At 54.1% G+C, this 461373-nt stretch carries 421 protein-coding genes, 7 tRNA genes, 1 other RNA gene, 1 pseudogene and 1 CRISPR repeat array (2 of these 431 running past the window's edge); of the genes and pseudogenes, 180 read left to right on the forward strand and 250 right to left on the reverse strand.

Annotation, left to right across the window (positions count from 1 at the left end; all coding sequences use genetic code 11):
- A protein-coding gene (gene cysQ, locus J4E05_RS04685; protein ID WP_349592834.1) for a 3'(2'),5'-bisphosphate nucleotidase CysQ crosses the window boundary here: on the forward strand, positions 1 to 482 show its 3' portion. The gene continues 334 nt to the left of window position 1, outside the view; only the last 482 of its 816 coding nucleotides appear in the window; its start codon lies off the left edge, out of view; its stop codon occupies positions 480 to 482.
- A gap of 406 nt (positions 483 to 888) precedes the next feature.
- On the opposite strand, the gene J4E05_RS04690 is transcribed toward cysQ, so the two are convergent.
- The gene (locus tag J4E05_RS04690; protein ID WP_349592836.1) at positions 889 to 2244 is read right to left on the reverse strand and encodes an MFS transporter; all 1356 of its coding nucleotides are present in this window, start codon (positions 2242 to 2244) and stop codon (positions 889 to 891) included.
- A gap of 360 nt (positions 2245 to 2604) precedes the next feature.
- On the opposite strand from J4E05_RS04690, the gene J4E05_RS04695 reads away from it, so the two are divergent.
- From J4E05_RS04695 to J4E05_RS04705, 3 genes are all read left to right on the forward strand, one after another.
- Positions 2605 to 3585 (forward strand): L-threonylcarbamoyladenylate synthase, encoded by a 981-nt coding sequence (locus J4E05_RS04695; RefSeq protein ID WP_349592839.1) that lies wholly within the window; start codon positions 2605 to 2607, stop codon positions 3583 to 3585.
- 76 nt (positions 3586 to 3661) lie between these two features.
- Complete coding sequence (locus J4E05_RS04700) at positions 3662 to 5104, forward strand: FAD-binding oxidoreductase (RefSeq protein WP_349592842.1); 1443 nt, start codon at positions 3662 to 3664, stop codon at positions 5102 to 5104.
- A gap of 36 nt (positions 5105 to 5140) precedes the next feature.
- Positions 5141 to 5887 carry a DUF4336 domain-containing protein gene (locus J4E05_RS04705; RefSeq protein ID WP_085593934.1) on the forward strand — a complete coding sequence of 249 codons (747 nt, stop codon included), beginning with the start codon at positions 5141 to 5143 and terminating at the stop codon, positions 5885 to 5887.
- 89 nt (positions 5888 to 5976) lie between these two features.
- Here J4E05_RS04705 and J4E05_RS04710 read toward each other — a convergent pair whose 3' ends face one another.
- From J4E05_RS04710 to J4E05_RS04725, 4 genes are all read right to left on the reverse strand, one after another.
- Positions 5977 to 6819, reverse strand: coding sequence for an HAD family acid phosphatase (locus J4E05_RS04710; RefSeq protein ID WP_349592845.1), 843 nt, complete (start codon positions 6817 to 6819; stop codon positions 5977 to 5979).
- A 209-nt stretch (positions 6820 to 7028) separates the two neighbouring features.
- Entirely contained in the window at positions 7029 to 7346 is a 318-nt protein-coding gene (locus J4E05_RS04715; RefSeq protein WP_085593928.1) for an acylphosphatase, read from the reverse strand.
- A gap of 33 nt (positions 7347 to 7379) precedes the next feature.
- Positions 7380 to 7763, reverse strand: coding sequence for a DUF1244 domain-containing protein (locus J4E05_RS04720; protein ID WP_349592849.1), 384 nt, complete (start codon positions 7761 to 7763; stop codon positions 7380 to 7382).
- Complete coding sequence (locus J4E05_RS04725) at positions 7756 to 8490, reverse strand: HAD family hydrolase (protein WP_085593924.1); 735 nt, start codon at positions 8488 to 8490, stop codon at positions 7756 to 7758. The genes J4E05_RS04720 and J4E05_RS04725 overlap by 8 nt, the downstream gene beginning before the upstream one ends.
- A 375-nt stretch (positions 8491 to 8865) precedes the next feature.
- On the opposite strand from J4E05_RS04725, the gene J4E05_RS04730 reads away from it, so the two are divergent.
- Positions 8866 to 9600 carry an SDR family oxidoreductase gene (locus J4E05_RS04730; protein ID WP_349592851.1) on the forward strand — a complete coding sequence of 245 codons (735 nt, stop codon included), beginning with the start codon at positions 8866 to 8868 and terminating at the stop codon, positions 9598 to 9600.
- A gap of 72 nt (positions 9601 to 9672) precedes the next feature.
- Here the strand turns inward: J4E05_RS04730 and J4E05_RS04735 are convergent, their stop codons facing one another.
- The 5 genes from J4E05_RS04735 to J4E05_RS04755 form a co-directional block, all read right to left on the reverse strand.
- Positions 9673 to 11676 (reverse strand): acetyl-CoA carboxylase biotin carboxylase subunit, encoded by a 2004-nt coding sequence (locus J4E05_RS04735; protein ID WP_349592854.1) that lies wholly within the window; start codon positions 11674 to 11676, stop codon positions 9673 to 9675.
- 17 nt (positions 11677 to 11693) lie between these two features.
- Positions 11694 to 13226: an acyl-CoA carboxylase subunit beta gene (locus tag J4E05_RS04740; RefSeq protein ID WP_349592858.1), complete on the reverse strand. Its 1533-nt coding sequence runs from the start codon at positions 13224 to 13226 to the stop codon at positions 11694 to 11696.
- A gap of 305 nt (positions 13227 to 13531) precedes the next feature.
- Positions 13532 to 15682 carry a diguanylate cyclase domain-containing protein gene (locus J4E05_RS04745; protein ID WP_349592861.1) on the reverse strand — a complete coding sequence of 717 codons (2151 nt, stop codon included), beginning with the start codon at positions 15680 to 15682 and terminating at the stop codon, positions 13532 to 13534.
- 388 nt (positions 15683 to 16070) lie between these two features.
- Entirely contained in the window at positions 16071 to 18236 is a 2166-nt protein-coding gene (locus J4E05_RS04750) for a PAS domain S-box protein (RefSeq protein ID WP_349592864.1), read from the reverse strand.
- A gap of 464 nt (positions 18237 to 18700) precedes the next feature.
- Positions 18701 to 19417 (reverse strand): ATP12 family chaperone protein, encoded by a 717-nt coding sequence (locus tag J4E05_RS04755; protein WP_349592867.1) that lies wholly within the window; start codon positions 19415 to 19417, stop codon positions 18701 to 18703.
- A gap of 275 nt (positions 19418 to 19692) precedes the next feature.
- On the opposite strand from J4E05_RS04755, the gene J4E05_RS04760 reads away from it, so the two are divergent.
- From J4E05_RS04760 to J4E05_RS04770, 3 genes are read left to right on the forward strand one after another with little or no spacing between them, the layout of a single operon-like run.
- Positions 19693 to 20715, forward strand: coding sequence for an ABC transporter substrate-binding protein (locus tag J4E05_RS04760; protein WP_085593911.1), 1023 nt, complete (start codon positions 19693 to 19695; stop codon positions 20713 to 20715).
- A gap of 38 nt (positions 20716 to 20753) precedes the next feature.
- A complete protein-coding gene (locus J4E05_RS04765; protein ID WP_349592870.1) occupies positions 20754 to 21539 on the forward strand; it encodes an ABC transporter ATP-binding protein in 786 nt (261 codons plus the stop codon).
- Positions 21540 to 21562: 23 nt separating this feature from the next.
- Positions 21563 to 22333: an ABC transporter permease gene (locus J4E05_RS04770; protein ID WP_085593907.1), complete on the forward strand. Its 771-nt coding sequence runs from the start codon at positions 21563 to 21565 to the stop codon at positions 22331 to 22333.
- 83 nt (positions 22334 to 22416) lie between these two features.
- Here the strand turns inward: J4E05_RS04770 and J4E05_RS04775 are convergent, their stop codons facing one another.
- Positions 22417 to 23241 carry a dienelactone hydrolase family protein gene (locus J4E05_RS04775; RefSeq protein WP_349592873.1) on the reverse strand — a complete coding sequence of 275 codons (825 nt, stop codon included), beginning with the start codon at positions 23239 to 23241 and terminating at the stop codon, positions 22417 to 22419.
- A gap of 390 nt (positions 23242 to 23631) precedes the next feature.
- On the opposite strand from J4E05_RS04775, the gene J4E05_RS04780 reads away from it, so the two are divergent.
- Positions 23632 to 24246, forward strand: a complete 615-nt coding sequence (locus J4E05_RS04780; protein ID WP_085593901.1) for an HAD family hydrolase — start codon at positions 23632 to 23634, stop codon at positions 24244 to 24246.
- A gap of 93 nt (positions 24247 to 24339) precedes the next feature.
- Here the strand turns inward: J4E05_RS04780 and J4E05_RS04785 are convergent, their stop codons facing one another.
- Positions 24340 to 24837, reverse strand: coding sequence for an SRPBCC family protein (locus J4E05_RS04785; RefSeq protein WP_349592876.1), 498 nt, complete (start codon positions 24835 to 24837; stop codon positions 24340 to 24342).
- A gap of 9 nt (positions 24838 to 24846) precedes the next feature.
- A complete protein-coding gene (locus J4E05_RS04790; RefSeq protein ID WP_085593897.1) occupies positions 24847 to 25545 on the reverse strand; it encodes an HAD-IA family hydrolase in 699 nt (232 codons plus the stop codon).
- Between the two features lie 280 nt (positions 25546 to 25825).
- On the opposite strand from J4E05_RS04790, the gene J4E05_RS04795 reads away from it, so the two are divergent.
- On the forward strand, positions 25826 to 26083 hold the full coding sequence (locus J4E05_RS04795; RefSeq protein WP_085593894.1) for a hypothetical protein: 258 nt from the start codon (positions 25826 to 25828) through the stop codon (positions 26081 to 26083).
- Positions 26084 to 26149: 66 nt separating this feature from the next.
- Here J4E05_RS04795 and J4E05_RS04800 read toward each other — a convergent pair whose 3' ends face one another.
- From J4E05_RS04800 to J4E05_RS05040, 49 genes are all read right to left on the reverse strand, one after another.
- Positions 26150 to 27220 (reverse strand): RluA family pseudouridine synthase, encoded by a 1071-nt coding sequence (locus J4E05_RS04800; RefSeq protein ID WP_349592879.1) that lies wholly within the window; start codon positions 27218 to 27220, stop codon positions 26150 to 26152.
- Positions 27217 to 27609, reverse strand: a complete 393-nt coding sequence (gene crcB, locus J4E05_RS04805; RefSeq protein ID WP_085593890.1) for a fluoride efflux transporter CrcB — start codon at positions 27607 to 27609, stop codon at positions 27217 to 27219. The genes J4E05_RS04800 and crcB overlap by 4 nt, the downstream gene beginning before the upstream one ends.
- Positions 27610 to 27999: 390 nt before the next feature.
- A complete protein-coding gene (locus J4E05_RS04810; RefSeq protein ID WP_349592883.1) occupies positions 28000 to 28521 on the reverse strand; it encodes a DUF1499 domain-containing protein in 522 nt (173 codons plus the stop codon).
- Between the two features lie 190 nt (positions 28522 to 28711).
- Positions 28712 to 29317, reverse strand: a complete 606-nt coding sequence (locus tag J4E05_RS04815; RefSeq protein ID WP_085593886.1) for an FMN-dependent NADH-azoreductase — start codon at positions 29315 to 29317, stop codon at positions 28712 to 28714.
- 103 nt (positions 29318 to 29420) lie between these two features.
- Positions 29421 to 30731: a replication-associated recombination protein A gene (locus J4E05_RS04820; RefSeq protein ID WP_085593884.1), complete on the reverse strand. Its 1311-nt coding sequence runs from the start codon at positions 30729 to 30731 to the stop codon at positions 29421 to 29423.
- A 90-nt stretch (positions 30732 to 30821) separates the two neighbouring features.
- Entirely contained in the window at positions 30822 to 32243 is a 1422-nt protein-coding gene (locus J4E05_RS04825; RefSeq protein WP_349592887.1) for a DegQ family serine endoprotease, read from the reverse strand.
- A gap of 412 nt (positions 32244 to 32655) precedes the next feature.
- Positions 32656 to 33084, reverse strand: coding sequence for a 50S ribosomal protein L17 (gene rplQ, locus J4E05_RS04830; protein WP_085593878.1), 429 nt, complete (start codon positions 33082 to 33084; stop codon positions 32656 to 32658).
- A 173-nt stretch (positions 33085 to 33257) separates the two neighbouring features.
- Complete coding sequence (locus tag J4E05_RS04835) at positions 33258 to 34274, reverse strand: DNA-directed RNA polymerase subunit alpha (RefSeq protein ID WP_085593877.1); 1017 nt, start codon at positions 34272 to 34274, stop codon at positions 33258 to 33260.
- A 118-nt stretch (positions 34275 to 34392) separates the two neighbouring features.
- A complete protein-coding gene (gene rpsK, locus J4E05_RS04840) occupies positions 34393 to 34785 on the reverse strand; it encodes a 30S ribosomal protein S11 (RefSeq protein ID WP_085585060.1) in 393 nt (130 codons plus the stop codon).
- Between the two features lie 15 nt (positions 34786 to 34800).
- Positions 34801 to 35169, reverse strand: coding sequence for a 30S ribosomal protein S13 (gene rpsM, locus J4E05_RS04845; RefSeq protein ID WP_085593876.1), 369 nt, complete (start codon positions 35167 to 35169; stop codon positions 34801 to 34803).
- Between the two features lie 120 nt (positions 35170 to 35289).
- Positions 35290 to 35934 (reverse strand): adenylate kinase, encoded by a 645-nt coding sequence (locus tag J4E05_RS04850; RefSeq protein WP_085593875.1) that lies wholly within the window; start codon positions 35932 to 35934, stop codon positions 35290 to 35292.
- A 32-nt stretch (positions 35935 to 35966) separates the two neighbouring features.
- Positions 35967 to 37313, reverse strand: coding sequence for a preprotein translocase subunit SecY (secY, locus tag J4E05_RS04855; protein ID WP_085593874.1), 1347 nt, complete (start codon positions 37311 to 37313; stop codon positions 35967 to 35969).
- 81 nt (positions 37314 to 37394) lie between these two features.
- A complete protein-coding gene (rplO, locus tag J4E05_RS04860; protein ID WP_085593873.1) occupies positions 37395 to 37883 on the reverse strand; it encodes a 50S ribosomal protein L15 in 489 nt (162 codons plus the stop codon).
- A gap of 28 nt (positions 37884 to 37911) precedes the next feature.
- On the reverse strand, positions 37912 to 38106 hold the full coding sequence (rpmD, locus tag J4E05_RS04865; protein ID WP_073953866.1) for a 50S ribosomal protein L30: 195 nt from the start codon (positions 38104 to 38106) through the stop codon (positions 37912 to 37914).
- A gap of 6 nt (positions 38107 to 38112) precedes the next feature.
- On the reverse strand, positions 38113 to 38697 hold the full coding sequence (gene rpsE / locus J4E05_RS04870; protein ID WP_085593872.1) for a 30S ribosomal protein S5: 585 nt from the start codon (positions 38695 to 38697) through the stop codon (positions 38113 to 38115).
- Between the two features lie 11 nt (positions 38698 to 38708).
- Entirely contained in the window at positions 38709 to 39056 is a 348-nt protein-coding gene (rplR, locus tag J4E05_RS04875) for a 50S ribosomal protein L18 (RefSeq protein ID WP_085585074.1), read from the reverse strand.
- A gap of 11 nt (positions 39057 to 39067) precedes the next feature.
- On the reverse strand, positions 39068 to 39601 hold the full coding sequence (gene rplF, locus J4E05_RS04880) for a 50S ribosomal protein L6 (RefSeq protein ID WP_085593871.1): 534 nt from the start codon (positions 39599 to 39601) through the stop codon (positions 39068 to 39070).
- A 14-nt stretch (positions 39602 to 39615) separates the two neighbouring features.
- Positions 39616 to 40014, reverse strand: coding sequence for a 30S ribosomal protein S8 (rpsH, locus tag J4E05_RS04885; protein ID WP_085593870.1), 399 nt, complete (start codon positions 40012 to 40014; stop codon positions 39616 to 39618).
- 12 nt (positions 40015 to 40026) lie between these two features.
- Positions 40027 to 40332 carry a 30S ribosomal protein S14 gene (gene rpsN / locus J4E05_RS04890; protein WP_085593869.1) on the reverse strand — a complete coding sequence of 102 codons (306 nt, stop codon included), beginning with the start codon at positions 40330 to 40332 and terminating at the stop codon, positions 40027 to 40029.
- A gap of 13 nt (positions 40333 to 40345) precedes the next feature.
- Positions 40346 to 40885 (reverse strand): 50S ribosomal protein L5, encoded by a 540-nt coding sequence (gene rplE / locus J4E05_RS04895; protein ID WP_085585082.1) that lies wholly within the window; start codon positions 40883 to 40885, stop codon positions 40346 to 40348.
- Between the two features lie 11 nt (positions 40886 to 40896).
- Positions 40897 to 41214 carry a 50S ribosomal protein L24 gene (gene rplX / locus J4E05_RS04900; protein WP_085593868.1) on the reverse strand — a complete coding sequence of 106 codons (318 nt, stop codon included), beginning with the start codon at positions 41212 to 41214 and terminating at the stop codon, positions 40897 to 40899.
- Positions 41214 to 41582 carry a 50S ribosomal protein L14 gene (gene rplN, locus J4E05_RS04905; RefSeq protein ID WP_085585086.1) on the reverse strand — a complete coding sequence of 123 codons (369 nt, stop codon included), beginning with the start codon at positions 41580 to 41582 and terminating at the stop codon, positions 41214 to 41216. Before rplN ends, rplX begins: the two co-directional genes overlap by 1 nt.
- Positions 41583 to 41616: 34 nt before the next feature.
- Positions 41617 to 41850 carry a 30S ribosomal protein S17 gene (rpsQ, locus tag J4E05_RS04910; RefSeq protein ID WP_007091498.1) on the reverse strand — a complete coding sequence of 78 codons (234 nt, stop codon included), beginning with the start codon at positions 41848 to 41850 and terminating at the stop codon, positions 41617 to 41619.
- A 26-nt stretch (positions 41851 to 41876) separates the two neighbouring features.
- Complete coding sequence (gene rpmC, locus J4E05_RS04915) at positions 41877 to 42077, reverse strand: 50S ribosomal protein L29 (RefSeq protein ID WP_073953857.1); 201 nt, start codon at positions 42075 to 42077, stop codon at positions 41877 to 41879.
- 6 nt (positions 42078 to 42083) lie between these two features.
- Positions 42084 to 42503 (reverse strand): 50S ribosomal protein L16, encoded by a 420-nt coding sequence (gene rplP / locus J4E05_RS04920; RefSeq protein WP_073953856.1) that lies wholly within the window; start codon positions 42501 to 42503, stop codon positions 42084 to 42086.
- Positions 42504 to 42515: 12 nt separating this feature from the next.
- The gene (gene rpsC, locus J4E05_RS04925; protein ID WP_085593867.1) at positions 42516 to 43202 is read right to left on the reverse strand and encodes a 30S ribosomal protein S3; all 687 of its coding nucleotides are present in this window, start codon (positions 43200 to 43202) and stop codon (positions 42516 to 42518) included.
- The gene (gene rplV, locus J4E05_RS04930) at positions 43202 to 43582 is read right to left on the reverse strand and encodes a 50S ribosomal protein L22 (protein ID WP_085585092.1); all 381 of its coding nucleotides are present in this window, start codon (positions 43580 to 43582) and stop codon (positions 43202 to 43204) included. Before rplV ends, rpsC begins: the two co-directional genes overlap by 1 nt.
- A 2-nt stretch (positions 43583 to 43584) precedes the next feature.
- A complete protein-coding gene (gene rpsS / locus J4E05_RS04935; RefSeq protein WP_008892178.1) occupies positions 43585 to 43863 on the reverse strand; it encodes a 30S ribosomal protein S19 in 279 nt (92 codons plus the stop codon).
- 16 nt (positions 43864 to 43879) lie between these two features.
- Complete coding sequence (gene rplB, locus J4E05_RS04940) at positions 43880 to 44707, reverse strand: 50S ribosomal protein L2 (RefSeq protein ID WP_085593866.1); 828 nt, start codon at positions 44705 to 44707, stop codon at positions 43880 to 43882.
- Between the two features lie 3 nt (positions 44708 to 44710).
- Positions 44711 to 45013 (reverse strand): 50S ribosomal protein L23, encoded by a 303-nt coding sequence (locus J4E05_RS04945; RefSeq protein WP_073953852.1) that lies wholly within the window; start codon positions 45011 to 45013, stop codon positions 44711 to 44713.
- Entirely contained in the window at positions 45010 to 45630 is a 621-nt protein-coding gene (rplD, locus tag J4E05_RS04950) for a 50S ribosomal protein L4 (RefSeq protein ID WP_085585098.1), read from the reverse strand. Before rplD ends, J4E05_RS04945 begins: the two co-directional genes overlap by 4 nt.
- A 5-nt stretch (positions 45631 to 45635) precedes the next feature.
- Entirely contained in the window at positions 45636 to 46349 is a 714-nt protein-coding gene (gene rplC / locus J4E05_RS04955) for a 50S ribosomal protein L3 (RefSeq protein ID WP_085593865.1), read from the reverse strand.
- A 16-nt stretch (positions 46350 to 46365) separates the two neighbouring features.
- Complete coding sequence (gene rpsJ / locus J4E05_RS04960) at positions 46366 to 46674, reverse strand: 30S ribosomal protein S10 (protein WP_007091508.1); 309 nt, start codon at positions 46672 to 46674, stop codon at positions 46366 to 46368.
- A gap of 117 nt (positions 46675 to 46791) precedes the next feature.
- Positions 46792 to 47982, reverse strand: coding sequence for an elongation factor Tu (tuf, locus tag J4E05_RS04965; RefSeq protein WP_349592911.1), 1191 nt, complete (start codon positions 47980 to 47982; stop codon positions 46792 to 46794).
- 29 nt (positions 47983 to 48011) lie between these two features.
- Entirely contained in the window at positions 48012 to 50093 is a 2082-nt protein-coding gene (gene fusA / locus J4E05_RS04970; protein WP_085595393.1) for an elongation factor G, read from the reverse strand.
- Positions 50094 to 50120: 27 nt separating this feature from the next.
- Positions 50121 to 50588 carry a 30S ribosomal protein S7 gene (gene rpsG / locus J4E05_RS04975; RefSeq protein WP_085595391.1) on the reverse strand — a complete coding sequence of 156 codons (468 nt, stop codon included), beginning with the start codon at positions 50586 to 50588 and terminating at the stop codon, positions 50121 to 50123.
- A gap of 12 nt (positions 50589 to 50600) precedes the next feature.
- Entirely contained in the window at positions 50601 to 50972 is a 372-nt protein-coding gene (gene rpsL, locus J4E05_RS04980) for a 30S ribosomal protein S12 (protein WP_073957450.1), read from the reverse strand.
- A gap of 369 nt (positions 50973 to 51341) precedes the next feature.
- Positions 51342 to 55535 (reverse strand): DNA-directed RNA polymerase subunit beta', encoded by a 4194-nt coding sequence (gene rpoC, locus J4E05_RS04985; protein WP_085595389.1) that lies wholly within the window; start codon positions 55533 to 55535, stop codon positions 51342 to 51344.
- Positions 55536 to 55630: 95 nt separating this feature from the next.
- Positions 55631 to 59797 (reverse strand): DNA-directed RNA polymerase subunit beta, encoded by a 4167-nt coding sequence (gene rpoB, locus J4E05_RS04990; protein WP_085595387.1) that lies wholly within the window; start codon positions 59795 to 59797, stop codon positions 55631 to 55633.
- Between the two features lie 361 nt (positions 59798 to 60158).
- Entirely contained in the window at positions 60159 to 60530 is a 372-nt protein-coding gene (gene rplL / locus J4E05_RS04995) for a 50S ribosomal protein L7/L12 (protein WP_085595385.1), read from the reverse strand.
- 48 nt (positions 60531 to 60578) lie between these two features.
- Complete coding sequence (gene rplJ / locus J4E05_RS05000) at positions 60579 to 61097, reverse strand: 50S ribosomal protein L10 (protein ID WP_085595383.1); 519 nt, start codon at positions 61095 to 61097, stop codon at positions 60579 to 60581.
- A 279-nt stretch (positions 61098 to 61376) separates the two neighbouring features.
- Positions 61377 to 62075, reverse strand: coding sequence for a 50S ribosomal protein L1 (gene rplA / locus J4E05_RS05005; RefSeq protein WP_349592918.1), 699 nt, complete (start codon positions 62073 to 62075; stop codon positions 61377 to 61379).
- Between the two features lie 4 nt (positions 62076 to 62079).
- Positions 62080 to 62508, reverse strand: a complete 429-nt coding sequence (gene rplK, locus J4E05_RS05010; protein WP_085595379.1) for a 50S ribosomal protein L11 — start codon at positions 62506 to 62508, stop codon at positions 62080 to 62082.
- 101 nt (positions 62509 to 62609) lie between these two features.
- Positions 62610 to 63143, reverse strand: coding sequence for a transcription termination/antitermination protein NusG (gene nusG / locus J4E05_RS05015; RefSeq protein WP_349592922.1), 534 nt, complete (start codon positions 63141 to 63143; stop codon positions 62610 to 62612).
- A gap of 1 nt (position 63144) precedes the next feature.
- Complete coding sequence (gene secE, locus J4E05_RS05020) at positions 63145 to 63342, reverse strand: preprotein translocase subunit SecE (RefSeq protein WP_085595375.1); 198 nt, start codon at positions 63340 to 63342, stop codon at positions 63145 to 63147.
- A 50-nt stretch (positions 63343 to 63392) separates the two neighbouring features.
- Positions 63393 to 63468: transfer RNA gene (locus tag J4E05_RS05025), tRNA-Trp, on the reverse strand.
- A 132-nt stretch (positions 63469 to 63600) separates the two neighbouring features.
- On the reverse strand, positions 63601 to 64791 hold the full coding sequence (gene tuf / locus J4E05_RS05030; RefSeq protein WP_349592911.1) for an elongation factor Tu: 1191 nt from the start codon (positions 64789 to 64791) through the stop codon (positions 63601 to 63603).
- 74 nt (positions 64792 to 64865) lie between these two features.
- Positions 64866 to 64939 (reverse strand) — tRNA-Gly (locus J4E05_RS05035).
- A 37-nt stretch (positions 64940 to 64976) separates the two neighbouring features.
- A tRNA-Tyr gene (locus J4E05_RS05040) sits at positions 64977 to 65061 on the reverse strand.
- 194 nt (positions 65062 to 65255) lie between these two features.
- On the opposite strand from J4E05_RS05040, the gene rlmB reads away from it, so the two are divergent.
- The gene (gene rlmB / locus J4E05_RS05045; RefSeq protein ID WP_085589493.1) at positions 65256 to 66125 is read left to right on the forward strand and encodes a 23S rRNA (guanosine(2251)-2'-O)-methyltransferase RlmB; all 870 of its coding nucleotides are present in this window, start codon (positions 65256 to 65258) and stop codon (positions 66123 to 66125) included.
- Positions 66126 to 66262: 137 nt separating this feature from the next.
- A tRNA-Thr gene (locus tag J4E05_RS05050) sits at positions 66263 to 66339 on the forward strand.
- 66 nt (positions 66340 to 66405) lie between these two features.
- Here the strand turns inward: J4E05_RS05050 and J4E05_RS05055 are convergent.
- Positions 66406 to 67191, reverse strand: coding sequence for an alpha/beta fold hydrolase (locus tag J4E05_RS05055; RefSeq protein WP_349592927.1), 786 nt, complete (start codon positions 67189 to 67191; stop codon positions 66406 to 66408).
- Positions 67192 to 67373: 182 nt separating this feature from the next.
- Between J4E05_RS05055 and J4E05_RS05060 the strand changes: the two genes are divergently transcribed.
- Positions 67374 to 67901 carry a sigma-70 family RNA polymerase sigma factor gene (locus tag J4E05_RS05060; RefSeq protein WP_349592930.1) on the forward strand — a complete coding sequence of 176 codons (528 nt, stop codon included), beginning with the start codon at positions 67374 to 67376 and terminating at the stop codon, positions 67899 to 67901.
- Between the two features lie 11 nt (positions 67902 to 67912).
- A complete protein-coding gene (locus J4E05_RS05065; RefSeq protein WP_349592932.1) occupies positions 67913 to 68557 on the forward strand; it encodes an NrsF family protein in 645 nt (214 codons plus the stop codon).
- A gap of 76 nt (positions 68558 to 68633) precedes the next feature.
- Here the strand turns inward: J4E05_RS05065 and J4E05_RS05070 are convergent, their stop codons facing one another.
- Both J4E05_RS05070 and J4E05_RS05075 read right to left on the reverse strand, forming a co-directional pair.
- Positions 68634 to 69269 (reverse strand): LysE family translocator, encoded by a 636-nt coding sequence (locus J4E05_RS05070; protein WP_349592935.1) that lies wholly within the window; start codon positions 69267 to 69269, stop codon positions 68634 to 68636.
- A 209-nt stretch (positions 69270 to 69478) separates the two neighbouring features.
- Positions 69479 to 69811, reverse strand: a complete 333-nt coding sequence (locus tag J4E05_RS05075) for a rhodanese-like domain-containing protein (protein ID WP_085589480.1) — start codon at positions 69809 to 69811, stop codon at positions 69479 to 69481.
- 582 nt (positions 69812 to 70393) lie between these two features.
- On the opposite strand from J4E05_RS05075, the gene J4E05_RS05080 reads away from it, so the two are divergent.
- The 6 genes from J4E05_RS05080 to J4E05_RS05105 all read left to right on the forward strand — a co-directional run bounded on the left by J4E05_RS05080 (position 70394) and on the right by J4E05_RS05105 (position 78592).
- Positions 70394 to 72340: a PrkA family serine protein kinase gene (locus tag J4E05_RS05080; RefSeq protein ID WP_085589477.1), complete on the forward strand. Its 1947-nt coding sequence runs from the start codon at positions 70394 to 70396 to the stop codon at positions 72338 to 72340.
- Between the two features lie 95 nt (positions 72341 to 72435).
- Entirely contained in the window at positions 72436 to 73773 is a 1338-nt protein-coding gene (locus J4E05_RS05085; protein ID WP_349592939.1) for a YeaH/YhbH family protein, read from the forward strand.
- A complete protein-coding gene (locus J4E05_RS05090) occupies positions 73770 to 75335 on the forward strand; it encodes a SpoVR family protein (RefSeq protein ID WP_349592942.1) in 1566 nt (521 codons plus the stop codon). Before J4E05_RS05085 ends, J4E05_RS05090 begins: the two co-directional genes overlap by 4 nt.
- Before the next feature lie 477 nt (positions 75336 to 75812).
- Positions 75813 to 76841, forward strand: a complete 1029-nt coding sequence (znuA, locus tag J4E05_RS05095; RefSeq protein WP_349592945.1) for a zinc ABC transporter substrate-binding protein ZnuA — start codon at positions 75813 to 75815, stop codon at positions 76839 to 76841.
- Positions 76810 to 77505: a DUF1007 family protein gene (locus J4E05_RS05100; protein WP_349592948.1), complete on the forward strand. Its 696-nt coding sequence runs from the start codon at positions 76810 to 76812 to the stop codon at positions 77503 to 77505. Before znuA ends, J4E05_RS05100 begins: the two co-directional genes overlap by 32 nt.
- Positions 77441 to 78592: a nickel/cobalt transporter gene (locus J4E05_RS05105; RefSeq protein WP_349592951.1), complete on the forward strand. Its 1152-nt coding sequence runs from the start codon at positions 77441 to 77443 to the stop codon at positions 78590 to 78592. The genes J4E05_RS05100 and J4E05_RS05105 overlap by 65 nt, the downstream gene beginning before the upstream one ends.
- A gap of 126 nt (positions 78593 to 78718) precedes the next feature.
- Here the strand turns inward: J4E05_RS05105 and J4E05_RS05110 are convergent, their stop codons facing one another.
- A complete protein-coding gene (locus tag J4E05_RS05110; RefSeq protein ID WP_349592954.1) occupies positions 78719 to 79660 on the reverse strand; it encodes a GlxA family transcriptional regulator in 942 nt (313 codons plus the stop codon).
- A 99-nt stretch (positions 79661 to 79759) separates the two neighbouring features.
- Here J4E05_RS05110 and bcoG point away from each other — a divergent pair, with 99 nt between their 5' ends.
- Entirely contained in the window at positions 79760 to 80671 is a 912-nt protein-coding gene (gene bcoG / locus J4E05_RS05115; RefSeq protein WP_349592957.1) for a 3-dehydrocarnitine:acetyl-CoA trimethylamine transferase BcoG, read from the forward strand.
- Positions 80671 to 82146, forward strand: coding sequence for a carnitine 3-dehydrogenase (locus J4E05_RS05120; RefSeq protein ID WP_349592960.1), 1476 nt, complete (start codon positions 80671 to 80673; stop codon positions 82144 to 82146). The genes bcoG and J4E05_RS05120 overlap by 1 nt, the downstream gene beginning before the upstream one ends.
- An 84-nt stretch (positions 82147 to 82230) precedes the next feature.
- Here J4E05_RS05120 and pstB read toward each other — a convergent pair whose 3' ends face one another.
- The 8 genes from pstB to J4E05_RS05160 all read right to left on the reverse strand — a co-directional run bounded on the left by pstB (position 82231) and on the right by J4E05_RS05160 (position 90287).
- Positions 82231 to 83046, reverse strand: coding sequence for a phosphate ABC transporter ATP-binding protein PstB (gene pstB, locus J4E05_RS05125; RefSeq protein WP_494323578.1), 816 nt, complete (start codon positions 83044 to 83046; stop codon positions 82231 to 82233).
- Between the two features lie 2 nt (positions 83047 to 83048).
- Positions 83049 to 83954 carry a phosphate ABC transporter permease PstA gene (gene pstA / locus J4E05_RS05130; protein WP_349592963.1) on the reverse strand — a complete coding sequence of 302 codons (906 nt, stop codon included), beginning with the start codon at positions 83952 to 83954 and terminating at the stop codon, positions 83049 to 83051.
- 17 nt (positions 83955 to 83971) lie between these two features.
- Complete coding sequence (gene pstC, locus J4E05_RS05135) at positions 83972 to 84910, reverse strand: phosphate ABC transporter permease subunit PstC (protein WP_256376757.1); 939 nt, start codon at positions 84908 to 84910, stop codon at positions 83972 to 83974.
- A 108-nt stretch (positions 84911 to 85018) separates the two neighbouring features.
- Complete coding sequence (pstS, locus tag J4E05_RS05140) at positions 85019 to 86068, reverse strand: phosphate ABC transporter substrate-binding protein PstS (RefSeq protein WP_085589462.1); 1050 nt, start codon at positions 86066 to 86068, stop codon at positions 85019 to 85021.
- A 448-nt stretch (positions 86069 to 86516) separates the two neighbouring features.
- Entirely contained in the window at positions 86517 to 87485 is a 969-nt protein-coding gene (gene ubiV / locus J4E05_RS05145) for a ubiquinone anaerobic biosynthesis protein UbiV (RefSeq protein WP_349592967.1), read from the reverse strand.
- On the reverse strand, positions 87482 to 88459 hold the full coding sequence (gene ubiU / locus J4E05_RS05150; RefSeq protein WP_085589550.1) for a ubiquinone anaerobic biosynthesis protein UbiU: 978 nt from the start codon (positions 88457 to 88459) through the stop codon (positions 87482 to 87484). Before ubiU ends, ubiV begins: the two co-directional genes overlap by 4 nt.
- Positions 88459 to 89283, reverse strand: a complete 825-nt coding sequence (ubiT, locus tag J4E05_RS05155) for a ubiquinone anaerobic biosynthesis accessory factor UbiT (RefSeq protein WP_349592970.1) — start codon at positions 89281 to 89283, stop codon at positions 88459 to 88461. Before ubiT ends, ubiU begins: the two co-directional genes overlap by 1 nt.
- A gap of 134 nt (positions 89284 to 89417) precedes the next feature.
- Positions 89418 to 90287: a LysR family transcriptional regulator gene (locus tag J4E05_RS05160; protein WP_349592972.1), complete on the reverse strand. Its 870-nt coding sequence runs from the start codon at positions 90285 to 90287 to the stop codon at positions 89418 to 89420.
- Between the two features lie 144 nt (positions 90288 to 90431).
- On the opposite strand from J4E05_RS05160, the gene J4E05_RS05165 reads away from it, so the two are divergent.
- Positions 90432 to 90704 (forward strand): hypothetical protein, encoded by a 273-nt coding sequence (locus J4E05_RS05165; RefSeq protein ID WP_349592974.1) that lies wholly within the window; start codon positions 90432 to 90434, stop codon positions 90702 to 90704.
- A gap of 135 nt (positions 90705 to 90839) precedes the next feature.
- Here J4E05_RS05165 and J4E05_RS05170 read toward each other — a convergent pair whose 3' ends face one another.
- The gene (locus tag J4E05_RS05170; protein WP_349592977.1) at positions 90840 to 91373 is read right to left on the reverse strand and encodes a P-loop nucleotide/nucleoside kinase family protein; all 534 of its coding nucleotides are present in this window, start codon (positions 91371 to 91373) and stop codon (positions 90840 to 90842) included.
- A 353-nt stretch (positions 91374 to 91726) separates the two neighbouring features.
- On the opposite strand from J4E05_RS05170, the gene J4E05_RS05175 reads away from it, so the two are divergent.
- Entirely contained in the window at positions 91727 to 91984 is a 258-nt protein-coding gene (locus tag J4E05_RS05175) for a hypothetical protein (RefSeq protein ID WP_349592980.1), read from the forward strand.
- 104 nt (positions 91985 to 92088) lie between these two features.
- Here the strand turns inward: J4E05_RS05175 and J4E05_RS05180 are convergent, their stop codons facing one another.
- The 10 genes from J4E05_RS05180 to J4E05_RS05225 form a co-directional block, all read right to left on the reverse strand.
- Positions 92089 to 92745, reverse strand: a complete 657-nt coding sequence (locus tag J4E05_RS05180) for a bifunctional 4-hydroxy-2-oxoglutarate aldolase/2-dehydro-3-deoxy-phosphogluconate aldolase (RefSeq protein ID WP_349592983.1) — start codon at positions 92743 to 92745, stop codon at positions 92089 to 92091.
- Positions 92746 to 92766: 21 nt separating this feature from the next.
- Positions 92767 to 93705 carry a glucokinase gene (gene glk, locus J4E05_RS05185; protein ID WP_349592985.1) on the reverse strand — a complete coding sequence of 313 codons (939 nt, stop codon included), beginning with the start codon at positions 93703 to 93705 and terminating at the stop codon, positions 92767 to 92769.
- Positions 93705 to 95531, reverse strand: coding sequence for a phosphogluconate dehydratase (gene edd / locus J4E05_RS05190; protein WP_349592988.1), 1827 nt, complete (start codon positions 95529 to 95531; stop codon positions 93705 to 93707). Before edd ends, glk begins: the two co-directional genes overlap by 1 nt.
- 5 nt (positions 95532 to 95536) lie before the next feature.
- Positions 95537 to 96256: a 6-phosphogluconolactonase gene (gene pgl, locus J4E05_RS05195; RefSeq protein WP_085589548.1), complete on the reverse strand. Its 720-nt coding sequence runs from the start codon at positions 96254 to 96256 to the stop codon at positions 95537 to 95539.
- Between the two features lie 80 nt (positions 96257 to 96336).
- On the reverse strand, positions 96337 to 97827 hold the full coding sequence (zwf, locus tag J4E05_RS05200) for a glucose-6-phosphate dehydrogenase (protein WP_085589439.1): 1491 nt from the start codon (positions 97825 to 97827) through the stop codon (positions 96337 to 96339).
- Positions 97828 to 97965: 138 nt separating this feature from the next.
- Positions 97966 to 99096 carry an ABC transporter ATP-binding protein gene (locus tag J4E05_RS05205; protein WP_085589436.1) on the reverse strand — a complete coding sequence of 377 codons (1131 nt, stop codon included), beginning with the start codon at positions 99094 to 99096 and terminating at the stop codon, positions 97966 to 97968.
- 34 nt (positions 99097 to 99130) lie between these two features.
- On the reverse strand, positions 99131 to 100762 hold the full coding sequence (locus tag J4E05_RS05210; protein WP_085589434.1) for an alpha-glucosidase: 1632 nt from the start codon (positions 100760 to 100762) through the stop codon (positions 99131 to 99133).
- Between the two features lie 130 nt (positions 100763 to 100892).
- The gene (locus J4E05_RS05215; protein ID WP_349592994.1) at positions 100893 to 101732 is read right to left on the reverse strand and encodes a carbohydrate ABC transporter permease; all 840 of its coding nucleotides are present in this window, start codon (positions 101730 to 101732) and stop codon (positions 100893 to 100895) included.
- Position 101733: 1 nt separating this feature from the next.
- On the reverse strand, positions 101734 to 102657 hold the full coding sequence (locus J4E05_RS05220; protein WP_085589430.1) for a carbohydrate ABC transporter permease: 924 nt from the start codon (positions 102655 to 102657) through the stop codon (positions 101734 to 101736).
- A gap of 150 nt (positions 102658 to 102807) precedes the next feature.
- A complete protein-coding gene (locus tag J4E05_RS05225; protein ID WP_349592997.1) occupies positions 102808 to 104082 on the reverse strand; it encodes an ABC transporter substrate-binding protein in 1275 nt (424 codons plus the stop codon).
- Between the two features lie 251 nt (positions 104083 to 104333).
- Between J4E05_RS05225 and J4E05_RS05230 the strand changes: the two genes are divergently transcribed.
- Positions 104334 to 105326 (forward strand): AraC family transcriptional regulator, encoded by a 993-nt coding sequence (locus tag J4E05_RS05230; RefSeq protein ID WP_349593000.1) that lies wholly within the window; start codon positions 104334 to 104336, stop codon positions 105324 to 105326.
- Between the two features lie 99 nt (positions 105327 to 105425).
- Positions 105426 to 105884 (forward strand): GNAT family N-acetyltransferase, encoded by a 459-nt coding sequence (locus J4E05_RS05235; RefSeq protein WP_349593003.1) that lies wholly within the window; start codon positions 105426 to 105428, stop codon positions 105882 to 105884.
- Between the two features lie 27 nt (positions 105885 to 105911).
- Here the strand turns inward: J4E05_RS05235 and J4E05_RS05240 are convergent, their stop codons facing one another.
- Positions 105912 to 106595: a TetR/AcrR family transcriptional regulator gene (locus J4E05_RS05240; protein ID WP_349593006.1), complete on the reverse strand. Its 684-nt coding sequence runs from the start codon at positions 106593 to 106595 to the stop codon at positions 105912 to 105914.
- Between the two features lie 191 nt (positions 106596 to 106786).
- Between J4E05_RS05240 and J4E05_RS05245 the strand changes: the two genes are divergently transcribed.
- The 3 genes from J4E05_RS05245 to J4E05_RS05255 all read left to right on the forward strand — a co-directional run bounded on the left by J4E05_RS05245 (position 106787) and on the right by J4E05_RS05255 (position 110534).
- The gene (locus J4E05_RS05245; RefSeq protein WP_349593009.1) at positions 106787 to 108010 is read left to right on the forward strand and encodes a TCR/Tet family MFS transporter; all 1224 of its coding nucleotides are present in this window, start codon (positions 106787 to 106789) and stop codon (positions 108008 to 108010) included.
- 425 nt (positions 108011 to 108435) lie between these two features.
- Entirely contained in the window at positions 108436 to 108567 is a 132-nt protein-coding gene (locus tag J4E05_RS05250; protein ID WP_256359936.1) for a hypothetical protein, read from the forward strand.
- A gap of 677 nt (positions 108568 to 109244) precedes the next feature.
- Entirely contained in the window at positions 109245 to 110534 is a 1290-nt protein-coding gene (locus tag J4E05_RS05255) for a polyhydroxyalkanoate depolymerase (RefSeq protein WP_085589414.1), read from the forward strand.
- Between the two features lie 89 nt (positions 110535 to 110623).
- Here J4E05_RS05255 and J4E05_RS05260 read toward each other — a convergent pair whose 3' ends face one another.
- Positions 110624 to 111016 carry a hypothetical protein gene (locus J4E05_RS05260; protein WP_139835508.1) on the reverse strand — a complete coding sequence of 131 codons (393 nt, stop codon included), beginning with the start codon at positions 111014 to 111016 and terminating at the stop codon, positions 110624 to 110626.
- Between the two features lie 134 nt (positions 111017 to 111150).
- On the opposite strand from J4E05_RS05260, the gene J4E05_RS05265 reads away from it, so the two are divergent.
- Positions 111151 to 111903, forward strand: a complete 753-nt coding sequence (locus tag J4E05_RS05265) for an SDR family NAD(P)-dependent oxidoreductase (RefSeq protein ID WP_349593012.1) — start codon at positions 111151 to 111153, stop codon at positions 111901 to 111903.
- Between the two features lie 20 nt (positions 111904 to 111923).
- On the opposite strand, the gene J4E05_RS05270 is transcribed toward J4E05_RS05265, so the two are convergent.
- The 4 genes from J4E05_RS05270 to J4E05_RS05285 form a co-directional block, all read right to left on the reverse strand.
- Entirely contained in the window at positions 111924 to 112538 is a 615-nt protein-coding gene (locus J4E05_RS05270) for an NUDIX domain-containing protein (protein WP_085589410.1), read from the reverse strand.
- A gap of 27 nt (positions 112539 to 112565) precedes the next feature.
- Positions 112566 to 113351 carry an alpha/beta fold hydrolase gene (locus J4E05_RS05275; protein WP_349593016.1) on the reverse strand — a complete coding sequence of 262 codons (786 nt, stop codon included), beginning with the start codon at positions 113349 to 113351 and terminating at the stop codon, positions 112566 to 112568.
- Positions 113352 to 113522: 171 nt separating this feature from the next.
- The gene (locus J4E05_RS05280) at positions 113523 to 113684 is read right to left on the reverse strand and encodes an RSP_7527 family protein (protein ID WP_168184843.1); all 162 of its coding nucleotides are present in this window, start codon (positions 113682 to 113684) and stop codon (positions 113523 to 113525) included.
- Positions 113685 to 114129: 445 nt separating this feature from the next.
- A complete protein-coding gene (locus J4E05_RS05285) occupies positions 114130 to 115647 on the reverse strand; it encodes an NAD-dependent succinate-semialdehyde dehydrogenase (RefSeq protein WP_349593020.1) in 1518 nt (505 codons plus the stop codon).
- Positions 115648 to 115815: 168 nt separating this feature from the next.
- On the opposite strand from J4E05_RS05285, the gene J4E05_RS05290 reads away from it, so the two are divergent.
- Positions 115816 to 116277 carry a c-type cytochrome gene (locus J4E05_RS05290; RefSeq protein ID WP_085589403.1) on the forward strand — a complete coding sequence of 154 codons (462 nt, stop codon included), beginning with the start codon at positions 115816 to 115818 and terminating at the stop codon, positions 116275 to 116277.
- A gap of 125 nt (positions 116278 to 116402) precedes the next feature.
- Here J4E05_RS05290 and J4E05_RS05295 read toward each other — a convergent pair whose 3' ends face one another.
- Entirely contained in the window at positions 116403 to 117107 is a 705-nt protein-coding gene (locus J4E05_RS05295; protein WP_085589402.1) for a cytochrome b/b6 domain-containing protein, read from the reverse strand.
- A gap of 248 nt (positions 117108 to 117355) precedes the next feature.
- Between J4E05_RS05295 and J4E05_RS05300 the strand changes: the two genes are divergently transcribed.
- The 4 genes from J4E05_RS05300 (at position 117356) to J4E05_RS05315 (ending at position 122634) form a co-directional block, all read left to right on the forward strand.
- Positions 117356 to 118627 carry an imelysin family protein gene (locus tag J4E05_RS05300; protein WP_085589400.1) on the forward strand — a complete coding sequence of 424 codons (1272 nt, stop codon included), beginning with the start codon at positions 117356 to 117358 and terminating at the stop codon, positions 118625 to 118627.
- A gap of 167 nt (positions 118628 to 118794) precedes the next feature.
- Positions 118795 to 120342 (forward strand): di-heme oxidoreductase family protein, encoded by a 1548-nt coding sequence (locus tag J4E05_RS05305; protein ID WP_349593025.1) that lies wholly within the window; start codon positions 118795 to 118797, stop codon positions 120340 to 120342.
- Positions 120343 to 120350: 8 nt separating this feature from the next.
- Positions 120351 to 121487 carry an imelysin family protein gene (locus tag J4E05_RS05310; protein ID WP_349593028.1) on the forward strand — a complete coding sequence of 379 codons (1137 nt, stop codon included), beginning with the start codon at positions 120351 to 120353 and terminating at the stop codon, positions 121485 to 121487.
- Entirely contained in the window at positions 121468 to 122634 is a 1167-nt protein-coding gene (locus tag J4E05_RS05315; RefSeq protein ID WP_349593031.1) for a DUF1513 domain-containing protein, read from the forward strand. The genes J4E05_RS05310 and J4E05_RS05315 overlap by 20 nt, the downstream gene beginning before the upstream one ends.
- A 462-nt stretch (positions 122635 to 123096) precedes the next feature.
- Here J4E05_RS05315 and J4E05_RS05320 read toward each other — a convergent pair whose 3' ends face one another.
- Positions 123097 to 124941 (reverse strand): ABC transporter ATP-binding protein, encoded by a 1845-nt coding sequence (locus tag J4E05_RS05320; protein ID WP_349593034.1) that lies wholly within the window; start codon positions 124939 to 124941, stop codon positions 123097 to 123099.
- Positions 124942 to 125041: 100 nt separating this feature from the next.
- Positions 125042 to 126205 carry a M20 aminoacylase family protein gene (locus J4E05_RS05325; protein ID WP_085589394.1) on the reverse strand — a complete coding sequence of 388 codons (1164 nt, stop codon included), beginning with the start codon at positions 126203 to 126205 and terminating at the stop codon, positions 125042 to 125044.
- Between the two features lie 317 nt (positions 126206 to 126522).
- Between J4E05_RS05325 and J4E05_RS05330 the strand changes: the two genes are divergently transcribed.
- The 3 genes from J4E05_RS05330 to J4E05_RS05340 all read left to right on the forward strand — a co-directional run bounded on the left by J4E05_RS05330 (position 126523) and on the right by J4E05_RS05340 (position 130235).
- Positions 126523 to 128232, forward strand: a complete 1710-nt coding sequence (locus J4E05_RS05330) for a peptide ABC transporter substrate-binding protein (protein ID WP_349593038.1) — start codon at positions 126523 to 126525, stop codon at positions 128230 to 128232.
- A gap of 73 nt (positions 128233 to 128305) precedes the next feature.
- Entirely contained in the window at positions 128306 to 129319 is a 1014-nt protein-coding gene (locus tag J4E05_RS05335) for an ABC transporter permease (protein WP_349593041.1), read from the forward strand.
- Positions 129312 to 130235, forward strand: coding sequence for an ABC transporter permease (locus J4E05_RS05340; protein ID WP_349593044.1), 924 nt, complete (start codon positions 129312 to 129314; stop codon positions 130233 to 130235). The genes J4E05_RS05335 and J4E05_RS05340 overlap by 8 nt, the downstream gene beginning before the upstream one ends.
- Before the next feature lie 92 nt (positions 130236 to 130327).
- Here J4E05_RS05340 and J4E05_RS05345 read toward each other — a convergent pair whose 3' ends face one another.
- Together J4E05_RS05345 and J4E05_RS05350 are read right to left on the reverse strand one after the other, a co-directional pair.
- Entirely contained in the window at positions 130328 to 132823 is a 2496-nt protein-coding gene (locus J4E05_RS05345; RefSeq protein WP_349593047.1) for a heavy metal translocating P-type ATPase, read from the reverse strand.
- A 201-nt stretch (positions 132824 to 133024) separates the two neighbouring features.
- Positions 133025 to 133501, reverse strand: a complete 477-nt coding sequence (locus J4E05_RS05350; protein WP_349593049.1) for an ArsR/SmtB family transcription factor — start codon at positions 133499 to 133501, stop codon at positions 133025 to 133027.
- Positions 133502 to 133700: 199 nt separating this feature from the next.
- On the opposite strand from J4E05_RS05350, the gene J4E05_RS05355 reads away from it, so the two are divergent.
- Positions 133701 to 133874: a hypothetical protein gene (locus tag J4E05_RS05355; protein ID WP_349593052.1), complete on the forward strand. Its 174-nt coding sequence runs from the start codon at positions 133701 to 133703 to the stop codon at positions 133872 to 133874.
- A 77-nt stretch (positions 133875 to 133951) separates the two neighbouring features.
- On the opposite strand, the gene J4E05_RS05360 is transcribed toward J4E05_RS05355, so the two are convergent.
- The gene (locus tag J4E05_RS05360; RefSeq protein ID WP_349593055.1) at positions 133952 to 135211 is read right to left on the reverse strand and encodes an MFS transporter; all 1260 of its coding nucleotides are present in this window, start codon (positions 135209 to 135211) and stop codon (positions 133952 to 133954) included.
- 284 nt (positions 135212 to 135495) lie between these two features.
- Between J4E05_RS05360 and J4E05_RS05365 the strand changes: the two genes are divergently transcribed.
- From J4E05_RS05365 to J4E05_RS05390, 6 genes are all read left to right on the forward strand, one after another.
- Positions 135496 to 135759, forward strand: coding sequence for a hypothetical protein (locus J4E05_RS05365; RefSeq protein WP_349593058.1), 264 nt, complete (start codon positions 135496 to 135498; stop codon positions 135757 to 135759).
- 204 nt (positions 135760 to 135963) lie between these two features.
- Positions 135964 to 136233 carry a hypothetical protein gene (locus J4E05_RS05370; protein WP_349593061.1) on the forward strand — a complete coding sequence of 90 codons (270 nt, stop codon included), beginning with the start codon at positions 135964 to 135966 and terminating at the stop codon, positions 136231 to 136233.
- 237 nt (positions 136234 to 136470) lie between these two features.
- Complete coding sequence (locus J4E05_RS05375) at positions 136471 to 136875, forward strand: MAPEG family protein (RefSeq protein ID WP_085589381.1); 405 nt, start codon at positions 136471 to 136473, stop codon at positions 136873 to 136875.
- A 142-nt stretch (positions 136876 to 137017) separates the two neighbouring features.
- A complete protein-coding gene (gene msrB, locus J4E05_RS05380; protein ID WP_349593064.1) occupies positions 137018 to 137467 on the forward strand; it encodes a peptide-methionine (R)-S-oxide reductase MsrB in 450 nt (149 codons plus the stop codon).
- A 206-nt stretch (positions 137468 to 137673) separates the two neighbouring features.
- On the forward strand, positions 137674 to 138120 hold the full coding sequence (locus tag J4E05_RS05385) for a GNAT family N-acetyltransferase (RefSeq protein WP_349593066.1): 447 nt from the start codon (positions 137674 to 137676) through the stop codon (positions 138118 to 138120).
- A 237-nt stretch (positions 138121 to 138357) separates the two neighbouring features.
- Positions 138358 to 138780 (forward strand): VOC family protein, encoded by a 423-nt coding sequence (locus J4E05_RS05390; protein ID WP_349593069.1) that lies wholly within the window; start codon positions 138358 to 138360, stop codon positions 138778 to 138780.
- 15 nt (positions 138781 to 138795) lie between these two features.
- On the opposite strand, the gene J4E05_RS05395 is transcribed toward J4E05_RS05390, so the two are convergent.
- On the reverse strand, positions 138796 to 140268 hold the full coding sequence (locus J4E05_RS05395; RefSeq protein ID WP_349593072.1) for a DNA/RNA helicase domain-containing protein: 1473 nt from the start codon (positions 140266 to 140268) through the stop codon (positions 138796 to 138798).
- A 488-nt stretch (positions 140269 to 140756) separates the two neighbouring features.
- Positions 140757 to 142310 (reverse strand): glutamine-hydrolyzing GMP synthase, encoded by a 1554-nt coding sequence (gene guaA, locus J4E05_RS05400; RefSeq protein ID WP_085589368.1) that lies wholly within the window; start codon positions 142308 to 142310, stop codon positions 140757 to 140759.
- A 338-nt stretch (positions 142311 to 142648) separates the two neighbouring features.
- Here guaA and J4E05_RS05405 point away from each other — a divergent pair, with 338 nt between their 5' ends.
- Positions 142649 to 143014 (forward strand): hypothetical protein, encoded by a 366-nt coding sequence (locus tag J4E05_RS05405; RefSeq protein ID WP_349593075.1) that lies wholly within the window; start codon positions 142649 to 142651, stop codon positions 143012 to 143014.
- 206 nt (positions 143015 to 143220) lie between these two features.
- Here the strand turns inward: J4E05_RS05405 and J4E05_RS05410 are convergent, their stop codons facing one another.
- The 6 genes from J4E05_RS05410 to J4E05_RS05435 all read right to left on the reverse strand — a co-directional run bounded on the left by J4E05_RS05410 (position 143221) and on the right by J4E05_RS05435 (position 150808).
- Complete coding sequence (locus tag J4E05_RS05410; protein WP_085589363.1) at positions 143221 to 144555, reverse strand: RsmB/NOP family class I SAM-dependent RNA methyltransferase; 1335 nt, start codon at positions 144553 to 144555, stop codon at positions 143221 to 143223.
- Between the two features lie 200 nt (positions 144556 to 144755).
- Positions 144756 to 146222, reverse strand: a complete 1467-nt coding sequence (gene guaB, locus J4E05_RS05415; RefSeq protein ID WP_085589361.1) for an IMP dehydrogenase — start codon at positions 146220 to 146222, stop codon at positions 144756 to 144758.
- Between the two features lie 393 nt (positions 146223 to 146615).
- Positions 146616 to 147935 carry a methyl-accepting chemotaxis protein gene (locus J4E05_RS05420; RefSeq protein WP_349593080.1) on the reverse strand — a complete coding sequence of 440 codons (1320 nt, stop codon included), beginning with the start codon at positions 147933 to 147935 and terminating at the stop codon, positions 146616 to 146618.
- Positions 147910 to 148434: a PAS domain-containing protein gene (locus J4E05_RS05425; protein ID WP_085589532.1), complete on the reverse strand. Its 525-nt coding sequence runs from the start codon at positions 148432 to 148434 to the stop codon at positions 147910 to 147912. The genes J4E05_RS05420 and J4E05_RS05425 overlap by 26 nt, the downstream gene beginning before the upstream one ends.
- Before the next feature lie 343 nt (positions 148435 to 148777).
- The gene (locus J4E05_RS05430) at positions 148778 to 149584 is read right to left on the reverse strand and encodes an RlmE family RNA methyltransferase (RefSeq protein ID WP_085589355.1); all 807 of its coding nucleotides are present in this window, start codon (positions 149582 to 149584) and stop codon (positions 148778 to 148780) included.
- Positions 149585 to 149650: 66 nt separating this feature from the next.
- The gene (locus J4E05_RS05435; protein ID WP_349593084.1) at positions 149651 to 150808 is read right to left on the reverse strand and encodes a Ppx/GppA phosphatase family protein; all 1158 of its coding nucleotides are present in this window, start codon (positions 150806 to 150808) and stop codon (positions 149651 to 149653) included.
- Between the two features lie 356 nt (positions 150809 to 151164).
- Here J4E05_RS05435 and J4E05_RS05440 point away from each other — a divergent pair.
- Positions 151165 to 151238: transfer RNA gene (locus J4E05_RS05440), tRNA-Gln, on the forward strand.
- A 447-nt stretch (positions 151239 to 151685) separates the two neighbouring features.
- On the opposite strand, the gene J4E05_RS05445 is transcribed toward J4E05_RS05440, so the two are convergent.
- Positions 151686 to 152597 carry a DMT family transporter gene (locus J4E05_RS05445; RefSeq protein ID WP_349593087.1) on the reverse strand — a complete coding sequence of 304 codons (912 nt, stop codon included), beginning with the start codon at positions 152595 to 152597 and terminating at the stop codon, positions 151686 to 151688.
- A 277-nt stretch (positions 152598 to 152874) separates the two neighbouring features.
- Between J4E05_RS05445 and J4E05_RS05450 the strand changes: the two genes are divergently transcribed.
- Positions 152875 to 153267, forward strand: a complete 393-nt coding sequence (locus J4E05_RS05450) for a GFA family protein (RefSeq protein ID WP_349593090.1) — start codon at positions 152875 to 152877, stop codon at positions 153265 to 153267.
- A gap of 29 nt (positions 153268 to 153296) precedes the next feature.
- Here J4E05_RS05450 and J4E05_RS05455 read toward each other — a convergent pair whose 3' ends face one another.
- Positions 153297 to 153983, reverse strand: a complete 687-nt coding sequence (locus J4E05_RS05455; protein ID WP_349593093.1) for a metallophosphoesterase family protein — start codon at positions 153981 to 153983, stop codon at positions 153297 to 153299.
- 221 nt (positions 153984 to 154204) lie between these two features.
- Between J4E05_RS05455 and J4E05_RS05460 the strand changes: the two genes are divergently transcribed.
- Both J4E05_RS05460 and thpD read left to right on the forward strand, forming a co-directional pair.
- Positions 154205 to 154278 (forward strand) — tRNA-Gln (locus tag J4E05_RS05460).
- Between the two features lie 205 nt (positions 154279 to 154483).
- Positions 154484 to 155407: an ectoine hydroxylase gene (thpD, locus tag J4E05_RS05465; RefSeq protein WP_349593095.1), complete on the forward strand. Its 924-nt coding sequence runs from the start codon at positions 154484 to 154486 to the stop codon at positions 155405 to 155407.
- Positions 155408 to 155582: 175 nt separating this feature from the next.
- Here thpD and J4E05_RS05470 read toward each other — a convergent pair whose 3' ends face one another.
- The gene (locus J4E05_RS05470) at positions 155583 to 156242 is read right to left on the reverse strand and encodes a 5-formyltetrahydrofolate cyclo-ligase (RefSeq protein WP_349593098.1); all 660 of its coding nucleotides are present in this window, start codon (positions 156240 to 156242) and stop codon (positions 155583 to 155585) included.
- Positions 156243 to 156368: 126 nt separating this feature from the next.
- Entirely contained in the window at positions 156369 to 156575 is a 207-nt protein-coding gene (locus tag J4E05_RS05475) for a cold-shock protein (RefSeq protein ID WP_073953794.1), read from the reverse strand.
- Between the two features lie 557 nt (positions 156576 to 157132).
- Between J4E05_RS05475 and J4E05_RS05480 the strand changes: the two genes are divergently transcribed.
- Positions 157133 to 158161 carry a GGDEF domain-containing protein gene (locus J4E05_RS05480; protein WP_085589346.1) on the forward strand — a complete coding sequence of 343 codons (1029 nt, stop codon included), beginning with the start codon at positions 157133 to 157135 and terminating at the stop codon, positions 158159 to 158161.
- A gap of 409 nt (positions 158162 to 158570) precedes the next feature.
- On the forward strand, positions 158571 to 159605 hold the full coding sequence (locus tag J4E05_RS05485) for a hypothetical protein (RefSeq protein ID WP_085589342.1): 1035 nt from the start codon (positions 158571 to 158573) through the stop codon (positions 159603 to 159605).
- A gap of 147 nt (positions 159606 to 159752) precedes the next feature.
- Here the strand turns inward: J4E05_RS05485 and J4E05_RS05490 are convergent, their stop codons facing one another.
- The gene (locus J4E05_RS05490; RefSeq protein WP_349593103.1) at positions 159753 to 160214 is read right to left on the reverse strand and encodes a hypothetical protein; all 462 of its coding nucleotides are present in this window, start codon (positions 160212 to 160214) and stop codon (positions 159753 to 159755) included.
- 188 nt (positions 160215 to 160402) lie between these two features.
- On the reverse strand, positions 160403 to 161035 hold the full coding sequence (locus tag J4E05_RS05495) for a LysE family translocator (protein WP_085589340.1): 633 nt from the start codon (positions 161033 to 161035) through the stop codon (positions 160403 to 160405).
- 686 nt (positions 161036 to 161721) lie between these two features.
- Between J4E05_RS05495 and J4E05_RS05500 the strand changes: the two genes are divergently transcribed.
- The 7 genes from J4E05_RS05500 to J4E05_RS05530 all read left to right on the forward strand — a co-directional run bounded on the left by J4E05_RS05500 (position 161722) and on the right by J4E05_RS05530 (position 170518).
- Positions 161722 to 163275, forward strand: a complete 1554-nt coding sequence (locus J4E05_RS05500; protein ID WP_085589338.1) for a 2-isopropylmalate synthase — start codon at positions 161722 to 161724, stop codon at positions 163273 to 163275.
- 1035 nt (positions 163276 to 164310) lie between these two features.
- Entirely contained in the window at positions 164311 to 165351 is a 1041-nt protein-coding gene (locus tag J4E05_RS05505) for a rod shape-determining protein (RefSeq protein WP_085585470.1), read from the forward strand.
- A gap of 117 nt (positions 165352 to 165468) precedes the next feature.
- Complete coding sequence (gene mreC, locus J4E05_RS05510) at positions 165469 to 166479, forward strand: rod shape-determining protein MreC (protein WP_349593107.1); 1011 nt, start codon at positions 165469 to 165471, stop codon at positions 166477 to 166479.
- A complete protein-coding gene (mreD, locus tag J4E05_RS05515; RefSeq protein ID WP_349593110.1) occupies positions 166476 to 166991 on the forward strand; it encodes a rod shape-determining protein MreD in 516 nt (171 codons plus the stop codon). Before mreC ends, mreD begins: the two co-directional genes overlap by 4 nt.
- Positions 166992 to 167254: 263 nt before the next feature.
- Complete coding sequence (gene mrdA / locus J4E05_RS05520; RefSeq protein ID WP_085589524.1) at positions 167255 to 169162, forward strand: penicillin-binding protein 2; 1908 nt, start codon at positions 167255 to 167257, stop codon at positions 169160 to 169162.
- The gene (gene rodA / locus J4E05_RS05525; protein ID WP_349593114.1) at positions 169163 to 170323 is read left to right on the forward strand and encodes a rod shape-determining protein RodA; all 1161 of its coding nucleotides are present in this window, start codon (positions 169163 to 169165) and stop codon (positions 170321 to 170323) included.
- Positions 170324 to 170442: 119 nt separating this feature from the next.
- A tRNA-Lys gene (locus J4E05_RS05530) sits at positions 170443 to 170518 on the forward strand.
- A gap of 66 nt (positions 170519 to 170584) precedes the next feature.
- Here the strand turns inward: J4E05_RS05530 and J4E05_RS05535 are convergent.
- The 5 genes from J4E05_RS05535 to J4E05_RS05555 all read right to left on the reverse strand — a co-directional run bounded on the left by J4E05_RS05535 (position 170585) and on the right by J4E05_RS05555 (position 176235).
- Positions 170585 to 172003 (reverse strand): nicotinate phosphoribosyltransferase, encoded by a 1419-nt coding sequence (locus J4E05_RS05535; RefSeq protein ID WP_349593117.1) that lies wholly within the window; start codon positions 172001 to 172003, stop codon positions 170585 to 170587.
- A gap of 142 nt (positions 172004 to 172145) precedes the next feature.
- Positions 172146 to 173600 (reverse strand): sensor domain-containing diguanylate cyclase, encoded by a 1455-nt coding sequence (locus J4E05_RS05540; protein WP_349593121.1) that lies wholly within the window; start codon positions 173598 to 173600, stop codon positions 172146 to 172148.
- Between the two features lie 27 nt (positions 173601 to 173627).
- Complete coding sequence (locus J4E05_RS05545) at positions 173628 to 174758, reverse strand: ABC transporter substrate-binding protein (RefSeq protein WP_349593124.1); 1131 nt, start codon at positions 174756 to 174758, stop codon at positions 173628 to 173630.
- Between the two features lie 804 nt (positions 174759 to 175562).
- Positions 175563 to 175745, reverse strand: a complete 183-nt coding sequence (locus tag J4E05_RS05550) for a hypothetical protein (protein ID WP_085589324.1) — start codon at positions 175743 to 175745, stop codon at positions 175563 to 175565.
- A gap of 238 nt (positions 175746 to 175983) precedes the next feature.
- Positions 175984 to 176235 (reverse strand): DUF7218 family protein, encoded by a 252-nt coding sequence (locus tag J4E05_RS05555; RefSeq protein WP_085589322.1) that lies wholly within the window; start codon positions 176233 to 176235, stop codon positions 175984 to 175986.
- A gap of 203 nt (positions 176236 to 176438) precedes the next feature.
- Here J4E05_RS05555 and J4E05_RS05560 point away from each other — a divergent pair, with 203 nt between their 5' ends.
- The gene (locus J4E05_RS05560) at positions 176439 to 177590 is read left to right on the forward strand and encodes a M24 family metallopeptidase (RefSeq protein ID WP_349593129.1); all 1152 of its coding nucleotides are present in this window, start codon (positions 176439 to 176441) and stop codon (positions 177588 to 177590) included.
- Between the two features lie 171 nt (positions 177591 to 177761).
- Here J4E05_RS05560 and J4E05_RS05565 read toward each other — a convergent pair whose 3' ends face one another.
- The 3 genes from J4E05_RS05565 to J4E05_RS05575 form a co-directional block, all read right to left on the reverse strand.
- The gene (locus J4E05_RS05565) at positions 177762 to 178220 is read right to left on the reverse strand and encodes a hypothetical protein (RefSeq protein ID WP_349593132.1); all 459 of its coding nucleotides are present in this window, start codon (positions 178218 to 178220) and stop codon (positions 177762 to 177764) included.
- A 151-nt stretch (positions 178221 to 178371) separates the two neighbouring features.
- A complete protein-coding gene (locus J4E05_RS05570) occupies positions 178372 to 181332 on the reverse strand; it encodes a sensor histidine kinase (protein ID WP_349593135.1) in 2961 nt (986 codons plus the stop codon).
- Between the two features lie 108 nt (positions 181333 to 181440).
- Positions 181441 to 182418 (reverse strand): phytanoyl-CoA dioxygenase family protein, encoded by a 978-nt coding sequence (locus J4E05_RS05575; protein ID WP_349593138.1) that lies wholly within the window; start codon positions 182416 to 182418, stop codon positions 181441 to 181443.
- Positions 182419 to 182617: 199 nt separating this feature from the next.
- Between J4E05_RS05575 and cobD the strand changes: the two genes are divergently transcribed.
- Positions 182618 to 183775, forward strand: coding sequence for a threonine-phosphate decarboxylase CobD (gene cobD / locus J4E05_RS05580; protein ID WP_349593141.1), 1158 nt, complete (start codon positions 182618 to 182620; stop codon positions 183773 to 183775).
- 43 nt (positions 183776 to 183818) lie between these two features.
- On the opposite strand, the gene J4E05_RS05585 is transcribed toward cobD, so the two are convergent.
- Positions 183819 to 185414 (reverse strand): sigma-54-dependent transcriptional regulator, encoded by a 1596-nt coding sequence (locus J4E05_RS05585; RefSeq protein ID WP_349593144.1) that lies wholly within the window; start codon positions 185412 to 185414, stop codon positions 183819 to 183821.
- A 276-nt stretch (positions 185415 to 185690) separates the two neighbouring features.
- Between J4E05_RS05585 and J4E05_RS05590 the strand changes: the two genes are divergently transcribed.
- Positions 185691 to 185996, forward strand: coding sequence for an STAS domain-containing protein (locus J4E05_RS05590; RefSeq protein WP_085589310.1), 306 nt, complete (start codon positions 185691 to 185693; stop codon positions 185994 to 185996).
- Between the two features lie 45 nt (positions 185997 to 186041).
- Positions 186042 to 188195, forward strand: coding sequence for a SpoIIE family protein phosphatase (locus J4E05_RS05595; RefSeq protein ID WP_349593147.1), 2154 nt, complete (start codon positions 186042 to 186044; stop codon positions 188193 to 188195).
- 128 nt (positions 188196 to 188323) lie between these two features.
- Here the strand turns inward: J4E05_RS05595 and J4E05_RS05600 are convergent, their stop codons facing one another.
- The 4 genes from J4E05_RS05600 to J4E05_RS05615 all read right to left on the reverse strand — a co-directional run bounded on the left by J4E05_RS05600 (position 188324) and on the right by J4E05_RS05615 (position 192809).
- Complete coding sequence (locus J4E05_RS05600; protein WP_349593150.1) at positions 188324 to 189013, reverse strand: tetratricopeptide repeat protein; 690 nt, start codon at positions 189011 to 189013, stop codon at positions 188324 to 188326.
- A gap of 447 nt (positions 189014 to 189460) precedes the next feature.
- Positions 189461 to 191461, reverse strand: a complete 2001-nt coding sequence (locus J4E05_RS05605) for a putative bifunctional diguanylate cyclase/phosphodiesterase (RefSeq protein ID WP_349593153.1) — start codon at positions 191459 to 191461, stop codon at positions 189461 to 189463.
- Between the two features lie 273 nt (positions 191462 to 191734).
- Positions 191735 to 192121, reverse strand: a complete 387-nt coding sequence (locus tag J4E05_RS05610; protein WP_349593156.1) for a TfoX/Sxy family protein — start codon at positions 192119 to 192121, stop codon at positions 191735 to 191737.
- The gene (locus J4E05_RS05615; protein WP_349593159.1) at positions 192105 to 192809 is read right to left on the reverse strand and encodes a helix-turn-helix transcriptional regulator; all 705 of its coding nucleotides are present in this window, start codon (positions 192807 to 192809) and stop codon (positions 192105 to 192107) included. Before J4E05_RS05615 ends, J4E05_RS05610 begins: the two co-directional genes overlap by 17 nt.
- A 119-nt stretch (positions 192810 to 192928) precedes the next feature.
- Between J4E05_RS05615 and J4E05_RS05620 the strand changes: the two genes are divergently transcribed.
- Both J4E05_RS05620 and J4E05_RS05625 read left to right on the forward strand, forming a co-directional pair.
- Positions 192929 to 193324, forward strand: coding sequence for a VOC family protein (locus J4E05_RS05620; RefSeq protein WP_349593161.1), 396 nt, complete (start codon positions 192929 to 192931; stop codon positions 193322 to 193324).
- A gap of 448 nt (positions 193325 to 193772) precedes the next feature.
- The gene (locus tag J4E05_RS05625) at positions 193773 to 195005 is read left to right on the forward strand and encodes an AbrB family transcriptional regulator (RefSeq protein WP_349593164.1); all 1233 of its coding nucleotides are present in this window, start codon (positions 193773 to 193775) and stop codon (positions 195003 to 195005) included.
- Between the two features lie 83 nt (positions 195006 to 195088).
- Here the strand turns inward: J4E05_RS05625 and J4E05_RS05630 are convergent, their stop codons facing one another.
- Positions 195089 to 196030: a DMT family transporter gene (locus J4E05_RS05630; RefSeq protein ID WP_349593167.1), complete on the reverse strand. Its 942-nt coding sequence runs from the start codon at positions 196028 to 196030 to the stop codon at positions 195089 to 195091.
- Positions 196031 to 196167: 137 nt separating this feature from the next.
- On the reverse strand, positions 196168 to 197784 hold the full coding sequence (locus J4E05_RS05635; RefSeq protein WP_349593169.1) for a fumarate hydratase: 1617 nt from the start codon (positions 197782 to 197784) through the stop codon (positions 196168 to 196170).
- Positions 197785 to 198267: 483 nt separating this feature from the next.
- Between J4E05_RS05635 and J4E05_RS05640 the strand changes: the two genes are divergently transcribed.
- Entirely contained in the window at positions 198268 to 199377 is a 1110-nt protein-coding gene (locus tag J4E05_RS05640) for a methyl-accepting chemotaxis protein (RefSeq protein ID WP_349593172.1), read from the forward strand.
- A 75-nt stretch (positions 199378 to 199452) separates the two neighbouring features.
- Here the strand turns inward: J4E05_RS05640 and J4E05_RS05645 are convergent, their stop codons facing one another.
- Together J4E05_RS05645 and ssrA are read right to left on the reverse strand one after the other, a co-directional pair.
- Complete coding sequence (locus J4E05_RS05645) at positions 199453 to 199959, reverse strand: SspB family protein (RefSeq protein ID WP_085589295.1); 507 nt, start codon at positions 199957 to 199959, stop codon at positions 199453 to 199455.
- Positions 199960 to 200112: 153 nt separating this feature from the next.
- Positions 200113 to 200482: a transfer-messenger RNA gene (gene ssrA, locus J4E05_RS05650) on the reverse strand.
- A gap of 147 nt (positions 200483 to 200629) precedes the next feature.
- Between ssrA and J4E05_RS05655 the strand changes: the two genes are divergently transcribed.
- From J4E05_RS05655 to J4E05_RS05685, 7 genes are all read left to right on the forward strand, one after another.
- Positions 200630 to 201424: a thymidylate synthase gene (locus J4E05_RS05655; RefSeq protein ID WP_349593175.1), complete on the forward strand. Its 795-nt coding sequence runs from the start codon at positions 200630 to 200632 to the stop codon at positions 201422 to 201424.
- Positions 201424 to 201948, forward strand: coding sequence for a dihydrofolate reductase (locus J4E05_RS05660; RefSeq protein WP_349593178.1), 525 nt, complete (start codon positions 201424 to 201426; stop codon positions 201946 to 201948). The genes J4E05_RS05655 and J4E05_RS05660 overlap by 1 nt, the downstream gene beginning before the upstream one ends.
- A 99-nt stretch (positions 201949 to 202047) precedes the next feature.
- Entirely contained in the window at positions 202048 to 202629 is a 582-nt protein-coding gene (locus J4E05_RS05665; protein WP_085589289.1) for a TetR/AcrR family transcriptional regulator, read from the forward strand.
- A gap of 328 nt (positions 202630 to 202957) precedes the next feature.
- Positions 202958 to 204211, forward strand: a complete 1254-nt coding sequence (zigA, locus tag J4E05_RS05670) for a zinc metallochaperone GTPase ZigA (RefSeq protein ID WP_349593181.1) — start codon at positions 202958 to 202960, stop codon at positions 204209 to 204211.
- A 278-nt stretch (positions 204212 to 204489) separates the two neighbouring features.
- Entirely contained in the window at positions 204490 to 204918 is a 429-nt protein-coding gene (locus J4E05_RS05675) for a nuclear transport factor 2 family protein (RefSeq protein ID WP_085589285.1), read from the forward strand.
- A 147-nt stretch (positions 204919 to 205065) separates the two neighbouring features.
- Positions 205066 to 205614: a TspO/MBR family protein gene (locus tag J4E05_RS05680; protein ID WP_246832874.1), complete on the forward strand. Its 549-nt coding sequence runs from the start codon at positions 205066 to 205068 to the stop codon at positions 205612 to 205614.
- A 125-nt stretch (positions 205615 to 205739) separates the two neighbouring features.
- Complete coding sequence (locus tag J4E05_RS05685; RefSeq protein WP_349593185.1) at positions 205740 to 206780, forward strand: NADP-dependent oxidoreductase; 1041 nt, start codon at positions 205740 to 205742, stop codon at positions 206778 to 206780.
- 120 nt (positions 206781 to 206900) lie between these two features.
- On the opposite strand, the gene J4E05_RS05690 is transcribed toward J4E05_RS05685, so the two are convergent.
- Positions 206901 to 207764 (reverse strand): LysR family transcriptional regulator, encoded by an 864-nt coding sequence (locus J4E05_RS05690; protein ID WP_349593187.1) that lies wholly within the window; start codon positions 207762 to 207764, stop codon positions 206901 to 206903.
- A 204-nt stretch (positions 207765 to 207968) separates the two neighbouring features.
- Between J4E05_RS05690 and J4E05_RS05695 the strand changes: the two genes are divergently transcribed.
- Entirely contained in the window at positions 207969 to 208412 is a 444-nt protein-coding gene (locus tag J4E05_RS05695; RefSeq protein ID WP_349593190.1) for a DUF6196 family protein, read from the forward strand.
- A gap of 85 nt (positions 208413 to 208497) precedes the next feature.
- Here the strand turns inward: J4E05_RS05695 and J4E05_RS05700 are convergent, their stop codons facing one another.
- Positions 208498 to 209283 carry a DUF3750 domain-containing protein gene (locus tag J4E05_RS05700; protein ID WP_503012324.1) on the reverse strand — a complete coding sequence of 262 codons (786 nt, stop codon included), beginning with the start codon at positions 209281 to 209283 and terminating at the stop codon, positions 208498 to 208500.
- Positions 209284 to 209735: 452 nt separating this feature from the next.
- On the opposite strand from J4E05_RS05700, the gene J4E05_RS05705 reads away from it, so the two are divergent.
- Entirely contained in the window at positions 209736 to 211190 is a 1455-nt protein-coding gene (locus J4E05_RS05705; RefSeq protein WP_349593196.1) for an aldehyde dehydrogenase, read from the forward strand.
- A 74-nt stretch (positions 211191 to 211264) separates the two neighbouring features.
- Here J4E05_RS05705 and J4E05_RS05710 read toward each other — a convergent pair whose 3' ends face one another.
- The 6 genes from J4E05_RS05710 to J4E05_RS05735 all read right to left on the reverse strand — a co-directional run bounded on the left by J4E05_RS05710 (position 211265) and on the right by J4E05_RS05735 (position 216011).
- Complete coding sequence (locus tag J4E05_RS05710) at positions 211265 to 211747, reverse strand: YaiI/YqxD family protein (protein WP_349593199.1); 483 nt, start codon at positions 211745 to 211747, stop codon at positions 211265 to 211267.
- A 39-nt stretch (positions 211748 to 211786) separates the two neighbouring features.
- Complete coding sequence (locus tag J4E05_RS05715; protein ID WP_349593202.1) at positions 211787 to 213037, reverse strand: MFS transporter; 1251 nt, start codon at positions 213035 to 213037, stop codon at positions 211787 to 211789.
- Positions 213038 to 213152: 115 nt separating this feature from the next.
- Positions 213153 to 213884, reverse strand: coding sequence for an amino acid ABC transporter ATP-binding protein (locus J4E05_RS05720; RefSeq protein ID WP_085589269.1), 732 nt, complete (start codon positions 213882 to 213884; stop codon positions 213153 to 213155).
- Positions 213871 to 214524, reverse strand: a complete 654-nt coding sequence (locus J4E05_RS05725; protein WP_085589267.1) for an amino acid ABC transporter permease — start codon at positions 214522 to 214524, stop codon at positions 213871 to 213873. Before J4E05_RS05725 ends, J4E05_RS05720 begins: the two co-directional genes overlap by 14 nt.
- Positions 214517 to 215188: an amino acid ABC transporter permease gene (locus J4E05_RS05730; RefSeq protein WP_085589265.1), complete on the reverse strand. Its 672-nt coding sequence runs from the start codon at positions 215186 to 215188 to the stop codon at positions 214517 to 214519. Before J4E05_RS05730 ends, J4E05_RS05725 begins: the two co-directional genes overlap by 8 nt.
- Before the next feature lie 37 nt (positions 215189 to 215225).
- Entirely contained in the window at positions 215226 to 216011 is a 786-nt protein-coding gene (locus J4E05_RS05735; RefSeq protein WP_349593206.1) for a transporter substrate-binding domain-containing protein, read from the reverse strand.
- Between the two features lie 199 nt (positions 216012 to 216210).
- Here J4E05_RS05735 and J4E05_RS05740 point away from each other — a divergent pair, with 199 nt between their 5' ends.
- Positions 216211 to 216888, forward strand: coding sequence for a FadR/GntR family transcriptional regulator (locus tag J4E05_RS05740; protein WP_349593209.1), 678 nt, complete (start codon positions 216211 to 216213; stop codon positions 216886 to 216888).
- A 264-nt stretch (positions 216889 to 217152) separates the two neighbouring features.
- Here the strand turns inward: J4E05_RS05740 and J4E05_RS05745 are convergent, their stop codons facing one another.
- From J4E05_RS05745 to J4E05_RS05755, 3 genes are all read right to left on the reverse strand, one after another.
- The gene (locus J4E05_RS05745) at positions 217153 to 217362 is read right to left on the reverse strand and encodes a cold-shock protein (protein WP_073953706.1); all 210 of its coding nucleotides are present in this window, start codon (positions 217360 to 217362) and stop codon (positions 217153 to 217155) included.
- 84 nt (positions 217363 to 217446) lie between these two features.
- On the reverse strand, positions 217447 to 219216 hold the full coding sequence (locus tag J4E05_RS05750) for a DEAD/DEAH box helicase (RefSeq protein ID WP_349593213.1): 1770 nt from the start codon (positions 219214 to 219216) through the stop codon (positions 217447 to 217449).
- Between the two features lie 280 nt (positions 219217 to 219496).
- A complete protein-coding gene (locus J4E05_RS05755) occupies positions 219497 to 220303 on the reverse strand; it encodes an HNH endonuclease (protein WP_349593216.1) in 807 nt (268 codons plus the stop codon).
- Between the two features lie 148 nt (positions 220304 to 220451).
- On the opposite strand from J4E05_RS05755, the gene J4E05_RS05760 reads away from it, so the two are divergent.
- Positions 220452 to 220859, forward strand: coding sequence for a hypothetical protein (locus J4E05_RS05760; RefSeq protein ID WP_349593219.1), 408 nt, complete (start codon positions 220452 to 220454; stop codon positions 220857 to 220859).
- A 19-nt stretch (positions 220860 to 220878) separates the two neighbouring features.
- On the opposite strand, the gene J4E05_RS05765 is transcribed toward J4E05_RS05760, so the two are convergent.
- The 6 genes from J4E05_RS05765 to J4E05_RS05790 all read right to left on the reverse strand — a co-directional run bounded on the left by J4E05_RS05765 (position 220879) and on the right by J4E05_RS05790 (position 228047).
- On the reverse strand, positions 220879 to 222105 hold the full coding sequence (locus J4E05_RS05765; RefSeq protein ID WP_349593222.1) for a YeeE/YedE family protein: 1227 nt from the start codon (positions 222103 to 222105) through the stop codon (positions 220879 to 220881).
- 235 nt (positions 222106 to 222340) lie between these two features.
- Positions 222341 to 223264 (reverse strand): sulfurtransferase, encoded by a 924-nt coding sequence (locus tag J4E05_RS05770; protein WP_085589250.1) that lies wholly within the window; start codon positions 223262 to 223264, stop codon positions 222341 to 222343.
- A 189-nt stretch (positions 223265 to 223453) separates the two neighbouring features.
- The gene (locus tag J4E05_RS05775; RefSeq protein ID WP_349593225.1) at positions 223454 to 223882 is read right to left on the reverse strand and encodes a hypothetical protein; all 429 of its coding nucleotides are present in this window, start codon (positions 223880 to 223882) and stop codon (positions 223454 to 223456) included.
- A 132-nt stretch (positions 223883 to 224014) separates the two neighbouring features.
- On the reverse strand, positions 224015 to 226003 hold the full coding sequence (locus J4E05_RS05780) for a hypothetical protein (protein ID WP_349593228.1): 1989 nt from the start codon (positions 226001 to 226003) through the stop codon (positions 224015 to 224017).
- 4 nt (positions 226004 to 226007) lie between these two features.
- Positions 226008 to 227249, reverse strand: coding sequence for a hypothetical protein (locus J4E05_RS05785; protein ID WP_349593231.1), 1242 nt, complete (start codon positions 227247 to 227249; stop codon positions 226008 to 226010).
- 90 nt (positions 227250 to 227339) lie between these two features.
- Complete coding sequence (locus J4E05_RS05790; RefSeq protein WP_085589242.1) at positions 227340 to 228047, reverse strand: TetR/AcrR family transcriptional regulator; 708 nt, start codon at positions 228045 to 228047, stop codon at positions 227340 to 227342.
- Between the two features lie 269 nt (positions 228048 to 228316).
- On the opposite strand from J4E05_RS05790, the gene J4E05_RS05795 reads away from it, so the two are divergent.
- The 3 genes from J4E05_RS05795 (at position 228317) to J4E05_RS05805 (ending at position 231725) form a co-directional block, all read left to right on the forward strand.
- A complete protein-coding gene (locus tag J4E05_RS05795) occupies positions 228317 to 229084 on the forward strand; it encodes an NAD kinase (RefSeq protein WP_349593234.1) in 768 nt (255 codons plus the stop codon).
- Positions 229081 to 230250 (forward strand): acetylornithine deacetylase, encoded by a 1170-nt coding sequence (argE, locus tag J4E05_RS05800; protein ID WP_349593237.1) that lies wholly within the window; start codon positions 229081 to 229083, stop codon positions 230248 to 230250. Before J4E05_RS05795 ends, argE begins: the two co-directional genes overlap by 4 nt.
- 140 nt (positions 230251 to 230390) lie before the next feature.
- Positions 230391 to 231725, forward strand: a complete 1335-nt coding sequence (locus tag J4E05_RS05805) for a KAP family P-loop NTPase fold protein (RefSeq protein ID WP_349593239.1) — start codon at positions 230391 to 230393, stop codon at positions 231723 to 231725.
- A 58-nt stretch (positions 231726 to 231783) separates the two neighbouring features.
- Here J4E05_RS05805 and J4E05_RS05810 read toward each other — a convergent pair whose 3' ends face one another.
- The 4 genes from J4E05_RS05810 to J4E05_RS05825 form a co-directional block, all read right to left on the reverse strand.
- The gene (locus J4E05_RS05810; protein ID WP_349593242.1) at positions 231784 to 233460 is read right to left on the reverse strand and encodes an FMN-binding glutamate synthase family protein; all 1677 of its coding nucleotides are present in this window, start codon (positions 233458 to 233460) and stop codon (positions 231784 to 231786) included.
- Between the two features lie 66 nt (positions 233461 to 233526).
- Positions 233527 to 235257, reverse strand: coding sequence for a thiamine pyrophosphate-dependent enzyme (locus tag J4E05_RS05815; protein WP_349593245.1), 1731 nt, complete (start codon positions 235255 to 235257; stop codon positions 233527 to 233529).
- Between the two features lie 505 nt (positions 235258 to 235762).
- Positions 235763 to 238909, reverse strand: coding sequence for an efflux RND transporter permease subunit (locus J4E05_RS05820; RefSeq protein WP_349593248.1), 3147 nt, complete (start codon positions 238907 to 238909; stop codon positions 235763 to 235765).
- A gap of 12 nt (positions 238910 to 238921) precedes the next feature.
- Positions 238922 to 240100, reverse strand: coding sequence for an efflux RND transporter periplasmic adaptor subunit (locus J4E05_RS05825; RefSeq protein WP_349593251.1), 1179 nt, complete (start codon positions 240098 to 240100; stop codon positions 238922 to 238924).
- Positions 240101 to 240233: 133 nt separating this feature from the next.
- Between J4E05_RS05825 and J4E05_RS05830 the strand changes: the two genes are divergently transcribed.
- The gene (locus J4E05_RS05830; protein ID WP_349593254.1) at positions 240234 to 240878 is read left to right on the forward strand and encodes a TetR/AcrR family transcriptional regulator; all 645 of its coding nucleotides are present in this window, start codon (positions 240234 to 240236) and stop codon (positions 240876 to 240878) included.
- A gap of 253 nt (positions 240879 to 241131) precedes the next feature.
- Here the strand turns inward: J4E05_RS05830 and J4E05_RS05835 are convergent, their stop codons facing one another.
- Positions 241132 to 241290: a hypothetical protein gene (locus J4E05_RS05835; protein ID WP_349593256.1), complete on the reverse strand. Its 159-nt coding sequence runs from the start codon at positions 241288 to 241290 to the stop codon at positions 241132 to 241134.
- Positions 241291 to 241488: 198 nt separating this feature from the next.
- On the opposite strand from J4E05_RS05835, the gene J4E05_RS05840 reads away from it, so the two are divergent.
- The 9 genes from J4E05_RS05840 to J4E05_RS05880 all read left to right on the forward strand — a co-directional run bounded on the left by J4E05_RS05840 (position 241489) and on the right by J4E05_RS05880 (position 251398).
- Positions 241489 to 242679, forward strand: a complete 1191-nt coding sequence (locus J4E05_RS05840) for a hypothetical protein (RefSeq protein WP_349593259.1) — start codon at positions 241489 to 241491, stop codon at positions 242677 to 242679.
- A gap of 480 nt (positions 242680 to 243159) precedes the next feature.
- Positions 243160 to 243879: a FadR/GntR family transcriptional regulator gene (locus J4E05_RS05845; RefSeq protein ID WP_349593262.1), complete on the forward strand. Its 720-nt coding sequence runs from the start codon at positions 243160 to 243162 to the stop codon at positions 243877 to 243879.
- The gene (locus J4E05_RS05850) at positions 243866 to 245038 is read left to right on the forward strand and encodes an aminotransferase class I/II-fold pyridoxal phosphate-dependent enzyme (RefSeq protein ID WP_349593265.1); all 1173 of its coding nucleotides are present in this window, start codon (positions 243866 to 243868) and stop codon (positions 245036 to 245038) included. Before J4E05_RS05845 ends, J4E05_RS05850 begins: the two co-directional genes overlap by 14 nt.
- A gap of 32 nt (positions 245039 to 245070) precedes the next feature.
- The gene (locus J4E05_RS05855) at positions 245071 to 246339 is read left to right on the forward strand and encodes an ABC transporter substrate-binding protein (protein WP_349593268.1); all 1269 of its coding nucleotides are present in this window, start codon (positions 245071 to 245073) and stop codon (positions 246337 to 246339) included.
- A 5-nt stretch (positions 246340 to 246344) separates the two neighbouring features.
- Positions 246345 to 247277: a carbohydrate ABC transporter permease gene (locus tag J4E05_RS05860; RefSeq protein WP_085589500.1), complete on the forward strand. Its 933-nt coding sequence runs from the start codon at positions 246345 to 246347 to the stop codon at positions 247275 to 247277.
- Between the two features lie 18 nt (positions 247278 to 247295).
- Positions 247296 to 248147, forward strand: a complete 852-nt coding sequence (locus tag J4E05_RS05865; protein WP_085589218.1) for a carbohydrate ABC transporter permease — start codon at positions 247296 to 247298, stop codon at positions 248145 to 248147.
- 11 nt (positions 248148 to 248158) lie between these two features.
- Complete coding sequence (locus tag J4E05_RS05870) at positions 248159 to 249271, forward strand: ABC transporter ATP-binding protein (protein ID WP_349593270.1); 1113 nt, start codon at positions 248159 to 248161, stop codon at positions 249269 to 249271.
- 194 nt (positions 249272 to 249465) lie between these two features.
- Positions 249466 to 250233: a substrate-binding periplasmic protein gene (locus tag J4E05_RS05875; protein ID WP_349593273.1), complete on the forward strand. Its 768-nt coding sequence runs from the start codon at positions 249466 to 249468 to the stop codon at positions 250231 to 250233.
- 307 nt (positions 250234 to 250540) lie between these two features.
- Entirely contained in the window at positions 250541 to 251398 is an 858-nt protein-coding gene (locus J4E05_RS05880; RefSeq protein WP_085589498.1) for a D-amino-acid transaminase, read from the forward strand.
- An 82-nt stretch (positions 251399 to 251480) separates the two neighbouring features.
- On the opposite strand, the gene J4E05_RS05885 is transcribed toward J4E05_RS05880, so the two are convergent.
- The 3 genes from J4E05_RS05885 to J4E05_RS05895 all read right to left on the reverse strand — a co-directional run bounded on the left by J4E05_RS05885 (position 251481) and on the right by J4E05_RS05895 (position 254181).
- On the reverse strand, positions 251481 to 252362 hold the full coding sequence (locus J4E05_RS05885) for a TIGR01459 family HAD-type hydrolase (RefSeq protein WP_349593276.1): 882 nt from the start codon (positions 252360 to 252362) through the stop codon (positions 251481 to 251483).
- Between the two features lie 74 nt (positions 252363 to 252436).
- Positions 252437 to 253666, reverse strand: coding sequence for a quinone-dependent dihydroorotate dehydrogenase (locus tag J4E05_RS05890; protein WP_349593279.1), 1230 nt, complete (start codon positions 253664 to 253666; stop codon positions 252437 to 252439).
- Positions 253667 to 253776: 110 nt separating this feature from the next.
- On the reverse strand, positions 253777 to 254181 hold the full coding sequence (locus tag J4E05_RS05895) for a winged helix-turn-helix transcriptional regulator (RefSeq protein ID WP_246832872.1): 405 nt from the start codon (positions 254179 to 254181) through the stop codon (positions 253777 to 253779).
- Between the two features lie 100 nt (positions 254182 to 254281).
- Here J4E05_RS05895 and J4E05_RS05900 point away from each other — a divergent pair, with 100 nt between their 5' ends.
- Positions 254282 to 255397, forward strand: a complete 1116-nt coding sequence (locus tag J4E05_RS05900; protein ID WP_349593282.1) for an NADH:flavin oxidoreductase — start codon at positions 254282 to 254284, stop codon at positions 255395 to 255397.
- 132 nt (positions 255398 to 255529) lie between these two features.
- On the forward strand, positions 255530 to 255763 hold the full coding sequence (locus J4E05_RS05905; RefSeq protein WP_349593285.1) for a DUF1413 domain-containing protein: 234 nt from the start codon (positions 255530 to 255532) through the stop codon (positions 255761 to 255763).
- A gap of 31 nt (positions 255764 to 255794) precedes the next feature.
- Here J4E05_RS05905 and J4E05_RS05910 read toward each other — a convergent pair whose 3' ends face one another.
- Both J4E05_RS05910 and J4E05_RS05915 read right to left on the reverse strand, forming a co-directional pair.
- The gene (locus J4E05_RS05910) at positions 255795 to 256145 is read right to left on the reverse strand and encodes a DUF952 domain-containing protein (protein ID WP_085589206.1); all 351 of its coding nucleotides are present in this window, start codon (positions 256143 to 256145) and stop codon (positions 255795 to 255797) included.
- A gap of 134 nt (positions 256146 to 256279) precedes the next feature.
- The gene (locus J4E05_RS05915) at positions 256280 to 256978 is read right to left on the reverse strand and encodes a glutathione S-transferase family protein (protein WP_349593288.1); all 699 of its coding nucleotides are present in this window, start codon (positions 256976 to 256978) and stop codon (positions 256280 to 256282) included.
- 178 nt (positions 256979 to 257156) lie between these two features.
- Here J4E05_RS05915 and J4E05_RS05920 point away from each other — a divergent pair, with 178 nt between their 5' ends.
- Positions 257157 to 257852 (forward strand): glutathione S-transferase N-terminal domain-containing protein, encoded by a 696-nt coding sequence (locus J4E05_RS05920; RefSeq protein WP_085593644.1) that lies wholly within the window; start codon positions 257157 to 257159, stop codon positions 257850 to 257852.
- A 61-nt stretch (positions 257853 to 257913) separates the two neighbouring features.
- On the opposite strand, the gene J4E05_RS05925 is transcribed toward J4E05_RS05920, so the two are convergent.
- From J4E05_RS05925 to J4E05_RS05990, 14 genes are all read right to left on the reverse strand, one after another.
- Complete coding sequence (locus J4E05_RS05925) at positions 257914 to 258534, reverse strand: exopolysaccharide biosynthesis protein (protein WP_349593292.1); 621 nt, start codon at positions 258532 to 258534, stop codon at positions 257914 to 257916.
- Positions 258535 to 258607: 73 nt separating this feature from the next.
- Positions 258608 to 259099 (reverse strand): 3TM-type holin, encoded by a 492-nt coding sequence (locus J4E05_RS05930; RefSeq protein WP_085593646.1) that lies wholly within the window; start codon positions 259097 to 259099, stop codon positions 258608 to 258610.
- A gap of 60 nt (positions 259100 to 259159) precedes the next feature.
- A complete protein-coding gene (locus J4E05_RS05935) occupies positions 259160 to 259621 on the reverse strand; it encodes a cell wall hydrolase (RefSeq protein WP_349593295.1) in 462 nt (153 codons plus the stop codon).
- A gap of 34 nt (positions 259622 to 259655) precedes the next feature.
- A complete protein-coding gene (locus J4E05_RS05940) occupies positions 259656 to 259946 on the reverse strand; it encodes a hypothetical protein (RefSeq protein WP_349593298.1) in 291 nt (96 codons plus the stop codon).
- A gap of 163 nt (positions 259947 to 260109) precedes the next feature.
- On the reverse strand, positions 260110 to 260415 hold the full coding sequence (locus J4E05_RS05945; protein ID WP_085593649.1) for a hypothetical protein: 306 nt from the start codon (positions 260413 to 260415) through the stop codon (positions 260110 to 260112).
- Positions 260416 to 260629: 214 nt separating this feature from the next.
- Entirely contained in the window at positions 260630 to 262117 is a 1488-nt protein-coding gene (terL, locus tag J4E05_RS05950; RefSeq protein WP_349593301.1) for a phage terminase large subunit, read from the reverse strand.
- 59 nt (positions 262118 to 262176) lie between these two features.
- Positions 262177 to 262602 carry a hypothetical protein gene (locus J4E05_RS05955; RefSeq protein WP_349593304.1) on the reverse strand — a complete coding sequence of 142 codons (426 nt, stop codon included), beginning with the start codon at positions 262600 to 262602 and terminating at the stop codon, positions 262177 to 262179.
- 2 nt (positions 262603 to 262604) lie between these two features.
- Positions 262605 to 263714: a phage head spike fiber domain-containing protein gene (locus J4E05_RS05960; RefSeq protein WP_349593307.1), complete on the reverse strand. Its 1110-nt coding sequence runs from the start codon at positions 263712 to 263714 to the stop codon at positions 262605 to 262607.
- A 102-nt stretch (positions 263715 to 263816) separates the two neighbouring features.
- Entirely contained in the window at positions 263817 to 265262 is a 1446-nt protein-coding gene (locus tag J4E05_RS05965) for a hypothetical protein (protein ID WP_349593310.1), read from the reverse strand.
- Between the two features lie 3 nt (positions 265263 to 265265).
- Positions 265266 to 265715 (reverse strand): hypothetical protein, encoded by a 450-nt coding sequence (locus tag J4E05_RS05970; RefSeq protein ID WP_349593312.1) that lies wholly within the window; start codon positions 265713 to 265715, stop codon positions 265266 to 265268.
- Positions 265715 to 267619 carry a phage tail protein gene (locus J4E05_RS05975; RefSeq protein ID WP_349593315.1) on the reverse strand — a complete coding sequence of 635 codons (1905 nt, stop codon included), beginning with the start codon at positions 267617 to 267619 and terminating at the stop codon, positions 265715 to 265717. The genes J4E05_RS05970 and J4E05_RS05975 overlap by 1 nt, the downstream gene beginning before the upstream one ends.
- On the reverse strand, positions 267619 to 268200 hold the full coding sequence (locus J4E05_RS05980; protein ID WP_349593318.1) for a phage connector family protein: 582 nt from the start codon (positions 268198 to 268200) through the stop codon (positions 267619 to 267621). Before J4E05_RS05980 ends, J4E05_RS05975 begins: the two co-directional genes overlap by 1 nt.
- Positions 268201 to 268278: 78 nt before the next feature.
- Positions 268279 to 268554: a hypothetical protein gene (locus J4E05_RS05985; protein ID WP_085593657.1), complete on the reverse strand. Its 276-nt coding sequence runs from the start codon at positions 268552 to 268554 to the stop codon at positions 268279 to 268281.
- A gap of 106 nt (positions 268555 to 268660) precedes the next feature.
- Entirely contained in the window at positions 268661 to 269476 is an 816-nt protein-coding gene (locus J4E05_RS05990) for a phage capsid protein (RefSeq protein ID WP_349593321.1), read from the reverse strand.
- Between the two features lie 217 nt (positions 269477 to 269693).
- Between J4E05_RS05990 and J4E05_RS05995 the strand changes: the two genes are divergently transcribed.
- Entirely contained in the window at positions 269694 to 270461 is a 768-nt protein-coding gene (locus J4E05_RS05995) for a hypothetical protein (RefSeq protein ID WP_349593324.1), read from the forward strand.
- Positions 270462 to 270491: 30 nt separating this feature from the next.
- Here J4E05_RS05995 and J4E05_RS06000 read toward each other — a convergent pair whose 3' ends face one another.
- The 5 genes from J4E05_RS06000 to J4E05_RS06020 form a co-directional block, all read right to left on the reverse strand.
- A complete protein-coding gene (locus J4E05_RS06000) occupies positions 270492 to 271388 on the reverse strand; it encodes a capsid assembly protein (RefSeq protein WP_349593327.1) in 897 nt (298 codons plus the stop codon).
- A gap of 36 nt (positions 271389 to 271424) precedes the next feature.
- Positions 271425 to 271901: a Bbp19 family protein gene (locus J4E05_RS06005; RefSeq protein WP_349593330.1), complete on the reverse strand. Its 477-nt coding sequence runs from the start codon at positions 271899 to 271901 to the stop codon at positions 271425 to 271427.
- Positions 271898 to 273499, reverse strand: coding sequence for a portal protein (locus tag J4E05_RS06010; RefSeq protein ID WP_349593333.1), 1602 nt, complete (start codon positions 273497 to 273499; stop codon positions 271898 to 271900). The genes J4E05_RS06005 and J4E05_RS06010 overlap by 4 nt, the downstream gene beginning before the upstream one ends.
- 265 nt (positions 273500 to 273764) lie before the next feature.
- On the reverse strand, positions 273765 to 274385 hold the full coding sequence (locus tag J4E05_RS06015; RefSeq protein ID WP_349593336.1) for a hypothetical protein: 621 nt from the start codon (positions 274383 to 274385) through the stop codon (positions 273765 to 273767).
- Positions 274386 to 274408: 23 nt separating this feature from the next.
- Entirely contained in the window at positions 274409 to 274861 is a 453-nt protein-coding gene (locus J4E05_RS06020; RefSeq protein WP_085593663.1) for a hypothetical protein, read from the reverse strand.
- A 442-nt stretch (positions 274862 to 275303) separates the two neighbouring features.
- Between J4E05_RS06020 and J4E05_RS06025 the strand changes: the two genes are divergently transcribed.
- Complete coding sequence (locus tag J4E05_RS06025; protein WP_085593664.1) at positions 275304 to 275924, forward strand: S24 family peptidase; 621 nt, start codon at positions 275304 to 275306, stop codon at positions 275922 to 275924.
- A gap of 68 nt (positions 275925 to 275992) precedes the next feature.
- Positions 275993 to 276292: direct repeats of the CRISPR family, unit length 36 nt; unit sequence GTTGTAGCTACCATCCAAAATCGAACCTGCTACAAT.
- Between the two features lie 171 nt (positions 276293 to 276463).
- On the opposite strand, the gene J4E05_RS06030 is transcribed toward J4E05_RS06025, so the two are convergent.
- The 5 genes from J4E05_RS06030 to J4E05_RS06050 form a co-directional block, all read right to left on the reverse strand.
- Positions 276464 to 277282 carry an inositol monophosphatase family protein gene (locus tag J4E05_RS06030; RefSeq protein WP_246833028.1) on the reverse strand — a complete coding sequence of 273 codons (819 nt, stop codon included), beginning with the start codon at positions 277280 to 277282 and terminating at the stop codon, positions 276464 to 276466.
- Between the two features lie 27 nt (positions 277283 to 277309).
- The gene (locus J4E05_RS06035; protein ID WP_349593340.1) at positions 277310 to 278392 is read right to left on the reverse strand and encodes an ABC transporter ATP-binding protein; all 1083 of its coding nucleotides are present in this window, start codon (positions 278390 to 278392) and stop codon (positions 277310 to 277312) included.
- Positions 278389 to 280626, reverse strand: coding sequence for an ABC transporter permease (locus J4E05_RS06040; RefSeq protein WP_349593343.1), 2238 nt, complete (start codon positions 280624 to 280626; stop codon positions 278389 to 278391). Before J4E05_RS06040 ends, J4E05_RS06035 begins: the two co-directional genes overlap by 4 nt.
- A 118-nt stretch (positions 280627 to 280744) precedes the next feature.
- Positions 280745 to 281776 (reverse strand): ABC transporter substrate-binding protein, encoded by a 1032-nt coding sequence (locus tag J4E05_RS06045; RefSeq protein WP_349593346.1) that lies wholly within the window; start codon positions 281774 to 281776, stop codon positions 280745 to 280747.
- A gap of 377 nt (positions 281777 to 282153) precedes the next feature.
- Positions 282154 to 283209 carry a LacI family DNA-binding transcriptional regulator gene (locus tag J4E05_RS06050; protein ID WP_349593349.1) on the reverse strand — a complete coding sequence of 352 codons (1056 nt, stop codon included), beginning with the start codon at positions 283207 to 283209 and terminating at the stop codon, positions 282154 to 282156.
- Positions 283210 to 283655: 446 nt separating this feature from the next.
- Here J4E05_RS06050 and J4E05_RS06055 point away from each other — a divergent pair, with 446 nt between their 5' ends.
- The 3 genes from J4E05_RS06055 to J4E05_RS06065 all read left to right on the forward strand — a co-directional run bounded on the left by J4E05_RS06055 (position 283656) and on the right by J4E05_RS06065 (position 289094).
- Positions 283656 to 284516 (forward strand): branched-chain amino acid aminotransferase, encoded by an 861-nt coding sequence (locus tag J4E05_RS06055; protein WP_349593351.1) that lies wholly within the window; start codon positions 283656 to 283658, stop codon positions 284514 to 284516.
- A 241-nt stretch (positions 284517 to 284757) separates the two neighbouring features.
- Positions 284758 to 288288, forward strand: coding sequence for an AAA domain-containing protein (locus J4E05_RS06060; protein WP_349593354.1), 3531 nt, complete (start codon positions 284758 to 284760; stop codon positions 288286 to 288288).
- 257 nt (positions 288289 to 288545) lie between these two features.
- Positions 288546 to 289094, forward strand: coding sequence for a YgjV family protein (locus J4E05_RS06065; RefSeq protein ID WP_349593357.1), 549 nt, complete (start codon positions 288546 to 288548; stop codon positions 289092 to 289094).
- Between the two features lie 66 nt (positions 289095 to 289160).
- On the opposite strand, the gene J4E05_RS06070 is transcribed toward J4E05_RS06065, so the two are convergent.
- The 3 genes from J4E05_RS06070 to J4E05_RS06080 all read right to left on the reverse strand — a co-directional run bounded on the left by J4E05_RS06070 (position 289161) and on the right by J4E05_RS06080 (position 294377).
- Positions 289161 to 289766 carry a DUF4136 domain-containing protein gene (locus J4E05_RS06070; RefSeq protein WP_349593360.1) on the reverse strand — a complete coding sequence of 202 codons (606 nt, stop codon included), beginning with the start codon at positions 289764 to 289766 and terminating at the stop codon, positions 289161 to 289163.
- 187 nt (positions 289767 to 289953) lie between these two features.
- Positions 289954 to 291549, reverse strand: coding sequence for a lysine--tRNA ligase (locus J4E05_RS06075; RefSeq protein ID WP_349593363.1), 1596 nt, complete (start codon positions 291547 to 291549; stop codon positions 289954 to 289956).
- 236 nt (positions 291550 to 291785) lie between these two features.
- A complete protein-coding gene (locus tag J4E05_RS06080; protein WP_349593366.1) occupies positions 291786 to 294377 on the reverse strand; it encodes a methyl-accepting chemotaxis protein in 2592 nt (863 codons plus the stop codon).
- 496 nt (positions 294378 to 294873) lie between these two features.
- Between J4E05_RS06080 and J4E05_RS06085 the strand changes: the two genes are divergently transcribed.
- The 4 genes from J4E05_RS06085 (at position 294874) to J4E05_RS06100 (ending at position 301234) form a co-directional block, all read left to right on the forward strand.
- Positions 294874 to 295941 (forward strand): sensor histidine kinase, encoded by a 1068-nt coding sequence (locus J4E05_RS06085; RefSeq protein ID WP_085593673.1) that lies wholly within the window; start codon positions 294874 to 294876, stop codon positions 295939 to 295941.
- Entirely contained in the window at positions 295938 to 298424 is a 2487-nt protein-coding gene (locus J4E05_RS06090; RefSeq protein ID WP_349593369.1) for a two-component system response regulator, read from the forward strand. The genes J4E05_RS06085 and J4E05_RS06090 overlap by 4 nt, the downstream gene beginning before the upstream one ends.
- A gap of 145 nt (positions 298425 to 298569) precedes the next feature.
- Positions 298570 to 300645 carry a methyl-accepting chemotaxis protein gene (locus tag J4E05_RS06095; protein ID WP_085593675.1) on the forward strand — a complete coding sequence of 692 codons (2076 nt, stop codon included), beginning with the start codon at positions 298570 to 298572 and terminating at the stop codon, positions 300643 to 300645.
- Between the two features lie 196 nt (positions 300646 to 300841).
- On the forward strand, positions 300842 to 301234 hold the full coding sequence (locus J4E05_RS06100; protein WP_085593676.1) for an MAPEG family protein: 393 nt from the start codon (positions 300842 to 300844) through the stop codon (positions 301232 to 301234).
- A 90-nt stretch (positions 301235 to 301324) separates the two neighbouring features.
- Here J4E05_RS06100 and J4E05_RS06105 read toward each other — a convergent pair whose 3' ends face one another.
- Complete coding sequence (locus tag J4E05_RS06105; protein ID WP_349593373.1) at positions 301325 to 301768, reverse strand: MarR family winged helix-turn-helix transcriptional regulator; 444 nt, start codon at positions 301766 to 301768, stop codon at positions 301325 to 301327.
- Positions 301769 to 301949: 181 nt separating this feature from the next.
- Between J4E05_RS06105 and J4E05_RS06110 the strand changes: the two genes are divergently transcribed.
- The 4 genes from J4E05_RS06110 to J4E05_RS06125 all read left to right on the forward strand — a co-directional run bounded on the left by J4E05_RS06110 (position 301950) and on the right by J4E05_RS06125 (position 305020).
- Positions 301950 to 302984: an alpha/beta hydrolase gene (locus J4E05_RS06110; protein ID WP_349593375.1), complete on the forward strand. Its 1035-nt coding sequence runs from the start codon at positions 301950 to 301952 to the stop codon at positions 302982 to 302984.
- A 97-nt stretch (positions 302985 to 303081) separates the two neighbouring features.
- The gene (locus tag J4E05_RS06115) at positions 303082 to 303507 is read left to right on the forward strand and encodes an organic hydroperoxide resistance protein (RefSeq protein WP_085593679.1); all 426 of its coding nucleotides are present in this window, start codon (positions 303082 to 303084) and stop codon (positions 303505 to 303507) included.
- A 308-nt stretch (positions 303508 to 303815) separates the two neighbouring features.
- Positions 303816 to 304499: a Fic family protein gene (locus tag J4E05_RS06120; RefSeq protein ID WP_349593379.1), complete on the forward strand. Its 684-nt coding sequence runs from the start codon at positions 303816 to 303818 to the stop codon at positions 304497 to 304499.
- A gap of 62 nt (positions 304500 to 304561) precedes the next feature.
- Positions 304562 to 305020 (forward strand): YqaA family protein, encoded by a 459-nt coding sequence (locus J4E05_RS06125; RefSeq protein WP_349593382.1) that lies wholly within the window; start codon positions 304562 to 304564, stop codon positions 305018 to 305020.
- 60 nt (positions 305021 to 305080) lie between these two features.
- On the opposite strand, the gene J4E05_RS06130 is transcribed toward J4E05_RS06125, so the two are convergent.
- Complete coding sequence (locus tag J4E05_RS06130; RefSeq protein ID WP_349593385.1) at positions 305081 to 305680, reverse strand: TetR/AcrR family transcriptional regulator; 600 nt, start codon at positions 305678 to 305680, stop codon at positions 305081 to 305083.
- A gap of 103 nt (positions 305681 to 305783) precedes the next feature.
- On the opposite strand from J4E05_RS06130, the gene J4E05_RS06135 reads away from it, so the two are divergent.
- The 3 genes from J4E05_RS06135 to J4E05_RS06145 all read left to right on the forward strand — a co-directional run bounded on the left by J4E05_RS06135 (position 305784) and on the right by J4E05_RS06145 (position 308764).
- Positions 305784 to 306989 (forward strand): MFS transporter, encoded by a 1206-nt coding sequence (locus tag J4E05_RS06135; RefSeq protein ID WP_349593388.1) that lies wholly within the window; start codon positions 305784 to 305786, stop codon positions 306987 to 306989.
- A gap of 32 nt (positions 306990 to 307021) precedes the next feature.
- Complete coding sequence (locus J4E05_RS06140; RefSeq protein WP_349593391.1) at positions 307022 to 307999, forward strand: alpha/beta fold hydrolase; 978 nt, start codon at positions 307022 to 307024, stop codon at positions 307997 to 307999.
- A gap of 165 nt (positions 308000 to 308164) precedes the next feature.
- Entirely contained in the window at positions 308165 to 308764 is a 600-nt protein-coding gene (locus J4E05_RS06145) for a LysE family translocator (RefSeq protein ID WP_349593394.1), read from the forward strand.
- A gap of 111 nt (positions 308765 to 308875) precedes the next feature.
- Here J4E05_RS06145 and J4E05_RS06150 read toward each other — a convergent pair whose 3' ends face one another.
- Positions 308876 to 309763: an AraC family transcriptional regulator gene (locus J4E05_RS06150; RefSeq protein WP_349593397.1), complete on the reverse strand. Its 888-nt coding sequence runs from the start codon at positions 309761 to 309763 to the stop codon at positions 308876 to 308878.
- A 90-nt stretch (positions 309764 to 309853) separates the two neighbouring features.
- Between J4E05_RS06150 and J4E05_RS06155 the strand changes: the two genes are divergently transcribed.
- The 5 genes from J4E05_RS06155 to J4E05_RS06175 all read left to right on the forward strand — a co-directional run bounded on the left by J4E05_RS06155 (position 309854) and on the right by J4E05_RS06175 (position 317392).
- Positions 309854 to 312658 (forward strand): ATP-dependent DNA helicase, encoded by a 2805-nt coding sequence (locus J4E05_RS06155; protein WP_349593400.1) that lies wholly within the window; start codon positions 309854 to 309856, stop codon positions 312656 to 312658.
- A gap of 189 nt (positions 312659 to 312847) precedes the next feature.
- Positions 312848 to 314086 (forward strand): hypothetical protein, encoded by a 1239-nt coding sequence (locus J4E05_RS06160; RefSeq protein ID WP_349593403.1) that lies wholly within the window; start codon positions 312848 to 312850, stop codon positions 314084 to 314086.
- Positions 314087 to 314337: 251 nt separating this feature from the next.
- On the forward strand, positions 314338 to 314784 hold the full coding sequence (locus tag J4E05_RS06165; RefSeq protein WP_349593406.1) for a DUF2946 family protein: 447 nt from the start codon (positions 314338 to 314340) through the stop codon (positions 314782 to 314784).
- Positions 314785 to 315307: 523 nt separating this feature from the next.
- Positions 315308 to 316672, forward strand: coding sequence for a PepSY-associated TM helix domain-containing protein (locus J4E05_RS06170; RefSeq protein WP_349593409.1), 1365 nt, complete (start codon positions 315308 to 315310; stop codon positions 316670 to 316672).
- Between the two features lie 60 nt (positions 316673 to 316732).
- Positions 316733 to 317392: a Crp/Fnr family transcriptional regulator gene (locus J4E05_RS06175; protein WP_349593412.1), complete on the forward strand. Its 660-nt coding sequence runs from the start codon at positions 316733 to 316735 to the stop codon at positions 317390 to 317392.
- A gap of 84 nt (positions 317393 to 317476) precedes the next feature.
- On the opposite strand, the gene J4E05_RS06180 is transcribed toward J4E05_RS06175, so the two are convergent.
- Genes J4E05_RS06180 through J4E05_RS06200 form a run of 5 tightly spaced genes read right to left on the reverse strand, consistent with a single transcriptional unit; the run spans position 317477 to position 322810 of the window.
- Positions 317477 to 318391 carry an SMP-30/gluconolactonase/LRE family protein gene (locus J4E05_RS06180; protein WP_349593415.1) on the reverse strand — a complete coding sequence of 305 codons (915 nt, stop codon included), beginning with the start codon at positions 318389 to 318391 and terminating at the stop codon, positions 317477 to 317479.
- Positions 318388 to 319386, reverse strand: a complete 999-nt coding sequence (locus J4E05_RS06185; protein WP_349593418.1) for an ABC transporter permease — start codon at positions 319384 to 319386, stop codon at positions 318388 to 318390. Before J4E05_RS06185 ends, J4E05_RS06180 begins: the two co-directional genes overlap by 4 nt.
- Positions 319383 to 320309, reverse strand: a complete 927-nt coding sequence (locus J4E05_RS06190) for an ABC transporter permease (RefSeq protein ID WP_349593421.1) — start codon at positions 320307 to 320309, stop codon at positions 319383 to 319385. The genes J4E05_RS06185 and J4E05_RS06190 overlap by 4 nt, the downstream gene beginning before the upstream one ends.
- Positions 320306 to 321784 (reverse strand): sugar ABC transporter ATP-binding protein, encoded by a 1479-nt coding sequence (locus tag J4E05_RS06195; RefSeq protein ID WP_349593423.1) that lies wholly within the window; start codon positions 321782 to 321784, stop codon positions 320306 to 320308. Before J4E05_RS06195 ends, J4E05_RS06190 begins: the two co-directional genes overlap by 4 nt.
- 12 nt (positions 321785 to 321796) lie before the next feature.
- Positions 321797 to 322810: an ABC transporter substrate-binding protein gene (locus tag J4E05_RS06200; protein WP_349593425.1), complete on the reverse strand. Its 1014-nt coding sequence runs from the start codon at positions 322808 to 322810 to the stop codon at positions 321797 to 321799.
- Positions 322811 to 323043: 233 nt separating this feature from the next.
- Here J4E05_RS06200 and J4E05_RS06205 point away from each other — a divergent pair, with 233 nt between their 5' ends.
- Both J4E05_RS06205 and J4E05_RS06210 read left to right on the forward strand, forming a co-directional pair.
- Positions 323044 to 324249 (forward strand): GAF domain-containing sensor histidine kinase, encoded by a 1206-nt coding sequence (locus J4E05_RS06205; protein ID WP_085589825.1) that lies wholly within the window; start codon positions 323044 to 323046, stop codon positions 324247 to 324249.
- Complete coding sequence (locus J4E05_RS06210; protein ID WP_085589823.1) at positions 324230 to 325003, forward strand: response regulator transcription factor; 774 nt, start codon at positions 324230 to 324232, stop codon at positions 325001 to 325003. Before J4E05_RS06205 ends, J4E05_RS06210 begins: the two co-directional genes overlap by 20 nt.
- 54 nt (positions 325004 to 325057) lie before the next feature.
- Here the strand turns inward: J4E05_RS06210 and J4E05_RS06215 are convergent, their stop codons facing one another.
- On the reverse strand, positions 325058 to 328165 hold the full coding sequence (locus J4E05_RS06215; protein ID WP_349593429.1) for a sensor domain-containing protein: 3108 nt from the start codon (positions 328163 to 328165) through the stop codon (positions 325058 to 325060).
- Positions 328166 to 328531: 366 nt separating this feature from the next.
- On the opposite strand from J4E05_RS06215, the gene J4E05_RS06220 reads away from it, so the two are divergent.
- The 7 genes from J4E05_RS06220 (at position 328532) to greB (ending at position 334774) form a co-directional block, all read left to right on the forward strand.
- Entirely contained in the window at positions 328532 to 328948 is a 417-nt protein-coding gene (locus J4E05_RS06220) for a tellurite resistance TerB family protein (protein WP_085589819.1), read from the forward strand.
- A 205-nt stretch (positions 328949 to 329153) separates the two neighbouring features.
- Positions 329154 to 330041: an NAD(P)-dependent oxidoreductase gene (locus J4E05_RS06225; protein WP_256376765.1), complete on the forward strand. Its 888-nt coding sequence runs from the start codon at positions 329154 to 329156 to the stop codon at positions 330039 to 330041.
- A 296-nt stretch (positions 330042 to 330337) separates the two neighbouring features.
- Entirely contained in the window at positions 330338 to 330556 is a 219-nt protein-coding gene (locus J4E05_RS06230; protein ID WP_085580960.1) for a SlyX family protein, read from the forward strand.
- Positions 330557 to 330611: 55 nt separating this feature from the next.
- The gene (locus J4E05_RS06235) at positions 330612 to 331808 is read left to right on the forward strand and encodes a DUF3095 domain-containing protein (RefSeq protein ID WP_349593432.1); all 1197 of its coding nucleotides are present in this window, start codon (positions 330612 to 330614) and stop codon (positions 331806 to 331808) included.
- Between the two features lie 94 nt (positions 331809 to 331902).
- Positions 331903 to 332874, forward strand: coding sequence for a LysR family transcriptional regulator (locus J4E05_RS06240; protein ID WP_349593435.1), 972 nt, complete (start codon positions 331903 to 331905; stop codon positions 332872 to 332874).
- 50 nt (positions 332875 to 332924) lie between these two features.
- Positions 332925 to 334169: an MFS transporter gene (locus J4E05_RS06245; protein WP_085589811.1), complete on the forward strand. Its 1245-nt coding sequence runs from the start codon at positions 332925 to 332927 to the stop codon at positions 334167 to 334169.
- A gap of 125 nt (positions 334170 to 334294) precedes the next feature.
- Positions 334295 to 334774, forward strand: coding sequence for a transcription elongation factor GreB (greB, locus tag J4E05_RS06250; RefSeq protein ID WP_085589809.1), 480 nt, complete (start codon positions 334295 to 334297; stop codon positions 334772 to 334774).
- A gap of 45 nt (positions 334775 to 334819) precedes the next feature.
- On the opposite strand, the gene J4E05_RS06255 is transcribed toward greB, so the two are convergent.
- The 6 genes from J4E05_RS06255 to J4E05_RS06280 form a co-directional block, all read right to left on the reverse strand.
- Positions 334820 to 335287 (reverse strand): VOC family protein, encoded by a 468-nt coding sequence (locus J4E05_RS06255; protein ID WP_349593438.1) that lies wholly within the window; start codon positions 335285 to 335287, stop codon positions 334820 to 334822.
- A gap of 100 nt (positions 335288 to 335387) precedes the next feature.
- Entirely contained in the window at positions 335388 to 336089 is a 702-nt protein-coding gene (locus J4E05_RS06260) for a VIT1/CCC1 transporter family protein (protein ID WP_349593441.1), read from the reverse strand.
- A gap of 119 nt (positions 336090 to 336208) precedes the next feature.
- The gene (hrpB, locus tag J4E05_RS06265; protein ID WP_349593443.1) at positions 336209 to 338716 is read right to left on the reverse strand and encodes an ATP-dependent helicase HrpB; all 2508 of its coding nucleotides are present in this window, start codon (positions 338714 to 338716) and stop codon (positions 336209 to 336211) included.
- 86 nt (positions 338717 to 338802) lie between these two features.
- Positions 338803 to 339045 (reverse strand): hypothetical protein, encoded by a 243-nt coding sequence (locus tag J4E05_RS06270; RefSeq protein ID WP_349593444.1) that lies wholly within the window; start codon positions 339043 to 339045, stop codon positions 338803 to 338805.
- Positions 339042 to 340229, reverse strand: a complete 1188-nt coding sequence (locus J4E05_RS06275; RefSeq protein WP_349593446.1) for a prenyltransferase/squalene oxidase repeat-containing protein — start codon at positions 340227 to 340229, stop codon at positions 339042 to 339044. Before J4E05_RS06275 ends, J4E05_RS06270 begins: the two co-directional genes overlap by 4 nt.
- Entirely contained in the window at positions 340219 to 341388 is a 1170-nt protein-coding gene (locus J4E05_RS06280) for an O-antigen ligase family protein (RefSeq protein ID WP_349593448.1), read from the reverse strand. Before J4E05_RS06280 ends, J4E05_RS06275 begins: the two co-directional genes overlap by 11 nt.
- A 106-nt stretch (positions 341389 to 341494) precedes the next feature.
- Here J4E05_RS06280 and J4E05_RS06285 point away from each other — a divergent pair, with 106 nt between their 5' ends.
- On the forward strand, positions 341495 to 342796 hold the full coding sequence (locus J4E05_RS06285) for an O-antigen ligase family protein (RefSeq protein WP_349593450.1): 1302 nt from the start codon (positions 341495 to 341497) through the stop codon (positions 342794 to 342796).
- Here the strand turns inward: J4E05_RS06285 and J4E05_RS06290 are convergent.
- The 3 genes from J4E05_RS06290 to J4E05_RS06300 all read right to left on the reverse strand — a co-directional run bounded on the left by J4E05_RS06290 (position 342708) and on the right by J4E05_RS06300 (position 347182).
- Positions 342708 to 343298, reverse strand: a complete 591-nt coding sequence (locus tag J4E05_RS06290) for a hypothetical protein (RefSeq protein ID WP_349593452.1) — start codon at positions 343296 to 343298, stop codon at positions 342708 to 342710. The two genes, J4E05_RS06285 and J4E05_RS06290, sit on opposite strands and share 89 nt — an antisense overlap.
- The gene (locus tag J4E05_RS06295; RefSeq protein ID WP_349593456.1) at positions 343295 to 345550 is read right to left on the reverse strand and encodes a GumC family protein; all 2256 of its coding nucleotides are present in this window, start codon (positions 345548 to 345550) and stop codon (positions 343295 to 343297) included. The genes J4E05_RS06290 and J4E05_RS06295 overlap by 4 nt, the downstream gene beginning before the upstream one ends.
- 84 nt (positions 345551 to 345634) lie before the next feature.
- On the reverse strand, positions 345635 to 347182 hold the full coding sequence (locus tag J4E05_RS06300) for a WecB/TagA/CpsF family glycosyltransferase (RefSeq protein ID WP_349593458.1): 1548 nt from the start codon (positions 347180 to 347182) through the stop codon (positions 345635 to 345637).
- Between the two features lie 89 nt (positions 347183 to 347271).
- Between J4E05_RS06300 and J4E05_RS06305 the strand changes: the two genes are divergently transcribed.
- Complete coding sequence (locus tag J4E05_RS06305; protein WP_349593460.1) at positions 347272 to 348396, forward strand: glycosyltransferase family 4 protein; 1125 nt, start codon at positions 347272 to 347274, stop codon at positions 348394 to 348396.
- Here J4E05_RS06305 and J4E05_RS06310 read toward each other — a convergent pair.
- Positions 348388 to 348513: a hypothetical protein gene (locus J4E05_RS06310; RefSeq protein WP_349593463.1), complete on the reverse strand. Its 126-nt coding sequence runs from the start codon at positions 348511 to 348513 to the stop codon at positions 348388 to 348390. The genes J4E05_RS06305 and J4E05_RS06310 overlap by 9 nt on opposite strands.
- Positions 348514 to 348585: 72 nt before the next feature.
- Here J4E05_RS06310 and J4E05_RS06315 point away from each other — a divergent pair, with 72 nt between their 5' ends.
- From J4E05_RS06315 to J4E05_RS06340, 6 genes are read left to right on the forward strand one after another with little or no spacing between them, the layout of a single operon-like run.
- Entirely contained in the window at positions 348586 to 349824 is a 1239-nt protein-coding gene (locus tag J4E05_RS06315) for a glycosyltransferase family 4 protein (RefSeq protein WP_349593466.1), read from the forward strand.
- Complete coding sequence (locus J4E05_RS06320; RefSeq protein ID WP_349593469.1) at positions 349817 to 350980, forward strand: hypothetical protein; 1164 nt, start codon at positions 349817 to 349819, stop codon at positions 350978 to 350980. The genes J4E05_RS06315 and J4E05_RS06320 overlap by 8 nt, the downstream gene beginning before the upstream one ends.
- Positions 350968 to 351714, forward strand: a complete 747-nt coding sequence (locus J4E05_RS06325) for a hypothetical protein (protein WP_349593472.1) — start codon at positions 350968 to 350970, stop codon at positions 351712 to 351714. Before J4E05_RS06320 ends, J4E05_RS06325 begins: the two co-directional genes overlap by 13 nt.
- Positions 351699 to 353582 carry a hypothetical protein gene (locus J4E05_RS06330; RefSeq protein WP_349593475.1) on the forward strand — a complete coding sequence of 628 codons (1884 nt, stop codon included), beginning with the start codon at positions 351699 to 351701 and terminating at the stop codon, positions 353580 to 353582. Before J4E05_RS06325 ends, J4E05_RS06330 begins: the two co-directional genes overlap by 16 nt.
- Positions 353579 to 354415 (forward strand): glycosyltransferase, encoded by an 837-nt coding sequence (locus tag J4E05_RS06335; protein WP_349593478.1) that lies wholly within the window; start codon positions 353579 to 353581, stop codon positions 354413 to 354415. The genes J4E05_RS06330 and J4E05_RS06335 overlap by 4 nt, the downstream gene beginning before the upstream one ends.
- Positions 354408 to 355511, forward strand: coding sequence for a glycosyltransferase family 4 protein (locus J4E05_RS06340; protein WP_349593481.1), 1104 nt, complete (start codon positions 354408 to 354410; stop codon positions 355509 to 355511). The genes J4E05_RS06335 and J4E05_RS06340 overlap by 8 nt, the downstream gene beginning before the upstream one ends.
- An 8-nt stretch (positions 355512 to 355519) precedes the next feature.
- Here J4E05_RS06340 and J4E05_RS06345 read toward each other — a convergent pair whose 3' ends face one another.
- The 3 genes from J4E05_RS06345 to leuS form a co-directional block, all read right to left on the reverse strand.
- On the reverse strand, positions 355520 to 356809 hold the full coding sequence (locus J4E05_RS06345) for a nucleotide sugar dehydrogenase (RefSeq protein ID WP_349594653.1): 1290 nt from the start codon (positions 356807 to 356809) through the stop codon (positions 355520 to 355522).
- A 98-nt stretch (positions 356810 to 356907) separates the two neighbouring features.
- Positions 356908 to 358368 carry a TrkH family potassium uptake protein gene (locus tag J4E05_RS06350; RefSeq protein WP_349593483.1) on the reverse strand — a complete coding sequence of 487 codons (1461 nt, stop codon included), beginning with the start codon at positions 358366 to 358368 and terminating at the stop codon, positions 356908 to 356910.
- A gap of 274 nt (positions 358369 to 358642) precedes the next feature.
- Entirely contained in the window at positions 358643 to 361666 is a 3024-nt protein-coding gene (gene leuS, locus J4E05_RS06355; RefSeq protein WP_349593486.1) for a leucine--tRNA ligase, read from the reverse strand.
- 416 nt (positions 361667 to 362082) lie between these two features.
- Here leuS and J4E05_RS06360 point away from each other — a divergent pair, with 416 nt between their 5' ends.
- On the forward strand, positions 362083 to 362769 hold the full coding sequence (locus J4E05_RS06360) for a DUF5610 domain-containing protein (RefSeq protein ID WP_349593489.1): 687 nt from the start codon (positions 362083 to 362085) through the stop codon (positions 362767 to 362769).
- 509 nt (positions 362770 to 363278) lie between these two features.
- Entirely contained in the window at positions 363279 to 363797 is a 519-nt protein-coding gene (locus J4E05_RS06365) for a superoxide dismutase family protein (RefSeq protein WP_349593492.1), read from the forward strand.
- Positions 363798 to 364178: 381 nt separating this feature from the next.
- Here the strand turns inward: J4E05_RS06365 and recA are convergent, their stop codons facing one another.
- The 3 genes from recA to J4E05_RS06380 form a co-directional block, all read right to left on the reverse strand.
- Positions 364179 to 365252 carry a recombinase RecA gene (gene recA / locus J4E05_RS06370; RefSeq protein WP_085589770.1) on the reverse strand — a complete coding sequence of 358 codons (1074 nt, stop codon included), beginning with the start codon at positions 365250 to 365252 and terminating at the stop codon, positions 364179 to 364181.
- 431 nt (positions 365253 to 365683) lie between these two features.
- Positions 365684 to 366157 (reverse strand): nickel-responsive transcriptional regulator NikR, encoded by a 474-nt coding sequence (gene nikR / locus J4E05_RS06375; protein ID WP_085589768.1) that lies wholly within the window; start codon positions 366155 to 366157, stop codon positions 365684 to 365686.
- 389 nt (positions 366158 to 366546) lie between these two features.
- Positions 366547 to 367446: a DMT family transporter gene (locus tag J4E05_RS06380; protein WP_349593495.1), complete on the reverse strand. Its 900-nt coding sequence runs from the start codon at positions 367444 to 367446 to the stop codon at positions 366547 to 366549.
- Positions 367447 to 367768: 322 nt separating this feature from the next.
- Between J4E05_RS06380 and goxA the strand changes: the two genes are divergently transcribed.
- The 4 genes from goxA to J4E05_RS06400 all read left to right on the forward strand — a co-directional run bounded on the left by goxA (position 367769) and on the right by J4E05_RS06400 (position 372733).
- Positions 367769 to 369808, forward strand: a complete 2040-nt coding sequence (gene goxA / locus J4E05_RS06385) for a CTQ-dependent glycine oxidase GoxA (protein WP_349593498.1) — start codon at positions 367769 to 367771, stop codon at positions 369806 to 369808.
- Positions 369805 to 370902 (forward strand): glycine oxidase maturase GoxB, encoded by a 1098-nt coding sequence (goxB, locus tag J4E05_RS06390; RefSeq protein ID WP_349593502.1) that lies wholly within the window; start codon positions 369805 to 369807, stop codon positions 370900 to 370902. Before goxA ends, goxB begins: the two co-directional genes overlap by 4 nt.
- A gap of 120 nt (positions 370903 to 371022) precedes the next feature.
- Positions 371023 to 371829 carry a class D beta-lactamase gene (gene blaOXA, locus J4E05_RS06395; protein WP_503012332.1) on the forward strand — a complete coding sequence of 269 codons (807 nt, stop codon included), beginning with the start codon at positions 371023 to 371025 and terminating at the stop codon, positions 371827 to 371829.
- 133 nt (positions 371830 to 371962) lie between these two features.
- Positions 371963 to 372733 (forward strand): PH domain-containing protein, encoded by a 771-nt coding sequence (locus J4E05_RS06400; RefSeq protein WP_349593507.1) that lies wholly within the window; start codon positions 371963 to 371965, stop codon positions 372731 to 372733.
- 31 nt (positions 372734 to 372764) lie between these two features.
- Here the strand turns inward: J4E05_RS06400 and J4E05_RS06405 are convergent, their stop codons facing one another.
- From J4E05_RS06405 to J4E05_RS06450, 10 genes are all read right to left on the reverse strand, one after another.
- A complete protein-coding gene (locus tag J4E05_RS06405) occupies positions 372765 to 373274 on the reverse strand; it encodes a 2-thiouracil desulfurase family protein (RefSeq protein WP_349593510.1) in 510 nt (169 codons plus the stop codon).
- Positions 373275 to 373364: 90 nt separating this feature from the next.
- Positions 373365 to 374144, reverse strand: coding sequence for a substrate-binding periplasmic protein (locus J4E05_RS06410; protein WP_349593513.1), 780 nt, complete (start codon positions 374142 to 374144; stop codon positions 373365 to 373367).
- Positions 374145 to 374267: 123 nt separating this feature from the next.
- Positions 374268 to 376898: an ATP-binding protein gene (locus J4E05_RS06415; protein ID WP_349593516.1), complete on the reverse strand. Its 2631-nt coding sequence runs from the start codon at positions 376896 to 376898 to the stop codon at positions 374268 to 374270.
- Positions 376899 to 377420: 522 nt separating this feature from the next.
- Positions 377421 to 379433, reverse strand: coding sequence for a methyl-accepting chemotaxis protein (locus tag J4E05_RS06420; protein WP_349593519.1), 2013 nt, complete (start codon positions 379431 to 379433; stop codon positions 377421 to 377423).
- Between the two features lie 368 nt (positions 379434 to 379801).
- The gene (gene flhB / locus J4E05_RS06425; protein WP_085589748.1) at positions 379802 to 380875 is read right to left on the reverse strand and encodes a flagellar biosynthesis protein FlhB; all 1074 of its coding nucleotides are present in this window, start codon (positions 380873 to 380875) and stop codon (positions 379802 to 379804) included.
- A 24-nt stretch (positions 380876 to 380899) separates the two neighbouring features.
- Positions 380900 to 381619, reverse strand: coding sequence for a flagellar biosynthetic protein FliR (gene fliR / locus J4E05_RS06430; protein WP_246832893.1), 720 nt, complete (start codon positions 381617 to 381619; stop codon positions 380900 to 380902).
- 123 nt (positions 381620 to 381742) lie between these two features.
- Positions 381743 to 382012, reverse strand: a complete 270-nt coding sequence (gene fliQ, locus J4E05_RS06435) for a flagellar biosynthesis protein FliQ (protein WP_085589744.1) — start codon at positions 382010 to 382012, stop codon at positions 381743 to 381745.
- 241 nt (positions 382013 to 382253) lie between these two features.
- A complete protein-coding gene (gene fliE, locus J4E05_RS06440) occupies positions 382254 to 382580 on the reverse strand; it encodes a flagellar hook-basal body complex protein FliE (protein ID WP_085589742.1) in 327 nt (108 codons plus the stop codon).
- A 31-nt stretch (positions 382581 to 382611) separates the two neighbouring features.
- Positions 382612 to 383019 carry a flagellar basal body rod protein FlgC gene (gene flgC, locus J4E05_RS06445; protein WP_085589740.1) on the reverse strand — a complete coding sequence of 136 codons (408 nt, stop codon included), beginning with the start codon at positions 383017 to 383019 and terminating at the stop codon, positions 382612 to 382614.
- Between the two features lie 29 nt (positions 383020 to 383048).
- Complete coding sequence (locus tag J4E05_RS06450) at positions 383049 to 383453, reverse strand: flagellar basal body protein (protein ID WP_085589738.1); 405 nt, start codon at positions 383451 to 383453, stop codon at positions 383049 to 383051.
- Between the two features lie 263 nt (positions 383454 to 383716).
- Here J4E05_RS06450 and csrA point away from each other — a divergent pair, with 263 nt between their 5' ends.
- The 6 genes from csrA (at position 383717) to J4E05_RS06480 (ending at position 386881) form a co-directional block, all read left to right on the forward strand.
- The gene (gene csrA, locus J4E05_RS06455) at positions 383717 to 384004 is read left to right on the forward strand and encodes a carbon storage regulator CsrA (protein WP_349593524.1); all 288 of its coding nucleotides are present in this window, start codon (positions 383717 to 383719) and stop codon (positions 384002 to 384004) included.
- A gap of 265 nt (positions 384005 to 384269) precedes the next feature.
- Complete coding sequence (locus tag J4E05_RS06460; RefSeq protein ID WP_085589732.1) at positions 384270 to 384695, forward strand: EscU/YscU/HrcU family type III secretion system export apparatus switch protein; 426 nt, start codon at positions 384270 to 384272, stop codon at positions 384693 to 384695.
- Entirely contained in the window at positions 384685 to 385005 is a 321-nt protein-coding gene (locus tag J4E05_RS06465; protein ID WP_349593529.1) for a hypothetical protein, read from the forward strand. The genes J4E05_RS06460 and J4E05_RS06465 overlap by 11 nt, the downstream gene beginning before the upstream one ends.
- A 193-nt stretch (positions 385006 to 385198) precedes the next feature.
- Positions 385199 to 385573 (forward strand): FliO/MopB family protein, encoded by a 375-nt coding sequence (locus J4E05_RS06470; RefSeq protein ID WP_349593531.1) that lies wholly within the window; start codon positions 385199 to 385201, stop codon positions 385571 to 385573.
- 131 nt (positions 385574 to 385704) lie between these two features.
- The gene (gene fliP / locus J4E05_RS06475) at positions 385705 to 386457 is read left to right on the forward strand and encodes a flagellar type III secretion system pore protein FliP (protein ID WP_349594656.1); all 753 of its coding nucleotides are present in this window, start codon (positions 385705 to 385707) and stop codon (positions 386455 to 386457) included.
- A 67-nt stretch (positions 386458 to 386524) separates the two neighbouring features.
- Positions 386525 to 386881: a hypothetical protein gene (locus tag J4E05_RS06480; protein ID WP_349593534.1), complete on the forward strand. Its 357-nt coding sequence runs from the start codon at positions 386525 to 386527 to the stop codon at positions 386879 to 386881.
- Between the two features lie 250 nt (positions 386882 to 387131).
- Here J4E05_RS06480 and J4E05_RS06485 read toward each other — a convergent pair whose 3' ends face one another.
- The 11 genes from J4E05_RS06485 to J4E05_RS06535 all read right to left on the reverse strand — a co-directional run bounded on the left by J4E05_RS06485 (position 387132) and on the right by J4E05_RS06535 (position 399026).
- A complete protein-coding gene (locus tag J4E05_RS06485) occupies positions 387132 to 388418 on the reverse strand; it encodes an SEL1-like repeat protein (protein ID WP_349593537.1) in 1287 nt (428 codons plus the stop codon).
- Positions 388419 to 388710: 292 nt separating this feature from the next.
- Positions 388711 to 392388 carry a hypothetical protein gene (locus tag J4E05_RS06490; RefSeq protein ID WP_349593540.1) on the reverse strand — a complete coding sequence of 1226 codons (3678 nt, stop codon included), beginning with the start codon at positions 392386 to 392388 and terminating at the stop codon, positions 388711 to 388713.
- 2 nt (positions 392389 to 392390) lie between these two features.
- Positions 392391 to 393113: an OmpA/MotB family protein gene (locus tag J4E05_RS06495; protein ID WP_349593543.1), complete on the reverse strand. Its 723-nt coding sequence runs from the start codon at positions 393111 to 393113 to the stop codon at positions 392391 to 392393.
- Positions 393110 to 393952 carry a hypothetical protein gene (locus J4E05_RS06500; RefSeq protein WP_085589719.1) on the reverse strand — a complete coding sequence of 281 codons (843 nt, stop codon included), beginning with the start codon at positions 393950 to 393952 and terminating at the stop codon, positions 393110 to 393112. Before J4E05_RS06500 ends, J4E05_RS06495 begins: the two co-directional genes overlap by 4 nt.
- Before the next feature lie 26 nt (positions 393953 to 393978).
- Positions 393979 to 394641, reverse strand: a complete 663-nt coding sequence (locus J4E05_RS06505; RefSeq protein ID WP_085589717.1) for a protein phosphatase CheZ — start codon at positions 394639 to 394641, stop codon at positions 393979 to 393981.
- A 23-nt stretch (positions 394642 to 394664) separates the two neighbouring features.
- Positions 394665 to 395051: a response regulator gene (locus J4E05_RS06510; protein WP_085580778.1), complete on the reverse strand. Its 387-nt coding sequence runs from the start codon at positions 395049 to 395051 to the stop codon at positions 394665 to 394667.
- Between the two features lie 211 nt (positions 395052 to 395262).
- Positions 395263 to 395979, reverse strand: a complete 717-nt coding sequence (locus J4E05_RS06515; protein WP_349593548.1) for a MotE family protein — start codon at positions 395977 to 395979, stop codon at positions 395263 to 395265.
- A gap of 240 nt (positions 395980 to 396219) precedes the next feature.
- A complete protein-coding gene (locus J4E05_RS06520) occupies positions 396220 to 396882 on the reverse strand; it encodes a DUF6468 domain-containing protein (protein WP_349593550.1) in 663 nt (220 codons plus the stop codon).
- Positions 396882 to 398009, reverse strand: coding sequence for a flagellar motor switch protein FliM (fliM, locus tag J4E05_RS06525; protein ID WP_349593552.1), 1128 nt, complete (start codon positions 398007 to 398009; stop codon positions 396882 to 396884). The genes J4E05_RS06520 and fliM overlap by 1 nt, the downstream gene beginning before the upstream one ends.
- 43 nt (positions 398010 to 398052) lie before the next feature.
- A complete protein-coding gene (locus tag J4E05_RS06530) occupies positions 398053 to 398592 on the reverse strand; it encodes a flagellar basal body-associated FliL family protein (RefSeq protein ID WP_349593554.1) in 540 nt (179 codons plus the stop codon).
- A gap of 254 nt (positions 398593 to 398846) precedes the next feature.
- The gene (locus J4E05_RS06535) at positions 398847 to 399026 is read right to left on the reverse strand and encodes a hypothetical protein (RefSeq protein WP_349593556.1); all 180 of its coding nucleotides are present in this window, start codon (positions 399024 to 399026) and stop codon (positions 398847 to 398849) included.
- A gap of 216 nt (positions 399027 to 399242) precedes the next feature.
- On the opposite strand from J4E05_RS06535, the gene flgF reads away from it, so the two are divergent.
- From flgF to flgA, 3 genes are all read left to right on the forward strand, one after another.
- Positions 399243 to 399983 carry a flagellar basal-body rod protein FlgF gene (flgF, locus tag J4E05_RS06540; RefSeq protein WP_085589705.1) on the forward strand — a complete coding sequence of 247 codons (741 nt, stop codon included), beginning with the start codon at positions 399243 to 399245 and terminating at the stop codon, positions 399981 to 399983.
- Positions 399984 to 400058: 75 nt separating this feature from the next.
- Entirely contained in the window at positions 400059 to 400844 is a 786-nt protein-coding gene (gene flgG / locus J4E05_RS06545; RefSeq protein WP_349593558.1) for a flagellar basal-body rod protein FlgG, read from the forward strand.
- Between the two features lie 148 nt (positions 400845 to 400992).
- On the forward strand, positions 400993 to 401949 hold the full coding sequence (flgA, locus tag J4E05_RS06550) for a flagellar basal body P-ring formation chaperone FlgA (protein WP_349593560.1): 957 nt from the start codon (positions 400993 to 400995) through the stop codon (positions 401947 to 401949).
- Positions 401950 to 402045: 96 nt separating this feature from the next.
- Here the strand turns inward: flgA and J4E05_RS06555 are convergent, their stop codons facing one another.
- On the reverse strand, positions 402046 to 402477 hold the full coding sequence (locus J4E05_RS06555; RefSeq protein ID WP_349593562.1) for a MarR family winged helix-turn-helix transcriptional regulator: 432 nt from the start codon (positions 402475 to 402477) through the stop codon (positions 402046 to 402048).
- A gap of 61 nt (positions 402478 to 402538) precedes the next feature.
- Here J4E05_RS06555 and J4E05_RS06560 point away from each other — a divergent pair, with 61 nt between their 5' ends.
- The 3 genes from J4E05_RS06560 to flgH all read left to right on the forward strand — a co-directional run bounded on the left by J4E05_RS06560 (position 402539) and on the right by flgH (position 404480).
- Entirely contained in the window at positions 402539 to 402916 is a 378-nt protein-coding gene (locus tag J4E05_RS06560) for a VOC family protein (protein WP_349593565.1), read from the forward strand.
- Between the two features lies 1 nt (position 402917).
- A complete protein-coding gene (locus J4E05_RS06565) occupies positions 402918 to 403346 on the forward strand; it encodes an EVE domain-containing protein (RefSeq protein ID WP_349593568.1) in 429 nt (142 codons plus the stop codon).
- Between the two features lie 336 nt (positions 403347 to 403682).
- On the forward strand, positions 403683 to 404480 hold the full coding sequence (gene flgH / locus J4E05_RS06570; protein WP_246832891.1) for a flagellar basal body L-ring protein FlgH: 798 nt from the start codon (positions 403683 to 403685) through the stop codon (positions 404478 to 404480).
- Positions 404481 to 404784: 304 nt separating this feature from the next.
- On the opposite strand, the gene dksA is transcribed toward flgH, so the two are convergent.
- Positions 404785 to 405201, reverse strand: coding sequence for an RNA polymerase-binding protein DksA (gene dksA / locus J4E05_RS06575; protein ID WP_073953569.1), 417 nt, complete (start codon positions 405199 to 405201; stop codon positions 404785 to 404787).
- Between the two features lie 148 nt (positions 405202 to 405349).
- A complete protein-coding gene (locus J4E05_RS06580; RefSeq protein WP_349593572.1) occupies positions 405350 to 405796 on the reverse strand; it encodes a flagellar assembly protein FliX in 447 nt (148 codons plus the stop codon).
- A 363-nt stretch (positions 405797 to 406159) separates the two neighbouring features.
- Between J4E05_RS06580 and J4E05_RS06585 the strand changes: the two genes are divergently transcribed.
- From J4E05_RS06585 to J4E05_RS06695, 23 genes are all read left to right on the forward strand, one after another.
- Positions 406160 to 407302: a flagellar basal body P-ring protein FlgI gene (locus tag J4E05_RS06585; protein ID WP_085589884.1), complete on the forward strand. Its 1143-nt coding sequence runs from the start codon at positions 406160 to 406162 to the stop codon at positions 407300 to 407302.
- Positions 407302 to 407649 carry a rod-binding protein gene (locus tag J4E05_RS06590; RefSeq protein WP_085589694.1) on the forward strand — a complete coding sequence of 116 codons (348 nt, stop codon included), beginning with the start codon at positions 407302 to 407304 and terminating at the stop codon, positions 407647 to 407649. Before J4E05_RS06585 ends, J4E05_RS06590 begins: the two co-directional genes overlap by 1 nt.
- Before the next feature lie 4 nt (positions 407650 to 407653).
- Complete coding sequence (locus J4E05_RS06595; RefSeq protein ID WP_085589692.1) at positions 407654 to 408115, forward strand: hypothetical protein; 462 nt, start codon at positions 407654 to 407656, stop codon at positions 408113 to 408115.
- A gap of 17 nt (positions 408116 to 408132) precedes the next feature.
- Positions 408133 to 410589, forward strand: coding sequence for a flagellar hook-associated protein FlgK (gene flgK / locus J4E05_RS06600; protein ID WP_349593576.1), 2457 nt, complete (start codon positions 408133 to 408135; stop codon positions 410587 to 410589).
- A 26-nt stretch (positions 410590 to 410615) separates the two neighbouring features.
- Positions 410616 to 411806, forward strand: a complete 1191-nt coding sequence (gene flgL / locus J4E05_RS06605) for a flagellar hook-associated protein FlgL (protein ID WP_349593578.1) — start codon at positions 410616 to 410618, stop codon at positions 411804 to 411806.
- Positions 411807 to 411903: 97 nt separating this feature from the next.
- Entirely contained in the window at positions 411904 to 412374 is a 471-nt protein-coding gene (gene fliW / locus J4E05_RS06610) for a flagellar assembly protein FliW (protein WP_168184852.1), read from the forward strand.
- 282 nt (positions 412375 to 412656) lie between these two features.
- Positions 412657 to 413904 (forward strand): flagellin N-terminal helical domain-containing protein, encoded by a 1248-nt coding sequence (locus J4E05_RS06615; protein ID WP_349593582.1) that lies wholly within the window; start codon positions 412657 to 412659, stop codon positions 413902 to 413904.
- 87 nt (positions 413905 to 413991) lie between these two features.
- A complete protein-coding gene (locus J4E05_RS06620) occupies positions 413992 to 414402 on the forward strand; it encodes a flagellar protein FlaG (RefSeq protein WP_349593585.1) in 411 nt (136 codons plus the stop codon).
- 101 nt (positions 414403 to 414503) lie between these two features.
- Positions 414504 to 416303, forward strand: coding sequence for a flagellar filament capping protein FliD (gene fliD, locus J4E05_RS06625; RefSeq protein ID WP_349593588.1), 1800 nt, complete (start codon positions 414504 to 414506; stop codon positions 416301 to 416303).
- 51 nt (positions 416304 to 416354) lie between these two features.
- Complete coding sequence (fliS, locus tag J4E05_RS06630; RefSeq protein ID WP_349593590.1) at positions 416355 to 416885, forward strand: flagellar export chaperone FliS; 531 nt, start codon at positions 416355 to 416357, stop codon at positions 416883 to 416885.
- A 431-nt stretch (positions 416886 to 417316) separates the two neighbouring features.
- Positions 417317 to 418930 carry a flagellar hook-length control protein FliK gene (locus J4E05_RS06635; RefSeq protein ID WP_349593593.1) on the forward strand — a complete coding sequence of 538 codons (1614 nt, stop codon included), beginning with the start codon at positions 417317 to 417319 and terminating at the stop codon, positions 418928 to 418930.
- A 15-nt stretch (positions 418931 to 418945) separates the two neighbouring features.
- Complete coding sequence (locus J4E05_RS06640) at positions 418946 to 419734, forward strand: flagellar hook assembly protein FlgD (protein ID WP_349593595.1); 789 nt, start codon at positions 418946 to 418948, stop codon at positions 419732 to 419734.
- 49 nt (positions 419735 to 419783) lie between these two features.
- Positions 419784 to 421496: a flagellar hook protein FlgE gene (locus tag J4E05_RS06645; RefSeq protein ID WP_349593598.1), complete on the forward strand. Its 1713-nt coding sequence runs from the start codon at positions 419784 to 419786 to the stop codon at positions 421494 to 421496.
- Positions 421497 to 421794: 298 nt separating this feature from the next.
- Positions 421795 to 423447: a flagellar basal-body MS-ring/collar protein FliF gene (fliF, locus tag J4E05_RS06650; protein WP_349593600.1), complete on the forward strand. Its 1653-nt coding sequence runs from the start codon at positions 421795 to 421797 to the stop codon at positions 423445 to 423447.
- Between the two features lie 95 nt (positions 423448 to 423542).
- Positions 423543 to 424589 (forward strand): FliH/SctL family protein, encoded by a 1047-nt coding sequence (locus J4E05_RS06655; RefSeq protein WP_349593602.1) that lies wholly within the window; start codon positions 423543 to 423545, stop codon positions 424587 to 424589.
- A gap of 224 nt (positions 424590 to 424813) precedes the next feature.
- Complete coding sequence (gene fliN / locus J4E05_RS06660; RefSeq protein WP_371440813.1) at positions 424814 to 425068, forward strand: flagellar motor switch protein FliN; 255 nt, start codon at positions 424814 to 424816, stop codon at positions 425066 to 425068.
- 23 nt (positions 425069 to 425091) lie between these two features.
- The gene (locus tag J4E05_RS06665) at positions 425092 to 425886 is read left to right on the forward strand and encodes a motility protein A (protein ID WP_085589666.1); all 795 of its coding nucleotides are present in this window, start codon (positions 425092 to 425094) and stop codon (positions 425884 to 425886) included.
- An 82-nt stretch (positions 425887 to 425968) separates the two neighbouring features.
- Positions 425969 to 427618, forward strand: a complete 1650-nt coding sequence (locus J4E05_RS06670) for a sigma-54-dependent transcriptional regulator (protein ID WP_349593604.1) — start codon at positions 425969 to 425971, stop codon at positions 427616 to 427618.
- 142 nt (positions 427619 to 427760) lie between these two features.
- The gene (gene flhA / locus J4E05_RS06675) at positions 427761 to 429914 is read left to right on the forward strand and encodes a flagellar biosynthesis protein FlhA (RefSeq protein ID WP_085589662.1); all 2154 of its coding nucleotides are present in this window, start codon (positions 427761 to 427763) and stop codon (positions 429912 to 429914) included.
- 24 nt (positions 429915 to 429938) lie between these two features.
- Positions 429939 to 430937, forward strand: coding sequence for a flagellar biosynthesis protein FlhF (locus tag J4E05_RS06680; RefSeq protein WP_349593607.1), 999 nt, complete (start codon positions 429939 to 429941; stop codon positions 430935 to 430937).
- Positions 430934 to 431722, forward strand: a complete 789-nt coding sequence (locus tag J4E05_RS06685) for a MinD/ParA family protein (protein ID WP_085589658.1) — start codon at positions 430934 to 430936, stop codon at positions 431720 to 431722. Before J4E05_RS06680 ends, J4E05_RS06685 begins: the two co-directional genes overlap by 4 nt.
- A 7-nt stretch (positions 431723 to 431729) precedes the next feature.
- The gene (locus J4E05_RS06690; RefSeq protein ID WP_349593610.1) at positions 431730 to 433397 is read left to right on the forward strand and encodes a hypothetical protein; all 1668 of its coding nucleotides are present in this window, start codon (positions 431730 to 431732) and stop codon (positions 433395 to 433397) included.
- Between the two features lie 95 nt (positions 433398 to 433492).
- Complete coding sequence (locus J4E05_RS06695) at positions 433493 to 433894, forward strand: hypothetical protein (protein ID WP_085589656.1); 402 nt, start codon at positions 433493 to 433495, stop codon at positions 433892 to 433894.
- Positions 433895 to 433898: 4 nt separating this feature from the next.
- Here the strand turns inward: J4E05_RS06695 and J4E05_RS06700 are convergent, their stop codons facing one another.
- From J4E05_RS06700 to J4E05_RS06715, 4 genes are all read right to left on the reverse strand, one after another.
- Positions 433899 to 434453, reverse strand: coding sequence for a 2OG-Fe(II) oxygenase (locus J4E05_RS06700; RefSeq protein WP_349593613.1), 555 nt, complete (start codon positions 434451 to 434453; stop codon positions 433899 to 433901).
- Positions 434454 to 434728: 275 nt separating this feature from the next.
- Complete coding sequence (locus J4E05_RS06705) at positions 434729 to 435424, reverse strand: ATP-binding cassette domain-containing protein (protein WP_349593616.1); 696 nt, start codon at positions 435422 to 435424, stop codon at positions 434729 to 434731.
- Positions 435425 to 435444: 20 nt separating this feature from the next.
- On the reverse strand, positions 435445 to 437181 hold the full coding sequence (locus J4E05_RS06710; protein WP_349593619.1) for an ABC transporter permease: 1737 nt from the start codon (positions 437179 to 437181) through the stop codon (positions 435445 to 435447).
- A gap of 42 nt (positions 437182 to 437223) precedes the next feature.
- Positions 437224 to 438459, reverse strand: coding sequence for an ABC transporter substrate-binding protein (locus J4E05_RS06715; RefSeq protein WP_349593621.1), 1236 nt, complete (start codon positions 438457 to 438459; stop codon positions 437224 to 437226).
- Positions 438460 to 438678: 219 nt separating this feature from the next.
- Here J4E05_RS06715 and J4E05_RS06720 point away from each other — a divergent pair, with 219 nt between their 5' ends.
- Complete coding sequence (locus J4E05_RS06720) at positions 438679 to 439422, forward strand: TerC family protein (protein ID WP_349593624.1); 744 nt, start codon at positions 438679 to 438681, stop codon at positions 439420 to 439422.
- An 81-nt stretch (positions 439423 to 439503) separates the two neighbouring features.
- Here J4E05_RS06720 and J4E05_RS06725 read toward each other — a convergent pair whose 3' ends face one another.
- The 3 genes from J4E05_RS06725 to J4E05_RS06735 form a co-directional block, all read right to left on the reverse strand.
- The gene (locus tag J4E05_RS06725; RefSeq protein ID WP_349593627.1) at positions 439504 to 440910 is read right to left on the reverse strand and encodes a 4Fe-4S binding protein; all 1407 of its coding nucleotides are present in this window, start codon (positions 440908 to 440910) and stop codon (positions 439504 to 439506) included.
- A gap of 60 nt (positions 440911 to 440970) precedes the next feature.
- Entirely contained in the window at positions 440971 to 441339 is a 369-nt protein-coding gene (locus J4E05_RS06730) for a cupredoxin domain-containing protein (RefSeq protein ID WP_349593630.1), read from the reverse strand.
- Positions 441340 to 441410: 71 nt separating this feature from the next.
- Positions 441411 to 441968 (reverse strand): iron transporter, encoded by a 558-nt coding sequence (locus J4E05_RS06735; RefSeq protein WP_349593633.1) that lies wholly within the window; start codon positions 441966 to 441968, stop codon positions 441411 to 441413.
- Between the two features lie 446 nt (positions 441969 to 442414).
- Here J4E05_RS06735 and J4E05_RS06740 point away from each other — a divergent pair, with 446 nt between their 5' ends.
- Positions 442415 to 442906, forward strand: a complete 492-nt coding sequence (locus J4E05_RS06740) for a YbaK/EbsC family protein (RefSeq protein ID WP_085589646.1) — start codon at positions 442415 to 442417, stop codon at positions 442904 to 442906.
- Between the two features lie 42 nt (positions 442907 to 442948).
- Here J4E05_RS06740 and J4E05_RS06745 read toward each other — a convergent pair whose 3' ends face one another.
- Complete coding sequence (locus J4E05_RS06745; RefSeq protein WP_085589644.1) at positions 442949 to 443377, reverse strand: flagellar FliJ family protein; 429 nt, start codon at positions 443375 to 443377, stop codon at positions 442949 to 442951.
- Positions 443378 to 443509: 132 nt separating this feature from the next.
- On the reverse strand, positions 443510 to 444970 hold the full coding sequence (fliI, locus tag J4E05_RS06750; RefSeq protein WP_085589875.1) for a flagellar protein export ATPase FliI: 1461 nt from the start codon (positions 444968 to 444970) through the stop codon (positions 443510 to 443512).
- 370 nt (positions 444971 to 445340) lie between these two features.
- Between fliI and ctrA the strand changes: the two genes are divergently transcribed.
- Entirely contained in the window at positions 445341 to 446042 is a 702-nt protein-coding gene (gene ctrA / locus J4E05_RS06755; RefSeq protein WP_085589642.1) for a response regulator transcription factor CtrA, read from the forward strand.
- 776 nt (positions 446043 to 446818) lie between these two features.
- Here the strand turns inward: ctrA and J4E05_RS06760 are convergent.
- From J4E05_RS06760 to J4E05_RS06785, 6 genes and pseudogenes are all read right to left on the reverse strand, one after another.
- Positions 446819 to 447628: pseudogene (locus tag J4E05_RS06760) on the reverse strand (CheR family methyltransferase); the annotation flags it as partial.
- A gap of 9 nt (positions 447629 to 447637) precedes the next feature.
- Entirely contained in the window at positions 447638 to 449362 is a 1725-nt protein-coding gene (locus tag J4E05_RS06765) for a chemotaxis protein CheB (protein ID WP_349593638.1), read from the reverse strand.
- A gap of 58 nt (positions 449363 to 449420) precedes the next feature.
- Positions 449421 to 449786 carry a response regulator gene (locus tag J4E05_RS06770; protein WP_085589640.1) on the reverse strand — a complete coding sequence of 122 codons (366 nt, stop codon included), beginning with the start codon at positions 449784 to 449786 and terminating at the stop codon, positions 449421 to 449423.
- An 89-nt stretch (positions 449787 to 449875) separates the two neighbouring features.
- Entirely contained in the window at positions 449876 to 450382 is a 507-nt protein-coding gene (locus J4E05_RS06775) for a chemotaxis protein CheW (protein WP_085589638.1), read from the reverse strand.
- A 17-nt stretch (positions 450383 to 450399) separates the two neighbouring features.
- Complete coding sequence (locus J4E05_RS06780) at positions 450400 to 453066, reverse strand: hybrid sensor histidine kinase/response regulator (RefSeq protein ID WP_085589636.1); 2667 nt, start codon at positions 453064 to 453066, stop codon at positions 450400 to 450402.
- Positions 453067 to 453220: 154 nt separating this feature from the next.
- Entirely contained in the window at positions 453221 to 453832 is a 612-nt protein-coding gene (locus J4E05_RS06785) for a histidine phosphotransferase family protein (protein WP_349593641.1), read from the reverse strand.
- Between the two features lie 331 nt (positions 453833 to 454163).
- Between J4E05_RS06785 and J4E05_RS06790 the strand changes: the two genes are divergently transcribed.
- The 3 genes from J4E05_RS06790 (at position 454164) to moaA (ending at position 456435) form a co-directional block, all read left to right on the forward strand.
- The gene (locus J4E05_RS06790) at positions 454164 to 454349 is read left to right on the forward strand and encodes a DUF3553 domain-containing protein (protein WP_085589870.1); all 186 of its coding nucleotides are present in this window, start codon (positions 454164 to 454166) and stop codon (positions 454347 to 454349) included.
- Positions 454350 to 454464: 115 nt separating this feature from the next.
- Positions 454465 to 455316, forward strand: coding sequence for a hypothetical protein (locus tag J4E05_RS06795; RefSeq protein WP_085589632.1), 852 nt, complete (start codon positions 454465 to 454467; stop codon positions 455314 to 455316).
- A 120-nt stretch (positions 455317 to 455436) separates the two neighbouring features.
- On the forward strand, positions 455437 to 456435 hold the full coding sequence (gene moaA / locus J4E05_RS06800; protein ID WP_349593644.1) for a GTP 3',8-cyclase MoaA: 999 nt from the start codon (positions 455437 to 455439) through the stop codon (positions 456433 to 456435).
- Between the two features lie 46 nt (positions 456436 to 456481).
- Here moaA and J4E05_RS06805 read toward each other — a convergent pair whose 3' ends face one another.
- Positions 456482 to 457279, reverse strand: a complete 798-nt coding sequence (locus J4E05_RS06805; RefSeq protein ID WP_349593647.1) for a phytanoyl-CoA dioxygenase family protein — start codon at positions 457277 to 457279, stop codon at positions 456482 to 456484.
- A 103-nt stretch (positions 457280 to 457382) separates the two neighbouring features.
- Here J4E05_RS06805 and J4E05_RS06810 point away from each other — a divergent pair, with 103 nt between their 5' ends.
- Positions 457383 to 458306: a LysR family transcriptional regulator gene (locus J4E05_RS06810; RefSeq protein WP_349593649.1), complete on the forward strand. Its 924-nt coding sequence runs from the start codon at positions 457383 to 457385 to the stop codon at positions 458304 to 458306.
- A 183-nt stretch (positions 458307 to 458489) separates the two neighbouring features.
- Here the strand turns inward: J4E05_RS06810 and J4E05_RS06815 are convergent, their stop codons facing one another.
- The 3 genes from J4E05_RS06815 to J4E05_RS06825 all read right to left on the reverse strand — a co-directional run bounded on the left by J4E05_RS06815 (position 458490) and on the right by J4E05_RS06825 (position 460905).
- Positions 458490 to 459707 carry an AraC family transcriptional regulator gene (locus J4E05_RS06815; RefSeq protein WP_349593652.1) on the reverse strand — a complete coding sequence of 406 codons (1218 nt, stop codon included), beginning with the start codon at positions 459705 to 459707 and terminating at the stop codon, positions 458490 to 458492.
- Positions 459708 to 459892: 185 nt separating this feature from the next.
- Complete coding sequence (locus J4E05_RS06820; protein WP_349593655.1) at positions 459893 to 460363, reverse strand: GIY-YIG nuclease family protein; 471 nt, start codon at positions 460361 to 460363, stop codon at positions 459893 to 459895.
- A gap of 17 nt (positions 460364 to 460380) precedes the next feature.
- On the reverse strand, positions 460381 to 460905 hold the full coding sequence (locus tag J4E05_RS06825; protein ID WP_349593658.1) for a glyoxalase superfamily protein: 525 nt from the start codon (positions 460903 to 460905) through the stop codon (positions 460381 to 460383).
- A 359-nt stretch (positions 460906 to 461264) separates the two neighbouring features.
- On the opposite strand from J4E05_RS06825, the gene J4E05_RS06830 reads away from it, so the two are divergent.
- A protein-coding gene (locus J4E05_RS06830; RefSeq protein WP_085589616.1) for a BolA family protein crosses the window boundary here: on the forward strand, positions 461265 to 461373 show its 5' portion. The gene runs 125 nt beyond the window's last position; the window shows 109 of its 234 coding nt (coding positions 1–109); the start codon lies at positions 461265 to 461267; its stop codon lies off the right edge, out of view.

Here is a 461373-nt window from a genome sequence, read left to right on the forward strand (position 1 = left end):
TCAACATCGCGCTGATTGCCAAAGGTGTGCCGGTTATGGGGGTTGTTTATGCCCCGGCGCTGGAAAAGCTGTATTTCGGCGGGCCTGACGGTGCCAAGCTGATTGAAAACGATACCGACCCCAAAACCACCACCATCACTGTACGCCCCATGCCAGATAATGGCATCGTGGTGGTTGGATCGCGGTCCCATGGCGACCCTGAAGCAATGAAAGCATTTTTGGGCGATTTGAAAGTTCGCGAAATGCGCCCGGCAGGAAGTTCGCTTAAACTGTGCCTGATCGCACAGGGCGAAGCCGACCTTTACCCGCGCCTGGGTCGCACCATGGAATGGGATATCGGGGCGGGCCATGCCGTTCTCGCCGCTGCCGGTGGCATGGTTGAAAACATGGATGGCCGCCCGTTTATTTATGGCAAGGGCGATTTCGCCAATCCCTATTTCATTGCGCGCAGCCCGTCGGTGCCTGTCACCTACCAGCACTGATCCCGCCTGCCGATTCTGGCGGGAAAACCGGCAATATGACCAAAATAATTACGCACGCAGGATGGAAATTATTTCGTCCTGCGTGCCTGTTTTCCCGCCACCATCAATGTGCCTTGCACAAAGCCCGGATGTTTTTAAGCCATAATCAATGCGATAAACGCAACGCAGTGCAACATAATCCCCATAGCTACGAAACGGTATTGAAACCCGCAGAAACCTTGACTTTTTCATAAACCGGGAATACTATAATTTTATCGCCACACAACGTGTAGGTGACGTAAATAGCCGCCGGAATCACGGCGACGCGGTTCGGATCACTACCGCGGAGCGATACCGAACTATAGCGTAAAAGAGCCGCCATTTATGGCGGCTCTGCGGTGTTTGGGGTACATCACCGGGTATTTTATTATACCCTGCCATTTCGGCCATATGCCAGCACGGCCATTGCCACACAAACGGCAACCACCGACAGCCCCGGCAAAGCCCAATTCCCTGTAGCCCCCAAAAGCGACGTTCCCACCGCCGGGCCCATGATCGCCCCCAATGTATAACTTTGCGCCACCAGCACCAGCACTGCCGGATCATACCCCCGTGTGCCACCCGCTGCGGCCAGTAACACCGCAACGGTATAAAGCCCGGCCACACACATGCCGATGACAAAGGCAATGACAACGCCAAAACTGTCATAGGTTGCGCCCGTGGCATTGCCAAATCCCATTAAAACCGCCCCGGTCAGCAGAAATCCCAGGCATAACAGCCCCAGCCGGGCGCCCCCGACCCGGTCAGCCAGATGCCCCAAAACCGGCTGGCACACAGTACCGCCAATGGCAAACACCGTCGCCAGCCATAAACCGGCCTGGGCGCCCCCCAAACTGCGTTCGGCCTGAAGCGGCAACACCGCCAAAAAACACACTTCAAGAAAACCCGCGACAAAGGCAATTACAGCCAGTTGCCAATGCCCCACCCAACGATGCCCGGCAACAACCAATGCCCGCGCCAGATGGTTCTGCACGGCATCAATCATCCCCCTGAACGTGAAACGCCCCCGGCTATTTCCCCCCATAAGAAACGCGGTTTCCGGCTTATCCACCAAACGGGCGATGGTGATATTGCTATTTGTATTGCTTTCACCGGCATCAGATGGTTGCAGCCCGTTATGCGGCCCGCCCGCACCATCGGAACGGCGGGTTATTTCCATGCGCAGGCGGGGAAAGACACTGGCGCACCCCGCCGGTATAATCGCCCCGATAATGGCAAGGCCCATCATCAAAACGGGCTGATCCCCAAGCCATGAAATGGCCGCAGGGCCAAGGGCAATGCCCAACCCCATCAGGGTTTCATGAATGCCCACGGCGGCCCCGACCCCGCTTTGGGGGGCCAGTTGCACAATCAACCCGTCACATACCGTCCAGCGTAAAATAAGGCCCAACCCGGCAAACATTACCAACGGCATTAGAAACCAGCCAGCCGGGGCCATTACCAGAACCCCTATCACCAAAGCCGATGAAACACTGCTGACCAGTAAAAGCCAAAACGGGTGAAACCGGCGAACCAGCCCCGGTGTGGCAAACCCGCCCACCAGCACCGTCAACCAATACAGGGATAAAACCAGCCCACTTGCCCCGTCATCCATCCCGGCCCGGGTTAATACCAGCGGGATCAGCGTATCCATGACGCCGATTTGCAAAATCTGGGCGGCGAATGATGCCAGATTAACCAGCACCAGGGCGACAAAAACCTGTTTTCCTGAAAGCGACGTCATGACATGGCCCTCCGTGCGGTAAAAACACCGCGGGGGGCCTGACGTGGGTGTTTACCGGCAGGCCGAACAAAACATTTTGGCACACATTTACACGCACCACGCGCGAACCAGCCAACGATCATGGCGACAGCGGTTCAGAATGCCAGGTTACAAACCTATCGCGTCAGACAGCACGTTTCAACATGGCAAGGCCCTGATACCGACCTTCATCGAAACCCGGCACCGAAGTTCGAGGACCATGTTATATTGCAATCGAAAATTCCTGCATTTGCCATATCGGGCAGGGGCGATGTGCCTTGCCTTTGCTCCTTAGTATCGCTAGGTATTTCAACAGATTGAAATTTTATCAATGGTGGTGCCATGTCCCCCGCCCTGACCATTCGTGTTTATTCCGAAGGTGCCCTTGCACAGGCAGCAGGTAAATTGCGTGCTGGCGAACTGGTGGCTTTTCCCACCGAAACAGTTTACGGGCTGGGGGCCGATGCCACCAACAAGGATGCCGTTGCCGGTATTTTTGCCGCCAAACAGCGCCCGTCCTTTAACCCGTTAATCAGCCATTTCCCGGATCGCGATGCCGCAGCGCGCCATGCCGTATTTGATGACCGCGCCAATAAACTGGCTGCGGCATTCTGGCCCGGTGCGTTGTCGCTGGTGCTGCCCAAACGCGAAGACAGCACAATTTGCGAATTAACCACCGCCGGGCTGCCCAGTATTGCCGTGCGCGTGCCTGCCCATGATATGGCCCGTGCCCTGTTGCGCGCGGCCGACCGGCCCATTGCCGCCCCTTCTGCCAACCGGTCGGGCCGTATCAGCCCCACCACGGCGGGGCATGTGGCGGCATCGCTGGGCAATGCCATTTCCATGATTCTGGATGGCGGGCCATGCGGTGTTGGCCTTGAAAGCACAGTGGTTGATTTAACCACCGACCGGGTTGTGATGCTGCGCCCCGGTGGTGTCACCCCCGAACAGATCCGTGATGTTCTGGGCGTTGATGTTGTGATGGCCGAAACCGATGACAATGCCCCGAAATCCCCGGGCATGATGAGCAGCCATTACGCGCCGGGCCTTCCGGTGCGCCTGAACGCAACCACGCCTGATAACACGATCGGCGACGAAGTTTTGCTGGCCTTCGGCCCTGATTGTGCCACACGCGGATTTGCCCAGGTTTTATGGCTATCCAAATCCGGCGATGACCGCGAGGCCGCCGCTAATTTGTTTGCAGTATTGCATCAGGCCGATCAATGCCGGGTCAAAGGCATTGCCATTTGCCCGATCCCCGATACCGGGCTGGGCATTGCCATTAATGACCGCATGAAACGCGCCGCCGCCCCGCGCGGCTAGCCTGCGGCTGTCCTCCTGCTCTGCGGAGCTTGCCCTGTCGCCCGGTTAACATCGTTAATTTTATTTGGAACGCTTCATGCCCACACCGGTTTCGTCTGCCCCAACCGTTCCTGCCGACCTGATTACAGCCTTGCAAACCCGACTGGGGCCTAAAGGCTGGAGCATGGATGCCAGCGTTTTAGAACAGCATAACCGCGAAGCCCGTGGCAAATTTACCGGTGCGGCGAATATTGTGCTTTATCCTGCCAGCACCGATGAAGTTGCCGCCTGTGTGCGCCTGTGCCACAGCGCAGGCATTGCACTGGTGCCACAAGGGGGCAATACCGGGCGCTGTGGCGGGGCCGTTGCCGATAACGGCCAGATCCTGATTAATCTGGCCCGCATGAACCGGATTATCGATACCGATGCCCGTGATTTCACCATGACGGTGCAGGCCGGAACGATCTTGCACACCATTCAGCAAACGGCCGAAAACCTCGACCTGTTATTTCCGCTAAGCCTGGGCGCACAGGGCAGTTGCCAGATTGGCGGCAACCTTGCCACCAATGCCGGCGGGCTGAATGTTATTCGTTATGGCAACACCCGCGATCTGGTTTTGGGGCTTGAGGTTGTGTTGCCCGATGGCACAATCTGGAATGGCCTTTCCAAATTGCGCAAGGACAATACCGGCTATGATTTGCGCGATCTGTTTATCGGGTCCGAAGGAACATTGGGCATTATCACCGCCTGCACCCTGAAACTGTTTCCACGCCCGCGCCAGACGGCAACGGCATGGGTCGCCCTTGAAACTGTTGACGCAGCGCTGGACTTGCTGGCCCTGGCGCGGCGGGAAAGCGGCGATGCCATTGCCGCCTTTGAACTGATGAGCCAGTTCGCCCAGGATTTATGTATCCGCTATATTGAAAATTGCACCACGCCGCTGCAAACAACAGCACCGTGGTATGCAATGATCGAAATTACCTCGTCGCGCCCGTATGACGATTTGGCTGATGTGATGCAAGGTTTGCTGGAACGTGCCCTTGAAAGCGGTTTCATCAGCGATGGCACCGTCGCGCAGTCCGAAGCACAACGCGCCAATTTATGGGCATTACGGGAAGGTATTCCTCCGGCGCAAACCCGCGAAGGCGGCAGTATCAAACATGATGTTTCCGTGCCGGTTTCATCGGTTCCCACCCTGATCGAACGGGGCATTGCCCAGGCATTAAAACGCATTCCTGGCATTCGCCCGTGCCCGTTTGGCCATGTTGGTGATGGTAATATCCATTTCAATTTCAGCCAGCCGGTCGACATGCCCCGCGATATGTTTTTGGCCCAGTGGGAAGATTTAAACCGCGATATCCACGATATCGTCGCCGATCTGGGCGGATCCATCAGCGCGGAACATGGCATTGGCCGGTTAAAAGTCGATGAATTGGCGCATTATGCCGACCCGGCCAAAATACAGCTGTTAAAAGCCATAAAACAGGCCATTGACCCGCAAAACACCTTGAATCCGGGTAAGATTATCAACCATAAATAACATTATGGGTCCGCTCACAACAGGTGCCGGGGCAAGATGTTTGATATTGAAACCTATTCCCCGCTTAATGTCCTAAAACAGGTCGATGACGACATCTGGCTGGTTGATGGTCCCGTCATCGGGTTTCGGTATCTGGGCCTGAAATTGCCCTTTCCCACCCGGATGACGGTTGTTCGTCAGTCCAGTGGTGAAATCTGGCTACACTCCCCCGTCAAGCTGTCATCTGCCTTGCAAATTCAGATCGATGCCCTTGGCCCGGTTCGATACCTGATTGCCCCCAACACCATTCATTATGCCAGCATCCCGGCATGGCAAAAAGCATACCCGGATGCACAAAGTTTTGGCGTTACCGGCATTCACAAACGCGCCCGTGCCAACGGAACAGAGATCAGGCTTGATCACATTCTGGGTGACGCCGCCGACCCGGGATGGTCTGGCGAAATTGACCAGCTGGTGGTGCGCGGCGGGTATTTGACCGAGGCGGTATTTTTCCATCGTGCGTCCAAAACCCTGATCCTGACCGATCTGATCGAAAATTTTGAAGCCCCCAAAATCAAAAGCCCGATCTGGCGCTTTTTGATCAGATTATTCGGATCAATGGACCCGCACGGTGCGGCCCCGCGTGACATGCGTGCCACCTTTATTGGCCACAAACCGGCATTGCGCAGTGCCGTTTCCCAAATGATAGACTGGCAGCCCCAACGGGTTATTCTGGCGCATGGCCGCTGGTATGACAAAAACGCCGTTGCCGAATTAAAACGGGCTTTCGCCTGGGTGCGATAAACGACAAAGGCAGGTTGAACGAATAAAAGGGGCGCGACCCTGCCGCACCCCTTTATAAACCCGATCTGAAAATCAGATATCAAAGCCGCTTATTTCGGCCCTTCCCAGTCATTCAAGGCATCGGTTTTCATCTGGCGGCGTTCTTCTGGCGAAAGTTTCCAGTTGTCGCCAAAGGCGGCTGACTCCCACGACCCATAAGTCGGGTTTGGCAGCATAAACCAGCGTTCGCCCCAGTAATCGGCATATTCATCCATTTTGGCGATACGGCCTTTGATATCGCCGCCCATGTCATCAACGAAATCGCCAAAATTATCGCCAAACATCATGATGATACGATGATCGGCCGCCACGGCCTCCCAGCGCGTGCCTTTATCCGATCCCCATTCCTTTTTTTCGCCGCGCACCATAACGTGGTCGGCATCGGCATCGGGAAAGCCATATTTCTTAAGATTGTTGATGGTGGCGGCTTCTTCACCGGCTTTGCGGTTGGTGACGTAATAAACAGCCACCCCTTTGTCCGCAGCAGCCTTGGTCAGTTCCAGCGCGCCCGGGGTCGGCGTTGACATTTCGGTATTTACAAATTCCGCCCAGGTTTTGGAACTATAGGATGAATCCGCCGTTACAACCCACGACTGATAGGCCGAGTTATCAAGAACGGTTTCATCAACATCAAGAATAATGGCCGGTGATTTGGACATATAATTGTCGCCCTGTGCAAGGGCCGCAGTCCAGCTGTGGTCACCAATGGCGGCCCCAAGCAAACGTTGTGCGCCAGCATAAACGGATTTGGCCGTGGCTTTATATTCAACCGAGGTCTGATACCACAAGGCGGCATTCAACCCGTCATTTGGTTTTGCGTCCTGTGCCTGGGCTGCAAAAGATACCAAGGTGGCAAGTGCTGTGGCACCGGCCAGTTTCATAAATACGTTCATCTTATCATGCTCCCTGTTGTCTGCCCGACGGTTGACCGCCCGGTCAGGATCATTGGCAGGATGCCATGTTGACCGAACTTGAAAACCCCTTTTTTTGCCATTACACCGACAATCGCCGTTAAATGCGACATTTTCGCCACGGCCCGCCGCAAAACAAATTCGGCGCGATTATGCAAATCGCGCCGAAGCAGAAAACCATATGAACTTATTTACAGAGTCGAACGCTTTTCAAACCCGGAAAGATCTTCAACAATCGGCACGGCTTCTTCGTGAATACGGTCCACACGCGCATTTTCAGGGCCTTGCTGTGCCGCATTCAACATGGACTGCACCACCGATGGTGCCCCGCAAAAAACCGCTTCGACGGTGCCGTCACGACGGTTCCGCACCCAGCCTGTCAGGCCGCGCTTGCGGGCCTGTTCAACTGTCCATGCCCGATACCACACCCCTTGTACCCGGCCTTCAATCCGTACCAGTACAGCAATATCACCGGTGCCAGTTATCGGGTCGGGGTCTGTCTGTGACATGGTAAATCTTCCTTGGTTATCTGGGCATACGGCTCATTTGGCGCCGGGGATATCGGCGTGCAAATGGCTGTTTTCCTTAAAAATGCGTTTTTGCTCGTCACTGGCCGGGGCCTGATGGTTATCTTTCCATTCGTCATAGGTCATGCCGTAAACCACTTCGCGGGCCTGATCATAATCCATCGCAACATTATGGTCGCGCGCAGCGGACAAATACCATTTCGCCAGGCAGTTACGGCAAAACCCGGCCAAATTCATCAGGTCGATATTTTGTACATCCTTGCGGTTTTGCAAATGCCCGACCAACCCGCGAAAAGCAGCGGCTTCAAGTTCCAGGCGGGTTTGGGCGTCCAGCTCGGCGGCAATACCGCCCCCGGTTGCGGCTTCGTCACTTAAATTCGATCCGGCACAGTCAGACATTTTCCATCCTTTCGGCTGCACGCTGTTTGCTTAGTGATGTAATCAGTTCGGGAACTTGCGCAATGTCGGCTGCTTCACAAAACAGATCATTATCAATTTCGATCTGGCCGACCATTTCATGAACCCAGGTAATTTCATAGGGCACATGGATGGCTGCGCCACCGCATTCCAGCACCGGTAAAATATCGGACTTCATCGAATTGCCGATCATGACGGCTTCATTTGGTTCCACGCCATAACGCCCAAAAATGTTGCGATAGGTCAGTGGGTCTTTTTCCGAAACAATCTCAATCCCGGCAAACAGCTTTTCCAGCCCCGAACGCTCGATTTTAAGCTGCTGGGCAATCAAATCGCCCTTGGTAATCAAAATGATTTTACAATCAGCTTCGCTGGCAAAATGGCGCAACACTGTTTCGGCCCCGTCGATCAAACGGGTGGGTGCGCGCAACATCGATTTGCCAATTTTCGCCAATTCATGAATTTCAGCCGCGCTAATCTTTTTGTCCGAAAGTTCGATCGCGGTTTCAATCATCGACAGGGTAAAACCGGTAATGCCGTAGCCATAAATCGACAGATTTTCCAGCTCGGCCTGATACAGCCGTTCGTCAACCGTATCGGCATCGCCATAATTTTCCAGCATTTCGCGCAAACGTATATGAGCATCGCGAAACAGCGGCTCGTTGTGCCACAGCGTATCATCGCCATCAAAGGCAATCAGTTTGAACATTCACACTCTCTTGCATCGTTTCTTATAAAGGTGCCTTGCAACAGGTCGGCTCGGCAAAGGCTGGCCGACCATATGCCAGCGCCAGGCAGCGGTAAAGCCCTGCCCTTTTGTATTTAATATGCGTACGGCCCCGCGCAAAGAGGCAGTACCGCGTATTTGCATCACGTCGCGGTGAACAGGATGCCAACGGCAAAGTATGGGGACGGATGATGGCATAGAACGCGCAGCATCGTTTTCCCCGCATCAAACAACCTGTAGCTTTGTGCAATAAGTCCGTCTGACTGTGTATATGCCAAAACACAAGGGGCACCTACCTTGCATCCAGCCCGAACGGGGCGGGTTAAACAGCCCCAAACAGATGCAAGGAAAATACCCATGTCCGATATCGAAAATAAAGTCGTGGCCATCACCGGTGCCAGCAGCGGCATTGGCGAAGCAACAGCCCGCCTGCTGGCCGAAAAAGGTGCCAGTGTTTTTTTGGGTGCACGGCGCACCGAACGGCTTGAAGCCCTGGCAAACGAGATCAATGCCAAGGGGAGCAAGGCCGCATTTGCCAAACTTGATGTGACCGATGCCCAAAATATGCAGGAATTTGTCGATGATGCGATTGCGCAGTTTGGCAAGCTTGACGTGTTGTTTTCCAATGCCGGTGTCATGCCACTCTCCATGCTGTCATCACGCAAAACCGATGAATGGAACCGCATGATTGATGTCAATATTCGCGGTGTGCTGAACGGTATCAATGCTGCCCTGCCGGTTTTTGAAAAGCAGGGATCGGGGCATTTCATCAATACCGCCTCGATCGGGGCGCATGTGGTGGTGCCGACCGGCGCGGTTTATTGTGCAACCAAATATGCCGTCTGGGCCATTTCCGAAGGTCTGCGTCAGGAATCCAAAACCACACGCGTTACCACCATTTGCCCCGGCGTGGTTGAAACCGAACTGGGCAATGACATTACCGAAGAAACATCGAAAAATGCGCTCAAGGAATTCCGTAAAACCAGCCTCAGCCCCGATGCCATCGCGCGCGGCGTTGCCTACGCCATTGAACAGCCCCAAGACGTGGATATCAACGAAGTGATTATCCGCCCGACTGTCAGCGTGTTTTAATCCGCGAACAACAAAGCCGCCGGGAATGCTCCGGCGGCTTTGCTTTTTTCGTGATATTGGCGCGACCTTAAATCAGGCGTCGTCTTTTTCAAACTCGATGATAATCGCATCAACCGACAGGTTGGCACCTTGCTCGGCATGTATGGTTTTGATCACGCCCTTACTTTCGGCTTTCAGCACGTTTTCCATTTTCATCGCTTCGAGAATGCAAAGTTCCTGTCCGGGCTGAACCGTCTGCCCTTCCTCGACCGAGACCTTGACCAGAAGGCCCGGCATCGGCGAAAGCAGGAAATTCGACATATCGGGCGGGGCCTTGAACGGCATCAGTTTTTGCAGTTCGGCAATACGCGGGCGCAGAACCTTGATGGTCTTTTGCACGCCATTGGTTGCCAGACGATAGCCCGTCCCATCAACATCCACCTGAACGCAGAGCGGCACACCATCAATTTCGCCGAAAAACAGGCTGTCGCCAATTTTCCAGTCCGACACCACACCAAAGCTGCGGTCACCAATGGCAACAATGTAATCGCCATTAACACCGTCAATTTCGATATCAAACGGGGTGTGGTCATCGCCGGTCACGGCAACCCAGCTTTCATGCACCGGGGCGGCGTTATCGCGGAACTGCCCGGTAATGCCGCCATTGCGTTCGGCCATGCGCTGGTTGATATAGGCCACCACCGTGATCAGGGTTTGCGGGTCATCATTGGGCAAATCATCGGCCGAGAAACCGTTGGGATATTCTTCGGCAATGAAATTGGTGGTGATATTACCATCCTGGAAACGTTTATTGGCCATAACCGCCGCCAGAAACGGAATATTATGCGAAATACCGCGAATGAAATAGGCATCCAGCGCGCTTCGCATATGATGGATCGCTTCGGCCCGATCTGCGCCATAGCTGACCAGCTTTGCCACCATCGGGTCGTAGAACATGGAAATTTCACCGCCCTCGAACACGCCGGTATCAACGCGGACATTATCGGTTTCAACGGGCGGCTGATAATGCACAAGGCGCCCGGTTGAGGGCAAAAATTCGCGGAACGGGTCCTCGGCATAAATGCGGGTTTCCATTGCCCAGCCGGTTAAGGTCACATCGTCCTGGCGCAGCGTTAATTCCTCGCCAAAAGCAATGCGAATCATCCATTCGACCAGATCCTGCTTGGTGACAAGCTCGGTCACCGGATGTTCAACCTGCAGGCGGGTATTCATTTCAAGGAAGTAGAAATTTTTGTCTTTATCGACAATGAATTCCACCGTCCCGGCGGAGCAATAATCCACAGCACGCGCCAGGGCCACCGCCTGTTCGCCCATGGCCTTGCGGGTTTCAGGGTCGATAAACGGTGACGGAGCTTCTTCCACCACTTTCTGATGGCGGCGTTGAATGGAGCATTCGCGCTCGCCAAGATAAATCGCATTACCGTGTTTGTCGGCCAGCACCTGAATTTCAATATGGCGCGGCTGTTCGACGAACTTTTCAATGAATACACGATCATCGCCAAAGCTGGAGGCTGCTTCAGACGTGGCACGCTCAAACCCTTCACGGCATTCGGCATCATTATGCGCAATGCGCATGCCCTTGCCGCCACCGCCCGCCGATGCCTTCAGCATCACCGGATAACCAACTTCGTTGGCGATTTTCACCGCTTCGTCAGTATCCTTGATCACGCCCATATAGCCCGGCACGGTCGAAACGCCGGCATCGGCCGCTATTTTTTTCGAGGTGATTTTATCACCCATGGCGCCAATGGCACCGGTGGGTGGGCCGATAAATTCAATTTCAGCTTCGGCCAGGGCCTTGGCGAAATTCTGATTTTCAGACAGAAACCCGTAACCGGGGTGAACAGCCTGCGCACCGGTTTGCTTGCAGGCATCAATGATTTTATCGATCAGCAAATAGGACTGATTGGACGGGGCCGCGCCGATATGCACGGCTTCATCCGCCATTTGCACATGCAGGGCGTTTTTATCGGCGTCGGAATAAACGGCAACAGTGGCAATGCCCATTTTGCGCGCCGATTTAATAACACGGCAGGCAATTTCGCCACGGTTGGCAATCAGGATTTTGGTAAACATATCTGGATGCTCCGGGCTTATAACGGGATGTTGCCGTGTTTTTTAACGGGGTTCTTGATGTCCTTGTTGCGCAGCATCGCAAGCGATTTGCACACCCGGCGCCGGGTGCCATGCGGCATGATGACATCATCGATAAAGCCCTTGCGCCCCGCGACAAACGGATTGGCAAATTTTTTGCGATATTCTTCGGTGCGGGCTTCGATTTTGGCCGGGTCGTTCATATCGGCCCGGAAAATGATTTCCACCGCCCCTTTGGGCCCCATCACGGCGATTTCGGCACTGGGCCAGGCATAGTTGACATCCCCGCGCAAATGCTTGGACGCCATCACGTCATAGGCCCCACCGTAAGCCTTGCGGGTAATGACGGTTACCTTGGGTACCGTTGCCTCGGCATAGGCATAAAGCAGTTTGGCGCCGTGTTTGATGATACCGCCCAGTTCCTGTGCGGTGCCCGGCATAAAGCCCGGCACATCGACAAAGGTAACGATGGGAATGTTATAGGCATCACAAAAACGTACGAAACGGGCGGCCTTTTTGGAACTGGCAATGTCAAGGCACCCGGCCAGAACCATTGGCTGATTGGCAACAATACCAACACTTCTGCCATCCATGCGGGCCATACCGATGATGATGTTTTTGGCGTAGTCCGGCTGAATTTCGTAAAAATCGCCTTCATCAACGGTTTTTAGGATCAGTTCCTTCATGTCGTAAGGCATATTGGGGTTTTCGGGCACCAGGGTATCAAGCGAGAAATCATCGCGATTAACCGGGTCCTCACATTTGCGTGCCGGTGGCTGTTCCTTGTTCGACAGCGGCAGGAAATCGATAAAACGGCGGGTTTGCAGCAGCAAATCAACATCGTTTTCAAAGGCCAGATCCGCCACCCCGGAAACGGCGGTGTGCGTCATCGCCCCGCCCAGTTCCTCGTGGGTGACTTCTTCGTGGGTAACGGTTTTCACCACATCCGGCCCGGTCACGAACATATAGGAACTGTCCTTGACCATGAAAATAAAGTCTGTCATCGCCGGGCTGTAAACTGCCCCACCCGCACACGGCCCCATGATCAGCGAGATTTGCGGAATAACACCCGATGCCTCGACATTACGCTGGAACACATCGGCATAGCCCGCCAGGCTTTCGACCCCTTCCTGAATACGGGCCCCGCCCGAATCATTCAGGCCAATCACGGGTGCGCCCACCTTCATGGCCTGGTCCATGATCTTGCCGATTTTGCGCGCATGTGCCCCCGAAAGAGCACCACCAAAAACGGTAAAATCCTGGCTAAACACAAATACCAGACGGCCATTGATTGTGCCGTGGCCCGTTACCACGCCATCACCGGGAATGCGGTTTTCGGTCATGCCGAAATCAACGCAATCATGTTCAACGAACATGTCCCATTCCTCGAAACTGTCTTCATCAAGCAGCACATCAAGGCGTTCACGGGCGGTAAGCTTGCCTTTGGCGTGTTGCTTGTCGATGCGCTTTTGCCCGCCGCCCATTGCGGCGTCGGCACGCATTTCTTCGAGTTTGGTGATGATATCCTGCATGCTGGCTGATCCTTGTTTTTGGCCCGGCCGGAATTAAAACAGCTTCCCGCAGAATGCGGGCGCAAAATTGAAATACCATTATTCGGTACTGGAATGCCAATTATTTTTACACGGGTTATTTTAATACCGCAATGGCGCAAACACCTGAATTCCCTAACGTCAAAGGAAAATACCAGCTGAGACGGAACTAAAGTCTACCCACATCAGAAAGGTCGCATATAACGGGAAAAGGCAAAAACAGGGCAATTCAAACGTGTAAAACACCCCAAATTGCCCTGCCCGATGCAATATCGCAAGACCAATACCTAGCAGGCCGCGATTGTGCGATAAGTATTGCGGCCCCCTTTTTTCGCCAGATACAGCGCACGGTCGGCCTTGCGATACAGGTTTTCAGCATCACATTCGCAGCCTTTGCAATAGCTGATACCGATGCTAGCCCCAACGATGATTTCGTGGCCGTCAATCATACGCGGGCGGCCTATTTCCTGAATGATCCGGGCAGCGGGAATTTGCGCTTCTTCGGGGTTGGCCATAGCTGGCAGTAAAATGGCAAATTCATCGCCGCCCAAACGGGCCACCACATCGGCATCGCGAAAACGTGACCGCAGAAAAGTCGCAATTTCGATCAGCAATTTATCACCGGCCGGGTGACCATAGGTATCGTTTACCTGTTTGAACCAGTCGAGATCAAGCAGCAACAAGGCAACGTTCTGCTTGATCCGTTCGCTCAGCCGGATGGCCTGATCAAGGCGATCATTAAACAGGTGCCGATTGGCCAGCCCGGTTAACGGATCGGTCAGGGCCATCTGGCGAATTTGCGCCTCGATGGTTTTCGACGGGGTAATATCACTGTGTGTTCCCGACATGCGAAGGGGGGTGCCATCAGCGGCACGGTCAAATACCTTCCCCCGGTCCAGCACCCAGACCCATTTACCGTTTTTATGGCGTATCCGGCATTCACATTGATAATAGGTGCTGCGCCCGGCGAAATGTTCATCCAGCAAACGATCCGAAGCCGCCAGATCATCGGGATGGCACAAATCGCGCCAGACCTGAATGCTGAGTGGTCCCAGTTCTTTCAGGGTATAGCCAATAATTTCGGCCCAGCGTTCGTTAAAACGCATGTCTCCGGTTTGAATGTTCCATTCCCATGTGCCAGCGTTAGTACCACGAATAATTTCGTCCAGGCGCTGGCGTTCGGCTACCAGGTCCAGGTTTGCCTGTTCAAGGCGATGGGCGTAATCATTACGTTCGGTGACATCGAAGATTATCGAATGCAAAAATTCCTTGCCATGAATACGGATGGTTCCGGTATTCACCTCGACATCGCGAACCTCGCCGCTGGCAAGACGATGATGAAAGCTGAAATGGGCAGAACCATCGGTAACTGTCCGTTCCATCGCCATGCCAACCTGATCCCCCGTCTGCACGTTGATATCCCGAATGGTCATATGGCAAAGCTGTTCATGGCTATAGCCATAAAACCGCAAGGCAGCAGCGTTTGCATCGTGAATAACACCGGTTTCAGGATCTATCAGCAATTTGATCGCCGGGTTATGGAGGAACATCTGCCGATAAATCGACTCACGTTCTGCCATTGCCTTTTCGACGGTATAAACGTCGCTGATATCGGAGAAGGATATTACGACGCTGTCAAATTCATCGGTTTCAGGGTTATAGGCAGGAATAGCCTGCATCCGTACCCAAATTGTATCGGAGGTAATGGACCCACGACAAACACCGATAATGGCCGCATCAAAAGCAAAGCCGGTACGCAACACAACATTAACCGGATGGTCTGCAATATCGATCGGCGTGCCGGTTTCATCAAGCAGGCGCACCCCGTCAGCAAGGGGATGCCAGTTTTCAAACTGCGCCGGATTAACGCCCAGAATGCCGGACGCAGCAGCATTGTGCCGTACTACCTGCCCCGACAGATCATGCACCAGAATACCCTCGGCAACATGATCAAGAATAAATTCGTTACGTTCGCAAAGTTCCTTGCGGGCGCGCATTTCGCTGTTGGCAGCATCCGGCAAGGCCCGCATGCTGCCAACAATTTTCGGGTTTCCCTGGGCAGCACCCATTGTTGTTATCATCGCATGGTCAAGCACCTGAACCCATGCCCCATCGGTACGCCGCAGTCGAAACTTGCGAACGATGGCACCGTTGGTCCAGTTTTGCGGATTTTGCGTCAGGTTTAATCTGGCGACATCATCAGGATGTAACAAATCCTGCCACCAGTTTGCCGCCGTCAGATTAACCTCGTCAGGGTGCAACCCCAGCAAGGCACTGCAATTGGCACTGATATAGCTGCCTTGCGGATCTTCAAGATCAACACAATAAATAACACACGCCACGTCACCCGCGGCATTTTCGCCATCAACAATGCCAGCCGTGAAGCCGTCATCATGCAACCCGTCGGCTTTAGCCCCGGTATGAAAAAGCGCGTTCATATTTTTTTATTACCACCCGCCTGCCCGCACCAAACCCGGCCGCATAAACACATCGATATGTGCATATGCCGGGTCTGCTACGCTGGTATCGTTATGGTAATTTCCCTTTTGTTTCCCACTCTCGACTTCACCAACAGTATAGGTACAAGAAGCATTCCAAAAATTGATCTGGCTTAAATCTGCCCCATAAATATGTTGTTTTCAGCCGACTATTTTAAATTTTTCCGATTTTTGGTCGAAAAACAAACCCTAATCATTTGTATAGATCACATGCATTCAAAAGCATGATAGTGCGCCCCTTAATAACGGCGCGACAATCCACCATCGGATACAAGCCGACTGGACTTCCAAGGGCAATTGCCCGCCAGGTTACCCAAGAAAACAGGTCTCATTTGTTATTTTTCGCGGGCGTGGGCTGATAGACACGGAAGGTATTGCGCCCTTCCTCCTTGGATTGATACAGCGCACGATCCGCGCGACGGTATAATACCTTGGGCAGAATATCGGTGGTGCCTGAATTAATACTGATGCCGATACTGACCCCCACATGAACCGTGTTACCCTCTATTTTCCGGGGGCGGTCAATTTCCCTGATAACGCGCTCTGCTGCTTTTTTTGCAATCGCAATATCGGCAACATCGGTTAGCAACACGGCGAATTCGTCTCCACCCAGTCGGGCAATAAAATCGCCACCACGAAACTGCGCCTGCAAACCCTGCGCGACATCCACCAGCAAGGCATCACCCACCGGGTGCCCATATGTATCATTGACCGACTTGAAATGGTCCAGGTCCAGCAGCATCAAAACAACGTTTTGCGATGCATTTGTACAATGTTCAATCGCACTTAGCAGACGATCATCAAACTGATGGCGATTGGCAAGGCCGGTCAAAGGATCAGACAGGGCCATATGACGAATGCGTTCTTCAATTTCCTTGGCCGGGGTAATGTCGCTATGCGTGCCAGATAGCCGCAAGGGCGCACCATCATCCGACCATTCAAACACCTTGCCACGGTCCAGAACCCAAACCCAACTACCGTTTTTATGTTTCAGGCGGTATTCACAATCAAACTGGTCAATTTCATGATCAAAATGGCGGGTTAACAGGGCATTTATTGTGTTGATATCATCGGGGTGACACAGGCTGATCCAGCGATCAACACTGCATGGGCTTAATTCTTCCAGGGTATATCCAATGATTTCAGCCCAGCGTTCATTCAGGCGCATATCACCGGTTTGAATGTTCCACTCCCACGTACCGGCATTGGTGGCACGAATAATTTCATCCAGGCGCTGGCGCTCTATTTGTAACTGCCGGTTGGCCTCGATCAGGCGACGTTCATATTCGTTACGTTCGGTAACATCAAAAACAATGGAATTGATATATTCCTGCCCGTTCAGCATGATCCGCCCGGAATTAACCCGAACATCGCGCACTGCGCCATTGGCGAGGCGATGCTTAAAGGAAAACACCGCCGACCCGTTATTAACGGCATCCTGCATCGATTTGGTAATGGTGCCGTCCTGCGACAGGTTGATCTGACTGATCACCATGCTGCGCAGCACATCGTAACCATACCCGTAAAACTCACAGGCGGCCTTGTTTGCATCCACGATCTTGCCACTGACAGGATCGATCAGCAATTTCACAGCCGGGTTCCGGTCAAACATCTGACGATACAAATTTTCACGTTCCGACATGGCCTGTTCGGCATTTTTCAATTCGGTAACGTCGGAAAAAGAAACCACCACCCCGTCAAGTGTATCTGTGCCGGGAACAAACAATGGCTGTGCATTGATGCGAACCCAAACCTGGCTGTTATCCGGGCGGCGAATGCCCATCACCACGCCATTAACCGGCACCCTGTCGCGCAAAGCCACCATTGCCGGGTGCTTTTCGCTTGTAAATGGTGCGCCTGAGGGGTCGATACTACACCATTTGGGATCAAAGGAATCCCGGCCCAAAAGCTGATCCGCGCTTAACCCCAACAGGTCCTGGGCGGCCGGGTTACTTTGCACAACCCGCCCTTCAATATCATAAACCACGACACCGTCGGGCATGGTTTCAAGCAAATGCTGATAGCGCTGATTGCTTCCATAAAGCGCACGGGAAATTTTACGATGCAGGGTCAGGTTGCTCAGGGTGCCGACAACGGCAAAATGGCCTGTTTTACCGCACGGCACCTTCATCGCCTGATCCACCACATCAAGCCAGTGTCCATCCTTGTGGCGCAGGCGAAAACGACGGGTTAATGCCGCATTACATGCAGGGTATGGCGCGCCTTCGGGGGCCAGATCGGCGACATCATCGGGGTGGGCAAATTGCATCCACCAATTGGCCGTAATATCGGCGATATCGGCAATTTCGTAGCCCAGCATACGTTTAAGATTGGGGCTAAAACTGCTTTTGGCCGGGCAGGACAGATCAATAAAATACAACAGGCTTTCAACCAAGGGCGCCCCGTCATCGCCAAGGGCAGCGCCCAGCGCAACACCTTCGGCAATTTCCGATGTATTCTGTGCACTGTCATCTTGCCTGAAACCTGATTTCATCAACGGTCCCCATGCTGCCCCGTACAGCAAAAAACAGACATATCACCAACCAGCACGCCGTGGCGGATCCCCCGACCACGCCATTACCCCCGAATATACCATTCTACTTATATATAATGGCGACAAGTTTCTAATATAAGCATTAATTTTATACTTATGTATATTAAATTACGACTGTTTACGACATTCAAACATAGAAAAGCGTTTTGGGACGAAAAACCGCCTCAAAATAAAAATCGCCATGACGAGTTGGCGGCCTCGGGACAGGGAGGACACGGGAAAAGCAGTGCAAGAAGCAACGAGGTCGGGAATATAGAAAACGCGTGGCGCAGAACCATACCCCAATCCGTTACGGAAGCAGGCACACACGGCAAACGGCGCCCATTATGCGGGGTTAAAACCCCACCCCAACCGGCCGGCCTGATAACAGGACATCACATCGCGCTAATCGGCGGTATCAGATATCAGTCCCGCAAAAGAGCCAGAAAACGGTCCGCGGCGAGAAGCTCGTGGCGAAGTTTTTCCCGCCGGGCGGTGGCTTCGGCATCTTCGCCCCAATTTTCGATGGCGTAGGTTTCATCGATTTGGGAAATTTCAAAGGCCTGATCGGCCGTTAACCGGCGATGAAAAACAGCCAGACCAACAATAACCGACCCGGACACCGTAATCAGCGTATGCAAAGCTGCCAATTCATGGTCATCAAGCGGTTCGATCACATCCTGAATGGCAAGCAGGGAAGCATCTTCCTGCCCGACGGGCATAACACCCTGCGTCACATTTAACGAAATTGAAAATTCAGACATCGCCCAATCGAGCAACGGCTGCCAATGGTCGTTCTGCCGGCGGATCAAATCATCGGGATATTGCGCACGGTAACATAAAAGATCACTGCGGCCATAACCGGACAATTCGGCAATTACAACGGCCCGATTTGGGGCAACCCTGTCTATCGCGGTTGCGGCAAGCTGCATGATTGGCATGGTGGATGGCACAATATGCTCGACCTGGGCATCCCATTCGGTGGCAATTGCATCGGCCAGGCGCTGATTACGCAGCACAAAATCGGCCTTGCCCGGAGTTTTTACAGCCCGGCCATCAAGATGAATACGCCAACCGGCCCCCTGATCATCAGGGGTGGTTGCAACCTGTTTGTAGAACCGTTTGATCGATGTATTTGCCATAAGGGCGATATGCCCAAATCCGGCAAAAGACGCAAGCCATTTGATGCCAAAAACAGCATTCCCTGATCAATTCCGCAACATTTGCATATTTTTTACACAGACATTTACTCTGCCCTGATTTTATTCATTCCAGCAACAGCTGAAAGCCCGCCAAAGCCGTGGCCCGCCAAAGACGGCAAAAACATGGCACGGCCCTTGCTGGTATCAGGCGGGTTTCTGGGCTTGAGGCAACAAAACATGTCGTGAAACGCGACACAATCAGGAGACTTCGACAGATGGGTAAATTCGGATCACGGGTCGCGACGCTGACGCTTGGGGTGGCGGCGTTGGTCATGGCACATGCCGCCAAGGCAGATACACCGATCAAATTTTCGCTCGACTGGAAATTTGAGGGCCACACGGCACCATATATTCTGGCTAAGAAAAAAGGCTATTTTTCCGAGGAAGGGCTGGATGTAACGATTGATTCGGGCAACGGCTCGGTCGGGGCGATCACGCGGGTTGCCAGCGGTGCCTATGACATTTCCTTTGCCGACATCAATTCACTGGTTGAATTTAACGCAAGCCATCCTGACCAGGCGATGAAATCTATTTTCATGGTGTATGATCGCCCGCCTTTTTCGCTGTTCATGCTGAAAAAAAGCGGCATCACCAAACCGGAAGACCTGAAAGGCAAAACCCTTGGCGCGCCGGTTTTTGATGCCTCGCGCAAGCTGTTCCCGGCTTTTGCCAAGGCCACCGGCCTGTCGATGGATGATGTGAAATGGGAAAGCATGGACCCGCCGCTGCGCGAACCGATGCTGGTGCGCGGCGATGTGGACGGTATTTCGGGCCATTATTTTACATCGGTTCTGAACCTGGAATCCCAGGGCATTAAAAAGGAAGACATGGTTGTTTTCAAATATGCCGATTACGGGCTGGATTTTTACGGCAACGGCATTCTCGCATCCAAGGACATGATGGAAAACCATGGCGACCAGTTGCGCGGGTTCCTGCGTGCCGTGGTCAAGGGCTGGCGCGACACCATTGCCAACCCCGACGAAGCCATTGCAGCCCTGAAAGAAGTTGACCCGCTGATTGATACCAAACTGGAAACCGAACGTCTGAACATGGTGATCGAGGATAACGTGATTACCGATGAAGTTCTGGCACATGGCATGGGCCCGATTTCGACCGACCGCATGGCAAAAGCCATTGATCAGGTCAGCCTGGCATTTGGCCTGCAAAACCCGCCCAAAGTTGCCGATATTTTCACCAGCATTTACATGCCCGGCGAAGAAGAACGCAAAATTAAATAACAACTGCCAACAAGCACAAAAGCAGGGAGAGTAAGGCCGTGTCCAACAGTTTTGTCGAGTTAAACAAAGTCAGGTTACGCTATAGCGAAGGGGATGACCTGGCGCTTGATACAACGGACATGAAAATCCGCAAGGGCGAGTTTATTGCCGTTGTGGGACCGTCGGGATGCGGTAAATCCTCCCTGCTTAAACTTGTTTCAGGGTTGATGCCCCCCAGTGAAGGCAACGTTATTGTTGACGCGCACGAGGTCGCCGGACCGTTAAAAATTGTCGGCATGGCCTTTCAAAACCCCACCCTTTTGCCCTGGCGCACCACACTTGATAACGTGTTGCTACCGCTGGAAATTGTTAAACCGCACCGCAACCGCCTGCGCAAACACAAGGCCGAATATATAGCGCGTGCCAAGGCGTTGCTGGCAACCGTCGGGCTTGAAGGATACGAAGACAAATACCCTTGGGAACTTTCAGGCGGCATGCAACAGCGTGCATCGTTATGCCGCGCCCTTATTCATGAGCCTGACCTGTTGATGCTCGACGAGCCGTTTGGCGCGCTCGATGCTTTCACCCGCGAGGAATTGTGGGATATTTTGCAAAATCTCTGGATGGTGCGGCCCTTTACCGTGATTTTGGTAACGCATGATTTACGCGAAGCCGCCTATCTGGCCGACACGGTTTATGTGATGTCCAAACGCCCGGGGCGTATTTTGGTTGCCCGCGAAAACACTTTGGCCCGCCCGCGCGATCAGGAAACCACCTTCACCCAGCCCTTTACTGATCTGGTCCACGAATTACGCAGTCACATCCGTGACGTCCGCGCAGCCTAACCGCCTTTATCAGGAAATTTACCATGACCAACAGAACAAACCTGAGCAAGGCATCCCCATGGATCAGTGCGGCTGTGTTGTTTTTGCTGTGGGAAGGCATTGTTCGCCTGTTTCACATTCCGGTTTATGTCTTGCCCACCCCATCAGCCAGCCTTGAGGCCGCATGGCAGTATCGGGATGCAATCTGGATGCATGCCGTTCATACGCTTTATACCACCCTGTTTGGGTTTGCCATTGCTGTGGTTTTTGGTGTGGTTCTGGGCGCGCTTGTTGGGTCAAGCAAGGCGATTTATATTGCTGCCAACCCGCTGCTGGTCGGCTTTAATTCGGTTCCCAAAGTGGCATTGGTACCGGTGTTGGTCATGTGGTTTGGCATTGGCACCGTGCCCGCCATTATCACCGCTTTTATCATTTCGTTTTTCCCGATTGTGGTCAATGTCGCCACCGGCCTTGCCACACTGGAACCCGAATTGCGCGATGTTTTACGCTCGCTTGGCGCCACGCGCACCGATATTTTGTTCAAGGTCGGCTTTCCCCGTGCCCTGCCCTATTTCTTTGCATCCCTGAAGGTTGCGGTGACACTGGCTTTTGTTGGTTCGGTCATTTCTGAAACGGTGGCCTCGAACGTAGGGGTCGGGTATTTGATGCTATCGGCATCATCCAAATTCAACATGCCACTTGTTTTTGCCGGTTTGCTGGTCATCGCGGTCATGGGCATTGTGATGTATGAATTTTTCAACATCATCGAACGCCGTTCCACCAAATGGGCCAACCGCGCCAACCCGGACGGGTAGTGGCGTTTATATGCGCCAATATTAATGGCCGGGCGTATTTTCATCGCCCGGCCATTTTCAGAACCACAATCAATCAACAGCGATCAGGCCAGCTTTTCACCAAAAAAGCTCATGGTGCGTTGCCAGGCCAGCTTGGCGTCGGCATCGTCATATCTGCCGCCTGTGGGGTTGGCAAAGGCGTGGTTGGCTTCATACCAGAAAATCTGGTAATCGGTTTTGCCTGCCGTTTTCAGCGATTTTTCAAAACCTTCGACCATGGCCTTGTTAATATTCTGATCCAGTGTGCCAAAATGGCCCATTACCGGCGCGGTCAAAGACGCCAGTTGCTGGGGTGTTTTGGCAACGTTGCCATAATAGATCACACAGGCGTCAACATCGGTTGCCAATGCCGTATTAAGCGACCAGCCGCCCCCGAAACACCAGCCAACAACCCCGACCTTGCCTGTACAATCCTTATGGGCCTTTAAATAGGCCACAGAGGCCTTCAGTTTCGAAGTTGCTGCCACCGGGTCCACCGAGGACATAAGGGATTTTGCCCCGGCGGCTGTGGTTGCAGCGGGTTTGCCATACAAATCAACCGCCAGCGCAATATATCCCTGATTGGCATATTCGGCGGCAGTGGCACGGATCTGGTCATTTAAGCCCCACCATTCATGGATCATCAAAACAGCGGGCGCCGGCAAGGTGGCAGGAAGAATAACCTCGGCAATCATGGTTTCGCCGGTTGGCGCGGTTATGGTCACCTTTTTAAGGGTCGATGCCGCTGCATGTGCCAAAACAGGGTCCGCAAGAACAACCGCCAGCGGTAAAATGGCCAGTCCTTTTAGAAACAAACGTCGTTCCTGGTCTGTTGCCTTGGGCGGCGGCCCCAAATGATCGTGTGATCCACATCCATCAAGCGTACACATCCATGCCTCCTGTTGATTGTTTACCCGTACCGGGCCCGCAGGCATTGATGCCATACGGATATTTCGCCATAAGGGCGAATTTCTTTAACGGATAAAAATCCTTTCCCAACCGACGCAAAATGGCAAATCACAGTCCTGTCATGAAAACCCGGCAGCACTGACCAAAGTGCAAAAACTGTTATATTCTGCCACTTTTCAAAGCCCGCCATAAGGTTACAACCGGATGTAACTGTGACCTTATTCACCTGTCGGCACGTAACCATTCCCCTGATCTGACCGGTTGCAAGGCTGGATCGATGAAAAAACAGGGACCGTTCATATCGCAACTTTAAATCGCGCGTGATTTTGCCTAGTCTGCAATCCACAAAACAAAACTCACAGCAGGATCACATGCAGGAAATTGAAACGGTATTGTTTGACCTTGGCGGCGTATTGGTTGATTGGGACCCACGCCACCTTTATCGCAAGATTTTCGCTGATCAGGCCAAAATGGAATATTTCCTAAGCGAAATATGCCATCCACACTGGAACTTCCTGCATGACAAGGCAGCGCTGGAATTTGAAAACTCTATTCCCGATTTGCAGCATCGCCATCCTGACTATCACGACGAAATTGCCGCCTGGCGTGACCGTTGGCCCGAAATGCTGGCAGGGTCGATCAACGGAACCGAGCGCTTGCTGGAAGAACTTAAACGCCAAAACAAGGTCCGGCTTTATGCGCTAACCAACTGGTCCCACCAGACATGGCCGCACGCATTGGCAAAATTTCCGTTTCTGGAAAATTTTGAGGGTATTCTGGTTTCCGGGCAGGAAAAACTGGCAAAACCGGACCCGCGTATTTTTGACCTCGCGGCCAGCCGGTTCGGGTTTGACCCCAAAACCACGCTGTTTATTGACGATGCGGAAAAAAACATTCAGCAGGCCCGCGAAATGGGCTTTGCCACCCACTGGTTCCGCGACCCGACCAAATTGCGCAAGGATTTAATGGATCGCGGCATTTTGTAACCCTCGCGCAGACACGCCGCACCAGCAAAGAAAGGGCCGGGAAGCATGTCTTCCCGGCCCTTATACGTATAAATGGCGCCCAGTATGGACCGGTTATTTCCTGGTTTCGCGCAAATAGGTGGCAAATACAGTGCCAAAAACCTGCTGCCAGCCCGTGATATAACCATCCCGCACGGCATTGGCGATTTCACCCAGATTTTCCCATTCCCAATGCACCAGTTTGATCACGCAGTGACCAAAGGCATTTTGGTCAAAACTGACGCTGACACGGGTATAATCGCCCGCATCCCAGCCGGGATGCCAGGTAAAGGCGACTTGCTCGCCAGGGAGCCATATTTCGATTTTGCCCCAGGTTTGCGGCGCGCGCCCACGGGCCGTTTCAATAATTTCGCCGCCCAGCCCCGGATGCATTTTAATGCCGGTGCAGTCTTCGCGTGAAATGGTATGGGTCGCACGCGGCCACCACTCATTGAAGTTTTCGGTAAAGGCAATAAAGGCAGCTTCGGGATCACGCGGTACTGTAATTTCAACAGTCACAGGGTCCAGCAGCGCCATATCCTGCCCTTCAGCGGTGAAATTTTCATCAGTCATGTTCTTGCCTCAGGCCGTTTCGTCGGCCGGTTTCCAAAGATCATCCAAAATTGCGGGTAACTGGTCGAAATGGTCGATCACGGCATGCGCCCCGGCCGTTTCCAGTTTTTCGCGATCATGATAGCCCCATGCCACACCAATCGATAACATGCCTGCGGCCCGGCCCATTTCCATGTCAAAGGTCGTATCGCCGATCATGGCGCAACAACGCGGATCAACGCCGGTTTCCAGCATTGCGGCTTCCAGCATCGAAGGATGTGGCTTTGACGGGTGGTTATCGCAAGTCTGAAGCGTAACGAACCGCCGTGATAGATTGTTACGGTCCAGCACCGCGTCAAGCCCGCGCCGCGCCTTGCCCGTTGCAACCCCGGAAAGCCAGCCGCGCTGATCAAGGATGTCAATCACCTCGACCACACCAGGAAACAGGGGTTCAAAAAAGTCCGGGCTTTGTCGCAAGGTGAAAAACGCCGACTTGTAACTGTTGGTGACCGCATTAATCAGGGTAGTTTCAAGAATGGCCGGACGGGCCAACTGGGCAATGGCTTCGGGCAGGCTTAAACCGATAATGGTACGGGTCTTTTCCAAGCCGGGGCAATCCAGCCCATGTTCGGCAAACGCATGATCCATACAATGGGCAATTGCGTGCTGGCTATCCACCAGGGTGCCGTCACAGTCAAAAATTACCAGTCGAAGCAAATCTTTCGTCATTCACAAACCCTGTAGTGTGTTCCGGTCATGCTTTATCATGCCCGTTCAATGTGGCTTTCCGCCGAAGCAATTATGGCAATCGCAATTTTGGCCCCGGTTACGTACCACCCAGCAAGGGTTTAGCCCAAAGCGCACCAAAGATCGAGTCTTCAGCGCAAAAGGATCGCCACGCGCGCGCATCCTGCAACCCCCTCAACCCAAAGGGAAATAAACAGCGCTACGATTTATTAGATTTTCATTGTATAATAAGGCGTGGCCCCGAAAACGAGGGGAGGAAACCATGCTTACCCTGAAGGACTGCTTTGACTTTAGCGACCTTAACGAAGACGAAATCTGCGCTATTGCCGAATGTGAACATATCCCGATTATCAGTGCGCTTGAAGAAGGCGAAAATCTGGTTCACAGCGTACATGGACGCCAGCGCATCGCCAACATGTTGCTGCAACGCGCCAAGGAATGCGACCTGCGTGGCATGGATGTCCACGCCACGCAGCTAAGATGCATTCATCAGGCCTTTATCAACCGGTTTGCCCCGTAACAAACGGCCATATGCATATGTAAAAATTCCGGGGCAAGCCGTTTGTAACAAACAGCATACAGGCCATTACCGCCGGGATTCTTCCCGGCGGAATGGTTTTTTCTCTTTTTCGCGGTGAATTTCGGGTGTCAAAAACTTGGTGGCTGTTTTCGCATCGAAATTTAGCGTTTTCATGCTCTCGCTAAAATGCGCAGGTACGGGTGCCTCGATAATCACGCGATAGCCCGTCACCGGGTGCGGAAAATCAATTGCGCGGGCATGAAGATGCATCTGATTGGACAAACCATCGCGAAAGGCTTTGGTGCCCCCGTATTTGCCATCTCCCAAAATCGGGCAGCCGATGGCCTCGCAATGGGCACGCAACTGGTGTGTTCGCCCGGTCAATGGCGATAAGGCCAGCCATGCGGCCTTGCGCCCGGCGCGGGCCAACTGACGATAAATCGTCTGTGCCGACTTACCTTCCTTGGTGTCGATCACCATTTTTTCGCCGCTCTTGCCGCCCTGTTTGGCCAACGGGGCGTCAATCAGGCCTTCGCGCTCGTCGGGGGCCCCCGAAACCAGCGCCCAATACAGCTTGCGTGTGGTTTTATCTTTAAATGCCCGGGTCAGGGATGCCGCCGCCGAGGCCGAACGGGCCAGCAACAACACACCACTGGTATCTTTATCAAGGCGGTGAACCAGTTTGGGCCGTTCCTTGCTATCAAGTTTCAGCGCATCTAGCATACCGTCGATATGCAGGGCAGTATTGGTGCCCCCCTGCACAGCCAGACCTGCCGGTTTATTGATCGCCAGAACAACTTCATCATAAAACAGCACGGAATCACGCAATGCTTGCAAGTCTTGCTCGCTGGCATCAACGCGCGCAGGGCCGGTTTTAACGCGCGGCTCATAACTGCCTTCGCGCCATGCGGTCTCGCCGCCACCTGACATAACAGGGGCTGGTGGCACCCGAATTTCCTGGCCCGGCTCAACCCGCTGGTTGGCCTTGGCGCGTTTGCCATCCACACGGATTTGTCCGCCGCGCAAAAATTTCTGGACCTGACCGAAAGTAAATTCCGGGCAGTTGCGCTTGAACCAGCGATCCAGGCGAAGTTCCGCCTCGTCCGCCTTGACCCGACGCAGGGTAACACCGCTCATTGGACGGCTCCTCGTACTAATGCCATTGCCCCGAACAGGGCGGAAATGCCAACAAAAACCGATACTGTGACATAAAGGGCCGCCAGCGCGAAGCTGCCGCGCTCGTATAGCGTCGCAACATCCAGGGAAAAGGTCGAAAACGTGGTAAACGCCCCTAAAAACCCTGTAATAACAACTGCGCGAATTTCAGGCCCTATCGAAAATTTAAGTGCGCCTAGCTCAATTACCAGTCCCATAATGAACGAACCGATAATATTGACGGCAAAGGTACCCCACGGAAACCCATGCCCCAGGGCTGCGTTAAACCAGCCTGAAACAACATAACGCGACATCGCGCCCAACGCCCCGCCAAGGGCAACACAGGCAAAAATAATCGGTGAAAATTGCATGGCCGGGAAGCTAGTCCTTCATTGTTCAAATGTCACATGCGAAAACCGCACGGGCGACAAGCACCTTCGCACGGATCAAATGAAATGAAACCGTTCCTGCGCATCTGCCCCGTTGCCAACATGCCATAACCGGCGCAAAAGCGGCGTGCGCAGCCCCGGATGTATCAGAGGATGGCAATTCAGGCAATATGATCGTCATAATTCAGGCTGCAAGGCCCGATAAACCCCGATTTATTGCCAGTTGGCCACCAAAACCATTCAACAAATGCCATTGGCAAGGCCATATAACACCAGGCTATTCAAAATAGCACCGCAAACGACAAGGCCGGATCTGGCCGTGCATCGGGGTCAAGTATTTGTCGCAGACCACCGTTATCTGAATTGGCTTTTCTAATTTGGAGCCTTTGGCCGGGTAATTTCGGCAAGCTGGCCAAGCAGCTTTTTCAGGCGGGCTTCATTCGTCCCAAAATCATCGGCACCATAAACTGACCGGCTATATCCCAAAAGCTGGCTGGTATTGTCTTCAACCGGGGTCGCCTGCAAATCAACCCAGTCGGGAAAGCGGAAAACCGGGCTACGAAAAACAAGGCGCAAATGCAGGGTTTCGCCATTCCGGAAGGTCATCTTGCCGCCCATCGGCGCCACGACTTCCTCGATCCGGCTAAAAAGCTGGGCGGCACTAACGGGGAAAACCGGGCTTTCAACCTTGCGAATAGCCGGGGGACAATGATTACCACCACATACCAGATAAAAATTGGGTTGGGCAGGCAAGACCATTTCCGGCGAAAAGCGGGTAATTTCGGGTTCCCCTGCGGGCAGCATTGAATCAAGCAACCCGCTAAATCGTACGCCTGCAAATGTCAGGCCTACAACCGCCACAAGCCACATCATCAAAATTACAAACCGCGACACACATATCCCCTTGTCTCTTCCCCGAGTACCGGCACACTTTGCCAGATAGCCCGTTAGAACCAAAGGATATTCAACGACAATGGCTGCAAAAACAAAAGACCGGCGCATGAACACGCCGGTCTTTCTCATCAAATGCAACGCACGGGGGAATTAGACGCGGGAAACGTTACATTCCGTCGTCAATTGCGTGTCAGGCTGCGACAGGCAATGCCACAGCGTCCACATTGGCAAGTGCCGTTGCCATTGCCTTTTCTGCGTCAATCGCAAAACCCGATGCTTCAACAACCGTCACATCGGTAATCCCGATAAAGGCCAGAAACTGTTTCATATACGGGGTGGCGAAATCGGCCGGGCTGTTCACCGGAACGCCGCCAGTTGCGACAACCAGATAGGCCTTTTTACCAGTCAGCGCGCCGACCGGGCCATTTTCGGTGTAATTGAAGGTTACACCGACACGGGCAACCATGTCGTTCCAGGCTTTCAGGGTCGACGGAATGGCGAAATTATACATCGGCACACCGATAACCACGGTGTCTGCGGCCTGCAATTCGCCAACCAGGGTATCGGAATTTGCCAAAAGGGCCTTTTGTGCGTCACTACGGCTATCGGCCGGGGTGTAATAAGCGCCAACAACGTCGCCGCTAAGCGCCGGCGCCACATTGGCATTCAACACCCGCGAGGTCACCGATGCCGATGAATCAGCGGCTTTAATACGTTCAATAAGTTTCAGGGCCAACTGGCGGCTTTTGGAATTTTCGCCGTTTACAGACGGATCGATATGCAAAATAGTGCTCATGGGGAAAGTCTCCAGACTGAATATGTTGTTATGGGCACACCATAGCAATTTCCAGAAACCAGACTATCCTTCCACTACGCACATGTTTGTTTCCGTTTTTTATCTAATCATCCGAAGCACGTTTTTGCCGTTCCCGACGCAAACGGGCAAAATAATCCACGCGCTTGCGTAAATCGCGTTCAAACCCGCGTTCAACCGGTTCATAAAATTGCTGCCGGCGCATACCTTCGGGGAAATAGTTTTGCCCAGAAAAACCGTCTTCCTGATCATGGTCATAGGCATAACCCGTGCCATAACCAATTTCTTTCATCAGTTTGGTGGGCGCATTCAGGATATGCGATGGCGGGGTTAATGATCCGGTATCTCGTGCGATTTTGGCCGAACGATTATAGGCGTTGTAACCGGCATTGGATTTTGGGGCGAGTGCCAGATAAATCACCGCCTGCCCCAAGGCCAGTTCGCCCTCGGGACTGCCCATGCGTTCATAACTTTGCCACGCCCCCAGGCACATTTGCTGCGCTTGCGGATCGGCCAGGCCAATATCCTCGATGGCCATGCGCAATAATCGCCGGGCGACATATTTCGGGTCTTCGCCGCCGGCCAACATCCGGTTAAACCAGTATAATGCGGCATCCGGGTCCGATCCGCGCACCGATTTATGCAGCGCACTGATCAGGTTATAATGGCTGTCATCGCCCTTATCATAAATTGGTACACGTTTTTGCACCACACGCGACAGTTCGGCAACGCCAAGCGGCCCATCATCACTGGCAGGCAACATAAACAGTTCTTCAGCCATATTAAGCAAATAACGTCCATCACCATCGGCCATGGCACGCAGGGTAATCCGGGCTTCATCGGTTAAAGGCAGTTCAAAACCCATTTCGGCTTCGCTGCGTTTTAACAATTCTTCCAGTGCCGGGTCATCAAGGCGCTTTAACACCAAAACCTGGCTTCGCGACAATAGCGCTGCATTAAGCTCGAATGACGGGTTTTCGGTGGTCGCCCCGATCAGGGTGATGGTGCCATCTTCCACATAGGGCAAAAAGCTGTCTTGCTGGGCCTTGTTGAAACGGTGAATTTCATCGACAAATAACAGGGTACTGGCCCCGGTAGCCCGCCGACCGCGCGCACGCTCGAACACCTTGCGCAAATCGGCAACACCGGAAAAAATAGCTGAAAGCGGCTCAAACGCCATATCGGCAATATCGGCCATCAGGCGGGCCAGCGTGGTTTTACCACAGCCCGGCGGCCCCCACAGAACGACCGACGGCACACGCCGGGTTTGTGTCATACGGGTCAGCGGACCATCATCACCAAACAGATGATCCTGCCCCACCACCTCGGTCAGCTTGCGCGGGCGCAGCCGATCTGCCAACGGGCGGGCAACCTGACTTTCAAACAACGATACCATGCCTGCCTTTTAACCTTTCGCACCTCAATGTGCGCATATTTATGGAGTGTCCCGAAGAAATTACACGCCGGAACACCCGATATCATTATCCTACAACGTATAATCCGCTGTCAGGATTTTACCGTCGCGCTTGACTGCGATAGACCAGTTACGGCCTTTTTCACCCTTGCGCAGGGCTTTTTTCAAATCATCAACGCTGCCGATACGTGTTTTGTTCACTTCGGTAATTAAATCACCCGGTTTCAGCCGCGCCTGCCGCGCCAAACTGTTACCTGGCACCTCCAGAACAATAACACCGGTCATCAGCGTATCAATGCCCAGTTCATCGGCCAATGCCGGGTTAAGATTGGCAACTTTTGCCGACCCAAACGGGTTGCGCCCCCCAATAACGGTTTCATCACGTGCCGGGGTTTCGGGTGCCACCTCCAGCGGAACCGATATATCCTGTTTTTTACCATCCCGTAAAACCGTTAAAACAGCATCGCCCGCTGCCTCCAGCGTTGCAATGCGAAACCGAAGGCCATTGGGGTCGTCGACCTCAAGCCCGTTTACCGCAATAACAACATCACCAGCTTTCAAGCCAGCCCGGCTGGCCGGGCTTTGTGGATGTACCGCATTAATCAAAACACCGCCGGGACGTTCAAGTTCCAGCGACCGGGCCAAATCGGCAGTTACGGTCTGCCCCGATGCGCCCAGCCATGGCCGGCGCAAATCGCCACTGATCAGGCCACGCATGACAACCTTGACCATATTCACCGGAATGGCAAAACCAATACCGTTTGACCCGCCTGATTTGGTGAAAATTGCCGAATTAACCCCCACCAGATCACCGTTCATGTCGATCAGCGCCCCGCCCGAATTACCAGGGTTAATCGCCGCGTCGGTTTGAATGAAAGACTGATAATCCTGCCCGGTAACACCGGCGCGGGCCAACGCAGAAACAATACCGCTGGTTACGGTCTGCCCCACACCGAACGGGTTACCAATGGCCAACACCAGGTCACCGACTTCGACATCGTCAGAATCGCCCAGTTTCAATGTGGGCAAGGCATCCTGCACATCAATCAGCTTAAGAACGGCAAGGTCGGTGCGTTCATCTGCCCCAACAAGTTTGGCGTCGAATTCTCGCCGGTCATGCAGCACAACACGAATTTCACTGGCACCGTCAATGACGTGGCGGTTGGTCACAATTGTGCCGTCTGGCGACACAATCACCCCGGAACCAAGGGATCGTTCAATACGCTGGCGCGGCGCGCCGAACGCCCCGCCAAACCGGTTCCCAAAAAACTGGCTGAAAAACGGGTCGTTCATAAAAGGATTGGCCGGGCGCGAAGTCACCACCTTTTTGGTAAAAATATTTACCACCGTGGGTGCCGTTTGTTTGACCAGCGGCGAAAACGACATTTTGATTTCGGCATCACTTGTCGGCAATCGCCGTTCGGATGCGGCGGCCTGATGATGCAATCCCCCTGCCAGCACTGCCATCCCCATTGACAGTACCAACGCGAACATTCCGATCTTTTTTGCCTGCACGTTTCTCTCTTCCATGCTTGAGATGGGTGGTTTTCAAATCCTGTGATGGTCTTTGCATCGTCTGTCCGTGCGGGCGGACAGCTTGTTTTAACGGATCATTTTCCGCCCGTCCGGCACTTGGACAGCAACCGGAACAACAGACGGAAAAAGCACCGCCAATTCACATTGGTTTTGAAAACCCTGGGACCCAAAAGATTTAGGCCCAAAACCCGGCGCCCGCAACCACCGACCGTCATCAACGCCAAATCTGCCCCAATAACCTTGATGTTTTACAATGCCGACATCCACACCGGCCCCTTATCGCGGATCACAACCAATAGCGAAAAGGCATAAAAAAACGGACGGTGCCCAAAGCACCGCCCGTCTGTTTCTTAGGCCAAGGTAACCGGACTTATTCGTCCGAACCTTCGGCTTCGCCCTCTGCTTCGAGGCGGGCGCGGTCTTCTGCGCCTTTTGCTTCCGGGTCACGATCGACAAGTTCGATCAGTGCAACGGGAGCCGCATCGCCGTAACGGAAACCGGCTTTAAGAACGCGGGTGTAACCACCACTACGGTCTTTGTAGCGCTCAGCAATAACGCTGAACAGCTTGGAAACAGCCGTTTCGTCACGCAGGGTCGAAAGCACCTGACGGCGTGCATGCAGGTCGCCCCGCTTGCCCAGCGTAATCAGTTTTTCGACATACGGGCGAAGATCTTTGGCCTTCGGAAGAGTCGTCTTGATCTGTTCGTGAGTGATCAACGAAACAGCCATGTTGGCAAACATTGCCTTACGATGGGACTTCGTCCGATTAAGTTTACGGCCTTGCATACCGTGACGCATGGGAACTCTCCTTCTGGCTTGGCTTCGCGCGCGAAACCGATTGTGAAACCGTAACGCCACCCTGGAACCAGGTCATGCACGTACGGTGTGGGCAATTACGCCCGATCAGGATTTTCATCCTGTGCTGGACCGCAGAATGCGTTCCATATCGACCCGAAGGCCGAAGGCCCATCCTAGAACGGGTCTTCGAACTTGCGTGCCAGATCTTCGATATTTTCGGGCGGCCAACCGCCGACTTCCATCCCGAGATGCAGACCCATCTGAGCCAGAACATCCTTGATTTCATTCAGCGACTTACGACCAAAGTTCGGCGTACGGAGCATTTCTGCTTCGGACTTCTGAACCAGATCACCGATGTAAATGATGTTGTCGTTCTTCAGGCAGTTTGCCGAACGAACAGACAGTTCAAGTTCATCAACCTTACGCAGCAGGTTTTTGTTGAACGGCAGTTCGTCTTCTTTCTTCTCTTCGACAACCGCTTCGGGTTCTTCGAAGTTCACGAACAGCGACAACTGGTCCTGCAAAATACGCGCAGCAAGGGCGACCGAATCTTCCGGGGTAACCGAACCGTTGGTTTCAACAGTGATCGACAGTTTGTCGAAATCGGTATCCTGGCCAACACGGGTATTTTCAACCTTGTAAGCGACCTTGCGGATCGGGCTGAAAATGGCATCGATCGGAATCAGGCCAATCGGTGCATCAGCAGAGCGGTGCGCAGTCGCAGCAACATAGCCCTTGCCGATTTCAACGGTAAATTCGATGTTGAGCGTTGCACCATCGTCAAGGTGGCACAGCTCAAGACCCGGATTGAGGATTTCGATATCCGCACCGGTTTCAATCTGACCCGCGGTAACGGCACCAGGGCCGGTCGCCTTCAGGGTCATTTTCTTCGGACCTTCGGCATGCATACGCACGCCCAGGGTTTTAATGTTCAGGATAATGTCGGTGACATCTTCCCGGACCCCGGGAATTGACGAGAATTCGTGCAAAACGCCATCGATCTGGATTGCAGTAACCGCTGCCCCCTGGAGGGATGACAGCAGAATGCGACGCAGCGCGTTGCCCAGGGTCTGACCAAAACCGCGCTCCAGCGGTTCAGCCACGATCGTACCGACGCGGCTGGCGTCCGTACCCGGGGTAACATCAAGCTTTGTCGGCTTAATCAGTTCCTGCCAGTTCTTCTGAATCACGAGACCCACCTTCGCAACTGGAGCCTAGGGTAATGTGAGGTGCAACGCACCCCAACGAGAAACGCGAACAGGCCCGGTCTCCCGGGCCTATACGCGGGTCGTCCGCAGATCGGCGCGATTAAACGCGACGACGCTTGCGCGGACGGCAACCATTGTGCGGAATCGGCGTCACGTCTTTGATCGACGTGATGTTAAAGCCGACAGCCTGAAGCGCACGCAAAGCCGATTCACGTCCCGAGCCCGGGCCTTTGACTTCGACTTCAAGAGTCTTCATTCCGTGTTCAGCGGCTTTTTTACCAGCGTCTTCAGCAGCCATCTGGGCTGCATAAGGCGTGGATTTACGCGAACCACGGAAACCCATGCCACCAGCAGTCGACCAGGCAATGGTATTGCCCTGAACGTCGGTGATGGTAACCATGGTGTTATTGAAGGTTGCGTTTACGTGGGCGATGCCGTTCGTAATATTCTTACGTTCGCGGCGACGCACACGAGTCTGAGGTGCTTTTGCCATAATCGTTCCCCTACCTTACTTCTTCTTGCCAGCAATCGGCTTAGCCGGGCCCTTACGGGTGCGGGCATTGGTGTGGGTACGCTGACCATGCACCGGCAGACCGCGACGATGACGCAGGCCACGATAGCAGCCCAGATCCATCAGACGCTTGATGTTCATTGCGGTTTCACGACGCAGATCGCCCTCAACGACGTAATCGGCATCGATTACTTCGCGAACACGCAGAACCTGATCGTCGCTCAGCTGGTGAACACGCTGTTGCGCTTCGATACCAGCTTTAGAGCAAATTTCTTTAGCTTTCGCCGGACCAATACCGGTGATGTAGGTAAGCGCAATCACGACGCGCTTGGCAGTCGGGATATTTACGCCAGCAATACGAGCCACTGTGTGAGACTCCTGTTTCCTGTTAACAAACCCTGCGGCAGATCCAGTGGGGCCAATCGCAGACGCCAAGCGGGCCAGCTAACGCCAACCCGCAAAGCAATAAGCAACCAGCCCGGGAAATTACCCCAGGATGGCTTCAATCTCGCGCGTAACTTCGTCGATTTCGGCCATGCCGTCAACTGTTTTCAGCTTTCCATCATTTTCGTAGTACGGAATGATGGGGGCTGTCTGCCTGTGATAGGCTTCCAGTCGGGACGTAACCGTTTCGGCGTTGTCGTCTGCACGACGCTTAAATTCGGTGCTGCCACAAACGTCGCAAACACCTTCGACCTTGGGTTTCTGAAATTCGTCATGATACCCCTGCCCGCATTTGGCACAGGTAAAGCGGCCAACAACACGACGTACAAGTGCCGCATCATCCACACGCAATTCAACAACGTAATCCAGCTCAAGACCTTTTTGTTCCAGCATCACATCCAGGGCTTCCGCCTGGGCTGTGGTACGTGGAAATCCGTCCAGAATGAAACCGCCTTTGGTATCATCCTGGTCAAGACGTTCGGAAATCAGACCGATCATAAGATCGTCGGATACAAGGTTCCCTGCATCCATGACTTCCTTTGCTTTTTTGCCCAGCTCGGTACCGGCAGCAACTGCTGCACGCAGCATGTCACCGGTAGAAAGCTGAATCATCCCGCGACCCGTTTCAAGCCGTTTGGCCTGGGTCCCTTTGCCGGCACCGGGCGGGCCGAGTAGGATAATGTTCATCGTTACCCCCTGATAGTCGCGCGGCACCTTTCTTAGCGGCGGCGTCCACGCAGTTTCGATTTCTTGATCAGGCCTTCATACTGATGGGCCAGCATGTGCGACTGAATCTGTGCAACAGTATCCATGGTTACCGTGACAACGATCAGTAAGCTAGTACCACCAAAGTAGAATGGCACCGACCATTCCGCGATCAGCAATTCTGGCAGAATACACACAAAAGCCAGATACGCGGCACCCAAAACCGTCAGGCGGGTCAGAATAAAATCAAGATGTGCGGCCGTATTTTTGCCAGGGCGAATACCCGGTATAAAACCGCCATGTTTCTTGAGATTGTCAGCTGTATCGTCCGGATTGAACACAACAGCCGTATAAAAGAACGAGAAGAACACGATCAGCGCAATATAAAGAGCGATATAAAGCGGCTGTCCACGACCGAGAACGGCGGTCACACTCGTCAGCCATGCCGGGGCATCAGCACCTGCCGTGAACTGCGCAACAGACAGAGGCATCAGCAGCAAAGAGCTTGCAAAAATCGGCGGGATCACACCAGCAGTGTTGATCTTGAGCGGCAGATGCGAGCTTTGCCCTTCCATCACCTTCATGCCAACCTGGCGTTTCGGGTACTGGATCAGAACCCGGCGCTGCGCACGTTCCATAAAGACGATAAAGGCGATAACACCAACGGCCATCACAATGATGCCGACAATAACCAGCGCCGACAACGCACCGGTACGACCCAGTTCAAGAGTCCCGGCAATGGCGCGCGGCAGATTGGCAACAATCCCGGTGAAAATGATCAGGGAAATACCATTACCAATACCACGCTGGGTAACCTGTTCGCCCAGCCACATCAGGAACATTGTACCGCCAACCAGCGTTACAACAGCAATGACGCGGAAGAACATCCCCGGGTCATGAACCGCAGCACCGCTGGATCCTGACATGCTTTCAAGCCCGACAGCAATGCCCCAGGCCTGTACAGTTGCAATGACCAGCGTGAGATAACGGGTATATTGATTAATTTTTTTACGACCCTGCTCACCCTCTTTTTTATATTGCTCAAGAGCGGGTGAAACAGTCGTCATCAACTGAATGATAATAGATGCCGAGATGTAGGGCATGATGTTCAACGCGAAGATCGTCATGCGGCTTAATGCGCCGCCTGCGAACATGTCAAACATGCCAAGGACACCACCCGCATTCTGCCGGAATATATCAGCAAGAATGGACGGATCCACGCCGGGAACAGGAATATAGGTCCCCAGACGGTAAACAATAAGCGCCCCCAAAGTGAACCAGATACGCTTTTTAAGCTCAGTCGCCTTGGAAAAGGACGACCAGTTCAGGTTCGCGGCAAGCTGCTCGGCGGCCGATGCCATGCACTCATCTCCCAATACACTAAAACCGGAGGGTCCGGGCCCATGCAAGATGGAACCGGACCCTCACGTCGTTACAGAGGCTTACTCTGCGGTTTCGTCTGCGGCAGCTGCCGGAGCCAGAACCGTAACCGAGCCGCCGGCTTTCTCGACAGCTTCAATAGCTGACTTGGAAGCACCGGTGATTTCGATCGCGAGTTTCGCCTTAAGTTCGCCCTTTGCGAGCAGACGCAGGCCGTCTTTCTGCGGACGGGCCAGGCCTTTTTCCACGAGGATGGCGATGGTGACATTTGCACCTTCTTCAAGCACACCGTTATCAACGGCGGTCTGAAGGGTACCCAGGTTAACCACACCATATTCCTTGCGGAACGGGTTTTTAAAGCCACGTTTCGGAAGGCGGCGATAAATCGGCATCTGCCCGCCTTCGAAACCGTAAATCGCTACGCCGGAACGGGACTTCTGACCCTTCTGACCTGCGCCAGAAGTTTTGCCTTTGCCCGAACCAATGCCGCGACCAACACGGGTGCGCGCTTTGCGGGCGCCCGGGTTATCAGCAAGTTCGTTGAGTTTCATCAATCAACACCTTTTCGATCTGGGCCAATCAGGCCTCGTCCACACGGACGAGGTGTTTGACCTTGGCGATCATTCCGCGAACAGCCGGAGTATCTTCCAGCTCACGAGTCCGGTGCATCTTGTTGAGACCAAGACCGACCAGCGTTGCACGCTGGTCTGCCGGACGTCCAATCGGCGACCCGGTCTGGGTAACGCGAACGGTCGCTTTTTTGCTAGCAGCCATATCGAATTACTCCTTTTCGAGCGCAGCCGCGGCAGCCGTAGCTGCTGCTGAACCGCTATCGCGACGGGCAACGATATCGCCAACCTTCAGACCGCGCTTGGCCGCTACCTGACGCGGTGAAGCGCCATTGACCAGAGCGTCGAGGGTTGCACGGATGACGTTGTGGGGGTTGTTGGACCCGGTGCACTTGGCAACCACGTCCTGAACACCCATGGTTTCAAAAACCGCGCGCATTGCACCACCGGCAATAATACCGGTACCGGCCGGAGCCGAACGAAGAAGAACGCGACCAGCACCGAAATGACCGTTAATGTCATGGTGAAGGGTACGACCTTCGCGCAAGGGAACGCGGATCATGTTACGCTTGGCTGCTTCGGTAGCCTTGCGGATCGCTTCGGGAACTTCACGGGCTTTACCCGTGCCGTAGCCGACGCGACCGCGCTGGTCACCAACGACAACCATTGCGGAGAATGCAAAACGACGACCGCCTTTGACCACCTTCGCGACGCGGTTGATACCAACCAGCTTGTCAACGAGTTCAGTCTCTTCGCGGTTTTTCGGCGCTTGCTGTTGATTTTGGTTACGTGCCATGGTCGTGCTCCTTAGAAGTCCAGACCGCCCTCACGGGCGGCATCGGCCAGAGCTTTCACCCGGCCATGGAACAAATACCCGCCACGATCGAAAACGACCGTTTTGACACCAGCGGCAACAGCACGTTCGGCAATCGCCTTGCCAACCAGCACAGCTGCATCGGCGTTTCCGCCTTTATCACCGTTCTCACGCGACGAAGCGGAGGCAATAGTGGTGCCTGCCAGATCGTCGATGATTTGCGCATAGATGTGCGCGTTCGAACGGTGAACGCTGAGGCGCGGGCGACCGGCCGCTTTCTGGCGGATCGCAAAACGAACGCGGCGCTTGCGACGTTCGAAAAGGTTTCTCGCGTTGTTCATCGTGCCAGTCCTTACTTCTTCTTGCCTTCTTTGCGCAAGATATACTCGCCTTCGTAACGGACACCCTTGCCTTTGTAAGGCTCCGGACCGCGCCAGCCGCGGGCATTTGCCGCAAACTGACCAACGAGCTGTTTATCTGCGCCAGAAATGGCGATAAGGGTCGGCTTTTCGGCAACAACAGAAATACCGGACGGAATGTCCATTTCTACGTCGTGCGAAAAACCAAGCTGCAGAACCAGTTTGTTACCCTGGACCTGGGCACGGTAACCAACACCGGTGATTTCAAGCTTGCGGGTGAAACCTTCCGAGACACCGGCAACCAGGTTGGCGATGTTGGCACGGGTGGTACCCCACAGCGCGCGAGCGCGCTTGCTGTCATTGTTCGGTTTTACCCAGATCTGATTATCTTCCTGGGTAACGGTTACATCCGAGGTCAGGTTCAGGCTGAGCTCACCGAGCTTGCCTTTTGCACTGAATACTGCTTCGGTCAGGTTGATGGATACGCCGTTAGGCACAGCCACCGGATTTTTTCCTACTCGCGACATCGTTGGCCCTCTCCTTAGAATACCTTGCAGAGGATTTCGCCGCCGACATTTTGCTCGCGAGCCTCCTGATCCGAAAGAACACCCCTCGGAGTAGAAAGAACAGCGATACCGAGACCGTTATATACCTTCGGAAGATCTTTGATCTTCGAATATACACGACGACCCGGGGTCGAGACGCGGTCGATCTGCTTGATTACGCCATTGCCTTCAAAATATTTGAGTTCAATAGCAATCTCGCTGACGCCCTTGCGAATTTCACTGACAGAATAACCGCGAATAAACCCTTCGCGCTGGAGAACGTCCAGCACGCCGAGACGCAGTTTGGAAGCCGGCGAGACAACGTTGGACTTGCCAACGCGCTGACCGTTACGGATACGCGTGAGCATATCGCCTACGGGATCAGTCATAGACATGTGATGTCCTCCTTACCAGCTGGACTTCACCATGCCCGGGATCTGACCACGCGAAGCAAGTTCACGCAGAGCGATACGGGACAGGCGGAATTTACGATAGACCCCACGCGGACGACCCGAAACCAGGCAGCGAATACGCTGACGGTTCGGAGCCGAGTTGCGGGGCAGCTGGGCAAGTTTCATCACAGCAACGACACGATCTTCAAACGAAGTCTCGCGGTTGTCGATGATCGACTTCAGGGCAGCACGCTTGTTGGCATACTGCTTTGCCAGACGCTCGCGTTTAAGCTCGCGCTGGACGGCACTTTTCTTGGCCATGGGCCAACCTCCGTTAGTTTCCGAACGGAAGATCAAAACCCTTGAGAAGGGCCAGAGCTTCACCGTCGGACTTAGCCGTGGTACAAATGATGATATCCATCCCGCGAGCCGAGTCGGCTTTGTCGTACTCGACTTCGGGAAAGACGAACTGTTCCTTGAGGCCCATGGCAAAGTTGCCACGACCATCGAAGGATTTCTTGTTCAGACCGCGGAAGTCACGAACGCGCGGAAGCGCGATCGTCACGAGACGATCCAAAAATTCGAACATACGGTCGCGACGCAAGGTCACTTTACAACCGATATTCATGCCTTCACGCAGTTTGAAAGCCGCAACGGACTTCTTCGCTTTGGTAAAGACAGGTTTCTGACCGGTGATGGCCGCGAGATCCGCAGCGGCACCTTCCAGCTTTTTGCGATCCTGGGTGGCGTCGCCGACACCCATATTGATCACGATCTTTTCAAGGCGCGGAATCTCCATAACATTCTCGTAAGAGAATTCTTTCTGGAGTGCATCACGCACCACTGACTTGTAATGTTCGCGCAGGCGCGTCATTTTTCCGTCCCTCAGTTGTCGATGACTTCGCCGCTGAGCTTCGCAACGCGAACCTTGCGACCATCATCGAGGGTCTTGAAACCGACGCGGGTCGGCTTGTTTTCTTTCGGATCAACAATCGCGATATTGGAAACGTTAATTTTCGCTTCCTTCTCGACGATACCACCGGTGTCAGAGCCGGACGCACGCTGGTGACGCTTCACCAGGTTAACGCCCTGTACCAATACCTTATTTTCGGTCGGGAAAGCGGCGATAACTTCGCCGGTTTTACCCTTGTCTTTACCCGTCAGAACAATAACGCGATCACCCTTTTTAATTTTGGCAGCCATTACAGCACCTCCGGAGCGAGCGAAATGATCTTCATGTAACCACGCGAACGAAGTTCACGGGTTACCGGGCCGAAAATACGTGTACCGATCGGCTCACCGTTGTTGTTGATCAACACGGCTGCGTTGCGGTCGAAACGGATCGCAGACCCGTCAGAGCGGCGAATTTCCTTTGCGGTCCGAACGATGACAGCTTTGTGAACTGCACCCTTCTTAACACGACCGCGCGGGATGGCTTCCTTGACGGAAACCACGATAACATCACCAACATTGGCGGTTTTACGCTTCGAGCCGCCCAGTACCTTGATGCACTGGACACGGCGAGCGCCGCTGTTGTCGGCGACGTCCAGATTGGACTGCATCTGGATCATGGGTTTACCCCTTGACTATAATTGGGCTGAGGACTCACTCCTCGACCACTACTTCCCAAGACTTCAATTTCGAGATCGGCCGGCATTCGCGAATACGAACGACGTCACCCGTCTTGAAGCGGTTCTCTTCATCATGCGCGTGGAATTTCTTCGACTTGCGCACGTACTTTTTATACAGCGGGTGCATGACCTGGCGTTCCACACGGACCACCACAGTCTTGTCGTTTTTGGTCGAAACGACTGTCCCCTGCAATACACGCCTCGGCATGTGTCTTAACTCCTATGCGTGTCCTGTTAGGCCGCGCTGGCACCCTTCTCGTTTCCGAGAAGGGTTTTGATGCGGGCAATATCACGACGGACCTGACGGACCCGCGCAGTATTTTCGAACTGACCGGTCGCCTGTTGGAATCGCATGTTAAACGACTCCTTCCGTAGATCGAGCAGCATTTCTTTCAGTTCATCGGCGCTTTTAGCGCGGAGATCAGCAACTTTCATCACTAATTACTCCCCTTCACCAAGACGCGTGACAAACTTGGTCTTGATCGGCAGCTTAGCCGAAGCGAGCTCGAAAGCCCGGCGTGCAAGATCCAGCGGAACACCGTCGAGTTCAAACATAATCCGACCGGGTTTGACGCGGGCTGCCCAATATTCGACAGAACCCTTACCTTTACCCTGACGAACCTCGGCAGGCTTTTGCGAAACCGGCAGATCCGGGAAAACACGGATCCACACCCGACCTTGACGGCGGATGTGACGAGTGATCGCGCGACGAGCCGCTTCGATCTGACGCGCCGTTATACGCTCCGGTTCCAAGGCTTTCAAGCCATAAGCGCCGAAATTAAGATCCGTGCCACCTTTTGCTTCGCCTTTAAGGCGTCCCTTATGGGCTTTACGGAACTTTGTGCGTTTCGGAGAAAGCATCTTTCTATCTCCTTACTTGCGGCCAGAACCAGCCGACTCGAGCGCACGGCGCTCGGAAGCCAACGGATCATGAGCCATGATTTCGCCCTTGAAGATCCAGACCTTCAGACCGCAAACACCATAGGTGGTGTGTGCTTCAGAAGTGCCATAATCGATATCCGCACGCAGCGTGTGCAACGGAACCCGACCTTCACGATACCATTCGGTACGAGCAATTTCAGCCCCGCCGAGACGCCCGGCAGCGTTGATCCGAATACCACCAACGCCAAGGCGCATGGCATTCTGAACCGACCGCTTCATGGCGCGACGGAAGGAAACGCGACGCTCAAGCTGCTGGGCGATGTTGTCAGCGACCAGCTTTGCATCGACTTCCGGCTTGCGGATTTCGATGATGTTAACCTGCACTTCGGCATTTGCCAGCTTCTGCAGATCATTCTTGAGCTTTTCGATGTCCTGGCCCTTTTTGCCGATCACAACACCCGGACGGGCGCTGTGGATCGAAATCCGGGCTTTTTTGGCAGGACGTTCGATAATCACCTTGGAGACGCCTGCTTGTTTCAGACGTTCCATGATGAATTTGCGGATTGCCAGATCTTCGTGAAGAAGACCGGCGAAATCAGCCTTGTTGGCGTACCAGCGGGAATCCCAGGTACGGTTGATGCCAACGCGCAGGCCGATCGGATTAACTTTCTGACCCATTATTCGGCCCCCTCACGTTCGCAAACAACGATGCGGATGTTGGAGAACGGCTTAATGATCTTGCCAACGCGACCACGTGCACGGGCACGCCAGCGTTTCATCACAAATGCCTTACCAACAGACGCCTCTTTTACGTACAGACGGTCGACATCAAGCTGGTGGTTGTTTTCGGCATTCGCAATTGCCGACTCCAACAACTTCTTGACGTCATTCGAAATACGCTTGTTGGAGAAGGTCAGTTCTGCCAAAGCAGTTTCTGCCTTCTTCCCACGAATCGACTCGGCGACGAGGTTGAGCTTACGCGGGGAAATGCGTACTGCCCGGAGCGAAGCCGCAGCCTCGTTATCCGCCAGCCGACGGATGTCAGCTTTCTTGCCCATCGTTACTTCCTCTTCGCCTTTTTGTCGGCCGCATGACCATAATAGGTCCGGGTCGGCGAGAACTCACCGAACTTGTGACCAATCATGTCTTCGGTCACGAGTACCGGAAGGAACTTCTGGCCATTGTAAACCCCAAAAGTGAGGCCTACGAATTGCGGCAAAATCGTCGAGCGCCGCGACCAGGTCTTAATTACCTCATTCCGGCCAGAGGCACGGACTGTATCGGCTTTCTTAAGAAGGTATCCATCTACAAACGGACCCTTCCAAACGGAACGCGCCATTGTCTAGCCTCCTCCGTTAGCTCTTATGACGACGGCGCATGATGAGCGCGTCAGTCTTTTTGTTCGAGCGGGTGCGTTTACCCTTGGTCGGCTTGCCCCAAGGCGTAACCGGGTGACGACCACCCGAAGTACGGCCTTCACCACCACCATGCGGGTGATCGATCGGGTTCATGGCAACACCACGAACCGACGGACGCTTACCAAGCCAGCGATTACGGCCAGCCTTACCAAGATTCGTATTTTGCTGGTCCTGGTTGGACACGGCACCAATGGTCGCCATGCATTCACCACGAACCAAACGCACCTCACCGGAGGACAGCTTAAGCTGGGCGTAACCCTGGTCCTTACCGACGAGCTGCACATAGGCGCCTGCCGACCGTGCGACCTGTCCACCTTTACCGGCTTTCAGTTCGACGTTATGGACAATGGTACCGACCGGAATATTCTTCAGCGGTGCGGCGTTACCCGGCTTAATGTCTACGCGGTCGGAAGCGACAACCTTGTCGCCAACTGCGAGACGCTGCGGTGCGAGGATGTAGGCCAGCTCGTCATCGGAATAACGAACCAGGGCAATAAATGCCGTGCGGTTCGGATCGTATTCCAGACGTTCGACCGTACCGACGACGTCAAACTTGTTACGTTTGAAGTCGATGATGCGGTAACGACGCTTGTGACCACCACCGATACGACGTGCGGTGATACGACCAGCGTTGTTACGGCCGCCTTTCTTGCGCAGACCTTCGGTCAGCGCTTTGATCGGCTTGCCCTTGTGGAGATCGGAGCGATCGACAAGAACCAGCTGACGGCGACCAGGAGATGTTGGTTTAAACTTCTTCAAAGCCATGTCTTAGATTCCCGTCGTCACATCGATGGATTGACCCTCTTCGAGGGTAACCATCGCTTTCTTGAAATCACTCCGACGGCCGGCAGTACCACGAAAACGCTTGGTCTTGCCTTTCACCACTGAGGTGTTAACCGCCTTGACCTTCACCCCGAACAGACCTTCCACAGCAGCCTTGATTTCCGGCTTGGTGGCGTCGATAGCGACTTTGAACGCAACAGCGTTGTGTTCAGAAATCAGCGTCGACTTTTCAGTAATATGCGGGGCGCGGATGACTTCGTACATCCGCTCTTTGCTGATGATCGTCATTTGAGACGTGCCTCCAACGCTTCGACCGCACCCTTGGTCAGCACCAGGGTGTCACGGCGCAGGATGTCATAGACGTTGGCACCGACCTGCGGCAGAACATCAATCTGTGGGATGTTGCGCGCTGCGCGAGCAAAACCTTCGTTGACCGATGCACCGTCGATGATCAATGCCGATTTCCAGCCGAGTTTAGAGAAAACTACAGCCAGAGCCTTGGTCTTCGAATCCGAGAAGTCCGCATTATCAAGAACGATAAGTTTACCGTCCTTTGCTTTAGCCGACAAAGCCGTCTTCAGCGCGAGTTTACGGAATTTCTTGGTCAGATCATGCGAATGGTCACGAACGCGCGGACCATGCGCAACACCACCACCACGGAACTGTACAGCCTTACGGGAACCATGACGTGCACCGCCACTGCCCTTCTGCCGCACGAATTTTTTCGTGGTTGCGGAAATTTCGCTTTTTTCCTTGACCTTATGGGTCCCGGCGCGGCGCTTTGCCAACTGCCAGGTCACCATGCGGTGAAGGATGTCACGACGAACTTCCAGACCAAAGATCTCTTCTGCGAGATCAATATTGCCGGCGCTGGAAGCGTCCAGATTCAATACGTCGAGCTTCATGATGCTTATTCCTTATCCTCGGCGGCTGCTTCAGCAACCGGGGCAGCACCCTTAAGCGCGGCCGGGAACGGCAGACCTTCCGGTGCAACCCGCTTCACGGCATCCTTAACAAGGACATACGCACCCGAATGACCCGGAACAGCACCGTGCACCAGAACCAGACCTTTGGCTTCGTCGGTAGCGACGATTTTCAAGCTCTGAACGGTAACGCGGGCAGCACCCATGTGACCAGCCATCTTCTTACCTTTGAAGACGCGGCCAGGATCCTGGCACTGACCGGTGGAACCATGCGAACGGTGCGATACAGACACACCGTGCGACGCACGCAAACCACCGAAATTGTGACGCTTCATCGCACCGGCGAAGCCTTTACCGATCGAGGTACCGGTAACGTCGACATACTGGCCTTCAACGAAGTGAGCGGCTGAAAGTTCAGCGCCAACTTCAATCAGGCCGTCTTCGCTAACGCGGAATTCGACAAGCTTGGCTTTCGGTTCGACTTTTGCTTTGGCAAAGTGGCCACGCATCGGCTTGGATACGTTTTTAACTTTTGCCTTGCCGTAACCCAGCTGTACGGCAACGTAACCGTCGACGTCGTTGGTACGGTTCGCAACGACCTGAAGATTATCAACCTTCAGAACGGTCACAGGAATATGCACACCCTCGTCCGTGAAGACGCGAGTCATGCCGACTTTCTGGGTAATAAGTCCACTACGCATTGCGGCTTACTCCCGATTAAAGCTTGATCTCGACATCGACACCGGCAGCAAGGTCGAGCTTCATCAAAGCATCAACGGTTTGCGGAGTCGGGTCGACAATGTCGAGAAGACGCTTGTGCGTACGGATTTCGAACTGTTCACGTGACTTTTTGTCAATATGCGGAGACCGCAGAACAGTGTATTTTTCTATGCGGGTCGGCAGCGGAATCGGGCCGCGGACCTCTGCGCCAGTGCGCTTCGCCGTATTGACGATCTCGCGCGTGGACTGGTCCAGCACGCGATGGTCAAACGCCTTCAGGCGAATGCGAATGTTCTGACTATCCATGTAATTATGTACCGGAGCCCTCAAAAGGACACCGGCCCCTCAACTGGAGTTGACGATTGCCGCAAAAAGTATCGCGGGCGGCTTATGTAGCCGCCCGCGACACAAAGATCAAGGAAATTATTCAATGATCTTGGCAACGACGCCCGCGCCGACGGTACGACCGCCTTCACGGATGGCGAAACGCAGACCTTCATCCATCGCGATCGGTGCGATAAGGGTGGCGGTCATCTGAACGTTGTCGCCCGGCATCACCATTTCGGTGCCTTCCGGCAGTTCGATCGAACCGGTCACGTCAGTCGTACGGAAGTAGAACTGCGGACGGTAGTTCGAGAAGAACGGCGTGTGACGACCACCTTCATCCTTCGTCAGGATGTAGGCTTCTGCCTGGAACTTGGTGTGCGGCTTGATCGAGCCGACATGGGCCAGAACCTGACCACGTTCCACGTCTTCACGCTTGGTACCACGCAGCAGCGCGCCAATGTTGTCGCCAGCTTCGCCCTGGTCGAGCAGCTTGCGGAACATTTCAACGCCGGTGACGATCGTTTTGACGGTGTTTTTGATACCGACGATTTCGACTTCTTCACCAACCTTGATGATACCGGTTTCGACACGGCCGGTCACAACCGTACCACGACCCGAAATCGAGAAAACGTCTTCGATCGGCATCAGGAACGGACGATCCTTCGGACGTTCCGGTGCCGGGATGTAATCGTCAACAGCAGCCATCAGTTCAAGAATGGCGTTCTTGCCGATTTCGTCATCACGGCCTTCAAGAGCGGCAAGTGCCGAACCCTTGACGATCGGAATATCGTCGCCCGGGAAGTCGTAGGACGACAGAAGTTCGCGGATTTCCATTTCGACGAGTTCGAGCAACTCTTCATCGTCAACCTGGTCAACCTTGTTCATGAACACGACCAGTGCCGGAACACCAACCTGGCGGGCCAGAAGAATGTGTTCGCGGGTCTGCGGCATCGGGCCATCAGCAGCCGAAACCACCAGAATGCCACCGTCCATCTGTGCCGCACCCGTGATCATGTTTTTCACATAGTCAGCGTGGCCCGGGCAATCGACGTGTGCATAGTGACGATTGGAGGTTTCATATTCGACGTGCGCGGTCGAGATCGTGATACCACGAGCTTTCTCTTCCGGTGCCTTGTCGATCATGCTGTAGTCCTGGAACGATGCGCCGCCGCTCTCTGCGAGAACTTTGGTGATCGCTGCGGTCAGCGTGGTTTTACCGTGGTCAACGTGGCCGATTGTGCCAACGTTAACGTGCGGTTTTGTACGCGCAAATTTTTCTTTAGCCATTTTTAACTCCGTTTATTCCTAGCTTCGCCTTAACCGGCAGACTTGGCACGGACTTCGTCCGCGACAGCCTGCGGCACGTCGGCGTAATGATCAAACTGCATCACGAACTGGGCACGACCCTGGGACATGGAACGCAACGTATTGACATAACCGAACATGTTTGCCAGCGGGACAAAAGCCGTAACGACACGCGCGATACCGCGAGAGTCCATGTCACGAACCTGGCCACGACGGCTGTTCAGATCGCCAATGATGTCGCCCATATATTCTTCAGGCGTCACTGCCTCGACCTTCATGATCGGCTCGAGAAGCTTCGGACGAGCTTTTGCGAGACCTTCACGGAAGGCAGCACGAGCAGCAATTTCAAATGCCATCACACTGGAGTCGACGTCATGGTAGGCGCCGTCGGTCAGGGTGATGGAGAAATCGGTAACCGGGAACCCGGCGATCACGCCATTCGGCAATGAGCTTTCGAGACCCTTGGCAACACCCGGGATGTATTCCTTCGGAACGTTACCGCCAACGACGGTGTCTTTGAAGGAGTACCCGCTACCCGGTTCACCCGGCGTGAAGGTCAATTTGATGCGGGCGAACTGACCCGAACCACCAGACTGCTTCTTGTGGGTGTAGTCGATATCGACCTGCTGCGAAATGGTTTCGCGATAGGCAACCTGCGGCGCACCAACGTTTGCTTCGACCTTGAACTCACGTTTCATACGGTCGACGATGATGTCGAGATGCAGTTCGCCCATGCCCGAAATGATGGTCTGACCTGATTCATGGTCGGTCTTGACACGGAAAGACGGATCTTCCTGTGCGAGACGAGCAAGTGCCAGACCCATCTTTTCCTGGTCAGCCTTGGTTTTAGGCTCAACAGCAATTTCGATAACGGGATCGGGGAATTCCATCCGTTCAAGAATGATCGGCTTGGCTGTGTCACACAGCGTGTCACCAGTGGTGGTATCTTTCATACCAACCAGTGCCACGATATCGCCCGAGCAAGCGTATTTGATTTCTTCACGGTTGTTTGAATGCATAAGCAACATACGACCGATACGTTCTTTCTTCTCTTTGACAGAGTTCAGAACGTAGGAACCGGCTTCCAGAACACCCGAATAGATACGGATGAAGGTCAAAGACCCCACAAACGGATCGCTCATGATCTTGAAAGCAAGCGCCGAGAACGGTGCTTCGTCGGTCAACGGACGTGAATCGGGTTCATCTTCGGTGTTCGGCTTAACGCCGCGCACGTCAGTGAGGTCATCCGGAGCGGGCATGTAATCAAGAACGGCGTCGAGCAGCGGCTGAACACCCTTGTTCTTGAACGCCGTACCCAGAAGAACCGGAACCAGCTGGCTGGCAAGCGTACCCTTACGGATACATGCTTTCAGCGTTTCTTCAGAAGGCAAGTCACCTTCCAGATACGCTTCCATCGCAGCTTCGTCGAATTCAACAGCCGACTCGATCAGTGCTTCACGGTATTCAGCGGCCTGGTCAACCAGGGACTCGCGAATATCGCGATATTCAAACTCGGCACCAAGGGATTCGTCTTTCCAGACGATTTCCTTGTTCATGACCAGATCGACAACACCTTCGAATTCTGCTTCGGAACCAATCGGCAACTGCAACACAGCCGTGTTGGCACCAAGACGTTCCTTCATCATTTCGACGCAACGGAAGAAATCCGCGCCGGTACGGTCCATCTTGTTAACAAAGCACATCCGCGGGACGTGGTATTTGTCAGCCTGACGCCAAACGGTTTCGGTCTGGGGTTCAACGCCGGAAACGGCGTCAAAAACCGCACATGCACCATCGAGCACACGCAGCGAACGTTCAACTTCAATCGTGAAGTCAACGTGGCCGGGCGTGTCGATGATGTTGACACGGTGATCTTTCCAGAAGCAGGTCGTCGCAGCAGACGTAATCGTAATGCCGCGTTCCTGTTCCTGTTCCATCCAGTCCATCGTAGCGGCGCCGTCATGGACTTCGCCGATTTTGTAGGACTTGCCGGTGTAGAATAGAATTCGCTCGGTTGTCGTGGTTTTACCGGCATCAATGTGCGCCATGATGCCGATATTGCGATACCGAGAGATCGGAGTACGTTGTACCATAATCGACTCTTGATCTTTGGGTCTGGGTTACCAGCGATAATGAGCGAAAGCCTTATTGGCTTCGGCCATACGATGGGTGTCTTCGCGTTTTTTGACAGCTGTGCCACGGTTGTTGGCAGCATCCATCAATTCACCGGCGAGACGACCAATCATGGTGGTTTCGGAACGCTTGCGCGCCGCATCCACCAGCCAGCGAATGGCAAGTGCCTGGCGACGTTCAGTACGAACTTCAACAGGAACCTGATAGGTCGCACCACCAACACGACGCGAGCGAACTTCGACGTTCGGTTTCACGTTGTCCATGGCGTCATGGAACTGGGCAACGGGATCGCCGCCTTTGGATTCCATGATGTCAAATGCACCATAAACGATCTTTTCTGCAGCCGATTTTTTACCATCGAGCATCAGACCATTCATGAATTTGGTCAAAACCTTATCGCCATATTTGGCGTCAGGTAATACTTCGCGCTTCTCAGCAGCGTGACGACGAGACATTCAATGCGCTCCTTATTTCGGACGCTTCGCGCCGTATTTCGAACGACGCTGCTTACGGTCTTTAACACCCTGTGTATCGAGGGTACCGCGAATGATGTGGTAACGCACACCCGGCAAATCCTTTACGCGGCCGCCACGAATCATGACGACTGAGTGTTCTTGCAGGTTATGGCCTTCACCCGGAATGTAGCTGGTTACTTCGTAGCCGTTGGTCAAACGGACACGGGCAACCTTACGAAGAGCCGAGTTCGGCTTCTTCGGAGTCGTGGTGTAAACACGGGTGCACACGCCGCGCTTTTGCGGGCATGCTTCCAGTGCAGGCACCATATCGCGCTGAGAGCGCGGTGACCGCGACTTGCGGATCAACTGGTTAATTGTAGGCATTAACTTTCCCTTTTGCCTTAACGGACGCCACTTGGGCGTAGCTCTATCGACGCACGACGAGCGACCGCTTTGCTTTTGCCAAACCGGCAAAAACATCGCGGACGCCCAAAAAGCAGGAATAAACCTGCCTCGACGACCGTAAAGTCGCTTGATGCGACGGAGGGACGTTTCCGCCCGGAACCTTTATCGGCACCGACACAAGAAACTCCCCCCTAGATTCGGTGGGCGCATACTAGTGACGGGCCCATATCGCGTCAAGCAAAACCCTTGGAGCCATCGAGTTGGCGCTTCAAACGCCGAAACGAACCGGGGCGTCGATAAAAAATTCCCGGTTCGTCTCTGATTCTTTAACAACCTTGCGTGAAAACCTTACTCACCTGCAGGAAGACTTGGGGACTCGGAACCGCTCTGCGGTCCAAAGTTGTCGCCAATTTCTTCGCCTTCGGCTTCGAGCTGGATCACACGATCGCGTTCGGTAGCAAGTGCACGGAAACGGTTCATCACCGCCCCTGTCCCTGCCGGGATCAAACGACCCACAATCACGTTTTCTTTCAGGCCGATCAGCGTATCGGTTTTACCCGACACAGCAGCTTCGGTCAGAACGCGAGTGGTTTCCTGGAACGATGCCGCCGAGATGAAGGAATGGGTCTGCAACGAAGCCTTCGTGATCCCCTGGAGGACCGGCGATGCTTCTGCCATTTCGCCACCTTCACGTGCGGCTTTATCGTTTTCAGCATCAAAGTCAACACGGTCGACAATTTCGCCAACAAGAAGTGTCGTATCACCCGGTTTGGTGATTTCCACTTTTTGCAGCATCTGACGAACAATGACCTCGATGTGCTTGTCGTTGATCTTAACGCCCTGCAACCGGTAAACTTCCTGGATTTCATTTACCAGATAGTCGGCCAGTGCCGGAACGCCCATAACCCGAAGGATATCGTGCGGAACCGGTGAACCATCCATCAGAAGATCGCCACGTTCGACGAAATCCCCTTCCTGAACGGCAAGGTGTTTGCCCTTCGGGATCAGATATTCAACAGGTTCCAGACCGGCATCTTCATGCGGGTGCAGGATAACGCGACGTTTGTTCTTGTAATCCTTGCCAAATTCGACGCGACCCTGAATGTCAGCAATAATCGCGTGTTCTTTCGGCTTGCGGGCTTCGAACAACTCGGCAACACGCGGCAGACCACCGGTGATGTCACGGGTTTTCGAACCTTCACGCGGAATACGTGCCAGCACGTCACCAGCGTTAACCTTCTGACCGTTTTCAACCGACAAAATCGCATCAACCGACAGGAAGTAACGGGCTTCAAGACCGTTATCGAGGTTGATGACCTCGCCACTTTCGTTACGCAGGGTAACGCGCGGCTTAAGGTCCGATGCCTTGGGCTGGCTCTTCCAGTCGATAACTGTCTTGGCGCCAATACCGGTGGCTTCGTCGTAGATTTCGCGAATGGTCGTCCCTTCGATCAGGTCGACATAGTTCACGTAACCTTCTTTTTCGGTGATGATCGGCAGGGTGTACGGATCCCATTCAGCCAGTTTCTGGCCGCGCGTGATCTGCGCCCCGTCTTCGGTCAGCAACTTCGCACCATAAGGCACACGGAATTTCGCGCGTTCACGACCATTCTTGTCGATCAGCAGGATTTCCATGTTACGCGCCATCACAATGTTCACGCCCTTGGAGTTATTCACAACAGCGTAATTCTTGATCTTGACGGTAGAATCGAAGTTGGCTTCAACGCCGGACACTTCTGCACCACGCTGTGCGGCACCACCAATGTGGAACGTACGCATGGTCAGCTGGGTACCCGGTTCACCGATCGACTGTGCGGCAATAACACCGACAGCTTCACCGATATTCACCGTGGTTCCGCGTGCCAGGTCACGACCATAACAATGGCCACAAACACCGGTTTCGGCATCACATGTCAGCACCGAACGAATACGGGCGGCTTCAACACCGGCCTTTTCGATCACATCGAGATGGTCTTCGACAACCATTTCGTTTTTGCCAACAATTTCCTCGCCCGTTGCCGGATCGACAATGGCATCGGCGGTGTAACGGCCAAGGATACGATCCGACAGGGTTTCGATGACTTCGCCGGAATCAACCACTGCTGCAATATCAAGGCCCCGTTCGGTGCCGCAATCATGCTGGGTAATGATCGAGTCCTGCGCCACGTCAACGAGACGACGGGTCAGGTAACCGGAGTTAGCCGTTTTCAATGCCGTATCGGCAAGACCTTTACGCGCACCGTGAGTGGAGTTGAAGTACTCCTGCACGGTCAGGCCTTCTTTAAAGTTCGAAATGATCGGCGTTTCAATGATCGAGCCATCCGGCTTTGCCATCAGACCGCGCATGGCAGCCAGCTGACGCATCTGGGCGGCAGAACCACGGGCACCGGAGTGCGCCATCATGTAAACCGAGTTGATCTGGTTGCCAGCTTTGGTTGCCGAAATGCCCTTCATCATGGCTTCGGAAACGTCATCTGTACATTGCGACCAGGCGTCAACGACCTTGTTGTATTTCTCACCGCGGGTGATCAGGCCGTCCTGATACTGCTGTTCGTATTCCTTGACCTTTTCGTGGGTCGTATTGACCAGCGGTTCCTTGGCATCAGGAATGACCATGTCATCCTTACCAAAGGAAATGCCCGCACGGCACGCCCAGTTAAAGCCAAGACCCATCAAACGGTCAGCAAAGATAACCGTCTCTTTCTGACCGCAGTGACGATAGACAATATCGATCACGTTCGAGATGTCTTTTTTGGTCAGAAGTTTGTTGATGGTCGAGAACGGAATGCGCGGATGACGCGGCAACAGTTCCGACAGCAGCATACGACCGGCAGTCGTCTGCACCCGAACCGTGATCGGTTCGTTATTGGCATCAACGGTATGATAACGGGCATTGACCTTGGAATGCAGGCCAACAGCGCCTGAATCCAGTGCCTGCTCGATCTCGGCGATATCAACAAATGACATCCCCTCGCCCGGCTCGCCTTCACCATCCATCGAGATATAGTACAGACCCAGCACGATATCCTGCGACGGCACGATAATCGGACGACCCGATGCCGGTGACAGAATATTGTTGGTCGACATCATCAGGGTACGGGCTTCAAGCTGGGCTTCAAGCGACAGCGGCACGTGAACGGCCATCTGGTCGCCGTCGAAGTCAGCGTTAAAAGCGGTACATACCAGCGGATGAAGCTGAATGGCCTTACCTTCGATCAGGGTCGGTTCGAACGCCTGGATCCCCAAACGGTGCAATGTCGGCGCACGGTTGAGCATCACCGGATGTTCGCGGATAACCTGTTCCAGGATATCCCAGACTTCCGGGCGTTCTTTTTCGACCATACGCTTTGCAGCCTTGATCGTGGTCGCCATACCGTACAGCTCAAGTTTCGCATAAACGAATGGCTTGAACAGTTCGAGCGCCATTTTCTTTGGCAGGCCGCACTGGTGCAGTTTCAGGCTCGGACCCACGGTAATAACGGAACGACCGGAATAGTCGACGCGTTTACCCAAAAGGTTCTGACGGAAACGACCCTGCTTGCCCTTAAGCATGTCAGACATCGATTTCAGCGGCCGCTTGTTGGCACCCGTAATCGGGCGGCCACGACGACCGTTGTCAAACAGCGCATCAACCGATTCCTGAAGCATACGCTTTTCGTTACGCACGATGATATCGGGCGCACGCAGCTCGATCAGGCGTTTCAAACGGTTGTTACGGTTGATCACGCGACGATACAGATCGTTAAGATCCGACGTTGCGAAACGACCGCCATCAAGCGGAACCAGCGGGCGCAATTCTGGCGGAATGACCGGAATAACTTCCAGGATCATCCACTCGGGACGGGCACCCGAATCACGGAAAGCCTCGATCAGCTTCAAACGCTTGACCAGCTTTTTACGCTTGGCTTCCGAATTGGTTTCCTTGAGGTCGATCTTGGCGACTTCATATTCGTCTTCAAGATCAATCGCAGCAAGCATGTCACGAATGGCTTCTGCGCCAATACCGGCACGGAAACTGTCTTCGCCGTATTCTTCCTGTGCCGTGGTGAACTGGTCTTCGCTCAGAAGCTCACCCATCTTGAGCGGGGTCAGACCCGGCTCGATAACGACATAGTTTTCAAAATACAGAATGCGCTCAAGATCCTTGAGCATCATGTCAAGCAGCAGGCCAAGGCGGCTCGGCAGGGATTTCATGAACCAGATATGCGCAACAGGTGCTGCCAGTTCAATATGCCCCATGCGTTCACGACGCACTTTGGCCAGCGTTACTTCAACGCCGCATTTTTCGCAGATAATACCGCGATATTTCATCCGCTTGTACTTACCGCACAAGCATTCGTAATCCTTAACCGGACCAAAAATGCGCGCACAGAACAGACCGTCGCGCTCTGGCTTGAAAGTCCGGTAGTTGATGGTCTCCGGCTTCTTGATTTCACCAAAAGACCAGGAGCGAATACGCTCCGGGCTGGCGATCTGAATGCGGATCTGATCGAAGCTTTGGGTGCCCTGGGGCTGCCCGAAGATCTTCATCAACTCGTTCATAAAGGCTCTCCCGCTATGCCCGGCCGCGCCGGGTTTCGCCAATTTCAGGCCGAAAGATGCAATGGCGGACGAAGCACGCTTCGCCCGCCCTGATTTTAGTAGTCTTCCTGCTCAAGCTCGACATTGAGACCAAGTGACCGAAGTTCCTTAACAAGAACGTTAAAGGATTCCGGGATACCGGCTTCAAAAGTGTCTTCGCCGCGAACAATTGCTTCATAGACCTTGGTACGGCCTGAAACGTCATCCGACTTGACAGTCAGCATTTCCTGCAAGGTGTATGCAGCGCCGTATGCTTCAAGCGCCCACACTTCCATTTCCCCGAAACGCTGGCCACCGAACTGCGCCTTACCACCCAGCGGCTGCTGGGTAACAAGCGAGTACGGCCCAATGGAACGGGCATGGATCTTGTCGTCAACAAGGTGGTGCAGCTTCAGCATGTAGATGTAGCCAACAGTCACCTTGCGATGGAATTTCTCGCCGGTACGGCCATCGTAAAGATCGACCTGGCCAGAACCGTCAAGACCTGCCTTCTCAAGCATGCGAACCACATCAGGTTCACGCGCCCCGTCAAACACCGGCGTTGCCATCGGCACACCGCGACGCAGATTGTTACCAAGCTCGATCACTTCACCGTCACTCAATTCCTTGATGCCGGTGACATATGATTCGTCTTCATAGACTTCGTTCAGCTTGCCACGCAGATCTTCCATCGAGGTGCGCTCGTCGAGAACACCGTCAACCATGTTGCCGATCTGCTCGCCAAGACCACGCGATGCCCAGCCAAGGTGCGTTTCAAGGATCTGGCCAACGTTCATACGCGACGGAACACCCAACGGGTTCAGCACGATGTCAACCGGAGTCCCGTCTTCAAGGTGCGGCATGTCTTCCATCGGCATGATGCGCGACACAACACCCTTGTTACCATGACGACCGGCCATTTTATCGCCCGGCTGCATTTTACGCTTAACCGCCACGAAAACCTTGACCATCTTCATAACGCCCGGCGGCAGTTCGTCGCCAGCCTGAAGTTTGTCAACCTTGTCGTCGAAACGGGCCTGAAGAACCTTGATCGATTCTTCGAACTGTTTCTTCAGGGCTTCGATGTCGGACATGACATTGTCGTCACCCACAGCGATCTGACGCCACAGGCCACGGGCCACACCGGCAAGGCTGTTTTCGGTAATCGTGCCGACCAGGCTTTTCGGACCATCAACGATGGTCTGACCCAGCAGCAGGTTTTTCAAACGGCCATAGAAGTTGCGTTCCAAGATCGAGCGTTCGTCGTCACGGTCAAGTGCCAGACGTTCAATTTCCGAACGTTCGATCGCCAGGGCACGTTCGTCCTTGTCAACGCCGCGGCGCGAGAAGACACGAACTTCAACGATGGTCCCGAACTGTCCCGGCGGCACACGCAGCGACGTATCACGAACATCCGAAGCTTTTTCACCGAAGATGGCACGCAGAAGTTTTTCTTCCGGCGTCATTGGGCTTTCACCCTTCGGCGTCACCTTACCAACCAGAATATCGCCCGGCTTGATTTCCGCACCGATGTAAACAATCCCTGCCTCGTCGAGGTTTTTCAGGGCTTCTTCACCGACGTTGGGAATATCACGGGTGATTTCTTCCTGGCCCAGCTTGGTATCACGGGCCATGACTTCAAATTCCTCGATATGGATCGAGGTATAGACGTCATCGCGGGCGATACGTTCTGAAAGCAGGATCGAGTCTTCGAAGTTGTAACCATTCCACGGCATAAACGCGACCAGCACGTTCCGGCCAAGGGCCAGCTCACCCATGTCGGTGCAAGGACCGTCAGAGATGATATCGCCCTTTTCAACAGCATCACCAACCTTGACCAGCGGCTTCTGGTTGATGCAGCTGCCCTGGTTCGACCGCTGATATTTACGCAAAGTGTAAATATCGACGCCCGATTCAGAGGCGGCAATGTCGCCAGTAGCACGGATCACCATACGGGTGGCGTCAACCGATTCAACAACACCGTCACGGCGCGCAATCAGGGTAGCCCCCGAATCACGTGCCACCGGAACTTCCATACCGGTCCCGACATACGGTGCTTCAGAGCGGATCAACGGAACCGCCTGACGCTGCATGTTCGAGCCCATCAGAGCGCGGTTGGCGTCATCGTTTTCCAGGAACGGGATCAGGGCCGAAGCCACAGAAACCAGCTGTTTTGGCGAAACGTCCATCAGGTCGATTTCTTCTTCGCGCGCCATCAGATGGTCACCCGCTTTACGGGTATTGATCAGTTCGTTGGCAAAACGGAAATCATCGGTCAGCGGTTCGTTGGCCTGGGCAATAACATAACGCCCTTCCTCGATTGCTGAAAGATAGATCACTTCCGGGGTCACTGTGCCGTCAACAACCTTACGATACGGGCTTTCGATAAAGCCGTACTGGTTGACACGGGCAAAGGTCGCCAGCGAGTTGATCAGACCAATGTTCGGACCTTCCGGCGTTTCAACCGGGCAGATACGACCATAGTGGGTCGGATGCACGTCACGAACTTCAAAGCCGGCACGCTCACGGGTCAAACCACCCGGTCCAAGAGCCGAAAGACGACGCTTGTGGGTAATTTCCGACAGCGGGTTGGTCTGGTCCATGAACTGAGACAGCTGCGAGGAGCCGAAGAATTCACGAACAGCAGCCGCAACCGGCTTGGCATTGATCAGGTCATGCGGCATGACGTTGTCGATCTCGACCGAGCTCATACGCTCGCGGATCGCACGTTCCATACGCAACAGACCAACGCGGAACTGGTTTTCCATCAGTTCGCCAACAGAACGAACACGACGGTTGCCAAGATGGTCGATGTCGTCGATTTCGCCACGGCCGTCTTTAAGGTCGATCAGAACACGAACAACTTCAAGGATGTCTTCGCGGCGCAGGACACGAACCGTATCCGGGCATTCCAGATTAAGGCGCGCATTCATCTTCACACGGCCAACGGCCGAAAGATCATAGCGTTCCGCATCAAAGAACAGGCCCTTGAACATGGCCTCGGCACCTTCGATCGTCGGCGGCTCGCCCGGGCGCATAACACGGTAAATATCAACCAGTGCTTCTTCACGGTTGCTGTTTTTATCCAGCGCGACCGTGTTGCGCAGATAGGCACCGACATTGTTGTGATCGATCAGCAGCAGGCGAACGGTGTCTACACCCCATTCCTTAAGCTGTTCGAACACACCTTCTGTCAGTTCATGACCCGCTTCGGTCCGAATTTCACCGGTCTCGTCATCGATCAGATCTTCGGCCATATACCAGCCGTTAAGCTGTTCTTCAGGCACAAGGATCTGTTTGACACCCTGTTCAACGATTTTGGCGGCTGAACGCTTGGTGATCTTGGTACCGGCAGCAGCGACGACTTCACCACTTTCTGCATCAAGAAGATCGAACAGCAATTTCTGGCCGATATAGCGTTCGACGTCAAAATCGGTGACCCAGCCATTACCCGTACGGCGGTATTCAGCCGAATCGTAATAATAGTTCAGAATTTCTTCCGGGGTCAGACCTTCGATTTCCGACGGATCGACAGAACGGCCTTCTTCGGCGCGCTGGGCGCGAAGCTGTTGCGATTCTTCGTTTTCCAGCGCCATCAAAAGCGTGGTTGCCGGCAGCTTACGGCGACGGTCAATACGCACATACAGTACGTCCTTAGCATCGAATTCAAAATCGAGCCACGAACCACGGTACGGGATGACACGCGCAGAAAACAGATACTTGCCAGAGCTGTGGGTCTTGCCCTTGTCATGGTCGAAGAATACGCCAGGCGACCGGTGCATCTGGGAGACGATAACACGCTCGGTGCCATTCACGATAAAGGTGCCGTGTTCGGTCATGAGCGGCATATCGCCCATGTACACGTCCTGCTCCTTGATATCGCGAATTGAACGCGCACCGGTGTCTTCGTCGATGTCCCAAACGACCAAACGCAGCGTAACGCGCAAAGGCGCGGCAAATGTCATGCCGCGCTGGCCGCATTCCTCGGTGTCGTATTTCGGCTGCTCCAGCTCGAATGATACGAATTCAAGGGTCGCTCGTTCCGAAAAGTCTTTAATCGGAAAGACGCTTTTGAAGACTTCCTGCAAGCCGGTATCGTCGCGCTGTTCGCGCGGGATGCCTGTTTGCAAAAACTTCACGTAAGAATTCTTCTGAACCTCTATAAGGTTCGGGAGCGGAGCGACTTCGCTGATCCGTCCAAAGCTCTTGCGAATGCGCTTTCGACCAGTAAAGGACTTATCCATCATCGTTCCTTTAATCGCGCCTCCCCACACCGTCCGAACCCGTCGTCGTTGCGTGGGCCTTAAATAAAAAGCATACAGCACAACGACGCCCGAGCCCCGTACGGGGCGGGCGTTACTTAAATATGACCGCGGATGTTATTTGACATCCAACATGAATAGAGATCACTGATCCCTCGGCTGTCGACGCCGCCAAAGATAACCCTTGGCAAAAACAGTCTTGCACTATGTATGATTACCTTTGGCAGCGTCAACCGTTAAATTTCCCTTTCGCGTCCTGCGGCCGTCAAAAATATTTTCCGCAGAGACGGATAGGTCGGCGTCCCGTAGGAACGCCGACCCAAACTTTGGCAAAAGCCGTCGATTATTTGAGTTCGACGGTTGCGCCAGCTTCTTCAAGCTTCTTCTTGATGGTCTCGGCTTCGTCTTTCGACGCGCCTTCTTTGACCGCTTTCGGTGCGCCTTCGACCAGGTCTTTGGCTTCTTTCAGACCAAGACCGGTGATTGCGCGAACTTCTTTAATGACGTTGATTTTCTTATCGCCAGCAGATGCCAGGATAACGTCAAATTCGGTTTTTTCTTCAGCGGCTTCAGCAACTGCGCCACCGGCAGCAGCAACAGCAACCGGAGCAGCAGCAGAAACGCCCCATTCTTCTTCGAGAAGCTTGGAAAGTTCAGCAGCTTCGATAACGGTGAGCTTTGAGAGCTCTTCGACGAGTGCCTTAAGATCGGCCATTTTGATAACTCCTAGGCTTGAACTTGGTAGTAATAAGGAAAAAGAGGGTTACGCGGCTTCGCCTTTTTCGGCGTATGCCTTCAGCACCTGTGCGATCTGGGCCGCCGGCTTGGAAGTCAGCGTAGCGATACGCTGTGCCGGGGTCTGGATCATGCCAACCAGTTTTGCACGCAGTTCGTCGATCGACGGCAGTTCTGCAAGGGCTTTAACACCCTGTTCATCGAGAACCACTTCACCGAGACCACCAGCAACGAGAACGAGTTTCTCATTTGCCTTGGCAAAGGTAGCAGCAACCTTAGCAGCTGCGGCCGGGTCCGCCGAATAGGCGATCGCGGTCGGGCCGGTAAAGTATTCTGCTAGGTTAGCAAATTTGGTGCCTTCCAGAGCAAGTCGCGTAAGCCGGTTTTTGGTGACCTTGAAGCCCGCACCAGCTTGACGCATCTGCGCACGAAGAGCGGTAATTTCAGCGACCGTCAAACCCTTGTACTGGGTAATGATGACGCCTTCCGCACCTTCGAACACTTCGCGCATTTCTGCTACGAACTGTTGTTTATCATCGCGGTTCACAATCAGTCTCCGACATTTGCTTTTTGCCCTGAACCCCGAAGGGTTCACAGACGTGACCGGTTCACAGGAACCGGTCGATGACGCCCGTCCGTTTGCCAGATGCTCAAGCCTTTAGAAAAGCCCCGAAGGGAAATTCAAGAACCGGAACCTCTGCCTATGCAGGACATTAAGAGCAACCAGATGTTGCCCACCTGCAGTCTGGGACAGACAGGTAGAGAGGGGTTTAACCCCCTCTCCGGCAACCGGCCCACCCGAAAGCAGACCGGAAACTAAATTCTTTTAGTTCGATGCGATATCCGCGATCGAAACCTTCACGCCAGCACCCATGGTGGAGCTGACAGCAGCGCGCTGCAAGTAGACGCCCTTGGCACCGGCCGGCTTCGCCTTGACAATCGCCGAAACGAATGCCTTGACGTTTTCAACCAGCTGCTCTTCGCTGAAAGATGCCTTGCCCACGCCAGCGTGGACCAGACCGTTCTTTTCAGCGCGGAACTGAACCTGACCGGCTTTTGCGTCGGCAACAGCCTTGGCAACATCCATGGTCACGGTACCCAGTTTCGGGTTCGGCATCAGGCCGCGCGGGCCGAGAACCTTACCAAGACGGCCAACAAATGCCATCATGTCCGGGGTTGCAATAACGCGATCGTAATTCAGATCACCGCCCTGCATTGCCGCCAGAAGGTCGTCAGAACCAACGGTATCAGCACCGGCTTTAAGCGCTTCGTCTGCTTTTGCGTCTTTGGCAAAAACAGCGACGCGCATGGTTTTACCGGTACCATGCGGCAAGGACACAACACCACGGACCATCTGGTCTGCGTGACGCGGGTCAACGCCCAAATTCATTGCAATTTCAACAGTTTCGTCGAATTTTGCTTTTGCACCATCTTTAACAAGCTTGATAGCAGCAGCAAGTTCGTACTGTTTGGTACGATCAACACCCTCATAGGCCAGGGCAAGGCGCTTACCAGTTTTGGCCATCGTCTTACTCCACAACCTCGAGACCCATAGCACGGGCCGAACCTTCGATCATTGCCATTGCGCCTTCGATGTTGACCGCATTGAGGTCAGCCATCTTGGCTTCGGCAATTTCCTGCACCTGGGCTTTGGTCACCTTGCCGACAAAACCTTTGCCAGTGGTGCCCGAACCCTTGGCAATACCAGCTGCTTTACGCAGGAAGTATGATGCCGGCGGGGTTTTGGTGATGAAGCTGAAAGAACGGTCACCGTAAACGGTAATCACAACCGGGATCGGCATACCGGGTTCAAGCTGCTGGGTTGCAGCATTGAACGCCTTGCAGAATTCCATGATATTCACACCGCGCTGACCCAGAGCCGGGCCAACAGGCGGTGACGGGTTGGCTTTACCAGCAGCAATCTGCAGCTTGATATAGCCTGTAATCTTTTTGGCCATTTTATGTACCTCTTACAGAAGCGCGCGGTCCGGCCATGGCTGGCCTCCCGCGCTCGAAAAACCGGCTGCATGACACAGCCGGAAACTTTTTAAAAGATCGATCAGACTTTTTCGACCTGGGTATATTCCAGCTCGACCGGGGTTGAACGACCAAAGATCGATACCGACACCTTAAGGCGCGACCGTTCTTCGTCGACTCCTTCAACCACACCGGCAAAAGTCGCAAACGGACCATCAGAAACCCGAACTTCTTCGCCAACTTCAAAGCTGACGGTGGATTTCGGACGATCAACGCCTTCTTGCACCTGATGCAGAATATGCTGGGCTTCTTTTTCCGAAATCGGCATTGGCTTGCCGCGGCTACCCAGAAAGTCGGTAACCTTGGCGGTATTTTTAACCAGATGCCAGCTTTCGTCAGTCAGTTGCATTTTCAAAAGCACATAACCCGGGAAGAACTTGCGTTCGGCATTAATCTTGCTGCCGCGACGCATTTCAACGATTTCTTCGGTCGGAACCAGCACTTCTGCGATTTCGCCTTCCAGCCCCTTTTTAATGGACTGCTCGCGAATCGACTGGGCGACCTTTTTTTCAAAACCGGAATGGACGTGCAGCACGTACCAACGATGTTCAGCCATATCAGCCCCCGACACCAAAAATCAACTTGACGCCAAAGGCAAGAAGCTGATCAACGACAAAAAAGAAAACAGACGCAAAGGCCACCATGATAAACACCATGAGGGTCGATACTGTCGTTTCCTTGCGGGTCGGCCAGCTGACCTTGCGGGCTTCCTGGCGGACCTGTTGTACGAATTGTGCCGGTGACGTTTTAGCCATTGTCGGGTATATACCGTTTCAAATGCTTATTAAATTCTGCCCGGAAAAAATGGCAGGAGCGGAGGGACTCGAACCCACGGCCCTCGGTTTTGGAGACCGATGCTCTACCAACTGAGCTACACTCCTATAATCTCATCAGAAACAGTTGGTAACCAATTTTGTTTCCGATGCTTCCCCATCCGGGTGATGGGGTGTGCGGGCGGCTTATATCCGCCCGCACATCAAAGATCAAGCATCTATTCGATGCAAAATCACAAATTATTCAATGATCTTGGCAACGACGCCCGCGCCGACGGTACGACCGCCTTCACGGATGGCGAAACGCAGACCTTCATCCATCGCGATCGGTGCGATAAGGGTGGCGGTCATCTGAACGTTGTCGCCCGGCATCACCATTTCGGTGCCTTCCGGCAGTTCGATCGAACCGGTCACGTCAGTCGTACGGAAGTAGAACTGCGGACGGTAGTTCGAGAAGAACGGCGTGTGACGACCACCTTCATCCTTCGTCAGGATGTAGGCTTCTGCCTGGAACTTGGTGTGCGGCTTGATCGAGCCGACATGGGCCAGAACCTGACCACGTTCCACGTCTTCACGCTTGGTACCACGCAGCAGCGCGCCAATGTTGTCGCCAGCTTCGCCCTGGTCGAGCAGCTTGCGGAACATTTCAACGCCGGTGACGATCGTTTTGACGGTGTTTTTGATACCGACGATTTCGACTTCTTCACCAACCTTGATGATACCGGTTTCGACACGGCCGGTCACAACCGTACCACGACCCGAAATCGAGAAAACGTCTTCGATCGGCATCAGGAACGGACGATCCTTCGGACGTTCCGGTGCCGGGATGTAATCGTCAACAGCAGCCATCAGTTCAAGAATGGCGTTCTTGCCGATTTCGTCATCACGGCCTTCAAGAGCGGCAAGTGCCGAACCCTTGACGATCGGAATATCGTCGCCCGGGAAGTCGTAGGACGACAGAAGTTCGCGGATTTCCATTTCGACGAGTTCGAGCAACTCTTCATCGTCAACCTGGTCAACCTTGTTCATGAACACGACCAGTGCCGGAACACCAACCTGGCGGGCCAGAAGAATGTGTTCGCGGGTCTGCGGCATCGGGCCATCAGCAGCCGAAACCACCAGAATGCCACCGTCCATCTGTGCCGCACCCGTGATCATGTTTTTCACATAGTCAGCGTGGCCCGGGCAATCGACGTGTGCATAGTGACGATTGGAGGTTTCATATTCGACGTGCGCGGTCGAGATCGTGATACCACGAGCTTTCTCTTCCGGTGCCTTGTCGATCATGCTGTAGTCCTGGAACGATGCGCCGCCGCTCTCTGCGAGAACTTTGGTGATCGCTGCGGTCAGCGTGGTTTTACCGTGGTCAACGTGGCCGATTGTGCCAACGTTAACGTGCGGTTTTGTACGCGCGAATTTTTCCTTGGCCATTGCCCTCAGATCCTAATCCGAACCAAAAAAACACGTAAGAACCCACCGCACTAGCCGACGGGTAACTAAAATACTGGAGCGGGTGAAGGGAATCGAACCCTCGTCGTAAGCTTGGAAGGCTTCTGCTCTACCATTGAGCTACACCCGCATATTTTTAATTGCGAGCTCTCGCGAGGGCGAGAGAATGGTGGAGGGGGCAGGATTCGAACCTGCGTAGACTAAGTCGGCGGATTTACAGTCCGCTGCATTTGACCGCTCTGCCACCCCTCCATCCGGGTCGAAACGTTGTCGGCTGTTACCCCGGCCTCGTTGCGGCGAGGGAGGGAATACGTTGCAGGTGCCCATCTTGTCAACAGCAAAAAAAGCACGAATTCGTATTTCCTTTCCTATATGTTGGTTTAGCCCCGTAAACCGGGCGAAACAAAGTGCATTCAAGTTGTTATGAGTTGGAGGTTTCCGCCACAATGCCGCGCCGCAGCAAAAACCGTTCGTTTTCCCGCCCAGCCAATGCTGATGCGGGGGATATCTCGTCGCCGGACGCGGAAAAGGATGAAAACAATTCCCGCCGCGGTCGTGGCCGTGGCCGGGATTCCGGCAGCGGGCGCGATGCGTCGCGCCTGATTCTTTTCGGCCGCCACCCCGTTATCATGGCGATCCATAACCCGCAGCGAACGATTCATCGCATCTGGGCCACCGAAAATGCCCGCGAGGAAATCAACTACGCCCTGCAGGAAGCCGGGCGCACCGATGTTCTGGTCGATAATGCCGGACGCATCGACATTGATCAGATGCTTCCGCCCGGGGCGGTTCATCAGGGCATTGCCATGCATTGTGCCCCCCTGCCCCAACCCGCTGTCGAGGATCTGGTTGCTGAATACCGCGATCAGGAATCGGCAACGGTGCTGATTTTGGACCAGGTAACCGACCCGCATAACGTTGGCGCCATTTTGCGCAGTGCCGCCGCCTTTGGTGCCTGTGCCGTGATTGTGCCCGACCGCCATGCGCCGCTGGAATCGGGTGTGCTGGCAAAATCAGCCAGTGGTGCGCTTGAAGTGGTGCCCTATATCCATGCCGGCAACCTGGCCCGCGCGCTGGAAGCCCTGAAAGGGGCCAATTTCTGGCTGGCCGGGATGGATGGCAGCGCAGACCAGACATTGGCCGAGGCCAAATTGAAGGGTAAAATCGGCATTGTGATGGGCTCCGAAGGGGATGGCCTGCGCCGGTTAACCCGCGATAATTGCGATTTTCTGGTCAAACTGCCGATGACAGACCGCATTGAAAGCCTGAATGTTTCAAACGCGGCTGCCGTTGCCTTGTACGAACTGTTTCGCTAGATCCGCCTGAACCGGACCGGAATGTTAGCGAATCGTTTGAAAACGCTGAATTTTTGAACCTGCGACCGGCGATGAAAAATGGGAATAATCAGGGGCTTGCAATCCTGATCATCCCGGACTATGTTCTCGCCGCTCGCGCCGGCATAGCTTTAATTGGTAGAGCAGCGGATTTGTAATCCGAAGGTTGGGAGTTCGAGTCTCTCTGCCGGCACCACAAAAGATAACCCCGCAAGCCTTCCGGCTGCGGGGTTTTCTTTTGCCTGAATTTGGCAGATCACGGTTACTGGCGACCGGCGGCCTTGAGGATCAGATCGGCAATTTCCTGCGGATGGGACACCATCGAAAGATGCCCGGCATCAAGCGTAATGGTTTGTGCGCCCATGCGTTTTGCCAGGAATGCCTCGAATTCCGGCGAGATGGTTTTATCTTCCGCCGAAACAGCATAGAAGGTCGGCTTGGATTTCCAGGCGGTATCGGTCGTACGTGCGCCAAACAGGCTGGCAGCCGTGGGTTGCTGCACGGCGTAATAAACGCGGGCTTCGTCTTCATCGATGCCATTGGCAAAATATTTTAAAAAGGCATCCTCGGATACCTTGGTGAAACCATCGAATTTCTCGACTCCGGCACGCACCGGCGTATCGGGAAATGTCTTTTGCAGGGCGACAAAATCTTCGCCCGCCTCAGGGGCACGGGCCGCAACATAAACCAGGGCCGAAACATTTTTGGCATTGCCGACATCACTGATGGCTGTGCCGCTCCAGGAATGGCCCGCAAGAACGGTTGGGCCATCCTGCTGGGCCAGGGCACGGCGCACATCCTCGTCGGAATCTTTAAGCGAGGTCAGGCGGTTTTGCACTGCGGTTACATGCAGACCTGCCTTTTGCAGAATCGGAATAACCTTTGCCCAGCTTGATCCATCGGCCCAGGCGCCATGCACAAGCACCACATTTTTCGCCTGCGTGCTGGCAGGTTTGACCATATCAGCTGCTGATTGCGCCAGGGCCGAACCCGAGGTAAGAGCAAGAACGGCAAGGGTTGCGGCGACTTTGAAAAGGTTCGATTTCATTTTATATCCTTACGCTTATAAAATTGCCTCGCATGAGGCTTCCATAAGGTTGTTCGGAGCGGCCGGTAAAAATGAAACATGGCGCCTGATCACGTCGCTTCACGAAAAAGCGAGCCCCTTGCCCGGCGACAAGCAGGAATGATCTTTTGACAGAAAACCGGCAACAGCGTTGGGAAAGCGCAATGCGCGCGGAACGGCAGGGCGATGCGAAAGCCTATGGGCAGATGCTGGCGGAAATTGCACAAAGCCTGCGTACCGGCATTCCCGGCAGGTTGCGGCGGCTGGGCCTTGATCCACAGGAAACCGAGGATGTGGTGCAGGAAATTCTGATCGGGCTGCATGACAAACGCCATACATGGGATGAAGAACGCCCCTTCAAGCCATGGCTGGCCGGTATTGTGCATTACAAGCTGGTCGATGCCGTAAGGCGCTCATCGCGCGAACGCGCGCACAAGGCGAATGTCAGCCTGGATGAACTGGCCGATATCATCGGTGATACATCATCTGACCCCGGCCGGGCGCTGGATGTCGAAAAGAAACTGGCCGCTCTACCATCGCAACAGCACGACGTGGTGAATGCCCTTGCCATTGAAGGCGACACCGTCCGGCAGGCCGCACAAAAACTTAACCGCAGTGAAGCATCCATCCGTGTAACCTTTAACCGCGCGCTGGCACGGCTTTTTGATACGGCACGGTCGGGCAAGGGATAGGGAAACAGGGAATGAACACACTTAAAACCGATGACCTTATCAGCAATCTTGCCAGCCAGGCCGGAACCGCAAATGGCCCCTCACCGCGCAAATTGCACAGCGCGCTTGTCGGCTGTGTGCTGGCGGGCGTGATCATGGCGGTGATGATCATTCTGGCCCTTGTTGGCCCACGGGCGGATTTGATTGCCATGGATACGGCACCGGCAACCTTTTTTAAAGTCATTGCCATGCTGGCGGCAGGTATTGCCGCGTTCAAAACCCTGCGGGAACTGGCGATTGCCGGTGGCAATGTGCCATCCCGCCTGATTTTTGTGCCGGTATTAATGATCATTGCGGTTCGGATCATCACCGATCAATCGGGCAGTTCGTGGCTGGGCGCGGCCCCCCTGGCGGCCCCTGTTTGTATTGCCACCATCATTGTCGCGTCCCTGCCCGGGCTGGGATTGCTGATGTATTTTTTACGTAAAGGCGCAACCGTTAGCCCCGGTAAAACCGGTGCCTATGCCGGTATGCTGGCGGGCGCACTGGCTGCGATGACCTATGCCATTGCGTGTCGCAATGATGCCGGTCTGTTTTTGCTGGTCTGGTATCCGATTGCGGTTGGAATCGTTACCGCCCTTGGCGCTGCCATCGGACGGCGCATGCTGGCCTGGTAGGCAGCACAACATGTGTTCCTAGCGCAAAACAGCAGCCGATAACCGCACAAGATAATGAAATAACGGGATTCGCGGCTTAACCGGCCAGAAGTTTGCCTCCGAAAATAATAAACATCGCGCCAAGCACCCCTTCGATGGTGCGTTGGGCACGGCGATAAACCCGCATCACGGCTGGCGTGGAAAAGAACCAGGCCAGGGCCAAATGCCAGCAAAATGAAATTGCCGTTGTGCCCACCACAATGGCAACTGCCACCCACCCCGGGGCATCAGGGCGCAAAACAAGCGACATGACAGACAGCCAGAACAGCGCTGCCTTGGGATTCCCGGCCTGCACCAGAAGACCACGGCGAATATAACGCCAGAAAGGCCGATCAGGGTTAGCGATCAGATTTGCCGGTGTTTCAGAGACCGGGCGATTGCGGCGCAATGCCGCCCGCAGGGATTTATACCCCAGAAACATCAGATAAGCCCCACCCGCCCAGCGCAAAATCAGCGCGATATCCGCCGAAGCGGCAAGCACAGCCGTTAAACCCAGCATCGTCATGCTGGACCAGCAAAAGGTGCCACTTCCAACACCAAGGGCCAGACCCAGCCCTGCCCGGCGCGAAACCGTCATTGCCGTACCGGTCACCGCCAGAAAATTCGGCCCGGGTGATAATACAGCCAGCATGAAAATGGCATAGGCGGTCAACAGATAAGGAACATATTGCATGGTCATGGTCCGGCAAAATCAGGAAAACAAAGACTCAGGCCAAAGTCATCGCCCGACAGGCAAAGACAATGCAGCGTGACAGGCACGACCCGCAATAACCCGGTAAACCGTGCCATTGTACACAAGCGATACGATGGCCCAAAATGCCTGCCAGACTGAAATGACTTTGAACAAGTCAAATCACCGCAAGGAGTCGAACACAACAGAAATTATTTCTGAATGACAAACCCGTCGCGTGCCCACGCCTGCAAACCACCTTTAAGGGTCATAACCTTGCAATCAAGATGGGGAAGGGCCGCATTTGCCGCCCCAAACGAACGCTGCCCCACCGCACAGATAAAAACGATGTCACGATCCATATCGTCGGTCTGATCGATCAGGGAAGACATATCAAGGTCTCCCAGCGGAATATTGACGGCACCGGGCACGGTGCCACCGGCAAATTCATCGGGCTGGCGCACATCTACCAGCAGCGCACTTTTTTCCTGCGAAATCTGCTTCAGGGCCGCGGTGTCAATAAAATATACAGAATTATCTGACATTGTTTCCTTTCATGACCTGCACGCATCAGGCACACTCGTAATCGGACGCACATAACATGTGCAACCAAAGCATGGCGTATGTGTTACGTCACCAATTTGTGAACGGTAAACCCGTTTAAACCAATAAAAACACACTAAACTTTTTGAAGTTTGACATTGCAGTGTCGCAATGCAGTAACCACGTTAAACTGTAGAGAAGCAAGGTTTCATCCCGTCGCTCTGGACTTGCCTCGGGGGCTTATGCAAGCGGAATATTTCAATTCCGCCGCCCAGCAAGCATATCGCGGACATAATGGATGAACAATTTGGCAAACCGGCATCAATTGCGGTTTGCCCTCCGTGTCTAATCGGGTCTGATCGACGCCAATTTTCGCATTTAAAGCTGTTTTGACGCCATAGGTGTCAGTTTTTCATACATTTTCGGGGACATTTGCGCCCGCATTCCCCGCAAGGCCCACAACAACAAGCGGCACACGCGCCTGAAGTAGTGCCTGAAACACCGACCGGGAGAATTGCAACAAGAGAACCGGACCCTTTTTACAGACCAACGACGTGCGATAATTTTGGAAAGGAGACCGCGCCATGGCTGAAGACCAGGATATCTTCGAGCTATATGCGGAAGGCTATGACGGAAAACGCGAAACCGAACTGACCATTCGCGACTATCTTAATTTATGCCGCGATGATCCATCGGCCTATTCGTCGGCGGCCGAACGCATGATCAAGGCCATTGGCGAACCCGAACTGATCGATACATCGACAGATTCGCGCCTTGGCCGCATCTTTCTAAACCGCACGATCAAGCGATACCCGGCCTTTGCCGACTTTTTTGGTATGGAAGAAACCATTGAACGCATTGTCGGTTTTTTCAAATATGCCGCCCAAGGACTGGAAGAACGCAAGCAGGTTCTTTATCTGCTGGGCCCCGTAGGCGGCGGCAAAAGTTCGCTTGCGGAACGGCTTAAGGAATTGATGGAACAGGAACCGATTTATGTTCTGAAAGCCGGAAATGACATAAGCCCGGTATTTGAAAGCCCGCTTGGCCTGTTTAACCCTGCCAAGATGGGCGACGCCATTAACGATAAATATGGCATTCCCAAACGCCGCCTGACCGGTTTGATGTCGCCCTGGGCGGTTAAACGGCTGGACGAATTTGAAGGCGATTTGTCGAAATTTTCGGTGGTCAAATTGCTGCCGTCACGGCTGCGTCAAATCGGCATTGCCAAAACCGAACCGGGTGACGAAAACAACCAGGATATTTCATCGCTGGTCGGCAAGGTTGATATCCGCAAACTGGAATATTTCAGCCAGAACGACCCCGATGCCTATTCCTATTCCGGCGGGTTAAACCGCGCCAATCAGGGCATGCTTGAATTTGTTGAAATGTTCAAGGCCCCGATCAAAATGCTGCACCCCTTGCTGACGGCAACACAGGAAAGCAACTATATCGGCACGGAAAACCTCGGGTCGATCCCGTTTCAGGGCATGATTTTGGCCCATTCAAACGAAGCAGAATGGCAGACCTTCAAGGCCAATAAAAACAACGAAGCCTTTATTGACCGGATCAGCGTGATCAAGGTGCCCTATTGCCTGCGCGTTACCGAGGAAACCAGCATTTACGACAAATTGCTGCAAGGGTCGGAACTTGAACAAGGGTCCTGCGCCCCCGGTACGCTTAAAATGCTGGCACAGTTTTCGATTCTGTCGCGCCTTCAGGAACATGAAAATTCCAACCTGTATTCCAAAATGCGGGTCTATGACGGCGAAACATTGAAAGATGTCGACCCCAAAGCCAAATCGATGCAGGAATATCGCGATTCGGCCAGTGTTGACGAAGGCATGGACGGCATTTCCACCCGGTTTGCCTTTAAAGTTCTCTCGGAAACCTTCAACCACGATACCCACGAGGTCGCCGCCGACCCGGTCCATTTGATGTATGTGCTGGAACAGGCGATCCGGCGCGAGCAATACCCCGAAGAACGCGAAAAGGAATATATGGAATTCATCAAGGCCGAGCTGGGCCCGCGCTATGCCGAGTTTATCGGGGCGGAAATCCAGAAAGCCTATCTTGAAAGTTATTCCGACTACGGCCAGAACCTGTTTGACCGTTATGTGGCCTATGCCGATGCCTGGATTGAAGACCAGGATTTCAAAGACCCCGATACCGGCCAGCTTCTGGATCGCAAGATTATTGACCAGGAACTGTCGAAGGTCGAAAAGCCGGCGGGCATCGCCAACCCCAAGGATTTCCGCAACGAAGTCGTCAAATTTGCCCTGCGCGCACGTGCCAATAACAAAGGCAAAAACCCGTCCTGGACATCGTACGAAAAACTGCGCGATGTGATTGAAAAACGCATGTTCAGCCAGGTTGAAGACCTGTTGCCCGTTATTTCCTTTGGGTCAAAAAAAGATGGCGAAAGCGAAAAGAAACATAACGAGTTCGTCAAACGCATGATTGAGCGTGGCTATACCGAACGTCAGACCCGTCGTCTGGTCGAATGGTATATGCGCGTCAACAAGGCGGGCTGATTTGCCCCGCATTGCCCCCGCCGGGTGGTGTTTTCCCCTTTCATCACCCGGCGCCGGGTTCTGCCCTGCCCCTGCGTTTTTAGGATACACCGCCCATGTTTCATATCATTGACCGCCGCAAAAACCCCAAAGGTAAAAGCCTTGGCAATCGCCAGCGATTTATGCGCCGCGCCAAAGCCCAAATCAAAAAAGCAGTAGAAGAATCGATCAAAACGCGCGGCATCACCGATATCGATAATGGCGACCAGATCACCATACCCGGTAAAACCCTGCGCGAACCCGGTTTTCACCATGCCGGGCGCGGCGGAGACCGCAATTATGTGCTGCCGGGCAACAAAAAATTTGTCCCTGGCGACCGTATTGCCCGCCCGAATGGCGGTGATGGCGGTGCCGGTGGGTCACAAGCCAGCCCGGATGGCGATGGCGAGGACCAGTTTCAATTTGTGCTAACCCGTGACGAGTTTCTCGATATCTTTTTCGAAGATCTGGAACTGCCCGATCTTTTGAAAAAAAGCCTGAAACAAACCACCGCCTTTCGCACTGCGCGCGCCGGTTATTCGGTGGAAGGTTCGCCCGCCAATCTCAACCTTGTGCGCACCATGCGTAATTCGCTTGCACGGCGTATTGGCCTGCGCCGGCCTAAAAACAGCGAAATTCGCGAACTGGAAGAAAAAATTGCCCGGCTGAAAGAAGATGAAAACAGCCTGCCCGAAGCAAAAAGGCAGGAAAACAACAAGGCGTTACAGGTTTTGCAGGCCGAACTTGATGAAGCCAAACGTCGCAGCCGTGCCATCGCCTTTATCGACCCGATCGACACCCGTTATAATCAGTTTCGCCAAATCCCCGACCCGAACACACAGGCAGTAATGTTTTGCCTGATGGATGTTTCCGGGTCGATGTCTGAACAGATGAAGGAACTGGCGAAACGGTTTTTCATGCTGTTGCATATGTTTTTACATCGCCGGTATGAACATGTGGAGGTGGTATTTATCCGCCACACATCACGCGCATCCGAGGTGGATGAAGAAACATTTTTCTATTCGCGCGAAACCGGGGGCACCATTGTTTCCACCGCCCTTGAAGAAATGAAACGCGTCCTGAAAGACCGCTACCCGACTGATCAATGGAATATCTATGCCGCACAGGCATCGGACGGCGATAACTATTCCAATGACGGGGCCAAATGCACCGCCCTTCTGGCCGAAGATTTGCTGCCGAAATGCCAGTATTACGCCTATATCGAAATTACCGACGAACGCGAAGCCGAGATTTTTTCGTCCGCTGAAGGCGAAACCGCATTGTGGAAGGCCTATGCCCCGCTGGCACAAGCCCGAAATTCACGCTTTGCCCTGAAACGGGTGACCAAGGCTGCGGATATTTTTCCGGTTTTTCGCGAACTGTTTGCCAAAAACAAGTCGGAGGCCCGGATATGAGCAAAAGACCGGAACACAAATTGCTGTTTGACGGTGCCGATTGGGATTTTAACACCCTGAAAGCCACCTATGATGCGATTGAAGATATCGCGATCAATGAAATGCACCTTGATGTCTATACCAACCAGATCGAGGTGATCACGTCCGAGCAAATGCTTGATGCCTATTCGTCGATTGGCATGCCGCTGATGTATCATCACTGGTCGTTTGGCAAACGCTTCGTGCGCGATGATGTGATGTATCGCAAGGGATACCAGGGGCTGGCCTATGAAATTGTTATCAATTCCAACCCGTGTATTTCCTATGTGATGGAGGAAAACACCATTGGCATGCAGGCATTGGTGATGGCCCATGCCGCCTTTGGGCATAACCATTTTTTCAAAAACAATTACCTGTTCAAACAATGGACCGATGCCGACGGGATTCTCGATTATCTGCAATTTGCCAAACGCTATATCGCCAAATGTGAAGACCGGTTTGGCTTTGATGCGGTTGAACGCATTCTTGATGCCGCGCACGCCCTGATGGACCACGGGGTAAACCGGTATTCCCACCCGGAAAAACCCAATCTGGCCGTTGAGCTGGAGCGCGAACGCGAACGCGCCAAATACGAAGACGAAACCTATAACGATTTATGGCGCACCCTGCCCCAGGCCGAAGAAGACAACGAAACCCAGGACGAACAAATCCGGCGTCAGCGCATGGAACAACGCCGGGCGCAATTTGGCCTGCCCGAAGAAAACCTGTTGTATTTTTTAGAAAAGAACGCGCCTGGCCTGCAATCGTGGGAACGCGAAATTTTGCGAATCGTGCGTAATATCGGCCAGTATTTTTACCCGCAAAAACAAACCAAGGTCATGAATGAAGGTTGTGCCTGTTATGTGCATTATCACATCATGAACCGGCTTTATGACAAGGGACTAATCTCTGAGGGTGCGATCATGGAATTTATCGATTCGCATTCAAAGGTGGTCTTCCAGCCCGAGTTCGACGACCAGCGTTATTCCGGCTTTAACCCCTATGCGCTGGGTTTTGCCATGATGCAGGATATTCACCGCATATGTGTTGCCCCGACGGAGGAAGACCGTAAATGGTTTCCTGATATTGCCGGTAACAATGCCCCGATCCCGACATTGTGCGATGCATGGGCGCACTATCGTGATGAAAGTTTTATTCTGCAATTTCTATCGCCCAAACTGATGCGCGATATGAAAATGTTCATGATCAACGACCATGCATCGGCCCCGCATCTTGAAGTTGGTGCCATTCATGACGACAATGGCTATCGCAATGTGCGCCGGGCCCTGGCACGGATGCACGACCTGTCGGTGCGCGAACCCGATTTGCAAGTGGTTGATGTTGATTTGCGCGGCAACCGCCAGCTTTATATTGCCCATACCCAGCATGATGGCATCCGGCTTGATAAATCCGAAGCCGAACTGACACTGGGCTATATCGGCCAGTTATGGGGTTATGGTGTTACTTTGCAGGCCATTGATAATGACAGTGGCGAAATCCTGCATGAAACACATTACACCCCAAGCGATCTGACATCCTCATAAGCCAAATGAATGTTCGGCTAACCAGCAATTTTCCCTAACAGCAAGGCCGCTTCCCCATCATGAAGCGGCCTTTATGACGTTTCCGTGTGCCATACAGGTTTAACCGGCTCAGCGCCTGAAACATTGTGAATGTGAAACGAAACTTTCGCAGGTGGGCGCATAAAAACCTATAAACTACAAATACATGCCCAATAAAACATCATTTGAAGTTTTCTCGTTTTGATTTCGAAATTATTGCTTTGGGTCATCCCTTTGCTTTTAATTGACTCAGTCACTAGCATCTAAAAAGATCATCCGATCTCAAATCCATGCCGGTATTTGTTCACCAAAAGCCGTTCATTTTTAGCCCCGGTTTGCAGGGCAATTTTTGCGCCGATTATGAAATCCCGATGGCATGTGTCGTTTTCTCTTTGACAAAAGAGAAACGTTATAACATAACAAATCATCGTTTTTGCCCCCTGCCATAACGGATATCCAATGTTCAAATCACGTTTGCTGTTTACCGGTGCCCTGCTTGCCGCCGCCCAGTTTGTGCTGCCTACATCTTCACAGGCTGCAGATGCCCCTCATGTTGTTGCTTCAATCAAGCCGATCCATTCGATTGCTGCGGCGATCATGCAAGGTGTTGGCGAACCGGAACTGCTGGTTAAGGGGGCGGCATCTCCACACACCTATTCCCTGCGCCCCAGCGAAGCCAGTGCGCTGCAAAATGCAGACCTGGTGATTTATGTTTCCCCCGATCTGGAGGCATTTTTAAACAAACCGCTGGCGTCGCTTTCGGGCAAAGCAAAAATTATGGAATTGGCCGAGGCCGATGGCATTTCAACCTTGGCCATGCGCGAAGGCGGCGCATGGGAAGCCCATCATCATGGAGATGAAGACCATCATGATGACGGTGATGAGGCCCACGATCACGACCATGATCATGATGAACACGCTCATGAACATGAAGCCCATGATCATGACCACGACCACGAGCATCATCATGACGAAGGCGACCCGCATATCTGGATGAGCCCCAAAAACGGTAAAGCCATTGCCCGAGACATTACTGAAGAGCTGGCAGAAATTGATCCGCCCCACGCCGATTTTTATCGCGCGAACCTGAAAAGCCTGCTTGGCAAAATCGATGCAACAACCGATGATCTGGTAAAACGGATTCAGCCCGTAAAAGATAAACCTTTTATCGTTTTCCACGACGCCTATCAGTATCTTGAACATAGCTTTGGTTTACAGGCTGTCGGTTCCATCACCATTTCACCGGATCGCAAACCAGGTGCCAAACGTCTGCATGACATTGAAGACAAAATCACATCAAGCGGTGCGGCCTGTGTCTTTGCCGAGCCGCAATTCAAACCTGCCCTTGTCCAGTCCATCGTCGCCGATACCGGCGCACGCATCGGAACACTGGACCCGCTAGGAGCCAATATTGACGCCGGACCAAGTGCCTATATTGATATTTTGTCGCAGAATATTGACGCGTTGGCGAGTTGCCTCAAAGGTTAAACCCCTAACCTTTCTGGTAAAGGCGTCGCGCTCCGTTTTACGGGGCGCGCGCTTTTTCCGTTTCATGCACCGCATCGCCATTGCCGCCATGTTTGGCCTTGTTGCCATAATCGCGTCCGCCCCGGCGGCACGGGCCCACCCCCATGTCTGGCTTGATACACAGGCAACCATGATTTTTACCGGCAAAAAAATATCGGCCATTCGCATGGTCTGGGTTTTTGATGACATGTTCAGCCTGACCGTGATGGACCAGTTTGATCACAATCATGATCGCCGGTTTTTCGACGCCGAAAACGATGAAGTGCGCGACAACGCATTTATCGCGCCGGCCGATATCGGTTTTCTGACCTATTTGCGCCGGAATGAAAAAGTCATGAAAATTGCCGGATTTCAGGATTTTGTCGCCGATATCACGGATGACGGCCGGGTGAAATACAGCTTCACCCTAAATCTGGCCGAACCGGTGGACCCGATTGCCGATCAGATCGGATTATCGGTTTATGATTCTGAATATTACATTGATGTCGGTTTTGCCAAAGACAACCCGATTTCGTTTTCCGGCAATGATGGCATAACATGCAGCTACAAGATGGGCGAAGATGACAAACATCGCATCTATTACGACATGGTGTCGCCGCAACGCGCCGATATTACCTGCCATTAAGGGCTTTTTTCGCGATCTTTTCAAAAGACCACGGCACCATAATGCCGTTGTAGCAGCCCTGTTGATACTTGCCTTTTTTGCCGTGATCAGCCCGCACGCCGCCCATGCCCAAACCGCCGAACTGTTGGGTCGGCGCAGCCCACCTTCCGACATCACGCAAACAGAACCGGTCTTGGCGATGCCAGACTGGCTGGCCGGGATTGTTGGCGGGGCCATGAAAATTCAGACACAGCTTAATCGCGACATGACGCAAACCCTGCGCGATGCCAAACAAGGCAACAGCTGGTGGCCCGCCCTTGGCATTATTGCCCTGTCCTTTGCCTATGGCGTGTTTCATGCTGCGGGCCCCGGCCATGGTAAAATGGTGACCAGTACCTATTTCCTGTCGCGCGATGCTGGCTGGAAACAGGGTATTGCCATGGGCGGGTTAATTGCAGCAACCCAGGCTGTTAGTGCAATTGTACTGGTCGGAACACTGGGATTAATTTTCAACCTTGGCCCGGCGGCGATCACCCGCAACGGCTTGCTGCTGGAGCTGGCATCTTATGCGCTGATTGTGGTTATGGGGGGGTATATGTGCCTGCGCATTGCCCAGGGACGGGACGATTGCTGTGACCATGGACATGAACACCACCATCACCACGATCATGAACATGACCACAATCACAGTCATCACGATCACCACCCCAACGCACACGCCGCACCGGCAACACAGGCATCACATGCCGGCCATCCCCCCGAAACATCGACCCGTCAAAGCCGAACAAACGGCATTATCAGCGCGATTATTGTCGGTTTGCGCCCCTGCACCGGATCGATCCTGATGTTGTTATTTACGCTGGCGAATGGCCTGTTTTTACTGGGCATTGCTGCGGCTTTTGCCATGGCTTTTGGGGTGGCCCTTACAGTAAGCGCCATCGGCCTTGCCGCAATTGGCATTCGTTTTAGCAGCCGGAAACTGTTTTCCCTGCCACCAGCCGTTTCACAATGGGTCCGCCGCATTGTCGGTTTTGGCGGCGCCGCCCTGATTACGCTTTTTGGCGTTGTGCTGTTTTTATCTGCCAGTCATCAACTGGGCTGGATATAGCAATACAGCATGGCACACCGTATTCTACGGCCAGCAAATTACCCCCGTTCGCACACGCACCAAAGGCTGACCCGCACGACCACCGCGATGCACGAGGCAAAATCCAACATCGGCATTTTCCCCTTATTATCCCTTTCGTGGACGTCGGAACGTGCTGATCGGTGTGCCATATTGGGTGCGAAAAGCTCGGCTGAGCGTGGCGGTCGAGGCAAAACCGGTTTGAAGCGCAATTTGGGCCACCGACAGGCCGGTATGCCCGGCCAAATCACGCGCGCGGGCCAACCGGATCATTTGATAATATTTTCCCGGCGACATTGCCAATTCACGATGAAACAACCGATCCAGCGATCGTAGTGACATGGATGCCCGCCGGGCAATTTCATCAAGCGAGACCGGCTGTTCGATATGGTCCATCATCACATCAATGGCCGTTAAGAAACCCGGTGTATCGGCGCGATGCTTCAGAATGTTAGCACCCCGTCCGCTGCCATATTGTCGTTCGGCATCATACACAAACAAGTTTGCAACGTTAAAGGCGGTTGCCGCGCCAAATTTTTGCGACAGCAAATGCAACATCAGATCCAGTACCGTCGATGCACCACCACAGGTGATATATTTCCCGGCCTCAACAAAACGTTGCCGGCTGTGGGAAATATCATCGAAGGTTTCGGCAAAATCGCTGGCTTCCTGCCAATGAATGGTTGCACTGCCCCCATCTAGCAACCCCGCAGCCGCCAACAACCATGCCCCGGTATCAAGCCCGGCAACGCGCACCGCACGGCTGGATAACTGGCGTAATTGCGCCATCGCCCGCGATGACACATGGTCGCGCACATTATAACCGGCAACCACCATCAAATAATCAACGGTGCTTGCCGTTGTATTATCATCATCGGGCATAATCCGGATACCACTGGAACTTTGCACCACAGCGTTATCAAGCGTGCAAATTTGCCAGCGAATGTCAGGCGTTCCTGTCATATCGCGCGCAGCCCGCAACGGTTCCAGGGCGCTGGCAAGAACCATGTTTGAAAAACCGTCAAACAATAAAAAGCGAAAAGTCGACATCTGATCTGGCATAATCAGCAAAATAACTGGCATTATTAGCAAATACCACTGTTTCAATTCAGGCTAGGCTGTTGCAACCACAAAAACAGGAATTGCATCATGCCATTAACAATGAACCGCGACGTTTTTATCACTGCCGCCGTTACCGGGTCGGGGGCAACGCAAGATAAATCGCCACATGTGCCGCGCTCCCCAAAGGAAATAGCAGATTCCGCCATTGACGCCGCACGTGCCGGTGCCGCGATTGTTCATTGTCATGTGCGCGATCCCAAAACCGGCGCACCGTCGCGCGACCCGGGCTATTACCGCGAGGTAACCGAACGCATCCGTGCTGCCGATATTGACGTCATTTTGAACCTGACAGCCGGCATGGGGGGCGACATTGTTTTTGGATCAGCCGAAGCCCCCCTGCCCTTAAACCCGGCGGGCACGGATATGATCGGCGCGACCGAGCGCATGGCCCATATTGCCGACTGCCTGCCCGAAATTTGCACGCTGGACTGCGGCACGATGAATTTTGCCGAAGCCGATTATGTCATGACCAACACCCCGGGCATGTTACGCACTATGGGGCAAATGATGACTGATCTTGGTGTAAAACCCGAAATTGAAGCCTTTGATACCGGGCATTTGTGGTTTGCCAAACAACTGGTAGCCGAAGGCATTTTAACCAGCCCGGCCCTGGTGCAGCTTTGCATGGGGGTTCCGTGGGGCGCCCCCAATGATTTGAATACCTTTATGGCGATGGTCAATAACGTCCCCGAGGACTGGAACTGGTCGGCATTTTCGCTGGGCCGGGATCAAATGCCGTTTGTGGCCGCATCGGTTTTGGCAGGCGGCAATGTGCGCGTTGGGCTGGAAGATAACCTGTTTTTGAAAAAAGGCGTGCTGGCAACAAATGCCCAGCTGGTGGAACGCGCAGCCGGTATTATTGAACGCATGGGTGCCAATGTGATTGGTCCCGACGCCGTGCGCAAAAAGCTTGGCCTGACCAAACGGGAGCCGAAATAATGGCGATGAAAAATCCCCCCCATAAAGCGGCAATTATCGGTGGCGGCGTTATCGGCGGCGGCTGGATTGCCCGGTTTTTGTTAAATGGCTGGGATGTTGCCGTTTACGACCCCGACCCGGAAGCCGAACGCAAAATTGCCGCCGTATTGGCAAATGCCCGGCGCAGCCTGCCTGCCCTGTATGACACCGCCCTGCCCGATGAAGGAAAGCTGATCTTTTGTTCCTCGATTGCACACGCCGTAAAAGATGCACGCTGGGTGCAGGAAAGTGCCCCCGAACAGCTAAAGATCAAACATCGTATTCTGGCTGAAATTCAGCAACATGCTGATGAAAACGCTGTTATTGGCTCGTCCACATCAGGGTTTAAACCATCTGAATTGCAAGAAGGGGCAAGCCGCCCGGGCCAGATCGTCGTCGCCCATCCGTTTAACCCGGTTTATTTGCTGCCATTAATCGAAATTGTAGCATCAGAGCAATCCGACAAGGCTTTTGTTGAAGGTGGTTGCGCCATCTTGCGCGATGTTGGTCTTAAACCCCTGGTCATCGGCAAGGAAATCGATGCCCACATTGCCGACCGATTGCTAGAAGCCGTGTGGCGGGAAGGTCTGTGGCTGGTGAATGACGGCATTGCCACCACCGAAGAAATTGACGATGCCATTCGCTTTGGTTTCGGTTTGCGCTGGGCACAGATGGGCCTGTTTGAAACCTATCGCATTGCGGGCGGCGAAGCAGGCATGGCGCATTTCATTGCCCAGTTTGGCCCGGCCCTGAAATGGCCCTGGACCAAATTAATGGATGTGCCGGATTTAACGCCCGAACTGATTGCCAAAATCGCCGCCCAGTCCGACGCGCAATCAGGCGCGTTATCGATCCGCGAGCTGGAACGCCTGCGCGATGATAATCTGGTCGGAATGATGCGCGCCCTTAAAAAATCGGGTAGCGGTGCGGGCGGCACCATTAATGACCATGAAAAAGCCCTTAGCGATAAAAAACCGGCATCCGGCCCACACACATTACCGCAAACCGTTTGCCGCCAGGTGCCGCAAAGCTGGACCGATTATAACGGCCATATGAACGAAGCCCATTATCTGGAGGCATTTGCCCAGGCCAGCGATACGTTTATGGCACTAATTGGTGCCGATGATGCCTATATCGCCAAGGGCAAAAGTTTCTTTACCGCCGAAACCCATTTGCGCCATCTGTCCGAAGCCGGTGCTGGCGATACCATTACCATCACCAGCCAGGTCATGATGGCCGAAGGTAAAAAAATGCACCTGTTTCACACGCTATATGGCAAGGATGGCGGCATTGTTGCCACCTGTGAAACGCTGCTGATCCATGTGGACCTTACAACACGACGGGCCTGCACCCCGGACGCGGACGTGGCCCGTCGCCTGAAAGAATTTGGCGAAGCCCATGCAAAACTGGCAAAACCCGACGGTGCCGGACGCCATGTTGGACAAACAAACGCCTGACCCTGTGATGGATACAAATAAACACGGCCCGAAACATGTATTTCGGGCCGTGTCGCATTAAAAACCGTTGCGAACGAAAGCGGCCTAGCCAAAACGCCCGGTAATATAATCGCGGGTGCGGGCTTCGCGCGGGTTGGTAAATAATTCGCGGGTCGGGCTGATTTCAACCAGATCGCCCAGATACATAAACGCCGTATAATCCGACGTGCGCGCCGCCTGCTGCATATTGTGGGTAACAATAATAATGGTGTAATCAGCCCGCAATTCCGAAATCAGTTCCTCGATTTTCATGGTTGAAATCGGATCAAGGGCCGATGCCGGTTCATCAAGCAACAAAACTTCGGGATTTAGCACCACAGAACGCGCAATACACAAACGTTGCTGCTGTCCACCGGAAAGACCGGTGCCGCTGGCGTGAAGTTTTTCCTTAACTTCATCCCACAGGGCTACTTTGCGCAGGCCCCATTCCACGCGGTCGTCCATTTCCGACTTGGACAGTTTTTCATACATCCGCACCGCGAATGCGATGTTTTCGTAAATCGACATCGGAAACGGTGTTGGCTTTTGAAATACCATGCCAACACGGGCCCTCAGATTATTCAAATCCTTGCCCGGTGCCAGAATGTTTTCACCATCCAGCAAAATTTCGCCACTTGCCGTTTGATTGGGGTAAAGCGAATAAATGCGGTTAAGGGTGCGCAACAACGTGGATTTACCACAGCCCGACGGCCCGATCAGCGCTGTCACACTGCGATCATGAAAATCGAGTGAGATCGAGTTCAGGGTTTTGTTTTTGCCATAATAAAAATCAAGATCACGCACACTAAGTTTGATCGGGGTAGGTTCCGCGACCGGGGCATGGGCAACAATATCATCGGGAAGAGCCTGAAACATGCTCATGATTAACCTTTCATCCTGCTTTTCGCAGCCAGCAAAGTCCGTGCAGCAATGGTCAGCCCCAGCACGGCAAGAGTAATAAGCAACGCCCCGGCCCAGGCGAGCGAGCGCCAGTCGTCATAGGGGCTCATGGCGAAGTTGAAAATCACCACTGGCAGATTTGCCATTGGCTGATTCATGTTGGTGCTCCAGAACTGGTTATTCAGCGAGGTAAACAAAAGCGGCGCTGTTTCCCCACTGATCCGGGCCACCGCAAGCAAGGCCCCGGTCATAAGACCCGGCCCGGCCGAGCGATAGGATACCTGCAAAATTACCCGCCAACGCGGAATACCAAGGGCGGCAGCTGCCTCGCGCAGGGTGTCGGGCACCAGAAGCAACATGTCTTCCGATGTGCGCACCACAACCGGCAAGGCGATAACCGCCAGCGCAATTGCCCCTGCATACCCCGAAAAATGACCCATTGGCACCACAACCAGTTCGTATACAAACAAACCGATCAAAATGGACGGGGCCGATAGCAAAATATCGTTGATAAACCGAACCACCGCCGAAATTTTGGCATAGCGGCCATATTCTGCCAGGTAAGTACCCACCAGCAAGCCAATGGGAATACCCAGAATGGTGGCAATTCCCACCATCATCAAAGACCCGAAAATGGCGTTTAACAATCCGCCATCCGATCCCGGTGGCGGGGTCATTTCGGTAAACAGTTTAATCGACAATGCCGAAAAACCCTGCCCGAACAACGACCATAAAATCCATGCCAGCACCGCAACCCCAAGGAAGGTTACGACATGGGACATGGCCATGTGGAATGTCGAAATGATACGGCGGCGCAGATACATGCGGCGCTGATAGGGCGAAGAAACCTGACGTTCGGTCGTGGGTTTGACCGGTGTTTGAACTGACATATCGTGTCCTTCCCGGCCTAGTGGCCTGATTGCTTTTTCAGGCGCAACAAAAACAGCCGTGCCACCGCCAGCACAATGAATGTAATGACAAACAGGGTAAGCCCCAGCGTCACCAAAGCAGATGAATGCAGTTTGGAATCCGCTTCGACAAATTCATTGGCAATCGAGGATGAAATCGTTGCCCCCGGCCCCATGATAGAGGCCGACAGGCGATGCGAGTTACCGATAACAAAGGTAACAGCCATGGTTTCGCCAAGTGCGCGCCCAAGCCCGAGCATGACAGCCCCGACCGTGCCCGCCCGGCAATAAGGCAGGACAATACGATGAACCACTTCCCAGCGCGTGCAGCCCAGGCCATAGGCCGATTCCTTAAGCACAGCGGGTACAGTGGTAAACACATCGCGCATCATCGCCGTGATAAACGGCACAATCATAATCGCCAGAATGATCCCGGCAGTCAGAATACCAATGCCCATGGGCGGGCTAGCAAAGACCGGGCCAATCACCGGAATAGGTGCCAGATTTGCCATCGTCCAGCGCTGGATCACGGTGCCAAATGTTGGCGCAAAAACAAACAGGCCCCACATGCCATAAATGATACTGGGGATAGCGGCGAGCATTTCAATCGCCACACCGACCGGCCGTGCAACCCAGACCGGGGCCAGTTCGGTTAAAAAAACTGCAATGCCAAAACTGACGGGCACGCCAATAACAAGGGCAATGATCGCTGTTATCAGGGTCTGTATAATGGCGGGAAGCGCACCATAAACATCCGTGACCGGGTTCCAGTCCGAACTGATGAAAAATGACAGTCCCTGACTTTTCAGAACCGGAAGACTGCCCATCACCAGAAATGCCAGAATGGCAACCAGCAAAAGCAGAACGAACATTGACAGCCCGAATGTCAGATTGTGAAAACCACGATCAAATCCGGGTCTGAACTGTTTTACCGACACCGCAATAAACCTGCTTGTTTAGGGAAAAATTATAACGACCTTAAAACACCAAATCCCGCCGCCGAGATCGTTCGGCGGCGGGTTGGTCAGGTAAGTTATGCAGCAAACTTACCAGATCTTTTTGCCATCGCTGCCTTTGACGTCGGCGGTCCAGGTCTTTTCAACCATGTCGACAACGCTTTCGGGCATCGAGACGTAATCAAGTTTATCGGCGATATCGCTGCCGTTTTTGAAAGACCAGTCAAAGAAGTCGAGAACGTCTTTGGCGGTTTTTGCATTGTCCTGGGATTTGTGAACCAGGATGAAAGAAGCGGCGGTAATCGGCCAGCTTTTGGCACCCGGCTGGTTGCCAAGGATCAGGTAATACCCCGGTGCATTTGCCCAGTCAGCATTTGCAGCGGCCGCAGCAAACGACGCGGCGGTCGGTGAAACGAACTCGCCGTCCTTGTTTTTCATCTGGGTGTAGGCAAGGTCATTTTGCAGGGCATAGGCATATTCAACATACCCGATCGAGCCATCGATCTGCTTGGTGTAGGAAGCAACACCTTCGTTGCCCTTGCCACCAACACCGACCGGCCACTGAACCGATTTGTTAACGCCGATGCTGTCTTTCCATTCCGGGCTGACAGCGGCAAGATAGTTGGTGAAGTTAAAGGTGGTGCCTGAACCGTCCGAACGTTCAACAACAGAAATGGCTTCTGACGGCAATTTCAGATCCGGGTTCAGATCAGCAATTGCCTTGTCGTCCCATTTGGTGATTTTGCCAAGATAGATGTCGGCAAGAACTGCGCCGCTAAGTTTAACATCGCCGCCCTTGATGCCTTTGATGTTCACAACCGGAACAACGCCACCCATGATCATCGGCCACTGAACCAGCCCGGCTTCGTCGAGTTCTTCTTTGGTCAACGGGGCGTCTGATGCGCCAAAATCAACGGTGCTGGCTTTAATCTGCTTGATGCCGCCGCCCGATCCGATCGACTGGTAGTTCATCTTCACACCGGTTTTTGCTTCATAGGCTTCGGCCCATTTGGCATATACCGGGTAAGGGAAGGTAGCACCGGCGCCCGAAATTTCAGTCGCCTGAGCCGAGGCAAATACACCGGCAGCCATCAAAAGAGCAGCACCACCCAGGATGCTTTTCTTAAAAGTCGTCAGCATGAGGTTCTCCCAATCACCGTATCGGCAAAATCAAAAAATCAGGAAGATCTGATGGTCAGCCTAATGCCCCCCCATCCGAACTTCTGGGATGAATTGTCGCCCCGGCATCATGTTTGCCGTTGCGATGGGCAGAACCTACACCCGGATTTTTCGATTTTTTCCTACAGTTTTGTGAAATCGTTCACACTGTCACAGATCCTTCTGTGAAACATCAAAACCTGTGGTTAAAAATTAATTCAACAATGAAAACAAAGCCAAGGCTAACATTTTCGCGAAAAACACGTAAAAACAGCCACTTGGTTATTGGCGTTTCAGCCTGTTTCCAAAACCAAAAGAAACGCCCACCACTGTGAAACAGATCACACTGATGGGCGTGGTTGTGGTTTTCAGGAACAGTTTTTGCGTAACCCAAACACCATCGTTGTCACAGTACGATGGTGACGGTTGATTATTCAGGCTGCAAATCAGACGGAATCCGGTACAGGTCGGCACCGGGAATGGCGTGTAAAAAACCGTTCGCGACAGAAATGTCGCCGGCGACATCAAGAATATGCCTTCGGGCCTGTGCCGGCGCGATTTCACCGTTCAAGACTTGCCGGTAAAGGGCCGAAATCGCCACCATGTCACACCGATGCGGCGACAACCGAAAAAGGCTAACCCCCATATCGTGTAGGTCAGCCATTTCGTCAGACAGTTCCAGATACGTTCCCGACAGCGTTTGCAAGCCATTCACGGCCAAAAAGGGCGCGCCGTCCAGCGTATCGACATTCATGCCATCAGGTGCATCCCCGCACACAAACCGGCACCCGTCTTTATGCAGACCATGCGCACGCGCAGAATAACAGCGCGCTGAAATGGCCAGGGGCACCCGGCCAAAAACCTGCATTTCGATTTCGGCCGGTCCGCGCGCCTTGCACAGGCTGGCAATAGAGGTTTGCGGCAATTCCCAGGGCATTGCCACGCGCACGGCCCCGCGCTCTACCATATAACGCAACGTACCTTCGTTATAGATATTCACATATGGCCCCACCATGTGCGGCCTGCCCCCTAAAATGCCAATGGCCGACAGATCATTGGCTTCAATCAGAACATCGGGCATGTCGGCCAGATCACGGATCAGGGCGACTTCACGGTCCCCCATCACCAGTGCCAGCGTGGACACCACCACCTGCTTGCCTGCGCGTTGCAGGCGTTCAATAATATCGGGCCAGTCATTATTAAAAAACGGCATTCGTTTTGCGCAAACAACCTCCCCGACATGCACCACATCCACGTCGGCCTCGTCGGCAATGCGGGCGTAAAAATCGCGCAGGATTTCGGGGCTCCAGTGAAACAAAACCGGCCCCATCACCAACCGCGGCGCTGTTGAGGGTGAAACCGATATATCAGGTGCTGTCAGATTTATTGAAATGCTCATTGCCAGTTCTTTCGATATGCACCGGTCGTGTCACTTTGGCCTTCGGTCATGTTCGACAATTTGCTATCTGCCATACGCTGCCCGGCGGCAATACGGTCCAGCGCGCGGCGAAAACTGCCAACCACCTGGGTAATGTACGCCTTGCCCCGTTGGCGCCCTTCAATTTTCAAGGCTGAGACGCCCGCAGCCGCCAGTTCGGGCAACATGCTGGTAACATCAAGGCTGGTGGGTTCCTCAAACAGGTAACCGGCCTTGCCCATGGCGCGAAACCGCCCCTTGCACAAGGTTGGATAACCCACCTTTTCCGAAGCCCCGTAAACATTGATGGTAAAATCGCCCAGGCGCGACACCGTGGCATCGTCGCGTTCTTCGTAATGCACATGATGGGCTGGCGAACACACACCATTCATATTGGGGCTTTCCCCTGTCGCATAAGACGACAGCGAACAACGCCCTTCTGCCATCACGCACATGCCCCCAAAGGCAAAAACTTCGGTTTCAACGCCGATCTGGCAGTTCAGGCTGGCGATTTCATCAAGCGATAACACACGTGGCAAGACCACACGCCGCACCCCGAATTCGCGATGATAAAACCGGATCGCTTCAACATTTGATGCCGATGCCTGCACCGATAAATGCAACCGCGCCTTTGGGTGACGATCACGCGCATAGCGCAGCAAACCGATATCGGCCAGAATAATCGCATCAACCCCGATCATGACAGCATCGTCAATCGCCCGGTGCCACAGGGCCTCGTTTCCGGCTTCGGGGTAAGTATTGCAAGCCAGATACACATGTGTGCCCCGGGAATGGGCAAAGGCGGTTTCGGCTTCCAGCTCGGCGCGGGAAAAATTTAACCCGGGAAAATTCCGGGCATTTGTTTCATCGCGAAAGCCGCAATAAACCACGTCGGCCCCGGCCTCCACCGCGGCACGCAAACTGGCGGGCGTTCCTGCCGGACATACAAGTTCCATCATATTGTCCCGTCCTGTTTCGGGTTGCTGGCATCCATCGCGGGGCTGGCAAAATCATCGATCATTGAATTGGCATATCCACCGCCGCCCATGCCCCCGTTTATGATCGCGTCCGCCTTTGCCAGCGTTGCTGAAGGTGCCTTTACCCGGCCCGGCTGACGACGGCGAATTTGCCCTTCGGCGCTGGCAAGGCGTTGCGAAAGATCATCTATCTGGCGCACCAGACCAGATTGCTGTTTATCCGCCGGCCCGGCAAAGGCATGGGCAAAACGGTGCATATCGCCATCCAGCCGGTGATATCCACGTTCGGCAAGGGCAAGGGCACGGCGGGCCAGCGGCCCCATCACGCCGAAACTTTCAATTATGGCGGCACGAACATTTATATTTTCGCCGTCCAGCGCGTTACGCAGGGCCACCACCACATCGGTGCGGCCTTCAATTTTCAACGTGCGGGAAAAAAACAGGGCATCGCCATCCGACGTGCCTTCCAGCAATTGCAGCAAAACCGGAAGCGGCCCCAAAATGGTGGCCTGTGCAGATGCCCGGTCGCGATCAGTAGCACGACGCAATACCGGTTTTACCGGGTCAAGCCGCATATAAAGATCGATGCCAAGATCAACCGGCGACACAATAATGCCCGCCGCTTCATCAGGCGATGCGCCTGTGCCACTGTCTGGTCGCAAACGATCAAACACCGCACCATGCCGGGCCTGCATGGTGGTTATGGCATGGGCCAAAACCCGGTCAATCAACCATCCCGGCAAACTTGCCGCAACTGGCCCTAACAACAAAAACGGCGTAAAAGCCGGACGCGCAACAGGCAACGGAGTTTCTCCGGTTACAGTGAAATCCGCCTCATCCTAAAACCGGGCACAAACCGCGCGTTGACTTCCATCAAATCATTGAAAAATATGATTTTTTATTATTTTAATTCCAGCAATATCCTGCGGAAAAATCGTTAAAGCTGAAATTCCTCGGCAATTTCGCGCGCGGCCTCGATCAGGGCATTCATCACCATCCGCACCCGGGGTGAACGGCGCATATCGGGGTGAACCACAATCCAGATGGGTTCACGGCTTTCGCCTTTTTCATCTTCGCGAACCAGGGTCAATCGCGGATCCGTATCGCCCAGATAGCGCGGCAACACGGCCACCCCCAACCCGGCCGCAACAAAAGACTGCACAGAAGCCGTATCATTGGCCCGCAGGCGGCACACAATATTGCGCCCTAACGAACGACGTGCCCATTCCGTCTTCGCCAGGTCATAGGAGGTATCGTCATATCCGCATAATTCCCAGTTTTCTTCGGGGACCGTTGCAACATAATCATGCGCGCCATACAGCCCCACCCCCAATTCGGCCAGTTTTTGGGCAACCAGGCCTGGTTCCGTCGGGTTCACCATACGGATCGCAACATCGGCCTCGCGCCGGGCCAGATTGACCAAATGCGCCGAGCCAATCAATTCAAACTCCAACCCCTTATGTTCTGCCAGCAAGGCGGCCAGTCGCGGGGCAAACAAAATACGCCCGGCCACCGGCGGCACCGAAATGCGCACAACACCCCGTGCGATCTCGCTGCTATTGGCCATGCGTTCAAAGGCCAGGGCGTCAACCTCCACCCGTTCGGCCAGGGGGACCAGTTGCTGCCCATCCTCGGTCAATCGCCATCCGGCAGGCATGCGGTCAAACAATTTGGTGCCAACAGCCTGTTCCAGTGCCTCGACCCGGCGGGCAACCGTTGTATGTTCCTTGCGCAGTCGCCGGGCCGCCCCCGACAAGGTTCCTTCCTGGGCCAAAACCAGAAAAAACCTCAAATCATCCCAGTTCACGACACGTCCTCCTAGCCTTGGTATGTGCTTTTTTGCACATAAAATCTGCAAAACCTACAAGTTTCGGTTTTATTTTGCATATGCCAGTATGCCGCAGATTCGATTGGATATTCCACCCACGGTTTATGTCGCAAGAGGCTTTCTATGGCACATTTCAACATCTCGACACATGAGACCGGCTGTATCAAACCTGCGCCGCTGCGAATTTTCACACACCTGCGCGGCCTTGGCACACGGGCACAAAAACGGGCCACGACCTTGCTGCGCTGGTATCAGGGGCGGGTTTTAATGGCCGACCTGAACGACCGTTTGCTGCGCGACGGCGGACTGGAACGTGACCATGACGGGACGCGCCATGTGATTCATCGCCGCCTGCCCGAAACCGGACATTTCCTAAGCCGCACGCCACGGTCTTAAACCATCCCCGGATCATACCGATCCGGGGATGCCCCCGCTTGTTGCCTTCCGGTGTTAGTCGTTCATCACCGGAAGGCAAAGGCAATCCGGCCTTAAAATGACCAAACCTGGCCGCCTGTCATGGTTTTGCCAGGATCAGTAATACAGAACATGAAAATCTTCATCTGGCTGTGGCGGCACAAAGTAAGCGGTAATTTGGTCAAACTGCGCATCGGATGCCGAAAATTCATGCTCTTGCGCCTGATTGCGCAACCGCAGGCGTTGCTTGCAATCTTCATCGGCAACATCCAAAAAATGCAAAATATGCGCTGTTCCGGCGCGAGTAAAAATCTCGCGCATCCAGTGGCGCAATTCCGGCGTGTTGGCAGGAAAATCCAGCACAACCGATAATCCCTGTTCCAGCAAACCGGTTACATGCGGGGCCATGACCTGGCGCAAGCGGCGCGAATAACGCACATAATCGGCAACGGACGTCATTTCCGCCCCAAATAACCCGGTCAGCCAAAAATCCTCGCTGATCAGAAACGTCGATGGGTTTTGCGACAAGTTTGCGGCCAATGTCGATTTGCCCGACGCGATTTTACCACACAGCATATGCAGAACTGGCCCGCCTGATGCCGATGGTGCAAGGCGCTGTTGAAGATGATGTGAATTTTCCGATGACGTCATCACGAGTCTCCGTATCTGGTGAAGCAGACACCGGGAGACAGAATTGCAAAACCCGCCTCACCGGCGGGTTCGTAAAACAGGAAATATCGTCCCTACCCCACCATTCGTGAAATGGCGGTAATAATAAAACGGTTAAACAGGGGCAATTTATGTTCCATCTTCAAAAAATAGCAATGAAGTCCCCTCCTGTCCATCCCCATCAGGTCAAGGCAAAGAAGCATCATTTACGCAAAATTACCGCCGAAAATACCTGTGCAAAAATAAACATCAAATTTGCAAAAACTGCCAATTTTCGAGCTATTTTGCATATGGCAAGTTCGGCCCATCGCAAAGACGAACTTATGGAGGGCGAAATGTCCACACTGCCAGTCACCCATCTTGACCGCATCGTCATGAACACCACGCCCGTGCTGCATGGGACAATGATTAAAAAGCTGCGTCAGCTTTTGACCAACCGCATGATCCACGCCCGTATGGCGCGCAGCCATCGTGAATTGGTTAATCAACTCAGCACTACTCAGTTGCGCGATGTTGGCCTGGAACGCGTTTTTGATGGCCAGCAGTGGAAACTGCAAATGATCGATTCCGAAACGACACAGGATCGTCGTTAATGTTACCATCACGCAAGCGATGCTAAAACGGCCCCGAAACAAAGCTGTTCGGGGCCGTTTTTATATCTGCAACATCCGGGCAGGATGTGATGCGAAAACGCAGATCAGGCCTGCATCACACCAGAGCGCAAGACCGCAACCTTGTCCGTGGCTTCCTGTGCCAATTTGGTGATTTTGGCCCAATCCCCCGCCTTGACGGCATCCTTGGGGGCAACCCACGAACCACCAACAGTAATAATATTGGGCAACGCAATATAATCAGCCAGATTGGACAGCGAAACACCACCGGTCGGGCAGAACTTCACCTGTGGCAGCGGCCCGCCCAACGCCTTGAGCATCGAAACACCGCCCTGCTGTTCAGCCGGGAAAAATTTCAATACATCATAGCCGTGATCCAGCAGGTTCATGATTTCCGACGGTGTACCCGCACCGGGCAAAAGCGGCACACCCGTATCCTTGGCCGCGGCCAGCAAACCGGCACTATGCCCGGGCGAAACCGCAAAGGCACAATTGATTTCAGCCATGCGTTCCATCTGCCTGGCATTAATCACGGTGCCAGCACCCGTAATGGCATCAGGGACTTCGGCAATAATACGCTGAATGCTTTCTTCCGCCGCGGCCGAGCGCAGGGTGATTTCCAGAACCTTAAGGCCACCAGCAACCAATGCCTTTGCCAACGGCACCGCATCATTGGCATCTTCGATAACCAGCACCGGTACAACCGGGGCCTGTGACAAAATTTCGCGTGAAGACAAAGCCATTTTATTCCTCCTGTTTGCGGATTATGCCGTTAAAATTTTGGCACAGCCCAGCAAGGCCGGATATTGCGCCGTCATCAGGCGTACCGGCACATCATTCATCAAATCACGAAAACGCCCTTTGGCGATCATGCGTTCTTTAAGGCCACTTTGTTTCATAAAATCGGCAATGCGCGGGCCAATACCGCCGCCAATAAACACCCCGTCAAATGCGCCTAGCGTTAACACCAGATCGCCTGCAACGCCGCCCATAAACAGGCAAAAGCGATCCAGCACTTTCAGGCAAAGCGGGTCTTTGGCAACCATGGCCCCTTCAACAACTTCCGCTGCTGTTTTGGGGGACACATCCACACCGTCAATCGCAGCCAGGGCGCGATACAGGTTTTCAATGCCCATGCCCGACAAAATCCGTTCGGCGGAAACACGGCCCAGTTCGGCGCTTAGAAATTTAACAATTTCATAATCAAGATCATCCACCGCAGGCAGAGACACATGCCCGCCTTCGCCCTGCACCGGTATCCAGTGACCATGATGGGGCAAAAGCCCCGAAACACCCAGCCCGGTGCCCGCCCCGATAATCGCCAGCGGCTGACCGGGACGACCGGGGCCGTCAAACAGGGTGATCAAATCGTCATCACCCAGATAAGGTACTGACATGGCAAGGCCGGTAAAATCATTAACCACCACCAGCCGTTCCAGACCAAATTCCGCCGTTAGGGCCGCTTTGGAAAACACCCACGGATTATTGGTAAATTTGATCTGGTCCGCCATGGCCGGGCAGGCCACCGCAACAGCAAATTCACGCGGAGCCGATCCCTTGGTCCGTGCAACAAAATCACGAATGGCGCTGCCAATATCAGGATAATCGCGCACGGCCAAAGTTAATGGCGCGTGCGGATTTCCCTTGTCATCAAGCCAGGCAAAACGGGCGTTTGTGCCGCCAATATCCCCGACCAACTGCATTATTCAGCCCCTCCGGGAAGAACAGCACTGGCCCCCATTTCGGCCAGCCCGACATTATCGCGAAAGACACCAAACAGCTCACGCCCGAAACCGGTTTGATGTTCGGCCTTATTCGTGAACATGGCAAAATCGCGCTTGGCCAGTTCTTCATCAGAAACAAGCAATTTCAAATCGCCGGTTTCGGCATCAAGACGCACAATGTCACCGTCCTGCACCTTGGCGATCATGCCGTTCATCATACCTTCGGGTGTGACGTGAATAGCAGCTGGCACCTTGCCCGATGCACCGGACATCCGGCCATCGGTCACCAATGCCACCTTGTAACCCAGATCCTGCAACACGCCCAAAGGCGGGGTTAGTTTGTGCAATTCGGGCATACCATTGGCACGCGGCCCCTGGAAGCGCACCACACACACAACATCGCGGTGCAGTTTGCCATCCTTAAAGGCCTGCATCATTTCATCTTGCGATGTAAAGACAGCTGCCGGGGCCTCGATCACGCGGTTGGCAGGTTTAACCGCCGAAACCTTGATCACCGCACGGCCGATATTACCACTCAGCATCCGCAAACCGCCATCGGCACTAAATGCTTTTTCGGCCGGACGCAGGATATCTTCATCATGGCTATCCTTGGGCGCATCGCGCCATGCCAGTTTGCCATCATCCAAATGCGGTTCAGTGCCAAAGGCCGCCATACCGCCCGATACAATTGTATCAACTTCATGATGCAAAAGACCGTGGCCCAAAAGGTTGCTAATGACAAAACCCATACCGCCAGCCGCATGGAAATGGTTCACGTCGGCCTGGCCGTTAGGATAAACCCGGCACAAAAGCGGAATGATGCGCGACAGATCGTCAAAATCTTCCCAGCGCAGTTCGATCCCGGCGGCACGGGCCATGGCGGGCAAATGCAGGGTATGGTTGGTGGAGCCCCCGGTTGCCAACAGGCCGATAATGCCGTTTACAAAGGCCTTTTCATCCAGAATTTTGCCAATCGGGCGGTAATCATTGCCAAGGCGGGTAATTTGCAGGGCACGACGGGCGGCTTCTTCGGTCAGGGCATCACGCAATTCGGTACCCGGATTAACAAAGGCAGAGCCGGGCAAATGCAGCCCCATAATTTCCATCAGCATCTGATTGGAATTGGCCGTACCATAAAACGTGCAGGTGCCCGGGCTGTGGTAAGAAGCAATTTCAGCTTCCAGCAATTCCTTGCGGCCCACCTTGCCCTGCGCGTAAAGCTGACGCACACGGGCCTTTTCATCATTGGGCAAGCCCGACGGCATGGGACCGGCTGGTACAAAAACCGCCGGAATATGCCCATAAGCCAAAGCCCCCATCACCAGACCGGGAACGATTTTGTCGCACACGCCAAGGTAAAGGGCAGCATCAAACGTATCATGTGACAGGGAAACTGCCGTCGACATGGCAATCACGTCACGCGAAAACAGGCTAAGCTCCATGCCGGGGCGACCCTGGGTCACACCATCGCACATGGCAGGCACACCACCCGCCACCTGCGCGGTTGCGCCGGCCTCAAACGCGGCCTTTTTAATGCGGTCAGGATACACGCCAAGCGGCTGATGGGCCGAGAGCATGTCGTTATAGGCCGTCACAATGCCCAGATTGGCGGCATCTTCGTGGTTGATGCGGTCTTTTTCGGTGCCAAGGCACCCGGCAGACGCATGGGCCAGATTGCCACAGGACAGTTTGGAACGGTGCGGACGGTCGCTGGCAGCGGCATCGATGCGCGCCAGATAGGCTTCGCGCGTCGGTTTCGAGCGTTCTACGATCCGCTGGGTAACAATTTCAATTTCACGTTTCATGGGGTTCAGCCTTTCGGGTTCTCGGCGCTCCACCACAGATCGACAGGAACGTCGTTCTGCTGCAATAACCCGCGCACCGGCATGTCTTCGATCACGCTGCCGTTTTTCGCGGTTTCATAGGTCGACCATTTGGAAGAACCGGTGATGTGAATGCCGATATAACGGGCGTTCAACAAAGCCGGTAACGTCATACTGATGCGCGGAACCGGCGAAACGGTGGGCCGTGCGGCCGCAACCAGTTCACCATTTTCGGGATAAAGCCCGCGCTTGAGATCATCGGGTGTCGAGGATGGAAAAAGCGACGCCGTGTGCCCGTCATCGCCCATCCCCAGATAAACAATATCCATCGGCCACGACAAATCGTTTTTCAAACGGTTCGTGACGGTCGATATGGCATCTTCCGGGTTTTCATCGGCGGTTTTCAGCGACACAAAAGTCGCGGCAGCCGCTTCATTGATCAGCAAATTATCCTTAACCAGCTTTTCATTCGACTGATCATCGTCCAGCCCGACCCAACGGTCATCGCCAAGGGTGATGGTAACTTTGGACCAGTCCAGTTTGGCCTTTGACAGGGCCTGAAAGAACGGTTTGGGGAAACGGCCACCAGCCACCGATATGGTTGCCCGGCCCCGTTCGGCAATGGCAAATTCCAGCCGTTCAACGGTTTGCGCGACCATGCTGGCAAGCATGTCATCGCCACTTTTAAAGGTGCGTTCGTTTGTCATTTTATCGTCCATTGAAATGGGAAAACGTGCTGAAAACCGCAAGGGGCAAGGCCGCAAAGCAGCCCTGCCCTATACTTTAATCAAAACACCGCTTCTTCATTCCAGGTACGGCCATCGCGTTCAATCAGGGCAATGGCAGCCGATGGCCCCCACGTCCCTGATGTATAGCCTTTGGGCGCAATATGGTTGTTTTCCCAGGCTTCCTGAATGGCATCAACCCACTGCCAGGCAATGTCCTGTTCGTCACGGCGGACAAAAAGGGTGTTGTTGCCATCAATCGCATCTAGCAACAAACGCTCATAGGCATCGGGGCTGCGTGCGCCAAAGGCCTCGGCAAAGGAAAGATTAAGGGCAGTTGGCCGCAACCGGACCAGGCCCGGCCCCGGGTTTTTATTGTTCAAAACCAGATGAATGCCATCATCAGGCTGCAAGCGCAGCACCAGCCGGTTGGCCTGATAATTGGTCATGGATTTTGCCAGCGGGAACATCTGGTGCGGCACATCGCGGAACTGAATAACAATTTCCGAATGCCGCTTGGGCAGGCGTTTACCGGTACGCAGGTAAAACGGCACCCCGGCCCAGCGCCAGTTATTAATTTCGCAGCGCAGAGCAACAAAGGTTTCGGTGGTGCTGTCGGTATTGGCACCTTCTTCTTCAAGGTAACCCGGCACTTCCTTGCCGCCAACGGCCCCGGCACGATACTGGCCACGTACGGTGTTCTGGTCGATATTGGTATCGTTGATCGGTTTAAGGGCCTTCAGGACCTTTACCTTTTCATCGCGCACGGCATCCTGGTCCAGCACATAGGGCGGCTCCATCGCGACCAGGCACAAAAGCTGCAACATATGGTTTTGCACCATGTCACGCATTGCACCGGCATCGTCGTAATAGGACCAGCGCCCTTCAACGCCAACTTCCTCGCCCACTGTAATCTGCACATGGTCGATATGGGCGCTGCTCCATAACGGTTCGAACATCGCATTGGCAAAGCGCAAAATCAAAAGGTTCTGCACCGTTTCCTTGCCCAGATAATGGTCGATACGGAAAATCTGGTGTTCTTCGAACACCTCGCCAATCTGGCCGTTAATTTCGCGGCAGCTTTCCAGATCATGACCCAGCGGTTTTTCCAGAACAACACGCGAATTGGGCGTCACCAGACCTGCCTTTTGCAGGTTAAAGGCCATATCGGCAAACAGGCTGGGGCTGGTTGAGAAATAATAAACCCGGTCGCGGTCGGGCGCGTCGCTCAGGCGTTCATGAAGGGTGGTAAACCCTTCAGCATCCCCTGCCGAAACCTGAATATAGGCAACACGGCTGGCAAACTTGTCCCAGATCACCTGGTCAAATTCGCCTTCGGGGATATATTTTTTCCCGGCATCAAGCAATTTCACCCGGAAATTCTCGTCGCTATGCGCGCTGCGCGATGCGCCGAAAATACGGGTTTCATCATCAAAACGCCCGGTCCGCTCCATTTCATATAAAGCGGGAAATAATTTGCGTAGCGCCAAATCTCCGGTCCCACCGAAAATCACAATGTCGGCTATGCGATGTTTAAGCCTTTGTTTCTTCATATTGACTTGCGCCTTCCAAGCGAACTGCTCTCACTCGTTGTCCTCCCCGCTGCCAAGGTGGGACCCTGAACCGTTTTGCGGCTCCGGCTGGCATGCGGTTGCACGAAAGTTTTCGTGCGCAGGGCATGTCAATCCCTGCTAGTTCAGTGCCATCTGGGCTTTCAATGGTGCATTATCCACTGCCAGCCGCCTTTTGGCCATATCCGCGGTATCGAACACATAACAATCCTGTTCTGCTGCCTGTATGCCAACGGTTTCCCCGGTTTTGATTGCGGTATCCCCGGCAACCCTGGCAACAAACAATTCGTCCGATCCGGTGCGAACATAGACCAAACCTGCTTCGCCCAAATGTTCGACCACTTCGACCGTCCCGGTAAACAGCGCCGTGTCCTGATCGGCAATGCTGCAATGTTCCGGTCGAATGCCAACTGTTACACGATCTGCGGTGGCAAGACCACTGCCATCAACGGGTAACGACACTTCTTTACCGGATTCCAGTTTAAGCGTAACAGATTGTTGCGAAACCTGCGTGATTTTAGCCGAAATAAAGTTCATTTTTGGCGAACCGATAAAACCGGCAACAAACAGGTTTGCCGGATAATGATATAATTCCAGCGGCGTGCCCACCTGCTCCACCGTGCCGGCGCGCAAAACCACAATTTTGTCAGCCATGGTCATGGCTTCAACCTGATCATGCGTCACATAGATCATTGTGGTGTTCAATTTTTCATGAAGTTTTGCCAGTTCGATCCGCATTTGCACCCGCAAGGCGGCATCCAGGTTCGATAAGGGTTCATCAAACAAAAACACCCGCGGTTTGCGCACAATCGCCCGGCCAATTGCCACGCGCTGGCGCTGCCCGCCCGACAGTTCCTTTGGTTTACGGTCCAGCAATTCTTCCAGTTGCAGGGTTTTGGCCGCCGCCATCACCCGTGCATTTTGTTCGTCCTTGCTGTGTTTCGCCAAATCCAGCCCAAAGGCCATATTTTCAAACACCGACATATGTGGATACAGCGCATAGGACTGAAATACCATGGCAACACCGCGATCCTTGGGCACGGTATCGTTAACAACATCGCCACCGATGCGCAGTTCACCATCGCTAATATCTTCCAGCCCGGCAATCAGGCGCAGCAATGTTGATTTGCCACAACCAGACGGCCCGACAAAAACACAAAACTCGCCATCACGAATATTCAGATCGACCCCGTGAATGGTTTCGATTGGCCCAAAGCGTTTACGTATCTGTTTTAAAACCACATCTGCCATCGGGTATCCTCCCAGTTTTTGATTATCAGGGTCGTCAGATTGTGCCGAAATAAAAACCCCAGCCCGGCAGCGACAACCGATCGCCCGATACCGAACCGGTATTAAGCGAACAATTACCCGCAGACGGACCGGGCAAGGTGGTGGTAACGGCATCGGGCGTGACATTGAAAACACAAATGGTGCGAACAATGCCGGTCATCCGAACAAACCCGATGATGGCATCCTCGCTATGTTCCAGCATTTCGATATCGCCCTGAATGATTTCCGGGTGGTTTTTGCGCCATGTCAGCAGGTTTTTATAAAAACTGCGCAGGGAATCCGGGTCATCTATCTGGCTGGCGACCGACAACGCACTATGATCCTGCGGCACGGGCAACCATGGCTGATCCGATGTTGTAAACCCACCATGGGCCACATTGGCATTGTGCCACGGCATCGGGGTCCGACAGCCATCGCGCCCTTTAAATTCAGGCCACATTTCAATGCCGTATGGGTCCTGTAATTGCTCGTAGGGGACAATGGCTTCTTCAAGGCCCAGTTCTTCACCCTGATAAATGCACGGCGTGCCGCGAAGCGATGTATAAAGGGCGGGGATCATGCGCAGGCGGGCATCGTTATCCCCGCCTTTATCCTTGCCCCAGCGCGAAGCCACCCGCACGAAATCATGGTTACTCACCGCCCAGCACGGCCAGCCATCGCCCAGTTCGCGAAATACATCGACCAGCATACCGCGCACCAGCCCGGCCTCAAGCGGGCTTTCCAGCAAATTGATGGTATAGGCCATATGCAGTTTATCACCCCCGGCAGTATATTCCGCCATCGTTGCCAGTGAATTATCCGACCCGATTTCGCCCACCGTGGTGCTACCAGGGTATTTGTCCAAAACAGCCCGCAGCTTTTTCAAAAATGCCAGGTTTTCGGGCTGGGTTTTGTCATGCACATGCATTTGCCGCGTATAGGGGTTTTCCTTTGGCGCGCCTTCGGGGCGATGTGTGCCCGGTATCCACGGCGGGTTATCGCGCAATTGTTTGTCATGAACATAGAAATTGGCGGTATCAAGCCGAAAACCATCCACCCCGCGCCGCAACCAGAATTCAACATCGTCAAGCAATTGTTGCTGCACATCGGGGTTGTGAAAGTTCAAATCCGGCTGGCTGGCAAGGAAATTGTGCATGTAATATTGCTGGCGGGTGGTATCAAATTTCCATGCTGACCCGCCAAAAATCGACAGCCAGTTATTAGGCGGCGTGCCATCGGGCTTGGGGTCCGCCCACACATACCAGTCCGATTTCGGATTATCGATTGAAGACCGGCTTTCGCGAAACCACGGATGCGCATCCGAGCTGTGCGATAATACCTGATCAATGGTCACACGCAGGCCCAGCCCATGGGCTTTTTCCACCAGATGATCGAAATCCTCCAATGTGCCAAACATCGGGTCTACATCGCGGTAATTGGCAACGTCATAGCCAAAGTCTTTCATGGGCGATGTAAAAAACGGCGACAGCCAAATCCCGTCAACACCCAGATCGGCGATATATTCCAGCTTTTGCGAGATACCGGGCAAATCGCCAATACCGTCGCTGTTGGAATCAAAAAAACTGCGCGGATAAACCTGGTACAAAACACCGCCGCGCCACCAGTTAACATCACCGGTCAAAGCCATTTTTTAAACATCCTGGAATTTGTTTCTCGTCAGATCTTCCCGGTCAGGCAGCATGCTGTTCCCTGCCCGGCCGGGCCTTATCATCGTTGGTAAAAAGGCAATTTTTTGCCTGTGATATATGTATGTCAGATCATCCCTTAACCGCCCCGGCCGTCAGGCCCGAAACGATCCGCCGCTGAAAAATCAGTACCAGCACAATAAGGGGCAATGTCACAATCACCGATGCCGCCATAATATTGCCCCATGGCATTTCATGCTGACTGGCCCCTGATATCAGGGCAATGGCGACGGGAACGGTGCGTTTATCGTCGGTCAGGGTAAAGGTCAGGGCGAATAAAAATTCGTTCCATGCCGCGATAAAGGCCAACAACCCGGTGGTCACCATGGCGGGCCACATTACGGGTAAAAACACCCGGCGAATGACTGTCCACGGGGTTGCCCCGTCCATTACGGCAGCTTCTTCCAGTTCGCGGGGCAAATCGCGCATGAAGGCGGTTAACACCCACACCGTAAAGGGCAAGGTTAACATCATGTAGGAAATGGCCAGCCCGAACATGCTGTTATACAGGCCAAGACCGCGGATCAGTTCGAACATGCCCGACAAAACCGCCACCTGCGGAAACATCGACACCGATAAAATGGTAATTAACAGCAAGCCCCGCCCGGCAAACTTCACCCGTGCCAGCGCATAGGATGCCGTAACACCAAGAAATAACGACAGGGCCACCACCAGAAAACTGACAAAGATGGAATTAAAGATATTGTGCCCGAACGGCTGACCTTTAAACACGGATATATAATTGATCAGGCTGAAACTTTCGGGCAGATAGTTCACTTCGAACAAAGCCGATCCGGTTTCAAACGATGTTAAAATCGCATAATAAAACGGAAACACGGCAAACAGCACAATCACTGCGACCAACAGCCAAAAGGCCGCTTTACGAAGATATTTCCGGGCTTTCGCGTTCATATCAATGCCCCCCCTCATCAAGGCGGACACGCCCGATCATGATATAGGCCATGATGCAAAAGGCGATCACGACAAACAGCAATGTTGACGCCGCCGATCCATAACCAACTTCCTGAAAATCCACCAGTTGCTGGCGCGCATACACCGACATGGTGGTGGTTTGGGGGTTATTGGGCGTTAAAACATAAATCACGTCAAACACCCGCAAGGCATCCAGCGCGCGGAAAATAACCGCCACCATCACCGCCGGTTTAATCAATGGCAATGTCACCTTGAAAAACACCCGCACCGGATGAATGCCATCCACCCGGGCGGCTTCATAACAATCGCCGGGCAGCATTTGCAAAGCTGCCAAAATCAGCAAGGCCATAAAAGGCGTGGTCTTCCAGACATCAACCAGAATAACCGCGCTCATGGCCCAATCGGGGCTGGCCGTCCAGGCGATGGGGGCCGAAAGAATACCGAGTTTCATCAGCATGTCGTTGATGATGCCAAACTGGTCATGCAGCATCCAGTTCCACATCCGTGCTGAAACAATGGTGGGAATCGCCCAGGGGATAAGCACCGCTGCGCGCACCAGACCGCGCCCGCGAAAGTTCTGGTTTAAAACCAGGGCCACAACCATGCCCAGTGCCGTTTCCAGCGAAACGGAAATCACGCTAAAAAACAGGGTATTCCAAACTGCCTGCCACCATTCGGGGTCTATCAGCAGGCCATATGCCTCGCCGTCATAAACGGCATAAAAATTTTCAATGCCGATAAAGCTGTAACTCGAGAGGTCGGACAAATTGGCATCGGTAAACCCGAAATAGAACGTACGCAGAAGCGGCCACCCGGCCACCACCGCCAGAATAGCCAGCATCGGGATCAGGAAAATCCATGCTGACCGCCGCCTGGACCGCGTTAAAGACGAAGCATGCGCCATAACAGATGCTCTTGCATTTTAAGGAAGACGGCCCGGTTTTCGGGCGGCCTGTACCATGCCACTTAAAATGGCCCGATGATCATTGTCTGAGGGCAACCAGGAGGTATTTCAGGGGCCGGCCCCCACATGGAAATACCCCCGGTTCCTGCCTTACCAGCCGGAACGCCGGGTCCGTTTCAACTTATGCTCAAGGGCGGGCAATGCCTGGTCTGCCGTTTGCGTTCCCGACAGGGTGGCATGTACCGCCTGCCAGAAATCGTTGGAAACCTTGTTGTAATTGGTGCCCGTTGCCGTTGATGGCCGTGGCACAGCATGGGTGAAGGTTTCATAAAGATCGCCAAAGAACGGGTTGGCGGCCAGCACATCCTTATCCTTGTACAGATCAGCCACAGTCGGGTTATAGGACCCTTTGATCGCCCGGCGTTTCTGTTCGTCATAGGATGTCAGATATTTCACCAGATCTGCCGCCAGTTCGGGGTTTTTGGAATATTTGGAAACGGATAACTGCCAACCGCCCAGGGCCGCGGCAGATTGTCCGTCGTCCCCGCCTTTGGGCAAGGGGGCCACACCAACTTTGCCCTTAACCGGGCTGTCGGCGGAATTGGCAAGCGCCCATGCATAGGGCCAGTTGCGCATGAAAACCGAATTGCCCGACTGAAACACACCCCGGGCACCTTCCTCGTCATATCCCAGAACACCATCTGGCGAAATCGTGCCGATCCATCCTGCTGCCGTGGCAATGGCCTGTTTGGCCTTGTCATTATTAATCGAAATATCGCCATTCGGCTCAACAATGGTGCCCCCCCCATAGGACGCAACCCATTCAACCGCGTTACAGGTCAGCCCTTCATAGGCGCGCCCCTGAAAAACATAGCCCCACATTTTGTCATTGCCGTTCTTGCGTTCGGCTTCTTCAATTTTCTGTGCGGTTTTGGTCAGTTGGTCCCATGTTTCAGGAACTTTTTCACCATATTGATCCAAAAGATCCTTGCGGTAATAAAGCACACCGGCATCGGTAAACCATGGCATGGCTACCAGGCGACCATCGACAGTGTTATTTTCAATAATCGGCTTGAAATGGGCTTTGGCTTCATCGGCCATATAATCGTTCAGATCGATGAAATGATTACCTAAAATGCCCGGCCAGATGACATCAATCTGGAAAATATCCACATCTGACGAACCCGATGCCAGCATCTGCTGATAAAGAGCAAGCCGGTCGGTCGATGAATTGGGCGTGGAAATAACATCAACATCGTTACCTGTCTTTTTCGACCAGGCTTCAACACCTTCCTTGCAAAGACTTAGCTCCTGGCCGACAGCGCCACACGAAATTGCCAGCTTGGCGGCCTGTGCCGGGCCCGCCATGACAAAAATCGCACCTGCCACACCGGCACCTGCAAGCAGCTTCTGGATCAGGGTCATTCATTCCTCCCTATGATGGTTATCGGTTTTCCCGGGCAAACGGCCTGTTTTTCAGGTCTGGCCCTTTTATTGACCCGGATATTTTTACGTCATCCGGTTTGCATTTGTTCCCGCCGGGCGGGAAATATCATTCAGGCCAAGACAACGCCGAATGGAAAAAGGATACGCCCCTTCACGCCTTTTCAAAGTGTCATATCCTTTAAAGGATGATACTATTCTGCAAAAGACAACATAAATGGCAGGAGGCTCCAGTGCGGATCGTACAGGAACGCATTACCAACCCCGATGGATATTCATGGGGGTATTTCCATTATGTGTGGGACGATTTTCGCTGTAACTGGCACCAGCACCCGGAATATGAACTGACCCTGACCTTAAACGCACGGGGCAGCCGCCTGATTGGCGACCACCGCCAGGCGTTTGACGGCGTGGATTTTGCCATGGTTGGCCCCAACCTGCCGCATTTGTGGGAATGCCAGCGCCTGTCTGACAGCGAACAGATCGAAGTTTATGTTTTGTGGCTGTCACAGGAATGGGTTGAAAACCTGACCCGCGATTTCGTTGAATTTTCCGATCTTTACAGCCTGTTTGAGCAAGCCCGGCGCGGATTATCGTTTACCAGCGAAACCGTTGCCAAAATTCAGGCCATCGCCCCGAAACTTGATGATGCCAGCCCGCGCCAGCGTTTTATGTTGATCATTGAAATTCTTGAAACCCTGCTCGGCGGTATTGATGGCCCGCTGGCATCGGCATCCTTTGGCAACGATACAGATGGCGGCAGTGATTCACTGCGCATCGACCGCGCCATTGCCTTTATCCATGCCCACCATGCCGAACCGTTGCGCGTTGCCGCCCTGGCCAATGTCGCCGGCGTAAGCGAAAGCAGCTTTTATCGCCTATTCAAACGTTATACCGGGCGCAGTGTGGTGGAATATATGAACGAATATCGCATTTCGCGCGCCTGTGTGCAGCTATCACGTACCGATTGGCCGATCTATCGCATTGCCGAGCATAACGGGTTTAGCAACCTGTCGAATTTTAACCGGCGCTTTCGCCAGTATCGTGGCAAATCGGCCCGCGATTACCGCGATAATATCCGCATTCACGGCCAGTTTCCCGACCACCCGCCAATGCCCGATGCCAAAATTGGTGCCGTGCCTGCCCGCCCCTTGCCCAGCGAAACCGATGGTGTTGCGTCGGACAAATGCATTCCACTTAAAGGTGTGCCCGCAGAAATCGCCTGACACCGCCAGAAAATCACCTTAGGCCTGCCCCACTTGCCTGATCTGGCATAAAACGCGGGCCTATAGCGTTCAGCAACAGGGCAATACGGAAAGATCGTTATGCTGCAAAATCAATTTCACATCGAAGCTGCACATGAAACAGACGCAGATCGATTGGCAGAACTTCGGGTCGTGGCGATGCGCCCCAGCCTGGAGGCTGCTGGACGGTTTGACCCGCAGCGGGCACGAGACAGATTTCTGGCCTCGTTCCTGGCCGCCGATACACAAATCATTTATAAAAACGGCGAAATGGCCGGATTTTTCGTCGTTCGCCAGCGAACCGACCACCTATATCTTGATCACCTCTATGTTCTGCCAAACTTCCAGGGTGCAGGCATAGGCCGACGCATCATTGACGGGTTAAAGGACGAAGCCCAGTCACACATGTTACCCATTCGCCTGATGGCATTAAAGAATAGCCCGGCAAACACGTTCTATCAAAGCTGTGGCTTTGAACCAGTTTCATCGGACGAACTTGATACCCAATATGTCTGGTACCCCGGTCCACATTCAAGCTGACGGCAAAATACGATCCGAAAGCAAGGTTCAGGACGATGACGCATAAGGTGTATCTGCCAATGCAGCCTGTATTCCGACAGTGGCTTTATCGATAATCGTCAGGAACAGCGCGGTTGCCTTTCCGGAATCCTGTGTCTTGCGAAAGGTGCGATGCCCTTCGACAAAGGCAACCGACCATCCTGCCAGTAAAAGGCTGGCCGCCAGAAATGCATCCGGGTCCGTCGGGGGGCGCCCAACGCCTTTTGCCATCGCAGTTGCCACTTCATGTTCCAGTTCACTGCGAATGGCGCGGGCACGGGCCTTAAGGGTTTCGCTGCGTTCGATGGTTTCAACAAAGGGCTGGCTAAGGGCGGAGAACTGAACATAAGGCCTTTGTTCTTGCACCAGTTGATGCGCCAAAAGGCGCAGCGCCTCGACCGGGGCAATACCGGGGGCGCGGTTTAACAATGCCCCGCGCAAGGCTTCGCGCCCTTCTTCATCCCGGTCAAAGAACATGTCCTCTTTGCGCGGAAAATGGTTGAACACGGTCATGCGGCCCACGTCGGCGGCGGCGGCAATCTCGTCAACAGTTACATTTTCAAACCCGCGTTCGCGAAACAGGCGGTCTGCCACCTGGGAAATACTGCGTCGTGTCGCCAGGCGTTTGCGCGACCGGCGATCCTGCGGGGCCGATGATGACGATAATGATGCGGGGTCTGTTTTTTCTACCATGCCGACATTGATAAACCCGTTTTTGTACCGAGTACACATTCAATATTGACTCTGCATTCATTCGGGCGCAAATAAATTGTACTTAGTACATTTATTGATCAAGTACATAAAAATACCGCAACACCCGGCACGTACCATCGCCAAACATCACTGCGGCTATTTCTTATGTTTTGCGCCCAAAGGCCCCGTTTATGAAACCATCCCCGAATGCCAACCGCCCCCTGATTGTCATATATTTTGCCCTTTGCCTTGATGCTGTGGGCATCAGCCTTGTTTTTCCGATTTTGCCCCGCCTGCTATCGGAGGTCACACAGGGCGGAAATGTGGCGTTCTATATCGGCATCATGACGTCGCTTTATGCCGTCATGCAGTTCATTTTCGCCCCGGTTCTTGGCGCGCTTAGCGATAATCTGGGGCGACGGCCGGTTCTTCTGGTTTCGCTAGCGGGGGCGGCGATCAATTACACGATCATGGCCTTTGCCCCGCATCTATGGATGTTGTTGCTTGGCCGTCTGATTGCCGGGCTTACCGGTGCCAATGCTTCGGTCGCATCGGCCTACATCACCGATATTTCCGCCGAGAAAGACCGCGCACGCCGGTTTGGCCTGATGAACGCCATGTTTGGTGCCGGTTTTATTATTGGCCCGGTTTTAGGCGGTGTATTGGGGGATTCCTGGGTAAGACTGCCCTTCATCGCTGCGGCAATTCTTAATGGGTATAATTTTATCCTGGCCTTTTTCATCCTGCCTGAAACCCGCCCCAAAACCGGGCAAAAAATCCCGCTTTCCACGTTTAACCCGCTGGCACCGTTACGCTGGGTGTTTTCCATGGTCGGGCTTTTGCCCGTTGTACTGGTCTTTTTTCTGCTAAGCGGTACAGGCGAGGCCTATGGCACCTGCTGGGCGCTGTGGGGGGCCGATACATTTCAATGGAATGGCTTGTGGATCGGCTTGTCGCTGGGAATGTTTGGCATTTGTCAAACACTGGTTCAGGCCTTTTTGCCTGGCCCGGCCACACGGCTTTTGGGCGAACGCGGGGCCGTTATTGCCGGTATTTGCTGTGCCTGCCTTGCCCTGCTTGTTATGGCCTTTGCCCGGCAAGGATGGATCATTTTTGCCATCATGCCGATATTTGCCCTGGCCAGCATCGGCACCCCGGCCTTTCAGGCACTGGCCACCCGCAAGGTTACCCCCGACCGGCAGGGTCAATTACAGGGTGTGCTGACATCCGCGACCAGCCTGGCAACTGTCATTGGTCCACTGGCATTTTCGGCATTTTACATGCTGGTTCAAAAAACATGGCCTGGCGCTATCTGGTTAAGTGTTGTGGCAATCTATGCCCTGGCGGTGCCGATGGTCATTTTCAGCACCCGCAAGGGCCGCACCAGCCCGTCGGCGAAACCCCGCACGGCGTAATCACGCCATGGCGCCATCCTGATCGGATCTGTGCCCTAACCCCTGTCGCCCTTTATATTTTCGGCCAGTTGAAACACCCTTGCCCGGCCTTACGCCGGGCAATATTCCCGATCATCAAACCGGCCTCATCCCCTGCACTTTATGGCCATTCGCCTTTCACATGTTTCACGTTCTGCATTACGGCCACCCGAAACGCACAGAACAGAAACATGTTTGCCCCGTTTTCATTGTCGAAATTGCCGAGTCTTTTGTAAAATCCGTTCTTTTTGAGGCAGAACCGATGAGAACAAACAAAAAACATTTTTCACAAAATCGTTTAAAAACAAAAACATAAATCGAAAATCATTTTTTGTTCTGATTTTGTTCTTGATGGAACAAAATCAGAACAATAGAGTGACTTCAGACAGATCAAGGAGGTCGCAGCCATGATGAAATTACTTCAGAATCCCCGTCGCCTTAACGATGTATGCAGCACTGTTGCCGTTGTCGGCAGTACCGGGTTTTTCCTGTTCGTTATTGCACTGGGCATGGCGCAAACCCTTCGGGGTCTGATCTAACCGCACGTTCTTCAAAGTTTTGAACGGGACGGCTTCCCATACCCAACGGTAGACAACCCCGCACCCCTTCCCCGTTTGCCGTTGTTCCGCCCGTCCCGTTCAAATCCTTTACAACCGCGCAACTGGCACCGCTGTCCGTTCCCCACGGCAGCGGTGTTTTTTTATCTGCGGCATAACACGGCACACATCACGGTCTTTGCCCGGCACCTTGCATTTGCCGGTCATAACAGGCTTGGCAACAATAACATGCCATCACGCCCGCCATCCCCCGGAATAAACATGCAAATGTCGGCATCGATCACATCTGTATTGTTTAGTACCTGGCCATTCGATTTGAAATAAAAACCGACGCCTTAACAGCCCGAGTCAGTTTTTTGACCGGCTGGTGCCGACACAGGTCCAAACGGGTAAAAAACCGGACGCGAACTTCTGTTGCATTGCAACAACTTGCGCTGCACCGCAAAATTTCACTCGACATCAAGGCTAATCTTCGTTTGAATCAGTGACAACAGTCATAAATTCATCATACGGTAACAACAATAAGGTTTTTGAATTAAAGCAATTCAAACCACACCAATTGAATTGTGGCGCTATCAACCACAACTGACATGCAGGGATTAAAACGGCCAGAGCCTCCCGTAATTTTTAATAACAGCCTGGCCGGGGAGTGAGATTGAATGCTCTATCACATCTACGAATTGCAACATGCAACCATAAGCCCTTTGCGCGTTGCCGCCGACATGGGCAAAAAATGGATGCGCAATCCGGTCAATCCCTGGTCCTATACCCAGCCTGGCCGTGCGACTGCCGCCGCATTTGATGTGTTTACCCACATCACCAACCGCTATGGCAAACCGGAATTTGGCCTTGATACCACCGTTATCGACGGGGAAACCGTGCCGATCACCGAAGAAGTGGTGTATGCTGAGCCATTCTGCCGTCTGTTGCATTTCAAACGCGAAACCGCCCATTTGAAACAGCAACCCGATGATCCGCGCGTGTTGATTGTCGCCCCGTTATCGGGCCATTTTGCAACGCTTCTGCGCGGCACGGTCGAAACCATGCTGCCCGATCACGATGTTTACATTACCGACTGGGTCGATGCCCGCGAAGTTCCCGTGCATTTGGGTCATTTCGACCTTGATAGTTATGTCGATTATCTGATGCGGTTTTTACGGCATCTTGGCCCGAACACACATATGATTGCCGTGTGCCAGCCATCGGTTCCCGTGATGGCGGCGACGTCCCTTATGGCGGCTGGCAACGAACCGTGCCAGCCCGCCTCCATGACATTGATGGGGGGCCCGGTCGATACCCGTGAAAACCCGACCGAGGTTAATAAATTCGCCCAGCAACACGAACTGGACTGGTTTGAACGCCACGTTATTTCGCACGTGCCCCTGCCCCATGCAGGTGTCATGCGTCGGGTATATCCCGGTTTCATGCAGCTTGCCGGTTTCATGAGCATGAACTGGGACCGCCATCTGGCCGCCCACCACGACATGTTCACGCATCTGGTTGAAGGCGACGGCGAAAGTGCGGATGCCAAACGTACCTTTTATCAGGAATATCTGGCGGTCATGGATATGAGTGCCGAATTCTACCTTCAAACCCTGAAGGTAGTTTTCCTTGAACATCAACTCCCCAAAGGCACCATGCGCTGGCAGGGGATTCCGGTGGACCCGTCAGCCATCACCAAAACCGCCCTGTTAACGGTTGAAGGTGAACGCGACGATATTACCGGCATGGGCCAAACCCGGGCGGCACATAAATTATGCAGCAACTTGCCCGATAATATGCGTATGCACCACGTCCAAAAGGGCGTGGGGCATTATGGCGTGTTTAACGGGCGGCGCTGGCGCGAACAAATCAGCCCGCGCGTCAAGGATTTCATCCGCCGCCATGACCATGAAGGCAAAGGTGCCAACAGCGCCCCTGCCAAACCAAAAGTCGAAGCTGCGGAATAACAGTTTCCAACACATAAAAAGCCGCCCCATCACCCGGGCGGCTTTTTTCGTTCTCAGGCAAGATCAACCTGAAGATTTAGTGCCGGCGTTTAATATAAAATCTCGACTTCGCCATTATCAACCTGACCGCCATAGACCCCTTGTGCCAGCGGGTATTCGTTGACCGGATTTAGCGTCGCAAGCAAGTGCTGATAGACATCCCGGGTCTGAGGGGTATCTTGCCAAACCTGAATCTGGCCAATGACAATCGGGTTGGCAGCCCCGTCAAGCAGGGCAACGGCCTGATCAATATTGGCATTGGTTACCCATTCGTCGTCTGTTCCCATCATGGTCAGGTGAACGCCAATCACTCTGTTGTCCTTCACCCCCATAATGCCGATGCACGAGGTAAATTTGGTAAACATGACCGGATCTGCCTTGCACCATTCACGTTCGGCAACTTCCAACGGGTTTTGGGCTTCGGTAAAAACATATGCCATCATCGTGGCCTTTCACTGTTCTGGTTAAACTGTTCGATGTTGACGCCGCTGTCGCAAAAATCGGGAACAGCAAACCGGCAAGGCATTTGCACCGTACCGTGAATGACACCCCATGCACATTTGCAAGGCAGGCCCCAATGACGAAACAAACACCATCCATTGCCCACGCGCCTTCATCGTTTCAGATGAACAGTTTTGAACACGGTGGCATTGCCGTGATTATCGGGGCAAGCGGCGGTATCGGCAGGGCTTTTGCCCAACATCTGGCCGACACAAAACAGTTCTCGCAGATTATCGGCCTGTCGCGCAGCAGCACCCCGCCCCTTGACCTGTTAGACGAAACCAGTATTGAACAATGCGCAGGCCACATTGCCCGACAACAGGGCGATGTGCGGCTGGTTATCGATGCCACCGGCTTTTTACATAACGATGATTTTCAACCCGAAAAAACCTGGCGCCAGATCGACCCGGCCAGTATGGCTCATAACTTTGCCATCAACGCCATTGGGCCTGCCCTGCTGATGAAGCATTTTTTACCGTTGCTTGCAAAACAGGGAAAATCCGCCTTTGTCACCCTGTCGGCCCGGGTGGGCAGCATTGGCGATAATCATATCGGCGGCTGGTACGGGTATCGTGCGGCAAAGGCCGCCTTGAACCAGCTGGTTAAAACCATGGCGGTGGAACTGGCCCGTAAAAGGCGCGATGCCATCTGTATTGCCCTGCATCCTGGCACAGTTGATACCGGTTTATCGGCACCATTTGCCAAAAGCGGCCTTGCTGTACAAACCCCACAGCAGGCCACCCCCAATATGTTAAATGTCATTTCCCTTTTGACACGCGATCAATCGGGCGGTTTTTTCGCCTATGATGGCAGCCCCATTCAATGGTGAGCCCGCAAAATAGCCTGCCCCTAGTCAAACAACCCGTTTAGCTGGGCATACTGGATCAGCATAATTGTTTTGGCGTCGCGAATGCGTCCATCGGCGATCATGGTTATGGCATCGTCAAACGGGGTTTCCAGCACGCTGATATCTTCGCCCTCGTCATATTTTCCACCACCGTCGCCCTGCAAATGATCGGCGGTAATTTCGGCGACAAACAGGTGTAATCTTTCCGTGACAGAGCCGGGGCTCATGAACACATCAAAAACCTGGCGCGGCTTGCCAATTTTATAACCGGTTTCTTCCTCGACCTCGGCAATAACCGCGGCGTTGGGCGCGCGATCATCTAACACGCCGGCGGGCACCTCGATCAACATGCCGGTTTCATTGCCATTCACAAAGGTCGGCATCCGAAATTGCCGGGTCAGGATAATGGTGCGATTTTCGCGGTTAAACAGCAAAATCCCCGCCCCGTTGCCCCGGTCATAGGTTTCACGGTTTTGGTCCTGCCAGTCGCCATCGCGCCGCTTAAGGGCAAACCGGACACGATAAAGGTGATACCAGTTGTCAGACAGGCAATCGACACCATCCATGCGAATATGGTCGTTATCAAACCGGGTCCAGGCGGCAGGGAAATCCGTCATATGACAAACCTTTAGGGCGGTGAACGATCAGCGGTTTAAAAACGCCGATAAGGTTAGCAAGATAGCCTCGGGTTTTTCAGCATGCACCCAGTGCCCGGCGTTTTTAATGCTGGTAAAAGCCGCCCGTGGAAACAACGATTTTATGTGATCGCGTTTTTCCATATCAACATAATGCGAATTGGCCCCGGCAATAAACAGGGTGTCGCCATCGAACCGGGCATCATCGGCGTTTTTCCAGCCGGTAATATCGCCAAGATGGCTTGCCATGGCGTCGATATTAATCTGCCAGGCCATTTTGCCGGTTTCCTTATCTGTCGCAACGCTTTGCGCCAGAAACTGCCGCACGCCTTTTTCCGGTATATCGCTGGCAAGGGCGTCTTCCACCTCGGCACGGCGCGAAACGGCATTAAAATCCACGCCCCGCATGGCACGAACATAACCGGTATAATCATGATCATAGGGAACCGGCGCAATATCCACCACCACCAAATCCGCAATCAGATCGGCCTGATCGGACAAAGCCAGCGTCATCGAAGCCTTGCCGCCCATCGAATGACCAATTAAATGCACCGGGCCATTATCAATATCACCAATTAATTCGGCAATATCGCCTGCCATTGCGTCATAGGTCATGGCGTCATCCCAGTCGGACCGGCCATGATTACGCAAATCCGCCGTAACGACATGGTATTTTTCGGCCAAACGACGGGCAATCGCCGTCCAGTTGCGCGCCTGCCCAAACAGGCCATGCAAAACAACCAGCGTACCATTATCGCGGTTTTCATCGCCAAAGGCGTAATGCGCCAGTTTCATCGGGCCTCCTTGCCAAAATGGAATAACAATAATTTGGCGCAGAATGGCCCGCCATCACGGCAAAGGCAAGCACCCGAGAGCCAAAATGCAAAACACCCCTGCATCGTGAAATGCAAGGGTGTTTAAAATTCGTCTTTAGGGTCGTTTGTTCGTCGGCTGTGCTGCGTCATATTATACGCCAGCGTGGTGACCACCATGGGGAACGCCCTTGCTGCCAAACAGGCCAGCAATCATACGTACCAGTGCCTGGAAACCCTTGCGCATGGTCTGTGCGCGGAGTTTTTCAGCTTCACGGTGCAACGCGACGAGATCAAATTGTTCGTTACGACGCATGACTTTATCCTTTCAAAGACAGGGGCGAAAAGCGCCCCGATTGCGATGTCGTTATGTTCTGATCTCCATGTAGTTGAGATATTGCAAAACGACGAGATCAGTTTTATCAGCCCACCCATGTATTCCATGCATAGGTTGACTTACATCAAACACAATCGGGTCATGCAGTTTGGCAGAATTTGTCTCATGACAAATAAGGTGTTCAACTTGCTCATTCTTTTTACAGCCGCAAAACCGAACCCGCCCAAGACCTGCCTTAACATTAAGGCAAACCTTCTGTATCCCTTGAAACAAAAGGGACACAGAAGGTTTTAAGTTTTGAAAATTTCAGGAAAATAACCATCACGCCCCGGTCATTATCACCAATTCACCGATAAAATGACTACGAATCGCAGGATTAGAGTCGCGAATGCGACCCCAACCAATTTTGCATGGCTAAAACACCTCAGGTAAGGGCAATATTGAGGTATTTCACCTCAAGATACTCATCAAGCCCCCAATGACCGCCTTCACGACCATGGCCGCTTTCCTTTACACCGCCAAAAGGCGCACCTTCATGTGATGTGGTGCCATCATTAATGCCGACCACACCGGTTTGCAGGGCATCGGCAATGCGGTGAATGCGGCCAATATCGCGGCTATATAAATAGGATGACAAACCACCCTTCACCTGATTGGCAAGGTTTATAGCCTCGGCCTCGGTATCAAACCGGTAAATCGGGGCAATAGGGGCAAACAGTTCTTCTTCAAAACAGGCGGCATCAATTGGCAAATCGGTAATGACGGTGGGCCGAACGAAATAACCTGTATCGGGTTTTTCCGCACCTTCATGAAAAACACCCCCCCGACGTTTGGCATCGGCCATCAATCGTTCGACCTTGGCGACGGCGCGGCTGTTAATCAAAGGACCAATGTCACTTTGCGCATCAAAACCGTTCCCCATACGCAAGGCTCGGGTGGCCGCAATGAATTTTTCAACAAAGGCATCATAAACGCCGTTTTGCACCAGAATACGATTGGCACACACGCAAGTCTGGCCGCTATTGCGGTATTTTGAAATCATCGCCCCGGCAACGGCATCGTCAAGGTTGGCATCGTCCATCACAATAAACGGGGCATTTCCCCCCAGTTCCATCGCCGTTTTTTTAACCGTATCGGCACATTGCACGATCAGGCGTTTGCCAACCGGGGTGGACCCCGTAAAGGACAACATCCGCACCCGAAAATCATCGGTCAGGGCCTGGGCAATTGGCACGGGGTTGCCGGTAACCACGTTAAACACCCCTTTGGGGAAACCCGCCATTTCGGCCAGTTTTGCCACCGCAAGGGCGCAAAGCGGGGTATCTTCGGCCGGTTTCACCACCACACTACACCCGGCAGCCAGGGCGGGCGCACATTTGCGCACCACCATCGTCAACGGGAAATTCCACGGTGTAATCGCGGCAACCACACCAACGGCCTGTTTTTGCACCCATACACGACGATCCGTCTGGGTGCCGGGCATGGTTTGCCCATAGGCGCGTCTTGCTTCTTCGCCATACCACTCGGCATAGGCAATGGCCCCCACCACTTCCCGCCGGGCCTGATCAATCGGCTTGCCCTGTTCGGCGGTAATCAGACAGGCCAGATCCTCCAGGTAATGTTCCATCAAATCGCGCCAGCGCCGCAAAATAATGGCGCGATCCTTTGCCAGTGCGCCCGACCATGCCGGAAAGGCATTGGCGGCAGCATCAATGGCACGACGCGCTTCGCTGGTGCGCATAAAGGCGACATCAGCCAGCAGCTTGCCGGTGGCGGGGTTTAAAACCTCGATGGTTTCACCAGAATCGGCGCGTTGCCATTCCCCGTTAATAAAAGCCTTATGCAGACTCCAGTCTCGGATAAGTGCCTGAGCACGATCAAGACCGGAAAGATGCGGGGCATTTCCCTCAACAGGCGCAGAATTGTGGTCGGCGGACGACATACAGGGCGTTTCCTTATCGCCAGATTTAGAACAATGCGGATGACCTCACGGTGTTGTGATTCCATTATTTGTCCCGCTGCTGGGACACTAAGCCCACAGAGGACGTTCAGGCAACAACACATACACAACGATTATCATTTACCGGTTCTTCGAGAGAGATTGAGAATAATGAAACATTTTATCAAAACCGCCCTCCTGACAGCATCGCTGGGTCTGACCCTTGCCGCCATGCCGGCACAAGCCGACGAAACCAGCGACAATGCAACCGTTGAAACACGTGAACACATGATGGCAGGTATCGGCGGGGCGATGGGCACGCTGGGCTGCTATATGAAAGGCGAATGCGACCTGCCCAAGGGTGTTGTACACCTGCTGGCCGAAGGCATTGCCTTTTCGGCATCAACCGGCCCGGATGTTTTCAAAACCGCAACCCCGGATGCCACCAAAAAAACCACCGCAAGTGCTGACATCTGGACGGACTGGGATAATTTCGCCGATCATTTCCCGAAATTGCAGGAAAATGCCCTGAAACTGGCCGAAGTTGCCGGTGATAAATCAGCAATGGGGCCGATCATGGGCGAAATGGGCAAGCTGTGCAAAGACTGCCACGATAATTTCCGCACCAAATAACCCGGTATATGAACGCCCCCTTTAAGGGACCGGCGTTATTTTGATATGACAAAGGCGGGGTGCGTTATGCGCCCCGCCTTTATTTTTTAATCAAATCATTGCCAGGCGGCGTGGCCAAAGCCCGCTTACCCGGCACGCGCCACCGTAATAACAGCGGCCACAACCCCGGCGCATACCACCAGTATCACCAGCCCCAGCCAGGCCGGTTTAAAGGATATGGCATTAAACCGGCCTGCAATGCTGGCAGGCACCTTGCGTGTCCCTGTTATCATCGCGCCAATCAGGTTTTCATTTTTCAAAAACAGATACCCGATTGCGGCCACAACATGCAGGCCAACCGCGACATAAATCAGGTTGATATTAACGTGGTGAATGTAATTCATCGTACTGGCAAAGCCGGACGGCACATATTTTACCAGCGGCCCGTCAAAAAACAGGAAGGTATCCTCGCTGGTAAACAGGCCCGTAAAAGCCTGAACCCCCACCAGTATTAACAAGACAACAACCATTAATCCGCCAGCCGGGTTATGCCCGGCATAGGCCAGTTCTTCTTCGCTACCTTTGGGCAATTTGCGCAAATAGGACAAAACGGCAAACGGGCTTTTGACAAACGATTTGAAACGGGCATTCGAACTGCCGACAAATCCCCAGATAATGCGAAACAGCACCAGGGTTAAAACGGTATACCCGGCCAGTTCATGAATATTGATAATGGCTTCCTGATTGGTCCACCACGCCGTTACGATGGCAACAACCAGTGCCCAATGAAACAAACGAACAGGAAAATCCCATAAACGGATACGTGTTTTTTGTGCGTTATCGCTGTGCATCTATGCCTCGTGCCATGCGTTTTACCCGGGTTTGACGGTGCATAATCAAACCGTAATCGCGTTAATATGTTCAATGGTTATCATGCCTCAACCATCCATATTGCGCCGCACACAATTTGGTGACCGGTTTGGATTGCATCCGATTGTGATTTGCAAATGCAATTGATTTGTTGAAAATCATTCTCACAAGCAGTATCAATTACCAGGCGATACACTTGATCTACCAACAGGGACGGACAGATAATCCAATGAAATTTTCAAAAATTCTTGGCACAGCAGCCATGATGGGCGTGCTTGGTGCGCCGCTGGCACATGCGGCCCCCGATGCAGATGCCGTTATGAAAACCTACGCCGATATCGCGCATGCCGGATACAGCGACGCTGTATCCACCGCAAAGACGCTTGAAGCGGCTGTAGACAACCTGATCGACAATCCGTCGGAAGATGCTTTGAAAAAAGCACGCGCCGCATGGATTGCCGCCCGTCCGTCCTATCAGCAAACCGAAGTTTTCCGCTTTGGCAACCCGATCGTTGATGACTGGGAAGGCAAGGTTAACGCCTGGCCGCTCGATGAAGGCCTGATCGATTATGTCGATGGCGACCTTTACGGCAGCGAAAGCGAAGAAAACCCGGCCTATACCGCCAATGTCATTGCCAATCCCGAACTGAAAATTGGCAGTGAAACCATTGATGCATCGACCATCGATGCTGACCTGCTTGAAAAGCTTCATGAACTTGATGGCGTTGAAGCCAACGTTGCCACCGGTTACCACGCCATCGAATTTCTGCTGTGGGGGCAGGACCTGAACGGTACAGGTCCCGGTGCCGGCAACCGCTCCTGGACCGATTACGCCAAGGGCGACAATTGCACCAATGACAATTGCGACCGTCGTGGCGATTATTTGAAAGCCGCAACCGATCTTCTGGTTTCCGACCTGACCTGGATGTCCGAACAGTGGGCTGATGATGGCGATGCCCGCAAAAACGTAATGCAGGAAAACGGCGCCACCGGCCTGACCGCCGAAATCACCGGCATGGGGTCGCTTTCCTATGGCGAACTGGGCGGCGAACGCACCAAACTTGGCCTGTTGCTGCATGATCCGGAAGAAAGCCACGATTGCTTCTCGGATAACACCCACAATTCGCATTTCTACGATGCGCTGGGTATTCAGAACGTTTATCTTGGCAAATACACCCGCACCGATGGCAGCGTTGTTGAAGGTCCGTCGCTTTCGGAACTGGTTGCCGCCAACAATGCCGATCTGGACAAGGAAATCAAAACCAAGCTGGCCGCCTCGGTTGCTGCCGGTCAGGCAATGGTTGATCGCGCCAATAATGGCGAACATTTCGACCAGATGATTGCTGCGGGCAATGATGAAGGCAATGCTGCGGTTCAGAAATTCGTTGATGCGCTGGTTGACCAGACCAAATCAATCGAACAAATCGTCGGCGCCATCGGCCTTGAAGGCATCAGCTTTGAAGGTTCGGACAGCCTTGACAACCCCGATGCAGTCAACTGATCCTGATCAATCAGCTTTACGCCTGATCTGATAAATATATGGCGCGGCAAGGGACATTCCCCCTTGCCGCGTTCGCCGTTCGCGCCCCGGTCAATCTTGCAGGGGCACCAAATTACCCGGTTTTTTCTCTCCTGCCGGATCGGGTTCTTCATCAAGATTGCCCTGCCATGCCCCTTTCTTTTTCCCTGCCCTGTCTTTCACATCATGTGCGCTGCGGCCAATGGGCGTTACTGGGATGTATCGCAACCTGTGCTGTTGTGTTTTCCCCGGTCCCCCTTCATGCCCGTCAAACAACCGACACCAGCCAACCCATTCCCCTTGCTGCGGCTAAAACCGATGCAAAAACAGGTTCCGATGCGTATCCGGGGGGCGACACCACATGGCTGAAAAAAACCGGCAGGTCGGCCTTTACCCATTATTCCGCCAATATGGCGTTTGAAAAACGCATGGATTTCAAACTGGGCGAAGCCCTGTTTCAGCGCATGTGGGTGGCGGCCCCCACACGCACCCAAACGACCGACGGTTTGGGGCCGCTTTATAATTCGCGGTCCTGCATTGGTTGCCATGTGCGCAATGGCCGCGGCCATGCACTGGACCTTAAAAACGACCCCGATCGCGCCGCCGTTGCCATGTTGTTACGGCTTTCCATTCCGCCACAAAACGATGCCGACCGCACCTTGCTGGCCAGCGGCAAAGCCAATTCCATCGCCGACCCGGTATATGGACACCAGTTTCAGGAACTGTCTGTTCCGGGCATCCCGGCCGAAGGGCGGGTGATGGTAACTTATGACGACCATGTTGTTGCCCTTCCAGACGGGGACAAAGTTACCCTGCATAAACCGGACTACAAACTGACCGAACTGGCCTATGGCCCCTTGCATGACGGCCTGATGATTTCACCGCGCATTGCCCCGCAAATGATTGGTCTGGGCTTGCTTGAGGCCATTCCTGAACACATGATTACCGATCAGGCCGACCCGGATGATGCAAATGGCGATGGCATTTCGGGCCGGGCCAACCGCGTATGGAACATCGCCGAACAAAAGGTAACGCTGGGCCGGTTTGGCTGGAAAGCAGGGATGCCGACACTGGACCAGCAAAATAAAAATGCCATGCAGTTCGATGTTGGCCTGTCAAACACCCTTTATCCCGATGGGGCCGGTGATTGCACCGATGCACAAACATTGTGCCGCAAAGCCCCCAATGGCAACACGCCGGAATTTGAAAACCTTGAGGCGCATAGCGTAATTACGGATTTGATCCTGTATTACACCCGCAATCTTGCCCCCCCCGCCCGGTCCAACGCCACCGACCCTGACGTGCTGGCGGGCAAACAGATTTTCAATGACATTGGCTGTTCGGCCTGCCATCGCCCGAACTATCAGTTACCGGTCAATGATCAGCACCCGGAACAATCCGGCCAACTGATTTGGCCCTATAGCGACCTTCTGTTGCACGACATGGGCAACGGCCTTGCCGACCACCGCCCCGAAGCCCGGGCAAGTGGCAGTGAATGGCGCACACCACCCCTTTGGGGACTGGGGCGCACAAAGGAAATTGATTCTCGCGCCGGTTTCCTGCATGACGGGCGGGCAAATACCATTCTTGAAGCCGTATTGTGGCATGGTGGCGAGGCGCAGAACGCACGCGATGCCGTCATAAACTTGCCACGATCGGATCGCAGCAAACTGATCGCGTTTTTGAAATCGCTTTAGGGGGAGACATGCCGTTGTTTGATACCGGCTGCCGCCGGGCCATGGCCGGGTTAATTGTTACCATCGCAGCGGGGCTTTCGGCACCGCCAGCGGCCCATGCCGACCTTCCCGACGGGCAATATCACGATGTGATCGTTCATTTGCTGTCAAAGGTAATGCCGCCGCAACTTGATGCCCTGCATTCCAGCACGGCAACCCTTGCCACCGGCATGAGTGATTTTTGCAAAAGCCCGGACAAAGCCGGACTGGCAAAAATGCGCGACGGCTTTAATGACGCCATGGATCGCTGGCAGGAAGTGCAGCCGTGGCGCATGGGCCCGATGATGGCCAATGGCCGCGACCAGCTGATTGAATATTGGCCCGACAAACACGGCACTGCCGCCCGGCAATTCCGTTTGCTGTTGCGCAACAAGCCCCCGCTTTATACCAACCCTGCCAAAATTGCCGATGCCAGTGCCGCCCTGCAGGGGTTCCCGGCACTGGAAGAGGTTCTGTTCGATCCGAAACTGGCCGGGCAAATTGTCGCCAAAGACAAGGACGGCGTTTATCTGTGCCAATATGGGACAACGATTGCCGGCAATCTTGAAAAACTGACCGGGGAGCTGATCGCCGAATGGCCAGCCTTTGCCGATGCCATGATCAATGCTGGCCCTGATAGCCTGGATTACCCGACATCAAAATTCGCCGCGACCGACCTTTACCGTGCCCTTCATGAAGGCATGTTGATCATTATCAGCCAGAAACTGGCCCGTCCGCTGGGCGAAGGCCCGGATGATGCCAATGCCAAACGCGCGGAAAGCTGGCAGGCGGAACGCTCGCTTCGCAATATTTCACATAACCTGAAATCGCTGTTTGCCATTTACGACGGCGAACTTAACGGTGCCGGTGAAAGTGGCAAGGGCATGGTCGCCCTGATTGGTGCTGACAGCCTGCTGGACCGGTCTTTCCGCCTTAACTGGCAAAAGATTCGCGATGCCAGCGATGCCCTGCCCGATTCCATGGTTGCCGTTCTGGCACAGCCCGGCGGGTTCGATAAAATTCAGGAACTGGAAAACCAGGTCGCCTATGGTGTGATGCTGGTGGAGAATGACGTTGGTGGTCACACCGAACTTGGAGGTGGTTTCAATGCCCTTGATGGAGACTGATTTCAACCCGAACCGCCGGAACGTTTTGCGCCTGTTTGGTCTGGGTGGGGCGATCACTTTTTTGCCTGCCGGTTTTGCCAAAGCTGCCACCACAGTAACCGCACCCGAAGACCGGGCAGTTTATATCAGTGCCAGTGCGGGAAATAACGACGACTTTTATGTCAGTGCCTTTAACGCACAAGGCAAAATCCTGTATGAGCAGCCCCTGCCCGGTCGTGGTCATGATGTGGGGTTACGCCCCAACCATGTCGATGTTGCCGCGGTTGAACGCCGCCCCGGCCTGTATGCCCTGATTATGAACCGCCACACCGGCGAAGTCCGCGCGACGTTAAAAAGCCCGGAAGACCGGCGTTTTTATGGTCATTCGGTTTATTCCAGCGACGGGCGTTATCTTTATATCACCGAAAACGACTTTGATAATGCACGCGGGGTTATTTCGGTTTGGGATGCGCAAAATGGTTATAAGCGCGTCGCCGAATTTGACAGCTATGGCATGGGCCCGCACGAACTGCATTTGCTGCCTGATGGCGAAGGCATGGCAATTGCCAATGGCGGCCTTAAAACCCACCCGGATTTTGATGGCAGAACACCCCTGAACATCGAAACCATGGAACCGAACCTGACCGTGATCAGCCGCAAAACCGGCGAAAAGCTGTATCAAACCCGGTTAAAGGATGATTGGCACAAGCTTTCGATCCGCCATATCGATGTAACCCGTGATGGCACCATTGCCACCGGTTTTCAATATCATGGCGGGTTAAATGACGAAGTACCCCTGGTAGGTCTGTGGAAACCCGGCGGGCCGGAGCTTCAGGCACTTGAAGCCCCCGACAATGTGCAATACCGGATGCGCCAGTATTGCGGCAGTGTGCGGTTTGACGTTTCGGGTTCCGTCTTTGCCATATCCTGCCCGCGCGGTGGCGTTGTGACCTTCTGGGATGCCCATAACGGCAAATTCCTGACCAACATCGCGGCCCCCGATGGGTGTGGTCTTGCCGCAACCGACCGCAAAGGCGAATTTGTTGGCACAAGCGGCCTTGGATCAGGCTGGCGAATGGATGCCATCAACCGAAAGCGGATAGAACTTCCCGACGATTCGCTTAAATCGCTAAAATGGGACAACCATTTACAGCGTATTTCAGCCTAAAGCCGTCAGCATCACCAAAACAGCCAAAGGCCGCACATCTTGTTGCGGCCTTTTTTCATACCATTAAATTAATATAAATCAAATACTTAGCCCGCAGACCGCTTTAGTGGCACTACGTGTAGTCCCCCGCGTTAAAGCCGGACTCAACTTTTTTGCAATTAATAACGATTTTCACTTGCGTCATATCCGGGGCTCGCTTATAAAAGCTCCAGACACAGCCCGCGAATGAAACCCATTCGCATTGTCCCCAAAAAGGCTTGTCCTGTCCTGCGGGTCCTCTCTCCCTGCAGGCCTCTCAAGGTGGAAAAGTGGCGGTAACCGATGCGGGAAACGGTTACCGTCACTTCCGTCTTTGCTTTTTCCGGCACTACCAGCTTTCACATAAAAACAGGCACCGGTTTAACCCGCTGCCTGAATTGTTTTTATTATATGCTCCCGTGCCGTAACGCAGGCATATGGCGGTTAAAGCTGCACAAAGTGGCCTTTGCTAACTTCGCGATATTCCCGAACCGGTGGCACAAAATCCAGCCCACGCACCGGGCTTTTGATTTCATCAACCGATATATTGCGTTTGATATCGCGCCGGGCCGGGTCTGGCACCGGAACCGCAGCCATCAGTTTTTTGGTGTATTCATGCTGGGGATTATCAAAAACGGCTTCGCGCGGGCCAATTTCAACAATTTCGCCCAGATACATCACCGCCACCCGATGGCTTACCCGTTCCACCACCGCCATGTCGTGCGATATAAACAAATACGCCAAATTCAGGCTTTGCTGCAAATCCATCAGCAAATTGCACACCTGCGCCTTGATCGACACATCCAGGGCAGAAACGGATTCGTCCGCAACAATCACCTTGGGATCAAGCATCAAGGCCCGGGCAATACAAATGCGCTGGCGTTGCCCGCCGGAAAATTCGTGCGGCAGACGCTTCATCATATCTGCCCCCAGGCCAACACGATCCAGCAGGTCGGCGGCCTTTTCCCGCGCCTGTTTGCGCGACCCCAAACCATTTTCAATAAACGGTTCCGCCACGGCCGAACCAATGGTCATACGGGGGTTAAGGCTGGCAAACGGGTCCTGAAACACCATCTGGATGCTGCGGCGCATTTGGCGCAGCCCCGGCGGCCGCAAATTCATCACATCATAACCATCAAGGATCACATCCCCGCTGGTGGGTTCCACCAGACGCGATATCGAACGACCGGTGGTGGATTTCCCACAACCGGACTCGCCAACCAGCGATAATGTTTCGCCCTGAAACAGGTCAAACGACACATTTTCAACGGCATGCACTGCCCCGGTTTTACGGCCAAAAATGCCCGATGTAATATCGAACCGGGTCGTCAGGTTTTTAACCGACAAAACCGGCGTCACATGATGGTCGACGGTATCGGCAACTTCCGTATCACCCGATCCCATGCCGGTTTTAACATCGACAATGGCAAAACGACGCGGAAGCCGGCTGTCCTTCATCGATCCAAGTGCCGGAACAGCAGCCAAAAGGGCGCGGGTATAGGGATGTTTGCCATGATGGAAAATATCGGCCGTTTTACCGGTTTCAACAACATCGCCCCGAAACATGACAATCGTTCGGTCGGCAATTTCGGCAACCACCCCCATATCGTGGGTAATAAACAAAACCGCCATCCCTTCTTCTTCCTGAAGGGATTTGATCAAATCAAGAATTTGGCCCTGAATAGTCACATCAAGGGCGGTTGTCGGTTCATCGGCAATCAAAAGGCGCGGCTTGCCCGCCAATGCCATCGCTATCATCACACGCTGGCGCATCCCGCCTGAAAACTGGTGCGGGTATTCGTCAAACCTTGCTGCCGCATTCGGGATACGTACTTTTTCAAGCAGGCGTATGGTTTCAGCACGGGCATCTTTTTTGGAAATATCGCGATGACACAGCATGGCCTCGGCAATTTGCTGGCCGATGGTAAAAATCGGGTTCAGGCTGGTCATCGGCTCCTGAAAAATCATCGATATTTCATTGCCGCGAATATTGCGCATGGGTTCGGATGGCAGCGTCAGCAAATCCTGCCCGCCAAACATAATCCGCCCTTCGGTTTTGGCATTGTGTTTGTGTAACAGCCCCATAATCGAAAGCGACGTTACACTTTTACCCGATCCGGACTCGCCAACAATGGCAACGGTTTCCCCGGGTGCGATATCAAAACTGATATTGCGAATAACATTTTTCCATTCGTGCCCGACACGAAAGGACGTTGAAAGATTTTCAACACTAAGAACTGGCCCCAACAAACCGCTGGCAACATCTGGCGCGGCAGTAACTGTCGGCATGGCATACCCCCTGATGTGGTATATTAAATGTCATTGCCCGCATTTTTGCAGGTCATTTTAGATAAAATGCAAAATGGGCCCCGCAGGGCCCATCGCAATCTTAAGACGCCAGTTTGTTTTCAACCAGCGACACCCAGTAGCTAATGCCAAAGGGCAGCAAATCGTCGTTAAAATCATATTCCGGGTGGTGCAGGTTGGCGGTGTCGCCGTTCCCCACAAACACAAATGCCCCCGGGCGCGCTTCAAGCATATAGGAAAAATCCTCGGCCCCCATCACCGGCGGCGGGCTGGTATCAACCGCCGCATCGCCCGAAACCGACTGCGCAACCGTGGTAACAAAATCGGTTTGTTCATCATGATTCCGGGTAATCGGATAACCGCGATGATAATCAACCTTGGCCGAACCACCCAAAAGTTTGGCGGTGCCTTCAACAATTTCAATAAAACGTTTTTCAGCCATATCGCGAATTTCCGGCAGCAAGGTACGCACGGTGCCCTTCATGGTGACATCAGCCGGGATCACGTTATGGGCTTCGCCGCCATGAATGGCGGTAATTGATACCACCAGCGATTCCAGCGGGTCGGTTTCACGCGCCACAATATTTTGTACCGATGTAATAATTTGCGCGGCAATAACCACCGGATCAACGCCAAGATGCGGGGTGGATGCATGGCCGCCCTTGCCGGTAATTGTGACTTCAAAATGATCGGCCGCTGCCATAACCGGCCCTTTGCGAATGGCAAAATGCCCCACGGGCAAACCTGGCGAATTATGCATGCCATAGACTTCCTCGATGGCAAATTTATCCATCAATCCGTCTTCAATCATGGCAAGTCCGCCGCCGCCGCCTTCTTCGGCAGGCTGAAAAATCAGCGCGACAGATCCTTTGAAATTGCGCGTTTGCGACAGGTATTTGGCCGCACCTAACAACATTGCCGTATGGCCATCATGGCCACAGGCATGCATTTTACCAGGTGTTTTCGATGCCCATTCAACCGGGCCAGCTTCCATAATCGGCAAGGCGTCCATGTCTGCACGCAGGCCGATGACGGGGCCATCACCAGCCTTGCCCTTGATTACGCCGACAACACCTGTTTTTCCCAGTCCGTAATCCACACTGTCGCAGCCAAATTCTTTCAGCTTCGCTTCAACAAACTTTGACGTTTCAAAAACGTCGTAAAGCAATTCGGGATGTTCATGCAAATACCGTCGCCAGGCGGCAACTTCGGCATACATCTCGTTGGATTGATTTAAAACAGGCATTGGTGGTGGCCTCGCTGATTTTAAATGTTATGGGATTTTTTTATGACGCTTGATGTTACGCAGCACGAACTTGGATCAGCAAGAAGAAATGTTTCCTTCTTGAATAAAAAATGTGCATGTGATTTCATCAGCTTACCAACGTAGCATTTCAATCAGAAGGTCACCACCCACGGTTATATCCTGTATCACCACGGGTGGCTTTTCTTTTTTGTGCAGCGCAAACAAGAAGTTCCAGCAACGGAACCGGGTTTTGCAGCGATTGGAACGAGACAAGGCCGAGCCGGATTAACCGGCCATTTCAATCAGGGATTAAAACAATGACCAAACTTCGCCTCCTGCTGACCGCGTCAGCAGTCGCTTTGGCACTTGGTGCAGCCACCAGTGCCCAGGCCGCCCGAGGATCTGACGGGGAACTCAAGATCCTTTACTGGCAAGCCGTTTCCATTCTTAACCCGTATCTTTCCGGGGGAACCAAAGACCTTCATGGATCGTCGATGGTGATCGAGCCTTTGGCCCGTTACGACGAAAAAGGCAACATGGTTCCCAAACTGGTCGACGAAATCCCGACCATCGAAAATGGCGGCGTTTCCAAAGACCTTAAATCCATTACATGGAAACTCAGCAAAGGCATCAAATGGTCTGACGGCACAGACTTTACTGCCGACGACGTTGTTTTTACGGCTGACTATTGCCTGGCGCCTGATGGTGGCTGCCAGCAACGCGCCTATTTTTCCGATGTCACCAAAGTTGAAGCCATTGACCCGCTGACAGTTAAAATTACCTTTGGCGTGCCCAAACCATTCCCCTATGGCCCCTTTGTTGGCAGCCAGTCGCCCATTTTGCAAAAGGCACAATTCAAGGATTGCATGGGGGCCAAGGCACCGGAATGCACCGACGCCAACTTTCACCCGCATGGCACCGGCCCGTTCCGGGTAACCGAATTCAAACCAAACGACGTTATTTCGTTTGAAGCCAACCCGTATTACCGCGTTGCCGACGAACCCCATTTTGCCACCGCCGTTCTTAAAGGTGGCGGCGATGCCGCATCGGCGGCACGGGCCGTTCTGGAAACCGGCGAATATGACTACGCCTGGAACCTGCAGGTTGAACCGGAAATTCTGGCGCAAATGGCCCAGGCTGGCAAAGGTGTGATCGTTTCATCCTTTGGCACCCAGGTGGAACGCCTTGAAGTTAACCCTTATGACGCCAGTGCCGCAGCTGGCGATGCCCGGTCAACCAAACAGGCTGGCCCAAACCCGGCCCTGTCCGACCCGGCGGTACGCAAGGCCCTGTCCATCGCCATTGACCGCGATCTGCTTGTCGAAGCCGGATACGGCGAAGCCGGCAAGGCAACCTGTAACTTCGTCCCTGCCCCGGATATTTATGCATCCACAGCCAATGACTGGTGCCTGAAGCAGGACATTGCCGGTGCCAATAAGTTGCTCGACGATGCAGGCTGGGTGATGGGATCGGACGGGGTCCGAACCAAGGGCGATGCGCGCCTGTCACTCATTTTCCAAACCTCGACCAACTCTGTCCGACAAGGCAGCCAGGCCCTGATCAAACAGATGTGGCAGCAAATTGGTGTTGAAACCGAACTGCGCAATACCGATCCGTCGGTCTTTTTCGGCGGGGACCCGGCAAGCCCGGATACCTTCCAGAAATTTTATTCCGACATTGAAATGTACACCAACAACTTTGACGGCACCGACCCGGAAAAATACCTGGCCGGTCGCATGTGCGACAAAATCCCCAGCCCGGAAAATGGCTGGCTGGGCGAAAACATTTCGCGTTATTGCGACCCGGCATATGACAAGCTGGCCGCAAAACTGGCCGGCACCGGCAAACTTGCCGACCGTGCCAAAATTGCCAAAGAAATGAACGACATGCTCATTGAAGCTGGCACCATGATTCCGCTGATCCACCGGGGCGATGTTTCCGCCCGTGCTGCAACCCTTGACGGCGTTCGCATGAACTCCTGGGATTCGCAGTTGTGGAACGTGGCTTCGTGGTCGCGCAAGAAATAACACCCAGACTGGCCGGGCCTGTCGCAAGACAGGCCCGCGCTGCTTTTCGTCCCCTCCAGTCTGGAGCGCCCCGATGTTAAATTACACCTTGCGCAGGCTGATGTTTGCGATCCCCACCCTGTTGGTGATCAGCTTCATCATTTTTGCCCTGCTTGACCTTGCCCCGAACGACCCGACGGGCAACCTGCCCCTGACCATTCCACCGGAAGTCCGCGAACAGATCCGCCAGTCCCTTGGCCTGGGCGACCCGTTTTTGATCCGCTACGCCAAATGGCTGCACCAGTTTTTCATCAACGAACCGCTCAACATTCTGTCGCAAATCACCGGTGCCGATATTTTTGAATCGGCCGACCGGTTGCGCATCCGGTCCTGGGCCACACGCAGCCCGGTGGTGGACCTGATTGTGCAACGCATGCCCCAAACCCTGTGGGTTGTTGGCATGTCCTATGTGGTCGGTATTCTTATCGCCATTCCGATCGGAATTATCTCGGCGCACAAGCAATATTCGATCTTTGACCAGCTTGGCACTTTCATCTCAATGGTTGGGTTTTCGGTGCCGACCTTCTTTACCGGCGTTTTGCTGATTGTGATTTTCAGTGTCAAACTGCACTGGTTCCCCTCCATCTACGACACCAACCACGAAGTTACCGACTGGTCGAGTTTCGTTTTCCAAATCAGGCAGATGTTCCTGCCTGTCATGGTATTGGCCCTGTATAACACCTCGCAAATCAGCCGGTTCGTACGGGCATCGATGCTGGAAAACCTGAACCAGGATTATGTCCGCACCGCACGCGCCAAAGGGGTAAAGGAAAAAACCATTCTGCTGGTGCATGTCTTGCGCAACAGCCTGATCCCGGTGGTCACGGTTATTGCCCTTGGCGTGCCCACGGTCTTTTCCGGTGCCATCATTACCGAGCAGATTTTTCGGGTAAACGGGCTGGGCCAATTGCTGATTACGTCCATTCAGGGCGGCGATATTCCGGTTGTACAAACCCTGACCTTTATTTTCGCGGTCCTGATTGTGCTGTTCAACCTGATCGCCGACGTGCTTTACGGCATTCTTGACCCGAGGATTCGCTATGACTGATGCCCCGCAACCCGATATCCAGTTGGAAGCCCTACCGCAGGAACGGTCGCGCGCCATGCAGTTGTGGAGCCGTTTTCGCGACCATAAAGGCGGCATCATTGGTGCTGTTGTTTTTCTAATCATTATCATCGCGGTTACTATTGGCCCTTACATTCACACCATTGATCCGCAATTTCTCGATATTCGGTCAAAAAACCAGGGCCCCAGCCTAATTCACCCCTTTGGCACCGATAACCTTGGTCGTGATATGCTGGCACAGGTGCTGGCAGGCGGGCGATTATCCCTGTCAGTGGGGATGGTCGCCATGGCCTTGTCGCTGTTTTTGGGCACCGTGGTCGGGTTGTTGTCGGGCTATATCAAATGGCTTGATGGCCCGCTGATGCGGTTAACGGACCTGTTTCTGGCTCTGCCGCTTTTGCCGCTGCTGCTGGTGATTATCATGCTGTTTCGCGAAACCCTGCGGGCAGTATTTGGCCCCGAAACCGGAATATTTATACTGATTGTGTTCGTGATTGGCATCACCAGCTGGATGCACACCGCGCGTATCGTGCGCGGCGATGTGTTATCGATCAAAAATCAGGAATTTGTGCTGGCGGCCAAAAGTGGCGGCACACGGGAATATAACATTATCCTGCGTCACCTTTTGCCCAATGTCATGAGTTCGATCATGGTTTCGGCCACCCTTGGCATCGCCACCGCCATTATCACGGAATCCGCCCTTAGCTTTCTGGGGCTTGGGTTTCCGTCGGATTTTCCAACCTGGGGCCGTTTGCTGTATGACGGGGCGAATTTCCTGCAAATCACGCCATCGCGGGTTTTGTGGCCCGGTCTTGCCATTTCGCTTACGGTGTTAAGTGTTAATTACATGGGCGATGCCTTCCGCGATGCCCTGGACCCCCACAAGGTCAAACATTAAGGCTGCATCCCGTAAAATCTGAAACACCCTGTAACACAAAGGGCCGCCAGCATAAAAACCGGCGGCCCTTTGATATATTGATGGTCACAATATTAGCTGTCCTTGCGGCCCCATAACAAACGCAAGGAATTTAACGTTACCAGTACGGTTGCCCCGGTATCGGCAAGCACCGCCACCCACAGGCCGGTAATACCAAAAATACTGGTGACCAGGAAAATCCCCTTTAACCCCAGCGCCAGGCCAATATTTTCGCGAATAACCCGGCGTGCCTGGCGTGACAGTTTCACCAGTACCGCCACATCGGTCAGCCGGGATTTGACCACCACGGCATCGGCCGCCTCTAGTGCAATGTCAGTACCTCCCCCAATGGCAATACCAACATCAGCAGCCTTAAGGGCCGGGGCATCGTTAATGCCATCGCCAACCATCGCCACAATATCGCGTTGTTTGGGGCTATCGCCCTTGTCCGTCCTGCCCTGCAACCCGGCAAGGGCGTTTAATTTATCCTCGGGCAACAGTTCTGCCCGATAGGACATGCCAAGTTCATTTGCCAGCCCCTGTGCCACCCGGTTGGCATCACCGGTTAGCATCACCGGCTCAATCCCCAGCGCATTTAACATTTTCAGGGCTTCGCGGGCATCGTTACGCAGGACATCGCGCAGGGCCAATGCACCAATAATTTTGCCGCCACGCAATACCACAATTGCCGTGCAACCATTGTCTTCCTGCTGTGCCATCCAGTCGGCAACGGTGCCTGAACAGTCAATATCAAGCCGTTTGGGTGCCCCGACACGATACAGAACGTTATCAATGCGCCCTTCGACACCGGCACCGGCAATGGTGCGACCATCGCTTAATTCCGGCAGGGAAAGCCCACGTTGTTCAGCCGCCTCGACAATGGCGCGTGCCAGCGGATGCGATGTGACATTTTCCAGGGCGGCGGCATGGGCGACCAGATCATTTTCAGTGACATCACCAATGGTCATCACGGCGACCAGCCCGGGTTTACCTTCGGTCAAGGTGCCGGTTTTATCAAAGGCGATTTTGCGCACCGCCCCGATTGTTTCCAGTGCCGCCCCCCCCTTGATCAACAGACCAATCCGGGCGGCACGGGCCAGCGCCGATGTCACCGCCGCCGGGGTTGAAATGACCAGCGCACAGGGGCACCCGATCAGCAACAATGCCAGGCCCCGGTAAATCCATTCCTGCCATGCCTGACCAAAAACAAGCGGCGGCACCAGCACGGTTAACAGGGCCAGCCCCATAATGATCGGCGTATAGATGCGGGCAAATCTGGCCACAAACCGCTCAACCGGCGCCTTGTGCTTTTCGCTGTCTTCCACCAGTTGAATAACCCGGTCCAGCATGGTTTGCCCGGCGGCCCGGGTGACCTTCACCTGAATGGGACGGTCGGTTACAATGGCACCGGCAAACACCTCGCTGCCTTCAACACTGGCAACCGGAATTGATTCGCCCGTCAGATGGCTGTTATCAATTTCGGCCTGCCCTTTGACCAGCACGCCATCTGCCGGAATGCGTTCACCCGGGCGAATTTCGACAATATCATCGGCTGACAATTGCGACGGATGCACATTCCGGTTGCCATCCGCGCCCACAAGACGGGCATTTTCAGGCGAGAGTTTCAGCAGCGATTTCACCCCGCTGCGTGCCTGCCCGGCAGCAACGCCTTCCAGGCTTTCGCCAATGGCAAATAACAGCACAACCATGCCGGCCTCTAGCGGGTCGCCAATGGCGACAGCCCCAATAACAGCAACCGACATAAGGCATTCAATTGAAAAAACGGCCCCGTTCAGGGCCAACTGCCCCGCCCGTTTCATCACCGGCAAGGCCGCCAGTATCGCCCCGACCGAAAGCGCATAGGGCTCGGCCACAGGCACAAGCGCGCCAAAACCCCAGCCCACCAGCAGGCAAATCGCCGCCCAGGCAATTTCATCGCCCGCCTTGGGCCACGGGGCAAACCGCCGCATCAGCGGCAGGCCACCGCCATGGGCATGCGGCAAGCCATGGCCGTGCGCATGGCTGTGACTGTGACCATGACCGTGTTTGTCATCGCGTCCGTCATCTTGATCATGCGCGTGGTTATGCGTGCCCTCATCGGCAGGGTCTTGGCCGCCACAACAGGGAGCCTTTTCAACCTTTTCGCCTTTGGCTGCGCGTTCCTGTGCCGGGTAACCCAGCTTGCCCAGCGTTTTTGAAATGTTATCGCGGGTTTCGCGGCCATCTTCATGCAGGCCCAGCGTCACTGTTTCGCGCATCATGGAAACGTCAACACAGTCCACTTCCTTGCGACGGCGCAGGGCGGTTTCAATTTTGGCAACACAAGACCCGCAATCCATGCCGCTTACGGCCCAATGATGGTGATGCACGGCCCCATTGCGCTGTTGCAGGGTTTCCTCAACGGTTTTGCGCACCGGTTCGCTGGTTTGCCCGGCAACTGTGACACCCTCCGCACTGGCATCAATCTGATTTTTGCCCAGTTTGCGGCGCAGGCTTTCCAGCACATAGTCGCGGCATTGCGAGCAATTTTCCAGCTCTGCATAATCGCGCCAGTTAAGGGTTATGGACATATCGCCTCACAAACATTCAAATTATCATTCATGTATAATATACAAATAACAATTCATGTGTTTTTGTCAAGGGATATTCAAACCGGCGTTTGAATATCGGCGTGCACGTTTTACGGCACCGCGTCAAAATGACAGCAGCGTCCTTGCACATTCCCAAAAATTAAGGCTGAAAGATCGGCAGTCCGCCAAACGCAGGTTACGCTAATCGTGCGTTACGTGGGCGAAAACATCCTGCACCACACCCGAAATATGGGCATCGTCGATGGTATAATAAATGTGCCGTCCGCGACGCTCGGATGCCAGAATGCGCTGGTCGCGCAAATGGCGCAAATGATGACTGGTCAATGATTGCGACATGCCAGCGGCCTCGGCAAGTTCGCTCACGGTTTGCGGGCGTTCCATGCACCGCAGCACCAGTTGCAACCGACCGCCATCGCCCAGCAAGGCAAAAATGCGCGCTGCCGCCTCGATATCAGGCAATGAAAGATCCTGGCCAATCACACTGGAGGCATCGCGCAAAACAGCCTCGCCTTGCGACGGGCTAAGGCCCAGCCGGGCAGCAACATCGGGCGCCGCAGAATTATCGCCATGTTTATGACCGTGCCCTTTTACGGTTTGGGCATCCTTTGTTCCGTCCGTGTCCTGCACGGCGATATCATCGTGTGACTGCGCGGTCATTTGCCTGTGTGCATTTTTGCTGTTTGCCATAGGCATTATTTTCCACGTATGACGCCGCAAAACAAGGCATGTTATAAAATTCGTTGCCGGTTACATCGCAATAATGTGATCAGCCCTGATACCCTGCAATCGCCGTTTTGCCGTACCACATTATGAACTGCGCCGAAAAAGCCCCCAAATTGCGACAAGGATATTTCCGTTGCCCTGCCCCATTGCCCGATTATCGCGCATCCTTATTGTTCTGGTCATGGCTGCACCGATATTGGCAGGTTGCAGCGGCATAGACTGGCAGGCCAGCATTCGCCAAAGCCTGTCGAATGCCTGCGAGGCCTCGCGCCATTGTGGCAGCAACGGGATTCCGCAGGCTGACTAAAAGGCGTCCAAACCACTGATAAATACGAAACGCCAGCACAGATACCCTGCACTGGCGTTTTTCGCGAAAGTCCGTTTTCAAGACGCCTTTGATATCTCGATCGGGCGGAGATATTCGGTCAGATAATATAGCAACCCCATGGCAGGAAACAGCATGCCAACTGCGGTTGCCCACATCCAGCCACCATGGGCAAAGGCCCAGCCGCCAACGGCCGAGCCAACGGCACCGGCAGCAAAAAACGTTGCCATATAAACCCCGTTTATGCGGTTGCGATAGGCCGCCCCCAACGAGAAAATCGCCCGCTGGCCCAGCACCATGTTACAGGTCAGGCCAAAATCAAGCATGATGGCGCCCAACACCAGAATAACCAGTGAAAACAAACTGCCCATGGTCCCCAGATGGGTTAACATCAAGGCGACGGGCACCGACGCCATGGCAATGGCGGTTGCCGGGCGCATCCAGCCCCGGTCCGCCATGCGCCCGCCAATCGGGGCGGCAACCGCCCCGGCCGCCCCGGCAAGCGCAAACAGGGCAATGCCCGCCTGCGACATGTTAAAATCCGGCCCGGCCAGCAATAATGGCACCGTCGTCCAGAACAGGCTGAAGGTTGCAAACAACGAAGCCTGATACAGGGCACGGCGGCGCAAAACCCGGCTGGTGATCATTAACCGGGCCATGCTGCCCAGCAGTTCAAAATAGTGCGGGCGCACGGTGGGGCGGCTAACCGGAAGCACCAGCCGCACCGCAATCATCATCACAATCATCATTGCGGTTGAGACAAAAAAGATCACGCGCCAGTTGGTCAGTTCGGTCAGGAAACTGGAAACCGGGCGCGACAGCATAATGCCAAACATCAGCCCGCTCATGACATTGCCAACAACCCGGCCCCGGGTTTCGTCGGTTGCAAGATGGGCGGCATATGGCACCAGAATTTGCACCGCGACCGACCCGATGCCAATAAACAGCGCTGCGGTTAAAAATATGCCCGGCGTTATCGCAAGCCCCGACGCCAGCAACGCGGCAGCCCCCAGCGCAATCACCGTCATTACCAGCTTGCGGTTTTCAAACAAATCGCCCAGCGGCACAATTAACAACAGTCCAATGCCATAGCCAACCTGGGTCATTGTCACTATCAACCCGGCGGCGCGGGGCGACAGCCCCAATTCGGCGCTGATCGGCCCGACAAGCGGCTGCGCATAATAAAGATTAGCAGCAATTAACCCGCAGGCCGTTGCCAGAAACAGAATTAACCAGCCTGAAACCGGGGTCGTTTTGGGTAAAGACGCAGTTTGGGGCGATGCATCACGTACCCCCCCCTTTGCGGGCATTTTCGACATATGGCAGGCTCCGATAGGCAGGGGCAGCCCCTGGGCAAAACACACCCAAAGGCAATGCTGTGCATATTTTGCCCCGCAGCATTACCGTTTTGAAAGCATATTTCACATAAAGAAATGATGGGTTCACCCCCTGTGAACCCAACGGAAATAGTCCATGATCCTATATCATCAACCGGCCAACCGGATTTTTTTTAAATAATTACGTTTTTTACGGGAACCGATTATCACCACTCGCGTTTCCCTATCAGAACACGAGCTCGATAAAGATAAAAAGGAGCCGCGCCATGATGGAACAAACCGCACTTGACCGCATGAAACTGCAAAAGACTCATGCGGACTGGGAAAAAAACATTCACGGTTATTGCCGGGAAAATCAGATGGAAATCGGCAATTTGCCATCTGAAGTTACCGATGCCTGGAATGATATGTCATCATCTTATGAAGGCACCCAGCACAAGGACGATAGTGTTGCCGCGGACGCAGCCCAAAAACATAGCAGCGCTTCCGAGCGACTGCAGAAAGCCTGGGACAAAATGATGAACAAATAACCGGTCCCGGTTGTCCACACCTGTTTCCTCCCTGCGTTCCCCCACGCAGTCTTTGGCACCCTTCCCCCGGGGTGCCTTTTCTTTTGCGGATACCGCACCCTTATGCCCTGCAATCGCCCAAACACCGCACAGTGATGCCACCTTTGCAGGCTAGCGTAAGGATGAAAAACCACACCCGGCACCCGCCACAGCAAGGAGCCAGAAATGACCCGTAACATCCCGGACCATGCCAAACTTCAACGCGAGTTTCAGGATTGGGAATTTGGCCTGACCGGTTATTGCACCGATAACAAAACCGGTATCGAAGCCCTGCCCAGCGCCGTTGTGCAGGCATGGGACGATATGAATGCCGCCTGGAACGACATCAAGGACAGCCAGGGACCGGTAAGCGAGGAAAAACGCCAGCGTTTTCGCGAAGCCAATAACCGGCTGCAAAAGGCATGGGACGCCATGACCGAACAAAAAACCGGCTAGCCCCCGGCACACCCATAAAACACCCTTTCAACCGCCCGCCCCGCCACGTGGCGAAACATCCGGTATTCCCTTTGGGGTGCCGGATGTTTTTTCATCTTTGCGGCAAACTTCGGCCCCGATGAAACGTTATGTCATCGGGCGACAATTTTTGCCCGTATAGACCCTACAAGTTCACAGGTTGTTGTCGCCGCCATAACATGGCCGCGCGAACCGGCACGTCACCCGAAAGGATATCGTATGACTATAGAATTATGGATTTTGGTGATCTGCGCCATTCTAAGCCTGATATTTCCGTTTTTCTATAACTGGCATTATGGCCAGCAAGTTGGGGCCAAAGGCCTGATGGGCAACCGCGAAACCCTGCCCGAACGGCGCGGCGCGGCGTTACGCGGGCTGCGCGCCCATCATAACCTGCTTGAAAACCTGTTGCCCTTTGCCATCGTGGTTCTGGTTGCCAAATTCACCGGCATCTCAAACTTCGTCACGGTATTTGGCGCGGTTCTGTTTCTGGTTGCCCGTCTGGTTCATGCCATCACCTATTGCGCAGGCATTTCGACCGCCGGTATCCGCTCGATTGCCTATTTCGCAGGGGTCATCGCCACCCTGTGCGTGGCATCGCAATTGCTGCATTTTGTAAATTAATTTCAAATCCCGGCAGCGGGGTGTTGGTGGCGATGACAACGATGGCGGCGTTCGCAGCGATGAAATATCATCTGCCGGATGCAAAAACAGCGATCCCGACCTATATTGGGCAAAACCCGTTTTGAATACGACAGGAGCCTAAATGCCCCGCTATAGCAAAGACCCCGATGCCATTGCCAAACTGACGCCAGAACAATATCACGTCACCCAGCAAAACGGCACCGAACGCCCCGGCACCGGCGAATATCTCGATCACCGCGAGCCAGGCATTTATGTGGATATCGTTTCGGGCGAACCGCTTTTTGCATCCAGCGACAAGTTCGATAGCCATTGCGGCTGGCCCAGCTTTACCAAACCGATAGACCCCGTGCATGTCAGCGAGTTGCGCGATGTATCGCACGGCATGGTGCGTACCGAAATCCGCTCCGCCAACGGCGACAGCCATCTGGGTCACGTCTTCCCCGATGGCCCGCAAGACCGCGGCGGATTACGCTATTGCATCAATTCCGCATCCTTGCGGTTTGTGCATCGCGACGATATGGAAGTCGAGGGGTATGGCGATTATCTGGGTCAGGTAGAAAACCCGCAATAACCCGCCCCGAACCACGGCACATCATAAACACATGTTTGCACCCCTCGCAAAAGCCCCGTGTAAAACCGGGGCTTTTGCATTTGGGGCCCACATACAAACCTCGCAAATTGGTCTGCCCTTATCTTGAAAAGTGGTCCTTATGCAAAAGGCTTCCTTCCTTTATCAGCAACAACATAACGCACCGCTTTGCCGCAAAGGGACACACCATGACAAACACCACAATCCGCGACATTCGCCCGCAAGACGAAGCCCAGTGGCAAATGCTGTGGCAGGCATATCTGGAATTTTATCAATCAACGGTCCCGGCGGAGGTTTACACCACCACATTTAACCGCCTGTGCGACCCCGCCCGCCCGCACCAGCGCGCACTGTTGGCCGAGCAAGCCGACGGCACCCTGATCGGCCTTGTTCATATCATCTTTCATAGCCATAACTGGCGCATTGAAGATGTGTGCTACCTTCAGGATCTTTATGTTTCCCCCGCCGCACGCGGGCTTGGCATCGGCCGCGCCCTGATCGAAGCCACCTATGCGCTGGCCGACGAAGCAGGCACCCCGTCCGTTTACTGGATGACGCAGGAATTTAACCATAATGCCCGCCTGCTTTATGATCGCATCGGCACGTTAACGCCATTTATCAAATATCAGCGTTAACACCAAACCAGCCCCGTTGACGCAATCACACCAACAGGGGCAAGGGCGGCCAAATAGCCGCCTGAATGCCCCATCCCGACAAAACAGATCACCCTAAAATCAGGCCGTGCTGAATTTCAAATCATTCTGCTGTCACCATGCTGTCAGCAGCGATCTGCGACAAAGGGGATGCAACACCGCATTCCCCGGCCAGACCTTACAGACCCCGCCCCGGCTGGCCCAGCACGAGAAACAAACATGAAATTCGCATCAACCCGCCTGATCGCCCGGGATATCAAAGCCATGGTGGCCTTTTACGAAAGGGTGATGGGGCAGACGGCCGACTGGCTCGCCCCGCAATTCGCCGAAATCGTTACCCCGGCGGCAACCCTTGCCATTGGCAGTGCCGAAACCGTCGCCGTCTTCCAGCCCGGCAGTTGCGAACCCGCCGCCAACCGCACCGCCATCATCGAACTGATGGTGGATGATGTGGATGCCCTGTTTGATCAACTCAAAGACAGCGTCACCATCGTTCACGAACCGAAAATGATGCCCTGGGGCAACCGCGCCGCCATGATCCGCGACCCGGAAGGGACAATTGTTGCGCTGTTTAAACCTGTGTCGGACGTGGCGATTGCACGGTTTTCTACAAATAATAATAATCATAAAATGGAAAATTAAATATAATTCTTTGAGTTACCGCAATATAGCTACACACCTTCTAAACAATTCTTCATTTTCAACAATAACAAGGGTTAACATTTTTCTCGCTCTGGTGATATTTTGAAACAACATCTTAGATGGCAAATAGTAACTTCTTCCCAAATAAGATAACAACCCATCTTTATCATATGTGAAAAATTTATCAACAACCACCGCTACATTATCGAATTCCTGCCCAATGACCTCATGAGAAGTGCTGTAACATCGAGGAGAATATTCCTCATGATACTCGTTATCATACTGAGAAGGAGTGTATCTAAGAATATTCCAACTAGCGGCGCGCAAAGATTCCAGAAAACTAACCGCACTTTCTATATCACTAAAATATTCCAATCTGATGTTCCCTTTATTTTCAAATAGTACACTCCTATTTTTATCAAATAACATTTTTATGAATTCAGCAACCTCTTTATTAGACCTAATTTTCTCCGATAATTTATAAGTCGACACCTTTTCAATCAGGGGAATCTTACCACTTACCCTACCCCACTCTTCTTTGTTTGAAAGTGTTTGAAGCCTATCATGAGAAAATATACATATTTTTTTATTTTTTTCAATTTCACCATTAATACGTTCAAATTGGCGCTGATACAATCGCTGCGCTTCATCAACCACAACCAAATCGACCTTTGAAAATTCTATATTATTTAAGTTCCTGATAGGATCAATTTTCCAACCAGAATCTATCAATCGCTTATGACCTTCATTAAGCTGACCACAATGAATAATAAGCGTACTTTTATAAGGGAGAAATGCTTTGATGATATCGTAGGTTAACAACGTTTTCCCTGTACCCGCCCCTCCTGTAATCGAAATAAAACTTGCTCCTTTTGAACCAGATATTATCTTTTCTATCTGGCCTTTTACGTCTTCCTGCTGATGCGTTAAAAAATACTCTCCCCTTAAAAATTTCTCTGTATAATTGAATGGAGACACCAAATAATCAGATGGATCAAATAATCCGTCCACATTATCCATCTCACCAATCAAATGATTTTTGATCACATCACACAAAACATCAACACTAGATTTTAAAAATTCACCATTGTCATCTAATGTAAATATTTCCTCATCATCACAAACAAAACTAAAGTGGAATATATTGCGACCAGTTGCCTTCAAATAATAACTATTACGTAAAAGTTGTTTCCGCACCTTTTCGGCGTCACCTCTCCTCTTTATTTCGACATTAACGATCCCAGAGAGCCCAACGAGAAGTAAATCAAACTCCTTCCCTATTTGGGGAATTTTATATCCCAAATAAAACCCATCAAGATCATTTACGCTACAACCGCCACGAATCAAAACATCAATCAACACCCTTAGATCATCTATCTCGTCGTCGCGAATTTGAATTCGATAATGACGTTTAAATTCTTCGAACCCCTCAGGCCCCAAAGAATCCATAGCTTGAATCAACGAAAGAAGGTTAGTTTTTTGCAACATAGTCGACGCCTCAACTAATTTCATATTTTCAATAAGAAAATTTATCACAAAAAAAAATCGACCTCATTTATAAAAACCTAGGACAAAACTCAACCATCCTCCACATTAATATCATCAAGTAGGATCACACAAGAAAAATTTCCTCAAAAACAAAGGCGCTAAAAATTAAAATTTAAGCCCAAACACCAAATTAGAGCATATTTCCTTTAATAAGACCCGTTTTGCCAACGCATTTTGATGCTCAGCAAGAAGAAGTCCGCAGGGCATAACGGGGTTACGGACAAGGATTTCGACGTCGCCGAGCAGCAAAATGCGTTGGCCCGCAGGGTTTAATTAAAGGAAAGATGCTCTAATAAAATTATCGCGTAAAGAAAAACTTATGAATTTAAACGAAGATAAAACTTTGTTACTCCAGTAAAAAAGCCCGCATTTCTGCGGGCTTTAATCGTAGTCCAACTCTCAAAATTCCGGGTAATACCGAAACAGGATCATTCCCACTCAATCGTTCCCGGTGGTTTTGAGGTGTAGTCATACGTCACGCGGTTAATGCCATTCACCTCGTTGATAATCCGGTTGGCGATGCGGCCAAGGATTTCCGGCGGGAAGGCGAAGTAGTCTGCCGTCATGCCGTCGGTGGAGGTCACTGCACGCAGCGCACAGGCATAGTCATAAGTGCGGCCATCGCCCATCACGCCGACGGTACGGACCGGCAGCAGCACGGCGAAGGCCTGCCAGATGGCATCATACAGCCCGGCATTGCGGATTTCTTCGAGATAGATCGCATCGGCCTTGCGAAGGATATCGAGTTTTTCATGCGTGATCGGCTGGCCGGGGATGCGGATGGCAAGGCCCGGTCCGGGGAACGGGTGGCGGCCGACAAAGCTGTCGGGCAGGCCCAGTTCACGGCCAAGATCGCGGACTTCGTCCTTGAACAGTTCGCGCAGCGGTTCAACCAGTTGCATGTTCATGCGTTCTGGCAAACCACCAACATTGTGGTGCGATTTGATGGTGACAGACGGGCCACCGGTGAACGAAACGCTTTCGATCACGTCAGGATACAGCGTGCCCTGGGCAAGGAAATCGGCCCCGCCAATTTTTTTGGCTTCCTGTTCAAACACTTCGATAAACAGGCGGCCAATGGTTTTGCGTTTTACTTCCGGGTCAACCTCGCCTTCGATGGCGTCGATAAAGGTATCGGCGGCATCCACATGCACCAGCGGGATGTTGTAATGATCGCGAAACAGGGTCACAACCTGATCGGCCTCGCCCGAGCGCATAAAGCCATGATCGACAAACACGCAGGTCAGCTGGTCGCCAATCGCTTCATGGATCAAAACGGCAGTAACCGAGCTGTCAACACCGCCCGAAAGACCACAAATCACCTTGCCATCGCCCACCTGTTTGCGGATTTTGGCAATCGCGTCGTCTTTATAGGCATCCATCGTCCAGTCGCCAACGCAACCGGCCACATCGTGGGTGAAGTTGCGCAAAAGCTGTGCCCCATGCGGGGTATGCATGACTTCGGGGTGGAACTGAACGGCGTAGAATTTTTTATCGTCATTGGCAATCGCGGCACACGGGGCACCATCGGATTTGCCAACCACGCGGAACCCTTCGGGCAGGCTGTCGACCCGGTCGCCGTGGCTCATCCAGACCTGTTCGCGCGCACCAACGGCCCAAACCCCGGTAAACAGGGCGCAATCTTCGACCACATCAACAAAGGCGCGGCCAAATTCGCGATGTTCCGAGGTTTCAACCTTGCCGCCAAGCTGGTTGACCATGGTTTGCTGGCCATAACAAATGCCCAGCACCGGAATGCCCATGTCAAACACCCGAACCGGGGCAGCAGGAGATTTTTCCCAATGCACGGACGCCGGGCCACCCGAAAGAATGATTGCCTTGGGGGCAAATTCATCGAGGAAGCTGTCCGAGATATTGTTAAAAGGGTGAATTTCGCAGTAAACGCCGCTTTCGCGCACACGACGTGCGATCAGCTGGGTTACTTGCGATCCGAAATCAATAATCAGCACGCGATCTGTCATCGGGCCGTTTCTCCATCGCTCAAGGGGGTGCGCCGTACATACGCGAAACCAGCCGTTTGGGCAACCCGGCGCAATGGCTGCCTAACGGTCAAAATGCTGCGCTTTGAACATTGCGTGATCAAACTGCCTGTTATGGCAGGCCGGGCGGCTTGATCACGCAATGCCCGGCGGGGGGCAGCAGCCCCATCAACGACGCAAACCGGCCAATTTGGCCGTATTTTATCGCCAAATTCGCACATTTGGTCCGTTTTTTGTGCGCAAAGCGCGCCTAACTTAGCATTTGACGGGGCGCAGAACCAACCGCGCCCGGCGAGCAAACGAAAAAGGGACCAAAAGCTATGACAGACAATAAAGGCAGCAAAATCGCACTTGCCGTGGCGGGCCTTCTGTTGATTGCCGGCGCAGCAACTGCCATTGCCATGACCCAGGATAAAGCCGACGCGCCCAAGGATGGCATGGTGCCATTGACCAACAATTCGGCGCAGCAAGGTGAAACCGATAATCCGCCCGCCGCCGAAACCGGCGAAGCCCCGATGCCAAACGCGCCTGATGAAAATGGCAATGCATCGAGCGGCATTACCACCACCCCGATGGGAACCGACAGTGGCGATGAGCGCACCAACGATGGCAGTGCCCCGGTGCAACTGACCCCGCCTGCGGGGGGTAAAACCGATGACGACAGCACATTGATGAAAAAAGAATAACAATAAAAACAAAACGCTGGTGAAAACACCGGCAGAGCAAACTGCGGGATAAAAAACACCCGCATGGCCCCGTCCAGGGCCGAAAAAACTGCGCCCTGCCCCTTTCCGGGACAGGGCGTTTTTATATGGTGGCAAAAATGCCGCGCAGGCAGACCGGCAGGCAACATCAGCCCCGGCAAATGCCAGAACCATGGGCCCGCCCGCCATTATTTATTGCCCTTGGCAGTGCGTTCAAACACCGCAACAAAGAAGCCGTCCGTGCCATGCACATTGGGCGACAACCGCAACCAGGGTTTGTCCTTGCCACCTGGTACCGGCACAGAGGCAGGCACATCCGCCCAGACGTCCTTAACCGGCACCGGTTTGAAATCCTTGCGATCACGCATAAAGGTTTCGATCAGGCGTTCGTTTTCTTCGCCCAGAATGGAACAGGTCGCATAAATCAACCGGCCACCCTTGGTAACACGGGCGGCACCGGCCTTAAGAATTTTGGCCTGTTCCATCGACAAGGCACGAATATCGCGCTGCCCAATGCGCCAGCGAAGGGCCGGGTTACGGCGCAGTGTGCCAAGGCCAGAACAGGGCACATCAAGCAACACACGGTCAAAAAAGCCCGACTTGCTGCGCAGCCAGCTATCGCGTTCGTCGGCAATTTTACGCAACTGAATGCAATCGCCCGCACCGGCCCGTTTGGCCCGCTTGCGCGCGCTATCAAGCCTTGCCCCATGCGTATCACAGGCAAGAATACGACCACGCCCGCGCATGTCCGCGGCCATACCAAGGGTTTTGCCGCCACCGCCTGCGCACATATCAAGCACGGTCATGCCCGGCTGGGCATCGGCCAAACGCACGCAAATCTGCGAGGCTTCGTCCTGAATTTCGATCAGGCCATCCTTGTAGGCTGCCGTTACCAGCATGTTCACACCCAGCGGCAACCGCAGGCCATTGGGCGCATAGGGCGTTTTCTCGATGTTTTTAATACCGTCCTGCTCTAGCGAGCGAATGGCACTATCGACACTGCCGCGCAGGGTATTAACGCGCAAATCCAGTTTGGCGGGCTGGTTATAGGCCGCCATTTCGGCTTGCAGGTTTTCGTGATGCAGCTTCAAAAGCTCGGCATACAGCCATTTGGGCAATTCGGTTTTAACCGCCCCTGGCTGGGCAGCATGGTCAATCGTCTGGCCCGACAATTTGTTGATCAGGTGGCGTTCGGCCGGATGCAAAACATCGGGGCAAAATTCCTCGCCATTGAACATGTCGGAGATGTCATCGCCGGAACGGCCATTTTGCAAAACCAGCTGTGCCAGCATCCGCGCCCGGCCATCCTGATATTCATAGCCACATTCGGCCAGCCACCAGCCCAAACGGGCCTGATGACGGATCAGGTTATAAAACCGTTCCCCAATATCACGACGATCCCCGCCGCCAATATAGCGACGATTACCAAAATAACTGGAGATAACACGATCAGCATCATCGCGGGTGTGGGTCCACCCATCGTAAAGTTCAATAACGGCAGCTATGCGTGCACCGGGTTTCAAAACGTAATTCCAGACCTGGTTGAATGGCCTGCGCGTCACCTTGGTGCGTCACTGCCATTGGATATAAAAAGGCGATGACGGCGGGAAAGAACATCCGCCGTCATCTGTAATTTGCGCTGCTGATAACATGCCAGCACTGCCACGCCAACCGTTTCGGACGCAAAGCAGGCCAGCACTTCTATCAGACGTCGTTTATCGCGTTAGGCACCGGGACGATAGTTCGGTGCTTCGCGGGTAATTGTTACATCATGGGCGTGGCTTTCGCGCAGGCCCGCATTGGTGATGCGCACAAAGGTTGCCCGTTCGCGGAAGTCCGCCAAAGTGGCCGAACCGGTATAGCCCATGGCCGCCTTAAGCCCGCCCACCAGCTGATGCACGATCTGGCTGGCCGGGCCTTTATAGGGTACACGCCCTTCAATACCTTCGGGAACCAGTTTAAGATTGTCTTTCACATCTTCCTGGAAATAACGGTCGGCAGAGCCGCGCGCCATTGCCCCGACAGAGCCCATGCCGCGATAGGATTTGTAAGACCGGCCCTGATACAAAATAACTTCACCCGGGGCTTCGTCCGTTCCCGCCAGAAGAGATCCAACCATGCAGGTGCTGGCACCCGCCGCCATGGCCTTGGCAATGTCGCCCGAAAACTTGATGCCGCCATCGGCAATGATCGGCACGCCGTGTTTGGCACCTTCGGCCGCACATTCAAGAATCGCAGTTAACTGCGGCACGCCCACACCGGCAACAATACGGGTGGTACAAATCGAGCCCGGCCCGATACCGACCTTCACCGCATCGGCACCCGCTTCAATCAGGGCACGTACGGCTTCGGGGGTGGCAACGTTACCGGCAATAATCTGGGTACGACCGGCAAGCGCCTTGATCTGTTCAACAGCGGCAATAACGCCTGCGCTGTGACCATGCGCCGTGTCAATCACCAGAACATCGACTTCGGCTTCAATCAGCGCCATTGACCGACGATAACCATCTTCGCCAACCCCGGTTGCCGCGGCAACCCGCAAGCGGCCGCTGGCATCCTTGCAGGCATTGGGGTGCAGTTTGGCTTTTTCAATATCCTTGACCGTGATCAGGCCGGTACAACGATAGGCATCATCGACCACCAGCAGCTTTTCAATGCGGTGTTGATGCAGCAATTTCTTGGCTTCGTCGGTATTGACGTTTTCGGTAACAGTGATGAGGTTTTCATACGTCATCAGTTCCGAAACCGGCTGCGCCCGGTTGGAGGCAAAACGCACATCGCGGTTGGTCAGGATACCGACCAGCTTTTTGGTTTCGCGTTCAACAACCGGAATGCCGGAAATACGATTGGAGTCCATAAGGCCAAGGGCGTCAGCCAGGGTCTGGTCCGGGTGGATGGTGATCGGGTTGACAACCATACCGGATTCAAACTTTTTCACCCGGCGCACTTCTTCGGCCTGCTGGGCAATATCAAGGTTCTTGTGGATAACGCCCATACCGCCGTTTTGCGCCATAACAATGGCCATCGGGCTTTCGGTTACGGTATCCATTGCTGATGACAGCAAGGGCACACGCAATTCGATTTCACGGGTAAGACGGGTGTTGGTTTGTACCTGCGCCGGCAGGACCGAACTGGCCGCGGGCTTGATCAGGACGTCGTCGAAAGTCAGGGCTTCTTCGATACGGGTCATCTACACCACCTCGTTAATCTGAGTTGGCGCGGAACTTATACATGTTATGGCGCCCGTGCCAAGGTTTTGCGTCACAATACAGCCCTGAAATTTTATTGCTGCATTGTTCGGCGGTTTCCGTTAGATACTGGTCGATGGGGCTGCTGTTTGGCAAAGCCCCTTTTTTGTGTCGTTTTCACCAAACATTCCTGTATCGGGAAATGGGGATACACCCGCATCACCACAAGTCCGATGCCAGCATCGCACCCCTGCCCGCGACCATTTTGCGCGTCATATTACCCAACTCGCCCTTCATTGCCTCCACCTGGCAAAAAAACAGGCAGCATTTTAATAAATGCCACCTGATTTGCGATCTGGATGTGATCGGAATAAAGACCGCTTGCAATGGCGCCATCAGGCGGAGGTTAACACCTTGCCGATAAACTGGCGCACATCACCATCAAGCAGGCCTGACTGACGTTGCAAGTCTTCGGCGGCATCGTTGATTTGCAACACCTCGCCCCCGGCATGCCGGGTGCCTTCGGCAACATCGGCCACGATATCGGCAATCTTGCGCATCTGCGTCACCGCCCCCTCTACCCGACGGCCAATTTCAGCAATCATCTGATATTGCTGACTGACGGTATCAGACACATGACGGGCGTTTTTATCAATATCGGCGATATTGGCGTTAATGCCATGCATTGATTGCACCACCGTGCGGGTCACATTTTGCATGTCCGAAATTTCATGCGCCACATCTTCGGCAGCACGGGCAGTTTGCCGGGCCAGGTTTTTCACCTCGGTTGCCACCACCGAAAACCCCTTGCCGGCCTCGCCTGCACGGGCAGCCTCAATCGTGGCATTCAGGGCCAAAAGATTGGTCTGTTCGGCAATGTCGGTAATCAGTTCAATTACGTTGGCAATGCGCCCGGCCATATTATCAAGGTCGCTGACATGCCGGTTGGCCTGATCGGCATTGCCCACCGCGTGTTCTGCCAGGCTAACAGCACCGGTCATTTGGGTACCGATATTACGGATAGACGAAATAAACTGATCGGTTGCCTCGGCAATACCATCAAGGGCGGCAGTGCTTTGCGCGGCAGCGGCATCAACTTCGCGGGCCTGATGGGCGATGTTTTCCACCCGTTGCGATAACGCACTGGAATTTTGCGACAATTGCCCTGCTGCAACCGAAACCGATGTCACAACAGACTGGATATTATCGCCAATTGCCCCCGCGCTATAGGTAAAGGTTCGGGTTTTATCGTCCATCGCGTTTAGGGCAGCATTGACCTTGGCTGCATATTCGATCAAATCGCCTTGCAATCCCTTGGGCAGGATTTTGCGGTAATATGCCCCGCTCGCGGCATGGGACATGGCCCCGGCGGCTTCCTTGGTAAACGCCTCGGTCAGGTCCAGCAGGTTATTAATCGCGGTCATCAGCGGGCGCAGATGCCCCGTGGCGGCACGGTTATTAATGCGCACATCCATTTTGCCGGAGGCTGCGGCGTTAATGGTCTCGATTGCACGGCGCAGCAATTTTTCATGCCGGAATATCATCACATACGCGATGGCAAAAATCAGGGCCCCGGCCCCCGCCGCCGCCATTTCAATCCAGGTGAATGTTCCCTGGTTATCACCGGCAATCAAAGCCGCCAGCAAACCCAGTTGCACGATCGCCCCAACTGCCAGCCCATTACAGATTTTACAAAGTGAAAACGAACTGGTCATAATCCACCCCCTGGCTTTTTAGCAGGTCAACCAGTGTCGCAGTTCCGCGCGCCATACCATCACGACGGTTTTGCACGGCGGCTTCTTCGGCACATAATTGTTTGTAAAGGTCTGCTGCCGATTTCACAGCATCCCGGCCGGGTTTACGACGATTGGAATGAAACCCCCGAATGGTGCCATCGGGGTTAAAGGTGGGTGTCACATTGGCCAACACCCAGTAATGGTCGCCATTGGCCGCCCGATTGATAACATAGGCGAAAATCTCGCGACCTTTGATAATGGTTTCCCACATCAGGGCGAACACGCATCTTGGCATGTCGGGATGACGAATGATGCTGTGTGGTTGCCCCAGCAACCCGCTTTCGTTGTAGCCCGACATGCGCAAAAACACATCATTGGCATAGGTAATCCGACCCTTGGGATCGGTTTTACTCACAATGATTTCGTCATCGTCAAAATGGCGTTCGACACCGGTCAGGTGTAAATTTTCCTGCTTCATCAGAAACCCCCAATTTCCGACATGCAGGGCACTTGCAGCGCGCTCCCATGTCTTGCTGTCGGGCATTTCCCTGCGCAGTCAGGGGCGCCCGTCGCTTTTATCGGGCACGCACCTTGCGAACCCCATACTATCGTCTAGGAAATTGTATAGCTCCGCTTTTCTCAAACTGGTTTGACCTAGCGCAAAAAAAGCCGCGGGTTTGGAATTTTGCCAACAATAAAACTGCGCTCAAACAGAAAACGTGCCGGAACTTTCGCCCCGGCACGTTCGTCAAATCGTCAATTTCCTGCAACCTGATATCAGGCATCAAAGCAGGTTTTACCGCAAAGCCGTCCGCACGGGTTTATTCAACCGGCGACCAGTCCTGATTTTGAACAAGTTCAGCCGTCGCAATTTCATCTTCCGCATTGTTCTGGCCGCGAAACCCGGTAGCAATCAAATAGGTTTCCGGGCTTTCAGCGCGCGATGACGGCGGCTTGGCATGTTTGGAAATACGGAAATGCTGTTTTACCCGGTTCAAAAGGTCGGTTTCCGTACCGCCCTTAAACACCTTGGCAATGAAAATACCATTTGGTGCCAACACTTCCTCGGCAAACAACAAGGCATGTTCAACCAGGTCAATAATACGAATATGATCCGTCTGGCGATGGCCGGTGGTCTCGGGCGACATATCGGAAATCACGGCATCGACCGGGCCTTGCAGGGCATGTTTGATCATTGCCGGGGCTGCAGGGTCCAGAAAATCCGCCTGCAAGCAAGTGGCACCAGGCACGCCTTCCCATTCCAGAATATCAAGGCCGACAACCTGGCCACGCCCCTGTTTGGACCCGACCATATCAACCGCAACCTGCGTCCAGCCGCCCGGGGCAGCACCAAGGTCAACCACCCGCATGCCGGAACGCAACAAATCAAACTGGTTGTTAATCTCAATCAGCTTAAACGCCGCACGCGACCGATAGCCCAGGCGCTTGGCTTCCTGCACATAAGGGTCGTTCAATTGCCGGTCGAGCCAGCGCGTGGACGAAATTTTGCGCCCTTTGGCACTTTTCACCCGGGTTCGGAGCCCACGACGCGCACCAGTATCAATGGCGGCAATGGCCGAGCCCTTGCGGCGGCGTCCGCCACCTTTTCCGCTGCGTTGATCGGTCATAAGAAAATCCTGAAATTAAAATGCATAAATTTATGGGGTAACCAGCCATCAGATAACAGGGGTCGGTCAGACCGATGCCGGTATTTTCGCCCCTGTATGACGGCGCGCTTCGCACGGGTCAATAGCATGGCCGTCGGCGCGCATCAAATCGACCAGAATGCCTTCACGTAAACCACGATCGGCAACCTTAAGGGTTGCCAGCGGCCAGATATCGCGAATGGCGGCAAAAATGGCAGCCCCGGCATCCATCAGTTCGGCCCGCTGGTTACCAATACAAGGGTGCCCCTTGCGTTTGTCAGCTTCCATGCGCAACAACAGTTCGGTAACCCGTTCGGCATCATCGAACCGCAAATCAGACCCGTCAACCTTATGACGTTCATAGCGTTCAAGCCCCAGGGCAATGCCACAAAACGTGGTAACAGTGCCCGATGTCCCAATCATCTGGACCTTGTTATCGTCCAGAATATCGGAACAGCAATTGCGTGCGGCGAAATCTTCAAGACGTTCGCGAATTTCGCTGCGCATGGCTTCAAACCGGTCACGGCGGTTTTCAACCCCGGCATAACGTTCGGTCAGGCATAACACACCACACGGCATGGATAATGTTTCAACGCATTTGGTTTCGCCCGTTTGCGCAACCTTGATCCAGCAAATTTCGGTGCTGCCGCCACCAATATCAAAAACAATGGCATAGGGCCGTTCATCAAGCAGGGCCGAACAGGCCTGCAAAGCCAGGCGGCTTTCTTCTTCGGGGTTGATGATATCAAGCGAAATACCGGTTTCATCGCGGACCTGACGGATAAATTCATCGCGATTATCTGCCGAACGGCACGCCTCGGTCGCAACGGCACGAATGGAAACACCCGGGTGCTTGCGCAGTTTTTTGGCACAAATACGCAAGGCTTCAATCGCGCGGTCCATTGCCCCCTGGCACAGATATCCCTTTTCACGCACCCCTTCGCCAAGGCGCACAACGCGGGAAAACGCATCTACAACCTTAAAACCGTTATTGCAGGGACGTGCGACAAGCAACCGGCAGTTCGAACTGCCCAGGTCGATAGCCCCGTAAAGGGCAGGATGGCTACTCAGGCAACGGGAATTGTTAAAAGACGTGCCGGCATTACCCTGCATCGGTGCATCAAGCACCGCATCCCCGGACACAACATGCCCGGAGTCAAGCCGCACTGGCCCGCCGGATGTGTTCTGAGGAAAGCTGTGGGTCACCGTTACATTGTCCTTTGCCAGTTACGATCTGCCTGCGAAAATCCAGCCATTTTCTGCGATAACATTCCTTTTACCACGAAACAACATGGTCAATTGGAAACAGTCTGAACACAAAAACGGCGAATCTGTCACATGAGTTTAACGAGAAAGCAAAATAACGCAAATCCCCCATTCATTTTGTGGTTAAATCATAGGGCAAGCTGCGTTGGTCTTTCTCGCGCTGTGTGATGCTTCATATATGGTGCCTTCATTCATTTCGCATCCAAAAACGACAAATTTTCAAAAAAAGGCTTGCCAAAACCGGGCCGGTTTTATAAACACCGCTCCACGCCAGACGGCGTGACATAAAGTTCTGCTGGGGGATAGTTTAACGGTAGAACTACGGACTCTGACTCCGTCAGTCCTGGTTCGAATCCAGGTCCCCCAGCCACCTTATTTTCCCTAAATTTAGTGCGAACTCTGGATTTGAGGCAATAAATCCTCAAACGCATATTGCCAAAAAGCGCGCGAGCGTATCTTCAGGCAAGCCTCCCGGTTCGCTTTAATTAAAAGTGCCATCGCGGGTTAGCGCATAGCAACCACCAATGCACCACCCCCAAGCATAAATAAGCTGCCCGCATCGCCTATCGCTTTGCGTGCGCGAAGGTTTTGAAATTTCTGCCGGGCAAAGGCAGCCAGCAACGCGTGCCTGTTACCATCGCAACACCCCCGCCCGCCACGTCATCAATTCCACAAAACATTGCAAAGCGAAGACCCCGCGACAGGGGTTGGCCAATAACCATAAAGACGCCGGGGCCAGATATCAGTCAGATCACGATGTAAGCCGCGATATAAACCAATCAGGTTTCCAAACTCATATGAGCCATTTTTAATTCCATCATTTCGCCAACGCAGCAACGTTTGCTTTCTGTCGTTTGATCGCCAGCAATCCCGCCCCGATGATCAAAACAAACCCCAAATAGGTAAACGGCCCTGGCCATTCACCAAACCAGGCGACGCCCCACACGGTGCTAAACAGCAAGTAACTGTAATCAAACGCGGCCACCGTTGCGGGTGCCCCGCGTTGATAGGCAATTGCAGCACCAACACTTCCAATCAGGATCAGTGCGGCCAACACAGCAACTGTTATAATCAGGCTTAAATCAATTGTCTGCCACGGCCCAAGCAGGAACGCACCTTCCTCGCCTGAAAACAGCCCAAGCCCGGCCCCAAAAACAATGAAGGTAACGTTCAAAACAATCGCCAGCACAAATGGATCATCGTCCCTGCACTTTGCAGAGGTCAGCACCATCGCACAGGCATACAAAAAGGCAGAAAGAACCGGCAGTAATGCGGCAAAATCAAACCCCGTGGCATCAGGACGAATGACCAGCACCACGCCTAAAAAACCGCATGCAATAGCCAAACACGCCCGAACAGACGGCAGCCGGTGCGCCAAAATAGCGGTAATCATCAAAATGAATATCGGGCTGGTATAATAAACCGCAGCAGCCAATGATAACGGGACAAGCGGCAAGCTGACATAGTAGCTTAGCCACATAACCACCAGCAAAAAGCTGCGCAAAACCGACCAACCCGAAACACGCAACGAATGCGCGCCGCGTCCTCTTTTAATCGCAATCAGCAAAAGCGGCGGAAGGGTTAAGGCAGAACGCAAAATGTACATCTGCCATAATGGCAGCGACAGGCTGGTGGCCTTGATAACGGCGTCGCCCAGCGATAAAGCGAAAACGGATACGATAATCGCAAAGACGGCTTTTATTGTCTCACCTGATGAGGTCGCCACCATATGCTTCGCATCCTTTCGGCGTTGGCTGGAACGCCATCCAATAAAACATGTCGATAATTCCGATATAACTATCCTTCTGTCATGATTTTCCAACCAGAAGAGATTGTCGACGTCACCATGCTAAAACCGGCATGGTGCGGACCAGCTTACAGCGTATCGCACGGTAAATTTCGCTTCAAACATTCCCCCGTACGGATGCCTATCCCCCGGCAAGGAATTGCGCAATCGTGCTTTTTTTGTAAATATTGCAACTACCTGACCTTACAGGAGACACAAAATGAGCCATTTTACCGGGGGCTGTTTATGCGGCAAGGTTCGGTTGGTGGCATCAGGTCGTCCATATCGGGTGGGCCTTTGCCATTGTCTTGACTGCCGCAAATATCACGGCGCGCTGTTTCACGCGTCCGCCATTTTCCCACAGGATGCCGTCAAGGTTGATGGCGAAACACGGGACTATGCCGGGCGTTTTTTCTGCCCGCACTGCGGATCGTCTGTTTTCTCGCGTAGTGATGATGAAATCGAAGTGAATATCGGATCGCTTGATGCCCCGGACCAACTCACCCCCACTTACGAACTTTGGACCATCCGCCGTGAATCCTGGCTTCCGCCGCTCCCCTTTGCCAAACAATATGACCAAGACCGCGAAGCCGATGGACGCCACGAAGAATAAATCTAAAGCTGACGTTATTTCAGGGGGCTTCAGGCCGCCAGATCCTGGGGCGAGACAATAAAAACTTCGGCGCCGTCCAGCCCCCTGACCGGGGTGCCAAACTTGCTATATCCGCGATAGGAATGGTGCATATGACCATGCACAAACAGCTTTGCGCCCATTTCCTGCCCCAGCCGATCAATTTCGGCAGTGCCGTATTCATGGCAGGATGGGGCTTCATGGCTGACAAGGATGTCACATTTCTGGGCTGCCAGAATTGTGTGATCTTCGGGAAAAATTGTGTCGCGCTGACGCAGCGGCAGCCCTTTGCGCCAGCGTACATGCGGCCTGGTCACCGCGAGAAAATCTTCTCTGCACGTAAACACAGGTTTTTTACCCGAAATCGGATACCACACCCGGCCTCGATAAATCCCGCCCAGTCCGGCAACTGATAATGTGCCATCCCGGCATGGCATCGAAACCGCACGGTTGCATAAATTGCCTTCAGGGTAATCTTCAAACAGGAAATCGTACTGGGCAGCATCGGTGCAATCATGATTGCCAGGGATCCACCAGCATTGAACACCCTGGGCGATTACCGGGGCCAGAACCTCGCGAAACGGGCGCTGCAAATCCAGATCACCGGCAATCACCACATGTTCGGGCCGATGCCGAGCAACAGCGTCAAACAGGGGGTCAAATTTCCGGTGTGGATCACCATAAAACAGCACGGGCATCAGGTTCTCGTATTTTGCAGCACAGTCAAATGAGGTGTTTCGACTTATAAATTCATATCTGCACAGTCATACCACTGTGTGACAAAACCCCAAGGTGGAATTTCAACACTATCCATAAAGATGGCGGATTTCCGCCGCCAACAGGAACCATATTGACAAGCAAGGCTGGCTCGGTTAACTCACTGCACACAGCGTGCAATACGCTGCGATAAAAGTTCTGCTGGGGAATAGTTTAACGGTAGAACTACGGACTCTGACTCCGTCAGTCGTGGTTCGAATCCACGTTCCCCAGCCAACTTTTCCGCATCGGCCATTTACGGCAAGGATGCCCAAAACCACCCCAGCGACCAACATCGTTTCTTCGTTGCCAGATGCGGTTTTTCCTGCACCGTAAAATCGCTGATTGAAAATTTCTGGAACAACATCACGATCACATCGTTGGGTGAAGGCAATGTTTAATTGCAACGAATGCAGAGAGTGCGAAAGCAAAGGAGCATACGATGCTGAACGACATGTATCGATCCCGAAAAGACAACAAACCCCAAATCACAGATCGAAAAGACCCGGTTATCTGGTCAGACACCGCAAGCGGCAGCGTTTTGTCACCTGCGCAGGAAGATTTTTATGAGCAAAACGGATTTTTGTTCATCGAAAATGTTTTTAGCGCCGACGAAATTGCCACCTTACGCCGAGAGGCCGAAACCCTTCGCCAGGAAGGTGCCGCACAGGAAGACACCATCAAGGAAGCGTCCAGCAATGCCGTGCGCAGCGTATTTCGCATCCATGAAAAAAACCGGACCTATCTGGATCTGATGGCAGATGACCGGCTGGCGTCAATTGCTGAACATATCCTCAATGACGAGGTTTATATTCATCAGTCACGCGTTAATTTCAAACCGGCCTTCAAGGGCAAGGAATTTTACTGGCACTCGGATTTTGAGACATGGCACACCGAAGATGGAATGCCGCGCATGCGTGCCCTTTCCATGTCGATCACCCTGTCGGAAAATACGCCCTATAACGGGCCATTAATGCTGGTTCCCGGGTCTCATAAAAAATTTATATCCTGTGTCGGGGAAACCCCGGACGACAATTATAAAAACTCGCTTAAGGCGCAGGAATACGGCACACCGGACCAGGAAAGCCTGACGGCAATGATCCGGAAACACGGGCTAGCCGCCCCCACCGGGCCAGCCGGGTCCGTCCTGATTTTTGATTGCAACACCCTGCACGGGTCGGGCAACAACATTACGCCGTTTCCGCGTTCTAACGCGTTTTTCGTTTATAACAGCATGCAAAACCGCGTTGTTGCACCCTTCGCCGCCAACTCCCCCCGGCCGGATTTTCTTGCCACGCGCGAAAACATCCGCCCGATCCGCGACCGCAAGGTGCAAATGCCAAGCCATTTCAAGGCCGCAGAATAACGACATACCAACATTTAAACCGACAAAAACAAGGGCGCGGCGGGCCCCGGCGCGCCTGTTTGGTTTGCAGACAACAGCCACCCCAACCCTGCACACACCCACATTATCAGCCACTGCCCGGCAAGGGATAATAACCGGCCACCGCAAGATCGCGGTTCGCAGCCCCGCCTTCCTTTCAGGAAAAGCGGGACATGCCGGTTTCAGTAATCAGAATATCCACCGGCACATCATATTGATGGGGAAAGATGCTGTTTAGCCGGCCAGAAGCAAACCCGACGCCAATAACCACTGGCCGATGGTTAAACGCGGCCAGCGTGCGATCAAAAAAACCGCCGCCATAGCCCAGACGATACCCGTTACGATCAAACCCCACCAGCGGCGCCAGAATAACATCGGGCAAAACCGGATCCGCGTGCGCAGGAACATCAATGCCGGCAAACCCGGCTTTCATTGTGGTTTGCGGCGTCCAGCGATGAAAAACCATGGGTTGATGACGGGCAACAACAACCGGCAGGCAAGCCGACCCACCCTGGGCAATATGGCCGACAATAACATTGCGAACATCAATTTCCCCCTGTACCGGCCAGTAAAACCCGACACAGCTTTTTTCCGGCACCATTTCCGACGTGGCGAGAATGTCTGCCAGCTTCTGGCTGATGCATTTCTGCGCTGCAATTCGGCTTGTTACAGGCATATTTGCCCGTGTCTTTAACAGGGCATCGCGCACCTGTTGGCGCCAGGCGGAAAATGCGGCGGCGTCGCTATTTTGTGCCGGAGCCGGTGGAAAGCCCCGATCAGACGGCTCACTGTCAGGAAAACGATTATATTGCGACATGGGATGGCTCGTGATGTTTTGGGGGCTGAACGCCATACATATACAACAAACCCCGCCAAAAACGATTAACGCGCCGGTGACCGGCGCGTTAACGGTTTGTCAGCAATGCTGCAATCCAAATCGATATTAGAGGAGAGCAAGATCTTCCGCCGACATGCGGCCGTTGCGACCTTCAATCAGCTCGAACTGAATCTTCTGGCCTTCATCAAGACCCTGGAGTCCAGCGCGCTGAACCGCGGTGATGTGCACGAATGCATCTTTTCCACCTTCGTCCGGGGTAATGAAGCCATATCCCTTGGTCGCGTTGAACCACTTAACCGTTCCGGTAGCCATATCAGTAGTCGTCCTTAAGTTTTGATATGCATGCCCTTCGCCCAAGAAGGGCATTATTGCGAAGTCCCTGCACCATCACGTCCGGGTAAAAGCTGCTTTTCCTCAACCAGAAGGCAAGCAGCCCATCCTCTGAAACACTGCATTGTTTCAATAATTACGCGAAAAACGCCTCTCACGCAACGAAATCATATATTAAGGATTCTTTTCTTCTGATAGTTCTTTAGAATAGGTCTTAACTCTTTTCTCACCTCTGCATCTAGTCTTTCTGATAGATCAGAACCCACTAAACGATGAATTTTATATACTTTAGTATATTATGAAAACGCTTATGTGTCTAAAACCCCTGCCCATATCGATGATGAGGAATTGCAATAGCCTCAAGAAGAGTGCAATAAGTTCGGGTGGACAAAATTTTATAAGTCTGGCGGCTGGCTTGTTTGCAAGGTGCAAATGTTATCGGCCTGCGCCGTAACAGGACATTATTTTGCGTATACACGAGCGCTGCGGGATTTAGAGCCAAACTGAATTTATGGGATACCGGATCGGATAATTATCAAGTGACCGCAGCGACGAAGATTGCCAACCCCCGTGACATCGCACAAAACGTCATGTCCATGATTGCGGACCTGAACCTGCAACCGACCCCGCAGGTGTTTCACGTATTTTACGCTTATCTTGCTGACGAGATTTCCGAACTGAGCCAGATCATTCGGGTGCTTGTGCGTAATACGCAGGATTTGAACGAAGAAACGGTTTATCGGTTATATCATAAATATCTGGGTGTTGCCGCTGTCGACAAACAACTGACAGCAGGCGTTGCCGGTTTGCAGGCCGCTGTTGAGCGGGTTGAAGATGCTGTTGATGAAGTGTTACGCGAAACCGAGGATTTTTGCTCTCATCTTGATGATGCAGCAACCCGGTTTCAGGACGAAGACATCACAGTTGAAGAGGTGCGCGGCATCACCACCGGTCTGGTTGACACCACCCAGAACACCCGTCAGCGCTGCGTCAATTTTCAGGGATCACTGGAGCAGTATCACGGTGAAGTTCGCCGGGTTCGCAATGAACTTGAGCTGGTGCGCCGCGATGCCCTGACCGACACCCTGACCGGCATTGCCAATCGTAAAATGTTTGACGCGTCCTTGCGTGAAGCCGTTACCAACAGCATGGAAACCGGTCACCCGTTAACCTTGCTGATGATTGATATCGACCGGTTCAAACATTTTAACGACAATTACGGCCATCGCGCCGGCGACGGCGTGTTAAAGGAAGTCGCCCGGGTCCTGGTTAATTCAACCAAAGGGGCCGATACCGTTGCACGGTACGGCGGCGAGGAATTTGCCATCATCCTGCCCGAAACAACACCGGACAACGCCGAAAAACTGGCTGAAAAACTGCGTCAGAATGTATCTTCCCGGCGTATTCGCAACAAAAAGACCGGCAAGGATTTTGGCCAGCTAACGGTTTCAATCGGTTTAAGCGGCCTGAAACTGGGTGAAAATATTCTGGAATTTATCGATCGCGCCGACGAAGCCCTGTATCGGGCCAAACAGGCAGGTCGCAACACCTGCATTCGCCTGGATTAAACCCCGAAAACCCGGCCAAACGCCTTTCTGTTTGCCCGCAGCACCTTTGCATGTCTTTCGCCTGAAAATGGCACGCAATGCCGCCCGGATATTGCGCGTGCAAAAAATTCAGCTTGCTCCGTCATCAAACGCCATGTTTGATCATGACAGGTCTTTATGGCTTTTGCCGTTAACATCCCCATATAGATCAAAGCACGGCGCATCATAAATGTTATCAGGCATGTTACGATGACGAAGGGGCAGATTTGAAAATATGGCGATTGCAAACTATCATACGAACAAGGTATTTTTGATCCGGTATGATGTTTATGTACCATTTGGCCCTACAGAACAAAAACATGCCCCAACAGGCAAAAACATTACGAGCGGCGTCTGCAATGACAGGCCTTGAACGGGCGGAACCAGCACAATGACCAAGCAGATACGCGAACGCAAACTGGACCTCCAGCACAAAATTTTCCGAACATTCGACGAATGCCATTTTCAGAAATCCGATATTTCGCGCGAATCGCTGTTTATTCTGAAAATGAGCGAAGGCTCCACCGTTTCCCTGCCACTGCGTGCCGTTTGCCGCGAATTTGGCATTGATGAAGAATCCAACGATGGCGAATTGATCGGCCTTGTCGACAAGGCGCTGGATTTTATCAATGTGCTGCGCCCCGGCGACGATCTGCCGCTGGAAGTTCTGACGGGCGAAGCATCATGGCCGGTTGACAACAACCACCGCCAGATCGCCTATAACCGCGTCACCATGCAGCTGGTCACCTGGATGTCTGGCAGTGAAGAACTGATCACCGACCCGGAAAAGCTGCTGCAAATTGCAGAAGACCCAACCACCAAACGCAAAATCAACGAAGCCTTTGACGAGGTTTCGGAAAAGCTGGGCATGGGCAAGGAAAACCGCGAAGAAGTGATCAATCTGGTCCATCAGGTTGCCGACGAACTGGCCTATATTGAAACCCTGCGCGAAAAATACCGCATGGTTCAAATGGTGAACACCAAATTACAGGAATTGCGCCGGATTTATGCCCATGAAAAGGGTGTTCTTGAAACAGTCACACAGGTGATCCGCCTGATTGACGATGCCATGAAACAGTTTGAGGCATCCTTTGATGAAATTGACGCCAATACCGGTGAAATCATGTCGGTTCTGCGCAATTTCACAACGCAACGCCAATATATTCGCACCAAACGCGACGACCTGTTCCGCCGCCTGCGCGCATGGGAACCCCTGTTTGAACAATGGGCAGCCCTGACCCCGGAACGTGCACCCGATACGGTAAGGCTGGTCCGCGATACCTATCAGTTCCTGGCACCGCGCTTTATGAAGGTCAAGGAATGGCTGATGATGACCAAGGTGCAGGATGGCATTGCATCGGGCCAGCATTTCAAGGATGAAAAAGAACGCATGAACGCCCTTAAGGGCAAAATGATGCAATGGTAATTAGCCGGAATACCCCGCAAGACCTCCAAAAAGCAGGGCGGCTTAAGCCACATAAATTACCTGCCAACAAAAACCCCGCCAACGATACAACCGGTTGGCGGGGTTTGCATTTTGGCGTTATCGCACGGCCAGACGATGACACAAATATCAGACCTTGGTAATTTTAAGGGCGATATGACCATCAAGCACCGTCAACGCCTTTTGGGCGGACGCAGGCATTGGCACGCGCAAATCAATACAATAGGCAATCAGGGCCGCCGCAAGCTCTGCCCCTGACGAGGGAATGAACAGGGAATGCCCATCGTCGGGGAGAAGTTCAAGCGTTACGACAATTTCAGGACTGGTACTGATTTTAAGTTTGCCAAGCTGGCCCGGCGGTAAAGGCTTTCCCGTACGGCGACGGTGCCCGGTAATGGCCCTTATAATTTCGACATTTTCGAAAATAATGCAGCGCAGCTCACGCATGTTTTTGCTCTTTCCCGGCTTTTGGGCGATCAATACCATCGTGGCATCTTGCGCCAGTTCAAGGTCATGTCCCGGCCCGTCTTGCCATGATGTGCCTGGCCCATTGCGCCCAAAAGCATGACATGGCCAAAATTTATCACTCACAGACCCCGGACCAAAATATCAACTATATGGAAAGTCTATTCTATTTTGATACAACGCCGGCAACCAAAACGCCATACCATCAATGGCGACCTTTGCACGATAGCGAAAAAAGCATCCTGAACATCAACGATGCTGCTATCGCACATCACTTGCACACTGGTATCGACAAGAATTTACTGCAAATCCCGTTAGCTGCTTGCCAGCCACACACCGACACCAATCATTAACGTGCCAGCAATGCGGTTCAAAATGCGGACGTTTCCGCTTTTTTCCAGAAAATTTCGCAAGGATTTGCCACCAGACGCATACATCACCAGCGAAGCAAGTTCGAACACCAGCAAAATCGCCACCAAGATTGAAAGTTGCGGCAAAACAGGCTGTTCAACATGAATGAAAGGCGGCAACAGCGAAATCATAAATGCCCAGCCCTTGGGGTTGGCTATGGCAGTGACAAACCCCTGACTGGCAAGGGCCACCGGCGTTGCCATTTTGCCCGACGCGGCCATGTTGGCATTATCAAATGACAGTGCCATGCGCCCGCGCGATCGCCACATTTGCACGCCCAGAAACACCAGATAGGCCCCGCCGGCATATTTGAAAACGACAAATACTGCCGGATATTCCAGCATGATCGTGGCAACGCCCAGGGCCGCCGAAACCGCGACAATTGCGACACCAACCAGTTCCCCCGCCATCATCCACATTGTTCGGCGCACACCAATGGTCATGCCCATGGTCAGGGCCAGGGTCATGCACATCCCGGGGGTGATCGAAACGAAAAATGCCGTCGGCACAAACGCTGCTAGAAGCGACAGGTTCATTTTTTTATCCAAGATAACAAAACAGATTCCCCCGCATATACCAACTAAACCCGTTAGCCAATTGCCCACATGGCACAATATGATGAACTTTTTCACATATCCATGTGACTTCTTATTATCAACGATCAGGCGTACCGAAAAAACACACCTGTTAAACTCTGCCCGATTTTCCCTTTTCGCCCCCGGCACACTGGCTGCAAACAGGGCCTTCTCCCCCATATGGTATCGTCCGGTATTGCCATTGGTCCCTGCGGCATTTTGGTGTTTTGGCAAAAACAGTTAAAAAATACGCACATCAGGTTCAAAAATTACTTGACCTGTACGCCCATGACGTCAAGATTGGGTCCTCAAACAAACTGTGCTTTCACCTGATCGAAGACCGATGTTCGCAAATCAGACCTCTCACATCAATCGCGCCAAAGGCGCCATGGCCGGTTCGGCACATGGCCATGCGATTATGTCTGATGCGATTCTCCTATCGGGTCTTCTAGGTTGTGCCGCTCGCGGGTCGCTACGACTTACCCGCCCCTGAGCGTTCCACCCGAGGCCCCCGCACCCGCAAATCGGGATGTGCGCCTCGCAGCTCAGGGGAACCAGTCGCGCCGCATTTCAGGCCCGCATTGAATTTCCAGAAATAAACAAAGCATTACGGGCGTTTCGGCCCAACCAAGACAGGAAACGAAGCTATGGTAAGTTCTCAAGACAACCGCGTCATCATTTTTGACACCACTTTGCGTGACGGCGAACAGTCGCCCGGCGCGTCCATGTCACTCGATGAAAAACTGCGTGTTGCCCATGCTCTGGCCGAATTGAAGGTCGATGTGATCGAGGCCGGTTTTGCCATCGCCTCAAACGGTGACTTCCGATCCGTCAATGAAATTGCCAAACAAGTTAAAGGCCCGACCATTTGTTCATTGGCGCGTGCCACCAAAGGCGACATTGAACGGGCTGGCGAAGCCCTGATCCCGGCGGAAAACAAACGTATTCACACCTTCATTTCCACAAGCCCGCTGCACATGAAATACAAATTGCAGATGGAACCGGAACGGGTATTGGAAAAAGTCAGCGAAAGCGTTGCCTTTGCACGACGCTTTACCGACGATGTTGAATGGTCTGCCGAAGACGGATCGCGTACCGAGCACGACTTTTTGTGTCGCTGTGTTGAAGCCGCCATTGATGCCGGCGCCACCACCATCAATATCCCTGACACCGTTGGCTATACCACGCCGCGCGAATATGCCGACCTGATGACAATGTTGTTTAACCGGGTCCCCAATATCGACAAAGCGATCCTGTCGGTTCATTGCCACAACGATTTGGGGCTGGCGGTTGCCAACTCACTGGCCGCTGTTCAGGCAGGTGCTCGCCAGATCGAATGTACCATTAATGGTTTGGGCGAACGGGCCGGGAATGCTGCACTGGAAGAAATCCTGATGGCATTGCAAACCCGCAATGATGTTATGCCGTTTTCGACCGGGCTGGATTCCACCAAAATCATGAATGCGTCGCGTTTGGTCTCGGCGGTATCGGGTTTTGTCGTACAGCCCAACAAAGCCATTGTTGGTGCCAACGCCTTTGCCCACGAAAGTGGCATTCATCAGGACGGCTATTTGAAGCACGCCGAAACCTATGAAATCATGAAACCCGAAAGCATCGGCCTGAACAAATCCAGTCTGGTAATGGGCAAACATTCCGGTCGTCATGCTTTCAAGGAAAAGCTGAAAGAACTGGGCTTTGCCGAAATGGGCGACAACGCCATTCAGGATGCCTTTGACCGTTTCAAGGAACTGGCCGACAAGAAAAAAGAAGTCTATGACGACGATATCGTCGCCCTGGTTGATGACGGCCTGCGCGACAATGAACACATCAAATTCGTTTCGCTGGGCGTTATTTGTGGCTCCAAAGGCCCGCAGGTTGCCGAACTGGAACTGAGCGTTAACGGCGAAACCAAAACCGCCAAAACCACCGGCGATGGCCCGATTGATGCCACCTTCAATGCCATTCAGGAAATTTACCCGCACAACGAATGGCAGTTGAAACTTTATCAGGTGCATGCCGTCACCGAAGGCACGGACGCCCAGGCACAGGTAACCGTCAAGCTGGAAGGCGATGGCCGCACCGTTATCGGCAATGCATCTAGCACCGACACTGTTGTGGCGTCCTGCATGGCCTATGTCACGGCAGTGAACAAGCTGATCCTGAAAAGCCAGAAAACCGCACCGGACGCCATGGCGTCCTGATCGGACGACGCTGACTTTAATTCTGCTTAATCTATCAAGGGGTGACCTTACCGGGTCGCCCCTTTTGCGTGAATGCAGTGACATGCCCCTGTGCAGACCAATATAACGCCCGGCGAATCGCATTTTAACCTGGTCAGGGGCGCAAATTATTTACCGGCCTTCGCAATCATAACGCACACAAAGCGCGCAACAACCCGCGCAAATAACCAGATTCCCCCAAACCCGGCCTGCCAGACGACGGTAAAATAGCACAGAGACCATTCGCCTTACATCCTATCCGCTGATTTTGCGGGCTGCGAAAAATCCGGGCAATCACTCCCTGCTAAATTCAGCCATCAACATCACGCTTTTTTCATGTTTCGGACAAGCCTGTGAGATTGCAGAAAAACTTTATCCAGTTTTCACACCAAAGACAGTCAAGCACGCACTTCTTGCCAGAAATCCCCCGTCGCGCCAGTCAACGACCAGAAGTTGAAAACATGTTGAAATGCAAAAGAGAAAAACACATCGTCATCCGCCCAAATGGCACAGCATAACAACCAGTTCACCGCTCATTTGATTGTTAATGCGCCTGAAAAATTCTTCAGCCCCCTTTTTCAACTGTCAGCATCCTGCGCCCGGCAGGAATGAAAAGAAGAAGCACTCTAAAATCGCAGTTTTTCAATGTTTTTCATATAACAGCTAAAACTGATGAAATTTGGAGAACACCTTCATCTTTCTCTGAAAGCCGACAACCAACCCTGTTTGAGGCGATTCGGATGCTTTTTACGAGTCTGTAACATTTTTGGAACCGCCAATAAAAAAACACATCCCGCCAACACAATCTTAAATTGAATATTGTTCCCGCGCCAATCCGTTATCCACCTTTGCGCTGGTCATTCGGGGCAAATTCACGTTAAGCACGTGAAAGGCAGAGCCGTCCTTAACTATTCCGCAATCCGTTGCAGTTTATTCGTGCATAGGCGCTCTCGCTGCGCTATCTAGAGCGATACATTCGCGTTTAAAAGTTTTCTATTACCGGGGCATAGGGCAGGAATGTTTTCCAAACTGCTTGGGCTATTATCCTCCGACATGGCGGTCGATCTTGGTACCGCCAACACGCTGGTTTACGTCAAGGGACGCGGCATCGTCCTGAACGAACCATCGGTTGTTGCAATCACCGACGAGAAAGGTAAAAAACAGGTTCTCGCGGTTGGCGAAGAAGCCAAGTTGATGTTGGGCCGTACCCCTGGATATATTCAGGCTATTCGCCCGTTACGGGACGGCGTTATCGCCGAGTTCCACATTGCCGAAGAAATGATCAAACATTTCATTCGCAAAGTGCATAACCGTCGTAGCTTTGCCAGCCCGGAAGTCATCATCTGTGTTCCTTCTGGTTCCACCGCTGTTGAGCGCCGTGCCATTCAGGAAAGTGCTGAAAGTGCGGGCGCACGTAAGGTATGGCTGATCGACGAACCGATGGCGGCAGCAATTGGTGCCGGCCTTCCGGTGACCGAACCGACCGGGTCGATGGTTGTTGATATTGGCGGCGGCACCACCGAGGTGGCTGTTCTGTCATTGGGCGGTATCGTTTATGCCCGTTCCGTAAGGGTTGGTGGCGACAAAATGGACGAAGCGATCATCGCTTATATCCGTCGCACCCATAACCTTCTGGTCGGCGAAAGCACGGCTGAACGGGTTAAAAAGGAAATTGGTTCTGCCTGTGCGCCTGACGATGGCGATGGCGCAACCATGGAAATCCGTGGTCGCGACCTGATGAATGGCGTGCCCAAGGAACTTCTGATTTCCGAACGCCAGATTGCCGAAAGCCTTGCCGAACCTGTTTCAGCGATTATCGAGGCCGTCAAGGTCGCGCTGGAACAAACCCCGCCCGAACTGGCCGCCGACATTGTCGACAAAGGCATTGTTCTGACCGGTGGTGGCGCAATGCTGGGCAACCTTGATTACGTTCTGCGTCATGCAACCGGCCTGCCGGTATCCATTGCTGACGATCCGCTTTCATGTGTTGCGCTCGGTACGGGCCGTGCACTGGAAGAAAAGAAAATGCTGCGGAACGTGTTGCACACTGCCTATTAAGGTTTGTGTGAGAAAATCATCGCCGGGCCGCATCCTTACTGGACGCGACTCGGCGTTTTTATTATTATCGGTCGTGACCTGGACTTTTGACGACACGCGGGGAATACGGGGAAAAAAGTGGCTCAGCACGGTGGCCCACAACAGCGCATTTTTTCGCCGATCCGTACGGCGCTTCATCGCTTTGCGTTCATTTTACTGATTGTGTCCTGTTTTGCCCTGATGTTGCTGGGTAAAGCCGACACCGTTTTAATCGAACGCATTCGCGGGGCAGCCGTCGATCTGGTTTCACCTTTCATGAATCTGGCGTCGCGTCCGGCAGCCAGCATTGATGACGTAACCACCCGCATTGAAAGTTTCGCCAGCCTTTACGAAGAAAACCTGCGCCTGCGCGAACAGAACCGCGAATTGCTGGCATGGCAGCAGGTTGCCCGTAACCTGACCTATGAAAACAGTCGCCTGCGCGAACTAAGCCATTACGCCAACCCGCCCTCGCAACACGAAGTCAGCGCGCGCGTTATCGCCGATATGGGCGGTGCCTTTGCGCATAGCATGATGATCAGTGCGGGCACCCGTGACGGTGTTCTTAAGGGGCAAGCTGTTCTTTCGGACGAAGGGTTAATTGGCCGTATCGCCGATGCCGGGTACCAGGCATCGCGGGTCTTGCTTATTACCGATATCAATTCGCGCATCCCTGTCATGATTGAAAACAGCCGTGATCGCGCGTTTTTGTCAGGTGATAATACCGATCGCCCCCTGTTAACATTTTTAACCGCTGATGCCACCGTTGCCCCGGGCGACCGTGTATTGACATCGGGCCATGGCGGGGCTTTTCCACCGGGTATTCCAGTGGGAATTGTATCGTCGGTTTCAGAAAATGCCGTACGGGTCGCCCCGTTATTTCGCCGCCATCAAGTTGAATATTTGCGTGTCGTCAATTACGGGCTGGCAGGTATCCTCAAAGACCCGGATGCCCTGCATTCCATGCCCCATCTTGATCAGGGCACACCGGGCCACGCGCCCTCCTTGCCTACGGGCGTTGGTGTTGGCCCCGCATCAGATGAACCCGCCATGCCTGAACCACCCACATTCTCAACGTCGCCGTCTGGCACACCAGGCGCCAGGCCGTGAAACCTGGCGTATGGCAACGCCTTGACGTCATTGCACGATCAACGGTTCCGGCATTTAGTGTTTTTGTTTTGCTGCTAATAGGGCTTTTGCCCTACAGCATCCCGAAACTGGCCGATGTTACCCCTGCCCTGACGCTGATGGCAGTGTTTTACTGGTCGGTAAACCGTCCGGACCTGCTAACCGGGCTGGCGGCATTTATGCTGGGCCTTATACAGGATTTGCTTACCGGGCTGCCTTTGGGCGTTAGTTCGCTGGTCTTTTTGCTGGTGCAATCGGTCAGTGCCAATCAGGGGCGCTTTTTTCATAACAAGGCCTTCACCGTTATGTGGTGGGGATTTACCATTGTGTCGCTACCGGCTTTTCTGCTGCAGTGGTTATTTAGCTCCGCTTTGACAGGTGCGCTGTTGCCATTCCAGCCTTTGGTGATTAGTTATCTTATAACAGCAGGCATGTTTCCGCTGATCGCATGGATTTTGGTCCGCATCCAGAACGGCCTGCTTCGGAATCTTTGATCGCTACCCGGTGATTAAATACAAACTGCACGATCTGAACCGCACCATCTGAACCATAAAACCAGACAATGTTGCCCGACATGGCCCAATTGTATCAGCCAGCTTGATGTCACACCGATGATGGCATATTCCGTGCGGTAAAAGCCGTACCGATGCTGGCAGAACAGTTTGCAAGCCGTGCCGGTCCCGATAAAATACCGACTTTTCTTTCCACGCGGCATGTCTTTTACATATCGCAGCCGAACACGGACATTGACCCATCGATGTGGCACCGAGATTCAGACAGATATCGCATGTTTACCCGCCGCGCCATTATGCTCGGCGCGGGTCAGGGTGTGTTGCTGACCGGTCTTGCAGCACGCATGTATTATCTTCAGGTCATGGAAAGTAACCGATATTCCACGCTGGCTGATGATAACCGGATATCACACCGGTTATTGCCACCACCGCGCGGCATCATTACCGACCGCTTCGGCGCACCGCTGGCCATTAACCGGCAAAATTACCATATCCTGATTGTGCGCGAACAAAGCCCTGATGTCCGCAAAACCCTGACGGTTCTGTCACAAATCATCGAAATTGACCCTGAGACAATCGATCGGGTTGAAGGCGATGTACAGCGCCGCAGATCTTTTGTGCCCGTTACCGTGCGCGATAACCTGACATGGGACGAAGTGGCACGGGTGGGTGTCAATGCCCCCGATTTGCCCGGCATCATCATTGATGCAGGCCGGTCGCGTGATTACCCCGAAGGGCCGCACCTGGCCCATACACTGGGCTATGTTGCCGCCGTTGCGGAAAAAGAGCTTACCGGCGACCCGCTTTTGGAACTGCCAGGATTTCGCATTGGCAAAAGCGGCATAGAAAAAACCTACGATATGTCCTTGCGCGGCCGTGCAGGCACCAGTCAGGTAGAAGTCAATGCCCTGGGCCGTGTCATCCGCGAGCTGGACCGCGAAGAAGGCCAAAGTGGTGAAACCGTTGTTTTAACCCTTGATATCGAACTACAACGCTTTGCCAACCAGCGCCTTGCCGAACATGAAAGTGCGGCAGCAGTGGTGATGGATGTTTACAATGGCGATGTTCTTGCCATGACATCCCACCCCACTTACGACCCCAACAGCTTCACCAATGGTATTTCGCATAAATTGTGGGATAGCCTGATTAACAACGAATATTCGCCCCTGTCGAACAAGGCGATCAACGGCACCTATTCGCCCGGTTCTACCTTCAAAACCTGTGTGGCACTGGCAGCCCTTGAAGCCGGGGTGATTACACCGGAACAGCGGTTTTTCTGCCCCGGCCATCTGGATTTGGGCAATGCCCGGTTTCACTGCTGGAAACGGGGCGGGCATGGCTGGGTCAACATGCATGACTCGATGAAACATTCCTGCGACGTTTATTATTACGAACTGTCGCAAAAACTGGGCATCGACAAAATTGCCGCCATGGCAAAGCGTCTTGGCCTGGGGGATCCAACCGGTGTCGACCTGCCATCTGAACGCAGCGGCCTGATTCCGACAAAGGAATGGAAAGAAACCCAGCTTGGCAAACGCTGGCAGGGCGGTGAAACCCTTATTTGCTCAATCGGCCAGGGATATGTTCTGACAACACCATTGCAACTGGCAACCATGACGGCACGGCTTGCCTCGGGCAAGGCCGTTACCCCGCATTTAACGCGCGATCATGTTGCCCCCGACGAGATTGCCGCACGTAACGATGCCGAATTCCCGGATCTTGGGGTTTCACGCGCCCATCTGGCGCATATTCACGATGGTATGAACGGCGTCACCAACGAGCTTCGCGGGACGGCATACCGGTCGCGCATCAAAATAAAAGGGCTGGAAATGGCCGGTAAAACCGGCACCAGCCAGGTTCGCCGTATTTCCATGCACGAACGCCAGACCGGCATTATCGGCAATGATGATTTGCCATGGAAATACCGCGACCATGCCCTGTTTATTGCATTTGCCCCGGTTGAAAACCCGCGTTATGCCTGTGCCGTCGTTGTCGAACATGGCGGGTCTGGCTCAGGCGTTGCCGCCCCGATTGCCCGCGACCTGCTTACCAAGGCCCAGGAACTTAAATCCAGTCGCCCGGGTGTTTCCGCCGTCAATATCCAATCAGCATCGCAAATCCTGCGGACAACGACAAAAAAACAGGAAAGCTAAATGGCATCCCGCTATCGCATCGGCCAGGATCCCGACTATGTGCCATTGGGGCGCCGTCTGTTATTGATGAACTGGACGCTGGTGCTTTTGCTGTCCATTCTGTCGGGTATCGGCTTTGCCATGTTGTATTCGGCCGCGAACGGGTCGTTGCAACCCTGGGCCGAACGCCAAATGATGCGCTTTGCCGCCGGGCTGACATTAATGATCCTGATTGCCCTGACCGATATTCGCATCTGGTTACGCATGTCCTATGCTGCCTATGTGATTTCGCTCATCCTGCTGGTTGGTGTGGAGATCAAGGGCGATATCGGCATGGGCGCACAACGCTGGATCAATCTGGGCTTTTTCCAGCTCCAGCCCTCTGAATTGATGAAAATCTCGCTGGTGCTATCGCTGGCGCGGTATTTTCATGGCCTGACAATAGAGGAAACCGGGCGTATCCCCCTGCTGATTCCGCCCCTGTTAATGGTTTTAGCCCCGGCGGCCCTGGTTTTACGCCAGCCCGACCTTGGCACCGCATTGCTGCTGGTGGCAGGCGGCGGGGTTATATTCTGGCTGGCCGGTGTCCGCATGTGGAAATTTGCACTGGTGCTGGGCGGCGCTTTGGCGGCCATACCGATTGGCTGGCAATTCCTGCGTGATTACCAGAAGAACCGCGTTCTAACCTTCCTGAACCCCGAAAACGACCCGCTAGGGGCCGGTTATCACATTACCCAGTCTAAAATCGCCCTTGGCTCTGGCGGTCTTTTCGGCAAGGGGTTTATGTTGGGGTCGCAAAGCCACCTCAACTTTTTGCCCGAAAAACAAACCGACTTCATTTTCACCATGCTGGGCGAAGAATTTGGTCTGGTTGGTGGCATTGCCCTGTTGCTGCTTTATACGCTGGTCATTGTCTATGGCTATGTCATTGCCCTGCGCTGTGCCAACCAGTTCGGGCGTCTGGTTGCCATTGGCGTGACGACCACGTTCTTTTTGTATGTCTTCATTAATATTGCAATGGTGATGGGCCTTATCCCTGTGGTGGGGGTACCGTTACCACTGGTGTCCTATGGTGGCACTGTGATGATGACCATTCTTGTCAGCTTTGGCCTGCTCATGAGCATCAGCATCCACCGCGATGTTCGCATATCCCGGCAGGGCAATGACGACGGGCGACATTAACAAAAACGTAAAAAATCACCTTCGCGCCAAATTCATCTGGACAAGGCCGCGCCAGGAACGCTATAACCCGCTCCGCACTTGATAGATGCCCTGCACCATCAAGTGACCCATCTTACGATGGGCGCATAGCTCAGTTGGTAGAGCAGCTGACTCTTAATCAGCGGGTCCTGGGTTCGAGTCCCCGTGCGCCCACCAATCAAACCCCCGAAAACCTTCATGGTTTTCAGGGGTTTTGTTTTTTGTGGTATAAATTACGCCCTCTTATGCAGACGAGGCCGCCCGTTCGCGGATTTCGGCGAAGGTCCAGTCGCAGAGCAGCTTTCCATTGCGATAAACAGGTATCAGCACATCCCGATCCCCTGCGTCATCCGCAGCAACGGTTACATATTTCCCATTTTCACGCACCAGCGCCAAACGGCCACGTTTGCTGTGTTTTGCATGATCGGTGATCGGATCTTTATAAACATCAACCCACTGCTCCCCAATTTGCGCGGCGGAACATTTCATGGCGAATTTCAGGGTATCGCGGTTAAGCTGCTGAAGCAGGCCACCGCCCATGCCAAAAGCGATGTTATCTGCCGCCCAGCCCTTGTCGGCCAGATTGCGCAAAATAAGCCCGATGGTATCAATCGTAATGCCATCACCCTGAATAACCCGGACACACGGGGCAAGAACCTTGTAACCCTTACCATTCAGGCTATAGCCAAATTTTTCACTCAAATGCTCAACGCATTGCACCGGCACCACAGCGGGGTCACCCGAATCTGGTCGCACGACAATGGTTGCTCCGCTATCGATAACTTCCTGGCGCAGTTCCTCGCCCCAGATTTTATCAACAGCATTAAAAAGATCGTAGCTGTCAGAAACCACCGCAACCAGCTTTCCCTTGCCGCCAAACTGATGGATCATGTTGCGATAGGCTGCTGCCTCGCCATCCCGGCCCCAGGCTGTCATGGTTGAATGTTCTGCGGCAGGGATAGAAAAACCGGCCATGTCTTCGTTGTAATATGTGCGTGCAGCTAAAACACCACTGACCGTATCTGTACCGCTGAAATTAACCAGATGGGCAACACCGCCAATCGCTGCACTTTCGAGGCTTGAAACACCGCGCGCGCCAAAATCGTGCAATTTAAACGCAACCTGTTCGCGATCATCCGATGTTAAGTCCAGATACTGCAAAATGATTTGTTTGCAGTGCCAGGAATTGGTCGCCACTGTTGTGGGATACCAGACAGCACGCAACAGGGCCGTTTCCAGTGCCGATGTCAGCCAGTAACATTCGGGATCGGTATTAACGATGGTAAGCAGCACATTTCCGGTCGGTATAATTTCACCTTCGGGGGCGGCTTTGATCTCGACCGGCAGGTAACCGTCATATTCTTGCAAAATATGGTCCCATCCGGCGCGATAAAACGGTTCCCCATGCGCACGCCAGAAACTTTCGGCCTCGTCAATCATCTCGCGGGTAATGGGTGTGCACAGATATTCCTTTAAAAACATCTGCAAACCGAAAAACACTGTCCGGTCCCACTTGCCACCCCGGCTTTCGATATAACTGTAAACATACCGGGTTTCGGGCGGGTACTGAAAGGCGTGGCTGGCCTTGTAGCTGTCAACGTTCAGCAAAATATTCCGCATCGGGTCCTGTGCGCCCATTACCACCTCATTGGTCCGGTTCATAGCAAAAGCATGTGTGCTTTTGGACCCTGCACGGTCAGAGTGCAAACAGGAATTGTTGGAAACGTACCGCAATGGCACCGGATCTTAAATCTCATTGATTCCTGAAACAATGTCCGGGCCGTTGACACCGTGACGGGCGATATTATTCGCCTGCCGCTAAAAAATTTTGCGGTAACTCGCCCATCTCAAACCGGTTACGCCCTGCATTTTTTGCGGTGTAAAGGGCCTGATCCGCGACGGAATACAGCATATCAATGATGTTTTCCACTTCGCGGGCCTGGCGTAACAAACCTTCCATACTGTCGCTGTCGCTGTCGCTGGTTTCGTTTTTCGACGGCAGGCAAGCTATGCCAAGGCTGGCAGTGTAGTTTATGGTTTGGTCGTTAACAGTAATAACGTCTTCCGATATGGATTTACGCAGCCTTTCGGCAACTATCATTAAGCCGTTTTCATCCTCGTCGCTGATCAGCACCGCAAATTCCTCGCCGCCGACCCGGGCCGGAAGGTCGGTTTCGCGCAGAACACTGGCGAACACCGCCGACAGCGATTTAAGCACCATATCGCCCGTCTGGTGGCCATAGGTGTCGTTCAGTGTTTTAAAATGATCAAGGTCAAGAATGATCAACCCCACCCGGGTACCGCGCCGTTTCCATACCGCGATCGCATTTTTCAGGCGCCCCATTAATGCCCGGCGATTGGCAAGGCCGGTCAACGGGTCTGTTGCTGCCAAAAGCTCCAGCTTTTCAACAACGTCATTTAATTCCCGGGTCCGTTGCTCGACCCGTATTTCCAAGGTTTGATTGGACGCCTGCAAGGCCTCGGTAACTTTGGCCAGTTTTTCAACCTTATTGCGGATCAGGGCAAACAACCCGATCATGGACGACCCCAGCAACTGGATTTCGTCGTCATGGCGATACGGCGGCGGCAACGGCAAATGTTTGTTGGTATCAACCGGATTGATATTAACCATATAGTCAATCAGTTGCAAAAGCGGCTTGGTCACAATGAAATAGGAGACACAAACCATCCCCAATGTCATTGCCAGCGCAAAAACAAACACCGCGAAAAATGACAGTTGAATCCGTCCATATAGCGCTGCGATATACACATGCGGGGAAAATGTCAGTTGCAACTCCCCGATGACAACCTTCTGTGCGATATCCTGCGCTGGGGCATATAATGTGACATTCTGTGTCACCACACCGCCAAACAAATCATCCAGCCACATGCTTTGCGGCAAAAGATCAAGATCACGCTGCTGTTCCGCAAGAACCTTGTGATCCGCGGTTAACAGCCGTATCGCAGCAACAGAACGTTGCACCATTGCCCCGCGCGTGACCGCAGTTGCAAGGGCGACATCGCCAGTTCGGGCCGCAGTCCCCGCAACGGCAAGGGTAGAATTGATCACGCGCTCATTGGCTTGATCATAAACTGTTTGCAAGGCCCGATAATCCGATATGCCCTGATACAGCATGATCAGGAGCCCTAACAGCAAAGCAATCAAAAGGCCCCACCGCAGCTGGCGCGCAAAAAGCGAACTTCCGAGCTTTAGTTTGGCAGATTCACCCTTTTTTACTGTGCCCGTTGGTGCCTGCACCAGTTTTGGTCCTTATATTTTGATCAGTCAGTTTTTAGTCGCGATAAAAAGATGTTCAAGGTCAAAATGATAGGTGCCTTTCTGACCGGATTTTCGCGCCAGCGAGAATTTTGAAAAGTCCACCTTGTCCCAGTTTCTCTTACCAAACTTTTCCTCGAACCGGTCGACGTTATCGCGTGTTATCGCCTGCATCGGAAATGAATAATTTGGGCCTCGCCCCTGTAAATCAACGCCGTTGTGAAAGTCATTCACCATAACCATTATCCAGGCCCCGGCCAGAAAATGGCCGCCGTGGGTCATGGTCATTTTTCCTTCTTTCACCAATTTCAGGCCTTCCGCCGACCAATTCAAGCCCCCGACGACAACATCTTTGCCCGCAACCTTGCCTGCATTTTCAATCGCGGCAATGGCGCCCCGGGCAATATCGTCATTTGCAGCCCACACCGCATCCAGGCATCCTTCAGGCAACCAGCCTGCCGTACGTTTATAGGCCTCGTCATACGACCAGTTGGCAACAAGGCGGCGTTTTTCGACCAGCTTGGGGTATTCTGCCAGTGCAACGTCAAGCCCCGCCAGACGGTCAAGCGACGCAGGTGTATTCCAGTCCCCCGCCAGGGATAGCAGACAGATTTCACGATCCGGCTGATCAGGATGAAGTTTTTCATCGGCCTGCACCAGCGAGCGGGCAATATCAAACCCGGCTTTCTTGTTATCCGGCGTCAGGGTTGCAATCCAGTATGGCAAATTTGTACCGGCCCGGCCCAGGCGGTTTTTCTGCTCGTCGGTTAAATCATTTAACAACATGAATATTGGTATCTGGCGTGCATTCGCCTCGATCAGGATACGCCCACCTTGCTGATGTTCGTTCGAGGCAATGATATAATCGGGTGGCGGGTTCATTGCAAAAACACGATTGGCATTTTCTGCCATCAACGGCCATTGCCGGTTGCTGTCAAATTCGACAATTTCAAAACCAAACTGCGAGGCCGCGACATGCATGGTGTCGCTAACATCTTTCCAAAATCCATGATCCCCATAGCCCGGATTGATAAAAGCAACCCGAGGCGCATGCTCCGGCCCGGCCAGCACGGCATGGCTACCTGTAAACGACAAACAGGCACCAATCACTAATCGGCAAATCGTTCGTAATACCTTCACCCGGTTCGCCCTGCCCCTTTACAATCCCTGATTTCACAGGGAATTTCGCTGCCCCAACAAACAGCAATCAAGGCCATAATCAATTCTGCTGCTGCAGTCAAACATGGTTAGGCCCTTCTTTAGCATAGCCTGTCATAGACCTTGCTGGGCTGAAATCCCCTGATCGCTCCGGTTTATACCCCGGACAATACCTGAAATTTATTGTTACAAACCATATTGGTCCTATTTCTAGCGGAAACACTGGAATAATTATAATAAATAATTTTCCCCAAAAAACAGCCTGTCCATACCAGACAGGCGCATAGTCAGAATTACGGGTTGTGGCAAAAAATAACACTCAACCGTCAACCAAGGCCCCAAAGCACAACCTTGCCGATTACAATACCTTGCGCTCAGCAATTTTGGCGAACAGGCCCCGTCCACAAAAAGCAGGCGAGCAAACCCGTCCGATCCAGCCATGCCCTGCGGCAATCATTATTCTGGCAAAGACATGCCACTGGGCAATCCGCCACGGCACACTGCCGTAACGCGCCCGACAATATGCCCCCGGCAGGCACCCGAACAAAACGGGTGAAACAGCCGGTGCGATACAGCACTTCGCATTGGAACCTGGTCAATTTTCCCATGAAAGTGCGACGAACGAACCAAAGAGTGCCGTAAATATCGCAAAAGAAACTGTGAAAACCGGGCAGGCAATGAAAACCAAGTTTTTTCGAAATTGCCTGCCCCGATACGCGTGTAGCCCGCGACATTATATGTGGGCATTGATGCTTCCCACTTCCATCGACAGATGTTTGTCGGCATTTAACCTTGCGTGCGCAGGGCCTGAATAAGTTCTTCGTTGCTCATGCGGGCCCGTTCTTCAATGCCGCGCATTTTTGCCAGATGGTAAAGGTCATCGCGGTTCCATTTTTCATACCGCGGACCTGCCATTTTTGTATCATTTGGGGACGCTGAAAAACGTTTAAGGTCATTGTAACTCGCCATTTTTTGCTCCTTTCAAAAGCGGTTCATCCAAACAAGGCAATGACTGACCGCCTCGTGATCCCCGTTTCACAAGGCCGAAATCAAGATGTGGTAACAAATCTGCAAAATTCCAACCCGTGATGTGAAAAACGCCACATCAAAAACGAACCGGCGCCGATAACGCAGGTTCGTTTGCGGGGGTAACGGGAATTCAGGCATCCCGCCAACAGGGCGTCCGGGGTGTTAAACAGGCCTGACCCTAATGATTGCGTAATGCGTCAATCAACTGATCTTTTGTCATGTCAGAACGGCCCTCTATGCCAACTTTCTGCGCTTGCCTGTATAGTTCATCACGCGTCCAGCTTTCATAAGGCGGGTGCTTGCCACCTTTTTTGCTCGACGATGGACCGGCATTCGCAATGCGTGCCGCTTTTTCCTTACTCGCCCCGTCATCGCGAAGCCGTTGATAGGTCTTGTCATCCTTTATCGAAGGTCCGTGGTCCTGAACCATGATCTCCTCCGTTATTTTATCGGGTATTTATATAACGAAACCCCGCCCGACCTGTTCCCCAAACATTTCCAGCCCTGCCCCGCCCATGGCCGTCAACCACCTTGTCTGCCTGAAAATCCGTAAAATAACCTGTGCCGGTTTGCATAAACTTGATAGCGTATCGGCATCATTTTCAAATGTTTACCAAAGACAGGACACCCTTTATGGCATTGCATTTTGAACGGGCAGAACTGGCACAACGCCGGGCAGCGACCATTGCCAAAATGGAAGAGGCAGGACTGGACGGATTGTTGATGTTTCGTCAGGAAAGCATGTTTTACCTGACAGGGTATGACACGTTTGGATATGTCTTTTTTCAGTGTCTTTATCTGGGGGTTGATGGCACCGTCGCCCTGATCACACGGGCACCGGACCTGCGCCAGGCACAACATACATCCGACATCGACGATATCAGGATCTGGGTAGATGGCCCCGATATAAACCCTGCCCTGCAATTGCGCGACATGCTGGCAGAACTTGGCGCAGCAAATAAAAAACTGGGTGTTGAGTATGATGCCTATGGCCTGACCGCCGCCAATGGCAAAAAACTGGAATCCGCACTCGACGGTTTTTGCACCCTAAGCGATGCATCGCGTCTGGTGTCGGAATTGCGGGTGGTAAAAAGCCCTGCCGAACTGGCTTATATCCGCCGTGCTGGTGAACTGGCCGATGATGCCTGGGATGCAGCCCTTGAAACGGTCCATGCAGGGGCCTTTGAAGGCGATATTCTCGCAGCAATGCAAGGTGCCATTTTTGCCGGTGGTGGCGATTACCCCGGCAATGAATTTATCATTGGTTCGGGACATGACGCGCTTTTATGCCGTTATTTTTCAGGGCGTAAACATCTTGCCGAAAAAGACCAGATCACCCTGGAATGGGCCGGGGCCTATCGCCATTATCATGCTGCGATGATGCGAACCATACCGGTTGGCGCAGCAACAAAACGCCATATCGACATGCACAAGGTCGCAACCGACGCAATGGATGCCTGCCGCCTTGCCCTGAAACCTGGCGAACCGGTTGGCAATGTTTTTGATGCCTATGCCCGCGTTTGTGACAAAGCCGGTATGAACAGCCACCGCCTGAATGCCTGCGGCTATTCAATGGGCACCACCTTTGCCCCGAACTGGATGGACTGGCCAATGTTTTACCATGACAACCCGGTTATTGCCCAACCCGGGATGGTCTTTTTCCTGCACATGATTTTGATGGACAGTGAAACCGGCTTTGCCATGTGTCCCGGCCATTCCGTGATTGTCACAGAAACAGGTAATGATGCAATTTCGCGTCACACGCTGGACCTGGTCGAACGTTAACCACCTTCCGCGTCCCTACGGCCTGGCTGTGCTACATACTTTTGGGCAGCAATGCCGGGGAAAGACACCATAACTGGCAAGGGCCGATGCATGGCCCTGCCAGTTGTGCGTCACCGTAACCGGTTTTAACCCGGACAGCCTGGTATATGGTCGATACCCGGCATTTCAGCATCATTCAAATTCAATAACACGACATTGGTTGCCCTGCGCGATATGGCGACCACTGGGCATTTGCGCGACCAGTACCTCGGCACATTTGGCTGATAGCGCCACGTTGGCAGGTTTATTTTTGTCAAAATATTCCAGTTCAGCTTCGGCAAGCGGGTGCTCCAACCGCATGGCAATCATTATCGGCTTGTTTTCAAGGTCCGTGGTTTCCATCACAACGGCGGTTTCCTTCATTCCGGTATCCGGGTTTGAAAGATGGGCAAGCTGTCCCTTTTTACCGCTAACTTCAAAATTCTCTTTGCTATCAAGGATTTTTACCTGTTTGCGCGCGGATTCCGATGCGCCGGACGCGCCAGCCCCGTTTTTGGAGGATGCAGCCGGTGTTTCCGCCGTTGCAACACCTAACGTCAAAGCAATTGCTGGAAGTGCAAAAAGGATCGACTTGGAAAGAATGCGTAACATTTGTTATTTCTCCTGTATCGCCCCTCAATCACCTTTCACCTAACATGGCAAAACAGGCCCAATCAACCTTGCAATAATTGAACAAAAACACCGGGAAATTAACCTGAAAATATAACCCGTCAAAACAGGGGTTTAGGATGAAAAAACTTGATCATTTTGACAGTTTATCAAGTAATTCCTGAAATGTTTTTTGAACGATGCCATCTATTTGCGCGATATATTCTTCTGAATCCTTCAAATTACCCTCAAAGTATTCCAGTTCTCTTGCCCGCCTTGAAATTTCATCTGCCGCCAGATTTGCAGCCATACCCTTTAACGAATGGGCCGCACGGCGAAACCCGCTGGCGTCATTTGCGGTAATGGCGTTGGTCATGCGCGCCCGTTCCTCGCCATAGGCTTCAGGAAGCATCTGGATCAGAATTGTCATTTGGTCGGTGCCCAGGGCATCCTGCATTTCACGCAATCGGGTCGTGTTAACAAGTGCTCCGCTTGCTTCTGGTGCCTTTAACGTGGCGACATCGGGGTCACCCGGTGTTTTGGCGGTGTTTTTGTTCACGGCATCGCTACCGGAGCTGGGTTGGGCCGGTGGCAGGTTGCCTGTCCGGGCCGTCAGTGGATCGTTACCATTCCCATCTGATGGATGGCTGGGAAACCTGCGTGTTAAGCCACCCCCCCCCATTAACCGGCGAACCAGCGGTCGGCGTGTTATCCCGGCTGGTAATTTGCCAACGATTTCGGGTTCGGCATCTGCCATCCCTGTATCTGACCGAATGTTTTTCTTACCGATTGCCGATTGTGTGGCAACGGGCCCCTGATCCTGATTGCCTGTTTCATGGCTGGGGGTGTCTATGGGCGACTTTAACGGCGACGGATTATACCGGCGTAAATTACTATCTTCAGGGCCATTATCTGATTGCTGCGTATTACCACCGTGCCGATTATCAATTTCGGCGGCCTCAAGGTCACCGGCAGGCTTCAAGGAATATTTACCCGGCACAGGGTCCGCATTGGCAAAGGCCCGCCATGACAAATCGGCCGCGACAACCTTTGACCGGGCCGGTTCCTTGGCCGTCCCCTGCGCCATGGTCCAATCAGACTGGCTGGTGTCGTCTTGTTCGGAAAAAGCAGGCCTCATTGCCTGGGTTAATTCCCCATGCCCGCGCAAATGATGGATCAGGCTGGCATATAACCGCCGTTCCTCAACCGGTTTAGTGATCACTTCGTCCATGCCGGCTGCCAGAAAATCGCGTTGACGGTCGGCAAAGGCATCGGCCGTCACACCAATAATGGGGATACGCCCCCCGCTGGCCCCGCGTTCAATTTCGCGAATATGGCGGGTCGCCCCTTCACCATCAAGAACCGGCATATGGGCATCCATCAGGATGACATCGTAATTACCGGTTTGAAAGGCCTGTACCGCCAGGCGACCATTGCCAACAATATCAACTTTCAGGCCCATCCGTTCCAGAAACGCCTGCATGACATTGGCGTTGATTTCATTATCCTCAACCACCAGCACGCGCTTGTCCATCAGCACACCCGAGGCATTTTCCTCGCGGTTTACCCCGTCACGGTCACGTGCGGTATGGCCGATGGCCCGCACATCAAACGGCAACCAGCAATCAAACCGCGTGCCCTGCCCGGCAATGCTATGCAGGCCAATATACCCCCCCATCATCGTGATCAGGCTTTGCGAAATCGACAATCCCAACCCGGTTCCGCCAAACTGGCGCATGGTCGAATTATCACCCTGGGTAAAAGCCTGAAAAATACGGGCCTGCCGTTCCGGGGCAATGCCAATGCCCGTATCGCTTACCGAAAACCGGTAAACCTCGTTATTGCGGCTGCCCGGTATCCGACCACCGGCACGGCTGGAATCATGTTCAACAACCAGTTGCACCGACCCTTTGCGGGTAAATTTCACAGCATTCGATAACAAATTCCACAAAACCTGGCGAAAACGCACTTCATCGCCAATAAAGATTTTGTTTCGCAAAACCTTGTCGTCCCACACCAGTTTCAGGTTTTTTTCCTGTGTCAGGGCAACAATCGCATTGGAAAGGTCGCTGGTAATATCATAGGGGCGAAAAGGCCGGGTTTCGATTTCGGCATGTCCAGCCTCGATTTTGCTCATATCGAGAATGTCGTTTAACAACGACATTAACGCCCGGCCAGATGACAAAATTGCATTTACCCGTTCACGCTGCACATCATTCAGGCTGGTTTGGCGTAAAAGCTGCGCCATTCCCAAAACACCATTTAATGGCGTTCTTATTTCGTGGCTCATGGTGGCAAGAAACGCACTTTTGGCGGAACTTGATTGCGATGCACTGCGATATAAATCCCTCAAAGCGGCCACCATCGCTACCAGCACAACCCCGTAACTAAACAGGCGCGACGGCATTAAAAATTCGACTGTCAGGGCGCGCCCCGCAGCATCAAACAAAAGGAAGGCCATATGGTGATAAACTGCGTTCAGCATGAAAACCGAAAACAGGATTTCAAACGCGGTTGGCCGTCGCATCACCCGCACAAGATACCCTGACAGAACAATGATCGACAGCACCGTGCTCAGCAGCAAGGGCAACATCATCATACGGGCAAAAACGTGCGAAACATCAAGACCAAACGCCGGGGAGACCAGTGACAACGACAGCAAAACCAGCACAATTGCCCCAACAATTACCGGAATAGCCAGCCAGACCTGATCATTCCGGGACATGTTGTCGCTGGAATTTGCCTTGAACACGCTGGCGAGAAAAAAGCAATTGGCGACAACGCGGCTAAGCAGCCCGAACCATGAAACATCCGAAAACAAAACCCACAGCCAGCCCGGGTTCAGATGTGGCAAAATTGCAGGGGCTGCAAGCCCCACCCCATCGCCGACAAAAAGCGAAAGAACACCCAGTGCCACATATAAAATCTGCCGTCTTTTGGTGGTGTCATATATGACCATGCCAATGGCGACAGAAAAAAGCGCCATAAATTCAACAACGAAGGCAATGGCAAAGGAAAGTTCAGCCCCTAGCGGCCCCAACAGAACCGGGACCACCGAATAGACACTGGCAATAAAACCAAACGCTACAAGACAAATGGCCGCCAATCGAAGCATCGTTTGCCAGTCTCCCCCATCGATTTTTCAGTTAGAAAGCCCAAAGACGGCGCCGATAACACCCGCCACCTGCGCCAGTAGCACACCCGTTTTACAGCACCTGTGTTATCACGTTTTCAAAATGGCCTGACACCAGCGCAATACATCCTCATCCATGTCCTGCATATGCCGGTATTTTTCAAATTGCCCGGCAATCAACGCCAGCCTGGTATGAAAACCCGGTGGCGTTTCCATATTCAGCAACGGATCCCCCAATGGATCAAAAGCGGCATTTTGAAATTCAAGCGACAGGCTGATCCGCGGTGAAGATGCGTGGCGTGATGCCCGCCCTCCCCAATGATAAACATCCTGACGCCAGCCCATAACAGTGCCCGGCCCCGCAGGTAATGCCCTGACATCCTGCAAGGCAACGTCCTGCGGTTTAGTTACCGGAAAATCATACCACCGTTCAAAACTGCGCGGCAACACATACATACAGCCATTTTCCGGTGTCGCATCACATAGCGGCACCCATAAGGACAAACTGATCAGCATATCGTCGCCCATCGCACTTTCACCCTGATAATCGCGATGGGGCGGCCACCCTCGCCCCTGGTCCTGCGGGTTGACATGCCAGGCCCAGAAATGGGGCAACAGGGCAATGCGATCCCCCAGAAAATGGCTTAAAAGCGGGCGTAAGCTGGCAAACATCTGCCAGGCTTCATCATACAGATAAATCATGGCTGCTGGCAAATTTGCCGCAACCAGCCGCTCGATGGCAGCACGCAACCTGTCAATGGCATCGACGGGCAAAATATCATGCAGCACAAAATACCCTTCATCCCAAAAACGGTCTGACAGGGCGGCAAAATCAATATCCCCTGATGCGATAACAGGATGTCTAACCGTTGAAACGGGTGAAATCGCCGGGCTGATGGCGGTTTGAGACGACGAGATAGCGGTAAAGGAGCCTGCGGCCAAAACCGGCGTATCGGACACCATTTCCCCGCCCGCCCCCGGCTTTGCTGCTGGCGTTCCTTCTATCGACAAATCGGGGTTCAGGTTGCGCCAGAAATTGGCGTCTTTTGCCTGTTTTATGGTCATCATGGCGCAATTTTCCTGCATAAAACCAGATTTTGGCGGACGATACGTCCGCCCAAGCAACCTTGCAAGGTTTGCGCGCACTTCATTTTTAATGGTGCGGCTTCATTTCGCCACCCGACATTGCCCCACTTGCCTATCCATTAAAGGCAGGATAGGCAGTAACAAACCCTGTTACATCCACCAAAACGGAGAATGACGCAAAATGAACAACGATATTTTCCGTCATGGTGGTGCGATAGACTTGGCAGCAGCACATTACAATATTGCCCTGTCACAATGGCTGGACTTATCCACCGGCATAAACCCGACCCCTTACCCGGTAGAGGGTACAAACATTGCCCCCGAAACCTGGCAGCGACTGCCGCTGAAGCGCGATACCGACGCCGCTATTTGTGCGGCCCGGCACTATTATGACGTCCCATCGGTTAATCACATCGCCTGCGGGCCGGGAACACAGGCCTTATTACAACTTGTGCCGTTTATTCTGTCAGAAACGGACCAAGTCAAACGTGTCGCCATTTTCGGCCCGACCTATGGCGAACATGCCCCGGCATGGGAACGCGCACATGTCACAACAACCGAAATATTTGCCACGCCCGACATCCGGCAAACCATTGTGCGCAACCAGCAACTTGCGCCCACATCCCGTATTAAAAACGCCCCGGCAAACAATGCCGTATCCAATTTCGGCTGGCTGGGATTAACACCCGTAGAAACCCTGGCAAATATTGTTAACGACCACGATGCCTTTGTTATCGTGAACCCCAACAACCCCGATGGCGGCTATTTTGACCGGCAAAGCCTGTTTGATTTTGCCTGTTATCTTCAGGAACGCGGTAAATACCTGATCCTTGACGAAGCCTTTGCCGATACCACCCCGGACCTGTCGCTGTGCCCGCAGGTCCATCACTTAACCCACACCGTAATTTTGCGGTCGTTCGGCAAGTTTTTCGGGCTGGCGGGCGCACGGGTGGGGTTTGCCCTGTCTCACCCGGCACTGATCGCCAAAATCAGCGACCGGTTGGGGCCGTGGGCCGTTCCCGGGCCGGCCCTGCATATCGCCACCGCCGCCCTTGGCGATAATGAATGGCATCATGCAATGCGCACCAGCCTGCATCTACAGGCAAACTGGCTGGATCAGCAATTAAGCAAAATCAACGGCTGTAAACTTATTGGCGGAACCGATCTTTTGCGGCTGTATCAGGGGGAAATGTTACCCGCCTTGCAAAAGCATCTGGCACAGTGCGGTATCTGGGTGCGCGGCTTTACCCAGGCCCCGACATGGTTGCGATTTGGCCTTCCCGGCACAAAAGAAAATCAAAACCGGCTGCAAACCGCGCTGGAAAGCTTCTGTCCGTAAAAATATTCCGACAAAGCAGCAAGCGCAGTAAGAACGCGCATCCTTATCCGATTTCTTCCCAGGACTGTTTTTTACGATAAATGGTCGAGGGACTAACCCCCAGTGCTTCTGCCGCACGGGGAATGGAACCGTCACAGCGGTCAATCGCGTCTTCTATCGCGTCTTTTTCCACCTGCCATAGCGGGCGGATCGCCTCGACACCACGGCCAACCAGCGGCACATTTTTATCACGGGCACTAACCGGGCGTGCCGCAAAAATACCCAGCCCGCTTGGCCCTGGTGGTTGGCGCCCCGACAAAAAAGCAAGGGCTTCGGGGTCATCCATCCACAACCGTTCAGCTTCGTTCATTCCCTGTAACACAACAGGATGTGGCGGCGGAGCCTCGATCGAGCCTGTCGCAACCCCACCATCGGCGGCAAAATTACTTACCGGGCGTGGTACCATCGACATCACCACTTCCGGCCCGTTATTCAAAACCACAATATTGCGAATGATATTTTGCAACTGGCGAATGTTTCCCGGCCACGAATACCGGGTAAACAGATCAGCCACATCGGATGAAAAGCGCTTAAAATCGCGCCCTTCCTCGGTTGTGAAACGCTGCAGATAAAAATTGGCAATCTGCAAAATATCCAGCCCGCGATCACGCAAAGGCGGCATATGCAGCGGAATCACATGCAGGCGATAATATAAATCCTCGCGAAAACGCCCGGCACGCACCTCTTCAAGCGGATCACGATTTGTCGCACAGACAAACCGCACATCAACGGTTTCAAGCGAACTGCCACCTACTTTCTGAAAGGTGCCGGTCTGGATAAATCGCAACAGCTTGGTTTGCAATTCCAGATCCATTTCGCAAATTTCATCCAGAAACAACGTTCCATTGGCCGCCCGGTGGGCTGCCCCTTCGCGGTCAACCACTGCCCCGGTAAACGCGCCTTTTACGTGACCAAAAATCTCGCTTTCCATCAAATCCTTGGGAATGGCACCACAGTTTAACGGAATAAACGCCGCATTGGCGCGATCACTGCGCCGATGGATGGCCTCTGCCGCCAGTTCCTTGCCCGTGCCGCTTTCCCCGGTGATAAAAACCGTTGCCCGGCTGGGCGCAGCAGATTCAATAATGCGGTAAATTCCACGTATTGTTTCCGAACCACCGATAATATCAAAATATTTCCGGTCATCGTCGGCAGCGCTGCCATTAACAGGGGGAACATGCAGGCCGTCATTGGCGGCAGGCATGTCGTCATGCCGGGGGGCAACCGCACGCCCCTTTAAGGCATCAATGACGGTAGATCGCAGTTTTTCAGCGGTAAACGGCTTTAACAAAAAGTCATAGGCACCATCGCGCATTGCCTCGACCGCAATATTGACCGAACCATGGGCCGTAATAACAATGATCCGGGTCGCGGGCGAAACGTCATGCACCCGGCGCAATACGTCGCGCCCGTCCATATCGGGCAGCAACAGGTCAAGAACGGCCACATCAAAACGGTTGTGGCGCAAATGGTTGATCGCATCGCGCCCCGTACCAACATGTTCTACCTGATGACCATCCGCACGCAGGTAATCCTGGTATACCCGTGCAAGCGACAGGGTATCTTCAATTACCAGAATGCGGGACTTTTGGTCTGCCATTCTTTTTATGACTTCCTTATCTGGCGAGGTTAAACGCAACAATATCAAACAGGCGCAACAAACGGGAATATTTTACCAGAAATATCCCTAAATTTCATATACCTGCCCGGCCTGATTTCTGGCAAGCTGGGGCCAGGGCATCCTGATCCCGTGTGATCGAAATCTTCACATGAGCGAATGTAGGCGACGGCACAAAATTCGGCTAAAATATAAACAGGCAATTGAACAGTTTTCGAAATATTTTTCGTGACGTGACCCGATCAGGAGGAAGACAGCGTGAATTACAAAACGCAACAAAACGATACCACCATCACCACCGAAATGACCGGCCGCTTCACATTTAGCGATCATACCGTATTTCGCAAATTGATCGACGAAATCACGACCCAAACCGCAACCACCCAGATTTTTGATCTTTCCGGTATCGAGTTTATTGATTCTGCCGGGTTGGGGATGCTGTTACTGGCGCGCGATGAAGGCGAAAAAAAACGCGCAACCGTTATTCTTCGCGGGGCCAAAGGCCAGGTGAAACGAATGCTGGAGGTTGCCCGCTTCGATACGCTGTTTCAAATGGAAGATTGATCCATGCCCGCCAACCCCGACTTACCGACACAAAGGCCCATGCAGATGTCCCATCGCGTGGCAATTGCCGGTAATGCCAGTATCGAAATCGCCAGAAAAGTCACGTTTGGCCCGGATGTGTTTGCCCCCGAAGACGTTACTGACACCGATTTCCTGCATGGGGCAGGTATAGAGGATTTTCCGCGTGAACTTCGGTATCAGGCATGTTTTTTGCCCAACCTGGTAACGCCGGATTGGCTGGGTGCATTGCCGCGCCTGAACTGCAATTACTTTATCGAAGCCTTTGAAGGCCTTGACCTGCGGGATTTAAGCCCGTTACGCCGCCCTTATCCCGGCCCGCAATGGGATTTGCTGACCTGCCTGTCGACACAAAGCGCCTACCATTTGCCCATTGCGCGAAAATTTGTCACCGCGCTCAGGCGGCGCAACGTCCTGCACGACAAAATAGCCCCGACGCTTGAAATTGCGGTTCAGGAAGCCTTTTCCAATTCGCTGCTGCACGGCAACATGGAAATAGACACCACCGGCCATTTGTCGATGGAAAAATTCAACGCGCTGGAACAAACAACCCGCGACCGTCTGGCCGACCCGCACTATGGCAACCGTGCGATTATTCTGGCTGCGCGCCAGCTTGAAACCGGCGGGGTCGAAATTTTTATCCATGATCAGGGGCGCGGTTTTACCCCGCCGCAAAATACAGACCTGACAGCAATGCCGGGCAGCGATTCGACCTTTGGCCGGGGTCTTTCGCTGATCAAAACATTATGTCACGACCTTAAATTTGAACGGGGTGGCCGCACCATTCGCATGCGTTTTTCCGGTGACGCCGTCTCAACGACCCCTGACATGACTGCCCCACCCCGCCCGCCATTGGTGAAAACGTCAACATCATCAATATCGCCAGGGTCATTGACCGGTCGCCCGCCAGCGCCGGCCAAACCCGCCGCCAACCCGGCCCCCGAAACCGTCAAAATATATGATAGCAGTACCAATCATGCTGCCGTGGCACGCAACATTGCCGACGAAAGTGACGAATTGCATCACGCCCGGATCCTGATCGCGGACGACACCATGATCTCGCGTGAAATTGTTGCGTCCTATTTACGGGCCGAAGGGTTTACCAACCTGGTATTTGCCCGTGACGGCAACGACACAATCGATCAGGTGCGACGTAATCAGCCAGACCTGATCATTCTCGACATTATCATGCCGGGGATGGATGGTTATGGGGTGTGCAAGGAATTACGCAGCGATCCCCTATATGCCGAAATTCCGATTATTGCGCAAACAGCACTGGAAGAAAACGAAGGCCGAACCCGGATTTTTCAGGATGGCGCAACCGACCTGATCCTGAAACCACTTAACAAATCAGAATTGCTGGCCCGGGTTCGCATCCATCTTGAACATCGTATTCTGGTCAAACAATTGCGCGCCTATCGCGACAGAACACAGTCCGAACTTGTGTTGGCGCATGATATGCAGTCCATGCTGGTGCCACGGCCCGATTATTACCGTACCGTTGGCCGTGATTATGGCCTGTCAATCAGCGCCACTTTTCAAATGTCATCGGAACTGGGCGGCGATATATGGGGCCTTGCCCCCCTTGATAAAGACCGGCTGGCCATTTATCTGGTCGATTTCGCCGGGCACGGCATCGGGGCTGCTTTAAACACCTTTCGCCTGCATTCGCTGATGTGGTCCGAAGACGAAGACCTGCACGACCCCGGCAGCTATCTTGAAGCCCTCAATGTTCAACTTAAACGCCTGCTGCCGGTGGGGCAGTATGCGACCATGCTCTATGGCATCATTGATCGCAAAAAAGCGGTATTTCGCTATGCCTGTGCCGCGTCAACATCGCCAATCATTGGCAAGAAAAATGGCTATGATTTTGAATTTCTAAATGGGTCGGGTGTGCCATTAGGCGTCACCAATGATGCACGCTATGAAACCCGGGAAACCCCGTTTTCCGACGACTGTTTCCTGATGCTTTATAGCGACGCCCTGATTGAAACACCGTTCAATGACGGCAATATGCTTGATCCCGAACGCCTGCGCGATGTGCTGCAAAATATCCTTATGCGCCCGGGTGGAAATGCCGATCTGGCGTCACAGGTAACCGATTATTTTTACGACCATACACCGCGTGACCTGACCGATGATTTCACCCTGATTACCCTGCAACCACAAACACCCGATTAAAGCATATTACCAGACAGGCACATTGTGGAAACCTGAACAGCCCGAACACTCCCGTTGCTCCCTGCCAAACCGGCAAAATCGCAAACGGGGAACGAAGCCCAATACCCAAATATTCAGGCTTTACGACTTTATGATATGGCGGGATGAAACGGTTCGCACCAATACCATGCATGGGGCGCGGGCTGCCCGTTTTGGGGAACAAAAGCCGTTTCTATGTTCCAGACCATCACGCCAGAGACCGGGCCGGTGTGGTTTTTTTCGCTGTCGGCACCCGAAACAACATACTCTGTATCATTTAACGGCACCGCTTTTGATACATCCGGGGTGGCGCTGTTTACATGCCCCGCTGCTACAAAATTTTGTAAAATATTGGCAAGCCCCCGGCGCGCGCCGGCATGGGTTGGCTCGTCGGCCAAAACCTGCGCCAATTGGTCCAGCGCGCTGCGCAGATGATGACGGTCACACAAAAGGTCGGCCAAAATAACCCGCAGATCGCGCATTTCAGGGCGCAGGCTGATGGCGATTTCAAGATGTGCCATTGCCTGGTCGCGATTGCCTTTTTGCAAATATGTCCGTACCAGCCCCAAATGGGTTGCATCGTCAAGATCATCGGCCAGCAATGCCCGGCCAAAGCAATTCAGGGCCAAATCCACCTGGCCCACATCCAGCAACCCATGCCCCATAACCCGCAATCGCGCCGGAATATCGGGCAGACTGTCAATCAACTGGCGCAAACGCAAACGCGTTTCCGCCGCCAGGTCGGCAGACCGGGCGTCAGGTAACGCTAACAGGTGAACAGTCGGCTGCATGTGCGCCATCGCGGTCGGCATCCCGAATGCAAATAAAGATGCGGGATGGTAACGACTCGGCAGAAATCAAGCAACATTGAAAAAATATACGAGTCGTTTCAAATACTTACAGTCCGCGCCCTGGCGCCTGTGTATTCAAAATAAAAACGACGCGGCAATTTACCGGCATAAACATCAAAAAGAACAAATTAATTTTTAATTTCAATATATTACCTCACTCCCTGTCAATCAAAACCGATCAACAAATCCCTTAACCGATTGGCAAGGGCTTTACAGCCCGCGCGACGCCGCCATGCCAAAGGAAAATTTGGCACAACGTTATGGCCGTACCGCCACGACAAACAGGCAGGTAACCCAACTTCATACACCGGCGACATTTTTCTTTGATATGAGAACAAGGAGGTACGGAAAGATCTGGCAAAATATGGTGCCGACCATAAACAGGTCGGTTTGTTGCTAAACCTTAAAAAGAACAGGCTGGGCCGGTAAACTGGCAAGAGGCTCAAACGAAAATTCAGTTGCAGGCCGGGCAAACAGATAGCCCTGGGCATAACGCGCGCCGAAATGTCGCAACACATCGCATTGTTCGCTTGTTTCGACCCCTTCAACCACACAATCGATACCAAAATTTTCGCACATATCAAAAACGGTTTTGACAATACGCTGGCTACGAGGATTGGTCACAATGGGCGTTATAAAACTGCGGTCTATTTTAAGGCAGTCAATATCGAGTTCGTGGAGATAGCGCAGGCTTGAAAATCCAATCCCGAAATCATCCAGTGCAACCCGCGCCCCACACTGCCGCAACGTATCGATATGTTGGCGGCCGGCATCGAAGTCTCGCAAGATGGCCGTTTCTGTGACTTCAAACGTAATACGCCGGGGTTCAATCCCGCTTTGTTTAATACGATGGATCAGCCAGTTCATCATTTCCGGCACGGCCAGATCATGCGCTGACAAATTAAATGAAAACCCGATATGGTCAGGCCAGCTGGCCACTTCGCGCAGAAGGCGATTAAACAAATTGCGCGTCAGGTCATTCACCCGGCCGGTTTTTTCCGCCATAGGAAAAAAAACATCCGGGGCAACAAAACCCAGTTCCGGGCTGTTCCAGCGCGCCAATGCCTCAACCGAATAAATCTCGCCGGTTTCAAGATTGTAAAGCGGCTGAAAAACCAGCGACATCTCGCTTTCCAGTTCGGCCTGGCGCAAGCCCTGTTCAATGCGCGATTCCTGGCGGATAATGGTTTCGTGCCGGGCCGCAAACAACACCGCCGTGCCGCGATTATTACGCTTGGCATGATAAAGGGCAAAATCCGCGCGCTCAAACAGGCCCGTCGCCGTGCGGGCCGCCGCCGGGAAGGTCGCAATACCAACCGTACCTGAAAGTTGAACCGGGCCACCCACGCTTTCAAACGGTGTATTAAGGCTGGCACAAATGCGCGAAGACAGACCTTCAAGCATGTCTTCGTTATCGTAATCGCGCAAGATAACACCAAATTCGTCGCCGCCCAGCCGCGCGACATAGCCCCCTTCCCCCAGAACAGTACAAATCCGCTGGCCGGCACTGATTAAAATTTCGTCCCCAACCATGTGCCCATGCACATCGTTAACCGGTTTAAAACCATCAAGATCAATCAGGAAAACAGCAAATCGCCCGGATTTGAGCCCCCCGCCAGCATCACGCAGGCCGCGTTCTGCCTCCGTAATCATTGTGTTCAGGCAGTTAAAATAATCACGACGATTGGCAAGGCCGGTAAGGGCGTCACAATGGGCCAGTTTTTCGTTTTGCTGGCTTAATTCCAGGGTTTGGCGGTGTTTTTCTTCCAATACCAGTTGCGACTGCAACAGGGCCGAAAACGACAAATAATAATTCCGAATAAAATAGACGATAACGGCAAGAACCGTTCCCATATTTAACGAAATCGCCAGATAAACCGGCGTGCCGCTAAAAGCAAAAAACCCGGCATAACTGCCCAAAACCACAATAACAACCAACAGGGCAGCCGCCGGGAACTGAAACAGGCAAAGAATACAGCCGATCGCCGTTATTGATGCAAAATAGGCAACATGCCCACGGTGCAGGCTATCGCCGTAATAATAAAGTGCCAGCCCCCATGCGGCGAACAAAACACTGACCACCACCGACATAATACGAATGCGTTTCAGGACACTGATAATTGCTTCGGGATCATCAAGGACGGCTTTCGCCCGCATCCAGCTGATGGACCGTACAAGACAAAGAACAGTTAAAATTGCCGGAAGAACAACTGTCAGAAAAAACGGTGCCTGATCATAATGGGTATAGGCCAACGCAAGTGAATTTGTCACAAGCAGCAAATACATCATGGGTATTTGCCCTGTCAGCCCACTGACCTGCGCACGCAACAGTTCCGGGCGGTCACGGCGCAACCGGAACAGTTCAACAAAGCTCTTTACCTGCTCTGTCAGGGGCACAAACTTGCTCTCACTCTGGAGACAGGGTTTATGGGATAAACGTCCTGTCACGATTAAAGGGGCCGATTACGGCGATCGCCCTAGCCCTTTGGCAAAGGGCCAATCCTATCACATCGTATAAGTTTTCCAGCATAAAGAAAGCATACTTTAGGCCCAACAAAATAATCAGCCGACGTTGCAAAAAACGACATTTTTGCAATCTTCCCGGCCCATATGCCATTTGTGACCCAATGACAACAGGCCAGCCCCCCGCACCACCAGCATTACACCTGCTCAGACTTTCCGTTTTTGACGGGGTTTTCGCGTTTTGGCCGGTTTGGCATTTTTGGCTGCAGCAGCCCGTAACCCGGCATCAAAAGCAATGCGGGCAAATGGCAAAACAAGATCTTCATCTTCCAGCCAGTCGCCCGGCACCTCGAAATAGGCAATACAGATGCCATCGGGGCCATGCGGACGAAACGGCGCCATATTTTCAGCTTCATACAGGTGCCGGCACTGATCGTCACCCTTCAGGAACAAAACATCCTGCGCAACAAGGGCAAAAACAATACCGTCACAATAAAGACCCCAGCCGCCAAACAGCCGCTTTGCCCTGATCACACCAAGGGGGGCTAACAGCTCGGTCACCATGACCATAAATTCATTAACGGCCAAGGCCATTTAACACCTCGCCTTCCACCCCTTCGGAAATCAGATAATCGCGCAGGGTTCGGCCCGGCGTAGGCCGGTAACGTTCGTTTAAAACATCCATGGTCACGATACGGTCCGCCCGAAAAACCCGAAAGGCATTGCGTAACTCGCACCAGCCCGCCAACAGCCATACCGATCCGAAAAACAGCATTCCCAACGGCCAAACCCGACGCTGCGTCAATGCACCTTTAACATCGGTATAATCAATATTGATCATGCTGCGTTCGCGAATGGCGCGGCCCAAAACCGGCATTGAAACAGAAATCGGCTCCTGGGGGATATCGGCAACGGCAATGGGAATACCGCCAATCAAACCACGCAACCGTTCGGGAACGACGGCTTCTATCTTGGACAGGGCGTCGCTGGCGGCCCGCGCCATTTGCGGGTCGGTCCAGCTTTGCACCATGCGTGCGCCCACCACCAGTGCCTCTATTTCTTCGGCATCAAACATTAATGGCGGCAAATCATAACCATCGCGCAGAATATAGCCAACGCCGGCCTCCCCCTCAACCGGGACACCGGATGCCGCCAGATCGCGAATGTCGCGATAAATGGTGCGTTCCGAAACCTCAAGTTCCTCGGCCAGTTCACGGGCCCGGCTAAGTTTGCGTCGGCGCAAAATCTGAACAAGGCGAAACAGTCTGTCGGCGCGTCTCATATTGGTTTTCCGCTTTTTATCAATCTCGCTGCACCGTATCATACCCCTCCTGACAGGCTCCTGTCAGGAGGGGTATGATAAACCGGCTTTTCAAGGTTAAACATGGCAGGAAATTTCAAATGATCGACCATCTGGGAATTCGCGTTAACGACTATGCAAAAGCGCGCGGCTTTTACCTTTCGGTTCTGGCACCGCTGGATATTTCCATCGTCATGGAAGTCACAGCCGAGCAAACAGGCAACTATCCCCACACCGGGTTCGGGAATAACGGCAAACCTTTTTTCTGGATATCGGGCGGGGAAATGAAAACGCCAAACACGTATGGCGCGCACATTGCTTTTGCCGCACAGTCACGTGCGGCCGTGGATGCCTTTTACCACGCAGCCATCGCCGCAGGTGCAACTGACAATGGCGCACCTGGCTTGCGGCCGCATTACCACGAAAATTATTATGGCGCCTTTGTCATTGATGCCGATGGCAACAATGTCGAAGCGGTATGCCACACCCCGGCCTGATAAATACGGCCGCACCCAACATCCCCCCCATTGCCGGTAACAGTCGGGCCTCCGGCAATGGGGATCGTCGGTTAAACTGTGCCTTGCGGTCCCTTAAAATAAACGGGCCATTATTTACGGCACCAACACCCAAACAGCGCAAAAACCCCCATCAGCATTGGTGGTCGCAATTTACATTTTTATAATTTTGCACCGCGAGATCAAAATCGGCAACGCCCCCCTCTTGCAATGGCATTGCTCGTGCGTGATTAGTTACGTTTATACTATAATGCGCAGCTATCGGGTTTTGGTATGAATAACACCCGAGCCCCATTGCAACATTTCGCCATAACAGCCCTACAAAAACACATCTGAAATTTTCTGTTCTGCCGCTGACATTACATTAAAGCCACCAGCCAAAACCGCTATCACCGCGTAAAAGCCCCCGTTTTGCGCCCTAATACGGAAAATGACTTTGCCCCACGACTTGCCCGACATCACACCAAAATCATCGCCGTCAGCCAATAGTCCCCAGGGCGATCCATCATCGTCATCGTATCAAAACGCCAACACTGAAAACGACGCTAACGATAATAAAACAGGCAACAACATCCCGTTGGACAAGTCCCCCATTCGGCGGCTTGGCAAACTGCCAGAAGCCCTTCAATGGGCAATTTTGCTGGGCAGTTCTGTTATTGTGGGCATCATCCTGCATCAGGGACATATCCCGGCAGCCTTGTTGTTAGGTCCGATGATTGTGGGCATTGTGATGGGTACAAACAGTGCCACCATTCGCATTCCCAGAATTGGCTTTTTATCGGCGCAATCGGTTTTGGGCGCGATGATTGGTGGATCAATGACCGCGGCCATCATTACATCTTTTCTCGATGACTGGCCGCTGGTGATCGGGATTACCTTTTTAACCCTGCTCGCCAGCAGTTTTCTGGGCTGGATTTTATGCATTCGCCGGGTATTGCCCGGCACTGTCGGTATTTGGGGCTCATCGCCCGGGGCTGCATCGGCAATGGTCATTATGGCCGAGGCCTTTGGCGCCGATGCCCGACTGGTTGCCTTCATGCAATATGTGCGCGTGGTATGTGTGGTTACCGTGGCGTCGATGGTGGCAAATTTCTGGGTTGCCAGCAGCCTGCCGCCCGGCGCAGCAGTACCGGTCCATGACTGGTTCCCGGCCTTTGACCTTGGCAATTTCGGCCTGACCTTGCTGGTCGCGGCCGCGGCTGCAACCATTGGCGTTTTGTTGCGCATCCCGTCGGGCGCGTTGCTGGTACCGATGATTGTGGTGATGGTGCTGCATATCAATGGCTGGCTGGATGTGGAATTGCCCGAATGGTTTCTGGGGATAACCTATGCCATGATCGGTTGGAGCATCGGGTTAAAATTTACCCCGTCCGTGCTGCACCATGCGGCCCATGCCCTGCCCAAAATCCTGCTTTCCATTGTGGTGCTGATTGGTTTTTGCGCGGGCATTTCGGTGTTTCTGGTGCATTTCCTGGGCGTGGACCCGTTAACCGCCTATCTTGCCACCAGCCCCGGCGGGCTGGATTCCGTCGCGATTATTGCCGCAAGCACCCATGTCGATTTACCCTTTATTCTGGTCATGCAATCGGCCCGGTTTTTTATGGTGTTGCTAATCGGCCCGCCGCTGGCAAAGGCCGTGGCGCGTTTTACGCCGACAAGCTGACAACCGTGATATGACGTAAGGCCCAAAGCAAAACGGCTGGCATCGCGCCAGCCGTTTGTGTTTCGCCGGGGAATACCGACCAGTTAACGCCGCAACAGTTTGCTGGCAACGCCTGAGGCAATCATCACCCCGGCAATAACCAGGGCAACCGCGAGTATCAGGCTGATGCTACCCAGTTCACCCAGCAAAAACACGCCCCCAAGCGCAGCAAAAGCCGGTGTTAGTGCGCCAAAGGCCGCCGCCCCGGTTGAACCAATATTGCGCACCGCAATCCCATAGGTAACAACCGCCACCACGCCCGATAACACACCCTGAAACAGCAATTGCACCAACAGGTCGTTTATCGGTGCATCGGCAATGGTGGTGCCGGTAAACAGCGCAATAACGGCAAAGCTGACAAAGGACCAAAAGCCGGTAAATGCCGCCGCATCAATCGCGGTCAGCCCGGAACGGCGCAGCGCATGCGTATAACACGCCCACATCAAAGCTGCGCCCACCAGCAAGGCATAACCGATAATGACAGAAGCCTGATCAGCCTCGCCCGGTTGCAAGGCAGTTAAAATGGCAATGCCCACCGCAATAACGCCATAGCCAACCCAGCGGATCAAACCGGGTTTTTCCCCAAACACGGCAACACCAATCAGCACCGCCCAGATCGACATGATACCGGGCAACAGCGTGCCCACATGTGATGCCGGGGCAAATTTAAGCGCCGTTGCCACTACCAGCGAATAGGTAACGCCGGACCCGCCCACAATCAGCAAACCGGGTATGACCGGCAAGCCGCGTGGCCAAATGCCACGTTTCAGCCATACCGGTGCCAGCACCAAAAACGGCACGACAAAACGGATCAAGCCGATATCAACCGCTGTAAACCGGGTTGTCACCGCATAACGTGTTGCCACCACCCATAACGCCCAGATGGTTACGGTTACAATGGCGCAAATGATTCCCAGCAACCGGTTTTCAACCGGTGGGGGCACCGCAGGCGCAGAAGGCCGGGGCGGATTTGAAAGGCGGGACATGGGGCGTATCCTGAAAATTAGGGCTGGCCGGCGACCTGTGATGCAGGCAGAAAAACCAGCCGATCATTCTTGCAAAACAAAACGGGGCAGAAAATGGTTCTGCCCCGTTTGATAATATATGCCCGAAGGCACCGTCATCAGATGCCAAATTCGGCAAAGAAATCATTGCCCTTGTCATCAATCACGATGAAAGCCGGGAAATCCTCAACCTCGATCTGCCAAACCGCTTCCATGCCCAGTTCGGGATATTCCAGCACCTCGACCTTCTTGATGCAATCCTGCGCCAGACGTGCAGCCGGACCCCCGATAGAGCCAAGATAGAAACCGCCATATTTCTGGCAGGCATCCTTGACCTGTTTGGACCGGTTACCTTTGGCCAGCATCACAAATGACCCGCCATGTTCCTGGAACATGTCAACATAGGCGTCCATACGTCCTGCCGTGGTCGGCCCGAACGAGCCGGACGGCATGCCTTCCGGCGTTTTGGCCGGGCCTGCATAATAAACCGGGTGATTTTTAAGGTATTCCGGCATGCCTTCGCCCGCATCAAGGCGTTCCTTGATTTTGGCATGGGCAATATCGCGCGCCACAATCACCTTGCCGGTCAATGCCAGACGGGTTTTAACCGGATATTGCGACAGCTGCTTGCGGACTTCGTCCATCGGGCGGTTCAAATCGACCTTAACGACGTTATCATCAAGATGTTCGTCCGAAACCTCGGGCAAGTATTTCGCCGGGTTATGTTCCAGATCCTCGATAAAGATACCATCCGCCGTGATTTTACCCAGAACCTGACGGTCGGCCGAGCACGACACCCCAATGCCCACCGGGCAGCTTGCCCCGTGGCGTGGCAAGCGAATAACCCGCACATCATGGCAGAAATACTTGCCGCCAAACTGTGCGCCAATGCCCATTTCGCGGGTCATTTCCAGAACCTTCTGTTCCCATTCAAGGTCACGGTAGGCCTGGCCATCATTACCGCCTTCGGTCGGCAGGTTATCGTAATAACGGGCCGATGCCATTTTAACGGTTTTCAGGGTGGCTTCGGCCGATGTTCCGCCAATCACGATGGCAAGGTGATAGGGCGGGCAAGCCGAGGTGCCCAGCGTACGGATTTTTTCGTCCAGAAATTTGCGCAGGCTTTCGGGGTTCAACAACGCCTTGGTTTGCTGAAACAGGAAGGTTTTGTTGGCTGATCCGCCGCCCTTTGCCATGAACATGAATTTATATTCATTGCCCGGCGTTGCGTATAAATCGATCTGGGCTGGCAGGTTGGAACCGGTGTTTTTTTCTTCAAACATATTTACCGGGGAAACCTGCGAATAACGCAGGTTATGTTCCTGATAAGCCCGCCAGATGCCTTTTGAAACTGCTTCTTCATCATGGCCATCGGTAATAACGCGGCCCCCGCGTTTGCCCATGACAATGGCGGTGCCGGTATCCTGGCACATTGGCAACACCCCGCCCGAGGCGATATTGGCGTTTTTCAGCAAATCCATGGCGACAAATTTGTCATTTTCCGTTGCTTCCGGGTCATCCAGAATTTTACGCAACTGTTCAAGATGGCCGGGGCGCAACAAATGCGAACAATCAAAAAACGCCTGCAGGGTCAGCTTTTCAATCGCTTCGGGTGCCACCTTCAAAAAGGTTTCACCGTTAACATCAAGGGTTTCGATACCTTCATCACCAATCTTGCGATATGGCGTGGCATCCTTGCCCTGCTCGAACATGGCTTTATAGACAAAATCACTCATGGAAGGCTTCCGTCTCTCTCAAAAACAAGGTGGATTATTTTTTGCTTTGCTGGTGCAGAACATAGCGCCTGCTGCATCAAAACGCCACGTATTTGAAGCCCAAAAAACCCGCAATTCTCCCGCTTACGAGCTGTCGAGTCGTCAATTTTCACCAATAACGCACAAGCACAATCGGTTATAAAAAAAGTCGCTCAAGTATTAAAATACATTCCCTTAAGTATAGAACAAATGGCACGATAACCGATTGATTTCAAAACTTGATAATCAATCGTAATTTTAACTTGAATAGCACCCCCGCACAGCACGACTATCCGCGTCTTTACCACAAAATGTTCTATTGAAGGACCGGGGTCTATGCTTAAATTCTTTCGCGCGAATGCGAATTCGAATGCCCATGATGCTGCAGAAATTCATACAAAATTGGCAGCAGATCGACAAAATTCTTTTTACAAAGACCTGATCAACTCAATTCCGTACAATATCGTGACATGCGATCTAGCCGGTAAAATTCTCTTCATTTCGCGCGAATTTGCCGAAACGCTTTTAAAAACCGAAGATGTGAATTTTTCAAAACTGATCGACACGCCAATTGCCCAGCTCAACAAGATATTTGACCGCAAACAATTCGCCAATTTAGGCAATCGCCTGAATGAAATGCCCATTTATCAACGTGTCCGTCTTGACGACCATACACTGATGATAACGGTAACGCCCCTTATGGACGAAGATGACACAGCAACCGGCTTTATCATGAGCGGCGAAGTCATTACCGATCAGGTCAAAATGGGCCGCACCTGCGTTAGCCTGTCAGAGAAAGTCCGCGAGGCCGCAGAAAACCTCAATACATTGTCAAACGACCTTGCCGAAAACTCCTCAGACGGTTCGGAACTGGCCGGTAAAATTCGCGAGGAAGGCGACAGCACCGCACAACGGGCAAATCATGTTTCCACCGCATCCGAAGAAATGACCCAGTCGATCAGCGAAATTTCATCGCAGATCGACCGCCTGACCGAAGTTGCCAATCGCGCTGTGTCGGAAATGAACGATACCGGCGAGGTCATGAACACGCTTTCCGGTGCGGTCGAAGAAATCGGCTCCGTTGTCAAAATTATTCAGGATATTGCCAACCAGACCAATCTTTTGGCGCTAAATGCCACCATTGAAGCCGCGCGGGCCGGTGATGCCGGCAAGGGCTTTGCCGTTGTTGCAGGCGAAGTCAAATCGCTGGCCACTCAAACAGCCCGGTCAACCAAGGATATTACAGACCGCATTGCCGCAATTCGCGAGAACACCGCGCGTGTGGTTTCCGAATTGACCGACACCCGCAAGGTGATCGAAACCAATGAAGAAATCGCAGAAAACCTGAGTGCCGTTGTTGAGCAGCAGCACGCCGCCTCTCAGGAAATTGCCGCCAACATCCTTTCCGTCGCAAACGGCATAAGCACCATTACAGCCGATCTCGCACGACTTGACAAACTCTCGGAAAAAACCGCCGAGCAAGGTACCCGCCTGTCAGACTTCTCGCAAAATCTGTCTGAACATTCAGATGGCCTTTACGATGAAGTCAAAGGTTTCATCGAAGAAGCCCTTTAAACAACAAAAACGGACGGTCAATAATTAACCGTCCGTTTCTTCTTATTCGTCAATCCGTCCCGCAGCAGGGGGTGATTACTTCTTTCGAAACGCATCAAGCGCGATGACTTCGCCACTTTCACCCGATTCGGGCGCAGGCTTGGACCGGGATGCCGGTTCAGCGCTCAATTTTGCTGGTTCTTCAAGCTCTTCGGCATCTTCGAAATCCTCGTCGTCCATTTCTTCTTCAACACTGAAAGTCAGCATGAAGTTGGCCGACGGATCGACAAATGCCAGCATTGCATCAAAGGGCACAACAACCACGGTTGGCATACCGTCAAAGCTCATTCCGACAGAAAAATAGTCGTCGGTTACCGTCATGTCCCAGAATCGATGCTGCACAACCACCGTGATATTATCCGGGTGCGCCTTGCGCTGGTTTTCAGGCAGCTCGACACCGGGGTGATTGGTCTGGAACGTGACATAGTAATGATGCTCGCCGAAAAGGCCCTCTTTGGCCACGCGGGTAAGAATTTGTTTTACCACGCCGCGCAGCGCCTGATCGACCATCAAATCGTATCGGAATTCTTCCGGTTCGTGCATCGAAAATCCTGTTTCTGGCGGGCCCGGCCCGTCACTCCTATGCGCCACCATCCCCAATGGCGCATTTGTCAGCTTCTATTCATAAACAAGCGTGAGAGAATTACAAGAGCGTGGCAATCACTTCACGCATCAACATTTTCAAAACGGGGAGAAAATGGGGCGTTCTGTTGCTAGGTGCCCCGTCCCCCACCAGGTTACCGCTCCCGGCAACCGGAATTTCGCTTTGGTGCTAGTGCCGCTTACGCAGCAACAGCAACCGGAGCATTGTTATCGTTTGCGTTTACAAACATTGGCCCGATATCGGTGGTACCATGCCGAGCGCCAACATAGACTTTTACTACACACGTCGATCCTGTTTCGGCCCCACGAACATCGCCTGAGTCGGACGAAATCGAAAGGTTGGTGGAGCCGCCGGGTACCGCCCCCGGGTCCGTAATGTCTATTCTGTCAAGTCGTGTAACGCCATAGTCAGCTTGCGCTGACAGCCCTTATATAGGGGAAACTACCCCCGCTTCACAAGGGGTTTTGCCCGAAAACTTTTTATCACATTGCGGGAACATTTCAGACCATCCTGTGCAGGGCCTCTCAGGCGTTGCACATGGGCGCGTGCCTGTCTATCCTGCGCCAAAACAGATTCCCCAAAAACACGACTACCCAGGACAGACACGGCATGCAGCAATATCTTGATCTGATGCGTCTGGTGCGCGACACCGGCACCCGCAAGGAAGACCGTACCGGCACCGGCACAATTTCCATTTTTGGCCATCAGATGCGGTTTGACCTGTCGGCAGGCTTTCCGATGGTCACGACCAAAAAACTGCACCTGAAATCGATCATTCATGAATTGCTGTGGTTTTTGGCTGGCGACACCAACGTCAAGTATTTGCAAGATAATGGTGTTCGAATCTGGAACGAATGGGCCGACGAAAATGGCGACCTTGGCCCGGTTTATGGGGGTCAATGGCGATCCTGGCGGGGGGCGAATGGTGAAACCGTCGATCAGATCAGCACCCTGATCAACCAAATCAAAACCACGCCCGATTCCCGCCGCCTGATCGTATCGGCATGGAATGTGGCCGATGTGCCCGACATGGCCCTGCCCCCCTGCCACTGCCTGTTTCAATTCTATGTCGCCGATGGCAAATTGTCGTGCCAGCTTTATCAACGCAGCGCCGACATTTTCCTGGGTGTGCCATTCAATATTGCATCCTATGCCCTGCTGACCTTGATGGTGGCACAGGTTTGCGACCTGGAACCGGGCGATTTTGTCCATACGCTGGGCGATGCCCACCTTTATACCAACCACCTTGAACAGGTGGAATTGCAATTGGCACGCACACCCCGCCCGTTACCGCAGATGCAAATCAACCCGACTGTAAAATCGATATTTGATTTCAAATACAGTGATTTCACCCTGAACAATTACGACCCGCACCCGCATATTGCGGGCAAGGTAGCTGTATAATGGACAATCGCAAAATCAACCGGGTTGCAGTGGTTGCCGTTTCACAAAACCGCGCCATTGGTACCAAAGGCTGGATGCCGTGGGATATTCCCGAGGATTTGAAACATTTCAAGGCCCTGACGCGCGGCAAACCTATGATCATGGGGCGGGTAACGTTTGAATCAATTGGCAAACCACTGCCCGGTCGCACATCTATTGTCGTCACCCGCGACAAAAGCTGGTCCTTTGCCGATGAGCGCGTCATTGTGTGCCATGATATCGAAACAGCCATTCAGACCGCAGATGACATCGCCATTCGCGATGGTGTGAACGAAGTTATCATTGCTGGCGGGGCACAAATTTACAAACTGGCCCTGCCCTTTACCACGCGTTATGAAATTACCGAAGTTCACGACGAATTTGATGGCGATACGTTTCTTCCACCGCTTGCAAATACAGAATGGCAGGAAATTAACCGTGACGATCGCCCCACCCCTGAAAGTGGTCCGGGATTTAGCTTTGTCACTTGGGAAAAAATCGCCTGAATGTGAAACGCGCGAGGGTCAGAACGCTTGATCCATATATGTTACCCCTTTATGGTAATACCACTTTCCACATCGTAACATCCTTGTGAGCACCATAAAATGGCCCGTCCTCGCGCCTTTGACGAAGACAACGTTCTTGATAACGCCATGAACGTATTTTGGCACAAGGGGTTTGAAGGCACCTCGGTACAGGATCTGGTTAACGAAACCGGCCTGAACCGCGCTAGCATGTATGCCAGTTTCGGCGACAAAAAAGCCCTGTTTTTGCGGGTTCTGGACCATTACATTCGAACGATCTCGGCGGCGCGGTTTGCCAAACTTGTTGAAATGCAAGATGGCCGACAGGCAATTGTCGAGACATTTCGCAGTGTTATGCGAAATGGTCTGGCTGAAGGCCGCAACAAGGGCTGCCTGATGGTTAATTCCGGCATGGAACTGGCCCCCCACGATGCCGAAACCGCCGCCATTGCCCGCCAGTCGTTTAAACGTACCGAACTTTTGTTTGTTGATGCACTGGTTCGCGCACAGGCGCAAAAAACCATCTCCGACACCAAAAACATCCGCGCCCTGGCCCGGTTTCTCGCAGGTTCCCTGCAGGGATTACAATTAATGGCCCGCCGCGCCGCCGACGAAGACACCATGCGCGATTTTGTCGATACCGCCCTTTCAACACTGGACTAAACATTAATCCGGTATCACTTCACGGTTTGACAACCGCAATCCCGGCACCGGCCTTTACCGGGCACAGCCCGATACCTGATCAATTCCGGTATTCGCGCTTTAAAGAATGTCTTTTTATCATCGCCCTTACACCTTCAAATTCCCAATAATACCGGCCATCCCGGCGTGTCGGGCGTCACCTGGCACCTGCTGCAATAATGATGTATCGCCAGCCCTGACTTTTACGCCGTAAATTTTACGATCATTGGCCTGCTTTGCCCTTGCCGACATCATCCCCTCTCGATATTGTTATGTTATAACATAACAATATCGAGAGGGTTATCATTCCATGCAAAAACTTCCTGTAACGGTTTTGTCCGGATTTTTGGGGGCTGGTAAAACCAGCGTTTTAAATCATGTTCTGAACAACCGTAACGGTCTGCGTGTTGCCGTTATTGTCAACGATATGAGCGAGGTGAACATTGATGCCGATCTGGTTCGACATGGCGGAGCCGATTTATCGCGTCTGGATGAAAAACTGGTCGAGATGAGCAATGGTTGCATCTGCTGTACGCTTCGCGACGATCTGCTGGCCGAGGTCCGACGCCTCGCCAGTGAAAACCGGTTTGATTATCTGTTAATTGAATCAACCGGCATTGCCGAACCCTTACCTGTTGCTGCCACCTTTGATTTTCGCGACGAGAACGGCGAAAGCCTGAGCGACGTGGCCCGGCTTGATACAATGGCCACCGTGGTTGATGCGGCCCGCCTGATAAACGATTACAGCTCGCAGGATTTTCTGCACGACCGCGGGGAATCGCTTGGCGAAGGCGATGAACGAACAATCGTTAACTTGCTGGTCGACCAAATCGAATTTGCCGACATTATTATTTTAAACAAAACCGACCTTGTAAATACCCACGAACTGGCAACCATTCGCCACATCATTCGCGCGCTTAATCTGGATGCCGAAATCATTGAAACCACGCGCGGGCATGTTCCCGCAGAAAAGATACTGGCGACGGGCCTGTTTAATTTTGAACGCGCCCATGAACATCCGTTATGGGCAAAGGAGCTTTATGGCTTTGCCGACCATATCCCGGAAACAGACGAATACGGCATTACCAGTTTCACCTACCGCTGCGCGCTGCCTTTTCATCCACAACGTTTTTATGACTTCATTCATTCCGAATGGCCCGGTGTCATTCGGGCAAAGGGGCATTTCTGGGTGGCGACCCGCCCGTCATGGGTGGGCGAAATCAGCCAGGCCGGGGCCGCCGTGCAATATGAAGCATTGGGCAACTGGTGGGTGGCGGTTCCGCGGCAACGCTGGCCCGAAGGCCCGGAATGGGATGCAATTCTGGATAAAATCTGGCACCCGGTTTTTGGTGACCGCCGCCAGGAAATTGTTTTTATCGGAACAGAAATGGATGAAGCAGCCTTGCGGGCCAGACTTGATCGCTGCCTGATCGACGACGATGAATTCTCGCAAGCCGTGCAACACCAAACCGCCCCGCACGCCCACACTTACGACGACAGGTTCAACCCTGCCCCCTTTGCCGCCCTGCCCGATCCATTTCCGGCCTGGGGCAACCAAATGTAACCCGACACATAATTTTGGCATTCCGCCCGTCCCAACACCGGGCCGGGATGCCAATGCCTGCCCTGGAATATTAACCTGAAAACGGCTGTTTCCGCTTTGGTCTGCGGATATCACGAGATCAGTATTTGCATCCACCGTGTCGTACAGCGTTGCGCCCTCCTGACAGCGTTCTGACAACAGAACGCACTGTCACGATATTGCCCGCTATCACCATTATTTTTCCATTATTATGATGCAATAAATCAGTGATACCAATTTACCCATGCGCAGAGGCTGCCATGCAGACGACGAAAGAAACCGCCGAATCCTTTTTTGACCGGCTCGCTGCACAGGATGCAACGGTTGCCGATATGTTTGCGACCGGTATGCAGTGGAACTTGCCGGGTGATAACAGCTATGACCACGCCGAACCTGTCGATAACATTTCGGCCCGGGCTGCGCTGTTTGGCCGCCTGTGGCCCAACCATGCCCCGGCCGAAAGCCGGTCAATGGGAACACGCCTTATGATCAGCGACCGCCATGTTGCCCTGTTTGGGCAAATCGGCGAAAAAGCCACGACATCGTCCAAACAGAAAATCCGCGATGTTGCCTTTCATCTGGTCATTGAAAACGGCAAAATCCGCCATTTGCACATGTATGAAGATGTCATGGCGGCCATTGTCGCATTTGATTTGATGGAAGATGTTTCAGGCGTTGCAGCGGCGTAATACCGCCGTTTTTTCCGGCAACACCGACGCATTACGCAAAACACACGAAATTGATGACGCACGAACCGATTGTGCAACGTTATAATCAACGGCAACCTGAAACCCTTCAGGTTGCCGTTTGTGTTTTGATAAATACAAGGTGCCCAAATGTCGCCCACACCCCAGGATTCCGGCCCGGCCCCTGTGGCAATGTCGCCCGAATTTAATCCAAACCACCGCACCCGGTTTTTCGCACTGATTGCGTTTCTGGTTCTGTGCCTGATCATTTCGGTTGCCGGTGGCGCCGCCACGGCAACCAGCGTCGGGGATTGGTACCAAACCCTGAACAAACCGTTTTTCAACCCGCCAAACTGGTTATTTGGCCCGGTATGGAGCATCATTTACGCCCTGATCGCGGTCGCTGGCTGGCGGGTATGGTGCAAAACCGGCTTTTTGCCCCAAACGGGCGGGCGCACCGTTTTCATCCTGTATGGCGCGCAACTGGTATTAAATCTGTTGTGGTCCTTTTTGTTCTTTGGCGCGCAGTCCCCACTGGCAGGGTTAATTGACATCGTTCCACTACTGGTACTGATCCTTGCCAACATCGCCGTGTTTTGGCCCATTGACAGGATGGCTGGCTGGTTGATGGTGCCTTATGCCTTGTGGGTAGGGTTTGCAACCCTGTTAAATTCGGCGATTTGGTGGCTGAACAGTTAAAAAAACGCCCCGAATTACCAGGATAAACGGTTGCACATAACGGCTGGATTTCCTAGTTCCGAAGCAGGCCGGATGCCTATTGCCATTCCGCATCCCTTAAAATGCCGAAAACCTGCCGAGGACCCATGACCAATACCAGCCACTTTCCCGAAATTCCCGAAACAGCGCAGGAAGTACATTTGCTGCGCTATCCCAGCGGCGTCCCCGCCCCTGACGACTTTTCAATTGTTGATGTTCCGGTATTAAAACCACTGGATGGCGAGGTTTTGATCGAAAACATCTGGATGTCGGTTGACCCTTATATGCGCGGCCGCATGAGCCCGCGCAAAAGCTATATCCCGCCCTTTGCCCTTAATGCCCCAATGGAAGGCCACGCCGTGGGCCGCGTTATTGCATCGCGCGATAAAAGGTTTACCGAAGGTGACCTAGTAACATCCATGACAGGATGGCGCAGCCATGCCTTGCTGGAACGCGATTATTTGCATCCCCTGCCCGATACCCCGGACATTCCCGAGCAGGCTTTTTTAGGCCCCCTGGGCATGCCCGGCATGACAGCATGGGTTGGTCTTAACAAAATCGCCCGGTACCAGGCTGGTGAAACCGTGTTTGTTTCGGCCGCAGCCGGTGCCGTTGGCTCGGTCGCGTGTCAATTGGCAAAGGCCAAAGGGTGCCGTGTTATTGGCAGCACCGGTAACGCCGACAAAGCTGACTGGCTAAAAAACACCATTGGCATTGATAGCGTCATCAATTACCGCGAAACCGATGACCTTTCCGCCGCCCTTGATGACGCCGCACCGCATGGCATTGATGTTTATTACGAAAATGTTGGCGGCCCTCATCTGGAAGCGGCCCTTGACCATATCAACATCAATGGCCGTATTGCCGTTTGCGGTATGATTTCGGTTTATAATGACCGCGAAAAAGCCACCGGGCCACGCAACCTGTTTCGCCTGACGGCACAACGTGCCCGCATGGAAGGTTTTATCGTTTCAGATCATTGGTCATCCTACCCCGAATTTGTCCGCGAAGGGGTTGACCTGGTACGATCGGGCGCATTGACATGGCGTGAAACCGTTTACGAAGGCCTTAACAAAGCCCCCGATGCCTTTATTGGCCTGTTCGATGGCAAGAACACCGGGAAAATGCTGGTTAAGCTGGCTGCCTGAAACGGTTTGCAAACAAAATAACGACCAAAACATACATAATGTTCTGGTCGTTATCCTTTGCAAACCAGCGGGCCAGCGGCCATTGTTTGTCCATACGGCCCGGCCCGTCACCTGTGACTATTATCCTGTTAAAGCTCCCAGATTTTCCCGCACCACATCAATCGCGGCATCAATTGTGTTTGATCGGTTTCTCGCAGCATACAGCCCATATTTCACCGTAGGTGGCGTTCCGCCAAAAGACGATGAAACGACGCGCATGGTTCGGGTATTAACGCTTTCGCTGGTCATCAATGCCAGGCCAAGGCCGTTTTCAACTGCCGTAATCATCGCACCCATATTATGGCTGGTCAGGACCACGCGAAACTCAAGCTCTGCCTCCATTAATTTGTCAAACATAATGCGGCGCCAGGCACAGGGCTCGGCATTAACAATCACATCCAGCGGTGAAGCAAGGTCAAGCGTTGCATCAATTCCGCATACCCAGTTCAGGTTTACATCCCAAACTTCCAACGGATCGGCCGAAAAGGCCGAGCATGTCGCCACTGCCAGATCCAGCATCCCGTCGTTCCAGCGCTGCCCAAGCGCGCTGCCGTGATCAATGGTCACATTCAAATGCAATCCCGGAAAAGTGCGCCTCAGCCTTGCAAGTGCCGAAGGCAGGGTGGAATCGGCGATGGTTTCTGTCAAACCAATACGAATTTCGCCAATCTCCACATTTTTGCGAAAATGCGCAGCGGCCTCCTCGCACAGCATCAAAATCCGCCGCGCATAGGCCAGCATCACTTCACCGTCATCGGTAGGCACCACACCCCGCCCGGTTCGTCGCAACAAGGGCTGGCCGACCACATCTTCCAGCCGACGAATTTGCATACTAAGTGCGAATTGCGTTCGTCCAAGCTCGCTTGCTGCACGGTTTATACTGCCATGCGAGCATACCGCAACAAACACCCGTAAAAGACGTGGATCAAATGCGTCTGATATCATCTCATACTGAATTCTGGTTTCTACTTTATCAGCCTACCCTGATCGCTTTCTCTCTCATACCGTCCAGACAAAATCAATATCGCAAAGGACGCACACCATAGTCATAGAAATCAGACAGGCACGGCAGGCAACACTCTCGATCCACAAAACAGATGCCGGGAAAATACTTTCCACGCATATGAAAATCTCGAACGGAGACTGATTTTGGTTAATATCTCACAGGAAACACCGGAACAAACCGATACCCGTTTACGGCAGGTCATGGTGCAAACACAGTTTAAGGCCTATGCCGAACCCTATATTTTCGATGAATTTCCGATTACGGAATTTTCAGCACGCATTCGCAAAGATGCACTGGCAATCGTGCGTGATGACGATGTCTGGAGCCAGCTTGTCCCTGCAAAGGACGATCGCGGCGAACAGTTTCAGATATTCAGGCTGCATTTCCCAGCCGGAGCGGACAATAGTGGCTTTGTCGGCTGGTTAGCCAACCACTTGAAACACAAGTATGGCACCGGTGTTTTTGTTGTTTGCGGGCAAAATAGCGCGCAAGGCGGAATTTTCGACTATTGGGGTTATCCTGCCGAACTTGCAAATGATATTCTTGCGGAACTGGCCAGTCTTAGAAACCAGGTCAAAACTGACTGATCAGCATATGATAATCGAAGTGCCTATCCCTTTGGAAAGCACTTCGATTAACCAGACAAAAGCACAGCGCCGATACTTAAACCCGCTACGGGTTCTCTACATCAGCAGCCAGCGATCCATTATTCGATAAGCCCAACCGGCCAATAGACGGCAGTCGAATGGCAGGGCGGTTAAAATCGATGCCGAAATTTAACCCCAGCAGGTTGATTTCAAGACCTTCTTCCAGCCCGGCGGTAAAACCTAACATGCCAAACAGGTTCGCCTGCACCCCTGTTCCCGACGGCGACAGGCCCACCGGGTTGGTAATGGCGCGGTAATCCTTGCCAATTGCATTGGCTGGCATATCAAGATCAAGTGCCGGAACTTCACGGCCAATATGGGCAATAAAGGTATTGCTGTTGGGGCCGGGATAGCTGCGATATTGCTGCGGATAGGGATAGGATTGCACCGCTTTTTCAACGTTATCAATGATCGCATCGACGCCGTCGCCGCGCAGATCAACCAGAACTTCCGGCTCTGCGCCGAACCACAATCCATCGGGAATGGCATAGTTGGTGCGAACAACATTGCCCCCACCCCAGCCAACAACATCATAACGGGTAAACGCATTGGCGCCGCTATGTTTAACAATGATCCATGTGTGAACGGCAAAATAACCCCGCCAGCTATAGGTCGATGCCGCATAGACCTGCACGATTGCGGTATCGACATTTGCCACCGGATCGGGGGCTATGCCCGCTGAATGGCGCGGCGCTGTGCGCCAGCTGTTCTTTGCACCATCATTGCCGGGGGGATTTTGGGCAAGGCTGATCCCGAATGGCAATATCAGCACCATAGCCAGCCCCAATAACAACGTTGTTCGACGTTTCAAATGATTCATCCATTTTCTACAATTGCATAACAGAGTACCCCCGTAGCCCCGCGTTGCCATTTCACAAATATGTCAGATTTGTTTACGTCGTCCAGTACCGGTGCGGATCAACTATACGTGTTTATTACGGCCCTGCGGCAAAACTGGTATCGTAAGCAAGATGGCTTGCACGCTTCATACGCCACCACGTAACCGGTGCCATTGCCGTGTATCGTTTGAAAAACCGGTTGAAATAGGCCGGATTGCGAAAACCGGAACCACAGGTTATCTGCACCACGGCCCAAAAGATTGTTCCAGCCACAGGCAGGCCTAAATGACACGGTCATGGATAAGTGGCAGGGGCGATTTACCGGTTACCCGTATGGTGGCCGATGCCAAAACCAGCGTAACATCAGATTACGCAGCACAAACAAACCGGCTGCAATGCCAGCCCCACCGAGGATCATGTTCCGATGTATGACATTAACCTGTTGATCAATAATACCGACACACCCGCCAGCCAGAACCGCACCTTTACCCGCAAAAACCCGATAACCGGCGACATTGCCACCACGGCCGCCGCGGCAACCAGTGCCGATGCCATTCGTGCCGCCGATGCCGCGGCAAGCGCGTTTCCTGCATGGTCAAAAACAGGGCCTGGTGCGCGGCGGGCCATTTTGCTCAAAGCCGCCGATATTATGGAAAGCAAAGGCGAGGAATTTGGCCGCCGGGTGCTGGTCGAAACCGGCAGCACCGCAATGTGGGGCGGGTTTAACGCCCATCTGGCCGCCAATATGTTGCGCGAAGCAGCATCAATGACCACGCAAATCACCGGTGATGTTATTCCATCCGATGTGCCGGGCAGTTTTGCCATGGGTATTCGCCAGCCTGCCGGTGTGGTTTTGGGTATCGCCCCCTGGAATGCCCCGGTCATTTTGGGCATTCGTGCCATTGCCATGCCGCTGGCCTGCGGCAATACGGTGATCCTGAAGGCATCCGAGCTTTGCCCCGCCATTCACCATTTAATCGGCGATTGCCTGCGTGAAGCCGGCGCGCCCGAAGGTGTGGTTAACGTGATTACCAATGCCCCCGAAGATGCGCCCGAAATTGTTGAAACCCTGATTGCCCACCCCGCCGTCCGCCGCATTAATTTCACCGGCTCTACCCGGGTGGGTCGCATTATTGCCGGGTTGGCGGCACAGCATTTAAAACCGGTTTTGCTGGAACTGGGCGGCAAGGCCCCGTTTTTAGTGCTGCATGACGCCGATATTGACGAAGCCGTTAACGCCGCGGCCTTTGGGGCCTATATGAACCAGGGCCAAATCTGCATGTCGACCGAGCGGCTCATTGTCGATAATGCCATTGGCGATGATTTTGTTGCCAAACTGGCCGCCAGGGCAAAAACCCTGACCGCGGGCGACCCGGCCGGGGGCGAACATATTTTGGGCGGCGTGGTTACTGCCGAAGCCACCCGCCGGATCGAGGAACTGGTGGCCGATGCCATATCAAAGGGGGCCAGGTTAATGGCGGGGTCGGGCAAGGCCGATGGCGCCTTGATGGACGCCACATTGCTGGACCATGTCACGTCATCAATGCGGATTTACAGCGAGGAGAGTTTTGGCCCGGTGGTCTGTGTGATGCGCGTGGATGACGAAGACGAAGCCATTCGCATTGCCAACGACAGTGAATATGGCCTGTCATCGGCAGTATTTTCGCGCGATGTTTCGCGCGCCATGCAGGTCGCCCAACAAATTGAAAGCGGCATTTGCCACATTAACGGCCCCACCGTGCATGACGAGGCGCAAATGCCGTTTGGCGGCGTTAAAGCCAGTGGCTATGGCCGATTTGGCGCCAAGGCATCGATTGATGAATTTACCGACATGCGCTGGATCACCATTCAGAACGGCAAGCGGCATTATCCATTCTGACGCGCCTTAAAATAACAAAGACAAGGCCCGGAAACGTTATGCTCCGGGCCTTGTACCTAAGCATGCAACCAATCTCAGGCGCGCAATGCTGCCTGAACCATAACTTCCAGCGCACTGGAAAACCGCGACCGGTCCTTTTGCGTGAAACCGGCATTACGGCCCTGCTCGCCGGTGACTTCACGCATATGGGCAGCAATTTCACGCCCGGCCAGCGCATTGGCAATATTGGCCTCGGTAAAGGCTTTGCCCGTCGGCCCCAACACATGCGCGCCCAGTTCCAGCCCGCGCGACGCCAGCGGAATATCGGCTGTGATAATCACATCATTGGTGCTGGCATTTTCGGCAATCCAGTCATCGGCAGCATCGGGTTCGGGCGGGACAAAAATGCTGTGGATCAGCGGGTTGCGCGACGGGCGAATGCCCCCGTTCGACACCAGAAACATTTCGATACGGTGGCGTTCGGCAACACGTTCGCATTCAGCCTTTACCGGGCAGGCATCGGCGTCAACAAACAGTCGGGGGCGCTGGGGTGTTGGGTTTTGATTTTGATCTGACATGGGCTGATCATCGCGTCAGATGCGCCAAAGTCAAGTGGATCATGCCTGTTGCGGGGGTGCTTCTTCGGCGGGGGCGTCGCCAATGATCAGCAACACCAAACCGCCAAGGGCAACGATAAAACCGGAAACCGCAACCGTGGCATGAAACGAATACCAGTTGGCAATGGTTCCCATTAAAAGGTTGCCGGTAAGGCCGCCGACAAACAATGTGCTGATATAATAACTGGTTGCCATGCCGGGCCGATGCCGGGCAAAATTTTGCACAAACGTCATGCCAATGGCGGCAAACAGCCCGTAATAAAGGCCATCCAACGCCCCCAAGGCCAGCACATGCAGCAAGGTTTGCGCATGATACACCAGCGCAAAAAACAACACCGCACAGCTTGCCGCAATCATCAGGCCCCTGCGTTCCCCAATGCGATGGATAACCCCGGCTGATGCGTAAATTGCGATCACCTCGACAAAGCATTTCACCGTTAGTTCAAACCCGGCGGCAGCGGGTGCCAGGCCAAGGCCGGTTGTGAAATAAAGCGGCATCGCGGTTAAAAACAATACATGCCCGGTCGAAATCAGATAGACCGGAATACAGGCCAGCACCAAACCGCGATTAAACGGCACCTTTTGCCCCGGCGTGATACTGCCGGGATGGTGGGTTTTAAAGGCTGGTGGCACCACACAAAAACAAAATAACAGCCACGCCGCGCCTAACACCGCAATGGCAAAATAGATGGCCGTGAAACCAAATGCGCCATAAACCGATAATGATATGGCGGGGCCAACCATCCAGCCCAGCGATGTTTGCATCCGCAACCAGGAATTAAACTTTTTAACGTCACGTCCGGTTTGTTCGGCAAACAAACGCCCGAACGAATACACCACCGATAACGCGCCGGACCCAACCCCGATCAGGACCGAGGCAATACCCGCATAAACCCAATACACCTGAAAGGTACCGATAATTCCCATACCGATGGTAAAGCAGGTAATACTGATTAGCAGCAAACGGCGAACCGGCACCCCGCGATCAATCGCATGGCCGTAATACCGGTTTGTTAACAGTGTTACCACCACCTTGATAATGGCCGCGACGCTAATTTTCCACGGTGCTTCGCCCAGCCCGTCGACAACAAACAAGCCCCCCAGCGGTGCCGATGTCGACGAGGCAAACGCCCCCACCAGCACAACCCCAAGAACAAGAAACGGGAAACGGTCGAGAAGGGCCATTGCACCGGTTAAAGGGGGCTGCAACTGCTTGCCGGATGTTTGCGCCGTATCTACCCGCTTGTTCATAACCGATCCATCCCCGACACACCTTCAAAACCGAAAGCCTGTTTTAGGGACTGTCGCGAAAGGGGAAAACCATAAACCGGCAACAACTGGAAACTGTCACATAAGTGACACCAGCCTAACCGGCCAGCCCGCCAACAAAATTTGCCAGTTCGGGTGTTTTAGGGTTAGCAAAAACCGCTTCGGGGGCCCCTTTTTCGTGGATGCGGCCATGATGCATAAAGACCAGTGTATCGCAAACCTCGCGGGCAAAACGCATTTCATGGGTCACCATCACCAGCGTCATGCCTTCTTCGGCCAGTTGGCGCACAACGGCCAGCACTTCGTTAACCAGTTCCGGGTCCAGCGCGGATGTGACTTCATCGCACAGCAACACGCGCGGCTTCATGGCAAGGGCGCGGGCAATGGCAACACGTTGTTGCTGCCCCCCCGAAAGCTGGTCGGGGTAATGGGTCATTTTATCGGCCAGGCCAACCTTGGTCAGCATTTCTTCGGCAATGGCGCGGGCTTCGGCTTTGGACTGTTTTTTCACCACCTGCGGCGACAGCATCACGTTTTCAAGTGCGGTATAATGCGGAAACAGGTTGAACTGCTGAAATACCATGCCGACATTCAGCCGCAGATCAAGAAGGTCGGTGTCATGATCGCCAACCTTTTTACCTGCGACCATGATGGTGCCGTCATCGATGGTTTCCAGGCCATTGATGGTACGCAAAAGCGTGCTTTTGCCCGATCCGCTGCGCCCGATCAGTGCGATAACCTGCCCTTCATCGATTTTCAGATCAATGCCCTTAAGGACCTGCACCGCGCCAAAACTTTTGTGAATGGCATGAAGCTCAACGAGAGACATTATGAAGTTTTCCTTCCAGGCGACGGGCATAAAGCGACAGCGGGTAACAGATGACAAAATAAAGCACAGCAACACAGCCATAGACGGTGAAGGGCGCGTAAGTGGCGTTCGTGATCATGGTTCCCGCCTTGGTTAGTTCGACAAAGCCGATAATCGAGGTCACAGCTGTGCCCTTAACCACCTGAACTGAAAAACCAACCGTGGGTGCGACTGCAATGCGCAAGGCCTGCGGCAGGATGATATAGCGCATTTGCTGGGTAAAATTCATGCCCAGGGTTGCCGATGCTTCCCACTGGCCTTTATTGACCGATTCAACACAACCGCGCCAAATCTCGGTTAAAAACGCACTGGTAAACAGGGTTAAGCCCAGCATCGCGGCGATCCAGGGCGAAACATCAATGCCGATCAGGGGCAAGCCAAAAAACAGAATGAATAACTGCATCAACAGCGGCGTGCCCTGAAACAGTTCGACATAGCCGCGCACCAGCCGCATGGCCCACGGGTTGCCTGCCGTGCGCACCAGCAATAACACCAGGGCGACAAACCCGCCCATGACAAAGGCCACAAGCGACAGCAATACCGTCCAGCGAGCGGCAAGCAGTAAATTATAAACAATGTCCCACAGGGTAAATTCAGGCATGGTGCCGCCGTTCAAACAAAAAGTTACCAAAGATTTTCAAAATCTGGCGCAGCACAATAGACATCACCAGATACATCCCGGTCGTAACGAAATAGACCTCGAAAGCGCGAAAATTCATGCCCTGAATATAATTGGCGGCAAAGGTCAGTTCTTCGGCGGCAATTTGCGAACAGACAGAAGACCCCAGCATGACGATCACCACCTGACTGGACAAAGCCGGCCAGATTTTTTTCAAGGCCGGGCGGATAACGATATAGCGAAAAATCTGCACCCGGTTCATCGCCAGGCTTTGGGCCGCTTCGATCTGCCCTTGCGGGATGGCCTGAATACCTGCACGGACAATTTCGGTCGAATAGGCACCAAGATTTATGACCATTGCCAGGGCAGCAGCCTGAAATTCAGACAGCTTTACCCCCAGCGCAGGCAAACCGAAAAAGATGAAAAACAATTGCACCAGAAACGGCGTATTGCGGATCAGTTCGACATAGACAGCCACAATCTGGCTGATAACCGGGATGCGTGAGCTTCGCGCCCACGCCCCTAAAATACCCAACCCGACACCGGCGACAGCCCCAACAGCAGCCAGTTCGGTTGTCAGCACAACGCCATCCAGCAGCAGTTTCCAGTGTGGAAGAATTGAGCCAAAATCAAATTGATAAGCCATTAAAAAGCTATCACCTGTTTGTCGCGATGAGATGAGATCAGAACTTTTCAGGCAACGGGTTGCCCAGCCACTGAATGGAAATGTCGTTCAGACGGCCATCTTTCAGCGACGCGGCAATAATTTCGTTTACCTTGGCTTTAAGTTCCGGTTCATCCTTGTTCAGCCCGACATAACAAGGCGAATTTTTAATCAGGAATTTCGGCTCCGGCTTGCGCGGCGGGTTGCGTTTGATAATTGCAGCGGCGGTTACGTTACCGGTGGCAATCACTTCGACCTGACCGGAAAGAAACGCGGAAATGGTGGCGTTGTTATCTTCGTATCGTTTGATATCGACATCTTTGGGCGCGATTTTCTGCAATTCCATATCTTCGATGGTCGCGCGCGTGACACCCAGGGTGTGACCACTAAGGTCTGCCGGGCCTTTAATTTCGATATCAGCCGGGCCAAAAACGCCGTTAAAAAACGGGGCGTACGGGTCGGTAAAATCGATAACCTTTTCACGATCCGGGTTTTTGCCCAGCGTCGAAATCACCAGATCAACCTTGCCCGTCGTCAGGTAAGGGATACGGTTATTGGTGGTGACCGGTACCATTTCCAGCTTAACACCCAGATCACTGGCAATCAGCTTGGCCATATCAATGTCATAGCCCTGGGGCTGCATATCGGTTCCAACAGTGCCAAACGGCGGAAAATCCTGCGGGACGGCGATTTTTATTACACCGGCATCCTTGATCGCCGAAAGCGCGCCCGCCGCCGATGCCCCGGCCAGCGGGGCCGCCATCATTGCCACTGCGGCAAGTGTTACCTTCAGGAAATTCTTCATGTGCCTCTCCGAATTGCATATTTGAGATAAGTTTAATTTTTGATCATTGTTAATTGGTGCATATTTTTTATACTATTGTCCATGCTAATTTTTGCATCGCAGCAAAATACAACTTCAAATTTTACGAAAAGTGTTGAAATATAACGGAATTAAAAATTTCCGCCTTATCCATCTGGTCTGACCAGTTAAGGGAGTTTCAATGAAACAAACCGAAAGCGCGCCCGAACGTGCCACACGAGAGATCAGAAAACTCATCAAAACCAGGGCATTACAAACAGGAGACTCGCTTCCCTCCCAGCGCATTCTTGCGCAGGAGCTTCACATCAGCCGCGCCAGCCTGCGCGAGGCTTTGGCAACACTGGAGGCACTTGGCCTTATTCGTGTTCAGGCCGGAAAAGGGGTGTTTGTGACGGACCCGCAAGATGGCACGCCGCGCGACGCCCGCTCCACCCGGCACGCAGCACAGGTCTATCAGTTCAGGCTGGCAATTGAACCTTATGTCGCGGGGCTGGCCGCACAGGCAAGAACCAACATACATTTGTCAGATTTGCAAAACAGCATTGAAGAAATGCGCCAGGCATTTCTTGATGATAATCTGTTTCAGGCCGCAAAGGCCGATACCGAATTTCATAATATTTTGCTGCACGCAGCCGATAATCCGCTATTTGCCAAGGCAATGCACCCTACGGCACAAAGCATTCACGAAAACCAGATGCTCCCCTTTGCCAACGCAGCAGCCATACAGGCCCCGCTCCAGGAACATGAACAGGTGTTACGGTTTGTACGCGAACGCAACCCGTCGCGCGCCCGCGATGCCATGCATTTCCATGTGTTAAGTGCCGCCACCCGGGCCAACATAGCGTTTTTACGCCCATAACCACGACATCGCAGCGTAAGCCGCACCACGACAACCACCCAATTCGTTAAGCGGTTATGGGTATTACACCTCAGACAGCATGACTGTTCGCAACCTCCCTGGCGGCCCCTGATCACTATTTTTCGGGCAGGGTTACTTTGTGCTGCGATGTTTTCGATATTTCCCGCAGGTGGCTGTATCGTTGCACCAAACAAAACAAACCCCGCCCGGTTACCCGGACGGGGTTTGCAATTTCAGCGTTACCTCGAAAGGCAACAAACCGAATTAGGCAGCGGTCAGATCGTCAGCCGAAACGCGGCCCGAACGTGAGTCGGTGCGCAGTTCGTAGTTGATCTTGTCGCCTTCCTGCGGGTGACGCAGGCCAGCGCGTTCAACTGCACTGATGTGCAAGAAAACGTCATTTCCGCCTTCGTCCGGCTGAATGAAACCAAAGCCTTTGGTTGCGTTAAACCATTTTACGGTACCAGTTGCCATTTTAATCTCTCCTATGAGTATAGTTGGCCCAAACTGTCAGACAGAACCCCGCGTGGATCCTGTCCATCTTTTTCGGAAATCAGCTTACGCGACAGAATGACGCGGGCGATTTCCTGTTTTCGACCGGCCACGATCAGAAGCATTCGCAGCTCCCCTTGCCGGACCGGAATTTCGTGAATTTCGGCTGGTACGCCCCGCATCGGCATTTGCACTGCCATTGCCGGTCGCACCGGATTTGCCCGATGACGTTTTACCCAGAAACGCTACGCTGGAAGCGATACGGTTCTGGCTGGCATCACTGCCGCCGTCACGGTCATTACGATTATTGCGCGGCGCGTTTCCGCGCACGGCACCACCATTGCCACTGCGCCCGGAACGGGCCGGGGCACCATCGCGGCTATTACGTGCAACAAACCCGGTTTTTACCGGCTGTGCAGCAGCCCCGTCTGTGGTGCCGCTTGCGGCGATATTTGTATTTTCACCACGCGGCGCATCAGAAGCCGGCTTCCGCCCACCTTTATAACGCCCTTGCGCCGGCTTTGCGGACGGGCCATCACTACGGTTGGCAGCGCCATTGCGGCCACCTTCTGCACGACGACCATTGGCACTGCCACCATTATTTTGGCGGCCACCATTGCCATTACCAGCCGCACCACGGCTGGAACGGCGCGGGCCTTGCGCAGCACGGTTCGCAGCGGATTCAGCTTCTTCCTGGGCTGCGGCCTTCGCATCGCGACGATCAATCGACGGAATGGTCTGGCGGGTTGTGCGTTCAATATCGCGCAGCAAACTACGCTCATCATCCGCACAAAACGCAATCGCATGGCCCGCAGCACCCGCACGGGCGGTACGACCAATACGATGAACGTAGCTTTCAGGAACATTGGGAAGTTCGTAATTGACCACATGGGTCACGCCATCAACATCAATGCCGCGTGCGGCAATGTCGGTGGCAACCAAAACCTGAACCTGACCATCCTTAAAGGCTGCCAGGGCGCGTTCACGCTGGTTCTGGCTTTTATTACCATGAATGGCGGAAGCACTGATTTTGCAAGATTCCAGATGGCGCGCCACCCGGTCCGCCCCGCGTTTGGTGCGAGTAAAAACCAGGGTCCGGCCAAAAGCAGGATTATCAAGCAACTCGGCCAGCAAAGCCCGCTTGCGTGATGCCTCGATCAGATAAACCGACTGATTGACACGTTCAGCAGTAGTGGAGACCGGCGTTACCGAAACCTTGACCGGATCGCGCAGCATATCGCCGGCAAGCTGTCCGATCTGGGTTGGCATGGTAGCCGAGAAAAACAGGTTCTGACGGGATTTTGGCAGCATCTTGACGACACGGCGGATCGGCGGCAGGAAGCCGAGATCCAGCATGTGGTCGGCCTCGTCGAGAACGACGACTTCGACCTGGTCAAGTTTCAGCTTGCCGCTGTCGACATGGTCAAGCAAACGGCCCGGCGTTGCGACAAGCACATCGACACCCGGCGTAATTGCCTTGATCTGCGGACCGGGGGAAACCCCGCCCACAACAACCGCAACAGTGGTTTTGGTAAAGCGGCCATAAGCACGAAAGCTGTCGCCAATCTGTGCGGCCAGCTCACGCGTCGGCGCCAGCACCAATACACGGCAATGCCGGGGTGCGGTCCGTTTTTCTGATTTGGAAAGACGGTCTAATATCGGCAGTGCAAAAGCAGCGGTTTTGCCGGTGCCGGTCTGGGCAATACCCAGAAGATCTTTGCCTTCCAGAAGGGAAGGAATGGCCTGTGCCTGAATGGGCGTCGGCGTAACGTAACCTTCGTGCGTTAAGGCTCGAAGTACGGGCTCGGCCAGGCCGAGATCCGAAAACTGGGTCAAATAAATAGTTCTCTTAGGTTTGCAGCAGCAGACAAAGGGAATCGGCCCTTGATATGTTTAACTTACAGGTCTGCGCCTTGCATCTCTTTCGAATTACCCGCGTAGCAGGGCAGTTCCATGCTGTTCTTCCGTAACCACTCAACAGGCAGGAACAGGTTAACGTTCCTTCTACGCTACTGGAGCAATCAAATGACTTGGGCAAGATACGCAGAGTTCCATGACGTTGTCAAACGGGATATTTCAACCTGCCCCCAAGGTTTTTAGCGAATCTACAGAGAACTTAGAGTTTCTCATCTAAAAAAACATTTTCGCGATGCCAATTCAGGCATTCGGCATTTGGGGTAAACCGAAACGGTAAATTAAGACTGCATCCGTCAAATTTACCGAAATAACTCATAGAGATATCGGATTTATCGTCTTGTAACTTTTTGCTCAACCTGATGTGAAATTGGCTGTCTAGCGTCCAAAACCCTAGGTCAAATGCTTTATCATGGATCGAACAAAGAGAGATGCCATTATCAGGCCGCAACCTTAAATCGTGGCGCTGATTCCACGGCACGATATGCGATGCGACCAATAAGTTTGTTATCTTTAGCCCACAGACTCCACATTGATGATAATAACCCGATAACACTGCATCTCGGAAAAATGACTGCCCGACGCGATTTTTACGCAGGGAAACACGCTCTGTCACCGCTGGGGGCCGTCCCAAAAACGGCATATCTCCTTCGTCAAATTGACGGGGTGGCAGCACTGAACCATTAAGGCCATCGTCGTACTGATCGCAATCAAGGACGCGCATGACGGCATCTTCAACCTTAGCAACGATACTTTCCGGATCAGCAACAAAGGCTGCCATCAAGTCGCGATCAGCCTGACTTGCCCCTTTTAGGCCCTTGCCGTTCATCGCCGGGTCAAGACTGGCGAAATTACATAACTTCATCGCCAGCGAACTTGGTGTCCGATCCAGCACTTTAGAAATCTCGATAATGCGAGGTTGATATTGGTGGAATTGCCCAAACTCAAGCTCGAAATAAATCTTAAGGGCCACCAATAATTCAGTTTCGCCCCACCTACGACCCGCCATGCATCCCCCAAAACGCTAAGAAAGGCGCATAAACCGCCCCCTAGCACAGATTGGAAGATATTGATTTACAATCAGTTACCGGCACCCTTATTGGCCAGCTGCCCCACAAGGATTGTACGCCCCGCAAGGGTTTTCAGCAGCACAGGGATTGCTCATTGCTGGCGCACACGGGTTGCCCGCAGCACAGGGATTAAACGCCCCGCACGGATTACTTGCCGCACAAGGGTTACTCGCGGCGCATGGATTATATGCGCCACACGGGTTAGCTGCACCGCACGGGTTTGCCGCACAGCAGGGATTTTCAGCAGCACAGGGATTAAACCCGGCGCACGGGTTGGCATTGGTGCCCGCTGCACCGCAAGGGTTGGCCATGCAGGGGCTGGCCGCTGCACACGGGTTGCCTGCGCCACAGGGATTAGCCGCCGCACACGGATTTCCGTTATCCGATGCCGCCGGTGCCGGTTTGGCAATAGCAGGTGGATTAGGGGTGGCTGTGGCGTGGCTAAAATGGTCGGCGGCGATGGCACCTGTTGCCGCCAGAAAAACCGCGCCATAGAGCAAATAATTACGATCGGTCATTTCTTTTTAAATCCATCAAGGCCAAAAACGGGGCGAACGGCAATGCCAAGCAAACTGCCGGTAAAGGCCGCCGCAAACCACAACCAGCCATGCAGGCTGCCCGATGCAATGCCACTAAACAGCGCACCAATGTTGCAGCCAAAGGCAAGACGGGCACCATACCCCATCAAAACGCCGCCAATTGCCGCAGCCACAAGCGATGCCAGTGGCACCCGCACCCGCGGGGCAAATTTACCGCCCAGGGCCGCTGCCAGCGCCGCCCCGATCAGAATGCCAAAATTCATCACCGATGTATCATCGGCCAGCACTGAATTATGCAGGGCGCGCGCCGGTCCGGGCCAGTTCCAGAACGCCCAGTTTTCAACACCAACGCCAAACACCTGGGCGATTTTAGCGCCCCAGACCCCAAACCCGAACGTGATTGACCACGGGTGACCGGTCACCAGCAAGGTGATGACGTTCATCCCCGCCAGCAAAAGACCGGTTCCCACCAGCGGCCATGGACCGTGAAAAAAACGCGGCCAGCCTGAACGTGACGGGGCAGAAACCGTTTCAAGCGCCCCATGGGCGCGACGTTCAATCACCACCGTAATCAACGCGACCAGTGCCAGAGCAACAAGCGTTACAGCCACCCCGCCTGCCGGGCCAAAAACCGCCCCCAGCCCCACAGCGGGAATGGCCGGCAAGGTCAGCCACATGGGCAAATGAGCCGTGCCGATGAGCGCACCGAAAACAAAAAAGGCCAGGGTCACCAACATGCGGGCCGAACCACCGCCCGCCGTAAACAGCGTACCGGAACCACAGCCACCGCCAAGTTGCATGCCAAAACCAAACATCAGGGCCCCGACCAGCACCGACACCCCGACCGGGGCCAATGCCCCGACAATCGGGTTGCCCAAAGGTGCGCCGAAGGCAAGCAGGGGAATAAAGGCAATGGCGGCAACCGCAATCATCAGCAACTGCGCCCGCATAGCGCGCCCGCGACGCTCAACCGCCATGCGACGCCAACCGCCGGTAAAACCGAATGACGCATGATAAAGCGCAAGCCCCAACACCCCGCCAATCAGATAAACCACCATCTGATGCAGGCTAACGGCCTGGGCAATAATCAGCGCAACAGCAATAAAGATAACGGCACAAATCGCCGCCGGGCCACGATCAAAGGTAAATCGGGGCATGGGTGCGCTTTGGGTGCGGGCCGCAGCCCCGCTGGTATCAGCCATGATTGATCCTGAATATTTTGATTTTCAGACAAAGCCGGGCGCATCGAACGCATAAGGGGCCACTTGAAGATATGATCAAGCCGCCCCTGAAGTTCCGCCCCGGCATAGCCCGATATTGTTACGCGCAGCGCCGGTATGTTTGCCTCACAATATAAGAGTGATGTTTCAGCCCCCTGCCCCTGCAGGGATCACCCCATAATGCAAACACATACCGGCAACCGTAAAAACCGCGAAATTATTGGGTTTTTACCACATCGCGCGACGGATCGGCGGCCCATTCGGTCATCGAGCCATCATACATTTTAGTGTTTTTGTTACCCGCCACTTCCGACAGGCCAAACCATGCCACCGACGCCCAATGGCCGGTGTTGCAATAGGTGATTTCCTGACTGTTCTGCGAAACACCGGCTTTGCCTGCCAATTGTTCAATCACATCGGCAGCAACAAATTTACCCTGTTTCTCGTCATAGAATTTCGACTGTGAAATATTGACCGCACCGGGGATCGCACCATAACGGGCAACAACCGGGCTTTTGCTTTTGCCTTCAAACTGGGCTTCGGGGCGGGCATCAATCAGGGCAACGCCATTGGCCTTTGCCGCAGCAACATCATCGGCACTGGCAACCAGTTCAGGGCGATAATGGGCGGTGAAAGCCACCTGTTGCGGGGCAACGGCATCGGTCGAAATGTCACCATCGGCAGCAACCCAGGCCCGCTGACCGCCATCCAGAATGGTCACGGCATCGTGGCCCAGCACCTTGAAAGTCCAGTAAACACGGGTGGCAGCGCCAAAATCGCTGGAATTATCGCCCGCGGGGACAATCACGACCTGCTTGTCGTTATCAATGCCAAGGCTGCCAACGCGCTGCGCGATCACGTCAACGGGCGGCAACATGGCAACAACGTCGCCAACCTTTGAACGCCAGCCAAATTTGCCATAGGGCGCAGCAACCGCGCCAGGGATGTGCCCCGCAGAATAGGGATTGCCCGATTTACCCGGCGAACGAATATCAACCACAACCATTGACGCATTGCCAAGGTTATCGGCCAGCCAGGATGTATCAACCAGCGGCTTTTCGGTCAAACGTTCGGCCTGGGCGGCGGTTGCGCCAACCATCAGGGAAATGGCGGCGATGCCTGCCAGAATATAAGAACGCATGGTATGCAACCTCCAAAAAGAAATTCGATTTGTAGGTCTTATATATTTTCCACTACTAGTTAGTCAAATTTTTTTAAATAACATAATTTATTGTGTTAATTTTGATCCATCAAAATTCCCGGCAATGCACAACACGGCATCGACAACACCATCATTTATTGACCCTTGCTGGATAAAAATACAATTTGATTAGTTCCCGGCCCCGGGCACAACCACCCCAAGGGCGGCAAAGGCAGTGCCAATCCGGTCTATTTTCCGTATTTCGGCCTCGGTCGAGCCCGTATCATCCGGCCCTTTGTAGTACGAACAATATTCCGGAATGATCAGTGTGTTTTCAATCACCCGCAAATCATAAAAATCGCCAATGGCGTTCCGTTCAATGATCAGGTGCATTTTGGCGTAGGGGTATAAATCCCCGTCAATCACAACGCCATGTTCGGTTAAAACACACGGATCATATCCGTCGGTCCAGGGGCGGGCATTGTTATTTAGAAATGTTAGCGCAACATCCGCTGGCATAAAATCAACTGCCGTGCGGTCAATCGTCGCGTCTTTAAATTCGCACCCGGCCAGCATAAAAGCAGCCAGGCACCCCATCCCCAAAAATCGCTTTTTCATACTTGTTCCCTAAAACTGTAACGGCAAGAACCCGCCCTGTTCCTGCCGCTGTGACCTTTAATTTGGCATCACAGGCGATGACGGCCGCTATCTGTATCCTGATCCTGTGCCGGCCTGTGCGATCATGACCTGTTATTTTGTTTGTGACCCGCTTAACCCGGCAAGTTCTTGTTGCGCCGCATTCATCGCGGCAAGTTCCGCCGGGCAGCGCGACGGGGGAACATCCCCCGACACCACAACCGCCATCCCGGATGTTAACTGATTAAAACTGTTATCTTCCGGTATGGCCGAGATGGCCCGGGGGTTGGGCTTTTTACCCGGCTTTAATTTTATCAGTACGCCATCATCACGTTGCACCAGCATATCGCCACCAGGGCCGGACGGGCTGTCGAGATCAACAACAACAAATCCCCAATCGGCGCGCACTTCGCGAATAACCCCAACCCGGTTTAACGAAATCAGGCTGGCCTGACATTGGGCAAGACGGGCATTTGCCGCATTCAACCGGTCCCGGGCCTGCCCCAGCAGCAAGGCTTGCCGGGCTTCGGTATTTTGGCTAAAGGGCAAAAAGGCAACAACGGGCGCATCGGCTGTCGGGTCGGCCTCGATCGCATCAAAATCCTTGTGCGACAAAAACACCGTTTCAAATTTGTTGCCCACCCGCACCCCGGCCATAATGCCCGATGGCATCAGGGAAACGGTTGCCAGATGCGACCGCAAATTGCTGCCCACTTCCTCGCTACGTTCCCAAACCTTTCCCCCGGTCGAGGCGGCATAGCGGGTGATTGTAAAAAAGCTTTTGCCTTCTTGCGGGCCGGTTTCAGGCACGATAACGCCGGTCACCACCACACCTTTATTATCCGCAGCAAAGGAAAAATCCCCATCGCGATAATCAACCATGGCCCCTAAATCAACAACCCAAGGCACGGCACCTGTTGTTGTATCCACAACATACAAACTCCCGCGTGACCGCCTTGATGCGCCAAAGCTACTTGCGCCATACAAATATATATGGCGCCCGTCCGGTGACAGGGCGGCTTTCGTGACACGGGTGTAATTTCTGTGTTTTTCCCAAAAATCCTTGCCAAAGCCGGTGGTTGGGGGCTGCGGCTTAACCACACGCAGCAACTGGCCTTGCGCGTTTAAAACACGCAGCACCGGGTTGATCCCCTCCATGTGCAAATAGATATTCCCGGCATCATCGCGAACCATCGCCGCCAGATCATCACTGACATTCTTTTCTTTGGGGGGCACATAACGCCACTGCGTTTTACCATCCCCGTCCAGCCTTTCGATATAGTCCTGCGCGCCAATCAACGTATAGGAAACAATCATTCCGCCTTTGCCATCGGCCAGCACCCCGGTTCCATATGCATTTTTACCCGTGCTGGAACCAATATTTCGCTGCCACACAACGCGCCCCAAGGCATCATAGCGCACAAAAGCAGCATTTGCTGGCACCGTCCGCTCAATCGGGGTCGGCCCATAGGTACTTCCGGCCATCACAAACTGGCCATCTTCCAACAAGGTTCCGGCTTTGAAAAATGCACCGCTGGTCCCGCCCAGAACACTGCGCCATTGCACCACGCCCCGCGCATCGACAAAACTGCTTACGGCGTTTGAATACCCCAAATCTTCGCCCGTGCTGCTTGCAGCAATATGGCTGCCATCGGGATATGTCAGACGAATGGGGCCAAAAGGTTCGTCGCGGCGCCAGCTTTTATCCAGCAGGGTTTGGCGGGCCTTTAATTCATCGAGCATCGCCTGCGCACGTTTTTTCAGGCGTCCTTTGCCTGCCATATATCTGGTCAGGCTGGCTGTGGCGGCATCATTGCGGTGCATCCGCATCAAGGCCTGGCCTTCGGCAAAGTTAATTTCATTTCCCAGCGGCACGTTTAACGCCCGCAAACGTGCAATCATTTCCAGCGTATCGCCGTCATCCGCCCGGATAACCGCATCGCCCAGTGCCGTTGCCAGTTGTTTAAAATCATCGCTGGCTGATGCGACCGGTGCGGCATGTGCCATTTGCACCTGGGGCATCGCCATGATTGCCAAAAACAATGCCATCACGCAAAGCAAAAACCCGGGCATGGTGCCGCCGCGAAACATAGCTGTTTTCATGATATCACCCATGCCCGGGAACAACGCTGATTGCGTTTGATGCATCGCATTGGCGCGCCACGCTGTTACAGTGATAGGTGTTTCGCCGAACCAGAATATAGGATGGCAGCGACATTTTTTCGGCCATATCGCGGTCATAAGGCAAAAGGGCATCTTCACAAAACAGGATAAAGCCCTGCTGATACGGCACCCGGCGATGGTCTATATCCGCCGCCGCACAACCCACATATTCCAGCGCCTGGGACATGGTATTTTTAAGCTCGGTTTTCTGAATCGGGCCATCACAAAACCATTGTGTGTCGCCAAAATCGGCCGATGTGTTTTCCCGCGTATAACAATAGGCAACGGCTTCCATCCGTTTTACCGGTTCACGCGCCGCAAGCAAAACGCCGCCCGGCCCGCCAGATGCCCCTGCCCCCGCATTCGACGCACCGGCACCGGTGCCCGCGCCCGCGCCCGCCTTTGGCGCCAAAGGCGACATCGCCGTTCCACCACCAAAGGCAACATAGCTATCAGAACCCTTATTGCCCGTTATCGCGCCACCGGCCCCACCCTTGACCACACCGGCCATAATTGTTGCTGAGGCGGCCGCACTGCTTTGCGCGGCACTGGCCTGTCGGGCAGCGGCAAGGCGGGCGGCTTCGGCCTGTTTGCGGGCATTTTCCACCTGGGCCTGCGCCGCACGGGTCGCTGCGGCATTTTGCGCGGCGACAAGCCGCGCCTCGGCATCGGCCTGGGCGCGGCGGGCGGCATTAAGTGCATTTACCGTGGCATACGCATTTTCCGAAGCGGCACGGCCCTGTATTTCGGCCTGGGCAATGTTGTTTGCAGCCCGGTTAATCGCATCCATGATCGTGGCGTTATTTTGCGCCTGCGCGTTTGAGGCACCTGAATTGCGAATGGCTTCAATGCGGGCAATGTCGGCGGCACGGCGGGCGGCCTTTATTTTCGCTTCGTTTTCTTCCACCAGTTTTGCCTGGCGTTTTTTCTCGGCCTTGGCTTTTTCATATTCGGCCCACTGAATCTCCATTTCAGCGTTGCGAATGGCATCAAGTTTATCGCCCTCTATCCGGCGGGTTTCGCGGGTTTCCTGTTCCAGCTTCACCCGGGCATCAAATTCGCCCAGCGAACGGCCCAACGCATCGCCAAGCACCTGGTCAAGGTAACCGGCACTGTCAACCGCCCCTGCGCTAGCACCAGAAGCAACCAGCAAAACCACCGCACATAACGTGATCTTCCGCAACATGGTGCCCCTCTCCATGCCATACCCCATACAGGAAGATACCCCCGCCCCAACCTCAGGGCAAGACGGATAAGCACACCGTTCGCGTTAAAATCAGGGGCGCAGGCTGCTAAGATAGCGGGCATATTCACCGGCAAAGGCCGCGTGAACATCGCTACTGCGCAAAACCGGCGGGCGGCTAAGATAACCATGCAGGGTGGCCATGATAAACTCGGCCACAGACGATGCCTGAATGTCGGTGCGAACATATTTGCCAAATTGCGACCGGCTGATATGCCCGGCCAGCCCGCGCCGCCAATAGCGATAAACGCTATCAACCCGTTTGCGGGTGGCATCGTCCATGTTATCAGCCCCCGAAGCCAGCCGGGCCAGCGGGCAACCGTGATTTAATATTTCCGGGGCATCACGGGTGCCAAGCCTGTCTACCTGCGCCATCAAAACGGGTAAAACATCCTGTTCAAAGGCCAGCGCATCCAGCCATATATCATCGATATAGGCTGGCAGGCATTCGTCAATCACCGCATTTGCCAATTGCGCTTTACTGCGAAAATGGTGGTAAAGTGCGCCTTTGGTCACTCCGGCCAGGTCAATAATATTGGCAATCGATGCCCCGTCTACCCCGGCCCGGCGAATTTCGGCAAACCCGGCATCCAGCAGTTTTTGCCGGGTCCCGTTGGGGTCGCGCGGGGTGCGCAATTGCAACCGACGTTCGCCATCGCCTTTGCCATCACGGCGCCAGCCATCTTCATTTTCGTCATCATCGCCAAGAACCAGCGGTGTCAGGTGTCGGATGTCGCTCATATCGTTTTGATACGCCGTAATGTGACCATAACTATGCAAAGGGTTACCTCTTTTAGCCCCAAGGTCAATAACACCTGAGGATAACGACGTGAGATATATCACCTTTCTTTCATCCCCGATCGGGCTGTTTTTGTGCCAGCCCCTTGCAATTCCAAATCAATAAGGCTCTATTTGCAGGCTGATTGCGCCGGGTGCCTTTCCGGTCCATATCGTGTGTCGGACCTTATCGTGACGGCCCACGTGGCCATTCCCGCCTCGACGGATAAAAAATGTATATTCATTCAATCGCCTTTGTCGCCGCCGAAACCAAAATTGCTCAGGATGCCATGTATCGGCTCAAGCATCGCTACGGCCATGTTTCGCCCGACAAGGCCGAGGTGATTGTCGCGCTCGGCGGTGATGGTTTCATGCTTGAAACCCTGCATCGCTATATGGGGCGCAAGGTGCCGATTTATGGCATGAACCGGGGCACCGTCGGCTTTTTGATGAATGAATTTCGCGAAATCGATTTGCCCGACCGCATTGCAGAATCCCAAACGGTGGAACTGCACCCGTTACAAATGGAAGCCCACACCAAGGATGGCGGCAGCCTGTGCGCCCTTGCCATTAACGAGGTATCGCTTCTTCGTGAAACCCGGCAAGCCGCAAAATTACGCATTAAAATAGACGGGGTGGAACGCCTGCCCGAACTGGTTTGTGATGGCGCACTTGTGTGTACCCCGGCGGGTAGCACGGCCTATAACCTGTCTGCCCACGGGCCGATTTTGCCCATGGGCAGCGGTTTAATGGCCCTGACCCCGATCAGCCCGTTTCGTCCGCGTCGCTGGCGCGGGGCCTTGCTGCCCGAACGGGCCGAGGTTGTTTTTGAAATTCTTGATGCCGAAAAACGCCCGGTTTCCGCCGTGGCCGATTACACCGAAGTCCGTGATGTTTCCAAGGTCATTGTCCGCGAGGATCGCAGCATGAAAATCCGGCTGCTGTTTGACCCGGAACACAATCTTGAAGAACGTATTCTAAAGGAACAGTTTGTCGAATGAGCGCACACCCGACCGAAAAAACCCTGGATTGGCTTGAAAAACTGATCAGCCACAAAACCACCAGCATGGATTCCAACCTGGACCTGATCAACCAGGCGCAGGACTTCCTGCAAGGGCTTGGTTATCGCTGCCATACGGTGTTTGACGACGATCATGGCAAAGCCAACCTTTATGCCTCTATCGGGCCGGATATTCCCGGCGGGGTGATCCTTTCGGGCCATAGCGATGTGGTGCCGGTCGAAGGCCAGGTCTGGCAAAGCGACCCGTTCACCACCGAAATTCGCGGCGACAAACTTTATGGCCGGGGCTCCTGCGATATGAAGGGCTTCCTCGCCTGCCTGATGGGCAAGGCAGAACTTTTCGCCAGCGCCAATCTGCGCGTACCGATCCACATCGCCTTTACCTATGACGAGGAAGTGGGCTGCATCGGCGCACCGCGCCTGGTTGAAATGATCAACGATCTCAATTGCAAACCGGCCATGTGCATTGTCGGCGAACCGACCAGCATGCAGGTCATTACCCAGCATAAAGGCAAGTTTTCCGGCCGCGCCCATGTTACGGGCCGTTCAGGCCATTCGTCCCTTCCGGGCGAAGGGGTGAACGCGGTTGAGTTTGCCGCCGAACTGATTGTGTTTCTTAAAAAACTCGGCGCAAAATTCCGCGACGAAGGCCCGCACGATAACGATTTTGTCCCCAACCACACCACGGTCCATACCGGGCTGATCCAGGGCGGCACCCAGCTTAATATCATTCCGCAAAATTGCTGGTTCGATTTTGAATATCGCAACCTGCCCCTGCATGATCGCGCGGAAATCCGCAAAACCATTCAGGACTATCTCGACAATACCTTAATCCCGGAAATGCGCCAAACCTACCCCGAGGTCGGCATCGAAATTGAAACCGTTGCCGATGTCGCCGGCCTTGCCACCGGGGATGACGACGACGTGACCCGCCTTGTCATGGAACTGACCGGGGCGAATACCACTGGCAAAGTCAGCTTTGGCACCGAAGCGGGCATTTTCGCCGAACTGGGCGACATCCCCACCGTGGTTTGCGGCCCCGGCAATATCGAACAGGCGCACAAGCCGGACGAGTTTATTGCCCTCGATCAGTTGGTCCGGTGTGAGGTGTTTTTGGATAAGTTGGTGAAGGCTGTTTCAAGCTGAACTTACAAAATTGAAACTTCGTAAAAGCAACTTTTTTTGAGGTTCTTTTTTAGTCAAAATTCTACTTCACAAATGAATTCATCTATCCTTAAAATAGATACCGGAGTAAACACACACTACTAAACGGGACATCAGAAAAGATGAAAATAACTTACCCCGAGTTAGAAATTTCTCCAGACCGCGGCTTCGCCCCTGAAATAGACATATTTACACGTAAAGACTTCGGGGAACGGTTAGCAAATTTGATTGAAAAATCAGATGACAACCCGGTGATCGCTTTAAATGCGGGGTGGGGTGAAGGCAAAAGCACGTTCATAAAAATGTGGCGCGGACACACCACCAACCATCGCGAAAATAAAATCAAGTCAATATATTTTGATGCGTTTGAAAATGATTACCAAAAAGACCCCTTCCTTACTCTAGCGTCTGAAATATACCAACTCATCCCAGAAACTGATAAACAAAAACAAAAGAATTTTCGAGAAAAAGCGTCTAAAGCCTTAAAGTCAATAACAAGAGGAATAGTCAAAGTAGCTGCCAAAGCTGGAACAGCTGGAATAATAGATGGAAGCGACATTGATTCGGCTGAGAATTTTATGTCAGACTTAAGATCAAAAGAAATAGATCACATCGTTGACGAAAAACTCGAAAATGCAAAAAAAGATAAATTAAATCTAAACAAATTTAAGGAATACCTAACGGAATTCTCCGAAGAAGCGGGCGAAGGCGCACCACTCGTCTTTATTATCGACGAATTAGATCGCTGTCGCCCAGACTTTGCGTTGGAGTTGTTAGAGCAAATAAAGCACCTATTTTCCGTAAAAGGAATCACGTTCCTTCTGGTCACAAACAGACTTCAGCTTGAGAATTCAATCAGAGCCAAGTACGGATCAGAAATCAACGCAACAAACTATCTCCACAAATTCATTCATTTATGGATAGAATTACCGAGACCATCAAACGAATATAAAGACCTCGGTTCAATTTTTTTCAAACACGCATTAAATAAAATGTCAGAAGATGGTGAAAAAATACTCAACACGGATACTGTTCAAATTCTTTTATCACTAATAAAGTACTACCAACCATCGTTTAGAGAAATTGAAAGAACACTAACCTATTTCGCCATAATAATGAACATGTCAGAGCAAAAAAGATACGTATCTTTCGTTCAAATCACCGTAGCAATCGTTTGTTATTTCTTCGCAAACCAACCGAACATATTGAAACCAATAGATGGTGAATTAAGTTATGATCAAATTATAAAGGCATCCCGATTAGACAAAGCCGACCCACGTACAGATCCCTCTTACCTAGAGAACGTTAAAAATACTATAAAATACGACCTAGCAGATGCAGATACCCAAAAAGAAATGTCTAAGAAAAATAGTTTCTTCATCGACAACTTCGGCAGGCCTCACATCAGCATGATTAAGGAAATAAAAACCTGGCTATCAGAAATCAATATCGATTAAAAATCGTAAATTTCCAAGTCATGGTTCTGATATATTCAAATGAATTAGCTACATCGTCTTAAATCTCCATAGCCTCTGCCTTGTGCCGATCCCCCACATTCTTGGCAACGTCAAAACTATCCACTGACGCGGCCTGCCACCAAAGATCATACGGTGTGTCTTCCGGAGCATCGACCAATTGGTTTTCGGCGACGAACGGGTAAATCTGGTCCGCCGTACGGGCTTCTGTGGGGCTGATGCGGTGAAACAGGTGATGGGGTTCGAGGTCGTGGATGCTGTCCAGCCCGGCAGAGCTTGAAATTTGCAGGGCCGCGTGGACGGTTTTGCGGTGGAAGCGTTCGACCTGTTCGGCCTTGTCTTCTACCACCAGCCCCCGCTGGCGGCGCGGGTCCTGGGTTGCGATGCCCGTGGGGCAGTTGCCTTTATGGCAGCTCATGGATTGAATGCAGCCAATCGAGAACATGAAGGCCCGGGCGGCATTCACCCAGTCAGCGCCGAGTGCAATGGCATGGGCCACACCACTGCCGGAATGAACCTTGCCACTAGCCCCCAAACGCACATGTTTTTTAAGGCCGGTTCCCACCAGCGCATTACGCATAATCACCAGCCCGTCATAGAGCGGCAGGCCAACATGGTTTGACAGCTCTATCGGGGCGGCACCGGTGCCGCCTTCGGCCCCGTCAACCACGATGAAATCAAGATAGATGCCGGTTTCCAGCATGGCCTTGGCAATAGCAAACGGTTCGTGCGGATGACCAACACACAGCTTGATGCCAACCGGCTTGCCGCCCGATAGATCGCGCAGGCGGGCGGCGAAATGCAGCATTTCGCGCGGGGTGGAAAAGGCTTTGTGGGACGCGGGCGAAATGCAATCCTCGCCCTCTGGCACTTTGCGGGTTTGGGCGATTTCGGGGGTAACTTTGGCACCGGGCAGCACCCCGCCATGGCCGGGTTTGGCCCCCTGGCTAAGTTTTATTTCGATCATTTTAACCTGATCGGTACAGGCAGCTTTGACAAACAGGTCTTCATCAAAATTGCCATCCTGCGTGCGGCAGCCAAAATAGCCCGAGCCCAATTCCCAGATCAGATCACCGCCGCCCTTGCGGTGATAGGGGCTGATCGAACCTTCGCCGGTATCATGGGCGAAGTTGCCCATTTTGGCCCCGGTATTCAGCGCCTCGATCGCGCGGGCCGACAGGGAGCCAAAGCTCATGGCCGAAATATTGAGGATCGACGCACTATAGGGCTGCGTGCATTGCGGGCCGCCAATGGTAATGCGCGGGTCAATATCGGGGACTTCTTTGGCAGCAATCGAATGGCTGATCCATTTATATTCGTGGGCGTAAACATCAAGCTCGGTGCCAAAGGGGTGGTTATCTTCCTGCCCACGCGCGCGTTCATAAACCAGACGGCGCTGGTCCTGGTTAAACGGGCGGCCTTCAAGGTCACCCTCGACGATATAGGACCGCAAATAGGGCCGTAAATCCTGAAACAGATAGCGCGCCCAGCCCAGAACCGGGTAATTGCGCAGCACCGCGTAATCGCGCTGGGTAACGTCATGCACGGCAATCACAAGCACCGGCAGGAACACAACCAGCCCCCATAACCAGTCATCCTCCCAGACGGCACCAAGCAGGCAAACCACAGTCCCCACAATGGCAATAAGGGGTAAAATGGCGCGGATCGGGCCGTTGCCGCCGTTAAACGCGGCAAGGATGCTTTCTTTCTGTTTCATGCGGGGTGTTCCATTGTTAAGGCCCATAACGTTAAAAACCGGCAGGGGGCATAGGCCCCCTTGCTGTTACAGATCACGCAGATATTTGAAATTGGTCGAAATCTGGTCGATCACTTCGGTACCACGCCCCGAAAGAATCATTTTTGCTTCGCTAAGCGCATAGCTGCCAAGCTGATCAACAGAAGTATGGGGCGGCATTGCCACGGCATAGCGGTCGGTTTTTACATCCAGCAATACGGGGCCGTCATGTGCCATTGCGCTCCGAATGGCATCATCGACTTTTTCCGGGTCATTCACCGTTACACCCTTGATATTGCAGGCTCTGGCGATTTGGGCGAAATCGGGGTTGGTCATTTCGGTCTGGTAATTGGGCAAACCGGCCAACTGCATTTCAATTTCAACCATGCCAAGGCTGGAATTGTTATAGACCACCATTTTAACCGGCAACTGATACTGCCCGATGGTGGCAAGGTCCCCCATCAGCATCGACAGCCCGCCATCGCCACACAGGGCAATGCTTTGCCGCCCCTCGCCTGCCAGCGCGGCCCCCATGGCCTGGGGCATGGCATTGGCCATCGACCCGTGCGAGAACGACCCCATAAAGGCCCGTTTACCGGTACTTTCAAGATAACGTGCCGCCCATACCGTGGTCATGCCGGTATCAGCGGTGAAAATGGCGTCGTCATCGGCATATTTGCTGATCATGGCGGTTAAATATTCCGGGCTGATTTCGCCGGTTTTGCCGCCGTCTTTGGCGTGGCGTGCCAAACCTTCCTGATCGGATGTGTAAACGTCGCGCCGGTCTTTCAAAAAGCTGTCATCGTCGCGGTTTTTAAGGCGCGGCAACAAGGCATCCAGTGTGGCGCGCACATCGCCAATCAGGCCCATTTCAACATGGGTGCGCCGCCCCAGCCGTTCGCCATGCGTTAATATCTGGGCAATGCGGGCATCGGTTTTTAAAAAGTCCTTCCACGGAAAATCCGTTCCCAGCAACAACACCACATCGGCTTTGGCAATGGCATCGGCACAGGCCTTGCCGCCAATAAACCCGGTCATGCCAATGCCGTTGGGGTTGTCGTGCTCCAGCGCCATTTTACCTTTTAACGTCCAGCCCAGCGGCGCATTAAGGCGACGGGCCAGTTCACGCACCTGCGCACGGGCATGGTCGCACCCCATTCCGCCATAAATAAGCGGGCGTTTGGCATTGGCGAGCAAATCGGCCAGTTCATCAAGCGTCGCATCGTCGGGCCGAACGATGGTTTCGGGCCGATAAACCGGTGATGCGATGGAGGTTTCGGGCAAATCAAGCGGCAGGATATCGCCGCTATAACCAAAAACGCCCACACCTTTGCGGGTGATGGCGTTTTGCAGCGCCTGTTGCAACATGCGCGGTGCCTGTTCGGGGATTTGCGCCAGTTCATTATACCAGCTACAGCCATCAAACATGCCAAGGTCGGTTTCCTGGAACGATTCCATGCCATAATCGGCACGGTCGATGGTAGATGGCAGCGCAATCACCGGCGCGCCCCAGCGGTGCGCATCATATAATCCGTTAATCAAATGCACATGGCCGGGGCCGGAACTGCCCGCACAACAGCCAATTCCCCCCAGCACCCCTTCGGCCATGGCGGCATAGGCACCGGCTTCTTCGTGGCGCACATGAACCCAGTCAATGCGTCCGTCGCGGCGGATGGCATCATTTAGCAAATTCAGGCTGTCGCCGGTAACCGCATACAGGCGTTTTACACCAGCATCGGCCAGCATATCGACAATGGTTTCGGCAATAGTTCGGGACATAAAGGTTCCTTTCGCAGACACGACGAACAGGCCAGGAATGCGTTTCGGGCGTAGAAAGAACACAAGGCAGGATCATAAGGGGGCTGCCAGCGCGCCAGAACGGCATCGGGCATTTATCAGAAAATGGTCGATTTTCCGATTCTCGCAAGGGACACGGCAAATTGGAAAAACAAACCATTGATAGCTAAACGCAGCACGTTGCAGCTGGTTCCGCCTATCCCAATGCGATAATACGGATCTATACAGTCGATTTAGCTATATCCGACCTTGACGATCCCCACGCATTTGGCCAAAACAAAAGAGCCGGTGCGTTTGCACCGGCTCTTCGTCACGCGCAACCGACGGCGGGGTCGGGGGACTTGCAGATTATTCTGCAGACCGTCGAAGGCGCGGGAACAAAGCCGGTCCGGCAACGGGCCGGCTTTTTCATGTGCGGGACCAACATAAATGTCAGCCCCGCTGATTAATGTCCCGGTGATCGAAACCAACCACCGGGACCTGGTTTCTATAGTTCCGGGCTATCGTCGATAACCGGCTTTTCCTTGTGCTGAACCTGGCGGCGCGAGAACGTGCCGACAATCACCATAAAGAACAGCGGCACGAAGAAAATTGCCAGAACCGTTGCGGCTATCATCCCGCCCATCACGCCAGTACCCACGGCAATACGGGCTGCTGCCCCGGCACCGCTACTGATCGCAAGGGGCAAAACACCCAGCGTAAATGCCATCGACGTCATAATGATCGGGCGCAAACGTTGCCGCGCCGCTTCCACCGTTGCATCAAGCAAATCCATCCCGTCTTCGTAAAGATCGCGGGCGAATTCAACAATCAGAATGGCGTTCTTTGCCGACAAGCCAATTGTGGTCAACAGGGCCACCTGGAAATACACGTCATCGGGCAAACCGCGCAGCAAAGCTGCCGCAACGGCACCCAAAACGCCCAGCGGCACCACCAGCATCACGGAAACCGGGATCGACCAGCTTTCGTAAAGGGCGGCAAGGCACAGGAACACAACAATAACCGACAAGGCATACAGGGCCGGCGCCTGGTCACCAGCCGCGCGTTCTTCATAGGACAGCCCCGTCCATTCCAGACCAATACCGGCTGGCAGCTTGGAAACCATATCTGCCATGGCATTCATCGCATCGCCAGAACTGACCCCCGGTGCCGCCTGCCCCTGAATATTAAGGGATGACAAACCGCTAAAGCGTTCCAGACGCGGCGAACCATAGCCCCACGACGTGGTCGCAAATGCCGAAATCGGCACCATTTCGCCCTTGTCGTTACGGACATACCAGTTGTCCATATCCTTTGGCATCATGCGATATTTTGCATCAGCCTGAATATAAACCTTTTTAACCCGGCCTTTTTCCATGAAGTCGTTAACGTAGCTCGACCCCCAGGCAGTGGACAGGGTATCGTTGATATCGCCGATGGAAAGACCAAGTGCCTTGGCCTTTTCCTGGTCAATATTCACCTCGAATTGCGGCATGTCATCCAGACCGTTCGGACGAACGCCCTGAACTGCCGGGTTTTGGGCCGCCATGCCGAGCAACTGGTTACGCGCAGCAACCAGCGCATCGTGGCCAACGGCCCCGCGATCCACCAGCTGCATGTCAAAGCCGTTTGCCGTACCCAGTTCGACAATCGCCGGCGGGGTAAAGGCAAACACCATGCCTTCCTTGATCTGGGCAAAGAAGCCATAGGCCCGGCCAATGATCGCCTTGACCGCCTGTTGCGGCTCGGTACGTTGCGACCAGTCTTTCAGGCTGACGAAGGCGATACCGGCATTTTGCCCGCTACCGGCAAAACTGAAGCCTGCAACGGTAAAGATGCCATTCACATTTTCTTTTTCGTCATTCAGAAAATGGTCTTCGACCTTTTTCAGAACACCAATTGTACGTTCCTGCGTGGCACCTGCAGGCAATTGCACCATCGAGAACATGATGCCCTGGTCTTCATCGGGCAAAAACGATGATGGCAATTGGGTAAACAGATAGCCAAGACCACCGACCAGACCAACATAAACCACCAGATAGCGCCATTTGCGATTAACAACATGACCAACACTGCTCTGGTAGAACGTATTGGTTTTGTCAAAACCGCGGTTAAACAGGCCAAACAGGCCCTTACGGCTATAAGGGTCGTGATGCGAGTTTTTAAGCAAGGTGGCGCAAAGGGCCGGTGTCAGAACAATAGCAACAACCACCGACAGCACCATTGCCGACACAATCGTGATCGAGAACTGACGGTAAATTGCCCCGGTCGAACCGGAGAAGAAAGCCATCGGAATAAACACGGCCGACAGCACAAGGGCGATACCGATCAGGGCACCGGTGATCTGTTCCATTGATTTGCGAGTTGCATCACGCGGGGACAGACCGTCTTCAAACATCACACGTTCGACGTTTTCCACAACCACGATGGCGTCATCAACCAGAAGGCCGATGGCGAGAACCATGCCAAACATGGTCAAAGTGTTAATGGAATAGCCAAACGCCGCCAGCACGCCAAACGTCCCCAGCAACACCACCGGAACGGCGATGGTCGGGATAAGGGTGGCGCGCCAGTTTTGCAAAAACAGGAACATCACAAGGAAAACCAGTACGACGGCTTCAACCAGCGTATGGACAACTTCCTCGATCGAAATTTTAACAAACGGTGTCGTATCGTAAGGATAAACAACCTTCACACCGGCAGGCATGTAATCCTGCAACTCGACAACGCGGCTTTTTACCGCTTCTGCCGTATCAAGGGCGTTGGCACCGGTGGCAAGGTTGATACCAATACCAACAGAATCCTTGCCATTGTAACGGGCAACAACGTTATAGCTTTCCGCGCCGATTTCAACGCGGGCAACATCGCCAAGACGAACCTGCGAACCATCGGTGTTCACGCGCAGCAAAATGTTGGAAAATTCTTCCGGCGTCTGCAGGCGGCTTTGGGCCGTAATGGTTGCGTTGATCTGTTGGCCTTCGACGGCAGGTGCCCCGCCAATCTGACCGGCCGAAACTTCGGTATTCTGATCTTCAATTGCTTTGCGAACGTCAGAAACCGTTAACCCATAGCTGATCAGGCTATTTGGGTTCAGCCACACCCGCATGGCGTGCTGCGCACCAAACACCTGTACATCGCCAACGCCGTTTACACGCGAAATCGGGTCTTTGATGGTGTTGGAAACGAAATCGGCCAGGTCATAGGCACCAATATTACCATCGGAGGACACAAACCCCACCACCATCAGGAACGACCCGCTGGATTTGGTAACATTAATGCCCTGTTGCTGCACCTGGCTTGGCAAAACAGACATTGCCGCCTGCAATTTGTTTTGCACCTGAACCTGGGCAATGTCCGGGTCAGCTTCGGAGTTAAAAGTCAGGGTAATCTGCGCACGACCGGTTGAATCACTGGTCGAGGACATATAACGCAGATTATCAAGGCCGTTCATCTGCTGTTCGATCACCTGGGTGACCGTATTTTCAACAGTTTGTGCCGATGCCCCAGGATAAGTTGCCGATATCTTCACCGAAGGCGGCGCAATGGACGGGTACTGTTCGATCGGCAATTGCAGAATCGACAGCCCCCCCGCCAACATGATTACAAGGGCAATCACCCAGGCAAATACCGGGCGATCAATGAAAAACTTTGCCATCAGATACTATCCTTACCGGGATGCCGGCTGTGCATCGTCGCCCTTTGCCGCAACCGGTGTTACCGGTGCGCCGGGGCCAACGCGCTGCAAGCCATCGACAATGATGTGGTCTCCGGGGTTCAGTCCCTTTGTCACAACCCAGTCATCGCCCTTGGACTGCTCAATCGTCAGTGCCCTGGCTTCGACGGTATTGTCGGACTTGATGGTGAAGACATAGGCCGATCCGTCCGGGCGACGCATGACTGCACGCTGCGGCACCAGATAGGCATCTTCGAGTTCACCCTGGCCAACAAAGGCCCGAACAAACATACCGGGCAGCAAAATCTGTTCCGGGTTATCGAAAACAGCCCGCAACCGCACGGTGCCAGTGGTTTCATTCACTGTCACATCCGAAAACTGCAATTTGCCGACATGGGCATATTTGTCACCGGTTGAATCCAGAACAAGGCGAACATCAACGCCATCGTCGCCCGCCGTGCTTTTGATCCGGCCCGATGCAATCCCCTGATTGATCCGCATCAGACGACCACCCGCCTGGGTGACATCGACATAAATCGGGTCAAGCTGGGTAATCGTTGCCAGCGCCATCTCCTGGTTTGCTGTTACCAGCGCCCCTTCGGTGACCGTCGATGCACCGATCTTGCCGGGGATCGGGGCTGTTACGGTGGTGTATTCCAGGTTAATGCGCGCCTGATCAATCTGGGCACGGGCCGATGCAACACTGGCCTTGCCTTGTGCTTCTGCGGCAACCGCATCATCACGGGCCTGTTCACTGACCGCCTGGGTCTTGATCAGCTTGTCATACCGGGCGCGGGTTTTGGTTGCCTGGTCCAGCGTTGCCTGCGCACGCGCCAATTCAGCCTTTGCCGCATCCAGATTGGCCAGATAAACACTTTGGTCAATCTGATAAAGTTGCTGCCCCGCCTTCACGGTCGCACCTTCTGTGAAATTACGTTCCTTGATGATACCGTCCACCTGCGGGCGTACATCTGCCTTGCGTGATGCCACGGTACGGCCCGGCAATTCCGCAACCAGGTCAACTGTCTGAGGTTGCACCTCGACAAAATTTACCTGGGTTGCAGGAGCCTGCTGGGCTGCAGCATCGCCACCGCCCTTTTGTTCGTCGCATGCAGCAACAGAAATCACCATTGCCGCCAGACAGGCAGCTTTTAGACAAGAACGAACCGACAAAATTTTCTTCCTTCCAGTCCCGAAATGCAAAGCCGTTGAATCAGCATTGCCATTGCTTTAAATAAACTGTACCGTACAGTACATATTGTGCAGTGCCGAAGCAAGCCCCAAAAAGATAAGGCCGGTTAAAATCATGAGCGACACTTTAAAACCCGTTTCAAAACAGAATTCCCGTGGTGAAGCCCGTCGCCGGGCCATGCTGGATGCCACATGGGAAATCCTGTCGACCAAAGGTTTTGCTGCTGTCACGTTAAACGATGTTATCTCCCGCTCCGGTGGCTCCCGTACCACCCTGTACGAAGCGTTTGGTGGCAAAGATGGTCTTATTGCATCGGTGGTGACCGAAAAGTGTCAGGAATTTTCCGAAATCCTGCAAACTTCGCTTGTTTACGACGCCCCGCCGCGCGATGCGCTGCTGAATTTCACAATCATCATGACAAACAAATGCCTGGACGAAGAATCCATCCGGCTGATGAGCTTCCTTCAGCTAGAGATGGACCAGTTTCCCGGCATTCGCGAAGCCTTCATGGAAAACGGTACCAGACCGGTTACCGAAGTCATTATTTCCTTTTTCCGCCATCTTCACAACACAGGGACCTTGCACATTCCCGACCCTGAATTTACCGCCAAAATGTTCCTGTCCATGATTCAGGGACAATGGCGCGATACTGTCATTGAACGGGTTCCACCATACATCCCCTCACAAGACGAAATCGTCAAAGCCGCCAACCAGCTGGTTGACTTGCTGTTCAACGGCATTTCACCCCATCCGAAATAAAACAGGCAAAGGCATCCCTGCGCAATTCGTCGTCAAAAAAAGTCTAGCACACCCGCATATATTGCAACGCAAAATTAAATTACAATTATCTGTCATCCCCGGCCCCCTGCCCGCTTTTCAAACTCATGCTCATCCCGTAAAGCCCCGATATGCAACCTGATACGCAAGGGGAACCTGCGCATTGAAATGCCGCGCGCCTGTATTTCTTTCCCAAAACCCGCCGACACACCATTTAATAACAGCTTGCCATCTTTTATGCCCGCGCGCGCGGGCCAAAAAATAACGCGTCGCCGCCAAAACGGGCCTTCGTCACCAGGCTTTCGCGCAAGGTGCCACACATGCGTCGTCCGCGCGTCCTGTCGGGCAAAATCGGTCGTGTATGCCCGTCCTGTTGCACATCAAAACGCGACATTCCGATTTATGGGCTATGCCCGCATGCCTTTATGTCGCCAAACGCCATCATTCTGTTTAAAAAACCGGCGCGCCAGAAATAATAACACACGAGTTTTCACAACATCGTGACACGCCCCAAAAGCAGGACTGCCCCATCTTTACCAAAATCCTGCAATATCTTCGCATTCGTTCCTTCACGACCAGCGAGACGATATAAATGAACAAGGCCGTTTTTCGATTTCGACCCGGCAGCAAAACACCCCGGTTAACGGCCTTTTTGTGCCTGACTGCCGCATTGCTTGCCATGCCCGGTATCGCCTCGGCCATGGATGTTGCCAAGGCCCGCCAGATTTTGCAAAAAATCATGGCGCAACATGATGTTACGGCAACTGAAACATCTGCCACCAGCGACAACGGCATTGCCCGTTTTCGTTACGATAATGTTCATGTGCCCCTGGGCGGATACGAAGGTGACCGCGACCTTGTAATAAACAATGTCGCGATCAACGTTAATGACGACAAAAACATCCCCCGTTATGTCAACATCGATTTCAATCTGCCTGAACAGGCCCGCATCAGCGCACAGGAAACCATTAATCAGCGGAACCTGACCATGCATAATGCGCGTGGCACAGTGACCTGGAACACACAAACGCAAAGCCCGGAAGGTTTTACCGGCCTTGCCAATTTCCTTGGCGCCGACGAACCGGTTTCGCGCCAGCACTGGCTGCTCAGCGATCTGAAAATTTCGTGGCTGCCGCGCAAGGTGGACCTTGCCTGGCGCGACGCAGAATGGACTGGCCCCAACCGCGAAAAAATGGGGGCGATGAAATCAGCCGAACTATCGCTATATCCCGATAATGACGGCACCACCCGCCTTGACTATACCCATGACGGCATGTGGGTGCCCGGCCTGTTTCAGCCGCGCACGGTGCGCCTGTCGGGCCACGCCACCGGCATTCAGTGGGCAAAGGCCCGCCCGATATTGCAACAGGGCTTAACCGACCTTCTGTCAGGAATGCGCCCGGCACTGGTGCGCAACAACATTGCCAATGCCCTGTGGCACGAAGCCTTGAAAACCGGCAAACCGATTGATGTTGAAAACCTGTATGTCGAAAGCCGCAACCTTGAAGCTGCCGGAACAGGCCAGTTCATACCACAGGAAAAGGCCGCCTATGGCTTTAAGGGGTTACTGGACCTTGACCTGATCGGACGCGACCAGCTGGAATATCTGTTGGGAACCCCGAAAAGCCCCACCATCCTTGGCGCACTTTTCCCGCCCGCCGTCGACGGCCTGGCAGCAGGCAAACCCGGCAAACAGGGCACAAGCAAATATAAGCTGCAATTGCTGACCGATGGCCGCATCACGGTAAACGGCGTTACCGTAATGTCGAGGCCGGCCAGCTAGCATTTCAGCTGCTTTTACCAGATTACCCTGCAACCTTTCTCAAAGCCTGCTCCCATTCGCAACAGCCGGGGGCAGGCTTTTATAATGCGCAAAACCCACAAGAAAACCACGCCCCGTGGCGGGGGCATCGCCCATCGTCGCACCAAACGCTTGCCATGCGGGAATGCGAATCCATCTTGATCCCGGCGCATGCGCCCCCTATCTGCCTGTCCGCACGCAGCAAGGCCATCACCCCGGGTGCGAAACGCGTTTTAGCGGCTGTTGCCGTGATATTTCTCAACAAATCCACGGCACCCCCATACCCCCCTGTCACATGCCATCTTGTAATTTTCTTTCGCAAATCATGAAAAAACAGTCGTGAACTTTCATTAATCTTGACACGCTCTTTCCCATTGCTCAAATTGGTCTGACGTCTGATGTCCGACGGCATACCAGATATGCCCGACAAGGATGCATAACCGACAAATCAGGGATCAAAGTGTGGCAGACATAACGGCAACCGGCTTTACGCCCATTGCATCATCGGGACGCCGCGATGCAATTTTGGAAGCGCTGACCGGCTTTATCGTTCAAACCAACTTGAAACCCGGCGACCGTCTGCCGCCGGAACGCGAATTAATGGCGGGCCTTCATGTTGGCCGATCCAGCATCCGCGAGGCCATTGGCCATATGCAGGCCCTGGGCATTGTTGAAATTCGCCGTGGGTCCGGCACCTATCTGAAACGATCGGTCACGGAACAAACCGTTTACATGCCGCTTTCCATTGCCACCCAGCGCGACGGCCTGCTGCAAACGCTCGAAGTTCGCCGTGGGCTGGAATGCGAGGCCAGCGTTTTGGCCGCCAAACGTGCATCCCCCGAAGATATCGAGGAAATGCGCACAGCCTTAGACGCAATGGAGGCCGAACATTTACGCGAAGGCACGGCCGGTCAGGCCGACCTTGTGTTTCACCTGTCAATCTATAAGGCCGCAGGAAACCCGCTATTTGAACAATTGCTGGGTCAAATGCGCGAAGCTTTTGAATCGTTCTTTTCCATCCCGTTTAATCGCCCCGATTTTGCCCGGGATTCGTTTGAATTTCACCGCATGCTGTTTGACGCCATCGAACGGCGCGACCCCGAAAGCGCCCGGCAGCATACCCTCGCCATCCTGGAAGTCGTTGAAAACGACATCGTGAGAATGTCCAATGAACACCAATAAGCCCCCCGTCGTTACGTCTTCCCCGTCAACTGTCGTTGCCTATGATCAAACCCATTTTGGCAATGCGGTTGTGCCGCCGATTTTTCAAAACTCGCTGTTTGTTTTTGAATCCTTCACCGACATGGCCGATACCTATGCCGGTAAAAAAGTCCGCCCCGTTTACAGTCGCGGCCTGAACCCGACGGTCCGCGCCTTTGAAGAAAAAATCGCCAAACTGGAAAAAACCGAAGACGCCCTTGGTTTTGGCAGTGGCATGGCCGCCATTTCGGCATCGGTTCTCTCGGTGGTAAAACCCGGCGACCGTATTGTCGCGGTCGAGCATCTCTACCCTGATGCCTATCGTTTCTTTGAAATGATGCTCAAGGACCTTAACGTTACGGTCGATTATGTTGATGGCCGCGATCCCGATGCCGTGGACAAGGCCCTGCCCGGCGCAAAGCTGCTTTACCTTGAAAGCCCGACATCCTGGACATTCCATGTTCACGATATCGCCAAACTATGCGAAATCGCCCGCAAACACAGTGCGATTTCCATGATTGATAACAGCTGGGCTTCGCCGGTATTTCAGCAACCGGCAACGCTGGGCTGCGATGTTGTTATTCATTCGGCATCAAAATATCTTGGCGGACATAGTGATGTGGTCGCCGGGGTTGTGGCATCGAACAACGAATTTATCGGTCGTTTGCGCGGGCAGATTTTGCCTTATCTGGGCAGTAAACTTTCGGCTTTTGATGCCTGGCTTTTGTTGCGCGGGTTGCGCACGCTTCCTGCCCGCATGCGAGAACATCAGCGCTCGGGCCTTGCCATTGCCCAAAAACTTGCCGACCACCCCGAGGTCGTTGCCGTTCATCACCCGACACTGGGCCGCAATCTGCCCGACGGTTTAACCGGCGCATCGGGACTGTTTTCGTTTGAATTTTCACCCCGTGTCAACATCCCGAATTTTTGCGATGCCCTGGGCATTTTCAAAATCGGGGTCAGTTGGGGCGGGCATGAAAGCCTGGTTGTGCCTGCACTGGTTTCGCGGGCACAGGTCGGCGGGCCAAATTCGGCACTGCGCTTTGGCGTGCCTGAAAACCTGGTTCGCCTGCATATCGGCCTTGAGGATGCAGAAGACCTTTGGTCGGATCTGTCTGCTGCCATCGATGCCGCCCTTTAAATAACAAAACGTCCATTAACAGGGGACTTCACATGAACTGGAAGACAACAATTCTGGCAGGTGCAGCTTCGCTTGCGCTGGCCAGCAATGCCTACGCCGATACCACCTTGAAGCTGGTCGAAGTCATCACCAGCCCGGACCGCACCGAAACCCTTAAAACGCTGGTCAAGGAATATGAAGATGCCAATCCCGGCGTGAATGTGGAGATCACTTCACTGCCCTGGGGACAGGCATTTGAAAAATTCGCCACCATGGTTTCGGCCGGTCAAACGCCCGATGTCGTCGAAATGCCCGATACCTGGCTAACGCTTTATGCCAATAACGGCGCACTTGAAAGCCTGGAACCTTACCTTAAGGGCTGGGATGCCACCGAAAACCTGAATTCGCGCGCGCTTGAATTTGCCCGCGCGGCTGGCAACGAAGCCTATATGCTGCCTTACGGCTTCTATCTGCGTGCCATGTTCTATAACAAAAAGCTGTTCAAGGAAGCTGGTGTTACCGAAGTTCCCAAAACACTGGAAGATTTCCGCGAAGCCGCCAAAAAGGTTTCAGCCTTGCCGGGCAAATCAGGCTATTGCCTGCGCGGTGGCCCCGGTGGCCTGAACGGCTGGGTGATGTTTGGTGCGGCAGCGGCCGGCTCGAACGAATTTTTCACCAAGGACGGCGAAAGCACCTTTGATTCCGACGGCTGGGTTAAGGGTCTTAAATACCTGACCGACCTTTACAAAGACGGTCTGGCACCGAAAGACAGCCTGAACTGGGGCTTTAACGAAATTGTCGCCGGGTTCTATTCGGGTACCTGCGCCATGCTTGACCAGGACCCCGACGCCCTGATCGCCATTTCCAGCCGCATGAAAGCCGAGGATTTCGGCATTACCACCATGCCCAAAGGCCCGTCTGGCAAGGCATTCCCGACCATTGGCTATGCCGGTTGGTCGATGTTCAAATCCAGCGAACATAAAGACGAAGCCTGGAAACTGATTTCGCATCTGGAAAGCAAGGATTCCAACCTGACCTGGAACAAGCGCATTGGCGCGTTGCCGATTTACAAAGGGGCTGAATCCGATCCGTTCTTTGCATCCGACCAGTTCAAAGGCTGGTTTGCCGAACTTTCGGACCCCGATGTCCATCCGACCGTGATGCCCACCCATCTTGAAGAATTTGCGTTCTTTAAAGATTCCCTGGTGATCCGCACCAGCCAGGAAGCCCTTCTGGGCCGCATCACCCCCGAAGAACTGGGCAAACAGTGGGCCGATTACCTGACCCCGGCCCAGCAGAAATGGATGGCGACAAACCCGTGACCAACATGACTGATGTCGGAAAACGTCCCGCCGCAAGGCGGGGCGTATTTTCCCGCAGGCTTTCCGGCATACTTGAACCCTATTATTATGTTTCGCCCGCCGTGGTGCTGATCATCGCGGTTATGCTGATGCCCCTTATTCTGGGCTTAAGCTATGCCTTTCGCGATATTCGTATTCTGAACCCGTTCAGCGGCGGTTTTGTCGGTCTGGCCCATTTTCAGGCCCTTATGCATGACAGTGCGTTTCTCGGCGCGCTGATCAATACCGCCTGGTGGACCTTTGGCTCGCTGGCGTTTCAGTTTACACTGGGGCTGGTTCTGGCATTGCTGCTTAATCGCCAGTTTGCAGGCCGCAGGCTGGTTCAGGCGCTGGTGTTTTTGCCCTGGGCCGTGCCAACCTTTCTGTCCGGGCTTAACTGGGCATGGATGTTTAACCCCGTTGTGGGTCCGCTGCCCCATTGGCTTACCAGCCTTGGCATTATGGATACGCCTTTTAACATTTTGTCGGATCCCGATCTGGCAATGTGGGGGCCGATCATTGCCAATATCTGGTTTGGTATTCCGTTTTTTGCCATCACCCTGCTGGCGGCCCTGCAATCCATTCCCGGTGAATTATACGAAGCCGCATCCATTGACGGTGCCACAACGCGCCAGCAATTTGTCAGCATCACCATCCCGTTTTTGGCACCGACCATTGCCATCACATTGATGTTGCGCACCATCTGGATCGCCAATTTCGCCGATTTAATTGTGGTGATGACCAAAGGTGGCCCGGCTGACTCAACCCAGATCGTCGCCAGCTACATCTTCACCCAGGCTTTCCGCCGCCTTGATTTTGGTTACGCCTCGGCCATTGCGGCTGTGTTGCTTGTTTTGTTGCTGGCCTATGCGCTGGGCGTTATTGCGCTGCGTCGCGCCATGACCCACGCCGACAGTTAACCCCAAAGGAATTCGGACATGTCAACGCCCGGAAAATTTCCGCTTCGCAAAACGATCTATTGGGGCGCGCATTATCTTATGATCGCGGCTTTCGTTGCCTTTGCGCTGTTTCCGCTTTACTGGCTGCTTAAGGTTTCGGTGACCCCCAACGACATTCTCTATACCGAAGGTGTGCGGATGTGGCCGTCACGCACAACGTGGGACAATTACACCTTTGTCCTGACGCAAAGCCATTTCCCCCATTACTTCATGAATTCAGTGATTGTTTCGGGCTGCACCGCCCTGTTTACCTGCATCATTGCCGCCATCACGGGCTATGCGTTTTCTCGGTTTCGCTTTAACGGCAAAATCATCATCGTTGCCCTGATGCTGATCACGCAGATGTTTCCGCTGGTGATGCTGATTGCGCCAATTTTCCGCATTCTGGCCCCGCTGGGCCTAACCGACAGCCTGACCGGGCTGATCATTGTTTACACCGCCTTTAACGTGCCCTTCGCCACCTTCCTGATGCAATCCTTCTTTGATGGCATCCCCAAGGATCTGGAAGAAGCCGCCATGATTGACGGTAACACCCGGTTTGAGGCCTTCCGCCGCATCATCCTGCCCCTCACCCTGCCTGGTATTGCCGCCACCCTTGGCTTTGTCTTTACCGCGGCATGGTCGGAACTGTTATTCGCCCTGATGCTGGTCAGCAGTGAATCGGCCTCTACCTTCCCGGTTGGCTTGCTGAGTTTTGTTTCAAAATTCGGTGTCGATTTCGGACAAATGATGGCTGCCGGTGTGCTGGCCCTGATCCCTGCCTGTGCCTTCTTCCTGCTGATCCAGCGTTATCTGGTTCAGGGGCTGACGGCTGGTGCCGTTAAAGGATAAACGAGGACAAAATGGCTTCAATTGAAATTACCAATGCCCGCAAAAGCTATGGCGCCGTCGATGTTCTGCACGGCATCAATCTTGATATTCAGGACGGGGAATTTATCGTGCTGGTTGGCCCGTCGGGCTGTGGCAAATCAACGCTGTTGCGCATGATTGCCGGGCTTGAGGAAATCACATCAGGCGATATCGCCATCGGGGGCAATGTTGTAAACGATTTGCAACCCAAAGACCGCGATATCGCCATGGTGTTTCAGTCCTATGCCCTTTACCCGCATATGACCGTTGCCGAAAACATGAGCTACGCCCTGACCCTGCGCAAAACCGCCAAGGAAAAAGTCAGTGCCGCGATTGACAATGTTGCCGGTATTCTGGGCCTCAATGCCCTGTTGCAACGCCGCCCCAAGGCCCTTTCGGGCGGACAGCGCCAGCGGGTTGCCATGGGCCGGGCCATTGTGCGCCAGCCCCAGGCATTCCTGTTTGACGAACCGCTGTCAAACCTCGATGCCCGCCTGCGCGAACAAATGCGTACGGAAATTCGCAAACTGCACCGTCGCCTTGGCGCAACATCGGTTTATGTCACCCATGACCAGATCGAAGCCATGACGATGGCAGACCGCATTGTCGCCATGTATGACGGTATTGTGCAGCAGGTGGGAACGCCGCTTGAAATTTATGACCGTCCGGCAAACATCTTTGTTGCCTCCTTTATTGGCTCACCGGCAATGAATTTCCTGACGGGTACGTATCAGGCAACCGGTAACACGGCCGCCATGACACTTGATGACGGTACCGTTATCCCGGTTTTGGCAACACCCAATGCCAGCAACGGCCAAAAAGTTACCCTTGGTGCGCGGCCAGAACATATCGACATTGTTGAAAACGGCAGTGTGCCATCGGTTACCGCCAATGTGGACCTGATCGAACCCATGGGCCTGTCGACACTGGTTCATGTAACCCTGGCGGGCAAACCGGTTAAAATCTTCACCCTTGCCCGGCCCGACCTTGCCATCGACAGCACCGTTCAAATCGCCTTTAACATGGATAAAACCCATCTTTTTGACAGCGAAAGCGAACTGCGCCTGCCCCCGGCAAGCGAACCGCATTCAAGCCAACCGGTCTGATCTGCCCGGTCCCATGTCAATCTATCGACATGTTTTCGTTAAAGGCCGCCAGCATGAATGCTGCGGCCTTTAACTTTTTTGGAACATGCATAAGGGGCTAAAATCTGTCTGGATCATTCCCATATATAGCAAATACAAACAGATCACCTGTTTGCTGTCTTGCTTCTATTGGACGACACCGGGGAAATACCACCATGAATCTGCTGGGAAAAATCAAGCTTTTTTCAGCCTTGCTGATCCTCTCGACAACGTCCGTGCGGGCGATGCCATCGCTGGTCATCGCCACCAATGAATATCCGCCCTATATCCTGCCCGATGCAAAAAACAGTTTTATTCCCGAACTGTTTGCCGAAATTGGCAAAGAAATGGGTGTGCATTTTGATTTTCAATATTTCCCCTGGAAACGGGGCGAGCAGGAAGTCGCCAATGCCAATATATGGGCCACCCTTCCCTACCGCAAAACTGCAACACGCGAACAATCATTTCTGTTTTCCGACCCGGTCTATGTCGCAGATTCACATTTTTTTGCCTATCGCAAAGACGGCAGCAAACCCGACATTCCGTTTGAAAAACTGACCGATCTTCTTCCTTATAAAATTGGCGGAATTCAGGGTTATTATTATGAACCATGGTTCGAAAAAGCCGGGCTGGATGTTCAATATGCCCTGTCCGAGGAACAAAACTTCAAACGCCTGAAAATCGGCCGTATTGATCTGTTTTCAACGGCCACCACTGTTGGCTGGTATATTATTGAACAGCTTTTCCCCCCCGAAGAAGTCGCGAAATTCTATACCCTGAAAAAACCGCTGGTGGCCGGTGAAGGCCTGTTTCTTATGACGTCAAAAAACTATCCCGATACCGCAACCTTGCTGACCCGTTTTAACGCAGCCCTGGCAACAGTTAAAATGAACGGCATATATGCCCGGCTGGTCAGTAAATATGGTCTGGTCATGACCAATTAACGCAAAACCTTGCCCATTTTCGGCAACAGTCCACACCCATTGCCAATCTTGCAATTTTATACGAAAAATTGGGGAAACCTTGCTTCCTGGTGCGCAATTATACCTGCCTTTTAGCCCAGCCAAACAACATTTCACCTTTTTGGTGCAATAAAAAAAGCGCACAGCGACAAGGACAGCAAAGCTGTGCTATCTGGTTAACAGCGTTGTAATGCCTGCATTTAACCAGAGTTGGCAGGCACATTATGTTTGGAAGCGCCCATATTGCTTTGCGGGATCGGCAGCCGATCTGAACCACCAGGAAAATCAAATGCGTACTGTTTATGTCAACGGCCAGTATGTGCCGGAAAATGAAGCAACCGTTTCAATCTTTGATCGCGCCTTTCTGTTCGCCGATGCCGTTTACGAGGTAACATCGGTTCTCGACGGCAAGCTGATCGATTTTCACGGCCACATGACCCGCCTTGAACGCTCGTTAAAAGAACTCGGTATTAACTTTACCGTCGATAGCGATGCCCTGCTGGCCATCCACCGCGACCTGATCAGCAAAAACGACATCACCGAAGGCCTGATTTATTTGCAGGTTTCGCGCGGTGCTGCCGCAGATCGCGATTTCATGTTCCCGTCAGACGACGTTAAACCGGGCCTTGTTCTGTTTACCCAGGCCAAATCGCTCATCAAAAGTGCCGCTGCCGAACGCGGCCTGAAAATCGCCAGCTTCCCCGACCAGCGCTGGCGCCGGTGCGATATTAAAACCGTTCAGCTGCTTTATTCGTCGCTGGTTAAAAACGAAGCGGCCAAAAAAGGCGCCGATGATGCCTGGCTGGTGCTGGATGGCAAAGTAACCGAAGGCTCGTCGAACAATGCCTATATCGTGGATGAAAACAACACCATCATCACACGTGAATTGTCCAACGACATTCTGCATGGCATCACCCGCAAGGCCATTTTGCAGTGTGCTGCCGAACTTGACCTGAAAGTCGAAGAACGCGCCTTTACCATCGCCGAAGCCCAAAAGGCAAAAGAAGCCTTCATCACCTCGGCATCATCCTTTGTGTATCCGGTGGTCGAGATCGACGGCGTCGCCATTACCGATGGCAAACCTGGCCCCATCGCCAAGCGCCTGCGCGAAATTTATATCGATGCAAACCGCGCGGCTGCCATCTGATCCTCATCAGGCTTTGGCAAAAACAACGAACGCCGCCCGAAAACCGGGCGGCGTTCGTGTTTCACACCAGAATCAATATATCCTACCAGCAAAAATCGCCCATGGCATAGGTTACATGGCGACCGGTCACTTCAAGTAACTGGTCCAGCCGTGCCTTTTCGGGCAAAGTACCCCGCGGGGCATCAAGTTCCTCGGCATGGATCCCACCGGTTACAAAAGCAATATCAAGCCCCGCTGCATTAGACCCGGCAACATCGGTTGACAGGGAATCCCCCACCACCAGCAACCGTGCATCCGGCCCCATATCAAACGCCTGCAGGCAAAAATCATAGGCACTGGCAAGGGGTTTGCCTTCCCAGCGCACATTGCCCCCCAGTTCTTCATAGCGCCCGGCAATGGCACCTGCGCAAATAATGCGTTCCCCGCCGCGTATCACTTCACGGTCCGGGTTCGGGCACAACATGGGCAATTCCCGTGACAATGCCAAATGCAGCATATCTTCATAATTCGAAACCGCATCATGGTCGTCATCGGGTCCGGTAACCAGTATCCAGTCAGCATCTTCAAGGGTTTCAACAACTTCAACGTCCTGTTCCTCGAACATTGAATGATCGCGCACCGGCCCCACCCGAAACACCTTGCGCCCCAGCTTGCCATACCATTCATCATGCCGGTCGCGCAGCTGATGATAGGCAATTTCCCCCGATGCCACCGCAGGGCCATAAAGCGCGCGGTCAATGCCCATATCTTCCATACGTGCAATCACCACACTGGAACGGCGCGGCGCATTGGACAACAACGCAACCGGAATACCGGCCTCCTTTAACGCTGTCATCGCCGCAATTGAGCTGGGATAAGGCGTAACACCATCATGCACAACCCCCCACAAATCCAGAATAACGGCGTCATAATTGCCGATCACCTCGGACAAGCCATTGATCATTTGATACGGGGTTTGCGGCATCGGGTTCTCCTGCATGGAACAAACATCAGACGGGCCGAAAATGCCCGCGTCAAAATCAGGGAAGCTAAAACAGATTAATCCTGTTTGGGCGTGTTTGGTGCTTTTTCCCCGACATCGGGTTTCACCACCGGGGACGCATCAGGGGTTATATCCGGGGTTACATCCGGGTTCTGCCCTGCCTCGATATCCGAGGAAATGCCTGTTGCCTTCACAACCTCGTCAATCGCGGCATGTTTGCCGCTGATTTCCGGAAAGGCGGCCCCAACAGCATCCCCAACCGATGCAAATCCATCCTGTCGCAATCGCTTTTCAAGGTCTTCCTTAATTTCCTGCGCCAGCCCCGGCCCGTGATAAACCAGTGCTGAATAAAGCTGCACCAATGATGCACCATTCAGGATTTTTTCATAGGCATCCTTGCCCGATGTCACCCCGCCAACGCCGATCAATGGCACCTGGCCCTTGGTCAGCAGGTAAAAATCGGCAAGCACCTTGGTCGATGGCGCCATCAATGGCGGGCCGGACAACCCGCCCGCTTCGCCCTGCTCATAGCTGTTAAGGCCGACCGGGCGATCAATCGTGGTATTTGAAACAATCATGCCGTCAATTTTCAAATCCAGCACAACAGCAGCAATATCGGCCTTGTCATCCTCGGTCAGGTCCGGGGCCACTTTCAACAAAACCGGCACCCCCAGTGCCGCCTCGTCTCGCGCCACCAGCACGGCAGACAATAACGCCGCCAGCGGTTCACGCCCCTGCAACGCTCGCAGGCCCGGCGTATTGGGTGACGATACATTCACCACCAGGTAATCGGCATACCGGCCCAATGCCCGAACACCCCTGGCATAATCATCGACGGCATCGGCGGCATATTTGTTTTTGCCCAGATTGGCCCCCAAAATGCCCCGCCGCGCGCGTTTGCGCAGGCGCGTCGCCACCACTGCCGACCCGTCATTATTAAACCCCATCCGGTTAATAACGGCACGGTCGGAATACAAACGGATCAAACGGGGTTTGCGGTTACCCGACTGGGGTTCCGGCGTAACAGACCCGATTTCGACAAACCCGAAACCCTGATCAAGCATCGCGTTGGGAACTTCGGCATTTTTATCAAAGCCTGCGGCAAGACCAATCGGATTGGCAAATTTGCGCCCGAAAACCTCGCATTCCAGAACAGGGGTAGCATCGCGCGCGCCATCCGGTTTTGGCACCAGATTATGCTTTAACGCCCACAGGGCCATACCATGCGCACATTCCGGATCAATCCAGCGCACCACCGGTAAAACAAAAGTTTTATACCACCCCACCCGTCAGGCTCCATCCATCTGTTTGTCCTTGTCCCTTTTCTTACGCGGGCGAACACGCCGGGGCAAGTCATGTCTCGCCATTATCCTTATCTTCCTGCCTGCAACACGGCTCAACCTTGCGAAACGCGCGCTTCCTTTTCAATTCGCGCGTCATAGGCGGCACGGGCCTGTTCCACTGTGTCCATATTATCAATGGTCCATTTATACAGCGCCTTGAACGGCTCCTTTAACTGGCGACCAAGTGTTGTCACTTCATACTGGACCGCCACCGGCGAACTGGCGATCACTTGTCGTTCCACCAGCCCGTTGCGCTCCAGACGGCGCAAAGTCTGGGTCAGGGCCTTTTGTGTAATTCCTTCAAGCTGGCGACGAATGGCATTAAAGCGCATCGGGCCACCATCCAGAACAGTCAGGACCATCATCGACCATTTGTCCGCGATCTGGTCAAACAGCTTCCGGCTGGGGCAGTCAACATGGAAGCGCTGCGGGTTACACATTCCATTATAGTCGTCCATATGGTTTCCTCGAATATACCTGGTTGTGTTTAGGTGCCTGATTGACAGTAAGTATATTTTTTATATCTAAACAGCAATTCACTTTTTCAAAGGAAAACCGATGACTTCCAGCGACGTTCTCTTCAAACCCTTTAAAATCAAATCCCTGGAGCTTGCCAACCGCATTGTCATGGCTCCCATGACCCGTTCCAAGGCACCGGCAGGCGTTCCCGGCGAGGCAAATGCCGCCTATTACAAACGCCGCGCACAAGGTGACGTTGGCCTGATCCTGTCCGAAGGCACCGTGATTGACCGCCCGGCATCACGCAATGAAGGCAACATTCCCTTTTTTCACGGCGATGCTGCCCTTGCCGGCTGGAAAGGCGTCATCGATGCCGTCCATGACGCCGGAGGCAAAATGGGTCCGCAAATCTGGCATACAGGGTCTGTCACCAGCTTCCTGAGCGACTGGCTGCCCGATGTTCCGGTTGAAAGCCCATCCGGCCTTGAAGCCCCGGATAAACCCCGTGGCAACGCCATGAGCGACGAAGACATTGCCGACACCATCGCCGCCTTTGCCAAAGCCGCCGCCGATGCCAAACGCCTGGGTTTTGACGTTGCCGAAATTCATGGCGCACATGGCTATCTGATTGACCAGTTCTTCTGGGATGGCACCAACCACCGGGATGACAAATACGGCGGCAATACCATTGCCGAACGATCCCGCTTTGCCGTTGAAACCGTTGCCGCCGTGCGCAAGGCCGTTGGCCCTGACTTCCCGATCATCATCCGTCTGTCACAATGGAAACAGCAGGATTACACAGCCCGTCTTGCCACCAGCCCGGCCGAAATGGAAAGCTGGCTGGCACCAATGGCCGATGCCGGTGTCGATATTTTCCATTGCTCTCAGCGCCGTTTCTGGGAACCGGAATTCCCCGAAATTGATGGCGAAAACGGCCTTAACTTTGCCGGTTGGGCCAAAAAAATTACCGGTGCCGCCACCATCAGCGTTGGCTCTGTTGGCCTTTCGGGCGATTTCATCGGTTCGTTTTCCGGTGAAACGGTTAGCAATGCGGGCATTGAAAAACTGCTAACCCGCATGGAACGCGATGAATTTGACCTGATCGCAGTTGGCCGTGCCCTGCTAAGCGACCCGCAATGGGCCTCCAAAATCCGCACCGAGAAATGGGATGAAATTTCAACCTTCACCCCCAATTCCCTGGGCGAACTGGTTTAACCCCGGCCCAAATATCTGACTATCACGGCAACAGGGCCGGTTTTTCCGCCCTGTTGCCGATGCCATAAAACTGTTAGCCTTGTTCAGGTAAAATATTGATGTTTTCCAACCTGAAACCGGGCCGGGGCCACTATGACCGACGAAGAAATTATCCGTCTGCGTCACCAGATCAATCAACTGCCGACGGGAAATTTTCACTTTCCCGAAATTTACGGCCCGGACTGGGACACCCTCTATATCGGTGACAAGGTAAAACGCGGCCACGCTTTTATGAATGCCGTTCGGGCCGGAAAATTCCCCGGCATTATCGATACCGGCACAAAAAAAGGCGGCGGTCGGGTCTATCAAAAAATAGAAAAACCCTAACTCCGCCACCTTCAAAAGATGTGATAGTCGCCTAACGCAAATCTTCCGGCAAAATGTGAACGCCGTTCTCATCAAGGCGCACATCATCTACCCGAAAAACATCCTGCACCGACAAACGCGCATAAAGATGCGGAAACAGCGTTCCGCCGCGCGCCGGTTCCCATTTGATGTTCTGCGCAATGGGTGCCACGGGCACATGCAACAGTTTCAAATGGTCCCGCCCGGCATAATGCAGCGCCAGCGTCGCCGCCAGCGTGTCATGGGTCGAAAAATGAATAAAGCCATCGGCCACATCATGTGGCGCGCCCAGATACTCGCCATGCGACAGGGCTTCCGCCCATTCATCGCTGCCAAGAACCCGATAAATAATCTGTTCGTTCATGGTCCGGACTTTACGGCAACTACGTAGATCGGGCAACAGGAAGGAAGGCTAACGTCAAACTATCCGTTAGAATGTCTATGGACGAATGAAAGGAGCAGGCAAAACTGCCCACCCCTTTAGCGGCTTACGAACAATTAGCGTGGAAAATTCGACGGAAACAGCGCACGTTTGGCAATATCATCCATTTCCGTTTTAAAACTGTGCGACGCCAAAACCTTGCGGGCGCGTTCCACGGCCTGGCGGGAATTGATGAAATCAAACCAGCGTGCCAGATGCGGATAGCTTTCAAGCGGAATGCTTTCGCCTTTCATCACCATCGGCGCGCGGTCGATCCAGCCCCAAAGCGAGATATCGGCAATGGTGTAATCATCGCCGACAACATGGTCGCGCCCGACCAGATGGGTGTTTACCACTTCGTAATGGCGTTCAATTTCACGGCGATAGCGGTTTATGGCATAGTCATTGGGCTGCGGGGCGGCGTGCTGAAAATGCACCGCCTGGCCGGAAAACGGGCCAAGGCCGCTGGCAATAAAGAATAACCACGACAGCAATTCACCACGGTCTTCCTCCTTGCCCGTAAACTTGCCGGTTTTATCCGCCAGATAGAGCAAAATGGCCGAGCTATCAAAAACCCGGGTTTCCTTGCCGCCCGGGCCATCGGTATCCACAATCGCGGGAACCTTGCCGTTCGGGTTAATCTTCAAATAGGCATCGCTATATTGCTCGCCTTTTTTGGTATCAACCGGAATGGCTTCATATTCCAGCCCGGCTTCTTCCAAAAACAGGGCAACCTTGGCCGGGTTCGGGGTCGGGTGAAAATAAAAACGAATCATCAGGCTCTCCTGTCGCCAAAATATTCGGCGAATTGCTTGAGTTTTAAAACGATCATTCTACAATGGTGCCATTGTTGATCAAACGCAAGCCTTGCCGATAAATTATAAATCTGTCAGGGAAATGACAGTGCCTGTTCACTCAGGCTTTGGCATGGCAATTTGAAAAAAGGTATGCCCCATGATCGAGCTTTATTACTGGCCGACCCCGAATGGCCACAAAATCACGATGTTTCTGGAAGAAGCCGGGCTGGATTACGAAATTCACCCGGTCAATATCAGTGCCGGCGACCAGTTCAAGCCGGAATTTCTGGCCTTTTCCCCCAATAACCGCATGCCCGCCATCATCGACCGCGCCCCGACCGACGGCGGCGACGCCATTTCGGTTTTTGAATCCGGCGCCATTTTGCAATACCTGGCCGAAAAAACCGGTAAATTCCTGCCAGATGATATCCGCGGTCGCACAACTGTCATGGAATGGTTGTTCTGGCAAATGGGTGGCCTTGGGCCGATGCTGGGCCAGAACCATCATTTTGGCACCTACGCACCCGAAAAAATCCCCTATGCCATCAATCGCTATGTCAATGAAACCAACCGTCTTTATGGTGTCCTAAACAAGCGCCTTGAAGGCCGCGATTTCATTGCCGATGACTATTCCATCGCCGATATGGCCTGCTATCCGTGGATCGTTCCCCATGAGCGCCAGCAACAGAACCTGGATGATTTCCCCAACCTGAAGCGCTGGTTTACCGCGATTGGCGAACGCAAGGGCACAATCGATGCCTATGCCAAAGGCAAGGCCGACCATTTCACGCCGACCGTGACCGAAGAAAGCAAGAAAATCCTGTTTGGGCAAACGGCCAAAACCGGCAATTAAGCCATTTCTGCTTTAAATACAAAAAGGCCCGGCCCGCCACCATCGGCGGGCCGGGCCTTATTTATATCATCAGGGTAACACAGCCGATCAGGGCAACAAGGGCGGCAATGCCCGCCGCAATCATCACCATTCCATCGCGCAATGTCATGGCAAGACCAAACCCGACCACCGCCACCATTGGCAGGGCCGCGGCAAAGGGCACCAGTTCAAAAAACGGCATCGGCACCACCAGCAACAGGCAAATTCCCGCCGCAATCCGAATGGTACGGTGGGTTAACACCCCTTCCAGCCGTTCATGAAAATGCCGATCCAGCCATTGCCCCACCGGATGCATTTTTTTCATCGCCCGTTCCAGCTTTGCCCCGGCCACCGATTGCCGTTCAATAAGATCAGGCAGCCAGATATGCTTGCGGCCCAACACGATTTGCACAGCAAACAGGGCAATCAAAAGGCCCAGCAACGTTGGCACACCGGGAATGGCACCCAGGGGCGATACACCGATCAACCCCGGCACCAGCAAAAACGGGCCATAACTGCGAAACCGCAACGCATGGGTCATTTCGCCCAGCGTTACGTCACCATTCACCCGGCCCGTTTCAACCAGCTGGTCAATAATGCCGGTCACCGGATTATCGTTTTTGGAATCAGGTTTGCTTTGGCTATGTGATTGTTCAGAATTCATATTCTGCCAACGTTACAACAGCCCGTTTGGTTCCGGTTACAAAGCCTGCTTCCCAAACCACACAGCATTAACATCAGCCATCCCGGCGTTTATCGCCGCTGCGTTTCACCACCGAAATCCCCAAAACCGCCAGGGCCACACCCCAGATCGGGCTGGTATTAACAAGGGCAGCAATAATCGCCGGGGCCTGTAACGGCGTCATTACAATGGCTGCCGCAATCGCCCCCATCATCAACACCCAGGTCAGGGCCATCGCATAACCAAAGCTGGGTCTCCAGCGCCGCACAAACGCATCGTCCGATGCCACTTCCGCCCGGATCGTCTGGTTCACGGCCCGCACCACCGTGCTGTCATGGGCCAGTTCGGCGCGCACCATCGCCTCGGTATGGCGGTTGGCTTCGGCCAGTTGATCCGCCCCGACCACGCCCTGTCCCACCGCCGCCTCCACATCGCGCAATCCTTTGGCCGCCGTTTTCGCCAGCGGGTTGTCAATCGCATCCAACCCTGCCCCCACCGCCTTGATCAACAAGGGCAAACCGATTTGCGCCAATAATGCCGGTATCATTTTTCAACCTCGCCTGTTGGGAAAAAGCACACCAAACCACGCCCCGTTATCACAGGGCGACTAACCGATATCGTCGTAAAAAACATGATTGCCAATTTCACAAACCGGCACATGGCCGTGTGCCCACCACGGGTCACATTGCAACGTGTGATAATGCGTCGCCCCGTGCGTGATATCGGGCAGCCTGGCGCTGATGGCCCGACTGGCCACCCTGCGGCACAAACGATAGGCCAGGTCCCGTTCGTTTACGCGCAGCAGTTTTTCCCGATTGGGATCGCCCCGGTTCCAGCACGAAAATTGCCCGGCCTTCAAGCACACCGCCACAACATCATTGCCCCACCAATACCCTCCCCGGCGTTTTGCCACCGTCACCCGGTTCATGATCACACAGGCAACGGCTTCAATTCCGGTCAGGTCTTCGCCGCGGGCTTCGCCGTAAAGGGTGCGTGCCAAAATATTGACCGGCGATAATTCCGCCAACGCCGCCATGTCTGTTTCTGTCTTTTGCGTGTCCCTGATCATTCAATATCCCCGTTGTTTTTCATTTTGCGTAAAATCACATGTCCCGATGTTCAAGTTTGGCTTCAATGCGCAACAAATGTGCGGTCAACCGCCGTTCCACATCCTTCAAATACGGGATCGACACATAATTGCGCGCAACGTCCAGCTTGAAAGCCGCCAGTCCATCGCGGTTTTCCTGGCAATCACTTGTGTTTTGCGCGGCACTAACATCTATCCTGCGCTGCAATTCCACCCGGCTACGCCAGATCAGCCAAAACAACGCCGCCAATGCTGGCAATTCCACCATTGTCAGCCACCAGCCCAAATCCACCGGTCCTGCTGCCATTGTTTTCTCCAAAAAAAAGACCCGCCGGAATATACCGGCGGGTCAGTTCAGGAGTTTCTCATCATTAAGAAACGTCCCCCTATTCGTATTCGTCAGGCATCAGGCACACGGCATTCACTTCGCCCGAAACACCCTTTCAGGTGGCGCACATGTGGCTGTAATCTCAGGCTTTCGGGCCACTCACGGCAAAGGCAATTTCCTGCCATGCTTCCCCCGTGGCAATCAGGCAACTTGGCCCGTCAGGATAGGTAAAAAGGATCGACCAGGTTTTGCCATCCGGTCCTTTCAACACCTCAATCACCCCACCGTTAGATGCCACACCCGCCGCAACGGGCTGCTCGGAATATTTATTGCTCAGGCTTTTTAAAACCGTTGCCCGGTCCCCGCATACGGGCGGGGCGGCATGCGCAGGCGTCGTTAACCAAACAGCGCCCAGCAACAAGGCAAGCAAAATACCGACACGCAACATCTCATGACCTCCTTGATCCGGGCGGCATCGGGTAACATTCATGTCACCGGCGGCCTGTCATCCACCACATCAAAAATCTCTTTAGGGTAGTAAAAACGCTTCGATACTATCCTTTGATATAGATTAGGTGGATGTGCCTTAAAAACAATAGCGCCCGCAACTTTTAGGAAACATTTTTCAAAACTTGTTCTAACCAACTGATTTTGATTTGAAATCAAGGATCAAAATCTGGATCACCCTGCAAAATGGTGCTGGCCGGGCGCCAATCCCGTCCGAAATCCGGGCGCACCACCCGTGGCAATCGCACCGGTTCGGCCAAGATGCACCCTGCCACCGCATCCAGCCCGTCATCGCGGTTACCGCCATTGGGCCGCCATTCGCGCATTTCACGAATAAACGGGGTGCGCCAGATATTACGTTGCCCATGCAGCAACCCCGCCGCCAATACCGCGCCAAAGGCATCGGCAATGCGGGCTTCCTTGTTGCGGGTTTCGTGAAATTCCACCACGGCGGTCAGGCATCCGGCCTGTTTCAGGCAGCGCCGCAAAATATTGGGCAAAAACCGGCCAATGCCGTTGGTTTCCACCCGCACCACTGGTAAATGGTGCCGCTTTGCAAATGCGGCCACCTGGCGGCAAAGCTGGCTGGCTTCGTCTTCGCGGTCCAAACAGGCAGGGTCACTTTGCAAATAGGCCACATCATGCAACCAGTATTCCCCCTGATCGCACATATAAATAGCAGCAATTACCGCCCCGTCCTGCCCCTTGCCGCCAAATGACGGGTCAAAATGGCAACTGGCCGCCACCATACGGCGGTCCCCAATGCGCAATCGTTGTTCGCCATTGGCCGTTTCAAATTCGGTTTCATCGTCATAGGGTTTGATTCGGGCCGGGTCCAGATCGCCCATATCAGGCGGCACCATTTCCAGCATCATCTGGCTGGCAAATTTACCCGCCGCCGTTCGGGCGCGGATCTGGTCGATCTTCGCCGCCGAAAACCGTTCCGGCCACGCTGACAAACCGTTTTCATCGGTGATCGGTAAACAAAACCGTGAAAACCCGTTTAAAAACGGGGCATCCTCGCCGGTTTCGGGCCGGGTTTCATCGGCATAAATCGAATAATAACTGTGCGGTGTGCCAATAAAAACCTGCATCCCGCCGGGGCTTAAAACATAGGAAATCTCGCCCAGTTTTTCGCGCAACTCCTCGCGTTTATGCGCGGTATCACAGGTTTTCGGGACTTCCACATCGTCACAAATCACCACGTCGGCGCGAGACCCGGTAATATTGCCACCAATCCCCGCCGCCTGCATCGACGGGTCGCGCAACTCGCCGGGCCGGTTAATGGTAAAACGCTCTGCCCCCCAATCGGTCAGCTTCCCCGGTACGGCTGCTTTCATTAAAGGGTGGCGTTCCACAATGCGTTTCACATTGCGCACCATCTTTTTTGCCAAATCAAGGTCGGCTGCCAACACCAGAATGCGCAAATCCGCATTGCAATACAGCAACCACGCGCAAAACAGGCCCACCATGGTCGATTTGCCACTGTTCCGAAACGCCATCAGCAACAACTCACGCGGGCCATGATCATTATGGTGCTGCAACCACTGCGCCATTTTCTGATGATGCGCCGGTGTGCCCTGCCCCAGTTTCCGGTTCCATATCCAGACAAACTCGGCAAGGCTGGCCTGGCATTTCTGCATTTTGCCTCCCCCTTCCCTTCAGGTCACACCGGTTTTAAAAACCACCCCGATTTTTCAAATCATCCGCTTTGCATTGCGGTTCTGGCAGCCAAAATCAGCTGTGAAACCTCATCGCCCCCCTGCTCCGTTGCCTCCACATGCGCCCGATCAGCAATATCCTTGGTGCCGTTTTTCCGAACCGGCGGTTCTGCGGCCAAATCTTCGTCACAAACCCAGCGCAAAAGTTTGATCAGGCTTTCCACATGCGCCAATGCGGCCTTGCACGCGGCCTGATGGTTCACAATCCCCTTGGCATCCATCACGTCGGCCGCGTCGCGTGCCACCCGATGATACGCCTTGCGTGCCCGGCGAATATCGGTTGGCAAACTGCGCAAAAGCTCGCTTCGCAACCGTGCCAGCCGCCCGCGGTCCTCGTCGGAAAATCCGCTATCCGTGGCGTCTTCCCCTTCATTCCGGCATTCCGCCCCGGTTCTGATATCCGCCAATGTTACACCGCCCCGCTGGTGCAAAGGGCGACCAGCCGGTCATCGCCCAGCCGCCCCGGCCAATAGGACATCGCCCGCACATAGCCATTAAGCTGGCTTGCCGTGCCTGCGTAAGACCCGATCCCCAGTGTTTGAAAATTACGCGGCAATGCAAAACCGGGGGGCGATTTTAAAACCCCGTTTTGGGTGGCGACGGCAATGTCATCATCATCAAACGCCAGTGCCACCAGGTTGCGCTGACCTGGCACCAGTGCGCCATACAGCGATTGCGTAATCAATTGCTGCCCGCCTTTGCGCAGGCTGATGCGCAACTGGTCCGCCGCACTGTCATAGGCCAAATCCAGATGGTCATTATTCAGGCTGGTTGAATAAAGCTGCATCACCCGCCAGATCCCGCTCCAGGCCGCAGGTAACGCCAGATCAAAAAACAGCGTTCCGGCACCGGGCATAAACCAGCCATCGGATAAATCCAGTTGCACATCATCGCCAGCGCGCGCGGCAGGAATACCGTTGCTGATCATGTCGCTGCTCGCAACCGGTGCGGCTTCAAGCTGCGCATTCCACACCAGCACCGATACCGCCGCCCCCGAAATCGCCGTGCTGATCTTGGGATACCGGCTGGTGGCCGATGCCACCTCGGCAAACCCCACCCGTTGCCAGCGTTCACCCAGCGTCACCCCATGTTGCGACGCCCCGTTTACCCCGCCCAGCGTTATATTTGCCGTGCCACTCACCGCACGCATCCATACCGCAAAGGCATGGGTCGCCCCCGACGCCAGATTATCCACCCGCTGATAAATCCCGCCCGTCCCGGCGGCAAAATTAATCCGGGTTGCATTTGCGCTGCCATCCGGGGCCGTTCCCGCCCCGGCCAAAACCGTTACCCCCGCATCCTTTTCCCAAATCGCATTGGCAAAATTCGCCGAATGGCGCAACAAATTTGCCGATGCCCCCTCAATACGCAGGCCCAGGGCCCGCCCGTCATCATCAAATTCAAAGGCGGGCATATTTGCAGCAATTTCCGTAACCACCCCTGTTTCATCCTTCACATGCGTGGTGCTGCTCCGCGCCACCTGCAAATAATCCGTCAACGGCAAAAACCGCATCGCCATATCATCTGTCCTGTTTTGAAAGCCGCCACCGGGCATAACAAAACCCCGCCAGCGCTGGTGCTGGCGGGGTCCGTCCCCCTCACATATCAAACCGAACGATACTCAGGCGCTCAGCCGCACCGCATGAAACCAGCTTGCCAAACTGGTTGCGACAATATGGCGCGTGTCGCTCGCCCCATGTGCCACCCGCACCCGAAAGGCGTTATCTGTGCCAATGCCCGCCCGGGCAATGCCACTGCATCGCAATATTTTGCGCCCATCCGCCCCATTGGGCAGGGTATCAACGCCTTGCAAATGCATGTTCCAGCCGCCTGCCCCCAACCGCTCCACAAACACCATGCCCTGCACCGACTGGTCCGCCAGTTCCATGCACACGCCAATGTCAAAATGGTAATGCCCTGGTGGAACATTGGCGATGCCGTCATATCCGGCATGATAAAGACCGTGGCTGTCAGTCACGATACTGTCCCATTCCACAATAAACTCGCCATTGGCCGGGATCGCCTGTTGTTGCGTGCGCAACATTTTTACCAGCGGCCCGCCCGACCGCAAAATTTGCACCTGCCAGCGGTTGCCATCGCAAAACACCTCTACCGCATCGCCGCGCATCGGCAGGGCAAAAACGGCCCGTTCCGCACCACCATCCACCGGGTGCAGCACATCCACACCCACCGTCGTAATATCGGTCGCCGTGCCATCCCCGTTAAAAATGCGAAATTTCACACCGTTGCGGCTGGGTTGGCAGGGCGGAAGCGTAATCCGCCCACCGTTCGAAACCCGCACTACCACCCCGCTTTGCCGGGGGGTCAGCGTCACATTGCCCGGCGCGTCAACCATCGGCATTCGCCGTTCATCCTGATAGGCCAATGCCCGCCCGGTGCGACAATCAAGCTGCAAAACCGCCGTGGCCGACTGGCTGACAAACCCGGCAAACGATGATTGCGCCTGCTGTGCCGCTGCGCTGGCTTCATTTGCCGCGCGGTTCGCCATTTCGCCTGCTGCCTGCGCCCCGGCAATCGCGGCACCATCCGGCCCGTTTACCAACTGGCGCGCCGTTTCATCCCACATAATCGCCCGGCCTGCCTGCGGGCCGGGCAATTGGGCCGACACCCCCTCCCCGCTGGCATTAATCGCCCCGTCAGGCATCCGCAATGTGCTGGCAAATCCTGCTTCCACATCACCAAGGGCGGCCAGCACATAATCAAAATCGGCATTTAAAACATCGGCACGCAGGCTGCTGCCGCTGTCATAATGGCTTAACCGGCGCAATCCCAACCGCCGGGATATCAACATATCGGCCCCCGTCACCGGGGCTTTGGCAAACGTCACCGTGCCGCCGCTGGCCATCACACTGCCTTCGCCGGTTTCGCCGCTGCTTTGGCTGGTATTCAGGGTAACGCCAATACCTTCGCTAATCTCGTTGCCATTCATCGTTACCTTCACATCCGATGCGGCAAACACGGCAAATTCAAACGGAAATTCCCGGCTTTCCCCGTCGCCTTCATATCGCACCGCTGCCGGGTCGCCATTGGCAAAAATTGCACCCATGGTCTAGCCTCCCCAATTATCGCGCCGCGCAAACCACGACGTAATTTGCGACAACGTGTTGTAACGCGATGTATCCAGCAAATTTTGCCGCTTATATTGCGCGCGCTGGTCAATGCTGCTGCTTTGCCGGGCAAAGGCCCCATTGGCCGCGTCCTGCACATCAAGCAAACTGCGCTGCACCCCTGCCAACACCGCACTGGCCGACCCTGCCGCCCCGGCCTGAAGGCCCGACGCGCCCTGTGCGGCACGCAAACTCGCCTGTTGCACGCGTAATTTGCGGGCGCGCTCGGCATCGTCGCTGGCCTTTTGTGCCGTCAGTGCCTGCTGCTCGCTTTGGCGCTGCGCATCAACCTGGCTGGCCGCTTTTTTGGCCTGTTTCTGGCTGGCTGCAATTTCGGTTCCGGTCTGCACCGCATTTGCCACCACCGGTACCCACGATGAAAATCCCCCCATCAGTCATTCACCCCCACTTCGCTACTCACACCCAGCAATAAAAAAGGCCGGGGCAAATCCCCGGCAATGCGCCACAATCCATTCTGCCCACCGCGTTTCCACCCCATGGCCCGCACCGTCACCTCGCCGCGAAACAACCCGTTTGCCTGGTCCAGAACCCGCCCGCTTGCCGGTTTGCGCAACGGCACCCGGCGCATGCCGCGCCCCACATCCACCGCCATCCCGGCACTGTCATGCAGGCGAAACGTCGCACAAATCAACCGCAAGCTCGACCCGCCATAAGGCCGCGATCCATCGCCGCCCACCGGGGGCAAGGCTGCAATTTCATGGCGAAACGGCAAACCCGCCATCACCTGTGTTTCCGGCGTTGCAAGCTGCACACTACCCCCCGAAATCAAAACGTCGCGGTAAAGCTGGCTTCCTGCCCACACCCCAACTTCCAGGCCATCTAACAACCCAAACTGTCCCCATTGGGGTGTGGCCTCATCCGCGTGCGCCGTTAACGTCAAATCAAACCCGGCATCCTCATCAAACCGGCCCAGATAAAACCGGTTCGCACGTTCAATCGCCACATAAACGTCGCCACCACTCACCGCGACATTGCGAAACGCCCCGTCAATTTCCTGCCCGCTCCAGGCGGTTACACCCTCGCTACGATAAAGCGTTAATGTGCCAATCGTGCCATCGCCCATCACCACATGCAAAAGGCGCCGCCTTGCATCATAGGCCTGATCAACCGGCGCATTAATCAAATGGCTCGATAACAACGCCAAGTCCGCAGCACCGTATGCCTGCTCCAGATCGGTAAATAAAAACTCCCGTATTTCGGTGCCATTGCGTGCCGCAAACACCGTTGCCCCGTCAATGTTAACCGGGGGCACATTGCGGTCTGCCGCACTGCCAATTCGGGTTTGCCGCGTCACCTGAATATTTTGCGGGGTTAACGGTGTCCCGCTGACCATCCATTCCGCCCCGCTGGTAAAAACCTGCAAATCCCGGCCCGAAAACACCGCCGCAATCGCACTTACCTGGTCGGCGAGCAAGGCAAACTCAATGGCTTCGTCATCCAGCCCCTCGCCCAGTTCAAAATTAAACAACGCCCCCGAATGCGACATCCACAACCGGTTGGGCAAATCGCGCGACCCGCCAATCACCATCCGGTCCTGGTGAAAGGTCACACTGCGCGGCCAGCCCCGCACGGCGGAAAAGGCCGGTTCGGCAAAATCCTGCGTTTCATTGGCATTGGGCAACTGTTCACGCAGGGCAAGGGTGGCATGTTTGCCGTCGGCAACCGCGGTTATTTCCCCCTCAATCCCCTGTACCCGCCATTGCCCTCCCACGTGTCCTGCCACAAAAACATCGGCACTGGCACTCAGGCCAACCGTCCCCGATACCCCCGATGGTTTTACCGACACATAAGGTTCGGCAAATTTGTAATAGGGTTGCTGGCGTTTGGTGGTGGTTTCGCCCCATACCCAGCTTGTCACCAGCCAGTCTGCATCCGCCTTTGGCACAATGCGGATCGGCACCACATCAGGATGCACCACCAGCAACGTATCCGCACTTTGCGTCCAGCTGATCTGGCCCAAATGTTTGCTTTCAAACGGTGTCGTCAATTCCTGCACCACACTGTCGCCCGCATAAACCGTGGCCCGCAAATGCCAGAACACCACCAGAAACGGCTGATCGACATTATATTCAAACGGCACCAGCCGCACCGGCCCCGATACCTCATCAATTAACCGCACACCGGGCCTGCGGCACACCCCGCCCGATGGCAGCACAAACACATTGCGCAATTTGGCCGCCCCGTTGCGATAGGCGGCAATATCGCCCCGGCCCCATAATTTCGGTGCCAGTTCCCCGGCACTGAACGTGGTTTTTTCCAAAACACTGCGCGCCATTACCCCCGTGCCTCCAGCAAGGGAAAATCCTCAATCCGGCGCGGGGTCGATTGCTGGGCATCAGCCAGTCGCGCCTGATGAAACAGCGTGTCTGCCCGCTTTTGCAAATATTCCGCCCGGCTGCCGCTTTCGGTTAACGGCAGGCAAAATTCCGCTGCCAGCCGCGCCATCAGGGCCATATCAAACCATACCGGCAACGATGCTTCAGGCATCCGCCCCACATAATTCAAAAATGCCCGCTCGGCCCCACATACAATCACACCCTTGCGCAATTCAAATTCCGGCAATTGCCCGGCACCACTTTCCAGCGACAACAACCTTATAAAATCCCCCGGCAGGGCAAATTGCCTGTCATCGCGGGCCAACTGGCCTTTTTCATCATCAGGCGGCGCCAACCGCGCCAGCCACTTGCCCCGCGCGGCAAACCGCCACGGATACGCCGCCAGCATCCCGTCACGCAGTGCGGGGTACAACATCGCCGCCACTTCCGCCTCCACCGTTTCCTCGGCAAAGGATGCAATCGGGCTTACCCCGATCATCACCAGTGCGCGTGCGCATAACGCCACATCGCTTAACGCCATCACGGCCTCCCTGCCAGCCACAAAAAAGCCCGGCTCAAGCGAACCGGGCTTTCAAATTTTCCAGCCACACCACCCCGATCAATCGGTATTGGTGGTGCCAATCGCTGTCATGTCGCGCACATCAACGCCGTTAACATCGGCCTGCGTCACCAAAAACATCCCGCCCGAAACCCCGCCATCGCGGTTGGTATTGGCAAACATGATGTCACCCGCGCGCAGCATGTCGCGGGCGGGTGCAAAATAATTCAATGTATCCACATCGGTCGCCACATCCGGGGTCACGTAATGCCACAGGGTAAAACCGTTGGCATAGGCCAGAACGCTTAAATTCCGGGCCTTGAAACCTTCTGCCATTTTAATGCTCCGCTATTTTTTGGAAAAGACGCCCATCCGGGCCAATCAAAATGGCGGCACCATCGCTCCGCAAATGCCGCGCCAATGATGCCGCCCAAACAGCCCCCTATTCCTTGGCCTGCAAGCAGATGATCCCGTCCCCGTCCACCTTGATCGCCCCCTGGCTCATGGAATTATTAATGAAATGCGCCGCATAGTCCCCGTGCCAGGTAATGTCAGTCTCCACATCCGCCCCCACCGCATGGCCAACTGCGGTGCGGTGATACCAAAAACAGCTGCGCACATCGTCCTTCACCGGCAGGCCCGAATGGGGCATCCACAATGTCCCCAGCCAGCGTTTGGCCTGCGTGCCCTTCCACGGCAAATCGTCATCACCAATATAATCCGACGATGCAAATTCCTTTACCGCCAGCAAATCCGACCATTGTTTCCAGCCAACAACCGCATACCGCTGCCCGTCATCGGGCACATCCAGTGTCCCCATGCCTTCAAAGGCTTCCAAAACCTTGTCCAGGGTCAAACCGGCATTATCGTGTGCAACCACGTTTTCGGTTGTCTTCAGGGCCTCAATGATCAGTTCGTCGGTTTTGCGCCCCAGCGCATAGGCCCCGGCATTGGCCAGCACCATTTTTTCATCATGGTTGACCTTCAATTCATCCAGCGCATCCACCCAGTCCCCGGCGTAATAATCGCTTAAATCACAGCGCACCGTTGCATGGCTCAGGTTCATCACGGGCACCTTGGCATGCCGGGCCTTGGTGGTGGCAATGCCTTTGCCCACTTTTTGAAAAACGGTGGTCGCCCCCTTAATCCCGTTTTTCACCCGCACAGTGTTGCGCAGCTTCGACCCCATCCGCTGATAGGCCTGATGTACATCGGCCTGAAAATGCTCAACAAAACTTTTATCAATGGAAATACTCATCGCCGCCCCTTTTGCGTTGTAAATTCTCACACGAAGGCCATCGCGACAAACAAGGCACAAACGCCTTATTTACCGCCTTAACTGTCATTTTATGGTCATGCTTTGATGGTTGTTTTCCTGTTCCGGATTCTGGCTTCCGGGTCAGATAGACCGGCTTGTTTACTGGTCGCCGGACGACCCCGATTTATAAAACGTCAACCCAGTCGGAGCCTTCCAGGTGCGCGCACGTACTTATGCAATTTTAACTGTTATCGCTTTGGCGGCGGCGGGTTATTTCACCCTGCCCTATACCCCTGTGCCTGCCTATTTTCATGCTTTCACCTCTCGCGTGTCTGCCCTTACCGGCTTTGGCGCCGACCGCATCCGCAGCCGCGTCTTGCCCGACATGGAAAAACGCCTGAACGAAGCCGGCATTGCCGTGGGCGCACCGGTTTATTTGCGGGTTTTCACCGCCGATCAAAAACTGCAAGTCTGGCTGCGTGGCGACACCCGCTATAGCGAAATTCAGGATGCCGGTTTTTGCAGCGACCAGGACGCCGGCAACGCCGCCCTGCAAACACCCCCGCCCGGTGTTTATCGTATCCGCCGCGATGATTTATCCCCCAACAGTCCCAGCCACGTCGAACTGAATTTAAACCCCCTGCCCGATGACGACGCCCCATCCACCAGCGATGTGGCTGGCGCCATTTCCTACAGTCTGCATGGCAACTGTTCGGACCTTGCCGGTATTTCCCTTAATAATGACGACATCGAACAAATCTATCTTCTGGTCGATGCGGCCCTGCGCGCCGGTCAGCAATCTGTCCCGGTTCATATCTTTGAAAAACCCCGCGATATGGATGACAGCCTCGCTCTGACCGAAGACGCCACCAACAACAGCCCGGCACCCGGCCTCTATGATGTCTATGCCGCCTTCGAACGCTCCCGCATCCCGCCCGATGTCAGCAAAAGCGACGGCCGCTATCACGTCAAACCAGCCGATTAACCGTTACCCCACCACCGGCCATCCGCGCCCTTAATTCCCCTGGTGCAGCCGGTCAAATGCGGCTTGCACCCGGGCGACAATGGCCGGGTTGCGGTCGCGCCAGTAACGCGGGTCATTCATCAACCGGTTAATATCGTTCTGCGGGTCGGTTCCGCCTTGTCCGGCATGGTTTCCGGCCAACCCCGGTTCGCTGCCATCTTGCATCAGCCGGTATAATGCCCGCACCCCGTCCGGGCTTTGCGCCATCGCCTCATAGGCTGCGGGCAGGTTTTTTTGCCCCCAGCTGGCAATGCGCGGGGCCAGTTTCGCCCAGTGGTCCGCCCCGCCAAATTCAGCCGCCAGTTGCCCCTGCATCTCTGCCATCTGTGCGGCATTTTGGGCCTGTGCCACCATTGGCGATAAAATTTCAGATGCCAAATCATACACCAGCTGTGCTTGCGGCCCGGTAAAACCGGCTTCATGCAACCGGGCATTCAGGGCCTCATTCACCCCGCCCAGCTCCTCCGCCCCGCTAATTTCATAATCTGCCGGGCTTTGCGGCACACCAAGGGCTGCATAAAATGCCTGCCGCTCCGCATCCGAACTTTCCGGCCCCGGTATCTGAAACGCGGGCATATCAGCATTCGGGATTTCTGCCGCACGTGCCATGGCTGCCACCATTCCGGTGCCACCAACTGCGCCGCCGCCAATACCGGCCGCAACACCAACGCCATCCTCACCACTGCGCGCCGATCCCCCCGCCGCACTCAAAATATTCCCGTTTTGCCCTGCGCCGGCTGGCGCCAATCCTGCTCCGGCACCTGGCCCCGCCGCACCATCGCCTTTCACCAGCACGGCCCCATCACCGGTTCCGGCCCCGGCCCCGCTTGCATTTCCACCCCCGGCGCCCCCTTGTTGGCCGGCAACATCACCCGCATTTCCTGCCATCAAAACCCTCCCAAATTTTCAAACCTTCACCTGCCATCAATCGCCCCGTGCCCGGCGCAACATCTGCAACACCAATGCACGCTGCCCTTCTTGCATCCAAATCGCCTGCGGGCTTGCCGCCGGGCCAAGGGCACGTTCCAGCGTGATGGCGCGCAAATCTGCACACACCACCGCCGCATCATGCCCGGCGGATGGCCCCAAAACCCGTTGCCACGCCCGGTCCCGTTCCTCGTGCGAAACCCCATTCACTTCGACATTTTCATTTTTCCGTTCTGACAAAACCGTGGGCGACTTCCGATCCGCAACAAAGCCGCCCTCAAACCAGCCCCACCCGCTGTCATCCCCGTCACCATATTGGCGCGCACCGTCAGTCTCACCGGCCAACGCCGCCACTCCATACCCACCGTGCCCACCGTGCCCGCCATGCCTCAAACCAGCCACTGGCTGCGCATCGGCTTGCACATCCATCACGGCATCCGCCCTCGCCGGTTTCACACGCCGCCAAATCCTCATTGTCCACCCTCCCCGGCAACTTTCCCGGCAACCTCCGGCGCGTTCATCATCTCGCCCACAATTCCGGCAATTCCGGCCATGTCTTCGGGCGTCATCTCGGGTTGCAACAAATCCTGTGGCACGCCAAACTGCGCGGCCAGCCAGCGCACGGTTTTGTCCATATCAATGGTTGCCATCGCATCCGGCCCCAACGATGCCAGCCTGCCCAGCCAATCCAGTGTCTGCCCGGCTTCCGCCTTGCGGCTTAACTGCGCCATCGGGGCGGTATGGCGCAAACACACCACCTTGCCATCAATCGGAATATCGGGAAGCTCGCCACTGCGCGCCAGCACATGCAACGCCCGGCGCATCAACGGAAAAATCAGTTCCGCCTGTAACCGGCTATAGGTCGCCGCCAACAAACGCGAATTTTCGGCAGCCCTTTCTAAAACCTCGGTCGCGGTCATCCGCGGGGCATCCACCTGGCCTAACCGGTCGGTTAACAAACAACGGCGAATGCGTTCGCGCAAATCGGCCAAAACAACGTCCGAAACATCAAACCGCCCCGGCGCATCTAACGGTGTTAACCCCGCCGACCCGACTGCCTTGGGAATAATACTGCCCGGCACCAGCCGCACCGTTGCCGGGTTTAAAATGCCATCATCATCGGCCTGCCAAATCCCTGTCACCGCAATCGATGCATTTTTTAAAACCAGCTCGACCACCTTGTTGGCGGTTTTAATATCGGGCAATGCCTTCATCACCGGCGATCGGCCATAAATTTCGCCTGGTGCCTTTAACCAGCGAAAGGCAATATAGGGCGAAACGGCAAACCGCCCTTTGGCAATCACGTCATCCTGCGCAACATTTGCGGCCGGGTCATTGGCAAAAAACACCACATAATCATATCCGCCCGCCCCGGACCGGTCCGGCAAAACGGCCTCGATCACGGCAAATTTTTCCGTCTCGGCTTCCGGTGCAGCCGTAATATGGCCGGGTATGGTTGCGTCCGGCCATTTTTCGCAAATGTCATCAATGCCAAGGTTTAATTGGCGAAAAACCGCATCCAGCGTGCCATCCACCCGTTCCTCAAATGCCAGGTGGCGCACCGGCACCGCACAAAACCGAAACCGCGATGGCGCACCCAGCCCGTCTTCCTCCAGCCGCAAACATGCCGTTCCCACCGTCACCAGATCCAGATATGCCTGATGAATTTCAACCGCAAAATTGGACCGTTCAAAATGCCCCTGCACAATCCGCACTGCGCGGGCCAGTTTGTCGGTCAAATCTGCCTTATCTGCCAGGGCCACATCGTCGCCCGGCACCATCTGAAACCACCCGCCCGACGGCGGCGTTATTTCACCAAGCAAACTGGCGGCAAGTTGCTCCACCGCATCGGGTGCCGTGGCGTCAAACACCCGGTCGAACTGCTTTTTGCCCACATTGCCGCCCGCCCCGCCTGTGCTGCCAAATCCACCAAAAGCCACATCACTTTCCTGGCGCTGCGGCAGGGCAAATTCATAACATTCCTGCCAATGGCGTTGCCAATGCCCCCGGCGTTGCAAAGCTGTTCGAAACCGCCTGCGCAACATTGCACTATCCATTTCCGCCTGCTTCATTTGCTCGCCCCTGCTCCCAAAAACCCGTCACTCTCCCCGGCACCTGTGCGCAAGCCCCGCTTCCCCGCCAATTCGCCCCACCCATCCCTCAACCTGCCTTGTTCCGCACAGCAACGCCCCAACGCGACGCATCGCGACGCCAAAGCTCCAAAGCCTCAAAGCCTCAAAGCCTCAAAGCCTCAAAGCAAAAAACCCGCCACCGTTTCCGGTAGCGGGCGCAACTGTGGTGTTGATTTAGGTATCCTAGCCTATTAAAAAGAACAAATCAAGAACTTTTTTGATAAATTTTCGATTTGTTCACAAGATAACGATGCAACCCCGCCGGGGTCAGCACATACCACGCCGAAAGGCCCAGCAACCGTTTCATCACCTCAACGCAACTAAACATGCCCAGCCGCACCGTTTGGGCACCCTCATCGGGCAATGTCACCCACAGGCAGTTATGCCCCTGTTCGCGATAATAGGCAGCCGGGTCAAACAGCGCCGAAAACTGCCAAAGCTCGCATTGCAACTGGTGGCTTGCCGGGTTCAAATAAATCCACTGCCCGCTTTCGCGCGTCGCAATCACCGCAAAACAATGGCGAAACCCCGCAGGCAACCACCGTAAAGCCCACTTGTCCGGCGCATCGGCAAACACAATCAAGGCCCGGTTTTCCCCGCCCTTTTCACCGGCCCCGGCCCTTATCGGCATACTACGGCAATCCTGCGACCGGTTTGATAAACCATCATGTGCGCCCAACCGTTGCACATCGCCTTCGCCGTGCCAGCTTCGCTTCAAAACATCTGCCCCTGCACCAAACCGGGCATGTTCCATGTCCTTTTTAAACTCGCCCCCCTTCGCAACACTTTGGTCATTCGCCGCATCGCGCTCAAAATACGTCGCCACACATGCCCCCTGTGAAAACCTCCCTAAAAATGACATGGCGTAAAATCTCCCTGCATTTCCTGGTCGCTATCGTTTTCGTCATAGTCGGCCTGCGCCAATGCTTCCCCGTCCGGGTCCACAATACCCCGGCGGATCAACACGGTTGCCAGCACTTCCAGTGCTTCACACCACAACACTGCCTTGCGCTGTTCCTCCTCCACCCGTGGGTCAGGCACCCGTTCCACCGCACCGTAATATTCCAGCACCTGTAAATGCGCCTGCCCAATCACGCCGCCGCGCCATAACCGCATCACCGCGTTATAAATATCGTCCGGGTCGCACGGCCGGGTCACATCCCCGGCATCGGCCACAACCCGCGCCCCTTCAATCCGTGCGGCCTGACAGCGCACAAACCAGAACCACGCCTGCCCGGCACTGGCAAACAGGGTCACCTCCCCGTCACGCAAGGGTTTGGGAAACAATCGTTGCTGCGTCATTTCGCCCTCCTGATAAACATTTCACTGCTCTGTGGCCGCCTCACGCCACACGCCGCCAGCCTTCATGCATTTACGCTGTCACCCCTTCCGCTCCCCCTGCCTTTTCATGGCACGGGTTGGTCGCATCACCGTGCCTAAATGGCATCGTCAAACCGCATCACGATCTGATGCAAACAAACAGGGGGCGTCACCGCACCCCGGGGTGCCGCGTCATGAATGGTCAAACACAAACAATTATGGAAAGAAACGATCCCGCCTTCGGTATGCGAACGGCGATATAGCCTGTCGTCACATACTCCCGGATGCAAATCTCCCGCTGACACTCAGCTTTTAATCCCTTTTTGTTCTTTTTGTAAAGGATTATTTTCCTATTTTGTTCTCGTAAAAAAGAAAGGAATAAATTCCCTGTCCCCTGCCCGATCAACCCTGATAGTATAAGCCCATGATTAAACATGACCTCATCTGGGCCGCACTCGACAAAATTGCCGAGGATAAAGGCTTGTCACCCTCCGGCCTGGCCCGGCTGGCCCAGCTTGACCCGACCACGTTTAACCGGTCCAAACGCAATACAAATGCGGGCAAACCCCGCTGGCCCTCCACCGAAAGCATCGCCAAGGTTCTCTCGGCCGCCAATGTCACATTCCGGGAATTTTCTGAATTGATGGACGGCAATGGTGCCGGGCGCGTGCCGGTTATCGGTTTTGCCCAGGCGGGCAATCGCGGCTTTTTTGATGATGCAGGCTACCCCGTTGGCGGGGCGTGGGAAGACATCACCTTCCCGGCCCTGCACGACCCCACCGCCTATGGGTTGCGCATCGCAGGCGATTCGATGTCGCCGGTTTTTCGCGATGGCGACCTTATCATCGTCTCCCCCGCCTCCAACATCCGCCCGCGCGACCGCGTGGTCGTCAAAACCCGCGAAGGCGAGGTCATGGCCAAGGAACTGGTCCGCCGCGGCGCCATGGGGATCGAACTTAAATCCCTCAACCCGGATTACGAAGACCGCTATATCACCGCCCAGGACCTGGACTGGATCGCCCGCATCCTGTGGTGCAGCCAGTAAACAAACCCTCGACCCTCCAAAATCGAACCTGCTACAATAACGTGGTGGCACTGTGCTGGAGCGCGATCGTTGTAGCTACCATCCAAAATCAAACCTGCTACAATGGTCCCATCGGAAATAAGGATCTGCCCTACGTTGTAGCTACCATCCAAAATCGAACCTGCTACAATGCTCAGAACAGGCAATGGCAGAACTGAAATGTTGTAGCTACCATCCAAAATCGAACCTGCTACAATGCGGTAATGCGGCGTTTGCTTGGGGTCACGGTTGTAGCTACCATCCAAAATCGAACCTGCTACAATGTTGCCTGTCGCAAATGTCTCGCTCGTTTCGTTGTAGCTACCATCCAAAATCGAACCTGCTACAATAGGAACACCGAATCCCGCAACATCTTCAATATGTTGCGGGATTTTTTTGGTTCAAAAACTGAAACCTCAATGCCGTTTTGACCGGAAATTCCGCAAAAATGATACATTTTTGACAGGCGAAAGCGGGCAATTTTCGTGCCGCTTTCGCCGATCACCTCCGGCAACCAGCCGTTATTTAACCCCGGTCATTTCCGACAGCACTGCCGCCACATGCGGGCCCGCCACCAAAATCGGCGCACCCTTTTCCAGCACGTCCGGCGCCTGCAAAAATGCGTTGCACCAGCCACCGGCCTCGCGCATCAAAACAATGCCTGCCATGCAATCCCACGGGTTGATATGCGGTTCAAAATAACCAATCAACCGGCCCGATGCCGCATAGGCCATCATCAACGCACAAGACCCGTTGCGAATAAACATCCCTTCGCGATCCAGAAGGTCGGTTATGAACGGCACCAATGCCACACTTCCCACGCGGTGCGACATGCCAACGCCCATCACACCGGCATTCACATTATCAACCTGGCTGGCTTTTATCGGCTTGCCGTTTACCGTGGCCCCCTGCCCCAGGCAGGCAGCAAACAATTCATCGCCATTGGGTTCATAAATCAGGCCAATCACGGCCTCGTCGCCCACCATCAGGGCCACCGAAATCACCCAGGTCGGCATTTTATTGACAAAGCACGCCGTGCCGTCAATCGGGTCGATCACCCACAGGCAGTCATTCTTGCCACGATCAATGCCCATTTCCTCGCCTAAAAACCCGTCATCGGGGAATTTTTCGGCAATCTGGCGGCGAATAACCGCCTCAACATCCTTATCGGCAATGCTGACAACATCTAACGGGTTGTCCTTGCATTCCACCACCAGTTCATCAACCCGGCGGTAATAATCCATTGCCACCCGCCCGGCTTCTTTCACAACACTCAGGGCATGGTCAAACCGTGCGGCAATATCCACACCGTCGGTGGCCTTGTTTAACGCTTTGCTCACGTTTATTTTCCTTTTTCCGATTGCGGATCACTGACCCGACACAAGCGCAAGACCCCGCGCCGCAAAACCAATTCCAACCTCACTGCCTGCCTTGATCGGCGTATCAATTCGCCCGTCAATAACAAACAGTTCGCCCACAGCGCACTGCACGGTGTAATGCATGGCGCTACCAAGATATGTCGCATGGGTCACGTTACCCTTTAGCGACATCTGCGCCCCGGCGGCCCCATCGCTCAGGCGCACGGCATCGGGGCGCACGGCCACCTCGACGGCACCAATGCCATGGGCGCGCTGGCGCAACGTCACCCGTTCCCCACCAATATCAACATCGGCCATATCACCATTCACGGCATAAACCTCACCCTGCACCAGGTTCGCATCGCCAATGAAATCGGCAATAAAGGCCGATGCCGGTTCTTCATACAACTGGCGCGGGGTGCCCTGCTGGGCAATCACCGACCGGTTCATCACAATAATCCGGTCCGACACCGCCAGCGCTTCTTCCTGATCATGGGTCACATACACCGCCGTCAGCCCCAGCTTTTGCTGCAAATCGCGAATTTCGGTGCGCACATGGCGGCGCAATTTTGCATCCAGGTTTGATAGCGGCTCGTCTAGCAATAAAACTTCCGGTTCCAGAACCAGGGCGCGCGCCACCGCCACACGCTGCTGCTGCCCGCCCGAAAGCTCGGATGGCAGCCGGTCTCCATAATCGGCCAGCCCCACCAGCCCCAGCCCTTCACGGGCCCGGTCATGGGCTTCGTTCTTTTTGTGCCCGCTTACGGTCAGGCCATAGGCAACGTTTTCCACCACACTCATATGCGGAAACAGCGCATAAGACTGAAACACCATGCTGACATCGCGATCCGTGGCGGGCAGATGTGTTACATCCTTGTCGCCAATCATAATCTTGCCCGCTGTCGGGTGTTCCAGCCCGGCAATCATGCGCAGGGTGGTTGTCTTGCCACAGCCACTGGGGCCAAGCAGCGTCACAAGCTCGCCGGGATGAATATTAAACGACACATCGTCAATTGCCGTCACCGCCCCCTTGCCAAAGGTTTTGGTTACATTTTCAAAAACGACCGACCCGGCCCGTGTTTTCAACGTCATGAATGTTTCTCCCGTAAGCCGCTAACAGCGGTTTTCCCGCCTGTTGTTGAAATATCCGTTGCAACACGGTCTTCGCGGCGCAATTTGCGTTTCCCGATCAGGCCCTGCACCGTCACAATCACCACCAGCATGACCAGAATCAGCACGCTGCAATAGGCAATCGCCACGCCATAACGGCCATTTTCGACCAGGCCAATAATATAGGATGTCGCCATGTTATGGTCGGCACTGACCAGAAATATCACCGCGCTGACCGACGTAATCGCGCGAACAAAGCTGTAAACCAGCGATGCGACAATCGCAGGCCGCAACAGCGGCAAAATCACCCGTCGGAACGTGGTAAAGCTGTTTGCCCCCAGTGTCAGCGAGGCTTCATCCAGGCTTTTGTCAAGCTGGCTCATTGCCGCAATCCCGCCGCGCACGCCCACCGGCATGTTGCGGAAAATAAAGCAAATCACCAAAATCACCCCGGTCCCGGTCAATTCCAGCGGCGGCACGTTAAAGGCCAGAATATAACTGACCCCGATCACCGTACCGGGAATGGCGAAACTCAGCATCGTGCCAAATTCAAAGATGTTTTTGCCGCGAAAATTCTGGCGTACCAGCAAATAGGCCGTCGTCAGGCCTACCGCCGCGGTCAGCGGGGCGGCAATGATCGAAATATTTAACGTCGTCCAGAATGAATCCCACGCTGCCCCGGCCCAGACAATGCCGTGATCGCTCCAGGCGATGCCGAATGCCTCCACATAATTATCCAGTGTCAGGCTGTTATCAAATCCCCAGCGCTTAACGAATGCGCCAAAGAAAATCATCGCGTAAATCACCACCGTAAACAGCGCCCACGGAATGACGGTGCCATAACATAAACGCCGCAAACCGGGGTTCAGGCTGATATGCGCGCCGTTATCGGCCTTGCCCGATACCGTGGCATAAGACTTTTTACCCAGCCAGAACCGCTGTGCGCCAAAGGCCGACAAGGTAAAAACCAGCAAAATAATTGCCAGCACCGCCGCGCGGCCCTGGTCATTTTGTGCACCAACAATGGCAAAGAAAATATCGGTCGACAGCACATCATAATTGCCGCCCAAAACCATCGGGTTGCCGAAATCGGCCATGCTTTCGATAAAGGCCAGCAAAAACGCATTGGCCAGCCCCGGGCGCATCAATGGCAGAGAAACCCGGACAAATGTTTGCCAGCGATCCGCCCGCAAGGTTTGCGATGCTTCCTCCATCGACGGGCTCACCCCCTCGACAACACCAATCAGAACCAAAAAAGAAATCGGGGTGAAGGACAAGGTCTGGGCAAGCCATATTCCAGGGAGGCCATACAGCCACCGGCCTGCCTCCACCCCGAGCAGATCAGCAAAGAACTGCGTCACAGTTCCCGATCTGCCAAAAAGAAGGATAAGGGCCAAACCAATCACGAAAGGCGGGGTAATGATCGGCAATACGGTTAAAACCCGCAGCGATTTTTTCCACACAAACCCGGTGCGCGTCACCACCAGGGCAAAGGCCAGCCCCAAAAGCGTTGTCGAGGTCGCGGTTAATATCGCCAGAATGGCGGTATTCCAGGCAACACCGCACACGCCCCCGGCAAAGCAGCCCAGCCCCCAAACCGTGGAAGCTGCAAAATTGCGCAAAAAATCGGCCGCAGACAACACCCCGTCATGATTGACAAAGGCGCTGATCAAAATACGCGACACCGGGAAAAACACAAACGTCGCCACCAGCGCAATAATCACACCGATAGATGTGGTGACAAACACATCGCCGCGCATGGTGCCGCGCGCTGCCAGCCCGGTGCAAAACAGCACCAGAAAACTGGCTGCACAAAACAGGGCGCCATATCCCAGGCCATATTGCCGCACGTCAAGTTCACCAAACAGCGCGGTTAAAAACGGATAGTTAAAACCAAACACACCAATGGCAAAACCTTGCAGCAGCATATAACCAATGCCGCACAGCCCCGATGCAATCAGCACATTGCCAAATAAAGGATCCTGTCGCGGGCGTTTAATCACCAGAAGCGGTGTTAGCAAAAACACTGCCACCGGCATCAGCCACGGTCGGTCAAACATAAATCCCTGTAAAATCGCCGGGGCATAATCACCATAAAACGGATACCCATCCGTCAGCCATTCCAGCGTCCAGAAACCATATTCCTGCTGATACCACGGCAATACGACAAAACCGATCCAGCCAATCGCCAGCCAGAACCACAACAGTCTGCGCACGGGGCAGTCTCCTGTTTGAAAACAGATTGTATTCTTGAAAAAATCGGAAAGGCGATACCGGCAGGGGCACCATCACGCAACAAAGCTGCGCACAGTCCCCCGCCGGATCACAACAGCCTTATTGCGGGGCGGTTTTCACTTCTTCGTCCCAACGCTGCAACAAATGGCGGCGCGTTTTTGCTTCGCCATATTTGGCAAAGTCATAATCAATCAGTTTAATATCGCTCAGGCGCGGGGCATTTTCCGGCACGGTTGCCTCGGTATTGGACGGCACCTGATAGCTGCCTGCCTTTTCCGCCATGGATTGCGTTTTGGCATTCAGGGCAAATTCATACCAGATCTTGGCATTTTCCAGGTTACGCGCCCCCTTGATAATGCTCATGGAGCCAACTTCGTAACCGGTTCCTTCGCAGGGCGATACAATCTCGATCGGGGCGCCCTGTTCCTTCTGGGTTACCATGTCATGCATAAAGGTAATCGCAATGGTGGTTTCACCAATCGCCGCCGCCTTGATCGGGGCCGATCCCGACTTGGTATACTGGTTTACGTTCTTGTGCATTTCCTTGAGGAAATCGAACGCCTTGTCCTCGCCAAACAACTGTACCAATGTTGCCAGTGCGGTATAGGACGTCCCCGACGAATTGGGGTTGGCAACCTGAATTTCGCCCTTGTATGCTGGGTCTGCCAGGTCTTTCCAGCATTTCGGGGCGGGCAGGCCCTTGCTCTTTAACACATCAGTGTTATAGCCAATGCCAAGCGCACCGGCATAAACCCCGACCGTGCGGTAATTGGCATTTTTAGCCTGGCGTTGCGCCCAATCCTGCAATTTATCCAGCGATGGCGATTTATATTCCATCGTCAGGCCCTCGGCAGCCGCCTGCAAATGCGGGTCGCCCGTTCCGGCCCACCAGATATCAAGTTTCGGGTTGCTGGCTTCAGCGCGAACCTGGGCATAGGCCTCACCGGAACTTTTACGCACCATCGACACATCGATGTCGTATTCTTTCTCGAACTCGGCTTCCATCATTTCGCACCAGGTATTGTCGGCCGAACACACCACATTCAGGCGTCCCGCCGCCTGCGCCGACAGGCTGACAGACATGGCACCGGCAGCAAAAACACTACCCAGCAAAATCGTTTTCAGTTTCATTGGAATCCTCCCGATTCATTCGCATTTCGTTGAATGCACACGTGTGCGCTACTCGTTTGCGCGCTCCACACTGGAATAAATAACTCAAATCGCAGAAAAATTAACTGAAAAATTCTATTTTGCCGTCATAAAATTGTAACAAAACGGCCAAGCACTTGTTTTAAAACATCAATACCGCCTCAGCCCCAGGCATCTCCGGCAACGATTTAACAGTCACATATCTGGAAACAGCCTCAAAATTGCGCACACGTGTGCTCTAACTTTGCAAAATCTGCCGTTCTCATCACGAGTCTCACCTTACCTCTCGTATCTTATGGTCACCATCCACGGCTTCGCAAAGCTGAAACAGCGGGCGATGCATTAGAATACGCCTGTTTTCATGTGCTGCTGCGTTGCACCAGTTCCACCGGCAACACCACCCGTTGCGATGCGGTTTGGCCGGGGGCTGCAATATGTTCTGCCAGTCTCGCCACGGTCAGGGCGGCCAAATCTTCGGCACTTTGGCGGATGGTCGTTAACCCATATGCCTTCTGGCTGCTCGCGGTAATGTCATCAAAACCAACAATTGCAAGGTCGTGTGGCACCCGCAGCCCCAGTTCAAACCGGGCTGCATCCATTAATCCCAATGCAATATGGTCTTTGCCACAAAAAATTCCGTCCGGCGCGTCCCTGTTGCTTAAAATCTGCAATCCGGCCTGATAACCGCCTTCATAATCGGCACTGTCACACCCCAGCAAGCTAAACCGCACCTCGCCACTCGCCAGTTTCGGGGCTATCGCGGCCACAAAGGCCTCGCCCCGCGCATTGCCGCTATAGGTCCCGCCTGTCATATTTAAAAATCCGAAATGGCGTTTCCCTGCCGCCAATAACGCTTCTGCTGCCAACCTGCCGCCGGTGTCATTATCGCAATTCACCACATCGGCCCCTTCAAGCAAACCTGCCCGGTTCACCAGTACCACCGGCACATTGCGGCGAATAAAATGCTGCCCGATTTCCGGCGACGGACTGCCCGATGTCACCACCACCCCCGCCACCTGGTATTGCAATAAATTCAGCATCGACCGCGACATATGCTCGGGCGCTGACACATCAATCACCAACGGGCGATAGCCGATTTTCTGAATGGCGCTGATCAAATGATGTAAAAACTGCACCCGAAACGGATCTTCCAACCCCGATGTCACCAAGCCGATCAAATCGCTTTTGCGCCGGTTCATCGACCGCGCAATCTGGTTAATCTGATAGCCCAGCCGATCAGCTGTTTGCAAAACACGCTGGCGGGTTTCCTCCGATATCCGCCCATCGCCCGACAGGCACCGCGACACGGTGGAGCGCGCAACCCCTGCTTCGCGCGCCACATCGGCCGAAGTTATCACGCGGTTTTCCGGCTTTTCTGCGCCCGTCGTTTTTGCCGTTTTCTGCTTGCTCTGCACGCCCTGTTCTCCTGCCCCGCCACAACCTGCCCCCTGCCCAAGGGCATCCAAACCACATCGCACCCGTAACCAGACACCGGCTACCAAACACCCGCCATCGGGCCCCGAAATGCCACAGGCCAACAACCCTTCGCCAATTGCCCCGGCTCACACCCGTTTCCAATGCGTCCTTCGGCCATCTGGTCACATGCGGGTGCCTGCGCGTCCTGTTTGCCAAATACCAACGCTGTCCTCGGTCAATTTGTATGACTTTATGGCACCGCGCACAAGCGCACACGTGTGCATTTAACGCCAGACCATAACCTCACCTTTCATCGTTTCGCGCACGGTTTTCTTTGACCACAGCCAATTAAAAAATCTATGCTGAAGATCTCATATTCATGATCTCACCAGCCCCACTGGCGCAGCACCGGCTGCCCCCAATAAAATAAATCAGGAGAAACAAAATGGGCAACGCCACCCCTTCCAAAACCTGGACCTGGCATCAGGGCACCTGGCACGAAGGCAACCCGGCCATTATTGGTCCGGCCACTCATGGCATGTGGATGTCCTCAACCGTGTTTGATGGTGCCCGCCGCATCAAAGGCAAAACCCCCGACCTAAAACCCCATTGTGCCCGTGTCATTCGCTCGGCCCAATTCATGGGGCTGGAACCCAAAATTACGGTTGGTGAAATCCTCGAACTGGTGGCAGAGGGCTTAACGAAGTTTGATCCCGACGTCGCGCTCTACATCAAACCGATCATTTACGGCGAAACCGGCTTTCTCGCCCCCGATGCCGATAGTGCGCAGTTTGTGCTTTGCATTAACGAAAGTGCCCTGCCCGACGCCATCACAACCGGCTTCACCGCCCAAAAATCCAGTTTTCGCCGCCCATCGCCCGAAAGTGCACCAACAGAAGCCAAGGCATCCTGCCTTTATCCCAATGTCGGCCGCGCGGTTAACGAAGCCAAAGGCAACGGTTTTGACACCGGCGTCATGCTTGACCCAATGGGCCATGTCGCCGAATTTTCCTATGCCAACCTGTTTTTCGCCAAGGACGACACGGTTTACACCCCGGCCATCAATGGCACATTCCTGAATGGCCTGACCCGCCAGCGCGTGATCCAGCTGTTGCGCGATGATGGGGTAAATGTGGTTGAAAAGGCGATCAAATACAGCGAATTGCAAGAAGCCGACGAAATTTTCGGCACCGGCAATTTCTACAAGGTTGCGCCCTGCGTCAAACTCGACGACCGCAACCTCCAGCCCGGCCCCATCACCAAACACGCACAGAACCTTTATTGGGCCTTTAGCGAAGCCAGTTAAATAGCCTTATGATTGCGGTGCCAAAAGCATTGGCGCCGCAATTTTCCCTTAAAAGTTTTATCTTGGACATCGGCCACACATATCATTACACCCAAAAGATATATATTTCTGCTCAGGGTAAGTAATGAACTCCAATTTATTAACCTATTGGCGGTCGTCTCTGATCGATAGCCAACGCACATCCCCCGTCCTGAATGACGCGACATGCCATATTCTAAACATTGGCGCGCTCGCACAGGGTATGGTTGCACAGGACATTGCCCACAAAATTATAAAACAGCGACAAGACTTGCTAAAAAGGCAAGTTGGTCAGAACCTGACTAAAAGACAGGAAGAAGAAATCGACGCAATTAAAACGGCATCGGTTCTTATTACTCCCTTTATTGTTACAACCCGCGTTGAACATGGCGTTGGCCACTCAGATAGCGAAAAAACACGTCAGGGATCTGTCTGGATATCGGCAACCCTTAGTCTTGACGGCAATCTCTCTGCTGACGCAAACAGGCCACCATGGTTTGAACGGGCTTGCCTTGAACCCATCGGCCTAAAAACAATTACACTTGGCACGATTGAAAATTTAGACAAATTCCTTGAGCAAACCACATTCTCGACCGATCCGTCTTTTCCCGATGTGTTGAAATTTGCCGACAATCTCTGCAAGGCTGTTGCCAATACATCTATATACGAACCGAAATTTGAACATTACAGCACGCAACATGGTCGTATCATGTTGTTTCACGAGCATGCCGGGGCAGGAGAATCAATTGTTCGCTTCTGCGAGGCCATACGTGACAATCCTGAAGAATGGACAAAAAACACCGCTCTTAATACGTTGCTGGCAGAACATTCTCATCAACAACCCGCCATACATTCGTTTGAACCTGAATCAACAGCCCGTCACACAGGGCATATCGGCCAGCACATTCTGGCTCCGACGCAACGAGAGGCCATGGCAAATATCCTGTCAACCGGCTCTCAATCCATTCTTGCCGTAAACGGACCTCCGGGTACGGGTAAAACCACATTAATGCAAAGTGTCATTGCATCTGGCGTGGTCAATTCTGCCCTTGCTGGCGAAGCCCCCTTTGTTGCTCTGGCCTGTTCCACCAACAATCAGGCTGTTACCAACCTGATCGACAGTCTGGGCAAAGCCCTTTTGCAAAACAGTCCCGACCCTCTGAGCCGCCGCTGGATCCCGCAGGCCCGCTCTCTGGGGCTTTTCTTTCCGTCCGATAAGGCCAAAGAACGCATCCCGAAGGGCAAATATCTGATGGCTGCCCGCAAGGGCGGCACCTTCCCCGATGAAATAGAAAACACAGAAACCCGCGCACAAACGGAACAACATTTCTTTGAATGCTTTAGCCATTATTATGGCAAAAAGATCGAAGATCCGGCTAATATCATTGAGATTCTGCACGGCCATCTGAAAACCCAGTTTGGTCGCTATACAAAAATTATCTCGACGCTGGGACAACTCACCGACATCAGGCAGGCATTGAAAGACAGCCGCTTTGCTGACCTTGCGGAATGGATAAACTCTCTTGAAACTGAAACTCTAAAACAACAAGAAATATTGAGCGCCTGTCAAAAGGCCGCCGATGAAGAAAACCGTCTGGCTGCCGCACAGGAGAAAAAAGCTCGGAATTTACGTAAGGCTGCGCTTGCAGAGATCCAGCCGAACTCACTTATCAAGCGCCTTTTGAACCTTCTGCCTGACAATAAACAATTGTCGATCAGCAAACTGCAATTCATGCTGATCGACAATGGCTACGAACAATTTGCCGAAAAACTCTCCCAACCAAACTTCCGCTTGCCCCAGGCGATGCGGATATTTGACCGCCTTGTGATTGATGCCACCCGGCTTGGCCAATCCCCGGAAGCTGCAACACAAATATCCACTCTCCAGGCAAACATTGCCGACCTTCAGGCCCAGACTGCACAGCTGAAAAAATGGCTATCATTCCGCATTGAATGCTGGAACGAAATCGCCGAACTTATCAACAAGATAAATACCGAAACCTGCGCCGCCACGTTTGAATACCAGAACAGCGAAACACTCCGAACGCAGTATAAAAACAATCCCGAATCCCTGATTGAAAAACTCGATAAACTTGTGCGCAATCGATTGTTCTTTCTGGCATCCCGTTATTGGGAAGCACGCTGGATTAATGAAAACAGAAACATCGACGCCAACACCGACCTGAAACAAACTGCTGAACATATCAGCAAGCGCCTGCGCCGCTATGCAATGCTAACTCCGTGTTTTGTCGCAACCTGTTACAAGGCAACAGCCACGTTTCTGGTCCCCTATAAAGGTCCGTTAAAAGGCTTTTTTGACATGATCATCATGGATGAAGCCGGACAGGTCGCACCAGAAGTAGGTGGGCCTTGCCTCATCCTTGGCCAAAAGGCAATTATCATCGGAGATACCCTGCAAATTGCCCCGATTGTTTCCGTCTCATCGGCAATTGATCGCGGTAACTTGCACGAAGCAGGGCTGCTTGAACACGAGACAATACTTGCCCAAAATGGATATACCGCGTTTGAGGGCAGCATGATGAAGATGGCGCAGCATAAAAGCTGTTTTACGCTTCCTGATAACAAGGGCATGTTCCTCGCAGAACATCGACGCTGCTACGATGAAATCATTCATTATTGTAATCGCTTTTACAATGGCCGCCTGACCCCGCTTCGTGGCACCAAAACAGAGAGCCTTCTGCCTGCAATGGGATATGCTCATATCCGCGGTGCAGCCCGCAAGATTGAGGGGAGCTGGTCCAACAAAATTGAGGCACAAACCATTGCTGACTGGATTGCCCGGCAGCAGGCAAAACTGGAAGCTGCATACAAGGAACCGATTGAAAAAATCATCGCAATCGTCACCCCGTTTCGCAGCCAGGCAAACCTCATTCGAAACGAGCTTGCCAAACAGGCGAATACCAATGGCGTATCTGGCCTGAGAAACATTACTGTTGGCACCGTACACGGGCTTCAGGGCGCCGAATGTCCGGTCGTCATTTTTTCGACCGTCTATGATTTTACCGTCAGCACCCAGTATTTTTTCAACAGTGATAACTCCATGCTCAATGTTGCTGTCAGCCGTGCGCAAGACAGCTTTCTTGTCTTTGGAGACATGCAAATTTTCGACGCCAGTACACCCCCGAGAACAAACTCGGATTATCTGGCCCATATCATTTTAGCTGACCCGGAAAATGAAATTACCGACATCCTGCCAACGACACTTGGCATTGACCCCACAATTCTGCCATTACGCCTCGAAACGCTGCAGCAACACCGCGAATATTTGAAGAAAAGTTTTGAAACAGCGAAAAATAACATTCTGATTTATTCGCCCTATCTCAGCGACAAAGCGATAAATGACGATGAAATTATTAATGCAATCGAGGCTGCAAACCGCCGGGGTGTCAAAGTGGTTATCGCCGCCTGTGCCGATCATTTCATTCCTTGTAACAAGACTGAAAAAGACTACGCAAAAAAAGCACGCGAAATTCTTCTCGCAAGCCCGGCAGAGCTGCTTTTGCTGCCGCGCATTCACAACAAAACATTAATTGTTGACGATCGCCACTTGATAGATGGTTCTTTTAACTGGTTTTCTGCACCGCGAAATGCAGCATATGACAAACAGGAATTTTCAAACGCCTATTCTGGTGATGACATCGGAGATACCATTCACCGGGTTTGGCAACGCACACTCGAGCGCATCCCGGACCAATCCGAACGCCAACGAATTCGACAATTAATTTTTCCGTAAAAACAATTCCCGGAACCACTAACCGGCTTTCTCAAGAGCAAGCCTCCAGCTTTTTACCTGATTAAACGGCCCACAATATCGACATCAAAACCGGCTAGAAGCCGGCGCATATGCCCTCAGCTTTTTCGCTAACGGGCCGTTATGTCCAGTATGTAAAAATATAGCCAGGGTGAAACACTGCCGCCAAGGTTTAAAAGAAATCAACCCCATGGTAAGGCCACCTTGCCGAACCCCCTTTCATGTCAACGTGAATATCAATGTTTGAAACACTTGTTTCCGATGCAAGCCCCCGCTGGATAGCAGGCCAGATCGCCGGATTTATTGCGCTAGGATTGTTCATTGCCGGTTTAGCCAACAAGGACGACCGCAAACTTTTGCTGATCCTGATTGCCGCAAACATTGCCATTGTCCTGCAATTTGCATTGCTTGAAAGCTGGGTCGCAAGCGCGATGACCTGCATTGTCATTCTGCGCATTATGCTGGCACGCAAATACCACCGTAACCTTCACATCATGGTCGGCCTGCTTGTGTTAACCCTTCTCACCGCTCTGATAACATGGCGCGACTGGTCCGATGCTCCGGCCCTTGTTGCCGGGTTGGTTGGCACAATTGGCATGTTTGCCTTTAAAGGCAGCATCATGCGCTGGTGGTTATTCTGTGCCGCATTTTTCTGGGTGCTTAGCAATATTGTCGCAGGCTCAATCGGCGGGATTTTGGCCGAAAGTCTGGTCATGGCAATCAATCTTGTCACAATCTGGCGGATCGAGCTCGACAAACGCCGCCTCGTTACCCGCACCGACACATAAAAAAACGGGCCCCTTATTTAAGGCCCGTTTTGGCAGTTTTCGTGAAATCCACCTTTTGGTGCGTCCCTAATTTCCGGTTTGCACCGGCACAACCGGCGCACTTTGCCCGGCCCGATAGGGGTATTTGGCAAAGATGGCGCCAATGGCTTCGGCTATCGCAGCATCAGGGTAAAAATCCCCGCCCGACCCGGTCCAGTTGCCGGTTTTACCTTCCCACACGGTTTTGTTGGTTTCCCTGTCAATCAGGTCAACCACCACCTCTCCGCGCACATAGGTATCAACCCTGCCCGTATCGCCAAATAACGGCACCCCAACGCCAACCCCGCCACGGCCCGATGATCCGTAATACCCGCCATAAGACGGGCCGCTGCGTACAACCTGCTGCTCGCGCGTGCTTATGTGGTAATCCACCAGCAAATCGGGGTGACGAATATCAAGCTCATAGCCATAGGCCTGCATTCGCGCCGCAATGCGATCTTCCATGCGCTGGCCCGTTAGGGTGGTATATTTCGCATCCCGGTCCTTGCCTGCGGCTTCGACAAATGCATAGCTGTGATAACGGCCAAAATCCGTTACCGGGTCCTGATCTGTATAAACACGCGGGCCGCTGGCACAGCCGGCAACCAGCAATCCAGCCAGCAGGATCAACCATTTATGACGTTTCACTGCCATGTCTCCAATTCTCCAAATCAATGGCGCTTGCCCTGTCAGGCCCAAATACACAGTGCCAGTATTTACTGACATCACCATGAAACTACGGCATTTTTTTGCCCGTCAAATTTGCTGCTATATTAGAAACAAAAAAAGGCCCGCCTTGTTCCGGCGAGCCTTGATCCGTATTCATGCAAAATGCCGCAAATCAGGCGCTTAAATCCTCGCCGGCAAGGGCGCGGTCAATCAGGGCGACACTTTCGTCAATGCCATAAAGCGCAATGAACGATCCCATACGCGGGCCCTGTTCCTGCCCCAGCAGAATTTCATAAAGGGCTTTAAACCAGGCGCGCAAATCGGCAAAGCATTCATGTTTTTTGCCAATTTCATAAACCGCGGTCTGAATGTCGCCGCCGCTGGTGGTTTTATCCAGCCCAACCAGCACGTCGCGCAATTCCGCCAGCGCAACCCGTTCTTCTTCGGTTGCATCACGGTATTTTTTGGTCGGCTTCACAAAATCGCGGTAATAATTCACCGCATAGCCCACCAGTTTGTCCAGGTAAGGCGCGTTTTCCGGCGTTGCGCCATTGGCATAACGCGAAATAAAGCCCCACAGAACGTCCTTGTCTTCGGTATTGCACACCGAAACCAGGTTCAGCAAAATACCAAACGAAATCGGAATATCGCGGTTCGGCGCGGTGCCGGCATGAATGTGCCATGCCGGGTTTTGCAGCAGCTTAACCGGGTCGGTTTCGGTTTTCAGCTTTTCCGCAAAGGTCAGATATTCATCAACCGTTTTCGGAATAACATCAAAATACAGGCGTTTTGCCGCTTTTGGTTTCTGGAACATAAACAGCGACAGGCTGTCTTCCGGCGCATAGGTCAGCCATTCTTCCACCGACAGGCCGTTGCCCTTGGATTTGGAAATTTTCTGCCCGGTTTCATCAAGGAACAATTCATAGTTAAAACCTTCCGGCGGGGTGCCGCCCATGGCTTTCACAATCTTGTTGCCCAGGTCCACCGACGGGATCAAATCCTTACCCGCCATTTCATAATCAACACCCAGCGCGTACCAGCGCATTGCCCAGTCGGGCTTCCACTGCAATTTGCAATTTCCGCCGGTTACCGGGGTTTCCACCAGCTTGCCGGTTTCGGGGTGTTCATAAACAATGGTGCCTTCCGATGCCTTGATTTCCACGATCTTGGCCATCAGCACTTTTTGTGTGTCTGCCTCGACGGGCATAAACGGGCTATAGGTCGCCCGGCGTTCTTCGCCCAATGTCGGCAGCATAATCTTCTGGATTTTGTCGTAAACTTCCAGAACCCGCAGCAAAGCCGCATCAAACATGCCCGACCGGTAACAATCGGTCGATGACTTGAATTCATATTCAAAGCCAAAGCTGTCCAAAAACTCGCGCAGGCGGGCATTATTATGGTGGGCAAAGCTTTCAAACTTGCCAAACGGGTCGGGCACGCTGGTTAATGCCTTGCCCAAATGCTGCGCCACCATTTCGCGGTTCGGCACATTATCGGGCACCTTGCGCAACCCGTCCATGTCATCGGAAAAACAATACAGCTTGGTCGGAATATCGGACATGGTTTCAAAGGCGCGGCGAACATAGGTTGTGCGCGCAACTTCGCCAAAAGTACCGATATGGGGCAAGCCCGACGGACCATAACCGGTTTCAAAAAGGACATAGCCCTTTTCCGGTTTCTTGTCTTTGTAACGCTGCACCAGCTTTTGGGCTTCGGTAAAAGCCCAGACATTGCTGTTTAACGCGGCATCACGAAGATCGGCTGTCATTTTTGAAACCTTGAACAAGTGTTTTACATAAAAATCGGATTTTGGCGCGAATTATACTGATTCGACGCCGCCAGAAGCTAGCCCCGCTTGCGTCCAAGATCAAGCATAGAGCGCACATAGCCCCCCGCAACCGCAAACATGGCTGGCATCACCGCCCCGAAACACCAAAACAGCCCGCAATCTGGCCGCAAACACCCGCATATCGGCACGCCACACTGCGTTACCGACACCTGATATTACGATGCTTCGCGAATTTCGCGTAAAAACCCGTTCACAGCATCGCCAAGGCTGGCGGCTTCGCGCAACAACCCCTCGGCAATGTTTAATACATCGCCCACATCTTCACGCACTGTGGCGGCGGCCTGCGATAAAACCAGCACATCTTCATTGGCGCGCTGCGTCCCCACCGCCACCTCCTGCGATCGGTCCACAATTGATTGCGTTAACCGCGCCTGTTCGCCAACAGCCGCGGCAATCGCCGATGAATTACCCTGAATTTTCTGCACCCCGTCTGTCATTAACGCCACAACCGATGCCGTTTCGCGCGACGCATCCTGCGTTGCCGCAATCTGGCGCGAAATATCCCCGGTGGATCGCGCGGTTTCCCCGGCCAGATGTTTCACTTCATTTGCCACCACGGCAAACCCCTTGCCCGCATCCCCGGCCCGGCTGGCTTCGATATGGGCGTTCAGGGCCAACAGGTTTGTCTGTCCGGCCAGCCCTTCAATCAGGCCCACCACCGTGCCAATTTCCGATGTCGCCTGCGCCAGTCCGGCAATGGTGGTTTTCACCTGTTCGGCCCCGGCGGCGGTATCGCCAATCACTTTGGCCGTTTCGCCGGTGCGCTGGTTAATATCGGCAATTGACGTTGAAATTTCGCTGGCCGCGGCGGCCACCTGCTGAATCCCCGATGCCATCTGGGTTGAAATATCCAGCGCCGCATTGGCCCGCACACTGACCTGATCGGCAATATTGTTCAACGCGCGCGCCCGGTCGGTCATGGTTTGCGCGGCCCCGGCCAGCGCCTGCACAATGCTTAAAACATCGCGTTCAAACTGTTCGGCAACGGCAAGACGGCCCAGCTTGCGTTGTTCGGATGCCTCCTTGCGCGATACTTCCATTTGTTCACGCGCATCATCCATTGATTTGGCGTTGCCAATAAAAATGTCTAACGCATCAATCATCTCGCTGATTTCATCGCTGCCATCGTTGCGCAGCACCACCTGACGGTCCCCATCTGCCGCCCGGCGCATTGCCTGTGCCAGGTTTTCCAACCGGCTGACAATTCGCCGCCCCACATACAGCCACACCACCAGAATGGAAAAAACCACCCCGGCTGCTGCCAGCGAAATTTGCAGCATATTGGTTTGGTCCAACGCCGTTTGCGTTTCCCCCGCCCCGGCCGCCGCCGATTGTTGGGCCGCTGCCACAATCACCGCCACATCATCGGCAAGGCGCGTGGCAGCTTCGCGGTTTTCCTGCATCATGGCATCATTGGTCGCCAGGGTCGCCAGCTCCTGCCGGCGCAAGGCCAAAATGCCATCATCGCCAAACCCGGTATGCAACAGCTTGTCAATCAGTCCCGAAATAACCGTTTGCTCTGCCCCTAACTGCCCGGCTTCCTGGCCAATCTGTTTGGCGACCTGTTGCAGGCTGGTATTAAGCATTGCCAACTGGTCGGCACTGGCAGCATTGCCCGCCTCGGCCAGCCGCCCGACCAGCAAATTCACATCAGCCAAAAGCGAACTTAACCGAATGTAACTTTCCTGTGCCCGGGGCACCTGCACGCCTGCCAGTTCCTGGGTTTGCGTTGCAATTTCCTGCCCGGAACCGGCAATATGGGTGCGAAAATTCAACATCATCGGCAATAAAAAATTGCTGATATCGCCGTCCAGTTCCACAATCTCATCGACATATTGCGCCAGTTCAGCGCTTAGTTTTTCGGCCTTTGCCGATCCCGGTTCGGCGCGTAGCTGGCCGATACGCAACATATAAATATTTTTGTCGTCACCGCCAAATGCCGCCAGCTTGTCAATCGCAGCCAGCACCATTTTTGCTGCCGGGTCTTTCGCCAGTGGCCGCAATGCGCCCTGAATATTGGCCAGGGCTGAATCAAAATCGGTTGACCGCGACATCACCTTGGACGGTTCGGTTTCGTAAGCTCCCAGCAATAACGATTTGGTCAGGGCCGCCGTTGCCCCGCGCAATTGAAACATCGGCACAATGCGTTGCGACAAATCATCGCTGATCGAACTCGATGCGCTGGTTGTTGCCGCCGTTAGCGATGCAATGCTGTTGGCCAGTGCCTTTTGCGATTTTTCCATTGCCGGTTTTAACTGCGCCAGCAGGGTATCATGCTGCTGTTCAAGGGTTCCCAGCCGTTGCACCCGCTGCGCCTTTTGCGTCAGCCGGGTACGGGTTGCCCTGACCAGCGCGCTCAGGCTGGAATTTAGTGCCCCGACCTTTTGCACCATGTCACTTGCGGTGTCGTCATCCAGATGGTTCTGCGACAGCTTTTCAACCGCCTGCGTCATGAATTGCTGCTTTTGCGCGCTTTCCTTTTCCAGACGATCAAGCTCGTCGGCGTTGTCTGCCGCATCAATGCGCGGGCCCAACGCCAAAATTCCGGCCGCCGACGTTGCCAACCCATGGGCAGTTTCGAGCAACGGCACCTGGGATTGCGTAATATCCGTCACATGCCCGCGTACCGCGCGATAGGATAACCAGCCAATAGACGCAGCAACACATGGCACCAACGCGATCACCCCGAAAGCCAGTAGCATCTTGGCCTTGATTCCCGTTTTGCCCTTGCCCGGTCTTGCCCGCATTTTCACCTGTCCTTGTGCATTGCATCATCGGCACGAAGTTAGTCCCGACCGGGCAAAAACGCAGCAACGCTTCGGTGAAGTTTTCATGACCCCTAAAACTGTTTTAATTCAATAATTTACAGCAATTCATCAGACCATAAAAAATGCCTGTAATGGCAATCGGTCCCCACAGAACAACCCGAAAATGTGAACAGCATCACAAGACGACCGGACAAAGCCCTGCCCGCCCGCCGATTGGCAAAATTCCCGCAACGATCAAACGGCACCTTTTAACACCTCTTGGAGATGGTATTTTTATCCGCTACGATTGAAATCAGAGGTCGCATCTCTTGCAATAATATCAACCGAACAAACATACATTCTATCCGTCAATTTTGTCGTTCCTTTCAATCGGTCGCACGCCGACCTTCAAAACCGGACCAAACCGACCAATATCTGGCACTACGGGAAAACGCTCTGCAATAAACAGCCACATATCGCCTTTTGGGGACGCGTCATGAAAGACATAGACCATTCAGTAATGCCACCCGTACCTTCAACGCCTTTTCCCGGCGGCGATGATGAACGTTTTGGCCGTGTGGTTGAATATGCCCCTAACGCCATGATCCTGACCGACGCCAATGGCCGCATTGCCATGGTCAATGCCGAAACCGAAAAGGTTTTTGGCTATCGACGCGCAGAATTGCTGGGGCAGGCAATTGAAATGCTGGTGCCTGAACGCTTCCGTCACCATCACTCCGGCCTGCGCGACAGCTTTGTTCGCGCCCCCGGCCCGCGCCCGATGGGCCCCGGCCGCGATCTGTATGCCCTGCGCAAGGATGGCAGCGAATTTGCCGTCGAAATCGGCCTTAATCCCATCCCGATTGGCGACCATCTGCACATTCTGGCTGCCATTGTCGATATTTCAGACCGCAAGACACGCCAGGAACGCCTGGAAAAATCCCTGCGCGAAAAAGAACTTCTGCTGGCCGAAGTGCACCATCGGGTCAAAAACAACCTGCAAATCGTCTATAGCCTGCTCGACATGCAAAGTGCGCAAATTAACGATCCCGATGTGCGTGAAATGCTGCGTGACAGTTGCAACCGTGTTCGCTCCATGGCGCAAATTCACCAGACCCTGTATCAAAGCGAAGATGTTTCCCAGGTTGAGCTGGGCCATTTTTTCGACGATCTGCTAACGTCGTTACATTCATCCTATGTTGTCGACATCGCCCGCATCGAAATTAAAACCGATATTTCACCGGTTTTTCTGCCAATTGGCCGGGCGGTCCCCTGCGGGTTGATCGCCAACGAATTGCTTTCAAACGCCCTGAAACATGCTTTTCGCGATGGCCGCAAAGGCCGGATCAATGTCTATGTCGGCGAAACAGAAAACCGGCATATCCGTATTACCGTCACCGATAACGGCATTGGTCTGCCCGATGACCTGGATATTGAAAATGGCGGCAGCCTTGGCCTGTTGCTTATCCATATGCTGGTAGACCAGCTACATGGCACCATCACCGTCAATCGTTCCAATCCCACAAGCCTGTCGGTGGAATTCCCGCAAATGGAGCCATCATGACCGAAACGCCGCATTCTGATTCTGCCCGGGGCAACACCCCCTCGTCGGCAGGGGCCCATATCATGATTGTCGAGGATGAGCGCATTGTTGCCCTGCATCTGCGCCAGCAGCTCGGCCGTCTTGGATATAGCAAAATCACCGTGTTTAGCGCCGGTGCCGCAGCCCTTGATGCCATTCTGTCCGATACCCCGGACCTGATCCTGATGGATATTCACATCGATGGCGATATTGACGGCATCGAAACTGCTGCGGGCATTCCGCCCTATATGCACATTCCTGTCATTTATCTTTCCGCCTATTCCGAAGACCAGACGCTGGAACGTGCCAAACTGACCCATCCTTACGGCTTCCTGATCAAACCTTTCACCGAACGCGAATTGCACGCCACCATTCAAATGGCCCTGCAACGCCGCAAAGTCGAGTTTGACCTGAAACGCAGCGAGGAACGCCTGTCTTTGGCCATGAGCGCGGCAAACATGGCCTGCTGGGAAATTGACATTCACACCCGACAAATTGAAACCACCGGCCTTGCCAGCATCATCCATGCGGATGGCGACGCCGAAAGCCTGTCGTCAAACTGGGACAGCTTTTTAAAAAAAGTCTCGCCCGATGACCGCAACCTGGTCAGAAAAGCCTTTGAAACGGCCATTAACCAGGGCGATTTCTTTGATGTTGTCTTTCGCTCGGACGATCCACGCTCCTCGGCATCGTGGTTTCGCGCCCAGGGCAAAACCTTTGAAAATGCCCCCTCTGTACCGCGGCGCATTATCGGCGTCGTTCAGGATATCACCGACCAGCGTGTCGCAAGCGACCGTTTACGCCAGGCGACAACAGTCTATGAAACCACCCAGGATGGCGTCCTGATCCTTGATCAGGAACTGCGTATCACCAGTGCCAACCGAAGCTATGCCAACATCACCGGCATCGCGATCGAGGATGCCCTGGGGCATCGCCCGCACGTAATCGCCAAAGATACCTTTCCCCATGCCTTCTATCGGGAAATGTTCAAATCCCTGGAAAGCCGGAAACACTGGCATCGCGAAATCGATAGCACCGACGCCCAGGGCAACCCCATCACGCTGATGACCCAGATCATCGCCGTTGATAGCGATGAAGGGGCATTGTCACACTATGTCGCCATCATATCAGACAGAACAGCCATTCGCCGCGCCGAGGAAGAACTGCAATATCTGGCCCATTACGACGGGTTAACCGGCCTGCCCAACCGCCTTCTTGCCGTTGATCGGCTGGGCCGTGCCATTGAACGGGCCAGCCATCAGGGAACCCGCCTTGCCTGCATGTTCATTGATGTCGACAATTTCAAAAATATCAATGATACGCTGGGCCACGGCGCGGGCGATCAGCTTCTTGTCATGATTTCACGGCGCCTTAAGGCGTTAACATCAAGTACCGATACCCTTGCCCGTCTTGGCGGGGACGAATTTTTAATTACCACCGAAGACATCCTGAACGAAAGTGCGGCGGCCAATCTGGCATCCCGCCTGATAAAGGGCCTGCAAATTCCCACAAATCTGGCGGGCCGCGACATCACGGTTTCGGCCAGCATCGGCATTAGCCTGTATCCCGGCAACGCAAAAAATGCACAGGACATGGTCCGTCAGGCCGACACCGCCATGTATGCCGCCAAAAACGCCGGACGCCGCAGCTTTGCATTCTATAAGTCCGCCATGACAGACGACGCCACCCATTTCATGACCCGCAGCCTCGAACTGCGCCGGGGCCTGGAAAACGGCGAACTCGAACTGTTCTATCAGCCCCAGTTTTCGCGTTTGACCGGCGAGATGACCGGTGTTGAAGCCCTGATCCGCTGGAACCATCCAACCGAAGGCCTGGTCGGCCCGGGCGAAATTATACCGGTTGCCGAACAAAGCGGCCTGATCATTGAGATTGGACAATGGGTTGTGGAAGAAGCCTGCGCGCAGGCACAACGCTGGCGCAATAGCGGATACGGTGCCTTGCGCATTGCTGTCAATGCATCGGCCCGGCAATTACAATCAGATGATTTTGTCGACGTGGTGCGAAATGCGCTCGAACTAACGCAAACCCCCGCCCATACCCTGGAAATTGAAATAACCGAAAGCATGATCCAGGATGAAGCCCGTGTGATTGCCCGCCTTCACGAATTACGCAAGCTGGGGGTTTTGCTGGCAATTGACGATTTCGGCACCGGGTTCTCCTGCCTTGGGTCCATCAAAAGGCTTCCCATAGCGCGCATCAAAATCGACCAGTCCTTTGTCCGTGGCATTCCCGATGACCGCGACAACAGCGCCCTGACCGAGGCCATTATTGCGCTGGCACATAAACTGGGCCTGTCTGTTACCGTCGAGGGAATCGAGGAACACTGCCAGCTGGATTTTTTAACCAAGCGCGAATGCACCGATTTTCAGGGTTTTCTTTTTTGCCGACCGGTCCGGGCCAGCGAGGTGTTTAATTACGTCAGTGCCAGCGCAATAACGTCCTGATCCGGCCCGAAACGTACCCGACAAAAGTATAGGTTACTTGTTGAGAAAATATTAAAACCACATCCAAATGACTGAATACAGTTGCCTGTAGCGACATATCCCCATAACCTTTCTAAAGGATAGGTTTATATCGGGGGATTTCGGAATGCGCTTTTCCAACCTGTCACTTGGCACCAAACTGGCATGTGTTAGTGCCCTTGCCATTGCCTTTTGCCTTATCATCGGCATTTTTCTGCAAACAGCCCAAACCGGCAGCACAACGGAAAAACTCACCCTTGGTGAAGCCCGCGCCGTTGCCCAGTATAATGCCTCGCAGGCGGGGCATGTTCTAAACAGTGGCATGTTGATCGCCAAAAACCTGGCGGGTACGTTCCGCGCGGCACGCGAACAGGGCACTGCCGATCGCAAAACCTATAACGAAATCCTCAACCGTACCCTGATGGAAAATCCCGGCATGGCCGGCACATGGGCCGGGTTTGAATCCAACGCCCTTGATGGCAAGGATGCCGACTATAAATCCGAGGGCGAACCCTTTGGCGACGGCTCGGGAAAATATGTCACCTATTATTACAATTTTGGCGATGGCATTACGCCCTATCACCTGACCGGGCTGGATAACACCGAGATCAACGAATATTACACCGAACCCAAACGCACCAATAAACCCTATGTCACCGATGCCATTACCTATGACATTCAGGGTCGCAAGGTGGTGTTAACGTCATTTGTCGTACCGGTTCAAAATAAAGACGGCAAATTTCTTGGTGTTCTCGGGGCTGATCTTGAACTAAATGCCCTGTCCGAACGCTTTGCCGAACTTGCCCCCTTTGGTACCGGCACGGTTAACCTTGTTTCAGCACAAGGCACCTGGGTCGCCCATGAAGACCCTGCCATACGCGGCACCAAACTGGACCCGGCCGACAAAACCCAGGCCGCCATCCTTGATGCCATCACATCGGGTCAGCCCGGCCAGTTAAACGACGGCAAATTCATGCGCATCATCATGCCTGTTGCCATTGATGGATACGACAAACAGTGGGGCGTTGTTGTTAATGTACCGCTGGCAACCGTTTACGAACCTGCCAATTCCCTGCGCAATGCCACCCTTATTGGCGGTCTGGTTCTGCTCATTATTGTTATTGCCGTCATTTTACTATCCACCAGGGGCATGGTCTCCCGCCCGATGACCCGTGTTGCCGGGGTTATTACCCATCTGGAACAGGGAAATTTCGACATTACCATTCCCTATCTCGACCGTTCCGACGAAATCGGTGCCATTGCCAAGGCCCTTGAAGCCTTCAAGGAAGCATCAGAGGGCATGCAGCGTGCCGAACGCGACAAACGCGAAGCTGAACAGCACGCCAGCGAATCGCGCAACCGCACACGCCTGCAAATGGCCGATGAATTTGAAAAATCGGTAGGCTCGATTGTGGTTCATGTTACGGGCAGCGCTGAAAATATGGAGCAGGTATCACGTCAAATGCGCCGTGCCGCCGATGAAAGCACCCAGCAAGCCGCCGTTGTTGCCGATGCCGCAAACGAAGCCAGCACCAATGTGCAAACCGTTGCCTCTGCCAGCGAGGAACTCTCTGCCTCTATTCAGGAAATCAGTTCGCAAGTTGCGCGGTCCTCGCAAATTGCCAGCAACGCGGTTGACGAAGCCTCGCGTGCCAACACCATGGTCACCGGCCTGGCCGAAGCCGCCGAACGCATTGGACAGGTTGTTAGCCTGATTAACGATATTGCCGCCCAAACCAACCTTCTGGCCCTGAATGCCACCATCGAGGCCGCCCGGGCGGGCGAAGCAGGCAAAGGCTTTGCCGTGGTTGCACAGGAAGTTAAAAACCTTGCCAATCAAACCGCCAAGGCAACCGATGAAATTGCCCTGCAAATTGGTTCCATCCAGTCTGAAACCCATAATACCGTTGATGCCATTGAAAAGGTGACCCACACCATTTCCAGCATCAACGAAATCGCCTCGGCCATTGCCGCTGCCGTTGAACAGCAAGGGGCCGCCACTGCCGAAATTTCCGGCAACGTGCAACAGGCGGCAGCGGGCACCAACGAAGTGTCATCCTCAATCGGTATTGTCCGCAATACCGCCCAGCAAACCGGCGAGGCCGCATCCAACGTTCAGTCCGATGCCACCGAACTTGCCAAACAGGCCCGTAATCTGGACAGCGAAGTCAAAAACTTCCTTAATCAGCTCCGAAATGTCTAGCTGTTGCGCGTCCCGGTAATCCCGAACAACACCTGGCGATTACCGGTGCTGCAAACATCGCTGTCTTTTGCAATGCCAGCCGTGCGCCCGGGGCATTCAACAGAATTTGCCCCAACGCTCCTATAACCTGTTCCCGGATTGATTTTTTCATCCTAAGGTTAAGAACGCAGTTTTAACCTTGCCACGGAAAACCAGCATGCATTTTATTCCGGCCACCGCCTTCCTTACCGCCATTTTCGCCCTGATGCTCACGATCCTTAGTCTTTTTGTTTCTTTTCGGCGTCGTGACCTTAAGGTCGGGCTGGGCGATGCCAATGATGCCACCTTGCGGCAACGCATTCGCGCACATGGCAATTTCGTTGAAAATGCCCCGTTGATCATTCTGTTATGTGCCGCACTGGAAATTACCGGCACCCTTAATCCTACCGGGTTAAGGGTCCTTGTCGCGGCCTTCATTATTGCCCGGCTGTTTCATGCTTTGGGTGTGCTGAAAATTCCGGTCATTGGCTCGCAGGCCATTGGCATGTTGCTTCAACATATTGCCATGCTTGCAGGGACATTTATCCTGCTGGCCGGGTTATTTTACTAATCAGGACAAAAACGGGCATCGGGTCACGCCACGTGCCGTTGTTTCCTGTGCCGTCTGGTACCTGTATCGGACGGCAACGGCACCCGTTCGTCAGGATGCCGATTGTTCCAGCGCATTGCGCAACCGGGCCAGCTTGCGGTTCAGATCCACCAGGTCGTCCAAATTCATCCCGCAGGCTTCAACAACGCACCCGGGCACATCGGCGGCCTCGTCTTGCAATGACCGCCCCTGATCGGTCAATGCCACGCGCACCTGGCGTTCATCGTCCCGGTCGCGCTCGCGCGTTACCAGCCCTGCTGTCTCCAGCCGTTTGATCAGCGGAGTCAGGGTGTTGCTTTCCAAAAACAGTTTGCTGCCAATGCCACGCACGGTTTGCCGGTCTTCCTGCCACAATACCACCATCACCAGATATTGCGGATAAGTCAGCCCCACCTTGTCGAGTAACGGCTTGTAAATACGGTTAAAGGCGTGCCCGGTCGAATAGACCGAAAAGCACAATAGCTGATCCAGCGTCAGCTTCAGTTTATCTGCCATGTTAATCTCCTGCTTCAAATCAACCAGCGAATTTAAATCGCACACGATTAAATATCAAGCGATTTAATCGCATGGCTGCTATCTCATAATTTATGTCGCGCACGATTTAATCGCGTGCTATTCAAAATGCACCGAACGGCGAAACATCGCCAACAACCAGACATTCCGAAAGGACACCGCCATGAACACGTTGAAAACAACCGTTGCCGCCGCCGCACTGGCCCTTGCCACCGCAACCTTCGCCACCGATGCCAAGGCCGCCGACCCGGTTCTTGAACCCGCCACCCAGAACTTCCTCGACGGGCTGGCTGCCGCAAACGTCCCGGCAATTTATACTCTGACCCCGCAACAGGCCCGCGACCTTTTGTCCGGTGCGCAGGCTGGCACGGTTGCTGCCCCCGCCGTCGACACCGAAGACCGCACCCTGCCGGTTGGCCCCACCGGTTCTACCCGGGTTCGCATCTATCGGCCCAAGGGCAACACTGACCGCCTGCCGGTTATTGTTTACTTCCATGGGGCCGGCTGGGTCATGGGCGGCACCGACACCCACGACCGTCTGGTTCGCGAACTTGCCGTTGGTGCCAATGCCGCCCTGGTCTTTGTTGATTATGAACGCTCGCCCGAGGCCAAATACCCCACCGCCATCGAACAGGATTATGCGGTCACCAAATATGTCGCCGACCACAGCGAACAGCTTAATGTGGACCCCACCCGCCTTGCCATTGCCGGCGATAGCGTCGGCGGCAACATGACCGCCGTGGTTTCCCTTTTGGCGAACGAACGCAAAGGCCCGGCCATTACCGCACAATTGCTGTTCTACCCGGTCACCGATGCCAATTTCGATAACGGATCCTACACCGAATTTGCCAATGGTCCGTGGTTAACCCGCGATGCCATGAAATGGTTCTGGAACGCATACCTGCCCCAAAACGTTGACCGTAATGACCCTAAAATCACCCCGATCCATGCAACGCATGATCAGCTTGCCGGTCAGGCCCCGGCCCTGGTGATTACCGATGAAAACGATGTTTTGCGCGACGAAGGAGAAGCCTATGCCCGTAAATTGTCACAAGCCGGTGTGACTATCACATCCACCCGATATAACGGCACCATCCACGATTTTGTCATGCTCAATGCACTGTCCCAAACCCCGGCGACCCGTGCCGCTATCGCCCAGGGCATCGCGTTTCTTAACAATGCCCTGCACACCAACTGACCCTGCACTGTTCCCGTAACGGGGTTGCAGGCAGATGCCTGCACCCCATGTTAAGCGCACTAACGCGCATCGACCTGTTAAACAAAGGATGATGAAAATGTCTGTTAAAGTTCTGTATCGCACTTCCGGTTCTGCAACTGGCGGCCGTGACGGCAATGCCAAAACCGAAGATGGCTCGATCGAAGTCAAACTGACCACCCCGAAAGAACTGGGCGGCGCAGGCGGCGAAGGCAACAACCCTGAACAACTGTTCGCCATGGGCTATTCGGCCTGCTTTATCGGCGCAATGAAAGCCGCATCCTCGCAGGGTGCGCCCAAAACCCCGAAAGATGCCTCTGTCAAGGCAACCGTTGGCATTGGCCCGCGTGATGCCGGCGGCTTTGGCCTGGATATCGACCTGCACGTCTCGCTGCCGGGGCTGGACCGCGCCGATGCTGAAAAGCTCGTCGAAACGGCCGACCAGATCTGCCCCTATTCAAATGCGCTGCGCGGCAATGTTGATGTTCGTTTTCACATCGACTGATCTCAACCGTCTCTAAAATGGCGGCTCCCTCCCCCAGAACGGATCCGCCTTCTTTGGCCCGGCACATTCCCCATGTGCCGGGCTACCCCTTTTTATCCTCCAGATTTCTGCGCCCTCAACAAACCCGGCCAATCACATTGCGGCCATATCTGCTCTGCGCAAAAACCGCATCACATTGGTGTGGCCGTGCTAACATCACGGCATGCTTCCATGTTTTGCGCCCCGTTTGCCGGAATATCTGCAATGAATGTCCCCCTTGCTGCCCTGCTAAAACAGGTCGATCACGCAAAATCCGGCTTGATACCTGCATGCCCCTGCCGCGCCATACGGCATCATCGCTGCGCGAAAAACATCATCTCGACTGGATCTATCATTCCAACGCCCTTGCCGGAAACAGGCTGACCTTACGTGAAACAAAAGTGGTCCTCGAAGGCATCACGGTTAACGGCAAATCCGTTGCCGAACATCTCGATGTCATCCGCCATCGCGATGCCATTTATCATCTTGAAAAAATGGTAGCCCAAAACAAACTGCTTGATGCGCAGGAAATATTGGACCTCCACAACATCCTGCAAACCGGGCACTTATCAGCAAGCCCCGGCACCACCCCCGATCAACACGCCAAAATCGCCGATCTCGTTGCACAGCATCGCCAAACATCCGGGCAACACCCGCTTGTCCACGCAGCCCGCTGGCATGCGCTTTTCATCAATCAGCATCCTTTTCCCGGCAACGATGGCCGCCTTGCCCGATTGTTGCTAAACCACGATCTGGCACAGGCAGGCTACCTGCCCGCCATTATCGATGTTGATGACAGGCAGCATTATGACGCGGCCCTTAACAAGGCAGCCTCCACAGGCGACGAAACGCCCCCAACAGATGATCTTGCGATCCTGATTATTCAGGCCAGCCTGCGCACATTGAATATGACGATTGGTCTGGTCGCACCCGCACCGGCAAAACCGGCAGAACCTATATCATCCGCACCTTAGCCCGCTGCGCGGCAAACATTTTCCCATAGACCAACCCACCCGCGAACGGTATGTCCTGCCTTATGATCGCATCCATGCTGGTTTATGGCGGGCTGTTTTTATCCGCTTTCACATCTGCCACCCTGTTGCCCGGATCGTCCGAGGCGGTTTTGGCTGCCCTTGTCGGGGCGGGCAACCATGATGTGCGCCTGCTTGTGCTGGTGGCAACCCTGGGCAATGTTGCGGGGTCGCTGGTGAACTGGCTGTTGGGCTTGGCGCTTGAACGGTTTCGCCATGCCCGCTGGTTCCCCGTTTCCGAACGCGATTATCAGCGCTCCTGTGCATGGTTTTCCCGCTTTGGCCTATGGGCGCTGTTATTTGCCTGGCTGCCGGTGATTGGTGATCCCATCACCCTTGTTGCCGGTGCAATGCGCGTGCGGTTCCTACCGTTCATCATTCTTGTCACCCTGGGCAAAGCCGCCCGTTATGCCATGGTCGCCGGAGCCGCTGGCTGGCTGGCCGGTTTTTTCGGGCTGGCATAAAAATACGCTGACAACGCCTGCGCAAACCGGGTTTCCCCATCGCCCGGCGGCAAACCCGTCTCAGGCCACGTCCCACAGGCGCATGATATTGCCAACCGATGCCTGTAATTCTTTCTCGCCCACCCCGTCGCGTGCGGCGAGCGATATGCCATTCAGGAAGGTATTTATCGTCGCGGCCAGTGCCAATATATCGGCATTTTCCGGCAACGCACCGATACGTACGGCGCGTTCAAGTTGCCTTTTGATCCCGCCAAAGTTTTTCAATCGTTCCTCACGCAAAAGCTGCACCACGGCATCGCCCGTTGGGCCGCAATTGGTTGCCCCCATCGTTACCAGGCACCCCAGCGGATGGGTTTTGTCGGTTTGCATATGCACCGACTGGCGCAGGCATTGTTCAATCGCCTGCCGGGGGGGAATGTTTTCGTCAAACAAAACATCCGTCACCTGCCCCTGCTGGCTGAGATAAAGCGCAACAACCTCGCGAAACAGCTGCTCCTTTGATCCGAACGCCGCATAAAAGCTGGTTGGCGATATTCCCCCCATCACCTCCTTTAGCTGGTTTAGCGATGTGGGCTCAAACCCCTGTTGCCAAAATAAAACCAGCGCCGTCTCAAGGGCTGCCTGCCGGTCAAATTCTCTTGGTCTGCCTGTGCGTGCCATGCGTCTTCCTCCTGACTTATGAAATAGTCGATACATTAGTCATTGACAAGCACGCGCTGGCACAATACTTCCGTATCGATCAGTACATAATTAGGAAGACGTCATGTCAGACTTCCCTTCACAACCGTTCAGGCATCCGCCTGACCGCGAAAAACTCCCCGTTGCAGCCCTTTTGGCCCTCGCCATGACGGGCTTTATCTGTATCGCCACCGAAACCCTGCCAGCGGGCCTTTTGCCGCAAATGGCCGACGGGCTTGCTGTATCGCAATCGCTTGCCGGGCAATCCGTTGCCGCCTATGCCGTGGGGTCGCTGCTTGCTGCAATTCCGCTTACGTTATGGACGCAAACCTGGCCGCGCCGGTCGGTCCTGCTGCTTACCGTTATTGGGTTTTTCCTGTTTAATTCGGCTACTGCCCTTTCAACCAGTTACTGGCTGACCATGCTGGCGCGTTTTTTTGCGGGCAGTTCGGCCGGTCTTGCCTGGAGCCTGATTGCAGGTTACGCCCGGCGCATGGTCGAACCCCACCAGCAGGGCCGCGCCCTGGCCCTGGCAATGGTGGGAACCCCCATTGCATTATCGGTTGGCGTCCCGCTGGGCACCTGGCTGGGGTCGGCCATTGGCTGGCAACTGGCATTTTGGGTCATGTCGGCAATGACACTGGCACTGATTGTGTGGATTCTGGCCTCCGTGCCGGATTATCCGGGGCAAAAGGGCCGCAAACAGGGCAGCCTGTTTCGTGTTGCCGCCATGCCGGGCGTACGTGCCGTCCTATCGGTCGTTCTGTTCTGGATGCTGGCGCATAACGTTCTTTACACCTATATCGCGCCATTTTCCGCCCGGGCCGGGCTGGCCGACCATGTTGACCTGGTTCTTCTGATTTTTGGTATTGCGGCACTGGCCGGTATCTGGGTTACGGGCCGGGTTATTGACCGTGCCTTGCGCCTTTCGGTTCTTGTTGCCCTGGCAACTTTTGCCCTGACCCTTGTCGTGCTTAGCATTGTTGGCACAAACCCGATGGTCCTTCTGGTCGCGACCGGCATCTGGGGCCTTACCTTTGGCGGTGCCGCAACCCAGCTTCAAACCGCCCTGGCCGATACCGCCGGTTCCGGTGCCGATATTGCCCTTTCCATGAATGTGGTGATCTGGAATGCAGCGATTGCCGGTGGCAGCATGGTGGGCGGCATCCTGCTGGAAAAGGGTGGCGCGGCAACGTTCCCGCCTGTCGTTTTGGTCCTGATCCTGATTGGCCTTTTCATCGCGTTTAGCGCCCGGCACAACGGTTTCCCCGCTGGCGCGCGCCAGCACTAACATCCCCCATCCCATAAACGGAGATTTCCAAAATGCGTAAACTGCTGCTTGCGGTAGTGCTTTCTGCTGCCCTTTTTTCAGCCAATTCCCACGCGCAAACCCAGCCCCAACCACAGCCCCAATCCCAGTCAGAATCCGAATTCCCGGTTCCTGCGGGCTTTGAAAGCAGCTATGCCGACATCAACGGTGTTCGCCTTCATTATGTCAAAGGCGGTGCTGGCCCACTGGCCTTTCTGGTGCATGGGTTTGGGCAAAGCTGGTATGAATGGCACCAACTGATGCCGCTGCTTGCCAAAACGCACAGCGTTGTTGCCGTTGATCTGCCCGGTTTGGGGCAATCTGCCGTGCCCAAATCCTATATCGGGCAGAATATTTCCCCCATCCTGTATGGGCTGGCAAAACAGTTCAGCCCCGATGCCCCGTTTGATCTGATCGCCCATGACATTGGCATCTGGAACGCCTATCCCATGGCCGTCACCCATCAAAAAGATATCCGCAAGCTGATCTTCATGGAGGCGCCGATCCCTGATAACCGCCTTTATGATTTCCCGGCTTTCACCCCCGAAGGCGAATCTCTGGTCTGGCATTTCAGCTTTTTTGCCGCGGGCAACAACCTTGCCGAAACACTGGTTACCGGCCATGAACGCATGTTTCTTGAACATTTCATCAAGGAACACGCAACCAACCGCGCTGTCTTTACCAATGACCTGCTGGACCTTTACGGCGCGTCCTATGCCAAGCCGCACACGTTTCATGCCTCGTTTGAATATTACCGCGCCCTGAACGAAACCGCCGCCCGTAACAAATCGCTGGCAAAAAACAAACTTTCCATGCCCGTGCTGGCCATTGGCGGCGGCGGACATGGCGGCATGGGCCAATTTGAGGCCGACCAGCTTGGCGAATATGGTACCCATGTCAAAGGGCTGGTCATCCCCGATTGCGGCCATTGGCTGCCCGAGGAATGCGCAACACCGCTCAACAAAGCCGTTCTCGACTTTCTAACCCATTAACCCGTTATCCGCCTTCGGGCCGCCCGGCCATAACCGCGTGGCCCTTTTGGCACATGGCAAAAATTTTCATCAAATTCGGCATGGCGATCAATTTTCTTCAATAATTCAGCCTCGCAATCGGCTTACCTGCAAAAAATCAAAACAAATGCAAAAGCAGGAAACGCAATGTCTGGCAGTCTTAGTCTTTATCTTTCGATGGCAAGTTTTGCCCTTGTCGCCTCGATCACGCCGGGGCCGGTCAATATTCTGGTGCTTGGCACATCGGTTAAATATGGTTTTCAGCCCGCCCTGCGCCCGGTTTTTGGCGCAACAGCAGGCTTCTGCCTGCTTCTGCTGCTGATCGGCCTTGGCCTGCATCAGCTTTTAACCCAAATCCCCGAAATCTCCCTGTTCATCAAATGGGCCGGGGTGGCGTTTCTGGGATATCTTGCGATCAAGCTTGCAATCGATAGCGGCAAAATCAACACCGATCGCGGTGCCAAGGCCCCCTCCATCCTGACCGGTGCCACCCTGCAATGGCTTAATCCCAAGGCATGGATGGCCTCTGTCGCCGGTATGGGGGCCTTTATCGCCGATGGTGACCCGGTATTGATCTGGCAGTTCGTCGCACTTTATTTTGTCATCTGTTTTGCATCGGTAAGCTGCTGGGCCGGGGCCGGGGCGTTTTTACGGCGTTACCTGCATAACGATATTCTGGTGCGCCGCTTTAATCGCTGTATGGCGGCTTTGCTGCTGGCAAGCGCGCTTTACCTGCTGTTGCATTAAAGCCCCTTGCGCCGCACCCAATGCCAGCCCCGGTTCACGCAAATCAGGCTTTCACCAACCGCGCCAATCCTGCCATCGCCGCAAGCGGTACCCACCCTACGCAATTCGCACTCAGGCGCTCATCACATGGGCATATTGGCGCGGCGTTGCCGTCATCTGGCGTTTGAAAATGCGCTGGAAATGTGCCTGGTCGGCAAAGCCACAGGCCAGTGCGACATCAACAATTCTTTCACCCCGTTTCAGGGCATGGCGGGCGCGCTGAATGCGGCAATTCATCAGATAGGCATGGGGCGTAATGCCATATTGCTGGCCAAAGGCCCGCACCAATGCCGATGGTGTCATGCCCGCTTGCGCGCTGATACCATTCAGGCGCAGGGGCTGTTCACAATGGGCACGAATATATTCCGCCGCCCGTAAAACACCTTTGCCCCCGGCATGCTTTCCGCCCTGCATCCCCGCAACACCGCCCACGCCGCCATGCCCCGTGGCATATAACCGGGTTTTGCCCCGCCCGGTGCGTTCTGCCAGCAGGCAGAAAAATGCGGTTGCCGCCTCTTCCTTGCCCAATGCCGGAATATCGCGGTCTGCCAGTATCCGCCCCAACCGGGTCAGTTGGGCAAAAATCACCGAGTCCTGGCTTAATACCGGGTCATAGGCAGCAAATTTTCCGTTCGCGTCGGCATCGTTTTGCGCCTGCACATCCAAAAGCCAGTCGGTATCGACATATAACATCTGAAACGCCCAGCCCCGTTCCACCAGCGGGTGACAATCATGGACATCTTCGGGGTTAATAAAAATAACCGTACCCGTGCTTAATTCATGCTGCGCCCGGCGCATATGGCACGCACTGGCCCCACCCAAAATCGCCCCGATGGAAAAGGTATCATGGGTGTGTTTGTCTGACCGGATATCGCGCCCCTCGCGCACATGGCGCGCTTCAATAAAAGGCAATTCCCGATCGTGCCAAAAATACTGATTACGGTTAGGGGCCTCTACCATCAGGTTTACCTGTTATCGCCAGAATAAAATTCTACAATAGGTCAAATTCCCCGGTAGCACTAGCCTCGCACTGTGCTTATAGTGCCGCAAATGTTCGATGATCGCACCGAAACCCAGCCCCGTTTTTTGCCCCCCGACGCGCCGGTTATGGTCGCCGGGTTGCGCCATGCTGTGTTTTTAACCCCCGATGGCGAGGTCGAGGAAATGCCGCTGGCCGCTGCGGCCAAGCGGGCCCGCGCCCAGCGCCCGATCATTGTTCACATGCCCGCCACTGCCAAACGCCTGCGCATTGATGGTTTTATCGGCCATGATTTGCTGGAACTTTTTGCCTTTGTCCGCCCGGCACAGTTTTGCGTGCCCACCCCACGCGGCATGGCCCTGGCCACCGGGCAAAAGGCCTGCGATGATTTGATCGGTCAGGCCGAGGCGCTGGCCGAAGCGATGAAACGCCTGCTTCAGGAACTGGCCGTTCTGCCCGGCGAAAAACGCGGGCGCGCCCTTTCCATTGCCTGGCCGATGGCGCGCGGGCAATGGCCGTGGGGCGTTTCGGTTTTGGCCGCGATGGGGGCTGATGGCGATGGCCCGCACCGCTTTGCGGTTTATGAAGGGCTTAAAATCTGGAAAAAGCTGGGCGAATGGTCCGAACATGCACCACCGCCACCGCCCGGAAACACCCCGGTTGAACCTGGCGAAGCGCGCGAACGGTTGCTTAAATTGCTGGGCGAAGGGGCCGAAGAACGCCCGCAACAGGCCGATTATTCATCCGCTGTGTGTTCCGCCTTTGCCCCGCGCACCAGCGATGGCGCGCCCAATATCGTCCTGGCCGAAGCCGGGACCGGCACGGGCAAAACCCTTGGTTACGTTGCCCCGGCATCGGTCTGGGCAGAAAAAAACGAAGGTGCGGTCTGGATTTCCACCTATACCCGCAACCTGCAACGCCAGATCGACGGCGAATTAAACCGCCTGTATCCCGACCCGCGCGACAAACGCCGCAAGGCCGTGGTGCGCAAAGGCCGCGAAAACTATCTGTGCCTGTTAAACTTTGAAGAAGCCCAACGCCCGCTGGCCCAGCAACCCCGCCAGGCCATTCCGCTGGGCCTGATGGCGCGCTGGGCGGCGGCCACGCGTGATGGCGATATGGTCGGCGGCGATTTCCCGGCATGGTTAACCGAACTGATCGGCGCGCGCTTTACATCCGCCCTGGCGGATCAGCGCGGCGAATGTATTTATGCCGCCTGCCCGCATTATTCGCGCTGCTTTGTCGAAAAAACCGTGCGCCGGGCGCGCTCGGCCGAAATCGTTGTCGCCAACCATGCCCTTGTGATGGTGCAGGCCGCCCTTGGCGGGCTTGATGATGCCTCGATGCCAACACGGTATGTCTTTGACGAAGGCCATCATTTGTTTGACGCCGCCGACAAGGCCTTTTCCGCCCATCTGACCGGGCAGGAAGGGGCCGAATTGCGCCGCTGGCTTTTGGGGGCTGAAAACAAAGGCAGTTCACGCGCACGCGGCCTGAAACAACGCCTTGAAAGCCTGATTAACGACCGCGAAGAACTGCGTGATGCCGTTAACGCCGTGATCGTTGCCGCCAAATGCCTGCCCAATCAAGGCTGGCTGATGCGCCTTCACGACGGTATTGACCATGCCAGTGGCCCGGCCGAAATTTTCCTCGCCCATGTCAAGGCGCAGGTGATGGCCCGTGCCGCCGAAAAGGACCGGGGCTATTCGATAGAAACCGATTGCAAACCCGCCGTGACCGAGGTTCTTGCCAGCGCGGCCGATCTCGACCGTGCGCTGGCCTCACTAGAAAAACCGGCCAAGGCGCTGATCAAAATCATCGCCCATATGCTTGATGAAAAAGCCGACGAGCTTGACTCCGCCGAACGCCAGCGTCTGGATGCTGCCATTCGCTCGCTTGAACGGCGCGCCATCATGCAGGTTGCCGCCTGGCGCGGCATGCTGGAATCGCTGGTCGATGCCACACCGGCTGAATATGTGGATTGGTTTGCCATCGAACGCCAGTTTGGCCGCGATTTTGATATTGGCATGCACCGCCATTATATAGACCCGACCTTGCCGCTGACCGCCGCCCTTGCCCCCACAACGCATGGCATGGTCGTAACATCGGCCACCTTGCGCGATGGCACTGGCGATGAAATGTTTGACTGGGGCGTTGCCGAAGACCGCACCGGGGCCTCTCACATGCCGCTGCCTGCGGTGCGTGCGGCGATGAAAAGCCCCTATGACTATCGCAAGCAAACCCGGGTTTTCATTGTTAATGATCTGGCGCGCGACAATGCCGACCAAATAGCAGCCGCCTATCGCGAACTGTTTTTGGCATCCGGCGGCGGTGCGCTGGGCCTGTTTACGGCCATTACCCGCCTGCGCGCGGTTTATGAACGCCTGACCGGCCCGCTGGACGAAGCCGGTTTGCAATTGCTGGCCCAGCATATGGATGGCATGGATGTTTCCACCCTGATCGATATTTTCCGGGTTGAACGCGATGCCTGCCTTCTTGGCACCGATGCCATCCGCGATGGGGTGGATGTCCCCGGTGACAGCCTGCGCCTGATCGTGTTTGACCGCGTGCCTTGGCCCCGGCCCGATATTTTGCACCGCGCCCGCAAAGCGGCATTCCACGGTGCCCGTTACGACGACATGATCACGCGCCTGCGCATGAAACAGGCCTTTGGCCGCCTGGTGCGCCGCGCCGAAGACCGCGGGGTTTTCGTATTGCTCGATAACCGCATGCCGTCACGCCTGCTTGGCGCTTTCCCCGAAGATGTCGACGTGCAACGGGTTGGCCTGAAAGAAGCCATCGAACAAACCCGCCTGTTCCTTAATCCCGGCCAGCCCGGTGAACCAGACGAATTTAACGACGAATTACCGTTTTAAGGCCTTTTGCCTGTAATCCCGCACCTCGCCAAAACGCCGGTCCAGCAGGCATCACAGGCCCGCAAAATGGCGCACGCCCCTGCACGGTCCAAACGCAACCAAAAATAGATTTCAATCAAATTTTCGCCATATTACGCGCAAAAGTTAGGGCCTTACCCTGACGCGCCATAAAGATATGGAGGAAAACTGATGAAATCTGCCTTGCGCCGGAACCTGACGGGGTGCGCCTTGTCCCTGACCGTCATGCTCGCAGCAGCGGTCTCTGCCCAGGCGGCCAATGATCCCTGCCCGCCCCTGATCCCGCCGCTTGACATGCAAAAAATAATGACCGACCCCGATTTGACCGATACCGAACGCCTGAAATTACTGCAAAATTCCGGGCGCGACATTCGGGAACCGGCCACATGGTCGGGCTGTCATACCGTTATCGACAAAATCGACATTCATGCTGCCGTTAAAATCGAACCGGGCACCGTGCTGAAATTCAGGGAAAATGCCGGGCTCGATATTAATCGGGGTGGGTCTCTTGATGCCAAAGGCACAGCAGACAAGCCGGTTGTATTCACCGCAGAAGACGAAATAAAGGGCTACTGGTACGGGCTGTATTTCGAGTCAAACAGCAGTAAAAACCGCCTGATTCACAGCCAAATTTCCTATGCCGGCGGTGGCCAGAAAGGCGGCAGCGGACGCGCCATGAAACGCACCATCGGCGATTCCGCCCCACCAACACGGGCGGTCATGATCCATGAAGGCGCATCGGTGCGCATTGAAAACACCCATATCGAACATGCAAAGGGATATGGCATTGAAGCACTGGGCACGCTTCAGGCTTTCAGCCATAACCAGATCGACCACACCGACATTCCCGCCCGCCTGCAACCCGATGATGTCGGCATGATCGATGCCGACAGCACCTTTAGCGACAACACCAAAGACCAGATCGATATTATCGGCCTTGGTGCGCTGAACAAGGATGCAAGCTGGGTCAATCCCGGTATTCCCTATGTCTGGCACTACAATACTACTGTTGCCGCCAATCTGGAACTTCAGCCGGGTGTTGAAATCCTGATGGCGCCCGAAGCCAGCATGAGCATCGATCATAACGGCTCGCTCAAGGCCATTGGCACCGCAAAAAATCCCATTGTCATTCACGGCGTCAGTTCTTTGTCGGGTTCCTGGGATGGCATTTTTATCAGAAGCAAAAGCGACAAAAATGTCTGGAAATATGTCCGTATCGCCGATGGTGGCGGCGGCAATTACAAGGCCAATATCTATGATGGCGGCTATCTTGATATCAGTAACAGCCGGGTGGAAAACAGCCGGAAGATTGGCATTCTGGTCAACAAAAACAGCGGTATTGACGGACGCATCAGCATCACCAACGTCAAATACAAAGACAACGAAATAGACTATAAAGAAGAAAAATAGCCCGTAACGCGTTGTCTGAGATAACACCCAGTGTTTCCTGAATTCAGTTTCGGGAAACACCGTTTTTAAGGACAAATTATGGTTGTGCATCCCCAAACCGGTCAACAAAAATGGCCAGCTGCCGCGTGCGGATACTAAAGCAGGGGTAAATGGCGAACTGACCGATGCCCAAATTGTATCCGGTAAACTTTGACAGCCTCCAAAAAACGTTATAATCAAACCGCAGATTATTCCGAAATTGGACATTTGCCGTGCGTGCCAACCGGGCCTCATCACCGTCTGATCTGCGGGTGACCATCACAACGCTGGTGGCTTGCCTTTTATTGATCAATACGGTTCTGTTCGGCTTTATGCACGCCCCGCTGGCCGCACAGGCCCGGGCCGACGGCAGCGGCTATATTCCGATACTGATTTGTACTGCCAACGGCATTCAGGCCATTCGTCTGCCGTCCGATCCCAATGCACCGCAATCCGCCCCCGAAACATCGGGCCGGTATGACAGCTACGAAGCCTATCAATGTGCATTATGTGGTATCGGCATGCACGCAATGGCGCCAACGGCGACCTACGAAATTCCCGAACTTCACCGCATTTTGCTGTCCAATGCGGTTACCGCCCTTCATATCACGGCACACAGCCCGCGATTTTACCACAAGGCAGGGTCGCCACGCGCACCGCCAAGGCCAGCCGCAGCATAATTAACCGTTTTGTGGTTTATTTTGAATCGGGTTGCACTGGCGCATACACGCCGCAAGGCTTTCTTCGGGCTGTCCTGCATCAACATTCCCGATCACGATAAATCTTTGCATTAAAAATGCCTGTTTTCAGCACTATCCGGCCTGCATCCCAGTTCTAAACCTGATCATGGTTAACAGGATGCCTGCCCAATGCTGCCTTACATTGTATTTTATAATGCAGCGTGGTTTTGCGTCATTTCGCAGTCGTGCTGAATACGGAAAATCCACAAAACCGGTGCTGGTGGAAACACCCCCTGCCCGTCGCCCGCCTTGTACATATTCAGGGCCGGGTTGCGGCCAAACAGCGCACCCTAAAACGGTTATGGATGCTGCCCCGTCTGATATTTCCGGGGAAAGCGGGCCATTAACATGGTTTGGGCCATGGGCCGGTTCCCCGGTGCCACATATTTACGAAATCAGATTGCACCCCATGTGTTCCCGCCAGACGGGAACCATGGCAGTGCCTTGTCCTTGGGGATAAACCATGTCTAACCCGACCAGCGGTGCATCGCGCCGCCCCGAAAACACCAACGGCTTTTATCGCGCCGTCTGGCGCTGGCACTTTTATGCCGGGCTTTTTGTTCTGCCCTTCATTGTCCTGATGGCGATTACCGGCGGGGCCTATCTGTTCCGCGATGAAATCGACAATTTCGTCTATTCCGATTTAAAACAGGTTGCCGTGCCTTCCACCCCGGCCCTGCCCTATAGCACACAAATCGAAGCCGCCCTGGCAATGCAGGATGGCAAGGTTGTCAAACTGACCACGCCAGTCACGCCGGCATCATCCACCGAAGTTACCATTGCTGATGCCAACGGGGCCCGCCATGCGGTTTATGTTAACCCCTATACCGCACAGGCACTGGGTGAAATGGCTGATCGCGGCACCGTCATGTGGATCGTGCGCCGCCTGCACAGCCTGGCCGAATTTGGCACATTCCCCAATGCCCTGATCGAAATTGTTGGCGGATGGACCATTTTGCTGGTGCTGACCGGCATTTACCTGTGGTGGCCCAAACGGGTGGATGGCACATCGCGCCTTGCCATTCGCGGCAAAACATCAAACCGTCGCTGGTGGCGCGACAGCCACGCCGTGGTTGGCCTGTTTGCCGGTTTTTTCATTTTGTTTCTGGCAACCACCGGCATGCCGTGGTCGGTTTTCTGGGGTAAATATGCCAACCAGTTCGCCAATGGCACCCCCACGGGGTATCCATCCGGCGTTCGGGTGGATGTTCCCCTTTCCACCGTTCCCATGATCGATGCCTTTGGTGAAACCGGCTGGACCACTGAAAATGCCCCCTTGCCGCTTTCCGTTGCCACCGGGCCGCAGGCGATTGGCATTGATGCCGCCACCCGAAAACTGAATGATCTGGGGCTGACACAGGGCTACGCCGTGAGCCTGCCCAACGGACCGCGCGGTGTTTACAGCGCCTCCATCTACCCCGATGACCTGTCGCTGCAACGGGTGATTCATCTTGATCAATATTCGGGCCAGCCACTGATCGACATGTCATACGCAGATTATGGCCCGTTAGGACGCGGGCTGGAATGGGCGATCAATGTGCATATGGGGCAGCAATACGGGTTGACCAACCAGATTGTCATGTTGCTGGTCTGTGCATCGCTGATTTTCATGGCGGTTTCGGCAGGTGTGATGTGGTGGAAACGCCGCCCGTCCGGGCAAATGGGGGTTCCGCCCCTGCCGCGTGACGTGCGCAAGGTTTATGGCGTTTTGGCCATTCTGGCCATTGGCGGCATTATTTTCCCGCTGGTCGGCCTGTCGATGATCCTGATGCTGGTTCTGGACCTGTTGTTTGTTGTCCGTCCGCGCCTGTTGCTTCGCAACGCCTGATCATTGTTTGGGCGCACGGTATGTGCCGTGCGCCTTTTCCCGCAAACACGAGGATCGGTCATGAATACTCCCGACGCCTTGCGCCAAATCCTGACCTATGCCGATGAAAAGCCTGTTTTGCTCCCGGCCAACAACATTGTCGAACCGGGGCATGAAAGCCTCGCCAATGCCTATATTCTGGAACAGGGGTTAATTCTTCAGGGATATTATAACCGTGATGGTGACCGGCAAATTTGCCGGGTTTATCGCCCGGGGGATGTTTTCGGCCTCGAAGCACTGGACGGGGCAATGTCAACCACCAGCCCACCCCTGATCAGTGAAACCCTGTCTCCCTGTCAGATCATAAGGGTTCCACTGGCTCGGCTACGCCAGCACCAACCCTCAAGCCTGTCGCTGGCACGGGTGATTTCACATTTTCTAAGCCGCGAAGTGATTGCCAGCCATTACTGGAAAATCAACATTGGCAGCGGCCCCGCCATCAGCCGCATTTGCCGCTTTTTGTTATGGGTGGCCCATCGCGACCAGTGCATTGTCCCCCCGCGCGATAAACTGGGCAGCATTGTTTCGGTCACCACCGAAACCGCCAGCCGCACCATCGCCAATTTGCGGCGTCAGGGATGCCTGCAACCTTTTGAATTTCGCCAGCGCGACCATATGCGCATCAACCGCGACGCCCTGCTTCACCATGCAGGCGATTTCTGGGATGACCGCGCAGCATGAATATGTGTTTTGCTCGCAATTAAGCCGTCACGGTAATCAGGGCAAAACACATATAGGCACACGAAAAACAGGGATAGACCCGGTTCATGTTTTCGGGCCCCGGGCGGCGGCTGTATTAACATGAATGGCATAAACGCTGGTTGTTGCCGTAATCAGCAATTCATTGCCACGCGGCCCGCCAAAGGTCAGGTTCGAGACAGTTTCGGGCACCAGAATTTTGCCCAGCAAAACCCCGTTGGCATCCAGGCAATGCACGCCATCCGCCGCCGATGTCCAGACATTATCATGGCAATCCACCCGGAAACCATCCGGCAGGCCCGGCTCAATGGCCGCAAAATCGCGGCCATTTTCCAGCATATTGCCACCGACCACATCATAAACACGAATGACCGATGGCACCGTGTCATCATGGCTTTGGCCGGATTCCGCAACATAAAGCCGCTTTTCATCGCGCGAAAAGGCCAACCCGTTGGGCTGGGTAAAATCATGCGCCACACTGGCAAGTTCCCCCGTGACCGCATCGAAACGAAACACATTATGGTGGCGTTGTTCCGGGGTTGATTTATACCCTTCATAATCGGATAAAATACCATATGTCGGGTCGGTAAACCACACAGAGCCGTCCGATTTGACCACCACATCATTAGGTGAATTCAGCGGTTTGCCTTCAAACTGGTCGGCCAGCACCGTGATGGTGCCATCATGTTCCGTGCGGGTGACAGAGCGCGTGCCATGCTGGCAACTGACCAACCGGCCCTGTGCATCGCGGGTATTGCCATTGGCAAAACTGGAATGATCACGAAACACATTCACCGTGCCATCACACATCCAGCGATAAATTTTCTGATTGGGAATATCGGAAAATAACAGGCACTGATGGGCCGGGAACCATACCGGGCCTTCTGTCCATAAATGCCCGCCCGACAGTTTGCGCAGACTGACATTCAGCAACACAAGATCACGGAAACGATTGTCAAAAATTTCATACGGGCCGTTCATACCCTGCCTCTTTTTTTACTGGCCAGCACCACCACCGACACAATGATCAGCCCGGTCAAAATCAACCGCACACCGGCACCCAAACCATAGGAATTCAACATCGATACCAGCAAAAACATGAACAATGCTGCCGCCCAAATGCCGGGCACATTTGAATTCCCCCCGGCAATCGACGACCCGCCAATCACCACAACGGCAATCGACATCAGCATATATTCAGTGCCCATATTCAGGTTTGCACCGCCCGAAAAACTGGCCAGCAAAAAGCCGGTAAACCCGGCCAGCACCGCACAGCCGACATACACCCCAAAATGCACCGCCGTAACCGGCACACCGCCCAGACGGGCTGCGCGTTTGTTTTGCCCGCTTGCCAAAATCCAGCGGCCAATAATCGCGCGTTCCAGCACAATCCACGCCAGGACCGATACGCCAAGTGCGACCAGTGCGGCATTGGGAATGCCCAATGTGCCGCCCGTGGCAAAATCGGCAAGTCCTTCGGGCGGTTTGATGCGCAAACCACGGTTGGACCAGATCGCGACCGACTGAAACAAAAAGGACGAGGCCAGCGTGGCAATGATCGGCGGGATACGCATCAGCAAAATCAGGCCGAAATTAAACAACCCGCAGCCCAGGCCAACGCCAATCGCAATCAACAGCCCCGGCGCCACCAGCGACCCGTCGCTTGCCATAAATTTCAGAGCCACCGTCCCGGCCAGCGTCATGGTTGCGGGAATGGAAAGGTCCACATTGCCCGGCCCCAATGTCACAACAAACATCTGGCCGATCCCGACAATCACGGTAAAGGAGGCAAAGGTAAAGGCGGCATATAAAAGCGATCCTGCCTCGGCCCCGCCGCCGGACCCGGCCATCATCGCGGCAATAAATGTTGCCGCTGCGGCCAGATAGGCCCAAATCCAGGCCTTGCGCGATACCAGACCAAACAGGGCCTTCACACCGTTTTGCGGTGCATTTTGCACATTATTTTCCACAGTCATGCCAAGGCCTCCCGACGGGTAAAGACAAGGCGCACCGCCAGAACCAAAATCAAAATCGCCCCTTGCGCGCCAATCTGCCAGTCCGATGACAGATGCAGGAAAGACAGGAAGCTGGCCGCCAGCGTCAGGGTCATCGCCCCGATCACAGCGCCGATGGGCGACACCCGGCCACCGGTAAATTCACCCCCGCCCAAAATCACCCCGGCAATCGATAACAGGGTATAACGCAAGGCAATATTGGCATCGGCCGAGGTGGTTAAGCCCACCAGCGCCATCCCGGACAACACCCCGAACAACCCGGCGATGCCATAGGCCGTTGCCTTCAGGCTCAGAACCGACCAGCCCGAACGGTCAATGGCCTGGCTGTTGCCGCCAACACCGCGCAACAACACCCCTAATGATGATCGTTTGACAAAATAATGCATGATCAGCCCAATCACGACGGGCGCAATAATCGCAACCGGCACAAAGGGGGGCTTGGCCTTCATCATCGCATGCAGCCATGCCGGGGCCGACCCACCGGGCGAGGGCAAAATCAAAATCGCCATGCCCGACCAGAAAAACGACATGCCCAATGTCACAACAATCGCGGGCAAGCCACGGGCATGAATAATCGCCCCCATCGCGGCATAAACCGCAATGGCGCCCAACAGCATTGCATAGCCCACCACCGGGTCACTTTGCACAAAGGTTGCCGTGACACAGGCGCAAAAACTGACAAAGGTGCCAATCGACAAATCAATGTCATTGACCATCAAAATCATCATCTGGGCAATGGTTGCCAGTGCCACGGGTACGGCCAGATTAAACAGCAAATTCAGCCCGAAATAGCTCATGGCGCGCGGCTGCAGGTAAAACACCCCTGCCAGCAACAAACCCAGCGAGAAAATCGGCAGCAAAATGCGTAAATGATCGCGTGTCATGATGTGGCCTCCTCCATCTCGAACGAAGCACGCAGCATGTTTTCTTCGGTAATGTCATCACCGGTCAGTTCGGCGGCAATTTCACTGTCGCGAAACACAAAAACCCGATCACATTCCAGAATTTCGTCGGTTTCCGTCGAATACCACAGGAAGGTGCGGCCCTTTTCGGCTTCATCGCGAACCATCCGGTACACTTCCTTTTTGGTGCCCACATCCACGCCGCGCATCGGGTCATCCATCACCACAATCGGGGCGGAAGATGCCAGGGCGCGTGAAAACAGCACCTTTTGCTGATTGCCGCCTGATAACGACAAAATCGAGCTTTCAACGTCATCGGTCTTGATCTTGATTTTCCGGTGCCAGTCCGCCACCAGCTTTTTCTCGGCCTTGCGGTCCACCAAAAACGACCGGCTGAATTCCACCAGGGTTTGCAAGCTCAAATTACGCAAAATCGACCATAGCGGCATCACGCCATCACGCGCCCGGTCCCCGGCAACAAACACCACCGCTGGCGCCCGGTTGGCCCGCCAGTCCGATGATCGTTCCAGATAACACTGTGCCAGCGCCTCGGCCTGCCCATGCCCGGCAAGGCCCGCCAAACCCACAATTTCGCCTTTGCGCGCCGACAGGCCATTTGCCATGCGCAAAACTTCATCGCCCAATTCGCGCTGTTTGCGCCCGTCGCCACTATCCGCACCTTCGGGCACAACATGGCCCATCGCATCCACCAGGCTGTCGCGGGTAAAGGTGTGTGCCGCATCATTGGCAATAATGCGCCCGTCTTTCATCACCACCATGCGGGTCGCGACGTCAAAAATCTCGCCCAGCATATGGGAAATAAAAATCACCGCCCCGCCAGCAGCACAGAACTTTTTGATATAGGCCAGCAACTGGTCGGCAATCGAACCATCCAAGGACGATGTCGGTTCGTCCAAAATCACCAGCCTTGCATCAATGTCGCGCCGGGAAAAAGCAATGGCAATTTCCACCATTTGCCGTTCGGCAATCGACAGGTCGCCCACCACACGATAGGGATCAATACCATTGCCGGGAAAAACCGCATCCAGGGCCGCCCGCACCGCACTGGCGGCATTCCCGCGCCAATTGCGCCACGGCATATTGCGATAGGGAATGCGCATATTTTCCAGCACGGTCAAATTCGGGCACAGCGACAATTCCTGAAACACACTGCGAATGCCTGACTGGCGTGCCCGTTGGCCATTGCGAAAATCGGCCTTGCTTTCCGCCCCGTCATAGCGGGCTTCGCCGGTCGTTGGCGACAGGCGGCCATTAATCACATTCACCAGGGTGGATTTCCCCGCCCCGTTATGCCCGACCACGCCCACACATTCACCCGGCATGATATTCAGCGCCACATCGCTTAAGGCCCTGACCGGCCCAAAAGACACACCAATACCGGCCAGGGAAATGATCGGCACCTCACGGGTGCCGATCTCCTTGCGGTTTACAACCATAATCCTGTCGCCTTACTTCGTTGACTTGATCAGGGTTTGTGCATCTTCAAGGGAATATTCAACATTGGCGACCGACCCTTCCGGCGTCGTTGCCAGCATCTCTGCAAGGTTGTCCTGGTCCACCCGCAGGAACGGTACGGTCAGGTCCTTGGCAACTTCCTTGCCATCCAGCACCTGCTGTGCCACCCAGAATGCCAGAATGCTGACCCCCGGGGCAATCGACAGCGAGGTGGTTTCATAACCGTTTTTGGCATGCTCGTCAGACCACCATTTCAGTTCATCCTGGCGGTTGCCCATAATGATGGTCGGCATCGGGCGATCGGTGGCCGCAAAGGCCCGCGCCGCGCCATAACCGTCCCCGCCCTGGGTCACAACGGCGGTAATGTCGGGCAGGCTGGGCAAAATACCGGCAACGGCCTTTTGCGCCACATCCTGGGCCCAATCACCATGGACGGAACCGACAATTTTAAACTTGCTGTCTTTGGCCGCTTCATGGATGCCCGCACTGATTTCGTCATCAACGAAAACCCCGGCAAGACCGCGAATTTCCAACAAATTACCGCCATCCGGATAGCGTTTTTCCAGATATTTAACCTGTTCGCGGCCCATTTTCCGGAAATCAACCGCAATGCGCCAGGCGCACGGTTCGGTCACAATCCCGTCAAAGGACACCACGGTAATGCCGGCATCACAGGCTTCACGCACGGCCCCGTTAATTGCGGTTGGCGATGCGGCATCAATCACAATCGCATCATAGCCCTGCAAAATCATGTTTTGAATTTGCGCAGCCTGTTCCGTTGCCTGGTTTTCCGATGTGGTAAAGGCATCGGCTGCGGCAACAACGCCGGTTTTTACCGCTTCACCCGTCACCTTGTCCCAGCTTTGCAGCATGGCCTGGCGCCAGGAATTTCCAGCATAATTGTTGGAAAAGGCAATGCGTTTATCTGCCGTATCGGCCATCGCATGGCTGGATGCCAAAATTGTCGTTCCGGCAATCACGCCCATAAGCATGTTCTTGAATTTCATTTTTCCTCCCTGACGCGCCTGCGCACGTCGTGGTCCATGTTGTTTATGTGAACTTTTTTGCGTTTAACTTACGCAGCAGTATCTTATTTTCAGGCTCTCGATTTACAGGCATCCGGATAAAATCGTAAAGAGCGCATGCCGCACCCGTCTTGCGGGTTCCCGCACCATCCTTGCGGACACACGCAAGACAATTAAATGCCGCCGTCATATGATCCACGCCGGAGGAAACATTCATGTCGGAACTTGCCCATTATCTGCGCATTTCCAACCTGCTTGCGGGCAACCTGGACATCAATTCTGCCCTGCATTCGGTCAAATCGGAAATCGACAAAATCATCGAATTTGACCACCTTGATGTCTGCCTGATCGACACCGGCAAAACATGGAATACCTCCTACGAGGTTGGCCTGCAAACAAGCTGGAGCACCTCGCGATCTGCTGTGCGGCAATCGCCGGTTCGCGATATACTTTATGGGAAAACCGATTATCTTCTCACCGGCAATGCCTTGAAAGACCCGCGCTACATCTTCCCCGATGCGGTCAGCGCGCCCATCCTCCATCACGAATTTCGCAGCCGGGTTAATGTAGCGATGAAAGTTCTGGGCGAAGTTATCGGCTCGCTCAACTGTTCATCAAAAAAAGAAAATTTCTACGACGAAACCCACGTCGAACAGGTGCGAATTCTGGCTGATATTCTGGCACCTTATTTTTATGCCTTGCGCGCCAACGAGAAGTCCAACAAGGAAGCCATATATCGCGCCGAAATTCTCGCCCGGGAAGAAGGTTTGCGCCTGGGCGCCCTTAGCCTTACCGACGCGCTGGAAGCCGAACGCCAACGCATCGGCATGGATTTACACGACCAGACACTGGCCGATCTTACCCGCATTGCGCGCGACATCCATCCCGGCTTGACCAACGCCCAACACCATCATCTGCAACAGCAAATACAAAACATGATCCAGGATCTACGTGGGATCATTGATACATCAATTCCCTCTATCCTTGAGCTTTTCGGTTTTCATCATGCAATCGTCACCCATCTCGAACGCGCCATCAGCCGTGAAAGCACAATGCAATTCAGCGTTGATGACCATACCGACGGTGCGATAGATACCTTGCCCGAAACCATACGTATCGCCATTTTCCGCATTTGCCAGGAAGCACTTAACAATGCCGTTCTGCATTCGGGTGCCGACAAAATTTCTGTCATCATCCGTCGTGATGACAGCGGCCATTTAAAAATCAAAATTATCGACAACGGCACGTTTCGCCCAACCCCGCGCGGGCCAAGTGGTGGTCTGGCGCATATCAAAACCCGCGCCCAGCTGATTGGTGCGCAATATCAAATCAGTACCGAGAACGGTACGCAAATAAAAATAAAGCTGCCCAGGGCAGCCCAAAATACCAAAGGGTCAGGCGATGAAAATACTGCTGGTTGAAGACGATAAAATGCACGCCGATTTCCTGCGGGAAACTGTTGAAAGTGCATTACCTGAATGTACTGAAATCCTGATTGCACGTGATGGCAAAGAGGGCGAAACCCTGGCCCACCGCCACAAAATCACGGCTATCGTAATGGATTTGCGCATGAAAGAACAAAACGGTATCGAGGCCGCACGGATCATTTGGGCCAGATGTCCTGAAACCCGCATTCTGTTCTGGTCAAACTATTCAGACGAAGCCTATTTGCGCGGCATTGCCAACATCGTTCCCCATGAAGCCACCTATGGCTATGTGTTAAAAACAGCCACCGAGGACAGAATGCGCCTTGCCTTGCGAGCTGTCCTGATCGAAGCGCAGATCGTGGTTGATCGTGAAGTCCACCAGATACAAAATCAGCAAATGCGCTCCCGAAGCGCACTAACCGAATTCGAATACATCATTTTAATCGACATTGCCCTTGGCCTTCCCGACAAAGCCATTGCCACCCGGCGCAAACTGTCGCTTCGCACGGTTCAAAACCGCCTGTTATCCCTATATGACAAACTCGACGTGGGGGCGCTGGACCAAAACGACCTCGGCATTTTGCTAAATAAACGCACCCGTGCTGTCTCCAATGCCATCGCCCGCAAAATCATCAACCGGGAGGGCCTTTCTTCGGCTGAAAAGGAACTGCAGGCATGGCTTATCCGAAACGATGGCAAAACACCAACATCTGGCACAGGGCGTTTTTCCAGTCACAACACCAAATAACCCGCACATCAAAACGGCACGGCGAAACAAAACAGCACATCCGCACAAGGCCGGTTAATTCAATGTGCCTGGCGTGATGTCGCTTGCCAGTTGGGCACGCAACAAACTTTCCATTTCCGTGGCCGGAACGGGTTTGCTGAAATAAAACCCCTGCAATTCATCCACGCCCTCGGCACTGACCCGTTCAAGCTGGGTTTCGGTTTCAATGCCTTCGACATTGACCGACATGCCAAACGATCGCGCCATAAAAACAACCGCGCGAACAATGGCCGAATTGCCGTCTTCCTCGTCCATATCAACGATAAAGGACCGGTCAATTTTCAGTTTATCCACCGGGAAGCGCTTTAAATAGGCCAGCGACGAATAACCGGTACCAAAATCATCAATTGCAATGCGAATACCCTGATTGCGCAACATCCCCAGCGTAATGGCCGCTTCGCGCGGGTTATCCATCATTGCGCCTTCGGTTACTTCAAATTGCAACTGGTGCGGGTCCAGCCCGGTGCGTTCCAGCGCATCCCCCACACTTTCAATCAGGTCTTCATGGCGCGCCAGTTCCAGCGGCGATAAATTAACCGAAATCAAAAGCTTGCCCAATCCTTCATTGCGCCATTTCCGGGTTTGAATACAGGCGTTATTCAACACCCATTTTCCCACTTCGGCAATGATCCCCATGCGTTCCGCCACCGGGATAAAATCCACCGGGCTAACCATGCCGCGCGAAGGATGAAACCAGCGAACCAAAGCCTCCATCCCGACAATTTTCTGGTCGGAAACGCCGATAATTGGCTGATAAAACAGCTCAAACTCGTCATTGGTTATCGCGCGTGACAAATCGCGTTCCAGCGCCTTGCGTTCCTGCACTTCAAGCTGCAACCGGGTTTCAAAAAAGTGATACCGGTTGCGCCCTTCGGCCTTGGAACAATAAAGGGCAAGGTCAACGTTGCGCAAAAGGTCCTTTTCGTCGCGTCCATCCTTGGGATAAATACAAATCCCGACCGATGTTGAAACCAGCACTTCATTGCCTTCAAGCATAAAGCGCTCGCTGACCCGCTCGATCAGGCGCTGGGCAACAATGGCAATTTCCTCGGCTGACCCCGGGTCATGAAGCAGAACAGCAAATTCGTCCCCGCCCAGCCGTGCAACCACATCTTCATTCCGCAGGCGGACGCGCATGCGTTCGCCCACCCCTTGCAACAACAAATCGCCAATCGGGTGTCCAAGCGTATCGTTAATGTCCTTGAAATTATCCAGATCAAACAGCATCAAAACAAAATTGCTGCGTTCGCGTTTACCGCGTGCAACCGCCGCCGACAGACGTTCCTGAAACAATGTCCGGTTTGGAAGCCCGGTCAACCCGTCATGATGGGCCAAAAACTGAATGCGCGCTTCTGACCGCTTGCGTTCGGTAATATCGGTAATCGACCCTTCAATCAAAACCGGCACCCCGCGATCATCCCGGATCAGACGGGCGTTTTCCTCGATCCAGATAATCTTGCCGTCCCCGCGGCGTAATTCGGCTTCAAAACCCTGAACAAACCCGTCGCGCAATAACCGTCCGGTAAATTGCAGGCGCGTCCCGGGCTGCAAATAAAACCCGTCACGAACGGCGGTTTCCTTTACCACCAGTTCACGTTCATCGCCATATCCAAGGATCGAAACAAATGCCGGATTGGCCGATAATAACGGGCCTAGCGGTTTGGCCTGATACAACCCCTCGGCGGAGTTTTCAAAAATACCGCGATATTTTTCTTCCGCCAATCGCAGGGCGCGCTCCACGGCGGTTTTTTCGGTAACATCCTGACCAATGCAAATCACCCCGCCTACATTGCCATTTTCGGCAAAATGCGCCCGGGCATTCCATTGCAGCAATCGAACCTCGCCATCCTTGCGGCGAATGGAAATTACTTCTTCCTTGATAATTTCGCCCGCAATCAGGCGCCGCAAACGCAGGGCAACGCTTTCGCGTTCGCGTTCAACCACCAGAAAATCAAAGAAATTACGGCCTGCCGCTTCCATCCATGAATAACCAAAGGTCCATTCACTTTCGCGGTTATATTCCAGAATGCGCCCGGCAGTATCGAGGAACATAATGACACTGCCCGCCGTTTGCACCAGCGCCCGGTAACGTTCCTGGCGTCGGCGCAAATCATATTCAGCCTGGCGGTTTTTGGTCACATCAATCAGGGTGATGCTATATCCCAGCAAAATGCCGCCTTCGCCATGAATAACGGTGGCATTCATGCGCACCCATATCTGGCTGCCATCCTGACGGCGCATTTCAATTTCACGGCCGCTAAAGCCATTGCCCCGGCGTAATTGCTGGCGCACATCGATCAGGTCATCATCGCAGGCATAAAATGCTTCGGGGTTCGATAAATACGCCTGCCGCACAGCCGCTGCATCGTCATAGCCAAACAGCGGCGCAACGGCATCGCTCACCGCTGTTACCCGCCCCTCGGCCGACAGGTCAACAATGCCCTGCACTGCATGTTCCAGGGCGCGGCGATAACTTTCCTCGCGCGTGCAATCACGGCCAAACCACGCAACCCCGCCCTGATCTGCCAAAAAGGTGCGTCGCCACTGAAACATACGCTGTCCGTAATACACGGAACGCAGGGCCTCGCCCTGGTCTGCCGGGCCGCATAACGGCCGCTGCCCGTTGGGAATGGTCAGCGCGGCAACATTGGGCATCCCCACTTCCAGCGCCACCAGTTCGGCGGCGGCATTTCCGTGGCGAAATTCGCCGTCCTGCCCCAAAACCAGCACCGGCAAGGGGGAAATCATCAACCCCGATGATATCAGCCGGTCTTTTTGCGTCAGCATAACCACGCGAATAACATTTCCGCCTTCAAGCGGCAGCCACCAGCCCAGAAAATAGTTCTGATCCTGGCCGTCAACAGGCATCACAAATGTTTCGCCCTGCGGTTGATCCACATCGCTGCAACGACGTGCCTGTTCAACAATCGCGCAAACATGAGGAAACACGCCATAAGGCAGCCATGCAGGTTCGCCCGGCGCATCGATGCCAAACACAGTAGCCCACGCGGCATTTCCCAGCACCGCTTGCCGCTCGGGAGCAATTACAACCGCAGGCACACGGTCACACGCAACCAGTGCCGCTACCGTCGTGGCGACGTCAATTGAAATATTAACTCCCATTTACCCAGCTATTGTTCATCTGTTTTTGTTATAGCTGCGCGACCATAGCTTTTCGCAAACTCACTGCAAAGGGCTTTTTGCACCTGTGGGCATTTCCCCGCATTCCTCATACATTCAACAATTAGAAATTTATTAATTAACAAACAATTCAATTTCGAATTAGATTGCCTTTATACTACCTGACCGGGAAAACTGCCGTTTTTAACCACAGTTCCTAGCGAATTACATCGCATTATCACTATTTTCACTTTTCATCCCCTTAAACAGTTGCGGGGGACCGGTTCCCGTTCTAATTTGATGAGCGATCAGGCCGTATGGCCCGTCGGCAGACACGCCCTTGTCAAACCCGGAATGTCGAGGAGAACAATGGTGATTTCTCATCAGGACGCATTGATCTACACTATGGTGATGGTGTCTGCAGCAGACAACGACATTACCGATGCCGAACTTTCCGCAATGGCGCGCCGTGTGCGTTATCTTCCCATCTTTGCCGGTTTTGACAGCGAACGCCTGACCGAAGTCACGCGTGATTGCGCCGCCCGGCTTGGCGAGGAAGACGGACTGGACAATACGCTGGTTCTGATTCGCGATGCCCTGTCGAAAAAAATGCGCGAAACCGCTTATGTTTTCGCGTGTGAAATCGTGTTGTCCGACGGCGAAATCAGCCAGGAAGAACTGCGTATTCTGGAACTGATCCGTCACCGGTTTGATATTGATCGTCTGGTTGGCTCGGCCATTGAACGGGCCATGGCCGCACGTTACTTGCGCCCCGGCGACGTATGATGCGACCGGCATTCCCGCCGGAGACATCGGGTTTCAACGCTGTTTTGCCACAATAAACCGTAAACTGGCACCATAAAAACCCGCAAAAATTACCGGATTCCACAGTATGGGTCCGGTTTCTTTGCGCGGGATTGATGACATTTCATGTGCAGCATCCTGCTTGCGCACCATCGCTTATTGATCGCACGAACAAAGGGAACACACCATCATGACCGCACTGGCAGGCGAAAACATAGCCTTCATCGGACTGGGGCTTATGGGGCGCCCGATGGCCCTTAACCTGGAAAAGGCGGGTGCCAAGCTAACTGTCACCACCCGCAACCCCGAAACGCTGAACATGTTCGAAGACCTGGGCGTTGAAACCGCGGCCACCCCCGCCGATGCGGTTGCCGAGGCCGACATTGTTATCATTTGTGTGGCCGATACCGATGCTGTCGAAAATGTGCTGATGGGCGAAGATGGCATTCTTGACGGGCTGGAAGAAGACACCATCGTCATCGACATGGGCACAACATCGGTCGATGCCACCCGACGCTTTGCCGATGCTGTCGAGGATGCGGGCGGTGAATGGCTGGATGCCCCGGTATCGGGCGGCACGCAGGGGGCGCAAAACGGTACACTTTCAATCATGGTGGGCGGCGAACCCGATATTTTCCAGCGTGTCGACCGGATTTTCAAGGTGCTGGGCAACCGCGTCACCCTTGTCGGACAGGCCGGTGCCGGGCAAATTGCCAAGGCTGCCAATCAGATGATTGTCGGGGTTACCATTGCGGCAATTGCTGAATCTTTTTCGATGGCCGAAGAAGCCGGGGTCAATATCGCCAGCCTGCGCGAAGCCCTGACCGGGGGATTTGCCGATTCAACTGTGTTGCAACAGCATGGCAAACGCATGATCGAACGTAATTTCGAACCCGGCGGCCGCGCCATTACCCAGCGCAAGGATCTGTATCAGGCGCTTGAATTTTCCGAAGCCGATCTGGGGCTGGAACTGCCCATGACCCGTCTGGCAATGGAACTTTACGACGAACTGATCGACCTTGGCGGCGGCCAGCTTGACCATTCCGCCCTGATCAAAATCTACGAGGAAGACTAATCACGAACTTCCCTGATTTAAACCGGTCAACCAGGCCCCCGATGGGTGGGCAATGGCCAGGTTCATCAAAAAGGCAATAACCCGCCATCTTCCGGGGGTTTTATGCCCGGCCTTTGCACGCCCCCGGCCGGTAAATTTGTAAGCGGCCTGTTTTCATCCCCCGGGCCAGGCCGGGGGATGTTTTTGTACGGCATCGGGCATTATACAGGTTTGTATTTATGTTTACCCCTGTGTCAGGCATGATAAACCACCCGGGCCGACCGGGCATTTGCCGCCATAACCAAATACAGAGTCCCATGACAGACACAGACCTTGAAACCCGCATCATCGAACTTGAAACCCGCATTTCCCACCTTGATCAGGCAATGACGGACATGTCGATGATGGTCAAACGGCAGTGGGACCGTATTGATGTTCTTGAACGCCGCAACCATTTGCTCGGCGAAGACATGAAACGCATGAACGACTTCATGCAAACCGCCCCCGAAGACGACGTGCCCCCGCCCCATTACTGATAAAATCCGGCATGGCGGTATCCCGCCAAATGTTTTTCGCTGATACGAGCAAACTGTGCCCAATTCATACCTCGCCATCCCAACCTTTACGGAATTTAGCCAGATCCTTGATCCGGGCTGTTATCACCCGTTGCCCGACGACTGGTACGTTGGCATTGCCGATGTTGTTTCCTCGACCGAGGCCGTGGCACAAGGGCGCTACAAGGCAGTCAACATGGCCGGGGCGGCTGTCATTGCTGCTATTAGCAATACGTTGGGGCATTCGTCCTATCCGTTCATGTTTGGCGGCGACGGGGCCAGTTTTGCCTGCGCGCCTGACCACATCGATAAAATTCGCCTCGCCCTGGCCGCCACCCGGCGCTGGGCACACGAAAATCTGGAACTGGAATTGCGGGTTGCCCTGTTTAGCATGGCGGAAATCCGGGCGGCCGGGCGCGATGTGCAGGTCGCCCGCTATGCTGTATCAAGCGCTGTAAGCTATGCCATGTTTCGGGGCGAAGGCATTCATTGGGCCGAAACCCAAATGAAAACCCATAATGACCACCATGTCGCCTCTGCGCCGCCCGGCACCCAGCCCGACCTGAACGGCCTTTCCTGCCGCTGGTCGCCCATTACCGCATCGGGCAACGGGTCAATCCTGTCGCTCATTGTTTTTCCGCTTGGCAATCGGCCTGCCTTTGATGCCGTCGTCAAGGATGTGCTTTACCTGCTTGACGAAGACCCCCGCCACGCCCATCCGGTCGGTGAAAATGGCCCGCTATTTCGCTTTCCACCTGCGGGCCTTAACCTGGAAGCCATGGCAAACCGGCCCCGGGGCGGATCCCTTTTTAATGCCCGTGCCAAGGTCTTTTTAACGGCCGCACTGGCCTTTATCCTTGATAAAACCGGCTGGAAACTTGGTGCGTTTGACCCGGCCCACTATCGAAAACTAACCGCCCTTAATACCGATTACCGCAAATTTGGCGACGCCCTTTTCATGACGGTCAATTGCAACAGCCAACAGGCCGATCAGCTTGAACAAATGCTGTTTCAAGCCGAAAAAGCCAATCACATTCAATATGGTTTGCACCGGCAAAAAACCGCCATCATGACCTGCATCGTCCCCTCTGTGGTCAATGACACCCATTTTCATTTTCTGGATGGCGGCGAAGGCGGCTATACAGCGGCGGCAGCCGCCTATAAGGCCAAACGCGATGCGCGCCAGCAAACCCCGGATGCCCCACCCCCGCCCGCAGCAACGCCGGTTTTATAATTACTAAAATTAATCAGGTTGATCATTTTGATCAGTTTATTGCATCATTCCATTTTGGGCATACCCATAAGGGGCCTCACGGAAGGTTTGCAACATGGACACCCGCGAATTACAAACCCTGATCGCCGTTGCCGAAGAAAAATCCTTTCATGGTGCCGCCAGTCGGCTGGGCCTTACCCAGCCTGCCATCACCCGCCGCGTTCAGCGCCTTGAAACCCGTACCGGCTGCATTTTGTTTGACCGCACGACCAAACCCTTGCGCCCAACCCCGGCAGGGCAACGCGCCCTGGCCGAAGCCCGCGATTTATTGCGCCGCCTTTCGGGTTTTGCCGATATTGTCAAAACCGGAACATCACCACACGGCCCGGTGAAAATCGGCGTTTCGCATGGGGTCGCCCCGCTGGTAACGGCACAAACCATTCGCGCGTTGCACCACGATTTTCCCGATACACAGCTAAGCCTGCGGTCGGGCTGGGCCAGCGAATTGCTGCCCATGTTACGACGCGGCGAAATTGATGCCTTGCTGACAATGGAGGAACCCCTTACCGGCATTGCCGGTGTTCCCGGCAGCGATTTGCCCAAATCCATTCGCATTGATCCCCTTTTTGACGATCAAATCGTCCCCATTGGCCCGGCAAACGACCCAAACCCGCCGACCAGCATCGTCGAACTGGCCCAACGCCCGATCATCCTGCTTCCCGAAGGATGTTCATTTCGCGCTTTGGGCAATGTTCTCGCCCACCGCAAAGGTGTCAGTTTTCGCGCAATACTGGAGGTTTCGGCCCTTGACCTGCAAATCGAAATGGTAGCCGCAGGGGTCGGATACGGCATCACCGCCAAACGCTATTGCATGCTTAACCGGTCAGCATCTGCCTTGTCGCTGCTGAACATTGCCGATGCCCGCTGGCCAATGAAAGTTGTTTTTCTGCGTCGCCCCGCCAGCATCGATATCGACACCGTGCTGGACGGCCTTGCCAGACTTCTTTCCGTTGCCGCACATTCGGAAAATACCGGCATAATGCAGAAAAGTAATCGAATACATGAACCCTATGAATTGGACGCATGATTTTTGCCCCGCCATAGTGTCAGCCAAACCTTATTCATCAACGAGGCACCATGTCCAATTCGCTTAAAACAACCAAATGGTTTCCGTGGCTGGTTCTGATATGCGGGGGGCTGGTTCTGGCCGTCAATCTTGGCATTCGTCCGTCACTGGGCCTGTTTATTCCCGATATGCTAACGGCAACAGGCTGGACAGCATCGGTCTTTGGTTTGGCTTTTGCCATTCAAAACCTGTTGTGGGGGCTGGCAGCCCCGATCGCCGGGGCACTGGCAGACCGCTTTGGCACCACCCGCACGCTCATTGGTGGCACCGTTTTTTATGCGCTGGGTCTGTATCTGATGGGGCAGGCATCTTCGCCCATTGCGCTTTATGCAACAGCGGGCCTTTTGATTGGCATTGGTGTTGGCGCATCCAGCTTTGCAGTTGTCCTGGCCGCGATCAGCCGGGTTTTCCCGCCCGAACGGCGCAGCTTTGTTCTGGGCCTTGCCAGTGCCGGGGGATCGGTTGGCCAGTTTTTAATGGCCCCGACCACACAGGCGTTAAATTCCGGCTTGGGATATGTCGGCGCGCTGACCATGATCGCCCTGATCAGCCTTATCATCATGCCGGCCGCCTTTGCCTTAACCGGGCGTGCCGACCATAAACCGGGCGGTGCCACCGCCGCCATCGATCTTGGCCCCACCAGCCTGATTGACGCCTTTCACGAAGCCCGCAAACACCGGGGTTTCCTGTTGTTAAATGCCGGTTTTTTTGTGTGCGGTTTTCACATTGCCGTCATTGCCACCCACCTGCCCACCTTTACCCAGCTTTGCGGTTTGCCGCCCTCGGTTGCGGCCAACGGGCTGGCCTTGATTGGCCTGTTTAACATTGTCGGCACCCTGGCATCGGGCTGGTTTGGCGGGCGCTGGCGCAAAAAATGGGGGCTGTCGCTTATTTATGGCACCCGGGCGCTGGTGATTTTCGTGTTTCTGCTGGCCCCCAAAACAGCTGATTCGATCTGGCTGTTTTCGGCCCTGATGGGGGCCTTGTGGCTTTCAACCGTGCCGCTCACCAGTGGTATTGTCGCCCAGGTCTTTGGCCCGCGCTATATGGCAACCCTGTTTGGCCTGGTGATGCTTAGCCATCAAATCGGCGCGTTCTTTGGCGCGTGGCTGGGTGGGGTTCTGTATGACATGACCGGCAGTTTCGATGCTGTCTGGATCATGTCTATCGCCCTTGGCATTTTTGCCGCCCTTATCCACATTCCGATCAATGATACCGCCTTGCGCACCGAACAGCCCGCAACCAGCAAGGCCTGATCCGGCATCACCAACACCGTTTTACCGGGCAGCGTTTTACAGTATGTTTCCTTTAATTTAACGCTGCCCGGTTTCTGTTTGTGATCCCTCTTTTCGTTGCCCGCGCTTTGCGATAAAACCCCGCCATGGACAAACCAATTTACATCACCCCCGAAGGGCTAAACGCCCTGCGCAGCGAGCTGGACCACCTTTGGAAAAAGGACCGGCCCGAAACCGTGGCGATTGTATCGTGGGCGGCGGGAAATGGTGATCGCAGTGAAAATGGCGATTACATCTATGGCAAAAAACGCCTGCGTGAAATTGACCGCCGGGTGCGTTACCTGCGCAAACGCATCGAGGATGCCGTTGTTGTCCGCAGTGAAGACCAGCCCGACCATTCACGCATCTTTTTTGGTGCCGAAGTCACCTATGTAAATGCCCGCGACGAGGAAAAAACCATTCGCATTGTTGGCGAAGACGAAGCCGAAAGCCTGAAAGGCAAAATAAGCTGGGTTTCCCCGGTTGCCCGCGCCCTGATGAAACACGAAGTCGGCGATGTTATCACGCTAAACACGCCCGCCGGGCTGGACGAACTTGAAGTTCTGAAAATTACCTATCCGCAATAACACATCTGACACTGATCGACGTTCAATATGGTGGCCTGCCGGCTTTCACCCGGCAGCATCGGCGGCACTGATGATGGCAATTTCATATCCATCCGGGTCGCGGACAAAAAACTGCACGGCCCCGTTTTCCAGCGCATCAACCGGCTCCGGGCTGTAGCCTGCTTTGTTCAGGCGGTCATACAAGGCTGGTACGTCATCACATTCCAGATACCACACCATCCCGGCAAAGGATGGCCGCATCTTGCGTTCTTCATGTGATACGCCGCCATGTGCAGCCAGCATCAACCGGATCACGCCAGTATCCATATCATCGGGCCTGTTGCAGGCATTGGCGGCATCCCCGTTGTCACCTGCCGCTTTGCATGCCGGTTTTACCCCCAGCATGGCCCAAACCGGTTCCTTGCCAAATTCATCAACGGTTCGCGCCATCACAGCAAAACCAAGGCAGTGATAAAAATCAATACTTTGGTCAATATTGGCTACACTTAGCAAAGGGGTCGCCGCACGCAGCATTCAATCGTCCCAACCGTTTATATGCACAGGCCTTTATGCTGCCAGAAAATACCCGGCAAAACTATGGCAAGGTCTCCATAACCGTTAAAGTATGGTTCCTTTAAACCACCGTGCCAACCCACCGGCCAATTATTGCGGTAACCACCATTGCCGCAGCGCCCCAAAACACCACCCGCACAATGGCATGAAGCTTTCGCGCCCCGCCAATATGCGCGCCAAAGCCGCCCAAAAGTGCCAGTGCCACCAAGGCCGCCGCCCCCACAGCCGGTATCAGATACGCAACGGGCGCAAACAATACCGTCGCCAGGGGCAAAAACGCCCCCAGGGCAAACATCAGGGCCGATGTCACCGCGGCCTGCAACGGGCGGGCAACATTAACCGGTGATAATCCCAACTCGTCGCGGGCATGGGCGGCGATCGCGTCGCCTGCCATCATTTGCCGTGCCACAGTCAGGGCCAGTTGCGCATCCAGCCCCCGGCTTTGATAAATCGCCGCAAGTTCCAGCAATTCGCCTTCGGGGTCGATTTCGTGTTCGTGCCGTTCACGCGCAAGGTCGGCGTTTTCCGTATCGGATTGCGAACTGACCGACACATATTCACCTGCCGCCATCGACATGGCCCCGGCCATTAAACCGGCAACCCCGGCCAGCAACACATCGGCCCGTGCCGGATTTGCCGCCGCCACCCCGACAATCAGGCTGGCAATCGACACAATACCATCATTTGCCCCCATGATGGCCGCGCGCAGCCACCCCACCCGTTCCACCAGATGTTTTTCCTTGATGCGGTGCGACGTTTTCATGGCGTGCCTTTAATGCGGGTTATTCAGTTGTTTTATATTGCCGATACATTTTTGCATCATGCCGATTTATTTTCGGGCGTCTCTATCGGTTATGCCATCATTCTTTAGGTCATCATTTTCTAGCTTTTCGGGCGTTTGATCCGCCGGGTCGGTTCGGCCTGTAACGGGTCGTCGGGCCAGTAATGCCGCGGATACCGCCCTTTCATTTCCGCCTTTACCTGCGCATAGGACCCCTGCCAAAACCCGATCAAATCCGATGTGACCTGCAAGGGGCGCTGGGCGGGCGATAATAAATGCAAAGTTACCGCCACCTTGCCCCCGGCAATTTTTGGTGTTTCGGTTGCGCCAAACATTTCCTGTAACCGCACCGGCAAGGCCGGGCCTTCGGGCCGGTAATCAATACGAACATGCGATCCGGTTGGCACGGTCCAATGGGTCGGGGCCAACTGGTCCAGTTTCTGGCGCTGGTTCCAGTCGATGCCCGACAGCAAGGCTTCGGCCACATTCACCTGGCGCAACTGGCTGCGCCGGATAATACCGGTTAAATACGGGGCCAGCCATGTTTCCAGGCTGGCCAGCAACCCGGCATCGCTCATATCGGGCCAGTTTTCGCTGTCCTGTTCATGCAAAAACGCCAGCCTCGTGCGCAGATGTTCGCTTTCCTTGCTCCAGTTCAGGCACGAAAGGCCCAGCTTGCGCACGCCATCGACCATCGCCTGTGTCAGTTTTGCCGGGTCCACCGCATCGTGAACCGGCTTTTCTTCCAACACCAATGCCCCAATGCACCGTTGCCAGCGCGCCACCACCATGTCGTTCTGACTATCCCAGAAAACCTCGGTTCCGGTATGAATTTGGCTGGCAAAATGGCTTTCAAGGGCCGCCTTTGACACCGGGGCGGCAAGGTAAATTTTGGCTTCGCGCGATTGCCCGTCAAGCTCGGCCACCGCCAACCATGGTTCAGACGCGAGCCCATCTTCCTTGGGCAACACACCCCCGCGCCCGCCCGACAGGCGATAGCGTGGTTCGCCCCCGCGTCGGCGCTCGCCTATCCGGTCCGGGTAGGCAAAGGCAACGAGCAGGCCCACACGGTCGGTAAAATCAATATCGTCCGTGGTTTCATCAGCAGGACGGCGAACAATTTTGCCCGCCTGTTTTAACCGCCGCGAAAGCTGGCGTGTGGCCTCGCCCAACATGCCCGGTGCGCGCCCGCGCGCCATGGCCTCGATCCGCAGGCGCAAATCGGCCCCGGCACTGCGCATAAAATCGCGGTCCGACAGCAAGGCCGCCAGCGCACAGGCGGTATCGGCCAGGCCCAATTGCTGGCCCCGCACCATCATATGCGCCAATCGCGGATGTACGGGCAAGGCCGCCATCGCCTGCCCCATTTGCGTTATGCGGTTGGCATCATCCAGTGCATCAAGGGCGCGCAACACATCGCGCGCCTGATCAATCTTTGCCGCCTCGGGCACATCCAACCACGGCAGGCTGGTTACATCGGCCACTCCCCAGCGTGCCAGTTCCAGGGTTAACGGGGCCAAATCGGCCTCGGCAATTTCAGGCGCACTAAATTGCGGGCGCGCACGGTGTTCGGCCTCGCCCCACAGGCGATAACAAATGCCCGGTTCCAGTCGCCCGGCGCGGCCCCGCCTTTGTTCGGCACTGGCCTGCGATGATTTAACAGTCACCAGCCGCGTCATCCCCGATGCCGGATCAAACCGGGGTAAGCGTTGCAAACCGCAATCGACCACCACGCGAATACCATCTATCGTCAGACTGGTTTCGGCAATTGCCGTTGCCAGCACAATTTTACGATACCCCTCGGGTGCGGGCTGAATGGCAAGGTCTTGCGCCCTGGTGTCCATCGCGCCATACAGCGGGGCGATAATAACCTTGTCTTTGGCCGTAAATAACGGTCGAAGCTGGCTTTCCACCCGGGTAATTTCGCCCTGCCCCGGCAAAAACGCCAAAATAGAGCCATGTTGCGTCGCCAAGGCCTCGCGAATGGCCGTCACCATGGTGGTTTCAACCCATTCGCGTGGTTTGGGCGGCATATAGGTGGTTTCAACTGGAAACGCCCGGCCTTCGCTGCTGATCAGCGGGCAATCGCCCATCAAAGCCGCAATCGGCCCGCCATCCAGCGTGGCCGACATTACGATAATGCGCAAATCATCGCGCAAGGCCGCTTGTGATTCCAGTGCCAGCGCCAGCCCCAAATCCGCATCTAATGATCGTTCGTGAAATTCGTCAAAAATCAGCGCGCCAATGCCCGAAAGCTCCGGGTCATCCTGAATCTGGCGCACCAAAATGCCTTCGGTTACAACCTCGATCCGGGTTTGGGCGGAAACCTTGCTGTCAAACCGCACGCGATAGCCCACCGTCTCGCCGACCTGTTCGCCCAGCAATTGCGCCATGCGCCGTGCACTGGCGCGTGCCGCCAAACGCCTTGGTTCCAGCATGATAATCTTGCGCCCGGCCAGCCAGTTCGCACCGCGCAAAGCCAGCGGCACCATGGTGGTTTTGCCCGCCCCCGGCGGGGCCTGCAAAACGGCATTGGTGCCATCGACAAGCGCTGTTTTCAGGGCGGGCAGAACTGCATCAATCGGCAGGCTGGGAAAATCAGACGTCATAAAACCCCGACAGTTTCCGGCAAAAAAGGCTGTGCGTGTTATTCGACATTAAAGCCGGTCTGGCAAGCCGCGAAACGTTGCCCACCTTACGGTGAAGGCCGCCTGACCGCCAGAACAAAGCCCCGTTCCCCGCTGATCCGCTGCAAGGTTTTCAACCCTCGTGTCAGGGCATAAAGCCGTTCCATATCGCCGTTCTGGCGGGCGATGCTTGCGGCATTGCGGGTCAGTTGAAACAGGGCCTTAAATTCCACCGGATCAAGGCTACGCAAAACAGCTTCTTTTTCCGCACGTTTCTGGTCCGGGTGATCAAAACAAAGGGGTTCCATCATCTTTCCTGCCTGCCACCGCCCGGTATTTCCTTATCAATCATGATCGATACTGCCCACACCATCCATGCCTGCGTCCAGCGCATGAAAACCCGCCGGTCTTTGCCAAACCGCCCTTGTCCGGCATAAAAAACGCCGCGCTTGTGGTCAAAAAGCGGGTCAATGGCAAACAGGGCCACATCCCGGGCCTGTGCAACGGCCCCAAACCGGTGCAATGTTGCCATTGCTTGCGCCACTGCATGGCTATCAAGATAACGGTTTGTACCCGCAAAGCTGCGCGGCAAACCCTGGTCATCAAAACAGGCACGCTGATAAAACTGCCAGCCCCGATCCATCGCATTTTGCAGGCCTGGCCACCCGGCATCATCAAGGCGATGCAGCAAGTCCAGAATATATCCGCTATGAAAGCCATCAACAAAGCCGTGATGGGGCCGTTTGCCATACACCCACGCGCCATCATCGCGTTGTTGGCCCAGCACCCTTTCAATTGCAATCGGTGAGCAGGGATTATCCGGCACCAGCCGCCATAATATCCACCCTGCCCACAGGGTTACATTATGAATTTCCGCATCCGCACCGGCAATATAGCCAAAATAACCGCCATCTGCCCCGGTTACGGATGGACCCCGCCACAAATCACGCCGTAAAAACATTGCTGCCGCTTGCAATGCCGAATGATCGGGCGGTAATTTCCCCCCGTTTAACAAACCATCCACGACAAAACAGGTCACAATGGCGTTGGATTGCCCGCCTTGGGCAAAAAAGGCCCGCGCCTGCCATGCAAACGGATACCCCCAGCCGCCATCGGGGTTTTGCAAGGCCAGCAACTGGCGGGTTAAACCTGTGGCGACCTTCGCCCCGTCAAAAGCCGCCCCGGATGCGGACCAATCCGAAACCGGTACGCCGTCACCCGCACCTAACAGCAACGCCAGCGTTTTCGGGTTTATCATAGGGGGAATGGCGGCATAGTCGCGTATCTTCGCCGGGGCATGCTTTAATGCCTGCAACCATGCCAAACGGCTGATACGATGGTTCATTATGGTCGATCCGGCGCAATATTTGCTGTGTAATCCATCAAACGGATCGGCCCCGGCAAAACGGTGATCCACCATATGCTGCCACACCCGGCCCCGCACGGCGCGCAGGCGTTCGGCATCAGCCACCGTCATTACGTTGTTAAAACTCACCGTCATCCGCCTGCATTTGCGTGTGCCATGCCACCCCGGCAGCAAGGCCGCTGCATAGTAAATAATGCCCGTAAGACAACGTATTGTCCGTGATCATTGTGACCATAACCGCCAGCAAAATATAAACCGCCCCCCTGGATGCGCGCACCAACCAAATCATCATCCCCCATCCGGTCAACCACAAGGCCGCCCCGACGATACCGCTTTCATACAGCATGTGAAAATGGTCGTTATGCAAGGCCCCGAACGAAGATGCAGTTTGCAAATGCTGCAATTGCCGTTCAATCGCCCCGGCCCCAAACCCCAGCCAGCGGTTTTGCGCCGTGCCCTGCCACCATTGCTGCCAAAACAGGTACCAATAGGCCAACCGCCCGCTGGCGTGGGTAAATAACAGCCGTGGCAAGGCATCCATTACCGCCCACAAAACCAGCCCCGCCAATGGTAAACCCAAAAGCCAGGTCCACGCGGAACCAAACCGAATGCGCGCCGCCAGAACGATGGCCATTGCCAAAACCGCAATCCGGGTTTGGCTGGCAAATATGCCCCCCACCGCAATCACAGCCATCGCCAAAGACAAAAAACCGGCATTCCCGGTTTCCCCGGGCACATTCGGCTTTGTGCGCCACGCCACCGCCATCACAAACAGCGCCAAAAACAAAAACGGATTATTCAACCGCCAACCTTCGCTGGTCAGCAAAAATTCGCTATCGATTAAAACATAAACCAGCATTGGTATCATAACCGGCCACAGGCAACGCTGCCCCACCATCATGCCCACAGCAAGGCCTAGCGGCAAGATGACCAGGTTTCCCGCCAGCCGAATGGCGGCACCCAAATCCTGGGAAACCACCACCACCCAAACCAAAAGCCCCGCCCCCACCAGCAGGGCCAATGCCGCATCCAGCCCCAATGCCTTGCGCCCGACCGCGCCCGAAAGCCCGGCCAGCGCCCACAAAATCAACAGGATTTTAGTAATCGTCCCGCCCAGTGGCAACGCCCATAACGACACCGCAATAACCGCCATGCCCATAACAGACACAAAAAGCTGCAATATCCCGGCGCGCCTTGGCCCCATATAGGGCATGTCACGATAATGCCCGGTGTTATCGCCTTTCTTCTTGCGTTGGCGGCTTTGTCTGGGGCCGGTTGATGGGCTCAATTCTTTCTCATTGTTCTGCGCGCCGAAATGCCATGACACCGGGTCTGGTTAAACCTACACTTAGGCCCTGCATCTTCAGGGGTCAAATCCCGTCATGACTGCTGCTATGACCCGTTGGGTTCTGATATTTGAAATACTCGCCGCCCCGCTTTTGCTGGGCGGGGCGCGGCCATGGGCGATGGCCCTGCTTTCGATACCGGTTGCATGCGCCCTTGTCGGTCAGATCCTTCACCAGCACAAATCACCAAAATGTGGTTTTTCAAATTCCACGCGGGGTATCTGCCTTGCCGGGGGCATCGCCTGTCTGTGGCTCATTTTGCAATCTTTGCCCCTGTGGCCGCATTCCATGACGCTGCCGTTTCAAACAGCCTCGCTGGCCCTGGCCCCCGCACGCACGCCCGATGCCGTTCTTTATGTGTTATGGCTTGTGACCATTGTTATGCTGTGTGCCACCCAAAACGATCTGAACAATCAGCTTGCCGTCATCTGCCGGGCGCTTGTCAGCAGTGCCGCCCTGCAAACCGCCGTTGCATTTTCATTGTTTGCGCTTGATGCACCGGGGACGGTGTGGTTTGTCAAAACAGCCCATATCAACGATTTCACCGGCACATTCGCCAATCGAAATGCCTTTTGCGCCCTGATGGCGGCGGGGTTTTTCGCCTGTCTTTATCTGTGGCACCGGCGCGCTTGCACAATCCGCGACAAACTTGACGGGCAAGGGGGCTGGCTGGCATTGGCGGTTTTGCTGTTTTTGTCGGCCCTGTCCAGCCATTCGCGGGCCGGTATTGTGGCCCTGTTCATGGGCAGCATCGCCTTTATCTGGCTGGCATCGCCGGGGGGGAGCAGGGCAAAAATCCTTGCCCTGCTGGCAACTGTTCTTGCCATGGCCGGGGCTGTTTTTGCCACCCCTGCGCTTGCCACCCGCTTTGCCCAACTCGCCCGGCGCGACTGGTTTCAGCGGGATGATGTCTGGCAAAGTGCATTCAATGCGATCATGCACCGCCCGCTTACAGGCTATGGCCCCGACGGCATCGCCACCGCCCTGCAACACGCCGCGTCACCGGGTTTAAACACACAGGCGCGTTGGGCCAGCAGCCATAATCTATGGCTTGATGGCATATTGGTTCTGGGCCTGCCCGTCTTTCTGCTTTTATGCGGGCTTACGGGCTATATCGTCCTGTTCACCCTGCGCAATATGGCGCGCCAAACCAAAACACGCCCGCAATTTGCCCTTATCATGGCTGTTTTAACCGCCTTTATCGTGCAATCCCTGTTTGATGGCATTGCCGCAATGCCGGCGGTAATTTTACCTGCCCTGATCATGGTCGGGCTGGCAATGCATCGTCATCAAACCTTACCCGTGCCTGCATCATCACCGCTGCCAGCAACCTCGCGGCCTGTTGCCTGACGGCTTCGTTGGTGCCCGCCAGGGTCACAATCACCCGAAGCGCATCGGCCAGTTCTGCCCGGTGTTTGGCCTGTTCATCGGGCGTGTCGGCAAATTCGGGCAACATTAAAATCCGCATCCGCACACCTTGCAGCAACACATTCACATCATTGGGATAAACACGTTTTAACTGTGTTAGCAGGGCGCTGGCACGGGGCCAATCCTGTGCGCGCATTGCCGAGCCAATCTGCTGGCGCACATTTGCCAGAACAATACCATCCGCATCGCCCAACGCCGCCTGATAATCGCTTATATCGGGCAACACCCGTGCTGTTTGCCATAACTGCCATCCTGCAAGGCCCAACATCATTACCACCATTGCCAAACCCGCAACGATGGTAAGTCGTACCCTGCATTTTGCCCCCCAACCGGTTTGCAACCGGTTTTGCGGGCCAATAGAACCATCAACATCTGTGTTTGGTTCATCTTTATGCTCAAAATCGGTGCGATTATGGGCTGTCATGGCCGTTTTCGCCGTTTTTTGCCACCGTAATAGGCGCCCCGGCGCGAAACACCGCTAAAAATAAAGCCATCGGCACGGCAACCAGCCTGTTCCAGCCGTTGAACCGCATCAATTATATCCTCCCGGCGGCTTTTTTGCGCACGGATCAACAATAACCGGTCATCCGCCGCCCGCATCAGCCAGATCGCATCGGCCACGGCTAAAACCGGCGGCGCATCCACCACAATGTAATCATAACGATTGCGCAAATCCTGTATCATGCCCATCAGCTTTTCGGCCATCAACTGCCCGGCAAGGGCCGATGACACCGCATCTTCCGCGCCTAGAAAATCGTAATAGACATCGCCCGACCTGCCATCTCCGCCGTCCTCAAACCGGATTGAAAATATGGCCTGATCCAGTGTTGCATCCCCTTGCAAAACCAGCGGCAAATCGGCCTTTATGCCGTTGCGGGCAAGGTCGTTTTCCGTCCGCCCCGCAATCGGATGTGTTGCCAGTGTCGGGCGGCGCAAATCACCGTCCAGCAGTAAAACCCGCTGGCTGTTTTGGGCAAGGCGCACCGCCATTTTTTGCGCCAGACGGCTTTTCCCCTCGCCCGGCATGGGCGAGGTTATACACACCACCCGTCCGCCAAATCCGTCGGCGGGGGCTTCACTGCGCGGGATCTGCCCCGCATCACGGCGCAAACGAAGAATGGTTTGCAAATGACCAATCGCCTCGTTTTCTTCTTCTGTTACCCGCCGTGCCGGATGGGGGGAAACACGCGGCAAGACGGCAAAAACAGGCAGACCGGTTAGTATTTCGGCTTCGCTGGCACGGTGCAGGGCGCGGTCAAAATATTCACGCAAAATGGCCGCTGCCATCGCCGCCACAACCGACAGCGCAATCGCAATCATGGCAATATGTTTGCGCGATGGAAATACCGGTTTACCTGGTGTTTCGGGAATTTGCACAATTTCCACATCCGGGCGCAAGGCGGCAAGTTCCGACTGCATAAGGCGTGCCCTGTCTGTCAAAACCGACACATCGGCGGTTGATGCATCAAGTTTGCGGTTAAGCTGATCAAACGCCAAACGGTCGCGGTTATCGCCCGCCGCCTGTGCCAGAACCCGGTCATATTCCTGCGCAAAGGCCCCAAACCGGGTGGCAGCGTTTTGCGCATCACGGTCAATGGCGGCGATCTGTGCCGATATCGCCGCTCGCACATCATCCTCCGCCTGTAAAATTTGCGCATTATTTGCCATCACCAATGGGTGGCGTGGCCCATATCGCCGCCCCAAATCGGCCTTGGTGCCGCGCAAAACCGCCAAACGCAAATTCAGTTCACGCACGGTTTCGCTGTTGGAAATTTCAGGCAGTTTCATCAATTGGGCGACATCGCCCTGTGCTGCCGCAATCGCCTGTTGCCGGGCCTGCAACCCCAAAAGGTCAATCTGTGCTGCCTGGCGCTGTGCGCGAATATTTTCCAGTTCGCGGCCCAAATCGCTGTCGCCTGAACCTGCCGCCTTGCCATCACCGCCCCCCCTTGGGACAAAACCACTGATGGGGTGCTGATCCTGCCAGTCGATCAGGGCTTGCTGATCCTGCGCCAGTGTGGCTTCGGCTTCGCCGCGCTGGCGCACGGTTTCGTCGTATTGATCGGTTAATTTGCGGCGCAAATCCTTTTCGCGTTTCCATACATAACTATCAATTACGGCATCCAGCATTCGGCGTGCGCGTTCGGGGTCGGTGTCAAACAGCGATATTTCAATCACCCGGGCATTATCGATTTGCACGGTTTTGATCTTGCCGCGCAAAATGGCGATATCGCGATTTTCGCGCACCATTTCGGCTGTCATGCCTGGCGGCAAAGCCATCGTATTTTGCGACGGTGTAATGCCCAGCCATTGCGCCAGCGGGGCTGGCGGCGGATCAAAATTAATGCCATCCCCCAGCAAAACCGACCGTGCCGCAGACAAAACCGCCGTACCGCGCACCATTGCCATTTCCGTATCCAGATCGGAAATTTGAAAAACCGGTGCAGGACCAACCGTATCTTTCAAGGCCAGCGGGGCCGGCGTTGCCGGTAAAAAACCAACCTGCCCCGATGCCCGAAACTCCGGTTGCCAAAAGGGCACCAAAAACACACCCAGCGCCATGCAACAGGCAAAAACCAGCAATGCGACACCCCGGCGACGCCAGACCAGCGGCACCATATCGGCCAGCGTCACAGCCGGCCCCGGCGTTTTGATCTGCGAAAAACGTTGCGTCATCGGTTTTTATCAACAGTCGGCACACTAAACCTGTATATCAGGCCTGAAACATGGGGGGAAAATGACGGGCGCCATGGAAAAAACCTAACGGGGGCTGGCATCGTCGGGCCACCAGTCATTGTTACCACCGGGGGTTTGGGTCAGCGGTTTTTCGTCTTCAAACGGGGCGGGGATATATTTATCGCCATGGTCAGGGGCGGCAAAAACCTGCCCGACCACACCGGGGCGATAAACATCAATGCCCGTATTTTGCGGGGGCTGCGCGGGTTGATTAACCGGCGAGAAACGCTCGAACCCATCGCCCGTCATGCCAAATGCCGCCGCCGACAGGCCGGGCGCATATCGAAAGGCCAGTTGCGCCGGATCGCCCCCGCCTTTGCCATAGCGCAAAATCGCCACCAGCAAAGCCCGCATCAAAATGCCCTGTATGCCGCCCATCAACGTCGCGGGGATAAATTGCTGCACAATCAGCTGGGCAAAACACTGTTCCAGCGATGAAATTATTTTAATGCCAATATTTTGCCGGGGCTGTGTGGCGTCCTCTCTTTCGAAAAACGTGGCCAGAATGCCGGTTAGGGTTTGCCCGTCAATTACGGGTAAAATACCGGGATGTTGGACCTGCACCAACGAGGTAAAAACACCTGCCATCACCGTGGCGACAGATCGTATCGTATCGCTGCCTTTACCGGTTGATCCTGCGCCGCCCGGGGTTAGCTTTGACAATTCCTGTATTAACTGCGCGCCCGCACCTTGCGGCCCCATAACCGCCTTTCCCGCCAAACCGGTCGAAGGTCCCGTTTGCCCCCATGCGGACCCGGCCCCCAAAACCCCACCCACCAAGGCCACAATCGCCAGCAGGCCGACCTGTTTAATGCGCGACAAACCTGCAATTTGGGTGCTGTGCTTTTTTCCCCATCGCCATGCCACCAACATGGCGAACTGCCACAGGCCGCTGGCGTAACGCGGGCTCATGGTGCGCGGGGCCTGTAACACCCGCCATAACCATTCCATTCCGGCATTTTGCCATAGCAGTGGCGCACGTTTTACCTGCCCCGAAATAACATCAAACGCGCCCCCAACACCAATCAGCAACCGCGCCCCGCATGCATCGGCATACTCGACAACAAAACGTTCCTTGCGCGGGCTGGGCAAGGCAACAAACACCACATCCGCCCCGCTTTGGGCAACCATATCGGCCATTTCGGCGTCGGTCGCATCATAGCCATGCCGACAGCCCACGATGTTTAAACCGGGATAATCATGCAGCAGGCGATGGCGGGTCTGCACGACAATATCAGGCCTGGCACCCAGTAAAAAAACCGACAATCCCTGTTGGGCCAGACCCGGCATCAGGGCGATCATTAAATCAATTCCGGTAACACGCCCGGCCAGCCGATATCCCAGCAACTTTGCCGCCCAGACAATGCCCATACCATCCGCACTTAGGCAATCGCACGCCAATAAAGCCCCCCACAATGCAGGGTCCTTGCGGGCAGCAACCAGTTTGATGGCGTTTAGGGAAATATGTCGAAGGCAGTGCCTTTGCATCAGGCCCGCCAGAATATCATCCCGCAACTGGTTCGGTCCCCGCCTGTCCAGTTGCAAATCAAAAAACGTCTTGTTCTCCGCCAAGCACCCTGCCCCCGGTTCAGTTTGCTATCAAACGAAACGCTAGGATGGCATAAGTTAACAAAAAAACATCCCTATATTGAAAGTTAAACGTGAAAATTGCACTGATCACCAATTTGATCCCGCCTTACAGGCAGCATAGCCATACGATACTTGCACAAATGGTGCAGGCCACAGGCGGCGATTTTTGCATTATTCGCACCCATAAAACCGAACCGCAACGCAACTGGCCCCAACAAACCGGGCCATTCTCGCAAATCATTTTGCCCGGTATTCGCTGGGCATTATCTGAAAATCGCGCTATCGCCATCACGTCCTCCCCCGTTGTCCATTTGGCGCAATTTAAACCCGATATTGTAATTCTGGCAGGTTTTGGCCTGGCGATGTGGCAGGCGCATCGATGGTGCCGGGCGCACAATATTCCCTATATCATCCGCTTTGATGGCTGGGCGCAGTCCGATGCCGTCTTTAAAAACCGGCTTCGGGCCAAAATGCGCGGCATCATGATCCGTCATGCCACAGCGGCCATCGCCGCCAGCCATCCGGGCAAACAGTGGTTTTTGGCACATGGTATGGCGGTCGAAAAAATTTCGCTTGTTCCAATTGCCCCGTCATTTGCGCCCTTGCCGGGCACTGCACTACCGAAATTTGCGCAACGCCACTATGACCTTTTATGGTGTGGCCGCCCCACCGAACCCAAGGGCTTTGCCCATTTTCTGGCCATTGCGGCGACCCTGTATCGGCAAGGGGCCATTTCGCGCATTTGCATTGCCGGTGTGCCGACAAAAGATACCGCCACCTTTACGAAAAAACTGGCGCGAGCCGGGCTTTGCGACATCACAACCATATTACCACCGATGGCCCCGCACAGGCTGCCCGCGATCTATGCCAGCGCCCGGCTGTTTTTATTACCATCGCTTGGCGATGCCTACGGCGTTGCCGTGATCGAGGCAATAAGCTGTCGCACACTTGTTGTGGCATCAGATAAGGTCGGGGTTGCCCATGACGTGCTGGTGGCGGGTGAAACCATGTTGCCACTGCCTTTGCCTTTTGCCCCGCCCGGGGTCAAGGGCTGGCTAACCGCGATCAAACGCCTGTTGGCGGACCCCGCATATTGCGACCGGCATTTAAACTTGCAAAACCACGCCATCCTTAACGTCAGCCCCCAACAAATTGCCCGGCAAACATGGAACGCCTGCCGGGATGCCCTAGGGTAAAACACCACCCACCAGCATCAGCATCAGCATCAGCATCAGCATCAGGATTGCGGGATTATTTTGCCTCAACCCGTAATTGTCATATATGATTTTAACATTAAGCAACATTGCGGGCATATTGGGGGATTGGCCGTTTATGAAAATGCTGGACACGTTATTTATTGGCAATTCTGCGCACGGCAATGCGCGATGACTGCCGATATATGGATGATTGGCCGAATAGACCAGTTTGCCATTCTGGGCGCATATCTGGCCCAACAGGGCAGGCTTGCCCGCTGGGATAGTTTCTGGCGCCACACGGACCAGCCAATTACACCGCCAGCACGTTTTCCTCACGCCCGTCGCCATCGCCCCGGCCTTTTTTTAAACCGCCCGTCCCGCCGGGTTGATGCCTGTATGGCTGCCATTCCCGGTCGCCATATCCTGCCCGATCTTTTGGGTTATGCGGCGCGCAAATGCCGCCTTCCGGGCCATAATCTGGCATCGGACCTGCCGTTATCGTGGCTGGCCGCATCGCATATGCCCGCATCGGCACGCATCCTGCACGGGCAAGGCAATTACAGCCTTCCTGCCATGCAAAAGGCCCGGAAAAACGGCATCTTAACCATCAGCGATGTCACCGGCCAACTGGCCCCCACCCGCGCCCGGCAGCTTGACGATGAATACCGTGCCCATCATCAGAAGTGGCGCGAAATATCGTCTTTTCTGGCCCGTCGCCGGGTAGACGAAGCCCGCTTTGCCGATGCCGTTTTTGCACCGTCGCAAAGCGTGGCACAGGGCCTTGTCGATTGTGGCATTGCCGCCAACCGCATTCATGTCGTGCCATTCGATGCCCCGTTGGCCCGGCAATGCCTTATGCTTGATCGCCCGCAGGATGTTTCACTGGCCCGCGATATATTTGATCTGCTTTATATTGGCGATATGGCGCTGGCAAAGGGACTGGCGGTATTGTTTGACGGTTTTAAAACCCTGCGCCGCCAATTTGGTCCAAGGATAACATTATCGCTGATCGGCCCGGCGCATGACTGCGCCCGGCACCTGCTTGCCCCCCTGCCCGTTGGCGTAACATGGCATGGCCAACAACCGCAAAACCATGTTCCTGATGCCCTGCAAAGGGCTGATCTGTTTGTATTGCCATCCCTTTCCGAAGGTTCCAGCCTGGCGATACAGGAAGCAATGGCAGCGGGCCTGCCCGTGATCACCACCACCGCTGCCGGCAGCATCATCAAAGACGGGCATAATGGCATATTGGTCCCGCCGCGTGATCGCAACGCCCTTGTCAAGGCGGTCACCAGGCTTCTGCTTGACCGCGCGTTTGCCGTAAAGCTGGGCGAAAGGGCAAAATCCGCCATTAGCACCCAGCTTACCGAAGGCTATGGTACCCGGGTAAGTGCAGCCTATGACCGGGTATTGACCCGTCATGGATAATCGCGCCCCGCTTTGGATGATTGCGGCAACCGTGCTTAACCGCGCCGGTGGGTTCATCATGGTCCTGATTTTGGGTCACGCCATTGCCCCGGGCCTTCTTGCCGATTATTTCAGCGCCCTTGTCAGCATTGGCGTTGCGGTCAGTATTACCCAGGCCGGATGTGGCCCCTTGCTGGTGCGGCTGGCACAAAACCGGCAACAAACCGCTATTCTCGGCATTGTTAGTTTGCGCATCATCCTTGCGCTGATTGCCATTACTTTCCTTGCCCCTGCTTTGCCGCCGGTGGCGTGGCCTGTGCTGATCATGCCGCTGGCCGCCGCCCTGTCGCCCGACTGGATGATTACCGCCCGCCTGCAATTTCACCGTATTTTATGGATTGGCGGGCTTGGGCAACTTGCGGGTATCGCCACCGCCCTTTATGCCGGCACCACATCGAATGGCGCTGTATGGCTTTATGCGTGCGCCCCTGCCATTAGCGCAACGTCGTGTCTGGCATCGGCTTTTTGGGCATGGTCTGGCCGACGCAAACCCCGACAAGGCCGGGCAAACACTTCGCCTGGCCTTCCGTCGCTAAACATCAAAATCTGGCCGCAACTGGTTCTGTTCACTTTGCTGGCGGGGTTATTGCCCAATATTGATGTTGCCTTTTTGCAGTCATCCCTGCCCCAAAGTGATCACGATGCCCTGATGCTGGTTCATCGCCTGTTATTGCTATGTGCCGCCGGTTTTAGCGCCATTTCCGGCGTGTTATTTGCCCGGAAACAAACCGGTTTCGCACGCGACGTCTGGCTGGTTTTACCGGCCTGCGGCATTACGCTGGCGTTGCTTGTTCTGCCCGATATGGCCTTGTCCGTGCTGTTTGGGCATAGCCCTGTTAACAATGCCGACATATTGCGCATAGCTGCGCCATGGCCGCTGTTGCTGGCAATTGTGTTGCGGCACATCCTGATCGTGCAGGAACGCGCCGGGCACCTGTTGCTTGCTGTTGTGGTGCTGGTGCTTTGTGTTGGCGGGGCCGGGGTGCTGGCGCAATATGGGGCGGTCACCACCATTATTATGGCTATGAATGTCAAACTGGCCCTTCTGGCAGGGCTATTAATTTGCGCGCCCCGCTTTTTCGTCTGGCGGCAAAGGTATTTTGCATGTCAAAGCTAAACACGCATATCGTTGATAACCAACTGATCAGCGGCAGCTTTGGCCCTGTTCAATTTGGCCCCTGGGGGTTCGAGGCCTCGGACCGGGTTTCCTTTTTCACGCTGGACAATAACAGCCGCCATATAACCCTTGCGGGACAAGATGTTATCTTTCAAAATTCGCGCTGGCGGCTGGACTATGAAACCCGCCAGTCGCAACAACACGGCAGCATCACGCTTTCTGCCCGCTTTACTGCCCTTACCGGTGGCCCCATACAGGATGCGGTCGTGCGGCTGGTGTTTGATAAAACCGCTATTCACCACGGCATCATTGCCAACCGGAAATTCCTGCATCATAACAGCGACAAATACCGCCTGTTTCCCACCCGAAAGGTTCAGTTATTCACGCACGATCATCATCACATCGACGTAACATTGGACCACGCTGAAGGGACCGGGCGGTTTGCCCCCTATATGTATTTGCGCGACCGCGATGATTGCTGGATTATTCATGCACGCCTGTTACCAGCCGAACCGATAGATGATATCTGGCTACGTTGGGCCAACCGGTTTTTCACACTGAGTTGCCCGTCAAAGCTGGCACGCCTGGTGTGGAAGACACCCGGTGGCAAGGCAATATTCTGGCGATTACGCGAAAAATGGGGCCGCCGCGCCCCGGAAATACAAGCTGTTCCACTTAACATTTTAAAACCGGGGCAAAGCCTGTATCTGGAGGTTACATGCCGGTTTCATTAAACCCGCCAGAAGGCACACCGGCAAAAACGCAGCCTGCGCAACACGGCCTGAAAGCCCCTGCCAGCAGCACGGCACCTGCCCTGGCGGCACAAACCCGGGCAAAACGGCTGGCTGTTCTGATTGCCGATATATTGCTTAACCAGCAAACTGCGGATGGCAACTTTCCCCGGCACGGATTTTACGCCACGGCCTTTGCCCTGGCGCTGTGGCAGGGGCTTGGGGATGCCAAATATCAATCTGCCATCAATCGCGCCCTTGATGCCTTGCAAACCCTGCCCGATACCGCGCATTACCACCGCGAATTCATTGAATTTGCCCTGCATCAGACACCGGGCATACCCAAACAACTGCGCAAACGTATTTTGGCAGGCAAAACCTATCGCAATGCCCGGGTTGCCAACTGGTTAATTTTGCGAATGCTGTGCCTTGAAAAAGGTAATCTGCCATCGCGTCTTGCTGCCCGTATGTTATGGTGGTTCATTGCCCGAAACTTTCGTAGCGGCCCGGCTTTTATGGACCGTAAAGGGAGCTTTTCGGCGCAATATCATGCTTTTTGCGCTGCCCTTCTTGGCTTTAGCACCCGGCCTTCCTGTCAGGCGGCGGGGCGGGCGGCAACCGGGCTCATCGCAAATCTGGTTGCAACAACCGGCCATGCCAACCTGATTGGCCGGGGGGCCGGGCAAAGTTTTGGCACCATTAGCGCCCTTTATGCCCTGCTTTCTGCCGGGGAAGATACCCTGGCAACCCCGTTGCTGGACCAGATCGAACAAAGCCTGATGGCGCACGGCACCTTGCCCCTTAATTTGCTGGCAAATGCGGGCGAACATTTATCTGTCGCGCCTGTTCCCTCGCCCGGCCCGTTTCCCGCGCGCGCCTTCCCGGCGGGTTTGCATGCCACCGCACAGGGGACAGAACCATCATTATCGCCCGCACCGGCCACGACCCTTACACCGCCGACGAATGTGTTGCATTTACACGCCCATTTAGCGCCGCACACCTATCATCCGGCCAAATCATCGTTAAAGGCGATCCCGGCCCATAAACCAAACCGGCCTTTCCCCGAAAATGCAGGGCCTGACACCCCCGAAACACCGGGTTGGTACAGCTATAACCGCCATTTTGATTATCTGGCGTTTGCCGGTTTTTTCCTGCTACGCGCAGGTCAGCTTGCAATTAACACATCGGCACATTGCACCACCGGGGCCGTGGCGCCGGATCAACCTGCACAGCAAAATACCACCACATCGTTTCACCAGCATTGCACCCCGTCTTATTCAGCCCTGTTTACTTTATCCGGGGCAGCACAATACGACGTTACACCAATGCCGGTTGTTACCTCACGCCATGGCGATATCATTTTACCGGCCTGTGGCGGTGAACAGGATTTTGCCAGCCTTTATGGCGCTGCCAGCCTTCCGCTTCCAAGTTGCCCGCGGCAAAATCATTTCGCCTGCTATGACACCGCAACGTATCAGGGCGATACAATTTTGATGCATTACCATTTGGGCGGCTATGCCGGAACACGGCGAATTGTTTTTTTACCCGATGCGATCGAATTTACCGATCATGTCGAAATCGCGCCCGATGGCGAAACACCGTCACGCCAAGCCCCCCGCCCCGACGATGTCATTCGCCTGTTTCGGCTGTTTTTACCCCATGACCTGCACGCGACACAGCATCATCCCAACCGGCTATCGTTCCCGCAAATCGGGCTGGAAATAACCGGGTCTTCGCCGTTGAACTTAACCCCATCAAAGCATTTCTCGGCCTTTGGCCCGGTGCAAACCCTGTTTTGCCAAAAACCCGTTGCCGACGACGGCACCTGTCAGGCATCGCTGAAACTGCATTGGCGAACACATAATTCATGACGGAAACTACCGGGATCACCTGCAATAATACCATCACCATGGTCACAACAATTCACAACGGGCAGGGCCACTGGCAGGGTTTTTTCGCCAATCTTGATGCCATTCTTGGCCCAGGGGATGCCGCCATCATTGTTGATGACGGGTCATTTCCTGCGGTTTCTCTGCCGCTACCCTTGTGCGATGACGCAAGGATCAGGCTTTTGTCACCCGGCAAAATCGGGCGGGGTGCCGCGCTTAATCTGGCGATTTCACAGGCTGAAACGCGCTTTATCGCCATTCAGGATGTAGATGATCGCAGCGCCCCTTCGCGCTTGCCAATCATGAAGCAGCTTATTGCGCGTTATCCTGATCAACTGATATTTTGCGAGGCCACATGCCTGAAGGAAAAAGGGGCGGCACCGGCACATAGCCCCCAGCCTGCACACCCCTTAAGACCTGACGACATGCCGGTTCGCCCGATATCGGCTGCTCGTCTTTATCGGGGCAATCCGTTTCATCATTCCTGTCTTGTCTTTCCCAAAACCCTGTGGCGAACAACCGGGGGATATGACGCATCCTTGCCTTGTTGCCTGGATCTGGATTTTTATTTGCGGTGCCTGACGCAATCGCAAAGGCCTTTGTTGTTGCTGCCCCGCCCGTTGCTGCAACGAAACATCGGCCCCCATCGCCATTATTCCGGGCTTCCTGCCCGCCTTTATCATGAAACGGTGTTAACACTGCGCGCCAAATACCGGCACAAGGTTCAACCACCCTTCTGGACACGCCTTTATGATCTGCGGCATTTCGCCCTGGCCATGTTGAATCGCATCAAAGGGTGGTGCAACAATGCCTAGGCCCAAACACATTCTGGCTCTGATACACCTGCCGCCGCCCCTGCATGGCGCAGCCGTCATGAACCAGCGGGCCATCGAGGTTTTGCAGGGTCGCTACCCGCTTACACTTTTGCCATTTCGGTTTTCGCGCGACATTGCGCAAATAGGCCACGCCAGCCGCGCCAAATATGTGATGGCGTTTTGCTATCTGTTTCGCCTGCTGGGGCAGTTGATGCTAAACCGCCCCGCTGTGGTTTATTTCAGTTTCGCCCCTGCTGGCGCGGCCTTCTGGCGCGACAGCCTGTATGCCTTGTTGGTCCGGGCATTTGGTGTATCCATTGTTTTTCACCTGCATGGCCGTGGCCTGAAAACCCTGCGGGATCATTCAAAAACAGCGACGTGGCTGCAAAAGGCCGTTTTTAAAAAACAAACCGTCATCGTTTTAGGTGAGGCGCTTCGGCCCGAACTCCACGGGTTAAATTGCGATATCGCCATCCTTGCCAATTGTGTCGACATCCCCCTGTTGTCGCCCACGGAATCACATCGATCGTCTGAACCTGCCATCTTGCGTATCCTGTTTTTGTCCAACCTTATCCGCAGCAAAGGGATAGACACCCTGATTAAGGCGCTGGGCATTTTAAAACAGCAAGGTGTGCATTTGCGATTTGATATTGCCGGGGCGGAAGGCGATGTATCCGAATTACAGCTGCGTCAGCTTATGGATAATGCCGACATCAGCGATATCAGCACCTATCATGGTGCCGTTACCCCGACGACCAAAACCACATTGCTGCGCGCCAGCGATCTTATGATATTCCCCAGTCGCTATGCCAACGAAGCACAGCCCCTTGTGGTGCTGGAAGCCATGGCACATGATGTTCCCGTCATCAGCAGCAACGTTGGCACACTTGGTGACATAATCATTGAAGATCAAACCGGATTTGTCCTAAACGACACCGCAAACGCACAAGAACTGGCGAATATTATTTGCCGGGCCCACAACGCCCCTGCACACCGGGCAAAAATGGCAAAGGCCGCCCGCACCCTGTGCAAAACGGCCTTTCATCCCGATCTTTTTGCGCAAAAACTGCGCGATATCTTTGCCCGGTTGCTATGACAGGGCGATCATAACCGCCACAAATCAATTCCGTCCGGGCGATCTTCGCGGGGCAGCATCGCGCGTACATCGGCAACAAACCCCTTGCCATCGACCAGCATGTTTTGCACCAGCGGCCAACCGCCCCTTACATAATCGCGGTGCGAAACCGCCATTACCACGGCATCAGCAGGTTTAAGATCCTCAAACGTGCACAGCTTTAACCCGCCAAATTCGTGGGCAACTTCATCGGCATCGGCCATTGCGTCATGCACCTGCACCGTAATCCCGGCATCTTCCAGCTCGCGGATAATATCAATCACGCGGGTATTGCGAATATCAGGTACATTTTCCTTAAAGGTCAGGCCCAGCACCGTCACTGTCGGGTTAACAACCCCGCCTTTGCGCAAAATCGCCCGGATCACCTTATTGGCAACAACCTCGCCCATGCCATCGTTAATGCGGCGACCGGCCAGAATAACCTGCGGGTAATAACCCAGCTCTTCGGCCTTGTGGGTCAGATAATAAGGGTCCACCCCGATGCAATGCCCCCCGACCAGACCGGGGGTAAAGCGCAGAAAGTTCCATTTGGTTCCGGCGGCTGCCAAAACGTCGCTGGTATCAATACCGGCACGATCAAAAATCAGCGACAATTCATTCATCAGGGCGATGTTCAAATCGCGCTGGGTGTTTTCAATCACCTTGGCGGCTTCGGCCGCCTTAATCGTCGGGGCCTTGTGAATGCCCGCCGTTACCACACTGCCATAAACGGCTGCAACAATTTCCAGCGTTTCCGGCGTCTGACCGGAAACAACCTTGGTAATGGTGGTAAAACGATGTTCGCGATCCCCGGGGTTAATCCGTTCGGGCGAATAGCCGACCGTAAAATCAATACCGGCCTTCAGGCCCGATTGGGCTTCCAAAATCGGCACGCAAACATCTTCGGTCGCCCCCGGGTAAACCGTGCTTTCATAAACAACGATGTCGCCTTTTTTAAGGATGGCGCCTACCGTTTTTGATGCCGACCGCAATGGCGAAAGATCAGGCAAATTGGCCTGATCAATCGGGGTTGGCACGGTCACAATGTGAAAGTCGGCCTGGGCCAAATCGGCGGCATTGTCGGTCAACAGCAAATTGGCGGCAGCAAGTTCCGGGGCATCAACCTCGCCAGTTGCATCATGACCGGCGCGCAATTGCGCTATCCGGTTTTTGTTAATGTCAAAGGCAACGGTTTGTTCATTCCCGGTCCCAAAAGCCACGGCCACCGGCAAACCGACATATCCCAACCCAACAACCGAAATCTTGCGTCCGTGGCTCATGAAGCTGACTTTCTGATTTTCTGAAATAACCATTTGCTTCTATCGACTGCCAGAAACAGCGTCAACGCATAGCACGGCATTTACCGCAATTCTCACGGTTAATCCCGCCAGTATTCGGCAATAAACAAAACATAAACCGTCATCAGTTCCAGTCGCCCCAACAGCATCGCTGCAATCAGCACCCATTTGGTCGGGTCTGACAGGGCTTCAAAATTGCCCGATGGGCCGCCCAATGCGCCCAACCCTGGCCCGGCATTGGCCATCCCCTGCGCCACCAGCGTGATCGCCGATAAAAAGTCCGGCCCGGTTGCCATAACACCAACGGACAGGACCAGAAGCGTCATCATGTAGATGAAAAAGAAATTTCGCACCCCCAGGATGGTCTGGTCATCAACAGCGTTACCTGCATAGCGGGTCAATAAAATCTGATTGGGGCGAATCATCTGGCGAAGTTGACGCATCAACCCGCCCCACAGAATTTGCCAGCGGAAAATCTTGATCCCGCCTGCGGTGGAACCCGCACAGCCACCAATAATCATAAGCATGAAAAACAGGCCGGTGGCAAAACTGCCCCAGGCACCAAAATCGGTGGTGGCAAAGCCGGTATCGGTTAAGACCGACGTCACGTTAAACGCCGACACCCGTAACGCATGCCAAACCGGCATATGGTTGGTATCGACATTCCATGCTGTCATCAGCACGATTGCCCCGGCCAAAACACATAAAAATACCAGAACCTGGCGTTCCTGAAAAAAGGCCCGGCTGCCTTTGGTAAATAAATGCGCATAAAAAATCAGCGGCAAGGCCCCGGCCGCCATAAAAACGATCCCGACCATTTCAATACCGACTGAATCAAAATAGCCCATCGAGGCGTCCTTGGTCGAATAGCCGCCTGTCGCAATGGTTGCCATGGCATGGTTGATGGCATCAAAGCTGCCCATGCCCGCAAGGTCATAGCCAATGGCGCACAACACCGAAAGCCCGACATAAACCGCCACCGTCAACGCTGCCATATGCACCACACGGGCCACCGGCTTGCCGGAAATATCCGATGATTCGGTGCGAAAAAGTTGCATTCCGCCCACACGCAACATCGGCAGCAACATCATCGCCATCACAACGATGCCGACCCCGCCAATCCATTGCATCAGCGATCGCCATAAAAGCAAGCCCGGCGCCATATCATCAAGGCCACTTAAAACCGTAGAGCCCGTCGTGGTTAACGCGGACATGGTTTCAAAATAGGCATCCGTAAAGCTAAGCCCCAGGCTGGAAAAATACAGTGGCAAACACCCAAATAAACTAACCAGCACCCAGGCCGACACCGTTAGCAAATAGCCCGCCCGGGCATTTAACCGGTCAGACAAGCCCCGGCAAGACAAGGCCAGCGATGCCCCGATGAACGCGCAAACCCCCGCCGACCCGGCAAAAGCCCACCAGTCAGCATTTTCCATGCCAAGATCCACCAGCATCGGGACTGTCATTGCTGCGGCCAAAACAACCAACAGCAAACCATTGACAAACAGGACAAAACGCAAGGCATTGCCAAACGACGTCATGAATTCTCCGGGGTTGCGATATGGGACAAGCAGCACAGACGATCCCTGTTTGCATCGGGCCACAATCTCATATCTGGAAACTTAACGGTCAGGCAGAATAACCTGACGGCAGGATTTATTGCGCTGCAACAAATGTCTTATGCCATAAAACAGAGCTTTAGAAGCCCTTTAATCGGGAAACCGATATTTGCGAAATACGCATGACACAAACAAAAATGGCGCGCCCCGGATGCTTCCCGGCAAGGCGCGCCATTTTTAAAAATCCACCGTAGTTTTAACCTTTAACCACGATATTCACCAGTTTCGGCGTCGGTTTGGCCACATAGATCAGCTTGACGATTTCCTTGCCTTCAATGTGGCGCGCCACATTTTCTTCAGCTTTGGCAAGGGCCTCGACTGTGGCCTGGTCGGCATCGGCGGCCACCAGAATGGCGCCGCGTTTTTTACCATTGACCTGAACCGGGACTTCAAATTCATCGTCCTTGGCTTTTTCGGCATCAAATACCGGCCAGTCAAACCGGATCACCGATTTTTTGGCGGCAAATTCTTCCGGTGCCAGCGTGCTTGCCAGTTCTTCGCCCAGATGCGGCGCAAACGGGGCAACCATCAGAGCAAGGGCACGAATGTGGTCCGCGTGAACCGCATTTTGTTTGCCAAGGGCGTTGGTCAGTTCGATCAAGGCGGCCAGGGCGGTGTTCAGGCGCAGATTGTCAATATCATTGCCCACCTTTTCGATGGTTTTATGCACCAGGCTGTCAATTTTCGCATCGAGCACATCGGTGCGTTCCGCCTGGGTTGCCAGTTTCCAGACATTGCCCAAAAACCGCAACATGCCAATAATGGCATCAGACTGCCACGGTTTGGAGCTGTCAAGCGGCCCCATATACATTTCATAAGCCCGGAAAGTGTCGATCGTGTATTGGTCGCAGATTTCTTCCGGCGGGATACCGTTTTTATAGCGTTTGCCCATTTTACCGGGCACCGTGATCAGGGCTTCGTCGGTTTTGGCGTTAAACGGCCGTTTTTTGCCATCAACGTCACGCATTTCGACATCGTGAATATCAACATAAACGCCGCGCGCATCGGTATAAGCATCCGCCGTGATCATGCCCTGGTTAAACAGTTGCTGGAACGGTTCCGGGGTTTGCACATGACCCAGATCGAACAGCACCTTGTGCCAGAAACGCGAATAGAGCAAATGCAGAACCGCATGTTCCGCACCGCCCACATACAGATCTACCGCACCGGCCAACGGCTTGCCGTTGTCATCCAGCGTTTTGGACCAATAATCGGCCGCTTCGGGCGCCACAAACGCATCATCGTTATGAGCATCGAAATAACGCAGGAAATACCAGCATGACCCGGCCCAGTTCGGCATGGAATTGGCATCGCGCTTAAAGGCACGTACCGGATATTCAACACCATTATGCACATAGGTTTCACCGGCTTTGGCATCGACCGGCAGAACCGACCCATCATCAAGCACAATCCCGGCGACTTCCATCCATTCCTTGGCGCGTGCCAGGGGGGGTTCGGGTTCGGAATTGGGGTCTTCATTCGATTGCGGCTTAAAATCGGTCATTTCGGGCAGCAAAACCGGCAAGGCGGTTTCCGCCACACCATGTACCTGCCCGGTTTCAAGGTCGAACAAAACCGGGAACGGCTCGCCCCAGTAACGCTGGCGCGAGAACAGCCAGTCGCGCAATTTATATTGCGTGCGACCGCGGCCAATACCACGTTCTTCCAGCCATTCGATCATCCGGGTTTTGGCATCCGCTGTGGCAAGGCCGTTCAGCGAAATGCTGTCATTGGCAGAATTGATGTTTTCACCAGTGTCGGTATAGGCCGCGGCAAATGCTTCCGGGGCTTCAACATATTTCGCCAGCAATTCATCGCCCGAAAGATCAACCGCGCTGGCAGGGGCGTTATCCTTCAGCCAGTTTTCGCTCGGGCGCGTGGTCGCCTTGATCGGCAGATTAAACTTGCGGGCAAATTCAAAGTCGCGCTGATCGCCCGACGGCACCGCCATAATGGCACCCGTGCCATAGCCCATCAAAACGTAATCGGCAATCCAGACCGGGATTTTATCGCCGGTGACCGGGTTGGTCGCATAGGCGCCAATAAACACACCGGTTTTTTCGCGTTCGGCGTCATCCTTGGCCGACACGGCCTTTACCTCGGCGGCCTGCTGGCGATAAGCGGCAACCGCAGCTTTGGCATCGTCGGCAACCAGGGCATCGACCAGCGGATGTTCCGGGGCCAGCACCATATAGGTGGCGCCAAAAATGGTGTCCGGGCGGGTGGTATAAACAGCAATTTTGCTATCCACACCCGAAACAGTTTCAACCGGGAAATTCACCCGCGCGCCAACCGAACAGCCGATCCAGCTTTTTTGCATTTCAACAACGCCGTTCGGCCAGTTCAGACCGGCAAGGTCCGACACAAGGCGGTCGGCATAATCGGTAATGCGCAGCATCCACTGTTTAAGCGGGCGCTTGTAAACCGGGTAATCACCGCGCTCAGACTTGCCTTCGTTGGTGACTTCCTCGTTTGACAGCACGGTTCCCAGCATCGGGCACCAGTTGACCGGCACCTCATCGACATAAGCCAGACGCGACCGGTCGATGGCGGCGCCAATGGCGGCACCTTCGGCCTTTGCACCATCGCCCACCATGCTGGCGGGCTGGGCAACGCCATCTTCATCGAGCAACCATTCACCGGTTTCAAGCAGCGGGCGCAGTTCGGCAATCGGGCGGGCACGGCCGATAACAACATTGCCATCCGGCCCGGTCCATTCCATCAGCGGATCATAAAAGCTGTTAAACAGTTGCAGGAAAATCCACTGCGTCCATTTATAATATTCCGGGTCGGTCGAGGCAAAACGACGATGCGGGTCATGACCGAGGCCAATCACCTCGAACTGGCGCAGCATGTTTTCAATGTTGGCTTCGGTGGTAATGCGCGGATGCTGGCCGGTTTGAATGGCAAACTGTTCGGCGGGCAGGCCAAAAGCATCAAACCCCATGGAATGCAAAACGTTAAAGCCGCTCATGCGTTTGTAACGCGCCTTAACGTCAGTTGCGATATAGCCCAGCGGATGGCCAATATGCAGCCCGACCCCGCTGGGGTAAGGGAACATGTCCAGGATCACACTTTTCTTTTTGGACGGATCAAAATCGGCATCACCCGGATTTGGGGTGCGATAAATATCGTTTTCGCGCCAATATTGCTGCCAGCGTTTTTCAAACGCCGAGGCGCTTTCCTGATAATTTGCGTTTGCCACTGTCGGGTTTACCACTGTCAAACTGCTCCTGCATCTGGTCAGGGTCAAACCGTGGAGAATTCTCGACACGCCCTGACCGGGTAAATTGCGAATTAAACCCTGTTCAATAATCGGGCTTGGCCCCCGGTGCAATCCCCCATCGCAATTATCGCCATCAAATGCACTGCATATCGGGCTGTTACGGCCTTCCTAAAGACGATTATGCGCATATTTATGCATTGGTAATGCATCAGATCCGGCATAAACTGCATATCCCCAAACGCGCGCCGCAATATGGGGCATCGGCCTGCAAAACATTGCTTAAACAGCGCAGCCCCACCCTTCACTCAACCCTTTGGTTAATACTTCGCTGGCTTTTTTCGCAAAAATATGTCAGTGTCGTTAGTTGAAAATTAACGCGCGTTCCCGCGAATGATCGCAGGAGTTGGGAAATGGACATCCTTATTGGTGGCCAGAATATTCAAAATACCGGAATATCAACACGTTCTGCCCAGGCCTATTTGCCGGGCGGTGACGCTGCGTCTGGTAAAAATGCATCCCTGACGGGTAAAGACTCGGGATCGAATATCTTTGGCGATGCCACCAAAATCTCGCTTTCCAGCGGATCTGCCCAGGCGTTAAGCACAGATCAGATCATTTCCGCGATCAACGAAAACCTGGCCAGTTCGGGCATATCGATCGAAGGTGTTAATCCCGATGATTACACCCCCGAAGCTGTGGCAGACCGGATTTTAACCCAGGTATCCAACCTGATTACGGCGCGCGCCGATAACGGTGACGAAGCCCGGCACATTCTGTCTGAAGCCTCGAAGGGGATCGCCAAGGGGATTGATCAGGCCCGCGATATTCTGGAAGGTTTGGGCGCGTTAAATGAAACAGTTAACGCCAGCATCAACGATACCCAGCAGCGCCTTGACGATGGCTTGAAATCGCTTGATGCGCGCATTACCGAACTGTTTGGCCCGCAAAAAGAAGCAACCCTTGCGGCGGCGAAACCTGAGGGTGACGAGCAGATCGTTCAGACCCAGATTACACAAACCGCACAGGCCAGCCAGTATTCGGCACAGGCCGCCGTGGCGCAAGACCGTAATAGACCACAATTTGGCACTTATGCCTGATGTTGCGGCCTGAACGGGCCCGAAAACCGGCATTTGAAAACTGTTGGCTGTTTAATTCAAAAAAAGATAGCTGCCGCTATTGAAAAACGCCACCGGCCGCCAATATCGGAAAAACAGCATAAGACCGAGCAAGCAGCAAGAAGTAACCGGCCTGACACTCCCCCGTCAGGCCGGTCTTTTTATGTGCCAATCACGGGTGCCACGATACGCCTGCGCGGCATAAACCGGGCTCGACCATCACGGATCATTCATAACGATTGTTTTTTGCCCCGGCAGGCGGCAGGCGGCAGGCGGCAGGCGGCAGGCGGCAGGCGGCAGGCGGCAGGCGGCAGGCGGCAGGCGCACTTAAGACGGGCCGTAATCAACAACAAGGATAACTTCACCGATAACCAAAATCACCTTTAAACCTTTAAGGGTGTGTGCTGCGCACAAAACAATCTTGTGTTCGGCGGGAACAAAGGAAGTGCTGCACAGTTCAATAAGTTAACAAATCAATAAGGAGAACACCGATGCGAGCCATCATCGTCCCCCTGGTCGCCCTTGTGGCGGGCGCCGTTTCACTGGTCGCCTTTCCTGCCTTTGCCGAAACCACCGCCACCGCAACCTTTCACAATGCCGAAGGCACCAATATTGGAACCGCTGATTTAACCGAAACCGGTGGCGGCGTTGTGATAAAGGCCGCAGTCACGGGCCTGCCATCAGATCAGTGGGTTGCCTTTCATATCCACGAAAATGGAAAATGCGATACTGCCAGCAATTTTAAAACAGCAGGCGGGCATTTTAACCCGACCCATAAATCACATGGCTTTCTGGTAAAAGACGGTTCCCATGCGGGCGATATGCCCAATCAATATGTTAATGACCAGGGGAAGATGTTCAGCCAGGTGATTAACACCAATGTGACACTTGATGACAAAGAAAATGGCGTGCGCGGCAAGGCCATCGTTATCCATGCCGGCGCAGATGATTATATGACCCAGCCATCCGGTGCAGCTGGTGAACGTCTTGCCTGCGCGATCATCAAATAAGCAAGGATCGTTAATTTTATGGGCTGGCAGGAACAGTACCTGGCAGCACCCGTAATTAAACCGACCACAACCGTTCCACGACAAGACGGGGGTGTTTTCCCCCGCGCCCTGATCAAAGGCAAATCGGCCTATTGCGGGAATAGCGGTGTAATCAGCACAACATCATCACGACGTGCGGATTATTATACCCGCCCGATGCCCCTCCCCCGATGGAACGTCCATCCCCGGAGCCGGACCGGTACAGCCCCTCCGATTGCGCGACAGCAAATCCGTTTTGCCAGGATAAAGCAAATACACATCGCCATAACCTGCCCCGGCCCGTACAAAAAAACGGGCACCTTTTGGGGTACCCGTTTTTAGGAAAATCAAAACGCCGAAAACTTAATCGTCGTTGCTAACGTCGTCGTCGCTCATATTGGTCATGCTTTCGGCGATCAGGCCGGCACTTTCACGAATGGCGCGTTCAATTTCGTTGGTCATTTCCGGGTTGTCGCGCAGGAAGTTTTTGGCATTTTCACGCCCCTGACCAACCCGGGTGGAATTATAGGAAAACCACGAGCCCGATTTTTCCACGATCCCGGCCTTAACGCCCAGATCAAGAATTTCGCCCATTTTGGAAACGCCTTCGCCATACATAATGTCAAACTCGACCTGTTTGAACGGCGCGGCCATTTTGTTTTTAACAACCTTGACCCGTGTCTGGTTGCCGACAACTTCGTCACGGTCCTTGATCTGGCCAATGCGGCGAATATCCAAACGGACAGAAGCATAAAACTTAAGCGCGTTACCACCGGTCGTGGTTTCCGGGCTACCGAACATCACGCCAATTTTCATGCGGATCTGGTTAATAAAGATAACCATGCAGTTGGACCGCGAAACCGAGCTGGTCAGTTTACGCAAAGCCTGGCTCATCAAACGGGCCTGAAGGCCGACATGGGTATCGCCCATTTCACCTTCAAGTTCGGCGCGCGGGACAAGGGCAGCAACAGAGTCAACCACCAGCACATCAATCGCACCGGAACGCACCAGCGTGTCGGAAATTTCCAGAGCCTGTTCACCGGCATCGGGCTGCGAAATCAGCAATTCATCGACATTAACGCCAAGTTTGCGGGCATATCCCGGGTCGAGCGCATGTTCGGCATCGACAAACGCACAGGTGCCACCCGCTTTTTGGGCTTCGGCAATCACATGCAGGGCCAGCGTTGTTTTACCCGAACTTTCCGGGCCATAAATTTCAATAATACGGCCTTTGGGCAAACCACCAATGCCAAGCGCAATATCAAGTCCCAGCGAACCCGTTGAAATGGCCGAAATATCAATAACACTGCCGCGCTGCCCCAGCTTCATGATCGAGCCTTTACCAAAGGCGCGTTCGATCTGCCCTAGGGCGGCTTCAAGTGCTTTTTGCTTATCCATAGTATCCTTATCCACCAATTGCAGCGCGGTTTGAATCATCGCTCGAACTCTCTTATTCCACAGGGCCGGGTCAGATGCAACGCAGGCGGTTCCCCGGTCCGAAATGCGGAACGCCACCGCTGGGTACCCTGCACAAAAGAACGGAACATATCCCGGTCCTTCCACGCAGAGGCGTTGAGAACATAATGCGAACACTGTCATATATTTTTCGATGTTGCAAGTTTGTTCTCATTCCACCGGTCGAAATTTGTCAGGCCCTATCCCCCGCAAGCGACAAAAGTTTTTCCCGCTAAAAAACAAAGGCAGCATATCCCAGCTTATGGCAAACCCGTTGCCTGCCCCCATCAGCGCGCCATCGGCAGGTTGGTGGGCAAACCGCCCCTGCCAGTCACCTCGCCCGCCGTATGGCTGCGTGATCAGGCCGGTCGCGATATGCCGGTTTGGGCAAAACCGGTATTCAGCGCCAAATATCAGGTCGTGATTTTCAGATGTTCGTGTTTATGCGTATGGCCATCTTCGCCGTGGCGATGGGCTTCAATATGCAATTCACCGGGAACGGTATAAAGGCTGCCGTGGCGGACACCGGGCTGGGCCAAAATCTGGTCAGCAAATTTGCGAATGTCGGACAGCTTGCCTTTTAATGTCACGATTTCAAGGCAAGTATCATGATCGATATGAAAATGGACAGTTGAAACCGTCAGATCATGATGTTCATGCTGGGCAGACATCAACCGGCTGGCCAGCATACGTTCTTCATGGTCATAAACATAGTTCAGCACGGCAATGCCACTGCCATTTTTATCGTCGGCCAATTGTTCCTGCTGCAGCTTTTCGCGGATCAGGTCGCGAAACCCTTCGGAGCGGTTGGTATAGCCGCGCCCGTCAAGAAATTCGTCGAAGGCCGACATCAAATCGTCCTCGATGGAAACGGTCACGCGCGTCATTCCATAATCCTTTCCTTAATCATCGGGCATATGTACCTGGCAGATATAACACCTGACCAACGTTTATGACTGCCAATTTCACAAAGGATGACCGATGTTTCAATCAAACTTCACAACGCTGCTGCGCGCCCTCGCCTGTCACCCCGGCACAGGACAGGTCCATACAATAACATTCCTTATGCAATCCTGACAAATTCAAACAATTACAATAGTTTGAATGACAGCCATAAAATTACCTCATATGACTTGCGGGCATGAACGGGCGTGACTTCCCTGTCCTTATCCGCCCCGCTTCATGCATTTGCTCGTGTCCCACAGATATATTATCTGTATTTAACTAACAGCCTGCTCCGTCGGAGTATGGCTGTTTTTTTTTGCATAATGGCATGTCACGACAAAAACAGAATGGCGACCCCGGCAAAGGCCATACATGTTCCCAATGCCGCCTGCCAGCCAACCGGTTTGCGCAGCACGACACCTTCATAAATAATCAGCAAAACCGGTGGCGTTGCCATCAGGGTGCTGGCAATACCGACATTGGCATTTTGCACCGCCAGCATCGATAGCCACACCCCCATGGCCGGGCCAACAAATGCCCCCAACATTAACCAGCCGCGCACGTCGGGTGCCGTGCAGGACACCAAAGTGCGGCGTATCCGCCCGCTCAAGGCGGCAATACCCCACATAATAACCACCGCCACCAGGGTTCTGATCCAGGTGGCTGACAAGGCAGAATAGCCGCCAATCAGTGCATATTTGGCGGTTATCAGATTGGCAACCTGGCCCACAGCGCCGCCCAGCCCGAACAGAATACCGACCAGATATTGCCGCCCGTTCAAATTGGCCGGTCGCCCCTTGCGGATCATGATTACCGTCAGGATGCCCCCCACGCCCAAAGCAACCCCGCCGATCTGAACCGATGTCAAAACCTCGTCGAACAGAAACCACGCCAGGGTTGCCCCCATAATGGGGACAGACGACATCATCAGCATCGACAAGCGCGCGCCCAGAATGGCAAATGCCTGAAACAGCATGGCATCGCCAATCACCAGCCCCAAAACCGACGACAAGGCTAACCAGCCAATTTGCTCCGGGGTGGTGGCGTGCGGCCAGGGTTGGCCTTCGATGACCCAGTGAAGCACCGTCAGACAGGTGATGGAGCATAACAGCCGCCCGCGATTAACACTTTGCGCCCCGGCCTTGCCACTGATGTTGGAGAAAATCATGCTCGACGTCGCCCAGGACAGGGCCGCCATCATCGCAGCAGCTTCACCGAAAAATGGGATCATGCAAGGAACATCCAGGCGCGAGGCAGGCTGCCTCGTTTAAAATACAGGAAAAACTCGGAAAACGTTTCAATCACACATCGGCAATTTTCGCAACTGGAACCGCACGCTAACCGGCAAAGCCAACATCCCCCCACCTTCGCCAGTTCCATTTCCGCCCGCCCCGTCTTTGAACGGCATAAAGTCGCCGCGCAGACGAACAAGTCCCTGATTTGTGAACGCAAAAAACTTCAAAATTCACATTATAATTAAAATTGTTTTATTGCCCCGTTGCGCAACCTGCGGAATAATTTCCCTGGGTTGTACAAACAGGGGAGATAACACGATGAAATCGACAACAGGCACCAAAGGCGTTAAACGGCGGGATTTTCTGGCAGGCGTTGGTGCAGGGGCCGTTTTAATGGCGTTTCCCATGATCGCCAAGTCAGCCATTAGCAGCAAAAACACCCCGAAGGCCGCCCCCAAAGGCGCAAAGATTGCCCGGGTGGGCATTTACCCTGCGATTGGCATTTCACGTGTAGGTGGCAGCAAGCAGTGGTTTTTGGCCCCCGAAGTTCCCGGCCTGCCGCCCCGGCCCGAAGGCGGGTTTAAGGATGGGCGGCAATTGATCAAAAAGCAGGTTCAACGTTTTCGCATTTATGCCTTTGATGACCAGGACCGCGTGATCGGCGAAATTACCGGCAATGATGCCACCATCGACTGGCAGGTGCATGTCGCCAACACCAAGGCCGCCTGGTACGGGTTTAACAACCCGCTTGATAATGGTGATTTGGCACCGGGCCTACCTGGCCAGATGCGTAACCAGTTTTTTGTATCCGATAAAAAACGCGAAGACATGCTGGTGATTGACGGGGGTGCCACAACAATTTCAGGCAAGGACACCAACAAGGATGGCGGCCTGGATGATTTTGCCATGAGCGGGTCGTTTTATGGCGATACCCCGGTGGGCCTTGGCGAAGTACGCACCGATGATGCCGGGCGGCTGATGGTGTTTCCTCCCGACGGCAAATCATCCAGCCCTGTCAATGCGGGCATTACCAGCTTTGCCGACAACGATGGCTGGCATGATGACTGGTGCGACGGCCCCGTCACCGCCAAAGTCAAACTGGGCGATGGCACCGAAATGGTTGCAGACCCGGCATGGATTGCCTGTGTCGGCCCCAATTTTGCCCCGGAAATTCCGCCCATTACCACCCTGTACGATGTGATTGACGATTTGAACGTGTCGGAAAAATGGGCTGATGCCCCCACCGAGCCGCTGTCATTTCGCAAATATATTTACCCGACCTTCCGCCGCCTGGCATTGATGGAATGGCTGACAAATGCCGCCAATTTGCGCGAAGGCTGGCTGGCCGTTGGCGATTTTTCCGACCCCGCCTATATCGCCAAACTGGCCAATCCATCGGCCGACAACAAGGCCTTCCGCGCGGAAATATTTGCCAAGTTCCGTAACCCCGAAAATACCGGCCCCAATGCCTATAAGGAAGAACAGCTTAAAATGCCTTATATGCTGGGCGACGGGGTAAATTACGATGGCAGCCCGTTGCAATGGTTCCAGTTTCCCAAACTGCAATATTCCTATTTGAAGGCGTGGGCGGCTGGCAATTTCATTGACGATTTTGATGACACCGAAGCCGACGCCGTTCACGAACTTGACGACATGGATGTGGCCCTGCGCCCCCATGCCTTAACCGAAGCCGCCCTTGAACCCTGTTCGGGCGGGGCGTTTCACCCCGGGGTCGAGTTGACCTATTATTTGCGGCTGGCACCGATGTATGAACGCAACCGCAATGACAAGGCCGAACCGTTCCGTCTCGCCCATGGCGACCGCCCCAGCCTGATCCAGAATATTGGCCGGTTGTTAACGCCCGAAAAGGCCTTTAACGGTGGCAATGGCGCGCCGCCGCCCATTGGCCCGCAAATGCCCGGCGATTTAACCCGCTGGATGGGCCTGCCATGGCAATGCGATGCCTTTAGCTGCCAGCAAGTGCTGATGCAGTCGGAATTCCCCACTGCCGTCTGGTGGCCGGCTTTGCTGCCGATTGATGTGCTGCCCGAACGCTATTACGACGAAATGATGCGCACCGACCTGTCAGCCGAAGAACGCAAAAAGTTTTTTGAAAACCGCGTGCCGTGGTCGCGCGGGGTGGCGGGCATTGGTTACCATGCCAATGGCAGTTACTGGGACGGGATCACCAACATGATCGCGTTATGGCAACGCATGGGATTTGTGGTGCGCAAACCGGGGCCAAGCGATGTTAACCGGCCCAAGGGTGTCCCTGCCGAGATGTTTGTTGAAGTAGAACGCAGCGACATGGAAATGAATTACGTCTGGACGCCCGAAGACGGTGAATTGCCGAAATGACACGTGCCGATATTGCCGTTATTGGCGGCGGCATTGCCGGTGCCGCATCCTGCGTTGCATTATTGCAGCGCGGGGTGCGCCCGGTTTGGATTGCCCCTGCCCCCACACCGGGACGAGACCGGATTGGCGAAACATTATCGCCTGCCGCCAATACCATTCTGGCGGACCTTGGCCTGGCCAGATTGCTCGCCCGGCCCATGCATCGGGCGGCCAATACCAGCTTTTCGGCCTGGGGCAGCGACCAGCTTGTTGAACGCAACGCCATTGTCCATCTTGAAGGGCCGGGCACGGTGCTGGACCGTGCCGGGTTTGAAGCCGACCTGTTCACAGCGGCCCTGCAGCGTGGTGTAACCCATATTGATCGGACCATACACCATGCCGTCGAAAATGATGGCAAATGGAAGCTGACATTTGCCAATGGCAAAAGCCGTGTGTTTCCCTTTGTTCTCGATTGCACCGGCCGCAGCAGCACACTTGCCATCACGCAAGGCAAGCGCCAGCGCACCGACCAACTGGTGGCGGCACATTGCTTTTTACGGCAAACCGACATGGATGTGGAACCCACACCGGCCACCCTGATTGAAGCAACAGAAAACGGCTGGTGGTATGCAGCCCTATTGCCCGACAGCCGCATGGTCGTAAGTTATTTTTCCGACCCCGACCTGCTGCCATCCGGGATTAGCCGGGATTTTAAAACATGGTCGTCGCTGGTTGCACAAACCCGCCATATCGACCGCTGGATCGACAGTGCCGGTTTCACCCTGCATGATTTGCCAATCCTTGCCAGTGCCGGCACCACATGGATGACCCCGATTTCGGGGCAAAACTGGGCGGCAGTTGGCGATGCCGCCGCAGCGTTTGACCCGCTATCATCGCACGGCATGACAACGGCCCTCTGGATGGCCCGCCAGGCCAGCCATGCCATTTGTGCCGCCCGCAAAGGGCAAACCGACGCTCTCGCGTCCTATGACGCTGCCGTCAAAAAGGGGATCGACGATTTTCTGGTTCAGCGACAAAAAATCTATCAACAGGAAACCCGTTTTTGCCAGTCGCTTTTCTGGCAACGCCGCCATGGCAAACATCCTGAAACCTGATCTTTGCCTTTTGGGTCACACGCCAACAGGTTCAGAATAAATTCAGCTTTTTAAACCAGACTGCCCCTGCTGTGCTGTATCAACATTCAAAGAGGCGGGGTTGTGAAATACCTATCGTTAATGATTGCCATTCTGGCCGGGGCATGGGCCGGCACATGGGCCACGACAGGCACGGCACAGGCAAAAACCATTACCGTTTGTACATTGGTGGCGAACGCCCAAACCGGCGAAACCCTGCTATCGCAGGGAAATTGCACGCAAAGGGCCACCGCCGCCTCGACCTTTAAAATCGCAATCAGCCTGATGGGATATGATGCCGGGATTTTAACCGATGCCCACCACCCGGTTTTGCCGTTCAAAAAAGGATACCCTGACTGGCGAACGGCCTGGCGTCAGGATACCGACCCAACCCGCTGGATCAAATATTCCGTCGTTTGGTATTCACAGCAGATCACCCAAAAACTGGGCAAGGCACGCTATGAAAATTATGTCCGTGCATTTGATTATGGCAATCAGGATGTTTCAGGCGATACTGGCAAAAACAATGGCCTGACCCGCGCGTGGTTAAGTTCCAGCCTGCAAATATCGCCTGCGGAACAGGTCACATTTTTGCAAAAACTGGTCCGTCGGGAATTACCGGTGGCCCCAAACGCCTTTGATACAATACCCGCCCTGTTTGATATCGGCAGACAACCCGGTGGCTGGCATGTTTATGGCAAAACCGGTGCCGGGCTTTCACAGCAGGCCGATGGCACCGTAATCAAAGGCCAACCGGTGGGCTGGTTTGTTGGATGGGCCTACAAAGGGCAGCAGTCTGTTGTCTTTGCCCGACTAACCCGGGATACCACCCGCCCGGCACAATCCCCCGGCTTTGCCGCGCGCGATGCTGTCCTGAGCGACCTTTTTGCCAACGATCACGCCTTTTAATACCAGTTTCACACACAACACCCCGCCAAACGCGCCGACGGTCACATTCCCCGGCAAACCATATAGCCATCACCTTGCGAAATATGGCGCACGCAGTATGGTGGGGGCGGTCGCCAGCAACAGGAACGCCTTAATGAGCCGGAAAAACACAGAAGACGCGCAAACCAAACCTTTTAAGGGGATCCGTCGCCATTTGCATGATGGCGAGGTGGTGATCATGGATTTGCCGTTATCGCCAACATCCATTCTGGTGCCCGGCATCATCAAGATCATCTGGCTGGCGGTGCTTATTTTTGCGGCCTATCATTATGCCGAAATATACGATTTTCTGCGCCCTTATCTTAAATCCGCCGTTACCGGGCCGGATGCCTTCGCCGCCTTAAACCGGATGTGGGAAAATTACGAATTTGTATTTTCCATTGCCCTGTTTGGCGTGATCATTGCTGCAATATCGATTATCTGGCGTCTGTTTCGCCGTGCGCTGGGCATTTCAACCGCCGCGGCACGCGACAGCATATTGTTGCCGATAACCGCAATACGCGACCTGTTCTTTTTTGAACGTGTTATCACCAACAACCGGATCGTGACGCGCAGTGGTGTTTTTATCAAGGATCAGGACGACACCGGTTTTGAAGCCATCAAAGCCACCCAGATATACAAAAGCGTGATTGGCAATATTTTTGATTTTGGCGATTTACGTATTACCGACCGGCTGGGTTACAGCTTTGTTTTGCGCCAGGTTACATCGCCCGAAAAAGTTGCCAAGGAACTATCGGATTTCTTTGGCCGGGTGACATCGCACCGGGCCAGTGAACCGGTAAACATCACCGGGCGCAGCCGCGAAACCATTATCGACACGCACAACCAGAACCCCAACCTGCCACCTGAAACCGAAACATTCTAGCGCAGTTGGCATTGTTTCCACACCAGAGCCATTAAACGGCCCGGTCTGCCTGATTTAACGCCTGTTGAAGCAGGGAAATGCCCTGTTCGGTGTTGGCAAACACGGCAATGCCGTTGCGCTGTAGCAAGGCAACCGTTGCGCCAACACCGTTATGGCGCGTGCCGTTAAATTGCCCGTCATAGATAAAACTGCTGCCGCAAGACGGGCTCCCATCAGTTAGCAACGCAAACCGGCACTGGCGGGCACGGGCAAGATCAAGCGCAATTTGTGCCCCCGATAAAAAGGCATCGGTAACATCGCGCCCGGTATTTTCAACGACACGGGCGTTGCGCACCAGAACGTCAGCGCCGTCATATCCCTGTTCGATTTCGGCGGCGGGCCGCGGAATGGGCAACCCGGCCGAAATTTCCGGGCATACCGGCACCAGACGCCCCTGTTCCTGCCAAAGTTCAATCGCATCATGAACCAGCGTTTTGGCAGAGCCATTGTAACGCACCGGCGCGCCCAGCAAGCACGAACTGATCAGGATACGGGCTGGCACAAACAGGTTCTCCCAACGGTTAAACACAATCAGAACGAAATCAAAGGACGTTATCCCGATATACCATATCCTGAAAACAGGGCGAACGGATCAGAACTGTTTCGCCCCGCCTTTAAGCAACTGCTGACGAAATATGACGGTTCCGGCATCCAGTTTGGGCAGGTAATCGCGATGGCGGGCCAAAACCCAGCTATAAACCGTGATTTCGCCGATGCTGCGGGCGTGAAAACCGGGGGGCACGCCCCCGCTTGCATCAAGGGAATAACCATCCAGCAACATGGCATCGATATGGCCCTTTCTGATCATGCCTTGCATCATCACAGGGCCACCTGGCACACGCACCACATTCGGGTGGTTTGCCAGCAACGTATCAGACCATTTTGACCCCAGCCAAACACCGACAGACTGATTGCGCAAATCATCCAGCCCGGTAATGCCAGCATCCTTTGTTACCAGCATTTCCGGCACCCGGCCCACACGGCTTGCCCCCGAAAGAACCGAAACAGAAACTTCGTCTTGAAACCCGGCAGGACGGGCAAAAATGCCATCCACATGCCCTGTTTCCAGGGCCAGAACGGCCCGTTGATTGGGCATCCATACCGGATCAACGCACAAACCGGCCTGTGCCATTGCCAGAATGTAATTTTCGTAATTATGTTGCGGTCCTAAAACTTCGGGCATCGCCATAACAAGGCATTTGCCCTGTGACAGGCTATTGGCCTGCGCCCGATAAAACGGCAATGCCATCATAGCCAGCAGCACAATAAAGGCCCGCCCCGCAAATTTGCGGGCGACATGAAAAACAAAATAGTCCTGCACGGTCAGGCGGCTCCATTCGGGCGCATAAAATTGATGGGCAGGTTTAAGCACATAATGGTTGCGCGTGCCATGCCCTGGATATGTAAAAATAAAAAAGTGCAAAACCGGAAGTCCCGATCTTGCACCCCTAAGTCATCAGCACGCTGGCAACCGCCATTCCTGAGCCGGAAAAGGTTAAAGAACCTCTTTTACCTTGGTTGCCAATTCCTTAAGCGAGAAGGGCTTGGGCAGGAAATGAACACCGTTTTCTTCATCAAGCTCGTCACGATAGGTATCTTCGGCATAGCCGGAAATAAAGATGACTTTCAAATCCGGGCGTTCAGCCCGTAGTTTGCGGATAAGGCTGGGGCCATCAAGGCCCGGCATCACCACATCGGAAATCACCAGGTCAATCGTTTTGTCCGTGTTTTCCAGAACCTCAAGGGCATTATCCCCGTTGCTGGCTTCCAGAACATCATAACCTTTGCCCCGCAAGGCACGCGCCCCAAAGGTTCGCACGGCATCTTCGTCCTCGACCAGCAAAATCGCCCCGCTACCGGTTAAATCACGTGACGGGGCTTCTTCGCTTACAGCCTGACTGGCGGCCAGTTCTTCGGCGGTAATTTCATAACGGGGCAGATAAATGGTAAAGGTTGTGCCAACCCCCATTTCGCTTTCTACCGAAATAAAACCGCCTGTTTGCTTAACGATGCCATAAACGGTTGAAAGGCCAAGGCCGGTGCCTTCACCCCGTTGTTTGGTAGAAAAGAACGGCTCAAAAATGCGGGTCAGGTTATCTTTGGGGATACCAATGCCGGTATCGCGAACTTCGATACGCACATAATCGCCCGCCGGGATAATTTCGGTACCGGCATGTTTGGTTTCATCAACAATTTCATTGCTGGTCTTGATTGCCAACACCCCGCCGCCCTGCGACATGGCATCACGCGCATTGACCACAAGGTTGATAATCACCTGGTCCAGTTGCCCCGGATCAACCTTGACCAGCCCGATATCGCGGCCATGTGCCACCTTAAGGTCAATCTTTTCACCAATCAGACGGCGCAACAGGTTCGACATTTCGGCCAGGGCATCGGTGATGTTAATCACCTTGGGCTGCAAGGTTTGCCGACGCGAAAACGCCAGAAGCTGGCGCACAAGGTTCGCCGCCCGGTTGGCATTTTGTTTGATCTGCATAATATCGGCAAAGCTGGGGTCGCCCGGCCCGTGGCGCGACAACAGCAAATCACAAAAACCGATCATGGCGGTTAGCAGATTGTTGAAATCATGCGCGACACCACCCGCAAGCTGGCCAACGGCCTGCATTTTTTGCGACTGGGCAAATTGTTCCTCAAGGTTTTTCTGCTCGGTCGTATCAAGGAAGTTAAGCAGCAACGCACCGCTTTCGCCCGACCGGCCTGCAACCCGTTGCAGGTAAATATGGGCCGCCACCCCGCGCGATCCTTGCAGGCGGGCTTCAATCTGGCCGCCCTTGCCCATGCCCATCACAGCCTTGGACAAATAGCGCGCCACATCGTCGCGGTCTTCGGGCAGGATCAGTTCAAGAATGGAACGCCCAATAACCTTGTCGCGTTTTTGCCCGGCGGTATCGATAAAGGCGCGGTTGGCATCGGTGACGGTGCCGCTCATATCGGCCAGAATGATGGAAAGCGGACTGTCATCAAAGAACCACCGCACCCGGCGTTCTGTTTCGGCCAGGGCGTGTTCCCATTCATGCGCGGGCATCGGATCGGGGAAAACAACAGCCTGGCTGCGAATCGGTCCGGTATTAGGCGCATTGATCGAATGGGTGATAAAACATTTGATCGGCTCGCCGCCGCGCACCTTAAGGCGCACTTCGCCATTCATGCCATCGCCAACCATCAGGTCGGCCAGCTCAACCGCGCCATCGGCATAGTCTTCGGGTTTACCGCCCAGCCATGTTGCCAGGCGCTGATTGACATAAAGAATCCGCCCGTCTTCATCCAGGCCAAACACCCCGACCGGCAAACGTTCGATCATCAGATCGGCATGCTCGAATCCCCTGGTGCCCGCAGGAAGATGCGATGAAATACCGCCAATATGGTCGGGCACATCGGGGGCAAGGTGGCTGGCAACGGCGGTTGCATCCTGCAAGGCAAGCTGACGGCCCTGCTCCACAACAATGGCGTTGCGGCTGGCGGCATCAACACCATCAACCGTCCATAACATTTGCCCGCGCCGGGCATTGGCCGGGGTAACCGACAAACGCAATATTCCGGCACGGGGGGCCGGGCCTGTTGCATTTACGCCCGATATTGCGGCTTCATCGCTTGCGGCGGGGGCAACAATATATGATGCCGGTCCCTCTGGCCCGGCTTTGGCATCATCGGTATCGGTTTTTTCCGCGACAGAGTCGAAATAAATTTCGCCGGCTTCGCCGCGCATGGCGCGTGCGCGCAAATCCGTCAGGTCCGCACTGTCAGCATCAAGGAAACTTAACCGGCTTTCCAGCGCAGCCAGCATGTCTTCGCCCGGTTCGATACCCAGTTTTTGGGAAAAGGCAGGATTGGCATAAAGGGTCCGCCCATAGGCATCGATCAGGGCAATGCCAATATCGGATGTTGCAAAACCGGACATAAGAGGCGCCAGATCACGGTCGCCCTCACGGCGACGCGCGGTCACCGACAGGATGCCCACTGCCAATGCAGCGACCCCTGTGACCATCGCACCAATGATCCACATCAGGCGTGGGTCGATTCCTGCCTGTGCCATGATTTGCATCAGGACATAGATGAAACCGACAAACGCCACACTTACTGCAAGGATTAACCCCCGTAACAGCACGTCACCGCCTTTATTACCAACAGCTTATTACGACAGCCTATAGTTTTAGCTGCAATTACGCCCACTGGCTACCAACAAGTTTCACCGGCTGTTCCCCCAAGGACGCCCTATCGAACATCGAAATCACGGCATCGTCATGGCAGAATAGGAAAATTTGGCACAATATCCCCCATAACCAGATGTTTTCCGCCATACCTGCAGACAAAATCCACCCCGGCAAACACCCCCGTGGATCAGGTTTCATCCCGCCATCACCCCAGATGACATGATAATCCAAGGGCAAAAATACAGCAAAAAGGGCCACAACAGTGGCTGTTGCGGCCCTTTATACGTCACCGGCATTAAATACCCGGGCATCATTGATCAAAACCGGCCAATCAGGCCCTGTGTTAACAGGCTGGTTATCGCCCCCTGCCGATCGCGTCGCAAGTCCGGCGCACCCTTGCGCCCAACCACCCCTTCATGATCCATTTTCACAGAAAGCCGGTGTCATTATCGGGGACAGGTTTTACTGATTTGGCATTACAGGTGTCGTTCAACCAGTTTTTTCAACGCAGCCCGAACACTTTCACTGGCATTAAATTCGATGCTGACTTCCGTTTCATTCACCGCACAAACCCGGCCCGATATCCAGCCCGAAACGGCAGGAACTTCCAGTTCGATAGATGTTCCAAAGGAAACCGCGGTTGCGGTTTTCACCAGGGCGCCCCCTTCGGAAATATTCACGATCTCACAATCATGAATGTCCCCCCGCAGCCTGACCTTGGTTTTTATGGAAACCTGCGCGCGCGGCGCGCCGCGACGGTCAACATCGCTTGTCGATGTGCGCACAACATCAACCAGAACCTTGCGCAAATCACGCACAGCATGGGCCACCTGGCTGGATAACCCGCCAACTTCCTTGGCCAGATCCCCGGTGACGGCGGCTTCGGTGGATACTTCGCCAATCCGGCCCGAAACCTCGCGCGAGGCCGATGCGCTATCGGTCACATTACGTGCGATTTCACTGGTTGCGGCACTTTGTTCTTCAACGGCGGCGGCAATCGCTGTTGAAATCATATCAATATCGCGAATTTTTTCTGCAATCCGGGCAACGGCATGAACCGCCGTTTCTGTAACGGCCTGAATTTCCCCAATCTGACGGGTGATTTCATCGGTCGAACGGCCCGTCTGGGTGGCAAGGTTTTTCACTTCCTGCGCCACCACGGCAAATCCCTTGCCGGCTTCACCGGCACGGGCGGCTTCAATGGTTGCGTTCAGCGCCAAAAGATTGGTCTGGGCCGCAATGCCCGAAATCAGTTCGACAACCTCGCTAATGCCATTAACCGTTTCAGCCAGTTTGGCAATGGTGCTTTCGGTTTCGTTGCTGGCAGAGACAGCCTCGGCGCTGATGCGGTTGGCGTGATCAATCTGGGTGTTGATTTCAATCAGCGACGAATTCAGCTCCTCGCCTGCGCCGGCAACGGCCTCGACGGTTGCGAGTGCCTGATGAGACGCACTGGCAACCGAATTGGCATTGGACTGCACGGTATCGGCCGATACTGACATACGGTTGGCGGCTGCGGCCAGGTTGCCGGTTTGCTCGGAAATGGTTTTAACAACTTTTCCGGTTTCGCTTTCAACCTTTTCCGCCATTGCCAGCAAAGCACCCCGGCGGTTCTTTTCCGCATCAAGGCGCTGCTGTTCCTGCTGCTTGCGCAATTGGTCGGCCTGAAGCCCGGTCGACCGAAAAGACTCAAGCACACGGCTTAAATCGCCAATTTCATCGTGGCGGTCGGACTGAACGACAACAACATCATAGTTGCCCTCGGACAGTTTTCTTAAATTGCCAACCATCCCGGTCAGCGGAATGCCAATGCGCCGATGCATAAATAATGCAATCAGGCCACACACCACAATTGCCGCCACCGTCACGCCGGTTGTCAGATAGAAAACCTTGCTGATATTGGCATCGAGTTCGACCAGTTTGCTCGACAGATGATCTTCTGAACTGGCGCTAAAAACCTGGGTTTCCTGAACCATCACAGCCAGGGCATCGGACATTTTTTCGGCTTCGGCATCAAATTTGCCCATCAGGCGGTTACCCTGCTCGGCCCCACCGGCAATATAGGCCTTCGCCATTTCCTTGCCCTGCGCATAATAGGATGGAAACGCGGCCTCAACCGCGCCAAGGGCCGTAACGATTTTGTCCTGATTTAAGCGCATCGCGATTTCGCGGGCCGTGTTGATATCTTTTTTCAGGGCCTGGGCGGCTTCTTCGGCCTTGTCAAAACCATCATCAAGACCATCCATGCCACGGGTTGCCGAAATATCCGACAGCCATTGCTGAACCTGCACAACATTATAACGGGCATCGGAAATATTATGGATAAGCACCGGGATATCGCTTGTGGTAACCGCGGCAATTTCAACAGCCTCGGCTGTTGTGCGCCGTGCATTAAGGTCAACAAAGCCGATACCCACTGCAACGGCAATCAGCATGACAACGATAATGGCATTAGACAGGGCGATCTGCCCTGAAAGACGAATCTTCATAAAGACGTTCCCGAACTTATCACCCCGGTTTTGCAGGGTTTGTTGGCAGGTTAAACAGCAGCCCCCCAATCGAAACAGGAAGTCACCATGAAAACAGGTTACAAGATGCAGATCCTATACCTTGAGAAAATAAATTATATCTTGGGATATGATTTTCAATACGGCTTTTAAACAAATACATCGGTCGATGAAATATTGTTCAAAAACGCCCTGATTTTAGCGGCAAATCAACATTACCTGCCACTCATCCCGATCATGACGCCCCGTTGTCACACGGGAAAAATGCCTTTTACCCGCAGGCTCGCAAAGACAAAACAGCATAGGCAGCAAACCTGGCCCGGGTAACTTTCCCTGATCGGAAACAGGTATTATCCCAGCTTTTTGCCACGCAGACGAAAAACATAGGATATGATTTCCGCGACCGCCTTGTAATGCTCGGGCGGGATTTCCTGATCGATCTCAACCGTGGCATACAGCGCCCGGGCTACCGGCGGATTTTCCAGCACGGTGACATTGTTTTCCTTGGCGACTTCGCGAATACGCAGCGCAACATTATCCTGCCCTTTGGCAACACAATGGGGCGCCTGCATCATGCCAACATCATATTTCAAGGCCACGGCATAGTGGGTCGGGTTGGTAATAACAACGTCGGCGCTGGGCACATTTTGCATCATGCGTTTTTGCGCCCGCTCCATCCGGATCTGGCGGACCTTCGCCTTGATTTCCGGGCTGCCTTCGGTTTGTTTGTATTCGTCCTTTAATTCCTGTTTCGACATCCGCATGGTTTTGTTGAAGTCATAACGCTGATAGGCAAAGTCCATGCCTGCGATTACGGCTGTCAACGACACCGCCGCAATCATCAGCATCACGATCAACTGATAAAGATGGTCCAGAATTTCGGGCAGCGACATTTGCGGATAAAGTTCGATATCATCCATTTTGGGAATGATCACAATTGCCAGCACCACGCCGACAAGAACGATTTTCAGGATATTTTTAACGAACTCGACCAGTGTTTTCATCGAAAACAGGTTTTTAAGCCCCTTTAGCGGGCTTAGTTTGGTGATGTCGGGGGAAATACGTTCGCTTGAAATCACCAGCCCGTTTTGAACCAGGTGGCCAGCAGCAGCAAAAAACATCAGCAGCAAAAATGGCACGCCCATGATTTTGAAAAAACCCACAATCATATTCAGCCACAGCTGGCGGATACTTTCGGGGTCAAAACTGAAATCCTGGGGATGCATGACAAACTGCATCGAAAAATCGCGCACCCCATCGGCCATCCCCGGCGCCATCATCATGATCACCAGCGCCCCGCCAAACAACAGCATGAAATTACCGACCTCCTTGGAAACCGGCACCTGGCCCTTCTCTCGCGCGTCATCGAGCTTTTTTTGGGAAGGGTCTTCTGTTTTTTGGCTGTCGTCTTCGTCGTCGGCCATACTCACATCCTGGAAGGTTGCGGCTTAGGGAGCCAGGAAATTTTCCAACCCGTTTTCAAAATACCCTGAAAACACCACCATCATGGACGGCAACGCAACAAGGAACAAGAAGAAAGCCACAGCAATTTGCACGGGCATGGCGACAAAAAACACCGGCAATTGCGGCATCAGCTTGTTTAACAGGCCCAGTGCAGCCTGCAAAACAACCGACACCACCAAAAATGGCGCCGACATTTTCATGGCAATGGTAAAACTGTCATTGATGGCCCGCGAAATGAACTCGCTCATATCGCCAACAGGCAATGTGCCGCCCGGCGGAAACAGCGTATAGGTTTCAAACATTGCCTGGATCAACAAATGATCCAGCCCGGTAGCAAACAGCAACACCAGCCCGACCTGGCTTAACAAACGCCCTGTTACCGCACTTTGCTGCCCGGCAATGGGATCATTGGTAAAGGCGTTCGCCAGTGACGACGAATAGGCAATAATCATCCCGGCGGTTTGCAAGGCCCCCATCAATATTTGCCCGAACATGCCAAAAAACAGGCCGATGGTAATTTCAAACGCCAGATACACAAAAAGCGTCGGCGCATCATCGGGTTGAACCGGAATAAGCGGCGAGGTCAACGGCGAGATAAGCACCGAAATCCACAGGGCCAGCAACAGGCGCACCTGGGCTGGCACCATGGTCGACCCGAAACCCGGCATAAACGCAAAGGCCGCCCCGACCCTGGCGAATGTCATCAGGACAACATATAGGTTGAGAACAAGTAGGTCCTGCAAGGACGACATGGCAAAGACCCGATCCGGGCGAAACAGGGTTACAGGCAGTCAGACCGGCAGGCGCGCCTGCCAGCCCGGTTCGGGCTAATTGGGCAAGCCAACAAAATGATCGACCATACGATTGGTAAATTCAACCAGTTCGGTCATCATGAAAGGCAGCAATACCAGCAATGAAATGAAAATAACCAGAATTTTGGGGACGAAGGTAAGGGTCATTTCCTGAATTTGGGTCAGGGCCTGAAACAGGGCAATAATCAAACCCACACCCAGCGCAATCAGCATGATCGGCCCGGACACCTTGATAAGGGTCCATACCGCATCATAGGCCACGTCCATAATCTCGGCCTGATTCATCGGAAAAAATGCTCCGTCCCTGTGACGCCGCCAGACGATGAACGACAAAACCGTTCACGGCGACCCAATACCAGTTCGTTCTTCATACAGGATGACTGCCCCCTGTCGCCATGATTTTGTTTGGCATGGCGCGGACAGCAAAGGAAAGAAAAGCCAAAAGAAAAAGCCGCATCCCTGTGCATTGCGCACAATATGCGGCCCCTGCAAAATTTGCCGACCCGTTACCGGGCCAGACAACGGATCAGATCGGCATCCGCAAAATTTCCTGATAGGCCTGCAAAGCCTTGTCGCGCACACCGACAACTGTTTTCAAGGTCACTTCAGCCGCCGAAACCGCGGTAACCACATCATGCAATTCCGCTTTGCCGACAATGGCTTTCTGGGTCATGGTTTCGCTGTTCATCATGGTATCACGGGCATCAACTGCCGCGTCGCGCACCATGTCGGAAAAACTTTGCCCGGGGTCAACGGCAGTGCCGTTATTTGCCCGGTCCGCAATCGTGTCGGTTTTGCCATCTGCCGCATTGCGATAGGCAGAAATTGCATTGGCAAAGCTGTTATTGATCATGACGCGGACTCCTTATCCTCACAGACCTACCTTAACGGATAATATCCAGGGTCTGCAACAGCATGCTGCGCGAAGACTGTATCACATTGAGATTGGCTTCATAACTGCGTTGTGCTTCGCGAAGATCCATCATCTCGATCATCGGCGCCACATTCGGAGTCTGTACATAGCCCTGGGCATTTGCTGCCGGGTGGCCCGGTTCGTATTTCATGCCAAAGGCTGATTTGTCATCATACACCTTGTTGACCTTAACCAGATCAACGCCGGTTTCACGGTCCATAACATTCTTAAAGGTCAGAATCTTGCGACGATAGGGGTCTTTGCCTGCTTCGGTCGGCAGGCTGTCGGCGTTGGCCATGTTTTCGGCGGCAACGCGTAACCGGGTGCCCTGTGCCTTCATGCCTGCGGCTGAAATCTGAAATGCGCGGTAAAGTTCCATGTCATTTAATTCCTATAGAATGCAACAGCTTAGCTTGTACGACCAACAGCCGTTTTCATCAGCTCTGTTTGCTTGGCATAAAGGCGGGTCATGGTTTGAAAGTCGATCCGGTTTTCGTTCATCTTGACCAGCTGTTCTTCCAGCACCACAGCGTTCTTGTCCGGGGCAACTTCATAGTTCTTGCGAACTTCTTCAGCCTTGAAATTGGCGGGTTTACGAAGACCGGTGCTATGGCCCGGTGCGGTTTGCGCCATCGCCAGAATGAACTGGCGATCATTGCCAACCTTGGCCGGGTTAAATTCTTTCAGATCTTCCGGGCGATAATTCGGGGTATCGGAATTGGCAATATTCTGGGCAATCACCTGCTGACGCTGGTTCAGCCAATCCATTTTTTCTTTCATGTTGGCGAACATGCTGAGTTTGCCGATATCCATGATCTTTACCCTTTCGTTATCCGACCCAGTATCGGGATTTGTAGTAAAGCCTGTGTTAACGACCGTTTCCTGATCTTCAACGCCTGGCTGGTTTTACCCGATTTCATCTGGCAAGCATTTCCTTGCATATCCCGTGCCACAATCCTAAAAGGCAGGAATTGCTTTAGACTTCTTGCCCTCTGGACCAATGCGGCCAAAGCGGGCATAGTCATGCAACGCGAACCAGACGGGCCACAACCCGATCAAAAGAACCAGGACCGAACATGCTGTATCTGACCCGTAAAGTCGGCGACTCCGTTATCATTGACGACAATATTGAAGTCACTGTGGTCGAGGTTCGCGGGAAGACAGTAAAGCTGGGCTTTACTTTCCCGGAAAACATTCAGGTGCTGCGCCGCGAGCTTTATGACCGCATCCAGGACGAAAACCGTTCGGCCACGGCCAGCGTTGATTTTGCACGCATTTTCAATAGCCGCAGCGACGATACGCCCGACACCCCACCCGCCGACGACGACAATGACACCCCCAAAGACGACAGCGACCGCACATAGAACGCGGCCCGATGCCCCGTCTGTTGGCCTGTTAACGCGCACATAACGCGTATAAACGATGTAGCCATTGTATGGTGTTCGGTATGGTGGCAGTGCGACAGGACCGGGCATGATGCTTGCATTGGCTGTGCTTGCCTGCGAGATGGTAAAAATTGCACCATCACGGTTATCGCAAGGATTTATTGACCAACGGCCCTCTATGATCGACCTTGCATAAGATGTTTTGTAATGGGTCGCTTTTATGCGAACCGGATAATGGGCAAAAATGACCGGCAAGAAAAACAACATCGACCTGCTTGATGAACGTCAGGCGCCCGGCGGGGAAAAACTTGCCGCACCGGGCAGCAAGGACCAGGTTGCGGTTGCATTGCGGTATCTTCAAGGTCGCGATAACGCCCCGGTTCTGACGGCAAAAGGTCAGGGCAGCGTTGCCGAACAAATTATGCAAGTGGCCTTTGATCGGGGGATCAAGGTTCGTAAAGACAGCGACCTTGCCGAAATCCTGATGGCGGTGGATGTTGACAGTGAAATTCCGCTCGAAGCGTTTGCCGCTGTGGCCGAAATATTGAACTATATTTACCGCATCAATCAGATCTATGGCACGCATAACCCTGCGGCCGGGCCTGATAATGATACAATTTCCCGGCTATCGACAGATGGTCACAAGCAGGAACCACCCCATGACGCTTGAACAATTCAAACAGGATTTAAAGCGGGTTTTATCCCTGGTCGCCACCAGCCAGCGCTTTCTTGATGAAGGCAAGGTTGTGGAACTTGGCTCGCTTGAGACCAAAATTGCCGACCTTTGCCGAAATGCCCAAAACCTTAGCGCCCAGGATCGCCAGGACGCCGCCCCCTTTTTGGCCGCCCTGCAATCAGACCTGAACCGGCTGGAAGATGGCATGCGCACTGAACATGCCAGTTTGCAACGCCAGCTTAAAGGGCTTAACAATTCCAACCAGGCGGTAAACGCCTATGCCCAGGCGGCACGCAACCGCTAGGCTGCACATCTTGCAAAAACTGCCGCCAAATCGGGCCCCACGAAACGCAAGAACAGGCAACATGGCCATTACCGCCCCGGCGTCTGGAACAACCTTGCGACTTGCACCCTGGCCGACAGTGCGATAATCCACAAGAGAGGCACAACCGTCGCCCGGCGGGCCGGTTCACAAAACAGGGGATAATCTGCCCGCGATGGATATGGAATCATATTTCCGCTTTGTCGCCGCACTGGTATTTGTGCTGGCCATGATTGGTGTTCTTGCACTGCTTGCGCGGCGTTTTGTGCCTGGTGCCCGGTCAGTTAACCGGGGGAAAAAGCGCCGGTTGGCCCTGATCGAGGTTTTACCGCTGGATGCCAAACGCCGGCTGGTTCTGATCCGTCGTGATGACACCGAACACCTGATTGTGCTGGCCCCGAATGGCGACATGGTGGTTGAACGCAATATTGGCACCACCTTTGACCACCTTTTGTCCGATGAAACGGCCCTTCCCGGCACAACAGGCACAGATGCCGCAAGCCCCGCAAATGCAGCTGCAGCACCGACAACCGGAACTGTTTTGCCATGATGTTTTCACACCGGACAAACCCTGCCAAGGCACATACGGATCAGGCGGCGTCCCGTATATCGGGCTGTAGCGACGCGAACAATACCGCGACCCACGCTGCAAGTTTCACATCCCCCCGGCGGTTTCTGTCGATGCGCGGCTTAAAAATCGCTGCTTTCTGGTCATTATTACCACTGCTGGCGATTGTGTTTGGTGGCGATGTGGCCCATGCGCAGTCGTTTAATCTGGATCTGGGCGATGGCCCGGGCGTGACATCTACCGGCCGAATGATCCAGCTGATCGGGCTGATCACGGTTTTAAGCCTGGCCCCGGCCATTCTGGTGATGGTGACATCCTTTACCCGCATCATCGTGGTGCTGGGCCTGTTGCGAACCGCCCTTGGCATTCAGCAATCACCGCCCAATCAGGTGATGGTCAGTCTGGCGCTGTTTTTAACCCTGTTCATTATGATGCCAACCATGGAACGATCATGGGACGAAGGGCTGCAACCCATGATCAATGGCGATATTGACGAATTTGAAGGCATGGACCGGGCGATCAAACCCGTTCACGACTTCATGATGACCCAGGTTCGTGACCGCGATCTGGAACTTTTTGTCAATATTGCCAAGGTCAATGTTTCCTCGCCCGATGATATTCCATTGCGCGCCCTGATCCCGGCTTTCATGATCAGCGAATTGCGCCGGGCCTTTGAAATCGGCTTTCTACTGTTTATTCCGTTCCTCATTATCGACATGGTGGTTGCCAGTATCCTGATGTCGATGGGGATGATGATGCTGCCGCCTGTGGTGATATCCCTGCCGTTCAAACTGATCTTTTTTGTCCTGGTTGATGGCTGGTATCTGATTTCCGGGTCGCTGGTACAAAGTTTTGGCCCCGGTTAACCCCATGTCGAAACGCAGGCATACCCTACCCGCCAATATCGTTTTGGTGCGTAACGGAAGGTAAGACATGTCCGATGTTGAAATTAACAGTTCTGGCGGCGTTCTTGTTTTAATGCTGCTAACAGCATTGCCTGGCATCGTCTTGTCTATTCCGGGGTTAATCCTGGCTTTCTACAGCTTCTTAACCAAAAAGAACCTGTGCGACCCCCGCAAAACGGCCCTGATCTCGGTTATTCTGATCTGGATAGACGGGATCGGCCTTTATTTGATGGCAAATGTTGATGGCCTGCACGGCTGGTTATTCCCGCAAAACAACGGCCTGATATTTCCCGTAATATTAGCGCGCCTTTCCATAGAAATCGTCCTGTCCCTGCTGATTTTTCGGTTTGTCGAAAAACTCGCCAGATTACGAAACCGGACGTAAAACCATGCGACCGGTAAAACGTCGCAGATAACCAACGATCAACGATCCCCAGGCGCGCCACAAAAGATGGCCTGGCAAAGCCCGGCCACCACGTCACACAAGACCAAGCGGCAATATGTTGACATAGGCCGGTGTTAATTCCTGCCCTGCCGCCACCGGTTTTTATGAAAAACAAAAAGCCCCCGCACATGGCGAGAGCTTTGAAAAATGCCAGGTAAATTTGGCATCGTATTTGGCAGCCTGCATGGGTTTATTCGATGGTGCGCAAACCCACATGCGAACGACGCGGTGCCGGGTCGCTGATAAACAACTTGTCGGCACGGTGAATTTCTTCAACGGTCATACGCGCACGCACCGCATCAAGTTCGCGGTAAGCCAGCGTGTTTTGAGCCGGTGCCGCCAGTTTCAGCCAGTAATAAGCCTGAACATTATCCTGTCTGACACCATTGCCAATGGCATAAAGACGCCCAAGGGCAGACTGACCGTTGGCCGAGCCCTTGCGTGCCGCGCGTTCATACCAGCCCGCAGCCCGTTTCATATCAACCGGCACACCAAGACCATGTTCATACATAACACCAATCAGGTGATACCCGCCCGGATGACCAAGTTCAGCCAGATCCATCGCCAGATCAAGCGCCTTGCTATAATCAGGTTCACGATGATTAACGCCAAAGATCAAAATCTGGGTCATCTGGTATTTGGCCGAGACGTCGCCCTGATCGCAGGCAAATGACAACATTTGCCAGCCCCGATTAAACAGCTTTAATTCCGAGCTATGGCAGAAATACATTGCCAGATTGGCCTGGGCATAGGCATCGCCCTCACCCGCAGCCAGTTCAAACCAGCTGATCGAGGCTTCGATATTGCGTTCAGCCCCCAGGCCGACACCAAAGGCATAGCCCAAAGCAGAGGCCGCCTCGATGCTGCCGGCACGAGCAGCGCGCAAGTTATATTCAAACGATTTGCCGGGGTCGCGTTTTACACCGCGCCCTTCCAGATACAAATAAGCCAGCACACTGGCCGCGGTGACATCGTTATGGTCACAGGCAGATTGCAACAGTTCGACAGCCTTGCTGTCATCCTGTTCAACCCCCCAGCCATTGAGATAACAGACGCCAAGGTTATAAATGGCAACCGGCGACCCGCGATCGGCAGCATCACGGAACCAGTCGGCAGCCATATCCGGGTTTTCTGGCACACCAAGTCCCTTGGCATATAAATAGCCAAGATTGTTGGCCGATGTCCCGGCACCGGATTCAGCTTCTTCGCGGAACCAGTAGGCCGCTTCGCGATACCATTGCTGGCCTTCGCCAGAATCGCGGCTAACACCGATCCCCTTGCTGCGCATAAAACCATAACACACAGCAGCGAAGGCGCGGCTTTGACGGTGAATTTGATCAAGGATACGACGGGTAGCTGACTCATCGCGTGGCATACCGATGCCGCGGAAGTTTTTCAGGGCAAGATTCAACTGCGCGAAGATGTCGTGTTCGACATCGGCGTCATCGTAATAGACCATTTTAAGTGCGCGATCCATCTGCCCTCAGCTTACACACACTGGAAATATACAGTTCAAAGAATAGACGAATATTTTCAAAGTGCAACTACCTATTCTTACAGCTAGCAGTCGCCCACAGTCACCCGATTGATAAAATTAGATTTATTCAATATAAACCCGACAGAAAGACTTTACCCCGGCAAACACAAAAACAGGCGGTAAAGGACGCCCTTAAAAAACGGCAAAAACCGATGACCGCAAGATAACGGCGAAACCTTCGCGCAAATATCTTGCGAAGCCCGCCCACCGGCGCACGGCCCGGAATTCGCCTTTAGTTAATGGCGCTAAGCTGGGTTTTCTCCAATTGATCCCGATAGTTACCAAGAAAACCCTTGAAATCCTCGACTTCCTTGATCTCGTTGGAAATCGAGCGGTAATCGATCAAACCGCGGGTCGGGGCCGATGTTATCAGCTCAAACCCCTTCGCATATGGCCCCTTTGACATCAGCGCGCCATAGCGCCGTTTGACCATATCGAGTTCGCGTTCACGCCCTGCCATGGCCAAATTAATAGCCCAATTCAGAACATATTGCGCGCGCTGGTCGCTAAAACCATCGACGATATTTCCGGGATCAGAGCCGACCAGCCGCTGAAAACTATCGGCCATCGCGCCGTAATTTTTCTCTTTTCTGTAATTATCGATTCGCAAAAGTTCCGCTTCCGGCGTCAAATCATCTGCCAGAAGTGCCATTGCCTCGTCCCCCTTGTCGATATCCATCAGGGCACGGGCGCGCAGATGCAAGCGCTGTGCAACCAGATCATCGCCCAGTTCCGGGCTGTCACTGTCATCCAGAACATCAATCGCCTTTTGCGGTTTGTTATCGAGCAAATAGACCAGTGCCAACCGCGCCGCAACACGGGCCTTTTCATGACCGGTCAGACGAAAATCAATCTGATGAAGCAGCAAATCTTCGGCGCGACCAAACAGCTCGACGCTGACCATGCGATCCGCAAGGCGGCGGATCAACTCGTCGCCTTTGTCGCCAGCCGGGGTCAGTTCGCGAAATTCGTCATACAGGGCCACTGCCTTGATCGCCGAAATATTGTTAATGTCATCCCCCAGATACAAATCTTCAAAGGTTTTGTGCATCTTTTCGGTTATCGCCGGTGTCGAGGGATGATTGGGGAAGAAAATAGCCGCCTGCCGCAAGGTTTTTAACGCATCGCGATAATGTTTGCCATCAACCTGCAAATTCCCCAGGCGGCGTAACACGGCCAGTTCAAAATCATCCCCTCGCCAGGCAAAGCGCAGTTTCTCCAACTGGGCAATCGCATCATCAACAGTCAGACGTTTCAGTTTTAACAAAAGCTCGGTACGGTCGAAAATCGCGTGGGCGCGGGCCTTGCGGTTATTACCGTCTGCCACCTGGTCCCAGGTGGCAATTGCCTGATCAAACTGCCCGGCTTCCTGTTCGAACAATCCTTTCAAATATTGAACATCAAGCAGCTTGTTTTCCGGGGCGTCTGGCGTTTCAAGCATGGTGTTGATCACATCCATGCCCGCTTTGGGGTTTTTGACGATCAGGGCCTGTTCAGCAGCCACCGGCCCCAGCCGCATCAAAAGCTCGCTGGGGTATTTGTCCAGCAGATGAATGGAATCCATCAAATCGCGCGCACCTTCATTGGGGCGCCCACGCGCAGCACTGTTTACCGCCCGCCATAGTTTAACCTCGGTCAGATCGGCAATACGCGGATCGCTTAACAGGCGTTCGGCATCGTCATATTGACCATTCAAAAACTTTGCCGCCCCTTTTAAAGCACGAAATTCCGATTTCTGCCCAATAAGCGGATCGTCATGTTCCATCATTTCGATCATCGCATTGGCTTCGGGGCCTAAACCGTTCGCCATGTAAAACCGGGCCATATCAAGCCGGGCCTTATTGCGATGTTCATCGCCACTATCGACCACTTCCTTTAACAGCGAGGCAATCGCCCTGTTATAATTATCAAGCCCACCCTTGCGCCAGTCCGCCAGATCAAAAATACGGCCTTCGTCGGCATCTCCGGTACGGGCACGCACACCGGTCGCAGATGCCAGCAAACGGGCCCCTTCGGGGGAAATGTTCAAACCGTTATCGGCTGTCACCACCACAGCTTCGCCACTTGCAGAAGGTGCCTGGGGGTCAGCAAGGTCCGCGCCATCCGGCGTTGTTACGGGCGCCGGGGCCGCCCGATGCGACACCTTAACCCTGTCATTTACCGGCGCAACAACCACCCCCTGGAATGATGGCAGAACATCAAATTCCGGGTAATGCAGTGCGGCCTCTATGCCGTAGCCAGGCTGGGTTGTCGGCACAACCCGCAAACTGTCGCCAACTTCGGGGTCATTCACCGTCATGGTATCGTGAACGCCGGTTAATGGAACAGCCAGCCGGGCGCGGGTATCACTATCAAGTTCGATGGTTGGGCCTAATCGTTCCACAGGCTGCAATTCGCCTGCTTCCATCGCAATGACCCAGCCGCCCTGTTCATCCTGCCGGGAAATAAGGCCGACCCCTTCGGGAATGGTCATGCGCACCAGGGTGCCAAACGGGCTGTCGAGCTGTTCGATCACACCCACAATCTGATTGGCTTCCTGGCGAACCCGGCCCAGATCCAGGTCAGCACGGGTATCAAAGGCAAACCACAGAAACCCGGCCCGGCTCCAGATCGCGGCCCCGGTGGGCCGCCCGAAAGGAAAGGACAGTTCCAGCTTTGTTGCGTCCTGATTAACACCGACACTGATTTTGCCAATGCTGTCAACCGGCCGTGCCTGCCCCTCGCCCGTGGCGGCGGGTTCAACGATGGCGGTACTGCTTTGGGTCGCAGGACCAAGATTGCGCGGCTGCCCGCCGGTCGTTTCCGCCGCCGGGCCGGAACGCCCGCTGATTTGCGGCGCAACCGGGGGGGTTATTTGCTGTGTCGTCCCCGTGGCGGGGGTACGGCTGGCGGCTGCGGGTGATGTTGCGCTGTCTTCGTCGCCCTGGGGGTTGCCTTCAACGCCCATCACGTCAACAACCACCTTGGTTCCCGATCGGAAATGGCGCAGGGTGCGGGCCGGGTCTGTTTTTATATCGACAGCAAGGGGGCTGGTTGCGGCCTGCGACAAAGTGACGCCCCGTGGCAAACGCCGCGATGTTGCAACATCGTCGATACGGGCCGGGCTGTCAAAAGAGATACGGCTGTTACCGTCTGTGCCGCTAACCTGGTAATTTACGGTTTTCGGCCAGTCAAAAACCAGCCGGTAAAATGTTGGATGACGCCCGACGCGCACCTCAAGTAAAGGCAAGGTTTGCCCGGCATCCGGCGTGGAGGTGCTGCCCGCCGTCGCCGGAGCATTGGCAGAGCCTGATATGGTATTTGCCGACGCCGGAGCCGAAGCTGGCGGAGAGGTTGGTGTTGGTGTTGATGTCCGTGCCGTGCCCGATGTTGCCGGTTTTGCCGCAGGCGGCGGCATGGTGCCTTGTGCCGGGGCGCGTGTGGCCGGGGCCTGTTCCGCGGACGGCGCAGGGGCGGTTGCTGGGCTGGCAGGTGGTTGCGCGGCGGGTTCCGGTGCAGCAGGGGCGGGTGCAGGGGCTTGCTTGTCAAGAATATCAAGCACCACATTGGTGCCCACATTAAAGGCACGAACATCGAAATCTTCGCGCAGCACAAACGCCACCGTTCTGCCGTCGGGGTCAAAAAATGCATCGGATACATAATCGGAAATCGGGTCAACCACACCGCTTAGCGATGCGACAAAGGGCTGGTCAAACCGCACGACAAGCTGATTGCCGATAATTTCAGCGGTGTAATTTACCTTGTGGTCCCACTGCACCACGATCCGGCCATAACCTTCGTGGTTGCCTGAACGCATGATGACCGGGTTTGCCGCCTGGGCATAGGCAACCGATGCCGTTTGCGTTGCGACCACCAAACCGGCGGTCGCGACGGCAACAGCCAGCAACAGTCGCGTTAACCCAAATCGCATCCCTATGAACCTCCGAGACCACTCCCGCCGTGGGGTTCAATGACGATGTCAACACGACGCGCCATCTCATAGCGCTTATCTTCATCATCAGTCCGCGGCAGGTCGTCGTACCTTGATGCCGCAAATCCGTAAATATTTATGTAATCCAGGTAACCAGACCTTTTTAATTCGTTGGCAACCTCGGCGGCACGGGCCAGGGAAAGTTCCCAGTTTGATGTATAACGGCTTTGCCCGCTGACCGGGCGCGGGTCGGTATGGCCCTGCACACCTACACGATTACCAATGTTTGACAGCACCCCGCCCAAAACAAACAGGGCCTGACGGGCATTTTGCGCCAGCTTTTCACTGCCTGGTACAAACATCACATCGCCGGGCAATGAAATAATCAGTTTATCCGAGGCATGTTTCAAACGGGCATGCATCAATACCGGATTATCACGGATGGCACCTTCGATCACGGAACTTAAATAATCCAGGTTCATTGCCGGTTTGCGATACACACGCGGAATATTCATTTGGGCTGTGGGCTCGTCCGTCGGGTCAACCGGCGAGGGTTTGATCGATTGCGACAGGGAATCAACCACTTCGTCCCAGCGATCCACCTTCACGCTCGACATGGCAAACAGCATGACAAAAAATGTCAAAAGCAGCGAAATCAGATCGGCCAGACTTAACATCCAGATCGGCGGGCCGGATGGTTCTTCTTTTTTGGATTCGTCCATCATCCGCCGTCTCCCGGTGCCGGTGTTGCAGACGGGGCCGCAGGGGCCACCCCGGGCGAAGCCATTGGCAGGGGAATGGTCACCGAAGGCCCACCCGTGCCGGTTTTTGGCAATGACGGCAACGGAACCGTGGTTGTAACAGAACGCTGCTTGGCGGCGGCGCGTTCGGCAGCGGCCTTGGCCTCGGCAGTCTGATCCCAGAAAAACCGGAATGTAACAATGAAGGGATCGGCACTGGGGTCAATCCCGACATCGACCGAACGGGCGGGTGCCCCCTGGGCAATCACCTGGCGGGCAAAGGCACCGGCACGGGCAATTTCAAGGCTGCCTTCAACCGGCACAGTTCCATATTTACCCAGATTGCTGCCCAGCATCATTTCCATTTCATACTGCGCCCCGCCTGTTGTATCGGCCAGCGCATGGGCCAGATTGGCAACAAAACCTTTCTGGCGGTCACGAATGGTTATTTTATCGGGATCAAACAGCTGGTCGGTATGCATCATCACTTCCATCAGCTTTCCTGGCTGAAGGACTTCGACACGTGCCACTTTTAACGGGGACTGAAACAGATCTCCCAGCTTTTGCTGGGTTTCCTGTGCCGCAAGCAACGGTCCATCAACCGATGTAACCGTATCAAGGCTGGTGGTGGGCGGCAAAATAGAGGCAAAGGCCGATGACAGACTTTGCTGCACCTTTTGCGCCTTTACCTCTTCATAGGTCGAGATGGTGTTTAACAGAATGAAAAAAGCCAAAAGCAAAAGATAAAGCGACAGGAATAACGCCGTTGTACCACCGGTCACGGCGACTACACGTTTTGGGGCGTCATCTTCTGCTTCTGCCATACCCGTTCGTCATTTCGCCCAAGGGGTCAATTAAACATCGCGTCAATATCGGCCTGCGACACGCCCTTGCCTTCAAGCTGCGGGCCGTTCAACAGGGCGTCATCCCCCTGCTTTTGTTCCCTGGCCTTGCGCGGGTTGGCTTCGGCATAACGCGCAATTTCTGCACCAAACGCCGTTACCAGCCCTTCAACCCGTTCTTCAATGGCTTTTAACGCCTTGACAACCTTGGTCGTTCGCTGACCGGTAATATCCTGGAAATTACAGGCTTCATACACCCGCATGGTCGCATTGGTTACAAGCTCTGCCTGTTCAGGCGGCAGGGTAGCTGCAAATTCTTCAAGCGAGTCCATCGCATCAAGAATTTCATGCGTTGCCCCGGCTGTCGCATCGACAATGGCGTCAAGCTCGTCCGTGGCATTCGGGATATATTCGGCCTTGATATCATCAGGACGCAATGACGCGATTTCCGATTTCATCTTGCGAATGATATTGGAAAGCTCATCAAGTTCGCCAAACAGGCGTTTTTCATCCTGATTGTCGGTCTTTGTGTTGGCCGGAAGAAACTTTGCCAGGCTTTCGACAAGCCCGGAAACTTCTTCAATTTTCAGATCGCCTTTTTCAAGACGCGTCTTTAACTGGCCCAGCAGATCACGTAATTGGCTATCATCCACGGCGGTATCACGGGACAAAATGCCCCGTGCCCCTTTTTGACTTAGAAATCACCAAGAACCGTGGTCAGCTTACCCTTGAGGGTTTCGGCATTGAACGGCTTGACGATATAATTTGATACGCCTGCTTTTTTAGCCATAACGACGTTTTCAGTCTTGGCTTCGGCAGTGATCATGATGAAGGGAAGGTCCTTCAGTTTCGCATCCGCGCGAACTTCCTTAAGCAACTGAAGACCGGTCATCGGCTCCATGTTCCAGTCGGAAATAACCAGGCTGAACGGCTTTTCACGCAATTTGCGCAACGCCATGCTGCCATCGGTTGCTTCTTCAATATTGGTGAAGTTCAACTGGCGAAGAAGATTACGGATGATACGCAACATGGTTTTGTAATCATCGACAATCAGAATTGGCATATTGGGATCGACGGACATTTACCACTCCATGATGCTGTCAATCTGGAAAACTACCCAGCTTTTGGTTCGGAACATTATATTCGTGATGTACCTATTTAATTTAGGTTAATCAAGGCTTTTCACTTTGATAAAAATGAGTGTTTTTCATCTGATTTCAAGAACTCCGGTTAAAACCAGAGGGTTATTTTTCAGTTTTGTCGGCCTTCGGGTTTAATTAGAGGCAGACCGGTTACGGATTTGTCAATGGCAGCGTACTTAAATCACGTTTATAGGCAAGCTCGGTTGTCAGGGCGCGGGCGCGATCGGGCGTCATTTCCGCCAGGACCGCAGCGGTATTGGCTTCGCGCATGCCCTGGGCAACCTGCAACAGAATGCTCATATCCAGATCATTCCAGATCCGGGCAGCATCCTTGGGTTTCATTTTTTCATAAACCGTAATCAGCTTCTTGATACGATCATCGTCTTTCTCGTCTTTCTTTTCAACAAGCTGCGCAATCGACGTCTGCAATCGTTTCATTTCGGCAATTTTGCTATCGATCCGTGCTTCGGCAGCCGTGATCAGGCTTTCGCGTTCATCAAGGCGTTGCTCGCGGCGGTCAAGCTCGGAGCGGCGCGCCGACAGATTTTGCAAAAGATCAATTTCTTCCTGGGTAAACAGGGTCGGGTCCCCGCCAAAACTGGGGGCCTCGCTGCCTGCATCGCCGCTGGCGGCAGCTTCCTGATCCATTGCCGGGGTCAGCGCGTCATCCATCGGGGCATCAAGCCCCGGCTCGCCCGCTGCGGGGGTGGTGTTTTCCTGGGCACGGGCGGCCTGTACCATGCTGACCGCTGCCGCTTCCTGCACATCCCCCCCATCGCGCCAGATCGACACGATATCCGCGACCTTAAGCGACAGGACAAGCCCCGACACCAAAATCAGCAAAGGTAAAATACGCAAAGAAGACATCCATTCACCCGATAGTATCTGCCGGTCCGATCCCGAAACGGCATATAAACCCTAGTCGCAAACTGCACGCACCAACAGGCCGACCCATTATATAAATTGGGTAGTTTCCACTACAAGAACAAGCCCGTGTAAAAAAAACAGACCTGCCTTTTACCCGTTGATAGCGTCACAATTCCCCGTTTTCGTCCCCAAAAATCGCCCTGCCCGACCAACCGGCATATCACGACAGGTCATGCGATATTAACGCACCGAACGCAATGCAGCCAGCAATTCCCGCTCTGCATCGGAACGCCCGGCATCCTGATCTGAGTCTTCATCATCAAGAAGATTGGCGCGACGGTCGCGATCATCGCGCGACAAAGATGACGATGAGCGATCATCCCCCCCGACATTGCGACCGCCACCGCCATCATAGGCATTTCGTGCATTTGTCATTTCGGTATCGCGGACCATGCGCGCGGCAAGTTCCTCGGCCCGCGTTTCAATGCCCACACGGTCATTGCGTTCATCAAGCGGCGGCTTTCCTCCACCCCCGCCCTGCCCGGACAAACCGGTATCGGACGATGCCTTTTTACGCGCGGCATTCACACCGCTTGCCGCCTTTTCAAGGCGGTTGGCAATGGCATCACCACGATCAACCATAAACGATAAATCCTCGTGCAGGCCACTGGCCCGCTCAATATCCTCGCGCAACGCATCCCCGCTTTGCGATGCCATTTCCTTCAAAGATTGAATCAGTATTTCGGCCCGCTCGGTAGCGGCATGAAATGCCGACAGAAACTGCTCCATATCCTCGCGGTTACGACGAAAGGCTGCAAGCCTGCGATTAAGCATCAGCGCATAGATGATTGTCGCCAAAAGCAAAACAATCATCAGGAGATCGAGATAGAACTCGAAATCCATCAGCCGGTTTCCTCCTTGTTCTTACGCGCGCGTTCCCGCACCTGAATGGCGATTCGGTCCCCTTTTCGCCCCATCAGGCCCCGAAACAGGGCAACATCCCCGCAACGTACTTCCACCGGCGATGTTGGCCCGGTATTGAGCAACATCCGGTTCCCCACTTCAAGATTGATCACATCGCCCAGCGACATGACCTGTTCATCAAGAACAGCTAGCAAATTAACATGCGTCTGCCAAAGTTCATTGGCAAGGTGGTTTTCCCAGATCGAGTCACGGCCGAACTTTTCGCCCATGAACATCTGAAGCAGCAATTCACGCACCGGCTCCAGCGTGGCATAGGGAATAAGCAGTTCCAGCCGCCCGCCGCGGTCTTCCATATCAATGCGCAGCTTGGCGACAATCGCGGCATTGGCATGGCGGGCAATGGTGGCAAAACGCGGGTTGGTTTCCAGGCGTTCAAACCGGAAATTTACCGGGCTTAACGGATCAAACGCGGCTGAAAGATCGCCCAGCACCACATGGATCATGCGTTCAACCAGGTTACGTTCAATCGTCGTGTAAGGGCGGCCTTCAATACGCATGGCCGCCGTGCCCCGGCGCCCGCCCAGCAACACGTCCACGATCGAATAAATCAGGGCTGAATCAACTGTCAGCAGACCGTAGTTATCCCATTCCTCGGCCTTGAAAACGCCCAGCATCGCGGGCAAGGGAATGGAATTAAGATAGTCGCCAAAACGCAATGACAAAATATTGTCGAGCGAGACTTCAACGTTATCCGAGGTAAAGTTACGCAACGATGTCGACATCATGCGAACGAGCCGGTCAAACACCACCTCGAGCATGGGCAAACGTTCATAGGCCACCATCGACGAGTTAATGATGGCCTGAATGCCGGACTGATCCCCCGACCCACTGCCATCATCAAAGCCCAGCAGGCTGTCGATTTCATCCTGGTTTAGAACACGCGCAGAGCCGGGGCCGACAAGTTCTTCCTCCTCGCCGCCATCCTCGCCAAGCATGGATTCCCATTCGGCGGCCATATCATCGCCGCCGTCACCGTCGTCATCGCCGCCCCCGGCCATGGCTTCCCATTCGGCGGCCAGTGCATCATCATCGTCTTCTTCGGCCATCGGCGTTTATCCCAGGCTTTTATCTTCGGTCCTGCGCGGTACATTATTGTACCAGCATTTCCTTGAACAAAACGTCGTTAATTTTGGCAGGCTTTGCGGCAGCACTTACACGGATCAGCAATTCTTCGCGCAGGCGAAACATACCTTCGGACCCGGCAAGGTCTTCCGGGCGCAATTCGCGAAGATAAACCTGAAAATTGTCAACAATGCGCGGCATCATCTGTTCAACTTCCGGCACCTTCAACTGGTCCGCAACTTCAAGGCTGACGCGAATTTTCAAATAGCTTTGTTTGCCCGAACCGGTATTAAGGTTTACCAGAATTTCCGGCAAATCAACAAAGCCAACATTTTCCGGCACGCCGGGCGCCTGTTCGATCGAGGCATCGGGTGCTGTTTCCTCGGTGGTCTGGCTATCATTGCCCAGCACCATATCGATTACCGGCTGCATCAAGCCGGTAAAATACGCCGCCGCAGCCCCGCCAACCAGCAACAAGACCAGCAGAACAATAACAATCAGCAGCTTTTTACTGCCACCCTTGCCACTGCCACCGCCTTCTTCAATTTCGTCAACGTCGTCACCCATCAGCCTGTCCTGCCCTGCACATCGTCACGTCAAACCGGCACACGCACCCGCACGTCCCACCATTTTGACAGCTTTAAACCGGCCACGTTAACATTCCGTTGCCCATAATAGCTGTTAAGCCGTCGGTCGACAACAAAAGCCCCATAAAGCCATTGCCTTCGCCCCGCCACGCGCCGCCCAAACACAGGGCCTTGCCCGCAGCATCCCTTTAACATCTGGGGTCAAACCTGCGCAATACCAGCGATACGGGGTTGTTAAAGCAAAAAAGCTGCCAGTTTGCCGTTAAAATCACCGGACGGCATTTTCTGCCCACGGGCATCGCCCTGCTCTGTCGCCAACGCCCGGCAGATCAGCCAGCCAATATCGCCGTAAATACCGTGCGAACCGCCGCATACCGGCGCTGTTGGGGCACCTGCCACCAAAGTCTGTGCCATGTCCGAACACGGCAAAGGGCAATAACCGGTTTTGCACCCGGTATTCCACAATCGCCGGTACAGGGGCCTTTCTTGCCGGATCAATGGCATATTTTAATCCGGCAAGTTTTACCCAACACCTTCATTGCATTGTTTTTATTGAATTTTATCAATCTGGCACGGCATTCGCATTGTCGTTGACAACCAATTTTGCCTGCAAGCGGGATATGACCCACCATGGAAAATACATCCTATATCGCCCTGTCGCGCCAGATGGTTTTGCGTAGCAAGATGAACACCATCACGCAGAACCTGGCCAATATGGACACCAACGGGTACAAACAGCAAAACATGATGTTTACCGACTGGATGGCGGCAAACAAGGATGCCCCGTTTCGCGGCGAACGTAAAATTGCGCTGGTACAGGATATTGGCCAGTATCGCGATACCACGGTGGGCAATATCGAAACCACCGAACGCGATTTTGACGTGGCCCTGACCAAACCCGACATGTATTTTTCGGTCGATACCCCCAATGGCACCCGATATACACGCAATGGCAATTTTTCGCTGGACCCCGGCGGGCAGTTGATCACATCAGAAGGTTATCCGGTGCTGACAGACGCCGGGCAGCCGCTGTTTTTTGGTCAGGCTGACACCCGCGTGACCATTGCCGGCGATGGCACCGTTTCCACCGATGTCGGCCAGATTGGCCGCCTTGCCGTTTCCACCTTTGATAATATCCAGCAGTTAAAGCCTGAAGGATCGTCCCTGTATAATACCGATCAGCAACCCCAGGCGGTTGAAAGCCCGGGGATTGTTCAGGGGTCTTTGGAAAAATCCAACGTCAATCCGATTACGGCGATGGTCGATATGATCGAGGTTTTGCGAACATACCAATCGGTTACCAGAACCCTTGAAAATGAAAACCAGCGCCAGCGCGACATGATCAGCAAACTGGGCGATGTCCGCGCCTGATTGATATGAACCGTTTGTTCTGCCCCCGGGGCAGAACCACCAAGACAGCGCATCACGCGCAGAGAGGAGACAAAAATGCGGTCACTCGATATCGGAGCCCTTGGCATGATGGCGCAATCCACCAACGTGGATGTGACATCGAACAACATCGCTAACATGACGACGACCGGTTATAAACGCCAGCGCGCCGAGTTTCAGGACCTGTTATATCAGGATTTACGCCGGGCCGGTTCGCCGTCATCAGACACCGGAACCATTGTGCCGGTTGGTGTGCAGGTTGGCCTGGGTGTAAAAACCGCCGCTATTGGCCGTTATACCGGCCAGGGCAGTGTTACCCTGACAGAAAACGAACTTGACGTTGCCTTGCAGGGACGCGGGTATTTTCAGGTCGATTTGCCCAGTGGCGAAACCGCCTATACCCGTGATGGTACATTCAAACTTGATGGTAACGGACAGATCGTCACCAAGGATGGTTATGCCATTCAGCCCGGCATCACGGTGCCAAACAATGCAACATCGGTTACCATTAACGGATCGGGCGAGGTTTACGCCGAAATTGACGGGCAGGTCGCCCCGCAGAATCTGGGGCAGATTCAGCTGGCAACCTTCATCAACCCGGCCGGCATGAGCGCACTTGGCGACAACCTGTTTCTGGAAACCGACGCATCGGGCACCCCCAATACCGGTACCGCCGGATCGGTGGGGTTTGGCACCCTGCTGCAGGGATATCTTGAATCATCGAACGTTAACGTGGTTCAGGAAATCACCAACCTGATCAAGGCTCAGCGCGCCTATGAAATGAATTCAAAATCCATCTCGACGACCGACGAAATGATGAGCGCAATCAGCAACCTGCGATAATTAACACCGCACAGGTTCGTTAAAACCAGAACCCGGAAAACAAGACCCGGCATTGCGAAACCGGCCAGTCCGGCGTTTTCCGGCCTGAATTGTCCGGTTTGTGTTTTGCTTTACCTGTCATTGTTATTTTGGTGCTAACATCACAGGCATGATGATGCGAAACACCCTTTCTGCCCTTGTGCTGGCCTTGTTGTTCCTGCTGCCGGGAAACCTGCAGGCACAGGAAATGGATATTCTTTTGCGCCCACAGGCCCATATCGAAGGGGCCTATGTCACCTTGGGCGACCTTTTTAGCGGCCTGCCGGTTGAACAGGAAGATGTTGCCGTGGCCCACGCACCCCAGCCCGGCCAACAGGCAGTGCTTGATTATCGCTGGCTGGCAGGAATTGCCCAGCGATACAAGGTTGCCTGGCGCCCGCGCACAACAGCCGACCAAACAATTGTAATTCGCGACAGCCAAACCATCGGCATGGATGAAATTTCCGATGCTATCCACGGGGCCTTGTCGGAAAACGGCATACCGGCACCTTTTGCCGTGGATATGGGCGGGGAAACCTTTCGCATCGAACTGCCGGTTAACGCCCCGGTTCAGCTTGAAATCACCGGCATCAATATCAACCGTCGCACCGGCCGGTTTATTGCCGACGTTACCACAGGGCGCGGCACGGCCCAGCAACGCACCTATCGCATGAGCGGGCGTTATTTCCCCCTTGAACAGGTACCGGTTCTAGTTGATTCGGTACAGCGCGGCGACATCGTGCGCCCCGATCAGGTCGAAATGCGCGATGTTCGCAGCGACCGCCTGCAAGCCAATGTCCTGCGTGACCCCGCCGATGTTATCGGCAAGGAAGTACGCCGCAGCGTCAACCCCGGCGAACCATTACTAAACCGCGATTTCACAGCCCCCATTCTGGTAAAACGCGGGGCAATTGTGACGATCCGGCTTGAAACCCCAAACATGTCGCTTACCGCACGGGGAAAAGCCCTTGAAAACGGATCCGCCGGGGATGTGATCCGGGTAGTTAATTTGCAAAGCAACAAAACCATTCAGGTTGAAGTCACCGCAGAAAACGATGTGCGCGCCATCCCGGCCATGAGCCAGTAATCTCGCGACATCCAAACCCCGGACAAACCGGGCAAAAGCCTTAAATTTGATCCGCTCCGCCGACTTCCTGGAAAAACCGGGCAAAGCACCTCTCCCTTAATCCAGCGCTTTCTGAAAACGGTAAAGCAGGGCCAATGCCTCGTCCTCCGAAAGAGGTGCCACGGCTTTGGCAAGGGCTTCCTCGACTTGCACAATTGCCGCTCGGCCTTGCAAGGCCAGTTCCTCGCCACTTGGGGTTAACCGGGCAAGTTGACGGCGCTTGTGGTGATCGTCCTGCCGTCTGACCACATATCCCGCTGTCTCCAGCCCCGCCAGTACCGATTGCATGGATTGCGGCGTGATAAATGCTGCATTTGCAAGATCGGCATTTGTCATGTCTGGCTGGGCCATCAGCGCGGCAAGCACCGCATTTTGCGCTGTTGATAAACCGCAGCTTTTCAAGGCCTCGTCCATCCGGCGACGCAAGCGATGCTGGGTTCTTTTTAAATTGTAGCCCAGAGACCTTTCCAGACTGCCTTGCTTTATCATATCAGTTTCCTTATAATATATCAGGAAGTTGATATCATACATCCAATCAGGAGAAAAAAGTATGGCATATCTTACTGGCATCGATTTTGTGGGCATTCAGGCCGATGATCTGGAAGCCGCCAGGGATTTTTATCACGGCAAGCTTGGCCTTCCGATCATGCAGGGGCCTCCGGGTGCCGTGGTGTTCGACAGCAAGCCGGTCCCATTCGCGGTTCGCAAACCCATGACAGACCTTTCATCTGCGAAAGATTTCCTTGGGGCCGGTATCGCACTCTGGTTTGCCTGCAATGATGCCGATACCCTGCACGCGGAACTTGCTGCCGACCGGATAGAGATCGTCTTTCCCCCAAAAGATGGCCCGTTTGGGCGATATTTCGCATTCCGCGATCCCTTTGGCTATACGATCACCGTTCATACCTCAATGAAGCAGCAGGCATAATATGACCCGTTACTGGATGGGCGTTGCCTGCGCCCGACATGCAAGGGCAGGCCGTGATGGCGGGTTCGCCCAGCTTGGGCATGGCAAGCAATCTGCCATAAGCGGACTGCAGAAAGGCGACTGGATTATCTATTATTCTCCGCGCGAAGAAATCGACGGCGGCGCGCCTGTGCAAGCGTTTACGACGATTGGTCAAATTATGTCCGAAAAACCCTACCAGGCGGATCAATCCATGGGGTTTCATCCGCACCGTGTTGATGTGGATTACCTGCTTGCGGCAACCCCTGCCCCGATCCGGCCGCTTCTTGAAGAACTGGAACTGACACAAGGCCGGGCGGCACATTGGGGCTTCGTCATGCGAGGAGCAAAACGAAAACTCTCCGAAGCCGATTTTCAGAAGATTGCCCTTGCGATGGGCGTTACCATTTAATCAGCTGGCACGGCCATAAGTGACGGCAGGTTGGCAGATTAAACATGTAACCATAGCCTTAGCCATCCTCATTACCGACAAAACCAAAAGATCTGCCCCAGTCGCGGATATGCCCCCCTATAATGGTTCTCCCCCTCAAACCTTCCTGATTTTATCCATCGTCAGGTAAGGACGTTGATTTTTTCTGGCCAAAATTTTGAGGCCGTGCCCGGAACTCCGCCCTGTTTGAACATGACCCGCCTGCCCGGCACAGGCCCGGCAAGGTTTGCCGTCCTGGGCGACACATAACTGGCACGAAGGTTGCTAGTTACACTGTGCGGAACCCAGGAGGATAAAATGACCTTTATCAAAACCCCGACAAGGGTGCCCTCACGGCACCCGAATAAATTTCCCCGGCTGGCAATGACCCTGTCGCTGATATGTGCGACGGCCTTGTTATCGGGGTGCAACACCATGCGTCGCCTGTCAGAAGTTGGCGAGGCACCGAAACTGTCGGGAATCAATAACCCGACCCAAAGCCCCGGCTATCGCCCGGTCAGTATGCCCATGCCGGCGCCCCAGGTTGCCGAAAGCAACCCGAATTCGTTGTGGCGCACCGGGGCGCGGTCCTTTTTCAAGGATCAGCGCGCCAGCCAGGTGGGTGACATTTTGACCGTCAGCATCGCGATTGATGACAAGGCGCAATTGGCCAATACCACCGCACGCACACGGAAAAATTCCGAAGATATGGGGATTCCGTCGTTACTGGGGCTGGAAAGCCAGTTTACCAAGGTTCTGCCCGAAACGATTGATCCGTCAAATCTGTTTAACATCGACAGCAATTCGTCCAATTCGGGCGGCGGCACGCTGGATCGTACCGAAACCATCGATTTAAAGGTCGCGGCGATTATTGTGCAGGTTTTGCCTAACGGCAATTATGTCATTCATGGCCGGCAGGAAATTCGCGTTAACGCCGAAGTGCGCGAAGTGCAGGTCGCCGGTGTCATCCGGGCCGCCGACATTACATCGGCCAATACCGTATCCTATGACAAAATTGCCGAGGCCCGCATTTCATATGGCGGACGCGGCACCATTTCCGACGTGCAACAACCCCGGTATGGCAGCGAGATTATGGATATCCTGTTACCGTTCTGACCCTGTCAGATTGTGAATAAGGCTTCGGGGGTTCCGCAGACGGGCATGTTGCCCGCCCCGACGACCGGCTGGCAAGAAATTGCCAGCCGGTTTTATTATGCCGACATGACAACGCAGCACATTCCCCTTGTCGCAAAGGCACAAAATCTACCCGGCTTGCGCCCAAAAGAAAGGGACCGGTCTGTTTGGACCGATCCCTTGCCGGGTATCCCCGTTTTAGCGTTTCTCCCACAAGAAACGAATTTTTTCGGCTGCGGTTTCTAAGTCGATCCCGTCTTTTTACCGTATTTTTTTACCGCTGCGATCAATCGTCGCGGCGGGTACGCTCCATCCGCTCGTGGCGTTCCTGAGCTTCAATGCTCAGGGTTGCAATCGGACGGGCTTCAAGTCGTTTAAGGCTGATCGGTTCGTCAGTTTCTTCGCAGTAACCGTAGGATCCGTCTTCAATGCGGCGCAAAGCGGCGTCAATCTTGGAAATCAGCTTGCGCGCACGGTCGCGCGTCCGCAACTCAAGTGCCCGCTCTGTCTCCGCAGAAGCGCGGTCGGTAAGATCGGGTTCTTGCAATCCTCCGTCCTGAAGATTCGCCAATGTTTCTGATGATTCGTGCAAAAGTTCTGCCCGCCAGGCCAAAAGCTTCTGACGGAAATATTCCCGCTGACGCGGATTCATGAACTCTTCGTCCTCGGCGGGACGATAGTCAGGTGGTAATGTGATAGTCATGTATGCCCTCTATACAGGACTCACCGATCGCGCGGGAATATAGAGGCACCAGCCTATGCGTGCAAGCTGATTGAACAATTTCGCCAAATCTATCGTAAAAAAAACGGAAACAGGTTAAATTTCAACACCCTAAGGGAATTGCCATCAACTAACGCAAACCGGCAACATCCAGCTTTGCCAATTCAACCCGTGCGCGCAGTTCTATTTCATCGAGAACCTCACTTAACGCCGGATCGTCAACTTCTTCGCGTTGTTTTCCCACAACATCAACCAGTTGCGCCAGTTGCGACGCCGGAAGGCCACCGCCCAGCAAGGCCTGACGCACCCGGTCAAGCTGATCAAGCAGCGTCTTTGCGCGTGCAACAGAGCGTTTACGCGGGGAATCCAGCGCGTCACCGCTTTGCTGCAGGGCCAGTAACGCATCAAGCGCGCTGACCGATGATGGCGCATGCAATCCACCCGCCGCCGCAGCCCGTTCCGGCCCCGGGCCATTGGAACGCATGGCATTGGCAAACCCCTGGTCATTACCACCAGTGCCCGAAGCCTTGCGTGTCGACGCACCCGATGTGGTGCCTTTTGATCCGCTAACCTTCATTTTGTCTACTGCCTTATTTTTGCGTTCCAGGCCCATATAACGACCTGCCGGAAAATCACGATCAATTCCGTATCCTGCCCTATATCTGGCGACAAATTGATCCTTTGTCGAGTCTTCCCCAAAGTCAGCGTTTCAGCAACCGGAAAAAAATGCCGGGTCAGGCCGCCAGCGGCTCCTTTTCATCAGCCAGATGGGCATAAGCAGCTGAATTTACTGGAACCGTTTAAATTTCCCTAACGCGCGAACCTTGTGAATGCTCGATTGGCACGTTTTTCGCTTTGTATCTGGCGAAGGCATTTCACAATGCCTGTCAGCCCAGTTAACCGGCGTAACTTTCGCCCCCGACACAGCGGAATGACCAACATGATCAAGCGTCTTGGCAAATATGCATTTCAGGCAGCGATTATCGCAGCGCTGGGCATTTTCGCCCTGGCCCCCATATCAGCCGCCCATGCCCAGTCCCGCATCAAGGACATCGCCGATTTTGAAGGCGTCCGTGACAACATGCTGGTGGGTTATGGCCTGGTCGTTGGTTTGAACGGCACGGGCGACGATTTGAAAGACGCCGAATTTACCCGCCAAAGCATGGTTGCCATGCTCGAACGACTGGGCATTAACGTGCGCGACCAGATCGAAAACCTTGATTCCGACAACATCGCCGCTGTGATGGTCACAAGCACCCTGCCGCCCTTTTCGCGCCAGGGGTCGAAAATTGACGTCAATATCAGCGCGATTGGCACCGCCAAAAGCCTTCAGGGTGGCACCTTGCTGGTAACCCCGCTGGTCGGTGCCGACGGCGAAGTTTACGCCGTTGCCCAGGGGCCGGTTGCCGTTGGCGGCTTTAGCGCGCAGGGCAATGCCCAAACCGTGGTAAAGGGTGTTCCAACCGCCGCACGCATTGCCAACGGCGCCATTATTGAACGCGAAATCGACTTTAATCTGAATGCGATGAAAACCATGTCGGTGGTGCTGCGCAACCCCGATTTCACCACGGCACGTCGTATTTCCAACGCCATTAACGCCTATCTTGGCGAGGTTGCCTCCCGTCCCAGCGACCCTGGCACTGTTCGCCTTACCGTGCCGGACCGCTATAACAAGGATGTGGTGGCGTTACTGACCGATATCGAACAGTTGCGCGTCGAACCGGACCAGATTGCCAAGGTGGTGATTGATGAATCGACCGGTACCATTGTTATGGGCGAAAATGTGCGCATCAACCGCGTTGCCATTGCCCAGGGCAACCTGACCATCCGGGTCACCGAAACCCCGCAGGTCTCCCAACCTTCGCCTTTCTCGCAAGGGGGCACCACCACCACCGTCCCGCGCACCGATGTGCAGGTTGACGAAGGGGCGGACAAAAAGCTGGGAATTCTCGATACCGGTGTCACGCTTCAGGAACTGGTTAGCGGTTTGAACAGCCTGGGCGTTGGCCCGCGCGACATGATCACAATTTTGCAGGCCATCAAGGCATCCGGTGCCCTTCAGGCCGAAATCGAGGTGATGTAATGATGATTGATGGCACAAGCGCCCTTATGGCGCAGGCACAAACCAGCGCACAAGCCAGCAAGGCATCTTCCATTGCCTCACAGGCAAGCGGGCTTGGTAACGGCAAGCACAAAACACTGGCACAAGCCGAGGAAGCCGGCAAAAAATTTGAAAGCATGTTTCTGTCGCAAATGCTGAGCCACATGTTTGAAGGGATCGAAACCGATCCGAATTTTGGCGGCGGGCATGGCGAAACAATGTTTCGATCCATGCTGGTTGACCAGTACGCGCAAAAAATGACCAGCGCGGGTGGCGTAGGAATTGCAGATGCCGTTACACGCGAAATCCTCAAGACGCAGGGAGCCTGATATCATGACAACGGAACAGATGGTAATTGAGCTGAAAAGCGTCACTTTTGACCTGATTTCGCTGCTGGAGCGCGAAACCGAGGGTATGCGCACCCTTGAAACGGCAGAATATGACCGCTTCGTTGCGGAAAAATCTGCCCTGTCGATGCAATATGAACAGCTGGTGCTGGAATTGCGGACCCGGGCGGAAGACCTGAAAAACATGCCCGAAGACGAAAAAGTTGAACTGCGCGAATTGCAGGCCCGTTTTCAGGAAGCTGCAAAGCGCAATATGCGTGCGCTCAAGGCTGCCGAAATCACCAACCAGCGCATGATTGACACCATCGTTCGTGCAGTCAAAAGCCGCGCCAATGAACAGGTCACAACCTATAACCGGGGCGGCTATGTCAATAGCCCGGTCGGTCGGGGTTACAACACCACCAAAAATCGCGGCACTCTTTCCATCAGCCTGAACGAAACGTTTTAAGGCACAGGGGAAATACCATGTCACTGACACAGGCCCTTAATTCGGCAATTTCAGGTTTGAATACCGCGCAGTCGCGTATTTCGATTACGTCATCGAACATCGCCAATGTGAATACAGCTGGCTATTCGCGTAAAATTGCCGGTCAGGAATCGATTACCCTGAACGGTCAGGGTGCCGGTGTTCAGATTGGCGATGTCACCCGCAATGTAAATGCAGGCCTGCAAAGTGAATTGCGCGGCGAACTGGGCAAAGCCGGCACCGCCGAAGTCCGTGATGAATTTTATCAGCGCGTTCAGGTGCTGTTTGGCACCCCGCAGTCAAACTCGGCCATCAGCCAGCGCATCAGCGACCTTTCCGACGCATTTGAACAGCTTAACAGCACCCCGGAACAAAACTCGCCCAAGGTGCAGGTTCTTGCGGCAGCAACACAGCTTGTCGACTCGTTTGGCAAACTGTCTGATCAAATTCAAACCCTGCGCAGTGATGCCGATGACAGCATTAACCAGGAAATCAATGACGCCAATTCATTGCTAAGCCAGATTGCCAAGCTCAATACCGACATTGTCCGGCTTGGCAATATTGACCAGCCGACCACCGAGTTGCGCGACCAGCGCGACCAGAAGGTCAATGCGTTATCGAAAATTATCAATACATCGACCTACACCCGCGAAGATGGCTCGATGGTTATTTTCACCGCCAACGGCTCGCGTCCCTTGTTGGACCGCAGCCCCGTCACGCTGAATTTTTCGCCAACTGCAGGCTACGAGCCAGGGTCAAGCGGCTCTGGCATTTCACTGGATGGCGTTGATATTACCGACGAAATCAAATCGGGCACCTTGCGCGGGCTGGTCGATATGCGCGACCAGGATTTGCCCCAGCTTGCCGACCAGATCAACGAGCTGGCCACCCAGTTGCGCGACGCCATTAACGCCGAACACAATAAAGGCTCGGCCTTTCCGCCGCCCACCAACCTGACCGGTTCGCGCCAGATCGAAGGTACTGATCCTTTGGCAGCGACCGGAACTTTTCGTGTTGCGGCCCTTGGCACCAACGGCGACATTGTAAGCTATTCCGACATCGACCTGTCGACCCTGCCTAGCCCGGCAACTGTTGCCGATCTTGTCACCGCGATCAACAGCTCATCCTCGGGCGCTGATCTACAGGCAAGAATTGCCGACGGTCGCCTGGTGATCGAAGGTAAAAACGGCAATCGGGTTGCTGTAAACGAACTCGATAGCGCGGTCACACTTAGCGATGGCCGCAGCCAGGGCCTGTCGCATTACTTTGGCCTGAATGACCTGTTTACGACGGCAAAAAATTCCAGAATCCTGACATCGACCGCCATGCCCGATGCGTCATCTGCTCTGGGTGTTTCGGGAACATTAACATTGTCGGCAGGAAGCGGCACACTGGCAACGCCAATAAGTGTCAGCTACACCAATGGCGATAACCTGACGACAATTCAGAACAAACTGCGCGGCCAGCTAACCGGTGCGCTGGGCCTGAGCGCGGATCAGGCATCGAACATGGTTTATATCGCCAATGACGGTGATCGTGCGCGCCTGGTTATTTCAAGCGATGCCAACATGTTCGCAACAGATACCGGCAACCTTTCAAGCAAAATCGGCCTGACCGAAGACCAGCCCGACATGACCGGCAGCCTGACCGTTTCGCAAGATATCGTCAACGATCCGTCGCGCCTGTCGCGCGGTACGTTAAATGCCGATGTTTATCAATCAGGCTCCGCCTCGGGTAGCGGCATCAAGATTGCCGATCCCGCAGCCACCCTGCCTGGTCTGGGCACACCGGCATCACCGCCGGCCCCGGCTGGCACGAACTATACACTCAGCATTACCGGCAGTTTCGGAACGGTTCCCATTTCCTATAATGGCAGCACCGATTCCCTTAACAGCCTTGCCGCCCGCATCAACGCCAATTCCACCCTTACCGATAACAACATTAACGCCGAAGTGTATTTCGACGGATCCGCCGGGTCTTACAAGATCCGCATTCAGGATGCCGGGGGCGAATCATTTTACATTAGCGACAATTTTGCCTCCATGCCCTCTGCCGGGGGGACGGATACCAGCCTGGTTGAAACGTTGGGCCTTGGCATTCCTTATGGTATTCGTGAAGGTGACAATTCGTCGGCGGCAAGTCTGGCGGGGGCGTTATCCCGTACCGATATCAACTTTGATGCAGCAGGCGGGTTATCGCCGGAAAAAACATCGCTGATCGATTATGCCGCCAGCATTATCAGCACCGCATCGACCAAAGCCGCGACTGCAAGCGATGCGAACGAGTTCCAGAACACGCTGGCAAATGATCTTGATACGCGAATTCAGAACGAAGCCGGCGTTAACCTTGATGAAGAAATGTCCGACCTTATCATCTTCCAGCGCGCATACTCGGCCTCGGCCAAGGTTATATCGACGGTTGATGAATTATTTGATACGTTGCTGAATGCAGTTTAATATTCTGCATGTGATGGAGAATTAGAATGGTAACCCGGGTAGCAACCTTTACCACTCATACATTGTTAAGCAACCAGGCGCTGAAAAACGCGGCAAAATATAGCGAGCTCAGCACGCAGTCGAGCAGCGGCTACAAGTCGCGCGACTATGCCGGCATCGCCAGCGACACCCAGCAGTTACTTAATCTTGAAGGCTCGCTTACCCGCAATGGCCAGTATCTAAACAACATTACCGAGGTAAAACTGCGGTTGCAAAACATGGAATCGGCCACCGATTCCATGACCGATATTGCCACACGCATGAAAACCCTGCTGCTACAGGGCCTTAGCAATTCACAGGCGGACGACCTTAACCTGGATGAAGAAGGCAAACAGGCTCTTAACCAGGTTCAATCCCTGCTTAACACCACTCTTGATGGCCGTTACCTGTTTGGCGGCGCCACCACCGATACGGCGCCGGTCAATTTCGACTCGGCCCCGATTCCCAACACCTATTTTGCAACTGTCAGCGGCTTCCCCAGTTCCCTGCTCAGTACACTCGGCGGCACTGTTGGCGGTAGCCTGGACATTAACGGGCAAACCGTTACCTATGCGCCATCCGACACCGCACAGGACCTGGTAAACCAGATCAACCAGCTCTCACCGCCACCGGCGATTGCGTCGGTTCGCGCTGATCCGGGAACCAACAATTACCGTCTTGTAATCGAGGATTTTTCCGGTAATCCCATGTCGATTACGGAAACCGGTGGCGGCAACCTACTTGATGGCCTGTCACACAACCCCGCACTGGCCACCGATACCGGCTATTATCAGGGCGACCAGAAACATCTTTCGGCCCGGGTCGACGAAGAATATTCTGTCAAATATGGCGTCAGGGCCGATGACCCTGCCTTTGCCAGCCTGATTGCCGGTTTGCGCATTATCAGCACATCCACCGACGAGGACTCGTTGCGCATTGCAATGGGGCATATTGACAATGCAATTGAAAACCTGCCCAATGTGACATCAAAAATTGGTATCGACACAAAAAACGTTGAAACAATTGAATCCCAGCACGAGGATTTTAAGGTTTTTGCCAACAATGCCATTTCCAACATTGAAAATGTCGATGTGCCGCTAACGCTGGCGGAACTTGAACAATATAACACCGCCTTGCAGGCAAGCTTCCTGACCATTTCCAAGTCCGCAGATCTTTCCCTTGTCAATTATCTGCGTTAAGGCTTGATATAAAACATGGAAGCCACAGCAAAACTTGACGATCCTGCCAGAAGGCATCACATGTTTGATGTGTTACATTGGGGAAAGACAGCGGGAAATGACCACTCAGCCAATTGATGAAGCCAACGTACCCAAATCGATTCTTGTAGAAACCCGGTTTGGCGATATTGAATTTGTCTGGGACAAAGCAATTTATATGCCGGTCGGTTTGCTTGGATTTACCGATCAGCATGTTTTTGGTCTGGCCAACATTCCGGGCAAAAACCTTGACCAGTTCAAACTGTATCAAAGCCTGACGGACGCAGACCTGTCATTTATTGTTGCCCCTTACAATTCCGATAGCGGCATTTATGACGCTGCCGACATTGAACGGGCTGGCAAAAGTCTGGCGATCCCACAGGAAGACCTGGCTATTTTGCTAATTGTAACGGTGCGTCCCACCGGAACCGATCAAAACTTTGCCATGTCTGTTAATTTGCAGGCACCGGTTATTATCAACACCAGCCGTCAGATTGGGTGGCAGCACATCATGCCGCACGACAAATACCCTGTCCAACACGATATCTGACGGCCGACTCAAGACACGAAACGACCTGGTTTTCGCTTCGTGAAGACTTTCCCTCGCTTACCGGATTAACCAAATATTAACCGGTAAAAACTGAAACCCGTTATTATCACTAGACAATTCGGGATTTCAAAAAACACTAGACTCTATCTTGGCAGTTGGGTATATTTTGACTATCGAATCGGCATCCCTTGGTCAAGAAGATCTTGGTGCCATCCGGCGAGTTTGCCGGGTTTGATTGGCAAAATCGCCAATTGCAAGTGATCCATGTAGGAGTATATCACTATGTCTTTGAACATTATTTCCAACTATGCCGCCAACGTTGCACACCGTAACCTGCAGGCTTCCGATGACATGGCGACCCGTTCGCTCGCCAAGCTGTCTTCTGGTACCCGCGTTGTGTCTGCACGTGACGACGCAGCTTCCATGGCCATTGGCGCTCGTTTGAACGCTGAAAGCCAGTCGTTGAAAACAGCAACGGTTAACGTTGGTCAGGCCAACTCGATGCTGCAGATCGCCGATGGCGGCATGGCTACCATCGACAACGTTCTCGTTCGCATGAAAAGCCTTGCTGTTCAGGCATCTTCAGGCAACCTGTCGGACACCGAACGTGGCTTCCTCGACGACGAATACGGCAACTTGACCGACGAAATCAACCGTATCTCGGCAACTACCAAATTTAACGATGTTCAGTTGCTGGGTTCTGGTGGTGGTACGGAAGTTGATCCGACTGCAATCGGCACTGCTGTTACTTCGGCTGCCGGTGTTCAGAGTATGACCTTCTCTCCGAACTCGCCGATTGCTGCGACTGACACCATCTCCTTCGACATGCAAGCAACTGCTGGCAGCACGATCCTGACCGTATCGAACGGCACCGTTCAGCAGTCTATCGACGTAACCCAACTTGCTACCGGTGGCACTGAAGAAATCGGTATTGGCCAGACCAAGACACTGAACTTCGATCAGCTCGGCATTAAGCTGACCCTGAACGAAAACTTCGGCGCTTCAGCTGTCAACGCTGCTGCCAACGCTAATGACTGGGATGGTGACACTGCTTCTGACGCTGCCAACGCGACGATTGGTTTACGTACGACTTCGGCTTCTGCTGCTCTTGCTCCGGTTGACTTCCAGATCGGTTCTGGCAGCACCACCAACGACCGCTTCACTATCAATCTGAGCGCCGTTGACGCTGGTACGCTGGGTACTGTTTCAGGCACAACTGCCCTGCAGAGCACTGATCTGACCAACCAGGCGAACGCACAGGCCGCAATTGACATCGTTGGTAACTCGATCAACGATCTGCAGAGCGCACGTGCCAATATCGGCGTATATCAGAACCGTCTTGACTTTGCCGCTCAGAACCTTTCGACCACGCAGGAAAATACCGAAGCCGCCCGTTCGACCCTTATGGACCTCGACGTTGCTTCGGAAATGACCACGTTCAGTTCGAAACAGGTTCTGGTTCAGTCTGGCGTTGCCATGCTGGCGCAGGCCAACCAGATGCCGCAGAACCTGCTGCGTCTGTTGCAGTAATCCGGATATTCGTAAAGGAACGGGGGATATTCCCCCGTTCCTTATACGGATTATCCTATGTCGATTTAGTCGGCACGGGAGGCCCAAATGGAAATTACCCAGTCGTTATCGCCGCTTCATGGTTCCGTTTCTTCTTCGAGCGGTTCTGCTGCGGCTACAGGTATTTCTGCCCCTGGGCTGTCATCGGTAAATTCGGGCACTTCTTCGGCCCCTGCAACTGTTGCACCGGTATCAAGATATCAGGCATCCGGGGATAGTGCCCCGATTGATGCGACGGATCAGTTAAAACAGGCATTTGCCGACCTTGACCTTACGGGTCGCCCTATCGACAATTATCGGGTTGAACTGAATTTCAACCGCGATACCGGGCGGGTTGTTGCCAAGGTAACGGATCGTACAAACGGCGAGATTCTTCGTGAAATTCCGTCAAAGGAACTTCAAAACCTGTTTTCCCAAATTCGTGATTATCTCGGTACCTTTGTAAACGAAGAAGCCTGATTTTCACGCACATGCGTGACAGGCATAGTATTTGCGTATAAATCTGCGCATAATCGTTTTCGGGCAAAATTTGCCCAGCTTTCGTTACCGGGAGACGCATCATGAGTGGCGTCAATTTAAACAATGTCTATGTCGGCGATAATGGCCGAATTCAGCTTTCTGGGTTGAGTTCCAACATCGACTTTGTCGATGTTGTTGACCAGATGATGAAGGCACGCCGCATCCCGGCTGACAACCTTGAAAAGCGCATCGATGCGAATGACGAGAAACTAACCTCGCTACGCGAACTTCAGGACCTGGTCAAGACCCTGCAAGGCTCGATCTCGACCCTGTACGGTGCCGCAAGCTTTGATCAGTCTAAAAACACTTTTGCTTCAAAACAGGTTTTTTCTACATCCGCAGATGGCAATGCCGCCAACCTGATATCGGTCAGCGCGAGCAACAACGCAGCGACCGGCAGTTACAAATTTGTCATTGATGAAATCGCGTCGAAGCACAAAGTTGGTACTGACACAATCAGTATGAACCCCGACGACGATATCAGCACCGCCCTTAACAGCAGCGGCACGGCGATAGGCACAGGCAGCTTCACCGTTGGCTCCAGTAAGGGCAGCGTCCAGATTGACGTTTCGGCAACCGATTCCCTTAAGGATATCCGGGACAAAATCAACACGGTTACCGGCACAACCGGTGTTCAGGCGTCTGTGGTCAAGGTTGCAGATGGCCAGTCAACCATCATTCTGACATCGACCGAAGAAGGTTCGACAGGCCGCATGACCCTGTCTGACGATACGGGCAATGTTCTGGAAAATTTAGGCGTTCTTGCGCTGGATTCCGGCACAGGCACCATGCAGATCGACCCGGCAAAAGAAATTAATGCCGGAAATGATGCCAAATTTACGATGGACGGTGTGTCGATTACCCGTTCGAGCAACGACATTGACGACCTGGTCGATGGCCTGTCGATCAGCCTGTATGATGCTGAACCGGGCATGACCATCAATGTCGAGGTTGAACAGGATCTGACAGCGGCGAAAAGCGCCATCCTGGGTTTTGTTGACGCCTATAACGCGGTCAAATCCTATATCAACGAAAAAACCTATGTTGATCCGCAAACCAACAAAGCAGCTGAAGGTTCTGTGTTGCTGGGTAATTCGGCGGTCAAATCAATCGAAACCAGTCTTCAGCAAATTGTCGGCTCTACCCCATTTCGCGCGTCCAGCAATGATAGCGATCTGGCAGTATTGGCGCAGATCGGTATTAGTCTGACGTCGGCGGCCTCAACGGGCGGCAGCGCAGATACAAAATATTCAGCAGGCACGCTTGAGCTGGATGAAACCAAGCTAAACGAAATGCTGATCAACAATGTTGATGAGGTGGCAGAACTTTTTAACTTCAAAGCCACTAGCGACAATCCGGCATTGACGATGACCAGCTTTAACGGAAATACAGGCGCTGGCGAATACGCGTTTTCGGTGACCAAGGACGCCGCAGGTACCATTACCAGCGCCACTTACACCCTGAACGGCGAAACCAAGAACGCGACCATTAATGGCAGCAGCCTGTCGACTGCCGACGGGATGAAAATCTTTTATAATGGTGCGGCTGGTGCAACGGAAACCGCGACAATCAAAACCTCTGTTGGTTTGGGTGCCCGGTTACAATTTGCCATGCAGGATATGCTCGACAGCAAAGACGGCAGCCTTCCGCAGGAAATTAATGCCGTTGAAACGCAAAACACAACTTTCGGCGAAAAAATTGACCGGATCGATACCCGTATCGCCGGCCAGCGTGAAGTGATGATGAACAAATTCATCAATATGGAACAGGCCCTTGCCCGGATAAAAAATGTCCAGAGCTCTCTTGATGAGTTGATGGCTGCCGGAAAAAGCGATAGCTAGGTGATCGACGCCTGACGTCAACCACCACCACTTGAATGTCAAGGATATAGCATGAATACAAACGCAGCCCGCGCCTATGGCGACCAACAGGTCAACACAGCATCGCCGGCACAGATGGTTTACATGCTGTATAACAAGGCCATTTCGGTACTTCAGGAAGCCATCAAGGCAATTGATGCCAACGATATTCAGGCACGTTGCAATGCCAATTGCCGTGCAATGGAAATTATTGCCCATTTGTCGGGGACGCTTGACCTTGAACAAGGTGGGGAAATTGCCCGCAATTTGCAGGAAATCTATCGTTTTTCAACGACCCACCTGATGAAGGTTGACCGTTATAACGACAAGCAGGCCGCACAGGATGTTATTGGCCTGCTAACCCCAATGCGGGATTCCTGGGCCATTCTGGCGCGCAAAAGTGCGGACGAATTGCGTCAGGCTGTTCAGGGTGCCAAGGATGGCAACGCAGACCAGCAAGATATGTCCCAGTCAGCACCCGCCGATGCCGAAAAGAACGGCGACACGGCAGAAACGGGGACCAAAGAACAACCACGCCCTTCCGGCATTTCCATTTCAGCTTAACATTTTGCAAGCTGACAGGGACTGGTTTCACATACCCGCATCCCTGCACAAGGCAAGGCATCCCAGGCCTGATTACGGGTTGCCTTAACGAAACATACTTGAATTCTGTTTGTGTCCCCCGATCCGTGATTGGGGGATTTTCTTTTGCGCGTTCCTTCCCGCACCCGTCTGCCGCATATTTTGCATCCGTGCATTCCACCCGAGGGATTACAACCGCCCGGCTGGGTGGCTTGGCATAGCTGGGCCAGGCAGGGATATTTTGGCCGATGGCCGAATTTACCGACCAGAAACCCCACGACATTTGTATCGGCAAAAAATGCCGCATCCATCGCCCCTGCCCTAACATATTGATCACAATTAACATTTGGTAAACATCGAAACTGGCCCGCCACTTGCATTATCTATTGCAGACTTACAAAAGGGACCGTGTCATGCACAGCTCTGCGATCGATAAAATCAGTACACCGACCATATCGGTGCCCGCGCAGAACCAACCTGCCAGCAGCAGTGTGGCCTTCGCCGACATCATGGAAAAGGTACAGGCGGACCGGGCAGACACCGCTGCCCGATCCCAAAAACACCCGGCAAATACTGCCGCCGACACCCTGGCATCGCGCGACAACCGCAGCGACCAGGACCGCCGGGCTGTGGCTGAAGACACACCGGATGAGGATCGTGACGCGACGCCGCGTACCGATCGCAACGACGACACGCGCCCCCGCAAAGCGGACAATACCCAAAAAGACAAAGTCGACCACAAGGACGACACAGACACGCCTGACAAAAATGTCGCAAAAAACGACGCGTCAGATGAAAAACCGGTTAAAGAATCCACACAGGACGACACCGGTGCTGCGAAAGATCAAACCGCAGCCAGCGAAGATAACAACACGACAGCAGACACGAGCAAACCTGCAAAAGACAGCACCGAAACGACAGCCAAGGCCGGGGATGAAACCACAGCCGAAGCCATCGCCGGTGCCAGCCAGCCTGTTATTGCCAGCCAAACACCCATAGGGGTGCCAGGCGTGCCGGGCGCACAGGCTGCCACAGTAACAACGGGGGATGGCGCATCCGCCAAGGACGCGCTGTTATCGTCAACCGCCCTGTCGCAATCGGCCACGGCCAATGGCACCGCCCAAAATGATGGCAGTGCCGCCAAAACCATGCAGGCCGCAGCCCTGACCGGGACAGATGCGAATGGCGATACATCAACCGGTACGGATGCCAAAGCCGGGTTTGAAGCCGCCCTTAAGCAGCAAACACCCGGTAATGGCAAGGCCGACGCCAATGCCGGTAATGGCAACAGCCAAAACAGCCCCAATAACGGGGCAAATAATACTGGTGCCAACGCACCAACTGCAAACGGTGCAGCCCAGCAAGGCACAAATACGGCTATGGCAAATCTTGCCGCCTTGCAAAATGCGGCAGCCCCCCAGGCAACGACGACACAAACAGCGACATCGGCCACCGGTGGAACAGCCGCAATCGGGGCAACGGATGCCACGAACGGGGCGGTGCCTGGCGTTGCCGGACAAACCGTTAACGGCACAACCACCGCCACCGCACAGGCCGCCGCCAACCAGGCTGGGCGGGGTGCGGCAGCCGCTGAAACTGTTCAGCAACAGGTCGCCGTTCAAATTAAAAAAGGTGCTGGCGATGGCGTTGACCGGATTTCCGTGCAACTGCGCCCCGAACATTTGGGCCGCGTCGATGTGAAGCTGGAAATTTCCCATGATGGCCGGGTGCAAACCGTAGTTCAGGCCGATAACCGCCAAACCCTGGACATGTTGCGCCAGGATGTCAAAGGCCTGCAACAGGCGTTGCGGGACGCGGGTCTGAATGCCGATTCACAAAGTTTTACCTTTGAACAGCGCCAGGATGGCGGACAAGGGCAAAACCCGAACCAGAATAGCGGCAGTAACGGGCGCGCAGGTGCCTCCCGCCCGAATGAAGGCGATATTATCAGCGGTGCCGAACTGGCCCAGCATGTTGCTGTGGGCTATGGCATCAATTCCAACGGCCTTGTCGATATACGCATTTAGCCCGGGAGATAAAAGATGACGGTTTCTTCCTTAACCAATATCGGTCTTCAGACCTCGAATGGGAACGCTTCTTCGTCAAATTCGGCCGCATCGCTGTCACAGAACTTCGATACCTTCCTGACACTGCTGACCACGCAGTTAAAAAACCAGGACCCGACCTCGCCGATGGAAAGTGATAAATTCACCGACCAGCTCAGCCAGTTCGCCCAGGTGGAACAAGGTATTCAGACCAACAAGAACCTTGAGAACCTGCTGACCATGCAAGGCCAGCAACGCCAGCTTTCGGCCCTGTCCTATGTCGGCGCAGAAATCGAGGCCGTTGGCGATACCAACTGGCACACGCCTGGCGAAAACCTTGATTTCAAATACAATATTTCGCCCGAAGTGCCGTCCGCCCAGCTTCAGATCGTCGATCAGGAAGGCAAAACGATTTATTCCGAAACAGTCGAAGATGTATCGGGTGTTCAGACCTTTAGCTGGGATGGCAAGAACAATTCCGGCACGGATGTTGCCGAAGGTGCCTATACCCTGGTTATCAAACCGCTGGGTAAAGACGGCGAAACCTTCAAGGATGAGAAGGGCAAGGAAGCCTCGGTCTCGATTGGCATCGTCGGCAAGGTCGATAGTGTCGACATTGGCGATAACGATATTTACCTGCGGATTGGCGATGTTTCGGTTCCGTTCACGACCCTGACCAACGTCAAACTGGCCGCAACTGCCTCTGATAACGCCAGTGATGGCAACTCCGGAACAGGTAGCACCGGAAACGATGGCGACGATACGGCGAGCGACGAAGCCGCCTGATTGATCGACCACTTTTGAACCTAACAGCCTGTAAGCGCAGGAGATAAAAATGAGCCTTTTCGGTGCAATGATTTCCGGTGTATCCGGCCTTAACGCCCAGAGCCAAAACCTTGGTGTTATTTCGGATAATATCGCGAACCTTAATACTGTCGGTTATAAAAGCACCGTGGGTCGGTTTTCGACCCTGGTGACGCAATCGGCAACCAACACCAACTATACGCCCGGTGGCGTGCAGTTTCATCCGACAGCCCTGATCAGCAAACAGGGCCTGTTGCAGGCAACGTCATCGACAACGGCAGTTGCCATTTCGGGCGACGGTTTTTTCCTGGTGCGCGATACCGCAACCCCGGGCGAAGACAGCGAACTGTTCTTTACCCGCGCGGGCGACTTCAAACCCGACGATAACGGTTACCTTAAGAACACTGCCGGCTATTATGTGCAGGGCTGGGCAACCGACCGTAACGGCCAGTTGCTTGATAAAACCGGTGCTGTCACATCATCGAACAGCTCGGCTGCGGGCGATTTGCAAATTCTCGACATCAACTCGATCCTGACAGCCGCAGCATCAACCACCAAAATCGAATTTGGCGCGAACTTTAACGCCAACGAAACACCGTTGAACGGAACGCCAACCACGTCGAGCACCGCCGGTATTACCGCCGATACAACGGACCTGACAACACTGGGCATGGCCGCAGGTGATTCTTTTGACATTACAGTTGGCACCGGTGCCACCCAGACCGTTACGATCGGAGCAGGCGAAACCCTGAACAGTCTGGCTGCCAAAATTTCGGCCCTGACCGGCGTAACCGCAACGGTTGATACCACCAGCACCAACCACACCTTGTCAATTGCCTCGACCGACCCCGAGGAAACGCTGACACTGGCAGACAACAACAACACGCCGCTGGCGGCCCTTGGTTTTGGCACCCTGACAACGACGGCTGCCTTTACACCAGGTGCAGGTAACATTGCATCGGGCTCGATTACGGCCAACAATTCCCTGCCGATCACGGTTTATGACTCATTGGGGACAGCCCACAAACTGAACCTTCAGGTGATCAAACTCGGGCAGAATAAATGGGGCTATGAACTGACCGGGGCCACCACCACCGGCGAGCTTGATACAGCCGCCCATCCCAATGGCCTGATTGCATCGGGCACCATGACCTTTGACGGGAACGGCGCGCTTAAAACCTTTACCGACGAAGGGGGCCTGTCGCGGGTTAATCAACCCGTTACCGGGATCACATGGACCAACGGTGCGGAACCCAGTTCCTTTACCCTGGATGCCGGTACAATTGGCCAGACGGACGGCATTACCCAGTTTGCTGCCGGAACCGACGCCAACGGCAACCTGGTTGACTACACCACCCACTTCATCAATCAGGATGGTGCCCAGGCCGGTACAATGGTGAATTATGGCTTCACCGAAGATGGTTTCTTGCAGGTCGAGTTTGCCAATGGTGTCAAACGCCCGGTCTACAAACTGGCCGTTGCCACCTTTGAAGCCCCCGATCAGCTGGAAAACCATACCGGCAACGTTTATCGCCAAACCCGTGAATCCGGTGACTATCTGTTGCGTGAACCGGGCCTGAACGGCGCGGGTTCGGTTGTGGCATCCGCACTTGAATCCTCGAACGTCGATCTGGCCGAGGAATTCACCAACATGATCGTGACCCAGCGGGCCTATTCGGCGAATACCAAAACCATCACCACAACGGATGAAATGCTCGACGAGCTGATTCGGGTGAAACGTTAATCTCAGGCTGGCGCGGGTTAAGTTCCCGCGCCATTGCCACGGCAGTTTCTGCCACAGGCTTACTGTTAGGGACTCGCCCGGCTTTGGCCGGGCTTTTTTTTCGTCAAACCAGTACCTACATAGTATATGATCGTGCTTTCAACCCAAGATGCCCGAGCGCGGACATTGGTGGGCAAAAATTGCCGGTCGTTAACCTGTTCTTCAACTTGCCCCCCTATTCGTGATAGGGGTTGGTTAGCGTCATGACGCCAGACCAGTTTGGGAATTGGGGTGACCGAGCGGGATAGGAGCAGCCTGAATGGGCGGCATTTTACAGACTCTCAAGAGCCTGGGGCCGACACGTCTGATGGCGTTGTCGGGCGTTGGCCTATTGTTGATTGTGTTCTTTGCTTTTTTGATTTTGCGTGTCTCACAGCCAAATATGGATTTGCTGTATCGCGACCTGTCACCGGCCGATGCCGGGCAGATCGTTGACCGTCTTGAAAGCCAGCAGGTCGATTATCAATTGCTTAAGGGTGGCACCGAAATTCTGGTTCCCGCGGACCAGGTAAACCGTATGCGCATTTCCATGGCCGAAGCCGGACTGCCATCGGGGGGATCGGTCGGTTATGAAATTTTCGACAAACAGGACGGCATGGGTTCGACCAGTTTCGAGCAAAATATCAACCATGTTCGTGCCCTTGAAGGCGAATTATCCCGTACCATTGCCTCGATTGATTCGGTGAAACAGGCGCGCGTGCATCTGGTTTTACCCAAACGGCAAATGTTTTCGCGCGAAACCCAGGAACCCAGTGCGTCCATTGCCCTGCAATTGCAAGGCAAAACGCTTGATGCCGAACAGGTAACAGCCATTCAGCACCTTGTTGCTGCTGCTGTGCCGCAACTGGTGCCCAGCAAGGTTTCCATCATTGACGAGCGCGGGCATTTGCTGGCCCGCGGCGACGGCGAACAGCAAACCGCCACCTTTCTGACCCAGACCGCCGATGAAATGCGCATCCGCAATGAAACCCGGTTGCGCAACACCATCGAAGACCTGCTGTCGCGCTCGCTTGGCTATGGCGAAGTGCGGGCCGAGGTATCGGTCGATATGAATTTCAACAAGGTCACCACCAATAACGAACGGTTCAACCCGGACGAACAGGTGGTACGTTCAAGCCAGACCGTTGACCAGACATCGACCAACACCGAAACCGATGGCACCGACCCGGTAACCCTGCAAAACAATCTGCCCGACCCGAACCTGGGCAACAACGGTGCCGGTAGCAACAGCCAGGAAAACCGGTCGGAAGAAACGGTTAATTACGAAATTTCCAAAACCACCACCACCAGCATCAAGGAAGTCGGCGAGATTTCGCGGGTGACCGTGGCGGTACTGGTTGATGGCACCTACACCACCGACGAAAACGGTGACAAGGTTTATCAGGAACGTTCGTCGGGGGATCTTGATAAAATTGCGGCTCTGGTGCGCAGCGCCATTGGTTATGACCCCAACCGCGGTGACCAGGTTGAAGTCATCAACATGAAGTTTGCTGATACCGGCGATATGTTCAGCGATGCACCGGTTGATACATTCCTGGGGCTTGATAAGGCCGAAGTCTTCCGCATTGCGGAAATGCTGGTACTGGCGATTGTTGCAATCCTTGTTATCCTGCTGGTGGTTCGCCCGCTTCTGACCCGTGCCTTTGAAACCTTGCCCAGTGCTGCTGACATGGCACAGCGCCAGTTGCTGACCGAAGATGGCAGCATGATGGAAGGTGGCACCCCTGCACTGGCGGGCCCGGCCCCTGTGCCTGGCGGGCACATGAATGAAGAGCATGACGAACTGATCAATATTTCGCAGGTTGAAGGCCGGGTTAAAGCATCCTCGGTCAAGAAAATTGGCGAAATCGTTGACAAACACCCGGAAGAGGCCCTGGCGATTATTCGCAACTGGCTTTATCAGGAAAACTAGGGTCGGGGCCTGTTCGAACGGGTGCAACGTTTGTTTGATATTTCTGATCCGGGGTTACGACCCCGGACTAACACCTGACAGATTGCCGAAATGATATGACTGCGATCGAAAAATTCAAATTTGAACTTAACTTTGATGATGCCGATACTGTCATCCGCCCGGCTGGCGCGGAAGAGGAACATTATTCGCTAAAGCGCAAATCGCAGCGCAAGAAAAAAGAAGAAGAAGATGTGCCGCCGCCGCCCCCGGCGATTTACACCGAAGAGCAAATGCAAACCATGCTGCGCGAAGCCGAAACACGCGCACGCGACGAAGCATTGGCACAAGGCCACGAACAGGGTTTAGCCCAGGGGCGCGAGGAAATTCTGACATCGGTACAAAAAACCGTTGCAGATACCGCCGGGCAAATTGCGGCCCGCCTTGAACATATTGATGAAATCCAGAAACGCGCCCAGGCAAGCATTGCCGAAGATGCAATTCATGTCACCCGTGCGATTGTCAAAAAGCTGCTTCCGGCGTGGACACAGGAAAACAATACCACCGAAATCGAAAGCATCGTTCGTCAATGCCTGTCCAACCTGTTTGATGCGCCCAAGGTACTGGTGCAGGTTGATCCCGATATTGCCGGGGAACTACAAACCCGCGTGGCCGAAATCGCCCGTAGTCGCGGTTTTTCGGGGCAAGCGGTTGTTGTTGGCGAAGCCAGCATTGCCAAAGGTGACTGCCGCGTTTCATGGGGCGATGGCACCGCGGTCCGCGATCAGGCGCGAACATGGGGGGAAATAAACGCCATTCTCGATGCCGCGATTGCCGCCCACCGCGAAGGGTTTGACCTTGACGACAACAACCCGATGGCGGACCCGGAAATTCAAAAAAGCCGTAAACCGGAACCCAAACCCGAAACGGTTACCGCCGACCCGGCCCCGGACGTAACCGCGCAGACCGAAACCGGGGACACACCTGCCCCGGCAACGCCGGAAACCGGAACGCACAGCACCGACCCGACCGGGCAAACCAGCCAGACAACAGAACGAAACATGCCTGATGATGCCCCACCGGCCCCCCAGGCCAGCCCTGCCGAAACACCGTATGGCACGGGTTTGAACCGCAATGGGGACCTCGCGTCCCCCGGCACAACCTGAACCCAAAAAAAGATAGCACTGGCTGTTTCAAACAATAGATTGCATCAGTGCGGTGATGAAAGCGACAATACGGGTTCGGCAGGCGCAATCCGTCCCGACACAAGCAGGAGAACAAAATGGCAGATGATGACGATCTTGAACTGTCCGAGCTTGATGATGACGATATCGAGCTGGAAGGCGAAGGAACAGAATTGCTGGCCGGACTCGATACCAGTGGCGAAGGGATGAAAACATCCAAGGATCTTGAAGCGGTATATGATATTCCCGTTCAGGTATCCGCCGTACTGGGAAAAGCGACGATGCAGGTAAGCCAATTGCTGAAATTGGGCCGTGGTGCTGTCGTGGAGCTTGACCGCAAGGTTGGGGAAGCTATTGATATATATGTTAACAACCGCCTGGTCGCCCGCGGCGAAGTGGTTGTGGTAGAAGACCGTCTGGGGGTGACCATGACGGAAATCATCAAATCGGAACGAAACTAGGCTGGTCAGAAGGATAGCTGTGAATGGCGGACGGGGGGACGAAGACGACGTTCGACATCGCAACGGTGGTCGGACTGACCGTCGGGTTTGCGCTGGTTATTGCGGCGATTTTCCTGGGGGGATCGCCCGGGGCATTTATTGACGTACCGTCAATCCTGATTGTGCTGGGGGGGACTGCCGCAATTACGGCGGTGTGTTTTGCCCTTGGCGAGTTTTTAGGGGTTGGCAGGGTTCTGGCTCGGACAATTTTTCATCCGTCGCGCAATCCGTCGGATGCCGCCTTGCAAATTTTGCAACTGGCTGAAATTGCCCGCAAAGGCGGTGTTCTGTCCCTGCAGGGACATCTCGACAGCCTGCTAAGCGAGGAATTTCTGTGGAAAGGGTTGTCGCTGGTTGTGGATGGCACCCCGCCCGAAGAAGTTGAAGGGATCATGCGCAAGGACATGAACGCCACCATTTCGCGCCACCAGAAAGGTGCCAGCATGTTAAAAAAGGCTGGTGACATTGCCCCGGCAATGGGTCTGATCGGGACATTGATTGGTCTGGTGCAGATGCTGGGTAACCTTGACGATCCGTCATCGATTGGCCCGTCAATGGCGGTGGCCCTTTTGACAACGTTTTATGGTGCGGTTTTGTCAAACATGGTGTTCATGCCGCTGGCCGCCAAACTGGAACGCAACTCGCAGGAAGAAGAATTATTGAACTCGGTCTATATGGTCGGTGCCGTGTCAATCGGGCGGCAGGAAAACCCCCGTCGCCTTGAAATGTTGTTAAATTCGATTTTGCCGCCTGCAAAACGGGTCAGTTATTTCGATTGATCACCGATTGCCATTTTTCGGTGACAAATCAATGGTATCAATGCACAGACACACAAAAAGCGGATCGGAAAGAGATTAGGTAATGCAGGTATTGATCGTTGGTGGACTGGGCGGCCAGATCGGCGCAGCCAGCAAGATCGCGATGGCGCGGGGTGCTTCGGTTCAATTGGCCGAAAGCGTTACGACAGCCTTGAACATCCTGCGCGCAGGCAAACGCATTGATCTGGTGATGGCCGATATTGCGCTTGATGTTGGTGCCCTGATCACGGCCCTGTCGACCGAACGTATCAGCGTGCCGGTGGTGGCCTGTGGTGTGGGAAATGACATTAACGGGGCCGTCAACGCCATTAAGGCCGGCGCGCAGGAATATATCCCCCTGCCCCCCGAAGCCGATTTGATTGCCGCCATTTTTGAAGCCGTAACCGAAGAAAGCCACGCCCTGATCCATCGTGATCCGCGCATGACAGAAACCTTGCGGCAGGCCGAACAGGTATCACGCAGCAACGCATCCATCCTGATCACCGGGGAAAGTGGCACCGGCAAGGAAATTCTCAGCCGGTTTATTCACCGTAAATCCAACCGGGCAGACAAGCCGTTTGTGGCCGTAAACTGTGCCGCGATCCCCGATAACTTGCTGGAATCCGAGCTTTTTGGCCACGAAAAGGGCGCTTTTACCGGTGCCCAGGCCCGCCGGATTGGCAAGTTTGAAGAAGCCAATGGCGGTACCTTGCTGCTAGATGAAATCAGCGAAATGGATGTACGGTTGCAGGCCAAATTGCTGCGCGTCATTCAGGAACGCGAAATTGACCGGCTGGGCGGCAGCAAACCGGTCAAGGTGGATGTGCGTATTCTGGCAACATCAAACCGCGACCTTGAAGCCTATGTGCAGCAAGGCAATTTTCGCGAAGACCTGTATTTCCGGTTAAATGTTGTCAATCTGGACATTCCGTCACTGCGTGAACGCCCCGGCGATATCCCGGTTCTGGCAGAATTTTTTATGCGCAAATATTCCGAAGCCAACGACATGCCGCTTCGCCCGATCAGCCCGCTGGCCATTGAACGACTGGTGGGCCATTACTGGCGCGGCAATGTACGTGAACTTGAAAATACCATGCACCGCGCCGTATTAATTGCCGGGCCAGACGAAATTGGCCCGGAATCCATCATGCTGTCGGGCACGGCCCCCCAGGCCGTTGCCCCGGCACCGCAACAGGCTGCTCCGGCACAACAGCAAGGCTATGGCAATAACGGCCCGGACCCCCGCGACATTGCCCGTAATAACGCGGCAGCATCGGCCTATAACCCGGCCTATGTAAACCAGGCCTATCGTAATTCCGGCGGATCAGCAGGCGGATATGGCAACAGCACGCCCGATAATGGCGGGTATGCCGCCCCGCGTGAACCGGCGCAGCCCCCGCAACCGGCCAGCCCCCCGGCATCGCACGACCCGTATGCCACGCCATCGTCAAACGGCACACCGCCCCCGCATGACCATGCGCCCGAAGGCGAGGACACCGGCGTTATTTCCGATCACGGGTCCATCACGGCAGCCCTGGTCGGGCGGACAGTGGCCGATGTGGAACGGGAACTGATTATTGATACCCTGAAACATTGTTTTGGTAATCGGACCCACGCCGCCAATATATTGGGAATATCTATCCGTACCTTGCGCAACAAACTGCGCCAATATAACGACGAAGGGGTAAGTGTCCCGCTTCCGGGCAACGGATAAAACCGGTTTTGCACAGTCCGGGGTACTGTGCCGCTGTTACATATAAATAAGCTTTGGGCTTGATGTCGTAAAAAACACCCCATAAACACAAACCGGGTTTTCCCGGCGCGACGGGCAACAAACAGGAACAACAGCGCACAACATGGCAGATGGTCGCCAGATAACCCCGTCAGGGGCCGGAAAAAACGACGGACAATCCGGCGGCAATGCCGTTATGGGCAATTTGCAAGGGCGGTTCCGTTCGGCAATGCGGCGTGGCGACATTGCCATGGCGTTGGGGTTCGTGCTGATCCTTGTGATCATGATGTTTCCGCTGCCGACCTGGCTGCTGGATATGTTTTTGGCCCTGTCGATCAGTTTTTCCATCCTGATCCTGATGACCGCGCTGTTCATTCAAAAACCGCTGGAATTTAACTCGTTTCCAACGATTTTGCTGGTGGCAACATCGCTGCGTCTTGCACTTAACATCGCCACCACCCGCCTGATTTTGGGTCATGGCCATGAAGGCCCCCAGGCCGCCGGACACGTGATCGAGGCATTTGGCGCCTTTCTGGTCAGTGGCAATTTTGTCATCGGTATTATTGTTTTTGCCATTCTCGTGATCATTAACTTTGTCGTGATCACCAAGGGTTCGGGCCGTATCGCCGAAGTCGCCGCGCGTTTTACCCTTGATGCCATGCCCGGCAAACAAATGGCGGTAGATGCCGATTTGTCGTCGGGCCTGATCAACGAAGAACAGGCCAAGGCCCGGCGCAAGGAACTGGAAGAAGAAAGTTCTTTTTTCGGCTCGATGGATGGTGCATCGAAATTCGTGCGTGGCGATGCGGTTGCCGGTATTCTGATTACCTTCATCAACGTAATTGGCGGCATCATCATCGGCACGGCCCAGATGGGGCTAAGCCTGAACGAAGCCACCGAAACCTATACCATTTTAACCGTCGGTGACGGCCTGGTATCGCAAATCCCGGCGCTGATCGTTTCGACAGCCGCCGGTTTGCTGGTCACCAAGGGCGGCATGGAAGGCGCAACCGAAAAGGCCGTTTTTGGCCAGGTGTCCAACTATCCTGCCGCCTTGGGCATTGCCGCGGCCATGATGGGCGGCATGTCGCTGTTACCAGGCATTCCCATGGTCTGGTTTATGGGCGCGGCAATCGGCATGGGTTATCTGGCCTGGATGCTTGGCAAGCGCAAGGATACCGCCACGGCCAACGCCATTCAGGAAGAAAGCGATGCTGCCGCACAGGCCGCCGCCCCCCCCGCCGAAGAACCCATCGCCAATGCCTTGCGCATGGATTATGTCCGGCTGGAACTGGGATATGGCCTGTTATCGCTGATCAGCACGGAACGCGGGCAAAAACTGACCGACCAGATCAAGGCGCTGCGTCGCCAGATGGCGGCCGATATGGGCTTTGTCATGCCCAGCGTGCGCATTCAGGATAACATGCAGCTTCCGGCCAATACCTATGTGGTACGGGTGAAGGAAATTGAGGCAGGCCGTGGCGATTTGCGCCCCAACATGTTGCTGGTGATGGACCCGCGCGGCGAGGAAATTACCCTGGCGGGTGAAAAAACCATCGAGCCGACCTTTAACCTTCCTGCCATGTGGGTGGAACAGGGCATGAAGGAAGAAGCCATGTTCCGGGGTTATACGGTGGTGGACCCGCAAACCGTGATCACCACGCATTTGACCGAGGTGGTCAAGGACCACATGCCCGAACTGCTATCTTATGCCGAAACGCAAAAGCTGCTGGACGAACTGGAAGACGAACAGAAAAAACTGGTCGAGGATATTATCCCCAGCCAGATTTCGGTGGGCGGGGTTCAGCGTGTGTTGCAGGCCTTGCTGACCGAACGTATTTCGATCCGCGATTTGCCGACCATTCTGGAGGGGATCGGCGAAGCCACCGCCTTTACCCGCAATCCAACCTTTATGACCGAACATGTGCGTTCGCGCCTGGCGCGCCAGCTGTCGGACACCAATTCCAACGGCGATGGTGTGATTCCGCTTGTTACCCTGTCCCCCGAATGGGAACAGATTTTTGCCGAAAGCCTGGTGGGTGCCGGCGAGGAAAAACAGCTTTCCATGCCGCCCAGCCAGCTTCAGGAATTTATCAACAAGGTGCGCACCACGTTTGAACGCCTGGGCATGATGGGGGAATCTCCCGTCTTGCTAACCAGCCCGGGCATTCGCCCTTATGTGCGGTCTATTGTCGAACGGTTCCGCCCGGCAACGGTTGTCATGTCGCAAAACGAAATTCACCCCAAGGCACAATTAAAAACAATGGGGCAAATTTGATGATCGGGCAAAAAGGGGCGTTCCATGCGTCTTAAAACCTTTACCGCCCCCACCATGAGCGCCGCGATGGCGCTGGTCAAAGAACATATGGGGGCCGATGCCATTATCGTATCGACCCAGGATATTCCCGGTTCGGGCGTTCGTTTAACCGCCGCCATTGACAGCGAACCCGAGTTTGAAATGGGTGCGGGCGGCATCAATGATGACGCCACCAGTGGCCCAACCCTTGGCGAATTGATCGACGAGGCCGAGGCCGCCCTTATCCGTCATTCGGTACCCGAAAGGCTCCGCCTGCGCCTGTGCGATGCCATGGGCCGCGAACGTAACCCCGGCAATGTGCAACAATTGCTGGCCAGTGCCCTTGATGAAATATTTGAATTTACCCCGCTTCCCGAAAAAAGCAGCCCGCGCGCCATTGCCTTTGTCGGCACACCCGGGGCCGGTAAAACATTATGTGTTGCCAAGGCCGCAGCCCGGGCCGTGATGAAAAAACGCCGGGTTGCCGTGTTAACCAGCGACACCAAACGGGCGGGTGGCGTTGACCAGCTTCGGGCTTTTACCAAAATCCTGAAAATTCCACTGGGTATTATCAAATCACCCGAGGATTTGCGCGAACAGTTTGATGCCTCTCGCGGGGCAGATCTGGTATTTGTCGACACGGCGAACTGCAATCCTTATATCCAGAGCGAACTTGCCACATTAAGCGAATTTTTACATGCCGTTCCCAGCGAACCCATTCTGGTTTGCCCGGCCGGCGTCGATGCCGAAGAAACAGGCGACATTGCCAATGCCTTTGCTGAATGCGGAACAACCAGAATGCTGATTACGCGCCTTGATGTTGCATCCCGGCTGGGAGGCGCGTTATATGGTGCGGATACAGGAAACCTTTCCCTATGCAATGTCAGCATGACCGCACAGGTTGCAGACGGGTTGACAGCCATTAGCCCGGTCGCCCTGGCAAAGCTGCTTATTCCTGCCAGACACACCCACAAGAAAACGAGTTTCGCCGAGGTCATGAAATGACAGCCAAAACTGATGCCACCCCAAAACAGGCTGGACGCACCAAGGGACGCAATGTCATTGCCGTTGCGTCGGGAAAAGGCGGCGTAGGCAAGACCTGGTTTGCCATTTCGCTGTGCCATGCGCTGGCTTTGCATGAACTGAAATCATTGCTGTTTGACGGCGACCTGGGCCTTGCCAATATTGACATTCAACTGGGCCTGATGCCCAAACATGACCTGGGCGGTGTTATTTCCGGGCGTATTGCGCTTCGCGATGCCATTACAACCTTTGAGAATGGCGGGTTTGACATTGTTGCCGGGCGCAGTGGTTCGGGCACCCTTGCCAACCTGTCGGCCAGCCGCTTGCAGGCCCTGTCAGACGATTTGCTGCAAACCGGCAAATCCTATGACAAGGTTGTCATCGACCTTGGTGCCGGTGTTGACCAGGGCGTGCGCCAGATGACCAGCCTTGCCAATACTGTCATTGTCCTGACCAATGGCGACCCCACCGCATTGACCGATGCCTATGCCTTTATCAAGGTTACCCATATGGCGCGGCCCCGGGCCGATATTCGTGTTGTGGTTAATCTGGCAAAAGACAAAAAGGAAGGCGAGGCTATTTATGGTAAACTGCTTAAGGCGTGCGAAGGGTTTTTGAAAATCTCGCCGCCGCTTTTGGGCGTGATCCGGGCAGATAGCAAGGTATCGGAATGCATTCGCAGCCAAACCCCGCTGCTTACCCGCCATCCCAATTCCATTGCCGCACAGGATATCGAGGCGATCGCAACAAGGCTGATCGAGGGATAACACCATCATGGCAGACATAAGCCCCCCTGTTCCGTCTGTCTCCGGTGCCAACGCCGTTGGCAGCGGGGCAACAGGTGCGGGCAATGCAAGCGGCACGGCAGTCGCCCAAAACCCGCCTGCCGCCCTTGCCAAACTGCCCGTTGACACCCTGATCCAGGCCACCATTCAAAGCAAAAATGGTGCGGAAGTAACCCTGCAAACCAGCGCGGGAAATGTCACACTGAAATTGCCGCAAGCCCTGCCTGCCAGCCTGAATGATCTGGTCTGGGTGCGGATCATGCCCCAGACCGGGGCCGATGGCAGCAGTGGCCTGCGTTTGCAAGTATTGCCACAAACCCTGATGACGGCCGGCAATGGTGCGGGGGCCAGTGCCGGTGCAAGTGGTGCCGCAACAAATGTGGCCGCCAACCCGACCCCCCTGATGCCCGGGCAAAGTTTTACCGGCGTTACCACCACCAGCCTGACATTTCCCGGCGGGGCCACCCTGCCCGCCGGCAGCCAGATGCAAATGGTGTTTGTTGGCCCCGGTGCAGCGTCATCGGCAAAGGCCGCCGGGGTCATTGCATCGCAAATGGCGGGGCAAACGCCTGGTGCGGGTACGGCCAATAATGCAAATATTGCCAATTCCAATATCCTTGCCGGGCGGGCCGGGTTTGCAGGCCAAACCGGCCAAACGGCAGGCATGACCACCGGAACAGCAACCTCGGCCGCCCTGCTTGCCGCCGGTGCCAAAGGGGCCGGTCAACCTGCCATGGTCCTGACCGGCACGGTATTACCCGCCAACAGCCCCGAAGCCCGCCTGTTGCCCGATGGTTTTACAGCCCTGCGAACCAATGCCGGTGTCATCGGCGTTCGACTGCCCGTCCCTGCCCCGGTCGGTGCAACCTTATCTTTTGCAATCGATGCCAACAGTGCGGCTGCGGCGCGTATTCCCCAGCCGATGATGACGGAAGGCGAACTTATGGCCCGTGGGCAGGCTGCCAGCCTTAGCCACGACTGGGACAGCCTGCAACGTGCCGTCGCCGCCCTTGCCCAGGCCGACCCACAGGCCGCACAGGCCCTGTTAAACCAGATCCCCGCAGCCGGCCCGCGCCTGACCGCAACCATGATGTTTTTCTTTACCGCCATGACAGGTGCTACCGGCACCGCCAAAGGATGGCTGGGGGAACGCACCATTGGTTCACTTGACGGGCGCGATGGCAAGGATGCCGGACTGGGCAAAAAGCTGGAAAAAGATTTTAACATCCTGCGCAGTATGGCCAGCGAACCGCGATCGGACGGCTGGCGGGTAATGTCGATGCCGTTTCACATGGGGGAGCGGATTGAACAAATGCAACTGGCATGGCGACAGGGCCAGGGCGAAGACGACGACACACCGGAACGCAAGGCCGACGACCCCGGCACCCGTTTTTTGCTGGATCTGTCTTTTACCCGGCTGGGCCATACCCAGCTTGACGGGCTGGTGCGCAAGGAAACCCAGAAATTTGATTTGATCGTGCGAACCGAAAATGCCCTTGATGGCCCCCAGCGCGACGACATTCGTGCCATTTTTCATCAGGCCCTGTCATTGGCAAAGCTGGGCGGGGCGCTGAATTTTCAAAATGGCCAGCGCTTTGTCGCGGTCAGCGCCGACCCTGCACCGTCCGGCCCGCACAAACGCGGACTGGAAGCATAAGACAAAAACACGGGCGCACGCCCACCACGGCACCGCTGGCATTAATTGCCCGCCAGTGCGACGCCCAACAACACATCTTAATCAGGAACAGGCCCATGCTGGAAATTTTTGAACGCCGCAACCTGCTGGAAACCGAGGCCAACCCCGGCATTCAGTTCGATTATGTCGTAACATTGCAAAGCGAACTGACAGGTGCCGAAAATGTTTTTCCGGCCCGGCTTAGCCTGCGTTACGTTCCTGACCGCCTGCTTTTGAAACCGGCCTGCCTGGCGACCTATTTTCAGGAAATCGAAACCATAACCTTTGATAACCTTGAACAGGCCGCCGTCCTGTTGATGGAAGATTTCAACAACGAACTGGTGCCCCGCTGGATCAACATGCGGTTAAACAAACACACCGCCGATAGTGGCACCGTGCAACATCATGAAGCCACCCTGGAAGATCGCCAGCCACGCTGGCACAATGCCCGCCTGATTGAACGCCTGGAACGGTATTAACCGCTTAGCGAAACGGTTGCCCATGTACCCAGCAGGTTAACGAAAACCGGGTTCCGGCAATGGTTGGGGCAACGCGGTGCAACACAAAACTGGGAAACAAAATGGCCGTGCCGCGTGCCATCGGCGCATCGACAATGTGGCCTGCCGGATTCATCTGCAATAACCCGCCTTCATAATCGGCCGGGTCGGAAAGCTGAATTACCATTGTCAGCTTGCGACGGCGTGCAACGTCAGATGCGCCAATGTCGCTATGCCAGTCATAATGGCCACGCTGGTCGCCTTCATACCGCGCAATCTGTGCATTTTCGGCAAACTCGGTTAACCCGAAATCAAAACAGGACCGGTTGGCTGCTGCAACCAGATCAACAATCTGGCGCATTACTACGGGTTCCTGTTCTTCATTAAACCAGCCAATCTGGCTGCGGCGAATATGGCTTGCGGCCTGCCCCTGCACCAAACCACCATCGTCAAGCCGGTCATTGAAATTGGCAATTAAACGATCACAGGTTTCAATATCGAGCGCGTCTGGCACAACCAGAGACATTTCGTCGGGAAACATTTCGCCAAAACTCCAAAACACGCCCTATTGGCGCTGCCGCCGATCTATACCGCTTTGCAGCACCTTACCAGCGCAAAAAACGCACGGTTCCGCAAATTTTCAGGCGGGTCAATTCACGCTAACAACATCAGCTCACTATGTTGATTTTTAGACAAATACCAGCTTCAGAGCATGACGCGCGTGCCAGTCACATCACAGGCCCCTGGCACCCTGCACCGTTGCGCTAAACCGGCGTTCCATGCCTCATGCCCATAGAAAGCAGCGATCAAGCCGTTTTAACCCGGCTCCGCAACATCGTTATTTTGCCCTGTCAGGGTCAATATCGCCCCGCCTGTGGCCGCTGCGTCGTCCGGGTCATGGGTCACCATCAGGGTTGGCAAGGCTTGCTGGCGGGCCTGATCAAACACAAACCGGCGAAACTGGTCGCGCAAGGTGGCATCAAGCTTGGAAAACGGTTCATCCAGCAACAAGGCGGATGGCTGCGACAACAAGACCCGCATCACCGCCACCCTTGCTCGTTGCCCGCCCGACAATGTTGCCGGGTCACGGTCGGCAAAACCAGCCAGATTTGCCGTTGCCAGGGCCTGTTCCACTGCATCGCGCCGTGCGTCCCTGCCCCTGACATGGGCCGGCAGGGCAAAGGCAAGGTTGCCGCCAACCGACAAATGCGGAAACAGCAAATCATCCTGAAACAATATGCCGACATGGCGGTCCTGCGGCGGCAAATTATCAATTTGCGTACCGTTTAAAAATACGTGCCCTGTCACATCAAAACCATGCGCCAGCGTACCGCAAACATAGGCCAGCAAGGACGACTTCCCCACACCGCTTGGCCCCATCAGGGTTGCGATTTCACCCGCGCCAACGGCCAGGTCAACCTCGCACAATTTCTGGCCCTGTATGGCAATACATACCCGATCCAGTTTCAACCCGGCCTTCTGACCCGAAAGACGGTGCGATGATGCAGGCATATTGGATCTATCCCGTATGTTCATGTGCCACTTCGCAAACCGCGACGCCGACGAAACAAAATTGCAGGCACCAGCATGGCAATACCAAAACCGGCAAAGGGCAATATCGTTTGCAAAACGCCGTAAATGCCAATCATACGCCGGTCATTCCCCGCCGCCAGTGCCACCGCATCGGTGGTGATGGTGGCAAAGCGACCAGCCCCGATCAGCAAGGTTGGCAAATATTGCCCGATGCTAACGGCAAAGCCAACCGCCATAGCCGCCAGCACGGGCCGGGTTAATAACGGCAAAATCACCCGCCAGAAAACCCGGTCGGGCGATGCGCCCAAACACAACGCAGTTTGGCGATAGCGCGCATCAAGGGCGCGAAACGGATCGGCCAGCGATAAAAAAACATAGGGCAGCACAAAAACCAGATGCGCCAGCACCACCGAAACAAGGGTGCGTTCCAGCCCCAAAAAGGTAAAAAACACCTGCAAGCCAAACATGAAACTGATTTGCGGCATCAGCAACGGCACATAAATCAGCCACAACGCCCCGCGCCCGGGCCGGGAAACGGTGGTACGCTGTTCGCGCTCCAGACACGCCACCACCAGAACAATCGCCAGTAAAACAGCAGCACCACCAATAATGATGGTATTGATCACACCATCGCCCAGGGCCGGTAATTCACGCAGCCATAATTTCAGGGTCCATTGCCCTGGCAACATATCGGGGAAACGCCAAAACCCGGCAATGCTCCAGACCGCCAAACCGGCAATGCCCAGCAGCACCATGCCCGCCGCAATCAGGGCTGCAAGTGCGCCTGCAGTCCGCACACTGCCTTCGTAACGATAGCGTCCACCAGCTTCGGCCCAGCCGCGCCCAAAGCGGGCAACCAGCTTTTCACCCCCCCACCAAAGCACAATCAAAGCCACAACCACGCCCAGTTGCACCAAAGCCGCCGCCGATGCCATAAACCGCATGGATAAATCCGGGTCGGACAACCAGTGTAAAATACGCACCGCCAACGGGGCCGGTGTGGTCGGGGCCAATATCATCGCGACATCAACCACCGATGCCGAATAGGCCAGAACCGCAAAAACCGGTAATTTTATTTGCGGGTAAATACGCGGTAATACGGTTTTAAACCAGCCCGCCACCCGGCCATATCCCAGGGTTAAGGCAATATGGCGGGTGCGTTCGGCATCAGCCTGTGGCAACGCGCCCAGCGTCATTAAAAACAAAAACGGCACTTCCTTTGCCACCAACCCGGCGACCAGTGCCAATCCCCACCCATCCTGCACGGTCACAATATCGGGCGGGCGGTCCCAGCCGCCAACTAATGCAACCGCCCGCATAACCCAGCCCGATGGCGCAATTAAAAAGGCAATGCCAAAGGCCGCTGCGGCATGGGGCACCGACAAAATCGGTGCCAGTACACGTTGCATCAGGGCAAAGGCACGTGTGCCCTGCCACGCCGCACAAAAAAGCATAACCACAAAAAAGGATATCACCGTTGCCAACAGGCCGGTCGTTGCCGAAAGCCTAACTGAAATCAGCAATCCCGGCTGGGCAAATAATTCCTGCCACGCTGCCAGCGACCATTGCCCGCCGCCCAGGGCCGGCAAATAGCCAAAGGCAGGCAACACCGTGCCCAACAGCCCGGCCACCAACGGCCCGACCATTAAAAACACGGTTAAACCCGGCGCATATTTTAGCAGCTTGGGCACATATCCCCCGTCACACCGGCCATATCCCGCACCGGGCATGGCCATGTTGGGGCGTTCGCAAGCGCCCGAAACAGGATTGGAGGAAAATCATTGGGCAACGCCATAGCGTTTTTGCCATTCACTTTCGACCAGTTCCATCCAGCTTGGGTGCGGTTCGGGCAGGACATTGCCCATTTCGGCTGGCGACAGGGTGGCAACACCCAAATCAAGCGCGTCAAATTTTGCACGGTCCGCCGCCGGAATTTTAGCCATGTCCAGCACGGTAAAACTGCCCCAGATTTCCGGGTTCTGTTTGCGCAACTGGGCCTGTGGCGACATCAAAAAGTCGGCCAGCACCACGGCACCGGCCTTGGCCGATGCATTAAACGGAATGGCGACAAAGTTGGTATTGCCCAATGTGCCGCCGTCAAACACAAAACTGCGAACCGTGTCGGGCAATTCAAAATTGGCAATGGCTGACGATATCTCGGCCGCACTAAACGAAAAACCAATATCAATTTCATTATCGGCCATCATGGCGCGCAAGGCCGCCCCGTTGGCCGGATATGCCTTGCCCTCGCGCCATAAAACCGGCTGCATTTTTGCCAGATAATTCCACAGTGGCGCCAACACCTTTTGCGCATCGGCGGCGTCTGCCGGTTTTTGCAAAACTGCCGGGTCATCGACGACCTCGGTTAAAACCTGCTTTAAAAAGGACGATCCCATATAGTCGGGCGGCTGCGGATAGGTAAACCGGCCCGGATGGTTTTGCAGCCACGCCAATAAGTCCTGCGCACTGTGCGGCGGGGTTTTCACCCGGGATGTATCATCAAAAAAGCTCAGCTGCGCCATGCCCCACGGGGCTTCCAGCCCATCGGTTGGGACGGTAAAATCGTTGATCGTGGTGGGCTTGCCGGTAACATCAACATATTTGAAATTGGGCGTTTGTTCGACCCACGGACCAAACAGCAAATCATTGCGTTTCATCGCGGCAAAGTTTTCACCATTAATCCAGATCATATCGACCGCGCCGCCATCGGTGACCCCGGCGGCCTTTTCCGAAACCACCTTTGATACCGCATCGGCGGTATCGGCAAGTTTGACCTGTTTGACGGTAACGCCGTATTTTTCCTGCACCTGGTTGCCAGCCCAGGCGATGTAATCGTTAATGCGTGGCTCCCCACCCCAGGCATACCAATAAACGGTCTGACCTTTGGCCTGTTTTAAAACCGCATCCCAATTGTGCATATCGGGCGCCGGGTCGGCGCTGGCAAGGGGGGAAAATCCGGTCAGGCTGGCGCCAAGCGTTGCCACCACGATCAAACGGGCCATTAATCTGGGCATGTATGTTTCCTTCCCCCGAAATTTACGCAATCGACATGCGCGTTAATTGTCTGTGACAGCGGGAAACGGAACAATCAATTTTTGCCACCGTTATCACCCTGCAATGAATTGTTTTCAGGCCTATAGCCCGTGAAATCAATTCACGCTTGCGTTAAGACAGCACCAAACACATCTTGATGCGACGATGCCGCAAGGCCACAACACAGAAATGGAACCACTATGTTTGACTGGATTGCCGATCCCCATATGTGGGTAGGTCTTGCAACGCTAACGGCTCTCGAAATTGTGCTGGGCATCGACAATATCGTTTTTCTATCTGTCATTGTCGCCAAACTGCCCCAAAAACAGCAAAAAGCGGCCCGGCGCACCGGTCTTTTGGGGGCCATGCTGATGCGCCTGTTGCTGCTGGCCTGCATGGCATGGGTAATGGAGCTTACAACCCCGTTATTCGATGTGTTTGACCGCGGCATTAGCGGGCGCGACCTGATCCTGATTATCGGTGGGTTGTTTTTGATTGCCAAGGCATCAATGGAAATTCACCACACCATCGATGAGCCGGGCGAACACGAAGCAAAACCCGTTGCCGGGTTTGTCGGCACCATTGTGCAGATCATGCTGCTTGATGTTATTTTCTCGCTCGATTCCGTGATTACCGCTGTCGGCCTTGTCGACCATCTGACCGTGATGATGCTGGCCGTGATCATATCGGTGGGCGTGATGTTAATGGCAGCACGCATGATTGGCGATTTTGTCGACAAGCACCCGTCGATCAAAATGCTGGCCCTGTCGTTTCTGATATTGGTGGGTTTTGTGTTGCTGCTGGACGGCGTGCAAATTCACGTTCCCAAGGGTTACATTTATTTTGCCATGGCGTTTAGCCTGGGCGTCGAAACACTTAACCTGCTAAATCGCCAGCGTAAGAAGAAAAACCGGCTTAAAAGTCAAACCGGCACCAGCCAATAACCCAATACGTTTGGTTTCCCTTACATTCCGGTGCCATCGCTTGTCGATCAAACGGCAGGCGATGGCACTGTTCGTTTCGGCCTACCAGATCCAGAACATCAACACCCACGCATAAACCGGGGCGGCCAGTGCCAGCGCAAACATCAGCGATGCCGCGCCCTTTTGCACGCCCCGCCCATCCTTGCGAACCAGAATGGAGGTTCCCAGCCACCAGGACCAGGCCGTCGCCACGATCAGCAAGGCCAGGCGCGCCATTGGCACCCATGCCAAAGCAAACCCGTCCGCCCGCAGCAACGTGACCGTTTGTGCCGACAACCCCAAAATCACCCCGCAGGCTGCCAATGGAATAAGGGCATGAGACAAATGAAAAAAGGGCTGCCCGCCGCGTGAACGCATCAGCAAACACGCCAGCTTCAACGGGATCGAAATCAGCACCGATAACACAACTGCGGTTGTGGCAATATAGCCCAGCAACACCGCCCCATCGAGGACGGTCAACACATCATTCTGGGCGGCATAATCGGTTAAAATCCACCATGGCAAGGTCGCCTGCAACGGCCAGATAATATTGTGGTTCACCAGTGCCATCGCCAGCATCTGCTTAATCTCGACAAACCAGGGGCTGCTGCTCCATTCAAAGGCCCCGATGGCAACCCCCATCAGGCCGGTAATAATCAGCAAGCTGTCCCAAATTGTTGCCGTGCGGCTCGACAAACGCACAATTTCATCATTCGGATGGCGGGCTTCCAGGGATACGGCATCGTGAAAACCGCTACACCTGCCACACATATGGCAGGGCGACGGGCTTTCCATATTTTTCACCGCCACCAAAGGGGCACAGTTAAACCGGTGTTCGTGACTGTGGGTTGCAGCATTCAGGTCCCATTTCGCCCGATCAACGCCGTAATGCATCGGGGCCAGCTTGGCCAATAATCCAAAAACACCGTTCACCGGGCATAAATACCGGCACCAAACCCGTTTGTTACGCCCGTAAAGATAGCCAACAATAATCGCCCCGACGGTTGATCCGCCCAAAACAAGCAAAACCGGGGCCGGGTATTGATAAACACTGGTCATTTGCCCGTAAACAGTGGTTAACACAAACGCCACAAACGGCCAGCCCGGCCACCGCACCCAGCGCGGAATGGCACGGCCCCGCCCGTGGCGGCTGGCAAATTCCGTCAGCGCCCCTTCCGGGCACAAAAGCCCGCACCACAACCGACCAAACAGCAACATCGACACCAACACACCGGGCCACCAGATGCCCCAGAACACGAACTGCGCAAACACAGTGACATTGTTCCAGATATGCGATGCCAGGCCCGGCAAAGGCATAAGAACCGGCACAATCAGCAATACCGCATAAATGCCAACCACTGCCCATTGCAGGTGGCGAACAACAACCTGGTGGTTGCGCAACCATAATCCAAACGCCAAAAGCCGCCCGGACGGGGCGGTCGCAGAACCATTTATTGTTTTTGTGAACATCGTCATGTCATGAAGGCCGCTTCACAAATACCGGGCACCACATTCAGGTTGCCCGGTTTCCTATTTCGCAACGATAACGCCATTGGCCGTTTCCTGGTCCATATGGAATTCGTCATAAAATTCGTATGTCCCGGCAGAAAGACGGCGGATCACGACAAAGGATGTCACACCGGGTGCCAAAACCTTTTCGCGATGCAACCGCAAACTTTCAAATTCTGCCGGGCTGCTGCCCGAATTGGTCACCACAATTTTAAACGTGGAGCCCGCTGCAACTTCAATGCGGTTCGGGGTGATGACACCGTCTTTGATGTCCATATTGATGATTTGCATCTCGTCGGCCTGTGCGGCACCAGACAAACAGGCCGCGCCAACACTTGCCACGATCACAGCCAAAATCGTGAAAACAGCCTGTTTCCATTTTTGCATCATGCCCATTCCCTTAATTAACAAGCAGATAAAAAAGCTGGCACATCACACATGCGCCAGCTTCACAGGCCGTTTTAATAACCGCCCTTTTTGCCAATACCGGCAAAAACAAAGTCATAATCTTTCTTGAAAGGTTTGAACCACGGCGCAACGCCGGTTTCCTTATCGATGTGACGCCCGAATTTCGACGCTGCCGAAGGCGGGGCAACATCCAGGGTCAAACGGTATTTGCCCGGCCCCATCAATTTAACATTGTCGCCATAATGCGGGCCGTCATTGGCCACCATCGGCATCAACATCCCGGATTCAGATTTGCCGTCGTCAAGTTTGGTCAGGGTATAACCAATTTCCAGATAAGGTGCCCATTCCCCCTCGGCCAAACCGTTTTTATTGTCGGCCAGCGCATGAATATCCGCTTCAAGATGCACATCAGACTGATCTGCCGGTCGCATGATCCCTTCGGGTTCCATGGTAATCGGTTGCAAATAGACCGCTGCAACCTCAAGTCCGCCCCCTTCCTGGGGTTCACCAATGGGATATTCAAGCGCCTGTGCAGGCAATGACATCAACAATGCAGACACACCAAGACCGGCAGCACCAATCCTGGTAATCCAGGGGGCTTTGAATTTCATAAGGCACACTCCTTCGTGCGATACCGCCAATTGCCAACAGGCACGCGACGACAAACCGCAGGTGATAACGACGTGTTCACAGGTTTTATGATGAGGGCAGAAAGGAAGGGTTTAAGAAACAAGGCCCTCAAAATTCGTGAGAAGGATTATCATTATCATGTCACGGAGACCAGAATAATCGGGAAAAACCGGGATCAACGGGGAAAATTACCGTCAAAACAGCGTCCGATACAATCAACAGGGAAATCAGAATATTTGCAAAGTGCGGGCTGATTTACATCCCTGGAATGACTTCAGATTTATAAGCCTCAATCCGGGGCAGAGTCGCCCGCGCCAAACGTTGTCGCGAAAACGGGTTTCATGGTGAAATGCTTTGGCAATAAAACCCCGAAAAGTTATTGTTTTTAACCCTTGTTAATCACAGCCAACAAAGCAGCCGCCCGCTTATGAAAAAAATAACGCCGCCCGCCAGACTTGCCGCCGCCTTTGAACAAGCCGGTTTGACCGATATTGATGTGCTGGAATTTCCCGATGGCACCCGGTCTGCCGCCGATGCAGCACGGGCCGTTGGCTGCGACATCAGCGACATTGGCAAATCACTGATATTTCAGGGCCAAAACAGCCAAAGCCCGGTCCTGATCATTATGAACGGGGCGGATCGGGTTTGCGAAACCAGGGTTGAAGCTGTTATTGGCGAAGCCATTGGCAAGGCCGATGCAACACAGGTAAAAAACCATACCGGATACGCGATCGGAGGCGTACCACCCTTTGGTCATGCCAATGCCATACGCACGCTGATTGACGAAAAACTGCTGGCGAAACCCGCCATCTGGCTGGCAGCAGGAACACCGCGCAGTGTGTTTTGCCTGACCCCGGCCCAATTGTGCCATATCACCGGCATCACAAAGGGCCATGCGTTGCATCAGGACGCATCATAAACACCGGAGCGCCGGGCCGGTAAAATGCAGGGCCGAAACCACCTACATCAGGCCATCCTTGCGGGTGGCGGCACGCGCCCCAATTTCATCCAGGCTTTCCTGTTCCTTGCGGTCCTCTTCGGCGCGCACGGCGGCAACGCGGTTGCGTTCGGAAATTTCGGCGGTTTTCATATCCTTGAACGCCTGTGCCACCACATCGCGGAAATTGTCAATTTTGGCTTCCTGTGCGGCAATTTGTTCGGTCAGCGCGGTGCGTTCGGCAATAACAGCATTGGCAAAATTGCCATAAGCAAAACCGGCCGTTTGCGGGTTTTCCGATGCCACTTTTTGCTCGGCCTTTAACGCACGGCCCAGTTCCTCGCGCTGTTCGATCAACTGTTCCAGTACGCGCAGCATATCGCCCAGTTCGCGCTGTTTTTCATCCAGCGTCCATTTGCGAATACGAACAAGGGTTTTAAAGTCCTTGGCCATGCCGGGCCTTTCGTGTTTGTGGTGTCATCGTTTTAGGCAGCTTCTTTTCAAACGGCACATCGGCATCCACCATATCGCCCTCATGCCCAGGCAGCACATTTCGCGGCAGGAAAATGCCCCTCGGATACGGGTTTATTGCCCGCCCAGGGCCCGTTTCGCCGCGTTCAAATCCGTTGGCGATTGCCGGGACTGGCTATTTACCGCACTGCCCGGCCTTGCGGCATGGCCGGCATTGCCCGCCACCTGGGCATTGCCATCCTCCACCGGGGCCATATCCAGCCTGCGCGCCAAATCGGCGTAACCTTCGGCAAGGCGGGTACATTCATTTTTACGCTGGCTTAAAAATTCCTCGATCAAGGGAAAATAATGAATGGCTTCATCCACTTTGGCATCTGTCCCCCGACGATAAGCCCCCAGCCGGATCAGTTCCGCCATGTCATTATAGGTCGCCAGCAATTGCCGGGCACGCCGCACAATCTGGTTTTCATATTCATTGTTACAGCCTGGCATGGTCCGCGATACGCTGCGCAAAATATTGATCGCGGGATAACGGCCCTGTTCGGCAATGGCGCGGTCCAGCACCACGTGACCATCGAGAATACCACGCACCGCATCGGAAATAGGTTCGTTATGATCATCGCCATCGACCAGCACGGTAAACAGCCCGGTAATGGACCCTTGCCCCGGCCCGCCCGGCCCGGCACGTTCCAGCAAACGGGGCAATTCGGCAAATACGGTTGGGGTATAGCCCTTTGACGCTGGCGGTTCCCCCACCGACAGGCTGATTTCGCGCTGCGCCATCGCAAAGCGGGTGACGGAATCCATCATGCACAGCACATCACGCCCGCGATCCCGAAAAAATTCGGAAACTGCCATTGTCATAAATGCCGCCTGACGGCGCATCAATGGCGGTTCATCGGATGTTGCGACCACCACAACAGAGCGGCGCAAACCTTCCTCCCCCAGATCGTCTTCGATAAATTCGCGGGCTTCGCGGCCACGTTCACCAATCAGGCCCACCACCGATACATCCGAGGTGGTATGGCGCGTCATCATCGACAACATGCTGGATTTCCCCACCCCGGACCCGGCAAAAATACCCATACGCTGCCCCCGGCAACAGGTCAGAAAAGTGTTCATGGCGCGAACGCCCAAATCCAGCTTGCCCGAAACACGTTGGCGGGTATGGGCAGAAGGCGGCGTGCGCCGGATGGCATAGGGCGTGTTCCCCTGCGGCAATGGCCCTTTGCCATCCACCGGGTCACCAAAGGCATTAATCACGCGGCCCAACCAGCCGTCATCGGGGTAAATTTGCGGTTGGGTATCGGCCAGTTCAACTTCGCAACCAATGCCAATGCCATCAAGCGCGCCAAACGGCATTAACAAGGCCCGTTCACTGCGAAAACCGACAACTTCACAAACCACTGCCTCGCCATCGCGACGAACAACCTTGCAGCGGTCGCCAATCGACAATGCACCTTCAACGCCGCCAATTTCAACCAGCAAACCCAAAACAGCCGTAACACGGCCCACAACCCAATATTCGGGGACACGGCGAAGGTCGGCGATAATATTTTTGCCAATCTGGAACATGGAGCCTGCTTTGGTCGGGGTGATCGCACTGCGACGCGGGGGTGGAAACCGGCGCCGCATGTTCCAAATATAGAAGAGAAGACCGGATTTACAAAGCTGCCAGTCGGCATTGGCCGTAATGACGCCAAAGTTCTGGCCTAGGGAATGGGGCTTAAACCACTGTTAAATCTTTATTTGGTCATGACGGGAACAATATGGCGGTAAAAAAGTTAACAAATTGCGACTCGTGCGCTTGCCACGAGTCGCAAAGCAACGTATCGTTAACAAAACGGGAAAAATCCCACGATACGGCTGCTGTTGGGGCATAGCCGGGACAGTCCGGATAAACACCAAATTTATTGCGGAATATGGTAACGGAGCGGAGCGGAAAATGCGGGTGCTGCTTGTTGAAGACGACGACGCCATGTCGGACAGCATAGAACTTATGCTGAAGTCCGAAGGAATGGTTGTGGATACCACCGATCTGGGCGAAGACGGCCTGGAGATTGGTAAATTATACGATTACGATATTATTTTGCTGGACCTGATGTTACCTGACATTGACGGGTACGAGGTTCTGCGTCGCCTGCGCGATGCGCGGGTGGAAACACCGGTTTTGATTTTGTCGGGTCTGACCGAAACCGAAGACAAGGTTAAAGGCCTTGGCTTTGGCGCGGACGATTATTTGACCAAACCGTTTGATAAAACGGAATTGCTGGCACGTATCCAGGCGATCGTGCGCCGGTCCAAGGGCCATGCGCAGTCGGTTATTGCCACCGGTAAACTTCATGTCAATCTGGATGCCCGAACTGTTGATGTGGCTGGTTCGCCCCTGCATCTGACCGGCAAGGAATATGGCATTCTGGAATTGCTGTCGCTGCGCAAAGGCACCACGTTGACCAAAGAGATGTTTTTAAACCATCTTTATGGCGGCATGGACGAACCCGAGCTGAAAATTATTGACGTGTTTGTGTGCAAATTACGCAAAAAAATTCAGTCCGCGACCGAAGGCGACAATTACATCCACACTGTTTGGGGGCGCGGCTATGTTTTGCGCGACCCGGAAAGTAATGGTGCCCACGCCGCCGCCTGAATTTATGACATCCGCTATCTTTTCTGCCAAAAACACCTCGCCATCGTATCGTTGGCGGGGTGTTTTTTTACTTTATACCCGTTCTCTATCTGTAAGGGCGTCTTTTATCCATGACGGGTAAAGTGCAACGTTTGAAGCAATTGAGAAAGGCATCGTTGAGCCAACCCGCCGCCTGGGGAACAGCGTTAATCTGCTTTAATGCATAGCGTCTGGTATTAAGGCGCGTCACAAACAAAAAACGCCCGGAACATTGACCGGGCGTTTGTCGTGAAATTTGGCAAGCGGTTCGGGTTTTTCCTTCCCGCCTAATCCTTTTTATCATCCGGCTTACGCGGGTATGTCCGCCCCAATGTAGAGGATGACGGCCGGGTAGAAGAATAGCTGCTTCCTGTCCCCGTCCCCGCAGGCCGTGCCGGACGCTGATAGCTGCTGCTATCTGATGTGCCACTGCTACCTGTTCCAGCGCCGGTACCGTAACGTGATGTCCCTGCTCCGCTGGAACCGGCTGTACCAGCCGTGCTACTGGTCGATGGTCGGCTATAGGTGCTGCCTGTAGTACCGGTGCTTCCTGTACCGTAGGTTCGCGGTGGTGTGCCGGTTGTTGAAGGCCGCGTCGTGGTGGATGGCGTCGTTGATGCACTGCCTGCTGCGGCGGCGGTTTGCATGGCCTTGGGTTTGGGAAAGGCAAATCCACCCGCGCCCGCACCGGCGGCTGTGCTTGCAGCTCCGGCTGCCTGTACTTTTTCAAGGGCACTAACGTCAACATCGGGCGCACCGGGACGGTTCAGCTGGTAAATACCGCGCTGGCGAGCCAGTGGTTTGAATTTGTCGGAAATACCCAAAACCGTTTCGGCACCCCCCAAAAACAAAAATCCGTCATCGGGCATTTGCGCCGAAATGCGCGACAGCACATCGGTTTTTGTTGGCTGGTCAAAATAAATCAGCACGTTGCGGCAATAAACAACGTCAAACTGCCCCAGCGATTTCAAATCTTCCAGCAGGTTAAATTCGCGATATTGCACCTTCGAACGCAGATCAGCCGAAATTTGCCACATATCCTCGGCCTTCTGGAAATGTTTGACCAGAAGGGTAATTGGCAAGCCGCGCTGGACTTCAAACTGCGAATACAGACCGGCACGCGCCTTATTCAGGATTTCGCGGGAAATATCGGTACCGATAATGTCGATCCGCCACCCGGCCAGTTGACTGGCGAAATCCTGCAAGATCATCGCCAGTGAATACGGTTCCTGCCCGGAAGATGCCGCAGCACACCAGATGCGCAAATGACGCTTGCTGGCACGGGCCTTGATCATGTGGGGCAAAACAACATGGCGAAACTGATCAAACGGTTTGGTATCGCGAAAGAAAAAGGATTCGTTGGTGGTCATGGCTTCGACCACGTCTTCGACCAGCGTGCGGTCCATGCCGCGTAACGCCCCGATCAATTCGCCAAGGTCTTTCAGACCACGCTTGCGCGCAATCGGCATAAGCCGGCTTTCGAGCAAATAGAACTTATCCTGCGTCAGGACCAGGCCCGAGCGGGATTTGATCAATTTGCTTACGAAATCAAAGTCTTCCGGCTTCAACATCTTGTGTTAACGACCTCCGGCAAATTTTTTCACGTAAGGGGCAATGCCCCCTATTGGCAGTATCGCCGTACAAATTCCGGCCTGGGCCGCAGCCCCGGGCATACCCCAGACAACACTTGTTGCTTCATCCTGGGCCACCACCATGCCGCCAGCCCCAACAACATTGCGACCACCCAGCATACCATCCTGCCCCATTCCGGTCAGGATGATTGTTAACAAATTACCACCATAACTATCGACGAGACTGCGCAGCATCGGATCAACGGACGGACGGCAGAAATTTTCCGGCGCATTCTGGTTCAGGGCGACCCGGCGGTTATTGCCGCGCCCCTCCACTACCATGTGGTAATCCCCCGGGGCCAAATAAACCCTGCCGGGTTGAACGTTTTCACCATTCACACCTTCGCCGCATTTTAAACCGGTCAAACGGGTAATGTGTTCGGCCAGAATGGTGGTAAAGGTGGCGGGCATATGCTGGGTAATAAAAATCGGCTGACGCACCCCGACCAGACCACGTAAAACCTCGAACAATGCCTGCGGCCCACCGGTCGAGCTGCCAATCGCAATCGCCTCGACATTGATATGCTTTTCAGGTTGCAGGGTTATCGGGCCCTGGTTATGCCGCCCGCGTCGTGCGGGGGCCGGGGCGTTACCTGTGGCAATGCCACGCTTTGCCTGGACATCCGCCGGGCGCGCAGCCACCGGTGCCGGGGCGCGTGCGGGAATATCACGTTTTTGTCCTGCCCCCCGAAGCGAGGCCGCATCGCCCTTAACGCCTGATGCCTGTGCCGCGGTTGAAACCGGCCGGGTGCCGACAGGCTTGCTCGCGACCCCGGGTTTTCCCATCGTACTGGCAACAGGGGATCCGCTTGCTGCTTTTTTGGCGGCAACGGCGGCATCCTCGATCAGGCGGCCCGGGTCGCGCACGATGGGGCTACCATCGGGTTTGGCATGGGGCGCAGGCATATGGCCGGTGCCATCGGCATCCCGCAACGGCGATGCCGGCATCGGCCGCATTTGCGGACGCATCGGTTGCTGCATCGGTCGGGGGCGCAACTCGGCGGTAAAGCGCTTACGCTGAATACGACCCGGCTTTTGCAAAACCTGATGTTCCGCCGACAGTTCGGCACGAAACGGTTTTTCACCATCGACAGCGTGTGAATCGTGGTCAGCACCATCTTCGACCATATCGGCCGGGGCAATCGCATCCCCGCTGACAGACGCGGCATCCACCACGGTGTCGGCGATATCGTCAAATTCGCCCTCGTCAAACGCGGCCGACTGTTCAAGCATCTTGCGACGCTGTTCCGACCACGCCTTGACCTTGTCAATCAGTTCGGTACGAAACCCCGAACCGACATTAATGTCCTTGGCCGAGGATGGCTTGGGAATATAGTCCACCGCCCCCAGGGTCATGGCCCGAAAACTGATATCGGCGTTTCGCTTGGTTAAGGTGGATGCCATGATCACACGCACGGTGGGATCAATCTCCAGGATTTTTGGAAGCGCCGTAAGACCATCCATCACCGGCATCTCGATATCGAGAACAACAGTTTCAATGCCACCGTCCTGCATTACCCCAAGGGCATCTTCCCCGTTGGCAACCGAGCCGACGACTTCAATATCGGGATCATCCTGCAACATACGCGCAACAAGGCCGCGTACAATTGCCGAATCATCAACGATCAGGACTTTGTATGGTGGATCGATGTGGTTTTGTTCCACAGGCACGATGTTCCCGCTTGGTCAAAAGGCCGCAACGCCCCGGATGATGTCGCGGCCACAAGGATCAGATCAGGCCAACCTGTTCAAACTTGGCCTGGATGATCTCGCTATCAAAGGGTTTCATGATGTATTCATTCGCCCCGGCGGTAATGGCTTCCTGAATATGCTCCAGGTCATTTTCCGTGGTGCAGAATACAACAACGGGTTCATCCCCTCCCGGTGCTGCACGCAGATCCCGGAGGAACTCGATACCGCTTTTGATCGGCATGTTCCAATCTAGCAGCACCGCGTCAGGCATGTCGGAAAGACACTTTTCAAGCGCTTCCATACCGTCTTCGGCTTCGACAACCTCGAATCCCAATTCCTCAAGGATACGGCGTGCCACCATTCTGATGACTTTTGAATCATCGACGACGAGACAACTCTTCATCGACTTCCTTCTCGCAATTTCATTTGTTAAGCCACGACCGGCAATATCCGGGCGCCGGGCGCGCCCGGAACATCTTTAACAGACCGACATCAGCCCGCCTGCTTTACAGACCCGGCAAAATCAAGCAACCGGGTCACATCAAGAATAACCAGCAAGTTCTTTTCCAGACGAAAGATGCCATCAGAAAATTCCCGCCAGCGCGGATCAAGTGTGGCCGGGTTCCGTTCAAAGGCGTTTTGCGGCACGCTTAAAACTTCACCGACCTGATCGACCATCAGGCTGTAAAGTTCACCCCCCTGATCGACAACGATGCTCATTCCCGGATCTTCGACTTCCTTGTTGCGCAAGCCAAGACGTTTGCGCACATCAATCGCGGTAACAATACGGCCCCGCAGGTTCAGCGAACCGGCCACTTCCGGCGGTGCCAGCGGGATGCGGGTAATACGTTGCGGGCCAAGCACATCCTGAACGGTCAGAACCGGAATACCAAACATCTGTTTGCCGATTGTCGCCGTCACAAAATCCTTGGTTGATCCCCCCAGATCAAGGGCCGAGTGGCGATCGGAACTGGGGACAAGTGCGTTTTTGTCACTCATGATACTTTACCTTCGACTTAGACAGCTGCCAGCGTCTGGATCAGGGTCGACACCAGGGCATCGCGGTCAAATTTGGCAACATAATCGCTAAATCCGGCCCGACGACCCCGTTCGAAATCCTCTTCGCTGGTATGAGAAGACAGGGCAATAATCGGAACTTCGCCCCAGGCTTCGTCATTTTGCAGGCTTTCGGCAAATTCAAAACCGTTCATGCCAGGCATTTCGATGTCGCTGATGATGGCATCAAATGTTGCGCCATTGTTTTTCAGCTCAATCGCCTGTTCGGCACTTTCAACCGACGTTACCTTGAACCCGGAAACCGACAGCATCGGCGTCAGCAAATTGCGGAAGAACGGGCTGTCATCAACCAACAGCACTTTTTTCTTCTCGCCCGTTGCCTCTTCCTTGCCAAACCAGTCGCTAAAGGCAAGTTCAAGATAATAACCCGCATCGATCAGGTCAGTTGCCTTGCCGTCAACCACGGCAGACCCAACCAGGCCATCACGATCGGCTGTCAATTCAACATTTAGAACATCATCAACAATATCAACGATTTCGTCGACGACAAGCCCCATTGTCCGTTCACGATCCTGGAACACCAGGGTCGGCTGACGGCCTTCGGACTTCATCTGATAGGCCCCGTCAATAAAGACCAGCGGCATCAGCTTGCCACGATACTGAACCAGCGGGCGCCCGTTGGAATATTCGATGCTTTCCACATCGATTTCTTCCAGTCGTGCCACCAGTGCCAGCGGCACGGCGCGAACTTCATTCCCACCGGCACGGAACACCAGCATCGAGGTGGTTTCGCGATCAGTGCTTTCGGATTTGGCCTTGGATTCAACACCCTGCTGGCCACCAACGGTGATTTCACCGGTCCGGGTTGCAATGCCGTTCGGATCCAGGATCATGATGACGCTGCCGTCACCCAGAATGGTATTGCCCGAGAACAGCGACAGATCACGCAGGATCGGTGCCACCGGCTTGACCACGATTTCCTCGGTGTCAAAAACGCGATCCACAATGATACCGAAGCTGTAAGTACCAACCTGGGCCACAACGATGAAGGCTTCTTCATCGACGTCGCTTTCGGCAGCCTCGTCCAGACCAAGAATTTTCTTAAGCGTAACCAGCGGCAACAGACGATTGCGCAAGCGCAAAACCGGCGTGTCGTGGATCCGTTCAATCGAATGCTCGGAATTGCTCGACGCACGCACCAGTTCCAAAACGCTGATCTGCGGAATGGCAAAACGTTCGCCGCCACTTTCAACGATCAGGGCCGAAACGATGGCCAGGGTCAGCGGAATTTTAATGATGAAAGTTGACCCGCGACCTTCAACCGATTTCAGTTCGACCGTGCCGCCGATCTTTTCAATGTTGGTACGAACCACGTCCATACCCACACCACGACCGGAAACCGATGTAACCTTTTCCGCAGTCGAAAAACCGGCCTTGAAAATGAACTGGTGGATCTGCTGATCCGACATGCTTTCCAGTTCACCCTCGGACACGATGCCATTGGCAAGCGCCTTTTCCTTGATACGGGGCACATTCAACCCGCGCCCGTCATCGGAAATCTCGATAATGATATGACCGCCTTCATGATAGGCGTTCAGGGTTACCGTTCCGGTTTCAGGCTTGCCAACATCACGGCGGCCCTGAATATCTTCCAGGCCATGATCGGCAGAGTTCCGAACCATGTGCGTCAGCGGATCCTTGATCAGTTCAAGAACCTGACGGTCCAGTTCGGTATCGGCACCAATCATTTGCAGATCGATTTTTTTGCCCATTTCAAGGGCCAGATCGCGAACAATACGCGGCAGTTTGGCCCATGCATTGCCAATCGGCTGCATACGGGTTTTCATCACACCTTCCTGAAGGTCGGTGGTGATGTGCGACAAACGCTGCAACGGCACGGTAAATTCGCTGTCATCCTTGCCACGTACCATCTGCAACAGCTGGTTCCGCGTCAGCACCAGTTCGGAAACCAGTGTCATCAGGTTTTCAAGCAATTCGACATTCACACGAATGGTCTGTGCCGCAACCGTGCTTTCCTTGGCTTCGTTCCGCGCATGCGGGTCGGCCTTGGCACCGGCATCCTGTGCGGGTGCAGCCGCCTGAACAGCCTGCGATTTCGGGGCTGATGGCGGTTTGGCCGCTGCCGCAGGAGCCTTGGGCTCTTCGGGCTCCGGCTCTGGTTCAGGGGTTACTTCCGGCTCTGTCTCGGGCGACAGGAAAATTTCAGGCCGAGGCGGCGGCGTGCTTGCTGCGGCCTTGGGCATGGCAGCCCCGGCAGCAGGCAATGTGCCGGTATCGGCAAAATGGTTCAACCGGGCGATGAGATCGGCGTCGTTGCCTTCCGGTTCCGTTTCGTTGGTTTCAAGTTCGCTCAACAGATATTTAATCGTGTCGATCGATTCAAGAACCAGCGTCACGGCGTCAGGGGTCACGATCAGTTCGCCATCGCGAATTTTACCCAGCACGTTTTCACCTGCATGGGCAACAGCTTCAAGACGCGGCAACCCCAAAAAGCCGCAAGTTCCCTTGATGGTATGAACCAGACGAAAGATATTCGACAGAATATCAGGATCGTTCGGGTTCTGCTCAAGTTTCACCAGTTCAACGTCCAGCGTTGAAAGACTTTCCGAAGTTTCGGTCAAAAATTCACTTAAAAGATCGTCCATATACCCCCTCCACAATGCCGGCAATCAGACCATCACCGGACCCGGGACGTCAACCGCATCAAATCTGCCCACTCAATTCTGCTCGTCTTACACGAGAGCTACCATGTAGGTAGAGCCTAGCATACGGTTTTACTATACTGGCACGGCAATTTTTTTAAACATAGATCAAAGTGACTGAATTTTCTTCTGCCTCTACCACCAGACGCTTCCCTAATCTTTCAGCTAGGTTCCGGGCAAAAAAGCCCTGAATGTTCCTTGGATCAAGGTCTTGCGGGTCCACCGGGCCTGACAGCACCTTTTCAATTTCCGGTCTGATCGCTGCGCGTTTTCCCTGTGCGCGAACGCGAATATTCCTGTCGGAGTCGCATTGAACAGAAATATCACCGCCAAATGGCAGGGCCTCGCGGGCCATCATGATCATGTTCAAAACAACCCTGCCCGTTACGGCATCAATATCGCGGTGATCCGCCCAGTCCAGCGTCACCTTGCCATCCGCGTCATAGGCCTGCATCACTGTTTTATGCATTGTTGATGCATCAACACTGTTGCCTGCCCGGCCATAAGCCAGTCGAAACAGTTGCAGGCGGCGCTGGGCCTCCTGTCCACTGCGTCGCATCAGGCCCAGGGCTTCGTCGTCTGTTCCGCCCGCCTCTTCCATCAGTTCGGCCCCGGCGTTTACCGCGCCAACCGGGCCAACCAGATCGTGACAAATACGCGAGCTGATAAGTTCTATCAGGATAAGCTCTAGCTGCCTGTCCTGTTGCATGCACCTTGCTCCAGATTCTGATGGTGCGGCTTCCCCTGAAACCGCATCCCCACATAAAAAAACCGGATCACACCCGTTATGACCGTCATCCGGACCCTAATGTGCAAAACAGGTATTAAAACCTTATTTAGATGATAGGGCAAAATCGCATCTGCACGTATGGCAATTCGACAGAATGATATTTTTCGCCCTTTGTCAGCGGTGCTTTGCGATGCTAGATTTATTTAACATTAATAAAGAACACCCTGTTGGCAGGTTTCGCAAGCCGGTGCAAAATTCGCCCCGACCCGGCACCTGATAAACATCGTTAATGGTTGGGATCGCAGTTTTTATGGATTTTCTTCTGACACCAGGCACCATTGTCCGTCACCCGTCACAGCCCGATTGGGGCCTTGGCCGCATTCAGGCGGTTGATGGCGACAGGCTTGCCGTTAATTTTGAAGAGGCCGGACGCCAGATTATTCGCACCCGGCACGTTGCGCTTGAAATTGTCGAACCTGCCGTGGGTTACGAATAGGCGAGTTCCGCGCCTGCATTTCGAAAAAATGTGATAAAATAGCGAAAAGTGCGGCTTAAGCCCTAGCGGCGATATCGCATTTTCATGACCCCGAACAATTGCGGACACCTTGTAAATGACAATCAGCGAAATGCCTTTGGCCCCGGACAGCTTTAAAAAACGCCACCATGACGCCGCCTGGGCCGTGCTGGAGCGTTTTGCCACCGGGCTGGCCGACAAGGCCCGCAGCCAGGGCAATGCAATTAGTGTGGAAGACATCCACAAGGCGCTGGTGTCGCTCAAAGCGCAACCAAACCTGTTTGACGATGCATGGCACGCCCTGGAAACAGAGGTTACAGCCGCAAATGCGCGACGCACCCCGTCTATCCGCAATGATCCGTTTGGCCGCCTGCTGGTCAGTCGCTTTGCCCATTTGCTCGAGGGCCGCGAAGCCGGTGATCTGGAACACGGTGCGCTGTCGCGCGAAATGCTGCATCCGTTTTTTCAGGTGATTCGCATGATGGTCGGGGCTGATACCATCGAACAGATCGATTCTGAAATTCGCGCCATTGTCGACACCCACGCCCACGAAGAAGACGAAATGCGTGATGCCACCGATTACTGGGATCACCTTTCGGCAAATCCGCTGGTGTCAAAGCAGATCACGATGGTGTTTGTGCGTATGGCCATGCATTTTGCCGATTACCAGAAACGCAAAAACTGGTTCATTCAGCTGGTAAACGACAATATCCATCGCAATGGGTCCAGTTGGGAATTTACCGAGGATCATTTTATAAAACTGATCCACGCAATGTTTCGCGATGTACGTACCATTTTGTCCAGCCCGGAACGCTCGGCCTTGCTGGCTGCCGAGATTGACCACGACAAGGTTGCCGTTTTACGCCGCGTCATGGCCCACCTTGATCGCGACATTGCCGCCCTGCATAACCGCGAAGCCGCAGCCTGGCAAAATGACGGGCCGGCCTGATAACAGCCTTGCTCCGCAAAAAGTGAGGAGACGGGCCTTGCCCGTCCCCCCATCCATGCACTATCTGTCATGCAGGGTATCGGGAACAAACAGAACATCCAAAACTCAGGCAGTGAAACCGTGCACAAACCGCTGATCGACAAATATGGCCGTCATGTCTCGTATTTACGGGTTTCCGTAACGGACCGCTGTGATTTTCGCTGCACCTATTGCATGTCGGAAAACATGACGTTTTTGCCAAAATCACAGGTTCTGAGCCTTGAGGAACTTGATCAGCTTTGTACCGCTTTCATTTCACGCGGGGTGCGCAAACTGCGCCTGACCGGCGGCGAACCGCTGGTGCGCCGTGGCATCATGGATTTGATCCGCGATTTGTCGCGCCATTTAAAATCCGGCGCGCTGGATGAACTAACCCTGACCACCAATGGCAGCCAGCTTGCCACCTATGCCGATGATCTGGCACGGGCCGGGGTTAAACGCCTTAATATTTCGCTCGATACGCTGGACCATCAGAAATTTGCCGAAATCACCCGTCGTGGCCGCCTGGAACAGGTATTAACCGGCCTGCAAGCCGCCAAGGAAGCCGGCATCGGCATTAAAATCAATGCCGTGGCCCTGCGCGGGCAAAATGAAGACGAATTTTCACGCATGTTGGCCTGGTGCGGGCAGGAAGGTTTTGATCTTTGCCTGATCGAAACCATGCCGCTAGGCGACATTGATGGCGACCGGACCGACCATTACCTGCCGCTGACCGTGGTGCGTGAACGGCTGGAAAAAGACTGGACGCTGGTGCCCAGCAACCATGTCACCCCCGGCCCGGCGCGTTATGTTTCCGTAACCGAAACCGGGGGGCGCCTGGGCTTTATCACGCCCATGACCCATAATTTTTGCGAAGGCTGCAACCGGGTTCGCATCACCTGCACCGGCACGCTTTATATGTGCCTGGGCCAGGAAGACCATATCGACCTTCGCGAAATTCTGCGTGAAAACGACCCGGCATTGCTTGATGAAGCCCTGGACCGCGCCATGCTGCTTAAACCCAAGGGCCATGATTTCGTGATCGAGCGCAAAGGCGCAAAACCCGCCGTTTCGCGCCATATGAGCATGACGGGCGGGTAAACCACCCCATAGGCCGCGATAAGGCCCGTTCAAATATCGCGGGACATCACCGCTGAAAAATGACCGGGAACCAATCCTCGCGCAATTTTTGCCCGGCTTGCATGTCATGGCCGGGAAACGGCGGTGATGTGGGACCGGGCCGTTCAACATAGCGGGCATCATCGCCCACCAGCCGTACTGAAAAGGCCCGGCGGCGGTTACCCGTCAAATTGCCGCGTGCGCCGTGCAAAATGCGAAAATCAAAGGCGACGGCATCGCCCGGTGCCATATGCCATTCGCGAATTTCCATGCCTTCGGCATCCGGGTCCGGCACCGGCATATAATCATTTTCGTTGGGATAAAAACTTTGTTCTGACAACCACCGGGTTGGCAACACGGCGCGCGGCCATTTATGCGACCCGGCAACACAGCGCAAGGATGCCTCGCGCACCGGGTCCAGCGGCGACCAGAAACTGATCGTCTGCTCCCCCTCGAGAAAATAATACGGGCTGTCCTGATGCCACGGGGTCGGCTTGGACGTGCCCGGTTCCTTGACCAGCACATGATCGTGAAACAGCTGAACGGCTTGCGACCCCATCAAATCTGCGGCAACCTCGCCCAGTGCCGACTGGCGGATCACCTGTTCAAATTCGCCAATACGCTGCCAGTTACAATAATCATCAAAAAACCGGCCCCCTTCGCCCGCTTTCAGGTTTTCAGCAGCATAGGGACCAGGTTGTCTCATGTTAGTTTCAATGCCTGCGGCCAGCTGATCAACATGGTTGGCAAACAGCCCCCGGATCAAAACAACACCGTCGCGCTGCCAGGCTTCAATATCGGCTGGGGATACAAGGGGATGAACCATGGCGAAAGCTCCTGTCTGGCAATTTGGGTACTTGCAATGCCAGAAATTTGCCCTACCCCAAAAATAACTTCCAATAATACATTCTAAAGTTAGAATTAGTCTGATGTTATATTTAACCTTGCGTCAGATCGAATATGTGGTGGCCGTTGCCCGCGCCGGAAGCCTGGCACAGGCAGCGCAAAACCTGCATGTTTCGCAACCGGCCCTGTCTGTTGCCCTAAGCGTGGTGGAAAAAAGGCTGGGCCAAAAGCTGTTTAATCGCCGCAAGGGAAGCCCGATTACCTTAACCGCCTTTGCCCGCACCTATATTACCGAGGCCGAAGCCCTTTTAATACAGGCCCAACGGCTGGAAGACCCGGCATCCTTATCGCGCATTGTGAATGGCACACTGACACTGGGCTGCTTTGAAGATTTAGCCCCCCTTTATCTGGCACCGGTTTTAAAGGCCCTCCGCCAGGGCTTGCCAGATGTCGTTCTTCGCTGGCGCATTTATGACTTTGAAAATCTGGCGCGCCACATGCGCGAAGGCCAGATTGACCTTGCAATTACCTACGACCTTGGGCTGGACGCCAATTTCGATAAAACACGACTGAAAGCGGTTTCACCGCACGCCTTTATGGCAGCCGAGGCCGCACTTGCCCGGCAACCGACCCTTAGCTTTGCTGATCTCGCGACCGAACAGCTTATTCTGTTTGAAGAAGGGTTATCTGTCCGCCATATGCTTAATCTGTTTCGCCAGGGCGGCCATAACCCCAAAGTGGCGCACCGGGTACATTCACTGGAGGTCATGCGCAGCCTTGCGGCCAACGGCGAAGGAATAGGCATTGCCTATACCCTGCCACCTGGCGATTTTTCCTATGATGGAAATCGTGTTGTTACCCGAAAAATCAGCGATCAAACCGCGATTGAGCCTGTCATTCTTGCACGCAGCAATCACCTGCCCGAGCTAGCGGCAGCAAACAGTGCCCATCACATAATTTGCCGTGTTTTCACCGAGAAAAATCAGGCGGAACGGCTAAATCCTTAAAATATCCGGCGGTCATATCAAACGGCGTTACTCAAAACCGATCAATACATCCCTGATCGACGAGCGGGTCGCCAGGCCCTTACCAATCACTTCACGGTGGCGTGCCATGGCATGGCACGCCTCCCCCATCTTCCACAGGGGGGCCGGATAGATAAGCAAAATCTGCTGTGCTTTTTCACCGGGTCAAATGATCTGTGCAACGTCTTTCGCCATATTCTCGGCCCGATAGGCGGACGGCGTTGTCCCCGTGATCTTTTTAAAAGCCAGATTGAAAGTTGATTTTGAATTGAATCCGATGCTGATGGCGATATCAAGAACCTGCCGATCAGGCTCCTCGACCAGCAAGCGCAATGCGTGATCGATACGCACAGAATTAACAAAATCAAAAAAGCTTTTCCCAATATAGCGATTTAGGACGAAGGAAAGCTGATTGGGTGTCACGCCGACAATTTGGGCCAGTTTGGGCATCGAAAGGAGGGGATCAAATATGACCTCGTCCCGCGTAACGACCTGATCGAGCCGTCGACAAATACGCCGGACTTCATCTTCATCTACCAAATTGCGGGCTGTTGCAGTGCTTCCCGCCACATCATCCGTCGGCACAACTTCTTTGTCCGGGGCTCCATAACCGCCCGACACAGCTGCCTCGACAAAAAGAGCAGGGTTGGTTGCGATAACATGGCTGATACGAAAGAAGACCAAAACAAAACCGCAATGAGCAATAATAATCAGCCATTCGCTTCTGAATACAAAGATATCAAACAGGTTAATCGCTGTATAAATTACAAAAATAACGCTTGTTTCAACAAGCAACTCGAAAGTCCAGTTGCGTAATACTGCCCCGTCCAGTCCGAATTGCTGCTGCACCTGCCTGTGATACACCAGACAGGTCCGCCATATCGCAATCATATAGGCAACAAATTGCGCGCAATACACAGTAATCATTAACAACAGCAACGCCGTTACGGCGACAGGGGCCTGCCACTTAAACCCCAGTCCCTGTTCTGTCAGCAACAGGTGGTTGGCCTCGACATTGGTGGAAACCAGCCAGGCAATGGCCGCGATGCCAACGCCGACACACAAAACAACGGCAAAATGCCGGGCCGGTTGCAGCACAGGACGACCTGAAATTTCGCGGAAATATAAATAAATTGCCGGAAGGGAGGCAAAAACAAACGGCGAAAATAAAGGGGCAAGGTACAAACGTGTCAATGGAGACAGGAAAACGTCGAGAACTTTATCAACAAAAACAACACAAACGACCGCTGCAAAAAATATCAGCCAGCGATTGGCCCGAAAGGCACGTTTCCCTTCCTGAAGCAGCAATAATATCAAAAAAAGCGCATGGCCGATCCCGACGATAGCGATAATCAGCAGGGCGACACCTTTCAGTTCAAGCATCTATCCGGCCTAACAGAAATTAAAACGCCACCCGAAAGCGCAAAATGATCCGGGAAACAAACCTTCAGCACAGCGCCATTCTCGCAGTTCCATCCATACGTATCCCTTACGAACAGATACAAACCATACGCAATGATCATAAACAGGGAACACCATAAGACAACATCGAACATTTTCCATTTCGTTCAAACGAAAGCAGTGTTTTTGACGCTGTTCAACAGGCTAACCGCCCTTAAAGGCTCGCCTGGCACTGCCAGCAAATGTGCCGGGCACACCGCACAGTCAGAACTGCCAAAACCGGGAACAGGAACCGAAAGTAAAAACTGTTCACGTAACCAGCGGCATAAATCGCATTCATTGCCGTTCGGCACTGCCAAAACCGACATAACCTTGCCAACCGGCATTATTGTCAGGGCATCGATATGCCAGTGCGGCTTTTTATCGCTGGCACAATGACGTTTGACCCGCGCAGCAATGCCACCAGCGCCGCGCGCACTTCCACAATAAAAATATGTCCCCTGTTTAATAACCTTTCCGGCAAACCGGTGCCGGGTCAGGGCAACATCGGCTTTCACATCAATGTGCAAAATATAGGCTCCGGCTGCTTTGGGCAGCAGCCGGAGGGTTTGGTCATCAATGGTGGGTAAAAGCAGCATTCGCAAGGTTGGCCGCGCTATAACAACAAATCAACCGACAGGCCGGGGCCACGCTGGCCCGATGCCAGAACCGGTTCACAATCCTTGTTGATCCGCGCAGCTATACGCTGGCGAAAGCCACTAAAATGTTTCGAGGCCACCACATCCACAGCATGGTCAAGGTGCACCTCGATCCGATACACGCCACCGACAGGTGTACGGGTTAATCCCAGTATTTTGCCCGATACGGCATGGCCCAGATAAGACCCGGCAAAGCGTTTGCCAATGCCAAGATCTTCAATACTGATTGCCATGGAATTACGCCGCGTCATGGCAAGGGCGGTATTCCAGTCGCGAAAGCCATAACTTTGGGCCATCAGCTCCAGGCTACCGGCGTGCGACACCATCACATCCCGGTTTGCCAGGGCGGCACGCAAGCGTTTGGCCTGGGCCTTTAGTCCATCAGCTGCATCATTGGAAAAGTTTTTCGGAGTCCCGTCTGCGGGCTTCATCATCGGCTGGTCAGGCGGGGTTTGTTCGACCGGGTTTTGTAAACGCATCATCGTCTCCTGACAGGAGGCCGGGTGTTCGCATTGCCGGTCCGACGCGGAACCGATAATTTTCAAATGCAACATTCACCTTCCCTTGCGGGCGCGAACGGCTGGCTGTTGCAAGGCCGATAAAGGCAATAGCGCAAAGATTGGCAAAATTCAACGCAATGATGCCCCGATGGCGCATATCTGGCTGCAAACGCGCCGGGCCTTCACCCGTCAATGGCGCGACATGCCCGCAAAACCATTCAACCCGCCCGCCTTGATTGACAGCCCCGGTGGCGCAACATATACCAGAACCAACAATGATTTATTGGCAAATCCGCCCACCCGCACGGGCCACAGGATTTGCCCCAGAAAGGATGATACACATGGCGATGGCAGCCCACGAAATTGAAAGCATGATCAAGGAAGCCCTTCCCGATGCGCAGGTGCGAATCGAGGATTTGCGCGGCGACGGTGATCATTATGCTGCGATGG

Source organism: Thalassospira sp. NFXS8, from assembly GCF_040148805.1.
Classification (GTDB): domain Bacteria; phylum Pseudomonadota; class Alphaproteobacteria; order Rhodospirillales; family Thalassospiraceae; genus Thalassospira.

Excerpts from the sequence above, each read along its gene's own strand:
- J4E05_RS06790 (WP_085589870.1), top strand. The coding sequence starts at position 454,164 with ATGGATTTTCTTCTGACACCAGGCACCATTGTCCGTCACCCGTCACAG.
- J4E05_RS06330 (WP_349593475.1), top strand. The coding sequence starts at position 351,699 with ATGCCGGTTTCATTAAACCCGCCAGAAGGCACACCGGCAAAAACGCAG.
- J4E05_RS05225 (WP_349592997.1), bottom strand. The coding sequence starts at position 104,082 with ATGACCCTGATCCAGAAGCTGCTTGCAGGTGCCGGTGTGGCAGGTGCG.
- J4E05_RS05920 (WP_085593644.1), top strand. The coding sequence starts at position 257,157 with ATGATCGAGCTTTATTACTGGCCGACCCCGAATGGCCACAAAATCACG.
- J4E05_RS06025 (WP_085593664.1), top strand. The coding sequence starts at position 275,304 with ATGATTAAACATGACCTCATCTGGGCCGCACTCGACAAAATTGCCGAG.
- J4E05_RS06685 (WP_085589658.1), top strand. The coding sequence starts at position 430,934 with ATGACAGCCAAAACTGATGCCACCCCAAAACAGGCTGGACGCACCAAG.
- J4E05_RS04945 (WP_073953852.1), bottom strand. The coding sequence starts at position 45,013 with ATGACGATCATCAGCAAAGAGCGGATGTACGAAGTCATCCGCGCCCCG.
- mrdA (WP_085589524.1), top strand. The coding sequence starts at position 167,255 with ATGTGGCACCGAGATTCAGACAGATATCGCATGTTTACCCGCCGCGCC.
- J4E05_RS05395 (WP_349593072.1), bottom strand. The coding sequence starts at position 140,268 with ATGTTGCAAAAAACTAACCTTCTTTCGTTGATTCAAGCTATGGATTCT.
- J4E05_RS05710 (WP_349593199.1), bottom strand. The coding sequence starts at position 211,747 with ATGTCAGATCAAAATCAAAACCCAACACCCCAGCGCCCCCGACTGTTT.
- J4E05_RS05830 (WP_349593254.1), top strand. The coding sequence starts at position 240,234 with ATGAGCGACACTTTAAAACCCGTTTCAAAACAGAATTCCCGTGGTGAA.
- J4E05_RS06345 (WP_349594653.1), bottom strand. The coding sequence starts at position 356,809 with ATGAGCCACGGACGCAAGATTTCGGTTGTTGGGTTGGGATATGTCGGT.
- J4E05_RS06485 (WP_349593537.1), bottom strand. The coding sequence starts at position 388,418 with ATGGATCGCGCACTTAAAATGGTCTATTACGATGACGCCGATGTCGAA.
- rlmB (WP_085589493.1), top strand. The coding sequence starts at position 65,256 with ATGCCGCGCCGCAGCAAAAACCGTTCGTTTTCCCGCCCAGCCAATGCT.
- csrA (WP_349593524.1), top strand. The coding sequence starts at position 383,717 with ATGCTGTATCTGACCCGTAAAGTCGGCGACTCCGTTATCATTGACGAC.
- goxA (WP_349593498.1), top strand. The coding sequence starts at position 367,769 with ATGAAATCGACAACAGGCACCAAAGGCGTTAAACGGCGGGATTTTCTG.
- J4E05_RS05600 (WP_349593150.1), bottom strand. The coding sequence starts at position 189,013 with ATGGCGCACATGCAGCCGACTGTTCACCTGTTAGCGTTACCTGACGCC.
- J4E05_RS06335 (WP_349593478.1), top strand. The coding sequence starts at position 353,579 with ATGACGGAAACTACCGGGATCACCTGCAATAATACCATCACCATGGTC.
- J4E05_RS05855 (WP_349593268.1), top strand. The coding sequence starts at position 245,071 with ATGAACTGGAAGACAACAATTCTGGCAGGTGCAGCTTCGCTTGCGCTG.
- J4E05_RS06700 (WP_349593613.1), bottom strand. The coding sequence starts at position 434,453 with ATGTTTCCCGACGAAATGTCTCTGGTTGTGCCAGACGCGCTCGATATT.
- rplV (WP_085585092.1), bottom strand. The coding sequence starts at position 43,582 with ATGGGCAAGAAAGCTGACATCCGTCGGCTGGCGGATAACGAGGCTGCG.
- J4E05_RS05660 (WP_349593178.1), top strand. The coding sequence starts at position 201,424 with ATGGACAATCGCAAAATCAACCGGGTTGCAGTGGTTGCCGTTTCACAA.
- J4E05_RS05625 (WP_349593164.1), top strand. The coding sequence starts at position 193,773 with ATGACTTTGCCCCACGACTTGCCCGACATCACACCAAAATCATCGCCG.
- J4E05_RS05575 (WP_349593138.1), bottom strand. The coding sequence starts at position 182,418 with ATGATGACCATAAAACAGGCAAAAGACGCCAATTTCTGGCGCAACCTG.
- J4E05_RS04715 (WP_085593928.1), bottom strand. The coding sequence starts at position 7,346 with ATGTCACAGACAGACCCCGACCCGATAACTGGCACCGGTGATATTGCT.
- J4E05_RS04770 (WP_085593907.1), top strand. The coding sequence starts at position 21,563 with ATGACCAACAGAACAAACCTGAGCAAGGCATCCCCATGGATCAGTGCG.
- J4E05_RS05755 (WP_349593216.1), bottom strand. The coding sequence starts at position 220,303 with ATGGCGGGTCGTAGGTGGGGCGAAACTGAATTATTGGTGGCCCTTAAG.
- J4E05_RS04750 (WP_349592864.1), bottom strand. The coding sequence starts at position 18,236 with ATGAAATCAGGTTTCAGGCAAGATGACAGTGCACAGAATACATCGGAA.
- fliE (WP_085589742.1), bottom strand. The coding sequence starts at position 382,580 with ATGATCAATAACAGCTTTGCCAATGCAATTTCTGCCTATCGCAATGCG.
- J4E05_RS05615 (WP_349593159.1), bottom strand. The coding sequence starts at position 192,809 with ATGAGACGCGCCGACAGACTGTTTCGCCTTGTTCAGATTTTGCGCCGA.
- J4E05_RS05505 (WP_085585470.1), top strand. The coding sequence starts at position 164,311 with ATGTTTTCCAAACTGCTTGGGCTATTATCCTCCGACATGGCGGTCGAT.
- tuf (WP_349592911.1), bottom strand. The coding sequence starts at position 64,791 with ATGGCCAAGGAAAAATTCGCGCGTACAAAACCGCACGTTAACGTTGGC.
- J4E05_RS05970 (WP_349593312.1), bottom strand. The coding sequence starts at position 265,715 with ATGGGGGGATTTTCATCGTGGGTACCGGTGGTGGCAAATGCGGTGCAG.
- rplK (WP_085595379.1), bottom strand. The coding sequence starts at position 62,508 with ATGGCCAAAAAGATTACAGGCTATATCAAGCTGCAGATTGCTGCTGGT.
- fliQ (WP_085589744.1), bottom strand. The coding sequence starts at position 382,012 with ATGAATCAGGCCGAGATTATGGACGTGGCCTATGATGCGGTATGGACC.
- J4E05_RS05300 (WP_085589400.1), top strand. The coding sequence starts at position 117,356 with ATGAAATTTTCAAAAATTCTTGGCACAGCAGCCATGATGGGCGTGCTT.
- J4E05_RS06230 (WP_085580960.1), top strand. The coding sequence starts at position 330,338 with ATGACAGACACAGACCTTGAAACCCGCATCATCGAACTTGAAACCCGC.
- J4E05_RS06615 (WP_349593582.1), top strand. The coding sequence starts at position 412,657 with ATGTCTTTGAACATTATTTCCAACTATGCCGCCAACGTTGCACACCGT.
- nusG (WP_349592922.1), bottom strand. The coding sequence starts at position 63,143 with ATGGCTGAACATCGTTGGTACGTGCTGCACGTCCATTCCGGTTTTGAA.
- J4E05_RS06825 (WP_349593658.1), bottom strand. The coding sequence starts at position 460,905 with ATGATGCGTTTACAAAACCCGGTCGAACAAACCCCGCCTGACCAGCCG.
- J4E05_RS06490 (WP_349593540.1), bottom strand. The coding sequence starts at position 392,388 with ATGCGATTTGGGTTAACGCGACTGTTGCTGGCTGTTGCCGTCGCGACC.
- fliD (WP_349593588.1), top strand. The coding sequence starts at position 414,504 with ATGAGTGGCGTCAATTTAAACAATGTCTATGTCGGCGATAATGGCCGA.
- J4E05_RS05870 (WP_349593270.1), top strand. The coding sequence starts at position 248,159 with ATGGCTTCAATTGAAATTACCAATGCCCGCAAAAGCTATGGCGCCGTC.
- J4E05_RS06010 (WP_349593333.1), bottom strand. The coding sequence starts at position 273,499 with ATGAAGCAGGCGGAAATGGATAGTGCAATGTTGCGCAGGCGGTTTCGA.
- msrB (WP_349593064.1), top strand. The coding sequence starts at position 137,018 with ATGCCCCGCTATAGCAAAGACCCCGATGCCATTGCCAAACTGACGCCA.
- J4E05_RS05255 (WP_085589414.1), top strand. The coding sequence starts at position 109,245 with ATGCTCTATCACATCTACGAATTGCAACATGCAACCATAAGCCCTTTG.
- J4E05_RS05075 (WP_085589480.1), bottom strand. The coding sequence starts at position 69,811 with ATGTCAGATAATTCTGTATATTTTATTGACACCGCGGCCCTGAAGCAG.
- J4E05_RS06695 (WP_085589656.1), top strand. The coding sequence starts at position 433,493 with ATGCTGGAAATTTTTGAACGCCGCAACCTGCTGGAAACCGAGGCCAAC.
- secY (WP_085593874.1), bottom strand. The coding sequence starts at position 37,313 with ATGGCATCGGCCGCCGAGCAGCTTGCCGCGAACCTGAACTGGTCGTCC.
- J4E05_RS04825 (WP_349592887.1), bottom strand. The coding sequence starts at position 32,243 with ATGTTCGCGTTGGTACTGTCAATGGGGATGGCAGTGCTGGCAGGGGGA.
- J4E05_RS05170 (WP_349592977.1), bottom strand. The coding sequence starts at position 91,373 with ATGACGTCATCGGAAAATTCACATCATCTTCAACAGCGCCTTGCACCA.
- J4E05_RS05880 (WP_085589498.1), top strand. The coding sequence starts at position 250,541 with ATGCGTACTGTTTATGTCAACGGCCAGTATGTGCCGGAAAATGAAGCA.
- J4E05_RS05305 (WP_349593025.1), top strand. The coding sequence starts at position 118,795 with ATGCCCCTTTCTTTTTCCCTGCCCTGTCTTTCACATCATGTGCGCTGC.
- J4E05_RS05565 (WP_349593132.1), bottom strand. The coding sequence starts at position 178,220 with ATGTTACGCATTCTTTCCAAGTCGATCCTTTTTGCACTTCCAGCAATT.
- rpmD (WP_073953866.1), bottom strand. The coding sequence starts at position 38,106 with ATGGCTGCTAGCAAAAAAGCGACCGTTCGCGTTACCCAGACCGGGTCG.
- J4E05_RS05935 (WP_349593295.1), bottom strand. The coding sequence starts at position 259,621 with ATGATCAGGGACACGCAAAAGACAGAAACAGACATGGCGGCGTTGGCG.
- guaA (WP_085589368.1), bottom strand. The coding sequence starts at position 142,310 with ATGACAGATCGCGTGCTGATTATTGATTTCGGATCGCAAGTAACCCAG.
- J4E05_RS05455 (WP_349593093.1), bottom strand. The coding sequence starts at position 153,983 with ATGCCCGTGCTGTTTTATGGTGATCCACACCGGAAATTTGACCCCCTG.
- J4E05_RS06155 (WP_349593400.1), top strand. The coding sequence starts at position 309,854 with ATGTTCGATGATCGCACCGAAACCCAGCCCCGTTTTTTGCCCCCCGAC.
- J4E05_RS05635 (WP_349593169.1), bottom strand. The coding sequence starts at position 197,784 with ATGAGTGATTTTGTCTATAAAGCCATGTTCGAGCAGGGCAAGGATGCC.
- fliS (WP_349593590.1), top strand. The coding sequence starts at position 416,355 with ATGAATACAAACGCAGCCCGCGCCTATGGCGACCAACAGGTCAACACA.
- J4E05_RS06145 (WP_349593394.1), top strand. The coding sequence starts at position 308,165 with ATGTCTGGCAGTCTTAGTCTTTATCTTTCGATGGCAAGTTTTGCCCTT.
- pstA (WP_349592963.1), bottom strand. The coding sequence starts at position 83,954 with ATGTCAGTTCAAACACCGGTCAAACCCACGACCGAACGTCAGGTTTCT.
- J4E05_RS05315 (WP_349593031.1), top strand. The coding sequence starts at position 121,468 with ATGCCCTTGATGGAGACTGATTTCAACCCGAACCGCCGGAACGTTTTG.
- J4E05_RS05325 (WP_085589394.1), bottom strand. The coding sequence starts at position 126,205 with ATGCCTGTTTTAAATCAATCCAACGAGATGTATGCCGAAGTTGCCGCC.
- J4E05_RS05070 (WP_349592935.1), bottom strand. The coding sequence starts at position 69,269 with ATGCAATATGTTCCTTATCTGTTGACCGCCTATGCCATTTTCATGCTG.
- J4E05_RS05940 (WP_349593298.1), bottom strand. The coding sequence starts at position 259,946 with ATGGCAGCAGGACCGGTGGATTTGGGCTGGTGGCTGACAATGGTGGAA.
- J4E05_RS05165 (WP_349592974.1), top strand. The coding sequence starts at position 90,432 with ATGGCACATTTCAACATCTCGACACATGAGACCGGCTGTATCAAACCT.
- J4E05_RS05885 (WP_349593276.1), bottom strand. The coding sequence starts at position 252,362 with ATGCCGCAAACCCCGTATCAAATGATCAATGGCTTGTCCGAGGTGATC.
- rplO (WP_085593873.1), bottom strand. The coding sequence starts at position 37,883 with ATGAAACTCAACGAACTTGCTGATAACCCGGGCGCCCGCAAAGCGCGC.
- J4E05_RS05430 (WP_085589355.1), bottom strand. The coding sequence starts at position 149,584 with ATGACCGATCAACGCAGCGGAAAAGGTGGCGGACGCCGCCGCAAGGGC.
- J4E05_RS04720 (WP_349592849.1), bottom strand. The coding sequence starts at position 7,763 with ATGTCTGACTGTGCCGGATCGAATTTAAGTGACGAAGCCGCAACCGGG.
- J4E05_RS06815 (WP_349593652.1), bottom strand. The coding sequence starts at position 459,707 with ATGCTTGAACTGAAAGGTGTCGCCCTGCTGATTATCGCTATCGTCGGG.
- rplD (WP_085585098.1), bottom strand. The coding sequence starts at position 45,630 with ATGAAGCTCGACGTATTGAATCTGGACGCTTCCAGCGCCGGCAATATT.
- J4E05_RS05925 (WP_349593292.1), bottom strand. The coding sequence starts at position 258,534 with ATGAATTCTGAACAATCACATAGCCAAAGCAAACCTGATTCCAAAAAC.
- recA (WP_085589770.1), bottom strand. The coding sequence starts at position 365,252 with ATGATTCAAACCGCGCTGCAATTGGTGGATAAGGATACTATGGATAAG.
- J4E05_RS06260 (WP_349593441.1), bottom strand. The coding sequence starts at position 336,089 with ATGAAAACGTCGCACCGCATCAAGGAAAAACATCTGGTGGAACGGGTG.
- rpsH (WP_085593870.1), bottom strand. The coding sequence starts at position 40,014 with ATGTCTATGACTGATCCCGTAGGCGATATGCTCACGCGTATCCGTAAC.
- J4E05_RS05730 (WP_085589265.1), bottom strand. The coding sequence starts at position 215,188 with ATGGCTTATCAATTTGATTTTGGCTCAATTCTTCCACACTGGAAACTG.
- J4E05_RS05220 (WP_085589430.1), bottom strand. The coding sequence starts at position 102,657 with ATGGCGCATGCTTCGTCTTTAACGCGGTCCAGGCGGCGGTCAGCATGG.
- J4E05_RS05250 (WP_256359936.1), top strand. The coding sequence starts at position 108,436 with ATGATGAAATTACTTCAGAATCCCCGTCGCCTTAACGATGTATGCAGC.
- J4E05_RS06745 (WP_085589644.1), bottom strand. The coding sequence starts at position 443,377 with ATGGCCAAGGACTTTAAAACCCTTGTTCGTATTCGCAAATGGACGCTG.
- J4E05_RS05795 (WP_349593234.1), top strand. The coding sequence starts at position 228,317 with ATGTATATTCATTCAATCGCCTTTGTCGCCGCCGAAACCAAAATTGCT.
- J4E05_RS06325 (WP_349593472.1), top strand. The coding sequence starts at position 350,968 with ATGTCAAAGCTAAACACGCATATCGTTGATAACCAACTGATCAGCGGC.
- J4E05_RS04745 (WP_349592861.1), bottom strand. The coding sequence starts at position 15,682 with ATGAACGCGCTTTTTCATACCGGGGCTAAAGCCGACGGGTTGCATGAT.
- J4E05_RS05685 (WP_349593185.1), top strand. The coding sequence starts at position 205,740 with ATGACCAATACCAGCCACTTTCCCGAAATTCCCGAAACAGCGCAGGAA.
- J4E05_RS06150 (WP_349593397.1), bottom strand. The coding sequence starts at position 309,763 with ATGGTAGAGGCCCCTAACCGTAATCAGTATTTTTGGCACGATCGGGAA.
- J4E05_RS05905 (WP_349593285.1), top strand. The coding sequence starts at position 255,530 with ATGACCGACGAAGAAATTATCCGTCTGCGTCACCAGATCAATCAACTG.
- flhB (WP_085589748.1), bottom strand. The coding sequence starts at position 380,875 with ATGGCCGACGACGAAGACGACAGCCAAAAAACAGAAGACCCTTCCCAA.
- rpsJ (WP_007091508.1), bottom strand. The coding sequence starts at position 46,674 with ATGGATAGTCAGAACATTCGCATTCGCCTGAAGGCGTTTGACCATCGC.
- J4E05_RS05210 (WP_085589434.1), bottom strand. The coding sequence starts at position 100,762 with ATGGCTTTGACCGGTGATGTTAACTGGTGGCGCGGCGGTGTTTTGTAC.
- J4E05_RS06400 (WP_349593507.1), top strand. The coding sequence starts at position 371,963 with ATGAGCCGGAAAAACACAGAAGACGCGCAAACCAAACCTTTTAAGGGG.
- J4E05_RS06110 (WP_349593375.1), top strand. The coding sequence starts at position 301,950 with ATGAACACGTTGAAAACAACCGTTGCCGCCGCCGCACTGGCCCTTGCC.
- J4E05_RS05785 (WP_349593231.1), bottom strand. The coding sequence starts at position 227,249 with ATGTTGCGGAAGATCACGTTATGTGCGGTGGTTTTGCTGGTTGCTTCT.
- J4E05_RS05720 (WP_085589269.1), bottom strand. The coding sequence starts at position 213,884 with ATGTCTCTCGTTGAGCTTCATGCCATTCACAAAAGTTTTGGCGCGGTG.
- J4E05_RS05775 (WP_349593225.1), bottom strand. The coding sequence starts at position 223,882 with ATGAAAAAGCGATTTTTGGGGATGGGGTGCCTGGCTGCTTTTATGCTG.
- rplP (WP_073953856.1), bottom strand. The coding sequence starts at position 42,503 with ATGCTTTCTCCGAAACGCACAAAGTTCCGTAAAGCCCATAAGGGACGC.
- flgL (WP_349593578.1), top strand. The coding sequence starts at position 410,616 with ATGGTAACCCGGGTAGCAACCTTTACCACTCATACATTGTTAAGCAAC.
- dksA (WP_073953569.1), bottom strand. The coding sequence starts at position 405,201 with ATGACTATCACATTACCACCTGACTATCGTCCCGCCGAGGACGAAGAG.
- J4E05_RS06090 (WP_349593369.1), top strand. The coding sequence starts at position 295,938 with ATGACCGAAACGCCGCATTCTGATTCTGCCCGGGGCAACACCCCCTCG.
- J4E05_RS06785 (WP_349593641.1), bottom strand. The coding sequence starts at position 453,832 with ATGCAACAGGACAGGCAGCTAGAGCTTATCCTGATAGAACTTATCAGC.
- J4E05_RS06140 (WP_349593391.1), top strand. The coding sequence starts at position 307,022 with ATGCGTAAACTGCTGCTTGCGGTAGTGCTTTCTGCTGCCCTTTTTTCA.
- J4E05_RS05815 (WP_349593245.1), bottom strand. The coding sequence starts at position 235,257 with ATGTCCCGAACTATTGCCGAAACCATTGTCGATATGCTGGCCGATGCT.
- J4E05_RS05495 (WP_085589340.1), bottom strand. The coding sequence starts at position 161,035 with ATGAACCTGTCGCTTCTAGCAGCGTTTGTGCCGACGGCATTTTTCGTT.
- J4E05_RS05965 (WP_349593310.1), bottom strand. The coding sequence starts at position 265,262 with ATGGGTGCAATTTTTGCCAATGGCGACCCGGCAGCGGTGCGATATGAA.
- J4E05_RS04760 (WP_085593911.1), top strand. The coding sequence starts at position 19,693 with ATGGGTAAATTCGGATCACGGGTCGCGACGCTGACGCTTGGGGTGGCG.
- J4E05_RS05370 (WP_349593061.1), top strand. The coding sequence starts at position 135,964 with ATGACCCGTAACATCCCGGACCATGCCAAACTTCAACGCGAGTTTCAG.
- J4E05_RS06645 (WP_349593598.1), top strand. The coding sequence starts at position 419,784 with ATGAGCCTTTTCGGTGCAATGATTTCCGGTGTATCCGGCCTTAACGCC.
- flgH (WP_246832891.1), top strand. The coding sequence starts at position 403,683 with ATGACCTTTATCAAAACCCCGACAAGGGTGCCCTCACGGCACCCGAAT.
- J4E05_RS06035 (WP_349593340.1), bottom strand. The coding sequence starts at position 278,392 with ATGACGTTGAAAACACGGGCCGGGTCGGTCGTTTTTGAAAATGTAACC.
- J4E05_RS06085 (WP_085593673.1), top strand. The coding sequence starts at position 294,874 with ATGAAAGACATAGACCATTCAGTAATGCCACCCGTACCTTCAACGCCT.
- J4E05_RS06255 (WP_349593438.1), bottom strand. The coding sequence starts at position 335,287 with ATGCTGCGTGCGGCGACCCCTTTGCTAAGTGTAGCCAATATTGACCAA.
- J4E05_RS04705 (WP_085593934.1), top strand. The coding sequence starts at position 5,141 with ATGTTTGATATTGAAACCTATTCCCCGCTTAATGTCCTAAAACAGGTC.
- J4E05_RS04780 (WP_085593901.1), top strand. The coding sequence starts at position 23,632 with ATGCAGGAAATTGAAACGGTATTGTTTGACCTTGGCGGCGTATTGGTT.
- J4E05_RS04800 (WP_349592879.1), bottom strand. The coding sequence starts at position 27,220 with ATGAGCGGTGTTACCCTGCGTCGGGTCAAGGCGGACGAGGCGGAACTT.
- J4E05_RS04820 (WP_085593884.1), bottom strand. The coding sequence starts at position 30,731 with ATGGTATCGTTGTTTGAAAGTCAGGTTGCCCGCCCGTTGGCAGATCGG.
- J4E05_RS06120 (WP_349593379.1), top strand. The coding sequence starts at position 303,816 with ATGCCCCTGCCGCGCCATACGGCATCATCGCTGCGCGAAAAACATCAT.
- J4E05_RS06285 (WP_349593450.1), top strand. The coding sequence starts at position 341,495 with ATGACCCGTTGGGTTCTGATATTTGAAATACTCGCCGCCCCGCTTTTG.
- J4E05_RS05365 (WP_349593058.1), top strand. The coding sequence starts at position 135,496 with ATGATGGAACAAACCGCACTTGACCGCATGAAACTGCAAAAGACTCAT.
- J4E05_RS05585 (WP_349593144.1), bottom strand. The coding sequence starts at position 185,414 with ATGGCAGACCAAAAGTCCCGCATTCTGGTAATTGAAGATACCCTGTCG.
- J4E05_RS06655 (WP_349593602.1), top strand. The coding sequence starts at position 423,543 with ATGACTGCGATCGAAAAATTCAAATTTGAACTTAACTTTGATGATGCC.
- J4E05_RS06515 (WP_349593548.1), bottom strand. The coding sequence starts at position 395,979 with ATGTCTTCTTTGCGTATTTTACCTTTGCTGATTTTGGTGTCGGGGCTT.
- flgF (WP_085589705.1), top strand. The coding sequence starts at position 399,243 with ATGGAAAATACATCCTATATCGCCCTGTCGCGCCAGATGGTTTTGCGT.
- J4E05_RS05900 (WP_349593282.1), top strand. The coding sequence starts at position 254,282 with ATGACTTCCAGCGACGTTCTCTTCAAACCCTTTAAAATCAAATCCCTG.
- J4E05_RS05340 (WP_349593044.1), top strand. The coding sequence starts at position 129,312 with ATGACTGATGCCCCGCAACCCGATATCCAGTTGGAAGCCCTACCGCAG.
- J4E05_RS06635 (WP_349593593.1), top strand. The coding sequence starts at position 417,317 with ATGCACAGCTCTGCGATCGATAAAATCAGTACACCGACCATATCGGTG.
- J4E05_RS05180 (WP_349592983.1), bottom strand. The coding sequence starts at position 92,745 with ATGGCTTTGTCTTCACGCGAAATTTTGTCACAGGCCCCGGTTGTACCG.
- J4E05_RS06690 (WP_349593610.1), top strand. The coding sequence starts at position 431,730 with ATGGCAGACATAAGCCCCCCTGTTCCGTCTGTCTCCGGTGCCAACGCC.
- J4E05_RS06315 (WP_349593466.1), top strand. The coding sequence starts at position 348,586 with ATGACTGCCGATATATGGATGATTGGCCGAATAGACCAGTTTGCCATT.
- J4E05_RS05705 (WP_349593196.1), top strand. The coding sequence starts at position 209,736 with ATGTATGACATTAACCTGTTGATCAATAATACCGACACACCCGCCAGC.
- flgG (WP_349593558.1), top strand. The coding sequence starts at position 400,059 with ATGCGGTCACTCGATATCGGAGCCCTTGGCATGATGGCGCAATCCACC.
- J4E05_RS04725 (WP_085593924.1), bottom strand. The coding sequence starts at position 8,490 with ATGTTCAAACTGATTGCCTTTGATGGCGATGATACGCTGTGGCACAAC.
- J4E05_RS05240 (WP_349593006.1), bottom strand. The coding sequence starts at position 106,595 with ATGGTAGAAAAAACAGACCCCGCATCATTATCGTCATCATCGGCCCCG.
- fliW (WP_168184852.1), top strand. The coding sequence starts at position 411,904 with ATGACCACTCAGCCAATTGATGAAGCCAACGTACCCAAATCGATTCTT.
- J4E05_RS05665 (WP_085589289.1), top strand. The coding sequence starts at position 202,048 with ATGGCCCGTCCTCGCGCCTTTGACGAAGACAACGTTCTTGATAACGCC.
- J4E05_RS05645 (WP_085589295.1), bottom strand. The coding sequence starts at position 199,959 with ATGCACGAACCGGAAGAATTCCGATACGATTTGATGGTCGATCAGGCG.
- J4E05_RS05375 (WP_085589381.1), top strand. The coding sequence starts at position 136,471 with ATGACTATAGAATTATGGATTTTGGTGATCTGCGCCATTCTAAGCCTG.
- J4E05_RS06555 (WP_349593562.1), bottom strand. The coding sequence starts at position 402,477 with ATGATAAAGCAAGGCAGTCTGGAAAGGTCTCTGGGCTACAATTTAAAA.
- pstS (WP_085589462.1), bottom strand. The coding sequence starts at position 86,068 with ATGCTGACGACTTTTAAGAAAAGCATCCTGGGTGGTGCTGCTCTTTTG.
- J4E05_RS05610 (WP_349593156.1), bottom strand. The coding sequence starts at position 192,121 with ATGGCCTTGGCCGTTAATGAATTTATGGTCATGGTGACCGAGCTGTTA.
- J4E05_RS05810 (WP_349593242.1), bottom strand. The coding sequence starts at position 233,460 with ATGAAACAGAAAGAAAGCATCCTTGCCGCGTTTAACGGCGGCAACGGC.
- J4E05_RS06000 (WP_349593327.1), bottom strand. The coding sequence starts at position 271,388 with ATGGCAGGAAATGCGGGTGATGTTGCCGGCCAACAAGGGGGCGCCGGG.
- J4E05_RS05790 (WP_085589242.1), bottom strand. The coding sequence starts at position 228,047 with ATGAGCGACATCCGACACCTGACACCGCTGGTTCTTGGCGATGATGAC.
- J4E05_RS05945 (WP_085593649.1), bottom strand. The coding sequence starts at position 260,415 with ATGTTGCGTGTCGGTATTTTGCTTGCCTTGTTGCTGGGCGCTGTTTGG.
- J4E05_RS05320 (WP_349593034.1), bottom strand. The coding sequence starts at position 124,941 with ATGCCGACAGTTACTGCCGCGCCAGATGTTGCCAGCGGTTTGTTGGGG.
- J4E05_RS06665 (WP_085589666.1), top strand. The coding sequence starts at position 425,092 with ATGGCGGACGGGGGGACGAAGACGACGTTCGACATCGCAACGGTGGTC.
- J4E05_RS06670 (WP_349593604.1), top strand. The coding sequence starts at position 425,969 with ATGCAGGTATTGATCGTTGGTGGACTGGGCGGCCAGATCGGCGCAGCC.
- J4E05_RS05345 (WP_349593047.1), bottom strand. The coding sequence starts at position 132,823 with ATGTCCATAACCCTTAACTGGCGCGATTATGCAGAGCTGGAAAATTGC.
- J4E05_RS05405 (WP_349593075.1), top strand. The coding sequence starts at position 142,649 with ATGACAGACAATAAAGGCAGCAAAATCGCACTTGCCGTGGCGGGCCTT.
- J4E05_RS05930 (WP_085593646.1), bottom strand. The coding sequence starts at position 259,099 with ATGATACCGGCATTATTGGCGCAAATCGGTTTGCCCTTGTTGATCAAG.
- J4E05_RS06220 (WP_085589819.1), top strand. The coding sequence starts at position 328,532 with ATGGTGATTTCTCATCAGGACGCATTGATCTACACTATGGTGATGGTG.
- J4E05_RS05680 (WP_246832874.1), top strand. The coding sequence starts at position 205,066 with ATGTCGCCCACACCCCAGGATTCCGGCCCGGCCCCTGTGGCAATGTCG.
- J4E05_RS05550 (WP_085589324.1), bottom strand. The coding sequence starts at position 175,745 with ATGGCGAGTTACAATGACCTTAAACGTTTTTCAGCGTCCCCAAATGAT.
- J4E05_RS05270 (WP_085589410.1), bottom strand. The coding sequence starts at position 112,538 with ATGACGGATTTCCCTGCCGCCTGGACCCGGTTTGATAACGACCATATT.
- J4E05_RS06095 (WP_085593675.1), top strand. The coding sequence starts at position 298,570 with ATGCGCTTTTCCAACCTGTCACTTGGCACCAAACTGGCATGTGTTAGT.
- J4E05_RS06640 (WP_349593595.1), top strand. The coding sequence starts at position 418,946 with ATGACGGTTTCTTCCTTAACCAATATCGGTCTTCAGACCTCGAATGGG.
- rpmC (WP_073953857.1), bottom strand. The coding sequence starts at position 42,077 with ATGAAAGTTGCTGATCTCCGCGCTAAAAGCGCCGATGAACTGAAAGAA.
- J4E05_RS06780 (WP_085589636.1), bottom strand. The coding sequence starts at position 453,066 with ATGGACGATCTTTTAAGTGAATTTTTGACCGAAACTTCGGAAAGTCTT.
- J4E05_RS05120 (WP_349592960.1), top strand. The coding sequence starts at position 80,671 with ATGGCGATGAAAAATCCCCCCCATAAAGCGGCAATTATCGGTGGCGGC.
- J4E05_RS06210 (WP_085589823.1), top strand. The coding sequence starts at position 324,230 with ATGAAAATACTGCTGGTTGAAGACGATAAAATGCACGCCGATTTCCTG.
- J4E05_RS06735 (WP_349593633.1), bottom strand. The coding sequence starts at position 441,968 with ATGAAATTCAAAGCCCCCTGGATTACCAGGATTGGTGCTGCCGGTCTT.
- J4E05_RS06620 (WP_349593585.1), top strand. The coding sequence starts at position 413,992 with ATGGAAATTACCCAGTCGTTATCGCCGCTTCATGGTTCCGTTTCTTCT.
- J4E05_RS06020 (WP_085593663.1), bottom strand. The coding sequence starts at position 274,861 with ATGACGCAGCAACGATTGTTTCCCAAACCCTTGCGTGACGGGGAGGTG.
- flgK (WP_349593576.1), top strand. The coding sequence starts at position 408,133 with ATGTCACTGACACAGGCCCTTAATTCGGCAATTTCAGGTTTGAATACC.
- J4E05_RS04785 (WP_349592876.1), bottom strand. The coding sequence starts at position 24,837 with ATGACTGATGAAAATTTCACCGCTGAAGGGCAGGATATGGCGCTGCTG.
- J4E05_RS06595 (WP_085589692.1), top strand. The coding sequence starts at position 407,654 with ATGACAACGGAACAGATGGTAATTGAGCTGAAAAGCGTCACTTTTGAC.
- J4E05_RS06710 (WP_349593619.1), bottom strand. The coding sequence starts at position 437,181 with ATGGCCATGCCCGGTGCGGGATATGGCCGGTGTGACGGGGGATATGTG.
- J4E05_RS06560 (WP_349593565.1), top strand. The coding sequence starts at position 402,539 with ATGGCATATCTTACTGGCATCGATTTTGTGGGCATTCAGGCCGATGAT.
- J4E05_RS05280 (WP_168184843.1), bottom strand. The coding sequence starts at position 113,684 with ATGCGTCGTAACGAACAATTTGATCTCGTCGCGTTGCACCGTGAAGCT.
- ubiU (WP_085589550.1), bottom strand. The coding sequence starts at position 88,459 with ATGGAACTTGTATGTCCGGCAGGAACGCCCGCCAGTTTGCGTGCCGCG.
- J4E05_RS05840 (WP_349593259.1), top strand. The coding sequence starts at position 241,489 with ATGAACAAGGCCGTTTTTCGATTTCGACCCGGCAGCAAAACACCCCGG.
- greB (WP_085589809.1), top strand. The coding sequence starts at position 334,295 with ATGGACAAACCAATTTACATCACCCCCGAAGGGCTAAACGCCCTGCGC.
- rpoB (WP_085595387.1), bottom strand. The coding sequence starts at position 59,797 with ATGGATAAGTCCTTTACTGGTCGAAAGCGCATTCGCAAGAGCTTTGGA.
- J4E05_RS06365 (WP_349593492.1), top strand. The coding sequence starts at position 363,279 with ATGCGAGCCATCATCGTCCCCCTGGTCGCCCTTGTGGCGGGCGCCGTT.
- J4E05_RS04695 (WP_349592839.1), top strand. The coding sequence starts at position 2,605 with ATGTCCCCCGCCCTGACCATTCGTGTTTATTCCGAAGGTGCCCTTGCA.
- J4E05_RS05765 (WP_349593222.1), bottom strand. The coding sequence starts at position 222,105 with ATGGCTGATACCAGCGGGGCTGCGGCCCGCACCCAAAGCGCACCCATG.
- J4E05_RS04795 (WP_085593894.1), top strand. The coding sequence starts at position 25,826 with ATGCTTACCCTGAAGGACTGCTTTGACTTTAGCGACCTTAACGAAGAC.
- J4E05_RS05245 (WP_349593009.1), top strand. The coding sequence starts at position 106,787 with ATGAAACCATCCCCGAATGCCAACCGCCCCCTGATTGTCATATATTTT.
- rpsL (WP_073957450.1), bottom strand. The coding sequence starts at position 50,972 with ATGCCTACAATTAACCAGTTGATCCGCAAGTCGCGGTCACCGCGCTCT.
- rplN (WP_085585086.1), bottom strand. The coding sequence starts at position 41,582 with ATGATCCAGATGCAGTCCAATCTGGACGTCGCCGACAACAGCGGCGCT.
- J4E05_RS05215 (WP_349592994.1), bottom strand. The coding sequence starts at position 101,732 with ATGAACGCGAAAGCCCGGAAATATCTTCGTAAAGCGGCCTTTTGGCTG.
- J4E05_RS05285 (WP_349593020.1), bottom strand. The coding sequence starts at position 115,647 with ATGTCGTCCGCCGACCACAATTCTGCGCCTGTTGAGGGAAATGCCCCG.
- J4E05_RS06045 (WP_349593346.1), bottom strand. The coding sequence starts at position 281,776 with ATGAAACTGAAAACGATTTTGCTGGGTAGTGTTTTTGCTGCCGGTGCC.
- rplB (WP_085593866.1), bottom strand. The coding sequence starts at position 44,707 with ATGGCTTTGAAGAAGTTTAAACCAACATCTCCTGGTCGCCGTCAGCTG.
- crcB (WP_085593890.1), bottom strand. The coding sequence starts at position 27,609 with ATGCAATTTTCACCGATTATTTTTGCCTGTGTTGCCCTTGGCGGGGCG.
- thpD (WP_349593095.1), top strand. The coding sequence starts at position 154,484 with ATGCTGAACGACATGTATCGATCCCGAAAAGACAACAAACCCCAAATC.
- J4E05_RS05690 (WP_349593187.1), bottom strand. The coding sequence starts at position 207,764 with ATGATATCAGACGCATTTGATCCACGTCTTTTACGGGTGTTTGTTGCG.
- J4E05_RS06465 (WP_349593529.1), top strand. The coding sequence starts at position 384,685 with ATGACGCTTGAACAATTCAAACAGGATTTAAAGCGGGTTTTATCCCTG.
- J4E05_RS05295 (WP_085589402.1), bottom strand. The coding sequence starts at position 117,107 with ATGCACAGCGATAACGCACAAAAAACACGTATCCGTTTATGGGATTTT.
- J4E05_RS05085 (WP_349592939.1), top strand. The coding sequence starts at position 72,436 with ATGTTTCATATCATTGACCGCCGCAAAAACCCCAAAGGTAAAAGCCTT.
- rpsN (WP_085593869.1), bottom strand. The coding sequence starts at position 40,332 with ATGGCCAAGAAAAGTGCCGTCCAGCGCGAGCTTAAACGCGAGCGTCTG.
- J4E05_RS05860 (WP_085589500.1), top strand. The coding sequence starts at position 246,345 with ATGACTGATGTCGGAAAACGTCCCGCCGCAAGGCGGGGCGTATTTTCC.
- J4E05_RS05425 (WP_085589532.1), bottom strand. The coding sequence starts at position 148,434 with ATGAAGCAGGAAAATTTACACCTGACCGGTGTCGAACGCCATTTTGAC.
- J4E05_RS06730 (WP_349593630.1), bottom strand. The coding sequence starts at position 441,339 with ATGATGCAAAAATGGAAACAGGCTGTTTTCACGATTTTGGCTGTGATC.
- fliF (WP_349593600.1), top strand. The coding sequence starts at position 421,795 with ATGGGCGGCATTTTACAGACTCTCAAGAGCCTGGGGCCGACACGTCTG.
- J4E05_RS05470 (WP_349593098.1), bottom strand. The coding sequence starts at position 156,242 with ATGTCGCAATATAATCGTTTTCCTGACAGTGAGCCGTCTGATCGGGGC.
- ctrA (WP_085589642.1), top strand. The coding sequence starts at position 445,341 with ATGCGGGTGCTGCTTGTTGAAGACGACGACGCCATGTCGGACAGCATA.
- rpsG (WP_085595391.1), bottom strand. The coding sequence starts at position 50,588 with ATGTCTCGTCGTCACGCTGCTGAGAAGCGCGAAGTATTACCTGACGCC.
- J4E05_RS05385 (WP_349593066.1), top strand. The coding sequence starts at position 137,674 with ATGACAAACACCACAATCCGCGACATTCGCCCGCAAGACGAAGCCCAG.
- J4E05_RS05265 (WP_349593012.1), top strand. The coding sequence starts at position 111,151 with ATGACGAAACAAACACCATCCATTGCCCACGCGCCTTCATCGTTTCAG.
- J4E05_RS05080 (WP_085589477.1), top strand. The coding sequence starts at position 70,394 with ATGGCTGAAGACCAGGATATCTTCGAGCTATATGCGGAAGGCTATGAC.
- J4E05_RS05105 (WP_349592951.1), top strand. The coding sequence starts at position 77,441 with ATGACAAACATCGCATCTATTACGACATGGTGTCGCCGCAACGCGCCG.
- zwf (WP_085589439.1), bottom strand. The coding sequence starts at position 97,827 with ATGAAGAAACAAAGGCTTAAACATCGCATAGCCGACATTGTGATTTTC.
- J4E05_RS05990 (WP_349593321.1), bottom strand. The coding sequence starts at position 269,476 with ATGAGTATTTCCATTGATAAAAGTTTTGTTGAGCATTTTCAGGCCGAT.
- fliP (WP_349594656.1), top strand. The coding sequence starts at position 385,705 with ATGCGCGGCTTAAAAATCGCTGCTTTCTGGTCATTATTACCACTGCTG.
- J4E05_RS05980 (WP_349593318.1), bottom strand. The coding sequence starts at position 268,200 with ATGGCGTTAAGCGATGTGGCGTTATGCGCACGCGCACTGGTGATGATC.
- J4E05_RS05060 (WP_349592930.1), top strand. The coding sequence starts at position 67,374 with ATGCGCGCGGAACGGCAGGGCGATGCGAAAGCCTATGGGCAGATGCTG.
- J4E05_RS05485 (WP_085589342.1), top strand. The coding sequence starts at position 158,571 with ATGACCAAGCAGATACGCGAACGCAAACTGGACCTCCAGCACAAAATT.
- rodA (WP_349593114.1), top strand. The coding sequence starts at position 169,163 with ATGGCATCCCGCTATCGCATCGGCCAGGATCCCGACTATGTGCCATTG.
- J4E05_RS06580 (WP_349593572.1), bottom strand. The coding sequence starts at position 405,796 with ATGAAGGTTAGCGGATCAAAAGGCACCACATCGGGTGCGTCGACACGC.
- J4E05_RS05725 (WP_085589267.1), bottom strand. The coding sequence starts at position 214,524 with ATGCCTGAATTTACCCTGTGGGACATTGTTTATAATTTACTGCTTGCC.
- edd (WP_349592988.1), bottom strand. The coding sequence starts at position 95,531 with ATGAAACGTGAAATTGAAATTGTTACCCAGCGGATCGTAGAACGCTCG.
- J4E05_RS05390 (WP_349593069.1), top strand. The coding sequence starts at position 138,358 with ATGAAATTCGCATCAACCCGCCTGATCGCCCGGGATATCAAAGCCATG.
- J4E05_RS06810 (WP_349593649.1), top strand. The coding sequence starts at position 457,383 with ATGTTATATTTAACCTTGCGTCAGATCGAATATGTGGTGGCCGTTGCC.
- pstB (WP_494323578.1), bottom strand. The coding sequence starts at position 83,046 with ATGAGCATGTTTCAGGCTCTTCCCGATGATATTGTTGCCCATGCCCCG.
- J4E05_RS04690 (WP_349592836.1), bottom strand. The coding sequence starts at position 2,244 with ATGACGTCGCTTTCAGGAAAACAGGTTTTTGTCGCCCTGGTGCTGGTT.
- J4E05_RS05205 (WP_085589436.1), bottom strand. The coding sequence starts at position 99,096 with ATGGCAGATGTGGTTTTAAAACAGATACGTAAACGCTTTGGGCCAATC.
- J4E05_RS04790 (WP_085593897.1), bottom strand. The coding sequence starts at position 25,545 with ATGACGAAAGATTTGCTTCGACTGGTAATTTTTGACTGTGACGGCACC.
- rpsK (WP_085585060.1), bottom strand. The coding sequence starts at position 34,785 with ATGGCAAAAGCACCTCAGACTCGTGTGCGTCGCCGCGAACGTAAGAAT.
- J4E05_RS06175 (WP_349593412.1), top strand. The coding sequence starts at position 316,733 with ATGAATACTCCCGACGCCTTGCGCCAAATCCTGACCTATGCCGATGAA.
- J4E05_RS06495 (WP_349593543.1), bottom strand. The coding sequence starts at position 393,113 with ATGATGGACGAATCCAAAAAAGAAGAACCATCCGGCCCGCCGATCTGG.
- guaB (WP_085589361.1), bottom strand. The coding sequence starts at position 146,222 with ATGACCCGTATCGAAGAAGCCCTGACTTTCGACGACGTCCTGATCAAG.
- J4E05_RS06705 (WP_349593616.1), bottom strand. The coding sequence starts at position 435,424 with ATGCCTGCATCATCGCACCGTCTTTCGGGTCAGAAGGCCGGGTTGAAA.
- fusA (WP_085595393.1), bottom strand. The coding sequence starts at position 50,093 with ATGGTACAACGTACTCCGATCTCTCGGTATCGCAATATCGGCATCATG.
- J4E05_RS06715 (WP_349593621.1), bottom strand. The coding sequence starts at position 438,459 with ATGCCCAGATTAATGGCCCGTTTGATCGTGGTGGCAACGCTTGGCGCC.
- J4E05_RS06510 (WP_085580778.1), bottom strand. The coding sequence starts at position 395,051 with ATGTCCGTCGATCCCAATATGCCAATTCTGATTGTCGATGATTACAAA.
- J4E05_RS05065 (WP_349592932.1), top strand. The coding sequence starts at position 67,913 with ATGAACACACTTAAAACCGATGACCTTATCAGCAATCTTGCCAGCCAG.
- J4E05_RS05805 (WP_349593239.1), top strand. The coding sequence starts at position 230,391 with ATGAAAATAACTTACCCCGAGTTAGAAATTTCTCCAGACCGCGGCTTC.
- J4E05_RS06320 (WP_349593469.1), top strand. The coding sequence starts at position 349,817 with ATGGATAATCGCGCCCCGCTTTGGATGATTGCGGCAACCGTGCTTAAC.
- J4E05_RS06380 (WP_349593495.1), bottom strand. The coding sequence starts at position 367,446 with ATGATCCCATTTTTCGGTGAAGCTGCTGCGATGATGGCGGCCCTGTCC.
- J4E05_RS04735 (WP_349592854.1), bottom strand. The coding sequence starts at position 11,676 with ATGTTTACCAAAATCCTGATTGCCAACCGTGGCGAAATTGCCTGCCGT.
- J4E05_RS06450 (WP_085589738.1), bottom strand. The coding sequence starts at position 383,453 with ATGGATATCGGCAAACTCAGCATGTTCGCCAACATGAAAGAAAAAATG.
- J4E05_RS06180 (WP_349593415.1), bottom strand. The coding sequence starts at position 318,391 with ATGAACGGCCCGTATGAAATTTTTGACAATCGTTTCCGTGATCTTGTG.
- J4E05_RS06065 (WP_349593357.1), top strand. The coding sequence starts at position 288,546 with ATGTTTGAAACACTTGTTTCCGATGCAAGCCCCCGCTGGATAGCAGGC.
- J4E05_RS05055 (WP_349592927.1), bottom strand. The coding sequence starts at position 67,191 with ATGAAATCGAACCTTTTCAAAGTCGCCGCAACCCTTGCCGTTCTTGCT.
- hrpB (WP_349593443.1), bottom strand. The coding sequence starts at position 338,716 with ATGACGTCTGATTTTCCCAGCCTGCCGATTGATGCAGTTCTGCCCGCC.
- J4E05_RS05655 (WP_349593175.1), top strand. The coding sequence starts at position 200,630 with ATGCAGCAATATCTTGATCTGATGCGTCTGGTGCGCGACACCGGCACC.
- rpsS (WP_008892178.1), bottom strand. The coding sequence starts at position 43,863 with ATGGCGCGTTCCGTTTGGAAGGGTCCGTTTGTAGATGGATACCTTCTT.
- J4E05_RS05450 (WP_349593090.1), top strand. The coding sequence starts at position 152,875 with ATGAGCCATTTTACCGGGGGCTGTTTATGCGGCAAGGTTCGGTTGGTG.
- rpsE (WP_085593872.1), bottom strand. The coding sequence starts at position 38,697 with ATGGCACGTAACCAAAATCAACAGCAAGCGCCGAAAAACCGCGAAGAG.
- J4E05_RS04710 (WP_349592845.1), bottom strand. The coding sequence starts at position 6,819 with ATGAACGTATTTATGAAACTGGCCGGTGCCACAGCACTTGCCACCTTG.
- J4E05_RS06470 (WP_349593531.1), top strand. The coding sequence starts at position 385,199 with ATGGATATGGAATCATATTTCCGCTTTGTCGCCGCACTGGTATTTGTG.
- J4E05_RS06105 (WP_349593373.1), bottom strand. The coding sequence starts at position 301,768 with ATGGCAGATAAACTGAAGCTGACGCTGGATCAGCTATTGTGCTTTTCG.
- J4E05_RS06480 (WP_349593534.1), top strand. The coding sequence starts at position 386,525 with ATGTCCGATGTTGAAATTAACAGTTCTGGCGGCGTTCTTGTTTTAATG.
- J4E05_RS06500 (WP_085589719.1), bottom strand. The coding sequence starts at position 393,952 with ATGGCAGAAGCAGAAGATGACGCCCCAAAACGTGTAGTCGCCGTGACC.
- J4E05_RS05780 (WP_349593228.1), bottom strand. The coding sequence starts at position 226,003 with ATGAAAACAGCTATGTTTCGCGGCGGCACCATGCCCGGGTTTTTGCTT.
- J4E05_RS06115 (WP_085593679.1), top strand. The coding sequence starts at position 303,082 with ATGTCTGTTAAAGTTCTGTATCGCACTTCCGGTTCTGCAACTGGCGGC.
- J4E05_RS05535 (WP_349593117.1), bottom strand. The coding sequence starts at position 172,003 with ATGAACCGGACCAATGAGGTGGTAATGGGCGCACAGGACCCGATGCGG.
- J4E05_RS05745 (WP_073953706.1), bottom strand. The coding sequence starts at position 217,362 with ATGGCAACTGGTACCGTAAAATGGTTTAACGCAACCAAAGGCTTTGGT.
- J4E05_RS06720 (WP_349593624.1), top strand. The coding sequence starts at position 438,679 with ATGTTTGACTGGATTGCCGATCCCCATATGTGGGTAGGTCTTGCAACG.
- J4E05_RS06005 (WP_349593330.1), bottom strand. The coding sequence starts at position 271,901 with ATGAGGATTTGGCGGCGTGTGAAACCGGCGAGGGCGGATGCCGTGATG.
- J4E05_RS06125 (WP_349593382.1), top strand. The coding sequence starts at position 304,562 with ATGATCGCATCCATGCTGGTTTATGGCGGGCTGTTTTTATCCGCTTTC.
- J4E05_RS04730 (WP_349592851.1), top strand. The coding sequence starts at position 8,866 with ATGTCCGATATCGAAAATAAAGTCGTGGCCATCACCGGTGCCAGCAGC.
- J4E05_RS05235 (WP_349593003.1), top strand. The coding sequence starts at position 105,426 with ATGCTGCAAAATCAATTTCACATCGAAGCTGCACATGAAACAGACGCA.
- cobD (WP_349593141.1), top strand. The coding sequence starts at position 182,618 with ATGAACAACGATATTTTCCGTCATGGTGGTGCGATAGACTTGGCAGCA.
- J4E05_RS05715 (WP_349593202.1), bottom strand. The coding sequence starts at position 213,037 with ATGAACAAGCGGGTAGATACGGCGCAAACATCCGGCAAGCAGTTGCAG.
- J4E05_RS06205 (WP_085589825.1), top strand. The coding sequence starts at position 323,044 with ATGTCGGAACTTGCCCATTATCTGCGCATTTCCAACCTGCTTGCGGGC.
- fliR (WP_246832893.1), bottom strand. The coding sequence starts at position 381,619 with ATGACATTCGCCAGGGTCGGGGCGGCCTTTGCGTTTATGCCGGGTTTC.
- J4E05_RS04775 (WP_349592873.1), bottom strand. The coding sequence starts at position 23,241 with ATGTGTACGCTTGATGGATGTGGATCACACGATCATTTGGGGCCGCCG.
- J4E05_RS05310 (WP_349593028.1), top strand. The coding sequence starts at position 120,351 with ATGCCGTTGTTTGATACCGGCTGCCGCCGGGCCATGGCCGGGTTAATT.
- J4E05_RS05275 (WP_349593016.1), bottom strand. The coding sequence starts at position 113,351 with ATGAAACTGGCGCATTACGCCTTTGGCGATGAAAACCGCGATAATGGT.
- J4E05_RS05735 (WP_349593206.1), bottom strand. The coding sequence starts at position 216,011 with ATGAAGAATTTCCTGAAGGTAACACTTGCCGCAGTGGCAATGATGGCG.
- J4E05_RS06820 (WP_349593655.1), bottom strand. The coding sequence starts at position 460,363 with ATGCTGCTTTTACCCACCATTGATGACCAAACCCTCCGGCTGCTGCCC.
- J4E05_RS05595 (WP_349593147.1), top strand. The coding sequence starts at position 186,042 with ATGTCCCATCGCGTGGCAATTGCCGGTAATGCCAGTATCGAAATCGCC.
- J4E05_RS05360 (WP_349593055.1), bottom strand. The coding sequence starts at position 135,211 with ATGTCGAAAATGCCCGCAAAGGGGGGGGTACGTGATGCATCGCCCCAA.
- J4E05_RS06295 (WP_349593456.1), bottom strand. The coding sequence starts at position 345,550 with ATGACGCAACGTTTTTCGCAGATCAAAACGCCGGGGCCGGCTGTGACG.
- J4E05_RS05560 (WP_349593129.1), top strand. The coding sequence starts at position 176,439 with ATGGCATTGCATTTTGAACGGGCAGAACTGGCACAACGCCGGGCAGCG.
- J4E05_RS06460 (WP_085589732.1), top strand. The coding sequence starts at position 384,270 with ATGACCGGCAAGAAAAACAACATCGACCTGCTTGATGAACGTCAGGCG.
- J4E05_RS06590 (WP_085589694.1), top strand. The coding sequence starts at position 407,302 with ATGATGATTGATGGCACAAGCGCCCTTATGGCGCAGGCACAAACCAGC.
- fliM (WP_349593552.1), bottom strand. The coding sequence starts at position 398,009 with ATGGCCGAAGAAGACGATGATGATGCACTGGCCGCCGAATGGGAAGCC.
- J4E05_RS05835 (WP_349593256.1), bottom strand. The coding sequence starts at position 241,290 with ATGTCGCGTTTTGATGTGCAACAGGACGGGCATACACGACCGATTTTG.
- J4E05_RS06740 (WP_085589646.1), top strand. The coding sequence starts at position 442,415 with ATGAAAAAAATAACGCCGCCCGCCAGACTTGCCGCCGCCTTTGAACAA.
- J4E05_RS06130 (WP_349593385.1), bottom strand. The coding sequence starts at position 305,680 with ATGGCACGCACAGGCAGACCAAGAGAATTTGACCGGCAGGCAGCCCTT.
- J4E05_RS06290 (WP_349593452.1), bottom strand. The coding sequence starts at position 343,298 with ATGACAGCCCATAATCGCACCGATTTTGAGCATAAAGATGAACCAAAC.
- glk (WP_349592985.1), bottom strand. The coding sequence starts at position 93,705 with ATGCAGTTGGTCGGGGATATTGGCGGCACAAACGCCCGTTTTGCCTGG.
- J4E05_RS06310 (WP_349593463.1), bottom strand. The coding sequence starts at position 348,513 with ATGCCCGCAATGTTGCTTAATGTTAAAATCATATATGACAATTACGGG.
- ubiV (WP_349592967.1), bottom strand. The coding sequence starts at position 87,485 with ATGAGCATTTCAATAAATCTGACAGCACCTGATATATCGGTTTCACCC.
- J4E05_RS06565 (WP_349593568.1), top strand. The coding sequence starts at position 402,918 with ATGACCCGTTACTGGATGGGCGTTGCCTGCGCCCGACATGCAAGGGCA.
- J4E05_RS06185 (WP_349593418.1), bottom strand. The coding sequence starts at position 319,386 with ATGACTGTGGAAAATAATGTGCAAAATGCACCGCAAAACGGTGTGAAG.
- J4E05_RS06070 (WP_349593360.1), bottom strand. The coding sequence starts at position 289,766 with ATGGCAGTGAAACGTCATAAATGGTTGATCCTGCTGGCTGGATTGCTG.
- J4E05_RS05090 (WP_349592942.1), top strand. The coding sequence starts at position 73,770 with ATGAGCAAAAGACCGGAACACAAATTGCTGTTTGACGGTGCCGATTGG.
- J4E05_RS06060 (WP_349593354.1), top strand. The coding sequence starts at position 284,758 with ATGGTTGCACAGGACATTGCCCACAAAATTATAAAACAGCGACAAGAC.
- J4E05_RS06055 (WP_349593351.1), top strand. The coding sequence starts at position 283,656 with ATGGGCAACGCCACCCCTTCCAAAACCTGGACCTGGCATCAGGGCACC.
- rpsQ (WP_007091498.1), bottom strand. The coding sequence starts at position 41,850 with ATGCCGAGGCGTGTATTGCAGGGGACAGTCGTTTCGACCAAAAACGAC.
- J4E05_RS06585 (WP_085589884.1), top strand. The coding sequence starts at position 406,160 with ATGATCAAGCGTCTTGGCAAATATGCATTTCAGGCAGCGATTATCGCA.
- J4E05_RS05985 (WP_085593657.1), bottom strand. The coding sequence starts at position 268,554 with ATGGCAGAAGGTTTCAAGGCCCGGAATTTAAGCGTTCTGGCCTATGCC.
- J4E05_RS05110 (WP_349592954.1), bottom strand. The coding sequence starts at position 79,660 with ATGTCGACTTTTCGCTTTTTATTGTTTGACGGTTTTTCAAACATGGTT.
- J4E05_RS04850 (WP_085593875.1), bottom strand. The coding sequence starts at position 35,934 with ATGAACATTATCCTACTCGGCCCGCCCGGTGCCGGCAAAGGGACCCAG.
- J4E05_RS06350 (WP_349593483.1), bottom strand. The coding sequence starts at position 358,368 with ATGACGTCGTTTGGCAATGCCTTGCGTTTTGTCCTGTTTGTCAATGGT.
- flhA (WP_085589662.1), top strand. The coding sequence starts at position 427,761 with ATGGCAGATGGTCGCCAGATAACCCCGTCAGGGGCCGGAAAAAACGAC.
- fliI (WP_085589875.1), bottom strand. The coding sequence starts at position 444,970 with ATGTTCCAGATTGGCAAAAATATTATCGCCGACCTTCGCCGTGTCCCC.
- J4E05_RS06775 (WP_085589638.1), bottom strand. The coding sequence starts at position 450,382 with ATGAGTGACAAAAACGCACTTGTCCCCAGTTCCGATCGCCACTCGGCC.
- J4E05_RS06135 (WP_349593388.1), top strand. The coding sequence starts at position 305,784 with ATGTCAGACTTCCCTTCACAACCGTTCAGGCATCCGCCTGACCGCGAA.
- rplR (WP_085585074.1), bottom strand. The coding sequence starts at position 39,056 with ATGAACAACGCGAGAAACCTTTTCGAACGTCGCAAGCGCCGCGTTCGT.
- J4E05_RS05175 (WP_349592980.1), top strand. The coding sequence starts at position 91,727 with ATGTCCACACTGCCAGTCACCCATCTTGACCGCATCGTCATGAACACC.
- J4E05_RS05960 (WP_349593307.1), bottom strand. The coding sequence starts at position 263,714 with ATGGCGATGCGGTTTTTGCCGTTGACGGATTATTTGCAGGTGGCGCGG.
- pgl (WP_085589548.1), bottom strand. The coding sequence starts at position 96,256 with ATGACAAACGAACGCACCTTTAAAAGTGGCGATGACATGCTTGCCAGC.
- J4E05_RS04815 (WP_085593886.1), bottom strand. The coding sequence starts at position 29,317 with ATGAGCACTATTTTGCATATCGATCCGTCTGTAAACGGCGAAAATTCC.
- rplL (WP_085595385.1), bottom strand. The coding sequence starts at position 60,530 with ATGGCCGATCTTAAGGCACTCGTCGAAGAGCTCTCAAAGCTCACCGTT.
- fliN (WP_371440813.1), top strand. The coding sequence starts at position 424,814 with ATGAAAACATCCAAGGATCTTGAAGCGGTATATGATATTCCCGTTCAG.
- J4E05_RS06725 (WP_349593627.1), bottom strand. The coding sequence starts at position 440,910 with ATGTTCACAAAAACAATAAATGGTTCTGCGACCGCCCCGTCCGGGCGG.
- J4E05_RS05330 (WP_349593038.1), top strand. The coding sequence starts at position 126,523 with ATGACCAAACTTCGCCTCCTGCTGACCGCGTCAGCAGTCGCTTTGGCA.
- zigA (WP_349593181.1), top strand. The coding sequence starts at position 202,958 with ATGCAAAAACTTCCTGTAACGGTTTTGTCCGGATTTTTGGGGGCTGGT.
- J4E05_RS05875 (WP_349593273.1), top strand. The coding sequence starts at position 249,466 with ATGAATCTGCTGGGAAAAATCAAGCTTTTTTCAGCCTTGCTGATCCTC.
- J4E05_RS05865 (WP_085589218.1), top strand. The coding sequence starts at position 247,296 with ATGTCAACGCCCGGAAAATTTCCGCTTCGCAAAACGATCTATTGGGGC.
- J4E05_RS04755 (WP_349592867.1), bottom strand. The coding sequence starts at position 19,417 with ATGGCAAATACATCGATCAAACGGTTCTACAAACAGGTTGCAACCACC.
- J4E05_RS05850 (WP_349593265.1), top strand. The coding sequence starts at position 243,866 with ATGAACACCAATAAGCCCCCCGTCGTTACGTCTTCCCCGTCAACTGTC.
- J4E05_RS06195 (WP_349593423.1), bottom strand. The coding sequence starts at position 321,784 with ATGGTTGTAAACCGCAAGGAGATCGGCACCCGTGAGGTGCCGATCATT.
- rplE (WP_085585082.1), bottom strand. The coding sequence starts at position 40,885 with ATGACGCGCCTGCGCGAACATTACAAGTCAGTGGTGCGTGATGCACTC.
- flgC (WP_085589740.1), bottom strand. The coding sequence starts at position 383,019 with ATGGAACTTTACCGCGCATTTCAGATTTCAGCCGCAGGCATGAAGGCA.
- J4E05_RS05290 (WP_085589403.1), top strand. The coding sequence starts at position 115,816 with ATGAAACATTTTATCAAAACCGCCCTCCTGACAGCATCGCTGGGTCTG.
- J4E05_RS05445 (WP_349593087.1), bottom strand. The coding sequence starts at position 152,597 with ATGGTGGCGACCTCATCAGGTGAGACAATAAAAGCCGTCTTTGCGATT.
- J4E05_RS05895 (WP_246832872.1), bottom strand. The coding sequence starts at position 254,181 with ATGGACGACTATAATGGAATGTGTAACCCGCAGCGCTTCCATGTTGAC.
- J4E05_RS05420 (WP_349593080.1), bottom strand. The coding sequence starts at position 147,935 with ATGACCAGTTCGTTTTCACTTTGTAAAATCTGTAATGGGCTGGCAGTT.
- J4E05_RS05740 (WP_349593209.1), top strand. The coding sequence starts at position 216,211 with ATGAAACAAACCGAAAGCGCGCCCGAACGTGCCACACGAGAGATCAGA.
- J4E05_RS06215 (WP_349593429.1), bottom strand. The coding sequence starts at position 328,165 with ATGGGAGTTAATATTTCAATTGACGTCGCCACGACGGTAGCGGCACTG.
- J4E05_RS06270 (WP_349593444.1), bottom strand. The coding sequence starts at position 339,045 with ATGATGGAACCCCTTTGTTTTGATCACCCGGACCAGAAACGTGCGGAA.
- J4E05_RS06340 (WP_349593481.1), top strand. The coding sequence starts at position 354,408 with ATGCCTAGGCCCAAACACATTCTGGCTCTGATACACCTGCCGCCGCCC.
- J4E05_RS06360 (WP_349593489.1), top strand. The coding sequence starts at position 362,083 with ATGGACATCCTTATTGGTGGCCAGAATATTCAAAATACCGGAATATCA.
- znuA (WP_349592945.1), top strand. The coding sequence starts at position 75,813 with ATGTTCAAATCACGTTTGCTGTTTACCGGTGCCCTGCTTGCCGCCGCC.
- rplF (WP_085593871.1), bottom strand. The coding sequence starts at position 39,601 with ATGTCGCGAGTAGGAAAAAATCCGGTGGCTGTGCCTAACGGCGTATCC.
- J4E05_RS06245 (WP_085589811.1), top strand. The coding sequence starts at position 332,925 with ATGTCCAATTCGCTTAAAACAACCAAATGGTTTCCGTGGCTGGTTCTG.
- goxB (WP_349593502.1), top strand. The coding sequence starts at position 369,805 with ATGACACGTGCCGATATTGCCGTTATTGGCGGCGGCATTGCCGGTGCC.
- J4E05_RS05350 (WP_349593049.1), bottom strand. The coding sequence starts at position 133,501 with ATGACCGCGCAGTCACACGATGATATCGCCGTGCAGGACACGGACGGA.
- terL (WP_349593301.1), bottom strand. The coding sequence starts at position 262,117 with ATGCAGAAATGCCAGGCCAGCCTTGCCGAGTTTGTCTGGATATGGAAC.
- secE (WP_085595375.1), bottom strand. The coding sequence starts at position 63,342 with ATGGCTAAAACGTCACCGGCACAATTCGTACAACAGGTCCGCCAGGAA.
- J4E05_RS05620 (WP_349593161.1), top strand. The coding sequence starts at position 192,929 with ATGATCGACCATCTGGGAATTCGCGTTAACGACTATGCAAAAGCGCGC.
- J4E05_RS06170 (WP_349593409.1), top strand. The coding sequence starts at position 315,308 with ATGTCTAACCCGACCAGCGGTGCATCGCGCCGCCCCGAAAACACCAAC.
- J4E05_RS06805 (WP_349593647.1), bottom strand. The coding sequence starts at position 457,279 with ATGGTTCATCCCCTTGTATCCCCAGCCGATATTGAAGCCTGGCAGCGC.
- J4E05_RS05500 (WP_085589338.1), top strand. The coding sequence starts at position 161,722 with ATGGTAAGTTCTCAAGACAACCGCGTCATCATTTTTGACACCACTTTG.
- J4E05_RS05630 (WP_349593167.1), bottom strand. The coding sequence starts at position 196,030 with ATGTCCCGCCTTTCAAATCCGCCCCGGCCTTCTGCGCCTGCGGTGCCC.
- J4E05_RS05555 (WP_085589322.1), bottom strand. The coding sequence starts at position 176,235 with ATGGTTCAGGACCACGGACCTTCGATAAAGGATGACAAGACCTATCAA.
- J4E05_RS06530 (WP_349593554.1), bottom strand. The coding sequence starts at position 398,592 with ATGGGTGACGACGTTGACGAAATTGAAGAAGGCGGTGGCAGTGGCAAG.
- J4E05_RS06075 (WP_349593363.1), bottom strand. The coding sequence starts at position 291,549 with ATGACAGCCGATCTTCGTGATGCCGCGTTAAACAGCAATGTCTGGGCT.
- J4E05_RS06080 (WP_349593366.1), bottom strand. The coding sequence starts at position 294,377 with ATGCGGGCAAGACCGGGCAAGGGCAAAACGGGAATCAAGGCCAAGATG.
- rplQ (WP_085593878.1), bottom strand. The coding sequence starts at position 33,084 with ATGCGTCACGGTATGCAAGGCCGTAAACTTAATCGGACGAAGTCCCAT.
- blaOXA (WP_503012332.1), top strand. The coding sequence starts at position 371,023 with ATGATTGCCATTCTGGCCGGGGCATGGGCCGGCACATGGGCCACGACA.
- J4E05_RS05260 (WP_139835508.1), bottom strand. The coding sequence starts at position 111,016 with ATGATGGCATATGTTTTTACCGAAGCCCAAAACCCGTTGGAAGTTGCC.
- J4E05_RS06795 (WP_085589632.1), top strand. The coding sequence starts at position 454,465 with ATGACAATCAGCGAAATGCCTTTGGCCCCGGACAGCTTTAAAAAACGC.
- J4E05_RS05570 (WP_349593135.1), bottom strand. The coding sequence starts at position 181,332 with ATGCTTCGATTGGCGGCCATTTGTCTTGTAGCGTTTGGTTTTATTGCC.
- J4E05_RS05770 (WP_085589250.1), bottom strand. The coding sequence starts at position 223,264 with ATGCGTTCTTATATTCTGGCAGGCATCGCCGCCATTTCCCTGATGGTT.
- J4E05_RS06190 (WP_349593421.1), bottom strand. The coding sequence starts at position 320,309 with ATGACACGCGATCATTTACGCATTTTGCTGCCGATTTTCTCGCTGGGT.
- flgA (WP_349593560.1), top strand. The coding sequence starts at position 400,993 with ATGATGATGCGAAACACCCTTTCTGCCCTTGTGCTGGCCTTGTTGTTC.
- J4E05_RS05975 (WP_349593315.1), bottom strand. The coding sequence starts at position 267,619 with ATGGCGCGCAGTGTTTTGGAAAAAACCACGTTCAGTGCCGGGGAACTG.
- J4E05_RS04740 (WP_349592858.1), bottom strand. The coding sequence starts at position 13,226 with ATGCAGGATATCATCACCAAACTCGAAGAAATGCGTGCCGACGCCGCA.
- J4E05_RS06200 (WP_349593425.1), bottom strand. The coding sequence starts at position 322,810 with ATGAAATTCAAGAACATGCTTATGGGCGTGATTGCCGGAACGACAATT.
- tuf (WP_349592911.1), bottom strand. The coding sequence starts at position 47,982 with ATGGCTAAAGAAAAATTTGCGCGTACAAAACCGCACGTTAACGTTGGC.
- J4E05_RS05335 (WP_349593041.1), top strand. The coding sequence starts at position 128,306 with ATGTTAAATTACACCTTGCGCAGGCTGATGTTTGCGATCCCCACCCTG.
- rpsC (WP_085593867.1), bottom strand. The coding sequence starts at position 43,202 with ATGGGTCAGAAAGTTAATCCGATCGGCCTGCGCGTTGGCATCAACCGT.
- J4E05_RS06770 (WP_085589640.1), bottom strand. The coding sequence starts at position 449,786 with ATGAAGAGTTGTCTCGTCGTCGATGATTCAAAAGTCATCAGAATGGTG.
- J4E05_RS06100 (WP_085593676.1), top strand. The coding sequence starts at position 300,842 with ATGCATTTTATTCCGGCCACCGCCTTCCTTACCGCCATTTTCGCCCTG.
- bcoG (WP_349592957.1), top strand. The coding sequence starts at position 79,760 with ATGCCATTAACAATGAACCGCGACGTTTTTATCACTGCCGCCGTTACC.
- J4E05_RS05675 (WP_085589285.1), top strand. The coding sequence starts at position 204,490 with ATGCAGACGACGAAAGAAACCGCCGAATCCTTTTTTGACCGGCTCGCT.
- J4E05_RS06160 (WP_349593403.1), top strand. The coding sequence starts at position 312,848 with ATGAAATCTGCCTTGCGCCGGAACCTGACGGGGTGCGCCTTGTCCCTG.
- J4E05_RS06420 (WP_349593519.1), bottom strand. The coding sequence starts at position 379,433 with ATGAAGATTCGTCTTTCAGGGCAGATCGCCCTGTCTAATGCCATTATC.
- argE (WP_349593237.1), top strand. The coding sequence starts at position 229,081 with ATGAGCGCACACCCGACCGAAAAAACCCTGGATTGGCTTGAAAAACTG.
- J4E05_RS06535 (WP_349593556.1), bottom strand. The coding sequence starts at position 399,026 with ATGGCACAGACTTTGGTGGCAGGTGCCCCAACAGCGCCGGTATGCGGC.
- J4E05_RS05475 (WP_073953794.1), bottom strand. The coding sequence starts at position 156,575 with ATGGCTACCGGAACGGTTAAGTGGTTCAACGCGACCAAGGGATATGGC.
- J4E05_RS05820 (WP_349593248.1), bottom strand. The coding sequence starts at position 238,909 with ATGGCAAAGTTTTTCATTGATCGCCCGGTATTTGCCTGGGTGATTGCC.
- rplX (WP_085593868.1), bottom strand. The coding sequence starts at position 41,214 with ATGGCTGCCAAAATTAAAAAGGGTGATCGCGTTATTGTTCTGACGGGT.
- rplA (WP_349592918.1), bottom strand. The coding sequence starts at position 62,075 with ATGGCCAAAACTGGTAAGCGCCTTGCCCTGGCCTATGAGGGTGTTGAT.
- rplC (WP_085593865.1), bottom strand. The coding sequence starts at position 46,349 with ATGCGTAGTGGACTTATTACCCAGAAAGTCGGCATGACTCGCGTCTTC.
- nikR (WP_085589768.1), bottom strand. The coding sequence starts at position 366,157 with ATGACGCGCGTGACCGTTTCCATCGAGGACGATTTGATGTCGGCCTTC.
- J4E05_RS05915 (WP_349593288.1), bottom strand. The coding sequence starts at position 256,978 with ATGATTCGTTTTTATTTTCACCCGACCCCGAACCCGGCCAAGGTTGCC.
- J4E05_RS06240 (WP_349593435.1), top strand. The coding sequence starts at position 331,903 with ATGGACACCCGCGAATTACAAACCCTGATCGCCGTTGCCGAAGAAAAA.
- J4E05_RS06680 (WP_349593607.1), top strand. The coding sequence starts at position 429,939 with ATGCGTCTTAAAACCTTTACCGCCCCCACCATGAGCGCCGCGATGGCG.
- rpoC (WP_085595389.1), bottom strand. The coding sequence starts at position 55,535 with ATGAACGAGTTGATGAAGATCTTCGGGCAGCCCCAGGGCACCCAAAGC.
- J4E05_RS06520 (WP_349593550.1), bottom strand. The coding sequence starts at position 396,882 with ATGGATTTCGAGTTCTATCTCGATCTCCTGATGATTGTTTTGCTTTTG.
- J4E05_RS05910 (WP_085589206.1), bottom strand. The coding sequence starts at position 256,145 with ATGAACGAACAGATTATTTATCGGGTTCTTGGCAGCGATGAATGGGCG.
- J4E05_RS04700 (WP_349592842.1), top strand. The coding sequence starts at position 3,662 with ATGCCCACACCGGTTTCGTCTGCCCCAACCGTTCCTGCCGACCTGATT.